At 68.8% G+C, this 449573-nt stretch carries 437 protein-coding genes, 4 tRNA genes, 1 pseudogene and 1 riboswitch (2 of these 443 cut by a window edge); of the genes and pseudogenes, 203 read left to right on the forward strand and 239 right to left on the reverse strand.

Annotation, left to right across the window (positions count from 1 at the left end; translation table 11 throughout):
• A protein-coding gene (locus L3Q65_RS29610) for an MBL fold metallo-hydrolase (RefSeq protein ID WP_182889927.1) crosses the window boundary here: on the forward strand, positions 1–513 show its 3' portion. Its footprint begins 291 nt before the window's first position; the window shows 513 of its 804 coding nt (coding positions 292–804); its start codon lies beyond the left edge, outside the window; the stop codon is at positions 511–513.
• On the opposite strand, the gene L3Q65_RS29615 is transcribed toward L3Q65_RS29610, so the two are convergent.
• Complete coding sequence (locus tag L3Q65_RS29615) at positions 497–967, reverse strand: Lrp/AsnC family transcriptional regulator (RefSeq protein ID WP_009083170.1); 471 nt, start codon at positions 965–967, stop codon at positions 497–499. The two genes, L3Q65_RS29610 and L3Q65_RS29615, sit on opposite strands and share 17 nt — an antisense overlap.
• 121 nt (positions 968–1088) lie before the next feature.
• Between L3Q65_RS29615 and hppD the strand changes: the two genes are divergently transcribed.
• The 7 genes from hppD to L3Q65_RS47700 all read left to right on the forward strand — a co-directional run bounded on the left by hppD (position 1089) and on the right by L3Q65_RS47700 (position 10462).
• The gene (gene hppD / locus L3Q65_RS29620; protein ID WP_037816724.1) at positions 1089–2288 is read left to right on the forward strand and encodes a 4-hydroxyphenylpyruvate dioxygenase; all 1200 of its coding nucleotides are present in this window, start codon (positions 1089–1091) and stop codon (positions 2286–2288) included.
• 200 nt (positions 2289–2488) lie between these two features.
• A complete protein-coding gene (locus tag L3Q65_RS29625; RefSeq protein ID WP_182889926.1) occupies positions 2489–3052 on the forward strand; it encodes a YbaB/EbfC family nucleoid-associated protein in 564 nt (187 codons plus the stop codon).
• A gap of 29 nt (positions 3053–3081) precedes the next feature.
• Positions 3082–3387: a type VII secretion target gene (locus tag L3Q65_RS29630; protein ID WP_116206174.1), complete on the forward strand. Its 306-nt coding sequence runs from the start codon at positions 3082–3084 to the stop codon at positions 3385–3387.
• Positions 3387–7343: a hypothetical protein gene (locus L3Q65_RS29635; RefSeq protein ID WP_237597211.1), complete on the forward strand. Its 3957-nt coding sequence runs from the start codon at positions 3387–3389 to the stop codon at positions 7341–7343. Before L3Q65_RS29630 ends, L3Q65_RS29635 begins: the two co-directional genes overlap by 1 nt.
• Positions 7343–7900, forward strand: coding sequence for a hypothetical protein (locus L3Q65_RS29640; protein ID WP_182889924.1), 558 nt, complete (start codon positions 7343–7345; stop codon positions 7898–7900). The genes L3Q65_RS29635 and L3Q65_RS29640 overlap by 1 nt, the downstream gene beginning before the upstream one ends.
• The gene (locus L3Q65_RS29645; RefSeq protein ID WP_237597212.1) at positions 7870–8778 is read left to right on the forward strand and encodes an immunity 49 family protein; all 909 of its coding nucleotides are present in this window, start codon (positions 7870–7872) and stop codon (positions 8776–8778) included. The genes L3Q65_RS29640 and L3Q65_RS29645 overlap by 31 nt, the downstream gene beginning before the upstream one ends.
• Positions 8779–8818: 40 nt before the next feature.
• Complete coding sequence (locus L3Q65_RS47700; RefSeq protein WP_370648128.1) at positions 8819–10462, forward strand: hypothetical protein; 1644 nt, start codon at positions 8819–8821, stop codon at positions 10460–10462.
• Positions 10463–10467: 5 nt separating this feature from the next.
• Here the strand turns inward: L3Q65_RS47700 and ilvA are convergent, their stop codons facing one another.
• Entirely contained in the window at positions 10468–11673 is a 1206-nt protein-coding gene (gene ilvA, locus L3Q65_RS29655; RefSeq protein WP_182889923.1) for a threonine ammonia-lyase, read from the reverse strand.
• A 95-nt stretch (positions 11674–11768) separates the two neighbouring features.
• Here ilvA and L3Q65_RS29660 point away from each other — a divergent pair, with 95 nt between their 5' ends.
• A complete protein-coding gene (locus tag L3Q65_RS29660) occupies positions 11769–12032 on the forward strand; it encodes a hypothetical protein (protein WP_182889922.1) in 264 nt (87 codons plus the stop codon).
• A 589-nt stretch (positions 12033–12621) separates the two neighbouring features.
• Here L3Q65_RS29660 and L3Q65_RS29665 read toward each other — a convergent pair.
• From L3Q65_RS29665 to L3Q65_RS29690, 6 genes are all read right to left on the reverse strand, one after another.
• On the reverse strand, positions 12622–13779 hold the full coding sequence (locus L3Q65_RS29665) for a cystathionine gamma-synthase (protein WP_043828077.1): 1158 nt from the start codon (positions 13777–13779) through the stop codon (positions 12622–12624).
• 102 nt (positions 13780–13881) lie between these two features.
• Entirely contained in the window at positions 13882–14538 is a 657-nt protein-coding gene (locus L3Q65_RS29670) for a hypothetical protein (protein WP_182889921.1), read from the reverse strand.
• 85 nt (positions 14539–14623) lie between these two features.
• A complete protein-coding gene (locus tag L3Q65_RS29675) occupies positions 14624–15169 on the reverse strand; it encodes a hypothetical protein (RefSeq protein ID WP_237597213.1) in 546 nt (181 codons plus the stop codon).
• Between the two features lie 227 nt (positions 15170–15396).
• Positions 15397–16848: a hypothetical protein gene (locus tag L3Q65_RS29680; protein WP_182889920.1), complete on the reverse strand. Its 1452-nt coding sequence runs from the start codon at positions 16846–16848 to the stop codon at positions 15397–15399.
• Between the two features lie 115 nt (positions 16849–16963).
• On the reverse strand, positions 16964–18334 hold the full coding sequence (locus L3Q65_RS29685; RefSeq protein ID WP_182889919.1) for a cystathionine beta-synthase: 1371 nt from the start codon (positions 18332–18334) through the stop codon (positions 16964–16966).
• Positions 18335–18650: 316 nt separating this feature from the next.
• Positions 18651–19565, reverse strand: a complete 915-nt coding sequence (locus tag L3Q65_RS29690) for a pentapeptide repeat-containing protein (RefSeq protein WP_182889918.1) — start codon at positions 19563–19565, stop codon at positions 18651–18653.
• A gap of 120 nt (positions 19566–19685) precedes the next feature.
• Here L3Q65_RS29690 and L3Q65_RS29695 point away from each other — a divergent pair, with 120 nt between their 5' ends.
• Positions 19686–20906: an acetyl-CoA C-acetyltransferase gene (locus L3Q65_RS29695; RefSeq protein WP_043828073.1), complete on the forward strand. Its 1221-nt coding sequence runs from the start codon at positions 19686–19688 to the stop codon at positions 20904–20906.
• A gap of 64 nt (positions 20907–20970) precedes the next feature.
• Here L3Q65_RS29695 and L3Q65_RS29700 read toward each other — a convergent pair whose 3' ends face one another.
• From L3Q65_RS29700 to L3Q65_RS29715, 4 genes are all read right to left on the reverse strand, one after another.
• The gene (locus L3Q65_RS29700) at positions 20971–22503 is read right to left on the reverse strand and encodes a DHA2 family efflux MFS transporter permease subunit (protein WP_182889917.1); all 1533 of its coding nucleotides are present in this window, start codon (positions 22501–22503) and stop codon (positions 20971–20973) included.
• Between the two features lie 183 nt (positions 22504–22686).
• Positions 22687–23964 carry a YeeE/YedE family protein gene (locus L3Q65_RS29705; RefSeq protein WP_370648129.1) on the reverse strand — a complete coding sequence of 426 codons (1278 nt, stop codon included), beginning with the start codon at positions 23962–23964 and terminating at the stop codon, positions 22687–22689.
• A 152-nt stretch (positions 23965–24116) separates the two neighbouring features.
• Positions 24117–24734 carry a hypothetical protein gene (locus L3Q65_RS29710; protein WP_220506767.1) on the reverse strand — a complete coding sequence of 206 codons (618 nt, stop codon included), beginning with the start codon at positions 24732–24734 and terminating at the stop codon, positions 24117–24119.
• A gap of 147 nt (positions 24735–24881) precedes the next feature.
• The gene (locus tag L3Q65_RS29715; protein WP_182889914.1) at positions 24882–25742 is read right to left on the reverse strand and encodes a Bax inhibitor-1/YccA family protein; all 861 of its coding nucleotides are present in this window, start codon (positions 25740–25742) and stop codon (positions 24882–24884) included.
• A gap of 320 nt (positions 25743–26062) precedes the next feature.
• Here L3Q65_RS29715 and L3Q65_RS29720 point away from each other — a divergent pair, with 320 nt between their 5' ends.
• From L3Q65_RS29720 to L3Q65_RS29735, 4 genes are all read left to right on the forward strand, one after another.
• Entirely contained in the window at positions 26063–27553 is a 1491-nt protein-coding gene (locus L3Q65_RS29720; protein WP_182889913.1) for a collagen binding domain-containing protein, read from the forward strand.
• 19 nt (positions 27554–27572) lie between these two features.
• On the forward strand, positions 27573–28283 hold the full coding sequence (locus L3Q65_RS29725; RefSeq protein WP_237597214.1) for a class F sortase: 711 nt from the start codon (positions 27573–27575) through the stop codon (positions 28281–28283).
• A gap of 394 nt (positions 28284–28677) precedes the next feature.
• The gene (locus tag L3Q65_RS29730; RefSeq protein WP_182889911.1) at positions 28678–30669 is read left to right on the forward strand and encodes an SDR family oxidoreductase; all 1992 of its coding nucleotides are present in this window, start codon (positions 28678–28680) and stop codon (positions 30667–30669) included.
• Between the two features lie 120 nt (positions 30670–30789).
• Positions 30790–31938 (forward strand): cell division protein DivIVA, encoded by a 1149-nt coding sequence (locus tag L3Q65_RS29735; protein ID WP_237597215.1) that lies wholly within the window; start codon positions 30790–30792, stop codon positions 31936–31938.
• 232 nt (positions 31939–32170) lie between these two features.
• On the opposite strand, the gene L3Q65_RS29740 is transcribed toward L3Q65_RS29735, so the two are convergent.
• The 4 genes from L3Q65_RS29740 to L3Q65_RS29755 form a co-directional block, all read right to left on the reverse strand.
• Positions 32171–33490: an amidase family protein gene (locus tag L3Q65_RS29740; RefSeq protein ID WP_237597216.1), complete on the reverse strand. Its 1320-nt coding sequence runs from the start codon at positions 33488–33490 to the stop codon at positions 32171–32173.
• An 11-nt stretch (positions 33491–33501) separates the two neighbouring features.
• Positions 33502–34137, reverse strand: coding sequence for a response regulator transcription factor (locus tag L3Q65_RS29745; protein WP_237597217.1), 636 nt, complete (start codon positions 34135–34137; stop codon positions 33502–33504).
• A 103-nt stretch (positions 34138–34240) separates the two neighbouring features.
• Entirely contained in the window at positions 34241–34504 is a 264-nt protein-coding gene (locus L3Q65_RS29750; RefSeq protein WP_220506765.1) for a hypothetical protein, read from the reverse strand.
• Positions 34501–34779, reverse strand: coding sequence for a WXG100 family type VII secretion target (locus L3Q65_RS29755; protein ID WP_182889906.1), 279 nt, complete (start codon positions 34777–34779; stop codon positions 34501–34503). Before L3Q65_RS29755 ends, L3Q65_RS29750 begins: the two co-directional genes overlap by 4 nt.
• A gap of 320 nt (positions 34780–35099) precedes the next feature.
• Between L3Q65_RS29755 and L3Q65_RS29760 the strand changes: the two genes are divergently transcribed.
• The 3 genes from L3Q65_RS29760 (at position 35100) to L3Q65_RS29770 (ending at position 43164) form a co-directional block, all read left to right on the forward strand.
• The gene (locus L3Q65_RS29760) at positions 35100–38339 is read left to right on the forward strand and encodes a BTAD domain-containing putative transcriptional regulator (protein ID WP_237597218.1); all 3240 of its coding nucleotides are present in this window, start codon (positions 35100–35102) and stop codon (positions 38337–38339) included.
• Positions 38340–38403: 64 nt separating this feature from the next.
• The gene (locus L3Q65_RS29765; protein ID WP_182889904.1) at positions 38404–42024 is read left to right on the forward strand and encodes a BTAD domain-containing putative transcriptional regulator; all 3621 of its coding nucleotides are present in this window, start codon (positions 38404–38406) and stop codon (positions 42022–42024) included.
• A gap of 69 nt (positions 42025–42093) precedes the next feature.
• Positions 42094–43164, forward strand: a complete 1071-nt coding sequence (locus L3Q65_RS29770) for a dienelactone hydrolase family protein (protein ID WP_182889903.1) — start codon at positions 42094–42096, stop codon at positions 43162–43164.
• A gap of 1 nt (position 43165) precedes the next feature.
• On the opposite strand, the gene L3Q65_RS29775 is transcribed toward L3Q65_RS29770, so the two are convergent.
• The 4 genes from L3Q65_RS29775 to L3Q65_RS29790 are packed head-to-tail and all read right to left on the reverse strand — an operon-like array spanning position 43166 to position 46753.
• The gene (locus tag L3Q65_RS29775; RefSeq protein ID WP_370648130.1) at positions 43166–43993 is read right to left on the reverse strand and encodes a carbohydrate ABC transporter permease; all 828 of its coding nucleotides are present in this window, start codon (positions 43991–43993) and stop codon (positions 43166–43168) included.
• The gene (locus tag L3Q65_RS29780; protein WP_182889902.1) at positions 43990–44874 is read right to left on the reverse strand and encodes a carbohydrate ABC transporter permease; all 885 of its coding nucleotides are present in this window, start codon (positions 44872–44874) and stop codon (positions 43990–43992) included. The genes L3Q65_RS29775 and L3Q65_RS29780 overlap by 4 nt, the downstream gene beginning before the upstream one ends.
• A gap of 5 nt (positions 44875–44879) precedes the next feature.
• A complete protein-coding gene (locus L3Q65_RS29785; RefSeq protein WP_237597219.1) occupies positions 44880–46145 on the reverse strand; it encodes an extracellular solute-binding protein in 1266 nt (421 codons plus the stop codon).
• 14 nt (positions 46146–46159) lie between these two features.
• Complete coding sequence (locus L3Q65_RS29790; RefSeq protein ID WP_009083220.1) at positions 46160–46753, reverse strand: LuxR C-terminal-related transcriptional regulator; 594 nt, start codon at positions 46751–46753, stop codon at positions 46160–46162.
• A gap of 402 nt (positions 46754–47155) precedes the next feature.
• Between L3Q65_RS29790 and L3Q65_RS29795 the strand changes: the two genes are divergently transcribed.
• A complete protein-coding gene (locus tag L3Q65_RS29795) occupies positions 47156–48127 on the forward strand; it encodes a glycoside hydrolase family 3 N-terminal domain-containing protein (RefSeq protein ID WP_237597220.1) in 972 nt (323 codons plus the stop codon).
• Between the two features lie 30 nt (positions 48128–48157).
• A complete protein-coding gene (locus tag L3Q65_RS29800) occupies positions 48158–48667 on the forward strand; it encodes an HAD domain-containing protein (RefSeq protein WP_237597221.1) in 510 nt (169 codons plus the stop codon).
• Between the two features lies 1 nt (position 48668).
• Here the strand turns inward: L3Q65_RS29800 and L3Q65_RS29805 are convergent, their stop codons facing one another.
• Positions 48669–50081 carry a tetratricopeptide repeat protein gene (locus tag L3Q65_RS29805; RefSeq protein ID WP_237597222.1) on the reverse strand — a complete coding sequence of 471 codons (1413 nt, stop codon included), beginning with the start codon at positions 50079–50081 and terminating at the stop codon, positions 48669–48671.
• Between the two features lie 99 nt (positions 50082–50180).
• Between L3Q65_RS29805 and L3Q65_RS29810 the strand changes: the two genes are divergently transcribed.
• Both L3Q65_RS29810 and L3Q65_RS29815 read left to right on the forward strand, forming a co-directional pair.
• Positions 50181–51092 (forward strand): PHB depolymerase family esterase, encoded by a 912-nt coding sequence (locus L3Q65_RS29810; RefSeq protein ID WP_237597223.1) that lies wholly within the window; start codon positions 50181–50183, stop codon positions 51090–51092.
• A gap of 42 nt (positions 51093–51134) precedes the next feature.
• Positions 51135–51533 carry a hypothetical protein gene (locus L3Q65_RS29815; protein WP_182889898.1) on the forward strand — a complete coding sequence of 133 codons (399 nt, stop codon included), beginning with the start codon at positions 51135–51137 and terminating at the stop codon, positions 51531–51533.
• Between the two features lie 68 nt (positions 51534–51601).
• Here the strand turns inward: L3Q65_RS29815 and L3Q65_RS29820 are convergent, their stop codons facing one another.
• Positions 51602–52762 carry an NAD(P)/FAD-dependent oxidoreductase gene (locus L3Q65_RS29820; RefSeq protein WP_237597224.1) on the reverse strand — a complete coding sequence of 387 codons (1161 nt, stop codon included), beginning with the start codon at positions 52760–52762 and terminating at the stop codon, positions 51602–51604.
• Between the two features lie 209 nt (positions 52763–52971).
• Between L3Q65_RS29820 and L3Q65_RS29825 the strand changes: the two genes are divergently transcribed.
• Complete coding sequence (locus tag L3Q65_RS29825) at positions 52972–54336, forward strand: cytosine permease (protein ID WP_237597225.1); 1365 nt, start codon at positions 52972–52974, stop codon at positions 54334–54336.
• Here the strand turns inward: L3Q65_RS29825 and L3Q65_RS29830 are convergent.
• The 5 genes from L3Q65_RS29830 to L3Q65_RS29850 are packed head-to-tail and all read right to left on the reverse strand — an operon-like array spanning position 54305 to position 60587.
• Complete coding sequence (locus L3Q65_RS29830) at positions 54305–55180, reverse strand: hypothetical protein (protein ID WP_182889895.1); 876 nt, start codon at positions 55178–55180, stop codon at positions 54305–54307. The genes L3Q65_RS29825 and L3Q65_RS29830 overlap by 32 nt on opposite strands.
• Positions 55177–57663, reverse strand: a complete 2487-nt coding sequence (locus L3Q65_RS29835; RefSeq protein WP_237597226.1) for an Hsp70 family protein — start codon at positions 57661–57663, stop codon at positions 55177–55179. Before L3Q65_RS29835 ends, L3Q65_RS29830 begins: the two co-directional genes overlap by 4 nt.
• Positions 57656–58156, reverse strand: a complete 501-nt coding sequence (locus tag L3Q65_RS29840; protein WP_182889893.1) for a hypothetical protein — start codon at positions 58154–58156, stop codon at positions 57656–57658. Before L3Q65_RS29840 ends, L3Q65_RS29835 begins: the two co-directional genes overlap by 8 nt.
• Positions 58156–59499 (reverse strand): hypothetical protein, encoded by a 1344-nt coding sequence (locus L3Q65_RS29845; RefSeq protein WP_237597227.1) that lies wholly within the window; start codon positions 59497–59499, stop codon positions 58156–58158. Before L3Q65_RS29845 ends, L3Q65_RS29840 begins: the two co-directional genes overlap by 1 nt.
• A gap of 50 nt (positions 59500–59549) precedes the next feature.
• Positions 59550–60587 carry a LacI family DNA-binding transcriptional regulator gene (locus L3Q65_RS29850; protein ID WP_182889891.1) on the reverse strand — a complete coding sequence of 346 codons (1038 nt, stop codon included), beginning with the start codon at positions 60585–60587 and terminating at the stop codon, positions 59550–59552.
• Positions 60588–60741: 154 nt separating this feature from the next.
• On the opposite strand from L3Q65_RS29850, the gene L3Q65_RS29855 reads away from it, so the two are divergent.
• The 5 genes from L3Q65_RS29855 to L3Q65_RS29875 all read left to right on the forward strand — a co-directional run bounded on the left by L3Q65_RS29855 (position 60742) and on the right by L3Q65_RS29875 (position 65621).
• The gene (locus tag L3Q65_RS29855; protein ID WP_182889890.1) at positions 60742–62040 is read left to right on the forward strand and encodes an ABC transporter substrate-binding protein; all 1299 of its coding nucleotides are present in this window, start codon (positions 60742–60744) and stop codon (positions 62038–62040) included.
• A gap of 2 nt (positions 62041–62042) precedes the next feature.
• A complete protein-coding gene (locus tag L3Q65_RS29860; RefSeq protein WP_237597228.1) occupies positions 62043–63023 on the forward strand; it encodes a carbohydrate ABC transporter permease in 981 nt (326 codons plus the stop codon).
• A gap of 2 nt (positions 63024–63025) precedes the next feature.
• Entirely contained in the window at positions 63026–63874 is an 849-nt protein-coding gene (locus L3Q65_RS29865; protein ID WP_237600951.1) for a carbohydrate ABC transporter permease, read from the forward strand.
• A gap of 2 nt (positions 63875–63876) precedes the next feature.
• Positions 63877–65253 (forward strand): GH1 family beta-glucosidase, encoded by a 1377-nt coding sequence (locus tag L3Q65_RS29870; RefSeq protein ID WP_182889887.1) that lies wholly within the window; start codon positions 63877–63879, stop codon positions 65251–65253.
• A gap of 134 nt (positions 65254–65387) precedes the next feature.
• Entirely contained in the window at positions 65388–65621 is a 234-nt protein-coding gene (locus L3Q65_RS29875; protein ID WP_182889886.1) for a hypothetical protein, read from the forward strand.
• A gap of 104 nt (positions 65622–65725) precedes the next feature.
• Here the strand turns inward: L3Q65_RS29875 and L3Q65_RS29880 are convergent, their stop codons facing one another.
• Both L3Q65_RS29880 and L3Q65_RS29885 read right to left on the reverse strand, forming a co-directional pair.
• Entirely contained in the window at positions 65726–65863 is a 138-nt protein-coding gene (locus L3Q65_RS29880; protein WP_237597229.1) for a hypothetical protein, read from the reverse strand.
• Between the two features lie 355 nt (positions 65864–66218).
• Positions 66219–67067 carry an ion transporter gene (locus tag L3Q65_RS29885; RefSeq protein WP_182889885.1) on the reverse strand — a complete coding sequence of 283 codons (849 nt, stop codon included), beginning with the start codon at positions 67065–67067 and terminating at the stop codon, positions 66219–66221.
• A 791-nt stretch (positions 67068–67858) separates the two neighbouring features.
• Here L3Q65_RS29885 and L3Q65_RS29890 point away from each other — a divergent pair.
• Complete coding sequence (locus tag L3Q65_RS29890; protein ID WP_182889884.1) at positions 67859–69064, forward strand: glycosyl hydrolase family 8; 1206 nt, start codon at positions 67859–67861, stop codon at positions 69062–69064.
• 24 nt (positions 69065–69088) lie between these two features.
• Here the strand turns inward: L3Q65_RS29890 and L3Q65_RS29895 are convergent, their stop codons facing one another.
• From L3Q65_RS29895 to L3Q65_RS29910, 4 genes are all read right to left on the reverse strand, one after another.
• A complete protein-coding gene (locus L3Q65_RS29895; RefSeq protein ID WP_182889883.1) occupies positions 69089–69616 on the reverse strand; it encodes a M15 family metallopeptidase in 528 nt (175 codons plus the stop codon).
• Between the two features lie 84 nt (positions 69617–69700).
• Positions 69701–70498 (reverse strand): family 1 encapsulin nanocompartment shell protein, encoded by a 798-nt coding sequence (locus tag L3Q65_RS29900; RefSeq protein ID WP_182889882.1) that lies wholly within the window; start codon positions 70496–70498, stop codon positions 69701–69703.
• Positions 70495–71526: a Dyp-type peroxidase gene (locus tag L3Q65_RS29905; protein WP_237597230.1), complete on the reverse strand. Its 1032-nt coding sequence runs from the start codon at positions 71524–71526 to the stop codon at positions 70495–70497. The genes L3Q65_RS29900 and L3Q65_RS29905 overlap by 4 nt, the downstream gene beginning before the upstream one ends.
• Positions 71527–71633: 107 nt before the next feature.
• On the reverse strand, positions 71634–72248 hold the full coding sequence (locus L3Q65_RS29910) for a TetR/AcrR family transcriptional regulator (RefSeq protein WP_043828030.1): 615 nt from the start codon (positions 72246–72248) through the stop codon (positions 71634–71636).
• A 78-nt stretch (positions 72249–72326) separates the two neighbouring features.
• Here L3Q65_RS29910 and L3Q65_RS29915 point away from each other — a divergent pair, with 78 nt between their 5' ends.
• Genes L3Q65_RS29915 through L3Q65_RS29925 form a run of 3 tightly spaced genes read left to right on the forward strand, consistent with a single transcriptional unit; the run spans position 72327 to position 75895 of the window.
• On the forward strand, positions 72327–73175 hold the full coding sequence (locus L3Q65_RS29915) for an SDR family NAD(P)-dependent oxidoreductase (RefSeq protein ID WP_237597231.1): 849 nt from the start codon (positions 72327–72329) through the stop codon (positions 73173–73175).
• Positions 73176–73218: 43 nt separating this feature from the next.
• Positions 73219–74340 (forward strand): DUF5938 domain-containing protein, encoded by a 1122-nt coding sequence (locus L3Q65_RS29920; protein ID WP_182889880.1) that lies wholly within the window; start codon positions 73219–73221, stop codon positions 74338–74340.
• 16 nt (positions 74341–74356) lie between these two features.
• Positions 74357–75895: a long-chain fatty acid--CoA ligase gene (locus tag L3Q65_RS29925; protein ID WP_237597232.1), complete on the forward strand. Its 1539-nt coding sequence runs from the start codon at positions 74357–74359 to the stop codon at positions 75893–75895.
• Here the strand turns inward: L3Q65_RS29925 and L3Q65_RS29930 are convergent.
• From L3Q65_RS29930 to L3Q65_RS29945, 4 genes are read right to left on the reverse strand one after another with little or no spacing between them, the layout of a single operon-like run.
• Complete coding sequence (locus L3Q65_RS29930) at positions 75892–76623, reverse strand: SDR family oxidoreductase (protein ID WP_182889878.1); 732 nt, start codon at positions 76621–76623, stop codon at positions 75892–75894. The genes L3Q65_RS29925 and L3Q65_RS29930 overlap by 4 nt on opposite strands.
• Before the next feature lie 9 nt (positions 76624–76632).
• Positions 76633–77001 carry a DUF1707 domain-containing protein gene (locus L3Q65_RS29935; protein ID WP_237597233.1) on the reverse strand — a complete coding sequence of 123 codons (369 nt, stop codon included), beginning with the start codon at positions 76999–77001 and terminating at the stop codon, positions 76633–76635.
• Positions 76998–77567: a phosphatase PAP2 family protein gene (locus L3Q65_RS29940; protein ID WP_182889876.1), complete on the reverse strand. Its 570-nt coding sequence runs from the start codon at positions 77565–77567 to the stop codon at positions 76998–77000. Before L3Q65_RS29940 ends, L3Q65_RS29935 begins: the two co-directional genes overlap by 4 nt.
• Entirely contained in the window at positions 77564–78166 is a 603-nt protein-coding gene (locus L3Q65_RS29945) for a DedA family protein (RefSeq protein WP_182889875.1), read from the reverse strand. Before L3Q65_RS29945 ends, L3Q65_RS29940 begins: the two co-directional genes overlap by 4 nt.
• A 90-nt stretch (positions 78167–78256) precedes the next feature.
• Between L3Q65_RS29945 and L3Q65_RS29950 the strand changes: the two genes are divergently transcribed.
• Complete coding sequence (locus L3Q65_RS29950; RefSeq protein WP_043828018.1) at positions 78257–78634, forward strand: BlaI/MecI/CopY family transcriptional regulator; 378 nt, start codon at positions 78257–78259, stop codon at positions 78632–78634.
• 3 nt (positions 78635–78637) lie between these two features.
• Positions 78638–79636, forward strand: coding sequence for a M56 family metallopeptidase (locus L3Q65_RS29955; RefSeq protein ID WP_237597234.1), 999 nt, complete (start codon positions 78638–78640; stop codon positions 79634–79636).
• A gap of 204 nt (positions 79637–79840) precedes the next feature.
• Here L3Q65_RS29955 and L3Q65_RS29960 read toward each other — a convergent pair.
• Positions 79841–80236: pseudogene (locus L3Q65_RS29960) on the reverse strand (polysaccharide deacetylase family protein); the annotation flags it as partial.
• A complete protein-coding gene (locus L3Q65_RS29965) occupies positions 80233–81243 on the reverse strand; it encodes a glycosyltransferase (protein ID WP_237597235.1) in 1011 nt (336 codons plus the stop codon). The gene L3Q65_RS29965 and the pseudogene L3Q65_RS29960, both read right to left, overlap by 4 nt.
• A 209-nt stretch (positions 81244–81452) precedes the next feature.
• Between L3Q65_RS29965 and L3Q65_RS29970 the strand changes: the two genes are divergently transcribed.
• The gene (locus tag L3Q65_RS29970) at positions 81453–82931 is read left to right on the forward strand and encodes an LCP family protein (protein ID WP_182889872.1); all 1479 of its coding nucleotides are present in this window, start codon (positions 81453–81455) and stop codon (positions 82929–82931) included.
• 453 nt (positions 82932–83384) lie between these two features.
• On the opposite strand, the gene L3Q65_RS29975 is transcribed toward L3Q65_RS29970, so the two are convergent.
• On the reverse strand, positions 83385–84557 hold the full coding sequence (locus L3Q65_RS29975) for a thioester domain-containing protein (protein ID WP_237597236.1): 1173 nt from the start codon (positions 84555–84557) through the stop codon (positions 83385–83387).
• 257 nt (positions 84558–84814) lie between these two features.
• Between L3Q65_RS29975 and L3Q65_RS29980 the strand changes: the two genes are divergently transcribed.
• Positions 84815–85651, forward strand: a complete 837-nt coding sequence (locus L3Q65_RS29980; RefSeq protein WP_182889870.1) for a TIGR02569 family protein — start codon at positions 84815–84817, stop codon at positions 85649–85651.
• Here the strand turns inward: L3Q65_RS29980 and L3Q65_RS29985 are convergent.
• Together L3Q65_RS29985 and L3Q65_RS29990 are read right to left on the reverse strand one after the other, a co-directional pair.
• Complete coding sequence (locus tag L3Q65_RS29985) at positions 85644–86537, reverse strand: 2-hydroxyacid dehydrogenase (protein WP_182889869.1); 894 nt, start codon at positions 86535–86537, stop codon at positions 85644–85646. The two genes, L3Q65_RS29980 and L3Q65_RS29985, sit on opposite strands and share 8 nt — an antisense overlap.
• Positions 86534–87811 carry an MFS transporter gene (locus L3Q65_RS29990; RefSeq protein WP_237597237.1) on the reverse strand — a complete coding sequence of 426 codons (1278 nt, stop codon included), beginning with the start codon at positions 87809–87811 and terminating at the stop codon, positions 86534–86536. Before L3Q65_RS29990 ends, L3Q65_RS29985 begins: the two co-directional genes overlap by 4 nt.
• Before the next feature lie 120 nt (positions 87812–87931).
• Here L3Q65_RS29990 and L3Q65_RS29995 point away from each other — a divergent pair, with 120 nt between their 5' ends.
• Positions 87932–88672, forward strand: a complete 741-nt coding sequence (locus L3Q65_RS29995) for an IclR family transcriptional regulator (protein ID WP_182889867.1) — start codon at positions 87932–87934, stop codon at positions 88670–88672.
• 40 nt (positions 88673–88712) lie between these two features.
• Here L3Q65_RS29995 and L3Q65_RS30000 read toward each other — a convergent pair whose 3' ends face one another.
• From L3Q65_RS30000 to L3Q65_RS30015, 4 genes are all read right to left on the reverse strand, one after another.
• Positions 88713–89582 (reverse strand): trypsin-like serine protease, encoded by an 870-nt coding sequence (locus tag L3Q65_RS30000; protein WP_182889866.1) that lies wholly within the window; start codon positions 89580–89582, stop codon positions 88713–88715.
• Positions 89583–90230: 648 nt separating this feature from the next.
• On the reverse strand, positions 90231–91796 hold the full coding sequence (locus L3Q65_RS30005) for an amidase (protein WP_237597238.1): 1566 nt from the start codon (positions 91794–91796) through the stop codon (positions 90231–90233).
• Positions 91797–91807: 11 nt separating this feature from the next.
• Positions 91808–94378 carry an FtsX-like permease family protein gene (locus L3Q65_RS30010; RefSeq protein ID WP_182890238.1) on the reverse strand — a complete coding sequence of 857 codons (2571 nt, stop codon included), beginning with the start codon at positions 94376–94378 and terminating at the stop codon, positions 91808–91810.
• Positions 94379–94383: 5 nt separating this feature from the next.
• Complete coding sequence (locus tag L3Q65_RS30015) at positions 94384–95124, reverse strand: ABC transporter ATP-binding protein (protein WP_182889864.1); 741 nt, start codon at positions 95122–95124, stop codon at positions 94384–94386.
• Positions 95125–95273: 149 nt separating this feature from the next.
• On the opposite strand from L3Q65_RS30015, the gene L3Q65_RS30020 reads away from it, so the two are divergent.
• The 3 genes from L3Q65_RS30020 to L3Q65_RS30030 all read left to right on the forward strand — a co-directional run bounded on the left by L3Q65_RS30020 (position 95274) and on the right by L3Q65_RS30030 (position 97374).
• Positions 95274–96473, forward strand: coding sequence for a sensor histidine kinase (locus L3Q65_RS30020; RefSeq protein ID WP_237597239.1), 1200 nt, complete (start codon positions 95274–95276; stop codon positions 96471–96473).
• Positions 96461–97102 carry a response regulator transcription factor gene (locus tag L3Q65_RS30025; protein ID WP_182889862.1) on the forward strand — a complete coding sequence of 214 codons (642 nt, stop codon included), beginning with the start codon at positions 96461–96463 and terminating at the stop codon, positions 97100–97102. Before L3Q65_RS30020 ends, L3Q65_RS30025 begins: the two co-directional genes overlap by 13 nt.
• Before the next feature lie 71 nt (positions 97103–97173).
• Positions 97174–97374 (forward strand): hypothetical protein, encoded by a 201-nt coding sequence (locus tag L3Q65_RS30030; protein ID WP_182889861.1) that lies wholly within the window; start codon positions 97174–97176, stop codon positions 97372–97374.
• A 43-nt stretch (positions 97375–97417) separates the two neighbouring features.
• Here L3Q65_RS30030 and L3Q65_RS30035 read toward each other — a convergent pair whose 3' ends face one another.
• The 13 genes from L3Q65_RS30035 to L3Q65_RS30095 form a co-directional block, all read right to left on the reverse strand.
• Positions 97418–100726, reverse strand: coding sequence for a serine hydrolase (locus L3Q65_RS30035; protein WP_237597240.1), 3309 nt, complete (start codon positions 100724–100726; stop codon positions 97418–97420).
• Between the two features lie 96 nt (positions 100727–100822).
• Positions 100823–101797 carry an ABC transporter ATP-binding protein gene (locus L3Q65_RS30040; protein WP_182889859.1) on the reverse strand — a complete coding sequence of 325 codons (975 nt, stop codon included), beginning with the start codon at positions 101795–101797 and terminating at the stop codon, positions 100823–100825.
• The gene (locus tag L3Q65_RS30045) at positions 101794–103701 is read right to left on the reverse strand and encodes a dipeptide/oligopeptide/nickel ABC transporter permease/ATP-binding protein (RefSeq protein WP_237597241.1); all 1908 of its coding nucleotides are present in this window, start codon (positions 103699–103701) and stop codon (positions 101794–101796) included. The genes L3Q65_RS30040 and L3Q65_RS30045 overlap by 4 nt, the downstream gene beginning before the upstream one ends.
• Before the next feature lies 1 nt (position 103702).
• Entirely contained in the window at positions 103703–104683 is a 981-nt protein-coding gene (locus tag L3Q65_RS30050; protein WP_182889857.1) for an ABC transporter permease, read from the reverse strand.
• A complete protein-coding gene (locus L3Q65_RS30055) occupies positions 104683–106275 on the reverse strand; it encodes an ABC transporter substrate-binding protein (RefSeq protein ID WP_237597242.1) in 1593 nt (530 codons plus the stop codon). Before L3Q65_RS30055 ends, L3Q65_RS30050 begins: the two co-directional genes overlap by 1 nt.
• A gap of 10 nt (positions 106276–106285) precedes the next feature.
• Positions 106286–107179 carry a serine hydrolase gene (locus L3Q65_RS30060; RefSeq protein WP_237597243.1) on the reverse strand — a complete coding sequence of 298 codons (894 nt, stop codon included), beginning with the start codon at positions 107177–107179 and terminating at the stop codon, positions 106286–106288.
• On the reverse strand, positions 107176–108561 hold the full coding sequence (locus tag L3Q65_RS30065; RefSeq protein ID WP_237597244.1) for a beta-lactamase family protein: 1386 nt from the start codon (positions 108559–108561) through the stop codon (positions 107176–107178). The genes L3Q65_RS30060 and L3Q65_RS30065 overlap by 4 nt, the downstream gene beginning before the upstream one ends.
• Positions 108562–108680: 119 nt before the next feature.
• Entirely contained in the window at positions 108681–109568 is an 888-nt protein-coding gene (locus tag L3Q65_RS30070) for a serine hydrolase (RefSeq protein ID WP_237597245.1), read from the reverse strand.
• 217 nt (positions 109569–109785) lie between these two features.
• Complete coding sequence (locus L3Q65_RS30075; protein ID WP_237597246.1) at positions 109786–111441, reverse strand: CdaR family transcriptional regulator; 1656 nt, start codon at positions 111439–111441, stop codon at positions 109786–109788.
• A gap of 77 nt (positions 111442–111518) precedes the next feature.
• Positions 111519–112625, reverse strand: coding sequence for an o-succinylbenzoate synthase (menC, locus tag L3Q65_RS30080; RefSeq protein WP_182889851.1), 1107 nt, complete (start codon positions 112623–112625; stop codon positions 111519–111521).
• Positions 112622–113500 (reverse strand): GNAT family N-acetyltransferase, encoded by an 879-nt coding sequence (locus L3Q65_RS30085; RefSeq protein ID WP_237600952.1) that lies wholly within the window; start codon positions 113498–113500, stop codon positions 112622–112624. The genes menC and L3Q65_RS30085 overlap by 4 nt, the downstream gene beginning before the upstream one ends.
• A 47-nt stretch (positions 113501–113547) precedes the next feature.
• Positions 113548–114705 carry a M20 family metallopeptidase gene (locus L3Q65_RS30090; protein ID WP_237597247.1) on the reverse strand — a complete coding sequence of 386 codons (1158 nt, stop codon included), beginning with the start codon at positions 114703–114705 and terminating at the stop codon, positions 113548–113550.
• Positions 114702–116177 carry an amidohydrolase family protein gene (locus L3Q65_RS30095; RefSeq protein ID WP_237597248.1) on the reverse strand — a complete coding sequence of 492 codons (1476 nt, stop codon included), beginning with the start codon at positions 116175–116177 and terminating at the stop codon, positions 114702–114704. The genes L3Q65_RS30090 and L3Q65_RS30095 overlap by 4 nt, the downstream gene beginning before the upstream one ends.
• A 150-nt stretch (positions 116178–116327) precedes the next feature.
• On the opposite strand from L3Q65_RS30095, the gene L3Q65_RS30100 reads away from it, so the two are divergent.
• Positions 116328–116708: a VOC family protein gene (locus L3Q65_RS30100; RefSeq protein WP_182889849.1), complete on the forward strand. Its 381-nt coding sequence runs from the start codon at positions 116328–116330 to the stop codon at positions 116706–116708.
• Between the two features lie 25 nt (positions 116709–116733).
• Here L3Q65_RS30100 and L3Q65_RS30105 read toward each other — a convergent pair whose 3' ends face one another.
• From L3Q65_RS30105 to L3Q65_RS30135, 7 genes are all read right to left on the reverse strand, one after another.
• Positions 116734–117651 (reverse strand): MBL fold metallo-hydrolase, encoded by a 918-nt coding sequence (locus L3Q65_RS30105; protein WP_237597249.1) that lies wholly within the window; start codon positions 117649–117651, stop codon positions 116734–116736.
• Positions 117626–118852: an MFS transporter gene (locus L3Q65_RS30110; protein WP_237597250.1), complete on the reverse strand. Its 1227-nt coding sequence runs from the start codon at positions 118850–118852 to the stop codon at positions 117626–117628. Before L3Q65_RS30110 ends, L3Q65_RS30105 begins: the two co-directional genes overlap by 26 nt.
• Positions 118849–120102: a carboxylesterase family protein gene (locus L3Q65_RS30115; protein WP_237597251.1), complete on the reverse strand. Its 1254-nt coding sequence runs from the start codon at positions 120100–120102 to the stop codon at positions 118849–118851. Before L3Q65_RS30115 ends, L3Q65_RS30110 begins: the two co-directional genes overlap by 4 nt.
• A gap of 114 nt (positions 120103–120216) precedes the next feature.
• Entirely contained in the window at positions 120217–120384 is a 168-nt protein-coding gene (locus tag L3Q65_RS30120; protein WP_182889845.1) for a hypothetical protein, read from the reverse strand.
• Between the two features lie 37 nt (positions 120385–120421).
• Positions 120422–120964: an RNA polymerase sigma factor gene (locus L3Q65_RS30125; RefSeq protein WP_182889844.1), complete on the reverse strand. Its 543-nt coding sequence runs from the start codon at positions 120962–120964 to the stop codon at positions 120422–120424.
• 6 nt (positions 120965–120970) lie between these two features.
• Positions 120971–121162 carry a ferredoxin gene (locus L3Q65_RS30130; RefSeq protein WP_182890235.1) on the reverse strand — a complete coding sequence of 64 codons (192 nt, stop codon included), beginning with the start codon at positions 121160–121162 and terminating at the stop codon, positions 120971–120973.
• Positions 121159–122568 (reverse strand): fatty acid desaturase, encoded by a 1410-nt coding sequence (locus L3Q65_RS30135; RefSeq protein ID WP_182889843.1) that lies wholly within the window; start codon positions 122566–122568, stop codon positions 121159–121161. The genes L3Q65_RS30130 and L3Q65_RS30135 overlap by 4 nt, the downstream gene beginning before the upstream one ends.
• A gap of 127 nt (positions 122569–122695) precedes the next feature.
• Here L3Q65_RS30135 and L3Q65_RS30140 point away from each other — a divergent pair, with 127 nt between their 5' ends.
• The 8 genes from L3Q65_RS30140 (at position 122696) to L3Q65_RS30165 (ending at position 130712) form a co-directional block, all read left to right on the forward strand.
• Complete coding sequence (locus tag L3Q65_RS30140; protein WP_237597252.1) at positions 122696–123937, forward strand: CdaR family transcriptional regulator; 1242 nt, start codon at positions 122696–122698, stop codon at positions 123935–123937.
• 117 nt (positions 123938–124054) lie between these two features.
• On the forward strand, positions 124055–125749 hold the full coding sequence (locus L3Q65_RS30145; protein ID WP_237597253.1) for a GMC oxidoreductase: 1695 nt from the start codon (positions 124055–124057) through the stop codon (positions 125747–125749).
• Positions 125750–126040: 291 nt separating this feature from the next.
• On the forward strand, positions 126041–126166 hold the full coding sequence (locus tag L3Q65_RS47405) for a hypothetical protein (RefSeq protein WP_255751035.1): 126 nt from the start codon (positions 126041–126043) through the stop codon (positions 126164–126166).
• A 126-nt stretch (positions 126167–126292) separates the two neighbouring features.
• A complete protein-coding gene (locus tag L3Q65_RS47410; RefSeq protein WP_255751036.1) occupies positions 126293–126418 on the forward strand; it encodes a hypothetical protein in 126 nt (41 codons plus the stop codon).
• Positions 126419–126508: 90 nt separating this feature from the next.
• The gene (locus L3Q65_RS30150) at positions 126509–128347 is read left to right on the forward strand and encodes an asparagine synthase (protein ID WP_182889840.1); all 1839 of its coding nucleotides are present in this window, start codon (positions 126509–126511) and stop codon (positions 128345–128347) included.
• On the forward strand, positions 128331–128585 hold the full coding sequence (locus L3Q65_RS30155; RefSeq protein WP_182889839.1) for a lasso peptide biosynthesis PqqD family chaperone: 255 nt from the start codon (positions 128331–128333) through the stop codon (positions 128583–128585). Before L3Q65_RS30150 ends, L3Q65_RS30155 begins: the two co-directional genes overlap by 17 nt.
• On the forward strand, positions 128582–129025 hold the full coding sequence (locus L3Q65_RS30160; RefSeq protein WP_182889838.1) for a lasso peptide biosynthesis B2 protein: 444 nt from the start codon (positions 128582–128584) through the stop codon (positions 129023–129025). Before L3Q65_RS30155 ends, L3Q65_RS30160 begins: the two co-directional genes overlap by 4 nt.
• Entirely contained in the window at positions 129006–130712 is a 1707-nt protein-coding gene (locus L3Q65_RS30165; RefSeq protein WP_182889837.1) for an ABC transporter ATP-binding protein, read from the forward strand. Before L3Q65_RS30160 ends, L3Q65_RS30165 begins: the two co-directional genes overlap by 20 nt.
• Here L3Q65_RS30165 and L3Q65_RS30170 read toward each other — a convergent pair.
• A complete protein-coding gene (locus tag L3Q65_RS30170; RefSeq protein ID WP_182889836.1) occupies positions 130709–131200 on the reverse strand; it encodes a hypothetical protein in 492 nt (163 codons plus the stop codon). The two genes, L3Q65_RS30165 and L3Q65_RS30170, sit on opposite strands and share 4 nt — an antisense overlap.
• A 58-nt stretch (positions 131201–131258) precedes the next feature.
• Here L3Q65_RS30170 and L3Q65_RS30175 point away from each other — a divergent pair, with 58 nt between their 5' ends.
• The 4 genes from L3Q65_RS30175 (at position 131259) to L3Q65_RS30190 (ending at position 133426) form a co-directional block, all read left to right on the forward strand.
• Entirely contained in the window at positions 131259–131525 is a 267-nt protein-coding gene (locus L3Q65_RS30175) for a hypothetical protein (RefSeq protein ID WP_182889835.1), read from the forward strand.
• A 74-nt stretch (positions 131526–131599) separates the two neighbouring features.
• On the forward strand, positions 131600–132148 hold the full coding sequence (locus tag L3Q65_RS30180; protein ID WP_255751037.1) for an LppA family lipoprotein: 549 nt from the start codon (positions 131600–131602) through the stop codon (positions 132146–132148).
• 466 nt (positions 132149–132614) lie between these two features.
• Positions 132615–133073: a prevent-host-death protein gene (locus L3Q65_RS30185; RefSeq protein ID WP_182889833.1), complete on the forward strand. Its 459-nt coding sequence runs from the start codon at positions 132615–132617 to the stop codon at positions 133071–133073.
• A gap of 2 nt (positions 133074–133075) precedes the next feature.
• The gene (locus L3Q65_RS30190; protein WP_237597254.1) at positions 133076–133426 is read left to right on the forward strand and encodes a hypothetical protein; all 351 of its coding nucleotides are present in this window, start codon (positions 133076–133078) and stop codon (positions 133424–133426) included.
• Positions 133427–133997: 571 nt separating this feature from the next.
• On the opposite strand, the gene L3Q65_RS30195 is transcribed toward L3Q65_RS30190, so the two are convergent.
• The 3 genes from L3Q65_RS30195 to L3Q65_RS30205 all read right to left on the reverse strand — a co-directional run bounded on the left by L3Q65_RS30195 (position 133998) and on the right by L3Q65_RS30205 (position 136248).
• Positions 133998–134071 (reverse strand) — tRNA-Leu (locus L3Q65_RS30195).
• A gap of 80 nt (positions 134072–134151) precedes the next feature.
• Positions 134152–135480 carry an NAD(P)/FAD-dependent oxidoreductase gene (locus L3Q65_RS30200; protein ID WP_182889831.1) on the reverse strand — a complete coding sequence of 443 codons (1329 nt, stop codon included), beginning with the start codon at positions 135478–135480 and terminating at the stop codon, positions 134152–134154.
• Between the two features lie 84 nt (positions 135481–135564).
• Positions 135565–136248 carry a uracil-DNA glycosylase gene (locus tag L3Q65_RS30205; protein WP_182889830.1) on the reverse strand — a complete coding sequence of 228 codons (684 nt, stop codon included), beginning with the start codon at positions 136246–136248 and terminating at the stop codon, positions 135565–135567.
• Positions 136249–136286: 38 nt separating this feature from the next.
• Between L3Q65_RS30205 and L3Q65_RS30210 the strand changes: the two genes are divergently transcribed.
• A complete protein-coding gene (locus L3Q65_RS30210; protein ID WP_182889829.1) occupies positions 136287–137777 on the forward strand; it encodes a S10 family peptidase in 1491 nt (496 codons plus the stop codon).
• Between the two features lie 40 nt (positions 137778–137817).
• On the opposite strand, the gene L3Q65_RS30215 is transcribed toward L3Q65_RS30210, so the two are convergent.
• Positions 137818–138420, reverse strand: coding sequence for a DNA-binding response regulator (locus L3Q65_RS30215; protein WP_037820278.1), 603 nt, complete (start codon positions 138418–138420; stop codon positions 137818–137820).
• On the reverse strand, positions 138417–139556 hold the full coding sequence (locus L3Q65_RS30220; protein ID WP_182889828.1) for a sensor histidine kinase: 1140 nt from the start codon (positions 139554–139556) through the stop codon (positions 138417–138419). The genes L3Q65_RS30215 and L3Q65_RS30220 overlap by 4 nt, the downstream gene beginning before the upstream one ends.
• A 135-nt stretch (positions 139557–139691) precedes the next feature.
• Here L3Q65_RS30220 and L3Q65_RS30225 point away from each other — a divergent pair, with 135 nt between their 5' ends.
• The 4 genes from L3Q65_RS30225 (at position 139692) to L3Q65_RS30240 (ending at position 144669) form a co-directional block, all read left to right on the forward strand.
• Positions 139692–140576 carry an ABC transporter ATP-binding protein gene (locus L3Q65_RS30225; protein ID WP_237597255.1) on the forward strand — a complete coding sequence of 295 codons (885 nt, stop codon included), beginning with the start codon at positions 139692–139694 and terminating at the stop codon, positions 140574–140576.
• An 18-nt stretch (positions 140577–140594) separates the two neighbouring features.
• The gene (locus tag L3Q65_RS30230) at positions 140595–141314 is read left to right on the forward strand and encodes an ABC transporter permease (protein ID WP_237597256.1); all 720 of its coding nucleotides are present in this window, start codon (positions 140595–140597) and stop codon (positions 141312–141314) included.
• Between the two features lie 192 nt (positions 141315–141506).
• Positions 141507–143027 carry an alpha/beta hydrolase gene (locus L3Q65_RS30235; protein WP_237597257.1) on the forward strand — a complete coding sequence of 507 codons (1521 nt, stop codon included), beginning with the start codon at positions 141507–141509 and terminating at the stop codon, positions 143025–143027.
• 118 nt (positions 143028–143145) lie between these two features.
• On the forward strand, positions 143146–144669 hold the full coding sequence (locus tag L3Q65_RS30240; RefSeq protein ID WP_370648131.1) for an alpha/beta hydrolase: 1524 nt from the start codon (positions 143146–143148) through the stop codon (positions 144667–144669).
• Between the two features lie 41 nt (positions 144670–144710).
• Here the strand turns inward: L3Q65_RS30240 and L3Q65_RS30245 are convergent, their stop codons facing one another.
• The 7 genes from L3Q65_RS30245 to L3Q65_RS30275 all read right to left on the reverse strand — a co-directional run bounded on the left by L3Q65_RS30245 (position 144711) and on the right by L3Q65_RS30275 (position 153288).
• Entirely contained in the window at positions 144711–146426 is a 1716-nt protein-coding gene (locus L3Q65_RS30245; RefSeq protein WP_237597258.1) for a S8 family serine peptidase, read from the reverse strand.
• Between the two features lie 83 nt (positions 146427–146509).
• Entirely contained in the window at positions 146510–147508 is a 999-nt protein-coding gene (locus tag L3Q65_RS30250; protein WP_182889824.1) for an ABC transporter ATP-binding protein, read from the reverse strand.
• On the reverse strand, positions 147501–148526 hold the full coding sequence (locus tag L3Q65_RS30255; RefSeq protein WP_237597259.1) for an ABC transporter ATP-binding protein: 1026 nt from the start codon (positions 148524–148526) through the stop codon (positions 147501–147503). The genes L3Q65_RS30250 and L3Q65_RS30255 overlap by 8 nt, the downstream gene beginning before the upstream one ends.
• Positions 148527–148531: 5 nt before the next feature.
• Complete coding sequence (locus L3Q65_RS30260) at positions 148532–149488, reverse strand: ABC transporter permease (protein ID WP_182889822.1); 957 nt, start codon at positions 149486–149488, stop codon at positions 148532–148534.
• Complete coding sequence (locus L3Q65_RS30265) at positions 149481–150407, reverse strand: ABC transporter permease (protein ID WP_182889821.1); 927 nt, start codon at positions 150405–150407, stop codon at positions 149481–149483. Before L3Q65_RS30265 ends, L3Q65_RS30260 begins: the two co-directional genes overlap by 8 nt.
• Before the next feature lie 104 nt (positions 150408–150511).
• Entirely contained in the window at positions 150512–152140 is a 1629-nt protein-coding gene (locus L3Q65_RS30270; protein ID WP_237597260.1) for an ABC transporter substrate-binding protein, read from the reverse strand.
• 194 nt (positions 152141–152334) lie between these two features.
• Positions 152335–153288 carry a Ppx/GppA phosphatase family protein gene (locus L3Q65_RS30275; protein WP_237597261.1) on the reverse strand — a complete coding sequence of 318 codons (954 nt, stop codon included), beginning with the start codon at positions 153286–153288 and terminating at the stop codon, positions 152335–152337.
• 177 nt (positions 153289–153465) lie between these two features.
• Between L3Q65_RS30275 and L3Q65_RS30280 the strand changes: the two genes are divergently transcribed.
• Both L3Q65_RS30280 and L3Q65_RS30285 read left to right on the forward strand, forming a co-directional pair.
• Positions 153466–154203: an oxidoreductase gene (locus L3Q65_RS30280; protein ID WP_237597262.1), complete on the forward strand. Its 738-nt coding sequence runs from the start codon at positions 153466–153468 to the stop codon at positions 154201–154203.
• A complete protein-coding gene (locus L3Q65_RS30285; RefSeq protein WP_237597263.1) occupies positions 154200–154934 on the forward strand; it encodes an SDR family oxidoreductase in 735 nt (244 codons plus the stop codon). Before L3Q65_RS30280 ends, L3Q65_RS30285 begins: the two co-directional genes overlap by 4 nt.
• 4 nt (positions 154935–154938) lie before the next feature.
• Here L3Q65_RS30285 and L3Q65_RS30290 read toward each other — a convergent pair whose 3' ends face one another.
• Both L3Q65_RS30290 and L3Q65_RS30295 read right to left on the reverse strand, forming a co-directional pair.
• A complete protein-coding gene (locus L3Q65_RS30290) occupies positions 154939–155832 on the reverse strand; it encodes a LysR family transcriptional regulator (RefSeq protein WP_182889816.1) in 894 nt (297 codons plus the stop codon).
• Positions 155833–155880: 48 nt separating this feature from the next.
• Complete coding sequence (locus L3Q65_RS30295; protein ID WP_237597264.1) at positions 155881–156957, reverse strand: lytic transglycosylase domain-containing protein; 1077 nt, start codon at positions 156955–156957, stop codon at positions 155881–155883.
• On the opposite strand from L3Q65_RS30295, the gene L3Q65_RS30300 reads away from it, so the two are divergent.
• Positions 156943–157959 (forward strand): hypothetical protein, encoded by a 1017-nt coding sequence (locus L3Q65_RS30300; protein ID WP_237597265.1) that lies wholly within the window; start codon positions 156943–156945, stop codon positions 157957–157959. The genes L3Q65_RS30295 and L3Q65_RS30300 overlap by 15 nt on opposite strands.
• Before the next feature lie 82 nt (positions 157960–158041).
• Here L3Q65_RS30300 and L3Q65_RS30305 read toward each other — a convergent pair whose 3' ends face one another.
• The 4 genes from L3Q65_RS30305 to L3Q65_RS30320 all read right to left on the reverse strand — a co-directional run bounded on the left by L3Q65_RS30305 (position 158042) and on the right by L3Q65_RS30320 (position 161604).
• Positions 158042–158563, reverse strand: coding sequence for a DUF501 domain-containing protein (locus tag L3Q65_RS30305; RefSeq protein ID WP_199818177.1), 522 nt, complete (start codon positions 158561–158563; stop codon positions 158042–158044).
• Between the two features lie 588 nt (positions 158564–159151).
• On the reverse strand, positions 159152–159517 hold the full coding sequence (locus L3Q65_RS30310) for a septum formation initiator family protein (RefSeq protein ID WP_182889814.1): 366 nt from the start codon (positions 159515–159517) through the stop codon (positions 159152–159154).
• Between the two features lie 193 nt (positions 159518–159710).
• Positions 159711–160997, reverse strand: a complete 1287-nt coding sequence (gene eno, locus L3Q65_RS30315) for a phosphopyruvate hydratase (RefSeq protein WP_182889813.1) — start codon at positions 160995–160997, stop codon at positions 159711–159713.
• 115 nt (positions 160998–161112) lie between these two features.
• Complete coding sequence (locus tag L3Q65_RS30320) at positions 161113–161604, reverse strand: glyoxalase/bleomycin resistance/extradiol dioxygenase family protein (RefSeq protein ID WP_237597266.1); 492 nt, start codon at positions 161602–161604, stop codon at positions 161113–161115.
• A 70-nt stretch (positions 161605–161674) separates the two neighbouring features.
• Between L3Q65_RS30320 and L3Q65_RS30325 the strand changes: the two genes are divergently transcribed.
• A complete protein-coding gene (locus L3Q65_RS30325) occupies positions 161675–162079 on the forward strand; it encodes a tetratricopeptide repeat protein (protein WP_182889811.1) in 405 nt (134 codons plus the stop codon).
• Positions 162080–162285: 206 nt separating this feature from the next.
• On the forward strand, positions 162286–162468 hold the full coding sequence (locus L3Q65_RS30330) for a hypothetical protein (RefSeq protein ID WP_182889810.1): 183 nt from the start codon (positions 162286–162288) through the stop codon (positions 162466–162468).
• Between the two features lie 403 nt (positions 162469–162871).
• On the opposite strand, the gene L3Q65_RS30335 is transcribed toward L3Q65_RS30330, so the two are convergent.
• Positions 162872–163672 (reverse strand): murein transglycosylase, encoded by an 801-nt coding sequence (locus L3Q65_RS30335; RefSeq protein ID WP_237597267.1) that lies wholly within the window; start codon positions 163670–163672, stop codon positions 162872–162874.
• Positions 163673–163940: 268 nt separating this feature from the next.
• On the opposite strand from L3Q65_RS30335, the gene efeU reads away from it, so the two are divergent.
• The 5 genes from efeU to L3Q65_RS30360 all read left to right on the forward strand — a co-directional run bounded on the left by efeU (position 163941) and on the right by L3Q65_RS30360 (position 168787).
• On the forward strand, positions 163941–164792 hold the full coding sequence (gene efeU / locus L3Q65_RS30340; protein WP_182889809.1) for an iron uptake transporter permease EfeU: 852 nt from the start codon (positions 163941–163943) through the stop codon (positions 164790–164792).
• Between the two features lie 2 nt (positions 164793–164794).
• A complete protein-coding gene (gene efeO, locus L3Q65_RS30345) occupies positions 164795–165946 on the forward strand; it encodes an iron uptake system protein EfeO (protein ID WP_237597268.1) in 1152 nt (383 codons plus the stop codon).
• Entirely contained in the window at positions 165943–167202 is a 1260-nt protein-coding gene (efeB, locus tag L3Q65_RS30350; protein ID WP_182889807.1) for an iron uptake transporter deferrochelatase/peroxidase subunit, read from the forward strand. The genes efeO and efeB overlap by 4 nt, the downstream gene beginning before the upstream one ends.
• 105 nt (positions 167203–167307) lie before the next feature.
• Positions 167308–168372 (forward strand): LLM class flavin-dependent oxidoreductase, encoded by a 1065-nt coding sequence (locus L3Q65_RS30355; RefSeq protein ID WP_237597269.1) that lies wholly within the window; start codon positions 167308–167310, stop codon positions 168370–168372.
• A gap of 4 nt (positions 168373–168376) precedes the next feature.
• Positions 168377–168787, forward strand: a complete 411-nt coding sequence (locus L3Q65_RS30360; RefSeq protein ID WP_237597270.1) for a PPOX class F420-dependent oxidoreductase — start codon at positions 168377–168379, stop codon at positions 168785–168787.
• A 74-nt stretch (positions 168788–168861) separates the two neighbouring features.
• Here L3Q65_RS30360 and L3Q65_RS30365 read toward each other — a convergent pair whose 3' ends face one another.
• The 7 genes from L3Q65_RS30365 to L3Q65_RS30395 form a co-directional block, all read right to left on the reverse strand.
• A complete protein-coding gene (locus tag L3Q65_RS30365; RefSeq protein WP_182889805.1) occupies positions 168862–169425 on the reverse strand; it encodes a hypothetical protein in 564 nt (187 codons plus the stop codon).
• Positions 169425–170771, reverse strand: coding sequence for a hypothetical protein (locus tag L3Q65_RS30370; RefSeq protein WP_237597271.1), 1347 nt, complete (start codon positions 170769–170771; stop codon positions 169425–169427). The genes L3Q65_RS30365 and L3Q65_RS30370 overlap by 1 nt, the downstream gene beginning before the upstream one ends.
• Positions 170771–171574, reverse strand: a complete 804-nt coding sequence (locus L3Q65_RS30375; RefSeq protein ID WP_182889803.1) for an ABC transporter ATP-binding protein — start codon at positions 171572–171574, stop codon at positions 170771–170773. Before L3Q65_RS30375 ends, L3Q65_RS30370 begins: the two co-directional genes overlap by 1 nt.
• 21 nt (positions 171575–171595) lie before the next feature.
• Positions 171596–172384 carry a zf-HC2 domain-containing protein gene (locus L3Q65_RS30380; RefSeq protein WP_237597272.1) on the reverse strand — a complete coding sequence of 263 codons (789 nt, stop codon included), beginning with the start codon at positions 172382–172384 and terminating at the stop codon, positions 171596–171598.
• A gap of 29 nt (positions 172385–172413) precedes the next feature.
• Positions 172414–172968 (reverse strand): RNA polymerase sigma factor, encoded by a 555-nt coding sequence (locus L3Q65_RS30385; RefSeq protein WP_237600954.1) that lies wholly within the window; start codon positions 172966–172968, stop codon positions 172414–172416.
• 667 nt (positions 172969–173635) lie between these two features.
• Positions 173636–174550, reverse strand: coding sequence for a MazG family protein (locus tag L3Q65_RS30390; protein WP_182889801.1), 915 nt, complete (start codon positions 174548–174550; stop codon positions 173636–173638).
• On the reverse strand, positions 174547–175545 hold the full coding sequence (locus L3Q65_RS30395; RefSeq protein ID WP_312872059.1) for a hypothetical protein: 999 nt from the start codon (positions 175543–175545) through the stop codon (positions 174547–174549). The genes L3Q65_RS30390 and L3Q65_RS30395 overlap by 4 nt, the downstream gene beginning before the upstream one ends.
• Before the next feature lie 81 nt (positions 175546–175626).
• Here L3Q65_RS30395 and L3Q65_RS30400 point away from each other — a divergent pair, with 81 nt between their 5' ends.
• Positions 175627–176040: a hypothetical protein gene (locus tag L3Q65_RS30400; protein ID WP_182889799.1), complete on the forward strand. Its 414-nt coding sequence runs from the start codon at positions 175627–175629 to the stop codon at positions 176038–176040.
• Positions 176041–176212: 172 nt separating this feature from the next.
• Here L3Q65_RS30400 and mfd read toward each other — a convergent pair whose 3' ends face one another.
• Both mfd and L3Q65_RS30410 read right to left on the reverse strand, forming a co-directional pair.
• Positions 176213–179773, reverse strand: coding sequence for a transcription-repair coupling factor (gene mfd, locus L3Q65_RS30405; protein ID WP_237600955.1), 3561 nt, complete (start codon positions 179771–179773; stop codon positions 176213–176215).
• A 24-nt stretch (positions 179774–179797) separates the two neighbouring features.
• Positions 179798–180739 (reverse strand): LLM class flavin-dependent oxidoreductase, encoded by a 942-nt coding sequence (locus tag L3Q65_RS30410; RefSeq protein WP_182889798.1) that lies wholly within the window; start codon positions 180737–180739, stop codon positions 179798–179800.
• An 88-nt stretch (positions 180740–180827) separates the two neighbouring features.
• On the opposite strand from L3Q65_RS30410, the gene L3Q65_RS30415 reads away from it, so the two are divergent.
• A complete protein-coding gene (locus L3Q65_RS30415) occupies positions 180828–181604 on the forward strand; it encodes a helix-turn-helix transcriptional regulator (protein ID WP_237597273.1) in 777 nt (258 codons plus the stop codon).
• On the opposite strand, the gene L3Q65_RS30420 is transcribed toward L3Q65_RS30415, so the two are convergent.
• Positions 181582–182088: a DedA family protein gene (locus L3Q65_RS30420; RefSeq protein WP_182889796.1), complete on the reverse strand. Its 507-nt coding sequence runs from the start codon at positions 182086–182088 to the stop codon at positions 181582–181584. The two genes, L3Q65_RS30415 and L3Q65_RS30420, sit on opposite strands and share 23 nt — an antisense overlap.
• Positions 182060–182665, reverse strand: a complete 606-nt coding sequence (locus L3Q65_RS30425) for a class I SAM-dependent methyltransferase (RefSeq protein WP_182889795.1) — start codon at positions 182663–182665, stop codon at positions 182060–182062. Before L3Q65_RS30425 ends, L3Q65_RS30420 begins: the two co-directional genes overlap by 29 nt.
• 146 nt (positions 182666–182811) lie before the next feature.
• On the opposite strand from L3Q65_RS30425, the gene L3Q65_RS30430 reads away from it, so the two are divergent.
• From L3Q65_RS30430 to L3Q65_RS30440, 3 genes are read left to right on the forward strand one after another with little or no spacing between them, the layout of a single operon-like run.
• Positions 182812–183936: a sensor histidine kinase gene (locus tag L3Q65_RS30430; protein WP_237600956.1), complete on the forward strand. Its 1125-nt coding sequence runs from the start codon at positions 182812–182814 to the stop codon at positions 183934–183936.
• Positions 183933–184586, forward strand: a complete 654-nt coding sequence (locus L3Q65_RS30435) for a response regulator transcription factor (protein ID WP_182889794.1) — start codon at positions 183933–183935, stop codon at positions 184584–184586. The genes L3Q65_RS30430 and L3Q65_RS30435 overlap by 4 nt, the downstream gene beginning before the upstream one ends.
• 20 nt (positions 184587–184606) lie before the next feature.
• The gene (locus tag L3Q65_RS30440; RefSeq protein WP_237597274.1) at positions 184607–185758 is read left to right on the forward strand and encodes a sorbosone dehydrogenase family protein; all 1152 of its coding nucleotides are present in this window, start codon (positions 184607–184609) and stop codon (positions 185756–185758) included.
• A 2-nt stretch (positions 185759–185760) separates the two neighbouring features.
• On the opposite strand, the gene L3Q65_RS30445 is transcribed toward L3Q65_RS30440, so the two are convergent.
• Complete coding sequence (locus L3Q65_RS30445) at positions 185761–186477, reverse strand: SDR family NAD(P)-dependent oxidoreductase (RefSeq protein WP_182889792.1); 717 nt, start codon at positions 186475–186477, stop codon at positions 185761–185763.
• A gap of 31 nt (positions 186478–186508) precedes the next feature.
• Between L3Q65_RS30445 and L3Q65_RS30450 the strand changes: the two genes are divergently transcribed.
• From L3Q65_RS30450 to L3Q65_RS30460, 3 genes are read left to right on the forward strand one after another with little or no spacing between them, the layout of a single operon-like run.
• On the forward strand, positions 186509–187042 hold the full coding sequence (locus L3Q65_RS30450) for a MarR family winged helix-turn-helix transcriptional regulator (protein WP_182889791.1): 534 nt from the start codon (positions 186509–186511) through the stop codon (positions 187040–187042).
• A 10-nt stretch (positions 187043–187052) separates the two neighbouring features.
• Positions 187053–187451, forward strand: a complete 399-nt coding sequence (locus tag L3Q65_RS30455) for an NUDIX domain-containing protein (protein ID WP_182889790.1) — start codon at positions 187053–187055, stop codon at positions 187449–187451.
• On the forward strand, positions 187451–187831 hold the full coding sequence (locus L3Q65_RS30460) for a VOC family protein (RefSeq protein ID WP_182889789.1): 381 nt from the start codon (positions 187451–187453) through the stop codon (positions 187829–187831). Before L3Q65_RS30455 ends, L3Q65_RS30460 begins: the two co-directional genes overlap by 1 nt.
• 4 nt (positions 187832–187835) lie before the next feature.
• Here the strand turns inward: L3Q65_RS30460 and L3Q65_RS30465 are convergent, their stop codons facing one another.
• Positions 187836–188426 (reverse strand): TetR/AcrR family transcriptional regulator, encoded by a 591-nt coding sequence (locus L3Q65_RS30465; RefSeq protein WP_033288150.1) that lies wholly within the window; start codon positions 188424–188426, stop codon positions 187836–187838.
• A 139-nt stretch (positions 188427–188565) separates the two neighbouring features.
• A complete protein-coding gene (locus L3Q65_RS30470) occupies positions 188566–189525 on the reverse strand; it encodes an acyl-CoA desaturase (RefSeq protein WP_182889788.1) in 960 nt (319 codons plus the stop codon).
• Positions 189526–189722: 197 nt separating this feature from the next.
• Between L3Q65_RS30470 and L3Q65_RS30475 the strand changes: the two genes are divergently transcribed.
• The 4 genes from L3Q65_RS30475 (at position 189723) to L3Q65_RS30490 (ending at position 194083) form a co-directional block, all read left to right on the forward strand.
• Positions 189723–189794, forward strand: a tRNA-Gln gene (locus tag L3Q65_RS30475).
• A gap of 90 nt (positions 189795–189884) precedes the next feature.
• Positions 189885–191564 carry a diguanylate cyclase gene (locus L3Q65_RS30480; protein WP_182889787.1) on the forward strand — a complete coding sequence of 560 codons (1680 nt, stop codon included), beginning with the start codon at positions 189885–189887 and terminating at the stop codon, positions 191562–191564.
• A gap of 45 nt (positions 191565–191609) precedes the next feature.
• Complete coding sequence (gene glmU / locus L3Q65_RS30485; RefSeq protein WP_237597275.1) at positions 191610–193106, forward strand: bifunctional UDP-N-acetylglucosamine diphosphorylase/glucosamine-1-phosphate N-acetyltransferase GlmU; 1497 nt, start codon at positions 191610–191612, stop codon at positions 193104–193106.
• The gene (locus L3Q65_RS30490; protein WP_182889785.1) at positions 193103–194083 is read left to right on the forward strand and encodes a ribose-phosphate diphosphokinase; all 981 of its coding nucleotides are present in this window, start codon (positions 193103–193105) and stop codon (positions 194081–194083) included. The genes glmU and L3Q65_RS30490 overlap by 4 nt, the downstream gene beginning before the upstream one ends.
• Before the next feature lie 194 nt (positions 194084–194277).
• On the opposite strand, the gene L3Q65_RS30495 is transcribed toward L3Q65_RS30490, so the two are convergent.
• Both L3Q65_RS30495 and L3Q65_RS30500 read right to left on the reverse strand, forming a co-directional pair.
• Positions 194278–195158, reverse strand: a protein-coding gene (locus L3Q65_RS30495; RefSeq protein ID WP_237597276.1) for an IS5 family transposase whose coding sequence is annotated in 2 segments (ribosomal slippage) — positions 194278–194606 and positions 194606–195158 — 882 coding nt in all. Because the reading frame shifts where the segments join, the coding sequence is not laid out codon by codon here.
• 177 nt (positions 195159–195335) lie between these two features.
• Positions 195336–195761, reverse strand: coding sequence for a pyridoxamine 5'-phosphate oxidase family protein (locus tag L3Q65_RS30500; RefSeq protein ID WP_182889783.1), 426 nt, complete (start codon positions 195759–195761; stop codon positions 195336–195338).
• Between the two features lie 96 nt (positions 195762–195857).
• Here L3Q65_RS30500 and L3Q65_RS30505 point away from each other — a divergent pair, with 96 nt between their 5' ends.
• Positions 195858–196730, forward strand: a complete 873-nt coding sequence (locus tag L3Q65_RS30505; protein ID WP_182889782.1) for a TIGR03621 family F420-dependent LLM class oxidoreductase — start codon at positions 195858–195860, stop codon at positions 196728–196730.
• Here L3Q65_RS30505 and L3Q65_RS30510 read toward each other — a convergent pair.
• Positions 196666–197340, reverse strand: a complete 675-nt coding sequence (locus L3Q65_RS30510) for a TetR/AcrR family transcriptional regulator (RefSeq protein WP_182889781.1) — start codon at positions 197338–197340, stop codon at positions 196666–196668. The two genes, L3Q65_RS30505 and L3Q65_RS30510, sit on opposite strands and share 65 nt — an antisense overlap.
• A gap of 122 nt (positions 197341–197462) precedes the next feature.
• On the opposite strand from L3Q65_RS30510, the gene L3Q65_RS30515 reads away from it, so the two are divergent.
• Positions 197463–198308, forward strand: a complete 846-nt coding sequence (locus L3Q65_RS30515; protein WP_182889780.1) for a triacylglycerol lipase — start codon at positions 197463–197465, stop codon at positions 198306–198308.
• Between the two features lie 53 nt (positions 198309–198361).
• On the opposite strand, the gene L3Q65_RS30520 is transcribed toward L3Q65_RS30515, so the two are convergent.
• Together L3Q65_RS30520 and L3Q65_RS30525 are read right to left on the reverse strand one after the other, a co-directional pair.
• The gene (locus tag L3Q65_RS30520) at positions 198362–199006 is read right to left on the reverse strand and encodes an NAD(P)-dependent oxidoreductase (RefSeq protein ID WP_237597277.1); all 645 of its coding nucleotides are present in this window, start codon (positions 199004–199006) and stop codon (positions 198362–198364) included.
• A 102-nt stretch (positions 199007–199108) separates the two neighbouring features.
• A complete protein-coding gene (locus tag L3Q65_RS30525) occupies positions 199109–200224 on the reverse strand; it encodes a hypothetical protein (protein ID WP_237597278.1) in 1116 nt (371 codons plus the stop codon).
• A 325-nt stretch (positions 200225–200549) separates the two neighbouring features.
• Between L3Q65_RS30525 and L3Q65_RS30530 the strand changes: the two genes are divergently transcribed.
• The 3 genes from L3Q65_RS30530 to L3Q65_RS30540 all read left to right on the forward strand — a co-directional run bounded on the left by L3Q65_RS30530 (position 200550) and on the right by L3Q65_RS30540 (position 202536).
• Positions 200550–201149, forward strand: coding sequence for a 50S ribosomal protein L25/general stress protein Ctc (locus tag L3Q65_RS30530; RefSeq protein ID WP_182889777.1), 600 nt, complete (start codon positions 200550–200552; stop codon positions 201147–201149).
• Between the two features lie 10 nt (positions 201150–201159).
• Entirely contained in the window at positions 201160–201753 is a 594-nt protein-coding gene (gene pth, locus L3Q65_RS30535; protein WP_237597279.1) for an aminoacyl-tRNA hydrolase, read from the forward strand.
• 414 nt (positions 201754–202167) lie between these two features.
• A complete protein-coding gene (locus tag L3Q65_RS30540) occupies positions 202168–202536 on the forward strand; it encodes a DivIVA domain-containing protein (RefSeq protein ID WP_182889776.1) in 369 nt (122 codons plus the stop codon).
• Between the two features lie 73 nt (positions 202537–202609).
• On the opposite strand, the gene L3Q65_RS30545 is transcribed toward L3Q65_RS30540, so the two are convergent.
• Genes L3Q65_RS30545 through L3Q65_RS30560 form a run of 4 tightly spaced genes read right to left on the reverse strand, consistent with a single transcriptional unit; the run spans position 202610 to position 207261 of the window.
• The gene (locus L3Q65_RS30545) at positions 202610–204298 is read right to left on the reverse strand and encodes a fatty acyl-AMP ligase (protein WP_182889775.1); all 1689 of its coding nucleotides are present in this window, start codon (positions 204296–204298) and stop codon (positions 202610–202612) included.
• 5 nt (positions 204299–204303) lie between these two features.
• The gene (locus L3Q65_RS30550; protein WP_237597280.1) at positions 204304–204483 is read right to left on the reverse strand and encodes a hypothetical protein; all 180 of its coding nucleotides are present in this window, start codon (positions 204481–204483) and stop codon (positions 204304–204306) included.
• Positions 204480–206249 carry an ABC-F family ATP-binding cassette domain-containing protein gene (locus tag L3Q65_RS30555; protein WP_182889773.1) on the reverse strand — a complete coding sequence of 590 codons (1770 nt, stop codon included), beginning with the start codon at positions 206247–206249 and terminating at the stop codon, positions 204480–204482. The genes L3Q65_RS30550 and L3Q65_RS30555 overlap by 4 nt, the downstream gene beginning before the upstream one ends.
• 43 nt (positions 206250–206292) lie before the next feature.
• The gene (locus tag L3Q65_RS30560) at positions 206293–207261 is read right to left on the reverse strand and encodes a 4-(cytidine 5'-diphospho)-2-C-methyl-D-erythritol kinase (protein WP_037820169.1); all 969 of its coding nucleotides are present in this window, start codon (positions 207259–207261) and stop codon (positions 206293–206295) included.
• A gap of 121 nt (positions 207262–207382) precedes the next feature.
• Here L3Q65_RS30560 and L3Q65_RS30565 point away from each other — a divergent pair, with 121 nt between their 5' ends.
• A complete protein-coding gene (locus L3Q65_RS30565; protein ID WP_182889772.1) occupies positions 207383–207856 on the forward strand; it encodes a hypothetical protein in 474 nt (157 codons plus the stop codon).
• Positions 207857–207965: 109 nt separating this feature from the next.
• On the opposite strand, the gene L3Q65_RS30570 is transcribed toward L3Q65_RS30565, so the two are convergent.
• From L3Q65_RS30570 to metG, 5 genes are all read right to left on the reverse strand, one after another.
• Positions 207966–208979, reverse strand: coding sequence for a methionine ABC transporter ATP-binding protein (locus L3Q65_RS30570; RefSeq protein ID WP_182889771.1), 1014 nt, complete (start codon positions 208977–208979; stop codon positions 207966–207968).
• A gap of 215 nt (positions 208980–209194) precedes the next feature.
• A riboswitch (SAM riboswitch) is annotated at positions 209195–209285 on the reverse strand.
• 555 nt (positions 209286–209840) lie between these two features.
• On the reverse strand, positions 209841–210683 hold the full coding sequence (gene rsmA / locus L3Q65_RS30575; protein WP_182889770.1) for a 16S rRNA (adenine(1518)-N(6)/adenine(1519)-N(6))-dimethyltransferase RsmA: 843 nt from the start codon (positions 210681–210683) through the stop codon (positions 209841–209843).
• Between the two features lie 102 nt (positions 210684–210785).
• The gene (locus L3Q65_RS30580; RefSeq protein ID WP_370648132.1) at positions 210786–212252 is read right to left on the reverse strand and encodes a transglycosylase family protein; all 1467 of its coding nucleotides are present in this window, start codon (positions 212250–212252) and stop codon (positions 210786–210788) included.
• Between the two features lie 349 nt (positions 212253–212601).
• Complete coding sequence (locus L3Q65_RS30585) at positions 212602–213426, reverse strand: TatD family hydrolase (protein ID WP_182889769.1); 825 nt, start codon at positions 213424–213426, stop codon at positions 212602–212604.
• A 448-nt stretch (positions 213427–213874) separates the two neighbouring features.
• The gene (metG, locus tag L3Q65_RS30590; protein WP_182889768.1) at positions 213875–215671 is read right to left on the reverse strand and encodes a methionine--tRNA ligase; all 1797 of its coding nucleotides are present in this window, start codon (positions 215669–215671) and stop codon (positions 213875–213877) included.
• A 61-nt stretch (positions 215672–215732) separates the two neighbouring features.
• Here metG and L3Q65_RS30595 point away from each other — a divergent pair, with 61 nt between their 5' ends.
• The 5 genes from L3Q65_RS30595 to L3Q65_RS30615 all read left to right on the forward strand — a co-directional run bounded on the left by L3Q65_RS30595 (position 215733) and on the right by L3Q65_RS30615 (position 220164).
• Positions 215733–216320: a PadR family transcriptional regulator gene (locus L3Q65_RS30595; protein WP_182889767.1), complete on the forward strand. Its 588-nt coding sequence runs from the start codon at positions 215733–215735 to the stop codon at positions 216318–216320.
• 95 nt (positions 216321–216415) lie between these two features.
• Entirely contained in the window at positions 216416–217414 is a 999-nt protein-coding gene (locus tag L3Q65_RS30600; RefSeq protein WP_237597281.1) for an ATP-binding cassette domain-containing protein, read from the forward strand.
• Positions 217404–218168 (forward strand): ABC transporter permease, encoded by a 765-nt coding sequence (locus L3Q65_RS30605; RefSeq protein WP_237597282.1) that lies wholly within the window; start codon positions 217404–217406, stop codon positions 218166–218168. Before L3Q65_RS30600 ends, L3Q65_RS30605 begins: the two co-directional genes overlap by 11 nt.
• Before the next feature lie 97 nt (positions 218169–218265).
• Positions 218266–218880 (forward strand): glycoside hydrolase family 25 protein, encoded by a 615-nt coding sequence (locus L3Q65_RS30610; RefSeq protein WP_237597283.1) that lies wholly within the window; start codon positions 218266–218268, stop codon positions 218878–218880.
• A 45-nt stretch (positions 218881–218925) separates the two neighbouring features.
• Positions 218926–220164: an aminodeoxychorismate synthase component I gene (locus L3Q65_RS30615; protein WP_237597284.1), complete on the forward strand. Its 1239-nt coding sequence runs from the start codon at positions 218926–218928 to the stop codon at positions 220162–220164.
• Between the two features lie 34 nt (positions 220165–220198).
• On the opposite strand, the gene L3Q65_RS30620 is transcribed toward L3Q65_RS30615, so the two are convergent.
• Positions 220199–221158, reverse strand: coding sequence for a zinc-binding dehydrogenase (locus tag L3Q65_RS30620; protein ID WP_237597285.1), 960 nt, complete (start codon positions 221156–221158; stop codon positions 220199–220201).
• 172 nt (positions 221159–221330) lie between these two features.
• On the opposite strand from L3Q65_RS30620, the gene L3Q65_RS30625 reads away from it, so the two are divergent.
• Positions 221331–221807, forward strand: coding sequence for a QsdR family transcriptional regulator (locus L3Q65_RS30625; RefSeq protein WP_237597286.1), 477 nt, complete (start codon positions 221331–221333; stop codon positions 221805–221807).
• Between the two features lie 9 nt (positions 221808–221816).
• A complete protein-coding gene (locus L3Q65_RS30630) occupies positions 221817–222956 on the forward strand; it encodes a WD40 repeat domain-containing protein (protein WP_237597287.1) in 1140 nt (379 codons plus the stop codon).
• A gap of 1 nt (position 222957) precedes the next feature.
• Here the strand turns inward: L3Q65_RS30630 and rsmI are convergent, their stop codons facing one another.
• Positions 222958–223797 carry a 16S rRNA (cytidine(1402)-2'-O)-methyltransferase gene (gene rsmI / locus L3Q65_RS30635; protein ID WP_237597288.1) on the reverse strand — a complete coding sequence of 280 codons (840 nt, stop codon included), beginning with the start codon at positions 223795–223797 and terminating at the stop codon, positions 222958–222960.
• A 54-nt stretch (positions 223798–223851) separates the two neighbouring features.
• Between rsmI and L3Q65_RS30640 the strand changes: the two genes are divergently transcribed.
• Entirely contained in the window at positions 223852–225420 is a 1569-nt protein-coding gene (locus tag L3Q65_RS30640) for a dolichyl-phosphate-mannose--protein mannosyltransferase (protein ID WP_182889757.1), read from the forward strand.
• Between the two features lie 113 nt (positions 225421–225533).
• On the opposite strand, the gene L3Q65_RS30645 is transcribed toward L3Q65_RS30640, so the two are convergent.
• Positions 225534–227255, reverse strand: a complete 1722-nt coding sequence (locus L3Q65_RS30645) for a serine/threonine-protein kinase (protein ID WP_237597289.1) — start codon at positions 227253–227255, stop codon at positions 225534–225536.
• 217 nt (positions 227256–227472) lie between these two features.
• Here L3Q65_RS30645 and L3Q65_RS30650 point away from each other — a divergent pair, with 217 nt between their 5' ends.
• Both L3Q65_RS30650 and L3Q65_RS30655 read left to right on the forward strand, forming a co-directional pair.
• The gene (locus L3Q65_RS30650) at positions 227473–229347 is read left to right on the forward strand and encodes a propionyl-CoA synthetase (protein ID WP_237597290.1); all 1875 of its coding nucleotides are present in this window, start codon (positions 227473–227475) and stop codon (positions 229345–229347) included.
• Between the two features lie 242 nt (positions 229348–229589).
• Entirely contained in the window at positions 229590–231164 is a 1575-nt protein-coding gene (locus tag L3Q65_RS30655) for a beta-N-acetylhexosaminidase (protein WP_237597291.1), read from the forward strand.
• Here L3Q65_RS30655 and L3Q65_RS30660 read toward each other — a convergent pair.
• The 6 genes from L3Q65_RS30660 to adh all read right to left on the reverse strand — a co-directional run bounded on the left by L3Q65_RS30660 (position 231141) and on the right by adh (position 238553).
• Positions 231141–231830 (reverse strand): MOSC domain-containing protein, encoded by a 690-nt coding sequence (locus L3Q65_RS30660; protein ID WP_237597292.1) that lies wholly within the window; start codon positions 231828–231830, stop codon positions 231141–231143. The genes L3Q65_RS30655 and L3Q65_RS30660 overlap by 24 nt on opposite strands.
• A gap of 26 nt (positions 231831–231856) precedes the next feature.
• Positions 231857–232378, reverse strand: coding sequence for a hypothetical protein (locus L3Q65_RS30665; protein ID WP_237597293.1), 522 nt, complete (start codon positions 232376–232378; stop codon positions 231857–231859).
• 66 nt (positions 232379–232444) lie between these two features.
• Positions 232445–235930 (reverse strand): ALF repeat-containing protein, encoded by a 3486-nt coding sequence (locus tag L3Q65_RS30670; protein ID WP_237597294.1) that lies wholly within the window; start codon positions 235928–235930, stop codon positions 232445–232447.
• Between the two features lie 94 nt (positions 235931–236024).
• Positions 236025–236498: a hypothetical protein gene (locus L3Q65_RS30675; protein ID WP_182889750.1), complete on the reverse strand. Its 474-nt coding sequence runs from the start codon at positions 236496–236498 to the stop codon at positions 236025–236027.
• A 160-nt stretch (positions 236499–236658) separates the two neighbouring features.
• A complete protein-coding gene (locus tag L3Q65_RS30680; RefSeq protein WP_182889749.1) occupies positions 236659–237030 on the reverse strand; it encodes a DUF779 domain-containing protein in 372 nt (123 codons plus the stop codon).
• Entirely contained in the window at positions 237030–238553 is a 1524-nt protein-coding gene (adh, locus tag L3Q65_RS30685) for an aldehyde dehydrogenase (RefSeq protein ID WP_237597295.1), read from the reverse strand. Before adh ends, L3Q65_RS30680 begins: the two co-directional genes overlap by 1 nt.
• A 100-nt stretch (positions 238554–238653) precedes the next feature.
• Between adh and L3Q65_RS30690 the strand changes: the two genes are divergently transcribed.
• Positions 238654–240132, forward strand: coding sequence for a helix-turn-helix domain-containing protein (locus L3Q65_RS30690; RefSeq protein WP_237600958.1), 1479 nt, complete (start codon positions 238654–238656; stop codon positions 240130–240132).
• 3 nt (positions 240133–240135) lie between these two features.
• Here L3Q65_RS30690 and L3Q65_RS30695 read toward each other — a convergent pair whose 3' ends face one another.
• Positions 240136–241047, reverse strand: a complete 912-nt coding sequence (locus L3Q65_RS30695; protein ID WP_182889747.1) for an NAD(P)-dependent oxidoreductase — start codon at positions 241045–241047, stop codon at positions 240136–240138.
• 118 nt (positions 241048–241165) lie between these two features.
• Positions 241166–241810 (reverse strand): lytic polysaccharide monooxygenase, encoded by a 645-nt coding sequence (locus tag L3Q65_RS30700; protein ID WP_237597296.1) that lies wholly within the window; start codon positions 241808–241810, stop codon positions 241166–241168.
• Between the two features lie 159 nt (positions 241811–241969).
• On the opposite strand from L3Q65_RS30700, the gene L3Q65_RS30705 reads away from it, so the two are divergent.
• The 4 genes from L3Q65_RS30705 to L3Q65_RS30720 all read left to right on the forward strand — a co-directional run bounded on the left by L3Q65_RS30705 (position 241970) and on the right by L3Q65_RS30720 (position 245324).
• Positions 241970–242755: an SGNH/GDSL hydrolase family protein gene (locus tag L3Q65_RS30705; RefSeq protein WP_237597297.1), complete on the forward strand. Its 786-nt coding sequence runs from the start codon at positions 241970–241972 to the stop codon at positions 242753–242755.
• Entirely contained in the window at positions 242752–243321 is a 570-nt protein-coding gene (locus L3Q65_RS30710) for a TetR/AcrR family transcriptional regulator (RefSeq protein ID WP_237597298.1), read from the forward strand. Before L3Q65_RS30705 ends, L3Q65_RS30710 begins: the two co-directional genes overlap by 4 nt.
• A gap of 213 nt (positions 243322–243534) precedes the next feature.
• Entirely contained in the window at positions 243535–244677 is a 1143-nt protein-coding gene (locus L3Q65_RS30715; RefSeq protein WP_182890224.1) for a sensor histidine kinase, read from the forward strand.
• A complete protein-coding gene (locus tag L3Q65_RS30720; protein WP_182889743.1) occupies positions 244674–245324 on the forward strand; it encodes a response regulator transcription factor in 651 nt (216 codons plus the stop codon). The genes L3Q65_RS30715 and L3Q65_RS30720 overlap by 4 nt, the downstream gene beginning before the upstream one ends.
• On the opposite strand, the gene L3Q65_RS30725 is transcribed toward L3Q65_RS30720, so the two are convergent.
• Complete coding sequence (locus L3Q65_RS30725; RefSeq protein ID WP_237597299.1) at positions 245291–246718, reverse strand: NAD(P)/FAD-dependent oxidoreductase; 1428 nt, start codon at positions 246716–246718, stop codon at positions 245291–245293. The two genes, L3Q65_RS30720 and L3Q65_RS30725, sit on opposite strands and share 34 nt — an antisense overlap.
• A gap of 136 nt (positions 246719–246854) precedes the next feature.
• Between L3Q65_RS30725 and L3Q65_RS30730 the strand changes: the two genes are divergently transcribed.
• Both L3Q65_RS30730 and L3Q65_RS30735 read left to right on the forward strand, forming a co-directional pair.
• A complete protein-coding gene (locus L3Q65_RS30730) occupies positions 246855–247586 on the forward strand; it encodes a DUF2786 domain-containing protein (RefSeq protein WP_037811165.1) in 732 nt (243 codons plus the stop codon).
• Between the two features lie 13 nt (positions 247587–247599).
• Positions 247600–248304: a GNAT family N-acetyltransferase gene (locus L3Q65_RS30735; protein ID WP_237600959.1), complete on the forward strand. Its 705-nt coding sequence runs from the start codon at positions 247600–247602 to the stop codon at positions 248302–248304.
• Here L3Q65_RS30735 and L3Q65_RS30740 read toward each other — a convergent pair whose 3' ends face one another.
• Positions 248305–249234 carry a LysR family transcriptional regulator gene (locus L3Q65_RS30740; protein WP_237597300.1) on the reverse strand — a complete coding sequence of 310 codons (930 nt, stop codon included), beginning with the start codon at positions 249232–249234 and terminating at the stop codon, positions 248305–248307.
• A gap of 203 nt (positions 249235–249437) precedes the next feature.
• Here L3Q65_RS30740 and L3Q65_RS30745 point away from each other — a divergent pair, with 203 nt between their 5' ends.
• A complete protein-coding gene (locus L3Q65_RS30745) occupies positions 249438–251126 on the forward strand; it encodes a 2-isopropylmalate synthase (protein WP_182889740.1) in 1689 nt (562 codons plus the stop codon).
• 38 nt (positions 251127–251164) lie between these two features.
• Here L3Q65_RS30745 and L3Q65_RS30750 read toward each other — a convergent pair whose 3' ends face one another.
• Together L3Q65_RS30750 and L3Q65_RS30755 are read right to left on the reverse strand one after the other, a co-directional pair.
• On the reverse strand, positions 251165–251812 hold the full coding sequence (locus L3Q65_RS30750; RefSeq protein WP_182890222.1) for a response regulator transcription factor: 648 nt from the start codon (positions 251810–251812) through the stop codon (positions 251165–251167).
• A gap of 11 nt (positions 251813–251823) precedes the next feature.
• Positions 251824–253155: a sensor domain-containing protein gene (locus L3Q65_RS30755; RefSeq protein WP_220506753.1), complete on the reverse strand. Its 1332-nt coding sequence runs from the start codon at positions 253153–253155 to the stop codon at positions 251824–251826.
• Between the two features lie 273 nt (positions 253156–253428).
• Here L3Q65_RS30755 and L3Q65_RS30760 point away from each other — a divergent pair, with 273 nt between their 5' ends.
• Positions 253429–254640, forward strand: coding sequence for an MFS transporter (locus tag L3Q65_RS30760; RefSeq protein ID WP_182889739.1), 1212 nt, complete (start codon positions 253429–253431; stop codon positions 254638–254640).
• Here the strand turns inward: L3Q65_RS30760 and L3Q65_RS30765 are convergent.
• The 3 genes from L3Q65_RS30765 to L3Q65_RS30775 form a co-directional block, all read right to left on the reverse strand.
• Entirely contained in the window at positions 254576–255478 is a 903-nt protein-coding gene (locus tag L3Q65_RS30765; protein ID WP_182889738.1) for a polysaccharide deacetylase, read from the reverse strand. The two genes, L3Q65_RS30760 and L3Q65_RS30765, sit on opposite strands and share 65 nt — an antisense overlap.
• A 224-nt stretch (positions 255479–255702) precedes the next feature.
• A complete protein-coding gene (locus L3Q65_RS30770; protein ID WP_237597301.1) occupies positions 255703–256434 on the reverse strand; it encodes an SDR family NAD(P)-dependent oxidoreductase in 732 nt (243 codons plus the stop codon).
• Entirely contained in the window at positions 256431–256748 is a 318-nt protein-coding gene (locus tag L3Q65_RS30775; protein ID WP_237597302.1) for a hypothetical protein, read from the reverse strand. The genes L3Q65_RS30770 and L3Q65_RS30775 overlap by 4 nt, the downstream gene beginning before the upstream one ends.
• Before the next feature lie 70 nt (positions 256749–256818).
• On the opposite strand from L3Q65_RS30775, the gene L3Q65_RS30780 reads away from it, so the two are divergent.
• Positions 256819–257652, forward strand: coding sequence for a LysR family transcriptional regulator (locus tag L3Q65_RS30780; RefSeq protein ID WP_237597303.1), 834 nt, complete (start codon positions 256819–256821; stop codon positions 257650–257652).
• On the opposite strand, the gene L3Q65_RS30785 is transcribed toward L3Q65_RS30780, so the two are convergent.
• Positions 257635–258597: a hypothetical protein gene (locus tag L3Q65_RS30785; protein WP_237597304.1), complete on the reverse strand. Its 963-nt coding sequence runs from the start codon at positions 258595–258597 to the stop codon at positions 257635–257637. The two genes, L3Q65_RS30780 and L3Q65_RS30785, sit on opposite strands and share 18 nt — an antisense overlap.
• 112 nt (positions 258598–258709) lie before the next feature.
• Here L3Q65_RS30785 and L3Q65_RS30790 point away from each other — a divergent pair, with 112 nt between their 5' ends.
• Together L3Q65_RS30790 and L3Q65_RS30795 are read left to right on the forward strand one after the other, a co-directional pair.
• On the forward strand, positions 258710–259249 hold the full coding sequence (locus tag L3Q65_RS30790; RefSeq protein WP_182889734.1) for a helix-turn-helix domain-containing protein: 540 nt from the start codon (positions 258710–258712) through the stop codon (positions 259247–259249).
• A 189-nt stretch (positions 259250–259438) separates the two neighbouring features.
• Positions 259439–260326 carry a carbohydrate-binding protein gene (locus tag L3Q65_RS30795; RefSeq protein ID WP_182889733.1) on the forward strand — a complete coding sequence of 296 codons (888 nt, stop codon included), beginning with the start codon at positions 259439–259441 and terminating at the stop codon, positions 260324–260326.
• Here the strand turns inward: L3Q65_RS30795 and L3Q65_RS30800 are convergent.
• Positions 260323–261279, reverse strand: a complete 957-nt coding sequence (locus L3Q65_RS30800) for a LysR family transcriptional regulator (RefSeq protein ID WP_182889732.1) — start codon at positions 261277–261279, stop codon at positions 260323–260325. The two genes, L3Q65_RS30795 and L3Q65_RS30800, sit on opposite strands and share 4 nt — an antisense overlap.
• 224 nt (positions 261280–261503) lie before the next feature.
• Between L3Q65_RS30800 and L3Q65_RS30805 the strand changes: the two genes are divergently transcribed.
• Positions 261504–262055: a hypothetical protein gene (locus L3Q65_RS30805; RefSeq protein ID WP_237597305.1), complete on the forward strand. Its 552-nt coding sequence runs from the start codon at positions 261504–261506 to the stop codon at positions 262053–262055.
• Positions 262056–262149: 94 nt separating this feature from the next.
• The gene (locus tag L3Q65_RS30810) at positions 262150–263910 is read left to right on the forward strand and encodes a chitinase (RefSeq protein WP_237597306.1); all 1761 of its coding nucleotides are present in this window, start codon (positions 262150–262152) and stop codon (positions 263908–263910) included.
• A gap of 126 nt (positions 263911–264036) precedes the next feature.
• On the opposite strand, the gene L3Q65_RS30815 is transcribed toward L3Q65_RS30810, so the two are convergent.
• The 4 genes from L3Q65_RS30815 to L3Q65_RS30825 all read right to left on the reverse strand — a co-directional run bounded on the left by L3Q65_RS30815 (position 264037) and on the right by L3Q65_RS30825 (position 268128).
• Positions 264037–267051, reverse strand: coding sequence for a non-ribosomal peptide synthetase (locus L3Q65_RS30815; protein WP_237597307.1), 3015 nt, complete (start codon positions 267049–267051; stop codon positions 264037–264039).
• Positions 267038–267262, reverse strand: a complete 225-nt coding sequence (locus L3Q65_RS30820; RefSeq protein ID WP_237597308.1) for a hypothetical protein — start codon at positions 267260–267262, stop codon at positions 267038–267040. Before L3Q65_RS30820 ends, L3Q65_RS30815 begins: the two co-directional genes overlap by 14 nt.
• Positions 267263–267271: 9 nt before the next feature.
• On the reverse strand, positions 267272–267442 hold the full coding sequence (locus L3Q65_RS47705) for an acyl carrier protein (RefSeq protein WP_370648230.1): 171 nt from the start codon (positions 267440–267442) through the stop codon (positions 267272–267274).
• Between the two features lie 212 nt (positions 267443–267654).
• Positions 267655–268128 carry a hypothetical protein gene (locus L3Q65_RS30825; protein ID WP_182889727.1) on the reverse strand — a complete coding sequence of 158 codons (474 nt, stop codon included), beginning with the start codon at positions 268126–268128 and terminating at the stop codon, positions 267655–267657.
• A gap of 808 nt (positions 268129–268936) precedes the next feature.
• On the opposite strand from L3Q65_RS30825, the gene L3Q65_RS30830 reads away from it, so the two are divergent.
• Positions 268937–269233: a hypothetical protein gene (locus L3Q65_RS30830; RefSeq protein ID WP_237597309.1), complete on the forward strand. Its 297-nt coding sequence runs from the start codon at positions 268937–268939 to the stop codon at positions 269231–269233.
• Between the two features lie 859 nt (positions 269234–270092).
• Here L3Q65_RS30830 and L3Q65_RS30835 read toward each other — a convergent pair.
• From L3Q65_RS30835 to L3Q65_RS30880, 10 genes are all read right to left on the reverse strand, one after another.
• Positions 270093–270242, reverse strand: coding sequence for a hypothetical protein (locus tag L3Q65_RS30835; protein ID WP_237597310.1), 150 nt, complete (start codon positions 270240–270242; stop codon positions 270093–270095).
• 205 nt (positions 270243–270447) lie between these two features.
• Positions 270448–271296, reverse strand: coding sequence for a hypothetical protein (locus tag L3Q65_RS30840; RefSeq protein WP_237597311.1), 849 nt, complete (start codon positions 271294–271296; stop codon positions 270448–270450).
• The gene (locus tag L3Q65_RS30845) at positions 271293–271778 is read right to left on the reverse strand and encodes a hypothetical protein (protein ID WP_237597312.1); all 486 of its coding nucleotides are present in this window, start codon (positions 271776–271778) and stop codon (positions 271293–271295) included. Before L3Q65_RS30845 ends, L3Q65_RS30840 begins: the two co-directional genes overlap by 4 nt.
• An 18-nt stretch (positions 271779–271796) precedes the next feature.
• Complete coding sequence (locus tag L3Q65_RS30850; protein WP_237597313.1) at positions 271797–272711, reverse strand: hypothetical protein; 915 nt, start codon at positions 272709–272711, stop codon at positions 271797–271799.
• Positions 272708–273079: a hypothetical protein gene (locus L3Q65_RS30855; protein WP_237597314.1), complete on the reverse strand. Its 372-nt coding sequence runs from the start codon at positions 273077–273079 to the stop codon at positions 272708–272710. Before L3Q65_RS30855 ends, L3Q65_RS30850 begins: the two co-directional genes overlap by 4 nt.
• 93 nt (positions 273080–273172) lie before the next feature.
• On the reverse strand, positions 273173–273946 hold the full coding sequence (locus tag L3Q65_RS30860; RefSeq protein WP_237600960.1) for an ESX secretion-associated protein EspG: 774 nt from the start codon (positions 273944–273946) through the stop codon (positions 273173–273175).
• Between the two features lie 33 nt (positions 273947–273979).
• Positions 273980–275275: a hypothetical protein gene (locus L3Q65_RS30865; protein ID WP_237601042.1), complete on the reverse strand. Its 1296-nt coding sequence runs from the start codon at positions 275273–275275 to the stop codon at positions 273980–273982.
• Between the two features lie 2 nt (positions 275276–275277).
• Positions 275278–275907 (reverse strand): DUF3558 domain-containing protein, encoded by a 630-nt coding sequence (locus L3Q65_RS30870; protein WP_237597315.1) that lies wholly within the window; start codon positions 275905–275907, stop codon positions 275278–275280.
• Positions 275907–276194, reverse strand: coding sequence for a hypothetical protein (locus L3Q65_RS30875; protein ID WP_237597316.1), 288 nt, complete (start codon positions 276192–276194; stop codon positions 275907–275909). The genes L3Q65_RS30870 and L3Q65_RS30875 overlap by 1 nt, the downstream gene beginning before the upstream one ends.
• Before the next feature lie 331 nt (positions 276195–276525).
• Positions 276526–276819 carry a hypothetical protein gene (locus L3Q65_RS30880; protein ID WP_237597317.1) on the reverse strand — a complete coding sequence of 98 codons (294 nt, stop codon included), beginning with the start codon at positions 276817–276819 and terminating at the stop codon, positions 276526–276528.
• 275 nt (positions 276820–277094) lie between these two features.
• On the opposite strand from L3Q65_RS30880, the gene L3Q65_RS30885 reads away from it, so the two are divergent.
• Positions 277095–277457: a hypothetical protein gene (locus tag L3Q65_RS30885; RefSeq protein ID WP_237597318.1), complete on the forward strand. Its 363-nt coding sequence runs from the start codon at positions 277095–277097 to the stop codon at positions 277455–277457.
• Positions 277458–277548: 91 nt separating this feature from the next.
• On the opposite strand, the gene L3Q65_RS30890 is transcribed toward L3Q65_RS30885, so the two are convergent.
• From L3Q65_RS30890 to L3Q65_RS30910, 5 genes are all read right to left on the reverse strand, one after another.
• Positions 277549–277621, reverse strand: a tRNA-Ala gene (locus L3Q65_RS30890).
• Positions 277622–277694: 73 nt separating this feature from the next.
• On the reverse strand, positions 277695–278510 hold the full coding sequence (glpR, locus tag L3Q65_RS30895) for a gephyrin-like molybdotransferase receptor GlpR (RefSeq protein WP_237597319.1): 816 nt from the start codon (positions 278508–278510) through the stop codon (positions 277695–277697).
• Between the two features lie 161 nt (positions 278511–278671).
• The gene (locus tag L3Q65_RS30900; protein ID WP_220506813.1) at positions 278672–279250 is read right to left on the reverse strand and encodes a GNAT family N-acetyltransferase; all 579 of its coding nucleotides are present in this window, start codon (positions 279248–279250) and stop codon (positions 278672–278674) included.
• Positions 279251–279334: 84 nt separating this feature from the next.
• Positions 279335–280690: a gephyrin-like molybdotransferase Glp gene (gene glp, locus L3Q65_RS30905; RefSeq protein WP_220506749.1), complete on the reverse strand. Its 1356-nt coding sequence runs from the start codon at positions 280688–280690 to the stop codon at positions 279335–279337.
• A complete protein-coding gene (locus L3Q65_RS30910) occupies positions 280687–281592 on the reverse strand; it encodes a UTP--glucose-1-phosphate uridylyltransferase (RefSeq protein ID WP_182889670.1) in 906 nt (301 codons plus the stop codon). The genes glp and L3Q65_RS30910 overlap by 4 nt, the downstream gene beginning before the upstream one ends.
• A 24-nt stretch (positions 281593–281616) precedes the next feature.
• Here L3Q65_RS30910 and L3Q65_RS30915 point away from each other — a divergent pair, with 24 nt between their 5' ends.
• The 4 genes from L3Q65_RS30915 to mscL all read left to right on the forward strand — a co-directional run bounded on the left by L3Q65_RS30915 (position 281617) and on the right by mscL (position 284440).
• Complete coding sequence (locus tag L3Q65_RS30915; protein WP_182889669.1) at positions 281617–282216, forward strand: 5-formyltetrahydrofolate cyclo-ligase; 600 nt, start codon at positions 281617–281619, stop codon at positions 282214–282216.
• A 611-nt stretch (positions 282217–282827) separates the two neighbouring features.
• Positions 282828–283157: an FmdB family zinc ribbon protein gene (locus L3Q65_RS30920; protein ID WP_182889668.1), complete on the forward strand. Its 330-nt coding sequence runs from the start codon at positions 282828–282830 to the stop codon at positions 283155–283157.
• A 129-nt stretch (positions 283158–283286) separates the two neighbouring features.
• On the forward strand, positions 283287–283946 hold the full coding sequence (locus L3Q65_RS30925) for an SAF domain-containing protein (protein WP_237597320.1): 660 nt from the start codon (positions 283287–283289) through the stop codon (positions 283944–283946).
• 74 nt (positions 283947–284020) lie between these two features.
• On the forward strand, positions 284021–284440 hold the full coding sequence (gene mscL, locus L3Q65_RS30930) for a large-conductance mechanosensitive channel protein MscL (protein WP_182889667.1): 420 nt from the start codon (positions 284021–284023) through the stop codon (positions 284438–284440).
• 4 nt (positions 284441–284444) lie between these two features.
• Here mscL and L3Q65_RS30935 read toward each other — a convergent pair whose 3' ends face one another.
• On the reverse strand, positions 284445–284618 hold the full coding sequence (locus L3Q65_RS30935) for a hypothetical protein (protein ID WP_182889666.1): 174 nt from the start codon (positions 284616–284618) through the stop codon (positions 284445–284447).
• Between the two features lie 64 nt (positions 284619–284682).
• Entirely contained in the window at positions 284683–285183 is a 501-nt protein-coding gene (locus L3Q65_RS30940; protein ID WP_009083558.1) for a molybdenum cofactor biosynthesis protein B, read from the reverse strand.
• A 123-nt stretch (positions 285184–285306) separates the two neighbouring features.
• Here L3Q65_RS30940 and L3Q65_RS30945 point away from each other — a divergent pair, with 123 nt between their 5' ends.
• Positions 285307–286368, forward strand: a complete 1062-nt coding sequence (locus L3Q65_RS30945; RefSeq protein WP_182889665.1) for an NAD-dependent epimerase/dehydratase family protein — start codon at positions 285307–285309, stop codon at positions 286366–286368.
• A gap of 53 nt (positions 286369–286421) precedes the next feature.
• Positions 286422–287270: an MBL fold metallo-hydrolase gene (locus L3Q65_RS30950; protein WP_237597321.1), complete on the forward strand. Its 849-nt coding sequence runs from the start codon at positions 286422–286424 to the stop codon at positions 287268–287270.
• A gap of 18 nt (positions 287271–287288) precedes the next feature.
• Here the strand turns inward: L3Q65_RS30950 and L3Q65_RS30955 are convergent, their stop codons facing one another.
• Genes L3Q65_RS30955 through L3Q65_RS30965 form a run of 3 tightly spaced genes read right to left on the reverse strand, consistent with a single transcriptional unit; the run spans position 287289 to position 290448 of the window.
• Positions 287289–288338: a sensor histidine kinase KdpD gene (locus L3Q65_RS30955; protein ID WP_182889663.1), complete on the reverse strand. Its 1050-nt coding sequence runs from the start codon at positions 288336–288338 to the stop codon at positions 287289–287291.
• Positions 288335–289036 (reverse strand): response regulator transcription factor, encoded by a 702-nt coding sequence (locus L3Q65_RS30960; RefSeq protein ID WP_182889662.1) that lies wholly within the window; start codon positions 289034–289036, stop codon positions 288335–288337. The genes L3Q65_RS30955 and L3Q65_RS30960 overlap by 4 nt, the downstream gene beginning before the upstream one ends.
• Before the next feature lie 8 nt (positions 289037–289044).
• Entirely contained in the window at positions 289045–290448 is a 1404-nt protein-coding gene (locus tag L3Q65_RS30965; RefSeq protein WP_182889661.1) for a hypothetical protein, read from the reverse strand.
• A gap of 159 nt (positions 290449–290607) precedes the next feature.
• On the opposite strand from L3Q65_RS30965, the gene L3Q65_RS30970 reads away from it, so the two are divergent.
• The 5 genes from L3Q65_RS30970 to L3Q65_RS30990 are packed head-to-tail and all read left to right on the forward strand — an operon-like array spanning position 290608 to position 294203.
• Positions 290608–291252 carry a glycosyltransferase family 2 protein gene (locus tag L3Q65_RS30970; protein ID WP_182890213.1) on the forward strand — a complete coding sequence of 215 codons (645 nt, stop codon included), beginning with the start codon at positions 290608–290610 and terminating at the stop codon, positions 291250–291252.
• Entirely contained in the window at positions 291249–291920 is a 672-nt protein-coding gene (locus L3Q65_RS30975; protein WP_182889660.1) for a DUF2064 domain-containing protein, read from the forward strand. The genes L3Q65_RS30970 and L3Q65_RS30975 overlap by 4 nt, the downstream gene beginning before the upstream one ends.
• Positions 291917–292546 (forward strand): class I SAM-dependent methyltransferase, encoded by a 630-nt coding sequence (locus L3Q65_RS30980; protein ID WP_182889659.1) that lies wholly within the window; start codon positions 291917–291919, stop codon positions 292544–292546. Before L3Q65_RS30975 ends, L3Q65_RS30980 begins: the two co-directional genes overlap by 4 nt.
• A 59-nt stretch (positions 292547–292605) precedes the next feature.
• The gene (locus L3Q65_RS30985; protein ID WP_237600961.1) at positions 292606–293754 is read left to right on the forward strand and encodes a molybdopterin-dependent oxidoreductase; all 1149 of its coding nucleotides are present in this window, start codon (positions 292606–292608) and stop codon (positions 293752–293754) included.
• The gene (locus L3Q65_RS30990) at positions 293751–294203 is read left to right on the forward strand and encodes a hypothetical protein (protein ID WP_237597322.1); all 453 of its coding nucleotides are present in this window, start codon (positions 293751–293753) and stop codon (positions 294201–294203) included. The genes L3Q65_RS30985 and L3Q65_RS30990 overlap by 4 nt, the downstream gene beginning before the upstream one ends.
• Positions 294204–294494: 291 nt before the next feature.
• Here the strand turns inward: L3Q65_RS30990 and L3Q65_RS30995 are convergent, their stop codons facing one another.
• The 7 genes from L3Q65_RS30995 to L3Q65_RS31025 all read right to left on the reverse strand — a co-directional run bounded on the left by L3Q65_RS30995 (position 294495) and on the right by L3Q65_RS31025 (position 301717).
• A complete protein-coding gene (locus L3Q65_RS30995; protein WP_182889657.1) occupies positions 294495–296108 on the reverse strand; it encodes a trypsin-like peptidase domain-containing protein in 1614 nt (537 codons plus the stop codon).
• Between the two features lie 79 nt (positions 296109–296187).
• Entirely contained in the window at positions 296188–297258 is a 1071-nt protein-coding gene (gene galT / locus L3Q65_RS31000; protein WP_237597323.1) for a galactose-1-phosphate uridylyltransferase, read from the reverse strand.
• Positions 297255–298055, reverse strand: coding sequence for a DeoR/GlpR family DNA-binding transcription regulator (locus L3Q65_RS31005; RefSeq protein ID WP_093575557.1), 801 nt, complete (start codon positions 298053–298055; stop codon positions 297255–297257). Before L3Q65_RS31005 ends, galT begins: the two co-directional genes overlap by 4 nt.
• A 119-nt stretch (positions 298056–298174) precedes the next feature.
• The gene (locus L3Q65_RS31010) at positions 298175–299614 is read right to left on the reverse strand and encodes a HAMP domain-containing sensor histidine kinase (RefSeq protein WP_182889655.1); all 1440 of its coding nucleotides are present in this window, start codon (positions 299612–299614) and stop codon (positions 298175–298177) included.
• Positions 299611–300303, reverse strand: a complete 693-nt coding sequence (locus tag L3Q65_RS31015) for a response regulator transcription factor (RefSeq protein ID WP_037811118.1) — start codon at positions 300301–300303, stop codon at positions 299611–299613. Before L3Q65_RS31015 ends, L3Q65_RS31010 begins: the two co-directional genes overlap by 4 nt.
• A 130-nt stretch (positions 300304–300433) precedes the next feature.
• A complete protein-coding gene (locus L3Q65_RS31020) occupies positions 300434–301054 on the reverse strand; it encodes a trimeric intracellular cation channel family protein (protein WP_182889654.1) in 621 nt (206 codons plus the stop codon).
• 9 nt (positions 301055–301063) lie between these two features.
• Positions 301064–301717, reverse strand: a complete 654-nt coding sequence (locus tag L3Q65_RS31025) for a response regulator transcription factor (RefSeq protein WP_009083595.1) — start codon at positions 301715–301717, stop codon at positions 301064–301066.
• 481 nt (positions 301718–302198) lie between these two features.
• On the opposite strand from L3Q65_RS31025, the gene L3Q65_RS31030 reads away from it, so the two are divergent.
• Together L3Q65_RS31030 and L3Q65_RS31035 are read left to right on the forward strand one after the other, a co-directional pair.
• Entirely contained in the window at positions 302199–303386 is a 1188-nt protein-coding gene (locus L3Q65_RS31030; protein ID WP_237597324.1) for an MFS transporter, read from the forward strand.
• Between the two features lie 209 nt (positions 303387–303595).
• Complete coding sequence (locus tag L3Q65_RS31035) at positions 303596–303826, forward strand: hypothetical protein (protein ID WP_182889653.1); 231 nt, start codon at positions 303596–303598, stop codon at positions 303824–303826.
• Positions 303827–303916: 90 nt separating this feature from the next.
• On the opposite strand, the gene L3Q65_RS47415 is transcribed toward L3Q65_RS31035, so the two are convergent.
• A complete protein-coding gene (locus tag L3Q65_RS47415; RefSeq protein ID WP_255751042.1) occupies positions 303917–304039 on the reverse strand; it encodes a hypothetical protein in 123 nt (40 codons plus the stop codon).
• Between the two features lie 468 nt (positions 304040–304507).
• Entirely contained in the window at positions 304508–305095 is a 588-nt protein-coding gene (locus L3Q65_RS31040) for a TetR family transcriptional regulator (protein ID WP_182889651.1), read from the reverse strand.
• 100 nt (positions 305096–305195) lie between these two features.
• Here L3Q65_RS31040 and L3Q65_RS31045 point away from each other — a divergent pair, with 100 nt between their 5' ends.
• Together L3Q65_RS31045 and L3Q65_RS31050 are read left to right on the forward strand one after the other, a co-directional pair.
• A complete protein-coding gene (locus L3Q65_RS31045) occupies positions 305196–306242 on the forward strand; it encodes an NAD(P)/FAD-dependent oxidoreductase (protein ID WP_237597325.1) in 1047 nt (348 codons plus the stop codon).
• Positions 306239–306856 carry a DUF3159 domain-containing protein gene (locus L3Q65_RS31050; protein ID WP_237597326.1) on the forward strand — a complete coding sequence of 206 codons (618 nt, stop codon included), beginning with the start codon at positions 306239–306241 and terminating at the stop codon, positions 306854–306856. Before L3Q65_RS31045 ends, L3Q65_RS31050 begins: the two co-directional genes overlap by 4 nt.
• Positions 306857–306869: 13 nt before the next feature.
• Here L3Q65_RS31050 and L3Q65_RS31055 read toward each other — a convergent pair whose 3' ends face one another.
• The 3 genes from L3Q65_RS31055 to L3Q65_RS31065 form a co-directional block, all read right to left on the reverse strand.
• Entirely contained in the window at positions 306870–307247 is a 378-nt protein-coding gene (locus L3Q65_RS31055) for a hypothetical protein (protein ID WP_237597327.1), read from the reverse strand.
• 371 nt (positions 307248–307618) lie between these two features.
• Positions 307619–307691: transfer RNA gene (locus tag L3Q65_RS31060), tRNA-Arg, on the reverse strand.
• Between the two features lie 16 nt (positions 307692–307707).
• The gene (locus L3Q65_RS31065; protein ID WP_237597328.1) at positions 307708–308328 is read right to left on the reverse strand and encodes a TetR/AcrR family transcriptional regulator; all 621 of its coding nucleotides are present in this window, start codon (positions 308326–308328) and stop codon (positions 307708–307710) included.
• Positions 308329–308399: 71 nt separating this feature from the next.
• Here L3Q65_RS31065 and L3Q65_RS31070 point away from each other — a divergent pair, with 71 nt between their 5' ends.
• Positions 308400–309146 carry an ABC transporter ATP-binding protein gene (locus L3Q65_RS31070; RefSeq protein ID WP_182889645.1) on the forward strand — a complete coding sequence of 249 codons (747 nt, stop codon included), beginning with the start codon at positions 308400–308402 and terminating at the stop codon, positions 309144–309146.
• A 21-nt stretch (positions 309147–309167) separates the two neighbouring features.
• Here L3Q65_RS31070 and L3Q65_RS31075 read toward each other — a convergent pair whose 3' ends face one another.
• Complete coding sequence (locus L3Q65_RS31075; RefSeq protein WP_237597329.1) at positions 309168–310037, reverse strand: SDR family oxidoreductase; 870 nt, start codon at positions 310035–310037, stop codon at positions 309168–309170.
• A 41-nt stretch (positions 310038–310078) separates the two neighbouring features.
• Positions 310079–310594 (reverse strand): pyridoxamine 5'-phosphate oxidase family protein, encoded by a 516-nt coding sequence (locus L3Q65_RS31080; protein ID WP_182889643.1) that lies wholly within the window; start codon positions 310592–310594, stop codon positions 310079–310081.
• A gap of 326 nt (positions 310595–310920) precedes the next feature.
• Here L3Q65_RS31080 and L3Q65_RS31085 point away from each other — a divergent pair, with 326 nt between their 5' ends.
• Both L3Q65_RS31085 and ftsW read left to right on the forward strand, forming a co-directional pair.
• The gene (locus L3Q65_RS31085; protein WP_237597330.1) at positions 310921–312162 is read left to right on the forward strand and encodes an LCP family protein; all 1242 of its coding nucleotides are present in this window, start codon (positions 310921–310923) and stop codon (positions 312160–312162) included.
• Between the two features lie 110 nt (positions 312163–312272).
• Positions 312273–313541: a putative lipid II flippase FtsW gene (ftsW, locus tag L3Q65_RS31090; RefSeq protein WP_182889641.1), complete on the forward strand. Its 1269-nt coding sequence runs from the start codon at positions 312273–312275 to the stop codon at positions 313539–313541.
• Positions 313542–313627: 86 nt separating this feature from the next.
• Here the strand turns inward: ftsW and L3Q65_RS31095 are convergent, their stop codons facing one another.
• Positions 313628–314794 carry an AAA family ATPase gene (locus tag L3Q65_RS31095; RefSeq protein WP_182889640.1) on the reverse strand — a complete coding sequence of 389 codons (1167 nt, stop codon included), beginning with the start codon at positions 314792–314794 and terminating at the stop codon, positions 313628–313630.
• Positions 314788–315747 carry an RNA polymerase subunit sigma-70 gene (locus tag L3Q65_RS31100; RefSeq protein ID WP_237597331.1) on the reverse strand — a complete coding sequence of 320 codons (960 nt, stop codon included), beginning with the start codon at positions 315745–315747 and terminating at the stop codon, positions 314788–314790. Before L3Q65_RS31100 ends, L3Q65_RS31095 begins: the two co-directional genes overlap by 7 nt.
• 74 nt (positions 315748–315821) lie before the next feature.
• Here L3Q65_RS31100 and L3Q65_RS31105 point away from each other — a divergent pair, with 74 nt between their 5' ends.
• Complete coding sequence (locus L3Q65_RS31105) at positions 315822–316382, forward strand: TIGR03086 family metal-binding protein (protein ID WP_237597332.1); 561 nt, start codon at positions 315822–315824, stop codon at positions 316380–316382.
• Here the strand turns inward: L3Q65_RS31105 and L3Q65_RS31110 are convergent.
• Positions 316379–317383: a methyltransferase gene (locus L3Q65_RS31110; protein ID WP_182889637.1), complete on the reverse strand. Its 1005-nt coding sequence runs from the start codon at positions 317381–317383 to the stop codon at positions 316379–316381. The genes L3Q65_RS31105 and L3Q65_RS31110 overlap by 4 nt on opposite strands.
• 272 nt (positions 317384–317655) lie before the next feature.
• On the opposite strand from L3Q65_RS31110, the gene L3Q65_RS31115 reads away from it, so the two are divergent.
• Together L3Q65_RS31115 and L3Q65_RS31120 are read left to right on the forward strand one after the other, a co-directional pair.
• Positions 317656–318288 (forward strand): TetR/AcrR family transcriptional regulator, encoded by a 633-nt coding sequence (locus L3Q65_RS31115; RefSeq protein ID WP_237597333.1) that lies wholly within the window; start codon positions 317656–317658, stop codon positions 318286–318288.
• Between the two features lie 55 nt (positions 318289–318343).
• A complete protein-coding gene (locus L3Q65_RS31120; protein WP_182889635.1) occupies positions 318344–319006 on the forward strand; it encodes a TetR/AcrR family transcriptional regulator in 663 nt (220 codons plus the stop codon).
• Here L3Q65_RS31120 and L3Q65_RS31125 read toward each other — a convergent pair whose 3' ends face one another.
• Positions 319007–320320 carry an MFS transporter gene (locus L3Q65_RS31125; protein WP_182889634.1) on the reverse strand — a complete coding sequence of 438 codons (1314 nt, stop codon included), beginning with the start codon at positions 320318–320320 and terminating at the stop codon, positions 319007–319009. It lies immediately after the preceding gene.
• Between the two features lie 32 nt (positions 320321–320352).
• The gene (locus L3Q65_RS31130; RefSeq protein ID WP_237597334.1) at positions 320353–321357 is read right to left on the reverse strand and encodes a hypothetical protein; all 1005 of its coding nucleotides are present in this window, start codon (positions 321355–321357) and stop codon (positions 320353–320355) included.
• 98 nt (positions 321358–321455) lie between these two features.
• Here L3Q65_RS31130 and L3Q65_RS31135 point away from each other — a divergent pair, with 98 nt between their 5' ends.
• Positions 321456–322055: a TetR/AcrR family transcriptional regulator gene (locus tag L3Q65_RS31135; RefSeq protein WP_237597335.1), complete on the forward strand. Its 600-nt coding sequence runs from the start codon at positions 321456–321458 to the stop codon at positions 322053–322055.
• On the opposite strand, the gene L3Q65_RS31140 is transcribed toward L3Q65_RS31135, so the two are convergent.
• Entirely contained in the window at positions 322052–322402 is a 351-nt protein-coding gene (locus L3Q65_RS31140; protein WP_237597336.1) for an antibiotic biosynthesis monooxygenase, read from the reverse strand. The genes L3Q65_RS31135 and L3Q65_RS31140 overlap by 4 nt on opposite strands.
• A 207-nt stretch (positions 322403–322609) precedes the next feature.
• On the opposite strand from L3Q65_RS31140, the gene L3Q65_RS31145 reads away from it, so the two are divergent.
• Complete coding sequence (locus L3Q65_RS31145; RefSeq protein ID WP_237597337.1) at positions 322610–323797, forward strand: cytochrome P450; 1188 nt, start codon at positions 322610–322612, stop codon at positions 323795–323797.
• Between the two features lie 93 nt (positions 323798–323890).
• A complete protein-coding gene (locus L3Q65_RS31150; RefSeq protein WP_237600963.1) occupies positions 323891–324274 on the forward strand; it encodes a hypothetical protein in 384 nt (127 codons plus the stop codon).
• A gap of 4 nt (positions 324275–324278) precedes the next feature.
• On the opposite strand, the gene L3Q65_RS31155 is transcribed toward L3Q65_RS31150, so the two are convergent.
• Together L3Q65_RS31155 and L3Q65_RS31160 are read right to left on the reverse strand one after the other, a co-directional pair.
• Positions 324279–325220, reverse strand: coding sequence for an MBL fold metallo-hydrolase (locus tag L3Q65_RS31155; RefSeq protein ID WP_237597338.1), 942 nt, complete (start codon positions 325218–325220; stop codon positions 324279–324281).
• A gap of 9 nt (positions 325221–325229) precedes the next feature.
• On the reverse strand, positions 325230–326219 hold the full coding sequence (locus L3Q65_RS31160; protein ID WP_237597339.1) for a fumarylacetoacetate hydrolase family protein: 990 nt from the start codon (positions 326217–326219) through the stop codon (positions 325230–325232).
• Positions 326220–326339: 120 nt separating this feature from the next.
• On the opposite strand from L3Q65_RS31160, the gene L3Q65_RS31165 reads away from it, so the two are divergent.
• Positions 326340–326939, forward strand: a complete 600-nt coding sequence (locus L3Q65_RS31165; protein WP_237597340.1) for a TetR/AcrR family transcriptional regulator — start codon at positions 326340–326342, stop codon at positions 326937–326939.
• On the opposite strand, the gene L3Q65_RS31170 is transcribed toward L3Q65_RS31165, so the two are convergent.
• Genes L3Q65_RS31170 through L3Q65_RS31195 form a run of 6 tightly spaced genes read right to left on the reverse strand, consistent with a single transcriptional unit; the run spans position 326936 to position 333685 of the window.
• On the reverse strand, positions 326936–327814 hold the full coding sequence (locus L3Q65_RS31170) for a hypothetical protein (protein WP_182889626.1): 879 nt from the start codon (positions 327812–327814) through the stop codon (positions 326936–326938). The genes L3Q65_RS31165 and L3Q65_RS31170 overlap by 4 nt on opposite strands.
• Before the next feature lies 1 nt (position 327815).
• Positions 327816–329297 (reverse strand): CoA transferase, encoded by a 1482-nt coding sequence (locus L3Q65_RS31175; RefSeq protein ID WP_237597341.1) that lies wholly within the window; start codon positions 329295–329297, stop codon positions 327816–327818.
• Complete coding sequence (locus tag L3Q65_RS31180) at positions 329294–330151, reverse strand: 3-hydroxyacyl-CoA dehydrogenase NAD-binding domain-containing protein (RefSeq protein WP_237597342.1); 858 nt, start codon at positions 330149–330151, stop codon at positions 329294–329296. Before L3Q65_RS31180 ends, L3Q65_RS31175 begins: the two co-directional genes overlap by 4 nt.
• Positions 330152–330165: 14 nt before the next feature.
• The gene (locus L3Q65_RS31185) at positions 330166–331329 is read right to left on the reverse strand and encodes an acyl-CoA dehydrogenase family protein (RefSeq protein ID WP_237597343.1); all 1164 of its coding nucleotides are present in this window, start codon (positions 331327–331329) and stop codon (positions 330166–330168) included.
• A 13-nt stretch (positions 331330–331342) separates the two neighbouring features.
• Positions 331343–332515, reverse strand: coding sequence for an acyl-CoA dehydrogenase family protein (locus L3Q65_RS31190; RefSeq protein WP_237597344.1), 1173 nt, complete (start codon positions 332513–332515; stop codon positions 331343–331345).
• Between the two features lie 3 nt (positions 332516–332518).
• Positions 332519–333685 carry a CaiB/BaiF CoA-transferase family protein gene (locus L3Q65_RS31195; protein WP_182889621.1) on the reverse strand — a complete coding sequence of 389 codons (1167 nt, stop codon included), beginning with the start codon at positions 333683–333685 and terminating at the stop codon, positions 332519–332521.
• A 129-nt stretch (positions 333686–333814) separates the two neighbouring features.
• On the opposite strand from L3Q65_RS31195, the gene L3Q65_RS31200 reads away from it, so the two are divergent.
• From L3Q65_RS31200 to L3Q65_RS31235, 8 genes are all read left to right on the forward strand, one after another.
• Positions 333815–334690 (forward strand): LysR family transcriptional regulator, encoded by an 876-nt coding sequence (locus L3Q65_RS31200; protein WP_182889620.1) that lies wholly within the window; start codon positions 333815–333817, stop codon positions 334688–334690.
• A 124-nt stretch (positions 334691–334814) separates the two neighbouring features.
• Positions 334815–336215 (forward strand): fatty acid desaturase, encoded by a 1401-nt coding sequence (locus L3Q65_RS31205; RefSeq protein ID WP_237597345.1) that lies wholly within the window; start codon positions 334815–334817, stop codon positions 336213–336215.
• Entirely contained in the window at positions 336215–336406 is a 192-nt protein-coding gene (locus L3Q65_RS31210) for a ferredoxin (RefSeq protein ID WP_182889618.1), read from the forward strand. The genes L3Q65_RS31205 and L3Q65_RS31210 overlap by 1 nt, the downstream gene beginning before the upstream one ends.
• Positions 336403–337617 carry an NAD(P)/FAD-dependent oxidoreductase gene (locus tag L3Q65_RS31215; RefSeq protein WP_237597346.1) on the forward strand — a complete coding sequence of 405 codons (1215 nt, stop codon included), beginning with the start codon at positions 336403–336405 and terminating at the stop codon, positions 337615–337617. Before L3Q65_RS31210 ends, L3Q65_RS31215 begins: the two co-directional genes overlap by 4 nt.
• Before the next feature lie 43 nt (positions 337618–337660).
• Entirely contained in the window at positions 337661–338284 is a 624-nt protein-coding gene (locus tag L3Q65_RS31220) for a TetR family transcriptional regulator (RefSeq protein WP_182889616.1), read from the forward strand.
• Between the two features lie 42 nt (positions 338285–338326).
• Positions 338327–339055, forward strand: coding sequence for a cyclopropane-fatty-acyl-phospholipid synthase family protein (locus tag L3Q65_RS31225; protein WP_237597347.1), 729 nt, complete (start codon positions 338327–338329; stop codon positions 339053–339055).
• Between the two features lie 59 nt (positions 339056–339114).
• Positions 339115–339510: a VOC family protein gene (locus L3Q65_RS31230; RefSeq protein ID WP_237597348.1), complete on the forward strand. Its 396-nt coding sequence runs from the start codon at positions 339115–339117 to the stop codon at positions 339508–339510.
• 16 nt (positions 339511–339526) lie between these two features.
• Positions 339527–340234: a nucleotidyltransferase domain-containing protein gene (locus tag L3Q65_RS31235; RefSeq protein WP_237597349.1), complete on the forward strand. Its 708-nt coding sequence runs from the start codon at positions 339527–339529 to the stop codon at positions 340232–340234.
• Between the two features lie 385 nt (positions 340235–340619).
• Here the strand turns inward: L3Q65_RS31235 and L3Q65_RS31240 are convergent, their stop codons facing one another.
• Positions 340620–341336, reverse strand: a complete 717-nt coding sequence (locus L3Q65_RS31240) for a CDP-alcohol phosphatidyltransferase family protein (protein WP_237597350.1) — start codon at positions 341334–341336, stop codon at positions 340620–340622.
• Positions 341337–341369: 33 nt separating this feature from the next.
• Between L3Q65_RS31240 and L3Q65_RS31245 the strand changes: the two genes are divergently transcribed.
• Genes L3Q65_RS31245 through L3Q65_RS31255 form a run of 3 tightly spaced genes read left to right on the forward strand, consistent with a single transcriptional unit; the run spans position 341370 to position 343488 of the window.
• Positions 341370–342344, forward strand: coding sequence for a zinc-binding alcohol dehydrogenase (locus tag L3Q65_RS31245; RefSeq protein ID WP_237597351.1), 975 nt, complete (start codon positions 341370–341372; stop codon positions 342342–342344).
• Between the two features lie 11 nt (positions 342345–342355).
• On the forward strand, positions 342356–342754 hold the full coding sequence (locus L3Q65_RS31250) for a 6-carboxytetrahydropterin synthase (RefSeq protein ID WP_237597352.1): 399 nt from the start codon (positions 342356–342358) through the stop codon (positions 342752–342754).
• The gene (locus L3Q65_RS31255) at positions 342751–343488 is read left to right on the forward strand and encodes a class I SAM-dependent methyltransferase (protein WP_237597353.1); all 738 of its coding nucleotides are present in this window, start codon (positions 342751–342753) and stop codon (positions 343486–343488) included. The genes L3Q65_RS31250 and L3Q65_RS31255 overlap by 4 nt, the downstream gene beginning before the upstream one ends.
• On the opposite strand, the gene L3Q65_RS31260 is transcribed toward L3Q65_RS31255, so the two are convergent.
• From L3Q65_RS31260 to L3Q65_RS31275, 5 genes are all read right to left on the reverse strand, one after another.
• A complete protein-coding gene (locus L3Q65_RS31260; protein WP_237597354.1) occupies positions 343471–344436 on the reverse strand; it encodes a DNA polymerase domain-containing protein in 966 nt (321 codons plus the stop codon). The genes L3Q65_RS31255 and L3Q65_RS31260 overlap by 18 nt on opposite strands.
• A 77-nt stretch (positions 344437–344513) precedes the next feature.
• Positions 344514–345293 carry an oxygenase MpaB family protein gene (locus L3Q65_RS31265; RefSeq protein WP_237597355.1) on the reverse strand — a complete coding sequence of 260 codons (780 nt, stop codon included), beginning with the start codon at positions 345291–345293 and terminating at the stop codon, positions 344514–344516.
• A 42-nt stretch (positions 345294–345335) separates the two neighbouring features.
• A complete protein-coding gene (locus L3Q65_RS31270; RefSeq protein WP_237597356.1) occupies positions 345336–346379 on the reverse strand; it encodes a cytochrome P450 in 1044 nt (347 codons plus the stop codon).
• 76 nt (positions 346380–346455) lie between these two features.
• Complete coding sequence (locus L3Q65_RS47710; protein WP_370648133.1) at positions 346456–346806, reverse strand: tryptorubin family RiPP precursor; 351 nt, start codon at positions 346804–346806, stop codon at positions 346456–346458.
• On the reverse strand, positions 346737–347612 hold the full coding sequence (locus L3Q65_RS31275; protein WP_237597357.1) for a LysR family transcriptional regulator: 876 nt from the start codon (positions 347610–347612) through the stop codon (positions 346737–346739). Before L3Q65_RS31275 ends, L3Q65_RS47710 begins: the two co-directional genes overlap by 70 nt.
• 70 nt (positions 347613–347682) lie before the next feature.
• Between L3Q65_RS31275 and L3Q65_RS31280 the strand changes: the two genes are divergently transcribed.
• Positions 347683–348825 carry an FAD-binding oxidoreductase gene (locus L3Q65_RS31280; protein ID WP_182889606.1) on the forward strand — a complete coding sequence of 381 codons (1143 nt, stop codon included), beginning with the start codon at positions 347683–347685 and terminating at the stop codon, positions 348823–348825.
• A 1-nt stretch (position 348826) separates the two neighbouring features.
• Here the strand turns inward: L3Q65_RS31280 and L3Q65_RS31285 are convergent, their stop codons facing one another.
• A complete protein-coding gene (locus tag L3Q65_RS31285; RefSeq protein ID WP_037811027.1) occupies positions 348827–349231 on the reverse strand; it encodes a nitroreductase family deazaflavin-dependent oxidoreductase in 405 nt (134 codons plus the stop codon).
• An 86-nt stretch (positions 349232–349317) separates the two neighbouring features.
• Between L3Q65_RS31285 and L3Q65_RS31290 the strand changes: the two genes are divergently transcribed.
• Positions 349318–349767 carry a MarR family winged helix-turn-helix transcriptional regulator gene (locus tag L3Q65_RS31290; RefSeq protein ID WP_182889605.1) on the forward strand — a complete coding sequence of 150 codons (450 nt, stop codon included), beginning with the start codon at positions 349318–349320 and terminating at the stop codon, positions 349765–349767.
• A 32-nt stretch (positions 349768–349799) separates the two neighbouring features.
• Here the strand turns inward: L3Q65_RS31290 and L3Q65_RS31295 are convergent, their stop codons facing one another.
• Positions 349800–350414, reverse strand: a complete 615-nt coding sequence (locus tag L3Q65_RS31295) for a GNAT family N-acetyltransferase (protein ID WP_237597358.1) — start codon at positions 350412–350414, stop codon at positions 349800–349802.
• 202 nt (positions 350415–350616) lie between these two features.
• Between L3Q65_RS31295 and L3Q65_RS31300 the strand changes: the two genes are divergently transcribed.
• Entirely contained in the window at positions 350617–351465 is an 849-nt protein-coding gene (locus L3Q65_RS31300; RefSeq protein ID WP_237597359.1) for a PaaX family transcriptional regulator C-terminal domain-containing protein, read from the forward strand.
• Here L3Q65_RS31300 and L3Q65_RS31305 read toward each other — a convergent pair.
• Positions 351455–351847 (reverse strand): RidA family protein, encoded by a 393-nt coding sequence (locus tag L3Q65_RS31305; protein WP_182889602.1) that lies wholly within the window; start codon positions 351845–351847, stop codon positions 351455–351457. The two genes, L3Q65_RS31300 and L3Q65_RS31305, sit on opposite strands and share 11 nt — an antisense overlap.
• A gap of 67 nt (positions 351848–351914) precedes the next feature.
• On the opposite strand from L3Q65_RS31305, the gene L3Q65_RS31310 reads away from it, so the two are divergent.
• Positions 351915–354266: a bifunctional salicylyl-CoA 5-hydroxylase/oxidoreductase gene (locus L3Q65_RS31310; protein WP_237597360.1), complete on the forward strand. Its 2352-nt coding sequence runs from the start codon at positions 351915–351917 to the stop codon at positions 354264–354266.
• Positions 354263–355408 (forward strand): acyl-CoA dehydrogenase family protein, encoded by a 1146-nt coding sequence (locus L3Q65_RS31315; RefSeq protein WP_237597361.1) that lies wholly within the window; start codon positions 354263–354265, stop codon positions 355406–355408. Before L3Q65_RS31310 ends, L3Q65_RS31315 begins: the two co-directional genes overlap by 4 nt.
• Before the next feature lie 97 nt (positions 355409–355505).
• Here the strand turns inward: L3Q65_RS31315 and L3Q65_RS31320 are convergent, their stop codons facing one another.
• Entirely contained in the window at positions 355506–356234 is a 729-nt protein-coding gene (locus L3Q65_RS31320; protein WP_182889599.1) for a DUF2306 domain-containing protein, read from the reverse strand.
• A gap of 249 nt (positions 356235–356483) precedes the next feature.
• Here L3Q65_RS31320 and L3Q65_RS31325 point away from each other — a divergent pair, with 249 nt between their 5' ends.
• Entirely contained in the window at positions 356484–357701 is a 1218-nt protein-coding gene (locus tag L3Q65_RS31325) for a glycoside hydrolase family 16 protein (protein WP_237597362.1), read from the forward strand.
• Between the two features lie 298 nt (positions 357702–357999).
• Here the strand turns inward: L3Q65_RS31325 and L3Q65_RS31330 are convergent, their stop codons facing one another.
• Complete coding sequence (locus tag L3Q65_RS31330; RefSeq protein ID WP_237600964.1) at positions 358000–358677, reverse strand: GntR family transcriptional regulator; 678 nt, start codon at positions 358675–358677, stop codon at positions 358000–358002.
• Between the two features lie 148 nt (positions 358678–358825).
• On the opposite strand from L3Q65_RS31330, the gene L3Q65_RS31335 reads away from it, so the two are divergent.
• From L3Q65_RS31335 to L3Q65_RS31355, 5 genes are read left to right on the forward strand one after another with little or no spacing between them, the layout of a single operon-like run.
• On the forward strand, positions 358826–360085 hold the full coding sequence (locus L3Q65_RS31335; protein ID WP_237597363.1) for an MFS transporter: 1260 nt from the start codon (positions 358826–358828) through the stop codon (positions 360083–360085).
• Positions 360082–360876, forward strand: a complete 795-nt coding sequence (locus tag L3Q65_RS31340) for a putative hydro-lyase (RefSeq protein WP_182889596.1) — start codon at positions 360082–360084, stop codon at positions 360874–360876. Before L3Q65_RS31335 ends, L3Q65_RS31340 begins: the two co-directional genes overlap by 4 nt.
• A gap of 1 nt (position 360877) precedes the next feature.
• Positions 360878–361627: a LamB/YcsF family protein gene (locus L3Q65_RS31345; RefSeq protein ID WP_237597364.1), complete on the forward strand. Its 750-nt coding sequence runs from the start codon at positions 360878–360880 to the stop codon at positions 361625–361627.
• Positions 361624–362238, forward strand: coding sequence for an allophanate hydrolase subunit 1 (locus L3Q65_RS31350; protein ID WP_237597365.1), 615 nt, complete (start codon positions 361624–361626; stop codon positions 362236–362238). The genes L3Q65_RS31345 and L3Q65_RS31350 overlap by 4 nt, the downstream gene beginning before the upstream one ends.
• A complete protein-coding gene (locus L3Q65_RS31355) occupies positions 362235–363110 on the forward strand; it encodes a biotin-dependent carboxyltransferase family protein (RefSeq protein ID WP_182889593.1) in 876 nt (291 codons plus the stop codon). Before L3Q65_RS31350 ends, L3Q65_RS31355 begins: the two co-directional genes overlap by 4 nt.
• Here the strand turns inward: L3Q65_RS31355 and L3Q65_RS31360 are convergent.
• The 7 genes from L3Q65_RS31360 to L3Q65_RS31390 all read right to left on the reverse strand — a co-directional run bounded on the left by L3Q65_RS31360 (position 363079) and on the right by L3Q65_RS31390 (position 369888).
• The gene (locus L3Q65_RS31360; RefSeq protein WP_182889592.1) at positions 363079–363705 is read right to left on the reverse strand and encodes an alpha-ketoglutarate-dependent dioxygenase AlkB; all 627 of its coding nucleotides are present in this window, start codon (positions 363703–363705) and stop codon (positions 363079–363081) included. The two genes, L3Q65_RS31355 and L3Q65_RS31360, sit on opposite strands and share 32 nt — an antisense overlap.
• Before the next feature lie 173 nt (positions 363706–363878).
• Positions 363879–364934 carry a zinc-dependent alcohol dehydrogenase family protein gene (locus L3Q65_RS31365; protein ID WP_182889591.1) on the reverse strand — a complete coding sequence of 352 codons (1056 nt, stop codon included), beginning with the start codon at positions 364932–364934 and terminating at the stop codon, positions 363879–363881.
• Between the two features lie 252 nt (positions 364935–365186).
• The gene (locus tag L3Q65_RS31370) at positions 365187–365537 is read right to left on the reverse strand and encodes a transcriptional regulator (RefSeq protein ID WP_182889590.1); all 351 of its coding nucleotides are present in this window, start codon (positions 365535–365537) and stop codon (positions 365187–365189) included.
• A 72-nt stretch (positions 365538–365609) separates the two neighbouring features.
• A complete protein-coding gene (locus L3Q65_RS31375; RefSeq protein ID WP_182889589.1) occupies positions 365610–366428 on the reverse strand; it encodes an LLM class flavin-dependent oxidoreductase in 819 nt (272 codons plus the stop codon).
• A gap of 128 nt (positions 366429–366556) precedes the next feature.
• On the reverse strand, positions 366557–367240 hold the full coding sequence (locus L3Q65_RS31380) for a metal-dependent transcriptional regulator (RefSeq protein WP_009083739.1): 684 nt from the start codon (positions 367238–367240) through the stop codon (positions 366557–366559).
• A 203-nt stretch (positions 367241–367443) separates the two neighbouring features.
• Positions 367444–367884, reverse strand: coding sequence for a GNAT family N-acetyltransferase (locus L3Q65_RS31385; protein ID WP_043830620.1), 441 nt, complete (start codon positions 367882–367884; stop codon positions 367444–367446).
• A gap of 426 nt (positions 367885–368310) precedes the next feature.
• Positions 368311–369888 (reverse strand): amidohydrolase, encoded by a 1578-nt coding sequence (locus L3Q65_RS31390; protein WP_182889588.1) that lies wholly within the window; start codon positions 369886–369888, stop codon positions 368311–368313.
• A 47-nt stretch (positions 369889–369935) separates the two neighbouring features.
• Between L3Q65_RS31390 and L3Q65_RS31395 the strand changes: the two genes are divergently transcribed.
• The 5 genes from L3Q65_RS31395 to L3Q65_RS31415 all read left to right on the forward strand — a co-directional run bounded on the left by L3Q65_RS31395 (position 369936) and on the right by L3Q65_RS31415 (position 374040).
• Entirely contained in the window at positions 369936–370679 is a 744-nt protein-coding gene (locus L3Q65_RS31395; protein ID WP_182889587.1) for an enoyl-CoA hydratase/isomerase family protein, read from the forward strand.
• Positions 370676–372211, forward strand: coding sequence for an ATP-dependent acyl-CoA ligase (locus tag L3Q65_RS31400; protein ID WP_182889586.1), 1536 nt, complete (start codon positions 370676–370678; stop codon positions 372209–372211). Before L3Q65_RS31395 ends, L3Q65_RS31400 begins: the two co-directional genes overlap by 4 nt.
• Entirely contained in the window at positions 372208–372855 is a 648-nt protein-coding gene (locus L3Q65_RS31405; RefSeq protein ID WP_237597366.1) for a TetR/AcrR family transcriptional regulator, read from the forward strand. The genes L3Q65_RS31400 and L3Q65_RS31405 overlap by 4 nt, the downstream gene beginning before the upstream one ends.
• A gap of 46 nt (positions 372856–372901) precedes the next feature.
• Complete coding sequence (locus L3Q65_RS31410; RefSeq protein ID WP_182889584.1) at positions 372902–373222, forward strand: hypothetical protein; 321 nt, start codon at positions 372902–372904, stop codon at positions 373220–373222.
• Between the two features lie 128 nt (positions 373223–373350).
• Positions 373351–374040 carry a 4'-phosphopantetheinyl transferase superfamily protein gene (locus tag L3Q65_RS31415; protein WP_182889583.1) on the forward strand — a complete coding sequence of 230 codons (690 nt, stop codon included), beginning with the start codon at positions 373351–373353 and terminating at the stop codon, positions 374038–374040.
• A 3-nt stretch (positions 374041–374043) separates the two neighbouring features.
• Here L3Q65_RS31415 and L3Q65_RS31420 read toward each other — a convergent pair whose 3' ends face one another.
• Positions 374044–375210, reverse strand: coding sequence for an isochorismate synthase MenF (locus tag L3Q65_RS31420; RefSeq protein ID WP_182889582.1), 1167 nt, complete (start codon positions 375208–375210; stop codon positions 374044–374046).
• Positions 375211–375301: 91 nt separating this feature from the next.
• The gene (gene mihF / locus L3Q65_RS31425; RefSeq protein WP_050788348.1) at positions 375302–375613 is read right to left on the reverse strand and encodes an integration host factor, actinobacterial type; all 312 of its coding nucleotides are present in this window, start codon (positions 375611–375613) and stop codon (positions 375302–375304) included.
• A 461-nt stretch (positions 375614–376074) separates the two neighbouring features.
• On the opposite strand from mihF, the gene L3Q65_RS31430 reads away from it, so the two are divergent.
• From L3Q65_RS31430 to L3Q65_RS31480, 11 genes are all read left to right on the forward strand, one after another.
• Positions 376075–377703 (forward strand): long-chain fatty acid--CoA ligase, encoded by a 1629-nt coding sequence (locus L3Q65_RS31430; RefSeq protein WP_237597367.1) that lies wholly within the window; start codon positions 376075–376077, stop codon positions 377701–377703.
• A 99-nt stretch (positions 377704–377802) separates the two neighbouring features.
• On the forward strand, positions 377803–379107 hold the full coding sequence (locus L3Q65_RS31435) for an ABC transporter substrate-binding protein (RefSeq protein WP_182889580.1): 1305 nt from the start codon (positions 377803–377805) through the stop codon (positions 379105–379107).
• Positions 379104–380015 (forward strand): carbohydrate ABC transporter permease, encoded by a 912-nt coding sequence (locus L3Q65_RS31440; protein WP_037810979.1) that lies wholly within the window; start codon positions 379104–379106, stop codon positions 380013–380015. The genes L3Q65_RS31435 and L3Q65_RS31440 overlap by 4 nt, the downstream gene beginning before the upstream one ends.
• A complete protein-coding gene (locus tag L3Q65_RS31445; RefSeq protein ID WP_182889579.1) occupies positions 380012–380830 on the forward strand; it encodes a carbohydrate ABC transporter permease in 819 nt (272 codons plus the stop codon). The genes L3Q65_RS31440 and L3Q65_RS31445 overlap by 4 nt, the downstream gene beginning before the upstream one ends.
• Before the next feature lie 91 nt (positions 380831–380921).
• A complete protein-coding gene (locus L3Q65_RS31450; RefSeq protein WP_182889578.1) occupies positions 380922–381392 on the forward strand; it encodes a DUF4190 domain-containing protein in 471 nt (156 codons plus the stop codon).
• A gap of 551 nt (positions 381393–381943) precedes the next feature.
• Positions 381944–383659, forward strand: coding sequence for a TIGR03767 family metallophosphoesterase (locus tag L3Q65_RS31455; protein ID WP_237597368.1), 1716 nt, complete (start codon positions 381944–381946; stop codon positions 383657–383659).
• Between the two features lie 51 nt (positions 383660–383710).
• Positions 383711–384112: a PaaI family thioesterase gene (locus tag L3Q65_RS31460; RefSeq protein ID WP_182889576.1), complete on the forward strand. Its 402-nt coding sequence runs from the start codon at positions 383711–383713 to the stop codon at positions 384110–384112.
• Positions 384113–384186: 74 nt separating this feature from the next.
• Positions 384187–385443: a peptidase C39 family protein gene (locus L3Q65_RS31465; protein WP_182889575.1), complete on the forward strand. Its 1257-nt coding sequence runs from the start codon at positions 384187–384189 to the stop codon at positions 385441–385443.
• Positions 385444–385486: 43 nt separating this feature from the next.
• A complete protein-coding gene (locus L3Q65_RS31470) occupies positions 385487–385990 on the forward strand; it encodes a DinB family protein (protein ID WP_237597369.1) in 504 nt (167 codons plus the stop codon).
• Between the two features lie 82 nt (positions 385991–386072).
• The gene (locus L3Q65_RS31475; RefSeq protein WP_182889574.1) at positions 386073–387170 is read left to right on the forward strand and encodes an S-(hydroxymethyl)mycothiol dehydrogenase; all 1098 of its coding nucleotides are present in this window, start codon (positions 386073–386075) and stop codon (positions 387168–387170) included.
• Positions 387171–387262: 92 nt separating this feature from the next.
• Positions 387263–387793, forward strand: a complete 531-nt coding sequence (locus L3Q65_RS31480) for a gamma-glutamylcyclotransferase (RefSeq protein WP_182889573.1) — start codon at positions 387263–387265, stop codon at positions 387791–387793.
• Here L3Q65_RS31480 and L3Q65_RS31485 read toward each other — a convergent pair.
• Positions 387786–388499 carry a class I SAM-dependent methyltransferase gene (locus tag L3Q65_RS31485; RefSeq protein ID WP_237597370.1) on the reverse strand — a complete coding sequence of 238 codons (714 nt, stop codon included), beginning with the start codon at positions 388497–388499 and terminating at the stop codon, positions 387786–387788. The two genes, L3Q65_RS31480 and L3Q65_RS31485, sit on opposite strands and share 8 nt — an antisense overlap.
• 28 nt (positions 388500–388527) lie before the next feature.
• Positions 388528–390138 carry an FAD-binding oxidoreductase gene (locus L3Q65_RS31490; protein WP_237597371.1) on the reverse strand — a complete coding sequence of 537 codons (1611 nt, stop codon included), beginning with the start codon at positions 390136–390138 and terminating at the stop codon, positions 388528–388530.
• Positions 390139–390154: 16 nt separating this feature from the next.
• Between L3Q65_RS31490 and L3Q65_RS31495 the strand changes: the two genes are divergently transcribed.
• The 5 genes from L3Q65_RS31495 (at position 390155) to L3Q65_RS31520 (ending at position 395953) form a co-directional block, all read left to right on the forward strand.
• Positions 390155–390799, forward strand: a complete 645-nt coding sequence (locus L3Q65_RS31495; protein ID WP_182889570.1) for a TetR/AcrR family transcriptional regulator — start codon at positions 390155–390157, stop codon at positions 390797–390799.
• Complete coding sequence (locus tag L3Q65_RS31500; protein WP_182889569.1) at positions 390796–392331, forward strand: glycerol-3-phosphate dehydrogenase/oxidase; 1536 nt, start codon at positions 390796–390798, stop codon at positions 392329–392331. The genes L3Q65_RS31495 and L3Q65_RS31500 overlap by 4 nt, the downstream gene beginning before the upstream one ends.
• A 1302-nt stretch (positions 392332–393633) precedes the next feature.
• Positions 393634–393876 carry a helix-turn-helix transcriptional regulator gene (locus tag L3Q65_RS31510; protein ID WP_037715776.1) on the forward strand — a complete coding sequence of 81 codons (243 nt, stop codon included), beginning with the start codon at positions 393634–393636 and terminating at the stop codon, positions 393874–393876.
• 2 nt (positions 393877–393878) lie between these two features.
• On the forward strand, positions 393879–394778 hold the full coding sequence (locus L3Q65_RS31515; protein ID WP_304504587.1) for an ABC transporter ATP-binding protein: 900 nt from the start codon (positions 393879–393881) through the stop codon (positions 394776–394778).
• On the forward strand, positions 394775–395953 hold the full coding sequence (locus tag L3Q65_RS31520; RefSeq protein ID WP_182889567.1) for an ABC transporter permease: 1179 nt from the start codon (positions 394775–394777) through the stop codon (positions 395951–395953). Before L3Q65_RS31515 ends, L3Q65_RS31520 begins: the two co-directional genes overlap by 4 nt.
• Before the next feature lie 161 nt (positions 395954–396114).
• Here L3Q65_RS31520 and L3Q65_RS31525 read toward each other — a convergent pair whose 3' ends face one another.
• From L3Q65_RS31525 to L3Q65_RS31540, 4 genes are all read right to left on the reverse strand, one after another.
• Entirely contained in the window at positions 396115–397473 is a 1359-nt protein-coding gene (locus tag L3Q65_RS31525) for a deoxyribodipyrimidine photo-lyase (protein WP_182889566.1), read from the reverse strand.
• A 63-nt stretch (positions 397474–397536) separates the two neighbouring features.
• Positions 397537–398853 (reverse strand): citrate synthase, encoded by a 1317-nt coding sequence (locus L3Q65_RS31530; protein ID WP_182889565.1) that lies wholly within the window; start codon positions 398851–398853, stop codon positions 397537–397539.
• Positions 398854–399044: 191 nt separating this feature from the next.
• Positions 399045–399986, reverse strand: a complete 942-nt coding sequence (locus L3Q65_RS31535; RefSeq protein WP_237597374.1) for a carbohydrate kinase — start codon at positions 399984–399986, stop codon at positions 399045–399047.
• Between the two features lie 55 nt (positions 399987–400041).
• Entirely contained in the window at positions 400042–400629 is a 588-nt protein-coding gene (locus L3Q65_RS31540) for a TetR/AcrR family transcriptional regulator (protein ID WP_037369544.1), read from the reverse strand.
• Between the two features lie 102 nt (positions 400630–400731).
• Between L3Q65_RS31540 and L3Q65_RS31545 the strand changes: the two genes are divergently transcribed.
• Positions 400732–401877 carry an acyl-CoA dehydrogenase family protein gene (locus L3Q65_RS31545; RefSeq protein ID WP_182889563.1) on the forward strand — a complete coding sequence of 382 codons (1146 nt, stop codon included), beginning with the start codon at positions 400732–400734 and terminating at the stop codon, positions 401875–401877.
• Here the strand turns inward: L3Q65_RS31545 and L3Q65_RS31550 are convergent.
• Positions 401874–402236 (reverse strand): helix-turn-helix domain-containing protein, encoded by a 363-nt coding sequence (locus L3Q65_RS31550; protein ID WP_237597375.1) that lies wholly within the window; start codon positions 402234–402236, stop codon positions 401874–401876. The two genes, L3Q65_RS31545 and L3Q65_RS31550, sit on opposite strands and share 4 nt — an antisense overlap.
• Positions 402237–402303: 67 nt before the next feature.
• On the opposite strand from L3Q65_RS31550, the gene L3Q65_RS31555 reads away from it, so the two are divergent.
• Positions 402304–403104, forward strand: coding sequence for an NmrA family NAD(P)-binding protein (locus L3Q65_RS31555; protein ID WP_182889561.1), 801 nt, complete (start codon positions 402304–402306; stop codon positions 403102–403104).
• 112 nt (positions 403105–403216) lie between these two features.
• On the forward strand, positions 403217–403825 hold the full coding sequence (locus tag L3Q65_RS31560) for a Uma2 family endonuclease (protein WP_237597376.1): 609 nt from the start codon (positions 403217–403219) through the stop codon (positions 403823–403825).
• 41 nt (positions 403826–403866) lie between these two features.
• On the opposite strand, the gene L3Q65_RS31565 is transcribed toward L3Q65_RS31560, so the two are convergent.
• The 3 genes from L3Q65_RS31565 to L3Q65_RS31575 are packed head-to-tail and all read right to left on the reverse strand — an operon-like array spanning position 403867 to position 406483.
• Positions 403867–405087 (reverse strand): amidohydrolase, encoded by a 1221-nt coding sequence (locus tag L3Q65_RS31565; protein WP_182889559.1) that lies wholly within the window; start codon positions 405085–405087, stop codon positions 403867–403869.
• Positions 405088–405107: 20 nt separating this feature from the next.
• Positions 405108–405611 carry a GNAT family N-acetyltransferase gene (locus L3Q65_RS31570; protein WP_182889558.1) on the reverse strand — a complete coding sequence of 168 codons (504 nt, stop codon included), beginning with the start codon at positions 405609–405611 and terminating at the stop codon, positions 405108–405110.
• Positions 405578–406483, reverse strand: coding sequence for an aldose 1-epimerase family protein (locus tag L3Q65_RS31575; protein ID WP_237597377.1), 906 nt, complete (start codon positions 406481–406483; stop codon positions 405578–405580). The genes L3Q65_RS31570 and L3Q65_RS31575 overlap by 34 nt, the downstream gene beginning before the upstream one ends.
• An 89-nt stretch (positions 406484–406572) precedes the next feature.
• Here L3Q65_RS31575 and L3Q65_RS31580 point away from each other — a divergent pair, with 89 nt between their 5' ends.
• Genes L3Q65_RS31580 through L3Q65_RS31595 form a run of 4 tightly spaced genes read left to right on the forward strand, consistent with a single transcriptional unit; the run spans position 406573 to position 409569 of the window.
• Complete coding sequence (locus L3Q65_RS31580) at positions 406573–407148, forward strand: TetR/AcrR family transcriptional regulator (protein WP_182889556.1); 576 nt, start codon at positions 406573–406575, stop codon at positions 407146–407148.
• Complete coding sequence (locus tag L3Q65_RS31585; protein ID WP_237597378.1) at positions 407148–407963, forward strand: MBL fold metallo-hydrolase; 816 nt, start codon at positions 407148–407150, stop codon at positions 407961–407963. Before L3Q65_RS31580 ends, L3Q65_RS31585 begins: the two co-directional genes overlap by 1 nt.
• On the forward strand, positions 407960–408808 hold the full coding sequence (locus tag L3Q65_RS31590) for an MBL fold metallo-hydrolase (RefSeq protein WP_182889554.1): 849 nt from the start codon (positions 407960–407962) through the stop codon (positions 408806–408808). The genes L3Q65_RS31585 and L3Q65_RS31590 overlap by 4 nt, the downstream gene beginning before the upstream one ends.
• Before the next feature lie 8 nt (positions 408809–408816).
• Positions 408817–409569, forward strand: coding sequence for an MBL fold metallo-hydrolase (locus tag L3Q65_RS31595; protein WP_182889553.1), 753 nt, complete (start codon positions 408817–408819; stop codon positions 409567–409569).
• On the opposite strand, the gene L3Q65_RS31600 is transcribed toward L3Q65_RS31595, so the two are convergent.
• Complete coding sequence (locus L3Q65_RS31600) at positions 409556–410281, reverse strand: SDR family oxidoreductase (RefSeq protein ID WP_182889552.1); 726 nt, start codon at positions 410279–410281, stop codon at positions 409556–409558. The two genes, L3Q65_RS31595 and L3Q65_RS31600, sit on opposite strands and share 14 nt — an antisense overlap.
• Positions 410282–410368: 87 nt before the next feature.
• On the opposite strand from L3Q65_RS31600, the gene L3Q65_RS31605 reads away from it, so the two are divergent.
• Positions 410369–410932: a TetR family transcriptional regulator gene (locus L3Q65_RS31605; RefSeq protein WP_182889551.1), complete on the forward strand. Its 564-nt coding sequence runs from the start codon at positions 410369–410371 to the stop codon at positions 410930–410932.
• Here the strand turns inward: L3Q65_RS31605 and L3Q65_RS31610 are convergent, their stop codons facing one another.
• The gene (locus L3Q65_RS31610) at positions 410933–412363 is read right to left on the reverse strand and encodes an amino acid permease (RefSeq protein WP_237597379.1); all 1431 of its coding nucleotides are present in this window, start codon (positions 412361–412363) and stop codon (positions 410933–410935) included.
• A gap of 9 nt (positions 412364–412372) precedes the next feature.
• Positions 412373–413515, reverse strand: a complete 1143-nt coding sequence (locus tag L3Q65_RS31615) for an aminotransferase class V-fold PLP-dependent enzyme (RefSeq protein WP_182889549.1) — start codon at positions 413513–413515, stop codon at positions 412373–412375.
• Between the two features lie 244 nt (positions 413516–413759).
• On the opposite strand from L3Q65_RS31615, the gene L3Q65_RS31620 reads away from it, so the two are divergent.
• Both L3Q65_RS31620 and L3Q65_RS31625 read left to right on the forward strand, forming a co-directional pair.
• Positions 413760–414557, forward strand: coding sequence for a cyclase family protein (locus tag L3Q65_RS31620; protein WP_182889548.1), 798 nt, complete (start codon positions 413760–413762; stop codon positions 414555–414557).
• Positions 414554–416182 (forward strand): thiamine pyrophosphate-binding protein, encoded by a 1629-nt coding sequence (locus L3Q65_RS31625; RefSeq protein ID WP_237597380.1) that lies wholly within the window; start codon positions 414554–414556, stop codon positions 416180–416182. The genes L3Q65_RS31620 and L3Q65_RS31625 overlap by 4 nt, the downstream gene beginning before the upstream one ends.
• Here L3Q65_RS31625 and L3Q65_RS31630 read toward each other — a convergent pair.
• The 4 genes from L3Q65_RS31630 to pdxH form a co-directional block, all read right to left on the reverse strand.
• On the reverse strand, positions 416142–417515 hold the full coding sequence (locus tag L3Q65_RS31630; protein ID WP_237597381.1) for an APC family permease: 1374 nt from the start codon (positions 417513–417515) through the stop codon (positions 416142–416144). The two genes, L3Q65_RS31625 and L3Q65_RS31630, sit on opposite strands and share 41 nt — an antisense overlap.
• A 46-nt stretch (positions 417516–417561) precedes the next feature.
• A complete protein-coding gene (locus L3Q65_RS31635; RefSeq protein ID WP_220506740.1) occupies positions 417562–418122 on the reverse strand; it encodes a DUF3558 family protein in 561 nt (186 codons plus the stop codon).
• 36 nt (positions 418123–418158) lie between these two features.
• Positions 418159–419454 (reverse strand): MFS transporter, encoded by a 1296-nt coding sequence (locus tag L3Q65_RS31640; RefSeq protein ID WP_182889544.1) that lies wholly within the window; start codon positions 419452–419454, stop codon positions 418159–418161.
• A 300-nt stretch (positions 419455–419754) separates the two neighbouring features.
• Positions 419755–420420, reverse strand: coding sequence for a pyridoxamine 5'-phosphate oxidase (gene pdxH, locus L3Q65_RS31645; protein WP_037819929.1), 666 nt, complete (start codon positions 420418–420420; stop codon positions 419755–419757).
• A gap of 246 nt (positions 420421–420666) precedes the next feature.
• On the opposite strand from pdxH, the gene L3Q65_RS31650 reads away from it, so the two are divergent.
• The gene (locus tag L3Q65_RS31650) at positions 420667–422343 is read left to right on the forward strand and encodes a cytosine permease (RefSeq protein ID WP_182889543.1); all 1677 of its coding nucleotides are present in this window, start codon (positions 420667–420669) and stop codon (positions 422341–422343) included.
• Here the strand turns inward: L3Q65_RS31650 and L3Q65_RS31655 are convergent.
• From L3Q65_RS31655 to L3Q65_RS31685, 7 genes are all read right to left on the reverse strand, one after another.
• The gene (locus tag L3Q65_RS31655) at positions 422308–423036 is read right to left on the reverse strand and encodes an urease accessory protein UreD (RefSeq protein WP_182889542.1); all 729 of its coding nucleotides are present in this window, start codon (positions 423034–423036) and stop codon (positions 422308–422310) included. The two genes, L3Q65_RS31650 and L3Q65_RS31655, sit on opposite strands and share 36 nt — an antisense overlap.
• Positions 423033–423734: an urease accessory protein UreG gene (gene ureG, locus L3Q65_RS31660; protein ID WP_182889541.1), complete on the reverse strand. Its 702-nt coding sequence runs from the start codon at positions 423732–423734 to the stop codon at positions 423033–423035. Before ureG ends, L3Q65_RS31655 begins: the two co-directional genes overlap by 4 nt.
• Positions 423724–424410 carry an urease accessory protein UreF gene (locus L3Q65_RS31665; RefSeq protein ID WP_182889540.1) on the reverse strand — a complete coding sequence of 229 codons (687 nt, stop codon included), beginning with the start codon at positions 424408–424410 and terminating at the stop codon, positions 423724–423726. Before L3Q65_RS31665 ends, ureG begins: the two co-directional genes overlap by 11 nt.
• Positions 424410–426131, reverse strand: coding sequence for an urease subunit alpha (locus L3Q65_RS31670; protein ID WP_182889539.1), 1722 nt, complete (start codon positions 426129–426131; stop codon positions 424410–424412). Before L3Q65_RS31670 ends, L3Q65_RS31665 begins: the two co-directional genes overlap by 1 nt.
• Complete coding sequence (locus tag L3Q65_RS31675; RefSeq protein ID WP_182889538.1) at positions 426131–426436, reverse strand: urease subunit beta; 306 nt, start codon at positions 426434–426436, stop codon at positions 426131–426133. Before L3Q65_RS31675 ends, L3Q65_RS31670 begins: the two co-directional genes overlap by 1 nt.
• 10 nt (positions 426437–426446) lie before the next feature.
• Complete coding sequence (locus L3Q65_RS31680) at positions 426447–426749, reverse strand: urease subunit gamma (protein WP_182889537.1); 303 nt, start codon at positions 426747–426749, stop codon at positions 426447–426449.
• Between the two features lie 174 nt (positions 426750–426923).
• A complete protein-coding gene (locus L3Q65_RS31685; protein ID WP_237597382.1) occupies positions 426924–427229 on the reverse strand; it encodes a DUF6355 family natural product biosynthesis protein in 306 nt (101 codons plus the stop codon).
• A gap of 399 nt (positions 427230–427628) precedes the next feature.
• Here L3Q65_RS31685 and L3Q65_RS31690 point away from each other — a divergent pair, with 399 nt between their 5' ends.
• The gene (locus L3Q65_RS31690; RefSeq protein WP_182889535.1) at positions 427629–428768 is read left to right on the forward strand and encodes a citrate synthase 2; all 1140 of its coding nucleotides are present in this window, start codon (positions 427629–427631) and stop codon (positions 428766–428768) included.
• Positions 428769–428822: 54 nt separating this feature from the next.
• Here the strand turns inward: L3Q65_RS31690 and L3Q65_RS31695 are convergent, their stop codons facing one another.
• Positions 428823–429404, reverse strand: coding sequence for a TetR/AcrR family transcriptional regulator (locus L3Q65_RS31695; protein WP_237600965.1), 582 nt, complete (start codon positions 429402–429404; stop codon positions 428823–428825).
• 14 nt (positions 429405–429418) lie between these two features.
• Positions 429419–431125, reverse strand: a complete 1707-nt coding sequence (locus L3Q65_RS31700; protein WP_237600966.1) for an SDR family oxidoreductase — start codon at positions 431123–431125, stop codon at positions 429419–429421.
• A gap of 151 nt (positions 431126–431276) precedes the next feature.
• Here L3Q65_RS31700 and L3Q65_RS31705 point away from each other — a divergent pair, with 151 nt between their 5' ends.
• Genes L3Q65_RS31705 through L3Q65_RS31725 form a run of 5 tightly spaced genes read left to right on the forward strand, consistent with a single transcriptional unit; the run spans position 431277 to position 436084 of the window.
• A complete protein-coding gene (locus L3Q65_RS31705) occupies positions 431277–432116 on the forward strand; it encodes an ABC transporter ATP-binding protein (protein WP_182889534.1) in 840 nt (279 codons plus the stop codon).
• Positions 432113–432928, forward strand: coding sequence for an ABC transporter permease (locus L3Q65_RS31710; protein ID WP_237597383.1), 816 nt, complete (start codon positions 432113–432115; stop codon positions 432926–432928). Before L3Q65_RS31705 ends, L3Q65_RS31710 begins: the two co-directional genes overlap by 4 nt.
• Positions 432907–434094, forward strand: a complete 1188-nt coding sequence (locus L3Q65_RS31715; protein WP_237597384.1) for a sensor histidine kinase — start codon at positions 432907–432909, stop codon at positions 434092–434094. The genes L3Q65_RS31710 and L3Q65_RS31715 overlap by 22 nt, the downstream gene beginning before the upstream one ends.
• Complete coding sequence (locus L3Q65_RS31720) at positions 434091–434714, forward strand: response regulator transcription factor (protein WP_067575181.1); 624 nt, start codon at positions 434091–434093, stop codon at positions 434712–434714. Before L3Q65_RS31715 ends, L3Q65_RS31720 begins: the two co-directional genes overlap by 4 nt.
• 23 nt (positions 434715–434737) lie before the next feature.
• Complete coding sequence (locus tag L3Q65_RS31725) at positions 434738–436084, forward strand: serine hydrolase (RefSeq protein WP_237597385.1); 1347 nt, start codon at positions 434738–434740, stop codon at positions 436082–436084.
• Here L3Q65_RS31725 and L3Q65_RS31730 read toward each other — a convergent pair.
• The gene (locus tag L3Q65_RS31730; RefSeq protein ID WP_237597386.1) at positions 436017–437222 is read right to left on the reverse strand and encodes a hypothetical protein; all 1206 of its coding nucleotides are present in this window, start codon (positions 437220–437222) and stop codon (positions 436017–436019) included. The genes L3Q65_RS31725 and L3Q65_RS31730 overlap by 68 nt on opposite strands.
• A 67-nt stretch (positions 437223–437289) precedes the next feature.
• On the opposite strand from L3Q65_RS31730, the gene serC reads away from it, so the two are divergent.
• Together serC and sepH are read left to right on the forward strand one after the other, a co-directional pair.
• On the forward strand, positions 437290–438414 hold the full coding sequence (gene serC / locus L3Q65_RS31735; protein ID WP_237597387.1) for a phosphoserine transaminase: 1125 nt from the start codon (positions 437290–437292) through the stop codon (positions 438412–438414).
• A 249-nt stretch (positions 438415–438663) separates the two neighbouring features.
• On the forward strand, positions 438664–439500 hold the full coding sequence (gene sepH / locus L3Q65_RS31740; protein ID WP_237597388.1) for a septation protein SepH: 837 nt from the start codon (positions 438664–438666) through the stop codon (positions 439498–439500).
• A gap of 246 nt (positions 439501–439746) precedes the next feature.
• Here the strand turns inward: sepH and L3Q65_RS31745 are convergent, their stop codons facing one another.
• The 3 genes from L3Q65_RS31745 to L3Q65_RS31755 are packed head-to-tail and all read right to left on the reverse strand — an operon-like array spanning position 439747 to position 441563.
• Positions 439747–440100 (reverse strand): MmcQ/YjbR family DNA-binding protein, encoded by a 354-nt coding sequence (locus L3Q65_RS31745; RefSeq protein ID WP_182896743.1) that lies wholly within the window; start codon positions 440098–440100, stop codon positions 439747–439749.
• Between the two features lie 18 nt (positions 440101–440118).
• Complete coding sequence (locus L3Q65_RS31750; RefSeq protein ID WP_182896742.1) at positions 440119–440709, reverse strand: DUF2537 domain-containing protein; 591 nt, start codon at positions 440707–440709, stop codon at positions 440119–440121.
• A 32-nt stretch (positions 440710–440741) separates the two neighbouring features.
• On the reverse strand, positions 440742–441563 hold the full coding sequence (locus L3Q65_RS31755; protein ID WP_182896741.1) for an RNA methyltransferase: 822 nt from the start codon (positions 441561–441563) through the stop codon (positions 440742–440744).
• 217 nt (positions 441564–441780) lie between these two features.
• Between L3Q65_RS31755 and L3Q65_RS31760 the strand changes: the two genes are divergently transcribed.
• The 5 genes from L3Q65_RS31760 to L3Q65_RS31780 all read left to right on the forward strand — a co-directional run bounded on the left by L3Q65_RS31760 (position 441781) and on the right by L3Q65_RS31780 (position 446312).
• Complete coding sequence (locus L3Q65_RS31760) at positions 441781–443277, forward strand: glutamate-cysteine ligase family protein (RefSeq protein WP_182896740.1); 1497 nt, start codon at positions 441781–441783, stop codon at positions 443275–443277.
• A gap of 52 nt (positions 443278–443329) precedes the next feature.
• Entirely contained in the window at positions 443330–443932 is a 603-nt protein-coding gene (locus L3Q65_RS31765; RefSeq protein WP_182896739.1) for a TetR/AcrR family transcriptional regulator, read from the forward strand.
• 79 nt (positions 443933–444011) lie between these two features.
• Positions 444012–444686 carry a heme oxygenase (biliverdin-producing) gene (locus L3Q65_RS31770; RefSeq protein WP_237597389.1) on the forward strand — a complete coding sequence of 225 codons (675 nt, stop codon included), beginning with the start codon at positions 444012–444014 and terminating at the stop codon, positions 444684–444686.
• A 113-nt stretch (positions 444687–444799) separates the two neighbouring features.
• Positions 444800–445423, forward strand: coding sequence for a superoxide dismutase (locus tag L3Q65_RS31775; protein WP_182896737.1), 624 nt, complete (start codon positions 444800–444802; stop codon positions 445421–445423).
• Positions 445424–445505: 82 nt separating this feature from the next.
• On the forward strand, positions 445506–446312 hold the full coding sequence (locus L3Q65_RS31780; RefSeq protein WP_182896736.1) for an arylamine N-acetyltransferase: 807 nt from the start codon (positions 445506–445508) through the stop codon (positions 446310–446312).
• A gap of 280 nt (positions 446313–446592) precedes the next feature.
• On the opposite strand, the gene L3Q65_RS31785 is transcribed toward L3Q65_RS31780, so the two are convergent.
• The 3 genes from L3Q65_RS31785 to L3Q65_RS31795 form a co-directional block, all read right to left on the reverse strand.
• On the reverse strand, positions 446593–447849 hold the full coding sequence (locus L3Q65_RS31785; protein ID WP_237597390.1) for an MFS transporter: 1257 nt from the start codon (positions 447847–447849) through the stop codon (positions 446593–446595).
• A 179-nt stretch (positions 447850–448028) separates the two neighbouring features.
• Positions 448029–448460, reverse strand: a complete 432-nt coding sequence (locus tag L3Q65_RS31790) for a MarR family winged helix-turn-helix transcriptional regulator (protein WP_037807762.1) — start codon at positions 448458–448460, stop codon at positions 448029–448031.
• A gap of 43 nt (positions 448461–448503) precedes the next feature.
• Positions 448504–449573, reverse strand: partial view of an NCS2 family permease gene (locus L3Q65_RS31795; RefSeq protein ID WP_237597391.1) — the 3' portion only. Its footprint extends 394 nt past the window's final position; 1070 of the gene's 1464 nt are visible here — the last part of the coding sequence; its start codon lies beyond the right edge, outside the window — the gene reads right to left on this strand; the stop codon is at positions 448504–448506.

The following is a 449573-nucleotide window of genomic DNA, read 5'->3' on the forward strand; positions in this document are numbered from 1 at the left end:
CTGATCGGCAGGATCACCGAACTCGGCGGCATCACCGGCATCGCGATCAGCCATCCGCACTACTACACGACGATGGTCGAGTGGGCGCACGCCTTCGACGTCCCGGTCTATCTGCACGAGAACGACCAGCAGTGGATCGGCCGCCCCGATCCGTCGATCCAGCTGTGGACCGGCACGACGCTCGACGTCTCGCCGGATCTCCAGCTGATCAACCTGGGCGTGCACTTCGCCGGCGGCACCGTAATGCACTGGCCGGAGGGCGAGGAAGGCCGCGGCGCGCTGCTGACCGGCGACATCGTGCAGGTGATCCCGGATCGCACGCACGTCGGTTTCATGTACAGCTACCCAAACCTCATCCCGGAGCGGCCAAGCGTCGTACGGCACGCCGCGGAACTGTTGGAGCCGTACGCGTTTGGCGCCATCTACGGCGCTTGGTGGGACGCCATCGTGCATACGGACGCCCATAACGTCGTACAGCGCTCCGCGAAGCGCTATCTCACGTACGTGTCCTAGCCGTTCGTTCGAGCAACGGCCGCACTCGCGGCGGCACTGGTGTCGACAACGCAATCGAAGTCGACGTACGCAAGACATCCGGCACGCCAACCACTTCGTCGATGACACGTTGCAGATCGTCGTTGTCACGCGCGACAAGGCGTACGAAGAGGTCGCCTTGTCCGGTGGTGGCGTGCACTTCGCACACTTCGTCGATCGCAGCCAGTGCCTCCGCGACACCGGCGCGTTTGCCCTGCGCGATTTCCAGCACGGCGAACGCGGTGAGGCTGTACCCCATCGCGGCCAGATCGAGTTCGGGCGGGAAGCCGCCAAGGATGCCACGTTCGGTGAGCCGGTCGAGCCGCGCCTGCACGGTGCCGCGCGCGACGCCGAGCCGGCGCGCGCATTCGAGCACGCCGAGGCGGGGCGAGTCGGTGAGCAACAGCAGCAGCCGCGCGTCGAGCGAGTCAAGCACCGGTTTTCTCCCTGCGCAGGTTGTCCAAGATGACCGAGCTTCTCCAGGATAAGCTGAACATATTGTCCAGCCGAAACGGAAACCGTTGCGCAGCTTGCCGGGCGCGACTCATGCTCAGTGCATGACCTCCACGATGGATCCGCACGGCGCACTCGACGACGTCAGCTATGACCAGCTCCGCCAGCTCGTCGGACTGGTGGACCACGACGCCTCGACCGACCCGTTCCCGGTCAAGGCACTCGACGCGGTGGTGTTCATCGCAGGCAACGCGACCCAGACCGCGTGGTTCTACCAGGTCGCGTTCGGCATGCAGCTGGTCGCGTACTCCGGTCCCGAAACGGGACAGCTCGACCACAAGGCCTTCGTGCTCAAGTCCGGTTCCGGGCGCTTCGTGATCACCGGCGGCGTGAAGCCGGACTCTCCGCTGCTCGACCACCACCGCCGCCACGGCGACGGCGTGATCGACCTCGCGCTGGAGACCACCGACGTCGACAAGTGCATCGAGCACGCCCGCAAGGAGGGCGCGACGATCCTCGAGGAGCCGCACGACGTCTCCGACGAGCACGGCACGATCCGCCGCGCGGCCATCGCGACCTACGGCGAGACCCGGCACACGCTCATCGACCGGTCCCGCTACAACGGCGTCTACCTGCCCGGCTACGAGCCGCGCGAGGGCACCGTCAAGCGGCCCGAGGGCGCGCCGAAGCGGCTGTTCCAGGCGGTCGACCACTGCGTCGGCAACGTCGAACTCGGCAAGATGGACTACTGGGTCGACTGGTACCACCGCGTCATGGGCTTCGTGAACATGGCGGAGTTCGTCGGCGACGACATCGCCACCGACTACTCGGCGCTGATGAGCAAGGTGGTGTCGAACGGCAACCACCGGGTCAAGTTCCCGCTCAACGAGCCCGCGATCGCGAAGAAGAAGTCGCAGATCGACGAGTACCTCGAGTTCTACGAGGGCGCGGGCTGCCAGCACATCGCGTTGGCCACCAACGACATCATCGCCACCATCACCGCGATGCGGGAGGCGGGCGTCGAATTCCTCGACACCCCGGACTCGTACTACGACGACCCCGAGCTGCGCGCCCGGATCGGCAAGGTGCGCGTGCCGATCGAAACGCTGAAGGAGCACCGGATCCTGGTCGACCGCGACGAGGACGGCTACCTGCTGCAGGTCTTCACCAAGCCGATCGGCGACCGGCCCACCGTGTTCTACGAGCTCATCGAGCGGCACGGTTCGCTCGGCTTCGGCAAGGGCAACTTCAAGGCCCTGTTCGAGGCGATCGAACGGGAGCAGGAGCGCCGCGGCAACCTCTGACCCGCTCCCTCCGCTTTCCCCGGCCCGTCCGCGAACCTCGCGGGCGGGCCGTTTTACGTTACGGCGCGCAACCTCAAGTTCGCGTACAGTAGTCGACATCAGGTAGGAAACCGCGCCGCGCGGACAATTCGGAACCGCGTGGAACCGACGGGGCAGCGCGTCCGTCATTCTGGAGAAGTCACCGTGGAGGAAGGGGCCCGATGCCGGACAGCGTCGACGCCAGCGAGCAGATGATCGAGGGCTGGACCAAGCAGCTCCAGCAGACTGCTGCCCGCTACCAGGCGATGGCCGAGCGCATGCAGGGCCAAACCGTCACCGAGCGGTCCAAGGACGGATCGGTCGAGGTCACCGTGGACGCCAAGGGACTGCTGAAGAACCTGGTGCTCGCGGACTCCGCGGCTGGCAAGAAGATGGCCGACGTCTCCGCCGAGGTGATGCGGCTCGTGCAGCGCGCGCAGGCCCGGATTCCCGAGCTGTTGCAGCAGGCCGCGGCCGAGACCGTCGGCGGAGACGAGACCACGGAAACGCTGGTGGCCGACGCGCAGCGGACCTTCCCCGCGCCGCCCGCCGAGGAACCGGCCGAGTCCGCGTCCGACCGGGTGCGCCGGTTCCTGCCCGAGGACGCTGAGGAAACCGGTGCCCCCGCGCCCCCGCCAGCGCGTCCGGCAAGCCCGCCTGCCTCGCCGCCGCCACCGCAGCAGCAACGCCGCCGCAGGAGCTCGTCGGACGATGACGACGACTTCGGCGGATCGATCCTGCACTGACTCAAACCGTTCCAGGGGGAAGAAAAACCATGGCACCCAGGGGTTATGAGATCGGCGGCGATCTCGAGGCGCACGCCCGTCAGCTCGACGGGATCGCCGACGGGCTGAAGCAGGCTGTCGACGCGGCGAACCAGGTCAGCATGCCGACCGACGCGTACGGCATCCTCTGCCAGCCGTTCCGGATGATGCTCGACCCGGTCGAGAACTACGGGATCAACGCGCTGGAGAACACCGTCACGGCGATGGACGCGCAGGCGCAGAAGGTGCGCGACGCGGCGAAGGCGTACGACAGCTACGAAGGCGAAGCCGCCGGTTCGATGAAGGCGAGCGACTGATGCCCGAAGGAAATCCGCTGGTCGCAGAGTCCAAAAAGGACGGCGACGGCCCCGGGCCCTTCACCGAGGGCAACGGCGATTACGGCTACGCCACCGGCATCAACATCGCCGAATCGGCGACCGACGCGTTCAAGGGCATCGCGGACGGCGACTGGGTTTCCGGCGGCCTCGGCGTCGCGAGCCTCGCCGGCGAGATCGCGGGCGCGGCGATCGACCCGTTCGGCTACCTGATGTCGTCGGTGGCGTCGTTCCTGATGGAGCACGTGCAGCCGCTGAAGGACATGCTGGATTCGGTCGCGGGCAACCCGCCGGTCATCCAGTCCTATGCCGACACCTGGGGCAACGTCGCGAAGGCGTTGCAGGAACGGCAGAAAGACCTCGAGAACGCGGTCAAGACCGGCACCGCGGAGTGGAAGGGCGACGGCGCGGACGCCTATCGGAAGTCCGCGGCGGAGGCGGCCGAGGCGATCGGCGGCGCGGCGACGGTCGCGAGCGCGATCGGCACCGTCACCATGATCATGGGCCAGGTCGTCGCGTTCGTGCGCGGCCTGGTGCGCCAGCTCATCGCGGACCTGGTGGGCAAGCTGATCTCCTGGGTCATGGAGGAGGTGTTCTCGCTCGGGTTCGGGACGCCGCTGGTGGTCGCGCAGGCCGTCACGGCGATCTCCAAGTGGGGCGAGAAGATCAGCGAGCTGCTGACGAAGCTGTGCGAGACGATGCGCCGCGTCTCGCCGCTGCTCGGCAAGCTCGCCGAGGTGTTCACGAAGATCATCAAGGTGCTGGGCAAGCTGGCGGGCAAGGTCACCGGCCTCGATGTCATCAGCACGAAGAACATCAAGGCGGGCGGCTTCTTCCACCGCGGCGGTTCCGGCGGCGGTGCGGGCGGTTCCGGCGGCGGGCACCACACCGGATCCGGCGACGGGGACGCGGATCCCGGTTCGCCGTCCGGTTCGCGTCGCTCCAACGGGTCGGACAGCGCCGACGGCGACGGTCCGAACGGCAGCCACAACGGTTCGGACGGTTCCGACGCACCCGGCGACCACGCGGGCGATTCGGGCAGCCCCAACGGATCCGACAGTCCGAGCAGCGACAGCCCGTCGTCGGGCGGCTCGCATTCGTCGTCGCCGGACGGCACCGGACCGTCCGCAATAGACACTGCGACATCGTCTTCCCGGCGCGGTTCCGACAGTACTGGAGGGAGCCACACCGACTCCAGCCCGTCGACGTTCGCCGGCGATGCGAGCCCGACGTCGCGCGGCGGAAGCAGTCCCTCGGACAGTTCTTACTCGCCGCAAAGCTCTTCGCACAGCGATGGCCCGTCCTCGGTCAGCGCGCCGCCCAGCTCTCCGCACTCCGGCGGGGCACCGCACTCGTCATCGGGCGGCGGCACGCATTCCGGTGGCACCGAGCCGAGCCCGCATCACTCGAGCAGCAACGATTCGACGTCGGCGAGCGGGTACGCGCCACCTCGCGCGGACGCCCCCTCGCCGCAATCCGCTCCCCCGCAGCACATCCGCTCGAACGACGGCGGCGGTTCGACACCGAACCAGAGTCCGGCGGGCGGCGGAATTCCGCAGCAGGGTGGCGGCGGCAGCCCGACCAGCGCTCCGGCCAGCGGCGGCAGCCCGTCGCCTCGGCCCAGCGGCACCGGCTGGACCGGGACGCCCGGGTCGCGGGCTCCTGAGGTGCCGAACCGGGTTCCGGACAGCGGTCCTTCCGGTCGGCGGCCGAGCGGTGGCCCGAGCCCGGCGGACGGTGGCGGGCCGAGCCGTACTCCGGACCGCTCCGGTCCTGGGCCGCAGCGGCCTTCGGATGGCGGCTCGACGCCGCCGCAGCGCACTGGCGACGGCGGGTCCAGTCGGCCTGCGGACGGTGGTTCTGCACCGCGTACCGGCGACGGTGGGTCGACGCCGCGCACTGGCGATTCCACTGGTGGCGGCGGTTCTTCGCCGCAGCGTCCGGCGGATTCGTCGAGCAGCGGTCCGCAGCGTCCCGGCGACGGCGGCGATGTCGGACAGCCCAAACGGCCCGGTACGGAACCGGGTCTCGGTCGTTCGGAACCAGCACCGGCGTCCGGCGGCGGATCGCCCTCGTCGGCGAGCCGCGGGTCCGGCGACGGTTCCGCACCTCCGGCCGCGGCGGCTGTCGCGACCGGTTCCGGTGGCGCCCAGCGCGGACCGGAGGCAGGCGGCGCACGGCGTCCCGACGGCTCCCCCGAGCCCGTCGCACGCGGCGGTGCCCGTACTGACGCGCCGCCCGCCAAGCCTGGCGAAGCCAACAGTCCACAACGGACGGGGAAGGAATCCCCGGCCCAGAACGGCAAACCGAACGCCGAGGAGCCGGGGAAGCCGAAGGACGGCGGCAAGCCCGAGAAGACTGCCCCGGACAAGAAGCCCGGGCAGCACGAAGACGCGAAAGACAAGCCGGGCAACGACAAGTCCGACCACAAACCGGATCGCGACGCGCCCGAACGCAAGCCGGAGCACGCCGACCCGGAGCCCAAACCTGAGCACCAGGACCCGAAGCACCACGATTCGGACGGGTCGAACCACCACGACGACACCGACGGCACCTCGCCGCACCACGACGAGCCGCTGTCGCCGGACGAGGTCAACCACCGGCACGCCGAGGACACTCCGGCGGGCAGTTCGTACCACCGCGGCGACCCGGAACTCGGCGATCTGCCGCACCGCGTCCAGCCGGACCCGGACGGGCGCTACACGGTGGACGTGCACGTTACGGCGGACGGCCACGCCCGCATCGGCGACCGGCTGTACACGCCGGAAGAGTTCGCGGACGTCCTGCGGCGCAACGGAAACTACGACGGCAGGCCGATCCGGCTGATCGGCTGCGACGCGGGGTCGAACGATTTCGCGCACCGGCTGTCGCGCGACCTCGACACCGAGGTGCTGGCCCCGAGCAAGCCGGCGTGGACCGATTCGAACGGCCGGGTCTTCTCCTCCGCCTACGAAATCGGCCCGGACGGACGGATGCGGCCGCGGATTCCGCCGGACGGCGAATGGTCGGTGCACCGCCCGGACGGCACGTCGCACCACGTCGGCGACGACGGTTTCGCCCCGGACGGCAAGCACCACAACCCGGACGACATCGACGCCGACAGCGCCGTCGACCGCGGACAGCCGCCGTTCAACCAGGAACAGCGGGACCAGGACGTGCGCGATCTCCGGCAGGAGAACCGCGACCGCCGCGCCGAGGGTCTCGACGACGTGCGCGAGCTGAACGGCAACCGCAACCCGCTGACTGACGACGTGCGCCGCCCGCATGAACGAGCCCTCACCACGGCGAGGTACCGCGACGCGAACGGCGACACCGTCGATCTCTACAGCTTCAGCGGCAAGTCCCACGACTGGGCTCCGGCGAAGGACGGTCCCGAGTGGCCGAAGTCCGAGCGGCTGTTCGGCACCAAGGACGCCGGTCCGTACCGGCCCGAACTCGGCATGCCGGATCCCGACGGCAAGTTCGGCCGCACCCACGACTCGGAGCCGAAGCTGCTCGAAGAAATGGTGCGGCACAATTTCGCGGCCCGTTCCGGACTCGACCGCGACGAAATCGACGACATCGTCAAGAAGCAAATCGAGAAGTCCCGGCGCGAGGAAGCGGCGTACCTCAAGAACAACCACGAAAACATGTACCGCGAAGGACTTCGCGGCGACACGGCGCGCGCCCGGGACCGAATGGACGGCGCACTCGAGGAAATCAACCGGCGCGGTGCGGAACGCGCGCACCAGAACGGGCAGAGCTACACGCCGGTCACGCGCGAAGACATGAGCGGCGACCTGCGGATGGTGGTGGACCTGCCCTCGACCAAGCGGGACATGATTCCGAACGAGTACCAGATCTGCGACTCCTGTACCGATGTTATCCTTCAGTACAAGCAGCTTTTCCCGAATGTCCGGGTCGAGGTCGTCAACCTCGCCGGTGAAAGGTTGATGTGATGACGGCGTCTCCGGGCGACGGCGCGGAACTGGTTCGCGCGATCTTCGCCGGTGCGGTCGAAGCCGGTTTGCGCGCGGAATCGGTGCGCGGAGCATCCGATGCCGAGATCGACGCGATGGCGGCAGACCAGCGCGCCCGGGCCGTGCCCGCCGCGGCGAGGGAAGTGCTGCGCCTCATCGGCACGACGCACGGACTGTGGCTGCCGGGCAGTTCGCTGGGCGTGGACGCGGTGCGCGGGGAGGCCAAGAACCACGCTGCCGCCACCGCGAACGCGCAGAACGCCGAACTGTCCGATGTGGACGGCGCGCTGGTGCTGGCCGCGCACGGCGGGTACACCTACCACGTGGTCGACGGGGCCGACGCCGATCAGGACGACCCGCAGGTGTGGCTGCTGACCGAAGACGAGCCCGCGCGCGTCGCCTGGCCTTCGGTCAGCGCGTGGTTCAAGGCCATCACGCCGGACGTCGAGCGTTACCGCGAGCGGCTGGAGGTCATGCGCGAGACCGGGTCCGATTTCCTGCCGCCGTGGGCGCAGGACATCGTCGTCGGCGGATGACCGTGCCGCCCGCAGACCAGCGAAGCGGGACCGCCGTTGCCCGGCATTCGGTCGGCATCGACGTCGCGTGGAAGCAGATCGAGAAGTTGTCGCCGCAGGTGGCCTTCTACTTCGACTACCTCGCGCAGGACACCAGCGCACTGGCGAACGTCGTGCGCCGGGAACTGATGCTCGCGCAGTACCGCACCGTCGTCGACCCGGACGCCGAGGACCCGGACACCTGGGGCGACCTCGGTCTCGCCGCACAGGCCGCGGCCGCCGCTTTCACCGCGGCGTGCGCGCCGGAGGGCCAAGAGGTCGAGGCGGTGATCGGCCGCCCTCGGCGCTTCGCGGCCACCGGCCCCACGTCGCGCACCGGTCCGGCTGCCTGGCTCACCGCGGCCTGGCTCGCCGTGATCCAGCGGGATGACGTGCTGATCCAGCAGCTGGCGTCGGTACCGCTGGACGTGCTGCGCGCGTCCGGTATCGAGTACGACGCCTATATGTACCCGTGGGTCGAAACGCTGCAGGCGTTCCTCGCGCACCGCGAGGTCACCCCGGAGATGTTCCTGCCCGCGATGGACGGCACCGACCCCGACACCGCGCGGTTCACTCCTCCGGCGGCGATGCTGCAGCTCGTGTACCCGCCGATCCGGATGTTCTATTACGTGCTGCGCCGGGACTCGGAGAAGTTCGCCGAGGCGTTCGTCTCCGCGCTGGAGCGGCACCGCGAGTACTGGACCGCCGAGGACCGCGCCACCGATCCGGACGGGTTCCTCGCACTGGCCCCGCTGGCGGTCGCGGTGCTCGCCCGTTCGGTCGGGATGACGTTCGACGTGCAGTCCGGTTACACGCCGGCCAACCTGCTCGCGGGCATTCTCCCGCCGCGGAACGGTTGATCGAAATGAAGCGTTCGCCCGGTGAGGAGCCGCTGAACTCATGACCCGGCCACCGGTGCCGCTCACCGCAGCCCAGCAGCAGGAGCTCGTCCAGCAGATCGGCCAGGCGGCCGCGGCCGCGCTGCCCGCGGGCTGGCAGCAGCTCCAGGCAGTCTGCCGCGCCGCGGGAAGGCACGTCGAAGTCGACGTCTCCGTGCTCGCCCCGGACAACCGGACTTATCCGGTCCAGCCGCATCCAGACCTGCCGCGGCTGTTCGGCGTGCTGCGCACCGGGATGTACCAGCCGGGCCGCGGCACGTGGCTGACCGCGACCCTGGTGTTTTCGCCGCAGCGGCCGCCGTTCACGGACTATCAGCCGGACGTCGAACCGCGGTGGCGGCAGGCGCCTCCGCCGATCGGTTTCCAGGACGAGCTGCGGTTCTTCCCGCGCGAGGACCAGTTCGTACCGCCGTGGCTGCGGCAGCGGGCCGGTGCGGTGCCGCCTCCGGGTGCTGCTCCCGGACAGCCGGTTTCGCCGTCCGTCCCCAACCCGGCGGCGCCTCCGCCGTTGCCAGGCAACGAAAATCCACCGGCCGCTCCTCCAGCGCAGGCCGTCGAGCCCTCGGTTCCCGCGCTCCCGGTGGACGAGCCCAGCTCGCCCCCGCCGCTGCCCGCGACTCCGCCGCCGCTGCCCGACGAGGGGCAGGCCGCGTCGGCGTCGGCTGGCGACGAGGCGCAGGCCGGGCCCAGCGAGGCCGCGGCGACCGCCCCCGATGCTTCCGAACCGGAAGACGGAGCACCGGCCGAGCCAGAAAAGGCTGCTGCGGAAGCACCGGAAACCGTTGCGTCCGAAGAGGATTCAGCGAGTCCGGCGGTCGAGCTGCGTACTCCGCGGGTCTACGACGGGTTCGACGAGGCGGGAAATCCGGTCGTCGAGCGAGAAGCGTTGCCGGCGGAGGAGCGCGAGCGAGTTCTCGCCTATCTCGACGGCGCGCCGGTCATCCTGGCGTCCCGCAGCAAGGACACCGACGCCTTCGATCCGTCGCGCACGGACGCTGTTCCGCTGAACTTCCGGACCGACGGCAGCTGGGTGTGGCCCGGTGCGGTCGCCTATTACCTGCGTGAGCACGGGATTTCGCCGGATCCGGAGCTGGTCGGGCACATCCGGGCGGCCGGATACGCCGTGCCGGAGGTGGACGAAGCGACGCAGGAACGAATGCTCGATGCGATGGTCAGCATGCCTGCCGAGGAAAGCCGTCCCAGCGAAGCGGAACCGCCTGCGGCTCCGAAGGATCCAGAGCAGCTGTTAAGCGAGATCTCAACGGCCCTCGTCGCCGCGGCTCCGCAAGGATGGCAGCAGATCGTCTTCGACTTCATGACGCTGGGCAGGCACGCGAACCTCGCCTGCGGCGCGCGGATGGCCGACGGGAGCACGCAACAGATTCCCGTCGCGCGAGAGCTGTCGAAGCCGTTGGCTGAACTGCGGCGCGCCAAGTACGTCCAAGGACGCGGCACCTGGTACACGCTCTCGCTGGTCATCGACCTGCCGTCGAACTACCAGGCCAGCTTCAACGAGGACGACGAACCGGCCTTCCACACACCGCCCCGGCCCGAGGATTACGTGCTGGACCAGGAACTTTACCCACGCGAAGAGGATTATCTCCCGCTGTGGTTCAGTGCCCGGCTGCCGGAAAGTCCACAGTAGACTCTTCAGCTGACGATCGTGAACCCCGCGTCGGCGAGCGCGGCCTCGACGTCCTTGCAGTGTTCCGGGCCGCGGGTTTCCAGGGCGAGGGCGACGTCGACCTCGCCGAGGGCGAGGCTGCCGGAAATGCGGGAGTGCTCGACGTCGAGGACGTTCGCGCCCAGGTCCTTCACGCACGACAGCACCGAAACCAGCGAGCCCGGCCGGTCCGGCACGCGCAGGTGCAGCTTCAGGTAGCGCCCGCCCGCGGTCATGCCGTGCTGGATGATCTGCTGCAACAGCACGGGATCCACGTTGCCGCCGGAGAGGATCGCCACCACCGGCGGCTCGAAAGCGCCGGGATGCTGCAAAAGCGCGGCCACTGAAGCGGCCCCGGCCGGTTCGACGACCAGTTTCCGGCGCTCCAGGCACAGCAGCACCGCGCGGGACAGGGATTCCTCGGTGACCGTCACGACGTCGTCGACCAAAGACTCGACGTGCGCGTAGCTGACCTTGCCCGGCTCGCCGACCGCGATCCCGTCCGCCATCGTGTGCACCTCGCGCAACCGGACCGGCGCGCCCGCCGTCAGCGAGGACGGATACGCGGCGGCGTCTTCGGCCTGCACGCCGATCACCCGGATCTCCGGGTGCAACGCCTTCACCGCCGCCGCGACCCCGCCGACCAGCCCGCCGCCGCCGGTCGGCACGAGGATCGTCTTCGCGCCCGGCACCTGCTCGAGAATCTCCAGCCCGACGGTGCCCTGGCCGGCGATGACGTCGGCATGGTCGAACGGATGGATGAAGACCGCACCGGTGCGTTCCGAGAACGCGACGGCCTCGGCAAGGGTTTCGTCGACGACCGCGCCGTGGAGGTGGACCTCCGCACCGTAACCGCGAGTCGCGGCGAGTTTCGGCAGCGGAGCGCGCAGCGGCATGAAGACGGTCGAGGAAATCCCGAGCAGCGACGAGGCCAGCGCGACCCCCTGCGCGTGGTTGCCCGCACTGGCCGCGACCACGCCGCGCGCACGTTCCTCGGCGCTCAGGCCGTGGATGCGGGTGTAGGCGCCGCGGATCTTGAAGGAACCGGTGCGCTGCAGGTTCTCGCACTTGAGATACACCGGGCCGCCGTGCAGCCGGCGCAGGTCACGGGCGTGCTCCATCGGCGTGACGCGGGTGATGCCCTCGAGAAGCTTGCGAGCTTCCTGGATGCGTTCGACGCTGACCAGTTCCATGGCGCCGATGATGCCACCGACGGACGGCCGGGGTGCGCCGCCCGCCGGACCGGTACCCTGATTACGGCAGCCACACATGATCAGGGAGTGCGACCATGGCACGCGCGCAGCACGGGACCACCTCCGGGGCCAAGTCCCGCACCGGTCTGCTGCCGCTCGCCGCGGGCATCCTCTCCGCAGTGGCCCTCACCGGAGCCGCCTTCGCGACCGTCGAAGCGGCCGCCTGCACCGGCCCCGCCCAGTACATCCGGCACGACAACCACATCGAACTGGTCGGTGGCTGCGTGAACGGCAGCGAACTCCCGGCGACGACCGGGACCCGGCAGGCCAATGCGATACCGGAGAACAGCAAGCCCTGACCGGCTGGCTGGGCCGGGCTTCGGTTGGGCTGAGCTTGGGCCTGGGCGGCGGTGGTTCCGCGGGGTTCGGCAGGCGAGGTGGGGAAGCGGTTCGCCAGGTGGCGACGGTTTCGCCGAGTGAGGCGGGAAACGGTTCGCCAGGAGACTACCGCTTCCCCGGATTTGTCAGCCATGGCCGGGAAGCGCTTCGCCCGGCGGCAACGGTTTCGCCGAGTTCGTCGGGCGAGACGGGAAGCCGGGGCGGCGTGATTCGGCCGCTGGAGCAGCTTGACCACGTCAAGCGAGGCAGTCTGAGGCCACGCAGCGGACGACTTCGGCGAAAACGTCCGCGCCTAGCGCTGGAACTGGCCCCCGCCCCGCCAGTTCCCGCGATGGCAGAGGGCAGATATGCGCTGCCGCGCGAGCCCTGGGCACCTGGCTCGGCCAAGCTTCGGCTGAGTTGAGCAGCTGGGGCTGGAGGCGGGCAAGGGTTTCGCCGCAGCCCGCTGTTCAGCCAGCGCCCACGCGGCGACCGGCCGAGGCACAAGCCCGGCAAAACCAAGCTCCCCGGCCGTGAACGGGGCACCGGAAACCAGTGCCCCGCCCGAAATCAGCCCAGCGCCTGCGTCAGGTCCGCCACCAAATCGCGCCCGTCCTCGATGCCCACCGAAAGCCGGATCAGGTCTTCCGGAACCTCCAGGGTCGAGCCTGCCGTCGAGGCGTGCGTCATCTTGCCTGGGTGCTCGATCAGGCTCTCGATCCCGCCGAGCGACTCCGCCAGTACGAACAGTTTCGTGCGGGACGCGACTTCCAGCGCCGCAGCCTCGCCGCCCGCGACGCGGAAGGACACCATTCCGCCGAAGCGGCGCATCTGCTTCGCCGCTACCTCGTGGCCGGGGTGTTCCGGGAGGCCCGGGTAGTAGACCTTGGTGACCTTCGGGTGCTTCGCCAGGGTGCGGGCGACCAGGTCGGCGTTGTCGCTGTGCCGTTCCATCCGCAGGGCCAGCGTCTTGAGACCGCGCAGGGTCAGCCACGCGTCGAACGGGCCGGGGACGGCACCCGCGGCGTTGCGCAGGTAGAAGAGCTGCTCGCGCAGTTCGTCCTCGTTGGTGACGACCGCGCCGCCGACGACGTCGGAGTGGCCGCCCAGGTACTTGGTGGTCGAGTGCACCACGATGTCCGCGCCCAGGGCCAGCGGGGTTTGCAGGTACGGCGTGGCGAAGGTGTTGTCCACGACCAGCCGCGCGCCCGCGTCGTGGGCGGCACCGGCCAGTGCGGCGATGTCGGCGACGCCCAGCAGCGGGTTGGTCGGCGACTCGCACCAGATCAGCTTGGTCTCCGGGCGCATCGCGGCCCGCACGTCGTCGATGCGGCTCAGGTCGGCGACCGTGTGCTCGACGCCCCACAGGCTGAGCACCTTGTCGATCAGCCGGAACGTGCCGCCGTACGCGTCGTTGCCCAGAACCAGGTGGTCGCCGGGGCGCAGGACCGTGCGCAGCACCGCGTCGGACGCGGCCATGCCGGACGCGAACGCCAGCGTGTGCCGGGCTCCCTCGAGCGACGCGAGGGCTTCCTCCAGCGCGGTCCGCGTGGGGTTCGCGGTGCGCGAGTACTCGTAGCCGCCCTCGCGGGTGCCGCCCACGCCGTCCTGGGCGTACGTGGACGTTTGGTAAATCGGCACGATGACGGCACCCGTGCGGGGATCGGGCTGCTGCCCGGCGTGGATCGCGCGTGTTTCAAAACCCAGGACGGAGTAGTCGTCGGCCATGGTTCCCAGGGTACGGGGCACCCCCGACAATCCCATCAGCTGGGAGGCAACTCACCATGCGGGAGAGGCTGCCGGTACAAACCCGCACCGGCAGCCCCGCGGTCACCAGCCCTGCGGAGCCGGGTAGCCGCCCTGTGCCGGGGCGCCCGGGCGGTAGTTGACCCAGTCGGCGGTCGGCTTCACGATCGCCAGCACCAGGGTCGCGACCGGCGGGATCAGCGCGATCAGCGAACTGCCGATGCCCGCGCCCATCAGCCGCGCGCTGCCGGAGTACCCCGCGGTCAGGACCCCGGCCATGATGAGGCCGAAGGCGGTGAACGCGATCACCAGCCCGCAGCCGATGATCGTGCACAGGCGGGCGGCGGGCTTGTGCAGGAACAGGCCGATGCCGCCGAAGAGCAGCAGGCCGACGATCACCGCGTATACGACGGCCGACAGGTAGAGCTGCCAGACCGTGACGTGGACAGACGAGATCGCGACGACCGAGACGATGACCGAGATGATCGCGAAAATGCCGCCGATGATCGCGAGGATCCCGGCGATGATCGCGGTCGCGCCGTTCGGCTTCTGCTGGTAAACGCCAGGTCCGCCCGGGTAGGCCGGGTACGGCTGACCCGCGGCGGGAGGGGCGAACGGCTGCTGCGGGGCGCCTGGGTACGGCTGGGCCGGCGTCGGCTGGCTCGCCGGATACGGCTGCCCGGGGAACGGGCCGCTCTGCGGCTGCTGGGGCTGACCCTGCGGGTTCTGGGGGTAGGTCACGGGGAGTCCTCGGTGCATCTGGTCCCGCCGGGCGGCGGGCGGAGTGCCTGTATCGTGCCAGGTCCGTCCCCTTTTCGGGGCGGATTTACCACTGTCGCGAGGGTGACGAAGCAGGCACCGCGGGTACGCGGTACCGCAGGTAGCCGAACGTCCGCGGCAGCCCGGCCAGCACGAGCACCAGCAGCACCGCGGCCGCGAGCGCGACGCGATCGAGCGCGGCGAAATTCTCGAACCGCAGCAGCGTCCGGAAGTACTGGACGTACGCCGGGGAACCGCTCAGCGCGGGTTCCAGCAGCAGCGCGCCGAGGGCGAGCAACGCGCCCGCGATCAGCAATACCGCACCGGCTGTCGCGCGGAAAAAGGTCGCGATCGCGCCGATCAGCAAGACCAGAGAAGCGGCCAGGTACGCGGCGAGATCGGCGAGTGTCAGCGGCGAGAGATCGCCGAGGCTGAATCCGGAAGGAATGTCGAGGAACAGCCTTGCCGGAAGGTAGCCGGACGTCGCCGCGGCGACGAGTCCGAACAGTCCCGCCGCGATCGCGGTGCTCCCGTTCGGCCGGTACGGAGCCGGTTCCGCCAAGGAGGATTCCCGTTCCCGCTGCCGTGCCGGAAGTCCGTGCAGGCCGCTCACGGCAGGTCCCCCTCGGGCTGGGAAAGCGATTCGGACGGCGCTCACCCTAGCCCGGAAACGCACCGTTGGGGACCGGCGCGAGCGCATGTGCGCCGCAATTCCCCCGGCTGCCGGAACCGTCGGGAAAAGCCCACCAGCTCCGCGCGAATCCCGCGAAAAACGGACTGGAAACGACGAAGGGCGCCGCCGTCGGAAGACGGAGGCGCCCTTCGCGGAGATTCAGCGAGTCACCACTGCTGCGGCGGCTGCTGGCCCGGCTGGCCGTAGCCCGGAGGGGGCTGCTGCCCGCCCGGCGGCGGGTACTGGCCCGGCTGGCCGAAACCGCCCGGCTGCTGCGGCGGCTGGCCGTAGCCCGGCTGCTGGCCCGGCTGGCCGTAACCGGGAGGCGGCTGCTGCCCGAAGCCCGGCTGCGGGTTCGCACCGCTGCCCGGGTTCGGACCGCCCGGCTGCGGGAAGCCCCCGCTGCTGGGGTTCGGTCCGCCGGGCGGCGGGAAACCGCCTGCCTGCGGCTGGCCGAAGCCCGGCTGTCCGCCGCCGAAACCGCCCGGCTGCTGCGGGCCGCCAGGACCGCCGGGGCCGCCCGAGGACGAACCGAGGCCGACGTACTGCGAGGTCGCCGGGATGATCGCGACCACGCCGATGATCAGGATGATGATGCCGAGGATCAGCGTCAGCATGCCGCCGCCGCTCGTCGCGCTGGACGAGGCGCCGCCGTACTTGCTGGCGAAGGAGCTGCTGACCGAGGTCCCGGACTTCGCCAGGATCGAGAACAGCAGCAACAGCACGCCGCCGACCAGCACGCCGATCGGAGCGAGCTTGCGCATCACGGCCGCGCGCGAGGCGAGAGCCAGCGCGACGCCGCCCGCCAGCGCGACCACCGCGCCGACCAGGATCATGATCACGTAGAACAGCAGCGTGCCCGGCGCGGCGAGGCCGGCCTCGTCGAACAGCTTCTGGTACCGGCTCGAGCTTTCGTACAGCTTCGAGTAGTCGCTGGTGTCGCTCATGTAGCTGAACGAAACGATCAGCGCGATCAGGCCGAGCACCGCGGTGACGCCGCCGGCGATGTAGCCGTACAGCGCGTTCCCGCCGCCCGCGGACGGCGCGGCGGACGCGCCGAACGGGGCGGGCTGGCCGAAGCCCGGCTGACCCGGCTGCCCGGGCTGGCCGAACGCGCCCTGCGGCGGGGCGCCGAAGCCGCCCTGGTCGAACCCGCCCGGCTGGCCGAAGCCCTGCGGCGGCTGACCAGGCTGACCCGGTTGGCCCGGCTGCCCGGGCTGACCCGGCTGTCCGAAGCCCTGCGGGGCGCCGAACCCGGCGACCGCGGCCGGGTTGTCCGCCGCGCTCGGCGGCGGGGCGTACGGGATGTTCTGCGGCTGCTGGCTCGGCGGGACCAGCTGCGTCGACTCGGCGTTGCCCTCGGCGCTCACGGGGTTGACCACCTGGGTGGCGTTCGAGTCAGCCGGCTGTCCCGGCTGCACGACCTGCGTCGGTTCCGGGGTGTCGCCGAAGGTGCCGCCGCCCTGAGCGGGCTGCTGCGGCTGGCCCGGCTGGACCACCTGGGTCGGCTCCGACGCGCCGAAGGGACTGTCCTGCTGCGGTGTAGGACCACTCGACGGGCCCTGCGGCGGCTGCTGGCCGCCGTCCCAGGGCTGGTTCGGTGGCTGCGGAGCACTCATGTGGGTCTTGAACCCCCTTGACGAGGACGCGAAAAAGTTCTATTCGGCCGTAACGCTATCGGATGCCCGGCCGGGACGCGCGCAGACGCCCCGGCCGGCCTCCGTGAGCTTGCGCCTATCGGCCCGCGAGGAACGCGAGCAGATCGTGCCTGGTGACGACGCCCGCCGGCTTGCCGTCCATCAGCACCAGCGCGCCGTCGGCCCCTTCGAGCGCCTTCATCGCGGCGCTCACCTGCTCGCCCGCCCCGATCGTGGGCAGCGGCGGCGACATGTGCGTCTCCAGCCGGTCGGCCAGCTGGGCCTTGCCGGTGAACAGCGCGTCGAGCAGGTCGCGTTCGTTCACCGCACCGACCACCTCGGCGGCCATCACCGGCGGTTCGGCGCTGACCACGGGCATCTGGCTCACGCCGAATTCCGACAGGATGGCCACCGCCTCGGCGACCGTCTCGTTCGGATGCGAGTGCACGAGGCTGGGCAGCGCGCCGGACTTGCGGGTGAGCACGTCGCCGACCGTCCCGCCGGAGGAATCCGGCGGGAGGAAGCCGTAGGACGACATCCAGGCGTCGTTGAACACCTTGGTGAGGTAGCCGCGGCCGCCGTCGGGCAGCAGCACGACCACGACGTCGTCCTCGGTCAGCCCCTCGGCCAGCTTCAGCGCGGCGGCCACGGCCATCCCGCACGAACCGCCGACGAGCAGGCCCTCCTCGGTCGCGAGCCGGCGCGTGGTCTCGAACGAGTGCGCGTCGCTGACCGGGATGATCTGGTCCGCGACGTTCCGGTCGTAGGTCTCCGGCCAGAAGTCCTCGCCGACGCCCTCGACCAGGTACGGCCGGCCGGTGCCGCCGGAATACACCGAGCCCTCGGGATCAGCGCCGACGACCTGGACGCGGCCGTCGCTGACCTCCTTCAGGTATTTGCCGGTGCCGGAGATCGTGCCGCCGGTGCCGACGCCCGCGACGAAGTGGGTGATCTTGCCGTCGGTCTGCCGCCAGAGCTCCGGGCCGGTGGAGTGGTAGTGGCTGGCCGGGTTCTCCGGGTTGGCGTACTGGTTGGGCTTCCAGGCTCCCTCGATCTCGCGCACGAGCCGGTCGGACACGTTGTAGTAGGAGTCGGGGTGCTCGGGCGCGACCGCGGTGGGGCACACGACGACGCGGGCGCCGTACGCGCGCAGCACGTTGCGCTTGTCTTCGCTCACCTTGTCCGGGCAGACGAACACGCACTGGTAGCCCTTGCGCTGGGCGACCATGGCGAGCCCGACCCCGGTGTTGCCCGAGGTGGGCTCCACGATCGTGCCGCCCGGGCGCAGCTCTCCGGAGGCCTCGGCGGCCTCGATCATCCGCAGCGCGATTCGGTCCTTCACGCTGCCGCCCGGGTTGACGTACTCGACCTTGGCGAGCACGAGCGGCTTGAGCCCCCGGGTAAGCGAATTCAGCTTGACCAGCGGGGTGTTGCCCACGAGGTCCACGATGTGTTCTGCGTACTCCACGCGACCAGCCTAAACAGCCGGACCCATGACCGGCCAGCGCGGGACCGGCAGGCGGTCTCCGGGTGCGCGTCGGGGCCACGGGCGGCGCCAGGCGAGGTCAGGCCTCCCCGGCGCGGACCTCAGGCAGCCACCAAGCCGCGCGTCGACACCGGGGCGGGCCCGAGGGCCGCCGCACGCCGATCCGTGATCCCGTCCCGGAGATCCGTCCCGGCCCGCAGTGCCAAGCAGTACCGCTTAAGGGCCACCATGTCCGGTTCACCTCCTGGTTGGGATTCCTCTTCTTGTTGACTCTTCACGAATCCTAGTGGTTCCGCGGTTATTCCGGAACACCCGAAGGAACCAGCCGGAGCCAGCCGTCGTCGCCGGGTTCTTCGGTCCAGCCGGGCGGCCAGGAGCGTTTGTAGCCGGGCTTCGCGAGCGCGCCGGCCAGCCCGGCCTCCGAGTGCACTCCGAATTCCGCGTGCTTCTCGAACTGCGCGCCGCGGAATACGTCGCGGTCGCCGCCGAGGACAGCGCCGCGGAAGTCCGCGCGTTCGCGGAACACCGCCTCGTGGAAATCGGCTTTGGTGCGGAATTCGGTGCCGCGGAAGGTCGCGAATTCCTCGAATTTCGTCTGGTAGCACACGATGGAACGGATTTTGCAGTGCGTGAGGGTCAGCGCGATGAGCCTGGCTCCGGAGAAGTCGAGGTCGATGTCCGGCCAGTACGACCCGTTCGGCTCCTCGCCGCCGCCAGGACGCAGGTGCAACATCAGGATCCGCTGCGCGGCCTTGCGGACCTGCACCTCTTCGTCCGTGCCGTCCAGCGGCATCCGCAGGTACGCGCAGAGGACGTTGACGATGGTCTGCCGCTGGTCCGCGTGGCTCTGCGCGAGCCGTTCGAGCGCGTACAGACCGGCCAGCCGGACCGGGGCCTTGTCGCTGCCGAGCTGGTCGGCGGCCTTGCCGTACATGTCGGTGATCCGGCGCTGGGTCGCGTCGTGGTCCTTCTGTTCCAGATCCAGTTCGGCGGACCGCTGCCGTCGCGCGGCGAGCAGGAGCGCGGCCGCGCCGCCGGTCCCGACGACGATGCTGGAGGCTGTGCGCAGCGCGTCGAGCCGCGACGAATCGGCCGGGGTCCCGCCGCCGAGCAGCCACAGCAGCAACGCCGCCGCGACGGCCGCGAGCAGCACGATGCCGGTCCCCCACCACGCGATCGTGCGGGTGGACAACACCCGGTTGCGCTCTGTCACGGCAGAAATCCTCCCACGGGCGCAAGGTGGTGCATGTCGCCTTCGGCTTTCGAACGGACGCCGGAGACGGCAAGATGGTGAGCAACCGCTTAGTGCCGCCGACCCGAGGATGTGTCTGTCATGCCCGAAGCCGTCATCGTCTCCACCGCCCGCTCCCCGATCGGCCGTGCCGGGAAGGGCTCGCTGGTCGGGATGCGCCCCGACGACCTGGCCGTGCAGATGGTGCGCGCGGCGCTGGACAAGGTGCCCCAGCTGGACCCGGCCGACATCGACGACCTGATGCTCGGCTGCGGCCTTCCCGGCGGCGAGTCCGGCTTCAACATGGGCCGCGCGGTGGCCGTCGAACTCGGCTACGACCACCTGCCCGGCTGCACGATCACCCGGTACTGCTCCTCCAGCTTGCAGACCACCCGGATGGCGCTGCACGCGATCAAGGCGGGCGAGGGCGACGTCTTCATCTCCGCGGGCGTCGAGGCCGTGTCTCGGTTCGCGAAGGGCAGCTCCGACTCCTGGCCGGACACGCACAACCCGCTGTTCGCCGACGCCGAGGCGCGCACCAAGGCCACCGCCGAGTCCGGTGCGGACAGCTGGCAGGACCCGCGCGAGAACGGGCAGCTTCCGGACGTCTACATCGCGATGGGCCAGACCGCGGAGAACCTCGCGCGGCTCAAGGGCGTCACCCGCGAGGAGATGGACGAGTTCGGCGTGCGGTCGCAGAACCTCGCCGAGAAGGCCATCGCGGACGGTTTCTGGGCCAAGGACATCACCCCGGTCACGCTGCCGGACGGCACGGTCGTGTCGAAGGACGACGGGCCGCGCGCGGGTGTCACGCTCGAGGGCGTGTCCGGGCTGAAGCCGGTCTTCCGCCCCGACGGCCGGATCACCGCCGGCAACTGCTGCCCGCTCAACGACGGCGCGGCGGCTGTCGTGATCATGTCCGACACGAAGGCTCGCGAACTGGGCCTGACGCCGCTGGCGCGCGTCGTGTCGACCGGCGTCACCGGCCTGTCGCCGGAGATCATGGGCTACGGCCCGGTCGAGGCGTCGAAGCAGGCGCTGTCCCGCGCCGGACTGTCCATTTCGGACATCGACCTGGTCGAGATCAACGAGGCGTTCGCCGCGCAGGTCATCCCGTCCTACCGCGACCTCGGCATTGACCTCGACCGGCTGAACGTCAACGGCGGCGCGATCGCGGTCGGCCACCCGTTCGGCATGACCGGCGCGCGGATCACCTCGACGCTGATCAACTCGCTGCAGCACCACGACAAGCAGTTCGGCCTCGAGACGATGTGCGTCGGCGGCGGGCAGGGCATGGCGATGGTGCTGGAGCGGCTTTCCTAGTTCCGGCAACGAAAAGGGCCGTCCGCGAGCGCAACGCGGGCGGCCCTTTTCATTGGGCGGAACGTCAGTGCATCAGCACCGGCGGAGCGACCTCGTCGGACTCCGTCGCCGCGGGCACCACGCGCTTCTTCGGCAGGAAGAACGCGGGCACCAGGCACAGCGCCAGCAGGATCGTGCCCCACAGGAACGTCGTCGCGAACGATTCGCCCGCGAGGCCCGCCGCGGCGTCGTGCGTGGCCGGGTTCATCGTCGCCGCGGTGGCGACCAGCTGGCCCTGGCTCGTCGGGACGCCGAACTTCCCGGCGAGCAGCGCCGCCAGGATGATCGACATCACCGCGGACCCGATCGCGCCCGCGGTCTGCTGCAGGATGTTCGTCGCGGTCGAGGCCTTCGCCATGTCCTTGGACTGCAACGTCTGCAGCGCGGCCGAGGTGATCGGCATCATCGTGCAGCCGAGGCCGAGCCCGACCACGAACAGCGCGGCGAGCAGCAGCGGATACGACGTGGTGGCGGTGACCTGGGTGAACGCGATCATGCCGGCCACGATCAGCACCAGGCCGGGCACCACGATCTTGCGCGGCGCGATCTTGTCCGCCAGCCGTCCGGCGATCGGCATCGACACCACCGCGCCGAGGCTCTGCGGCACCAGCAGCAGACCGGCGTTCAGCGCGGTTTCGCCGCGCACCAGCACGAAATACGTCGGCAGCAACAGCATCGCGCCGAAGAATCCGATGCAGAACACCGCCATCGTGGCCATCGCGACGGAGAACGACCGGTTGCGGAACAGCTTCAGGTCGATCAGCGGATGCTCCACGGTCCGCGCCCGCAGCACGAACGCGACCAGCAGCACGATCCCGGCCAGCGCGGGCAGCCACACCTCGAGCGCGCCGACGGTGCCGGTCGACGGGATCCGCGATACGCCGAAGATCAGCGCGGCGAGGCCGGGCGACACCATCAGCATGCCGAGGAAGTCGAAGCGGCCGGACGGTTCCGGGTCGTCCTTCGGCAGCAGCTTCAGCGCGAGCAGGAACGCGATCAGTCCGATCGGGACGTTGATGTAGAAGATCCAGCGCCAGCTCACCGAGTCGACCAGCCAGCCGCCGAGGATCGGGCCCGCCATCGGGCCGAGCAGCATCGGGACGCCGAGCACGGACATCACGCGGCCGATCCGCTGCGGGCCCGCGGTGCGGGTCAGGATCGTCATGCCCGCGGGCATCAGCATGCCGCCGCCGAGGCCCTGCACGACGCGGAACGCGATCAGCGATTCGACGTTCCAGGCGAGCCCGGCGAGCATCGAGCCGATCAGGAAGGTGCCGATCGCGAGCAGGTACAGCCGTTTCGTGCCGAACCGGTCGGACGCCCATCCGGTGACCGGGATGACCGTCGCCAGCGCCAGCATGTAGCCGGTCGCGACCCACTGGATGGTGTCGAAGGACGTGGTGAACTGAATGGTGAGCTTCTGGAGCGCGACGTTGACCACGGTGGTGTCGAGGATCGCCATGATGGCGCCGAGCACCACCACGGAAGCGACCTTCAGCACTCCCCGGTCGAGTTTGTCACCGGCATCCGGCGCGGCCGGAGTCGCAGGTGCGGACATGCGGAACCCCATCTGTTAGTGGTGATGCGCAAGCCCGCGACGCGACAATACGACCGCGGTTCCCCCTTGCGCGCGCTCCAGACTAGCCGAGCGGCAAGCGGCGACGCAGTCTTTTTCGCTGCCGGGCGAAATGCGTGGGGACTTTTCGCGCAGTCGCGATGACCTGCGAAAAGTCCCCACTCGTCAGCAGATACTGTCCGTGCGCACCGGGTTGCCCAAACCGAACAACGGCCGCAGTTTCAGCCCGATCCAGGTACCGAAAAGCGCGAACGCGCCCCACAGCCAGCCGTGCAGGCTGCCGACGGAAATTCCGCCGAGGTACGCGCCGATGTTGCAGCCGTTCGCCAGCCGCGCGCCGATTCCCATGAGGATTCCGCCGAGAATCGCGGCGACGGCGGTGCGCCACGGGATCGAGCTGTGGATCTTCCACGCGCCCGCGGCCGCGGCGGCGACGAACGCGCCGATCATGATGCCGATGTCGGTGAGACTCGTCTTGTCCTGCCAGATCGGCTTGGACAGCGACGTCGCGTTCGCCTTCAGCTGCCAGAACTCCCACTGCTCCGGGTGCAGTCCGAACACCTGCAGAATTTTCGCGCCCCACAGGCTGAACGCGCTCGTAACGCCCCAGATGCCGCCGGAAACGAGGTACACCGCGCCGGCCAGCACGCCGAGCACGACCGCGCCGACGAGGATCGGCCAGGAGCCGCGGAAGATCCGGGCGAACCCGCGTGCGGTCGGGACAGTGTCGACCGGCGGCGGCACGCGGCGCTTCTGCACCACGCGAGTCGCGAGGACGATCGCGGCGAGCACCGCGATCGTGATCGCCCACGAACCGAACCAGCCGACGTGGTCCGACAGCAGGAATCCGGAAACCTGCGGCCAGCCGGTGAAAAGCGGGTAGCCCCACGTGTAGAGGACCGATCCGGTGATGAAACCGCCGAGGGTCAGCACGATCGTCGACTGCCCGGCCCCGACCGCGAACAGCGTCCCGGACGCGCATGCGCCGCCGAGTTGCATGCCGATCGCGAACAACGTGGCCCCGACGAACAACGCGAGCCCGATCGGCCCGACGTTCGCCACCGGCACCGGTTTGCTGCCGAAGAGGCCCGCGCCGGTGCCGCAGATGAGGGCGATGAGCGTCGCGGCGGTGCCGAGCAGGAGGGTGTGCGCGCGAAGGCCCTGGCCGTTGCCGACGGCGATCAGCTGCCGCCACGCGGACGTGAACCCGAAGCGGGAGTGGAAAAGGGCGAGGCCGAGCGCCAGCCCCAGCACGAGCAGGACCCCGAACTTCGCGCCGTGCGCGGCCCAGACGTAGGCGGTCAGCCCGACCGCGAGCACCGCGGCGACGGCCAGCGGGACAACCTTGACCGGCTCCTCCGGTTTAGGCGCCGGAGCCGCGCAGGAGGTCGGGAAGTCGAGCAGTTTTCGCTCGTCGACAGGGGAATCGGTGGTCGCCACCACGTCTCCTGGGGGTGTCGGGGATCAACGGGACCCGCCCGGCGGCGGGCGGCGATCCACGTTAGGTCCGCGCGGGCGCCGCACGCAGCCTGTCCCACGGAGTGCGACGAACGGCCGAAACCGGGCGTCCGGACGGCCCCTTTGTACCGCCCCGGTCAGCTCTTGATGCAGATGGCTTCCTCGGGATCGGAGTACCAGCGGGCGGTGGTCGAACCACTGCCCTCGCACGCCGAACGGTCCTTCGCACCGGGCACCAGCTTGACGATTTCCGCGTTCTTCTGCGGGTCCGTGCACGCGACCTTCTGGTAGGTCGTCGAGGCGGTCTGCAGCCCGGAGAGGCAATCCCCTTGCTGCACATTGGGAACGAGGCAGAGCACGCGGTGGTTCTTGCCGCCGGTGGTGTAGCGGTAGTAGTCGCCGCGCGGGCAGGTGCCGCTGCGGCTGGAGCGGACGACCGCGACCTTGACGTTCGCTCCGGGGTCGGCGCAGTCGACGGTCTTCGTCGTCGTGGTCGAGCCGGACTTCTCGATGTGCATGCAGTCGCTGGCGTGGGTGTTGCTGGTCGAGTTGCCGAACGTGAAGAAGCCGATGACGACCCCCGCCGCCACGACCACCACCGCGACGGCGACCAGCACCACGGTCCGGGTCGGGAAGCTTCGCTTCGGGCTCTGCCGCGGCGGCATCCCGCCCGGACCGTAGTGCTGCTGGAACGGCGACGGGCCGTTCTGTCCGTAGCCCTGCTGCGGTCCGTGCCCGTGCGGGGGAACGCTCACGTGATGCCTCGCAAACCCGAAAGAAAGATTCCGTCCGGGCACATCCAACACGACGGCCGCCGGGGCTCGCAGAGGTTCGGAGCAGAAAAACAGAAAAGGCGCTCCGCGTAACGCGGAGCGCCCCTTCCCGGGAAACCTGTACGACGGTTAGTCGCGCAGGTAAGACAGCAGACGCAGGATCTCGAGGTAGAGCCACACCAGCGTGGTCATCAGGCCGAAGGCGGCGTACCAGGCCCACTTCGACGGCATGCCGGCGCGGATCATCTTGTCGGCCTGGTCGAAGTCGAGCAGGAAGCTGAACGCGGCGATGCCGATGACCACCAGGCTGAAGACGATGGCCAGCGGGCTGCCGTCGCGCAGCGGGTTGAAGCCGAAGAACACCGCGGTGACCAGGTTGACCAGCATCAGGATGGCCACACCGGCGACCGCGCCGACGATCCACTTGGTCAGCTTCGGCGTGACCTTCACCGCGCCGGTCTTGTAGACGACCAGCATCGCGACGAACACGCCCGCGGTGCCGATGAGCGCCTGCAGGGCGATGCCCGGCAGGAACACCTCGAACAACCCGCTGAGCGCACCGAGGAACAGGCCCTCGGCACCGGAGTAGACGAGCGTGAGCGGACCGCTCGGCTTCTGCTTGAAGATGATGACCAGCGACACGACGAGGCCCACCACGAGCCCGCCGATCAGCGCGCCGAGGAGCGGACCGCTCGGCGAAAGCCTGCCGAGGGAGTCGCGCACGAGCTGGGACTGCGCCCAGATCGCGGTGAGCACGCCGACGACGAGCGCGACGCCGAGCGACATGCCGGTCTTGATGACGACGTCGTCGACCGTCATCGGACGGTCGGCGGAGGCGGTGCCCATCTGGCCGGGGCCGTAACCCGGGACGCCGCCTTGGCCCTGCGGCTGGCCGTAGGGCTGGTCGAAGCCGACGTTCGGCCCGTACTGCCCGGTCGCGGCCGCGCCGCGCGGGAGATTGCGGAACGCCGGGTTGCTGCTGGAACGCACCTGTCCTCCTGGACTTTATGGCACCTTGCATCGGGTTCAACGACCGCGGCGGCTCGCTGGTTCCCGTTCGGGTAAAGCCGATTTTACTCATCACCCGCACGGGTGGGGCGACCCCCGTTACGGCCACCGTAGGCGATGAAGGTCACGACCGTTCACCGCAGGTCACCCGATGGTCTCTAGACAACCCCCATGGTGACCCGCGAACCTTCACATCGCGTGTCCGGGAAGTGACCGAACGCGTGTCGGGGAGTTGTTCGATCAGGTGAACTGCGAGGACGCCGTTCAGGCGTCGGCAGGCACGTCGAAGGAGCCAACACACCATGGGGTGGATCTCACGCCCGCGCGCTCGCTGGCGCGCGGCCACCGGACTGGTCGCGACCGCACTGCTCGGCGCACTCTCCGTAACCGCATTAGGGACGACCCCGGCCGCCGCCGCGGGCGCGGTGAAGGGCCCCGGCCTGACGATCGTCCACAACGAGGGCGGCACCGATTACGAGGATTGGCTCGGCTCGTACAAGGTGGGCGGCAAGAACGTGTTCTGCGTTCGGTTCCATCTGAAGGCGCCGGGCAGCGACGAGGCGTACCAGCCAGGCGATGAGCTGCTGACGAAGTGGGGCGAAAAGCTCCAGCCCGACGTCGCGGGCAACATCTCGTATCTGTTGCTGCGCTACGGCAACACCTCGAACAACGACGAGGCCGCCGCGCTGGCCCACCTGCTGCACTCGTGGACTGCCAAGACACACGCTCCCGGCGACACGGACTTCGGCACGCCCCCGGACAAGGCGGCTTATCCCGAGCAGAAGTACCTCAACGCACTCACCCCGGCCGCCAAGGACGACGTGGCCAAGATGAAGGCCGAGGCCGAGGCGAACCGCGGTCCGTGGACCGCGTCGGTCACCGCGCCGAAGGGCGATCAGCACCTCGGCCAGCCCGCGACCTGGACGGTCACGGTGAAGAACTCCCAGGGCAAAGGCATTCCGGACGTTCCGGTGAAGCTGACCGCCACCGACGGGACGGTCGGCCAAGCAGACAAGCAGGCAGACGCGGAGAAGGCGTCCGATTCCTCTTCCGGCAACCCCGCGCCCCAGGCCGCGCAGAAGGACACGACGATCAAGACCGATGCGAACGGCACAGTCACGGCGAAGGTCACGCCGACTGGCGACCAGCCGAAGCTCGTCGCGTCGTTGTCCGCGCCCGCCGACAAGCCGACCGTGCAGAACCCGGTCAACACCAAGGACGGCATCCAGAGCGTCGTCGGCACCGGCGGCGAGAAGCGACTGACCGCACAAGGCGTCGTCGCCGTGGCGAAGCCGGGCAAGGTGCAGGTCACCAAGACCGACGCCAAGACCGGCAAGGGCATCGGCGGCGCGACGCTGCGGGTCACCGGCAAGGACCGCAAGACCGCGGCCACCAGCCAGGACGGCAAGCCGCTCACCGGGCCCGACGGGCAGCCCGCCGTGGTCACCACCAGCGGCGACAATGGGACCGCGACGGTGGAGAACCTGCTGGCCCCGCAGGAGGTCTGCGTGGTCGAGGTGAACGCGCCGCCGGGCTACACCAACGCGTTCGACCCGAACAACCCGCCCGCCGCGTGCGGGTCGCTGACGCCGGGCGGCACACTTGCCCTGACTGTGGCCAACACGCCGAACGAAGTGCCGCACGCGATTCCCGCCGGCGACCTGCCGGTGACGATGGCCAAGGGCACCGTCGAGACGAGTTTCTCCACGGGTGGCATCGCGGGTCTCGCGGCGCTGGTGCTCGTCGGTTCGGCGCTGGTCGGGTTCGCCGCTCGGCGGTCGGCCCGGCGGTAAGCGAAAGCAGCAAGGACAGATGACCGGAAAAGGACGGCTGGTCGGCGGGTTCGTGCTCGGCGCGGCAAGCGTGCTGGCAGTGGAACTCGCGACGGTCGTGATCAGTTCGCCGCCGACGACGGTGGTGGCCGGGAGCGCGTCCCCGGTCGCCGCCGCCGTTCCGGCCGCTTCCCCGCAGCAGCTGGCTCCCGCGCCGCCGCCGTCGAGCAGTTCGGCGGCACCGCCGAGCAGTTCCGCGGCCGCACCGCCGGCCGCGCCCGCGGAGCATCGGCAAGCTCCGGAACCGGGACCGCAGGCGCCGGGCACGATCCGGCTGCCCGGCGGCGGGACCGCGGCGATGGTGCGCCAGGACCTCGGGCCGGGCAACACGCTTCCGGTGCCGTCGGACATCGGACAGGCGGCGTGGTGGGGCGCGGATTTGGAAGCGGTCAGCGGCGCCAGCGTGTTCGCGGGCCACGTGAACTGGCGCGGTGCGACCGGGCCGTTCTCGGAATTGTGGAGCGAGCGCATCGGCGGCGTGGTGACGATCGTGGACCGCGCGGGCAAGACGAGCCGGTACCGGATTTCGCAGCTGGTCACCGTGCACAAGAACGATCTGCCGAGCCGCGCCGACGACCTCTTCGGGCAGGCCGGTCCGCATCGAGTGGTCCTGGTGACCTGCGGTGGGCGCTGGATCGGCGGGAGCGACGGGTATGAGGAGAACCGCGTCGTGATCGCCGACCCGGCATAAGGAGCGATGCCGGAGATCTTCCTGTCCGTGAGCAAGAGACGCTTGAGGTGACCGCCGGACCGGGCGAGCGCACCGCGCGACGCTCCCGCGACACGGGCTCAAGTTCCTGGCATTGAATCCGATTTCCGCGGCTCTCACGGATCGTTGACCGCGCTTCCGGTGCCGGATCAGGAGTGAGGGGTCCCCTCGCGGCCCGCTGAAACCGCGCGAGGGGTCCGTTCGCGCAGTTTCTGACCGGCCCGTCGTTCGCGGAAATCCGCCGCCACCTGCGGGACCCCGTTCCGCCGCTAAGTTACTTGCGAGTAACCTCACCCTGCCGCGTTGTGGTCAGGGCGGCGTCCATGCAGCAGAATGCCCATGGGTCCAGGCGGCGGCACGGCGGAGGGTGATGGAGATGGCGACGTTCTTGGTGACAGGCGCGACCGGGTTGATCGGGCGCCAGGTCACCCGGCAGCTGCTCACCCGGCCGGACGTGGAACGGGTCGCGCTGGTGGTGCGCGCGTCGTCGCGGGAGAAGCTGGCCGCGCTCGTCGACGGATGGCCGCATCCGGACCGCGTGACGCTCGTGACCGGCGACCTCGGCGAACCGCTGATGGGAGTGTCCGAAGCGGACCGGGAGGCGCTGCGCGGCGTCGACCACGTCATCCACCTCGCCGCGCTCTACGACATCACCGCCGACGACGAAACCAGCATCCGGGCCAATGTGGACGGTACGCAGAACGTCATCGACCTCGCCGCGGACCTGAACGCCGGGTGCCTGCACCACGTCTCGTCGGTCGCCGTCGCGGGCGACCACGAAGGACTGTTCACCGAGGACATGTTCGACGTGGGACAGCGGCTGATCACGCCGTATCACCGCACCAAATTCGAGGCCGAGAAACTCGTCCGGGACCAGCACGAGGTGCCGTGGCGGGTGTACCGGCCCGCGGTCGTGGTCGGCGATTCGCAGACCGGCGAGATGGACAAGATCGACGGTCCGTACTACCTCTTCCCCGCGATCAGCAGGCTCGCCGGGCTGCCCGACCTCCCGACCGCGGGCCCGGATCTGGGCGACACCAACGTGGTTCCGGTCGACTACGTCGCGAAGGCCATGCTGGAGCTGGTCGCCACGCCGGGGCTCGACGGGCGCGCTTTCCACCTCGTGAACCCCGAACCGCAGCCGGTGGTGTCGGTCTACAACGCGTTCGCCCGCGCCGCCGGGGCGCCGACGATCACCGTGCAACTCGGCGACAAGGTGTCGAAGGGAATCGTCGGGCTGGTCAAGCTCAGCGAGCACATTCCCGGATTCACCATCGCCCGCGACGCGGTGCTGGAACGGCTCGGCATCCCGCCGGTACTGCTGGAAACGATGGCTTTCCCGTCGGTGTTCGCGTCCGCGGAGACGCGCAAGGCGCTGGCCGGAAGCGGCGTCGAGGTGCCGCGACTCGAGGAATACGCCTCGACGCTGTGGCGCTACTGGCGCGAACACCTCGACCCGTTCCGCGCGCGCAAGCACGGTCCGCGCGGCGAACTGGACGGCCGCCGGGTGATCATCACCGGCGCGTCGTCGGGCATCGGCAGGGCGACCGCGCTGAAGGTCGCCGCGGCGGGCGGGGTGCCGCTGCTGGTCGCGCGGCGGCAGCACGAACTGGAAGAGGTGCGCGACGAGATCATCGCGGCGGGCGGCACCGCGTCGGTGTACCCGGCGGACCTCACCGACGAGGATTCAGTGCGCAAGGCCGTGGACGCGATGCTGTCCGAACACGGCCGGATCGACATGCTCGTGAACAACGCCGGCCGGTCGATCCGGCGGTCGATCAAGCTGTCGTACGACCGGATGCACGACTACGAGCGCGCGATGGCGATCAACTACTTCGGCGCGGTGCGGCTGATCCTGGCGGTCCTGCCGCACATGTCGGAGCGGAAATTCGGGCACATCGTGAACGTTTCCTCGATCGGCGTGCAGGGAATCGCGCCGCGCTTTTCCGCCTATGCCGCGTCGAAGGCCGCGCTGGACTACTTCTCCCGGATCGCGGCGACCGAAACGCACGGCGACGGGATCACCTTCACCACCATCCACATGCCGCTCGTGCGCACGCCGATGATCCGGCCGACGAAGATCTACGACGCCTTCCCCACGAAATCGCCGGAGCAGGCGGCGGACATGGTGCTGAAAGCGCTGGTCCAGCGTCCGAAGCACATCGGCACCCCGGCGGGCCAGGCGATCGGGCTGACCTACACGCTCGCGCCCGGGCTGACCGACGCGATCGCGTACCAGGGTTTCCGGATCTTCCCGGACTCCGCGGCGGCGGGCGGCAGCGGGAAACTGAAGATCGGAAGGGGCGAGAAACACCTGTCCCGCGCGGCGATGGCGCTGGCCCGGCTGTCGCGCGGGTTCCACTGGTAGTGACGGCTCGGCGCGGCGGGTGAGGCCGTTCAGGCGAGATCGCCACGAAGAATCGACCCGGGGCGGTGATTCACCACTCCTGGCGGCACGCACGCCAGGTGCGCGGGTACGGTCGTGGGCATGGTTCCCGAGCGAGACAACGGCCTCCTCCCGCTGCGGCGCGAGTACACCGAAGCCTGGCGCGGCTTCGACCGCACCGAGGTGCGGCAGTACCTCGACCACCTCGAAGGCCAGCTGCACCGGCTGATCACCGACCGCGACGCGGCGGCCGCCCAGGTCGCCACGCTGTCGCGCGAACTCGAGACGGCGCGCGGCGAGGTGTCGAAGCTGCAGTCGCGGGTCGAGGAACTGATGAAGCCGCCGGAGCGGCTCGAGGACCTGGACGAGCGGATGCAGCGCACTGTCACGCTCGCGAACGCGCGGGCCGAGGAGATCACCAAGCGCGCGCAGGTGGCGGCCGAGAAGCACTGGGCGTCGTCCACCGAGGCGTCCACGAAGCTGCGCGAGCGGTACCACCGCCTGGTCGAGGAACTGGACAAGCAGGCCGAAGCGCTGCACTCGGAGCACGAGGCCGCGCTGAAGGAAACCCGCGCCGAAGTGCAGCGGCTGACGGTCGAGGCGGCGCAGCGCCGGGAACTCCTCGACAACGAAGCCGAGCGCAAGCGCCGCAAGATCGAGCGCGACTTCGACGCGAAGATCACCGCCGAGCGCACCGCGCACGAAAAGATGATCGCCGACCAGCGCACGGCCAGCAAAAATCAGGCTGAGCGCCGCATCTCGGAAGCCACCGCGGAGGCGACTCGCCGCGTCGAGGAGGCGACGGCGGAGGCCAAGCGCCGTCTCGACGAGGCCACCACGCAGGCGGCCCAGCGCACCACCGCGGCGACGCGCAAGGTCGAGCGGCTCGCCGAGATCCGCGAACAGGCCCGCAAGAACCTGGCGATGGCGGACGAGGTCCTCGGGCGCAGCGAGAGCTTGCTGACGGCACTGCCGTCGGAATCGGTGCTGCCCGCCGCCTCGAAGCTGGTCGGTGGCGATGACCCGGCGAAGCCGGACCCCTCGCCGGGGCCAGTCGAGACGAAGGCCGCGCCGTCGCCCAAGCCGAAGAGCGGGAACGGTTCGGGTGCCAAGGCCACGACCGGGAACGGCTCGTCCGCGAGTGGCGGGGCGACGGAAAGCGCGGCTGGAAACGGCGCGAAGAACGGGAACGGTTCGACGGCGAACGGTGCGAAGTCCCAGCCGCAGGCGGCGGGCAAGCCCAGCAGCTGATCCACAATCCGCAGTAAGCCCGCCAGCCCGGACAACGGGGTGGCGGGCTTACTGCGGTTATCCGAGCAGGCCTTTCACCCGCAGCGGGGAAGGACGGACCACCGCGCGAAGCTGGCCCGCCCTCAGGGATTCGCGGTGCGCGTCAGCAGTCGCGGCCCGCCACGTACGCCCCGGCCAAGTCCGTGAGGGCGACCTTCAGGGACTCTGCTTCCCTCACGGACCACACGTGGCCCTAGACCGTCTGAGGCCAAGGGTTCGCTGATTCCAGTTCCGCCGCCAACCCCAGCAGGACCGGCTCGCCACCGGGGCGGGCCACCAGTTGTACGCAGGTCGCCAGGTCGTGAACGGGGTGGCGGCCGACCGGGACCGACAGTGCCGGGTATCCGGCAAGGTTCCACGGGCCGGTAAAAGCGGCCACCCGGGAGGACGGAATCGCGTTCGCCAGCCAGGATTTCCGGTGCCAGCGGCGGGCTTTCAGCGGGAGCGTCGCCAGTGTCGGAGTCACCAGCACGTCGTGCGACTCGAAGAACCGCGCCGCGATTGTCTGCCATTCGTCGCGGGCTCGGTCGGTGACCAGGCGCGACGTCAGGCGGCCTAGGCGGACGTGAGTTCGCGTGCGGGGCTGGAGACGCGACAGGTCGAAGGCACCGGCGGCTTGTTCGGCGGGGCCGGCGAACCAGCGGGCGAGCAGGCCGCCCAGGGCGCGGAGGGGGTAGGCGGGCGTCGCGGGCGAGACCGAATGGCGAACGGAAAGGAGTGTGGCTGCCTGGTCGACGGCGGCGCGAAGCGGGCGAGGCAGGGGGGATCGAGTGAAGGGGACCTGGGTCGAGGTCGCGATCCGCAGCGGACCGGGCGTCTCCGGGGTGGCCCATTCCGGGCGGTCGGCCAGGACGGACATCAGGAGGGCGGCGTCGGCGACCGTCGTGGTCAGGGGGCCGTGGGTGGAGAGGCCGAACCAGCCTGGGGTTTCTTCGCGGACCACGTCGCGGCCGGGTTTCAGGCCGACGATTCCGCACATTCCGGCGGGCAGCCGGATGGATCCCAAGCCATCGGTGCCGTGCGCGATGGGGACCAGGCCTGCGGCTACCGCGGCCGCGCTGCCGCCGGAGGAACCGCCTGCGGTGAAGGTCGGGTTACGGGGGTTGCGGGCGATTCCGGCGGGGTCGTCGCTGGTCGGGAAGATGCACAGCTCCGGCACGCGGGTCAGGCCGACGATGACCGCGCCGGCTGCGCGCAGGCGGGCGGCGATCAGGCCGTCGGCGTCCGCGAGGGCGCGAGGGCCTGCTTCAGAGCCCCAGCCCAGGTATTCGCCGGTGACCTCGGTGACGTCTTTGACCGCGACGGGGACGCCGGCCAAGGGCAGCGAAGCCAGGTCCGGGCGGGCCGCGACTTCGGCGGCTTCGGCTCGGGCCTCGGCGGAGCGCACTCGGCGGAAAGCGCCGACGACGCCGTCCGCCGCAGCGATCCGGGCGAGGGCTTCCTCGGTCACCTGGACCGCGTCCAGCTCTCCTGCCCGCACTCCGCGAGCGATCTCTACCGCCGTCTGCGCCATGGGTCAGAACACTAGATCGCGCCGGCGCGCAGGGCATAGGCCACGGCGTGCGCACGGTTGTTCAGACCGCATCGGGTCATCAGGCCGTACAGCACGTTCTTGACCGTCCGCTCCGAATAACAGAGCTTCGTCGCGATCTCCTCGGTGCCGTAGCCCTCGGCGACCAGCCGCAGCACGTCGCATTCGCGCGAAGCCAGGCCGGACAGCGTGAGGCCGTTCGGCTCCAGCACGTCGCGGCGCATTCGCTGCACCTGTGCGAGCAGCGCGCCCTGCAGCCGCGGCGGGAGCGTCGCCGTGCCGTCGCCCGCGGCCAGCACTGCCGCGACCAGTTCGCCGCCGCCGGTTTCGCGGCGCGGCAGGATCGCGACGACCCCGCATTCGACGGCCGTCATCAGGTCGCTCTCGCGGAAGTGGTCGACCACGATCACCAGATGCGGTCCGGTCAGCTGCTCGGACTGCCTGCCGAGGTCCCGCACCTGCGACAGCACCCGGTCGGTCACGTGCTCCTCCATCACGAGGACCACGTCCGCCTGGCTCGCCGCGTCGTGGCCGAGCAGGACCAGTTCCGGGCGCGAACCCAGCAGGCTCGCGGCTCCGGCCCGGGTGATCGGGTCCGAGGCGAGCACTGCGACCTTGACGAGCTTCACGATTAACCCCCTCCACATTGCCTGGACGCAGTGTGGCGGGCGAGACTTCACGTTTTCTGGCGCGCTCGTGAAGGCCGGTGAAGAAAACCAGGGTTTTCGCTGTTCAAAGGCCTCTTTTCGGCTCTGGACCGGAGATCTCGCGGAACGCTTGCGCCGCCCGGTCGAGGCATTCGGGCATCCGGTCGAGCGCGGTGGCCCACTCCCGTTTGGCCTCCCGGTAGCGGGCCCGCGCCGCGGCGGGCCAGCCGGCCACCTCGGGTTCCACCGCGGACTCCAGCTCGGCGAGCACCGCGCCGAGGTCGCCGGTCGTGCGGCGGATCCGGGACAGCACCTCGGCGGCCTGGTCGAAGCCGGGATCGCCGCTCATGGGTGGTCGGCGCACCGCACGCGCTCATCTGAGCACTTTGCGGTGGTGGACGCGCCCGTACCGCGCGCGACGTCCACGAGATCTGCCAGACTTGCCAGAATGCGATCGAACTGCTGCTCCCAATCGTTCATCGCCTGGCCGAACCGCACCGCCGCCTCGCCGCGCCACGACGCCTGCAGCGCCGCCATTTCGCTGTTCACCGTGCCGAAACAGGCGTTCGCCGCGTCGATCGCCGCCGCGAACCTCGCCCCCGCCGGGGCCGGAACCGGGTCCACGCCTCCTCCTCACCGTCGCCGCGCCGAAGCCGCGAATCGGGCGCGCGGGCTCCTCGTCGAGGCTGCCGCAGGGATTCCCGTCCGGAAACCGGGGAGCCTGGCCGATGCCCCTTTGTCGGGGCAGGTGTGCCTGCCGGACCGCCCCGCCGGTTTGCCCGGCGTTCACCGCCGGGCCTCCCCCGGGACCATGTCCACCAGACAATTCGCTGGACAAGACCGGCAAAAGCAACCCGGGGCGGTCCCGCGACGTCACCTTTTCGGCGTAAGCTCACCAGTGGCATCCGGCGTGTGACGATCCGTCAGCGCGTGAAGGGAGACCGATGTCGGCATCCGGCGGCGTCCCGGCGCCGGAAATCCAGCTGCTCGGACCGGTGCGAGCCTGGCTCGGCGACCGGCAGCTCGACCTCGGTTCTGCTCATCGGCGCACAGTCTTCGCGGTGCTCGCCTTCTCGGCGAACCGCACCGTCTCCCGTGAAGTGCTCATCGACGCAGTGTGGGGCGACGCGCCCCCGGCCAGTGCGCAAGGGAGCATCTACACCTATATCTCCGGACTGCGCCGCGTTCTCGAACCGGGCCGCCGCAAGGGCGCCGAATCGCGGTTGATCGCGTCCACCGGGTCCGGCTACTCGCTCTGCGTCGAACCGGAGCAGATCGACGTCCACCGCTTCAGTGCGCTGCGCGACCTCGGCAACCGCCTGCTCGCCGAGGGACGCCGGGCCGAGGCGCGGAGCGTGCTCGACGAGGCTCTCGCGGAGTGGGACGGCACGCCGCTGCAATGTCTCTCCGGGCATTACGCCACCGCGCAGCGGGTGCGGTTGGAGGAGCTGCGGCTGGCGACCGTCGAACGCCGGGCCGAGCTGGCGATGGACTCGGGCGAGTCCGCCGGGCTCGTCACGCAGCTCGGCGAGCTCGCCGCGGAACACCCGTTCCGCGAGCCGCTGCACGGACTGCTCATGCGAGCACTCGACCAGACGGGCAGGCATCACGAGGCGCTGACCGTCTACACCGAACTGCGCGAGCGGCTGGTCGAAGCGTCTGGCACCGAGCCGGGTCCGGCGCTGCGGGAGCTGTACGAAAAGCTGCTGGCCGCCGATGCGGCGGTGACGCCCGTGCCCGTCACGAAGGTTCCCCGCTTCCCGTTGCCGGTCCTGCCGCCGCGTCCGGCGACGTTCGTCGGGCGGGAAGACGAGTTGCAGTTGCTCAGCGAAGCCGTCGCCGGTCTCGGCGGCGGCCTCGGCCGTTCGGTGTGGGTCAAGGGCGAACCGGGAATCGGCCGGACCGCGCTGCTGGCCGAAACCGTCGCGCTGGCACACGAAACCGGTTACCCCGCACTGTTCGCCGCCGCGGACTCGCTCGACCAGGGCTTTGCCCTGCGTCCGCTGCTGGACGCGCTCGGCGTGCACCCGCGGGCCTCGGACTTGCGCCGCGCGGAACTGGCGGTGGCGCTCGCCGAGAACCCGGAGCTGGACCCGGTTCAGGGCATTCTCGGACTGGTGCGGCAGCTGTGCGCGGACGGGCCGCTCGCGCTCGTGGTCGACGATCTGCAATGGGCGGACGAGACGACGTTGCAGGTGTGGCAGCACCTCGCGCGCGAGACCCGGCGACTGCCGCTGCTGCTCGTCGGAGCGAGCCGCCCGCTCCCCCGCTCGGCCGCGCTCGAAGCGCTCGCCGCGGACCTGTCGTCCGGCGCGACCTCGCTGCTGCGACTGGAACCGTTGCCGGACAACGAGATCCGGAAGCTCTCGGCCGACCTGACCGGCGCGCCGCCGAACCGGATGCTCTCGGTGCTGCTCGGCCATGCCGCCGGAAATCCGCGCTACGCCACGGAAATCGTCGAAACCCTGCTCGCCAATTCGATGATCCTGCTCGACGGCGCGCACGCGATCGTCGACGGTTCCTCGTGCCGCTCGATCCCGTCGCCGCTCGGCTCGCGGATCACGCTGTACCTGATCTTCCTCTCCAGCTCCGCGCGAGACCTGTTGCGCTGGGCGGCCTTGCTGGGCAAGGAATTCTCGCTCGCCGACATCGCGATCGCCACCGAACGCGCGCCGACGGCGCTCGTGCCCGCCGTCGAAGAAGCGCTCACCGCGGGGGTGCTGGTCGAGTCCGGCGATCTGCTCAAGTTCCGGCACCCGTTGCTGCGCCGCGTGTTGTACGAAAAGACTCCCGCCGCGATGCGCGTCGCCCTGCACCGGCAACTGGCCGAAGCGCTCGACGGAGCGGGTGCAGGCGCGGAACGCGTCGCCGAACAACTGGCCGCCGCGCCGGCGCAGGTGGACCCGTGGATGGCGAACTGGCTGGTCGAGCACATCGGCACGGTCGCCGCGCAGTCGCCGCGGATCGCGGTGGACCTGCTGAAACAGGTGGTCAAGCAGGCCGTTCTGCCCGCCGAGGCCCGCGAACCGCTCACCGCCACGCTCGCCCGGCTGCTGTTCTGGCTCGGCCGGGAGCCGGAGGCGGAGGCACGGTCGGTCGTCGCGCGCACCAAGGACAGCAGGCAGGCCGCGGAAATGCGCTGGATCCTCGCCTACATCTATTACCGCCGCGGCGAATTCGCCGAAGCCTCGGCGGAAGTCCGCCGTACGCTGGCCGATCCGAAGGTGCCGGAGATGTGGCGCGGACGGCACGAAACCCTGCGCGTGACCATCGAACGGTTCGCCGTCGACCATCAAGCGGCCGCACCGGATCTGTCCGAACTGGGCGTGCTGGACGGGCTCGACAACGACGCGGATCTGAGCACCGCGCGTCGGCTGGCCGCGACCCGGGCGGTGCCCGGGGAAATGCACCTGGCCGGCGCGGTGCACTACTACTGGCGCGGCCGCTGGGGCGAGGCACTGGCCGAGCTCGACACGGTGATCCGGGGCGGCGCGGAAACCGCGTCGTATGTGTTGCGCAGTCCGGGATCGGCGTTGCTGGTGCACGGTGTCGGCGCGCTGATCGCGAGTCACCGGGACGAACCGGACGAGGCGCGCGCGCATCTCGACGCGGCGGCCCGGCACCAGTTCCCGCACGGCCTCGAACCGAACGGCGGCGACTACCTGCTCGCCGCGCGCGCTCAGCTCGCCGAGCTGGAAGGCGATCCGGACGCCGCGCTCGCCGCGCTTCTCCCGCTGCTGGACCAGAACTACCCGCCCGCGGCGCGTCAGCAGTGGCTGCCCGACCTCGCGCGGCTAGCCATGCAGCTCGGCGACCAGCCGCACGCGTTCCGGGCACTGCGGCTGATGGGCGACACCAGCGGATACGACACTCCGCCGTCGCACACCGCGGCGACCGCGCACTGCCGGGGCCTGGTCACCGCGGATCCGGACGCGATCCTCGGCGCCGCCACGCACTACGAGGCCGCCGGGCGGATGCTCAAACACGCTCGCGCCAGCGAGGACGCCGCGATCCTGCTCGCCGAGTACCGCCGCCTCGACGAGGCGCGCACGGCTTTCCTCGCGGCACTCACCAGCTACACCTCGGTCGGCGCGGCGTGGGACGTGCGGCGGGCCGAGACACGGATGCAGCCGTACGGCATCCGGCGGGCCAGTCCGGTCCGCGCGCGTGCGGCAGGAGAGTGAACCGGGGTGGACTCGCGTCCATGATCGAGGCGGTAAACTCGGTCAACACGGCGAATGGAACGGCATGCCAGGGGATTTGCGGGTGACGGTGCTCGGCCCGTTGCGCGCCTGGCGCGGGACGACCGAAATCTCGCTCGGACCCGCGCGGCAGCGGGCGGTCTTCGCCATGCTGGCGGTCGCCGCCGGACGGCCGGTGCCGCGCGCGGAGCTGATCGCGGGCGTATGGGGCGATTCGCCGCCGGCCAGTGTCGAAGGCAGCGTGCACACCTACATCTCCGGGTTGCGCCGCGCGCTGGAGCCGGAACGCACCCGGTGGTCCGCGTCGAGCGTGCTCGGCTCCGGCCCGGCGGGCTACACGCTCGACCTCGCGCCGGAAGCGCTGGACGCGGCGAAGTTCGAACAGCATCGGGAAGACGGCAAGCGCGAGGCCGAGGCCGGGGCGCACAACCGGGCGGTCGCCGAATTCAGCGCCGCGCTCAAGCTCTGGCACGGCGAAGCGCTGTCCGGGGTGCCCGGCAATTTCGCCGAGCGGCATCGCGCATATCTGGCCGAGCTGCGGCTGGACACACTGGACCGAGCCGCCCGCAGCAGGCTGGAGATGGGCGGCCACCAGGAGATCATCGCCGAGCTGACCGCGCTCACCGCCGAGTACCCGCTGCGTGAATCGCTGCGGGCGTCGCTGATGCTCGCGCTCTACCGCAGCGGCCGGCATTCCGACGCGCTCGACGTGTTCCGCGACGCACGCCGCACGCTCCGCGCCGAGCTGGGCGTGGAACCTGGGCCCGGGCTGCGCGAACTGCACCAGCGCGTGCTCGCCGAGGACCCGGCGCTGGAGCTGCGGCGGCCGGAGCTGCCCGAGCCGGTCGTGCGGGCGCCGCGGGACCCGTTGCTCGGCCGGGAAGCCGAGGTCAGCAAGCTGCGCCAGCTGCTCGACGGCGTCCGCGCGGGCCGCGGCCGGGCGGTGTGGATCGAGGGCGAGGCCGGGATCGGGAAGTCGGAGCTGCTGGCGCACGCGTTCGGCGACGCCGCTGGTCTCCAGCTCGCCTGGGTGGCTGCGGACGAGCTGAGCATGCGGTTCCCGTTGCAGGTGATGCACGAATGCCTGGCGATCGACCCGCATTCGCCGGATCCGCGCCGCGCGCGCGTCGCGCTGAGCAGCGAGGAACCGGTGCGGCGCGTCGGCGACCCGGTGCTGGACTCGGTGGACCGGCTGCTGGCGCTCGTCGACGAACTGTGTGCCGAATCGCCGTTGCTGCTCGTGGTCGACGACCTGCAATGGGCGGACGAGCCGAGCGTGCTGGTGTGGCACCGGCTGTCCGCGGCCGCCCGGCAGCTGCCGTTGCTGCTGGTCGCCGCGACGCGGCCGGCGCCGGAGCGGCCGGAGATGACTCAGCTGCGCCGCGGCGTCGAGACGCGGGACGGGATCGTGCTCGACCTCGGCCCGCTCGGCGAGGACGACGTCCTGGCCCTCTCGCAGCGGCAGATCGGCGCGGATCCCGGACCGCGGCTGCGGGAGCTGCTCGCGCGCGCTGACGGTAATCCCTTGTACCTCAAGGAAATGCTGGACGCGCTGGTGCACTCGGGTGCGGTCGAGCACCGCGACGGGCTCGCCGACGTCCCGGATCCGCTGCGCTTCGAGCCGCCGGAATCGATCGTCGCGGCGGTCAACCGGCGGCTGGAGCTGTTGCCCGCGCAGACCCGGCACGTGCTGGGCTGGGGCGCGATCCTCGGCATGGAGTTCGCCGTCGGCGACATCGCGGCGGTGCTCGGACAGCGTCCGTCGGACCTGCTCGGCCCGCTCGAAGAGGCCGTGGCGGACAACATCCTGCTCGACACCGGAACCCAGCTCGCGTTCCGGCTTCCGTTGCTGCGCCAGACGTTGTACCACCATCTGCCGCCGGAAACGCGGGCCGCGCAGCATCGGCAGGCGGCCGAAGCGCTGGCGAAGATCGGCGCGCCGGTGAAGCGGGTCGCCGAGCAGCTCGTGGCCGTTCCGTCCACTGTGGATCCGTGGGTGCTGGACTGGCTCGTCGAGCACCAGAGCGCGGTGTCGAACCGGGCCCCGCTGATCGCGGTCGAACTGTTGGAGCGCGCGCTCGCCGTGGTCGAGGACGACGATCCGCGCCGCGAACCGTTGCTGGTCGCGCTGGTGCGGGTGTTGTTCCGACTGGAACGGAACCCGGAAGACCTTGCACTGCAAGCACTCGATGTGGCACGCGATCCGGACAACGCGGCGGAGATGCGCCATGTCGTGTCCGCGATGCGGTTCCGCCGCGGCGACGTGCAGCTCGCGGTGGAGACGCTCGGGAATCCGGCGGAGGATCCGGGAGTGCCGGAGCTGTGGCGGGTCAAGGGCCGCCACCTGCTCGCGAACTTCCGGCGCGGCGGGCTCGACGACCTCGACGTCGCGGAGAAGAACGCGCACGTCGCCCGAGCCGAGGCCAACGGCGACGGCTACCTCACCGCGCACGCGCTGCAAACGTTGTGGCTGGTCGATTCCGTGCGACGGCACCACCCGAGCGCGCTGAAGCACGTGGACGAGGCGATCGCGGCCGTCGGCGACGAGCACGAACTGGCCGACCTGCACCTGGATCTGCTGGACAACCGCGTCTTCACGCTGCAGAACCTCGACCGGCTGGACGACGCGAACCGCACGTTGCAGGAGGCCGCCGAGGTGACGCGGCGGCACAGCATGCCGAGCGGCCTGCAGGTTTCGGTTGCGGTGCACCGGTATTGGGAAGGCCGGTGGGACGAAGCGCTGGTGGAGCTGGACACGGTGACCGAGGACGGTCCGGCGATCACCTTCTTCGGCCTGCGGGAACCGGGCGCGGCGGCGCTGCTGCTGCACGGCGTCGCGGCGCTCATCGCGGCACGGCGGGGCGAGCACGCGCAGGCGGCCGCGCTGCTGGACGCGGCGGAGGAACACGCGCCGGCGACCAGTGCCGAGCGGGAGAGTTTCGACTTTTTGCTTGCCGCGCACGCACTTGTCGCCTATCAGCAGGGTGATCTGCAGAAGGCGATCACGGTGTTCGAGCCGATTTTGAATCCGACCTACGCGCAGATGATGTTGCGGCACCAGTGGTTGCCGCAGTTCGCGCAGATCGCGTTGGCGGCGGGCGACCGGGCGGCGGCGGAGCGGGCACTCGAGGTCTGTGTCGAAGAGGCGGAGAAGGAACTCGAACCGGCGCGGGCGTTCGCGGCTGCCGAATGGTGCCGGGGGTTGCTGGGCGAGGATCCGGAGCCGGTTCTGCGGACGGTCGAGCATTTCCGTGCGGTGGGGCGGAAACCGGAGCTGGCCAGTGCGTTGGAGGACTCGGCGGTGCTGCTGGCGCGGGTCGGCCGGCTGGATGCCGCTCAGGCGGCGTTCGATGAGGCGGCTTCGCTGTACACGGAGCTTTCGGCGGCGTGGAATCTGGAGCACGCGGAGACGCGATTGCAGGCGGTCGGCGTGCAGCGCGGGGCTTCGTTGGCTTCGGCGCGGCCAGAGCGTGGCTGGGAGTCGCTGTCGACGCTGGAGGTCCGGATCGCCCGGCTGGTGGCTGCCGGCCGGTCGAATCCGGAGATCGCGACGGAGCTGCGGCTGCCTCGGCGGACGGTTCAGGCGCACGTCGTGCGGTTGCTCGGGAAGCTGGACGCGCCGTCGCGCAGCGAGCTGGCGACCACGGTGGCGCGCCGGACGGGTTGACGAAAGTCGGGGGTCGTTGGCGACGGTCGGCAGGCGCGGGTGCCCCGGCTGGAACGGCAGAGTTCCGGCATGCGCTTCCGAACCGTCCTCGCCGCCGCCCTCCTCCTCACCGCCTTAGGGGGCACGCCCGCCGCGGCGGAGACCACTTTCGAACTGCCTGCGCCAACTGGACCACACGCGATCGGCGAACGCGACGTCCACCTCGTCGACCAGGCGCGGAACCGGGAGCTGATGATCAGCGTCTGGTACCCCACCCAGCCTGGTGCTGGGCCGAAGGCGCGGTATCTGCCCGCGGCGGCCGCGCCGTACTTCGACCAGGGCGCGGCACCGGCGTTGGGGCTGCCGACCGGCAAGGTCGACTGGGCGGCCGTCAAGACGCACGCCCGCGCGAACGCGCCGGTGCGGGGGCGGTGGCCGGTGGTCGTGTACTCGCCGGGCTGGGCGTCGCTGCGGGCGCTGGGCAGCGCGACCGCCGAGGATCTTGCCAGCCGCGGGTACATCGTGGTGACCATCGACCACACCGGCGAGGCGCCGTTCGTCGTCTTCCCGGACGGGCGCGTGGTGTTCTCCCAGCAGAGCAAGGACCTGGTGGCGGGGATGCGGACGCGGGTCGCGGACGTCCGGTTCACTCTTGACCAGCTGCCCGGTATTCCCGGCCTCGGGCAGTCGATGGATCTGAGCCGCGTCGGGGCGATCGGGCATTCGTTCGGCGGGGACACGGCTGCTGAGGTATCCACAGTGGACTCCCGGGTGGACGCCGCGGCCGATCTGGACGGGTGGCTCGCCTACGACGTCGACGGCAAGCAGCTCACTCGCGCTGGCGCGGACGGGGTGCCGCGACCGGTGCTGTTGATGGGTTCGTCCGGCAGCACCAGCGACGGCCAGGCACGCAGCCATCGGACCGCACCGGCGTGGAAGTCGTTGTGGGAGCACACTTCGGCCCCGAAGCAGGACCTCACCTTGGCGACCGCGATGCACTACAGCTACACCGATGTCCAGTGGTTCCTGCCGAAGCTGGCGCGGCAAGTGCCGGTCGATCCGAAGGTGCGGCAGACGCGGATCGGGACGATTGATCCCCGGGCGAGCATCGCCGTGCAGCGATCCGCGATCGCCGGTTTCTTCGGCCGCTACGTCTCGTGAGTCACGCTCGGGTCAGGCCGGTCGAGATGCTGCGCACCAGGTTCCGGCCGAGCAGCAGGAAGAGGATGATCACCGGCAGCACGCCCAGTGTCGCGCCGGTCAGCATCAAGGCGTAGTCGGTGAAGTAGCCGCTGGCCAGCTGGGACAGGACCACTTGCACGGTCGGCGTTTGCGCCGGGTCCAGGACTACCAGCGGCCAGAAGTAGTCGTTCCAGGCGCCGAGGAAGGTCACCATGGCCAGGACGGTCGCTTGTGGACGGATCGCCGGAACTGCCACGTGCCAGAACGTGCGCAGGATCGACGCTCCGTCCACAGTGGCCGCGTCCACCAGGTCCTGGTCGATCGACCCCTCGCACGCCTGGCGCATCCAGAACACCCCGAACGCGCTCACCAGCGCGGGCACGATCACCGCCTCGAGCCTGCCGTACCAGCCGAAATCGCTCACCACCAGGTAAAGCGGGACGACGCCTAGCTGTGCGGGCACCATCGCCGAGCCGACCACGATGAAGAACAACGTATTGCGGCCGCGGAACCGGAGCCGGGCGAAGGCAAAACCCGCGAAGCTGGACAGGACCACATTGGACACCATCACCGTCGTCGCGACGATCAGCGAATTGCCGATCGCCAGCCAGAAATCGACGGTGGCGAAGACGCGCTGGATGTTGTCGAAGAGATGACCGCCGGGCAGCAGCAGCGGAGAGGTCTCGCCGATCGCCGCGTTGTCCCGAGTGGACACCACGAACGACCAGTACAGCGGGAACAGCGACGAGGCGACCAGCCCCACCAGCACCGCGTAGACCCAGCCACCGGCCCGGCCCCGGCGGATCACGGAGCACCCACGAACCGGCGCACGAGCCGGTAGTTGAAGATCGCGAACACCAGGCAGATCAGGAACATCACCCAGGACAACGCCGCCGCGTATCCGGCGTCGAATTTGCCGAAGCCCTTTTCGTACAGATACATCGTGAGGGTCTGGAACTGCCGGTCGTTGCCGCCCGCGCCGCCGTTGCCGGTGGCGTCGAACAATTGCGGCTCGGCGAACAACTGGAGCCCGTTGACCGTGCCCGCGACCGCGGTGAACGCGATCGTCGGGCGGATGCCGGGCACGGTGATCGACCAGAACGACCGCCAGCGCGAGGCACCGTCGAGGGCGGCGGCCTCGTACAGATCCTGGGGGACCGCTTGCATCGCGGCCAGGTAGATCAGCGCGTTGTAGCCGGTCCAGCGCCACATCACCATGCTCGCCACCGCGAGATGCGACGACCATTGGTGTGATTGCCAGGAAACCGGCGGCACCCCGAACCAGCCGAGCACCTCATTGACCACGCCGTAGCCCGAACTGTACAGCTGCGCGAACACCAGCCCGACCGCGACCACCGACACCAGGTTCGGCAGCAAAAGCCCGGCCCGCCACCAGGTCGCCGCGCGCAGCGGCCGGTTCAGCAGCGCGGCGATGCCCAGCGCGAGGAAGAACTGCGGAATCGCGGCGAGCAGGAAGATGCTGACGGTGTTGAAAAACGCGTTGTAGAACCGCGGATCGCTGAACAGCTCCGCGTAATTCGCGAGGCCGAGGCCGCCTTCCGGACCGGACAGCAGATCCCACCGGTGCAGTGAAACCCACGACGTGTACAGCAGCGGGAACGCGCCGAACAGTCCGAAAAGGACAAAGAACGGCAGGATGAAGGCGTAGGGGGTGAGCTTCCGGTCCACGACAGCTACTTGATCGCGTCGCGGCCCATCCGGACCGCGTCGGCCCACGCCTGCTCGACGTTCTCGCTCCCGTCCTCGATCCGGCCGAGCGCGCGGCCGAATTCGGGCCGCACGTCCGCGTCGTGCAGGCCGCGGTAATTGGGCCGCAGCTTATCCGCTGACGCCGCGTAGATCTGGCCGACCGGCGCGTTCGAGAAATAGGGATCGGTGTGCGCGACGACCTGCGGATCCTGGTACACGCTGGGCTCGCTCGGCAGGATGCCGTCGGAAAGGAAGAGCCGCTTCTGCTGCGCGGGCGCGGTCAGCCACTGCGCGAGATCGTAGGCTTCCTTCGGGTGCGCGCTTTGCTTCGGCACAGCCAGGAAGGAACCGCCCTGGTTGCCGCTGTTGCCCGGCACCGTGGTGACGTCCCATTTGCCGCTGCCCGCGTCGCCGCCGGCTTCCTTGATCTGCGTGAGCATCCAGGCCGGACAGGCGATGGTCGCGAAGCTGCCCTGTTTGATCGCGACGTTCCAAGCCTGCGTGTAGGTGGTCGCGCCGGCCGTTTCATGGGCTTGCGCGAGACCGCCGGACAACTGGAAAGCGGTGCGCACGCTGGGATTGCGATCGGCGATGTAGGAATCGTCCTTGGCGGAGAAGTAGTTCTCCGGAGACTGGTTGAGCATCGCGGTGTAGACCGTGCCCGCCGAATCGGCGAACTTCACCTTCGGCAGCTTTTCGGTGAACCGGGCGGCGACATTCGCGTACCCGGTCCAGTCCGGCATCAGCTCGGCGACCGCCTTGCGGTCGGTGGGCAACCCAGCCTGCTCGAACAGATCCCGGCGGTAGCACATCGCGAGGCTGCCCATGTCCGTGCCGAGCCCGAAGACGTAATCGCCCGAAGTGCCCTGCGCCCACTTCCACGGCGCCCATTGCTGCTTGAGCTTGTCCGCGCCGTAATCGGCCAGATTGACGAATTTGTCATTGGCCCGGATGTACTTCGGAATGTACTGCTCTTCGACCGCGACGACGTCGGCCGCGCCGCGACCGGCCGCCAGCTGCGTGGCGAGGCTCTTGAAATGCGTGTCGAAATCGGTGACCCGGCTGCGGATCTCGATGTTCGGATGGTCTTTCTCGTACTGCTCGAACAACGGCGCGTAGCCGAACTCGCCGAACGTGGCCACGCTCAGCGTGATCTTCCCCGAGGACGCGGCGGAACCGCACGCGGCCGCCAGTAACAGGAATGCGGCGGCGAGCGCGGCAACGGCCGGGCGCCGGGTCAGCTTTCGCACGTGGTGAGCATCCTTTAAATCACTCCGGCGCGCAGCGCGTAGGCGACGGCGTGCGGACGGTTCCGCAACTTGAGCCGGTTCGTCATGCCGTAGATCACGTTCTTCACGGTCCGCTCCGAGTAGCAGAGCTTGTTCGCGATTTCCGCGGTGTCCCAGCCCTCGGCCATCAGCCGCAGCACGTCGACCTCGCGCGGCGACAGGTTGGTGCGGTCGCCGTTGCGGCGCAGGGTCTCCGCCTGCTGCAGCAGATCCCGCATCGAGGTCTCGCGTCCGGAAGCGGCGGCCACGATGCTGCGCACCAGCTGGTCGCCGCCGATCGCGTCGCGCGGCAGCACCGCGGCGACGTGCCAGGCGGCCAGCTCGGCCAGATCGTCGGCGTCCACGTATCCGGCGACGAACACGATGGCCGCGGGGGTCTCCGAGGCCGCGGCCCGCAGCGCCGCTTTCACCTCGCGGGTGACGCGGTTCGCGGCGAACACGAGCACCGCGGCTTCACCGCGCTGCTGGCCCGGCATCACCCGCACCTCGCGGCGCGTGCGCAAATGGTCGATGAGGCCCGCGAGGGTGATCGGGTCCGAAGCCCATGCCGCAACCTTGACCTGATTCATCGCTGCCTCCCCGGTGCAGAGCCTGTGCTTGCCGTGTGCCGGTCAGTGTGCCCACCTCGGCTTCACGAAATCTCTAGTCGGGACGCGCTCATTCTTCACAGCGTGAAGTTGGGCCCGCCGGTGGGGTTCGGTTACCGTCACGGAGACCTGTCCAGACCAGCAGAGGAAATGATGAAGGCGCACGCACGACCCCGCTGGAGCACCACAGGAGCCGTGAGCGCGTTAACGCTCATATGTGCACTTTCCGCGTGCTCCGGGGATCGTTCCGGTTCCGGAACAGCAACGCCCGCCCCGCTCGCACCGCCGAGCGCGGGGAGTTCGCCGCAAGCCGCTCCACCTGCGTCAACCTCGCCGGCGCAGACTGTGCCGGGACGGGGGACGTGCGCTTCCGCGGTGTCGGCGATGGATCCGCGGGCACGCGTGGCGCAACTGGTGGTGCCAGGCGTCAACGCGGGCGACCCGGCGGGCGTCGCGGACCTCGTGCGGCGGCAGCAGGTCGGCGGGATCTTCGTGGGAGACAAAAAGACCACGCTGTTGCAAAATGGCGCGCTCGACGGGGTCCAGCGGGCGGCGAAGATCCCGGTTTCGGTCGCCGTCGACGAAGAGGGCGGCCGCGTGCAGCGCATCGACGACCTCGACGGCTCCCTCCCGAGCGCCCGGCAACTGGCGGCCTCGAAGACCCCGGACGAGGTGCGCGCGATCGGCGAGCAGCGGGGCAAGCAACTGCGAGCACGCGGGGTGACGGTCGACTACGCACCGGACGCGGACGTGAGCGACGAACCCGACGACGCGGTGATCGGCGACCGTTCTTACAGCCCGGATCCGGAAAAGGTGCGGCAGTACGCGATGGCCTTCGCCGAGGGCCTGCGCGCGGGCGGGGTGCAGCCGGTACTGAAGCATTTCCCTGGCCACGGCCATGGTTCGGGCGACTCGCATCGAGGAACCGTCGTCACCCCGCCGCTCGACCAGCTGCGCCGGGTCGATCTGGTGCCTTACCGGGATATCTCGGAGTACGGACCGGTCGCGGTGATGGTCGGGCATCTCGAAGTGCCTGGGTTGACCGGGGACGAGCCGGCTTCGCTGGCGCCTCAGGCGTATCAGTTGCTGCGCAACGAGTTCCACTTCACTGGGCCGGTGATCACCGACGACCTGGGCGGAATGAAGGCGATCACGGACCGGTTCGCGTTGCCGGACGCGGTGTTGAAGGCTTTGCGGGCGGGGGCGGATCAGGCGTTGTTCTCGTCCGGGCACAACGACGTGGGGGCGGTCGTGGACCGGCTTCAGCGGGCGGTGGAGAGCGGGGAGTTGCCGGGGGCGAAGGTGACGGCCTCGGTGGAGCGGGTGTTGGCGGCGAAGGGGTTTTGCACTCCTTGACCTGGCGAATGGCCTGGGTAGCGTCGGAGGGTGAAGCCGATTCTGCTGCTCGACGTGGACGGGCCGCTCAACCCTTTCGCGGCTGAGGCCCCGCCGCTCGGCTACGTCGAGCACCAGTGGCGTGTTTCGCGCTGGCGACGAAAGGCCGGGCGGCGGGCCTGGCTCAATCCGGCGCACGGAGCCGCGTTGCTCGCTCTCGCCGAGCGGACCGACGCCGAACTCGCATGGGTCAGTTCGTGGGAAGACGAGGCCAACGCCACCGTCGGCCCAGCGCTCGGGCTGCCCGCGCTTCCGGTGGTCGGAGTACGCGCCTACGAGCAGCATCCGGACTGGAAGTACGGCGCGGTCGGCCGCTTCGCAGCGGGGCGGCCCTTGGCGTGGCTCGATGACGACTTCGGGCTGTTCCCGGGTGCGCGGCAGCGGTTCCTCGAACGCCGTGGACGCCTCGCGACTGCCCTGATCCCGGTCCATCCAGCTGCGGGCATAGGTCCGGACCACCTCGCTGCGGTGGAAACCGCCCTCCAGCAGAGAAAATCCTGACTCACTCCTGAAGCTGAGCCCACACCGCGGCAGCGCTCACCGTCTGTGGATGGTCCTCCCCCAGCGCCCTTCGGCACCTCGGCAGCAGGTCCTCCAGCACCTCAAGCGCCGAAGCCCGGTCGCCGAGACGGAGGTGGATCTGGACCAGATTCCCGGTAGTCCGCAAGGTGCCCAGCGCATCCGACCCCAAAGCACGGCGGGTTCGGGCCAGGACGTCTTCCGTCTGGTCGCGGGCGCGTTCGTATTCGTTCAGCCCCATATACGCCACGCAGAGGTTGCTCGCGATGATCAGCGTCAGCGGGTCGTCCTCGCCCAGAACGCGGCTCGCGCGGGGCAGGAGGCCGGACAGCAGGTCGTGGGCCTCCGCGTGTTCGGTGGTGCCGATCAGGCAACCGGCCAGGCGGTTGGCGGCGGCGAGGGTGTCCGGGTGGTCCTCGCCCAGCGCCGTGGTCCATTCGGCGTGGACGAGGCGGCCAAGCGCGGCACCGGGATGAGCTTGGCCGGAGACGAAGAGGTAGCGCAGTACTCGGATGAGCAGCGCGCGACGCTCCGGCGGTTCGTGGCTGCGGAAGTCCGGTTCGAAGGCGGCCATCCGGATGGCGTTGGCGACCCGGCGGTATTCGGGCCACGATTCCTTCAGGTCGGGATCCAGGTCCACGGAGGCTGGGGCTTCCGACAGGGGCGGCAGCACGGGGTAGGGCGCGGGCTGATCCCAGAGGGATACGGGCGCACCTGACGCGGCGAGCAGGTTCGACGGACAGCCGCGTTCGTGGAAGAGGTCGCAGCCGGAACTGAGCACCGTATGCGAGCGGCCGGAGCAGAGAACGGGCACGGGGTACGCGTGGAACGGCTCGCCCTGGTTGTCGATGACCGTGGTGCCATGGCGGCCCGCGCACGTCCAGTCCACTTCCAGCCGCCAGGCGACCTCGTGGGTGGTGGTGATCGGTTCGATCTCGAACTGCTCGACGTCGGTCGCGCTGACGGTGAACGGAAAGTCCGGGCCCTGCGCGACCAGGCGCGGCGACGGGGCGTCGAAATCGGTCGTGAAGGGGCGTGGTTCCAGGATCCCGCCGACCCGGACCAGCAGGCAGGCCGGGCGCGGCGGGGTCCGCGAGACGACCACGACCCGCGCGGATTGCAGGACGACCGCTCGGGTCGTTCTGGCTTCCACCGTGATGACGTGGACCGTCCCGCCGGGCACGGCGACCCGCGGCGGATCGGTGTCGAGCACCAGATCGGCCAGTGTTCCGCCGGGTCGCAGCCGGACCGAGGCGATGAGCGGGTCGGCCAGATCCGCCGGACTGTCGCCCGATCGGCCGACGTTGATGTCGCCGTGCACCGCCCCGGCCATGACGACCTTGTCGAACTGGCCGCCGGTGATGCGGTTGGCAGAGGACTCTTCCGCGTCCGTCACCCGAGCGAGCCTAGCCGTTAACTCAATGAACGAAAGGTTCGTCCGGGGCCGGTGCGGGGTGACTATGGTCGCGCTCGCCCGTCGATCGAGGAGGATCGGATGTCCGGACGTTTCCGTGCAGGCGTTGCCGTACTAGCGGCGGCGATCGGGCTCGGGGTGCTCGCCGCGCCAGCATCGGCTGAAGCACTGCCGACAACTGGATGCGGGCAGGCGGTGGCGAATCCCGGCACCACAACCGTCGAGCATCTGACCTCCGGCGGGGTCGATCGCGAGTACCGGATCTACGTGCCCGCGCGGTACAACCCGCACCGGCAGTACCCCGTCGTCCTCTCCTATCACGGGCACGGCCGCACCGCGGAGTACCAAGAAGAACTGTCCGGCTTCTCCGGCTCGGACGTGATCGCGGTGTACCCGCAGGGCGTCACCGGCACCGACGGCAAGTCCGCCTGGACCGGCGCGCCCTACTCGGCCCCGGTCGACGACGTCCAGTTCACCGGCGACCTGCTCACCTCGCTGCAGCACCGGATGTGCGTGGATCCGGCGCGGATCTACGCCGCGGGCAAATCGAACGGCGGCGGGTTCGTCGGCGTGCTGGCGTGCCGGATGGCCGACCGGATCGCCGCGTTCGCCCCGGTTTCCGGTGCGTTCTACCCCCAGGGCGGCGCCTGCCATCCGAGCCGGAAGGTCGCGCTGATCGACTTCCACGGCACGGCCGACACCACCATTCCCTACACCGGCAATCCGGCCAAGGGGCTGCCGTCCATTCCGGACTGGTTGAACGGCTGGGCCGCTCGTGACCGGTGTTTCCCTTACCCGGTCTCGGTTTCTCCGGTGCGCGGCGTGGTGAAGCAGTGGTGGCCGGGGTGTTCGCTGGTGCATTACCGGGTGGAAGGGGCCGGACACGTCTGGCCTAGCACCAAACCGAACAACGACTCCGACACCCCTGCCGTCATCGACGCCACCCCGGTGATTCTTCAGTTCTTCAAGGCGCACCGGCTCGCCGGAGCCTGAATTTCCGCGCCGGGCGATCGCCGAATGTGGCATGGTGACCGCGTGCACCTGCCATCCGCGGCCGACCAGATCCGGCGCTTCGAATGTCTCCGGATCACCGACATCGAGACCCGGGATTGGGCCGGCGTCCCCGGCGAGGTGCTCGGCGGGTGGGACGGCGACGACGTCGCCCCGATCGCCGAGCTCATCGCCGAACTGCCCGCCGGGAAGTTGCTGCGCTGTTTCTTGCCCCGCTACGGGATTCGCGCGCACGGTTCCGAAGGGGTCTTGTTCGAGATCGCCTTCTGCTTCCGCTGCAACGGCGCGCTGACCCTGCTCCCCGGCCGGGACGAGCAAGACCTCATCGCGTTCGATGCTGATTCCACGCCCGCCCAGCGCCTGCTCGAGAAGTTCAAGGCTCTCGACCCGCATCCCGCCGCACCTCGCGGCGTCCCCGGATAACCCGGATAACAACGCCTCGTGCGGGCGGCTCGGCTACCGCTGAGCTCGCCCGCGCGCGCGGCATCGCCTCAGCTGATCCGCTCCGCCGGTTCCCGCTTCTTGGCGAGCATCCGGCGGAATCCCTCGGCGACGATCTTCGCGGTGTCCTTGCCGTTGTCGGCGGTAATCCGCTTGACCATCTCCGCGGACTCCGCGGCGACCTTCTCGCTGCGGGCGAACATCCGTTCCTCGTGCAGGGCCAGCGCGGTCTCGACGTCGTCCGGATGCGCGGCGAGCAGTTCGGCGAGGTCGGAGCCGTCGAGCATGGCCAGGTTCGCGCCTTCGCCGTTCGGCCCCTGCAGGTGTGCCGCGTCGCCGATCAGCGTCACGCCAGGGATTCGCTCCCACCGGGGCACGACCGGCAACTTGTAGTGCTTGCGCACGATCGGCGCGGTGTCGCTGCCGGAGATCAGCTCGCGGATTTCCGGAGCCCAGTCGGCGAACTCGGCCGCGATCCGGGCGAGAGCGTCCGAGGTGTCGAGGCCTTCAAGCGCGTCGAACCACTCGGCCGGTTTCTTGAGCATCGCGTAGGTGTGCAAGGCGTTGCGTTCGCAGTGCACCATGATGCGCCGGTCCGGTCCCGGCGAGCCCATCCCACCGCCGCCCACGACCTTCGCGGCCTCCGGATGCCGGATCTCGGCGTCGTAAAGGTACGTCTCGACAAAGGTGAGGCCCATGTACTCCGGCACCACGTCGGACAGCAGCGGCCGCACCCTCGACCACGCGCCGTCGGCTCCGACCAGCAGTTTCGCGACGACCGAACCCCCGTCGGCGAAGGAAACCTCGTGGCCGCCGTCGACCGCGCGGACGCCGCTGACCTTCCGGCCCCAGCGGACGGCGCCCTCCGGGAGCGAGTCGAGCAGCATCTGCCGCAGTTCGCCGCGCAGGAGTTCGGGACGGCCGCCGGTGCCGTCGTCGGGGTGGTCCAGCAGGACGGTGCCGTCGGGATCGAGGACCCGCATCTGCTGGCGGCCTTCGAGGATCAGGCCGCGGAACTCGTCCATCAGCCCGGCCGCCTCGACGGCGATCTGGCCGTTGTAGTCGTGAATGTCGAGCAGTCCGCCCTGGGACCGCGACATCGGCGACGGTTCGGCCTCGTAGACCTCGGCCGGGATCCCGTGCAGGTACAGGACCCGGGCCAGGGTCAGTCCGCCGAGGCCGGCGCCGATGATGGTGACTGGAGTCTGCATTGTTCTCCCCGGTTAGCTGGTGACCTCTGAAGACTGGCGGCCGTCGCTGGCATCGGCCGCACACTTCGCTGGCAGTCCGCTGCCAGGCGCTGACAGCCAGTCAGGGTCTGGGATCCGAGACAGAATCGTCCGGCGGCTACTTGGCCGGCAGGGCAGCGCTGACGTTGAGTTCGTCCAGCGCATTCACCGAAGAACCGCAGGAGGGGTACGTGGCGGCCACATTGGAGCGACGCTCGATCGACCCGGTGCCGGAGTCCGAGCGGCACGGGCATCCGCGCAGCCTCTTCACCCTGTGGTTCGCGGCGAACACGCAGATCACGTCGGCGGTCACCGGCGCGCTGACCGTGCTGGTCGGCGTGCATCCGCTGTGGGCGATCGTCGCGGTCGTGGCGGGCAACGCGCTCGGCGGCATTCCGATGGCGCTGCACGCCGCGCAGGGGCCGAAGCTCGGCATCCCGCAGATGATCCAGTCGCGCGCGCAGTTCGGCGTGTACGGCGCGGCGCTCCCGTTGGTGCTGGTCGTGGTGATGTACCTCGGCTATTTCGCGAGCGGTTCGCTGCTCGGCGGTCAGGCGGTCGCTCAGATCACGCACCTGCCGACGGACGCCGCGATCGCGGTCTACGCGCTCGCCTCGGCGCTGATCGCGATCGTCGGATACCGGCTGATCCACCGGTTCGGCTGGATCGCGTCCGCGCTGTCGGTGGTCGTCTTCCTGTACCTGACGATCCGGCTGATCAGCGGGCACGATCTCGGCACCGTGCTCGCCGCGCCGCACCTGGACTTCCCGAAGTTTCTGCTCGCGGTCTCCCTGACCGCTTCGTGGCAGCTCACCTTCGGCCCGTACGTCGCCGACACCTCGCGCTACCTGCCGTCGGCGACGTCAGTGCGCGCGACGTTCTGGTGGACGTACGGCGGCACGGTGCTCGGCGCGGTGTGGGCGATGTCGTTCGGTGCGCTGGCGTACGCCATTGCCGGGAAGGCGTTCAAGGGCCACGAAGTCGCGTACGTCGTCGGTCTCGGCGGCGAGGCGCTGCTCATCCCGCTGCTGCTGGCCATCGCGCTCGGCAAGTTCACGGTGAACGTGCTGAACATCTACGGCGGCTACATGACCGTCGCGACCGCACTGACCGGTTTCGGCCGCCGCGCCGCGCTCTCCCAGGCGACGCGGATCGGCTATATCGCGGGCGTCGGGGTGGTCGGCGCGGTGATCGCCATCCTCGGCCGCGGTCAGTTCCTGTCGAACTTCGTGTTGTTCCTCGACTTCCTGCTGTACTTCCTCACCCCGTGGAGCTCGATCAACCTGGTCGACTTCTATCTGCTGCGCAAGGAGAAGTACGACCTCGACGCGCTCTACGACCCGAACGGCCGCTACGGTCGCTGGGCCTGGCCCGCACTGTCCGCGTACGTGCTCGGCATCGCGGTGCAGATCCCGTTCGCCAACGTCGAAGGCATTTTCGTCGGCCCGATCGCCCCGCTGCTCGGCGGCGCGGACATCTCGTGGCTGCTCGGCCTCATCGTGCCCGGCGCGCTGTACGTGGCGTTCATGCGCCGGTCGGCCGCACTTCGAGGGTGACCGTCCGGGCCGGGCTCGCGCCTTGGTCCGCGCTGGCGACGGCGAACGCGGTCAACGGCAATCCGCTCTCTGCGGCGAGCACTCGGGCCGCGGAGGACGCGCGAGCCAAGGAGACCGTCGAACCGCCGCTCGCCGGTCCGCCGGGCACAGCGACGCCGTAACCGATCACGGTGACGCGAATGGACTGTCCTTTGAGTACTTGCGCCCAGCCCGTCAGCGTCGTTCGCCCTACCTCGTTCGGAGTTGTCGCGTTAGGACTGAAAAGGTTGCGGTCGAAGCTGACGGTGACCGAGTCGGAAACGACCTTTGCGGACACACCTGGTGCCGCCAGCGTTTTGGCTAGCCGCTTCAGTTTTTCCTGCCGCTCCTTGGCCGCGGTCGCGTCGCGGGATTCCTCGCCGTGGAGGCGGTCCAGTTCTGCGCGGAGACCGTCGTCCGATTTGGCCACGGTAACGACCGGAGGAGGCGGCGACTGTCGCGTGGTCAGCACCATTCCGCCCGCGATCGCGCCGCCGATCACTGCCACCGCACTGGCAGTCAGCAGGTACCGGCGAACCGGCCGCCTACACAATCGTCCGGAATGGACTTTCGCGATCACCTGGCGTCCCGCCTCCGCAGCGGAATTTCCCGGCTGCAGGGCCAAGACGGCCGCCCACGCCGCGTCCGCCGCGGCGAGATCTCCGGACTGCGCGTGCACGCGAGCGAGCAGATCGAGCCGCGCGGGATCACCCGCCGAATCCGGTTCCAGAAGCGCGACGGCCGCCTCGTAGTCGCCACGCCGGGCGAGGTCGGCGCCTTCGGCGAGGACGAGTTCCCTTTCCAGCGCCTGCGAAAGCCCGGTCATTCCCGCTCCCCGCGAAGAATCCCGCCGCCTGGCTGACCTGGCCGGTCGTCCGGAAGCAAACGGCGCAACCGGCGGTTGACGTCCGGCAGCGCGGCCCAGTTCGACGTCGCGACCAGGTGCTCGCCCTCGCGGATCAGCTCCCGCGCGCGGGCCGGGTCCGACATCGTGTCGCGCGCGGCCCGCAGCGCGTTGAACACCTCCAGGTCCAGCGAACCGTCCCGGCGCAGCAACAGCACTTGCAGGTCCAGCGCCCGGTCGGACAGCCGCTCGCCCGCCTCGACGTCGTGCGATTCGGCGATGGCCGCGTACCGGCGCTCGATCTCGGCCAGTTCGGTCCGGTCCTCGTCCGCGCCGACCCGGTCGACCAGCTCGCGGCAGTGGTCGATCTGGTCCCGCAGCCGTTCCAGCACCTCGGGAACGCGCAGCTCCGCCTCGATGTCGTCAAGATCCGCCTGCACGTCGCGCATCCGCCGTTCCGCGGCGACCGCGGCCCCCTCGTCCGCGTCGCCCGAACGCACCTCGTCGCGGACCGCCGCGACGCTGCCCTGTTCGTCCAGCCGGTTCAGCAGCCCGCGCGCCCGGTCCGAGCGCGTCCCCTCGACCTGTGTCCGCACCTGCTCGCGCCGCGCTTCCAGCTCGTTCAACAGCCGGCGCAGGGTCTGCGGATCCGGCACGTGCTGCTGTTTGAGATCGATGACCGCCTCGAACTCGTTGTCCAGCAACGGAACCTCGGCCACCACCGACACCTGCCGCGAATCGTCCATCTCGAAAGTCATCACGACCTCGCTGCCGCGCGGCAGGTCGAACCGCACGTCCTTGGCCCGGATCTCGATGACGCCCACCTGCTGGTTCCGCTCGCCGCGGCGACGTTCGCCTTCCGCGACCGGAATCCGGATCACCGAAGACGTGTTCCCTCGCAACAATGTCGCCGTGGTGAAGAACGTCTGCCGTTTCGCCGCCGGCAGCGGCGCGTTCTTCATCAGCATCGGGGTGAAGGAACCGTCGGCCTCGGTCAGACCGACCGTGTTGACCACGGTCTGTCCCATCATTTCGTTGAGCTGGTGGGTGATCGTGAGCGAGCCCGGCTGCACCGGAACAGGCGCGCCGGCCGGATCGAGCAGCTCGATCTCGAACCGGTTCGTGCTCAGCTCGTCGAGGACCGCGTCGACGGTGAACGTGCCGTCGGCGGAAAGCGAAACCTCCGACGTCCGGTAGACCGGCTTGCGCTGCGGCGCGCTGAGCGCGATCCGGAAGCGCGCCCAGTCGGCCGAACCGTCTGTCGCGCAACGGCCGGACACCGGCACGCTCGGCAGGCTGGTGGTGGCCGGATAGGACAGTTCCAGCGAGTACTCGCCGCGTTTCGCCGGGCGTACCGTCCTCGGGCGCGCCACCGTTCCGGCGTAAGCAGCGGCACCGCGCGCCACCACCGTGCTCGGGTCTTGGCTGTGGTCGAGCGGAATGCCGAGCCCGGCCGACGGATCGGCCAGCAGCTCGCGCAACCCGGGCGCGAGCGTCGGACCGCCGACGAGCAGCAGACGGTCGATGTCCGCCGGGCGCAGATTCGCCGACTCCAGCGCGGTCCGGCACAGCTGCACGGCACGGAGGTAGAACGGCCGGGCCAGCCGGTCGACGTCCTCGCGGCGCACCACGCAATCGAACAGCTCGTTTTTCCCGTCGCCCCGGTCGAGGTCGATCATCACCTGAGTCTGTTCTGCCTGGGAGAGCTGGATTTTCGCGATCTCGGCCGCGCTGCGAAGCCGGGCGAAATTCCACCGCCAGCGCGGATTGCCCCGGGTGAACTCGCTGAACCCGAACTGCCGCGCCGCCTCCGGCGCGAGCAACTGGTCCAGTACTGCCTGATCGATGTTGCGGCCGCCGAGGTGGGTGTCGCCGGCGTGATGCAGCACGCTCAGTTCGCCCTCGACGGTGCTGACCACGGCGGAGTCGAACGTGCCGCCGCCGAAGTCGAAGACCATCCAGTGCGCGCCCTTGCTTTCGTTCTGGAATCCGAAGGCGAACGCCGCCGCGGTCGGTTCCTGCACCAGCGGGCAGTTGCCGGTGAACCCGGCCAGTTTCGCGGCTTCCCGCGTCGCCTCGGTCTGGTTGAGGAGGAACGCCGCGGGCACCGTGATCACCGCCGCGTCCGGCAACTCGCCGGACGCGGAACCGCGCAACGTGCGCAGCACCTCGGCGGACAGTTCCACCGGAGTCATGCTGACCCCGGCCTTCGGGAACTCCCGCCGCGCGTCCGGCAATCCCATGGACTGCTTGAATTCGATGTGCACGCTGTCCGGGTCGTCCTCGATCCGCCGCCGCGCACCCGCCCCGACCTCGATCACGCCGCGTTTGGGCATCCAGACCGCGGACGGCGTGTAGTCCATCTGCGCGTTGTTCTTGATCACCGTCACCGCACCGTCGTCGAGCACCGCGATCGCGCTGTTCGTGGTGCCGAGGTCGATCCCGAAATCGATCGTGTCACGCATCCGTTTCCCCGTTCCCCCGGGCGGCCGGGCGCCCGACGATGACCTGTCCCATCTGGATCCGGCGGCCGGTCAGGTAAATCGACGGCCGCACGGTCTCCACCACCCGCTCGACGTCCAGGTCCGGTTCGTCCTGGAACAACAGCACCTCGAGCGCCATCCCGGAGCCGAACGGGATCCGGTCGTGGTCCTGCACCAGCACTCCTGCCGCGTCGAGCGCGTCCTGGCTCGCGCTGAGGAACCGGCCCGCCTGCCGCGCCGTCCGGTCCTCGACCCCGGCGAGCTTGCGCCGCGCCCGCCACAACGCCGTCGCCGCCTCCGCCAAGTCCGATTCGGACAGTGGCGATGCGTTGTCCGCAGCGGGCAATACCGCGGCGAGCTTTTCGAGCAGTTCCCGCAACCGAGCGCGCTCGTCGGATTGAAGCCCAGGTTCGGCGATCCGGAATTCCTTGTGCTGCTTGCGCTGTCTCGCTTCTTCGCCCCGCCGGTCTCGCATCACAAGCCCCTCTGCACCCGAACGAACGGAGCGACGTACAACAGCGCCGCCGCGACGGCGACGGCCAGCCAATAGGGCGTCTCAACCACGCTGAGAGCCAGGTAAATCCCCACGTCCAGCCCGAGCAAAGCCGGATACCGTCCCGGGCTGGTCCACGGCCGGGCCGCCACGAAGCAATTCGTCAACGCTCCGGCAACCGCGCCGAGGAAAATAACCGCCAAGAGTGCTTCCCGCGGCAGCTTGAAGGCCAGGAACACCGCTGCCGCCACCGCATGCAGCAGCGCGCCGCAGATCCGAGCCGCCGACGGCTCCCGCTCCAGAGAAGGAGTGGGCACATACACCGTGGCAGCGATCTCGTTGCGCGACACGGCTTCCAGGGTCTCCGGGTCGCGACTGCAGCGCCGCGCGACCGCGAACACCTCCCGGACCAGGTTCGCGGACGCGCCGCGCATCTCCGCGAGCGCGACCCCGATGTTGTTCGCCACCACCGCGATCGACTCCGAAAGCGAAGCTGTCCGCCGGAATTCCGCTCGTGGAACCACCTCTTCGAGCCGGTCGAACAGCGGCGCGGTCTCTTCGATAGCTCGCTCCGCGGCCGACTGCACCCGATTCCCGTCCAGATCTCCCCGAAGGTCTTTGAGCAACGCCTCGACCCGCCGGTACGTCCCGTCGGCGATAGCGGTCCGCGCGTCCTCGACGGCATGCCGATCAGCCCCGAACAACGCGAGATACCCGGTGAACCGCCGCGGCTCAGCCGACCTCGTAGCTACTTCGATCAACGGCGCGAGCAACGCGTCCGGCAGCGCCGTCCGCAGTCCGTCCACCGTGGATTCGTCAAGCCGCCGGTCGCCCAGCTTCTCGACACGATGGTTCAGATGCCGCCAGAACGATTCGCTCCGCAGGACCACCGCCCAGCAACTAGCCGCTTCGGTCCACAAGGGAGTCGGGTGATCGTCGGTGCGGTCGGCTTCCGCGTCGAGGGCCGCGGCGTAGGCGGCGACCGCGTTGTCGTGCTTGCGATGCAACTGGAGCGGGCATCCGCAGTCGGTGGGCATGCCCCAGATCCAGAAGACCTCGTCGACGAGCCGGTGTTCGGTGTTGCCCAGCGCGTCGAAGGCCGCCCGCACCTCGTCGGCGGTCACGTCCGCGGGTACTCCGTCCGGCACCGCGCCGCCGACTTCGAGCACCCCCAGGACTCGAAGTCGCCGCTCCCGCACCTCCCGCCGCGTCGCGACCGCGGTGAGGCCGACGATCCGGAACGGGTTGCGCCGGTACAGCTCGGGGGTCGACACCTCCCGCACCCGCGCCGCGGCGGTCCGGCCGCGCCCCTCGTTCGCTCCCATGCCCGGGAAGGTAAAACGACCCGGCTGGGAGGGGTCCCGGAAGAGCCGGGCTAGCTGGACCCGCTGGACTCGCGGACGACCAGCGACACCGGAAGGATCTGCGCGCCCGGCGCGACGTCCTCGCCGTCCAGCAGCCGCATCAGCGTCGTGACCATCGCGTGGACCTGCTCGCGCGGATCCTGGTGCACCGAGGTCAACGGCGGCGTCATGGCCGGAGCCAGCGCGGCGTTGTCGTCGAAGCTGACCACCGCGACGTCGCCGGGCACGTCGCGTCCGGCGTCGGAAAGCGTGCGCAGCGCGCCCACCGCCATCATGTCGCTGCCGACGAACACCGCGTCGAGGTCTGGCACCCGCTCCAGCAGCGTGGCCATCGCTTTAGCGCCGCCGGCCAGGGTGAAGTCGGCTTCCTCGGCCAGCCCGGACGGGTCGATCCCGGCGTCCACGAGCGTCGCGCGCCAGCCGGCGAGGCGGTCGATCGGCGCGCCCTGGTCCTGCGGACCCGCGATGGTCGCGATCCGGCGGCGGCCGGATTCCACCAGGTGCGTCACCGCTTGACGGGCGCCGCCTTCGTTGTCGAAATCCACCAGGTGCACGCCGCGGCGCAGGTCGGCGGCCGGGCCGCCGAACACCGTGGGCAGCTTCAGCAACCGCAACGCCCTCGGCAGCGGATCGGCACGGTGCGGAGCGAAGACGAGGACTCCGTCGACATGGCCGCCCTCGAGAAACCGCACGGTACGCCCGAGGTCTTCCCGGGTATCGCTGAAGAGCAGCACCATCTGGCAGCCGACGTCGGCCAGTTCCCGGTAGCCCGCGCGCATCACCGCGGTCCGGTACGGGTCGTCGAGCAGTCGCGCTTCCGGCTCCGAGAGCACCACCGCGATCGCGCCGGTCCGCCGGGTGACGAGCGAACGCGCGGCCTGGTTCGGCGAATACCCGAGGTCCCGCGCCGCGGCCAGCACCTTTTCGCGCGAGCGCGCGCTGACGTACGCGTCGTCGTTCAGCGCCCGGGACGCGGTGGACCGCGAGACCCCGGCGAACGCCGCGACGTCCTCCAGCGTCGGCCGCTCGTCCTCGGACCGAGGCGCCACTCCGCCCACCCCCTGCCTGTTGATCGGGTCAGCTTAACGGGGTCTGGCCGGGAGCGCTCCCGGAGACTCCGGCCTTGACATCCCCCGTTACCTGCAACACACTCGTTCGGCATCTGGGAGCGCTCCCAGAACGACTTCCAAGGGGTTGACGACGGTGACAACGTTCCGGAAGGGCCTGGTGCTGGCACTGGGCATCACGATGACCGCGGTGAGCGCCGCGGCGTGCGGCGGTGGCGACGGCGACGTGCCCGCGGCGGCCGGGCCGAACGAGCACGTGGAACTGACGCTCGCGACGTTCACGGAGTTCGGCTACGAGGCGCTCATCCCGGAGTACGAGCGGCTGCACCCGAACATCAAGATCACCCACCGCAAGACCGGCCAGGGCGGGCCGTACGCCCAGGACATGATGACGAAGCTCGCGGCGGGCTCCGGACTGGCCGACGTGCAGGCCGTCGAGGAAGGCCACCTGTCGGACATCCTCAGCAAGTCCTCGAAGTTCAACGACCTCAGCCAGATCGGCCCCTCGGGCGTCGCGCCGGACCGGTGGCTTTCGTGGAAATACGAGGCGGGCAAGGACAAAAACGGCAAGCTCATCGGCTACGGCACGGACATCGGCCCGCTCGCCATGTGCTACCGCAAGGACCTGCTCGCCGCGGCCGGGCTGCCCAGCGACCCGGAGGCGGTGAAACCGCTCTTCGCCACCTGGGACAGCTATTTCGCGGCCGGCGCCCAGTACACCGCCAAGACCGGCAAGGCGTGGTTCGATTCGGCGGCGCAGAACTTCAACTCCATGGTCAACCAGCTGCCGGTCGGCTACCTCGACACCAACGACAAGCTCACCGTGGAGAACAACCAGGGCATCAAGGACGCCTGGGCGAAGGTGACCGACGCGGTCGCGAAAGGCGAATCGGCGAAGCTCACCGCGTTCAGCAACGAATGGAATTCCGGTTTCAAGCAGAGCGCGTTCGCCACGAAGGCCTGTCCGGCGTGGATGCTCGGCGTGATCAAGGAGCAGGCCGGGCCGGACAACGCGGGCAAATGGGCGGTCACCGCGGCGTTTCCCGGCGGAGGCGGCAACTGGGGCGGTTCGTATCTGACGGTGCCGAAGCAGAGCAAGCACCCGCGGGAGGCCGCTGAACTGGCCGCCTGGCTCACCGCACCGGAGCAGCAGATCAAGGCGTTCGAGGCCAAGGGCAACTTCCCGAGCCAGGCGAAGGCGCTGGAAAGCCCGCAGCTGCTCAACGCGACCGACGCGTACTTCGGCGGCGCGAAGATCGGCGAACTGTTCGCCGAGCAGGCGAAGAAGGTGGCGAAACCGCAGTACAAGGGCCCGAACGACGGTCAGATCCAGGAAAACGTGGCCAGCCCGGCGCTGCAGTCGGTGGAACAGGGAGCTTCGGCCGCGGACGGCTGGCAGCGGCTGGTCGACGGCGCGAAGAAACTCACCCGCTGACGATGACTGTCACCGACAAGACCGCTCCGGAAAGCCGGGCCACGCCGCGGCGACCCGCCGCGGCGCGGCCCGGCCTGCGGGACCGGATGGCGCGCTGGGACGTCAAAATCTCGCCCTATCTGTACGTGGCACCGTTCTTCATCGTATTCGCCATCGTGGGCATGTTCCCGTTGCTGTACACCGCGTATGTATCGCTGTTTTCCTGGAAAGCCGGCGACGACGACCCGGACTTCATCGGACTGGACAACTTCACGGAACTGTTCGCGGACACGCAGTTCTGGCACGCGCTGGAAAACACGGTCAGCATCTTCCTGTTGTCCAGCGTGCCTCAGCTGATCATCGCGGTCCTGCTCGCCGCGGTGCTCACGCTGCGGTTGCGCGGCGCGACCGGGTGGCGGGTCGGCATTCTGCTGCCCTACGCGGCGAGCCTGGTGGCACTCGGCATCATCTTCGCCAACCTGTTCGGGCCGCGGTACGGGCTCGTCAACGGCGTGCTCCAGACGCTCGGACTGTCCCCTGTGGACTGGCAGGCCAACCGGTTCGCCAGCCACGTCGCGATCGCGATCATGGTGAACTGGCGATGGACCGGCTACAACGCGCTGATCGTTCTCGCTGCCATGCAAGCGATTCCGAAGGAACTGCACGAGGCCGCACTGATCGACGGGGCAGGAACCGTGCGCCGTTTCACTCACGTGACGTTGCCGCTGCTCAGGCCCACGCTGATCTTCGTCACCATCACCTCGACGATCGGCGGGCTGCAGATCTTCACCGAGCCCAAGCTGTTCGACGCGATGCCCGGGTCGAACAACGGCGGTTCCACCCATCAGTTCCAGACCGTGACGCTGTATCTGTACCAGACCGCTTTCGAGAATTTCAATCTCGGCTACGCGTCCGCGATCGCGTGGGTGCTTTTCCTGATCATCGTCGTGATCGCGCTGATCAACTACTTCGTCACCGGGCGGCTCGCGGGGAGGCGCACATGAGCATGCAAGCAAGCTTGCGGGCGCGCGCGGTCCGGCTCGGCAAACCGGGCAAGGCGACGTACGGCGTGCTGATCGTGTTCGTGCTCGGCTCGCTGTTCCCGTTCTACTGGTCGTTTCTCGTGGCCAGCCGCGACAACGGAATGCTCACCGAACGGATACCGCCACTGCTGCCGGGCGGCAACTTCTTCGCCAACGCGGCGCGGGTATTCGACACCGTTCCGTTCTGGCGGGCGCTGGCGAACAGCGTCATTGTGTCCGGCACGGTCACGCTCACCACGGTGCTGTTCTCGTCGCTGGCCGGATTCGCCTTCGCCAAACTGCGCTTCCGCGGCCGCAACGGCTTGTTCGTGTTCATCGTGGTGACCCTCGCGGTGCCGACCCAACTCGGCATCATCCCGTTGTTCATCGCGATGTCGAAGCTCGGCTGGGCGGGCGGGCTGCAGTCGGTGATCGTGCCGAACCTGGTCACCGCCTTCGGCGTGTTCTGGATGCGGCAGTACACAGTGGACGCGTTGCCGTACGAGCTGATCGAAGCCGCGCGCGTGGACGGCTGCAGCATGATCCGGGTCTTCTGGAACGTGTGCCTGCCCGCCGTCCGCCCGGCCGCGGCGATCCTCGCGATGTTCACGTTCATGACGTCCTGGAACGATTTCCTGTGGCCGCTGGTGGTGCTCGACGCGGGCAATCCGACCGTGCAGGTGGCGCTGGAGAAACTGCAGAGCGGCTATTACGTCGACTATTCGCTGGTGCTCGCGGGCACCACGCTGGCCACGATTCCGATCCTCATCGTCTTCCTCCTGCTCGGCCGCCAGATCGTGGCCGGGATCATGCAAGGCGCCGTGAAAGGGTGACCATGTCCGCACAGCCGATCCCCGACGTGCTCGCGTTCCCGGACGCGTTCGTCTGGGGCGCCGCCACGGCGGCCTTCCAGGTCGAAGGATCGACCACAGTGGACGGACGCGAGGCGTCCGTCTGGGATACCTTCGCCGCGCGTCCGGGCGCGGTGGCCCGCGGCGACACCGGCGACCCGGCGGCCGACCACTACCGCCGCTACGCCGACGACGTGGCGTTGATGCGCTCGCTCGGACTCACCGCGTACCGGTTTTCCCTTTCCTGGCCCCGAATCCTTCCGCACGGCAAACCGGAGCCGCGCGGAATGGACTTCTACGACCGGCTCGTGGACCGGCTGCTGGCCGCGGGCATCCAGCCGTGGGCGACGCTGTATCACTGGGATCTTCCGCAGTCGCTGGAGGATCGCGGCGGCTGGACCGCGCGCGACACCGCGTACCGGTTCGCCGAATACGCCGAGACCGTCGCGGCCCGGCTCGGTGACCGCGTGGCGAGTTGGTCGACGCTGAACGAACCGTGGTGCGCGGCGATGCTCGGCTACGGTTCAGGCGTCCACGCGCCCGGCCGGACGTCGCCGGAAGGCGCTGTGGCGGCGGCGCATCACCTGCTGCTGGGACACGGACTGGCGATGGACGTGCTCCGGCAGCACACCAGCAGCCCGTCCGGGATCACGCTGAACCTGTACCCGGTCGTCGCGGATTCCCCGGCGGACGCCGACGCCGTCCGCCGGATCGACGGGCTGCAGAACCGGTTGTTCCTCGACCCGCTGCTGCGCGGCGGTTACCCCGCTGACCTGCGCGAGGACCTGGCCCGGTTCGGCTTCGACGCCGTGGTGCGCGACGGCGACGAGGCGGTGCTCGGCAAGCCGATCGACTGGCTGGGCGTGAACTACTACCGCGGCTACCGGGTGGCCGGTTCGGCGCGGCCGGGAAGCACGCCGGCGGGCCGGGAATGGCCCGGAGCCGACCACGTGCACTTCGTCCCGGACCCGGCCGCGCCGCGTACGGATTCCGGCTGGGAGGTGCGCCCCGGCGGGCTGACCGAATCGCTGCTGCAAGTGCATCGGGACTATCCGCCGGTGCCGTTGTACGTCACGGAGAACGGCGCGGCGTATCCGGACCTCCTGCGCGACGGCGAGGTTTCCGACGACGACCGCATCGCCTTCCTCGACGCGCATCTGCGGGCCGCACACGACGCGCTGGCTCACGGAGTTGATCTCCGGGGGTACTTCTACTGGTCGCTGCTGGACAATTTCGAATGGGCCGAAGGGTACGCGAAGCGCTTCGGTTTGGTGCACGTCGATTACCGCACTCAGCAGCGCACGCCGAAGCGCAGCGCACGGTGGTACGCGGAGGTGATCGCGCGCAATGCGCTGAGGTGACCTACTCCCGGGTTTATCCGCACCGCCGGGAATGACTTTCTCTTCCGGTTTCGCGTCACGAGGTCCGGACGCGGCCGTCGGACCAGTGCCGGGGCCGCCCCGAACGGCCCCGCGAGCGGAGACTGGAGTGTCCGATGACGGTGCGGAGCCGGGTGACCGACGAGGTCACCACGTGGCTGACCGGGGAATTCGCGGGCCGGGTGCCCGCCGAGGCGGTCAAGGTGGTGGTGCGGGCGGCCGGACGGGACCTCGACGGCAGGGTCGTCCCGGACGAGCACGGCGACCTGCTCTACCGAGTGGCGCGGGCCCGGTTGGTGCGGATGCTCTCCGCACCGGAAGAGCCGCGCATCCCGCGTTCGCGCGGGTAAGCCGAGATTGTGCCCGGACCCGCACGGGTCCGGGCACAAGACTTCTCCGGTGGCGTGCGGTAACCAGGCGCGCGCCGACCGTGTCCGACGCGTGCCGAGAGCCGCTACGAGCCCGGCATCCTGCTGCTCAGCGGCGCGTGCGAACGCTCCGGCGGCCACCAGACCTGGGCGGGCGGCGGGGGAACGTCGTCGTCCGGAAGCTCGAGTGCGTCCGCGCCGCTCTGCCAGCGGTTCCAGTGCACGGAACACAATCCGCGCCACAAGGAATCCTCCGCACAGTCCCGCCGGCGACACCTGCGTACCTGCTGCCCGCTATCAATCACGTCCACGACTCCAAACCGCGCTCAACCTCCCCGCCGGCTCCAGTCTGCCTCGGACCCGGCGGGAACGCCCCGTACTCGCGCCAACACAACCCTTGTGCAGCAACGGAACGAGAGATCTCACCCTACTCCAGCCGCCGGTGCGCGCACCGCGCGACCACAGTGCACTCTTTCAGCGGTTGACGCGTTCACCGCCCGGCGTCAGCGGTGAATCTCCTGTGCCGCAACGGAGAGTGCGCACCCGACGGCATACCGTAGATATGTCCACAATGGATGATCAACGCCGCGGATGGTGAGCGTCGTACTCGTGCGCGGCGGTGCGCTGGGTACGGGTGCGCAGGAGCTGCTCGTCCGGGGAGTCGTCCACATCGGCCAGTCCGAGCGCGACCGCGCGGCGGATCTGCTCGCGGTTGTCCCGCACGACGGAGGAGAAGAAGTCGTCGATGCGCGGATCCAGAAGGACTTCCAGCAGGACCCGGAAGGAGGTGTCGACGGTGGCGCGGACGATCTCGTCGTGGAACGGCAGCCTGCGCAGTTTGCCGAGCTGCGGGTCTTCGGAGATCTTTTCGGTGATGATGGCGCGCAGTTCGGTCTTGTTTTCGCTGAGGGATTTGGCGAGGTTCTCCGGGTAGTTCCCGGTTTCGAGGACCTTGACCACTTCGTCGAGGACGGCGATGGTCACCGGCTTTTTGATGGCGCGGACTATGGGTTCGGAGAGTTTGTCCACCAGGCGGTAGGTGAACTGCTCCCCCACGGCACGGTCGGCGGCCCTGCCCAGGCGGATGATCAGGAGAATTACGCCGAGCACGTGGTGGTTCGCGGTGAAGGCCGGATGCGCGACAGGGATCATCGCGAAGATTTCGTACCAGGTGCGGGCCAGGAACGCGGCACGCCAGGCTTGTTTGCGCCAGCGGTGGAGGAGTTCCAGGAAGAAGATGCCGCAGATGACGCAGTCCGCGATGAAGAACCAGTGGCTGATTTCTGGTGCCGGCGGGCTGATGAGGAGCCAGGCCAGCATGCCGGTGGAGACGACCGCCAGTGCGAGCATGATCCAGTCGTCGGCACGGACGTTGCCGGGGAGGATGCCGCTGTTGAGTTCGGCTTGGGCCGGACGGCCGGTGGTCATGCTGGCTCCCTGGTGGTGGAGGTGTGGCCGGGGGTGATGATCCCATGGGAGCGCCGGCGGGGCTGGGACCGAAGGGGCGTTTTGGACGGCTCGTGCTTCGCACATCGCCGGCGAGAGTTGCGGTGGGCCACCCCGAAGTTTGATTGTGCTGACGGTTCGGGGGGTGCTTGTCAAGGCGGGAAAGATGCCTTGACAAGCACCCCCGAACCGCAGGGCGGCTTCGTATCGGGGTTGGGGGAGGGCTGGGTGCCTCGATGGGTGGGTGCGCTGACCGCGGCTTTGGCGGGCGGGGGTTTGGTGCTCAGGCAGGAGGCGGGGTTGGTGCACAGGCTGCGGTTTGGCGGGCGGAGATTTGGTGCGCAGGCTGCGGGTTCGCGGTGGGCACGCGGCTTGGATGCTCGGCCGGGTCGGGGCTTGCGGCCGCTGCCCGGTGGGGACGAGTAGCGCCCCAATGTGGCATTGGGTGCGCCAGACGCACCGAACGCCACATTGGGTGCGTCGCATGCACCGAACGCCACATTGGGGCACATCCCGGCGACCGTGGTGAGGCAGGGGCCGTGAAGGGAGACCTTGAGGGAATCCACGTCCGTGCAGGGCCCCTCACGGAACGGGCGAGTGCCGCGAGGGGAACCCCGAGGGACGCAGAGTCCTTGAGGGGCCCTCACGGAACGCTTCGGAACCGGTTCACCTCGGAGTTCGCAGGGCGGACATCTTGACACCAAACACCCGGTACAGCAGGCTTTTCTCACGCCGCCTAGTTAGGAAAGTTTACTAACAAGGAGACCCCGAAAATGCCCGCTTCCCGGAAGGTGGCGTTGTTCGCCGCCGCTTCCGTTTCGCTTACCGCTGCGCTGGCCGGTGCTGGGCCCGCTGCCGCGGCTTCTGCTGCGCGGCCGTTTCCCGCGCACGTCACCTATCAGACCGGCGTCCGGCCCTCGGTCAGTCAGGCCGAGCAGGACGCAGCGGTCAAGAAGCAGTACGACTCCTGGAAGAAGACCTACCTCCGCCAGGCTTGCGGCGGTTACCTCGTCTGGGCGACCGACGACGCGCCCAACAAGGGCACGGTCTCCGAGGCTCAGGGATACGGGATGAACATCGTCCCGTTGATGGCGGGCTACGACGACCAGGCCAAGACGATTTTCGACGGGATGTGGAAGTTCGTCCAGGACCACCGGGACAGCAAGGGGCTCTTCCAGTGGGTGATCGACGGCAAGACCTGCAAGTACGCCGACGACGGCACGCCTGACTCGGCCACCGACGGCGACCTCGACGTCGGCTACGGGCTGATTCTCGCGGACAAGCAGTGGGGCGGCTACAGCGCCGCCGCCAAGGACTGGCTTGCCAAGATCTACAAGTACGACGTCGCGTCCGACGGGCATCTCAAGATCGCCGACGACGCGGGCAACGACGACACCCGGCCGTCCGACTTCATGCTTGACCACCTGCGCGCCTTCGCGAAGTACGACACCGCGCACGACTGGAACAAGGTCGTCACCCGGACCGAGCAGCTGATCACTCAGTTCACCGCCAAGTACTCGCCGGACGCGAATCTGCTGTCCGACTTCGTGGTCGGGGCGAACACCAACAGCCCGAAGCCGGCGCCCGCGGATCACCTGGAGAACCAGCCGGACAACATCGTCGGCTACAACTCAGTTCGCGTGCCTTGGCATATGGGCACCGACGCGCTGCTGTACGGCGGCAAGGTCGCGACCGAGGTCGCCAAGAAGGAATCGGCCAGCTACAAGAGCCACTCCGGCGGCAACCCGGCCAAGATCTATCCGCACACCAAACTGGACGGGACGCCGACCAAGACCAGCGATCAGTCCGAGGTCGCGGCCAACCCGGTCGGGGTCGCGGCGATGGTCGCGGGCGATCAGGCGTGGACCGATTCGCTGTGGAAGTACCTGGGAAGCAACCCATACGACGACACCTACTACGGCGAGACCATCAAGCTGCTCGTCTACCTGGTGATGTCCGGCAACTACTGGGCCCCGTGACCCCGGACCTGCCCGCGCGGACGGCTAACCGGCCGCGTCCGTGCGGGCAGGCGGGCACGTACCGCCGGGGGCGGTCAGCAGTTCGAAGTGCCACATCTCGTTCGCGTACACCTGGCACAGGCCGTATTTCTCGCCGTGCTGGATGAGCCAGTCGGCGGCTCGGGTGGGGGCGACGTCGACGGCCTTGCCGGACACGTGCGTCGATTTTTCCGGCGTGTTCACGAACTTCCGCGCCTCTTCCAGGCTGCCGTACTTTTCGATGCCGCCGTCGAGCAGCTTCTGCTGGTACTCCTTCGTCCGCCAACCTGACGCGATGTGAATGTCCACTTTGCGCTGACGGGCGTCGGTCGCCGCCTCCTGCAACGCTTTTCGCAATGCCGGATCGAGATTCCCGACGGCGGGGTAGCTCGTGTCGAAGGGCGTGAGCGTGACGCCTTCCGGGGCGCCGCCTTGAGCCGGGTCGTGGTCGGGATCGCCGTCGAGCACCGGGAGGCCGGAGCACCCGGCGACGAGGAACGCGGGCAGCATGAGCAGGATCTTGTTCCGCAGCACGCCGCAACTATCGCGAGCGGGTATCCCCGGAAGGTCCGGCGAATGTCCGCGCCGCGTAACAAGACCGCATGCTCAGGTAACGCCTCAGGCGGTCAGCCCGATCCCCGCTTCGGCGGTGTTGACCAGGAAGGTCAACGTCTCGTAGAAGTACAGCTCCACAGTGGACGCGTCGTGGCTGGAGTATCCGATGGACAGATCCTGTCCGAAGTGGAGCTCGTAGTCGCCGCCGCGGGTAGACAGGACGCAGGCGCCGTTGATCGCGGGCGTGCGGATGAGTTCGCCGTCCACGATCTGCTTCAGGTGTTCCAGCACCGGATAACCGTGGTTGGCCGCCTCGTACGCGGCGGTGAACTCGTCGTCGCTGAGCAGGACGGTGTACGGGCCGGCGACGCCCGCGTCACGCAGTTCGGCGATCGCGTCTCCGATCGCCTTCGGGTAGCCCGGAGCCTCCGGCGGAAGCGCGATCGGCGACAGCGACGAGGCCGGACGAATCCCGGTGATGCCCGCCTCGGCGAAACCGTCGAGCACGATCCGGTCCTCGGCGTACGCGATCTGCTGCGCGGCATCCTTCACCGGCTGCCAGTCCGCGTCCTTCGCGCCCCACTCGACCGAATCGACTTCCTCGCGCGACACCGTGAACGGCACCCGCAGTTCCACGACTCGCTGCGCCGTGCGCAGGCTCGTCGCGACGCCGTCGAACTTGCCGCCGACGCGCTCGCGGCGCCCGGTGCCAACCGCGGCGAGTGTCGGGTCGCCGGTGACGACGACGTCGACCACCCGGCGCGCCGCGGCGAACTCGGCGAAGGTGCGCTTCGCTTCCTCTTCCAGATCCGCCCACGCGGCGGCGGAGATCGGGGCGAGTTCGCGATGCAGGTTGTTCATGACCGAATGCTCCTTCGCAGGCTTCCGATGCCCAGCGACGTCCCGGCGGGCGTCGCGGCAGCCGGCGGTTCCGGCTCGGGCGGGGCGTCCGGCGGATCTTCGAGGAAGTCCGCGGTCGGCACGTAGAACAGTGCGCCGGTGTGCGGCGTGGAGAAGTCGAGAATCCGGTCGTAGGTGCCCGGCGGCGACCCGACGAACATGTTCTCCAGCATTTTCTCGATCACCGCCGGAGATTTGGTGTAGCCGATGAAATAGGTGCCGAACTCGTCGTGCCCTGGACGGCCGAAGGGCATGTTGTCGCGCAGGATGTCGAGTTCGTTGCCCTCGTCGTCGGTGATCACGTTGAGCGCGATGTGCGCGTCGGCGGGCTTTTCCTCGTCCGGCATCTCCACATCGGACAGTTTGCGCCGTCCGATCACCAGCTCCTGCTGTTCGGTGGTGAGCGCGTTCCACGCCGCCATGTCGTGCAGGTACTTCTGCACGACCACGTAGCTGCCCCGGTTGAAGGGTTCGTCGTCGTCCACCAGCACCGCCTGGTGGACCCCGTTGCCGGTCGGATTCTCCGTGCCGTCGACGAAGCCGAGCACGTCGCGCGCATCGAAGTACCGGAAGCCCTGCACCTCGTCGAGTACCTTCACCGAACCGCGCAGCCGGTCCATGATCAGCGATTCCAGCTCGAAGCAGAGGTCGAGCCGCTCGGCACGGAGGTGGAACAGCAGGTCGGCCCCGGCGGTGACGACGCTCGTGTGCTTCTCGCCGGAGAAAACCGGCAGCTCGTGCAGTTCCGCGGGCCGCGGACCGCCGTAGATCCGGTCCCATGCCGCCGACGAGATCCCGGCGACACAGGTCAGCCCGACCCCGGCGTCGCGGAAACCGACCGCGCGCTGCAACCCGGCGAGGTCGGCGAGGAGGTCCTTCGCGGTCTGTTCGGCACCGGCGTCGACCTGGACCATCAGGAAGATCGCCGCCCTGGTCAACGGCGCCGAAACGGCCTGCGGCTCAGGCGGTTCAAGGTCCCCCGCTTGCACGCTCGCGCACCCCTTCTCGCCCGGTGACCGTCCGACCGCATCCTAACCACGGACGGGCGAGTGCACCCGGCATCACCACTCGGGCGGGGTAACCGGCGGGGTAACCGTCAGACGAAGTGCGTGAGCAGCGCCGCGACATCGGCTTCCAATCCGTCCGCGGCGGCGTCCTGACCGGCGAGTTGCTGCAGCAGAGCCCGCTGGAACAAGCCGTCGAAGGCGGCGTACGCGACCTCCGGCGACACCTGGGCCGGCCGGCCGGTGAACTCGGCGTAGCGCCGCACGACGCGCCACACCATGTCCTGACGCTGTTCGTCGATGTCGAGCACATCGCCGCGGAAGGACTCCTCGAACAGGCTCTGGTTGCGCAGGTCGTACCAGAGGCGGTGCATTGCCGCGTCGGTCCGCAGCGTGCCGGCCATCGCCGCGCCGAAGCCGTGTTTCAGCTCCTCGGCCGAGCCCGCCTCCGCCACCACGTCGTCGTAGCGAGTCACGCAGACCTCTTCGAACTTGCGAACCGCGTAGGTGAGCAGCTCGACCTTGTCCGCGAAGTAGTAGTGCAGGACGCCGTGCGAGAAGTCGGATTTCTGGGCGATTTCGCGCAGGCTCGTGCGGGCATAGCCCAGCTCGGCCAGCGCCTGCAGCGCGGACTCGGCCAGCTGCTCGCGGCGCTGGGCGAACTTGTCCACGGCGCGGCGGGAGATGCGCTCCTTCGCCTGTGTCACACCCGGCAGTCTAGCGCGCCACCGATTCTTGACGAGTGTCCAAGAAAATCTTGACGACTGTCCAAAGTTGGCTACGGTGTGACCTACACCGCACTCGCGGCACGTCTCAAGGAGGAGATGTCGATGGGTTCGTACGACCTGACCGGGCGCACCGCGCTGGTCACCGGCGGCGCACAGGGCCTGGGCCAGGGCATGGCCGAGGCGCTCGCGAAGGCAGGCGCGGCCGTGGTCATCGCCGACGTCCAGGAGGACCTCGGCCGTCAGACCGCCGACGCGATCAAGCAGAGCGGGGCCAGCAGCGGATTCGTCCGGCTGGACGTGACCGACGACGACAACTGGGCGCGGGCGGTCGAGGCCGTGGTCGGCGAGCACGGCGGGCTCGACATCGTCGTGAACAACGCGGGCGTGGAGATCACCGGTCTCGTCGCCGACCTCGACCCGGCCGACGTGCGCAAGATGCTCGAGGTCAACGTGCTCGGCACCTCGCTCGGCGTGAAGCACGCGTTCCGCGCCATGCGTCCTGGCGGCGTCGCCGGACGCGGCGGCGCGGTCGTGAACATCGCCTCGGTGGCCGCGACCATCGCTTTCCCCGGCATCGCGGGCTATTCGGCGACGAAGTCGGCGGTGGACCGGCTCACCCGTGTCGCGGCGATGGAGGCCGGGAAGCTCGGCTACGGCGTGCGGGTCAACTGCGTGTACCCGGGCCTGGTTCCGACGCAGATGGGCAACCAGCTCGCGGCCGACGTGGTCGACGTCGGCCTGTTCCCGAGCATCGAGGACGCGATCGGCGCGGTGGTCGCGCAGACCCCGGCCGGACGGCTCGGCGAGGTCGCGGACATGGCCGACGCCGTGGTGTTCCTCGCCTCCGACGCCGCCCGCTTCATCACCGGCGCCGGCCTCCCGGTCGACGGCGGCATGGGCATGTGAATCCCCTCCAGCGCTCCGGCACTTCAAGAAAGGAAAACCAGTCGTGACCAAGCCCGTCGTCGTTTACGGCGCGTCCGGCTACACCGGCCGCCTGATCTGCGAATACCTCCGCGAGTACAACGTGGCATTCACCGCGGCCGGCCGGGACAAGGCCCGGGTGCAGGCCGCGCTCGACCACATTCCCGGCCTCGACACGGTGGACCACGAGGTCGTCGAGGTCTCCCACGAAACCGGTCCGCTCACCGAGCTTTTCCGGGACGCGTCGGTCGTGTGCAACACCGTCGGCCCGTTCAGCGAATACGGTCACGAGGTCGTCCAGGCTTGTCTCGAATCCGGAACGCACTACCTCGACACCACCGGTGAGCAGGATTGGCTGATCTCCGCCGAAGAACGCTACGGCGCGGACATGGCCGCCAAGGGCCTGCTGCTCTCCCCCGGCATCGCGCAGATGTACACCACCGGCGAGATCGCCGCCAACCTCTGCCTTGAGACGCCCGGACTGGACACTTTGGACATCCTGGTGTTCTGGAAGGGTTACCCCACAGTCGCTTCCACGCAGACCATCCTGGTGAACGCCGCGCTGTCCGCCGCGTATTACCTTGAGCAGAACGAATACGCGCCATGGCCTGCCGACGGCGGACTGCAAGACGTCGCCGTGCCGGGGCACCACGAGATCGGGCTCGCGCTGCCGTGGGGCGGTACGTCGCATCCGGTGTGGTTCAAGAACGATCCGCGCGTGGCCAACGTGAAGGCGGTCGGCGGCGTGTTCGACCGGGCGCTGATGCAGGGCGTGCCGCAGATCGTCGCGGCCGTGCTGGAGCAGGTGAAAGATCTGCCGCTGGAAGAAAAACTCAAGGTGCTGCACGAGCAGGCGGCCGCGGTCCGGGACGAAATGCCGCCAAGGGAAAACCAGCGGATCAACACGTCGCTGGACTCGGTGCACGCGTCCGGCCCGCTCGGCCGCGCGCATTGCGTGATCCACGGGACCTGCAATTACAAGCAGACTGGGCTGATGCAGGCGTACGCGGCGTACTCGCTGCTGCAACAGCCGCCGCGGCGGGCCGGGTTCGCGTCGGCGTGCCAGGCGTTCGGGCACCGCGAACTGCTCGGCGTGCTGCGGTCGTTCGGGCTGGTCTCGAATCCGGTTCTGACGGTGCAGTCCTGAGACGGGGAGACGAGCGGTGCGACTGACCGATTACCTCGACAAGGGCGCCTCGCTGGGTCCGTCGGCTCCGTGCCTCACCACGGACGGCGGTTCGCTCAGCTACGGCGAGGTCCAGCAGCTGTCCTGGCGGGTCGCCCGTGCGCTCGCGCGTTCCGGCGTGCGACCGGGCGACAAGGTGGCGATCCTCTCCGCCAACGACCCGGTGTCGTTCGGGTGCGTCTTCGGCATCAGCCGGGCAGGGGCGGTCTGGTGCCCGGTCAACCCGCGCAACGAAGCGGCGGAGAACCGGGAGTTGCTCGACCTGTTCGACTGCACGTGCCTGCTCGTGCAGGAGTCGTTCGCACCGCTCGTCTCCCGCATCGCCGGACAGCTGCCGAAGCTCGCCACCGTGGTGTGCCTCGACGGCTCGTTCGACGGCGCGATCCCGCTGGCCGAATGGCTCGACGGGCTTGCCGATTCGCCCTGGCAAGCGGATCCGCCGGACGACACGGCGATGCTCGTCGGCACCGGCGGCACCACCGGACGGCCGAAGGGCGTGGTGCTGACCGGGCACAACGTCGAAACCATGTCGGCGCTGACGTTGATGAGCTACCCGTTCCAGCCGCGTCCGCGCTACCTCGCGCTGGCCCCGCTCACGCACGCCGCCGGGGTGCTGTGCTTCCCGGTCCTGGCGCTGGGCGGCGAAATCGTGGTGATGCCGTCGCCGGAGCTCGGCCGGTTCCTCGAACTGATCGAACGGCACCGGATCACGCACACTTTCTTGCCGCCGACGCTGATTTACCTGCTGCTGGACCATCCTGGACTGTCCACAACAGACTTCAGCTCGCTGGAATGCCTGTGGTACGGGGCCGCGCCGATGTCCGCTGCCCGGCTGGAGGAGGCGATCGCCCGGATCGGTCCGGTGCTCGGGCAGCTGTTCGGGCAGAGCGAGGCACCGATGATGATTTCCACGCTGGCCCCGGCCGACCATTTCCATCCGGACGGTTCCCTGGCGCGCGAACGCTTCACCTCCGCGGGCCGTCCGACGCCGCTGACGCAGGTGGCGATCATGGCCGAAGACGGAACCCTGCTGCCGCGCGGCGAACGCGGCGAGATCGTCGTGCGCGGGCCGCTGGTGATGCCGGGCTACTACCGCAATCCCGAGGCCACCGCGGACGTCAGCAGGCACGGCTGGCACCACACCGGCGACATCGGCTACCTCGACGAGGAGAACTTCCTGTACGTCGTGGACCGGGCGAAAGACATGATCATCACCGGCGGGTTCAACGTCTACTCGGCCGAGGTGGAGCAGGCGCTGATGACGCATCCCGCGGTGCAGGACTGCGCGGTGGTCGGCTTGCCGCACGAGAAGTGGGGCGAGCAGGTGACCGCGGTCGTCCAGCTCCACAACGGACGGTCCGCGGCTCCGGACGAACTGCGGGCCACGGTGAAGGACCTGCTCGGCAGCGTGAAGACGCCGAAGGAGGTCCTGCTCTGGCCGGATCTGCCGCGGTCGAAGGTCGGAAAGGTGCTGAAGACCGACGTCAGGGCGCAATTGCTGGCCGAGCGAGCTTAGAACTGCCCGCCGCCCGCGTGCACCGTCTGACCAGTGACCCAGCGGGCCTGGTCCGACGCCAGGAACCCCACGATGTCCGCGATGTCGCCGGGTTCGGCGATCCGGCCGAGCGGCGTCTGCTTCGCGCTGTACTCGACCACACCCGGCGGCCCGTCCGCGAGGAGTGCCTCGGTGCGGACCGCGCCCGGGAGGACGCTGTTCACCGTCACTCCGCGCGGGCCGAGTTCCTTCGCCAGCACACGCACGAACTGGTCTCCGGCGGCCTTCGCGGCGCCGTAGATTCCGGTGCCGGGCCGGGCCGTCGCAACCACTCCGCTCGACACCACGACGATCCGGCCGCCGTCGCGTACTCGCCGGGCGGCCTCGCGCAAGGCGACGAAGGTGGGTCTCAAGTTGGTGGTGAAGATCAGGTCGTAGACCTCGTCGGTGGCTTCGGCGAGCGGCACGAACCGGGCGATCCCCACGTTCGCGACGACCACGTCGAGACCGCCGAGTTCCTGTTCCGTGCGGTCGAAAAGGCCGCGCAGCTCGGCGTCGTCGGTGACGTCCGCGCGCAGGGCGATCGCCTGCCCGCCGTCCGCGCGGATCTTGGCGACGACGGCCTCGGCCGAGTCCTGATCGGAGCGGTAGTTGACCGCGACGGAAAGCCCGTCCGCGCCGAGCCGTTCCGCGATGGCCCTGCCGATCCCGCGCGAACTCCCGGTGACCAAAGCCGCTCTTGTCTGCACGGCGTCATTCTAGTGGTGCCCGAAGTGCTGTCCCTCGTCGGCGAAACCGTGCGCGGCAAGAAAAACCATCGTCGCCACCGCGAACATCAGCAGAATTCCGACTGCCAGCTTCCGCCGCGGCGGTGCGGCTCCGAATTCCGTGACCAGCTGGTTTCCGGCCAGCAGAAGCAGCGGCTGCCAACGGGGCCGCGCCGCAGGCGCAGGCAGATCCGCGACCACCTCGTCGAGTTCGTGCCGGTATCGCGCCGCATAGACGGTGGTGACCCGTTCTTCGACCTCGGCCAGGCTCAATCGCCCCTCGCCCGCCGCGTTGTTCAGGGCTTTCGTCGTCTGCTCGCGTTCGGCGTCGGAGCAGCGGACGGGTCGGTCTTCAGTCATGCTTTCCTCCCGGATACGGCTGGAATCAGCCGAACCGCCGCCTTCGCGAGCGGTTCGCGGACCACGAGCCCGAGCGCACCGACCCCGGCGCCGACCACGAACCCCGCGAGCACGTCGTGCGGGTAATGCGCCCCGACGTACACCCGCGAAATTCCCATCAGCACCGCGAAAACGAGCGCCCAGAGTCCCCACTTGCGGTTGACCAGCAACAACGCCACCGCGAACGCGGCGACGACGACCGTGTGGTTGCTGGGAAACGCGTAGTCGGCCGGCGGATCGCACGGCAGCAGCGTGTGCACGCCCGGAACCACCCGGCACGGCCGGACCTCGGCGAACACCGATTTCAGCACTGTGTCCACGGCGAGCGCCACCGCGATCGCGATCGGCACCCACGCCGCGGCCGCGAGCGCCGCCGGCCCCCTGGTCCGCGCGCGCCAGAGCAGCGCGAGGATCACCGGTGCCACCAGGAACACCCCGTACTCGCTGAACGTCGTTGCGATTCCAGCCAGCCAGTGCTGTGACCAGGCGAAATCCGTGACTTCGCGGTATAAGCCAGCGTCGATCATCGCGTGGCGCTCCTTCGTGCGCGGACCAGTTCGACCAGCAGCGGGCTCAGCGAAAGCAGCACCACCACGGCGATGATCGGCAGCAGGTACGTGTCGATGCTGGGCACCGACGCACCCAGCCCGTACCCGGCGAGCGTCACCCCGACCGTCCACAGCAGACCGCCGAGCACCTGCCACATCGCGAACTTCGCGGCGGGCATCCCGGCGATGCCGACGAGCGGGTTCAGCACCGTCCGGACCACCGGGATGAACCGCGCCAGCACCACCGCCTTGCCCAGCCCGTATCGGGTGAGCAGCGCCGATCCGCGCGCGACGCCCTCGTGCAGGTGCTTGCTCCGCACGCGGACGAGCAGCGCGCCGCCGCCACGCCGGCCGAGGAGGTATCCGACCTGCGCGCCGAGCAGTGCTCCGGCGGCCGCGGCGACTATGACAGCGGCGAGGGGCAGGTGCAGCTTCGACGAGGCCGCCAGCACCCCTGCGGTGAACAACAGCGAGTCGCCCGGCAGGAAGAAGCCCACGAGCAGGCCGGTCTCGGCGAACATCACCGCGAAGACGCCGAGCGGGCCGAACGCGGCCAGCAGCCACTTCGGGTCGAGCATGCCCACCTCCAACTACTACACAACTGTCGAAATTCTACATGAACGTAGTAGCGAGCCGGGTTGCTTCGACAAACCGGTAGAATTTGGCTCATGCGCAACGGACGGGGCGAGAGCGCCCGGCGGGCTCCCGGCGAGCTGGAGGCCGAGGTGCTCGCGGTGCTGTGGGAATCCGACGAGCCGATGTCGGCCGCGGGCGTGCAGGAACGGATCGGCGGCGGACTGGCCTACACCACCGTCGTCACGATCCTGTCCCGGCTGTTCGAGAAAGGCGTGGCGACCAGGGAGAAGCAGGGCCGCTCGTTCACCTACCGCGCCGCCGACGACGAACCAGGGCTCGCCGCCCGCCGGATGAGCAAGGTGCTCGACGCCGAGGCGGACCGGTCCAGCGTGCTGGCGAAATTCGTGTCGAATCTGTCCGAATCGGACGAGGCCGTGCTGCGCGACCTGCTGCGCCAGAACGGCGGCTGACCCGTGAACCTCGACCTGCTCGTTCCGCTGCTGCTGCCGCTGGCGTCCTGGCTGGTGGCGCGCTGGGTCGCGCCCCGGCTGTCGCCGCGGCTGGGCAGCTGGCTGCTCGCCGGTTCCGCGCTGGTGCTCGCCGTCGGCAGCACGGCGACGCTCGCGGTCCTCGCGGCGGCGGGCCTCGCGCAGCTGCCGTTTGTCGGCGAGCTGGGCGATTTCTCCGCGGTCGCGTTCCACGGGGCGGACGCGGTGAACCTGCCGCTGGCGATCGTCAGCGGAGTCGCGCTCGTCGCCGCCGGGGTCGCATTGACGCGGGCGGCGATGCAGTACGCGCGCTGGCACCGGCAGGTGCACGCCGAGCTGAACACGCACACCCGCGAGGCTGGCTTCGTGTTGCTGCCGGGCGAGGAACCAGTCGCGTTCGCGGTGGCCGGAGGCGGCGGCCGGATCGCGGTGTCCAGCGGGATGCTCGCCGCGCTGGAACCTCAGGAACGCCGCGCGCTGCTTGCCCACGAACGCGCGCATCTGCGGCTGCGACACCACGTTTTCGCCGCGATCGTGACGGTCGCGACCACGGTCAACCCGGTGCTGCGTCCGCTCGGCTCGGCGGCCCGGTTCGCGCTGGAACGCTGGGCGGACGAAGCGGCCGCGGACCGGGTCGGCGATCGGAAACTGGTGGCCACGGCGGTCGCGAAGGCCGCGCTGGCCAGTCGGTCCCAGCCGTCGCTCGCGCTTGCCGCGACCGGTGGGCCGGTGCCGCAACGCGTGCGTGCGCTGCTTTCCGCCCCGGCGTCCGGTTCGCGACGGAACCCACTGGCAGCAGTGGCCGTGGCGGTCGTGCTCGGCGCGTGCGCCTGGTCAGCCGCCAGCACGCTCGACGCGGCGACCGATCTCCACTCCGGACTCGAGACCGCCCAGCACGCCGCTTGTGTGCTCGCGCAGGGGACCCACGGCGAGTCCGCGCTGCCGGCATTCCGACACCAGCACCGGGACTGCGCCAAGCGCTGACCGCCACGCTCCCGGCGCGGCGGCGACGTCGGAGTCGTGCAGCAGGATCGTGCCGCCGCCGGTCAGCTTTCGGCACACGGTGCGCACGACCGAGCGCGGAGTGGCTCGACTGGTCCAGTCGAATCCCCAGGTACTCCATAAAACGGGCCGAAGTCCAAGCATGCGCGCCGAGACCAAGGCGCTTGCGCTGAACACTCCATACGGCGCGCGCAGCCACTGGGGTCGCCGGTTGGCGACGAGTTCGATCAGCTCGACGGTGTGCGCCAGATCGTCGTGAAGGGCCTTCGGCGAGCGGCGCAGGAAGCAGCGGTGATCCCAGCCGTGCACTGCGATCTCGTGCCCGGCCGCGGCGATCTCCCGGCCTAATTCCGGTGCCGCGGCCAGTTCCCTGCCCAGCACGAAGAAGGTCGCGCGGACGTCCAGCTTCTCGAGCTCTCGGAGGAACTGCGGGGTGGACTGCGGGTTCGGGCCGTCGTCGAAGGTCAGTGCTACGTGGCTGGGGTCGCCTCGTCCGGCCAGTTTGGGCGTTCTCAGCTGCGGCACGAAGAACGCCGCTGGTGCTGCGTGCGCGACGGCTGCCGCGGCGAGACCGCGGATCATCCGGCCGCCTTGACCGGTCGGCGCAGCAACCACTCCAGCGCCTCGGTGAGTTCGCTTGGCGAATGGACCCACGGCACGATGCCGTCGTTGTGCAGCACGGCGGCGTTCGCGCGGCCGTGGCCGGGCAGGCAGCGGTAGGTCAGCACTGGGAGGCCGGTCGCGAGTGCCTCGGACGTCGTCAGCCCTCCCGCGTTCTGCACCACGACATCGCACGCGCGCATCAATTCGGGCATCCGGTCGACCCAGCCGAATACGTGCCGATGTCCGGTTTTCCGCAGTCTTTCCGCCAGCGCTTCATTGCGGCCGCACACTACGACCGGTTCGACGAGGCCGGTCGCGAGGAGGTCGTCGGCGGCCTGTCCGATTTGGCCGACGCCCCAGGAGCCGGCCACGACCAGCGCGAGCGGGCCGTCGTGCGGAAGACCGAAGGCGAGCCGGAGCCGCAGCCGTTCGGTGATCCCGGCGGCGGGCCGGAAGGTGGGCGCGACTAGCGGACGCGAGACGAGCGTGCGACCGGCGCCGAGCGCTTGGGCCTGGCGGGCGGCGGTTTCGTTGGGAGCGACGGTGAGCGTCGCGTCCGGGCTCACGCACAGGCGGTGCACCGACGGGTCGGTGAGGTAGACGACCAGCGGCGCGGTCAGTTCGTTCGACCGCCGCAGCCTCGCGACGGCATGTGTCGCGAGCGGGTAGGTCGACACGACGACGTCGGTGTTCTCCCCCAGCAGCTCCCGCATCTTCGGCGTGGCGAGCCCGGCGAACCGGCGGGCGGCTCCAGCCAGCGCGGGGGTGCCGAGTGCGCTGAGGAGCCAGTCCCAGCTGCGCGGCATGGTGTTCAGCTGCTGGTGGTAGGCGCCGCAGAGCAGTTCGCCGAGCCTTCCCGGGAGCAGGTCCAGGAAATCGGCGCGGACGACGTGCGCGCCGCGGCCGGAAAACCACCGGTCCAGCTCCCTGGCGGCACCGTCGTGTCCCGCTCCGATCCGGGCGGACACGATCACCACGCGGGCCATCGGGCACCTCTTTCTGCTTCTACATGGCTGTAGTAAAACTACATCGCTGTAGAATGAGAGTCGAGGCCGGGCCGCCCGCGGAGATACACCCTCGGTCCGACATTCCGGGCGCCCTCTCCGCAATTTGGGGTAAGCGGTAACCCGTCCAGGTGAGACGCCCGCTACCGTGGGTCTTTCGACCACCGGATGTGGCAGGAAGAGGAACCCCGATGCGTCGCAAGACTTCCAGCGCGCTCCGCGTCGCCCAGGTGCTCCTGGCCGTAGTTTCGCTGCTGGTCCTCGGCGGCACCGCGTTCGCGTGGTCGAAGCTGAACCAGATCACCGACGGCCTGACCAGGTCCGATGTGATCGGCTCCGGATCGAACTCGCCGATGGACGAGCAGAACATCCTGATGGTCGGCCTCGACACGCGCACCGACGCGGAGGGCAACCCGCTGCCCGAGGACGTGCTCGACCAACTGCACGCGGGCGGAGCCGAGGACGGCGGCGACACGACCGACACGATGATCGTCGTGCACATCCCGGCGGGCGGCGGGAACGCCACCGCCATCTCCATCCCGCGCGACTCGTATGTCCAGCTTGCCGGGAAGTTCGGGAAGCACAAGATCAACTCGGCTTATACCTATGGGCAGACCGCCCGGAAGAACGAGCTGAAGGCTCAGGGCGAGTCCGGGGCGCAACTGGAGACCGACTCGGCTCAGGCTGGGGCCAAGACGGCGATCGAGACCGTGCAGCAGTTGACCGGGTTGACTATTACGCACTACGCGGCGGTTAACCTGGCTGGGTTTTACTACGTTAGCCAGGCCGTTGGCGGGGTGCCGGTTTGCCTCAAGGCGCCGGTTCGGGATTCTTACTCTGGGGCCAATTTTGCCGCCGGGCCGCAGAATGTGGCTGGGGCGCAGGCGTTGCAGTTCGTGCGGCAGCGGCACGGGTTGCCCAACGGGGACCTGGATCGGATCAAGCGGCAGCAGGTCTTTATGGCCAGTATGGCTAAGACCATTCTTTCCGCTGGGACGCTTACCGACCCCGGCAAGCTGGATGCGTTGATTGGGGCGGTCAAGAAGGCTGTCGTTGTCGATACCAACTGGGATTTGCTCGGGTTTGCCCAGCAGTTGCACGGGATGAGCGCTGGGAGCATCAACTTCGTCACCGTGCCGGTGGTCAGCATTACGCTGAAGACGCCCAATGACGGGGATGCGGTGCAGGTGGATCCTCAGCAGGTGCAGAAGTTTGTCCGAGAGCAGACCGGGAGTGCTTCGTCGCCGTCGTCTTCGGCTTCCGCGCCGCCGTCTTCTGCTTCTGGGGATCCGGCGCTGGCCGGGTATGTGGTGGATGTGCGGAACTCTTCTGGCGTGGACGGGCTGGCTAACCGGGTTGCGGACAAGCTTGCCGCTGCCGGGTATCAGCGGGGATCTGTGACCAATAGCGCTACTCGGCGGACTTCTACCGTTTACTACGGGCGGGGGCAGCGCAGTCAGGCTGAGGCTATTGCGACGAAGCTTGGCGGGGTTGCGGTGGCTTCGGACAGTTCCCTGGACAAGGATCATTTCCGGGTTTATTTGGGGCAGAAGTATTCGGATGATGCCGGGGTGCATCCGGCTGCTGCTCCGGCGGTTATGGAGCCTCCGGCTGGGGGCGCTGGAAGTGCGCCGGAGATTACAGCTGATGGGGTTACTTGCGTGAACTGACTGCTCGTGCTTCGCACATCGCGGGCGGGGTTGCGTGGGGCACCCCGCAGCTTGATTGTGATGACGGTCTGGGGTGCGGGGGTGGTGTGGGTGCACTTCGAGTTGGGTGCGCTGGCCGCGGTTTCCGGCGCGTGGTTCGGGTGGTTGGCGGGGTTGTGCTTGCGGCCGCCGGTTGAGGGCGGGTAGCGCCCCAATGTGGCATTGGGTGCGTCAGACGCACCCAATGTGGCGTTCGGTGCATGCGATGCACCCAATGCCACATTGGGGCACATCTCGGAGGGCACAACTCGGAGGGCGCGGGGCGAGCGAGCGAGCGGGTCGTGAGGGGGACCCCTGAGGGAATCAGAGTCCCTGCAGGTGGCCCTCACGTGCCTCGGACGGGGCGGCGGGGGACGCAAAACGGGCCGGTCCTAAGAGGACCGGCCCGTTGCTAAAGCTGGGTTATGCGTTAAATCAGGCGTTGCTGCGACGGCGGCGGACCACCAGGATCATCGCGCCGCCTGCGATCACCAGGGCTGCGCCGATGCCGATGGGCAGGGCGGCGTTCACGCCGGTGTTCGCCAGCGGGGTCTGGCCCGAGTTGTTGCCGCCGGCCGCGGGGGCGGTCGTCGCGGGCGCGGTGGTCACCGGGCCCGTTTCGGTCCAGGTGCCGGTCGCGGCGGCTTCGACGGTGCTCTTCTGCGACTGCGCCACGATCAGCGACTGCGCCGGCTTGTCCGCGTAGTTCTTGGCCACGAACAGGCGACCCGTGTTGACGTCACCAGCGGCCTTCACCGCGAGTTCGGCCGTGCCGGGCTTCGCGTCCTTCGCGACGTCCAGGAACAGCTTCGTGCCGTTCTTGATCGCCGAGGACTTGATCTCCTCGCCGTTCTCGCCGACGACCTTCACGCCCTCGGGGAGCTTGCTCGTGAAGTCGGTGACGCTGCCGGTCGTCGCGACGGTGAACGGGCCGATCTTCGTGCCCGCTTCGCCGCTTGCCTTGGCCGGCGTGATGCTCAGCGTCGGCTTCTTCTCCTCGACGCCGGTGTTGGCGTCGCCGGTCAGGTAGTTGTACAGCGCGAGGACGTCAGCCGCCTCGTCCGGGGAGCCGTTGGCCAGCGGGTTCTCGGCGTCGAGGTCCTTGCCGTCGCTGTAGTGCCACACCGCGGCCTGCGTCGCGGTCAGCGCTTCCTTCGTGGACAGACCGTCGTGGAGCTTGGCGCCCTTGTCGGTCAGCGTCTTCTCGAGCGACGCCGCGTCCTCGGAGGGGTAGCTGTGGTGCAGCACCCAGTTGATGTTCTTGTTGTTCTTGCGGAACGGCGACTTCGCGTCGGGGTAGTCGTTCCAGGCGTGTTCGACCATCGTCTCGCCGAAGCGCGCGCCGACCTCGATCTGCACGCAGTACATCTTCGAGACGGCACCGTCGGACAGCTTCAGGTTGAACAGCGTCGTCTGAACCGTGCCCTTGCCGGCGACGTTGACGTCGAAGCCAGAAGTGCCGCCGTGCTCCAAGGTGCCCGAGGCCGCGCCGCTGCGCGCCGTGGGGGCGTTGTCGTCGGCGAGGGCGACCGGCGCGGCGATCATGAGCGCCGCTGCCGCGGACACCACCGCGGCCCCTCCCCGGACCAGAATTGACCTGCCGTGCATGCTTTCTCCCATCCAGTCCCGAACCACGAACGACGGACCGCGTGAGACCACATCTCCCCGACCACGACGGCCACCAATTCGGGTGAAGAATCCACCCAGTCAAGCGATGGCGAAGCATACACAGGGCTCACATGTGCACTGTGGGTGGTCCCCTGAATGCGCTTTACTACCATCAGTCGGAGTCGTTCCTCCCCTTGCGTTGCTCTGGGTACATGTGCAAGGAGCTGCGAAAACCCGAGAGAAAGGGCGTAGAACGGTTGAACAAGCAACCTCCCGCGGACGTGCTCGCCGCGTTCGGCTGTGCCGGTGTCCCGGTTCGGCTGGAAGGCGGGAAAGGCGAGACCTGGCGCGCCGGGGACATCGTGCTGAAACCGGTGGAGTTCGCTCCGGAAACGCGATGGCGGGCGGAGGCGCTCGCCGAGGTGGCGGAGTCGGCGGAGTTCCGGATCGCCCGGCCGCTGCGGACTCTCGACGGAGAATGGATAGCCGGGAACGGGGCATCCGCCGTCCGGAATTCATCCGGCGGTCATCCGTCGCCCGGCTGGGAGGCGAGCTTGCTGGTCTCCGGCCGCCCGGACACATCCCGGCCCGACGACGCGATCCGGGCCGGGATCGCGTTCCATGAGGCGATCGCCCGGCTGCCGCGTCCGGACTTCCTCGACTTCCGCACGGATCCCTGGGCCGTCGGAGACCGGATGGCCTGGGGAGAATTGCCGCCCGAAGGCTCGGCGACCGCTCGTGACCTCCTCCGCCCGTTGTTCGAGGCGCGTCGTCCGGTCGAGTCGGCCGCGCAGGCGGTGCACGGCGATCTCCCCGGCAACGTCCTCTTCGCACCGGGAGAGCCGCCAGCGGTGATCGACTGGGCGGTCTACTGGCGTCCCCCGGCCTGGGCCGCCGCGGTGGCCGTCGCCGACGCGTTGTGCTGGTACGACGCGGATCCCAGCCTGATCGGCCGCTGGGCGCAGTTGCCGGAATGGCAGCAGATGCTGATCCGCGCGCTCATTTACCGCATCGTCACGCACGACGTCGCCGAGCACTGGACACCGGCCCAGTTCGCCGCCTACCAGCCCGCCGTCGCGGCCGTGCTCAGTTGACCAGGTTCTCCAGCGGCTCGCCCTTCGCGTAATGCGCGAGCTGCCGTTCGGCCAGCCGCTTCGCACGCGGGTAGAACGAGTCCGAACCGCCGGCGATGTGCGGGGTGATGATCGCGCCGTCGAGGGTCCACAGAGGATGGTCGGCGGGCAGCGGCTCCGGGTCGACGACGTCGAGCGCGGCGCGCAGGCGGCCGGCGGAGACCTCGGCGGTGAGCGCGTCAGTGTCCACGGCGGTGCCGCGTCCGACGTTCACGACCAGCGCCGTGTCCGGCAGCAAAGCCAGTTCCGCGGCGCCGAAGAGGCCGCGCGTCCGCGGGGTGTCGGGCAGAACCAGCACGACGATGTCCGCGGTCGGCAGGAGTTCCGGCAGTTCGTCGATGCCGTGCACACCGGCGCGAGCGGTGCTGGCGACCCGGACCACCTCGGCTTCGCCTGCTTCCAGGTACCGCTCGATGGCGCGGCCGATCGAGCCGTAGCCGACCAGGAGGACGCGGCAGTCGGCGAGCGAGCGCGTGTGCGCCCGGTCCCACGAGCCGGTCCGCTGCTGCGCGAACCAGCGCGGGAAATACCGTTGCGCGGCAAGGATCAGCGCGAGCGCGTGCTCGGCGACGCTGAGGTCGTGCAGGCCCCGGCCGTTCGCCAGCTGCACCCCGGACGGGACGAGCGACAGCAGGTTGTCGTAACCGGCGGACAGCGTCTGGACCGCGCGCAGCGACGGCAGTTCCGGGATGAGCTTGGCCGCCGCCGGGCCCTGGTCGTAGGGCAGGACGTAGAACTCGACGTCGTCGAGACCGTCCGGCGGGGTGCCGCGGCCGTCCCAGACGACCGCGTTCAGTTCGGCCGGAACGGAAATGTCGGACCAGGGCACCAGTACACGCGCGGTCATGCTCGCCTTTCCTTCGTCTTCGCCGGAACCGCGAGCACCAGCACCGCGGCTGCGGCCATTGTCCCCGCCAGCATCAAGAACGCGGCGGCCGTGCTGCCGGTGGCGGATTCGAGCCAGCCGACCAGGTAGGTCCCGAGGAACCCGCCGAGCGCGCCCGCGGCGTTGACCACGGCCACCGCCACCGCGGCGGTCCGCTGCGGCAGGAGTTCGGAAATCATCGCGAAGAACGGGCCATACGGCGCGTACAGGGCCACCGCGGCGATCGCCAGCAGCACGAACGCCCACCAGAAGTGCTGCTTGCCCAAGAGGTACGAACCGTAGAACGCGACCGCGCCGGCGAGCAACCACGGCCACACGAAGCGCCGCCGCGCCCCGGACCGGTCCGAACCGCGCGAGTTGATCAGCATCGCGACCACGGCGAACGCGTACGGGATCGCCGACAGCAGACCGGTCGCGCCGATCCCGGCCGACGAACCCGCCTTGACGATCGACGGCAGCCAGAACACGAAGCCGTAAACCCCGATGCTCCACAACAGATACTGCGCCGCCAGCAGCAGAACCGCCTTGGACCGCAACACTTCCCGCACCGGCCGCTCAGCCGGCTCCGGCAGCTGCGCCTGTTCCGTGGCGATCGCGCTCTCGACCGCGGCACGTCCGGCCGGGTCGAGCCACGGCGTGTCGGCGGGCCGGTCGCGGACCTGCACGCGGAACACGAAAGCCCAGATCAGCGCCGGAATTCCCTCGATGATGAACATACCGCGCCAGGACGTCGCCTCGATCAGGTACCCGGAAGCCGCCGACAGCCACATCACCGTGACCGGGTTGCCGAGGATCAGGAAAGCGTTGGCCCGGCCGCGTTCCGCCTTCGTGAACCACCGCGCGAGCAGGACGACGAGCGCGGGCAGCACCGCCGCTTCCACTGCGCCGAGCAGGAACCGGACCGCGATCAGCACCGGCACCGAACTGAGCAGGCCCTGCGCGGTCGCCAGGACGCCCCACGCGAGCACCGACCAGAAGATCAGGCTGCGCACACTGCGGCGGTCGGCGTAGAGCACGCCGGGGACCTGCAGCAGGAAGTAGCCGAGGAAGAACGACGCGGCGATCAGGCCGGACGTCGTGCTCGTGAGGTTCAGTTCCTCGGCCATCCCGCCCGCGGTCGCGATCGAGAAGTTCGACCGGTCGAGGTAGGCGAGGCTGTAGGTGACGAAGACGATCGGGATCAGCCGCAGCCAGCGCTGCCTCCCGAGCGTGCCCGCCTGCTCGACGGTGTTCATTCGGTACTCCTGTCGCCGCTGACCCAAGTCCTTGACGAGCTTTCCGTAATCTGGAAAGCTATTCCGCAATGCGGTGAGAGGCAGTGTGCGTCGCCGCGCGCGGGACGTCAAGGGGGTCCGATGGCGGACATGGTCGGCAAGGCTTTACGGGTGCTGTCCCTGCTCGGCGGCTACCCCGAGGGCGTGCCGCTGTCCGAGCTCGCGCGCGCCGCCGGGTATCCGGTGAGCACCACGCATCGGCTGCTCAGTTCCTTGCAGAGCGAGGGATTCGCGCGCAATGACCCGGTGTCGAAGCGGTATTCGCTGGGGCTGCGGCTGTTCGAACTGGGCCAGTCGGTGTCACAGGCGCGCGGATTCGCCGGCGTCGCGCTGCCGGTGATGCAGAAGCTGTCCGCGGAGACCGGCGAGCCGACGCTGCTGGCCGTGCTGGACGGGCACAACCAGGTTTACGTGCACTCGGTGCAGGGGTCGCAGCGGCTGCAGATCCGCGGCGAACCGGGCGCGCGCGGGCCGTTGCACTGCACGTCGATGGGCAAATGCCTGGTCGCGTTCGCGCCCAACCGGGATGAGCTGGTCGCTTCGCTTGAACTGCCCGCGCTGGGCCCGCGCACGATCACCGCGCGCGAGGCGTTCGCGGCGGAGATCGCGGCAGTGCGCGAACGCGGTTTCGCGATCGCCGACGAGGAGCACGAGGAAGGCATCCGCGCGGTCGGCGTTCCGATCCGGACACCGGACGGGACCGCGATCGCCGCCCTGTCCACCGCGGCACCGGCTTACCGGCTGAGCGTTGCGCAGCTAGAGGAGTTCGTGCCTGCTTTGCGTGCTGCGGCAAGGGAATTGGCGGCGTTGCTGCCCCGCTGAGGTCGTGCGCGTTTATGCCGGTTCTCACCGGCATCGCCGCTCACGTGCCGATTTCGCCCCGGATCCACGAGACGAGCTGGTCCACGCGCGCCGCGGTTTCGATGCCGGGCTGCGGACAGTCCGGGCCGAAATTCTCGACCGCGATCAGCGTGTTCTTGCCCTTCACCGGCACGAAGAACGGCGAACCCGAGTCGTCCGGGCACGGGCTGTTCTCGACGGTGCGCTTCTTCAGCGGTTCAAGGGTGATCTCGTTCTTGCGCACCTCGTCGACCTGGAAGTCGCCGCGTTTGATGTGGTCGGTCTGCACGATGACCTTCGAGGACAGCGATCCCCAGCCGACGAAGGTCGTGTGCTGACCGGGATCCGGCGGACCGTCCGGCAGCGCGAGCGGTTCGATGTCGGTGACCGGCTCGGACAGTTTGGCGAGCGCGAGGTCGTTGACCGCGGACTGGCGCGTGTCCACGACCTTCAGCACGTGCCCGCGCGGATCGGAGTCGGTGAGCTTCCCGATCGCGGCGGTCATCGTGTAGTCGGGTTTGCCGCTGACGCGCGTGCCGTCGAGGTCGTGGAAGCAGTGGCCCGCGGTGACGATCCATTGCGGGGCGATCAGCGAACCGCTGCACCCGCCGGTACGGACGCCGCCGCCCTTCTCCGGAATGTCCTTTGAGGACAGTTTGACGCTGAACGGGGTGGGGTGGTCGGGCAGCGCGGGCGGCTGCGCCTTGCTGCTGGCACCGCCGACGTTGCCGGTCCCACCGCTGACTGTGCTGCTGGCGTTGCCCGCGTTGCCGCCGGCGCTGCGCGCGACCGCGACGTTCGACACCGGCTTGGCAGTCTCAGCCTCCGCCGTCCGGTGCAGGCCGACGTAGGCCCCGGCCAGCCCGGCCCCCAGGACCGTGGCGGCCGCCACGGCGCCCAGCCGAAGGCTCGCCCACTGAGCGGAACGTGACTTTGCGTGCACCACGGGGACCAAGATAGCGAAGTTGTTAAGCCGAATGAGTGAGTGTGCCCGATTAATCCGGTGACTTAGGTAGAAACTGACGCGCTTGATACGCCTAGTTTGGACTTGGTCACGGAATGCTAACGGCGCGGGGGTGTTTTGCCTGGACGCTGGGCCGTTTGGCGGCAGCGGCCGGATTGTGCGGGTTGCTCCCGATCAGTGGGACATCCGGCGGGCGCCGGGGTGGTTCGGACGGCCTTGAGGCGGTTACTTCCCGGGGGGGGCGTGGCGGGTTCTCGGGGGCGGCCTCGATACGGCTTCTCCGGGGCACGGCGCGCGGCGGGTTCCCGGCAGCAGCGCTCGGCAGGGCGATCCGGCTTCTCCGGGGCGCGCGCAGGTTCCCGGCGCGGCGCTCGGCAGGGCGATGCGGAGAACCAGCCGACGTGGCGCACCGGGCGGCTTCCTGCTGACGTCCCTGCACGCCAGGCCGTTCGTCGGAGGCGGAAACCCCTGCCGGGCTCAACGGCGACGGCGCGCGAAGCTCCCCTAGCCGACGGGCGCCGTCCTGCAGGTGCGAGCGGGAGCCGAGAGGCCCGTCCCGCGTTCACGCCCGCACGCTTACGCAGCGGGCAGGTACCGGGGTGCCTGCCGCGCGTGCGACGCCTGCTCGTACGCGTAGGCGAAGTTGAGCAACTGCGCGTCGTGGTATTTCGTGCCCAGGAACGAGATCCCGACTGGCAGCGGGCCGACGAACCCGGCTGGCACGGTGATGTTCGGGTATCCGGCGACGGACGTGTTGCGGGTGCTGCTCAGGAACCGCGGGTCGCCTGGGCGGTCCAGCGGTGAGGCGGGCAAGTCGCTCAGGGTGACGATTGCGTCGAGGCCTTTTGAGGCCAGTACGTCGTCGATCGATCGTTGCGCGATGCCCGTCGCGGTGGCGCGGTGGCGGCGGTAGGTCTGGTCGTTCAGGTTGCTGTCGGCCTTGTTCGAGTCGATCAGCAAGCTTTGGTCGAACAGCGGCATCTCGACGTCGCGGTGCTGATCGTTGTAGGCGATCAGTTCGGACAGGTTCCGCGGGTGGTTGCCGGGGGTCGCGGCGAGGTAGGCGTTCAGGTCGTGTTTGAACTCGGTCAGCAATGCGGGGAGCAGATCCGGTTTGACTGACCAGGAGATGTCTTCGACGTCTGCCCCGTCGACGACCGTGGCGCCCAGTGAGCGCAGAGTGTGCACTGTGGACTCGAAGATCCGGTCGGCTTGTTGGTCGATGCCGGTGTGGCCCTTTCGCCAGATGCCGATTCGCTTGCCGCGCAGGGCGTCGCGGTCCAGTCGGAAGTCTTTCGGGATTGTCGAAGCGGCGGCTACGGAGGCGGGGTCTGCTGGGTCGGCACCGGCTAGTACGGAGAGGGTTAGTGCGGCGTCGGTGACGTTGCGTGCGATCGGCCCGGGGGTGTCGTGCTGGGCGGTGATCGGCACGACGCCGGTGCGGCTCACGACGCCAAGGCTGGTTTTCACGCCGACGGTCGAGGTCGAGGCCGCTGGACACACGATCGAACCGTCGGTTTCGGTGCCGATGGCGACCGTTGCGAGGCCGGCTGCCGCGGCTACTGCCGAACCGCTGGACGAACCGCATGGGCTGCGGTCCAGTGCGTAGGGGTTGCGGGTCTGGCCCGCGATACCGCTCCAACCCGGGATTTGGCCGCCTGAGCGGAAGTTCGACCATTCCGACAGGTTCGCTTTGCCTAGCACGACCGCACCGGCGGCGCGCAGGCGTTGGACCAGGAACGCGTCTTTCGCTGGCCGTGAGCCGAGCATGGCGGTCGAGCCCGCGGTGGTGGTTTGCCGGTCCGCGGTGTCGGTGTTTTCCTTCAGCAGTACTGGGATTCCTTCCAGGGCGCTGCGGGAGGAGCGGGTTCGGCGGCGGGTGTCGCTTTCCTTGGCGGCCGACAGGGCGTCTGGATTGGTTTGCACGACGGCGTGCAGTTCGGGGTTCAGCTCTTCGATCCGGCGCAGGTAGCCGCGAGTGAGTTGTTCCGACGTCAGTTGCCGGTGGTCCATGGCGCGCTGCAGATCGGGAATTGTGGTTTGGTCCAGGAAACGAGAGGGCGAGGCGTCCGCCGCGGCGGGCAGGAGCAGGCCCGCCGCGGTGAGGGCTGCCACTGAAAGTCGCTTCAGTGAGGTGCGCATTGTTCTTCCTTTTACTCGCGGAGGCCAATGGCGTCGATGGGCTTGGCGTGCAGGGTGACCCGAGTGGACAGACCGAGCGAGACCAGGCTGAGCAAGAAGGCTCCGGCGATGATTCCGCCGAATACCGCGGGGGTTCCGGACGGCAGCGGGGTATCGCGCAGGGCAAGGTTGAGCAGTACCAACGGAATTGCTGCCACTACTGTGCCGAGCAATGCCGCGACACCGGCGGTCGTCAACGCTTCCAGGCGCATCATTCGCACGACTTGGCCGCGCGTGGTGCCGATCAATCGCAGCAGGGCGAATTCACGGGAGCGCTGCGCTGTGGTCATCACCAGCGTGTTGGCCACCGAGATCACTACGTAGCCAAGGATCACGCCGACGGCGACGAGGTTCAGGTAGAACTGTTGTTGTCCTGAAGCGCTTTCCACCGCGGAAACGGTGGAGCCTGGTGTCACGGTGAGACCTGGGTAGCGGGCGCTGAGACTGCGCAACGCGGCGGTCATCGCAGCGGGATCAGCGTTCGGGTCTTGGCGCACCAGAACGGAATTGTCCATCCGGTCGCCGGTGTGCGCGCGGGCGAGGCCGGCGGGCAGTACATATTCGCCGAAAGCCTGGTTGTGCGTGTAGACCGCGACCAGTTTCACCTTGGCCGGCCGTCCGTCCGCGAACCAGAAGTCGACCTCGTCGCCGATTTTCTTGTCGTACCAATCGGCTTCGCCCTTGCTCATCGCGACGGTGTCGCCGCGCAGGTCGGCCAGGTTCCCGGACACGACGCCGAGGTCGAGCACACCGCGGACCTGGTCGCCGTCCAATCCCTGCGCTGGGTACTTCATCACGCGCAGCCGTTTCTCCTCCGGGACCGTGGTGACGACATCGGTGCGGATCACCGAAGTGGCGGCCGCGACTCCGGGGAGCGCCCGCGCCGCCGCGGCGACCTCCGGGGAGAGCGCACCGGTGGTGCTCGTCAGGACGTGGTCCGCGGTGGTCGACCGGACAGCCTGCTCCTGCTTGGCCGCGGCGGCCGACGTCTGGCTGTAGAACATCGAGATCGCGAACGAGACCGCGAGCATCACCGGGGTGACCGCCGAGGCGAGCCGCCGGGCGTTGGCCTGGTTGTTCGCGGCGGCCAGGTAGCCGCTGATCCGCGAGACACCGGACAGCACCGGGGCGATGATCCGGGTCATGAAGGCGACCACCTTCGGCCCGAGCACGGAGAGCCCGATCACGACCACCAGCGCGGACATCGAGGAGGCCGCGAGCGCACCGTCGCCGGTCACGTACATCGGGACGGTCGAACCGCCGAAGCCGAGCACCACCAGCAGCCAGCCGATGAGGACCCGGGTCCGGCCCAGTTCGCGGCGTTCGACGGCCGCCTCGCCAAGTGCCTCGATCGGGCGGATCGACGCCGGACGCCGGGCCGCCGACCACGCGGCCAGCCGCGCCGCGCCCAAGCCGAGCAGGAACGCGACGACGAGCGGCAGCGGGCCGACCGCGAGACCGAAGTCCGGCGGAATCACACCGATCCCGGCGAACGCGTTGCGCAATCCGTAGCCGACGGCCACGCCCAGCCCCGCGCCGAGCACTCCGGCGAGGGTCGCGACCAGCATGGTTTCGGCGCTGATCAGCTTGCGGATCTGCTTCGGCGTGGCCGCGATCGCCCGCAGCAGCGCGAATTCCCGCCGTCGCTGGTTGATCACCAACGCCAGCGTGCTCGAGACGACGAACACCGCGACCAGGATCGCGAACCCGCCGAACGAACCCGCGAGGGCGAACAGCAGCACCCGGGTTTGGCTCACGTCGAGGAATTCGACGGTGCTGCGGCTCATCCCGGTGGTCACCGTGACCGGTTCGCCGCTGACTGCCGCGCTGATCCGGTCTTCCAGCTCGCCCGTCGACACTCCGGGGGCGGCGAGCACGCCGACCGCGTGGACCTGGCCGGGCTTGCCGGAGAGATCAGCGGCGCGTGCGGCGGAGAAGAACAGGGCCGACTGCCGGGTCAGCCCGGTGCCGGATTTGGGCGTGGCGATGCCGGTGACGCGGAACTCCATCGGCGTGGAGCGAGTCGAAATCCGCACCGTGCTGCCGACCGAAACTCCGCTGCGGGCCGCCAGTTCCGCGTCGAAAACGACCTCGTTCGCTGCTTCCGGCGCATGGCCTTCGCGCAGAGAGAACGGGGCCAGCACGGCCGCGTCCCAGTTGTGTCCGCGCGACTGGGTGCCGTTCGGGCCGGTGAGCACCTGGCCGCTGGACGTCACGACGTTCGCCGGGAAGTCCTGCTCCGGTACTGCCTGCCGCACCCCGGGCACGTCGGCGATCCGCTTGATCAGCGTTTCGGGCACCGTGGTCTGTTCGGTGACCTGCTCGGACTCGCCGAAATCCGCGCCAGGGGGCTTCGTGGTCTGCACCCCGCCGACCACCACCGCCGCTTCGGCGTAACGCTGGGTCGGGACTCCGGCGCGAAGACCGGATTCCATGAGAATGCCGCAGCCCGCGACGAGCGCGGTGCCGCAGAGGATCGCGATGAACGCGCCGACGAACCCGCTCAGCCGGGTCTTCGTCGTCTGCCAAGCCAACGACCACATGGCGGTCACCACTCCCCGAGGTGGGTCATCCGCTCGGCGACCCGTTCCGGGGTCGGCTGCGGGAGATGGCCGGCGAGCTTGCCGTCGGCGAGGAACAGCACCCCGTGCGCGGCGGACGCGGCGACCGGGTCGTGGGTGACCATCAACACGGTCTGTCCCATCTGGTCGACTACGGTGCGCAACAGGTCGAGCACCTGACGCGCGGTACGGGTGTCGAGCGCGCCGGTCGGTTCGTCGGCGAGCACGACCTCGGGCCGGGTGATCAGCGCGCGGGCGATCGCGACGCGCTGCTGCTGACCGCCGGACAGTTCCGCCGGACGGTGCTCCAGCCGCTTCGCGATGCCGACGCCGTCGACGATCTCGCGCAGCCAGCGGGCGTCCGGCTTCTTGCCAGCCAACCGCATCGGCAGGGTGATGTTCTGCAGCACGTTCAGCGACGGCAGCAGGTTGTAGGCCTGGAAAATGAACCCGATCCGGGTCCGGCGCAATTCGGTGAGCGCGCGCTCGCGGAGCCCGCCGAGTTCGGTTTCGCCGAGCAGCACCTTGCCCGAACTCGGCTTGTCCAGTCCGGCCGCGCAGTGCAGGAAGGTGCTCTTTCCGGATCCGGACGGCCCCATCACCGCGGTGAACGAGCCTCGCTGGATCCCGACCGACACGCCGTCCAGCGCGGTGACCGCGCCGTCGCCGGAGCCGTAGATCTTGCGCACCGCTTCCAGCCTCAGGGCGTGTGTTCCGCCTGTGTTCATCTTCGTGTCGCTCCTTGGACCAGCAGATTCTCTGTCGGTAACGAAGCTATGGCGACGGGTGCGCGAAAACGATCCCGAGCGCGGGAGTCTTGGGGGTAGCGCAGGCACCACCACACCCGGTGAGGAAGTCCTAATGGGACACTGTGCGGGTGAAAGGCTGGCTGCGCTCGTGGTGGTCCGGACTCCGCTACTTGCTGGTCGGGGCCGCGACCTCGTTCCTCGCCATGCTGCTCTTTTTCGCCATGGCGGTCGTGCTCATGACGTGCCTGATCGGCGTCGGGATCCCCGCGCTCCCGGTGGCGCTGAAACTGATCCGCTACCCGCTGCGCTTCGAACGCCGTCGCGCCGGGCGCAGGCTCGGCGAGCCGATCGCGGAGCCGTACGCCAACGTTTCGCCGATTCGCGACCCGGCGAGCCTGCGGGACCTCGCGTGGCTCACGGTGCACGCGGTGCTCGGCTTCATCGTCGGCGTGCTCGCGTTCGGCCTGCCGCTCGGCGGGCTGCGCCAGATCCTCACCGGCGTGTTCTGGTGGCTGGTGCCCGGCGGAATCCCCAGTTCGCTGGCGTTCGTGGTGAACTCGTGGCCGCTGGCCGCGCTCTGCGTGTTCAGCGGGATCGTGATGATCGCGCTCACCTTTTGGGCCGCGCCGCTTGCTCGCTGGCAAGCGCTGGCGACGCGGGCGCTTCTCGGCCCGCGGCCCGGGGCTTCGCTGACCGACCGGGTCGTCGAACTGACCGCGACCCGCGCCGCCGCGCTCGAAGCGCACGGTGCCGAACTCCGCCGGCTCGAACGCGATCTGCACGACGGGACGCAGGCCCGGCTGTCCGCGGTCGTGCTGCAACTCGGGATCGCCGACCAGCTTTTCGAAGGAAATCCGGCCAAGGCAAGGGAACTGCTCGGCAAGGCACAGGACGCGGCGACCGAAGCGCTCGCCGAATTGCGCACAGTCGTGCGGAGCATCCACCCGCCGCTGCTGACCGACCGCGGCCTCGACGGCGCGATCACCGCACTCGCCGACCGGTGCGCGGTTCCGTGCACTGTGGACGTTCGCAGCTCCGCGCGCCGCCCGGCCGCGGTCGAGGCGGCGGTGTACTTCATCGTCGCCGAAACACTGGCGAACGTGACCAAGCATTCGGGAGCCGAACAGGCGTCGATTACGCTCGACGGCACCGTCGACACCCTGCGGATCCGCATCCGCGACGACGGGCGCGGCGGTGCGGACGAATCCCAGGGCAGCGGACTGGCCGGGATCCGGAAACGCGCCGAAGCTTTCGACGGGACGGTCACGCTCACGAGCCCGCCCGGTGGACCGACTGTTCTGGAAGTGGAGTTGCCATGCGGGTCGTGATCGTCGAGGACGACGCCCTGCTGCGAGAAGGTTTGGTGTTGCTGCTGGACACCTCGGGCATCGAGGTCGCCGCGGCTTTCGACAACACCGGCGAATTCCTCGCTTTCGTCCGCGAAGACCGCCCGGACGCGGTGATCACCGACGTCCGGCTGCCCCCGACGCACACCGACGAGGGCCTGCGTGCGGCCGTGCAAGCGCGGCAGCTGCACCCCGGGCTGCCGGTGCTGGTGTTGTCCGCGCACGTGGAAACCGGCTACGCGGCGGAACTGCTCGCGGACGGCAAGGGCGCGGTCGGGTACCTGCTCAAGGAACGCGTCGGCAAGGTCGCGAAGTTCCTCGACTCACTGCATCGGGTGGCAGACGGCGGCACGGCGATGGACCCGGAGGTGGTGACCCAGCTGCTGGCCCACCGCCGCGACCCGATCGACGCGCTGACCGCGCGCGAACGCGAGGTGCTCGGCCTGATGGCCGAGGGCTACAACAACGCCACGATCGCGGAACTGCTGGTGGTCAGCGACGGAACGGTGCTCAAGCACATCCGCAACATCTTCGCGAAACTGGGCCTGCCGGAGGACAGCGGGCACCGGCGGGTGCTGGCGGTGCTGGCCTATTTGAACGGGAAGAGGTAGCGCAGGCGCTACCACGAAGTTGGGGGTCTGCGGCGTGGTTGACGCCCTCGCCTCTCCATAGTGTTCTCGGCATGGAAACTTCCCGTAGCCGCACCGCCGGCGGCCCTGTTGTGACTACCTTGCTGTGGCTGGTTTTTCTCGCCGGTGCCGCCGCCAATTCGCTCGGCCAGTTCGCCGGGCTGGAGGACACTTACCGGTACATCGGCGGCGGAATCGCGGCGGCGTGCCTGGTGTTGTTGCTGGTGCGTTTTCTGGCCCGCCGCAAGGATTGACCCGAAGAAGGGGCTGGGCAGCGCACACCCAGCCCCTTCAGTCTCAGGACACCTTGGGCGTCGCCCGCGCGCCGAAGTGCAGGTACGGCTCACCGGTCGGCAGGGTGTAGAACAGCACCGGCGTCCAGAACTGCCCGCCCGGCATGCGGAGCACGAACAGCGTGTCCGAGACCGCCACCAGGTCGTATTCCTGGACCTTGTCCGGCATCAGCTCCGCCAGCGGTCCGGTCGTCGTGTACACGACCCGCAGGCCGCCCTCGCGTTCCACCACCTCGACGTGCGCGCCAGCGCGTTCGTACACGCCGAGGTGCCGGCTCACGTCGACGGTGACCGGCGTGGCCGGGGGTTCGAGCGGAAGCGGCATGGCGACGTCGGCGAGTTCGGCGAAGATTTCCCGGTACAGCTCGGTGAACAGGTCCCGGGCGTGGCCGCCGTTCGTCAGCAGCGTGACCGCGAGGCCCGCGTCCGGCAGCAGGCGCAGGAACGCCGACTGGCCGATCGTGTTGCCGTCGTGCCCGATGACGCGCCGGCCGCCCCACTCGTCGCGGATCCAGCCGAGGCCCCACGAATCGCCGAGCGTGTGCTTGTCCGGGACATCCGCCTGTTTTTCCGCCATCGCGGCGGCTGATTCCGCCGACAGGATCCGCGTGCCGTCCTCGGTCAGGCCGCCGGTGAGGTGCAGGCGGGCGAACGCGAGGACGTCCTTCGCGCGCGCGGTGATCAGGCCGGCCGGTCCGGCCGAGCGGGGCAACTGCCAGACCGGGGCCGGAGCCGGATCCTGGTCATCCGGCGCGACGTGTCCGACGGCGGCGCGGAACAGCAGCGCCTCCTCCGGCAGCGTGACGGTGTGGGTGAGACCGAGCGGGGTGTACAGCTTGTCCCGCATCGCGGCGTCCCAGGTCTTCCCGGTGAGCTTCTCGATCACCCGGCCCATGAGGACGAAACCCGAGTTGCAGTAGGAGAAAGTCGCGCCGAGAGGATGGTTCTGCGCGGCCTCGTCCAGCAGGTCGACGAACTTCTCGACGCAGTCGTCGCCGCGGCCGGTGTCGGTGAAGATATCGCCGTCGATGCCGCTGGTGTGCGTCAGCAAGTGCCGCATGGTGACGCGCTTGGTCACCTCTGGGTCCGACAGGCGCAGTTCGGGCAGCACGTCGACGATCGGCGCGTCGAGGTCGAGCAGCCCCTCGTCGACGAGCTGCATCACCACGGTCGACGTCCATACCTTGGAGATCGAGCCGATCTGGAACAGCGAGTCCTCGGTGACCTCGACCTCCGTCTTCTTGCTCAGCACACCGTGGGTCGCGAACACCTCCTCGCCGGTGTCGACGCGCAGGATGCCCAGCGACGCACCGGGAACATCGTGCTTGCGCGCCAGTTCCGCCAGCCGCCGGCTCCAGTGCGCGGCCTCGATCGGCACCCGCGAACCGGCGTACTGCTCGACCCAGTCGACCACGCGCCGGTTGTAGTCGGCGCGGTGCGACGGCGGACCGTCCAAAACGAACAGATGCGCGCCGCCCGGGTACAGCACCAGGCGGGACGGCACGTCCCGCTCGCGCAGCGCGGTGAACCACTGCTCGGCCTGACCGACCGGGCAGCGGACGTCTTCGCCGCCGTGCAGGATCAGCGTCGGCGTGCGGACGTTCTCGACCTGCGCGTGCGGCGAGGAGTCCGCGTAGTGGCCCGACGAGAGTCCGGAGAATTCGTTGACAGCCATGAAATGCCCGCCGTCGGACGTGCCGGCCAGGCTGGTCAGGTCGCTGACCACGCCACCGGCGACGGCAGCGGCGAAGCGGTCGTCGCGGCTGGTCAGGTAGCAGGTCATGTAGCCGCCGTAGCTGTACCCGGTGACGGCGAGCCGGTCCGGGTCGGCGAGGCCTTCGGCGACGAGCTGGTCGATCGGTTCGAGGAAGTCCGGTGCGTCCGCTTGGCCCCACGCGCCGACCGCCGCGGTGTAGAACGCTTCGCCGTAACCGTCGCTGGCTCGCGGGTTGATCAGCAGCACTGCCCAGCCGCGCGCGGCAAGGGTCTGGTGGTACAGGTGAATCGAGTCCGCGGCACCGTTCCAGGCATTGTGCGGGCCGCCGTGGATGTCGATCAGCAGCGGCTGCGCGCCAGTGCGTTCAGCGTCGCGGATGAGCCAGCCCTGCACCACGGTGCCGTCGCTGATGGTGAATTCGCGCGATTCCCGGGTGAACAATTCCACTTCGGACACTGCGTCGCCGTGCTTCGTTCGCACGTCGACTTTGCCCGTGGCGCGGTCGAGGACGGCGACCTCGCCGAAGGATTCGTTGGTGGACAGCACAATCGCGGCCTGGTCGCCGACTAAGTCCACTCCGGACACCACATTGCCGTCACCGGTCAGCACCGCGCGAGGCTCGCCACCGGCAAGGTCCACTTCGTACAGATGAGTGCAGCCGCGGTCGCGGATCGCGAACAGCACGACGTCGCCCGCCTCGGTAAGCTGCGGCAGCGCACCCGGGTAGCCGGGGCCGCCGGGCATCACATTGCGGTCAAGGCTGGCGGCCAGGTTGACCGTCTCGCCGCCGTCGAGCGGAACGCGCAGCAGACCGAGGTGTCCAGTGGTGGTGTCGGTGCGGCCGACCACCAGCAGCGCCTTGCCGTCCTTGGTCCAGCCGACCGTGGCCGCCATGCCCTCGTCGGTGCCGACCAGGCGCGGTTCGGCGTTCCGCTCGGTGACGTCGAGGACGTAGGCGGCGGACCGGAAGGTGAGGTCGGCGTCGTCGTCCAGTGCCGCGGTGAACGCCACGTGCTTGCCGTCGGGCGACCAGGCGGGCTGGCCCGCGTGCCAATCGCCAAACGTGCGCTGCTGGACTTCGCCGGTGGCGACGTCGAGGACGTGGACGTGGCTGCGGAGCGTCTTCAGCAGGCCGGGGCCGTCGGACTTGTAGTCCAGCCGCTCGGCGACGATCGGCGTGTTCGCCGGCGGCGCTTCGACAACCGCGGCGAGGTCGATCGCCGCGGAGAACGCGATCTTGCTGCCGTCCGGGCTCCACACCGGCGCGCCCGCGCCGAGCGGGAGCTTGGTGAGCTGCTCGGCCTCGCCGCCGTCCGCCGGGAGAACCCAGACCTGCGGCGGACCGTCCTGGGCGCGCAGGAACGCCAGCCGCGAACCGTCCGGGGACCATTTCGGCACCGCGTCCGCGTTTCCGCGTGTGAGCTGGCGGGCTTCGCCGGAGGAGGCGCCGACCGTCCACAGCGCGTCGACGTTCCGGTCCTCCTCCCGGTCCGCGGTCCGGACCACGTAGGCGATCCGGCTGCCGTCCGGCGAAAGGGCGGGCTGACTGGGCGCGGCGAGGTCGTACAGGTCATCGATGCCGAGACGGCGGGTCATACGCTGGCTCCTTGAGAGATCGCGGGCTCGTGGCCCTGGGATTCGGCACTGTGCTGATCGTTCCTGATCCGGCCACAGCCACGGCCCAATGGCTTCTTAGCAACGGTTACGTGCCGAGTGGGGGGCGGCCTTCTTTTGGCCGGATTCGGCGAAATGGCAGGCCGACGCGTGCCGCCGGGGCGCGGAGTCCTCGGCCGGATCGGCCTGGAGGCAGATCTCGCGGTCGCTCCGCACGAGAGGACCGACCGGGCAGCGCGGGTGGTACCGGCAGCCCGCGGGCGGATAGTGCGGATCCGGCGGTTCCGCGTCCGCGGTCGCACCGGGTTCCGCGTCGAACAGCGACTTGTGCGCCGACGGGGCGGCGTCGAGCAGGTCGCGGGTGTAGGGGTGTTGCGGATCGGCGAGCACCTGCTCGGCCGGTCCCGCCTCGACGATCCGGCCGAGGTACATCACCGCGACGAAATCGCTGAGATACCGGATCACGGCGAGGTTGTGCGAGATGAACAGCATCGACAGGCCGAGCTGCCGCTGCACCGAACGCACGAGGTTGAGCACCGCGCCCTGCACCGAAACGTCGAGCGCGGAGGTGATCTCGTCGGCGATCAGCGCCTCCGGCCGGCCCGCGAGAGCCCGGGCGAGCGCGACGCGTTGCCGCTGCCCGCCGGACAGCTGCCCCGGGAGATGCGTGGCCCGTTCGGGATCGAGATTGACCAGTTCCAGCAGCCGGGCGACCTCGGCCGCGCGGTCGGTCCCGCGCGGCATGGCTTCGGCGATCGACTCGCCGATGGTCATCCGCGGGTTGAGCGAGGAATACGGATCCTGGAACACCATCTGCAGCGGACGCCGGCGCGGCAGTTTCCGCACGTCGACGCCGCCGAGCAGCACCCGTCCGGCGCTCACCGGCGACAGTCCGACGGCTGCCCGCGCGAGCGTCGACTTGCCCGAGCCCGACTCGCCGACGAGCCCGACGACCTTGCCCGCCGGGACGGTCAGCGAAACGCCGTCCACCGCGGTGAGCCCGCGCCGTCCGCCGTACCGGACGCTGACCGAATCGAAAGCCAGCTCGCTCATTCCGCCCCTCCCGCCACGACGAGTCCCGCTTCTTCCGACAGTGCCGCATCCGGATGCCAGCACGCCACCCGGTGTTCCGGCGCGAGCACGGTCAGTTCCGGGTCCTCCTCGCGACACCGGTCGGTCGCCACCGGGCACCGGCTCGCGAACGCGCAGCCGGACGGCATCCGGTCCGGTTCCGGCGGACGGCCGGGGATCACCGCGAGCGGCGCGTCCGGGTCCGTGTCCAGGTCGAGTGTCGTGGCCAGCAGCGCCCGCGTGTACGGATGCCGCGGTGTGATGTCCGGTCCGGCGGCGGGAAGATCCTCGACGATCCGTCCGGCGTACATCACCAGAATCCGTTCGCACGTCTGGGAAACGACCGCGATGTCGTGGCTGATCAGGATGATCGCGGTGTCCCGTTCGGCGCGGGTCTGGGCCAGCAACCGGAGCAGCTGTCGTTGCACAGTCACGTCCAGCGCGGTCGTCGGTTCGTCCGCGATGATCAGCCGGGGGTCGCCCATCAGGCCCATGCCGATCATCGCGCGCTGCCGCATGCCGCCGGAGAACTCGTGCGGATACTGCTTCGCGCGCCGTTCCGCCGCCGGAATCCGTACCGCACGCAGCCGGTCGACGGCCCGTTCGAACGCCTTGGCCCGCGAAAGACCGTGGTGCTGCTCGGAAACCTCGGCGAGCTGGCGGCCGATCCGCCGGGTCGGGTTGAACGACGTCATCGGGTCCTGGAACACCATCGCCAGCGACGTGCCGAGCAGCGTCCGCAGTTCGCGTTCCGGCGTGGTGAGCACGGGGGTTCCGGCGAAGTCCAGCCGGTCCGCGGTCACCGAACCCGGCGATTCGATCAGCCGCGACACCGCGAGCCCGGTCAGGCTCTTGCCCGAACCGGATTCGCCGACCACTCCGATCGCCTCGCCCGCCCGCACCGTGAAACTCACACCGCGCACCGGAACCGCCCAGCCTGTCGGCCGGGGGAACGCGACTTCCAGGTTCTCGACCACCAGTACGGCGTCGTCCGCTGCCCCGGAGTCCACTTTGGACTTTCGGCGCACCCGGGGAGTCAACCGCGGCAACCGGGTCCGCACGCCGATCACCCCGGCGACAGTCTCGCCGAACAGGTTGAAAGCCAGTCCCGCGATCACCACCGCGACGCCGGGCGCGAGTGCCGCCGCGGGGTTGACGTAAATGCCGTTGAGGCCTTCGTTGAGCAGCCGTCCCCAGTCGTAATCCGGGGCCTGCACACCGATTCCGAGGAACGACAATCCGGAGAACGCCAGCAGCGAACCACCGGCGCCCATGGTGGCGTTGACCGCCAGCGGCTCGCCGATGTTCGGCAGGATGTGCCGGAACAGCAACCGGATCCGGCCCACTCCGGCGACCCGGGCAGCGGACACGAAGTCCCGCCCGGCCACCGAAGCCGACAACGTCTGCGTCAGCCGGGCGAACTGCGGCGTCAGCGCGAACCCGATCGCCATCACCGCGCCTTGCGTGCCCACGCCGAAGATCACCGCGAAGAACAGCACCAGCAGCAGGCCAGGGAACGCGACCGCGATGTTGATCGCCGCGGTCAGCAGTCTGCCGAGCGGACGCGGCAGTACCGCGGGCAGCATGCCGAGCACGAGACCGCTCGCGACACCGAGCGCCGCCGCGATCAGCGCCAGCACCACCGACAGCCGGGTCGCCACGAGCACGCGGTAGAAAATGTCGCGGCCCAGTTCGTCGGTGCCGACCAGGTGGTCGCCCGAGGGGCCCTGGCTGATCGCGTTCGTGTCGATCGCCGAAGCCGCGTTCTGCCACAGGATCGGGCCCAGCACCGCGAGCGCGATCACCAGCACGAGCAGGGCCGCGGAGAACGCGCCGAGCGGGGTGCGCACGGCGGCCAGCCATTGTTGTCCGCGCCGTTTCGCCATCTCAGTTCTCCCGGATCGTCGAACGCGGATCGAGGACCGCCAGCAGCAGGTCCACGATGAGGTTCACCAGCAGCACGCCGATGCCGTACACGAGCACGATCCCCTGCACCAGCGGATAGTCCTTCTGCAGAATGGATTGCGAGATCGTGGAACCGAGGCCCGGCCAGGCGAAGACGTTCTCCACCAGCACGGTCCCCGCGACCAGGGTGGTGAGCATCATCCCGCCGAGCGTCAGGGTCGCGGTCAGCGCGTTCGGCAGCGCGTGGCGGAGATAGACCAGGCGCGCGGGCAGCCGTTTCGCCCGTGCGGTGCGGACGAAGTCGTTGCCCAGCACGGAAAGTGCCTCCACCCGGACGATCCGGGACAGTGTCGAGGTCGGGCCCAGTGCCAGCGCGATGATCGGCAGCACCAGCGAGCCCGCGCCGTCGTGGCCGGCCACCGGGAACCAGCCGAGCTGCACCGCGAAAAACGCCACCAGCGCCACCGCGACCAGGAACTCCGGGATCGCGGCGAACAACACCGTGGTCGAGGTGAACCCCAGTTCGGCGCCGCGGTGCCTGCCGCCGCGGGTCAGCACGGCGAACGTCAGTCCGATCGGGATCGCCAGCCCGATGACCAGCACGAAAGCGGGCAACGCCAGCTGCAGCGTCGCCGGGAGCCGGTCCGAGATGACGTCGCCGACCGGCTGCCCGGTCAGCATCGAGGTGCCGAAGTCACCGCGGAACAGGCCGCCGAAGTAGTCGAGGTACTGCTGCCACAGCGGATGGTCCAGGCCGAGCGCGGCCCGCCGGGCGTTGACCAGCTCGATCGGCGCGGTCAGGCCGAGCGCCGAGCGAACCGGATCGCCCGGGATCAGCTGGATCATCAGGAACGCCATGGTCACCAGCACCCACAGCGACACCACGAACCGCCCGAGGCGGCGGGCGCCGAAGGTCAGCCAGGGACTGACCTTCGGGCCCGCGACGGCGATCGCGCCGGTCATCAGGCGTACATCCGGATCGTGGTCGGCTTGATGTAGCCGTTGACGATCTCGAACTTCGCGTTGCTGCCGTAGGTCGGGATGACCGAGTTGGCGAACTGCACGACGTCCTGCTTCTCGAACAGCGCCGATTCCGCGGCCATCCAGTCCGCGCAGCCCGCCTGCCCGGCCTGCGTGGCCGCCTTGGCGACCAGCGCGTCGTACTGCGGGTTCTTGATGTGCGCGAAGTTCGTGCCCTGCGGCGGCTGTCCGCCGGACACGAACGGCACCAGCTGGCTGGGCAGCGTGAGGCCGAGCGGAGCCATCGAGATGTCCCACTCGCCGGTGGCGAACAGCAACTGGCTGAGACCCGGGCTGTCGACTCCCTTCAGCTTGACGTCGACGCCGACGCTCTTCCAGCCCTGCTGCATCAGCTCCGCGCCCGGGGGCATCGTCGGACCGGCCTGCGTGCCGTAGATCGCGGTCAGCGCGAGCCGCTTCCCGTCCTTCACGCGGATGCCGTCCGGTCCCGGTTTCCAGCCCGCCGCGTCGAACGCCGCCTTGGCCGCGGCGACGTCGAAGCCAGGGATCTTCCCGGTGACCGAATCGCCCTCGCACGGCCGCGGTTCGATGGTGACCATGCCCTTGACCGGCGCGCTGCCGTCGCGGGTCAGCACCTTCGCGACCTGCGGCAGGTCGATCGCCTGGGTCAGCGCGCGGCGCATCGCCTGGTCCGCGCCGAACCGGCCGGGCGCCTGGTTGAAGAACAGCTCGCCGAACGGGGAGACGATGTCGGCGTGGTACAGCCGCTGCGCCTTCAGCCGCTGCTGGTCCTGCCCGATCACCGAGCCGGCGTTGACCTCGCCGGACAGCAGCAGGTTCGACATCGTGGTCATGTTCGGGATGACCCGGATGTTGACCTTGTCCGGCAATCCCTGCTGCTTCGGGTCGAACTGGCCGGGCCCCCACGTGTAGTCCTTGCGCCGGGTCAGCGTGTAGAGGTCGTTCGGCACGATCTCGGTCATGGTGAACATGCCGGTGCCGTTTTCGCCCTTGGCGAGCGTCTTCCGGTCGGCCAGCCCCTTGGCGCAGACGATCGGCAGGCCGGCGATGTTGCGGAGCAGGAACGCGTCCGGCGCCCCGCTGGTGATCGTCACCTTGTCCGCGTTGGCGACCGCCTTCGTGCCGGGCGACACCGTGACGCCGGCGAGCGGGGACTTGTTCGCCGGATCGCCGATGAAGTTGATGTTCGCCGCGACGTCGGCCGCGGTGAGCGGGCTGCCGTCGGAGCAGGTGACGCCCTTGCGCAGGGTGAAGGACGCGGTGGTCGTAGTGGCTTCCCACTTCTCCGCGAGCGCCGCTTCCGGCTGGCCCTTCGCGTCGAGGTTGATCAGGGCGTCGTAGAGGAACTGGTCGAGGTTGCGGGCGACCGACAGCACGGTGATCGCCGGGTCGAGCGTTCCCGGATCGGTCGGGATGGCATAGGTGAAAGTCTTGCCGTCGACCAGTTTCTGGTTCGCGGTCCGGTCCGTCCCGGATTGCGCTGATCCCCCGCACGCGCTCACGGTCAAGGCCACCACGCCCGCCATCGCGGCGGTGAGCCGGGCAGTTTTCATGGGATTTCTCCTACGGGGTCACGCTCTGGAGGTGGTCGATCGCCAGCCGGGCGGCGGCGCCGATGGACGCGTCGACCGCGGGAAGGCGGTCTTCGAGAGAATGCGCGCGAGTGAACACCGCGACCGCGAACCGGCGGCCGTCCCCCAAGGTCACCACGCCTGCTTCGTTGCGGATTCCGGGCAGCGTCCCGGTTTTCGCCGCGACCCGCACGCCGGACGGGAAACCCGACGACAGCCGGTGCGGCCAGATCTGCTGCGCCATGATCGTGCGGACCCGTTCGCACGCTTGCGGTTCGCCCGCGCGGTCGGTCCAGATCGCGTCGAGCAATTCGGTGATCTCGCGCGGCGTGGACGACGTGGTGCGTTCCGGATCCCGGACCGACAGCTTGTCCATCTGTTCCGGCGTCGCTTCGCCGAACAGTGCCTCGAGATCCGAATCCGGGGTGCCGCCGAGATCCGCGACGACGGACGCGAACAGGTCCTCGCAGCAGCCGATCAGCCGGGTGCGGGCGAGCCCGAGATCGGCCAGCACCCGGTCCACCGTTTCCTGGCCGAGCCGGTGGTAGAGGACGTCGGTCGCGGCGTTGTCGCTCATCGTGAGCATGAAGTGCGCGAGGTCGCGCCAGCTCATCTCGACGTCGTCGGCGCAGCCCGCGGTGCCGATGCCGCCGATCCGGTACCGCGCGGTCACCTTCGTCCGTTCGGTGTCGTCCAGCCGTCCGGCGGCGACCTCGCGGGCGTAGGCGAGCGCCACCGGGATCTTGAACACCGAGGCGAGGACAACCGGGTCGTCTCCGCCGACTGACACCGCGGGGCCCGGCACGCCGATCTCGCGGGCGTGCAGGAACCCGTCCGCGTCAGCGTCGGCGAAGACGGCCTCGATCCGTTCGCGGATCCCGCTCACTGGGAGACCCGTCGGTCCGCACGCCCGGTGTGGAGGAACTGCGCGCGGCCGTTGCCGTCGTCGCCGACGAACGCGTGTGCCATGTAGACACCGGGCAACTGCGCGGTTTTCGCGACGAACGTGTCGCCCTGACTCGGCAGCAGTTCTTCTTTCCCCGAGGGTGCGCCGATCTCGGCGAAGATTCCCTTCGGAGTGCGTTCCATCCAGAGCTTGCCGTCTTCCTCGGTGACGACGGTGTCGGCGACCATCGACGAGTACTCGCCCACGTACCGGGAAAAGTCGGCCGGAGCGGCGGCGGAATTCGGCTCGGGCCGCGCCGGAACGGTGACGCCCGCGAGTTCGTCCAGCAGCTTCGTGAAAATCTCCTGGTAGACGTGCATCGGCTGACCGCCGTTGGTCAGCAGCGCGACCGCGACGCCCTTCTCCGGAACCACGCGCAGGAAGGCCGACTGGCCGATGGTGCCGCCGTCGTGGCCGATCACCTTGCCGCCGTCCCAGTCGAAGAGCATCCAGCCGAGCCCCCAGTGCTCGGCCATGCCGAGGTCAGGCACGTCGACCTGCGGTTCGCGCATCGCGAGCAGCGACTCCGGCAGCAGCACCTGGGTGCCGTCGTCGGCCTTGCCGTCGTTCAGGTGCATCCGGACGAACGTCAGCAGGTCGCGCGGGCGCATCGCGAGCGTCGACCCGGCGGGCGAGTTCGAGCGGGTGAGCGCCCAGATCGGCGCGGGCACCGGGTCGTCGCCCGGCTTCGGGGAGACGTGGCCGATCGCGGCCCGGTAGCGGATCGCGTCGTACGGGCCGGACGCCGCGTGGGTCAGGCCGAGCGGAGCGAAGAGGTGCTCGCGCACGCAGTCGTCCCAGCACTTGCCGCGCAGCACCTCGATGACGCGGCCGAGCACGCAGTAGCCGGCGTTGTTGTAGGAGAACCGCTCGCCCGGCGGGAAGAGCTGGGGCACGTCGGACAGCGTCGCGACGAACTTCTCCACCGCGTCGTCACCGACCCCGGTGTCGGTGAAAATGTCCCCTTCGAAACCGGCGGTGTGACAGGTCAGCTGACGGACGGTGATCGCCGCCGCGGCCTCGTCGTCGCCGAGCACGAACTCGGGAAGGTAGTCGCGCACCGGCCGGTCGAGGTCCAGCTTGCCCTCGTCGACGAGCTGCATCGCCAGCGTGGTCGTCCACACCTTGGTGATCGAGCCGATCTGGAACACCGAGTCCACAGTGGACTCCACGCCGGTGCCCTTGTTCAGGATGCCCGCCGCGTGGTCGATCACCTCACCGTCGGCGAGCACCGCGATCGCGGCTCCGGGGACCTGATGCTCGGCCAGCAGAGCGGCGAAGTTCTCCTGAAGCCAGGTCTCGATCTCGGAAATTTTCGACATGTGCACCTTCTGTCCGGGGGATGGTGGACCGGCGTTTCGGAAATGCTAGGTCGGTGGCGGACGTCACTTGTTCGTCCGGACCGAGGAGAGCGAGGGGAAAGTTCCTCCGCTCCGACGAATCAAGCCGTGCGCAGGGACTCCACTGCCGTCGCCGCGGCGAAACCGATGAACGCGTCGCGCTCGGGCACCCTCGACCGGGAATCCTCGGCGCGGGTGAACACGGCGACCGCGTACCGGCCGCCGTCCGGGTACTCGACCACGCCGACCTCGTTGCGCACGGCGGGCAACGTGCCGGTTTTGCCGCTGGTGCGGATGCGATCGTCCGGGAACCCGGAACGCAGCCGGTGCGGCCAGACCTGCAGTTCCATCCAGCGCCGGACGTCCGCGCACGCCTCCGGGGCGGCCGCCTCGTCGCGCCAGACCAGTCCCAGCAGGCGGGTCATTTCGGCGGCGGTGGTGCTGCAGGATTTCTCCGGTTGCAACGCGCGCAACCCGGAAACCTGTTCGTAGGTCAGTTCGGCGAGCGCCCGTTCGTCGTCCTCGTAAGAAACTCCGAGATCCTCGCCGATAGTGGCGAGCAGTTCACCGCAGTCCTGCGGCACGACGGTGTGCGTGAATCCGAGGCGCCGCATGGTGCTATTCACCGCGTCTTTGCCGACTTCGGCGAGAATCAGGTCGGTGGCGACGTTGTCACTGATTCCGATCATCAGAATCGCCAAATCGTGCCAGGACATCGAGACTTCGTGCCGGAAGGTGGCGAGGCCGTACGGGCTCGGCGTCGGATGCCCTGGCTGGACGGTGATCCTGGTGCCGAGATCGAGCTTTCCTTCGGCGGCCTGACGGGCGAGTTCCAGCGCGATCGGAACCTTGAACACCGACGCGGGAACGACCGGGACGTCCTCCCCGATGCCGAGACTGCGGGTGCCGTCGACCTCGGCGGCGTGCAGCCGGACCTCGACGCCGACCTCCTTGGCGCGGCGGGCGATCGTTTCGGATGCGGTGGCCATGACGCTCCTGTCTACTGTGGACTTCTCCGGCAGCAGGCAGGGAGTGGCTGGGGTGAAAGGGAACCTCGCTGTTCCGGCCTGCCGGGTTCTCATTGTGCGGGAGGTCGGACGGGAGCGGGTTGGTGCGATAGCAGGAAGGTTGCGGAGAGGTTTCCTATTGGTGGAGCTGGGCGGGGTTCTCGTGAGTGTTTATGCCGGTTAGAACCGGCATTGCCACTCACGACGTCTCCTCGGCCCTCTCCACCCGCGGCAGCAAGTGCAACTGCACCATCGCCGCGAACCGGTCACCCGGATCGTCGAGATCGATCCCGCCGACCTCGGCCAGCCGGCGCAACCGGTACCGGAACGTGCTCGGATGCACGTACGCCGCCGCCGCAGCCGCGCTGATGTCCCCGAACGAATCGAGCCAGCACCGCAGCGTGTGCACCAGCTGGGACTGATGTTTGGTGTCGTACTCCAGCAGCCGCGCGATCGGCCCGGTCGCCACGTCGCCGCGCGCCGCGGAAAGGTCGGCCAGTTCCAGCATCAGCGCCTCGATGTGCGCGTCCTCGGCGGTGATCACCCGTTTCGAGCCGCCGTTGGTGAGCAACACGCGCAACGCCCGGTCGGCCCCGTCGCGAGACGCGCGCAGGCCGGATCCGTCGAGCGCCAAGGGGCCGATGCCGATCGCCGCGGCGACTCGGCGGCCGGTGCGCTCCAGGAAGGTCGACGCGACCCGCACCGAGCGTTCGCGGCAATCGCCGTGGTTCCCGGGCATCGGGACGATGCCGTACGCTACGTCGCCCACCAGCGCTACCGCCGATCGGGGCTGAACGGCGCTGAGGTGCATGGCGAACGCGTCGGCGACCCGCTGGCGTTCGGTGACCAACCGGAGGTCGTCGTCGGGCACCTCGAGCAAGCCCATGGCGAGCACGATCGTGGGCTGTCCCAGCAACCCGAGCCGCGCGATGGCTTCCTGCGCGCCGGAGCCGCCTTCGAGCGCGGTGCTGACCAGATCAGCTCGCAACCGCCGTTCGACGTCGGCACCCGCGCGGAGCCGAAGCATATGCAGCGCAACAATTTTCGACGCGTCGATCAATGCCGCGGTACGTTCTTCGCTGAGCTCTTTGTCGACAGCGGCCCAAATCGACCCGAGGACTTCGTCACCGGCCCGGACCGCGAGCGCGGCACGAATCATGACGATCTTCTTGTCGTAGCCGTCTCCCGGATAGACGTAAACCGGGCCCTGGTCGCGGTAGAGCCGCTCGAAAACGCCGTCTTTCTCCAGCTCGCGCGTGAACCGTTCGGGCACCTGACGGCCGAGAATCGTCTCGACGCGCGAGGGGTCGGCCTCGTCCTGACGGCCGGAGAACGCGAGCACGCGCGAGTTGCGGTCCTCGATGGTGACCGGCGCGTCGAGCAAGGCGGCGATGGCGTTGGCGAGCGCGAAAAGATCGCCGGACGGCATTCCGCCGAGCGTCTGCGGGGAAACGTCGCCGACGTCGCCCTCGGCGAGCAGCGTCCGGAGCATCGCGGCCAGCTGCGCCCATGACGCGCCGCTGGCGAGCCCCAGCAGCGCGACGCCGGAGGAAGTGGCCGCCCGCACGAGTTCCGTCGACGCCGCGACCGGCGACCGCACGACCAGCGCGGTCGCCCCGCGCGCGGCGACGGCGTGCACCAGCTGCACGATCTCGTCGGATTCGCGGACCCCGACGCCGAGGACCACCGCCTGTGCCGGGAATTCCGCGTCGTCGTGCGGGTCGTGAATCACCACCCCGCCGAGCTGCCGTCGCGTGTCGCGGCCGACGGCGACCGGTTCGAGGAGCACGTCCCCGAGAGCTTCGAGGACGCGTCCCAGACTCGTGTGCGGCTTGCTCGGCACCGGTGTCAGCACCCCCCGAAGGTAGATCCGGCCGCGGGCGGACCGGCTGGTCCGATCCGACCAAATCTACCTCCGGAATTCGTAGCTGGCTACGAACCGATCCACACCTTTGCCGTGGTCACCTCGTCGAGCAGCTCCGGAATCGGCGCCACGCCGAGGCCCGGTCCGGTCGGCACCGGCAGGTGCCCGTCGGAGAGCACGAACGGCTCGGTGATGTCGGTTTTGTAGAACCGGTCCGACGCCGAGGTGTCGCCGGGCAGGGTGAAGTTCGGCAGCGAGGCCAGCGCGACGTTCGCCGCCCGGCCGAGGCCGGTCTCGATCATCCCGCCGCACCACACCGGAATCCCGTGCGCCGCGCACACGTCGTGCACCCGCCGCGCTTCCAGGTAACCGCCGACGCGGCCCGGTTTGATGTTCACGATCTGCACCGCGCCCAGCTTGATGGCGTCCGCCGCCGCGCGCGCCGACACGATCGACTCGTCGAGGCAGATCGGCGTCTGGATCCGGCGGGCCAGTTCGGCGTGGCCGAGCACGTCCTCCTCTTCCAGCGGCTGCTCGATCAGCAGCAGCCCGAACGGGTCGAGCCGGGCCAGCTGCGGCGCGTCGCCGAGGGTGTAGGCGGTGTTCGCGTCGACCTGCAGCAGCACGTCGTCGCCGAAGCGTTCGCGGACCGCGCGCACCGGCTCGACGTCCCAGCCGGGTTCGATCTTCAGCTTGATCCGCACGTAACCCGCGTCGATGTATCCGCCGACGACGTCGAGCAGTTGCGGAATGGTGTCCATGATCCCGACCGAAACGCCGCACGGTACGGAATCGCGCACCGACCCGAGTTCGGCGGCGAACGACCGCTCGTGCGCGCGGAGTTCGGCGTCGAGAACCGCCATCTCCAGCGCGCCCTTGGCCATCCGGTGGCCCTTGAACTTGGCCAGCAGCGGCGTCACCTTCGCCGCGGTGATCTCGCCGGCCGCCAGCAGCGCCGGGATCAGGTGGTGCCGCAGCACGTGCTCGGCACCGTCGTTGTACTCCGAGGAGTACACCGGACCGGGCATCGTCACGCATTCGCCCCAGCCTTCGCCGGCCGGAGTGACCGCGCGCAGCAGCAACAGGTCCCGGACGGACTGGGTGCCGAACGAAGTCCGGAACGGGGCGACGAGCGGCATCTGCACCCGGCGCAGTTCCACACCGCTGAGTTTCACTGCTCCTCCTTGGAGATCACGTAGAAGCCGGCTCGATCGAAGCCGGTCACCCGGCCGCCCGCGGCCATCAGGCCGCCGAGCGATTCGCGCAGCGCGGCCCGCCACGCGTCCGCCTTGCCGGGATCGGTGGTGCGCAAGCCTTCGATGTCCGGCGGTACCGAGACGAGCACCACCGCAGCGTCGGCTGACCTGACTGCCGGACCGCCGTCCGCGGCGACTTCGAGGGCCACCGCCGCGCCTTGGTCGAGCAACGCCTTCGCGTCCGTGCGGATCGGTTCGCCGAACGCGGCGGTCCGGACTGTCGGACTGGCCAGTTCCCAGGACACCATCAGCCGGTCGGTGTCGCCCGAACCGTTGATGCCGTCCGTCATCGGCCCGTAGAAGTCCCGCAGATAACGCACCGGGAGCGCGCCGAGTTTGCCGAGGTTGAAATACCCGTTGCGGCGCACCAGCGGGTCGAAGGTCCATTTGATCGTCGAGACGTCCTGCGCCAGCGCCCAGCCGCGCTGATGCAATTTCAGCGCGTATCCGATTCCGCGACCCGCACCGGCCTTCGCGACTCCGGCGATGTGACTGTGCAGACTGACTTTTCCGGGATTTCCGAAAAAGCCGACACACGCGCCGAGCATTTCTCCGTCGGCGAACGCGCCTGCCACGTAATTCCCCGCCGACGACAGCGCGCGCAGCAGTTCCGTGGTCACCGGCCGGGTTCCCGGCGCGGACCGCCAGATCGTCTCGAACAGCACTCCGACCGCTGTCATTTCCGCGATCTCGGTGATTTCCCGGACTTCGACCCCCGAGGCGGCGGCAGCCGCCCGAGCGGCCGCGACCGCCTCGTCGCACGTTTCCGCCGCGACGGGTCTTTCCGTGTTCATCGCAAGATTCGTCACGGGATGATCCTTTCCCGGCTTACCCACCGACGTCACCGTCGTGCTCGACCAGAATCGCCGTCCGGATTCGTCGGAATCGACGGACTTCCCTTGGTCAGCACGTTCTCCACCAATGCGGCCAGCAACGCCGTACGCCGCGGCAATTCCTCGACCAGGACATGTTCGTGATCGGCGTGCGCGCCGCCGCCGACCGCGCCGAGACCGTCGAGCGTCGGCACGCCGAGACCCGCGGTGTAATTGCCGTCCGAAGCACCGCCGACGGCCGCCTCGGTCAATTCCGGCAACCCCAGTTCTGCGGCCAATTCCTTCGCCAGCCCGTACAACGCGGCCGAGGAAACCGCGTCCAGCGGCGGGCGGTTGATCCCGCCGGTGACCCGTACCTGTGCGTCTTCCAGCATCGGTCGCAACGCGCGCACCTCACGGTCGACGCGAAGCTGTTCTTCCTCGTCCCACACCCGCACGTCGACCTCGACCGCCGCTGCGGCAGGCACGGTATTCACCGTGGTACCAGCCGAAAGCACGGTCGGAACCACGCTGGTCCCGCGCTCCGGGCTGGCGAGCGCGGCGACAGCGAGCACCTGGTGCGCGATCTCGATCCCGGCGTTGATCCCCTTCTCCGGTTCAAGTCCCGCGTGCGAGGCGCGTCCGGTCACCTCGATCCGGTAGTGGGAAACGCCTTTGCGCCGGGTCTTGATCGCGCCGCCGTCCGCCGAAGCCTCCAGCACGAACGCCGCCGCGCAGCCCCGCGCCTCTTCCTCGATCAGCCCACGCGACGACGGCGAGCCCAGCTCTTCGTCCCCAGTGACCAAAATGGACAGTCCACTTCGGTCGGCCAGCGAGGCGGCGACGTGCAGCGCCATCACGACGCCGGTTTTCATGTCGAAGCAGCCCGAGCCGCGCAAGACACCGTCCTGTACGGAAAACGGATGTGTCTCCAGCGAGCCCATCGGCCAGACCGTGTCATGATGGCCGAGCAGCAGCACCCGCGGCGGACCGTCACCGAACCGCCAGCGCAGATGCGTCCGCCCATCCAGGACAATCCGCTCCGGCTCCACGCCAAGCAATGCCTTGCCGACGCCGGTCAGCACATCCGCGCTGCGCGCTACCGCGTCGAGATCAGCCGAGGGGGATTCGCAGCACACCAACGTTTCGATGTCGGCGAGCAGAGCGTCCACATTGAACTCGGTCATCGCGGCTCACCTCGCAGCGGCTGGCCGGGGAAGGCGTCCGTGAGCAGCTGCCCGTCGCGCACCACCGGAGTGCCCGCGACGAACAGGTGCCGGACGCCGACCGCGGGCCGGGTCGCGTCGAAATATGTCGCGGTGTCGGTGATCGTGGCCGGATCGATGACGACGATGTCCGCGTCCGCGCCGACGTTCAACCGGCCCTTGGTCCGCGCCCCGGGCGCGACCTCGTCGAGCACTCGCGCCGGAAGATAGGAGCAGCGCCGGAACGCCTCCAGCCAGGTCCATACCCCGGCCTCGCGCACCATGAGCCGCAGCGACTTCGAGAACGTCCCCGCCGTGCGCGGATGCGTCGCGCCACCGGGCGGCAGCGGCCACTCGGTGGATTCGTTGGCCCCGTTCCGCCAGTACACCGGCATGGCGTCGCTCGCGACGATCGAATCCGGGAACGCCAGCGCCTGATGCAGCAGGGTGCGGTCGACCGGGTCCTCCTCGTCGAGAAACTCCAGAATGCACGGCGCCCCCGGCGTTTCCGCGCGGACCTGCAGCAACCGGCCCTCGTCCGCGATCCGCTCGCCGGTCTCCAGCAGGATCACCCGCGACGGGTTGAGGCCCTTCATCTTCAGCCGCTCCGGCGAGATGAAAGCCGCGCCGACCGCGGTGCTGCCCGCGCCGTACGGATAGGCCTCGACCGTCACCCGCGACCCGGCGGAACGGCCCGACTCCAGCGCGGCGAGCACGCGGTCGATGTGCCGTCCGGAGGTGCTGTTGACGTGGCAGTGGTGCATCGCCGCGCCGGTCTCGGCCGCGACGATCGCGATCTCCTCGGACCCGTCGGCAGGCGTGCCCGGGTCGACCTCGACCAGCTCGCGGACGTGCGTGTACGTCGGCGCTTCGGCCTGTTTGGCCAGCTTCGCCAGGGCCAGGAACTCGGCCGGGTCGCTGGCCGGCGCGTATCCGAGCAGCACGCCGACGCCGAGCGCGCCCGCCGCCAGCTCACCCTCCACAAGGGACAGCCAGGCGGCCAGCTCGGTCTTCGACGACGACCGCTGCCAGGCCGGATTGCCGAGCACGGAAAGCCCGGTGTTGATGTTCGCGTCCGGTTCGATGCCCGCGAGCACCTTCGCCCGCGCGGAACCCCACGAAGCCGAGAACCCGTAGTGCAGCGGACGACCCGCCGCGGCCGCCTCGGCGTAGGCCCGTTCGACCGGCATCAGCCCGGCCTCCAGGTCGAGCGCCGTCGTGACGCCGTCCATCGCCTGCAGCCGCTGTCCGGCGATCGAGTGCACGTGGCTGTGCAGATCGATGAACCCCGGTCCGACGATGTATCCGGCGACGTCGATCTCGACCTGGTCGTCCGCACTCGGCAATCCCGGTCCGACCGCGATCACCTCGCCGTCGGATACCAGCACGTCAGCTGTGCCGTCGAAGCCCGTAGCCGGGTCGATGACGCGACCGCCACGCAGCAGTGTCCGCATGCTTGCCTCCTCGCCTCGCTGCTGGCGACCCTAGGAGGTTTCCCGGGCAGTACGTTCGTGCGCGCGGACGAATCCGGGGCGGCAGATCTCTCCGCGCGCACAAACCGGAATTCGCTGGGCCGGGGTGCGCGAGCGCCCTAAGCTCGCGGGATGGCCTGCCGGATCACCGAACTCGTCCTCGACTGCGCCGACCCGCAACGGATGGGTGATTTCTGGTGCGAAGTCCTCGGCTACGTCGAACTCGGCTGGGACGGCGACGACCTGGAGATCGGCCCTGAGGCTGGTTTCGGCGGCCCGCAGCCGACGTTGATCCTCAGCCGCAGCACCGACCCGAAACCGGCGAAACTGCCGCTGCACCTGGACGTGAACCCGACCGACCGGGACCAGGACGCGGAGCTGGAACGCCTGCTCGCGGCCGGTGCGCGGCCCGCCGAGGTCGGGCAGACCGGGGAGGAGTCGTGGCACGTGCTCGCGGACCCGGAGGGGAACGTGTTCTGCCTGCTCCGCCGTCGGGTCGACCCGGTGTCGTGAGTGGCGTTGCCGGTGAGAACCGGCCTCAGCACTCACGCCCCCAGCGCTGCTCCCGCCACTCCCCGTACCGAAACGGCCCGGCCCGGAGCAGGTCGCTCGCGAACACGAAGCCGTATCCGCCCCGGCCACGCCGCACCCGGCCCGCCGAGGGCGCGGGGAAATGCGTCGGCAGCAGGACGGAGTCGCCCGCCTCCTCGAGAATGCGGCTCCGAACCCTCGCCGCTTCCTCCGGATCGACGCAGTACCTCGTGCTCAGCTCCGGATGCCGGATCTGCACTCCGTGGTGCATCGTGTCCCCAGCGAGCAGCACGGTCCCAGCGCTGCCGCGGACCCGCACGCACACATTCCCCGGCGTGTGCCCAGCCGCCGGAACGAGTTCGGCGTGCTTGCCCAGCACCGCGTCCGGGGCCACAAAACTCAACTGCCCGGCCTGCTCGATCGGCAGGACGCTGTCGGTCAAGTAGTCGCCAGTCCGGCGCATGGCCGCCCCGCCGGCCTCGCTCGACCAGTACCGGAATTCCTCCTCGACCATGAAGTGCGGCGCGTCCGGGAAGACCGGTTCCCGCTGCACAGTGGCGGCCCCGACGTGATCGGTGTGCAAGTGGGTGAACACCACCGCGTCGACTTCCGCGGGGCGCAGCCCGGTCGCGAGGAACTGCCGCATCCACCGGTCCGGCAGCTGATCGAACTCCGCGCGCCGACGGTCCTTGCCCGCCCCGACGCACGCGTCGACCACCAGCACTTCGTCCGTCGAGCAGACGAGGAACGACTGGATGGCGAAGACCAGCTTCCCCGCCGCGCGGTCGAACCACGGCTCCTGGGCGTCCCAGCCGGCCAGGTCCGGTTCGAGTCCCGGGAAGAACTCCCCGGGCTCGATCAGCAGCCGGTCGTCCTCGATGAGGGGAACGACCGCGACGTCACCGAGATCGAACCAGTGCGCCATCGTGCTCCTTTCTCGCCTTCGGCCGCACCCGGCTCAGCCCCACCGCGCAAGCGATTGCGACCAGCACGGGAACGGCGGCCGCCAGGACGATCGTCTGCGCCGACAAGGCCAGCGCGAGAAGCAAACCCGCGACGCCCGGCCCGACGATCGACCCGATCCGCCCCAGCGCCGCGGCCCACCCGACGCCGGTGGTGCGCGTGTGTGCGGGATAGATCGAGACCGCGAGCGTCAGCTGGCCGATCTGCCCGGCCGTGACTCCGAAACCGGCACCGGCCAGCAGCACGAACAGCAGGGTCTCGCCGACCGGCACCGTCGCGACGAGGACCATGCACCCGGCCCCGATGGCGGGCATCAGGATCAGCGCGCGGGCGATGCCGATCCGCGCGGCGAGCGGGATGAGCACCAGGCCGCCCGCGATCCCGCCGAGGGTGAGGAACGCGAGTCCCAGCGGGGCCGTCCCGGCGGCGAACCCGTAACCGGTGAGCAGCGTCGGCACCCAGGAGATCAGCACGTACGCGGTGATGAAGATGAGGAACGAGAACGCCCAGATGAGCGACGTCGGCAGGCGCAGTCCCGGGCCGAACAGCCTGCTCACCTTGGCTTCCTGCTTCGCCGTGCTCTCCACCGCGGGCTCACGCGCGGGCAGCACCACGGCCATCACCGCAGCCAGCACCAACGGAGCCAGCCCGGCGACGTAGAAAACCCCGGCGGACCCGACGCTGTGCAGCAGCTTCCCGCCGAAGAACCCGCCGAGACTGCTCCCGGAAGCCAGCCCGAGGGTCACCGCCACGGAAACCAGCTCGCGACGGCTCTCCGCGCTGTGCTTCGTCGCGAGCGACACCCCGGCGGGCAGCACCAGCCCGAGTCCCAGCCCGGTGATCAGCCGGGCCGCGGCGAAGACCGGCATGGACTTCAGATGCAGGATCGCGGCGGTCAGCACGGTCGCGCCCGCGAAGATCAGGACGCCGGTGAGCACCACCGACCGCGCCTTCATCCGGGCGCCCACGTAACCCGCGGCCAGATATCCCAGGACAACCCCGATGTTGGTCAGCACCAGCGGCAGGGTGAAGGCGGCGGGGACGGAACCCCATTCGCGGGACAGCGTCGGGATCGTGAACGACAGCGCGGCGGTGTCGAAACCGTCCAGGAGAACAGCGAGAAAGCAGAGCAGGACGACGGGCCAATGAATACTCTTGCTCATGGCGTGTTCTCCAGTCTCTGAGGGGAATTCCCGATCCGGAAGCCGCTCTGCGGGCCGGGCTTGCCTGACCGCGCGAATTCGGTCCACCACAAGCGCATTTGGGTGCCTAGGCGTTCGACGTCAGCCCAGCTCGTGTCGCCCAGCATCGGGCTCCCGCGCCAGGATTCCGGGGTGCCCAGCAGGAAAGGCAGTTCGAGGCAATGGATCGCGCCGTAGCCGCCGTGGTCCGGAGTCCAGTCGAACTCGTAGGAGTACGCGCCGTACTGCTGTGCCAAGTCACGCGCCGGGCGAGCGAAAAGCGGCTCGGTCTGGACTGCGATCGCCTGCCGGATCCCGTCGTCGTGCACTCCGATCGCGAACGCCTCGCACTCCTGCGTGGTGTAGCCGATCATCAAGTCCGGCAACGGATCCGACAGCTGCACCTCGAGATCGACGATCCCGAACGGCGGCCGGGTCGACGTCGGATCCTTCGCCGCGTTCCACCGGAGAGTGCGCTGTTGCGCGGCCAGCAGCTGATCGACGGAAGCGGTAACGGGATCTCCGCCGACCGCGTCGACGAAATACCGGCCGATCTCCCGCGCTTTCCGGCGATCCTGGATGATCGCGGGATCGGGAGAACTCTGGACGATCGCCCGCCGGATGAGCGAGCGACTGTCCGGTTCGGACAGCAAGGCGAGCGTCGAAAGCGCGCCGGCGGACTGGCCGAAGACGGTGACATTGCCCGGGTCCCCGCCGAACGCCGCGATGTTGTCGCGCACCCATTCGAGCGCGAGCGCTTGGTCCGCCAGACCGAGATTGCCCTCGCTGACGCCGTCGTGGACCAGGTAGCCGAGCGCCCCGAGCCGGTAGTTGACCGACACGACCACCACGTCGCCGTCCGCGGCGAGCCGTCCGCCGTCGTACCAGGGCAGGGTGCCGCCGCCGCTCAGGAAACCGCCGCCGTGCAGCCACACCAGCACCGGGCGGGCACCGGTCAGCGCGGGCGTCACGACGGCGAGGTTGAGGCAGTCCTCGGACTGGGGCGGTTCATCCCGCGGCGGCCCCATCGCGGCTTCCAGCCGCGAGCCGAGCTGCGGGCAGATCGGTCCGGGCAACACGGCGTCGGAACGGGGCTCGGCTGGCCGCGGCAGCTGAAACCGCTCAGCGGTCCCGTACCGCACTCCGCGGAAACGCAGCAGGCCGTCGTCGCTTGAAGCGCCGAGAACCGGACCGGACGGCGGCCGGGCAGTGACGGGCTGGCTTTCGGTCATCGCGGCTCTCCTTTGAGCGGGGTCCGGCACCTTCGACCCGCAGTCAGGCTAAGAAAGTCCGGAATGCCTGACCAATGCTCTTTGCCGCCCGAGACATGTTTGCCCGGCTATACCTCACCGCGAAACGCGGCTCCCCGCCTCGGCCGGCTCGGCGCGCACCATCCGATGCGCGGGCTCGGCCCGCTTGCCGCCGCCGGAAAAGATGTCCGCGAGCTTCCCGATCAGCATCCCGAGCAGCGGAAGCCAGATCGGGCACAGCATCAGCACCAGCAGTGGCCCCATGATCTTGAAAATCTCGAGGAATCCATGCATACCAGCGTCACGCCTTTTCGGTCTCGGCCAGCAGCGTCGCGAGCGTGCGCACCGCACGGTGCTGCAGCGCCCGGATGCTGTTGGGGTTCTTGTTCATCGTTTCGGCGACCTCGGCGACGGACAGTCCGGCGAAAAACCGGAGCCGCACGCACTCGCGCTGCGGTTCGCTGAGGTCGGCCAGGCACCGGCGCAGCGCCGCCGCTTCGATGCGGGCCAGCGCGAGCCGGTCGGCCCCGCCGCGGACGTCCGGCCCGTCGTGGTCCTTCCCGTCGAGGAGTTCACGCCGGTAGCGGGCCGATTTGCGGTGGTCGCGCAGCAGGTTGTCGGCGATCGTGTACAGCCAGCCGGTGAACGAGCCGACATCCGGGCGGAAGTCCGGCAGCTTCCGCCACGCGCGCAGGAACGCCTCGCTCGTCAGGTCTTCGGCGACCGTCGCCGTCGGCACCCGCATCCGCAGGTAGCGGAAGACCGGCGGCGCGTGTTCCTGGTAGATGACGGCGAACGCGGCCTGGTCGCCAGACCGCGCCCGCCCCAGCAGCTCCGTCTCCACGCGGCCTCAATCCTGCAGCCGCAACGCCGCGACCGGGCACGCCTGCACCGCCGCGTCGACGAACTGCCGGTCCGCCTCGGGCGGGGTCTCGTCGAGAACCTGCACCACGCCGTCTTCCCCGACCTCGAAGAACTGGTCGGCCATCGCCTCGCACATGCCGAGGCCCTCGCACTTTCCGCGGTCCGCGACGATCTTCAGCACGCCGCCTCCCGCACCACGGGCACGAAGTCGACCTTGTCGCGCACGCCGCAATCGGGGCACGTCCAGTCGTCCGGGATCTCCGACCACGCCGTCCCGGCGGCGAAGCCCTCCAGTTCGTTGCCCTCGGCGACGCGGTAGATGTAGCCGCAGCCAGGGCAGCGCGCGGCATCCACGTCGTCGGCCAGTTTCGCTCGGGTGTCGGCGGCGGGTTCGTCCGCGGCGGCAGCGACGACCGGGTACTTCTTCAGCAGCGACGGGAGTTTGCCCGGCTGCACGTTCGCCTGCCGGATGTCGCCGTCGAAATGCCGGTAGACCCGCGGGTCCATCACCTTGCGGAACCACGCCGGGACCAGCGCGACGACCATCATCCCGGTGTAGCCGGTCGGCAGGACCGGGCTTTCCTTGAAGTCGCGCAAGGTCTGGAACCGGCGTGTCGGGTTCGCGTGGTGATCGCTGTGCCGTTGCAGGTGGTACAGCAGCACATTCGTCGCGACGTTGTTGGAGTTCCAGGAATGCGCCGGAGTGACCCGCTCGTACCGGGTCTTGGCGCCGTTGACGACCTGCTTGCGCAGCATCCCGTAGTGCTCCATGTAATTCACGATCTCCAGCAGCGAGAACCCGAACACCGCCTGAATAACCAGATACGGCAGGATCCCGACGCCCAGCCAGGCGATCAGCGCGCCCCACAGCACCACGCTCATCAGCCACGCGTTGAGCACGTCGTTACCGAGGCGGAACGGGTGGCTTTGCTTGCGGGCATAGCGTTTCCGCTCGACGCCCCAGGCACTGCGCAGCGAACCGAAGACTGTCCGCGGCCAGAACCGGTAGAAGCTCTCGCCCATCCGGCTCGACGCCGGGTCCTCCGGAGTGGCGACGCGAACGTGGTGCCCGCGGTTGTGCTCAATGTAGAAGTGCCCGTAGAAACACTGCGCCAGCGCGATTTTCGCCGCCCAGCGTTCGGTGCTTTCCCGTTTGTGACCGAGTTCGTGCGCGGTGTTGATCGCGATGCCGGCGACCGTGCCCAACGTGATCGCGAGGCCGATCTTGCCGCCGACGGACAGCTCGCCGCGCGCGAGCATCCACGCGCCCGCCACGAAACCGGCGTATTGCAGCGGCAGGAACAGGTAGGTGATCCAGCGGTAGTAGCGGTCCTCCTCCAGCGCCTCCATCACCTCGTCCGGCGGATTGGTGTGGTCGTATCCGGCGACGAGGTCGATCAGCGGCACGAGGACCAGCACGACGAGCGGACCGAGCCACAGGACGGCGTCGGACCCGGTCGCGGCGTGCAACCCGATCGCGCCGAACGGCAGCAGCGGCACCACGAGCCCGAGCAGCCACAGGTGCCGCTTCCGGTCGTGCCATGCGGTTTCGCCGTTCGCTCCGGCGAGGCGGTACTTCTTCATGGCGGCCTCCACGCGGTCTGTCGTTTTCCCGAAGGTAGGAATTCGCGGGCGGCGGGACACTGTGCGCGGAACCGAAACGCTCGGCTGCGTTGGGTCCCGGGCACGAACCGGGCGTACGGTGCTGCCTGTGACGTCGACGGCTGCCGCCACGCTGGCCAAGGTCGCGGACTCGGTCCTGGCCGAGCTCGCGCTGCTCTGCGCGCGGATCGTGGAGGAGATCGCCGAGGCGGTCCCGGTCCTCGCACCCGACGCGCAAGCCGGGGAGCTGCTGGAAAGCTCGGTCCGGGAAAACCTCGTCGCCGCGCTGGGCGTGCTGAGCGGCGCCACCCGGCCCGCGGACGTCGGAGCCCCGCCTGCCGCGCTGGAGTTCGCGCGGCGGCTGGCGCAGCGCCGGGTGCCGATCACCGCGATGCTGCGCGCGTACCGGCTCGGCCAGGCCTCCTTCCAGCAGGAAATGATCGCCCGGATCGCGGCCGAACCGGTCGCGACCGCGGAGATCTCGGCCGCCGCCACCGACTTGTCGCAGGTCGCGTTCACCTACATCGACAAGATCTCCGAGGAGGTGGTCGAGGCTTACCAGGCGGAACGCGACACCTGGCTGCGCCACCGCAACGCGGCCCGGCTCGCGAAGGTGCAGGCCGCGCTGTCCGGCAAGCCCGTCGACATCGCCGACGTCGAGAAAACCCTCGGCTACGCGCTGTCGGACCGGCATGTCGGCGCGGTGCTCTGGTGCGGTCCTGAGCTGGACGAAAGCGCGCGGCTGACCACCCTCGAACGCCACGCCGCCCTGCTCGCGAACGTCCTCGGGGCCACCCCGCTGGTCGTGGCCCCGGACGCCTCGACCGTGTGGGCCTGGTTCCCGACGTCGACGCTCGATCTCGACGCGGTGTCCGCCGCCCTCGCCAGCTCACCCGATCCGGTGCGCGTCGCGTTGGGCGACCCGGCGAGCGGTCTCGCCGGGTTCCGCACCACCCACCAGCAGGCCCGCCAGGCCGAAGCCGTGGCGCAGATGACCGAGCGGACGCAACCGCGGCCAGTCACCGCGGCGGCGCAACTCGGGCCGTTGGCGCTGGTCGCGGCGGATCCGTCGGCGGTCGCGGGCTGGGTCCAGGCGGTGCTCGGCGCGCTGGCCGACGACGACGAGGGGCACCGTCGCATGCGCGAGACGGTGTGGGCGTACCTGTCCAGCGGGAGCAGCCTGATGGTCGCCGCGCAGGAGCTCCACCTGCACAAGAACACCATCCAGTACCGGCTGCGCAAGGCCGAGCAGGAGCGGGGCCGTCCGCTGTCGGAGGGGCGGATCGACGTCGAGGTGGCGCTGCTGGCGTGCCGGCTGCTCGGTCCGGCGGTGCTGCGGCCGGTCGGCTGATTTGTGCCGCGGGACCAGTCGGGCCCCGGCCTCCCGGTCCGCGGACCGATGCCCTCGCCTGACCTCGGCGAGAAGACTCGGGCGAACGAGTTCGCCACCGCGCCTGCGAGGACAACGATGAACGACACCCGCGAAGAGACCGACGTCCTCGTGATCGGCTCCGGTTTCGGCGGTTCCGTGAGCGCGCTCCGGCTGTCCGAAAAGGACTACCGCGTCACCGTGCTGGAAGCCGGCCCCCGCCGTACCGAAGAGACGCTGCCCAGAACCTCGTGGGACGTCCGGAATTTCCTGTGGGCACCGCGCCTGGGCTGCTACGGAATCCAGCGCATCCATCTCCTCCGCGACGTCGTCATCCTCGGCGGCGCGGGCGTCGGCGGCGGTTCCCTCAACTACGCCAACACCCTCTACGAACCGCCCGCGCCGTTTTTCGAAGACCCGCAGTGGGCGCACGTCACCGACTGGCAAGCCGAACTGAAACCACACTACGACCAGGCCCGCCGGATGCTCGGCGTCACCCAGAACCCCACCGTGACCGCCGCCGATCAGGTGCTCCGCGAAGTCGCCGACGACCTGGGCGTCGGCTCGTCGTTCCGGCTCACCCCTGTCGGCGTTTTCTTCGGCGACAAGGAAACTCCGGCCGGAACCGTCGTGCCAGACCCGTTCTTCGGCGGTGCCGGACCAGCCCGCCGAACCTGCACCGAATGCGGGTCCTGCATGACCGGCTGCCGCGTCGGCGCCAAAAACACGCTGGACCGCAATTACCTCTACCTGGCTGAACAACGCGGCGCGAACGTCGTCCCGATGACCACAGTGCTCGACGTGCGCCCGGCGGACGGCGGCTACCTCGTCACCGCGGTCCGCACCGGAAAGTCGCCTCGCCGCCGCAAAAACGTGCGCACCTTCTTCGCCCGCGACGTCATCTTCAGCGCAGGCACCTACAACACGCAGAAACTGCTCCACCAAGCCCGCGAAACCGGTGCCCTGCCGCGAATTTCCGCCAGCCTCGGCCGGTTGACCCGGACGAACTCGGAATCCATCCTCGGCGCGAAATCGAAACGCAAGGACGTCGACTTCACCCACGGCGTCGCGATCACCTCGTCCGTCCACCCGGACGCGCACACGCACATCGAACCGTGCCGCTACGGCAAGGGCAGCAACGCGATGTCGCTGCTGCAAACCGCGCTCACCGACGGCGGAAAGCCTGTCCCGCGCTGGCTGACCTGGCTCGGCGCGTTCGCCAGGAACCCGCGGAACTTCACCTGGTTCTCGCCGCGCCGCTGGTCCGAACGCACCATCATCCTGCTGGTGATGCAAACCCTCGACAATTCGATCACGGTCTCGGGCAAACGCACCCGCACCGGACGGCACACACTGACATCCGCACCCGGCCACGGCGAACCGAATCCGACGTGGATCCCCGCCGGAAACGACGCCGCCCGCCGCGTCGCGGAGAAAATCGACGGCATCGCGGGCGGCACTACCGGCGAAATCCTGAACATCCCGATGACCGCACATTTCATCGGCGGCTGCGCCATTTCCGACGACCCGGCCAACGGCGTCCTGGACCCGTACCAGCGCATCCACGGCCACCCCGGCCTGCACGTCGTCGACGGCTCGGCGATCTCCGCGAACCTGGGCGTCAACCCGTCCCTGACGATCACCGCGCAAGCCGAACGCGCGATGTCCTTCTGGCCCAACCGCGGCGAGGAGGACCGGCGTCCCCCGCTGGGCGCACCGTACGCACGCATCGCCCCAGCAGCCCCGCGTCATCCCGCGGTCCCGGCCGATGCTCCCGGCGCGCTCATTCCCTGACCGCACCACAAACCCCGGCAACATTTCCGCAGCGGAATTAAGTACGCACACAGAAGCATTTCGGCCGCGAACCAGAACAGATGCACCGCGCCGCATGTCTTTCCTGCAAAAACAAAACCGACACATCCGTCGGCCCAACTGATTCGACTGAACGCCTGAGTGTCAGCCCCTGGCAGTCCTGCTAGCGTGTTCTGCGCGGAGCACTTCGCACATCCGGAAAGTTCATCAGCGATCGCTATCGAACCCATAAGAAATGCCATCAGAAGTGCGTACAGAGGAGGACTGGTTTCCGTGAAGACCCTTCCCGAACGCTATCAGGCCCCTGAGGCCTCCTCGGTCGGCTGCTTCGCGACCGACACCCGCCGGCTGCGCCGCGGCGCCCGCGACCACCGCCGGCACGGACGTCGTCGCCGCTGAGCGAACGATCCCTTCGCGGGCGGCGAGTGCGGCCCGCTGAACTGATCTGACGTGGCTGGAGGTCGAGTGAACCGGTCTTCAGCCACGTTCGTCATCTCGTCATTCACTCGTTGAGAGCTGGCTGCCGTGAAAACCCTCCCCGAGCGCTACCAAGCCCCCAAAGCCCGCCCCGCAGGCCGTTTCGCCACCGTCACCCGCAGCTTCGGCCGCGGCAACCGCGACGCCATCCTGCACGGACTCCGCCGCCGCTGAACACACGATCACCCCGCTACTGACCCGGCCGGAAGCCGAGCCAGCCCACAGCCACGTCCGTCGTCCGAATCGAACCCGGTCGGTGTGCCGATGAACGCACTCTCGAGCAGTCTCGTCGTCCTCCCCGACTCGCCGGCCGGCACCGCGCTGTTGCCGCGAGTCCCTTACCGGCGGCCGAGCGTCCTGTTCCATTCCTCCGGCCGGCCGTGGCTGGCCGGCCGCTGGGAGCCGGGCGAAATCCGGGTCGCCATCACGGGCCGGGCGCGCGTCGCGGTGTTCGGGTTCTGCCCGATGCCGGTCGAGCGGCTGACCGCGTACACCGCCCGCCTCCGGACCGTCTCCGACGCGGACGCCCTCGCCCGCGTCCTGCCCGGCAGCGCGCACCTCATCGCGTCGGTGAACGGGCAAACCCGCCTGCAAGGCACTCTCGCGAACCTGCGCCGCGCCTTCCACACCCAAATCGGCTCCGTCCCGATCGCAGGCACCCGCGCCGACGTCCTGGCCGAGATGACCGGAGCCGACCTGGACGAGAACCTTCTCGCCGCGCACCTGACGGAAATGCAGCTTCTTCCGCCGCTGATCGAGAAATCCTGGTGGCGCACAGTGCATTCCGTGCCGCCGGACTCCGCGGTCGTGCTGACCGACGACGGACCAGCCAGCACGGTGCGATGGTGGCGCCCGCCGGAACCGGACCTGCCGATCCGCAAGGGCGCTCCCGCGGTCCGCAGCGCTTTGCGGGAATCGGTCGCGGAACGACGTCCTGCGCAAGGCCGGTTGTCGCTGGATCTGTCCGGCGGAATGGACTCGACCACGCTGTGTTTCCTCGCCGCCGCGCAGACTCCCGACCTGTTCACCTTCCGGTGGTCCGGCGGCAGTGTCGCCAACGACGATCCGATCTTCGCCGCCGAAGCCGCCCGGCTGCTCCCCGGCGTCGAACACCTGGAACGGTCCGACGCCAGCGCGCCCGCGTTGTTCGCACCGCCCTACGCGACGGGCGATCTCGAAGCGCCGTGGACGATGACCCGGGGGCTGAACGGCTCCGCCCACGGCGTGCGCGTTCTCGCCGAGCACGGCTCGGGCCTGCACTTGGCCGGACACGGCGGGGACGAGGTCTTCAGCGGATCGGCCGGCTATCTCCACACGCTGGTCCGCCGCCGCCCGCTCACCGGTCTGCGGCAGCTCCGGGTCTACCGCAGCCTCGGCCGGTGGTCGTGGCCGCAAACCCTTGCCGCGCTGGCCGACCGGCAGAGCTGGGGCGACTGGTGGCGAGATTCGGCTGACCAGCTCACCGACCCCCTTCCCCGCCCGGGGACACCGGACCTCGGCTGGGCCGATCCGGTCCGAGCCGCGCCGTGGGCCACCGGGGACGCGCTCGCGACGACCCGCCGGGTCCTGTACGAGATCGCCGCCGAGGCCGTCCCGCTCGCCGCCGACCGCGGCCAGCACCAAGCGCTGACCAGCCTGCGCGCCGCCGGGCCGCTGTGCCAGCAGATCCAGCGCGAGTACGCCGCCGAGGGTGTCCCGCTCGACCTCCCGTATCTGGACGACCGGGTCGTCGAGGCCGCACTCGCGGTCCGGACGTCCGACCGCTTCACGCCCTGGCGGTACAAACCGCTGCTCGCCGACGCCATGCGCGGGCTCGTCCCGGACGTCATCCTCGACCGCACCACCAAGGGCAACTACCAGGACGATGACGACGCCGAGGCGCACCGGCACGTGCCCGACCTGCTCGACTACTTCGCCGATTCGGCCTTGGCGGCACGCGGCCTGCTCGACCTCGACGCGTTCCGCGCCTGCCTGCTCGAACCGCGGCTGGACGACGAGGTGGAAGCACACCTGGAAACCGCGCTCGGCTGCGAAATGTGGCTTCGGGCGATCGCCGACGCGCGGCCCGCGACCGACCGGAGGACCCATGCACCTGCACCCTGACACCGCGCTCACCGACACTCCGGACGGCTCGGTCCTGCTCAACAAACGCACCGGACGCTATTGGCAGGTCAACCGGACCGGCACGCACACTCTCGACCGCCTGCTCGCCGGCGAAACCGCGGACCAGATCGCCGCCGACCTCGCTGCCCGGTACGACATCGACGCCGCCCAAGTGCAGGCCGACATCACCGCGATGACCGAAAGCCTGCTCGCCGCCGGGTTGGTCGAACCGTCGTGAGCCAGCCGACTGTGGTACCCCACCGAATTCGCCTGCCACTGCATCGAAAACTGCTGCCGCTGCTCATCGTCGGCCTCGCGACCGTGCTGACCGCGTTGTCCCCCAAGCATCTCTGCGCGATCCTGCGCTTCGCCCGCCGAGGCGCTCGCCCCGCCACCTTCGAACAAGCCCGCTTCGCGCGTCGATCGGTCGTCGCGATCAGCCTGCGCTGCGCAGGCGACGGTTGCCTGCTCCGCTCCGTCGCCGCCGCACTGCTGTGTCGCGTGCACGGCACCTGGCCGACCTGGCGCACCGGCGTGCGCACGCAACCCTTCAGCGCCCACGCGTGGATCGAAGCCGACGGCCAGGTCGTCGACGAAATCCATCCCGCGGGTTATTTCGCTCCGCTGCTGACCGTCGCCCCGCTAAGGACTGCCCGGAATGACCGTCACCGCCCCTGAAACCAGTACGTCGGCCACCGAGCAGCCCGCCCGTTCCCGGGTGGGTCTGCGCCATCTCTTCGCCGCCACCCGCGGGCACCGCAGAAACATCGCCGTCGCACTGCTTTTCACCCTGGTCGGTGCCGGACTTGGCTTGCTGCAACCAATGCTGGCCATGCAAACCATCGACGCCGTCGGAGCCGGCGGTGCCGTCGGCTGGCTGTTAGTCGCGCTCGTAACCGTGTTCGTAGCCGAAGCCGGCGCGGACACCATCGGCCGTTACTGGCTGGAACGCTCCGGCGAAGGCGTCGTACTAGGCCTGCGAGTTCGCCTGATCAGCCACCTCCTGCGCTTGCCGATGCGACTGTACGACCACCACCGCATCGGAGACCTGCTGTCCCGAACGACGGCCGACACGACCCTCCTGCGCGACACCCTCGCCTACGACCTGGTCGAAATGCTCACCGGCAGCTTCGTAGTCATCGGCGGCACCGTTGCCATGCTCTGGCTGAGCCCCCTGCTGTTCGGCATCGTGGCTGTCATCGTCGGCGGTGTCGGCGGCGTAACGCTGTTTGTGCTGGCACGCATCCGAAACGCCACCGAAAACGCGCAAGACAACCTGGGCCTGATGGCTGCGGAACTGGAACGAGCCCTCAGCGCCATCCGCACCATCCGCGCCACCCGCGCGGAAGACCGGGAAACCGCCCGCATCGGCCACTACGCCCACACGACGTATCAAGACAACGTCCGCGCCGCCCGCCTCAACTCGATCGCCGGCCCAGCAGTAACCCTCTCCGCCCACGGCGCCCTCATCGCTGTGTTGGTGACTGGCGGAATCCAAGTAGCCAACGGAAATCTCACCCTGGCCGAACTGGTGGCTTTCCTGCTCTACGTCAGCTACATCGCCGTCCCCAGCGCAGGCCTGTTCGAACTGGCCGCCACCATCCAAAGAGGACTGGCCGCGTTCCAGCGAGTCCACGACATGACCCGGCTCCCCACCGAAACCGACCACACTCCCACGTCCCTGGTTTCCCCAGCCTCCGCACCGGTCCTGGAACTACGCGACGTCTGGTTCAGCTACCACCCCGACCGCCCAGTACTGCGCGGCGTCTCCTTCACCGTCCCGCGCCGAGGCCATGTCGCTCTGGTCGGCCCTTCCGGAGCCGGAAAATCCACGATCCTCGCGCTGATCGAACGTTTCTACGAACCCGACCGCGGAACCATTCTGTTCAACGGATACCAGCCGTCGATCGCCGAATGCCGCCAGAGAATCGGCCTGGTAGAACAAACAACCCCCATCCTGCACGGCACCCTGCGCGACAACCTCACCTACGCCGCCCCCGACGCGACCGACGAGCAGATCCGCGACGTCCTGGAGAAAACCAACCTCACCGAATTCGTCTCCCGTCTCCCCGCCGGACTGGAAACCCCAGCAGGCGAACACGGCGGCATGCTCTCCGGCGGCCAACGGCAACGATTGGCCATCGCCAGAGCCCTGCTGGCACGCCCGGAACTGCTGCTCCTGGACGAGCCAACGTCCCAACTGGACGCAGCCAACGAAGCCGCTTTCGCGCAGACGCTGGATCAGGTTGCCGGAGAATGCGCGCTACTGGTCATCGCCCACCGCCCAGCTACCGTTCGACGAGCGCAGACAGTGATCGCCTTGGAGCAAGGACGGATCAGCACCGACGCGGGCCTAGTCCCCTAACGCCTCACTCTCCTACCTGCGAAAAGCAGCAGACTCACAGCCAAAATCGCGCCCCCAAGCCACGCCAGCCCCGTCCCCCACAACCCCGTGTAGTGATAAGGCCGCTCCGATTCGGGGACCGTCACCGCGATCTCGTCCACCCGATCCTGGATCTGCCGCTGCTCAGCCTCGCTCAACCCGCCTACCGCAAGGCCCTTGACCAAGTCCCCGATCTCACCGTTCTGCGCAGGCGTGAACCCAGGCAATGTCGTGCTGCCGCCGAACGAGAACTGCGGATACGCCGTGCAATCCATCGCCTCACCGGTGTCGACGCTCAAATGCAAGTGACGCTTCTCGTCGCAGGCATCACCCTCATGCCCAAACTCGATCCGGTAAGCGTCATCGACGTCGCCCTGCTGACCGAGCCCGGTGATCAGGCACCCGACACCGGAAAAGAGCGCCGCCGCAAGCAGAACGCGAGAGACGACCTGCCGCGCTGAAATCCTCATGACGCCCCAGTCTCAGCCATTCGCGCGGGACCGGTCCCGCTTCGCATACGGTTGCTGGGTGACCGATGGCGAGCAGCCAGACCTGGACGAGATCGAGGAACACTTCGTCGCACTGCTCGACGGGCGAATTACCCGCGACGCTGTCGACCGCTGGGCCGGTCGCTGGCTGGCCGACGACAGTCTCTCGTGGGATGAGCTGAACTGGTGGGCCTTGGGTCTTCTTCATGGAATCGACCTGCGCCACGGCCCCGGCGGCGCCTACCTGCATGACGACAGCCAGGTACAGGATTGGCTAGCCGAGTTCAGGAGCCGCCGCACCCGGTAACCGCTCGATACCGGCTGCCCATCGATCGGCCGACTTCGAAGATCAACGCCCCGGAAGACGGTAGAAGTTCTCTCATGCCTCTGCCCTCTCGGTCCGCCGCCCGACTCGCGACACTGGCCCTCGCGCTAGCCCTCACCAGCGGCTGCAGCCAGAACCCCCCCTACGTCCCCGAGGGCTACGCCAAGATGATGAAGCTCCCCGACATCGACCAGGCCAAAGCCACCTACACCGCCATGGTCACCGCCATCCGCGACCGGCTCACCGCCGAATTCGGCCGCACTTGGGAAAAAGGCTCCGAAGTCAACAGCTATACCTGCGGCATTGGCTACATCGGTGTTGGCTCCGACAGCTTGAAGCTGCATCTGCCCATGTGGAAGTCGTCCGGCAGCCTGGCTGAGGCCGACTGGCCCCGTGCCCAAGCCCTGGTCGGGCAACTCGCCGCGGGCTACGGCTTCAGACCCGCTCCTGAGGCCAATCAACCTGGCAACCACACCATGGGGTACACCGACCCCAACGGCGCGATGCTGCACTTCGGCACCGGCAACTTCACTGTCATCGAGGTAACGACAGGCTGCCACTTGACGGCCGAAGCACACCGCCGCGGCGGCCCCACACACGATTAGACCTCGGCGAAACCGGCTCCGCGTCAAGACCCACCCGGCGATCGAACGCAGCTGTCTCTGCTGACCGGGCAAGAACATCGAGGCGCACACCTGGTGCAGCGAAAACGGTGCCTCTGACGGGGTTCGAACAGCATCCCCACGAGCGCCGCCTGCTCGCAGAGCAGCCATTAATGCCGCGCGAAAACAGGGTTCGACTCGTCCTTCCCTCCAGGCTGGCGATCTCCGGCAGATCGGCGGGCAGTAGCTTGTCCTGGACCGCTGCCTCGTCGATGTACTCAACCGGGCACCCCCAATTGCAGGGGTCTCGAACAGACGACGGAGATGCTCTCCTTCCCCCGCTTGCCAGGATCGGCCCTGTCGGCATCGTCAAGTTCGGTGATAGCCGCCGGCACTGCCAGCCAGAGTGTGCTGCGCACGACCCGCCTGACAGCTAGACTTCCGAACACGTTCCGAATACGATGGGGCCATGATCCCCGCAGCAGACCTTTCCGGGGCGACTCGGCGCTCCTCGGATCTGAGCAAGCACTCGGCCGAGGTCTTCGCTGAGGCCGAAGACCACCCAGTGACAGTGACTCGCCGTGACGGCGAGGCGCTGGTCTTGATGTCGAAGCGTGAGGCTGAAGGCCGCTCGCGACTGCTCGATTTCGCAGCTCAGCTCATCACCGTCACCCTTGACGACCAGGGCACACTGGCTGACCGCATGGCCAAGGTTTTTCCATGGATGCTGGCGCTCTCGCCCGCGGACCGGGCGTCGTGCGCTCAGGACCTCGTCGACGCGGCGCGAGCATCCTTTTCGACCGACCAGCCTCATCTGGCGATCGCCGAGCTGACGTCCTGGAAGGAGACGGCTACGGCTGTCGCTGCGGGGCTGGGCCGCACTGACCTCGAATGGCTCGACGAGGACGAAACCGTGGAGCGTCCCTGACCGTGGCGTCGGCCAAGAAGGGGGAGCTGGTCCCTCGTCCGCCCAAGAAGATCGAGTACGAGATCCGCTTCGCCACCACTGACGCACTGAAGGGCTGGCGGGATCTCGTGGCCACCATTCGCAATGCGATGGCGGACACCTGGGACTTTCTGACGCGGACGCCACAGGCCACGACGCCGACGAATTACCGTCTGAAGGGCGAGCTGAAGACCGTCCAGCGGGGCGGCAAATCCTATGCGCGCTGGCAGCACAAGCCAACGGCTGGAGGGTCAGCGCGCATTTGGTTCTACGTCTCAGAGCGCACGGTCTATCTCGAGCAAGTGCATACACATCATCCGAACGAGACCAAGTAACCGCGGCTGAGTGTGTTTTTGCCTGCTGTTCAAGCGAAATCAGCGCGGCGCATGCTCGGACGGCTCGTGCGGTGGCCGGCGCAGTCCTGGCGTACGCGGCCCAGCAAAGCGCTATCGGTGCTTGTCCCGGCTGAGCGAAAGGCTTCGCTGCAGAAGTTCGAAGCGGACAAGCAGGCTACGGCAAGGATCTGCCGGATCTGATGCGTTGGCCTGCGACGCGTTAACCAGCTCAAGACGGACAACGGAGACCGCAAGCTGCCGGTGCCTTCCCGGCGGGTCGCGATGCTGCGCGAGCGACTGTGGATCGCCCGGAAGACAGCCGAGGTCCTACCAGCCCGGCCTTCTCGGACTCGCTGGGCGGGATTCGCGGCCCTTCGAGTACCCGGCGGGACATCCGCAACAAGCCGTCGATGACACAGGACGTGTACATGGACCGCTCGACGGTCCCACCGGCCAACGCCAGCGCACCGGAAAGCATGCGGCTCGACCCAGCCTCCGGCAATTCCGGGGATAAACCGGGGGGTTGCTCTTGGCCGAACCTCGGAAGAGTCGTCCTGACCAGAGAAAACGGTGCCCCCGACGGGGTTCGAACCCGCACTGGGTCGATTTTAAGTCGACTGCCTCTGCCAATTGGGCTACGGGGGCCCACCCACCCTAGCGAACCCCGGCCCATGCACGACAAAGCCGGGCCGCCCGAAGACGACCCGGCTTCACCAACGAACGGCTCAACCCTTGCTGGCCCGGTTGAACTCTTCCTTCGGGTTGTTGATCTGCCCCAGCGAGATGACCTCGCGCCGGAACAGCCCGCCCAGCATCCAGTCGAACAGGATGCGGATCTTGCGGTTCCACGTCGGCATCGCCTTGAGGTGGTAGGCGCGGTGGAAGAGCCACGCCGGGAAGCCCTTGATCTTCAGGTTCAGCGCGTCCGCCACGCCCTTGTGCAGGCCGAGGCTCGCGACCGCGCCCAGGTTCTTGTGGTAGTAGTCCTTCGGCTGTCCGCCGCGGATCACCTTGATGATGTTCTTCGCCAGCAGGCGGGCCTGGCGGACCGCGTGCTGGGCGTTCGGCGGGCAGGTCGCCGTCGGGTCCTGCTCGGTGCGCGAGAGGTCCGGGATCGCCGCGTTGTCGCCCGCGGTCCAGACGTCCGGGTGGCCGACTACCTGCATCGCGGCGGTGGCCTCGACGCGGCCGCGCTTGTCGAGCGGCAGGTCCGAACCGGCGAGGACCGGGTTGGCCTTCACGCCCGCGGTCCAGATGATCGTGTCGGTGTCGAACTCGGTGCCGTCCGAGAGCACGACGTGGCCGTTTTCGAACGACTTCGCCGCGGTTGACAGGTAGACCTCGATGCCGCGCTTCTCCAGCTGCTGCACCGTGTACACGCCCAGCGTCTCGCGCACCTCGGGCAGGATCCGCCCGGCCGCCTCGACCATCACCCAGCGGATGTCCGCGGGCTTGATGTTCGGGTAGTAGTTCTCGACCGCGAAGCGGGTCATGTCCTCGAGCTCGGCCAGCGCCTCGATGCCCGCGAACCCGCCGCCGACCACGGTGAACGTGAGCAGGCGCTTGCGCAGCTCGGGATCGAGCGTGCTGGCGGCTTCGTCCAGCTTGGTCATGATGTGGTTGCGCAGGTAGATCGCTTCGCCGATGGTCTTGAAGGCGATGCCCTCCTCGGCGAGGCCGGGGATCGGCAGGATCCGCGCGACGGCGCCGAGCGCGACCACGAGCACGTCGTAGTTCAGCGTCTCGATGTGGCCGTCGGCCGCCTCGACCGTGACGGCCTTGCGCTCGTTCTCGATCTTCGTGACCCGCGCGGTCAGCACGTGGCAGCGCTTCAGCACGCGGCGCAGCGGCACGACCACGTGCCGCGGCTCGATCGCGCCGGCCGCCGCCTCGGGCAGGAACGGGGCATAGGTCATGTGCGGCTGCGGGTCAACGACGGTCACGGAGGCCTCGTTGGCACGCAGCATCTTCTGAAGCCCGTACGCGGTGTACAGGCCGACGTATCCACCACCGAGGACGAGGATCCGAGTCGGTTCCGACTTCGCAGCAGCCATGTACCTATAGTCGCACTTCCGAAGCGGCTCCGCTCGGGTACCCCACCCCGCTGTGACCAGCATCGCCACGCTGGTTGTCACGATTCAGATGAGGCCAGCCGCCGAGGCCGCGGCGGTGAACGCGGTCACCACCATGGGCTGTGTCACACGACCGGTCTGGACATTGCGCGGTGACACGTGGTAGCAGCCGAACACCGCGAGGTCGCCGACCTGCATCCGGGCGCCGTGCGCGAAGGCCGGACGCGGTTTCGGCACCGGCCAGCCCGCGGCGGACAGCACCGGCAGCAGCGCCTGCCAGCCGAACGCTCCGAGCACGACGATCGAGCGCAGGGTCGGCCGCAGCAGGTCCAGTTCGTCGGCCAGCCAGTGGCGGCAGGTGTCCCGTTCGGCGGGGGTCGGCCGGTTCTCCGGCGGCGCGCAGCGGACCGGCGAGACGAGCCGGGTGCCGCGCAGCGTGAGCCCGTCGCCGATGGCGGCCGACACCGGCTGCGAAGCGAGACCGACCTCGTACAGCACGCGGAAGAGGAAGTCGCCGGACGGATCGCCGGTGAACATCCGGCCGGTGCGGTTGGCCCCGTGCGCGGACGGCGCGAGCCCGACCACGGCCAGCGCGGCGTCCTCCGCGCCGAAGCCGGGGACTGGCCGCGACCAATACCTCTCGCCTGCGAACGCGGCCTTCGTCCCGGCCACGCCCTCGCGCCATTCGACGAGCCTCGGGCACGCGCGGCATTCGACCAGGGAAGCGTCGAGGTCAGCGAACGTGCGCATTGCGCCAATCTAACCGGGTCACGAGATAAGTTGGGGCCATGGCCGACACCACCGCGGACGAGACCGCCGAGAAGACCAAGGACGAGGAGACGAAGGCGGCGGAGCCCGTCGACGACCTCGTCACGACGCAGCACACCCTCACCGTCAAGCGGCGCAAGCTCGCCTACACCGCCCAGACCGGCCGGATCGTGCTCCGCCAAGAGGTCAAGAAGGACGGCAAATCCGAGGGCTACCAGGCCAAGGCCGAGGTTTTCCTCACCGCCTACACCCTCGACGACGCCGACCCCGGCACGCGGCCGGTCACCTTCGCCTTCAACGGCGGCCCCGGTTCCTCCAGCATCTGGCTCCACATGGGCCTGCTCGGACCGCGCCGGGTGCTGTCCGGCGACGTCAACGACCCGGTGCCGCCGCCGTACGGGCTCGAGGACAACCCGGAAAGCCTGCTCGCGCACAGCGACCTGGTGTTCATCGACCCGGTCCAGACCGGCTACTCGCGGGTGACCGAGGGCGGCGAATCCCAGCCGTACACCGGGTTCCAGGGCGACGTCGAATCGGTCGCGGAGATCATCCGGCTGTGGGTTTCGCGCAACCAGCGCTGGCTGTCGCCGAAGTTCCTCGCCGGCGAGTCGTACGGCACGCTGCGCGCCGCCGCGCTGGCCGGGCATTTGCAGGAGCGCTACGGCCTGTACCTCAACGGCCTGATGCTCATCTCGTCCGTTTTGGACCTCGGCACGTTGCGGTTCCACGAGGGCAACGACCTGCCGTACTCGCTGTTCCTGCCCACGTACGCGGCGATCGCGCACTACCACGGCCGGCACGGCGACCGTCCGCTCGACGACGTGCTCGCCGACGCCGAGGACTTCGCCTCGAAGGAACTGCCGTGGGCGCTTTCCCGCGGCGCGCGGCTGTCCACTCAGGACCGCACCGAGGCGGTGCAGACACTGGCGTCGCTCACCGGGCTCAGCGAGTCCTATGTGGACCGGGTGAACCTGCGGATCGAGCACATCCGGTTCTTCACCGAACTGCTGCGCGACCAGGGCAAGACCGTTGGGCGGATGGACGGCCGGTTCACCACGTGGGAACCGGACGGCGGCGTCGAGCACATGAGCGACGACCCTTCGGTGTCGCGGATCATCGGAGCCTACTCGGCCGGCTTCAACCACTACGTGCGCGCCGACCTCGGCTACGAGAACGACCTGCCGTACGAGATCCTGTCCTCCGACGTGTTCAAGTCCTGGTCCTACAAGGAGTTCGAGGGCCGTTCAGTGTCCGTTGTGGACACGCTGAGCGCGGCGATGCGGGCCAACCCGCACCTGCAAGTCCACGTCGCCTTCGGGCACTACGACGGCGCGACGGCGTACTACGCGTCCGAGTACGTGCTTTCGCAGCTGAAGATTCCGGAGGAGCTGCGGGAGAACATCGACACGGCTTACTACCCGGCCGGGCACATGATGTACGTGCACGAACCGTCGCGGGTGCAGCAGTCGAAGGACCTGGGCAAGTTCGTGAAGAAGGCGTCCAACCGCTGACCTCGTGAGTGCCTATGCCGGTCAGAACCGGCATAGGCACTCACAACCAGTCGTGCTCCCGCGCATACCGCGCCGCCTCGTGCCGCGTCCGCGTCTGCGTCTTCTGCATCGCGTTCGACAGATAGTTCCGCACGGTCCCCTCCGCCAGATGCAGTTGCGTCGCGATGTCCGCGACCGAATACCCCTCCCGCGTCGCCCGCAGCACGTCGATTTCCCGCACGGTCAACGGGCAGTCGTCCACCACCGCCAGCGCCGAGACGTCCGGGTCGATCCAGCGTTTGCCCTCGTCCAGCGTCCGGATCACCGCCGCGATGTGCGCCGGTTCCGCCGATTTGCTGACGAATCCCTGCACGCCGAGCTTCAACGCCTTGCGCAGCACTCCGGGCCGGGCGTGCCGGGTCAGCATCAGGATCACCTGCTCCGGCCGTTCCCGCCGGATCCGCGCGACCGCGCCCAGTCCGTCCACATTGGGCATCTCCAGGTCGATCACCAGCACGTCCGGCCGATGCTCCACAGTGGCCCGCACCGCCGCCTCGCCGTCTTCAGCTTCGGCGAGCACGGTGATCTCGTCCTCCATCGGCAGCAACGCAGCCATCGCCTTGCGGAGCAGGGCTTCGTCGTCGGCAAGCACCACCGTCGTCATCGCGCCACCTTCTCCGGGAAGGCCGCGGCCGTCACGAATCGGCCGTCCTTCTGCTCCACGGTCAATTTTCCGCCCTGATCCGCCAGCCGGTCCGCCAATGTGGACAGTCCGCTCAGCACCGTTTCCTCGCGCTCCGGAACGCCGTCGTTGACGATGCTGATCCCCGTTTCGGTCAACGTGATCCGCACCTGCCGGGCCTGCGCGTGCCGGAGGATGTTCGTGGCGGTCTCACGCAGCACCTGACCGAGCAGCTCGTCCGCACCCGAGCTGACCTGTGCGAGCCGATCGATCCGCACGTGGATTCCCGCCGCCTCGAAGAGGTTCTTCGCGTTCTCCAGCTCCGCGGACAGGTTGAGCCTGCGCTGGGCGTAAGCGAGTTCCTTGGTCTGCACGATGGTTTCGCCGACCAGGGTGTGCACCTCGCGCAATTCCTCTTGCGCGCGTTCGAGATCCCGGTGCAGCAGCTTCTCCGCGAGCGCGACCTTCAGCTTGACCACGTGCAGCGTATGCCCCTGGATGTCGTGCAGTTCGCTGGCGAACCGGACGCGCTCCCGGACCACCGCCAGTTCGGCTTCCTTCCCCCGGGACTCCTCCAGTTCCGCGACGAGGTCGTAGAGCTTCTGGCTGGCGAACATCAGCAGGGTCGACAGCGCCGAGCCGACCGCGGGGGTCACCACGTAGGCCAGCACTCGCGCGCCGAGATGGTCGTGGTGCAGCAGCAGAGTGGCGGAGCCGATCGCGCCGGTCAGCACGGCGAAGCCGACCAGCGCGGCGAACCGGTGCCGCGGCAGCGGCGGGATGAGGAACGACCCGACCATGCTCAGCCCGTAGAACGCCATCGGGCTGTTGTCCAGCGCGCCGGCGAGCCAGACGAACGCGGTGAGCACCAGGCACGGGCGCGCGGTGCGGATGAAGTCGCCCGCGGTCCAGCGTTCGGCGGTGGCGATCGCGGCCAGCAGCCCGATCACCTGGATGCCGACGTGCCACCAGGTCCGGCTGCTGACGATGATCAGCAGCACGCCGACCACCAGCAGCGGCGGCATCACCGTGACGAGGTTGAGCCGCCGCAGCCGGTACTGGACCGCGTCGCCGGACCAGGACATCCGGCGGGGCCGCGGCGGACGGATCTCGGTCATGGTGCTCCAGGTTCGGCCGGGCGGTTCGGCCCCAGCATGCCGCAGCCGCCGATGGCCCACCAGTGACGCAGCGTCATGTCTTCGGCTGACGTGGCCGCACTACCACCGACCAGCGGATCCGGCTGGAATCGGAGCATGTCCACGACCCCAGTCATCGAAGTCGACCGCCTGAATCTCACCTACGGCGACTTCCAGGCCGTGCGCGATCTGTCGTTCCAGGTCGCCCGCGGCGAACTGTACGCGCTGCTCGGCACGAACGGCGCCGGGAAGACCTCGACGCTGGAGACCGTCGAGGGCCATCGCAAACCCAGCTCCGGCACCGTGCGGGTGTTCGGAAAGGACCCGCGCGACCGTGCTTCCGTGCGTCCCCGGATGGGCATCATGCTGCAGGAAAGCGGCTTCTCGCCGGACCTGACGGTGCGCGAGTCGATCCGGCTGATCGGCAGCCTGACCCAGCGCGACGACAACGTCGAGCGGCTGCTCGGCATCACCGATCTCACCCGCAAAGCCACCACCAGGGTGTCGCAGCTGTCCGGCGGCGAAAAGCGACGGCTCGACTTCGCGACCGCCGTCTACGGGACTCCGGACCTGGTCTTCCTCGACGAGCCGACCACTGGTCTGGACATCCAATCGCGCGACGCGCTCTGGGATGCAGTGGACCGGCTCCGCGAGGACGGCACCACCATCGTCTTGACCACGCATTACCTCGAGGAAGCGCAGCAACGCGCCGATCGCATCGGGTTGATGCACCAGGGCACGCTCAACCGCGAAGGCACCGTCGCCGAACTGACCCGGACACTGCCCGCGACCATCCGCTTCGGACTCCCGCCGCACGCCCCGGTGCCGCCGCTGCAAGCGACCCGCGAAGAGGACGGCCGGTTCCTCATCGAGACCTTCGGCCTCCAAAAGGACCTGCACACCCTGCTCGGCTGGGCAGCGGACTACGCCGTGGAACTGGCCGAATTAGAAGCCGGACCGACCCGTCTGGACGACGTCTTCCGCGCCATCAGCAACGCGTAATCACCGAAAGGCTTTCCCATGCTCTCGATCGCCCGCGGCGAACTGCTCCAGCTCTTCCGAAATCGCCTGGTGCTAGTCACCTCACTGATCCTGCCCGTCGCGTTCAGCGCTTTCTTCATTTCCCGACACGAAACCTTCGCGCAGGTCGGAAGTCTCGGCTACATCGCGGCACTGACGCTTTTCTTCATTACCGCGATCGGCCTGTACACCACCACCGTCACCACTCTCGCCGCCCGGCGGCAGAACCTCTTCCTGAAACGCCTGCGCTCCACCGCGGCCAGCGACCCCGGCATTCTCGTCGGCCTGCTCCTGCCGATCACCGCGATCACCACGATCCAGGTCGGCGTCATCCTCGCCGTGCTCGGCGCGGTCACCGGCGCGCCGAAGAACCCGCTGCTGCTGGTTGTCGCGGTCGTCGCCACCATCGCGATGATGGTCGCGCTCGGCTTGGCCACCGCCGGTCTCACGAACTCGCCGGAACACGCCCAGGTCACCACGCTGCCGATCACGATCGCGGTCCTCGCGGCAGCAAGTTGGATCGGAATCACCGGAACCGAACAGCTGTCCCTGCTGAAACGCCTTCTGCCCGGCGGCGCGGCCACCGAACTCGTATTGAATTCCTGGAATGGCGGAACCTCGGCAACCGACTCACTAGTCCTGATCGGCCCGATCGCCGCTTGGCTGATTCTCAGCGTTACGCTGGCGACCCGACTATTCCGCTGGGAACCGCGGCGCTGAAACCCCTTCCGGGACCGACGAGATCGGAGTAGCCTCGGCAACGCTCTCGATCGTCGACGTGTCCGCGGCAACGCGGCCGGAAGCCGGCCCCGACCGGCGGCCGAACCGCGGTTTCCGCGAACACAACTTGGTTTCGTGCACTTTCCCGTCAGTTTCCTGAGTTCGATTGATCTCGGCAAAGGATGGAAGACAGTGCGAAAACAACTGTTCGTCGCATTGGCGGCCGCCGCGTTGACGGTGACCGCCGCCCCGGCGTACGCGGCTCCCCCGAAGTCCGCGGTGAACTGGGGCGCCTGCCCGGCCGACGTCGCGGCGCCGCCGCAACTGCAGTGCGCGTCGCTCGACGTCCCGCTGGACTACCGGCAGCCGGACGGCAAGAAGATCAGCATCGAGATCTCGCGGCTGCAGAGCATCGATCCGGCCGCCCGGCGCGGAGTGCTGCTGTTCAACCCGGGCGGCCCCGGCGGCCTCGGCCTGACGTTCCCGCTGGACCTGGTCCGGGCAGGCATCCCGGCAAGCGTGCTCGCCCGGTACGACCTGATCGGCTTCGACCCCCGCGGCGTCGCCCACAGCAGTCCGGTGAACTGCAACCTGACCGCCGAGCAGATGGTGATCGCCCCGAAGTACGCGCACAACGAGGCCGACGTCGTCGAGGCCTCCGCCTTCGCCAAGGGGATCGCGCAACAGTGCGCGGCCTCGGAATCCGCTTCGGTGCTGCCATATCTGACCACCGCGAACACCGCGCGGGACATGGACCAGATCCGCGCCGCCCTCGGCGAATCGAAGATCTCCTACGTCGGCTACTCCTACGGCACCTACCTCGGCGGCGCGTACGCGACGCTGTTCCCGGACCAGACCGACCGAGTTGTGCTCGACAGCGTTCTCGGGCCGGGCGGGTACGACATCACCGCGGCCCGGCGATTCGCCGAAGGCATGCAGGACCGCTTCCCGGACTTCGCGAAATGGGCCGCCGTCCGCAATTCGAGCTACGGTCTCGGCGCCACCCCGACCGCCGTCACGGCGACCTTCGACAAGCTCGCGGACAAACTCGACGAGACCCCGGTGGCCGGCATCGACGGTTCGTACTTCCGGCTGGCGACGCACGGCTTGATCTACCAGAACCAGTCGTTCCCGAGGCTGGCCCAGGCGTGGCAAGCGCTTCTCGCGAACCAGGTCCCGTCGGGTGCGGTGCCGCCCGCGCCGACGCCCACCGAACAGAGCCAGACCGGCACGATGATCTCGATCCTGTGCGGGGACAACGCGTGGCCGCGGACCATTTCGACGTATCAGGACAACGTCGCGCAGGACCGAGCCGCGTACCCGATGATCGGCGCCTCGACGGCGAACGTCTGGCCGTGCGCGCACTGGCCCAAGCAGCCGATCGAAACGCCGGTCCAGTTCAGCGACCAGGGACCGTCGAACCTGCTGCTGGTCCAGAACACGCGTGACCCGGCGACCCCGCTGTCCGGCGCGCTCGAGACCCGCGCGCAGTTCGGCGACCGGGCCCGGATGGTCACCGTGGACCAGGGCGGCCACGGTGCCGCACTCCCGTTCCTGAACAGCTGCGGGTTCAGCGCGGTCACCGACTTCCTGGTGAACGGAACGCGCCCGGACACCGACAAGTTCTGCGGTGCCGAAGCGAGCGCACGCGGGCTCAGCCAGCAGCAACAGCAGGCGGCCGACAAGATCCTCGACCGGATGACCCGGCACTGAACCAGACGATGGGTGGGACGATGAAACAGACGGTGGGGCGGGTTTTCCGCCCCACCGTCGTTCTCGCACGCCCTCCCGCGGATTTCCGAGTTCGGCTATCGATCAAGGAAGGAAAACCGTGCGAAGAACATTGCTCGTCGTACTCGCCGCCGCCGCGTTGACCGCGACGGCGGTTCCGGCGTCCGCCGCACCTTTGAGATCCACAGTGAACTGGGGCCCGTGCCCGGCCGACGTCGCCTCTCCAACCCTGCAATGCGCGTCGCTCGAAGTGCCGCTGGACTACCAGCATCCGGACGGCCAGAAGATCACCGTCGAAATCTCCCGCCTCCCCAGCACCGATCCGGCGAAACGACGCGGAGTCCTGCTGTTCAACCCGGGCGGCCCTGGCGGCCCCGGGCTGGCCTTCCCATCGACCTGGGCGAACAGTGGAGCACCGGCAAGCCTGCTCGCCGAGTACGACCTGATCGGCTTTGACCCGCGAGGCGTCGACCACAGCACCCCGGTGAGCTGCGATCTGCGTCCCGACCAGCTTGTGCTCGCGCCGAAGTACGCGCACAACCGGGAAGAAGTCGTCCAGGCCTCGGCCACCGCGAAACAGATTGCCCGGCAATGCGCCGATTCGGCATCCGCGCCGATCCTGCCGTACATCACCACCGCGAACACCGCCCGGGACATGGACCAGATCCGCGCCGCCCTCGGTGAGCAGAAGATCTCCTATTTCGGCTTGTCCTACGGAACTTACCTCGGCGGGGTCTACGCCTCGCTGTTCCCGGACCGGACCGACCGATTCGTGCTCGACAGCGTCGTCGGACCGAGCGGTGTCGACGCCACCACGGCTCGGCGCTTCGGCCAGGGAATGCAAGACCGCTTCCCCGACTTCGCGAAATGGGCCGCGGCCCGCAATTCGAGCTATGGCCTCGGTGCCACGCCCGCCGAAGTCACCGAGAACTTCTTCAAGCTCGCGGACAAACTCGACCAGCACCCGGCCGGTGGCATCGACGGCTCGCTCTTCCGGCTGGGAACGCACAGCCTGACTTACCAGACGTTGCTATTCCCCAGACTGGCGCAGACGTGGCAGGCCCTCCTCAACGGCCAGGCGGTCCCGGCCGGCTTGCTGCGGCCAGCGGCCACGAATTCGGAGCAGAGCCAGCGGTCCACCATGATCTCGGTGCTGTGCGGGGACAACGCCTGGCCACGGCAGATTTCGACCTATCAACGGAACGTCGCGCACGACCGGGCCAAATACCCGATGCTCGGCGGCGCGGCGGCGAACGTCTGGCCCTGTGCGCACTGGGCCAAGGAGCCGCTCGAACCCCCGGTGCAGTTCAGCGACCAGGGACCGTCGAATCTGCTGCTGGTCCAGAACCTGCGCGACCCGGCAACCCCGCTGTCCGGCGCGCTCGAGACCCGCGCGGCGTTCGGCGACCGGGCGCGAATGGTCACTGTGGACCAGGGCGGACACGGCGTCAGCCTCCCGTATCTGAACGGCTGCGGCTTCAACGCCGTCGCTGACTACCTGGTCCACGGAACCCGGCCGGACACCGACAAATTCTGCGGTGCCGAAGCGAATTCGGGCCGAAAGCTGACCCCGCAACAACAGCAGGCAGCCGACAAGATCATGAACAACCTTCGGCAGTACTGAAACCGGCGGTGGGGCGGAACCCCCGCCCCACCGCCGCTCGTTCAGCGCAGGTACGCCGAACCCCGCGTCACCGCGGAATAGGCGTCCACCGAACCATGTCCGTAGAACCCGTTGAACGACGCGTCACCCAAGCAAGTAGCCGTGAACGAAGCGTCCCGGCCCTCCTTCAGGTAGTCGACCGTTCGCGGCACCGGGCACGCGATCGGCGCGGCCGTGCCCTCCAGCACCCGCTGCACCGCGTCCGGATCCATCGAAGCGGAATGCCCGGTCTTCTTGCCGTACTGGGAAACGATCAGCGCCGCGACACCAGTCGCGTGGGGAGCGGCCATCGAAGTTCCTTGCAGCCACTGGTAATAGCCGACCCGGCCGTCCGCCGCCGTCGCTTTCTGCACGCCAAGCGCGACGCCTGCCGGGGTCACATTGCCTGCCGCGTCGATGTTTCCGGCCGCCACCCCGACATTGCGCGGATACGTGGACAGGATTTCGTTCTCCACCGTCCGGTACCAAGGAGTGCCGTAACCGTCACGGAAGAAGCCGCCCGGCGCGGAAACGGAGATCTGCTCGGTGCCGTAGTTCGAGTAATCCGCCTTCGCCTGCGTCGGACCGAACGAGCCGACACCGATGGTGTGCGGGCCTTCGACCGGCAGCGAGAAGCACGAAGAATTGTCGATCTTGCGCGGATGCGTCCCGTTCGCCGGGTAGTCCGGGCTCGTGACGTCGTCGTGCGGCGCGGCCAGTTCGTCGTGTTGGTTGCCGAGCGCGACCACCATCGTCACGCCTTTGCGGTGCGCGTAGTTCAACGCCCGCGTGGTGGCTTCGATGACCGTGCGCTGTTCGGCCTGCTCCGCGGCGGAATCGGCCGGGTTCGAACGGCAGTTGTAGAGCCACGGATCCACGTAGAAGCTCATGTTGACGACGTCGAGCCCGGCGTCGCCGGAATACGTCAGCGCGTCGACCGTCGGTTGAAGGAAGAAGTACCCGGAATCCTGACCGGCACGGACGTTCACCAGCGTCACGTTCGGGGCCACCCCGGACACGCCGAATCCGTTGGCAGCCGCGGCGATCGTACCGGCGACGTGCGTGCCGTGGCCGTTGTCGTCGTGGTCAACCGGGTCGACGCAGCCGCGGTATTCGCACGGGCCGTCGACCACGGTGCCGTTGACGTCAGCGACGATGTCCTTGGTGAAGTTGCGCGAATCGGCCTTGTCGAAGTTCGGCGCGATGTCCGGGTGACTGCCGTCGACGCCGGTGTCGATGATGCCGACCTTCACCCGCTTGTCGCCGGCCTGCTTGGTGCGCGCGAGGTCGGAGCGGGTCGATTTGAGGCCCCAGAGCTGGTCGTCCAGCGGATCGGTGCCGACCGCCTTGTTCGCCGCGGCCTTGCGTGACACGCTGCCGCGGCCTTCCTTCTCGACCGCGTCCGGCTTTTCCTTCTTGCCCGCCTTCGGCGCGCTGCCGATCGATTTCGCCTTCGCCGCACCGAATACCGCGCGGTTCGCCGAAACCCGCTCAGTGAAGCCGGCCGCGGGCGCGGTGGCGGTGATGAGCCCGACCGCCGCATTGGTCGCGACGATCGTGCCACCCGCGTCGCGCACGGCCTGCTGGGCGGCGGCGACGCTTTGGCCGTCCCGGGCCAGCACGCTGAATTCCGTTACCGGCCCGGCCGGTTGGGCCGACGCCGCGCCACCGGCGACGCCGGACACCGCACCGAACAATGGCACCGCGAGTGCCACAGCGAGCAATCTTGGTCTTTTCACGAGTCCTCCTGACGAAAACCGACAATGCAACGTACATAGCGGACACTGCGTGCGGCAATCGGCAAACCGGAGGAATCGCCTGGTTACGGAACCACCGACTTCTCCTCGGCGAAGTGACAAGCCGACAGATGCCCGTCCGTCCGCGGTTCCAGCTTCGGCACCTCCGTCGCGCAAATGTCCGCGGCCTTCCAGCACCGCGTGCGGAAACGGCAGCCCGACGGCGGATCGATCGGGCTCGGCACGTCGCCCTCCAGCCGGATCACCTGCCGCTGCCCGCGCACCGCCGGGTCGGCGACCGGCACCGCCGACAGCAACGCCTGCGTGTACGGATGAGACGGTCGCTCGTAGATCTCGTCCTCAGTACCGATTTCGACGATCTTGCCCAGGTACATCACCGCGACCCGGGTGGACAGATGGCGCACCACCGACAGGTCGTGCGCGATGAACACATAGGACAGTCCGAATTCGCCCTGCAGTTCCCCGAGCAGGTTCATCACCTGCGCCTGGATCGAAACGTCCAAAGCGGACACCGGCTCGTCGCAGATGATCACCTTGGGCCGCAACGCCAGCGCCCGCGCGATGCCGATGCGCTGCCGCTGCCCGCCGGAGAACTGGTGCGGGTACCGGTTCACGTGCTCGGGGTTGAGCCCGACCACCTCCAGCAGTTCCTGCACCTTCTTCGCCCGCGAACCCTTCGGCGCGACCTCGGTGTGGATCTCGAACGGCTCGCCGACGATGTCGCCGACGGTCATCCGCGGATTCAGCGACGTGTACGGATCCTGCAGCACGATCTGGATTTCCCGGCGCATTCGCCGCAGTTCCGCACCGCGCAGTTTGAACAGGTCGCGACCCTCGAAGGTCGCGCTGCCGCTGGTCGGCTCCTCCAGGCGCATCAGCACCTGGGCGAGCGTCGACTTGCCGCAGCCGGATTCCCCGACCACGCCGAGTGTTTCGCCCGGCTGCAGGTCGAAGGACACCCCGTCGACGGCCTTCACCTGTCCGATCGTCCGTTTGAACAGCACGCCGGTGCGCACCGGGAAATGCTTCACCAGTTCGCGCACGCTGAGAATCGGCTCACCCACGGCTCTCCACCACCTCCTCGGCGAAGTGACACGCACTGACCCGGCCGAACCCGAGCGCGTGCGAGGACGGCCGCTCGTCGCGGCACCGCTGCTCAGCCCGCTTGCAACGCGGGTGGAACGGGCATCCGGACGGAATGTCGAGCAGGCTCGGCGACAGGCCCTTGATGGTTTCCAGGGTCTGTCCTTTGAGGTCCAGCCGGGGCAGCGAATCCATCAGCGCCGCGGTGTAGGGATGCCCTGGCGAGCTGAACAGTTCCCGCACGTCGGCCTGTTCCACGATCCGTCCGGCGTACATCACCGCGATCCGGTCCGCGACCTCCGCGACCACGCCGAGGTCGTGCGTGATGAGCACGAGCCCCATCCGCCGTTCCCGCTGGATGTCCGCGAGCAGGTCCATGATCTGCGCCTGCACGGTCACGTCCAGCGCGGTGGTCGGCTCGTCCGCGATCAGCAGATCCGGGTCGAGTGCCAGCGACATCGCGATCATCGCGCGCTGCCGCATCCCGCCGGAGAACTGGTGCGGGTAGTCCTTCACCCGCCGTTGCGCGGCCGGGATCCGCACCAGGTCGAGCAGTTCGACCGCGCGCTTGCGCGCATCCTTTTTGGACATTCCCAGCCGGACGCGCAACTGCTCCTCGATCTGGAACCCGACAGTGAACACCGGGTTCAGCGCCGAAAGCGCGTCCTGGAAGATCATCGCGATCTCCGCGCCGCGCACCTGCCGCCGCCGGTCGGCCGACGCGGTGAGCAGATCCTCGCCGCGATACCGGATCGACCCGCCGGTGATCACCCCCGGCGGGGTGTCGAGGATTCCCATGATGGTCTGCGCGGTGACGCTCTTGCCGGAGCCCGATTCGCCGAGCACGGCAAGGGTTTCCCCGGCATGCACCGAGTAGCCGACCCCGTTGAGCACGTTGGCCACGCCGTCGGAAGTGCGGAACTCCACGTGCAGGTCTTCGACCTCGAGCAGCAGCTCGTGCTCCGCCGTCGGACCAGCTGGACTGGACACTGTGGACATTGCGGCTACCTCGACTTCGGGTCGAGCGCGTCGCGGATACCGTCGCCGAGCATCACGAACGCGAGCACGGTGATGGTGACGAACGCACCGGGGAACAGGAGCATGTGCGGGACCGCGCGGAAATAGTCGCGCGCGTCGCTGATCATGACGCCCCACGACACCACCGGCGGCCGCACGCCGATGCCGAGGTACGCCAGCGTCGCCTCGGCTCCGATGGCCGCGCCGAGCGCGATCGTGGCGTACACGAGCACCGGCGCGAGCGTGTTCGGCAGCAGGTGCCGGAACACGATCCGCGGCGTGCTCGCGCCGAGCGCACGGGCCGCCTTCACGTAGTCCAGTTGCTTGGCCACCAGCGTCGCGGACCGCATGATGCGCATCGCCACCGGCCAGGTCAGCACCGCGATCGAACACACCACCTGCACGATGATGGTGACCTGCCCGGGATTCGTGCCGGGCGCGTTGAACGTGGTGAGGATGACGATCGCGCCCAGCACGAACGGAAGGCCGGCGAAGATGTCGCCGAGCCGGGACAGCAGGCTGTCGACGATCCGGCCGTAGTAGCCCGCGACGATGCCGATCAACGATCCGAAAAGGACAGTCAGCAGCGTCGCGAAAACGCCGACCAGCAGCGATGCCCTTGCCCCGTAGATGGTCCGCGCGTAGACGTCGTAGCCCTGGTTGTCGTAGCCGAACCAGGCGTCCGCCGACGGACCTTCGTTGGCGTGGGTCAAATCGCTGTATCCGGCGGGACGGTGCGAGAACAGTCCCGGCGCGATCGCGATCAGCACGATCACCAGGATGATCAACGCGGAGATCACGAACGTCGGCTTGCGGCGCAGCTGCCGCCACGCGTCGCCCCACAGACTGCGCGGTTTCTTCGGACCGGCGTCGGCCGAGCTGTCCACATGCGACAGCTGTGCCGCGTCGACTCCTCCGCCGCCGACGAGATTCGGGTCAGTCATAACGGATCCTCGGGTCGAGAACGGCGTAGAGCAGGTCGACGATCAAGCTCATCAGCAGATACACCAGCACCAGCAGCACGACGACGCCGACGACGGTCGCGCTTTCCCGGTTCTGGAGGCCGCGGAAGATCAGCCCGCCGAGACCGTTGATGTTGAACACGCCCTCGGTCACGATCGCACCGCCCATGAGCGAGCCGAGGTCGGTGCCGAGGAAGGTCAGCACCGGGATCACCGAGTTGCGCAGCAAGTGAATGCCGATGACGCGACTGTTGGGCTGCCCCTTGGCGATGGCGGTGCGGATGTAGTCGGCGTGCCGGTTCTCCGCGATCGACGTTCTCGTCAACCGGGCGACGTAAGCCATCGACAGGCTGCCGAGCGCGATGCCGGGCACGATCAGCTCGCCGATGCTCGGATCGTCGGAGACGCTGGCGTCGATGATGCCCAGGTTCACGCCGAGCACGATCTGCAGCACGATCGCGGTGACGAACACCGGAAGCGAGATCAGGAACGTGGTCGAGACCAGCACCAGGTTGTCGAGGAAACCCTTGCCGCGCAAGCCGGTCAGCACCCCGGCGGTCAAGCCGATGACCGCTTCGATGAGCACCGCGACGAGCGCGAGGCGCAGCGTGATCGGGTAGGAGGTGGAGATCAGTTCGCCGACCGAGGAGCCGTTGAACGTCTCGCCCCAGTCGCCGCTGAACAGGCTCCCGAGGTATTTGAAGTACTGGACGATCAGGTTGTCGTTGAGGTGGAACTTCTCGGTCATCAGGTCGATATAGGCCTGCGGGCAGGCTTGCTGACCGCATTTTCCGGAGAACGGGTCCCCGGGCACGGCCCACACCAGTGCGTAGATCAGGAAGGTGGTGCCGAAGAACACCGGGATCAACTGGAGCAGGCGGCGCAGGACGTAGCGAATCATGCGTGGTTCCTCAGAGTGCGCGCCGGGCCCGCGAGTGCCCGCGCCTGCTTGTGGCCGGCGCGAGCACTCACGAACCGCGTGGTGGGAACGGACTAGTCAGCGCTTCACTTCTTGAGGACCTCGACCGACGAGTAGTCCGCGCGGCGGCGGAAGTCGAGGACCACGGTCTTGGTGTGCTTCGACTTGGCCGCGACGCCCTTCTCGTCCCACACCGGGATCGAGGGCAGGTCCTTCGCGATCAAGTCCTCGGCCTGCTGGTACAGCTTGACCGCGGCGTCCTTGTCCGCCGTCGAGTCGGCCTGCTTCAGCAGAGCGTCGACCTGCGGGTTGGAGTACGTCGAGTCGTTCGACGAGGCCCCGGTCCGGTAGAGCGGGTTGAGGAAGTCCTCAATGGAGGGATAGTCCGCCGCCCAGTCGGAACGGCCCATGCCGGTCAGCTTGTGCCCGGTCACGATGCTGCGCCACTGGCCGAAGTCGGTCGCCGGAACGAAATCGCATTCGACGCCGAGGGTGTTCTTGATGCTGTTGCACGCGGCCACCAGCGGCTCCTTGCGGCCGCCGTCGGCGTTCGAGGCGATGGTGAGCTTGCCCTTGAACCCGGACTTCGCGAAGAACTCCTTGGCCTTCGCCGGGTTGAACTTGCAGTATTCGCCGCACACGCCGGGCCGGAAGCCCGCGATGCCCTGCGAGACATAGCTGTCGGCCGGCACGTAGGTGTCGTGCATGACCGTCTTGGTGATCTGCTCGCGGTCGATCGCCATCGAGATCGCCCGGCGCAGGTCGAGGTTGTTGTAGCCGGGAACGTAGTACGGCACCGCGATCGTGCTGATGCCCAGCAGGTGCCCGGTGACCAGGTTGTCCTTGAGGTCGGTCTTGTACTTCTCCGCGGTGAGCGCGGACGGCGGCAGCGTCTCGATGAAGTCGAGCTTGTTGCTCAGCAGGTCCTGGTAGGCGGTTTCCTGGCTGGCGTAGATCTTGACGTCGAGGTCCTTGAACTTGACCTTGTCCGGACCCTGGTAGTCGTCGAACCGGGTCAGCTTGATGTCGACGTTCGGCGTGCGGCTGACGAACTTCATCGGGCCGTTGCCGATCGGGTGCTTCGCGAAGGCGGCGGGGTCTTTGAAGAAGGAGTCCGGCAGCGGCGCGAACGCGGTGTAGCCGATCTTGGTGGTGAACACGGAGAACGGCGCGTCCAGCGTCACCTGGAACTCGTAGTCGCCCTTCACGGCCAGCCCGGACATCTTGTCCATGGTCGGCTTCGCCCCCTTGTCGGCGGGGTGGACGTCGGAGTAGCCCTGGATGTTCTCGAAGAACGTGCTGTTGATCTGGCCGTTCGCCGAGTTGGCCCCGTAGTTCCAGGCGTCGACGAAGTTCTTCGCCTTGACCTCGGTGCCGTCGTGGAACTTCCAGCCGTGCTTGATCTTGATGTCGTAGACCTTGGAATCGGCCGTGGTGATCGACTCCGCCATCAGGTTGAACGGTTCGCCGCTGTCGCCCTTGTACGCGACGAGGCCGGAGAACATCGGGTCGACGGCCTTGGAACCGCCGAGTTCGTTGGTGTTCGTGGGGATCAGCGTGTTCTGCGGTTCCGTGCCGTAGACCGTGAAGGTCCCGTTCGGATCCGCTTCTCCCGACGACCCGCTGCTGGATCCGCCGCCCCCACAGGCGGTCAGGAGCAGTGACAAGGTTGTCACGACTGCGGCCGCGCTCCAGAGCCTGGATGAACCCCGCATGTCCCCTCCGTTTCTCGCGTCCGAATAGCGAGATGGAGGCTAGCTGGATCAGCGCTTCGTAACCGGATCGCCGGGTTGCACCTGAATAACAACACCGTTCATCACCCAGTCAGCTCACAACTAACTGCGCTTGATGACTTTCGGTGGCTTTGGTACGGGTGCGCGCGTCCGGTGACCTCGCCGCTGCGGAGCGTTCAGGCGAGCGACAAAGCGATGCCGTCGAGGATGTCGTGCTCGCTGACCACCAACTGGTCCGGACCACCGCGCGCGGCGAGTTCTTCGGCGAGCACCTGAACGACGACCGCGCCGCCGCCGATCACGTCGACCCGGCCGGGGTGGATCACCGGGTTCTCGGCGCGGGTCGCGCGGTCGGCCGCGAGGAGCTGTCCGGCGAGCTCGTCGATCTGGCCATGCGTCAGCTTCGACAGGTGCACGCGCTCGGAGTCGTACTCGGGCAGGCCGAGCGAAACCGCTGACAACGTGGTCACGGTGCCGGCGACGCCGATCCAGGTGCGGGCCTTCGCGACGTCCACGACATTGAACGCCTCGGCGAGGATGCCGCGGGCGAGTTCCCGGGCGGCGGCGATCTCGTCCGCGGTCGGCGGGTCGTCCTTCAGCGCGCGCTCGGTGATCCGGACGCAACCGATGTCGACGGATTTCGCCGCGATCACCTCGGCCTCGCGGCCGTTCCAGGTGCCGAGGACGAGTTCGGTGGAGCCGCCGCCGACGTCGACGACCACGAACGGCCCGTCGTCCGGGTCCTGCTCGCCGACCGCTCCGGTGAAGGACAGCCGGGCTTCCTCGTCGCCGCTGATCACCTCGGCCTCGACGCCGAGCGTTTCGCGGGTCATCGCGAAGAACTCGTCGCGGTTGCTCGCGTCGCGGGTCGCGGAGGTGGCGACCATGCGCACCTTCTCGACGCCTTTGCGCCGCGCGGCGACGGTGTAGTCCGCGAGCGCGGCGCGGGTGCGTTCGAGCGCTTCCGGCGCGAGCCTGCCGGTGGCGTCGACGCCCTGGCCGAGCCGCACGATGCGCATCTCGCGGTGCAGGTCGCGCAGGTCGACCGTGCCGTCGTGGCGCGGCGTCAACTCGGCGACGAGCAGGCGGATGGAGTTGGTCCCACAGTCGATCGCAGCTACCCGAGGCATGGCTCCGACTTTACTTGGTCTCCGGCGGTTCGCAGGCGAGGCGGGCATAGGCGGGCCCTATGCCCCCTCACCGACATTTGATCTTTGCCTTTTCCTCTGTTCCAGTCCTACGGTTGACGTGTTCGCCGCATTTCGTTTCGCGGCGGTTCTTTCTCCTTTATCGAGAGGTTCATTGGCATGCCCGATTACGGGATTGCGGGAAAGCGCGCGGTCGTCACCGGCGGTTCCCGCGGAATCGGCGCGGCAATCGTGGCGCAATTGCTGGCCGCGGGCGCGACGGTGCTCACCACCGCCCGGTCGGCCGGCCCGGTGCCGGAGGGAGCGTCGTTCGTCGAGGCCGACGTCCGCACGCAGGCCGGAGCCCAGACGGTCGCCTCCGCCGCACAAGACGTCCTCGGCGGCGTCGACCTGCTGGTCCACAACGCGGGCGGCGCGCGTCCGCACCCCAGCGGCCTGGCCATCCCCGACGACGAATGGCAGGACGCGCTGTCGGTGAACCTGCTGGCCGCGGTCCGGCTGGACGCACTGCTGGCCCCGGGCATGCGAGACCGCCGATCGGGCGCGATCGTGCACGTCTCCACCGCCGCGATCCGTCCGCCGTTCCCGCCGTTCTTGCACTACGTGGCGGCGAAAACGGCGCTGGAGGCGTACAGCCGGGGCCTGGCCGCCGAACTGGCCCCGTCCGGCGTCCGCGTCAACACCGTGTCCCCCGGCCGGACCGCCACCCCCGGCGGCTTGGCGACGCGAGAGCAGTGGTCGAGCCTGTCGCCCGGCTTCGCTCTCCCCGATGTCCCGCTGGGCCGCGACGGCGAGCCCGACGACATCGCCAACGCGGTGTTGTTCCTGCTGTCCGACCAGGCGAACTGGCTGACCGGAAGCGGCCTGGCCGTCGATGGAGGCGAATACCCGCGATGAATAACTACCAGGGCAAAACCGCGGTCATTACCGGCGGCAGCGCGGGAATGGGTTTCGCCACGGCGAAATTGTTCGCCGACGGCGGAGCTCGCGTAATCATCACCGGCCGCTCGCAATCCCGTCTCGACGCGGCTTTGGCCCGGCTCGGCGAAGACGCGCTAGCCGTCCGCGGCGATGTGGCGTTGCTCTCCGATCTGGACGCGCTGGCCGCCCAGGTACCCGGCCCGATCGACGCCCTGTTAGTCAACGCCGGGATGGCCCGGACGGCACCGTTCGAGTCGGTCACCGAGGAGCAGTTCGACGCGGACTTCGCGGTCAACGTCAAGGGCGCGTACTTCACCGTGCAGAAGCTCGCGCCGCGGCTGCGTTCCGGAGCGGGCGTCGTGCTGACCACTTCGACCGCGAACGTCATGGGCCTGCCGGAAACCAGCGTCTATTCAGCAGGCAAGGCCGCACTGCGGTCGATGGCCCGCACGCTCGCCGCCGAACTGCTCCCGCGCGACATCCGGGTCAACGCGATCAGCCCCGGCCCCATCGACACCGAGATTTTGGAAGCCGGGATGTCAGCCGAGGAAGCCGCGCAGTTCAAAGCCGCGCGAGCCGCCGCCAACCCCATGAAGCGGCTGGGCACCCCCGAAGAGATCGCCCGCGCGGTCGCCTTCCTGGCCTTCGACGCCACCTTCGCCACCGGCATCGAACTGGTCGTAGACGGCGGCGACACCCAGCTCTGAGCTTTCAGGCGGCCGGAGACACTGGCTGATACCAGGTCTCCTGCCGCAAAAACTCGAGCAACGCCATCTCCGCGGGCCCCGCGCCCGGCCGGACCGCCGCGACGACGGGCTGGGACACGACCGGAAACACCGGCCGGACGAGATGCTCATGCCCCTCCGGCACCGCCGACGCCGGAACGAGCGTCACTCCCAGCCCGTGCGCGGCCCATCGCACCGCTGTCGAGGTCTGCGACACCCGCGCGACCGCGGTCGGCTTCAACCCGTTGTCTCGCAACACTTCGGTCAGGAACCCGTCGAGTGCACTGGCCGGGTCGAACCTGATCCACTCCTCTTTTTCCAGCTCCCGCAACGCGATCCGATCCTTCTTGAGCAACCGGTGTTTCGCGCCGAGGACGACCACGAACTCCTCGTCGCCGAGGTGATGCCCCTCGTACAGCCCCTCGTCGCACGCCGAGCCGATCAACGCGAGGTCCAGCACCCCACGCCGGGCCAGTTGCTCCAGCTCAGCCGGATTCGGCTCCTCGAACACGGTCACCGCCAGCCGCGGATACTTGCGCCGCAACGCAGCCAGCGCCCCCGGCAGCTGCCGAGTCCCCAACCCCATCTGCGCCGAGACGAGCAACTCGCCGACCAGCTCGTCCGCCCCCGCCCGCGCGGTCGCCTGCGCCCGCCGCGCGGCCCGCACCGCGACCTCAGCGTCCCGGAGAAACGCCCGCCCGACGACGGTGGGCACGAGCCCGGTGGGCGTCCGGGAGAAGAGCTGCACGCCGAGTTCCCGCTCGAGCCCCCGGATCTGCTGCGAAACGGACGGCTGCGCGACGTGCAGCACTTCAGCCGCAGCGGTCACCGACCCCGCCTCAGCGACCGCCAAGGCGTACTCGAACTGACGAAGACTCATCGTCTCCCCTGCGGACGTTTGTAATGGTGTAATCGAGGCTACCTGTTGTCAGCCCGCGGCCGTGGTACTGCTCTCCGGGTTGCTGCTCGACGACGAGATGCAGGTCGGAGTGGTCGACGTCGTCGCCGAGGTCGGTGCGGTACTCGATCCGCACGTCGAACTGCTGGTGGTCGGCTCTCCAGAACTGCTCGAAGGCGGCCCGGACGGACTGTTTTGCGGCGGCAGCCCGGTAGGCGTGGGCGTCACCGCCGGACCACCCGTTGCGGCCGGCGGCAACGCCGACTCGGTAGTCCTGGGCCGGTCCCCCGGATTCGCGGGCGGCGCGGAACTGGCCGTGGCCGGACCGACGGGAATCGGACTGTCCGGCACCTGCGCGACGCCCTTGCGGTAAGCCTCCGCCCAGAGAATGACCGTGGTGACGTAGGCGTCGGAGTTGTTGTAGCGGTAGATCGCGGTCCGCAACTGGTCCGGATTGGCCAGATCGAGCCCGCCGGAGCAGAGGTAGCGGGCCGCCGCGAGCGAGGCGTCGAAGAGATTGCCCGGGTCGGCCTTGCCGTCACCGTTGCCGTCCGCCGCGTAGGTCCGCCAGGTCGCCGGAATGAACTGGAACGGCCCCACCGCGCGATCCCACACCGGATCCTGGTCGAGAACGCCGTGATCAGTATCCGGAATCGCCGCATACGGACCAGTGCCGTTGAGCTGAGGCCCCAGAATCGGCTGGATCGTGGTCCCGGCGGCGTCGACGTACCCGCCCCGCGCGTGATTCGACTCGATCCGCCCGATGCTCGCGACGAGCGCCCAGTCGATATGGCACCCCGGCTGTTCTTTCCCCAACACCTCCGCCGCGTGCCGATACGCAGCAAGCGCAGTAGCCGGAATCCCCAGCGGCCCGTCCGGAAGGTCGTACGCAGGCAGCGGTACCGGCGCGGGCGCATCCGGCAGCCGCCCGTCGACAGCGACCCCGCGGATGCCCGGGTCGTACCCCTGATCAGGCATAACGTCCGCCGAACGCACCACCGGCATCCGCCCGGCCCACCCGACGACCACACCCGCGCCGACAGTCGCCGGAAGCACCCCCAGCACTCCAGCGAGCACCGCGACGGCCGTCCGATGCCGCGAAGCCACCCGCCGAGCCCGATAGCGCGCCCGCCGCGCCCGCACCCGCCCACGCAACCGCGCCCTATCCCGCGGCGGCCCGACGAGCGCCGGGGTTCTTTTGGTTCTGGCCGTTTCTGCCGCCACGTCCTGAGCGGCTGCTGCTTCGGCGGTTTTTCCGGCGGCTACTTCGCTGTTGCCGCTTTCGTCGCTCGTACCGGCGACGACCGTTTTGCCCGCAGCCTCACCGTCGCTGCTCTCGCCATTCGCAGCGCCGACAACCGCTTCACCAGTTACGTGGCCGCCACTGTCCGCGCCACCAACACCGGCGGCAACCGCTTCACCCGCGACCTCCCCACCGCTGCCCGCATCGTCGGCATCCGCTCCGCCTGCAACCGCGTCACCACTGTCCGCGCCACCGACACCGGCGGCAACCGGTCCACCCACGCCGCCGACAACCGGTCCACCCGCGACCTCACCACCGCTGCCCGCATCGTCGGCATCCGCTTTGCCCGTGTCCTCGCCGCCGCTGCCCACGCCACCCACACCGACGAGAACCGCCCCGGCCGCTGCGTCGTCGCCACTGCCTGCGTCGTCGGCTTCCGCTCCGCCTGCAACCGCGTCACCACTGCCCGCGCTGCCCGCATCGTCCGAGACCGCTCCGCCCGCAACCTCGCCGCCGCCCGCAGCGCCAGCAACTGCTCCGTCCGCTACCTCGCCGCCCGCACCAGCCAACTCGCGACCAGCGGCCTCGTCACCAAAGCTCCGTCCGCCAACCGCCGCGCCACCAGCAACCGCGCCAGTGCCAACCGACCCGGCACCGCCGGCTCCGTCGCCAGCCACTCCCGCACCAGCACTCACCGAACCATCGGCAACCCGCTCGCCCGCGCCCTCCGCGACCGGCTCAACCTGACTGTCCGCGGCAGGAGACGCCTCAGCACGCACCGACCGCCGAGATCTGCGTGGCACCCGCACTTTCCGCCCCTCCCCGGCGCGCCCGGCGGTGCACCCGGGCTCGCCTGCTCGGTGTGAAGCTCCGGTGCGCGCCGCGAAGCATTCCCACCCAGGCGGGCACCGGCCTCTGCTGTGCCTATCCGCGCCCGAGACCGGAGCGTTACCCGGCGCAGTCGCCCGTCGGCCAGCCCTGTTCGCGGACCCAGGCGAGGGTCTCGTCACCGAACGGGTTCACCCCTGGCCCGGCCGCGAGCGTGTGCGCGAGGTGGACGTGCAGGCATTTCACCCGCCCGGGCATGCCCCCCGCGGTCACCTGCGTGCCGAGCGACTCGATGGCATCCCGCTCAGCGAGGTACGTCTCGTGCGTGCGCTGGTATGTCGCCGCGAGTTCCGGATCGGTGGTGAGCCGTTCGGTCATCTCCTTCATCACGCCGGACGCTTCCAGCGTGCCCACCATCGACGTCAGCCGAGGGCAGGTCAAGTAATACAACGTCGGGAACGGCGTTCCGTTCTCCAACCGCGGGCTGGTCTGGACCACTGAGGGATGCCCGCTGGGACACCGCGCGGCCACCGCCCGCAAGGCCCGCGGCGGGCGTCCAAGCTGCTGCGCGATGACCTCCCGGTCGGCATCGGTGACGGGCTCGAATCGGGGTGTCTCCGTGCTGCTGTTCACGCTCTCCAGGCTAATGCCGCCGTCCGCCCGCCCCCTCGCGACCTCCGCCGAAACAGCCGAGTTGTCCACAACCGGCACACCGTGTGGACAACTCGCTCCGTCCGCCTCCGCCGCCCTTCCGATGTGGTTAGCGTGGAAGGCAGTCGAAGCTTCGCCACGAAACCAACCCACCGGAAAGAAAGGCCCAGCAGAAAAGCTGTTCGAAGATCCGGATCTCAGGCCCCGCGCAGATCCCCGCATCGAGAACTACCTGCATCCGCAACCGTGAGGAGCGTGCCTATCGAACCCATCGCCCCGGCTCCGCGAGTTCACTGGCTACCCGCCCGGCCAGGAACCTCCAGCCGAGGTCGCACCCCCTGGATACGCGACCGTGCCGCGAACCCGCGACCAGCCGACAATCTGGCTTGGCACCGGCCAGCCTGCTCGGTAACCGCGACCGGCGAGCTAGCTGCCCGGCACAGCGACGACCCACCTGGCAAGCCAACGATCCCGCCGGACCAGAAGCTCGCCAAACATCGGCCCTTACCCGGTCAGCGCGCACGGCCAAGACTTCAGTGGCCCGTCAACCGCATCCGCCAGCGATCCTGTCAAGCAACCTCAGCCCCCGGAAACCTGCGCCCACAGGTTCTCGTACCAAGGTGCCTGCGGAGCAGGCTGCTGCCCCGGCTGGGCAGCAGCCGGCGAACCAGGCTGGTCCTCCGGCAACTGGACCATCCACGGGGTCTCGCCAGGCTTCACGTACCGGAGCCGACGGCGGGCTTCCGCCTCGATCTGGGCCGGGTCGCTCAGCTGGGCTTTGCGGTCGCGCAGCTGGGCGACCTCGTGCTGGAGCTGGGCGAGCTGCGCTTCCTGGTCGCGGACCTCGGAGCGTTGGGAGAGGTAGGTGCGCAACGGGACCGCGACGGTGAACGCCAGCGCGCACACCACGATCGCCACCACGGCGGCGCGCCGGGTGGTCGACATGCCGAGCACCTTGGCCGCACCGGAGGCGCGTTTCGCCGCTAGGCCGCGGCGAAGCCGGGCCCTGGTCGTCTCCGTCGTGCCCGCGCCGGTGCGGCGCCGGGCAGACGCGGGACGGCGGGCCCTGCTGGACCCACTTCCCGCTGCCCGGCCGCCGCGGCGGCTGCGCGCCCTCCCCCGGTCGGCCATGTGCCCCTCAGGCCTCCGCGCTGAACCGCGGGAAGGCGAGGTCGCCGGCGTAGCGCGCGGCGTCCGCGAGGGTCTCCTCGATGCGCAGGAGCTGGTTGTACTTCGCGATCCGCTCGCCGCGGGCCGGAGCGCCGGTCTTGATCTGGCCGACGCCGGTCGCGACCGCGAGGTCGGCGATGAAGGTGTCCTCGGTCTCGCCGGACCGGTGGCTCATCATCGACTTGTAGCCGTACGACGTGGCCAGCGACACCGCGTCCAGCGTCTCCGACAGCGTGCCGATCTGGTTGACCTTCACCAGCAGCGCGTTCGCCGCGCGGCGGGTGATGCCCTCCTCGAGCCGGTCCGGGTTGGTGACGAACAGGTCGTCGCCGACGAGCTGGACCTTGTCGCCGATCTCGGAGGTCAGCTGGACCCAGCCGTCCCAGTCGTCCTCGCTCAGCGGGTCCTCGATGGACACGAGCGGGTAGTCGCGCAGCAGTTCGCCGTAGTACGCGGACATCTGCTCGGCGCTGCGCTTCGAACCCTCGAAAGTGTAGGCGCCGTCGGAGTAGAACTCGGTCGCGGCGACGTCCAGCGCGAGGGCGACGTCCCGGCCCGGCGCGTAGCCGGCCTTCTCGATCGCGGCGAGGATCAGGTCGAGCGCCTCGCGGTTGTTGCCGAGGCTCGGTGCGAAACCGCCCTCGTCGCCGAGGCCGGTGGACAGGCCGCGGCCCTTCAGCACGGACTTCAGCGCGTGGTATACCTCGGTGCCCCAGCGCAGCGCCTCGCGGAACGACTCCGCGCCGATCGGCGCGATCATGAATTCCTGGATGTCGACGTCGGTGTCGGCGTGCGCGCCGCCGTTGAGGATGTTCAGCATCGGCACCGGCAGCACGTGTGCGTTCGGGCCGCCCAGGTAGCGGAACAGCTCCAGTTCGGACGACTCCGAGGCAGCCTTCGCGACGGCGAGCGAAACGCCGAGGATCGCGTTCGCGCCGAGCCGGGACTTCGCGGGCGTGCCGTCGAGGTCCACCAGCTTCTGGTCGACGATCCGCTGGTCGACCGCGTCGACGCCGACCAGGTCCGGGCCGATCTCGTCGAGCACTGCGGCGACCGCGCGCTCCACGCCCTTGCCGTTGTAGCGACCGGTGTCCCCGTCGCGCAGCTCGACCGCTTCGTGCTCGCCGGTCGACGCCCCGGACGGCACCGCCGCGCGGGCCAGCGTGCCGTCGTCGAGCGCCACCTCCACCTCGACGGTCGGGTTCCCGCGCGAATCGAGAATCTCCCGCGCGCCTACCTGCTCGATGAGAGCCACGCTCTGCTCCTTGGTGGGTCGTGCCTGCGGTGACGCCGCCCAGAGTAACCGCCCAGCGGGTTCACCCGTTGGAGGCCAGGCCGGTGCGGGGCCGTTCCGCTGCGTGTTCTCCAGCTCAGCCGGGCACTTCGCCGGTCTCCTCGGCGTCCTGGTCCTCCGGCCGGACTTCGCGCCACCCCGACGGCAGCTCGACCTGGTCGGTCACCTGCTGCCAGAACGTCCAGCTGTTGCCGCCGGGATCGGCCACGGTGAAGATCCGCGCGCCGTAAGGCTGGTCCTGCGGCGGTTCCGGCGCGGCGTCCTCGCCGAGCGCCGCGGACACGCGCTCGTGCTGCGCGTCGACGTCGGTCACGTACACGACGTTCAACTGCCCGACCGGCCCTTCGACCCCCTTGGCCTCCCAGTATTCGGGACCGACCCCGGCCAGCTGCAGGCGCGCGTCGCCCGCGCGGAGCGTCGCCTGGAAAACCTCGCCGGCCCCGTCCTCGAAGCGGACTTCCTCGGTGAAGCCGAACACCCTGGTCAGCCACGCGAGCGCGGCGGTCGCATCGCTGTAGTAGAGGTACGGCGCCAGTCCCACGTAATCGGGTTCCTGATCGCTGCTCATGGCGGAACAGTCCATCACGACTCGTCTGACGGTCGTGCAACGCCCTCCGCGCCGGTATCGTGAAGCGACCATGACGGACGCCGCAGCAGCCCCCGAACCCGACGGCGAATCGCGCTTCCGCAGGTTCCGCAACGCCGAGCATCTGGTCGCGCGGCGACGCCCGCTCGACGCGCTCAAGGAGCTAGAACCCCTGCTCGCCGACGAGCCGGACAAGCCGAGCGTGCAACTGCTCGCCGGGCGCGCGTACTTCCATTCCGCCCAGTTGCGCCGTGCCGAGAGCGCGTTCACCCGCGTCCTGGAACTGGACCCCACCGACCACTACGCCCGGTTCGTGCTCGGCCGCACCCTCCAGCGCCTCGGCCGTTTGGCCGAGGCGCTCGCACAACTGCGGATGGCGTCGGCGATGAACCCGGTGCCGGAGTACCTCGAGGCGATCAGCGAGGTCAGGGCGAGGATCACGCTGAGCGACCGCTGAGCCCGCGTGTCCCGAACGTGCACCCGCGGAGGCACGCGCGTGCAACCGCTGGATCCAGCACGGCCTCGGCGCGTCTTCTGAAGTGAACAGGGCAGCGGGGAAGCCTGGCCATCCGGCGACCCGGCTCGGCCAGTCGGCCGATCCGGGCAGACCGGGCGAAGCGCGATCCTTGGTGTCATCACAGAGAGCGATTAGAGGAGGCCGACATGACCGCGCTGACCGTGATCGGAGCGACCGCCGGGCTGCTCGTGCTGGTGCTGATGGCGCTGGCGCCTGCGCTCGTCGAACTGAACGAACGCCACCCGGTCCAGCCGCGCAAGCAGCCCGTGCGCACCGAGGCCCTGCCGCAGAAGCCGGTGCGGGTGAGCGCCGCTTTGCCGACCCACTGACTGCGGATCTTGCCGAGCGGGCCACGGTTTCAGCTGTTTACCGCTGCATGACCCACGGTGAAAGACCGCACGTGGCGCGACCGGTCCTGAGGCGAGTGGCCGAAGTCAGGCAAGGGTCCGCCCGACCGCTGAGCGGTCAGGACTGCTCGCCGCGCTCAGCTTCCAGCCAAGCCAGGGGCAAGCTGCTGGTTGTCAATGAGCGACGGTCAACCGCGGCAGCCCGTACCTAACCGAGGCAAGCGCGCCGAGCCACGACGATCCAGGGCCCCACGCTCGCCACCGCACAGAAATCGGCCGGAGCGACCCGCCGAGCCGCCACGGGCCATCCAGCCAGCTCACGCCCACCCTCGCCGTCGCCAGAAATCGGCTGCGGCGCACAAGCCCGCCGACCCGCCCAGTCAGCTCAGGGCGCCACGCTCGCCGCCGCATAGTTGTCCGCGGCGGTGAAGACGTCCTGCACGTAGTTGACCGCCGGGTTGTAGAGCAGCATCGCTTTCCACCAGCCCGCCGGTGCGCCGAGGTCGTCATCGCCGGAGCAGAGGTAGCGGGCGGCCGTGAATGCCGCGTCGTCGAGGTTGCGGGGGTCCGCGGCTTTGCCGTCGCCGTTCGCTCGCTGGGCGTGTTTGTGCCAAGCGGCGGGCATGATCCGCAGCGGGCCGACCCGGTGGTCTGCCGTGCGGTCGCCGTCGAGTTTTCCGGTGTCGGTGTCCGGGCCTTCCGCGCCACCAGGGGCCACCGTCAAGGTGCCGTCCGGGCCGGGTTTTTCCGTGCCGAAGGCCAGATTTCCGATCGCCGCGAGCGTCGCCCACGACAGGTGGCACGACGGTTTTTGCCGTTGCATCCACATTTCCGCTCGTCCGTACGCGGCGAGCACTCGCGCGTCCAGATGCGTCTTTCCGGCGACTCGGGTGGCCCACGCGTCCAGTTCCGCTTGGTCGGACACGAGCGGGCGGTCCGGCGGCGCGGCCAGTCCGACCCGCGGAGCTTCGGAGCCGGGTTGCGGGCGCGGTTCCGCCTTGGCCGACACCGGCGGCGGAGCGGCCGCTGCGGGAGGAGCGGGCGGGTTCGGGTTCTGGATCCCGATCGTCACCACCAGCACGACCCCGGTCAGCACCAGCCCCAGCGCGAACGCGATACGGCTCGGGTAGCGGCGCGGCGGAACCGCCGGCGACGGCGTAATAGTCGGCTGAGTGGTATCGGCCACTCGGACAGGTTACTGATGAACCCGCCAGGGGGACGCTGGACTGGGCGAATGGCAAGCGGACGGTTAACTCCCCGCCTGGGCCGCCCAGGTCACACAATTCGTTACGTGACTCCTCAGCGACGCTCTGACCTGCGGTTACCCTAACCTAACTCCTGCCAGAACGCCGTTTTGCGCGTTTTGCCCGGCCCGCTGAGCGAACCTCCCTCTGGACTTACAGGCAAGCCTTACCTAAAAACATCAGGTCAGGTAGTCGAAGGAGGGCTGAACAGTGGTGTTTTCGAGCGCGCTCATCGGGCTGCGCGAAGGCCTCGAAGCCGCGCTTGTGGTGAGCATCCTGGTCGCCTTCCTGGTGAAGACCGAACGACGGCACGCGCTGCGGTTCGTGTGGCCGGGAGTCGGCGCGGCAGTGCTGCTGTCGGTCGGCGTCGGCGCGATCCTCACCTACAGCACCGCTCAGCTGAGTTTCGAGCATCAGGAACTGCTCGGCGGAAGTCTTTCCATCGTCGCGGTCGTCTTCGTCACCGCGATGATCTTCTGGATGCGCAAGGCTTCCCGGCACATCGCGGCCGAGTTGCGCGGAAAGATGGAGGACGCGCTCAAGGTCGGTCCGGCGGCGGTGCTGCTGCTGTCGTTCCTCGCCGTGGGCCGCGAGGGGCTCGAAACCGCCGTGTTCTTCTACTCGGCCGTGCAGACCGCGCAGTCCGACACCCTGCAGCCGCTGATCGGGTTCGTGGTCGGGATCGCCGCCGCGATCGTGCTCGCCTACCTGCTTTACCGCGGCGCGGTGCGGTTCAACCTGGCGAAGTTCTTCACGATCACCGGCGTGCTGCTGGTGTTCGTCGCCGCCGGCGTCCTCGGCTACGGGCTGCACGACCTTCAGGAAGCCGGGTTCATCCCCGGTCTGACCACGCTCGCCTTCGACGCGTCGAGCACGCTGCCGGAAACCTCCTGGTACGGCGCGCTGCTCAAGGGGATCTTCAACTATTCGCAGCAAACCACTGTGCTGCAAGCGATCGCGTGGGTCGCCTACGTGGCGATCGTGCTGCCGCTGTTTCTCAAGCCCGCCCGCAAGAACAAGACCGAGTCGGCTCCTGCCGCCCCGGCCGCCGCCAAGGAGTGACCGTGCCCCAGTTCCGCAAAACCTCGACGGCTGTGCTCACCGGCCTCGGCGCGCTTGTCGCGCTGACCGCCTGCGACAGCACGAACTCCGCGTCCGGTCCCTCCGGCGCGGCCGCGGGCGGGCCGATCAAGGTCGAGGCGTCCGACACCGCCTGCTCGGTGTCGGCGACGACCGCGGCCGCGGGCACGCTGACCTTCGAGATCGCCAACAAGGGCAGCAAGGTCACCGAGTTCTACCTCTACGCCGAGGGCGACCGGATCATGGGCGAGGTCGAGAACATCGCGCCGGGGCTGAACCGGCGGCTCATCGTCGAGGTCCCGGACGCGGGCAAGTACCAGACCGCGTGCAAGCCGGGCATGGCGGGCAACGGCATCCGCGGCGACTTCACCGTCACCGGCGGCGCGCAGGGCCAGAGCAACGCCAGCGCGCAGAAGACCGCTGCCACCAAGAGCTACGCGACCTACGTCGAGAACAACAGCGCGGCACTGGAGACCGAAACCGCGAAGTTCGTCGCTGCGGTCAAAGCGGGCAAGGTCGACGAGGCGAAGACCGAATACGCGCGCACTCGCGTGTTCTACGAGCGGATCGAGCCAGTCGCGGAGAAGTTCGGCGATCTAGACCCGTCGATCGACGCCCGCGAGGCCGACGTTGAGCCGGGCCAGCAGTTCACCGGCTTCCACCGGCTGGAGAAGGACCTGTGGACCACCGGCCTGAAGCCGGACAGCACGCAGATCGCGGACAAGCTCCTCACCGACGTCAAGGCACTCGTCGCCAAGACCAAGACGCTGCAGCTGAGCGTCCTGGACCTGGCCAACGGCGCGAAGGGCCTGCTCGACGAGGTCGCGACCAAGAAGATCACCGGCGAGGAGGAGACCTTCTCGCACACCGACCTCTGGGACTTCCAGGCCAACCTCGACGGTTCCAAGGGCGCGATCGCCGCGCTGCGGCCGATCATCCAGGAGCGCGACGCGGCCCTGGTGTCCACTTTGGACAAGGAGTTCGCGAACGTGCAGGGGCTGCTGGACAAGACCCGCTCCGGCGACGGTTTCAAGTACTACAACGAACTGTCCCAGGACCAGATCAAGGCGTTCGCCTCGGCGGTCGACGCGCTGAGCGAGCCGCTCAGCAAGGTCGCGGAGGTCGTGTCGAAGTGACCGAGGAGGGAACGCAGGTTTCCCGCCGGAAGCTGTTCGGGCTGGCCGGCGCGGGTGTCGCGCTGGCAGGCGCGGGCGCGGCGGCCGGGGTCGGCATCGACCGGCTCGGCGGCGGGACCCCGGCATCGGCCGCGGTGTCCACTGTGGACTTCCACGGCGAGCACCAGGCCGGGATCGACACCCCGACGCAGCAGAACCTGCACTTCGCCGCGCTTGACGTGACCACCAAGGACGCCAACAAGCTCCGCGAGCTGCTGCGCACCTGGACGGCCGCGGCGCGACGGATGACCGCGGGCCAGGACGTCGGGCCGAACGGGGCGCTCGGCGGGTCGGCGCAGGCCCCGCCGGACGACACCGGCGAGGCGCTCGACCTGCCCGCCTCCGACTTGACGCTGACGATCGGCTTCGGCCCTTCGCTTTTCGACGACCGATTCGGCCTCGCCGCGAAACGCCCGCCGCAGCTGATCGACCTGCCCGCGTTTCCGAAGGACAAACTCGATCCGGCCCGCAGCGGCGGCGACCTCTGCATCCAGGCCTGTGCGAACGATCCGCAAGTGGCGGTGCACGCGGTGCGCAACCTGGTGCGGCTTGGCTTCGGCGTCACCGAAGTGCGCTGGTCGCAGCTCGGGTTCGGCCGCAGTTCGTCGACCTCGCGTTCGCAGCAGACGCCGCGCAACCTGTTCGGTTTCAAGGACGGCACCAACAACATCAAGGCCGAGGACACCGACGTGCTCCGCGACCAGGTGTGGGCGCAGGCCGGTGACGGACAGGCGTGGATGGCGGGCGGCACGTACCTGGTCGCCCGCCGGATCCGGATGCACATCGAGACCTGGGACCGCGAAACGCTCGCCGGACAGGAGCAGATTGTCGGGCGCACCAAGGGAACCGGTGCCCCGCTCGGGCAGACCGGCGAGTTCGACCAGGTCGATCTGCAGGTCGGCGGCGCGGGCGGGACCCCGCTGATCGCCGAGGACGCGCACATCCGGCTGGCCTCGCGCCAGACGCGCAAGGGCGTGCAGATCCTGCGCCGCGGCTACAACTTCGTCGACGGCTCCGACGGTGTCGGGCACCTCGAGGCGGGGCTGTTCTTCCTGGCGTTCAACCGGGACACCCGCACGCAGTACGTCCCGATGCAGCAGGTGCTGTCGTCGAAGGACGCGATGATGGAGTACCTGCAGCACACCGGTTCCGCGCACTTCGCGATTCCCCCGGGCCTCACCCCGACCAGCAACTGGGGTGACGGGCTCTTCGCCTGACCAGTACAAACCTCCCCTTCCCGCCACTGCGTGGGACCGGTTGCCGGTGCCCTCCGGGCAAGCGACGGTGACCGCGTTCATCCGCGCGAGGTGAGGAGTTGGGTCGTGGTCGCTGTGGCACAGCCGCGGTTCGGGGTGTGGGCGGTCGTCTACGGGTCGTGGGGCCCGTTCGATCATCCGGACGATCCGGTGGACGCCAGCTGGGAGCGCAACCGGCGGCTGATCGTCGAGGCCGACCGGCTCGGCTTCGATTCGACGCTCATCGCGCAGCACGTGGTGAACCCGTTCGGCGACGAACTGGACCAACTGGAGACGTGGACGTCCGCGGCGGCGCTCGCCGCGCTCACCGAGCGGATCGAGATCATCGCCGCGATCAAGCCGTATCTCGTGCACCCGGTGGTGCTGGCGAAACAGGCGCTGCAGATCCAGGAGATCAGCGGCGGCCGGTTCGGGCTGAACCTCGTCAACGCCTGGTACAAGCCGGAACTGGAGCGGGCGGGCATTCCGTTCGCCGAGCACGACGAACGGTACGAGTACGGCCGCGAATGGATCAGCGTCGTGCGCGGACTGCTGGCCGGCGAGCGGGTTTCGTTCGAGGGCAAGCATTTCCAGGTCGACGGGTACCAGCTGCGGCCCGCGGGTTCGTCGCCGACCGTCTACGTCGGCGGCGAGTCGGACCCGGCGCGAGCGCTGGTCGCGGACAAGGCCGACGTGTGGTTCGTCAACGGGCAGCCGCGGGAGAACGTCGCCCGGCTGATCGAGGACGTCGCCGCCCGCCCGCGCGTCGGCCCGCCAGTCCGATTCGGGCTGTCCGCGTTCGTGGTCGCGCGCGAAACCGACGCCGAGGCGGAAGCGGAACTTGCGGCGTTGTGGGAACTGGCCGAGGCGGGCAAGGCACGCTGGGAGGCGCTTGTCGCGGACGCCGATCCCAAGGCGGTGATGTTTCAGACGTTCGCGAAGTACCCGCACATAGGCACGAACGGCGGCACCGCGGCTGGGCTGGTGGGCAGTTACGACACCGTCGCCCAGCGGATCCGCGAATGGGCTGACCTGGGAATCGAGACGTTTATGCTGCAATTTCAGCCCTTCGAAGCGGAGATGCGGCGGTTCGCCGAGCACGTGCTCCCCCGCGTGCGCTTGACTTCAAGCAGCCTTGAACTTGCACGGTAGGTGCATGTTCACCGAAGCGGAACTCACCTACCTGGCCACCCAGCCGCTCGCCCGGGTCGCCACCCAGCAGCCGAACGGAACTCTGCAGGTCAGCCCGGTCGCGTTCACCTGGAATCCGGAGACGCGGACGATCGACGTGACCGGGTACAACCTGACGAAGAGCCGGAAATACCGCAACGTCGAGGCCAACGGCCAGGTCGCCATCGTGATCGACGACCAGCCCTCGACGAGCCCCATGCGCATCCGCTGCCTGGAGATCCGCGGCCGGGCGGAAGCCGTGCCGGACGCCTTCGAACCGGACGGTCACCTCGACGGAGCCGTCATCCGCATTCACCCGCAACGCATCATCAGCATGGGCATCGACGACCCCGACCGCGAACCACTGGAGGTGAAGCCGAACAACCGCAACGTCTGAAACCGCGCCGGTCCGCAGTCCCGCCCCTGCCCGGGGGAGGGACGGGACTGCGCCTGGCTTGCCGTTCCACTGGTTCATCTTCGAGCGCCCGCCACCGTGTACGCCGCCGTTCCCGCTGCGAACAGCAGCCCAGCGGTCCACCATGCCGCCGTGGAATCCGCCGTCGCCATCGGCCAAGCCACGACGTCGTAGACCTGACCGACAGCACTCGGGACGAACACCGCCGTCATCGCCCAGCCCAAGGGCAGCGTCCAGCCGAACTGGCCGCCGAACAGCGTGGCCGCCAGCCCGGTCAGGCCGATGAGCCCGGCCGCATTGCGAAGGATCCAGCCGGATTCGATCGGGTGATCGACAAAGCCTTGTACCGCGAGCATTACTCCACCGGCCACCGCACCGATCAGCAGCAGGTGCACGAGCCGCCGCGGCGGCCAGCGGAAGGAGGCCGTGCGGTCCAGATCGATGTCCTGCCCGCTGAGACCCACGCCTGCCACCGCGACCGCGGCACCGAGGGTGACTGTCGCGAAGAACGTCCTCCAGTTGTCGCCCAGCAGCGGCGGAAGAACGACGGCGCAAAGCACCACCGCCGCCAGCGACACTGAGAGGTGGCGCGACCGCGCGTACAGCGCTGTCCACCGCATCAGCGCGCACCTTCCGTGAGGACCTTCAGCGGGTCACCAGTGCAGGTCAGTTCCAGCTGCCGCGCCGAAGCGACCCGGGCGGTCTGTTCCGCCTCCGGCACCGCCTTCAACGCGGCCCACGCCGGATCCGTCCGAGTCCGCAGCGGAGGCTGGGCGGACGAGGTCGGCGGCGTGTACGAGCCTGCCAGCCACTGCGCCATTACCCAGCGCGCGGCGTCCTCTCGATCGTTCTGCTCGCCGCCGTAGGACGCGGCGTGACAAGGCAGCGTGCCAGCGCCACTCAGCAGCGTCAGAGTGAGGCGGTGACCGCGTTTGTCATACATCGCGTAGTCGTCCTGCTGCATCAGCAGGCGAGACGGATCTCGCGGACCCACCTTGGTGTTGCCGAACGACACTGTCGATTCCTCGACCCGGCCGGGACGTTGCGGCAGTTTCTCCAGCAGCCGTAGGGCTTCCTTGCCAGGACCGGCCACTGTGGACAGCCAATCCTCGTGCAGCCGCGTGACGCACACCGGGCCGTCGCACACAAGGGCGGCAGCTGCCTTGTCGACGGTGTAGTTGTTCTCCAGGGTGGGCGGGAACAGCGGCAAGGCCACCGCCAGCCCGGCTGCCACCGGAACCAGCGCGAGCGCTTTGATTCGCGGCGAACCGGCGAGCAGCAACAGGAATCCCGCCGCGGAAAGCCCTAGCAGCCAGCACAGCTGTCCGAACTGCGCCGAGGGCACCGGCACGTCGAACGGACCGCGCGGCTGCAGCTGTCCGATCCCGAGCAGCACGGCCCGATTCGGCACCCGTGCGGTCTCGCCCGACATCTGCAGCACCAGTCCGCCGACCAGGGCGAGCACCGTGAGCGCCGGAGCAGTGATCGGATACGGCAGCAACCGCCCGAGGCCCAGCCCCAGCGCTACCCCGGCGACCACGGACAGCACGCCGAGCAGTAACTGCATTACCCACGCCGAGGTGACCATCCCGCCGTCGGCCACGACCTGCCCGACCCCGGCGGCGACCAGCACCAGGTAGCCGACCACGGCGGCGAGCCCGACCGCGAACGCGAGCGTCCTGGCCCGCTGCCCGGCGGGCCGCGGCGTGGACTGGAACAGTTCGCCGACTCCGGCGCGGGCGTCCCGCATGCCCTGGATCGCCGCGGCTCCGACGATGATCGGCCACAACAGCACCAGCAGGTAGCGGGACCATCGGACCGCGGTCAGCCAGGTGGCGTCCCAAGCCGCGGACCCGTGGCCCCACGGCCCGCGGGAGAACAACAGAAACCCCAGCCCCACCACCAGGACCACAACGGGCACCCACGGTGCGATGGTGCGCCGGAGTTCGATCCGGAACACGCTCATCACCAGGCTCCCTTCCCCTGTGCGTGGCCGAGCAGCGCCGAATAGCCGCGCTCGATCGGACTGTCGCCGACGTCCGCTTCGCTGCCAGCCGCAGCCAGATCGGCTGGCGTGCCTTGGAAAACCAGCTTCCCGCCCTCGAACAGGACGACGTCCGAGCACGCCGCGGCGACGTCTTCGACCAGGTGGGTGGACACGACGACGCACGCGTCCCTGCCGATTTCCTGCAGCAGTTCCCGGAAACGCAGTCGCTGCGCCGGATCGAGCCCGGCGGTGGGCTCGTCGAGCAGCAGGAGCACCGGGTCGTTCACGATTGCCTGCGCGATGCCGACCCGGCGGATCATGCCGCCGGACAGCGTCTTCATTTTGTCCCCGGCGCGTTCGGCGAGACCGACCCGCTCGATCGCGCGCTGCACCGCGCCCGGCACCTCGCGTTTGGGCATTTCCTTGAGCCACGCCAGGTATTCGACGAACTCGCGGACGGTGAACCGCTTGTAGTACCCGAAGGTTTGCGGCAGATAGCCGATCCGGCGGCGCAGGCCGCGCTGGTCGAAGTGCCCCCCGACGGGCTCTCCGAGCAGCGCCAGCCTGCCTTCCGTCGGCCGCAGCACCGTGGCCAAGGTGCGGATCAAGGTGGTCTTGCCCGCTCCGTTCGGCCCGAGCAGCCCGTGCACCCCCGTGCCGAGTGCGAGATCGAGGCCGTCGACCGCCATCTTCTTGCGGCCGACCCGCACTTTCAGTCCCTGTGCCTGGATTTCCCAGGCGTAGGTCGCCGGAGCGACCTCGGCGGCTTCCACAGCCCGCATCGGTGTCCCCTCTCGTTTCCGTCAGTGATGCACAGCAAGCTGCGTGAAGGTGTTCCGGCGAAGCACTACGAACACGGTCGCGACGACGGCGGCCGCCAGCCAGCCCGGCCAGGCGACGTCCTCCAGCAGCACCGTGCCCCCGAACGCGACGCTCGGCACCACCAGTGCGCCGAGCCACAGGCCGACCAGAATCGATGCCGCCCAGGCGACACCGATGAACGTGCCGAGCGCGAGAGTCCCCGTGGTGAACGCGAGACTCGGCAGCAGCCCGAACCCCATCCGCGCGCCGACCAGCCAGCCCGCGGCGAGCAGTACCGCCAGCACCGGCACCACGACCGCCGTGGTCCGGCGCAGGATCAGCTCCAGTCCGGCGCGCGGGGTGGCCGCGGTGAGTTCGTACGACGGATCGAGCCCGCGGGTCCACGCCGCCGCCACCCCGAAGACCGGCAGCACGGGGGAAAGCAATTGCACGAACGACAGCCCGTCGTGCAATGCCCGGTCGAGGTAGACCGACAACGCGCCGACCACGAGGACCATCAACAGCCACGGCACCATCACCGGGGTCGCCCAGCAATGCAGCCGCGCCGCGGCCCGGCGCGGCATCGGCTGAGGTGCTTGGGCGAGATCCGGCTCCAGCCCGGCCCACACGGTGTCGAGCAGGCCGGTCACCTCGGCGGTGGACGCGCCGGCGAGCCGCGCCCGGCATTGCGCGCAGTTCTCCAGGTGCCCTTCGATCGCCCATGCCTCGTCCCCCGGCAGTGCGCGACCGGCGACGTAGCCGGCGAGCATCCGGTCGGATACGTGGTTCATGGCTTGACCTCCTTCAGACAGTCCTGGTTTCACGACAACGCCTCCCGCATCGCGATCCGGGCGCGCCGGGCCCGGGTTTTGACCGTGCCCTCGGGCAGGCCGAGCAGGATCGCGGTCTCCCGAACCGACAATCCGTCAAGCGCCATGGCTTGCAGGACCTCGCGCAGCTCCGGCGCGAGACTGCGCAAAGCGTCACCCACCGAATCGCCGACCGTGCCCGCCAGTGCCTCCTCTTCGGCGGCGGGCGCGGACAGCGACTCGTGCACTCCGGGCGGCGGATGCGCGTGGTGCGCACGCCGTCGGAACGCGTCGATGAGCCGCCGCACCGCGATCGTCCACACCCAGCCCACCGCGGAGCCGCCTGCGACGACGCCCGCGAACGAACCCGCGGCGCGCCACACGGCGAGGTAGGTCTCCTGCATCACCTCCGCGATGATCTGGTCATCGGAGCAGCGGTGCCGCAGGCGTATCGCGAGCCACGGCGACGTGCGGCGGTACAGCTCTTCGAACGCCGCACGATCACCGCGGGCGGTGCGCCGGAGAAGGCGTTCCTCGTCCGGCTCCCTGGGTGGCTTGTGCTTCACACCCGGCAAGACGCCACCTCCGCGCTTACGGTTCTCTAAATTAAGTGATATGAGTCACACTTTGAATCGAGATGTCGGACGCCATCGTGCCCGGGTGGCGGCGGAGGGAGGGGCAGATGGGGCGGGGCTCCGTCGTTCGAGTGAGGGCGGTCGGCCCGGCAGGGCGCGCGCTCTGGTGTACGGGCGGTGGCGCGGATGGAGGCGGGCAGATTCTGCCTGTGCTGCGGCGAACTTGCCTCTCCACGCCGATCCCGGGCGGCTGCGGGAGCGGGAGGAGCCCGCCGAACCGCGCGGGCGGCAGTGGACTGGGTGCTCGTGAGTGTTTGTCCCGGTTCTAACCGTTACAAACACTCACGAGCACCCGGCCGCCGGTCACCAGGCTTGGGACAGGTCCACGTGCTGGCACGGCACCACGGCACCACGGCACCACGGCACCACGGCACCACGGCACCACGGCACCACGGCACCACGGCACCACGGCACCACGGCACCACGGCACCACGGCACCACGGACGACGATCGTGTCAGGCCCCGGAGAACGCAAGTCGCGCACCGGATCCACGTAAGGCCCGGGAAAGCAGGCCGCGCCGGATCCCCAGGCGAAAGATCCCGCCAGCCGTCAATCACACCCTCGCCGCGGAAACCCCAGCACCGCAGCGAAACCGGCTCAAGCCGAGGGCCAGAACTTTCGCCAGCCTTCGGCTTCCAGCGTCGTCGGTTCGACCCCGGCCTTCCTCGCCGCCGTCTCCGCCGCGCGGATGTCGCGGGCGAACTGCTTGGCCACTGCCCTCAGCTCACCCTCGGGATCCAGCCCGCCCCGACGAGCGGTGGCCGCCGTTCGGAAGAGTTGGGCGGGGGCCGAGGTGTCCTGCGGGAACAGGTCCAGCGGGATTCCGGCCCGGCCGCTGCGCTGGCCCAGTTTTCCGGCCAGGGCGACCGCGGGCTGACCCAATGCGACGCCGTCCACAATGGACTTGCGTTGCTTCTCGGCCTGCTTCAGCTCTTCCCACTTCAGTTCTTGATGCTCGGCCGAGGCGATGCGGGCTGCGTCGGCGAAGACGTTCGGGTGGCGGCCTACCAGTTTGTCCACTAGGTCGCGGGCTACGTCGTCGATGGTGAAAGGTGCGCGGCCGTGTTCGGCGGCTACGCGGGCGTGGAACAAGACCTGAAGGAGGACGTCGCCCAGTTCTTCGCGCAGGGCGGCGCGGTCGTTGTCCTCGATGGCTTCCAGTAGTTCGTACGTTTCCTCGACCAGGTACTGCCGCAGGGATTCGTGCGTCTGCCGGGCGTCCCACGGGCAGCCGCCAGGTGAGCGCAGGCGGTCCATGACCTCGACCGCTTCGACTAGCGGGGGTGCGGGGGTTTCGATCAGCCGCGCGCCAGCGGCGAGCATGGCAGCCGCGGTGGGTTCGGCGCGGGAAGCCGCGAGCAACACGACATCCGCGAAGGACTCGCCTATTCGCGGGACGCCGAACTGCGCGGGGTCGACGTCGGACGCGGCGTACACGGCGCTGGTGCGAAGCAGGGGCAGGGCGGCCGCGGGCAGGGTCGCGCCCCGGACCAGGACTACGGTGCCGGTCACTGCTGCGCCGGGGCACCGCCGTGCAGCGGCACGGCCACGCCCGTCACCTCGGCCGCACTGGGGGCGAGGTTCATGCCGACTGCGTCCCACACGCCGTAGCGCGGGTTGATTTTGAAGTCCACGTTGCCAACGTACGGCTGGAGCATCCGCACGCCGATCGCGCCCAGCTGCGCCGCGGTCGGCTGCTGGACCTGGTCGGTGGCGACCTTCGCGTCCGTCGTCCGCTTCCGCACCACGGCGGTGACCCACCAGGTCGGCGCGCTCGCCGGGTTCGGCTGAAACGCGATCGCGGTGTTCGCGGGCACGCCGAACAGCACGGTCGCGGCGTCCTGCGGCGACGAGAGCGCAGGAGCCTGCTGGCCCACGTTGCCCTGCGTGCCGCTCTGGATGTCGGCCTGGATCTTGCCCGGGTCGCTCGCGTATTCCTCAGCCTTGGCGATGGCCTGGCTGCGCGCGGCCTTCGGGTCGATCGACGGGGCCTGGCTCTCCGAGGTCGGCGCGCCGATGCTGGTGTAGTCGAAGTTGACCGAGAGCGTCGGCAGGTACTTGAGCGCGATTCGCTGCTGCAGATACTGATCGGTGACGGCCTCGCGGTGGTCGCGCAGCCGCCAGACGAGCTGGGTGACGGCCGCCGACTGGTCCTGCGTGACGGACTCGGGCACCGGCGACGCGAGCGGATCTTGTTGCATGGCCTCGCTGACGGTGGCCTCGTCGACGGAAATGCCTTCCTTCTGTGCGGCCTTCACGACGACCTCGTGCAGCAGCGTCTGCCGGACGATCTCGCGCCCGACGAGGTCGAGCTGATGCCGCGAGGCGAGCTGCCGGGCGTACGGCTGCTCCTGCACGGCCCGGTCGAGCAGCGCCTGGACCTGGTCGATGGTGGTCACCTGACCGTCGACGACCGCGGCCATGCCCACCTGACTGGGGCCGGTACCGCATCCGGCGAGAAGGAAAGCTCCGGCGAGAACGGCGCCCAGCGCACGGCGGCGCCCCATGATCCGCATCACAGGCCCTACCCTCTCACATGGCCTCGAAACGCAACACCATCGAGGCATTCAGCGGGCTATTGTCGACATATGGACTCTTGGTTGTCGATCGAAGTCCTCGACGGGGCCTTCGCGGCGAGCGCGTGGCAACGTGCTCACGGCGACCGGCTGACCGAGGCCGCGCTGACCAACGGCGCCGAACAGTGGACGTGGCACGTCCATCGCTGGGGCGTGACGCTGGAGATCGAGTTTTCGTCGGAAGAGAAACGCGATCGCTTCCGGCACTTGCCCGCGGTGACCGCCGCTCTCGACGCGGTGCCGGATCCGGAACGCGGCCTGCTCGTGTACCCGGGCCGCGGCGGTGGTTCGGGAGCCCGGGTGCCGCGGCATCCCCGGCCGTTGCCGATGTCCGGATGCGGGGCGCTGCCTACGCCGCAGGAGGAGGTGGCACTGCGACTGGCCACGGCGCAACCGCCGGGGTTTGAGGTCTGCTCGGCTAGCTGAACCACCGCTTGGCCACGGAAAGCGGCAGAGTCTCGCCGGGAAACCGCTGCGGGCACCGATTTCGTACCGCAGCAAAGTGTTCGGGCCGCGGCGGCACCTCGCCATCGAGGCCGCCGCGAGCACCGATTTCGTACGGAACCGGCGACGGCGGCGGCGAGGTCCGCCGCAGCACTCACACCGCCGCTGGGGTTTTCGTCAACTGCGCCAACAGCTTTGTGCACCAATCGAGCAGTTCCTGGTCTCGCAACACCGGCGCGCCCATCCGGCCGCCCGCCGGGCCTTCGGTGGGTTTAGGCACCGACACCGTGTTGGTGACCGCCTTGTACAACGCCTTGGGGTACAAGCGTTTCAGCCGCACCAGCTGCGAGTCCATCAACGGCAGCGGCGCGAACCGGATCGTGTTGCCTTGCACCGCGACCTCCGTGACACCCGCCGCGCGGCAGGCGTGCCGGAACGCTGCGACCGCGAGCAGGCGGGTGACCGGGGCCGGCGGCTGGCCGTAGCGGTCGACCAGTTCCTCGCGTACCGCGTCGAGGGCCGCGGTGTCGGGAGCTGAGGCGATCTTGCGGTACGCCTCCAGCCGCAGTCGTTCGCCGGGGACGTAATCGTGCGGGATGTGTGCGTCTACCGGCAGGTCGACGCGGACTTCGGCCAGTTCCTCGTCCTCCGCGGGCTCCGCGCCCGCGTGCCGCCGGAATGCCTCGACCGCTTCGCCGACGAGCCGGACGTACAGGTCGAATCCGACGCCCGCGATGTGTCCGGACTGTTCCGCGCCGAGGATGTTGCCCGCGCCGCGGATTTCGAGGTCCTTCATCGCGACCGCCATGCCCGCGCCGAGTTCGGTGTTCTGCGCGATGGTGGCCAGCCGGTCGTGCGCGGTCTCGGTGAGCGGGGCCTCCGGCGGGTACAGGAAGTACGCGTACCCGCGTTCGCGCCCTCGCCCGACCCGGCCGCGCAGCTGGTGCAGCTGGGCCAGGCCGAGCATGTCGCCGCGTTCCACGATCAGCGTGTTGGCGTTGGAGATGTCGAGGCCGGTTTCGACGATCGTGGTGCAGACGAGGACGTCGTACTCGTTCTCCCAGAAGCCCTGGATGATCTTTTCGAGCTTGTCCTCGTTCATCTGCCCGTGCGCGGTGACGACGCGCGCCTCCGGCACCAGTTCGCGGATCCGCTTCGCCGCCTTCTCGATCGACGACACCCGGTTGTGCACGTAGAACACCTGGCCGTCGCGCAGCAGCTCGCGCCGGACCGCGGCGCCGACCTGCTTGTCGTCGTACGCGCCGACGTAGGTCAAGATCGGGTGCCGGTCTTCCGGCGGGGTGAGGATGGTCGACATCTCGCGGATGCCGGCCAGCGACATCTCGAGCGTGCGCGGGATCGGCGTCGCCGACATGGTGAGCACGTCGACGTGCGTGCGCAGCGCCTTGATGTGTTCCTTGTGCTCCACGCCGAACCGCTGTTCCTCGTCGACAATCACGAGGCCGAGGTCCTTGTAGCGGATGCCGGTCTGCAACAGCCGGTGCGTGCCGATGACGATGTCGACCTCGCCGTCGGCGAGCTGTTCGAGGATCCGGTCCGATTCGGCCTTGTGCGTGAACCGCGAAAGGCCCTTGATGGTGACCGGGAACGACCGCATGCGTTCGGTGAACGTGTTCAGGTGCTGCTGCGCGAGCAGCGTCGTCGGCACGAGCACGGCCACCTGTTTGCCGTCCTGCACCGCCTTGAACGCCGCGCGCACCGCGATCTCGGTCTTGCCGTAGCCGACGTCGCCGCAGATCACGCGGTCCATCGGGACGCCGCGTTCCATGTCCGACTTGACCTCGTCGATGGCCGCGAGCTGGTCGTTGGTCTCGGTGAACGGGAAGGCGTCTTCCAGCTCGGACTGCCACGGCGTGTCCGGGCCGAACGCGTGGCCGGGCGCGGCTTGCCGGGCGGCGTAGAGCTGCACCAGTTCGGCGGCGATCTCCTTGACCGCTTTCTTGGCGCGCGCCTTGGTGTTCTTCCAGTCCGAGCCGCCGAGCTTGTTGAGCGTGGGCAGTTCGCCGCCGACGTAGCGGGACACCTCGTCGAGCTGGTCGGTGGGCACGAACAGCCGGTCGCCGGGCTGGCCGCGTTTGGACGACGCGTACTCCAGCAGCAGGTACTCGCGGGTCGCGCCGGCGACCGTGCGCTGCACCATCTCCACGAACCGGCCGATGCCGTGCTGGTCGTGCACCACGTAGTCGCCCGCCTTGAGCGCCAGTGGGTCGACCGCGCCGCGGCGGCGCGACGGCATCTTCGTGTTCAAGTCCTTTGTGGACGATCCGGCGGTGGCGCCGCGGCCGGTCAGGTCGGCCTCGGACAGCACCACGAGGGCACGCTCCGGCGAGACGAAGCCCTCCGCGAGCCCGCCGCAGGTGACCGTGACGACCCCGGCCGGCGGCACATCGGCGAGTGCTTCGACGTGCTTCGCCGGGACCTCGGCCGCCATCAGCTGCTCGACCGCGCGGCTGGCGGTGCCCTGTCCGGCGACGACGAGCACGCCGGTGCCGCCGGACGCGAGGTGCGCGCGCAGGTCGGTCATCGCGCGTTCCAGCTCGCCCCGGTAGGCAGGCGCGGGCTCGATGCCGACGCGGTAGACATCCGGGTCTTCGCTGGTCAGCTGGGTGAGCGTCCACCACGGGCGCTTCGTCTCCTGCGCGTGCGACGCGACCTCGGCCAGATCGCGGTACGCCGACGCGCCGAGATCGATCGGGGCCTGCCCGCCTGCCGCGGCCGTCGTCCAGGACGCTTCGAGGAACTCCTGCCCGGTGCGGACGAGGTCGGCCGCGCGGGCGCGGATCTTCTCCGGATCGGCCAGCAGCACGTGACTGCCGCGGGGCATCGCATCGGTGAGCAAGGACAGTTCGCCCTCGCAGAGCACCGGGATGAGCGCCTCCATGCCCTCGACCGGGACGCCGCCGGACAGCTTGGTGAGCATTTCGGCCAGGTGCGCGTCGGCCTCGTACGTGGTGGCGAGCTCCGCCGCGCGCTCCTTGACGTCCGGCGTGAGCAGCAATTCGCGGCACGGCGGCGCGGTGACCCGCTGGATCTCGCCGGGCAGCGAACGCTGGTCGGACACCGCGAACGCGCGGATCTCGCTGACCTCGTCGCCCCAGAACTCGACGCGGACCGGATGCTGCGCAGTGGGCCCGAACAGGTCGAGGATGCCGCCGCGGACCGCGAACTCGCCGCGCTTCTCGACCATGTCCACGCGCGTGTACGCCAGCTCGACCAGCCGTTCGAGCAGGTCCTCGAAGCTCTGCTCCTCGCCGACGACCAGGTCGATCGGCGCGAGCGAGCCGAGCCCGGGGGCCATCGGCTGGATGAGGCTGCGCACGGTCGCGACCACGACCCGCAGGTCCTCGTCCCCGGTGTGCAGGCGGTGCAGCACTTCCAGCCGCCGCCCGACGGTGTCCGCGCGCGGCGAAAGGCGCTCGTGCGGCAGCGTCTCCCAGGACGGGAAGTCGGCCACGCGATCGGGGCCGAGCAGCGCGCCGAGCGACGCGGTCAGCTCGTCGGCCTCGCGTCCGGTGGCGGTGACGGCCAGCACCGGACGGCCCGCGCCGCCGCGCTCGGGGTCTTCGGCCAGCGCGGCGGCCACGAGCTGCCGTACGGCGACAGCGCCTTGCAGTTCGAGCAGCGGGGCGCCGGCGCGCTCGACAACGCCGCGCAGCGCCGGGTCGGGAAGGATGGCTTGGAGGAGTCCGGACAGTACAGCGTCGGTCACCGTCCCAGCCTACGTCGCGGCACCGACAGGTTTCCGCTCCCCGGCGATCACCTCCGCCAACAGGGGCAGCTGCCGCTCGACCGCACCGGGTTCCAGCGAGCCGACGCGCAGCAGCACGTGTTCCGCTCCGGCCTCCGCGTATCGGCGCACCGTCGCCGCGACTTCCTCGATCGGGCCGGTCACGGTCGCCTGAATGGTGCTGATCTGCGCCAACGGCCGTCGATAAGTCGCCTGTGCGTAGTCCTCCAGGACGCGAAGGCCACGACTGCGGTCGGGGTCGACGTAGGCAGTCAAGAACAGCGACGGCGTGACCGTGCGATCGCTGGTGGCGCGGATCGTCGCGAGGCCGGACGCGTAATCCGCGGGATCCGGCGGGTACGGGAGCCAGCCGTCGTAACGCAGCGCGGTGCGGCGGAGCGCGGCCGGCGTCGCGCCGCCCAGCCAGATGGGCGGTCCGCCGGGGCGCGCGGGCCGGACCGCCTGCGGCAGCCAGTCGTAGTGCAGGACCTTCCCGTGGAACGACTGCGGCTGCCCGGTCCACAGCTCGCGCCAGAGCGTGACGACGTCGTCCAGATGCGAGAACCGCGTCCGGAAATCGACCCCGGCCAGCTCGAACTCTCGCTCGCTGAAGCCGGGGAAGCCCGCGCCGACGCCGACCGCCAGCCGTCCTTCGGAGATGAGGTCGACCGACGCGAGCGTCATCGCGGTCTGCACCGGATTGCGGTGTGCGGGCAGCAGCACGGCAGTGCCGACCGTGACGTGTTCGGTGGCCTGCGCGACCGCGGTGAGCAGGGTGAGCGGTTCGATCCTGGGCCGGGAAAGCGAGTCACCGGCCCAGATCGACGCGAATCCGAGCCGTTCGGCTTCGCGAGCCAACGCGACGAGGGCACGCGGGGTGCCGCCTGCTTCGAGCTGTGCCTGTCCGGCAGGAAGAAGTAGTCCGAATTCCACGCCGTCGACGATCCAGCGCGGCCGGGCACCCCGGCAATTCCCTGCGGGGAATGGCAGGCGGACCCGAGCACCGGCCAGAATCGCGCAGGTGCCCACCACGTTCGCCGACGCCTTGCGCGACGCCCGTTCCCGCCGTCGGCTCAGCCAGCTCGACCTTGCCCTGAAAGCCGGGACGACGCAGCGTCACGTCAGCTTCATGGAACGCGGCCGTTCGCTGCCCGGCCGCGGCATGGTGGTGCGCGTCGCCGAGGCGCTCGGCCTGCCGCTGCGCGAGCGCAACGCCTTGCTGCTGACCGCCGGGTACGCGCCGGTCTACCCCGAAACGCGGCTGGACGACCCCGCGCTGACGCCGGTCCTGGAGTCGCTGCGCGCGCTGCTCGCCGGGCACGAGCCGTATCCGGCGCTGGTCGTGAACCGCTACGGCGACCTCGTCGCGGCGAACGACAGCTTCGATCTGCTCACCGAAGATGTCGCCGCCGATCTGCTCGAACCGCCGATCAATGTGCTGAGGCTGGCGTTGCACCCGCGCGGGATGGCACCGCGCATCCTGAACTTCGCCGATTGGGCGCAGCACGTCCTCGAACGCCCTCGCCGCGGTCTGGCACACGGACCTGATCCGCGACATCAGGCGTTGCTGGACGAACTCACCGGCTACCTGCCGTCGCCCGGCGAACCGTCCGGCGACCATCTCGGCTTCGCCGTGCCGCTGCAACTGTCCAGTTCAGCGGGCGAACTGCGACTGCTCACCGCGATCACGCAGTTCGCCACCGCGGTCGACGTCACGGTCGCGGAGCTGAGCCTCGAGACCTTCCTGCCCGCCGACGCTTCGACAGCGGAACTGCTCAAGGCGCGACCCACCCGGTGACCTGACCCATCGTCAGCTCCACGCCCGCCCACAGCAGTGCCGCACACAGGCTTCCGACGAAGAAGCGTCGGTACGACAGTCCGGCGGAACCGGCGACGCGCGGCACGAGAGTGCGTACGCCCGCGAGGCACCGCCCTAGAACGACTGCGGGCACGCCATAACGCGCGACGGTCGCTTCAGCCTTGTCCCACTTCGCTTCGCCGATCCGCTGCCCTACGCGCGACCGTCGCAGCTTCGGACCCCACAGTCGTCCCTCCCAGTACGCGAGCTGGTCCCCCGCTAACGCCGATGCGACACAGACTGCGAGCGCTGGCCACAGCTGTAAAGTCCCTCGTTGCACAAGGAACCCCATGAGCAGCAAGGTGGACAGCGTCGGCAGCACGATGCCGGGCAACAGCGCTGTCTCGGCCATGATCACCAGTGCGCAGATCAGGTAGACGAGCGGCGCGGGAGCGTCAAGAAGTGGCTGAAGCAGGCTGTCCATAGCGGTCCAGTCCCGACCGCACTGGCAAGGCCGCGCGGTACACGTACGCCGGCGGCAGGTTCCGCCAAACCACACTGGTGCGTTCGACAACCGCGAAGCGGCTTCGCAGCAACCGTGCGAAGCGACGCGCTGGCGGCGTCCAAGCGGTGTGCGCGTACGCGAAGGTGGTGAAACGGCCTTGCGGCGAAAGCACTTCGCAGACGGCATTCAGTACCGCGGCCTGTGGCGCAGCGTGCATAGCTGTCCACGGCAAGCCGGAGACGACCACGTCGACCGGCATGGTCACGTACGCGGCGACGTGTTCCGCAGAGCCTTCCGCAATGTGCAACGACGGGAAGCGGGTACGTAGCTCCTGCACGAGGTGCGTGTTGATTTCTACCGCCGTGAAATGCGCGTCGCGCTGGAGCATGCGAAGCAGTACTTCGGTGAACACGCCCGTTCCCGGCCCTAGCTCCACGACGCTGTGCGCGCTTTCAACGCCCAGGCCCGCAGTCATCACTCCGGCCAGCCGTGCCGAGCTCGCCGCGATCGCGCCGGTACGCATCGGATGCCGGAAGAACTCCCTGGTAATCGACATGTTTGTGACGGTATGAAGCGACTCGGTCGTCGCGGATCACCTCGGTCGGCGGGAAAAGTCGTCCGCTCGGAGGACCACAGCCATCCTCCGGAACGACGCGCGCGACGACGCCCGCGAGTTACGTTCGTTTCGTGCGGGGACTGGTGATGTGGGTGCGCAAGCAGCGTTGGTTGCTGGACTTGCCGCTGTACGCCGTCTTCGTCGCCTTCGGCCCCAACATCGCGGATCAAGAGACGTGGCTGATCCGCATGGCTTCGATGCTGTTCCTGCTGCCGCTGTTGCTGCGTCGCCGCTTCCCGCGCACAGTCGCGCTCCTGATCCTCATCGGCGTAGCAATCGTCTACACAAACGAAGTGTGGGCATACGACCGCGGCCGCAGCGACCTCGCGATGGCAGTCATGCTGTACACGCTCGTCAAAGCCGGCGACAGATGGTTCATTGGCTTCGCGGTTGCTGTCGTCGGGCTGGACGCCTTCTGGGGATTCACCTGGGGCACCAACACCCTGAACCCGACGCTCACCATCTTCGGCGCACTGCCGCTGTACCTGGCAGCCTGGGCGCTCGGTGCGTTCTTCCGCACGAAGGAACACCTCGCCGAAGAAGAACGGTTAAGAGCGGAACTGGCGGCGTCCGAGGAACAAGCCCGCAGTCGCGCTTCAGTCGCTGAAGAGCGCACACGGATCGCGAGAGAGCTTCACGACGTACTCGCACACAGCATGAGCGTGATCGTCCTGAACGCCGAAGGAGCGAAGCTCGCACGCCATCACGATCCCGACGCTGTCGACCGTACGCTCGACACCATCAGCAAAACCGGCCGTTCCGCGCTCGCCGAACTGCGGCGGCTGTTAGAAGTGATGCATGCTGGCGAACCCGCACGCGCTCCGCAGCCGACGCTCGACCAGTTGCGCACGCTCGTCGCGCAGTCCGGCCGCGACATCACACTCGAAGTCGACGGCGACATCGCCGACCTGCCCGCCGGAGTCGCGCTTCAGGCGTACCGCATCGTCCAGGAGGCCTTGACCAACATGCTCAAACACGCGCCGCCTGACGCGACCGGCCGGGTCCGGGTCGTCTTCGCCGGTCCGGAAATCCACATCGAGGTGACGAACTCCGGCGGACGGCAACCGGTCGAGGCCGGACTGCCCGGGTCCGGGCGGGGGCTCACCGGCATGGCCCAGCGCGTCGCGATGTACCACGGCAAGCTCGAAACCGGCGCGCTGCCGGACGGCGGCTACCGCGTGTCGGCCACGCTGCGGACGGACGCCGCATGACGTCCGTGCTGATCTGCGACGACCAGGAACTCGTGCGCGTCGGCCTGCGGATGATCGTCGACAGCCAGCCCGACCTGGAGGTGGTCGCCGAGGCGGGCGACGGCGCGGAAGCCGTCGAACTCGCCCGCGCGCGACGCCCGGACCTCGTGCTGATGGACGTCCGGATGCCGGTGCTCGACGGCGTCGCGGCCACCGCGCAGATCTGCGCCGAACTGCCGGACACCTCGGTCTTGGTGATCACGACCTTCGACCTCGACGAGTACGCCTACTCCGCGCTGCGCGCCGGGGCCAGCGGATTCCTGGTCAAGGACGCGCCGTCGGACGAAATGCTGGTGGCGATCCGAGGCGTGCTGCGCGGTGACGCGATGGTGTCGCCGTCGGTCACGAAACGCCTGCTCGACCGCTATCTCAGCGCGCACCGGACGCCGCTGGACGAGCAGAAGCTGGAGACGCTGACCGAACGCGAGAAGGACGTGCTCGGCCTGATCGCGCGCGGACTGTCGAACACCGAGATCGCCGCGACGCTGTTCATCGGCGAGACGACGGTGAAGACGCACGTCGGCCGGTTGCTGAACAAGCTCGGGCTGCGGGACCGGGTGCACGCGGTCGTGTTCGCGTATGAGTCCGGATTGGTACGCCCGGGCGGCTGAATCGAGGCATGCTTGGACTCATGCGTCTCGTCGCGTTGCTCGCCTCTGTCCTGCTGCTCTCCGCCTGCTCGGCGGCGCCGGCGAGTTCCCCGGCGAAGCCGGAGCCGAGCCGGTTCACCGTACGAGAAGTCGCGGGCGGCCTCGAACACGGCTGGGACGTCGCCTTCCTGCCCGACGGTTCACTGCTCGTGCCGCAGCGCCCCGGCAAGCTCGCGCTGGTCCGCGACGGCCGGACGACCGACGTGCACGCCGATTTCTCCGACGTCCTCGTGCAGGGCGAAGGCGGCCTGATGGGCCTGGTCCTGGCGGCGGACTTCGCGACCTCGCGCGAGTTCACCACCTGCCAGACCCACCAGGAAAACGGCCGCGCGGTGGACGTCCGGCTCGTCACCTGGCGGCTCGCCGACGACGGCGCGAGCGCGGCGAAGGTGCGCGACCTGCTGACCGGCCTGCCGGTGAACCCGAGCGGACGCCATTCCGGCTGCCGCCCGACGCTCGCTCCCGACGGCGCGCTGCTCGTCGGCACCGGCGACACCGCGCGGTCCACCGTCGCGCAGGACCGGCACAGCCTGGGCGGCAAGGTGCTGCGGATCAACGCGAAAACCGGAGAACCGTTGCCGGGCAACCCATTCCTGTCCTCCAGCGACCCGAACGAACGCCGGATCTACACCTACGGACACCGCAACGTGCAGGGCGTCGCGATCCGGCCGGGCACCGGTCAGGTGGTCACTTCCGAACACGGACCGGCGTTCGACGACGAGGTGAATCTCCTGCGTCCGGGCGGAAATTACGGCTGGGACCCGTCGAAGGGCGGCACTGACTCCAGCTACGACGAGAGCGTGCCGATGACCGACACCAAGCGGTTCCCGGACGCGGTTCGTCCATTGTGGACTAGCGGGCAGATCACCGAGGCGACCAGCGGTGACGCCTTCCTTACCGGCAAGCAGTGGGGCGCGAACGAAGGCGCGCTGGTCGTGGTCGCTTTGAAGGGACAGAAACTCCTGCTGCTGCACTTGGACGCGGCTGCGAAGGTCACCGGAGTCACGCTGCCAGCGGAGTTCAACGACAAGTTCGGCCGGTTGCGCGCGGCGCGAAGCGGACCGGACGGCTCGCTGTACGTGACGACTTCCAACGGCAGCAACGACAAAGTACTGCGCGTGACCCCCGGCTGAGGTCAGCCGACGTACGCGCCGCCGTTCACGTGCACGACCTGGCCGGTGACGTGTCCGGCCTCCGGGGAAGCCAGGAACCGCACCACTTCCGCGACGTCCTCCGGCTTGCCCGCGCGCTTCGTCATCGTGTTCTCGACCAGCCGCTCCTGGCGCTCGGCGGAGAGTTTCCCGCGGAAGAATTCGGTGTCCACGATCAATCCCGGCGCGACGATGTTCGCAGTGATCCCGCGCGGACCGAATTGCCGTGCGGTTTCGGTATTCCACACTTCCACCGCGGCTTTCGCCCAGCCGTACGATTCGGCGCCGGTGTGTCCGGCGATCGAACCGATCGTGACGATGCGGCCGTTGTCGGCCAGTCGCTCCTTCAACGCCGTGGTCACGAACGCGGCGCTGAACAGGTTCGCCCTGAGGTTGGCCGTCCAGGCGGCGTCGAGCGCTTTCAGGTCTCCGTCGTCCGCACGCAGGAAATCCGTGTTGCCGCCGGCGTTGTTCACCAGCACGTCGATCCGTTCGGGCAACTGGTCGCGCGCTGCCTCGACCGCCTCGGGATCGCTCGCGTCGAAGCTCACCGCACGCGCGCCGAGCAGTGTCGCCGCCTCGGTGAGCACCTCCTCGCGCCGTCCGGTGATCGTGACCCGGTCGCCCGCCCTGGCAAACGCCGCGGCGATCGCGTACCCGATTCCGGTGCCGCCCCCGGTTACCACTGCTTCCCGATTCATCCCCACGTCCTTTATTGCTAAAGTACCTCTTGTGGACGACGGTACCGGCGACGGGGAAAACCCGTCAAGCGACGAGGTGGACGAGATTCAGCGGGCGTGGCTGCGGGAGCGGCCGGGCACGCCGGTGTCGTCCATCGGCGTGATCACGCGGATCTGGCACATCGCGAAACTGCTGGAGGACGACCGGCGCGCGACCATGCTCGAACTCGGGATGGACGCCTCGACCCGCACCCTGCTCAGCACGCTGCGCCGGGCCGGGCCGCCGTACCGGCTCAGCGCGGGCGAACTCGCAAAACGCTGCCGGGTCAGTCCCGGCGCGATCTCCCAGCAAACCGCGCGTGCCGAACGCGACGGGCACGTCCGCCGGGTGAAGTCCACTTCGGACCGTCGCGCGGTATACGTCGAGCTGACCCAGGCCGGCCACGAGTTGATCGAGCGAACCGTCGGCGATCTGCTGGAACACGAGGAGACCCTGGTGTCCTCGCTGTCTCCGGAGCAGCGCGATCAGCTCGCCGATCTCCTGCGCATCCTGCTCGCGGGCCTGGACCGGCGGGCGCGGAGGTAGGGTGGCTGACATGCCCACCATCGACAAAGTCGCCTGGCTGCACGTGGTCGACGGCAAGCTGCTCGCCGCGCGCTCGGCAGGCAAGGACACCTGGTACCTCCCGGGCGGGAAACGCGAGGAGGGCGAGTCGGACGTCGAGACGCTGATCCGGGAGATCGCCGAGGAACTGAGCGTGACGCTGGATCCGGCTTCCGCGCAGCCGGCCGGAACCTGGGAAGCGCAGGCGCACGGCAAAGCGGACGGCGTCGTGGTGCGGATGACCTGCTACACCGCGAAATACACCGGCGAACTGAAGCCGAGCAGCGAGATCGAGTCGTTCGGCTGGCTCGCCCACGCTGATCGCGACAAGGTGTCGGCGACAGTCCAGCTGATCCTCGACGACCTGCACACGCAAGGAAAACTGGTCTGATGCTGCGACTCGGGACCACGGTGCTCGGAGTCGCCGACCTCGAACGCGCGATGCGGTTCTGGTCCGCGGCGCTCGGGCTGGTCGAGGACCCGGAATGGGCGAGCGAGACGTGGCGGACGCTGGCTCACCCGGGCGGCGCGCACGCACTCGGGCTCATGCGAAGCGACTCGCCCGCCGAACCCATGCCGCGGCTGCACCTGGACCTCTACACCGACACCGCGGACGAACAGCGTGCCGAGGTGGAACGGCTGATCGGGCTGGGCGCACAACGGGTCGACTGGCCGCACTACCCGCCGGAGCCGGACTTCGTCGTCCTCGCCGACCCGGACGACAACCTGTTCTGCGTCGTGGATCTGAGCAACGCGCCGTCCGGCAGCTGAACGCTCAGCCGAGCAGCCGGGGCTTGTTTTCCAAGTGGGACAACCCGTTCCAGGCGAGATTCACCAGATGCGCGGCGACCTCGTCCCGCTTCGGTTTGCGCGCGTCCAGCCACCACTGCCCGGTGAGCGCGACCATGCCGACCAGCGCTTGCGCGTAAAGCGCGGACAGCTTCTCCTCATACCCGCGCGCGGCGAACTGCTGCGCGAGGATGTGCTCGACCTGGCTCGCGATGTCGTTGAGCACAGTCGAGAAGGTGCCAGTGGAACTGGCGACCGGGGAATCGCGGACGAGAATGCGGAAACCGTCGTGGGAATCCTCGACGTAGCTCAGCAACGCGACGGCCGCCTGCTCCAGCATCACCCGCGGGTGTCCACCGTGCAGCGTCGAAACCATCCGGTCGAGCAGCAGTTGCGTCTCCCGGTCGACGACAACGGCGTAGATGCCTTCCTTGCCGCCGAAGTGCTCGTAGACAACCGGTTTGGACACGTTCGCCCGCGCGGCGATCTCCTCGACCGAGGTGCCGTCGAAACCCTTTTCGGCGAACAAAGCGCGCGCCACGTTGAGCAACTGCTGCCTGCGCTCGCTGCCGGTCATCCGCACCCGGGCGACCGGTGCGGCCGGCCTCGCACCGGTGACCGCCGCTTCTCGCTTCGCCCGTCGTCTCCCCGCCATTCGCAGCAGGGTAGTCGTGAGTGGCAATCACGGTTCTAACCGGGATTGCCACTCACCACTGTTATTTACTCTCAGCCGCGATCCGGGCCAGCCGCTGCGGAGTCGGCCACCTGACGTCGTGCACCCAGCCGAACTTTTCGAACATCCAGATCAGCCGCGCCGACATGTCGATCTGGCCGCGCTTCACGCCGTGCCGAGCCGAAGTCGGGTCCGCGTGGTGCAGGTTGTGCCAGGACTCGCCGAAGGAGAAGATCGCCAGCGGCCAGAAGTTCGCCGAACGGTCGCGCGCGGCGAACGGGCGCTCGCCGATCATGTGGCAGATCGAGTTGACCGACCAGGTCACGTGGTGCAGCACGCACACGCGGACCAGGCCTGCCCAGAAGAACGCGGTGACCGCGCCCCACAGCGACCACGAGATCAGGCCGCCCAGCAGCGCCGGTCCGAACAGGCTCACCAGCGACCACAGCCAGAACAGGTCGTCGACCTTGCGGATGGCCGGGTCCTTCACCAGATCCGGCGCGAACCGCGCCTGGTTGCTCTGGTCCCGGTCGAACAGCCAGCCCATGTGCGCGTGCCAGAAACCCTTGGCGATGGCCAGCGGCGAGGTGCCGTACGCCCACGGGGAGTGCGGGTCGCCGTCGCGGTCGGAGAACGCGTGGTGGCGCCGGTGGTCGGCCACCCAGGTGATCACCGGGCCCTGCAACGCGATGCTGCCCGCGATCGCCATCGCGACGCGCAGCCACGGCTTGGCCTTGAACGAACCGTGGGTGAAGTAGCGGTGGTAGGCGACGGTGATGCCCAGCCCGCTGATCCCGTAGAACACGACGAAGAGCGCGACGTCCAGCCAGGTCAGCCCCCAGCCCCAGGCGAACGGAACCGCGACCAGCAGCGCCACGATCGGCAGCAGCACCCCGAAGTACACCGACAGCTGGACCCCGATCGACCGCTGTCCTTCGATGATCGGCTTGGGGCCCTTCGGCGGGTCGCCCGCTGACTGAGAACGATCGAGGGTGGCCGTCATGCGCTCACTTCTTTCCTCTCACAACCCCTTGCGAAGGGTGCCCTTACCTACGGTGTCGTAAGTTACGGTACAGGAGGTTTCCGGCGCTGTGGAGGCCCGAAAAGTCCGATTGCCCGGTGCCCGGGACGGCCCTGTGGCGCACGCCTCCCCCTCCTGGCGCCCCCGTCCTCGATCATCGCTATCCTGACCTGGACCGATCCGCCGTAGTGTAATCGGCAGCACTTCAGATTTTGGTTCTGACAGTTCAGGTTCGAATCCTGGCGGCGGAGCTGCACATCCGGCGAGGGCGATGGGAGTGGGGGCGGCTGAGCGAGGAACCGAGCGACCCCGCGGGCGCCCGTCGCCCGACCCTGGTCGAGATGTCGGACGCGTGGCTGGTCGGGCGCGCGCGGGAACTCATCGCGGCCGTTCAGCGCCAGGAGCACGAGAACCAGCTCGAGATCGTCAAGATCATGGACGAGCTGCTCGAAGAAACCCTCCGCCGGGGTGAGCCGACCCTCGTCGCCCAGCTGCTGCGCGCCTCCGCATTCTCCCGGCTCGTCACCCGCGGCCTCGCCGCCGAGGCCGAACCCCGGCTCGACGAGATGCTCGCGCACACCCGCCGGCACGGCCTTTCGCTGCTGCGCGCGGACGCGCACGCGCTGCGCGGGCGCCGGCTCGTGCTCGCCGCGCAAGAGGACGCCGCGCTCACCGAGATCGCCCGCGCGCTCGCGATCCTCGACGACTCCACGATCCCGGACCGCCAGGTCGGCGTCCGCAACTGGAACCGCATGCAGTCGATGGCGCTCATCGACTGCTGGATAGTGCTCAACCAGCTCGGCGTCTACGAGGCCGCCGAAGAGGTGATCGGCCGCGCGCACCAGGCGATCCGGGAAAGCGCGAGCCCGCACGAGATCACCCTGCAGCTGATGAACCGGGTCAAGATGCTGCTCGGCTGGGGGCTGCGGCTCGAGCGGATCGAGCAGTACGACGAATCGGCGGAGAAGTTCCGCACCGCGGCGTCGATGGCGGTGGCCGCGGAAGGCCCGTTCGCCGAATCGCTGTTCCCGCGCAAGATCGGCGTGTCCGCGGTCGACCAGGTCGGCGTGCTGGCCGCGGCGCTCGCACTGCACGACCCGTCGGCCGAACACGTCGAACGGCTGCAGGGCATGCATCTCGGCCACCACTATCCGCACGAGCAGGAACTGGTCGCGATCGCGCTGGCCCGCTGCCTCGACGCGGCCGGGCGCCGCTCCGACGCGCTGCAGGTGCTGCGCGAGTCTCGCGACGTGCTGGCCGAGGACGTCTCGCAGCCGTCGATGCGGCTCACCCTCTCCCGCGAACTCGCGCGGCTCGACCCGGAAGCCGCGAGCCAGTCGCTGATCGACTACGCGACCGCGCTGGAAACCGAAATGTGGGCGCTGCGCGAATCGCAGATCGCCACGCTGAACGCGCGCCGCGAGCATGAACGGCTTTCCGCCGAGCACGGTGCGATCACCCAGCAGGCACTGCAGGATCCGCTCACCGGCCTGCCGAACCGCCGCGCGCTCGACGAACGGCTGCGCTCGCTGGCGTCGTCGGCGGACGCCCAGCCGCTCGCGGTCGCGCTGGTCGACCTCGACGGGTTCAAGGGTGTCAACGACAAGCAGTCGCACGCCGAGGGCGACAACGTTTTGCGTGTTGTCGCAAGCACTCTGCGCGACGCTTTGCGCGGCGACGACGTGGTGGCCCGTTACGGCGGCGACGAGTTCATCGTGCTGCTGCCCGGCGCACCGGCGTCGGCGGCGAAGATGGCTCTCGGCCGCGCGGCCAAATCGGTCGCGACGCTCCCGCATCACCTCTCGCACGGTGTGACGTTGTCCATCGGCCTGGTATCGCTGCGTCCGCAAGAGCGGGCCGAACAGGTGCTCGCGCGCGCAGATGCGGCGATGTACGAAGCAAAACGCGGCGGTGGCAACCAGGTGGCGTCGGCCAACTCGATGGCAGGCGACGGCATGGGCGGCTGGCCTGGGGAAACGGCTCCGACCGACCCCGCGTGGAGCGCTGAAGACCCCACGTAGGATCGTTGGTGCTCGTCAACGCACCGGTGAATCGTTGGGAGACTCGTGAGCGGCCCGCTGAGCACGCTGATCCTCGCTGCGGGTGAGGGCACCCGCATGCGTTCCTCCACTCCTAAGGTGTTGCACCCGATCGCCGGAAGGCCGCTGGTGGAACACGCCGTGCGCGCCGCCGCCGGCCTCGCGCCGCAGCATCTGGTGGTCGTGATCGGACACGGCCGCGACGCCGTGCGCGCCGAACTCGATCGGGTCGGCGAGGCACTCGGCCGCGAGGTCTCCACCGCCGTGCAGGAAGAGCAGAAGGGCACCGGGCACGCCGTTTCGTGCGCGCTCGCCGAACTGCCGGAAGGACTCACCGGCACCGTGATCGTCAGCTACGGCGACGTTCCGCTGCTGGACACCGAAACCCTCGAGTCGCTCCGCGCCGAGCACGCCAAGACGGGCAACGCGGTCACCGTGCTCACCGCCGAGGTCGCCGACCCGACCGGCTACGGCCGCATCGTGCGCGGTGCGGACGGTTCGGTCAGCGCGATCGTCGAGCACAAGGACGCGACGCCGGACCAGCGCGCGATCACCGAAATCAACTCCGGTGTCTACGCCTTCGACGCGGCCGTGCTGGTCGACGGCCTGTCGCGGCTGTCGACCGACAACGCGCAGGGTGAGCTTTACCTCACCGACGTCCTCGGCATCGCCCGCGGGGACGGCAAGGGCGTCGGCGCGCTGGTGGTCGACGACCCGTGGGTCACCGAGGGCGTGAACGACCGCGTCCAGCTTTCGGTGCTCGGCGCCGAGTACAACCGCCGGATCGTGCGCCGCTGGCAGCGCGAGGGCGTCACGGTCACGGACCCGAACACCACCTGGATCGAGGCGGACGTCACGCTCTCCCGTGACGTGCTGATCGAGCCGAACACCCAGCTCAAGGGCCATTGCACGGTCGGTGAGGGCTCCGTGGTGGGTCCGGACACCACGCTGACCGACGTACAGATCGGCGCGGGCGCGTCGGTCGTCCGCGTGCACGGTTCGGGCTCTGAGCTGGGCGACGGCGCCAACGTCGGTCCGTACACGTACCTGCGGCCGGGCACGAAGCTCGGCGCGAAGGGCAAGCTGGGCGCGTTCGTCGAGACGAAGAACGCGCAAATCGGCACCGGGACGAAGGTGCCACATCTCACGTACGTAGGCGACGCGATCGTCGGCGACCACAGCAACATCGGCTGTTCCAGTGTCTTCGTGAACTACGACGGGGTGGCCAAACACCAGACCGTTGTCGGTTCGCATGTCCGGCTTGGGGCGGACAACACGCTGGTCGCGCCGGTGCGGATCGGGGACGGCGCTTACAGTGGAGCCGGTGCGGTGATCCGCGACGACGTTCCGCCTGGCTCTCTGGCGCTGTCGGCCGGCCCGCAGCGCACCATCGAAGGCTGGGCGGTCCGGCGCAGGCCGGGCACGCCCGCGGCGGAGGCGGCGGAAGCCGCTCTCGCCGCCCAGCAGCAGGACACCGTTGTGTCCGAGTCAGCAGCAGGAACCGACGGGGAGTCGCCAGCATGAGTCCGAAGTCAGGTACGCCGAAGAAGAATCTGATGCTCTTCTCCGGCCGTGCGCACCACGAGCTCGCGGAAGAGGTCGCCAAGCACCTCAACGTGACGATCACCCCGCAGACCGCGCACACGTTCGCCAACGGCGAGCTGTTCGTGCGGTTCGAGGAGTCGGTGCGCGGTACCGACGCGTTTGTGATCCAGGCGCACACCACGCCCATCAACGAGTACGTGATGGAGCAGCTGATCATGGTGGACGCGCTCAAGCGCGCGAGCGCCAAGCGGATCACCGTGGTCATGCCGTTCTATCCGTACGCGCGGCAGGACAAGAAGCACAAGGGCCGCGAGCCGATCTCGGCGCGGCTCATCGCGGACCTGTTCAAGACCGCGGGCGCGGACCGGATCATGACGGTCGACCTGCACACCGCGCAGATCCAGGGCTTCTTCGACGGCCCGGTCGACCACCTGATGGCGCAGACGGTGCTCGCCGACCACATCAAGGCGACTTACGGCGACGCGGACATCACGGTCGTCTCGCCGGACTCGGGCCGCGTGCGGCTTGCCGAGAAGTGGGCGCAGCAGCTCGGCGACCGGCCGATCGCGTTCATCCACAAGACCCGCGACCCGGACAAGCCGAACCAGGCCGTGGCCAACCGCGTGGTCGGCAAGGTCGAGGGCAAGCTCTGCGTGCTGATCGACGACATGATCGACACCGGCGGCACGATCGTGAAGGCCACCGAGGCCCTGCTCGAGGAGGGCGCGGCGGACGTGGTCATCGCGACCACGCACGGCATCCTCTCCGACCCGGCCACCGAGCGGCTCTCGCAGTGCAAGGCCCGCGAGGTCATCGTGACGAACTCCCTGCCGATCCCGGAAGAGAAGCGCTTCCCGGGACTGACGGTGCTGTCCATCGCGCCGATGCTGGCGGAGGCCATCCAGCAGGTCTTCGAGGACGGCTCGGTCACGTCGCTGTTCGACGGCAACGCCTGAGTTTCCGCGGTTTTCGAACGACGCGGCCCGAGGTGGCGGCGCGGCCTGAATCAGGTCGGGTCGGCTGGCTCGGGTCGCGTCGTTTGGCGACCGAGCCTTTCGCCGGAACGAGGCGTGCCGGACCACGGATGGGCTTCTGCTCCCGCAGACGTCCGTGAGAGGAACCCTGCGAGGGTGTTGTGGAACCTAGGTGGTCAGTCTTTGAGGTCTTCCGCTAGGCGGCGGGCTGCTTCGGTTTCGATGGGGCCGCGGGGTTCGATGTGTTCGTCGGCGAGACGCGCGGCCATGAGCCGGATCATCGCGAACTGGATCATCGCCTCGGCGCGGGCGGTTTTGCGTTCGTAGTCGCGGGTCAAGCGTCTGCACCTCGTGAGCCAGCCGAAGGTTCTCTCCACCACCCACCGGCGGGGCAGCACCTGAAAGCCTGCCACATCAGCATTCCGCGGCACCGCCACGATCTCCGCCTTCTCTTGTCGGCGCGCCCAGTCGACGAGGGTGGCGTCCTCGGAATTGACGTAGCCCCGTCGGCCCACACCAGTTCCAGCAGGGGGAAGGCCCGCCGGATCCCGGTCAGGATCCGGCGGGCTCCGGGCCGGTCCTGCACCGACGCCGACGTCACGGCCATGCCCAGGATCAGCCCGAGCGTGTCGACCAGGACATGCCGTTTGCTGCCCCGCACCCGTTTGCCCGCGTCGTAGCCGATCCGCTCCCCGCCCTCGCTGGTTTTCACCGACTGCGAGTCCAGGCTCGCCGCCGACGGCTGCGGGTCGCGGCCGTCGCGTTCGCGGACCCGGTCGCGCAGCACGTCGCGCACGCGTTGCCAGGTCCCGTCCGCGGTCCAGGCGGCGAACACCTGATACGCCGTGGTCCACGGCGCGAGATCCCGCGGCGCCGACCGCCACGCACACCCGCTGGCCAGCACATAACTGATCGTGTCCACCACCAGCCGACGCGAATGCACCCGCGGACGCCCGCCCACGCTCGGATGGGCCCTGGGCAGCAACGGCTCCACCACCGCCCACTGCGCATCAGTCAACGACGAGTCATAACCCGGCTTGCGCACACAAACGCACACCCCACCGGATAATCACCACGCCACGCCGCTACCACAGCCGACACACCGAGCCGACCACCAGGTTTCACAACACCCGCTGAGGGAATCAGATTTCCTCGGGGTTTCCCTTCACGACAACAAGAACCAGCAGCCGCGCCCCCGTTGTCAGCCTGTGCGCCTCCCGCCCCGCGGGTGTCCTCACACACCTCCCATATCCGCCGACAACCACCTCTCCGGCCGCATATGGATCGCCATGTGCTCCCCCAGCTGCGTCCGCTCGAACTCCACATACCCGGCCACCTTGTCGGCAGGCAGGTACCGCGAAGCCATCTCCCACGTCAACTCGTAGCTGCCCGGCCGGGTCCGCACCACCGGTCCCTCCACCGACACGTACCGGACCGTCGGCTCGACCCGTTGCACCATCAGGCTGAACCGCCCCGCCGCCTCGATCGCCTTCGCCTTGCGCGATTCCGGTTGCGTGATCACCCACAGCTCGCCGCCCGGCGTGTACTGGTACCAGATCGGCACCGTCAACGGCGCGCGGTCGGGGCGCTCGACCACCGAGAGCGCGCCGATGTGCGGTTCGGCCAGAAACTGTTCCCGTTCTTCGCTCGACAACACCATGCCCTCGAAGCTAGCGAGGGGGTACGACAAAAACCGGGTTCCGCCGGCGGCGAAAACCGGTGCGTCACCCGTACGGGACTGGCTAGCGTCACAGCCATGGGGAAATTCGAATTCGGCGTCAGCCTGCGGCTCACGGCCAACGGCACCGAGTGGACCGAAAAATGCAGGCGGGCCGAGGAGCTCGGCTACGACCATCTGACCGTTCCCGACCATCTCGGGCCGGGGCGGCTGTCGCCGTTCCCCGCGCTCACGGCCGCCGCGGCAGTGACCGAGCGGGTGCGGGTCGGCACGTTGGTGTCCAATGTGCCCTTCTACAACCTCGCGCTCTTCGCCCGCGATGTCGCTACTACCAACAAACTCACCGAAGGCCGCTTCGAACTCGGGCTCGGCTCGGGCCACATGAAGCACGAGTTCGACGACGCGGGACTGCCGTGGCGCAAAGCCGCTGACCGAATCGCCTACCTCACCGAAGGGCTCGACGAACTGCGCACGCGCGTCGAGGACGAGGGCGGCATGCCGAAGCTGCTGATCGCGGGCAACAGCGACGGCGTGCTCAAGCTCGCCGCGGAACAGGCGGACATCGCCGGATTCGCCGGACTTCGCCAGGACCGCGGCCGTCCGCCGGGCACGTTCGTGCTCGACAACGACGTGGCGATGGACGAACGGGTCGCGTATTTCCGTTCGCTGGCAGGGGATCGCGAGGTCGACTACAACATGCTGATCCAGCGCGTCGTGGTCACCGACGACCGGCGCGCGGCCGCGGCGGAGTGGCACGCCGAGACCGAGGAACGCAGCGCGGCGGACGTCGATGAACTGTTGCGCGCACCGCAGCTTCTCTTCGGCACGGTGGACGAGATGGTGCAGCAGCTGATCGCGCACCGCGAACGGTACGGCTTCTCCTACTTCACCGTTTTCGAGGCGATGATGGAGACTTTCGCTCCGGTGGTGGCTGAGCTGCGAGGTCACTAGCCGCCTGCACCTTCGCGACGGCGTCTCCGGCGATGAGCGTGAGCACCCGGCCGAGGAGCCCGTCCGGCACGGCTTCGTCGTCGATGTCGGCCTCCACGGCCAACCCATTGCTCAAGGCGAGCAGCACGACGGCGAATTCCTCGGCGGGCAAAGGAAGTTCGAGGGCCAAACCCTCGGCGAGCCGGTTCAGGGCGCGCGCGATCGTGTCGCGAACCTCCCGGCGGCGCCGGCGCAACGCGTCGCGCCGCCGGTCGTCGTGGTGCGCCATCGCGAAAAACTCGGCCAGCAGCCGGTGCCACACCGCGTCAGCGCGCATTTCGTACATCAGCACCGCGGCGACGTTCGCCAGCCCGGCGCCGCCGTCGTCCGCTTCGGCGAAACTCGTCAGGCTCGCTTCGAGCCGGTGCGCGGCGTGCTCTTCCATCAACGCCAGCACCAGTTCGTCTTTTGACGCGAAGCTCGAGTAGACCGCGCCTTTCGTCAGCCCGGCCGCCGCGGCCACCTCGGTCAGTTTCGTCGCGGCGATGCCCTGTTCCCCGAACACGGCGAAGGCGGCGTCGAGAATGCGCCGCCGCGTCTCCGCCCGCGTCGGCCGCGTCCGGCCGGTCATCGGCTTCTCCCTCATCCGGGGGTTGACAGTGGCTCAGCCCGCTCAATACCTTCAGGTATCCAATACCCACGGGTATCCAGTGTCAAGGACTCTGTCAAGGACGACAGGGAAGGACCGCTCCGATGAGGTTGCGTATCGTCCTGGCCGCCGCGGCATTGCTGACCGCCGCGTTCGCCGCCCCAGCCACCGCCGCCCCGACCGGCGGCGTCAACGATCCGGCGTGCCGGCCGAGCAGCGCGCATCCGCGCCCGGTGGTGTTCCTGCACGGACTCGGCGCGACGTCCTATGAGGACTTGAACTATCTCCAGGATCACGTCGCTGCCAAGGGATATTGCACCTTCAGCCGGACTTACGGCGCGTACCCGCAGTTCCCGCTCGTCGGCGGACTCCGCCCGATCGCCGACTCCGCAACGGAAATCAAGCAGTTCGTCGGCGAAGTACTGCAGGAAACCGGTGCGGCGCAAGTGGATCTGGTCGGCCACTCCGAGGGCGGATTCCAGTCCCTGTACGTCACGAAAACCCAAGGCATCGCCGACCGGATCGGCTCCGTCGTCGCCATCGCGCCGCCTGCGCACGGCACCACCTTCGCCGGCCTGACGAAGCTGGCGTACCTGCTGGGCGCGCGCGAAGAAGTGGGCAAGGCGCTCACCGCGTTCGGCTGCCCGGCTTGCGACAACCTGATCACCGACGGCAGCGCGGTCCAGACGCTCACGAACGGTCCCATCGCGCAGCCCGGCGTCCGCTACACCGTGCTCACGTCGCGCTTTGACGAACTGGTCACGCCCACCGAAACGTCTTTCGTGCGCGAACCGGGCGTCACGAACGAATACGTCCAGGACACCTGCCCGTTCGATCCCGTCGGGCACATCGGCGAGGCCTACGACCTCAACGTCTGGAACCTGGTCACCAACGCGCTCGACCCGGAGCACGCCACGAAATTCCTGTGCACCGCCGGATCTCCCGGCTGACCCGGCAGCAGAAAACCCGGTGGCGCCACGAGCACCACCGGGTTTTCGCGCGCTCAGTACGCCAGGGTGAACCGGGCGCGCGAGTGCTTCGGCTCCTCGATCTCGTCCAGGAACGCGATCGCCAGGTCCGCGCCGCTGATGTGCGAGCGGCCGTCGGCGTCGCTGACCAGCACGTCGCCGCCGAGGCGGAACTTGCCGGTGCGCTCGCCGGGGATCCAGGAACCGAACTCGGCAGCCGGGCTGACGTAGAACCAGTCGACGTCGGACGGCAGCTCGCGCAGCGCCTCCAGGACGAGGACGTGGCTGCCCGCCTCCGGCTTGTACTCCTCCGGGAACTCCGGGGTGTCGATCACGCGCGGACCGTCTTCGCTGACCCGCAGCGAACCGGCACCGCCGACGATCGCCAGCCGCGCGCCGTTCGCGCGGGCCGCCTCCACCAGGGTCGGCAGGGCGTCCACCAGGCGGCGGCCCTGATCGTCCGCGCGGCCCGGCGTCGCGACCACGAGCACGTCCGCGCCCTTGGCCACCGAAGCCACGAATTCCGCGTCGTGCATGGACCCCGACCGCGCTTCGACCTCCGACGGCAATCCCTCGGCCTTGCGCGCGACCCCGGTCACGGAGTGCCCGCGCCGCAGCGCCTCGTCGGTGATCCGGCCACCGGCGAATCCCGTCGCGCCGAACACCACCAGCTTGCTCATTGCCGCTCCTCGAAAAGAAAATCCGTATCGACGCCACCGATGGTAAGGACCGGTCTTCGGCTACTTCAACGGAAGAAACGCACCTCGAGGTGAGCGTGCAGGTCAGCCGCCGAGCGCGGCGAAAGCGGTGGCCAGCTTCGCCTTCACCGCGTTCGCGTCGACCGGCGAACGCACCTCGGCGACCGCCGTCGGCTTCGCCAGCACCTGGTAGCTCGCGGTGCGGTTGGGCAGGGTGAATTTCACCGAACAGGACATCGTGATGGTCGCGTCCGCGGCGGCGTCGCCTTCGGTGGCACAGCTTTGCGAGCCGAGCGTGTCCGCGCTGATCTCCACCGAAAGCTTGATGTGCACGTTCGGTTTCGAGCCAGGCTGATTGCCGACGACGCTGTTCGAAACGTCCACTGTGGTCTTGCAGGAACCGACGTAGTCCTGGCAGTCGAGTTTGTCGTTGAGCACCGTGACGCTCGCCTGCGCGAGCCCGTCGAACGGCTGCCCGACGGCGTCGACCGCGGCGTTGAAGTCGTTGTGGAACTGCTTGATCTCGGCGTCGCCCAGCGGACGGACGCGGAACGCCGCACCCAGCTTCGGGCCGCCGCGCGGATCGAGCAGCGCGGGCGCGAACCCGGTGACCCGGTGCGGTTCGGCAGTGGTCACCTGCAACGCGCCGCCGAGGTCGTACACCTCGGTGCCGTCCGGCAGCTTCTGTTTCCGCGGCGCACCGGAACCGAGTCCGCCGAGCGCCTTGCGCAGTTCTCCGGCGAGCTTCGGCGGGGCCATCCGCACGGCCGGGTCGACCGGCAGTTCGCTGCCGACGGTGTGCACCCACCCGCTGCCGAACTGGGTGCTGTTCTCCTCCAGGCCGTGCGACTTCCAGTAGTCCGCGTCGGCCGCGAGGTACAACTGCCCGTCCGGTTCGGTCAGCCGCACCGGCTTGCCCTCCAGCGGCAGCGCGCCGAAACCGTTGCCGTCACGCGCGACGCGGTACGTCAACGTCGCCGGATTGCCGGCGCCGTCCTTCAGCGTCGCGTCGTATTGCAGCGCCGGTGCTTGCTCCAGCGCTTGCAGCGCGGCGTCGACCGCCGTCTGCTGCTGCGCACGCTGAGTAGCCAGCTGCCGGTCGGCATCGGACAGTCCCGCCGTGCCGGTCACCGCGACCTGGCAGCCCGCGAGAAGCCCACCAAGCAGCACCAGTGCTGTCGCAGTCCATCGAGCCCGCATGTCGGCCGCCCCTCTTTCCGCGGAAATCATGCCACTCCCACCAGATCGGCGGGCGGGACGGGATTTGTGTCGTCACCCACCCGCGCGGGGGAGGCTGCCCGGACCCGGTGCGCGCCCGCGCGGACCGGCTGGTTTACACTTCTCGGGTTGTCTCGGCGAGGCGGGTGCGCCTGTAGGTGCCCGGCGTGATCGACGCGGCGGCTCGAGAAGCCCCGTGGTCCGCTCACGCCCGCAATCTCGCCGCCGTGCACAACCGCCCCGAGCAGAGATCGACGATCCCCGCCGCCCCCTGCCGCACGTCGTGTGATTGAAGGAGTGCTACACCGTGTCCGAGGTACGTCTTTCCGTCGAACCGCGCACCGAGTTCGGAAAGGGTGCCGCCCGCCGCACCCGTCGCGCCGGCAAAATCCCCGCGGTGCTCTACGGGCACGGCTCGGACCCGCGGCACTTCGCGCTGCCGGCCATCGAGTTCGCCCGCGTCGTCCGCGAGAACGGCACCAACGCCGTCATCACGCTGGACCTGGAGGGCTCCAGCGAGCTGGCGCTGACCAAGACCATCGTGGTCCACCCGCTCAAGAACTACATCGAGCACGTCGACCTGCTGGTCGTCAAGCGCGGCGAGAAGGTCACCGTCGACGTCCCGGTCGTCGTCACCGGCACCGCGGGCCCGGGCACCCTGGTCGCCCAGGACCTCGACACGATCCAGGTCGAGGTCGAGGCGCTGCACATTCCGGAGCAGTTCGAGGTCTCCGTCGAGGGCATCGAGGCCGGCACCCAGATCACCGCGGGCCAGGTCTCCCTGCCCGCGGGCGCCGAACTGGTCACCGACGCCGAGGCGCTCGTCGTCGCCGTCAACGAGGCGCCGCGCGGCTCCGCTGACGAGGACGCCGAAGCCGAGGAAGCCTCCGCCGAAGCTGCCGAATAAACTCGCTTTCGTGAGTGAAGACCTGCCCGGGGCCGGCGAGCTGATTCTGCTCGCCGGCCTCGGCAATCCAGGGCCCCAGTACGCCGGGAACCGGCACAACGTGGGGTTCATGGTGCTCGACGAACTGGCCGGCCGGATCGGCGGGAAGTTCAAGGCCCACCGCAGCGGGGCCGAGGTGCTCGAAGGCAGGCTGGCCGGTTCCCGCGTGGTGCTGGTGAAGCCGCGGTCGTTCATGAACCTCTCCGGCGGGCCGGTGGTCGGCGCGGCCCGGTTCTACAAGGTGCCGCCGTCCGGCGTCGTGGTGGTGCACGACGAGCTGGACGTCGATTTCGGCGCGCTGAAGCTCAAGCTCGGCGGCGGCGACAACGGGCACAACGGACTGCGGTCCATCACCAAATCGCTCGGCACGCGTGACTACTACCGCGTGCGTTTCGGCATCGGGCGGCCGCCGGGCAGGCAGGATCCGGCGGATTTCGTGCTGAAGGACTTTTCGACGGTCGAGCGCAAGGAGCTCCCGTTCGAGATCGACCGGTGCGCGGACGCCGCCGAGGCGTTGATTTCGCGGGGGCTCGCTGCGGCGCAGAACGCGTTTCACGCCGCCTGATCTGTCTGGTTTGCCCCGGCTGGGTCCCGACGCACCCGATGAGGTTTTCTCAGCCGCTGTGGTGCGCCCCCCAGCGGCGGCGAACCGCGTCCTCGATCAGGGCAGCTTCGTCCCCGTGCTCGCGGGGTTTCTGCCCTGGTGCGGGGGCAGGAGTGCGGTGGCGAGCTCAGCGGAAGAGAAGCTGCCGCGCATCGCGCCGCCGGGAACCCTCGGCGAGGCGTTGGGGTCGATTGAGCCGTTGTGCGTGTGGGTGAGCAGCCGTGGCCGTCCGTGATGGATTTCTCACTCGATGGGCGGCTTCTGGGGCCCTGATCGAGTCGTCCGAGCGGGTGCGGGCTTCCCGGGGTGGCCGGGACCGGTTAGGACGGACTGCAGGAGTTCGCACCACCCCGACCCTGAATCGGAGAATGATCCATGCCGTTTACCGCCGAGGATCTCGCTGAGGTCGCTTTCGGTAACGCCCCGATCGGCCGCCGCGGCTACGCCAAGCAGGAGGTCGACGACTTCGTGCGGCGGATCGCCAAGACGATCGCCGACGAGGACGATCTCACCGCGGCCGAGGTCCACCACGTGCTGTTCTCCAAGCCGTTGATCGGCAAGCGCGGATACGACGAGCGCGAGGTCGACCAGTTTCTCGACGAGGTCGAGACGCAGCTGGCCGACCGCTCCGGACGGCGGGCTCCGCTGATTCCGGGAAGCCGGGACCACAGCGAGGCGACCGCGGGACGCGCCTCCTGGCCTGTGGTCACCGAGGCGCCAGCGGAACGGCTGCCCGGCCGATAGATCTTCACACGAAGGCCGCTGCGAGGATCCCTCGCAGCGGCCTTCGTCGCGTTCGGGCGCTATCCGCGAACGATCAAGCGTCCGCGTTCTTGGCGATCTTGTCCGCGTACTGCACCGCGGTAGCTGCCCGCTTGACCTTGCCGGACGGGGTCTTGGGCAGGCTTCCGGCCGGAAGCACCACGACCGCGAACGGGCGCATGTCCACCGCGTCTCGCACGCGGGCGGCGATTTCCTTGGCCAGCCGGTTTTCCTCAGCGGCGGCACCGGCCAGTTTGGACTCCACGACCACGGCGAAGCGTTCGCGGCGGCTGCCCGCGTCCAGGCGGACGGCGACCGCGTTGCCCGCCCGGACGCCGTCGACCGAGCCAGCGGCGCGTTCGATGTCGGTCGGGTACAGGTTGCGGCCGCCCATGATGATGACGTCCTTGCGGCGGCCGCAGATCACGATCTGGCCGTCGACCAGGTAGCCGAGGTCGCCGGTCTTCATCCAGCCGTCCGGGTCCTGGGTGTCCAGCGGGCCGTCGACGGTCAGGTAGCCGGGCGTCACGGCCTCGCCGCGCAGGCGGATCTCGCCGACCTGCCGTTCGCCCAGCACGGCACCGGATTCGTCGACGATGTCCGCTTCCAGACCGTCCAGCGGGCGGCCGAGCAGGGCGAACGAGCGCACCTCGTCCGTGCCGCGGCGGGGGTCGCCTTCCGGCACCGGGACCGCGCGGTTGTCGGCTTCCAGCGCGTCGGCTTCGACGACGTCCAGCGTGAGTCCGGTGAACAGCGGCGCGAACGAGACCGCCAGCGTCGCCTCTGCCATGCCATACGCGGGGAACACGCATTCGGGCGGCATGTTGAAGCGCTTTCCGGCGTCCACAAAGGTCTCGACGGCCGTCTCGTCGATCGGTTCGGCACCGTTGAGCGCGATGCGCAGCTTCGACAGGTCGTAGGCGTTGTCGTCCTCGACCCGGGCCATGCGCTTGCCGACGATGGCGTACGCGAAGTTCGGCGCGGCCGTCGTGGTGCCGCCGTACTTGCTGATCAGCTCCGGCCAGATCAGCGGACCGGTCAGGAATTCGACCGGGGTGATCTTGACCAGTTCGACGCCGAACGTCATCGGCACGGTCAGGAAGCCGACCATGCCCATATCGTGGAAGGTCGGCAGCCACGACACCATCACGTCGGTGTCGAACTCGAACTCGGCGCGGTCGACCATCGCCTTGACGTTGGTGTACAGGTTGCCGTAGGTGATCCGGACGGCCTTCGGCTCCGCGGTCGATCCGCTGGTCAGCTGCAGCAGCGCGGTATCGCCCTCGGCGGTCTTCACGATCTCGGCGAGCGGTTCCGCACCGGCCAGTTCGGAGATCAGCCGGTAGCTGATGCCCTTGCCTTCGAGCACCGGGGCGAGCTGGTCGAACGGTTCGCCCAGCACGACCAGCTCGGCCCCGATCATTTCGAGCACCTTGACCGTGTCCTCGGCCCATTCGGCGAGGTCCGTGCGCGGCGTCGGCTGGTGCAGCATCGTCACGCTGCCGCCGGTGAGCCACACCGCCTGCACGGTCGGCGCGATCAGCACCGGTGCGGCGGCCAGCACCGCCACCGCGCTTCCCGGCTTCAAACCGCCGCTGACCAGCCCGCCGGCGATCCGGCGCGCTTCGTCGTGCACCTGCGCCCAGGTCCGGCGCACCGGCTCCTTGGGCTCGCCGGTCACCATGCCGCGCCGTTGCCCCCGGTCCGCCGCGTTCCCGACGAGTGTGTCCACAAACCGACTCATGTGCGTCAGATTACTGTCCGGTTTTCCGGCACTGCCCGCGGCGGCGTGAACAGCGGATGTCCGGTGTCAGACGGGTTGCGGACGGACCGGTCCAGATGGGCCTGCGGCGGCTCGTCGCGGGTCGGTTTCCGGAACTCCGGCAGCGCGAACGTCGCCGTCCGTCCGCCGATTTTCTCGTGAGTCACTCGGCGAGTTCGGACGTCTCCAGCCACCGCGCCTCGACGTCGTCCTTCTCCGCCAGGACGGCCTTCAGCTCGGTGTTCAGCTCGATCAGCTTCTCCGGGTCGGTAGCTGCCTCCGCCAAAGCGGCGTGCAGCTTCTCTTCCCGCTTCGCGAGCTGGTCCAGCTTTCGCTCCAACCGGCCCAATTCCTTTTGCGCCGCACGGGTTTCCGCCGCACTGCGCTTGGCCTCGGTCTTCTCCGCGGCCGGTGCTTCGCGACGCGGCGCGGCCTCCTTCGCGCGAGCGCGGCGTTGCAGGTACTCCTCGATGCCGCCCGGCAGATGGGTGACCTTGCCGTCGCCGAGAAGCGCATACGTGGCGTCGCAGACTCGCTCGACCAGGTACCGGTCGTGCGAGACCACCACCATCGTGCCCGGCCAGCCGTCGAGGAGGTCTTCGAGCTGTTGCAGGGTGTCGATGTCCAGGTCGTTCGTCGGCTCGTCCAGCAGCAGCACGTTCGGCTCGGCCATCAGCAACCGGCACAGCTGCAGCCGGCGACGCTCGCCACCGGACAGGTCGCCGACCGGCGTCCACTGCCGAGCCGCCGGAAAGCCGAGCTTTTCGCCGAGCTGCGACGCGGTCATCTCCTGCTTGCCGAACACGACGCGACCGGAGACCTGCTCGATCGCTTGCAGCACACGAAGATCAGCGGGCAGGTCGTCGAGTTCCTGGCGCAGGTGCGCGAGCGCGACCGTCTTGCCCTGCACCCGTCGTCCGGTCGGCGATTCGACGTCGCCGCCCAGCAGCTTCAGCAGCGTGGTCTTGCCGGAGCCGTTCACGCCGACCAGACCGATCCGGTCGCCAGGGCCGATCCGCCACGTCACGTGATCTAGCAAGGTCCGGTCGCCAACCCGCAGCGATGCGTCTTCCAGCTCCAGCACCGTCTTGCCGAGCCGGCGCTTCGCGAACGCCATCAGCTCCACCGAATCGCGCGGCGGCGGCACGTCGGCGATCAGCGCCTCGGCGGCTTCGACGCGGTAGCGCGGCTTCGAGGAACGCGCCTGCGGACCGCGCCGCAGCCACGCCAATTCCTTGCGCGCCAGGTTCTGCCGCTTCTCCTCCGCGGTCGCGGCGAGGCGGGCGCGTTCGGCGCGGGCGAAAATCCAGTCGGCGTAACCGCCTTCGTACTGCTCGACCCGGCCGTTCGCGACCTCCCAGGTGAGGCTCGCGACGGTGTCGAGGAACCACCGGTCGTGCGTCACGACCACGACCGCGATCCGGCGGCCCAGCAGATGGTCGGCGAGCCAGCGAACGCCTTCGACGTCAAGGTGGTTAGTGGGCTCGTCGAGCACCACGAGGTCCAGCTCGCCGGTCAGCGCGGCGGCCAGCGCGACGCGACGGCGTTCGCCGCCGGACAGGTTCGCGGTCGGGGTGTCGAGTCCGATCGCGGTGATGCCCAGACCGTCCACAATAGACCGGACGCGCGCGTCGGCGGCCCATTCGTGCTCGGCCCCGTAACGTTGCAGCACCACGTCGCCGACCGTGCTGCCGGTCGGCAGTTCGGTGCGCTGGGTGACGACGGCCATCCGCAGGTCGCGCACCTGGCTCACCCGGCCGGAATCCGGTTCGCTCAGTCCGGAAAGGACTTCGAGCAGCGTCGTCTTGCCGCCGCCGTTGAGCCCGACTACGCCGATCCGCTGCCCCTCGGCGACGCCGAGGGAAACGTTGTCCAGCAACGGCTTCACGCCGTAGGACTTGCTCACCGATTCCAGGTTGACCAGGTTGGCCATCCGGATCCTTTCCACTGTGGACTATTGATTCAAGCTTTGCGGTTCAGGCGTGCACGCGCGGCGGCGCGTTGCGCGGAGCGTCGTCGCCGCCGACCACCCTGGCCCCGGGCACCGGGCCGTGCGCGACCCGCACCGTCCGGCATACCCCCGCGCCGGACAGCTCGGCGGCCACCTCGACCGCGGTTTCCGCGTCGGAGCACAGGAACGCGCACGTCGGCCCGGAGCCGGACACGCATCCGGCAAGCGCGCCCGCGTTCACCCCGGCACGCAGCGTGCGGCGCAGGCCGGGCCGCAGCGACACCGCGGCCGCCTGCAAGTCATTGCCGAGCAACAGGGCGAGTTGGCGAGGATCGCCCGACGCGAGCGCCTCCACGACCGGCGTGTGCGACCCGATCCGCGGCGGCTTGCCGTCCGCGCGCAGCCGGTCGAGTTCGCCGAACACCTTGGGCGTGGACAGGCCTTCCTCGTCGAAGGCCAGCACCCAATGGAACGTGTGGCGCGCGAGCACCGGAACGAGCTGCTCGCCGCGGCCGGTGCCGAGCGCGGTGCCGCCGTACAGCGCGAAGGGCACGTCGCTGCCCAGCCGGCCGGCGATGGTGGCCAGCTCGTCGCGGGTGATGTCGAGTTTCCAGAGCGACGAGAGCCCGACCAGCGCCGCGGCCGCGTCCGCGCTCCCGCCCGCCATGCCGCCCGCGACCGGAATGCCCTTGCGCAGCACGATTCGCACCTTCGGCTCATCCGCGTCCGGCCGTCCGGCGTAAGAGGCCAGCTCGCGCGCGGCTCGCCAGGCGAGGTTGGCGCCGTCGGTGGGCACCGTGCGCTCCCCCTCGCCGTACACCTCGAGCCCTGGCTCGTCGGTGGCCGCGACGGTCACCTCGTCGGTGAGCGAAAGCGCCTGGAAGACGGTGACCAGCTCGTGGAACCCGTCCGCCCGCAGGTCGCCGACGGCCAGGTGCAGGTTGACCTTGGCCGGGACCCGGACGGTGACTGGTGGTGGAACGACGGCGAGCACCCGTCCAGCCTACGTGGCTGTCGCTGACCAGGTGCCGTCAGGAGAAAACGTTGGCACGGAAGTTCCCCCAGTCGTCGCTCCGGAGTGGCCAGCCGGACTAATTTGGAACTACTTTGTAACTATGCGCACGCCGGAGGTCAACCTGTCCGAGCTGTCCCTGCACCCGCGCCGGGTCACCGACCAGCTCGAAGGTTCGCCGACCCGGTCGGTCCGGATTCGCCGACGGGAGAAGGACAAACCCGATCTGGTGCTCGTCACCGCCGAGCGCGCCGAGCAGGCGGCGGCCGGGTTTTCGGCGGCCGTCGCGATCCTCGTGGAACTGCTGCGCCGCAGTGCCGAGACGGTCGCGCTCGCCGCCGAGGCGCTGCCCGCCGCGTTCCCGTGGGCGCGGTACCTGTCGGCGGAAGAGGTGCGGACGTTCGTCGGCGAACTGGCCGAAACCCTGGAGCGAACCGAATCCCTCGGCAACCCGGCGCCGTTCGCCGCCCTCGTGGCGAAGTGGAAGCAGGCCGCCGAGGCGCACGCGGATCCGGAGCTGGCGGAGATCGTGCGCCGGAACGACCACAATGGACAGACTTCAGGACGCGTGTCCTAGAACCTTGACCGCATGTCCTGATCTCTCGGGCGATGCGTCCCGCAGATGCGGCGAGGGCCGCCCCAATCGAATGGGACGGCCCTCGGAAAACAGCTCGGTAAAAGGGAAATCAGGCGGCGACGACGCTCTGCGGACCGCGCGCCGGCTGGCTCACGTGCGCGCCCCGGTCGGAGATCCAGGACAGCGCGGCATCGGCCCGCTCGCCGCGGACGCCGAGGCGGAACCGGGCGATCGGGGTGTCCCCGATGCGGGTGAGGCCGCCGCCGATGGTGGCGAGCTCCACGTCGAACCGGCTGGCCGCCTCGGGCAGCAGGGCGCCAACCGAAGCGAAGCCGATCAGGACGACGTCGACCGCGCGGTCGTACTTCGCGGACTGGGCGCGCGAGGTCTCGACCGACGGCAGCACCGCCTGCGCGGTCCAGCTGTCCGGCGTCGAGATCAGGTCGAGCACCGTGCCGCGCTCGACGATCGCGCCGTTGTCGAGCACCGCGACGTCGTCGCAGACCCGGCGGACGACGTCCGCGTCCGGCGTGGTGACGACGATCGTCACGCCCAGCTCGGCCCGCGCCCGGTCGAGCACGGCGAGCACCGCGCCCGCGTCCTCGGCCGCGATCCCGGCGGTCGGGTCGTCAGCGAGAAGCACGGCCGGTCCGGCGGCGAGCGCCTTGGCGACCGCGACCCGGCGGAGCTGGCCTTCGGTGAGTTCTTCGGGCTTCTGCGCGGCGCGGGCGGTGAGGCCGACCAGGTCGAGCAGCGAGCCGACCCGGCTGCGCCGCTGCGGGCCGTCGACGCCGAGTTGCTCCAGCGGGCTGGCGATATTGCCCGCGATGGTGCGTTCGGCGATCAGCTCCGGCTTGGTCCCGACGACGCCCAGCTGGCGGCGGATCTCCCGCAGCCGCTTGCCGTCGAGCGTCGCGGTGTTGAGGCCGTCGAGCCGCACGACGCCGCGGTCGGGGCGCTCCTGCAGCGCGATGCAGCGGGCGAGGGTCGACTTGCCGGAACCGGAGGGACCCACAACCCCGAACAGCGAACCGGCTTGCACGTCAACGCTCACGTCGCGCAGCGCGGCGACACGATTTCCGTGGAAGGGAAAGGACTTGGACACGTTTTCGACAGTGATCACGAAAGGGCTCCAGGCAAACGAGGCGCAGCGCCGATTCCGGGCGCGCCAGGCGTCATCGAATTACCGTCCACTGTGGACGGCGCAAGAAACTGCGGAAAAAACGATCAGGCGATGACCATGGAGCGTTGACACGCACATACCGAGCGGCGACCTTCGTCGACTACGCGCCGGCGGGTCAGCAGGAGCGGGCGGGTGACCCTCTTCATCGAAAACAGCCTCCATCGGTCCTGGCGGTAGCACCTGCCCTGCGGAGGGTGGTTGCTGCGACTTCGGCGAGCCAGGTCTCTCAGTCGCTCGGGATGGACGCTTTCGAGTAAAGCCGATCCCATTGGCTGAACGCAAGCGCGTTGGTGCAGATCACACGTCTGGTGGTGCCCGCATGCCGGAACACCGCGTCCAAGAACCGGAAACCCGGAACCTCGGTCGCCGAACAGTGCCTCGACCTGCGAAACACCCGCGGCGGACCTCGGCGGCGAACTAGTTCGTTCCACTGTGGACGATCAAGGATCTTTGTGGAACAAGAGTTTTCTCGTTGTCAAGTGGCGGCGGTTCGCGAGCCTCGACGCTCGGCTCACGGAGGCCTCGACCGGGTCGAGATAGGTCAGCGGAGCGAAGCACCTCGGGTCGGCACCGCTGAACAATCCGGAGCGCGGAGCAGCCGGACTCCCCCGAATGCCGAGCTGCTCGTCACAGGTGGAGGGCGGTTTCGGCCGTAGCCGCGTGATCACTAAGAGTATCTGAATGGCGGTGGGTGACTCACAATCAGCGACGACACAAGATCATCGGACAACGCAGCGAAACCAGGGAATACCCGCCGCCCCGCCGGAGTTGCACGGCACAAGCGAGCGCCGCGAGAGGGGGTCAGCTTCCGGCAGCCGCGATCCGCGCGAACGCGTGCACGTCCAACTGCTCCCCGCGCGTCTTCGGGTCGATCCCCGCCTCCGCGAGCAGTTCGCCGGCCCGCTCGGCAGAACCGGCCCACCCGGCCAGCGCGGCCCGCAAAGTCTTGCGTCGCTGCGAGAACGCCGCGTCGACCACCGCGAACAGCCGTGCGCGATCCACGCCGGAAACCGGGTCGGTCCGGCTGAACGAGACCAGCGCGGAATCGACGTTCGGCACCGGCCAGAACACCGCGCGCGGCACCGCGGCGACCTTCCGCGCCGGGCCGTACCAAGCGAGCTTCACACTCGGCACTCCGTAGGTGCGGCTTCCCGGACCCGCTGCCATCCGGTCAGCGACCTCGGTCTGGACCATTACCAGCCCGCTGCGCAGCGACGGCAGCTCGGCCAGCAGGTGCAGCACCACCGGTACCGCGACGTTGTACGGCAGGTTCGCGACGATCGACACCGGCTCAGCCGGGAGATCAGCGGCCCGCACCCGCAACGCGTCCGCGCCGACGACGGTCAGCCGCTCCGCTGCCTCAGGCGCGCGCTCGGCCACTGTGCGCGGCAGGCGGGCGGCCAGCACCGGATCGATCTCCACCGCGACGACCTGAGCGCCCGCGGCGAGCAGGCCCAGCGTCAGCGAGCCGAGGCCGGGACCGACCTCCAGGACGACATCCCCGGGCTGCACGCCGCCGAGTTCGACGATGCGGCGGACCGTGTTGGGGTCGTGCACGAAGTTCTGCCCGAGCTTCTTCGTGGGCCGGACGTCGAGTTCGTCGGCCAGCCCGCGGATTTCGGCAGGCCCCAGCAGTTCCACCACCGCACGAGCCTACCCAGCGCCGTCAGCGCCCCGGCAACGCGGAGTACGAAAACAGGCGGCCGTGAGCTCGAAGCTCACAGCCGCCTGCCGGGAAAACTCAGGTCACGCCTTCGCGCCGCACACCGGCCAGGCACCGTAGCCGCCACCGCGAGCGGCACGGACCTTCTCGGCCACCGCGATCTGCTGCTCGCGGCTGGCCTGGCTCGGCAGCGCCGCGTACTGGTCGCCGCCGTAGGCGTTCCAGGTCTGCTTGTCGAACTGAAGGCCGCCGTAGTAGCCGTTGCCGGTGTTGATCGACCAGTTGCCGCCCGACTCGCACTGCGCGATGCGGTCCCACGCGGATCCGTCGCCGATCGCCGGCTGCGGCGGCTTCTTGGTGCCGACCTTGATGATCTTGGCCTTGGCCTCGACGAGCACCTTCTCCGAGACCTGCTCGCGCGCGACTTCCTCGCCGTTTTTCTTCGTGACCTTGTAGGTCACCAGCTTCTTGCCCGGCGTGCCCGGGTCCTCGACGCTCTGCTGGCCCTGCAGCTGCGTCGGGTCGTCGACCTTCTGCACCTCGGGGTCGATGGTCTCTTCCTGGTTGACCATCGACACGCCCATGCGGCTGACGTGGACCTCGGCACCGTTCTTCAGGCTGACGTCGAGGCCGCCCTCGATCGCGTCGTCCGGGCCCAGGTTCAGCTTCAGGTCGGAGGCGAGCTCCTTGGTGGTCACCGCGGTGGTGTCCACCTTGCGGGGCGCGTTGGTGCCGTCGAAAAGCGTGATGTGCTTGAGGGTCTTGACCTGGACGGTCGAACCCTCCAGCGGCAGTTCGCCGGACGACGGCATCGACGTCCACGCGCCCTGGGAAAGCATGCTGCCCATGCCGAGCTGGCCCATGGCCTCGCCGAGCGTGGTCGCGCGGACCCACGAGGGCCGGGACACGCCGTCCACGACGAGGTTCAGCTGACGGCCGCGCTCAAGCTTGATGACGCCGCCGTCGCCGACCGCCGCCTGCGGCGAGGGCGAAAGCGCGTCGTGCTCGCCGACCGACAGGCCCGCGTCCTCGAGCACCTCGCCGACGGTGCCGCCGTAGCTGTGCACGGTCTGCTGGTGGCCGTCGACGTCGACGGTGATGCTCTTGTTCATCGCGAGCGCCGCCGCGCCGCCACCGCCGACGGTGACCAGCAGCGAAAGCACGGCACCCTTGAGGAAGCGGCGCTTCCAGGTCTTGGTCGCCTCGCGCAGCCCTTCCTCGACCGCGGCCTTCTTGGCCTGCGGGGAGGCGGTGCGGTCCTGCTCGACCTCGTCCGGGAGGACGAGCGGCGGAAGCATCGTGGTTTCCGCGTTGATGAGGCGGATCAGCTCGTCGACGTCGATGTCGATTTCCGACATCAGCATGTCGGCGTCCGGGCCGAGCGCGGCGAGCACGTCCTGCTCGGTCACCCGGAGCTCGTCGGAGAAGTCAAGCTGCCCGTAAGCGGTGTCCTCGAGCTCGCGGTCGAGCACGGCCACCGAGGACGCGGAGGAGGAGAAATACGCCGAACCCGCGTCAAGACGCGAGTCATCCTGCCGACTACCAGTCACCGGGTCGTTCCCTTTCCCAAGACACCGCGCGTCGTTCGCGCGTCGTCCTTCGTTCGCGACGCACCCTCGGGCGCGCCTCTCAAGTCCGACACCCCCAGCCAGCGCCATCGTCACGGTCCCGAGTCGTACCAACCTCGGTTCCGCTTCCCCGACGTGCACTGACGTGACTGGTGGGCGTATCAGCCGGCTCCGCGTCGCGGTACCGACCGGCACGATCACGGGACAGTAACGGGTGTTGGCAGGTTGCGCAAACACCCCCCGGAGTGTCGTGACTTGTGTCACTCATCAGGTGGACGAATGCGCGGTCTCGAATGTCGCAATCCGTGCAACTCGTTGTGACACTACGGAATCAGGCGGGCAGCCGATATGCGCGTTCGGCAGTGGTCCGGACCGCTTCGGCCACCTCGTGGACCGCTTCGCCGCGCAGCTGAGCGAGGAAGCGAACGGTGTAGGCAGTGCAATACGGCTCGTTCGGCCGCCCACGGTAGGGATGAGGCGTCAAAAACGGCGCGTCAGTCTCCGCGAGGAACTGCCCACGCGGCACGAGACGCGCGGCCTCATGCAGCCCGCGCGCGTTCTTAAAGGTGACCGTGCCCGCGAAGGACAGGATGTAGCCCTTGTCGACACAGCGGCGCGCGATGTGCTCGTCGCCAGAGAAGCAGTGGAAGACCACCGTCTCGGGCGCGCCTTCCTCGTCGAGGATGCGAAGCACGTCCTCGTGCGCGTCGCGATCGTGGATCATCAGAGCCTTGCCAAGCCGCTTCGCGAGGTCGATGTGCCAGCGAAACGCAGCCTGCTGCGCATCGTGCGGCGAGTAGTCCCAGTAGTAATCGAGCCCCGTCTCGCCGACCGCGACCACCCGCTCGCCACGCGCCAGACGCTCCACTTCGGACTGTTCGGCGGCCCCGAATTCCTTGGTGCGCGTGGGATGAATAGCCACTGCGGCAAACACCCGCGAGTCCCAGGTGGACGCCTCGGACGCCCAACGAGCAGCAGCGAGGTCGTCCGCGACAGTGACAACCCGCGCGACCCCAGCCCGTTCCGCGCGGTCAACCATCTCCGCGACGTCAGCCGCAGTCTCCGCACCGCACGCGTCGAGATGAGTGTGCGCGTCAACCACCGTCACCGGCAGCCGGTCGGGAATCGGGGGAAGTTCGCGCTTCTCGTCACCCATGACCCCAAGCTACTGCGCCCCCGCCCGCAGATGCCGTGAGGGGAACCCTGCGGGACCCAGATTCCCCAGGGTTCCCTTCGCGACCCGCACCCGGTTCGCGAGGGGCCCCTTCACGGACCGCCCGCCCAGCGCAGCCGCAGGGGTACGCCCCAATGCCACATTGGGTGCATCCCACGCACCGAACGCCACATTGGGTGCGCCACATGCACCCAACGCCACATTGGGGCGCTAGCCCCACTCACAAACCGCAGCCGACGCACCCACCGACGGAGGCACCCCACACCGCCCCCAACCCCGATCCGAAGCCGCCCTGCGGTTCGGGGTGCTTGTCAAGGCATCTTTCCCGCCTTGACAAGCACCCCCGAACCGTCAGCACAATAAAACTTCGGGGGTGGGGGCCACCCCCGAGCGCAATGTCGCCCCCAGGGCGACGAGCCCGCCCGAGACCTCAATCAGTCACGATCGGAGCCCACTCCGGCCCAGTCTCCCCCAACTTCGGATCCAGCTTCGTGAACAACGGAGTCGGCTTCTCCAACGGCCGCCCAACCTCAACCGGCTGAGACTCCCACTTAGCCTGCTCCCCGGCGTAATCCCCGGTCAGAATCGGATTGACCCGACCAGGCAGGTCAAGATCCTCAACCTCCTGAAGCTCAGGCTGCGCAGCCCAAACCCCAGTCCCGCCAAGCGCCTCGTGCACCTTCTGCGCCGAATGCGGCAGGAACGGCGTCAACAACGTATTGGCGTCGCTGACCACCTGCAACGCCGTGTGCAACACCGCGTCCCGCCGGTCCGGATCGTCCTTGAGCTTCCACGGCTCCTGATCCGACAGATACCGGTTGGCCGCCGTAACCACCCGCATCGCCTCAGCCGCGGCCAGCTTGAACCGCGACCGCGCCAGATGCCCCCCAGCGGTCTCAAACGCCTGCCGGGACAACGCCTTCAGCTCCTCGTCCGCGGGCGCAGGCGCGGTCGGGGCCGGAATCGCCCCATTGTTCTTGTGCGCCATGGAAATCGACCGGTTGACGAGGTTCCCCCACTCGTTGGCCAGCTCGAAGTTCGTCCGCCGCACGAACTCGTCCCACGTGAAGTCCGTGTCCTGCGTCTCCGGCCCGGCCACCGAGATGAAGTACCGCAGCGCGTCCGGCCCGAACTCCCGCAAGAAGTCGTGCACGTAGATGACGGTTCCCCGGGAGGTGGAGAACTTCGACCCGCTCATGGTGAGGAACTCGCTGGACACGATCTCGTCCGGCAGGTGCAGCTTGCCGTACTTGCCCGGCTCGCCGCCGCGGTCGCCGCTGCCGTTCTGGCCGAGCAGCAGCGCGGGCCAGATCTGGGCGTGGAAGGTGATGTTGTCCTTGCCCATGAAGTAGTAGGCGCGCGCGGCGTCGTTGGCCCACCACTCCTGCCAGGCGTCCGGGGTGCCGTTGCGGCGCGCCCATTCGACGCTGGCGGAGAAGTAGCCGATGACCGCGTCGAACCAGACGTAGAACCGCTTGAGCGGCTGGTCGCGCCAGCCGTCCAGCGGGATCTTCACGCCCCAGTCGAGGTCGCGGGTGATCGGCCGCGGCCGCATGTCGTCGATCAGGTTCTTGGTGAAGTTGAGGACGTTCGGGCGCCAGTCGGTTTTGGTGCCGAGCCAGTCGCCGAGGGTCCGGGTGAACGCGGGCAGGTCGAGGAAGTAGTGCTCGGTCTCGACGAACTTCGGCGTCTCGCCGTTGATCCGCGACTTCGGGTTGATCAGCTCGGCGGCGTCGAGCTGGTTGCCGCAGTTGTCGCACTGGTCGCCGCGCGCGCCGTCGTAGCCGCAGATCGGGCAGGTGCCCTCGATGTAGCGGTCGGGCAGCGTGCGGCCGGTGGACGGGCTGATCGCGCCGCGGGTGGTCTTCGGGACGACGTAGCCGTTGCGGTTGAGCGCGAGGAAGATCTCCTGCGTCACCGCGGCGTGGTTGCCGGTGGTGGTGCGGGTGAACAGGTCGTAGGAAAGGCCGAGGCCGCGCAGGTCCTCGTCGATCTGGCGGGTGTACTTGTCCGCGGTCTGCTGCGGGGTCATCCCCTCTTTGTCCGCCTGGACGGTGATCGGCGTGCCGTGTTCGTCGGTCCCGGACACCATGAGCACCCGGTTGCCGGCCATTCGCTGGTAGCGGGAGAAGACGTCGGACGGGACGCCGAATCCGGACACGTGGCCGATGTGGCGGGGGCCGTTGGCGTAGGGCCAGGCCACCGCGGTCAACACAGGGGTGCTCATACCTGTTTAGCCTACGGATGCGCTCCAGGGCGTTTCCTGGCGGTCGGGGAAGGGAGAGCCGGTGTCGGCGACGCGTCTGCTGGTGCTCGGGGTCGTGCGGATGTTCGGCCGCGCGCACGGCTACCAGGTGCGCCGCGAACTGCTGTCGTGGTCGGCGGACAAGTGGGCGAACGTCCAGCCCGGTTCGATCTACCACGCGCTCAAGAAGATGGCCGCCGAGGACCTGCTGGAGAAGATCGACGTCGAACCGGGCGACGGCGGTCCGGACCGGGTCGCCTACCGGCTCTCGCAAGCGGGCGAGCAGGAGTTCCAGATCCTCATCGCGAAGGGCTTGTCCGATCCGGCCGCGAGCAACGCGGAGCTGTGCGCGGCGGTGAGCCTGATGCCCGCGCTCCCGCGGAAGTACACGATCAGCCTGCTCAGGCAGAACCTGGTCCACTTCGAGGCGGAAGAGCGCCGATCGCGGTTGAGCCTCGAGGACGACACCTGGGGGAAACCGCCGCACGTCGCCGAACTGTTCCGCCTGTGGGGCGGGATCGCCAGCGCGAGCCGGGAATGGCTCACCGGCCTGATCGGCAGGCTCGAGGCGGGCGAGTACGTGATGGCCGACGACCCGGGTTCGGCCTTCGCTCCGCCAGCCCCCGAGTAATCAAATTTGACTAACCCCTCCTTCCTCGGGCACAGTGTGCGCGTCAACTAGTCAAGATTGACTAGTTGATCTTCTTGGGAGGAGAGGGGCAATCCATGATCACGGCACGCGGACTCGAGCGGCGGTTCCGCCGCAAGGGCCGAGCCGGTGGCGAAGTGCACGCGGTGAAGGGGGTCGATCTCGACGTCGAGGCGGGCGAACTGGTCGGGTTCCTCGGCCCGAACGGGGCGGGCAAGACCACGACGCTGCGCATGCTCACCACCTTGTTGAGACCGACCGCGGGCACGGCGACCGTCGGCGGGCACGACCTGCTCACCGACGCGGCGGGGGTGCGCCGCAACATCGGGTACGTCGCCCAGGGCGGCGGAACCGCGCCCGAATCGCGCGTCGGCGAAGAGCTGGAACTGCAGGGCAGGCTGTACCGGATGAGCAAGGCCGACGCGATCGCGCGCGGCAAGGTGCTCGCCGAACAACTCGACCTGACCGGGCTCGAACAGCGGGCCACGAAGACGCTCTCCGGGGGTCAGCGGCGCAGGCTCGACATCGCACTGGGGCTGATCCATTCGCCGGGGCTGGTCTTCCTGGACGAGCCGTCCACCGGGCTCGACCCGCAGAGCCGGGCGAACCTGTGGGAACACATCCGGCGGCTGCGCGCGGAGCAGGGCGTCACGATCTTCCTGACCACGCATTACCTCGACGAGGCGGACGCGCTGGCCGACCGGCTGATCGTGATCGACGACGGCCGGATCGTCGCCGAGGGGCATCCGGACGCACTGAAGGAGCAGGTCTCCGGCGACGGGGTGGCGATCGAGGTGGATCCGCGATCCGCCGAGGCCGCCGCCGACCTGGCCCGGCAACTGCCCGGCGCGCACGAGTTCGCGGTGCGCGAGGGGTCGATCCGGTTCCGGGTGCCGCGCGGCGACACCGCGATGCCGGAGCTGCTGCGCGCGCTCGACGCCAAGGAGATCGCGACGACCTCGATGCAGGTCACGCGGCCGACCTTGGACGACGTATTCCTTACCCTCACCGGCCGGTCGCTGCGCGAAGCCGAGCAGCCCGCGCCGGCGGAACCGGAGGTGTCCGGTGTTGCATGACACCTGGCTGATTTTCCGCCGCGACATGGCGGGCGCGTTGCGGAATCCGGCATGGCTGCTGATCGGGCTCGCCCAGCCGTTGCTGTACCTGTTCTTCTTCGGCCCGCTGCTGGTCAAGTCGCTCAGCGCGCAGGGGATGTCCGAGGTCGACGGCTGGATGGTGCTCACGCCCGCGCTGATCGCGCAGCTGGCGCTGTTCGGCAGTTCCTTCGTGGGCTTCGGGCTGCTGGCCGAATTCCGGTCCGGCGTGGTCGAGCGGCTGCGCGTCACCCCGGTGCACCGGGCCGCGCTGCTGCTCGGGAAGGTGCTGGCGAACGCGTTGCAGGCGACTGTGCAATCGGTGCTGATCATCCTGCTCGCCTACCTGGTGTTCGACCTGAACGCCCCGGTCGGCGGCGTGCTGCTCAGCCTGGCGATCGTGTTCCTGCTCGCGCTCACGCTGGCGTCGTGCTCCTACGCGCTAGCGCTCACGCTCAAGAGCGAGGAGGCGTTCCCGGCGCTGCTCAACGCGGTGCTCATGCCGTTGCTGCTGCTGTCCGGGATCCTGATCCCGATCACCGCCGGGCTGGCCCCGAAGTGGCTGTACACGATCTCGCAGATCAACCCGTTCCGGCACGTGGTCGACGTGGAGCGCAACAGCTTCCGCGGCGACTTCTCGATGGACGCGCTGTTCACCGGGAGCGTGGTCGTGCTGGTCATGGCCGTTTTGGCGATCTGGTGGGGAACGCGCACCTTCCAACGGGAAAACGCCTGATCAAAGCCTATCGACACGCCGGGAAAGGTCACCCCGCTCCGGAATTCCGGACGTAGGGTGGCCTTTCACCCGTCGTGGGGCTTGTCAGGGGTGCGAGGTGGCGGAACCGGAGAGTGGGCGCGGACTCACGCTCACTCATCGCGAGCAAGTGCTCGATTGGGCGGCGGTGCGCGGCGCCGACGTGCGGTTCGCCTCGGTCACGATCAGCGAGAACGTCAACTGGAGCGATCCGGGCGCGGAACGGACGCTGGCCGCGGCCCAGCACGCGGGCATCCACACCGGGGCCCGGCACTACGCGCGTCCTGGAGCGGTGCACGACCAGGCCGACCATTTCGTCCGGACGGCGAGCAGGCTCGGCGCGTTCGCACCCGGATCGCTCGCGCCCGCACTGGAAGTGGACGCGCAGAGCGTCGACGACCGGTTCGTGAAGGCGTGGATCAAGCACGTGCGGCACGCGGCGCGGATCCGCCGGGTCCTCGTGTACGCCGGGCACGACTGCTGGGCGCACCGGCTGCACCCGGACCGCTGGGCCGATTCCGACGTCGTGCTGTGGCTCGTGCGGCACAACGGCATCCCCGGACGGCCCGGCTGGTTCCATTCGCGGCTCGGGCTGCACCAGCACGCCTTCGCGCCGGACGTGCCCGGCGTCGACGGGCCGGTGGCGCAGGACGCGGTGGTGTATCCGTTCGCGCTGACCGATGTGCTGCTCTGATCACCTTTTCCGCTGGTCACCGCCGGTTTCCGGCACAATGGCGCGATGCGTTTCCAGCGGCTGCGGACCGACCTGACCCCTTCTCGGGTGCTCGTTCTGCTGTCCGCGTACGCCCGGGCGCACGGCCTGCCCGAACCCGCCGCGGTCTGCGGGAACTGGTTCGGGTCGCCGGCGGTGGTGGCGCCGTTCGTGGCGGTGACTCCGCGGCCCTTCCCGTCGGCCTTTTCGGTCTCGGGTCCGTCTGAGCGGATCGGTGGCGGGTGGTTCGGGTTTCTGGCTTACGACCAGGCGGATCCGTCCGGCCGCTCCACCGGGGTTCCGGAGTCGGCCTGGGGCTGGGCGGATCACGTGCTGCGCTGGGACGCGGCGGGAGGGTGCTGGTTCGAGTCGCTCGAAGGCGACGCCGACGCGCAGCTTGCCGTGATCGAACGCGCGCTGGCTGGGTCCGCGGAGCTGTCGTGGTCCGCCAGCGCGTTGGACCGGCCTTCCGGACACGAGCAGGCGGTGAAGGCGTGCGTGCACGAGATCGAGGCAGGCGAACTGTTCCAGGCGAACATCTGCTCGCGGTTCACCGGGACGTTCGAGGGGTCGCCCGCCGCGCTGTTCGCCGAAGGGGTGCGACGGCTGGCTCCGCGGCGGGCGGCTTACGTCACCGGTGAATGGGGTTCGGTGGTTTCGCTGTCGCCAGAGCTGTTCTTGGCACGCCACGGCCGACGCGTGCGGTCGTCGCCGATCAAGGGGACGTTGCCCCGTCGCGGTCCGACGGATGACGGCAACGCGCTCCGGTTGCGGAAGTCGGCGAAGGACGTCGCGGAGAACGTGATGATCACCGACCTGGTGCGCAACGACCTCGGGCGGGTGTGCGAGGTCGGCAGCGTCGTGGTGCCGGAACTGCTTGCCGTGCATCCGGCTCCGGGCGTGTGGCATCTGGCGTCCACAGTGGAGGGTCGGCTGGCGGACGGCGTGACGGATGCCGGGTTGCTGGCGGCGACGTTCCCGCCGGGTTCGGTTACCGGCGCGCCGAAGATTCGGGCACTGGACCTGATCGCCGAGTTGGAACCGACGGCGCGCGGCGTATACACCGGCGCCGTCGGATTGCTGTCGCCGCTGGCGGGGCTGGAGCTGAACGTGGCGATCCGGACGTTCGAGATCAGCGGGGATCGGATCGCGCTGGGGGTCGGCGGCGGGATCACGGCGGATTCGGACAGCGCCGTAGAATGGCAGGAGTGCCTGCACAAAGCGGCACCGCTGGAGTCCTTGCTGGCCAGACCTCGTGAGTGTTAAACCCGGTTCTAACCGGGTTTACCGCTCACGAGCCTTACTTACGCGGGTCGAGCAGCAACTTGCCCGTCGTGCCTCGGGACCGCAGCGCCTCGTGCGCCTTCCGCGCGTCCGCCAGCGCGTACTCGCCGCCCGCGATCGCGCGGAGCTTGCCGTCCTGCACCATGGTGAACAAGTCGCTGAGCGCGGTGCCGAAAACGTTGCCCGGCAAGCGGAACACGTGCGGCAGCCACATCCCGGCGACGGTCGTGCTGTGGCCGAGCAGATTGCGCAATTCGATCGGCTTCGGCGACCGGCGGCCGGCCATCCCGTAGAAGACCAGGCGGCCGAACGGGGCCAGCGCGGCGATGCTCTGGTCGGTCGTGGTGCCGCCGACCATGTCGAGAACGATGTCGACCCGCTTGCCGCCGTTGGCCTCCCGCAGAACCTCGGTCATGTTCTCCGCGCGGGAATCGACCGCGACGTCCGCGCCGAGTTCGATCGCCAGTTCGCGCTTTTCCTCGCTGCTCGCGGTCGCGATCACCCGGCCCGCGCCCCACGCGTTCGCCAACTGCACCGCGATCGATCCGACCCCGCCCGCCGCGGCGTGCACGACCACGGTCTCGCCTGGATCGAGGTGGGCGTTCTTGCGCAGCATGATCCACGCGGTCGCGCCCTGGACCAGCATCGACAGCGCGTTCAGGTCGTCGACGCCATCCGGAACCGGAAACGTCATGGCCTCGTCGGCCACGACGCGCTCGGCGTAGCCGCCGCCGTCGTTGAGCAGCGCGACCACGCGCTTGCCGTCCGCCGTGCGGCCGACGACCTCGCCGCCTGGCACGAGCGGCAGCTTGCTCGGAGCGAGATACGAGTTCTCCGCCTGATGCGTATCCGCGTAATTCAGCCCGACGCGGTCGACCTCGATCAGCACCTGCCCCGGCCCGGCCACCGGATCCGGCAGCTCGACCGGCTTCAGCACCTCGGGACCGCCGAACTCGGTCACCTGCACAGCACGCATCTTCGCGGCTCCTCTCGTCGTGAGACATTCTGCCATACGTCTCATCTCTGAGACACTCTCTGCTAACGTCTCACCCATCGACACGCCACTGTCCACCCGCACCTCGCGACCCGACGCGGTCGCGGCCTTCCGCCTTGCCCGCGCCCGGTTCCTCGCCGGAGACCGCGTCGACATGCGCGACCTGGCCGGCGACCTCGGCGTCAGCCGCGCGACCCTGCACCGCTGGGTCGGCAGCCGGGACCATCTGCTGAGCGAAATCCTGTGGGCGGAGACCTCCGCGGTGCTGGATAACGTCAGTTACGCGGGCCGCGGCGGGGACGGCGTCGCGGAGGCGATCGGGACGTTCGTGCGCACGGTCAACGCTTCCGAACCGTTCCGCGCGTTCTTGCGCCGGGAGCCGGAGCGTGCGCTGCGGTTGCTGACGACCAAGGCGAGCCTGGTGCAGTCGCGGACCATCGAGAAGGTGCAGGCGTTGCTGTCCGACGAGGTCGCGGCTGGGCGGCTGGAGTCACCGCTGCCGGTAGCGGATCTGGCGTATCTGCTGGTTCGGGTCGGAGAGTCGTTCATCTACACCGATGCCATCACCGGCGAGGAGCCGGACGCGGAAAAGGCTTTGGTAGCGGCGAAAATGCTGTTGCGCGGTCGGTAAAGTTTTCTGGTGACTGCTGTCCAGGCCATCGCCCGGATCCCGACCGCTTCGATCGGCAAGCTGGTGTGCCATCCGAAACTGCCGCTCGTCGCCGGGATCGATCAGGATCGGCCCGCGGTGCATCTCTACTACGCCGAGCGAGTACTCCGCGAAATCGGCTCGGTAGGCGCGGATTCCGCGGAGTACGGGAAGTTCGACCACTGGCCCGTCGTCGCTTGGCATCCGGAGCGGCCGGAACTGGTCGTGTCCGCCGGCGGGGAAACGGTGCGCTGGACCCCGAACGGCACCTCGGTGCTGGACGTCGCCGTCTCCTTCGACGTGGCCTTCAGCCCGGACGGCCAGTCGCTGTGGACGTCGCCCACCCCACCCGAACGCTACGACCGTTCGGATGTCATCGATCTCGGCACTGGGGCCGTCATGCCTGCCCCGGTGTGGGACGGCGGCATCGTCGCGCATCCGGCGGGCGGGCTGGTCGCCACGATGCAGAGCGACCAGGGCGCGAGCTTTGTGCTCTTCTCCCGCCCAGGCGAGAAGCTGCGGTTCCTTGACCTGGCCCTGATTCTGGAGTCCAACTGCTGGGGACTTCCGGTCTTCAGCTCCGACGGGCGGTACCTGGCGATTCGCGGCAACACCTACGAACACCAAGTCCTGGTGTTCGAGTTCCCTTCGCTGCGCCGGGTCAGGAAGATCTCGCTCCGCGAACCGAAACGGCTCAAGCGGAATGCCTCCTGGCCCTGGGGCAACGTCGCGTTCGGCGCGCGGCCTGGCGCACTGTGGATCGGGACGCCGTCGGGCACCTTGCTGGAGTTCGACGTCGAGCGCGGCCGAACCACGAAGCACAAACTGCTCCGCTCGGCAGTGACCTCGTTGGCCTCGACGTCGAGCGGTGACCTCGTAGTCGCCGGAGACTGCGAACTCGCGCTGGTGCCCGTTCCTTCTCCCCGCACCGTCGCGGATCCGGCCACCGTCGCCGAGTTCCTCGCCAGCACCAAGGAAATTCCCGACGAGGGCCTGACGGAAGACCACGTCGTGCACACCGACGGCGTCGGCACTTGGCGGCCGGAGGAACTGGCCACGATCACCAAAACCTCGCCCGGTGACCCGCACTGGCTGCGGAGCCGAGCATGGACCAACGTCCACCGGTACTAACTCACTTCCGGGCCGCGAGCACCGCCGCGTAAAGCTCCTTCGTGGACACCCCAGCCGCACCGGCCACCTCGGCCGCGACGGTCTTCAGCCGTTCCCCCGACGCGACCCGCTCCGCGACCTCCGGCACCAGGTCCGCCACCGACGCCTGCCGAGGAGCCGCGCCCTCCAGCACCACCGAGATCTCGCCGCGGACCCCGTCCGCTGCCCACTCGGCAAGTTCCGCAAGAGTGCCGCGTTTGACCTCTTCGTACGTCTTCGTCAGCTCCCGGCACACCGCGGCCCGCCGCGAGCCACCTAGCGCGGCGGCGGCGTCCGCCAGCAGGGACGCGATCCGGTGCGGCGATTCGAAGAACACGACAGTCCGGCGCTCGCTCACCAGCTCCGCGAACCACTTCGACCGCTCGCCAGGCTTGCGCGGCGCGAAGCCCTCGAAGCAGAACCGGTCGCAGGGCAGCCCGGACAACGCGAGCGCCGTCGTCACCGCCGACGGGCCGGGAAGGCAGGTGATCGGCAGATCCTCCTCGACGCACGCGGCCACGAGACGGAAGCCCGGATCGGACACGCTCGGCATCCCGGCATCGGTCACGACCAGCACCGTCTCGCCGCCGTGCAGCGCCTCCAGCAGCTTCGGCAACCGGGCGGTCTCGACGTCCTCGTAGAAGCTGACCACCCGCCCGGTTGGCGACACGCCGAGCGCGGAAGCGAGCCCGCGCAGCCGCCGCGTGTCCTCGGCCGCGATCACGTCTGCCGAGCCCAGCGCCTCGATCAGCCGGGCGGACGCGTCGCCGGGATCGCCCAGCGGGGTGGCGGCGAGGACGAGCCAGCCGGAGGCAGAAGTCATGGCAGTCAGCCTAACCAGACGCCACCGGTGGATCAGGCCGTACTATCGGGCCCCGTGACCGCGCTGCTGACCCGTGCCGACGACGAGAGCGTGCGGCCGGACCCGGTCGACGCGCGCCGTCCCCCGACCGACCGCGAAGCCACCCTGCTCGGCCGGGCCATGCCCGCCGACCGGCTGCGCGGCTGGATCGTCACGATCGTGCTGACCGTGATCGGCGGCGTCGTCCGGCTGCAGAATCTGGGCCTTCCCACTGACCACAACAGTCCCGTCTTCGACGAGAAGCACTACGTGCCCCAGGCCGCGCAGATGCTGCGCAACGGCGGGTACGAGGACAACGCCGGGTACGAGCTGATCGTGCACCCGCCGCTGGCCAAGGACTTCATCGCGTTCGGCGAGTGGCTCTTCGGCTACAACGGCTGGGGCTGGCGGTTCATGTCGGCCGTGGCCGGCACGCTGATCGTGCTGCTCACCGTGCGCATCGCGCGCAGGCTGACCCGCTCGACGCTGCTCGGCGGCATCGCGGGCGTGCTGGTGATCTGCGACGGCGTGCTGCACCTGCAGTCGCGGATGGGGATGCTCGACATCTTCATCGCGTTCTTCGTGCTCGCCGCGTTCGCCTGCGTGCTCTGCGACCGCGACCAGGTACGGCAGCGGCTGGCCGTCGCGGTGCGCGAGGGCTGGGTCGGCGAATCGCAGTGGGGGCCGAAGCTCGGCTTCCGGTGGTGGCGGTTCGCGGCCGGGCTGATGATCGGCCTGACCTTCGGCGTGAAGTGGTCGGCGCTCTACTACATCGCCGCCTTCGGCCTGCTCACCGTGTTCTTCGACGTCGCGGCCCGGCGCGCGGCGGGCGTGCAGCGGCCGTGGGTCGGGACGATCCGCCGCGACGTCGCGCCCGCGCTGTGGGCGATCCTCGTCGTGCCGGTGCTGATGTACCTGGCGGCGTACTGGGCGTGGTTCGCCAGCGAGACCGCGACCGACCGGCACTACACCGAGATCAAGAACCTCGACCCGGGCATGTTCGGCTGGATCCCGCCCGCGCTGCGCTCGCTCGGCAGCTACACCGCCAACGTGCTGCATTTCCACGAAACCCTGCTGACGCCCAAGGACAATCCGCATCCGTGGGAGTCGAAGCCGTGGACGTGGCCGATGGGCCTGCGGCCGATGCTCTACTACTACGACGGCAACGTCACCGGCTGCGGCGAATCGCGCTGCCTCGGCGCGACGATGCTGATCGGCACGCCCGCGATGTGGTGGCTGGCCGTCCCGATGCTCGGCTGGGGCCTGTGGCGCTGGTTCTTCCGCGCGGACTGGCGCTACGCCGCCGTGCTCACCGGTTACTTCGCCGGCTACCTGCCCTGGTTCACCAACATCGACCGGCAGATGTACTTCTTCTACGCCACCCCGATGGCCCCGTTCCTGGTGCTCGGGCTGGTACTGGCGCTCGGGCAGATCCTCGGCAGCGCCAAACGCGGATTCGAACGGCGGGGCACCGGTCTGCTCGTCGTCTCGCTCTACGTCGGACTGGTGGTCGCGAACTTCGCCTGGCTGTGGCCGATCCTCAACGGCATCCCGATCACGAACGACCATTGGCAGGCGGAGATGTGGCTGCCTTCGTGGCGCTGAAGTAGGCGCCCGGCGGCGGATAGCAGGGGCGGCGCTACGGCCGTCGGCTCCAGCAGCTCGAACGCCTCGTGAGTGTTGATCACCGTTCTAACCGTGATCAACACTCACGAGGCTCACCGGGACGACCGGCGCGGCACAATCTGCGTGACCGGCCCGTCCAGTGCCTTGCCCTGCCGGCTCAGCCAGCCGTCGACCTCGCGCCGCACCGAGTTCAGCGTCGGGCGGCGGCGCGGCTCCGGGTCCAGCGACGCCGCCAGGATCCGCGCGTGCACCGAACGCTGCGGCAGGTGCGTGACCGGATCGGCGCGCGCCGCGGCCATCAGCGCGGCCATCGGCGTCTCGCGGGTGCCGCGCGGCGGCTGGCCGGACAGCGCGTAGCTGACCGTGGCGGCGAGCTGCCAGGCGTCCGACGCCGGGCTCGCCGGGGACCCCATCGCCTGTTCCGGCGCGACGAAATCGGGCGTGCCGATCATCATCCCGGTGGCGGTCATCTTGGAATCGCCCTGGCTGCGGGCGATGCCGAAGTCGATGAGGTGCGCGATGCCCGCCGGGTCGAGGATGACGTTGGACGGCTTCACGTCACGGTGCAGGACGCCCCGCTCGTGCGCCGCGACCAGCGCACCCGCCATCGTCGACCACAGCCGGCCGGCGGCGACGTCGTCGATCGGGCCCTGTCCGTCGACCACCTCGGCGAGCGGGCGGCCCTGGAGGTACTCCATGACGAGCGCGAGCCCGTCCGGTTCCTCGACCAGGTCGTACACGCGGACGCAGTTGGGGTGGTTCACCACGGCCAGCGCCCGCGCCTCGCGCTGCATGCGCTCCTCGGTGTCGCGGTCGGGCGCGTGCGCGATCTTGAGCGCGACAGTGCGGTTGAGCTGCATGTCGACGGCTTCCCAGACCGTGCCGAACCCGCCGTGCCCGAGCTGGCGGACGCGCCGGTACCGGCTGCTGCCCGCGTTGCGCGAACCGGGCGGCGGCGGGATCGCGCCGGGCGCGGCGGCCAGCATCCCGGCGGGCGGCGGCTCCGGAGCGGACGCCAGCGCGGTGGCCGGGTACTGCTTGTTCTGCGGCGGCGGAGGCGGCGGCAGTTGCTCCCGGCGCGACGGAGGCGGCGCGGCGGGCGGTTCGTCGCGGCGCGGTTCCGGCCGGTTGATCACCGACCACGGCGGCGGGCCGACCAGCGCGACCGGGATCAGCCCCAGGATGCTGAACGGCAGGAAGCCGAGCCAGAAGTGCACGGCGGTGTTGGCCGACATGCCCGAGCTCGCGACCGCCATGACCACGAAGGGGATCCAGAAGAACCGCGACGGCCACTTCGGCCCGCGGCGGAAGGCGGTGCGCGCTTGCAGCATCACGAACAGCAGCGAGCCGACCGGCAGCACGGTGAAGGCGAGCAGGTACAGCGCGTACGACAGCTTGAGACCGCGCGGGTAGAAGAGCGTCTCGAAGACGTTCGGCCCGCCGCCGAGGTAGGTCTTCTGCACGCCGATGAACGAGCAGTAGTTCGTGCTCAGCTTGGCGGTTTCGGAGGCGGACAGGCCGCTCGCGCTGCCCGCGTTGGCCGCGCGGAAAGTCTCTGAGATGCCCGATGCCATCAGCCACGGCAGCACCAGGACGCTGACCACGCCGATGAGCCCGAACACGGTGAGCGTCGTCGCGTCGTACCGGTTGCCGGTCCCCTTGCGGACGATCGCCACGATCAGCGCCCCGGCCGCCGGGAAGAGCGCGACGAGCGCACCCGCTGTGGTCGTCGCCCACACCCAGTCGCCGGGGCAGAACCCCGGGCCGAACAAGGTGTGCGCGAGCGAGAGCAGCGCGCTCGCGATTCCGCTCACCGGCTGGTTCCCCTCACTGTCAGTGTTGTCCTCGTGCCGCTGCGCGGCCGTTCCCCACGGTCCAGCTTAGGACGCACACAGCCGCCGCGGGGTTGCCGGGTCGCGCCGGGATCGTGATCCACCGCATCGATCTCGCCTGACCTCGCTGACCTGCGTTCCGCCGCGGGAAAGGCCATCATGAGGGCAGATTCGGCCGTCTGAAGTCAAAGGAGACCTCGTGGGCGCGTACACCGAGACGTATCGGCGCAGTCTGGACGACCCGGAGCGGTTCTGGCTCGAGGCTGCCCGGGCGATCGACTGGACGCAGCGGCCCACCCGCGCGCTCGACTCGTCCGCCGCGCCGTTCTACCGCTGGTATCCCGACGGCGAACTGAACACCTCCTACAACGCGCTCGACCGGCACGCGGACGGCGGCCGCGGCGCGCAGGACGCGCTGATCTGGGATTCGCCGGTCACCGGCCGCAAACGCCGCTACACCTACGCGGAGCTGCGGGACGAGGTCGCGACCTTCGCCGGCGCTCTCGCGTCGCTCGGCGTGACCCGCGGCGACCGCGTGATCCTCTATCTGCCCATGATCCCCCAGGCCGTCATCGCGATGCTCGCCTGCGCGCGGATCGGCGCGGTGCACTCCGTGGTGTTCGGCGGGTTCGCGCCGAAGGAACTGGCGGCGCGGATCGAAGACGCCAAGCCGAAGCTGATCCTCGCCGCGTCGTGCGGGATCGAGCCGACGCGGGTCGTCGAGTACAAGCCGATCATCGACGCCGCTCTCGAGACCACCGAGCACCAGCCGGACCATGTCGTGGTGTTCCAGCGCGAGCAGGCGCGCGCGGAACTGTCCGGCGCCGACCTCGACTGGACCGAACTGGTCGCCGACGCCGACCCGGTCGATCCGGTCCCGGTGAAGGCGACCGATCCGCTCTACATCCTCTACACGTCCGGCACCACCGGGCGGCCGAAGGGCGTGGTCCGCGACGCGGGCGGGCACGCGGTCGCGCTGGCGTGGTCGATGGGCGCGCTGTACGACGTCCACGCCGGGGACGTGTGGTGGACGGCTTCCGACGTCGGCTGGGTCGTCGGGCATTCGTACATCGTCTACGCGCCGCTGCTGGTCGGCGCGACAACCGTGCTGTACGAAGGAAAACCCGTCGGAACGCCGGATGCGGGCGCGTTCTGGCGGGTCATTTCCGAGCACGGCGTGCAAGCGCTGTTCACCGCGCCGACGGCGTTGCGCGCGGTGAAGAAGGTAGACCCGGAAGCCGACGAGCTCAAAAAGTACGACCTTTCCCAGTTCCGCACCCTGTTCATGGCGGGCGAGCGGCTCGACCCGGAGACCTACCACTGGGCGCACGACATCCTCGGCACGCCGGTCGTCGACCACTGGTGGCAGACCGAAACCGGCTGGCCGATCGCGGCGAACCCGCGCGGTCTCGAACCGATGCCGGTCAAACCCGGATCGGCGACGAAACCGGTGCCCGGCTGGGACGTGCGCATTCTTGATCAAGCAGGCGAGGAGCTGCCAGCCGGTCGAGAGGGTGCGATCACGCTGAAACTGCCGCTGCCGCCGGGTTCGCTGCCGACGCTGTGGGGCGACGACGAGCGCTACCGCGAGGCGTACCTGTCGCGCTACCCCGGCTACTACCTGACCGGTGACTCGGGTTACCTCGACGAGGACGGCTACCTGTTCGTCATGGGCCGCACCGACGACGTGATCAACGTGGCCGGGCACCGGCTGTCGACCGGTTCGATGGAAGCCGTGCTGGCGTCGCATCCGGCGGTCGCGGAGTGTGCCGTGATCGGGGTCGCGGACCAGTTGAAGGGGCAGGTGCCGCGCGGGTTCGTGGTGCTGAAGTCCGGCGTGGAGGTGCCTGAGGAGCAGTTGCGGGACGAGCTGGTGGCGCTGGTTCGCCGCGATATCGGGCCGGTGGCGGCGTTCCGGGACGTCTCGGTGGTCAGCGCTTTGCCGAAGACGCGCTCGGGGAAGATCCTGCGCAAGACGATGCGCGGAATCGCCGACGGACGCGACGAGGCGGTTCCGTCGACGATCGAGGACCCGTCGGTGCTGGACGCGCTGCGGGCGATCCTGCGGCCCTGAGCATCGTCCCCATGGGGTTTTCTCAGCAGCGTGCTGCGCGGCGGGATCCCTCTCGCGATGCTCGCCGAGGGATGCGCACCACCGCTACCGAGAAACCCGCAATGTGGCATTGGAGCGCTGCGGGCATCCCGGCGAACGGGACATCAGGTGTCAGCCGACCCTTTCGGACGTTGTCAGCGGCGCGCGAAGTGGTCTATACCTCTTGGAGTCCGCCTTCTCCGCGACGCGACCGGAGGTATGCCGTGAGGAAGACCCTGTCCAGGGCCGTGCTTGGGGTGACCGTGCTCGGGCTCGCCGCGGTGGGAGTGCCCGGGCCGGCCGCGGCGAGTCCCGCGCCCAGCGAACGGCAGGTCACCGACCTCGTACCGATGCCGGTGCATGCCGTGGCGAAGGCGGACGCCACCTTCCGGCTCACGCCGCTGACCGTCATCCGCGCCGGGCACGGCACCGGCGACGTCGCCGCGTACCTGCGCGGCCTGCTGCGCCCCGCGACTGGCTTCCCGCTGCCGGTCGTCCCGGCGAGCCCGGGATTGTCCGCGATCTCGCTCGACCTCGGCCACGCCGACCCGCGCGTCGGCGACGAGGGATACCAGCTCGACGTCACGAAGAACGGCGTCCGGCTGCGCGCCAACACCTCCGCCGGGCTGTTCACGGGCGTCCAGTCGCTGCGGCAACTGCTGCCGTCGGCGGTCGAGGCGAAGAGCGTGCAGCACCGCACGTGGACGATCGCGGGCGGCAGCGTCCTCGACTACCCGCGCTTCGCCCACCGCGGCGCGATGCTCGACGTCGCGCGGCATTTCTTCACTCCTGCGCAGGTGAAGAAGTACATCGACCAGATCGTCCAATACAAGATCAACACGCTGCACCTGCACCTCAGCGACGACCAGGGCTGGCGCATCGAAATCAAGAGCTGGCCGCGATTGGCGACCGAGGGCGGCAAGACCGCGGCCTACGGCGACCCGGGCGGCTACTACACGCAGGAGCAGTACCGCGACATCGTCGCCTACGCCGCGAGCCGACACATCACGGTCGTGCCGGAGATCGACATGCCCGGGCACACGAACTCCGCCCAGTCGGTGTACGCGGAACTGAACTGCGACGGGGTCGCGGTCCCGCCGCGCACCGACATCGAGGTCGGGTACAGCTCGCTGTGCATCAATTCGCCTACGACGTACCGATTCGTCGAAGACGTGATCCGCGAACTCGCCGCGATCACGCCTGGCAAGTACATCGCGATCGGCGGCGACGAAGCACATTCGACGTCCGCGGCGGACTACAAAACCTTCTACGAGAAGGTAAGCCCGATGGTCGCCAAATACGGCAAGCTGATCACCGGCTGGCACGAAATCGTGAAGACGCCGCTGCCGACGTCCGCCGTGCCGCAATACTGGGACCAGGGCGGCCCGAACGCGGACATGGCCGCCGCCGCGGCGCGTGGGAACAAGTTCATCATGTCGCCCGCCAACCACGCTTACCTCGACATGAAGTACACCGAATCGACAAAACTGGGCCAGGATTGGGCCGGTCTGGTCGAAGTCCGCGACGCCTACGAATGGGACCCGGCGACGCTCGTCCCGGGTGTCGAGGAGAAGTCCGTGGCCGGTGTCGAAGCTCCGCTGTGGACGGAAACCATCCGGACCAACGACGACATCGAGTACATGGCGTTCCCGCGCCTGCCCGGCGTCGCGGAAATCGGCTGGTCGCCGCGAGCTTCCCGAACCTGGGACGGATATCGGGAGCGAATCGCCAAGCAAGCGCCGCGCTGGGAAGCGCAGGGAATCGACTTCTACCGCTCACCGCAGGTCGACTGGAAGTAACCCCTTCGCCCGGTCCACTTTGGACTTGATCCCTTTGCGATAGCTTTCGGGCAGTACGGTCGACTTCAGCACGCGCTCGGCCAGCTCCAGCATCGGCCGCGGTTCAGGCAACTGCGCGTAATTCGCCGACGCGACCAGAAAGGTCTCCGCGACGGTCGGCCCCTCGGCCCGCTCCACGAGGTCGAGCGGGCCAGCCGTCGGGACCATGCCCGGACGCAGCACGCGCAGATACCAGCCGCAGCGATTCGTGCTGATCATCGCGGGAACGACGTCCTTGCGCCCGGTCCGCATCGCGAGCTTGAAGCACGGATGCCGCGGCTGGGCGATCTGCACGAGCGCGTCGCCCCAAGCCCAAACATCGCCGATCCGCGCGTCGCTCTCGAGCATGCCTTCGACGGAGAGGTTCTCGCCGAAGTCGCCGTGCGCCACGGAGTACCCCTCGGCGGTCCACACCGGATAGTGCTCGACCGGATAGACATAGACGGCTTTGTCCGGGCCGCCGTGCACCGAAAGGTCGGCTTGGCGGTCGCCGTCCAGGTTGAGCTCGGACAGTGCCAGCTCCGGGGTGTCGACCCGGGTTTTCCGGATGGCGCTCAGGACAGGCTGGTCCCGCTGGTGGCCGAGAACGGTCGGCTCGCCCACGTAGACGTCTTTCAGCGACAGCATGAGCTGAACCTAGCAAGTTTCCTCGGCTACTTGGACCGGTCGGGGAAGCCAGAGGTGCGGCTCCGCACGTAGACCGTCTCCTCCGGACCGGATTTCACGAACGCCGAGAAGGTCGCGTGGTACGGCGTCTCGAGGCGGGTGTAGAGACTGGCCTTCGCCTTCGGATCGTGGGTCCAGCCGAACTGCCGCATCTCGTCCGCGTCGAACGGAGGCCGCGCCTCGTCATACGGCGGCCGCGCCTCGCCGATCGGCCACGTGCGGGTCGGGTTCGCCGGGTCATCGCCGTAGCGCTTCAGGAATTCGTCCACACAGGACTTCGGTGCCACGAAGGCGAAGGCGAGCCGTTCGGTGAGTCGCGGCTGGACGTCGAAATGGAATTCCTTCACCGGACAGGGCGGCAGCGTCATCTGGAACCGGGCGGAGGCCTCTTCCCAGCTGACGCCGCTCTCACTGCCCGGATACGCCCGCGGATCCGGCTGGCCATCGCAGCCGGCCAAAACCACGACGGAAAGGAGGACGGCAACCGCCACTGGCAACCGCGACTTCATCGTTTCCCTTCCTGGGACCGTCTTGCAGCCGCCAAGAAGGCCGCTGCAAGACGGTTCACTCATCGCTCAGCGGTGCCCCGGAAGGTCCACATACTGATTCGTGCTTCCCACCACCGTATAGTCCCGCGCCAGCCCGACCGCGGGCATCTGCGACAGGTCCTTCACGTTATAAGGCACCTTGTGCACGAGGATCGGCGGCTTGTCCGCATCGAAGTTGTACTGCTTCTTCAGGTCGACCCGGTAGCTTCCGCTCAGCTGCACCTGACCGTCCCCCGTGACCCGTGCGGACAAATCACCCGTGACGCGGTAGTCGAACGAATGCAACGAGAAGATGTGGTCGGGCACCTCGGTGAACTGCATGCCCATCCAGTTCGTGTCCAGCTTGAGCGCACACGTGGTACCAATCGGCCCGGTGCACTTCACCGCCGCCTGCTTGGCATATCGCTCCAGCTTGTCGCGCAGATCGGCCGCCCACTGGGGATCGCTGAACAGGTCCCGCATTTGCACGCCGCTGAGGACATAGTCCTCACCGCTCTTCCCGGCCCAATGGCGGAACAGCTCGCACGAAATCGGCCGGTTGAGGCAAGCGATCAGCCCGGCCGCGACCTGCTCGTTGCTGTACAGCCTAATGGCGTCCCGAAGCAGGTACCGCTCCATCGCGTTCGGTTCGTGGAACAACGGGTGGCCAGCCTCGTCGTCGGCATAGGGGTGTCCAGCTTCATCGGACAGATCCGGCGGACCCCCGAACATCTCCCGGAAGTAAAGCTCCCCCGCCCGCTTCCAAGCATCCGCGGCCGCCTGCACAGCCTCGTCCCGGCTGCGTCCGGCGTCCTGAGCCGACTTCGCCGCGTCGTTGGCCGCCGAGCGTGCGCTGGATGCCGAACCGGCTGCGTCCGAGGCCGAGGCCTGTGCCTGGCTGGCCGACTTCTGCGCCGACCGGGCCGCCTGCGCTGCCCTGGCTTCGGCGTCCGTCGCTTGCTTAGCCGACGCGACCGCGGCCTCGGCAGACTTCTTCGCCTCCGCGGCTGACGCAGACGCCTGGTTCGAGTACGTCTGCGCTTCGGCAGCCGACTTCTCTGCCTCTGAGGCGTACCTGGCAGCGTCGTCGGCCGCACCGCGAGCGATGGCGGCAGCACGAGCGGCGTCGAAAGCGTTCTGCCGCGCCAAAGCGGCGGACTGAGCGGCATCAGAGACGTAACCGGCGACCTCAGCGCGGTGCGTCGCGGTCAGGGCGTCCCGCTGCTGTGCCCGGTAAAGACCCGACTCGACGAAGGTCCGGACATAGCTCGGCGGGCCGGCCAATGCGGCTCGGCCTGCTGCCTTGACCTCCGGGCCGCCTGTGGCGACCGCCTGGGTGGCCAGCACGCGATCGTCGGCTTCGCGGGCGGTGTACTGGCCGGTGCGGATGAACTCGCGGACGTCGTCATCCGTTCCGGCGACGGCTTTCCGGCCCGCTGCCTGCACGCCAGGACCGCCGGCGGCGATGATCTGCGTGGCCAGCACGCGGTCGTCGGCGGAGCGGCCGGGGTACTTCCGGTTGTGCAGGAAGTCCTGGACCTCCGCGTCGGTGCCGGTCACCACCGTCTTCGCGGTCTGAGCCTCGGCGGCGTGCTCGGTCGAGGCCGCGATCGCGGCGACGCTCGCCCGGTCGTCCTGGTGCACCGCCCCGGGCTGGATGGTGAAGACGAAGCTGCGCACGTCGGCGTCATCGCCGATCAGCGCGGCTTCGGCTGCGGTGCGGGTGAACGGGCCACCGAGTTTGAACAAACCGGCGGCGGCCAGGCGGCCGTCGTGCACGACCACCGCTGGGTCGGCGCCCGGAGTGCGTGCTTCGGTGAGCAGCCGCTGGATTTCCGCGTCCTGCTTGGCTTCCTGTCCGGCAGTCCAGGTCGCGTCGGCTTTGGCCGCGGCTTCGGCGTCCTTCGCGGCTTGGGCGTCGGCGGTGTCCTCCGCTTCCTGCTGGACGAGCCGCTCGTCGTCGGCCTTGCGAGCGGTGGCGGCGACGGACGCGGCAGTGTCGGACGCGGTCTTCGCGTCGGTCGCTGCCTTGTCGGCTTCGGCGGCCGCAGCCTCGGCACGCTCAGCCGCGTGCTCGGCTTCCCCGGCGTGCGCGGCAGCTTCATCGGCGGCGTCGGCGGCAGCGGATGCGTGTGCTGCGGCCGAATCCGCCGCAGCGGCTGCCTGGTCGGCCGCGGCGACCGCTTCGTTGGCCAGTGATCGGGCGGCGGCCGCTGCCCGGCTCGCTTCCGCGGCTTGCGCCCTCGCTGCCGCAGCCGCGCGACGCGCTCGTTTCGCCTGTTCGCTGGCGTTACCGGCGTATCCGGCAGCAGCGTCGGCCGCGTCGCTGGCGAGGGCCGCATTCTGGCCTGCCGATGCCGCCGCGGTAGCGGCACCAGCGGCAGCGAATGCCGCGGTGACCGCGCCACGAGCAGCCTCGGCTGCTCGACGGGCGTTCAGTGCGACGCCTCGGGCGTCCACCGCCGCTTGCCTTGCTTGGTCTGCCTTTCCGGCGTCGGTAGCCGCTGCCGAGGCAGCACTCCGCGCCCTGGTCGCGGCCTGGCCCGCCTGCACCGCTGCGGTCGCGGCCTGAGCCGCGGCATTCGCGGCGACGCGGGCCGAGTTAGTCGCTGCCGACGCCGCGTGAATCGCCGTTCGCGCGGCGTCGGCGGCTCGGCTCGCGGCATCTGCGGCGCGACCGGCCGCAGCGGCGGCGAGTTGTGAATCGTCATGCGCAGCTTGCGTTTCGTCGGCGGCCTTCTGCGCGGCCTGCCGGGCGAGCTCCGCAGCCTGTACGGCCTGCGCCGACGCTTCCTTCGCGGTCTCGGTCTGCGCGGCGGCACGAGTCTGTGCGTCTGCCGCGAGATCGGCCAGTTGCGCGACGGTCAGCGTCTCGTGGTCCTGTGCGACCGCGACCTGGTAGCCGGTGGTGAGAAACTCTGCGACGTCGTCGGCAGTGCCGTTGAGAGCGATCTGCGCGGCCCGCTTCACCTGCGGACCGCCGGCGGCCATCAATTGCGTGACCCGCACCCGGTCATCCCCGACCTGTGCCTTCGCCCGGCCGGTGCTGAGGAATTCCTGCTGCTGCTCCGGGGTCCCGGCGAGCGCTTCCCGAGCCGCGCGCTGGACGCCGGGGCCGCCCGCCGCGAGCGCCTGCGTGACCTCGACGCGGATGTCGTCGAGCCGAGGCTGCGCCCATCCGTCGGCCAGGAATGCCTGCATTTCCGCGACCGTGCCGCCAACCACCGCCTGCGCGGCACGGCGCACGCCCGGACCGGAATGCGCGATCAGCTGGGTGACCCGCACTCGCAGGTCCCGTTCGGCTGCGGTACCGAGGCCGGAGGTCAGGAACGCGTGCACGTCGGCATCGGTTCCGGTGAGCGCCAGTTCGGCGGCCGCTTTGACGCCGGGCCCGCCGGTTTTGAGCTGTTCGAGGGCTTGGCTCCGCTCGGACGGCGGCGCTGGATCGGCGGCTGCCGCGGGTACCGCGGAAAGCCCGGAAAACACGGTCGCCGCGGCGACCGCCACTGCCAAGGATCTGCGGAAAGGTTTCACAGTGTTCCTCCCCTGGACACGACGAGACAGCGAGCCGAACCGCGCCCGGAAAAGGGCGCGGACGACTCACCGAAGGTTTTTCAGCAGGAACTGTTCAGGATTTCCCGGACCGCAATTCGACGAGCGGTGTGAACCCGTTTTTCGGGTCAACGCCTTCACCGACCGGCGTGTAGGTGTTCTTCGGGATGTCGGTCGGCGTGGCGACGTTCTTGACCACCACGGTCGCCTTCAACTCGTGCTGGTCGCCGGTGACTGCGTAGACGTCCGGCACGTCCATGGTGAGGTAGCCGGATTCCCCGGTGACGCGGAAGCAGAAGAAGTCGTTCGCCGCGGCACGGCTCCACACCTTGACGAGCGTGCCGCCGGAGGCGCAGTCGGCGAACAGGATGTGGCCGTCGCCCTTCAGCAGCCGAATGTGGTACTGAGCGTAGATCTGGTCCGCCCCGGGATAGTCGAAGTCCTCGACAATAGGCGGCGGAGCGTCGTCGGCCGCGGCAATCCCGGAAGCGAATGGAAAAACGGCAACGGAAAGCATTGCCGTGGCGAGTACCCGCCCGGACAGTTTCACTGGTATCCCCTCGAAAAGGGCAGCTTGCGGCTTGCCCCCAGTCCCCGAACCACCAGGAAGCTTAATGGCGCGCTTAGCCGAGAGTCAACAAATAAACGGCGGTGCCCGGTGAGCGGGAAACGCTCACCGGGCACCGCCGCCACTGACCTTTTTGTCCTGTTTACCCGTTCAGCTCAGCCGACTCCTCGTCGCTGAGCAACCGAGACCGGATGAGGAACCGCACCCCCTCCGGGGCCTCCACAGAGAACCCGCTGCCCCGTCCGGGAACCACGTCGATCGTCAGATGCGTATGCCGCCAGTACTCGAACTGCGGCCCCGACATCCACACCGGCACCGCGTCGATGCCGTCCACCGCCAGGTCGCCCAGATGGACATCGCGGGCGCCGACCCGGAATTCGCCGATCGGGTAGCACATCGGGGCGCTGCCGTCGCAGCATCCGCCGGACTGGTGGAACATCACCGGTCCGTGGACTGGCACCAGCCGCCGCAGGAGGTCGGCGGCGGCTGGGGTCAGGTCCACCCGCTGGGGCATCAGAAGAAGCCCAGCGCCTGGTCGGAGTAGGAGACCAGCATGTTCTTCGTCTGCTGGTAGTGGTCCAGCATCATCTTGTGGTTCTCGCGGCCGATGCCGGACGCCTTGTAGCCGCCGAAGGCCGCGTGGGCCGGGTAGGCGTGGTAGTTGTTCACCCACACGCGGCCGGCCTGGATGTCGCGGCCCGCGCGGTAAGCGGTGTTGCCGTCGCGGGACCAGACGCCGGCGCCGAGGCCGTACAGGGTGTCGTTGGCGATCTTGAGCGCGTCGTCGTAGTCGTCGAACTTCGCCACGGACACCACCGGGCCGAAGATCTCCTCCTGGAAGATCCGCATCTTGTTGTCGCCCTCGAACACCGTCGGCTGCACGTAGTAGCCGCCGGACAGGTCGCCGCCGAGGTCGGACTGCTCGCCGCCGGTGAGGACCTTCGCGCCCTCCTGCTTGCCGATGTCGATGTAGGACAGGATTTTCTCGAGCTGGTCGTTCGAGGCCTGCGCGCCGATCATCGTCTCGGTGTCGAGCGGGTTGCCCTGTTTGATCTTCTTCACGCGCTCGACCGCGTCGCCGAGGAACCGGTCGTAGATGCCGGACTGGATCAGCGCGCGCGACGGGCAGGTGCAGACCTCGCCCTGGTTGAGCGCGAAGAGCGCGAAGCCTTCCTGCGCCTTGTCGTAGAACGCGTCGTTGGCCGCGGCGACGTCGTCGAAGAAGATGTTCGGGCTCTTGCCGCCGAGTTCGACGGTCACCGGGATGATGTTTTCGCTGGCGTACTGCAGGATCAGCCGCCCGGTGGTGGTCTCGCCGGTGAACGCGACCTTGCGCACCCGGTCGCTCGATGCGAGCGGCTTGCCCGCCTCGACGCCGAAGCCGTTGACGATGTTCAGCACACCCGGCGGGATCAGGTCGCCGATGATCGACATCAGCAGATGGATCGACGCCGGGGTCTGCTCGGCGGGCTTGAGCACGATCGCGTTGCCCGCGGCCAGCGCCGGGGCGAGCTTCCAGACCGCCATGAGCAGCGGGAAGTTCCACGGGATGATCTGGCCGACGACGCCGAGCGGCTCGTGGAAGTGGTAGGCGACCGTGTTGTCGTCGATCTGCGAGATGCCGCCCTCCTGGGCGCGCAGGGCGCCGGCGAAGTAGCGGAAGTGGTCGATCGCGAGCGGGATGTCCGCGGCGAGGGTCTCGCGGACCGGCTTGCCGTTCTCCCAGGACTCGGCGACCGCGATCCGCTCGAGGTTCTGCTCCATCCGGTCGGCGATCTTGAGCAGGATGTTCGCGCGCTCCTCGGGCGAGGTGCGACCCCACGCGGGCGCGGCGCCCTCGGCCGCGTCGAGCGCCCGGTCGATGTCCGCCGCCGTCCCTCGGGCGATCTCGGTGAAGGTTTTGCCGGTCACCGGCGTCGGGTTCTCGAAGTACTGCCCGCCGGCCGGCGCGACGTATTCGCCGCCGATGTAGTGGTCGTAGCGGGTCTCGTAGTCGACGACGGAGCCGTCGGTGTTCGGTGCGGCGTATACGGCCATCTTGCCCTGCCTCGTTGCTGGTCGGTGACGGTCGGCAGCGACCGTAGGCCGGGCAACGTTGCGCCGACGTTGCAGCCTTGTGACCAGGGTCTCTACTCTCATTCGTGTGGCAGAGCCGCCCGAACCCGACCTGCTGCGCGATCCGGAGTCGTACGCGCAGCTGCTCCGGCACGTCCGCGAAGCGGTCCTGTCCGGGGCTGCCGCGCCGCGCTCGCCGCGCTCGGTGGTGTCGGCGTCGTGGGAACGCTCGCTGGCCGCGCACGTCGATCCGGACGCAGGCGAGGCCCCGCTGATCTGCGAGCCGGACGAGCTCACCGACCTGCGCGCGGAGCATCCGCTGGCCCCGGTGCTGCCACTGCTGCGCGAGATGCTGGTGAGCATCGCCGACGACGCCGAGCACATGATGATCGTGACCGACGCGAACGGGCTCATCCTGTGGCGCGAGGGCGCGACCGGCGTGCTGCTGCGTGCGGACCAGGTCGCGCTCACCGAAGGCACACGGTGGAGCGAAGAGGCGATCGGCACGAACGCGATGGGCACCACGCTCGCGACCGGACAGCCGGTGCAGATCTACTCCGCCGAACACCTCGTCCGCCGCTATCACACGTGGACCTGCGCGGCGGCGCCGGTACGCGACCCGGACACCGGCGCACTGCTCGGCTCGATCGACGTCAGCGGACCGCTCCGCACGGTGCATCCGGCGATGTTGTCGCTGGTCACCGCCACGGCGCAGCTTGCCGAGGGACGGCTGCGAGCCCAACTGGCGGTCCGCGACGAGAAGGTGCGCCGGGCGAACATGCCGCACCTGGCGTCGTTGCGCGGCCGCCCCGGCGCACTCCTTTCGGCGGGCGGGCGGGTGCTGGCCGCCGAAGCGTGCACCCTTCCATCCACTGTGGAGGTACGAAAAGGCGGCGGCACCGTGACCCTCCCGGACGGCCGGGTCGCCACCGTCGACCCGCTCGACGAGGGCTATCTGCTGCGGATCGCCACGTCCGGCTCCGCGACCCGGCGGAAGTTGTCGCTCGAATACCTCACCGATGGCCCCGGATCGACCACTGTGGACGGTCGAGACATCCCGTTCACCTTGCGGCACGCCGAATTGCTTACTCTGCTTGCGCTTCAGCCGCGCGGTTTGTCGGCGGAGAAGCTGGCGTTGCAGCTGTACGGCGAAGCCGGCAACCCGGTAACCGTGCGCGCCGAAATCCACCGCTTGCGCACCCAGCTGGGCACCGGGGTGTTGCAGACGCGCCCGTACCGCCTCGCGGCCACCGTGGACGCGGATTTCCTGCGCACCAAAGCCGCTCTGCGCGCCGGGGACGCCGCGGCGGCGGTCCGGTCGTTCCAGGGACCGCTGCTCGCCGAGTCGGAATCGCCCGCGATCCTGGAGGAACGCGAGTCGATCAGCGCGCAGGTCCGGCAGCTGGCATTGAACAGCGGCGACGCGGATACGTTGTGGTCGTTCTGGGAAACCTCCTGTGGTGCTGATGATCTGGCGATCCTGGATGCGCTGGCCTCGGTGCTCGCCCCGTCGGATCCGCGGTTGGCGGCGGTGCGGACGCACCGGGCCCGGCTGGGTTGAGTGCTACCGCGCCACAGCGGTTTCCCGGATCGCCCCGTCCACCGGAGCCGGGTAGTTGAGCTCCAAATACAGCTCCCGCAACAACAATCCGTCCATGTGCTGCACCGTCAGCCCCGGCTGTTTCCCGCTCAGCCCGTTGAGGAACCCGCCGAGTTTGAACGCGCCGCGCACCGGCCAGGACGGCATTGGGCGCACCCGGCGCGGTCGCCCCGCCGCCGCGGCCAGCCGGGCGAACATGTCCGTCCACTGGAGATTTTCCTCTGCTACCGGGATATCCGCGCCCGACGCCTGCTCCAGCGCATCCACCGTCGCGACGCCAACCCCGCGCGCGCTCGTCGCGGCGGTCCCGCCGGGTGGTGCGAAGAGCGGCGAGTTGGAACGGACCCACTTGACGATCGGCACCGACCACTGCGGCACCCGGCCCTCCGCAACACCGAAGACAAACGGCACTTCGATCACCGCGACCGGCAACCCCGGCCCGGCAGTTTCGCGCGCCACGCGGGCCTGCTCCAGCCGACTGCGCACGTACGGATGCTTCGCGGCCAACCCCCATTCAGGGCGCACGCGGTCGAAGTACGTGTAGTACGACCCAAGCACCGCCGCGCGCGTACAGCCTGCTTCGCGCGCCGCGCGCAACAACGCGGCGACTGGTGCGACGTTGCCCGCGCGCAGCCGAGGCTCGACCGGTCCGCGTCCGACCGCACGGTCGTCCATGCCACCCGCGAAGACGACACCGTCGTGTCCGTCGAGCGCTTCGCGCAGTTCGGCGTGCGAAGCCTTCGAGACGTCGAGCGTCCGGTCGACTCCTTCACGTGCCGTACGCGCGACGGCGGTCGTCTCGTGCCCGCGGTTCCGCAGCTCGTCGAGCACGTGCTGGCCCAGCAGGCCACTGCCGCCTACCACCAAGATTTTCATAGTTCGTTCCATGCCGTCACGCCGTCATGATGACGCAACGCACCGACAAAACGCTTGAGCGGCTCGATGATCCGCCCGGCAGAGGTCTTCGCTGCCTCTGCCGGGCGCGCCGGGGTGATCAGTTGAAGATCACGTCCGAGCAGGAGTAGAAGGCCTCTCCGGAATCGGGCCAGTGGCGCTGCCAGATCGAGTAGATCAGGTGCCGGCCGGTGCGTCCGCCGGGCAGGTTCGCCTGAAGCTGGTAGGCGTTGCCCGCGATCGGCGGGTTGTCCTGCTTGTAGAACGGGGTGTCCTCCAGGTCGGACCACTTGAGCGGTTTCGTCGGGTCGTAACCGGGCTTGGTGACATACAGCTCGAAGGTGCCCTCGTGCGCGGCGGTCAACTGGTACTGGAAGGTGTACGGGCCGCTGCTCGGCAACGTGGTCGCGGGCCAGTCGTCGCGGGCGAGGTCGAGCCCCTTGTACTTGTCGCGGCCGGCGCTGCACAGCTTGCCGTCCGGGATGATCTCGCGGCTGCGGCCGCTGGCGTCGCCGATGTTGACCTCGTCCCAGTCGTAGATCGGCCAGCTGTCGCCGACCGCGACGGCGGCCTTGCACGCGGCGGACTGCGGATTCTCCGGACCCTCCTGGAAACACTGCATGATCCGGCTGATCGGGTTGCCCATCGAGCCGTGCGCGAGGGCCGGGACGGCGGTGAACACCGAAACCGTGCCGAGCACGGCGGTCAGTATCCCGACTTTGACGGCGGAGCGGGAAAACTTCATCGCGGGATTCCTCTCCTGAGAGGTCTAGACCACACCCACGGTAGGGGCCCGGAAGCACTGCGTTGTAGACCCGAAAGTCGGGCGCACCCGAGGTAGACAGCGTCTACTTACTTTGATAGACAGTGTCTACAAGATGAACCAGGGGTTACGGAGAACGGAATGGGTTTCCACACGTTCGTCGCCGTCGGCGACAGCTGCGCGGAGGGGCTGGACGATCCCTACCCGGATCACAGCCGGTACCGCGGCTGGGCGGACTACGTCGCCGGCCGGCTCGCGCGCGACGAAACCGCGTTCCGTTACGCCAATCTCGCCGTTCGCGGCCGGCGGCTGGACCAGATCGCCGCGGAGCAGCTGCCCACGGCCGAGCGGCACGAGCCGGACCTGATCGCCTTGTTCGGCGGTGGCAATGACGTGATGAGCCGCGGCTGGGACGCTCGCACGGTCGCTCGCCGGGTCGACACCGCGATCCGGCAGTGCACGCAGATCGCGCCGACGGTCGTCACCTTCACCTTGAGCGACATCGCGCACCGCATGCCGCTGGGCGGGCGGATGCGGCCGCGGGTCACCGCGCTCAACGACGCCATCCGCGAGGCGTCGGTCAGCTACGGCGCGAAGCTCGTCGACCTGTGGCCGGACCAGGCCGCACACGACTCGCGTTACTTCGGGCCGGACCGGTTGCACCTGTCGCGGGCCGGGCATCTGCGCGTCGCTGGCCACGTGCTCGACCGGCTCGGCGTCGCGCACGACGGCAGCTGGCTCCAGCCGCTTCCTGGCGCTCCGGCCCAGGGCAGCGCGATCGCCGACCTGCGCTGGCTGTGGCAGGAGGTGCTGCCGGTGGGAATCACGCGGCTGCGCAACCACCTCACCGGCCGGTCCCCTGGCGACGGCTTCCTGCCGAAGCGTCCAGAGCTGCTGCCGGTGGCCTTCTCCGAAGCTCAGGTATGAGCGCACGGCAGCGGTTGATCCGCACCGCGGCGGATCTGCTCGTCGGCTCCGGCGTCGAGGCCGTGACGTTGCGCGGTATCGCGAAGGCAGCAGGCGTGTCGCACGGTGCGCCGCTTCGTCACTTCTCGGGACGCGCGGAGCTGCTGTCAGCCGTAGCGACGCTTGGCTTCACACAGCTGCTCCATCGCGGCGCACAGTTGCCCGATGGCACCCCGCGCGAACGCGTCACGGCCGCCTGTCACGCGTACGTCGACTTCGCGGTTACGAACCCTGCGATGTTCGAGCTGATGTTCCGTCGCGACCTCATCGACCCGCAGGAGCCGGGGCTGGTCGCGGCCAGCAGTGCCGTCTTCGACACCTTCGCCGAGCTAGTGCGGCTTGACCGCGCCGAAGCGGACGACGACCGGCTGCGTCCGGGTACGGATCCTCGGCTGGTCGCGGCGTCGCTGTGGGCGGCTTTACACGGTCTCGCGCAGCTGTGGCTGTGGGGCGCGCTGGCCGGGGCCAGCTTCGCGCCTTCGCCGGAATCGGCGCTGGCGGTGACGCTCGACGCGTATCTGGGGTGAAGCTCAGCGGAGAGCCCGGAATCCTCCCCACCCCTGGCTCTCCGCCGAACAGCGGGAATGGATGACCATTCAGAACCGACCGTAACCGCTCGATCCCGTCCGCGGAATCCGCCCTTCGCCGCAGCCGCGGGTAAACCCTCGCGGTAGGCGGCCTGCCGCGATCGCGGTACGGAATTGGGAAACCGCCGGTCAGGGAGGTAGTTTCGGCGCGTGATGCGGATCCTGCGGGCGCGGCCGCTGTGCACGGATTCGCTCCTGGCGGCTGCGGTCGGACTATTCCTTTTCGCCGGGGCGGCGGTCCACCACGGCTCCCTCGGCGACCGGCCGGGGCTGTTCGGGCTGCTGCTCGCCGCGGCGGGCGCGGCCCCGCTGGTGGTCCGGCGACGCTACCCGATCAGCGCGCTGATCGCGGTGACCCTGCTGGTCGGCGCGTTCGCGCTGGCCGGATACCGCGCGACGCTCGGCCGTCCCGACCTGATGATCGCCGCGTACACAGTGTGGGCGCGCTATCCGATCCGGCAGGCCTGGCCGCCTTCGCTGTTCGCGGTGGCCGGCTTCGAGATCACGATGCTCGTCGGCGACAACTCGAATCCCGTCGGCGACACAGTGATCGCGGCACTGCAAGCGTGCGTGATCATCCTTATTGGACACTCGGTCTACCTTCGCGGGCTCGCCCTCGACGCGACCGCGGAGCGTGCTGACCGCGCCGAACTGGCGGTCGTCGAAGAGCGGCTGCGTATCGCCCGCGAACTGCACGACGTTGTCTCGCATCATCTGTCGGTGATCTCCGTGCAGGCCAACCTCGCGCGGTACGTCTTCGAGTCCGCGCCGGACACCGCGCGCGGCGCGCTCGACACGATCACCGGCACGACCACCGAGGCGCTGGACGAACTCCGCCGTCTGCTCAGCGTGCTGCGCCCGCCGCACCACGAGCCGGGCGAATACCGTCCGCAGCCGGGTCTCGAAGAGCTTCCCTCGCTGGTCAGCCGGGTCCGCGAGGCCGGGCTGACCGTGCGGCTGCGGGTCACCGGAACGCCGCGGACGTTGCCGTCGGGGCAGCAACTGTGCGCGTACCGGGTCGCCCAAGAAGCGCTCACGAACGTCCTGAAGCACGCGCCGGATTCCTTCGCCGCGCTGGATGTCGAGTACCTGTCCGACGCATTGCGGCTGAGCGTCGCCGACTCCGGCGGCGGACCGCGCGCCGACGGCAATCCCGCCGGTCACGGCCTCGTCGGCATGCGGGAGCGGGCGCGTATGTACGGTGGCGAGATCGAAATCGGGCCACGCGAACCGGCGGGGTTCGAGGTGGTGCTGACCCTCCCGTACTCGGACCGGACCGGTGGAGAACCGAAGTGACCAGTGTGCTCGTGGTGGACGACCAGGATCTCGTCCGCGCCGGCCTCGTCGCGCTGCTCAACGCCGCGCCGGGCGTCGAAGTCGTCGGCGAGGCGCGGGACGGTTTGGAAGCCGTGCACGAGGCGGCGCGGCTGCGGCCCGAGGTGATCCTGATGGACATCCGGCTGCCCGGTCTCGACGGCGTTTCGGCCACCGCCCGCATCCTCGCCGGGCCGGACAACCCGCGCGTGCTGATCCTGACCGTCTTCGACCTCGACGAGTACGTCTACCGCGCGCTGCGGGCCGGTGCGGCCGGATTCCTGCTCAAGGACAGCCCTCCGGAGACGCTGATCTCCGGCATCCAGTCAGTGGCGCGCGGAGACATGCTGTTCGGCCCGACAATCACGCGGCGGCTGGTGGAGGCGTACACGAGTACGCCGCCCGCGGAACCCGCGCCGGAGCTGAGCGCGCTGACCGAGCGCGAACGCGAGGTGCTCCGGTTGGTGGGGACGGGGATGCCGAACGGGGAGATCGCGACTCGGTTGCTGGTCAGCGAGGCGACGGTGAAGACTCATCTCAACCGGCTGATGCCGAAGCTCGGGATTTCCAGCCGCGCACAGGCAGTGGTGGTCGCTTACGAAACCGGCTTGGTCCGGCCGGGACGGTAGCCGAATTCGTTGCGCAGCACCCGTTCCGCGGCGTGTTGACCGGCCATTCCGTGCACTCCCGGCCCGGGCGGGGTCGCGGCTGAGCACAGGTAGACGCCACGCAATGGGGTTCGGTACGGGTCCCAGCGCAGGATCGGCCGACCCAGCACCTGGCGCAGCGTGACCGCGGCGGCCGCGATGTCGCCGCCGACGTAATTGGCGTTGTAAGCCTCGAAATCGCGCGCCGGGATCGCGCGCGAGGCGAGGATCGTGTCGCGGAAACCGGGAGCGAAGCGTTCGATGCGGCGGATGATCGCGGCGGTCGGGTCGAGCGGATCTCCGTGCGGGACATGGGCGTAGGCCCAGATCGGCTGCTTGCCGGGGAGGCCACGGGACGGGTCGGCGGTCATCGGCTGGGAAAGGAGGACGAACGGATCCCGCGCCCGCTTTCCGGCAGCGACTGCGTTGTCGGCCGCGTACACTTCTGCTCTTGTCCCTCCGATGTGGATAGTCCCGGCCCGGCCGAGTTCCGTTTCGCGCCACGGGATCGCTTCGGAGACCAGGAAGTCGACCTTCGCCGCGGCCGGCCCGTATCGGACATTCTCCAGCGCTCTGCGGTACTGCTGGGGCAGCAACCGTCCGGCGATATCGAGGACGCCTTTCGGCGCTAGGTCCAAGAGGACGGCGCGTGCGTGCGCTAAGTCGCGTACGTCGGTGACGCGCGCGTTGGTGCGTACGCGACCACCGTGGGCCTCGATGTCGGCGACGAGAGCATCGGTGATCCGTTGCGAACCGCCGCGGGGAATCGGCCAGCCTGTGCTGTGCGCGAGATGCGTCAGCAGGACCGCGATCCCGCTGCCGATGAGTGAAGGCAGTTTGCCGAGCGCGTGTGCCTCGACACCGGCTATGAGCGCTGCCGCTTCCTTGCTCTTGAAGGAGTTAGCCGCGAGAGCGCGCGTCGCGATGTACGCCGCCGTACGCGGATGCGGCGGGTGGCGAAGGTCGCCGAGGAGTACTTCGGTGATCTCAGCACTGTGCTCGATCAGCGGTGCCATGAAGCGCCGCCAACGCGCACCGTCGGTTCCTAGCCGGGCACAGGTGCGGTCGAGGTCCGCGTACGCGATGGCTGCGGTCTTCTCGTCGATCGGGTGCGCGTACGGGATTTCGGGATGGCAGAGGTCCAGATCGAACTGCCTGAGGAACGGCGAAGCCGCGGCCATCGGATGGACCGCCGAGCAGATGTCATGGATAACGTCCGCGTCGAACAATCGCTTCGATCGCGCCCCGCCGCCGGACTCGGCCGCTGCCTCGTACACCTCGACCGACAACCCGGCCCGCGCCAGCACTACGGCCGCGGCCAGGCCGTTCGGGCCCGAGCCGACGACCGCGACGTCCAGCGTGACGGGCGGAAACACGTCCCGATCGTAGGACCGCGACGAACCGGGCGCCCAGTGTCACTCCCGAACATCTGATCGAATATTGTCGTACCCCACGCCTACCGTGCACCCCATGCCGGTCCGCACGGGCCGCGCCTGCTGGAGAGGGGGGGTCATGCCCGACCACGACACGTTGCTGGAGCGCGTGCGGAAGCTGCTGGCCAAGGCCGAGGACCCGGCCGTCACGCCCGCCGAAGCCGAGCTGTACAACACCAAAGCGGCGCAGCTGATCGCGCGGCACGGGATCGACAACGCGATGCTGGCCGCGTCCGGTCAGAGCGGCGACGACATCACGGTGCTGAAGCTGCCGATCTCCAATCCGTACAGCCGAGACAAAGCCAGTCTGCTCACCAGCATCGCGTACCCGCTGCGCTGCCGGACCTTGCTGCACCGGGTCGGCCAAGGGGTCGAAGAGGTCACCGTGTTCGGCTTCCGCACCGACCTCGCGCGGGTCGAGTTGCTGTTCACCAGCCTGTTGCTGCAAGCGAGCACCCAGCTCACACGCGTGCGGCCGGAGGAACGGGTGTTCCGCGAATCGCTGGCGGCGTACCGGCGGACGTGGCTGCACGGGTTCGCGCGTGCAGTGCACGAGCGGCTGACCGCGGCGGAGGAGAACGCCGCGCGGACGTATTCCGATGTCGCAGGCGGGAAGTCGGCGGAGCTGGTGGTGCGGGACCGGACGGCGTTGGTGCAGCAGGCCTTCGACCGCGAGTACGGCGACCTGCGCTCGGCGGCCCCGCGACGGTTGTCGGGGTCGGGGTATCGGGAGGGGCACCGGGCCGGGACCCGGGCGAATCTCGACCCGGCGGCGCTGGGCAGGCGGCGGTCGGCGCTCCCGGTGCGCTGAACCGGTGGGCGTCGTGCTGCGCATCGAAGACCTCGCTACCCGCCCGGAGCTGCGGGTTCCCGCGCTCCAGCTGGGGTTCGTCGGCGGAGAGTTCCTCGGCCAAGGCCTCACCGCGGGGCTGGCCAGCTCGAGGCGCATCGCCCCCGAGTTCTTCCTGGTACTGCTCGACGACGGTGTTCCGGTAGCGCGAGCAGCGGCGATTCCGGTCGCTTTCCCCGCTCCAGAACGACCCGAGCTGCCGGACCACGGCTGGGACGGCGCCCTCGTCTGGGCTGCCGAAGACCACCTCGACGGACGGGAACCCACCACGCTGGTCGCGCTGGAGGTGTACGTCGCGGAATCCGCGCGCGGACAAGGCATTGCCGCGCAAGCACTCGTCGAGCTGAAGAACCGGGCGCGCCGGGCTGGGCTTTCCCGGCTGGTCGTGCCCGTGCGGCCGACCGGCAAACCACCGCTGGAGTCCATTGTGGACTATCTTGGCCGGCGCGCCGATCCCTGGCTGCGCAGTCACGAGCGACTGGGCGCGGAGTTCCGGAAGATCGCGCCGTTCGCGATGACCGTCACCGGCACGCTCGCGCAGTGGGAACAGTGGACCGGCATTCGGCTCGAAGACGGACACACCGTCGTGCCCGGCGGGATCGCGCCGGTGCTCGCGGCAACGGAACAGGATCTGGGCGTGTACGTCGAGCCGAACGTCTGGTACGAACACCCGCTCTGACTACGCCTGCTCCCACCCGGGCAGCCAAACTCCGTCGCCCGGTTCCGGCCCGGTCACCAGGTGATCGCGCAGTTTCCGCACGTCCGGATGCGCGGGCTCCCGCCGCCACAGCAGCGACATCGGGTACACCGGCGTCGGGTCGACCACCAGCACCCGGCGGAGGTCGTACTCGTCCGGCCAGAAATAGCGCGAGCCAGCGCCCACGAAGGTCGACAGGTCGGGCGAGACCGCCAGTTCGTCCAGCATCGTTTCGTTGCCGAAGACCGGGCCGGACACGTCGATGGTCAGGTCGAACGCCTCGGCCAGCTCCGCGTAGTACGCGCCCCATTCCATGCTCGCCGACAGCCCCGGCATCCAGATCCGGTGGCCGACGAGCTTCGCGATCGGCACCGAGGGCAGGTCGGCGAACGGATGGCGCGGGCCGACCAGCAGCTCGTGCGCGTCGTAGTCCACCACTCCGCTCGTCACGCCGCCTGGCAGGTCGCGCTTCGGCACACCGCGGAACGCCGCGTCGACCGAACCGGCCGCGACCGCGGCGACGGCCGCGTCGAAGCTCAGTTCGGCGCCGGTGGTCACGACCTCCAGCTCCACTTCCGGAAACGCCCGGTGGAAGCCCAGCGCGAGTTGCGCCGACTTGGTCCGCCGGTTCAGCACGTCGACCCGCAGCGGACGCTTCTCCGGCCGCACCGCGGCGAGCGCGCTTTTCTCCGCGTCGAGCAGCACGCGTGCGTGCGGCAGGAACGCCGCGCCGTCGCTGCTCAACCGGGCCCCGCGCGCGGTGCGCGTGAACAACCGCACGCCGAGCTCGCGTTCCAGCGCACCGACGCGTTTGGACACTGCTTGCTGCGTGATCCCCAGCTCCGCGGCCGCTTCCTGGAACTGCCCTCCATCCACGACGGCGACGAAGGTCCGCACGAAATCCAGCTCCACGGGGCAATCCTAAGCGCTCGCGCCGCGCGCCGCGTCGGCTTGGCTTAACCCCGCTACTTGTCTGAGGAGTTGTGCTACGCTCCGGCTCGATGTTCACGCGCTTCCTTCTCCTTCGCCGCCACGGCGGGGCCTGACCGGACCGGCCCCCCGCCGTGGGGCAAGCACGCGCGCCGGTCGGCTTCCGACCACCTGAAGGACCGCAGATGAGCACCGCTTGGAACCGGCAGCGAGCCTCCCGCATGCCGTCGTACCGCTACCGCGACGTCTACCAGCGCGTCGACGTCCCCAACGCCGGGCGCGCCTGGCCCGGCAACCGGATCACGCAAGCCCCGCTGTGGGTGCCGGTCGACCTGCGCGACGGCAACCAGGCACTCGCCGAACCGATGGACCCGGCGCGCAAACGCCGGTTCTTCGAGCTGATGATCAGCATGGGGTACAAGGAAATCGAGGTCGGCTACCCGTCCGCCTCGCAGACCGACTACGACTTCGTCCGGCTGCTCGCGGACACCGACCTGGCCCCGGACGACGTCACCATCGTCGTGTTCACCCCGGCGCGGCGCGACCTGATCGAGCGCACCGTGGAGTCCGTCCGCGGCATCCGCAATGACGTCGTGATCCACCTGTACACCGCCACCGCACCGACCTGGCGCACGGTGGTCCTCGGCCACGATCAGGCGTCGCTGAAAGAACTGATCCTCGACGGCGCCCGCGACGTTCTGCGCGCGGCCGGCGACCTGCCGAACGTCCGCTTCGAGTTCTCCCCCGAGGTCTTCAACCTCACCGAACCCGACTATGTCCTGGAAGTCTGCGACGCGGTCACCGAGACGTGGGAGGCGAGCCCGGACCGTCCGGTGATCCTGAACCTGCCGGCGACGGTCGAGATCGCGACACCCAATGTGTACGCCGACCAGATCGAGTACATGCACCGCAACCTCGCGCGCCGCGATTCGGTGATCCTTTCCGTGCACCCGCACAACGACCGCGGCACCGGTGTCGCCTGCGCCGAACTCGCCGTGCTGGCCGGGGCCGAACGCGTCGAGGGCTGCATCTTCGGCAACGGCGAGCGCACCGGCAACGTCGACCTGGCGACTCTGGCGCTCAACCTGCACGCGCAGGGCGTCGACCCGATGATCGACTTCTCGGACATCGACGAGATCCGCCGCACCGTCGAGTACTGCAACCGAATCGAGGTCCACGCCCGGCATCCGTACGTCGGCGACCTCGTGCACACCGCGTTCAGCGGCACGCATCAGGACGCGATCAAGAAGGGCTTCGCGGAGCATCACGCGCGCGCCGCGGAAACCGGCGTGCCCGCGCACGAACTGGAGTGGCGCGTCCCGTACCTGCCGATCGACCCCGCCGACCTCGGTCGCGACTACGCCGCCGTGATCCGGGTGAACTCGCAGTCCGGCAAGGGCGGAATCGCCTACCTGCTGGAAAGCGAGTACGGGATCACGCTGCCGCGCCGGCTGCAGATCGACTTCGCGCGCCGCGTCCAAGGCCACACCGACGACTCCGGCCACGAGGTGACCGCGACCGAACTGTGGCAGCTCTTCGAAGCCGCGTACCTCCAGCCGAATCCGGCGATCACGTTGTCCCGCTTCGAAAACTCCGCCGACGAGCACACCAGCATCACCCTGCGCGCCGACGGAATCGAGCACACCAGCACACACGCCGGAACCGGCCCGGTCGAAGCGCTCACCGCGGCACTCGGCGAGCACGGCCGGAAGGTGGACATCGTGGCGTTGCACCAGACGAGCATCGGCTCCGGCAACGACAGTGAAGCGTTGACTCTGCTGGAGTATCGCACTGACAGCGGTACCCAGTGGACAGCCGGGCGCGATCGTTCGGTACTCGCGGCCAGCCTGACCGCGGTAGTGAACGCGGCGTGACACCCAGCGGTGCGAGCGCGAACCGCGCTCGCACCGCCTCAGCCGCTACCGCGAAGAAACGCCAACACCGCCAGTACTCGCCGATTCCCGTCATCTGTCGGCGGGAGGTCAAGCTTCGACAGGATGCTCCCGACATGCTTGCCCACCGCGGCGTCGGACACCACCAGCCGCCGGGCGATCGAGGCGTTCGAGTGTCCCTCGGCGATCAGCGACAGGACTTCCCGTTCTCTCGCCGACAACCGGGCGATCGGGTCGGCCCGGCGGCGCAGCAGCTGGCGCACCACCTGCGGATCCACCGCCGTTCCGCCGTCCACGACCTGGCGCAGCGTCCCGACGAATTCCTCGACGTCGACCACCCGGTCCTTCAGCAGGTAGCCGACCCCGCGCCCCTCGGCGGAGTCGAGCAGGTCGGCCGCGTGGTGGTGTTCGACGTATTGGCTCAGCACCACCACGGCCAGCTCCGGTCGCGTGCGGCGCAGTTCGACCGCGGCGCGCAGCCCCTCGTCCGAATGGCCGGGCGGCATCCGGATGTCGGTGAGCACCAGGTCCGGATCGTGCTCGCGCACGGCGGCGTGCAAGCCCTCGGCATCGCCGACCGCGGCGACGACCGCGAAGCCGAACCGCTCCAGCAACCCGCACAATCCCTCGCGCAGCAGCACCTCGTCTTCGGCGAGGACGACCCGCATCGGCTCTCCGCTCAGCACGGCAGCTCCACTCGCACGACGGTCGGCCCGCCGACCGGACTGCGCACCCACATCCGGCCGCCCAGCACGGCGACCCGATCGCTCAACCCGGTGATCCCCGTGCCGCGCGACGGCTCAGCACCGCCTGCTCCGTTGTCCCATACCTCAATAGCAAGGATCCGGCCGACAATTCCGGCGGTCACCGAAGCGCAACTGGCCGCGGAATGCTTGGCGACATTGGTCAGCGACTCGGCCACCACGAAGTACGCGGTGGATTCCACCGGCTCCGGCAACCGCACCGGCACCGCCACATCGACGGTGACCGGCACCGCGCAGCCGTCGGCGAGTTCCTCCAGCGCGGCGGGCAAACCGAGTTCGGCGAGCGCGCGCGGGTGGATTCCGTTGATCAGCTCGCGCAGCTCGACCATCAGCTTCTTAGCCTGGTCGTGCGCGTCCGACACCGCCTTCGCCGCCGCGGAATCCGGCGGCAGATCGACCTTCGCGAGCCCGAGTTGCAGGCTCAGCCCGACCAGCCGCTGCTGCGCGCCGTCGTGCAGATCGCGTTCGATGCGCTTGCGTTCCGCGTCAAACGCCGACAACAGCCGGGTGCGGGATTGCGACACCTCGGTCAGCTCGCCGCGGAGCTTCTCGGCAGCCCCGTCGGTGAGCAGCGAACGGGCCAGCATCGCGTGCAGACCAGCGAACCCGGACAGCAGATAGCCCGACAGAACGAGCAGGACCGCACCGGCCAGTGCGTACGGGACCGCGCCTCCGGGAGTGGAAACCTCGGTGAAACCCACGGAAATCGTGTCGTTCGCGTTGACGAGCAACGGACTCGCCACCAGAACCGCGGCGAACAACGCGACCATGCCGGCCACTGAGTACAGCGCGGGAATCGCGGTGCACAACAGAACCGCGTAGCCGAGTTCGCGCCATGCCGCCGGCTCGGTGTACCGCGTTCGCATTCGCGGCCACCAACCCGGTTCGCTGATCGGTCCAAAGGGGACAGTCACCGGGTTGAGGTCGACCATGCGCAGCCGCTGCCGTTCGACCCCGGCCACCACCGCCGCCCACGCCGGGCCAGCGCTCAGGAACAGCAGCATGCCGAACACCGAGAACGCCGCGACGAGCGCCAGATCGGAGGTCTGCCCGTGCACGACGCGGCTGACCAGCACCGCGAGCGGCAACAGGCAGCATCCGAACGGAAGGCCGAACAGCAGCGTCATCGGGCCGGTGCTGAGCCCGTAAAGCAGCGCCCGCCACGGCCAGGAGGAAATCAGGAACTTCCGATGCGACAGGGCATCCAGCACAGTGCGCGGATTCGCGGTCGTAGAGACGGTAGCCACGAGATCCAGATTAGCCAGCGGACTGTCCGGTTTCGATCAGCTTGCCCGTAGTCTCGAGGGTAGGGCTAGGCATACCACGGCGGCAGGTTGCCCCCAGTGGACGAACCGGCGCATCCGGGTTTCGTAACTGCGGAGGTCGCCTGCCTCGATTGCCGCGGCCAACGCTTCCGCGCCCATGCTCGTCATCGTGGTGCCGAGCCCGGTATTCGGCGAGCCCGCCCACGCGTTCTCAGCCTTGACTTCAAGTTTAGTTGAAGTTTTACCTTCGACGTCGTGACCGAAACGACTGACGCCGGAGTGCGGCGCCCACCGAGATCCTTGCTGGCGACGCTGCTCGGCGTCAGCACCATGACCATCATGGCCAGCGCCACGATCACACCCGCGTTGCCGGGCATGCAACGACATTTCGCCGCCGAACCGCACGCGGAGCTCCTCGTCCGGCTGGTGCTCACCTTGCCGGGCCTGGCGATCATGGTGTCCGCACCGTTGCTCGCCAAACTGAGCGGCCGGACCGGACGCGTCCCGCTGCTGATCGGCTGCCTCGCCCTCTACACCGTCGGCGGCGGATCCGGCCTGCTGCTGGACTCCCTCCCCGCACTGCTCGTCGGACGGGCCGTGCTCGGGATCGGCATCGCCGGCATCATGACCACGTCAACCGCGTTGATCGCCGACCACCATGCCCCCGAGGAACACGGCCGTGTGCTCGGACTGCAAGGCGCGGCAATGGGTTTCGGCGGTGTCGTCGCACTGCTGCTCGGCGGCTTGCTGGCCGCGCTGGACTGGCGGGGCCCGTTCGCGATCTACCTGCTGGCGATTCCGATGCTGGCGCTCGTGCTCCGATTCGTGCCGGACGCACCCGTCCAGCCGGCCGATCCGACGGACACCACCACGGCCGCATCGCCGTGGCAGCCACGGCTGCTGGGGTTGTACGCGCTGATCTTCATCGGCGTCGTGGTCTTCTACACCGTTCCGACGCAGGCTCCGTTCTGGCTGGCCGAAGTCGGCGGCGCGGGACCAGCGGTCGCGGGAGCCTTGATCGCCGCGGTCAATCTGGTGATGACCCTGGTGGGACTGAACTTCCGGCGGCTGCGCGCTCGCTGGTCCTTTCCGATGCTGGCCATCGCGATGTTCGCCGCCTTCGCCGTCGGACTGGTCGTCCTCGGCACCGCCGGCGCGTTGTGGACGGCCGCGCTGGGCATGGTCGTGGTCGGACTCGGCGTGGGTCTGCAAAACCCGACCGTCAACGGATGGCTGGTTTCCACCGCTTCCCCCGGGGTACGGACCAGGTCACTCGGGTTGCTGACGTCCGCGTTGTTCCTCGGCCAGTTCTCGTCGCCGCTGATCGCGCAGCCGGTGATCGACGCAGTCGGGATGGGGACGACGTTCATTCTGGCCGGAGCTTTGGCCGCGGTCGTCGGCACTATCGTGGCGGCGATCCATCGGCGCTCGGCCTTGAAACGTAGTCGACGACTTGCGCGTGCGTAGCGAACCAAACCCCGTCGTGCGAAGCGATGTGCTCCAGCAGCTCGGCGAGAATCGTGATGCGGGAACGATGTCCGATGATGTGCGGGTGCATGGTGAGCTGGAAGAGCCCGCCCTCGGCCAAGGCGAGGTCGAACTCGTCGCGCCAGATCGGCAGCACTTCCCGCGGCGGGGTGTACGGGCGCTGCGAGCCGAAGCGGTTCATCGTGAAGTACGGCGCGTCGTCGCGGATCCATTCCACCGGAAGCTCGACAATGCCGGTCGGTTCGCCGTCGGCGAGGATCTCGTAGCAGTCGTTGTCCGCCATCAGCGAGGAGTCGTAAGCCAGGCCCAGTTCGCGGATGATCGCGAGGGAGCTTTCGGAGAAGTCCCACGACGGGGTGCGAATGCCGACCGGACGGGTGCCGGTGAGCCGTTCCAACGCATCGGCGGCCCGGAACGTGAGGTCACGTTCCGCAAGAGACGGCAGTTGCGCATTGCTTTCGTGGATCCAGCCGTGCAACGCGACCTCGTGTCCGGCCTCCACATAGGACTGTGCCTCGCCGTCGTGCAGCAACCCCGACACCGCGGGCATGAAGAACGTCGACGGCGCCCCGAACCGCTCAAGCAGCTTCAGCACCCGCGGCACGCCGACCCGCGAGCCGTACTCGCCTTGCGACAGCTTGCCCGGCAGCACCTGGCCGTCGCGCAGCGAGATCGTCTCGTGGTCGGAGTCGAACGACAACGCCACGGCCACTCGCGCCCCGCCCGGCCAGGATTCCGGCCGCAACGGCCGGCCGGCACGCACGCGACCGACGTGGTTGCGCCAGGTCTGCTCGCTCCACTGCCACGGTTCGGTCATGCTTCCTCCCCCTGTGCCGCGAGGCTTCATCGTATCGCTGTGCCACCGACCAAGAGGCCTACAAGCCGGCCAGTGGCGTCCGGAAGCCAGCAAGGCGGCTCATGGTCGGGTCGCGGCACCTGGACCAGGGAGGCATTCGCGCGCGACGGAGCCGCCGTGCTGGCCGCCGAGCCGGTCGAATCCACCGTCGTAGCAGGCGGTCGAGACCGCTACGGCGACCGGAACTACGCCCGCCGTCCGCCGTCGACCGACAGCGTCGCCCCGGTGACGTACGACGCGGCGTCCGAACAAAGCCAGACCACGGCCGCGGCGGCTTCCTCCGGAGTGGCCAGCCTGCCGAGCGGAGTGATCGCCTCCTGCCGGGCGATCATTCCGGGGTCGCCGGCCCACTTGTCGAACCCCGGCGTCCGCGTCGGCCCCGGGCACACCGCGTTGACGCGGATGCCGTCCGCCGCGTAGTCGACCGCCGCGACCTTGGTCAGGCCCACTATCCCGTGCTTCGCCGCGACGTAAGCCGGCGCGTTCGGGATCGCGTACAACCCGCCGTTGGACGCGACGTTCACGATCGCGCCGCCCTTCAGGTGCGGCAGTTCGTACTTCATGCAGAGGAAGGTCCCGGACAGATTCACCTGCACGACGCGCTCGAACTCAGCGAGAGTCAACTGGTCGACGCGTTTGCGCGACGACAATCCGGCGTTGTTCACCGCGAAGTCGAGCCCGCCGTACGCCTCGACCGTCTGCTTGACCGCGGCCTGCACTGACGGCTCGTCGGCGATGTCGACCTGTACGGCGAGCGCTTCCCCGCCGTCCTCCTTGATCAATTCGACGGTTTCCGCCGCGGCCGCCGCGTCGATGTCCAGCACGCCCACCGCTGCCCCGGTGCGCGCGAACTCGATCGCCGCCGCCCGGCCGATCCCGCTGCCCGCACCGGTGACGAGCCCACGCCGCCGGTTCACGACAGCGACTCGTGGTTCGCCCAGGCCACGCGGTACGAATGCCGCGCCTGCCACCGCTCGATCACCTCGTGCAGTTCGGGTGCGGTGAAGCTCTTGGCCAGCGTGTCGAGGTCGGCGAGGGTGACCTGGACGATCGCCGTCGCGATGAGCGCCGGGATGGCGTCTTCACCGGGGATCGGCAGGTGCCGCCGGGTCTGCACCGACTCGGCGAACCGGGTCGCCAGCATGGCCTGTTTGATATCGCTGAGGTACTGATCCAGCTCACTGTCGGGGAGCGGCTGGTCGAACGAAACAATCATCGTGTGCGTGATCATGCTTCAAGTTTTGCCCCGGTGCCGACTGGACGTCCAAGACCGATTCGCTATTTGGCGATAACCTGGAGGCATGGCTGAACTGGGAACGCGCGAACTCGAGTACTTCCTGGCAGTCGCCAGCGAGCTGCACTTCGGCCGCGCCGCGGTGCGGCTGTCGATCGCCCAGCCCGCGCTCTCGAAGGCGATCCAGCGCATCGAAACCCGGCTCGGCGTGCAACTGTTCGCCCGCTCGAGCCGCCACGTCGAACTCACCGCGGCCGGCGAGGCACTCCAGGAACACGGACGGCACGCGCTCAACGCGGTCAGCGCCGCCGCCCGCAACGCCCGCCGCGCCGGCGAAAGCCACCTGCGCCTGGTGCTCAAACCGGGCGGCGACGCCGGGCTGCTGTCCGGAATCCTCGCCGAGTACTCCCGTCATCCCGACGCGCACCAGGTCGACATCCTCTTCAGCGGCCCCGCCGACCGTGCCGACTTTCTCCTCAGCGGCCGCGCGGACGTCGGCCTCCTGTTCGTCCCGTTCGACAACCTGACCGGGCTTGCCTACGAAACCCTGCACGCCGAGGACCGGGTGGCCATCGTCCCCAGCACGCACCGGCTGGCACAGCACGCGTCCGTCCGGCTGTCCGATTTGGACGGAGAAACGCTCCCGTCGTGGAAGGGCGTGCCCGGCGTCGACGGAACCGGCCCGGAGGTGGCGGACGTGGTCCAGCTGCTGCACCTCATCTCGCTGGAGCGGATGGTCGGCGTACTGCCGCGATCGCTGGTCGACCAGGTCCCGCCGGGCGTCGTCTGCGTGCCGATCGGGGACGCGCCGCCCAGTCAGCTGGTGCTCGCCTGGAACGAGCAGGACCGGCGGCCGCAGGTAGCTTCGTTCGTGAACGCGGCGCTAGATTCGGTGCGCTGAAGCTCGTTTGAAGGCCGCCAGCAGCAACGCGGCTACCGCGATGGCGTACCCGATGGTGCTCAGCAGAGCGGTCGTCCGCGGAATGTCCATGTCCCGCGCGTGAAACCAGCCAACCCAGACATAGGTGACCAGCGCACCCGCCGCGAGCGCGAGCCGGTGCGGCGCGCCCCAGCCGGCAGACCGGCACCACCGGAACACCAGCGCGACCGCCGCCGCGACCAGCACGCACCAGCCCGCCGCGACCGCCGGTTGCGGAACCCCGTCCGGCAGGAATTCCCGGCACCACACCAGGCTCGTCGCCCCGAACGCCGCGACCCCCACGACCGCGGGTGCGGGAGCGACGCCGTCCCGGCGCGGCACCGGCCTCCTGCCCAGCCAAAATCCCAGCGCGACCAACCCGGCGACGGCCGCGCCCGCCCAACCCAGCTGACCCGCCGAAGCCACGAACCCCGTCGAGGCGATCTGCATCGCGCACAACGCCGCCGACCCGGCCGCGAAGACCACCGCGACCACTGGCAGTCCGGCTTTGCCCAGCCACGGCTGAGTGCGTTCCCGGCAGAACGCTTCCACGATGGCGATCGGCACGCAGATGCTCCAGACCGGGTGCATGGTCAGCACGTCCTGAAGCAGCTGAACACTCGTGCCCAGCGCCGGGACGTACGTTTCGGAGTAGACGGCCGCGAGGTCGAATCCGCCGTAAGCCGGGTTCCACAGCATCATGTCGATCGGTCCCTCCTCCAGCAGCGCGTACGCCGCCGCGAACGGGACGATCGCCGCCCAGTCGCGCCCGGTGCGTCGCGCGACCTCGCGGATCAGCAGCGCGCCACCGCCGTACATCGGCGCGAACAGGAAGAGCGAGCCGACGTCGGTCACCGGCGTGTTGCCCAGCAGGTACTCGCCGACCAGCGGAGCGAGAAAGAAGAGTGCGATTGCCTGCCTGACCACGCGAACCAGGCTAGAGCGGCCGAGCAGGCGAAACATCCGCCCGCGGTCGATCGCCGATAGCCGCCGGGCTAATTGCGTTCAGTCCTGTGGCCAGGAGTGTCATGCTGGTTCGGTGGAGGACATCATCGCAGCGGTCGGCCCCCGGCTCCGCCATTTCCGTCGGCAACGGAACCGCACCCTGGACGAACTGTCGAACGCGACCGGCATCTCCATCAGCACTCTTTCCCGGCTCGAATCCGGCCAGCGCAAGGCCACCCTCGAACTGCTGCTCCCCATCGCCCGCGCGCACCGCGTCCCGCTGGACGAACTGGTCGGCACCGCCCCGCTGCACCCGGTCACCCGCGGCGACCGGACCGTCGTGCCGCTCACCCGGCAACCCGGCCGGCTGCAATCGCTCAAGATGATCTTCGACGCCACCCCATGCGAACCCGATCCGCGCACGCATCCAGGCCACGAGTGGTTCTGCGTGCTCAGCGGCAAGGGCAGGCTCGTGCTCGGCGAACACGACGTCGTCCTGAAAGCGGGCGAGGTCGCCGAATTCGACACCCGGATCCCGCATTGGTTCGGCAGCACCGGAGAGGGTCCGGTCGAAATCCTCAGCATGTTCGGCAAGCAGGGCGAGCGCATCCGCGTCCGGGCCACCACGCGCTGATTGCTCCACTCGGCGGAATAACACTGGGCACCGGGGAAAACCTATGCCCCCGCTGACCTGCGCCGACCCGAACACACCGTCGAAAGTCGGTGCCTAGCAACGAAAATCCCGACTTAACATCCGTGTCCCGCGGACGGACACTCTCTTCCCTCCGCGCGTTTCCTTCGCCCACGACGAGGAGATGCATCGATGCGGAAACTCTTTGCCCTGCTCACTTCCGCCCTGGCGGCCGCGGCCGTCGTCGCCGGCAGCCCGCCGGTCTCCGCGGCTCCGGACAGCGGGGTGGTGCCCGGGCTGACCGGGGCCGCCGCGAAAGCCGCCGCCGGGACCGCCGCAGACAAGTTCCTCCAGTTGCGCCGCGAAAAAGCCGGCCGCTCCGTCAAGCCGCGGATCGACGCGCAGCAGCACACCTTCTGGGGCCCTGAACCGCAGTTGTCCAGCGGCGCGGACGGAATTCTCGTCACGCACAGTGTCGTTCCCGACCTCCGCCTCTCCAACAGCGCGGACGTCGTCTACGCCCCGACGGTCAAGCCGACCGGCCATTCCTGCATCGAGGTCGTCACCGCGTACGGACTCGACCAGGGCGGTCAGGTCTGGGCCTGGGACTGGTGCGGGACGATCGGACCGGCGAAGGTCGTCCCGCTGGACAGCTCGTTCCTCGGCAACTACACGTCCACAGTGGACGGACACCCGGCGTTCACCGTGCAAGAGGTCCAGACCGACGCGGGCAGCAACCGCTGGACCGCCTCGCTCTACAACGTGAAGACCGGCAAGTGGGACGACCTGTTCTCGCAAAGCGGGAGCGACCAGAGCACTCTCAACGAGGGCTGGGACATCTTCGAGCTGTACTCGACCGTCGACCCGTCGACCGGCCAGGCGTACTACTGCTCGGACGCCAAGGGCAAGGTGTTCGAATCCAGCCAGCTGCAACTGCGCATCGGCGGCCAGTGGACGCCCGCGACGGAGTCGAACTCGCCGCTGCAGCCGACCGCCAACCCGAACCCCAGTGACTACAGCTGCTCGTCGCTGCAGTTCGAGGTGCCGACGCCGAACAGCAACTGGCGCGTCACCGTCTAGGCCCCGGCCGGCAGGAGTGCGTGCCACCAGCGGTCGAACGCGGCACTGCACCCCTGCCGGTCGGCGTAATCCCGGGTCACCTTCCGGGATATCTCGCCTGCCCGGTCCGCGACCGCCGTGCCCGGCCGGTAGCACAACCGCAGCTCCTGCCACAGCGGCGCGTCCTCGATCGCCCGCACCACGATCCCGCCGTGGCGGTCCTCCCGAGTCGCCAACGCCGGCGCGACCGCCATGCCCTCGCGGACCAAATCCAGCAGCGTAGCCAGGCACTGCGGCCGATGCGGCTGATCGAGCACGACCCCGCGCTGCCGGCAGACCTCCTGCAAGTACACCGACCACCGCGTCGTCCACGGCGGATCGTCCGCCCAGGGATACGCGGCCAGCTCCGCCAGCGGTATCTCCCCGCTGGAAGCCAGCGGATGATCTTCCGCGAGAATCACGAAGACCGGCTCCCGCGCCTGCACGACGACGCTCTCGACGCCGTCCGGAACGATCCGATCCGGAAGCGGCGCAAGGTAAACCAGCGCGAGATCCAGTTCCCCGTCCGCGAGCGCCGCCAACGTCCGTGCCTCGTCCTGCTCTTCGTGCACTCGGACCGCGGGACACCACGGCTGATCCCGCAACCACCTCGCCAACGCGAGATGCAAAAACCCGCTGTACCCGCCTAGACGCATCGCCCCAGCCGGCTCCCGCCGCGCGCCCGCCCGCTCGGTCAGCGCCGACATCCCCGCCAGCACCGCGCGCGCGTCCGCGACGACGTCCTCCCCGAGCGGCGTCGGCACACATCCCGTCGGCGAGCGTGCGAACAAACTCCCGCCGACCGACCGTTCGACGCGCCGCAGCAACCCGGACAACGCCGGTTGAGACACGTGCAACGCCTTGGCCGCGCGAACGAGACTGTGCGCGTCGGCGATGGCCACGAGCGCACGCAGGTGGCGCAGTTCCAGCTCCATGACTCCTCCGGCCGCCGCCCCTCTCGCCTGGTCACTGTAACGCCGTAGATCGCGGGGAATTACCGACGCGAGTCGGTACTCGACCGCGAAGGCGCCGCCGCCGCCGGACACGCAGGTCAGTACCGGTGTCCGATGAGGCACCCCTCGACCGATTTAGTTGACCTCTCCACCATCCAGGCCCGACGCTCTGGTCCCGTAATCCAGCACAGCGAAGGGGATTTTCCGTGACGGCAAGGACACGCGCCGCCCTGGTGCCAGCGATCCTGTTGAGCCTCGCGGCGTGCGGCTCGACTGACGTGGCCGGTACGCCCGGACCGGCGGCCCCGCCACCGAGCACCGCCCCCAAGCCGTCCGAAGCGGAGCCCGCGTCCGGTGCCCCGGCCTATCAGACCGCGGTCGAACGCTGGGTCACCCAGATCCTGCAGAAGCACTACGAGAAAGCCTGCCTGTCCAGCGCTCCGGTGCTGCCGCCCGGCAAAGACGCCAAGACGCTGTGCAAGAGCCCCGCGGCGCGCAAGAGCGCCGAGTCGCTGCACGACGCCTGGGCCAAGCCCGGCGTCACCTTGCCGCCGCAGGGGAAAGTCACCGTGGACGAGGTCAGCACGTCCGGAGACCAGGTCACCGTGCCCGACACCGCGGTCAAGCTCGACGGACGCACCCTGCGCAGCCTCGAACTCATCGGATCCACCGGCAACACGAGTTCGTTCAGCCTCGCCTTCAAGGTTCAGAAGCACGAGGGAGCCTGGTACGTGCAGGGCTTCGACCTCAACGCCTGATCCCGACTTTCGTCGGTCCGATAGGTCTGGACAACTTCGCAAGTGGTCTAGACAATAGCTAGCCAGGGGGTCGCATCGGACCGGAGGAACCGCAATGAAGCGTGCTCGTTTCCTCGTCGTGCTCCTGCTGGCCGCAGCCGGACTTGTCGTCGGCGGGCCGGCGCAGGCGGCGAACCTGCTCGCCAACCCCGGTTTCGAAGCCGGTTCGACATCCGGCTGGACCTGCCCGGCAGGCACCGCGGTGAAGACGCCGGTGCACTCGGGAACCTACGCGCTGGCCGTTACGCCAGGCGCTTCCGACCAGGGCCAATGCACTCAAACCGTGTCCGTGCGCCCCAGCACGACCTACTCGGTTTCCGCCTGGGTGCAAGGCGCGCCGGTCTACCTCGGCGTCACCGGCGGCTCGTCCACTTGGACCAACGCCTCCGCGTACAGCCAGCTTTCGCTGTCCTTCACCACCTCCGCGAACCAGACGTCCGCTGAGCTGTACCTGCACGGCTGGTACGGCGCAGGCACGTACTACGCCGACGACGTAGTCCTCGACGGTCCCGGCGGCGACACCCCCGGCGGACCCGGCGTCCCGGGAACCCCGACTGTCGGCACCGTCTCCGACACATCGATCGCGTTGAGCTGGGGCGCAGCCGCGGGCACCGTCACCGGCTACCGCGTCTACGAAGACAACGCCCTGCGCGCCACCGTGCCCGGAACGTCCACGACGCTTTCCGGCCTGACCGCCTGCACCTCGCACAGCTACTCGGTCACCGCGTACAACGACAAGGCCGAATCCGCCCACACCCCCGCGGTTTCCGCGACCACCAGCGGTTGCACCAGCGCAGGCCTGCCGAAACACGCACTGATCGGCTACGTCCACGCAAGCTTCGCGAACGGCTCGGGATACCTGAAGCTCGCCGACGTCCCGAACGCATGGGACATCATCGACCTGGCCTTCGCCGAACCAACCTCGGTGACCTCCGGCGACGTCCGCTTCAACCGCTGCTCCGCCACCGAATGCCCCGGCGTGGAAAGCGACGCGGACTTCATCGCGGCGATCCGCGCGAAGCAGGCGCAAGGCAAGAAGGTCCTGATCTCGATCGGCGGCCAGAACGGCGAAGTCCAGCTCACGACCACCGCCGCCCGCGACAACTTCGTCAACTCGGTCTCGGCGATCATCGACAAGTACGGCTTGGACGGCCTGGACGTCGACTTCGAAAGCCAGTCCCTGTCCCTGAACTCGGGCGACACGGACTTCCACAACCCGACCACGCCGGTGATCGTCAACTTGATCGCCGCGCTGAAGACCTTGAAAGCCCGCTACGGAGCCAAATTCGTCCTGACGATGGCCCCCGAAACCTTCTTCGTCCAGGTGGGCTACCAGTTCTACGGCGGCGCAGGCGGCGGCGACAGCCGAACCGGGGCCTACCTGCCGGTCATCTACGCCATGCGCGACGACCTCACGGTGCTGCACGTCCAGGACTACAACTCCGGCCCAGTCATGGGATTGGACAACCAGTACCACACCATGGGCGGCGCGGACTTCCTGATCGCGATGACCGACATGCTGAAGTCCGGTTTCAAGGTCGCGAACACCGGCCAGACCTTCCCCGGCCTCCGCGAGGACCAAATCGCCGTCGGCCTGCCCGCGGCCGTCAGCGCAGGCAACGGCTACGTCTCCCCGACCGAAGTCCAAACCGCCGTAACCTGCCTGGCCCACGGAACCGGCTGCGGGTCCTACGCCCTGCGCGGCGGACCGTCACCCGCGCTGCGAGGATTGATGACCTGGTCGGTGAACTGGGATCGGTACTACAAATGGGAGTTCCAGAACGCTCATCGACCGTTCTTGGACGGACTCGGCTGAGGTCCCCGTACGTCAGCCACGTACGGGGACCTGGCGGCAACCCCTCGGTGTTCGCCTTGACGGCAACGGTCGCCCTCGCTTCGCCTTGTTCGGACTCGTGCCCTCCGATCAGCCTGCCGGACGGCATCAGCCAGCCCGGTGCTCAGCAGACCGCGTTGGACCGTTGAGTTCGTGGACCATTTCGACGACCTGGTCCAGCGTCGGGTTGCCGATCACTTTCTCGCTGGCGCCGACGAAATCCGTGCCCGCGTCGCGCACCAGCTCGCGGGACACCGACGCGAGCATGGCCAGCAGCGAGATCGAGTCACCGCCAAGCAGGTTGAAGTCCCCCTGACGGATCACCTCGGCGATGCCGATCCCGAGGGTGTCGGCCCAGATCCGGGCGACCTGGGTCGCGATGTCGTCGAGCGGCTCGGTCTGGCGCTCGGCGTCGGCCCTCGCCGGATAGGGGTCGGGCAATGCCTTGACGTCGATCTTTCCGTTGGCGATGCGGGGAAACTCCGCCATCGTGAGCACCACCGACGGGACCAGGTGCCGTGGCAACAGGGACGCGGCATGCGCGATCAATTCCGCGGACGGCACTGGCCGGGACAGCACGACATAGCCGCACAGCGTCGTTTGTTCGTGCCCGGTGTCCCGGGTGTGCGGCACGACCAGCGCCTGAACCACCGCGTCATGCTTTTCCAGCGCGCCTGCCACTTCGGTGGGCTCGATCCGGTGGCCGAGGATCTTGATCTGGTCGTCGATGCGTCCCATGTGCTCCAGTTCGCCGCCGGGCAGCATCCGAGCCAGATCGCCACTGCGGTAGGCGCGGGTTCCGTCGGCGAGTTGGACGAAGCGTTCCTTGTTCAGCTCCGGGCGATCGTGGTAGCCCCGGCACAGCTGTATGCCCGCGAAGTACATCTCGCCGACCTCGCCTTCGGGCACCGCGACACCGTTGGGGTCGTGCAGCGTTATGACGGTCCCCCGCACCGGACGGCCGATCGGCACCGAACGCGCGGGGTCGTCGAGGTCGGGGTCATACCGATGCAACGTGCAGCCGCCGCTCATTTCGGTGAGACCGTCGGCGTTGAAGATCCGGCATTCCGGCCCGAAGATCTCCTGGGCCCGCGCTGCCACCGAACTGCGCAAGCGCTCGCCCCCGAACACCACCAAGCGGATGCCCTCGGCCCGCACGTCGAGCCTGTTGATCAGTTCGAGGTGTGACGGTGTCACCTTGAGGCAGTTCACCCCGCGCTCGCGCAGCAGCCGGCGCAGGGTCACGTGATTCGGTTCGCCGGTCGCCAGCTCGATCCGGCCACCGGCGAACAACGGCAGGAACACCGCGGTGTACGGCCCCACATAGGCGAGGGAGCTGAACATGGCGAAACAGCAGTCCGCGTCGATTCCGAGTGCCTCGATGGCCCAGCCCGCATAGCCGGCCAGGTTGCGGTGCTCGAGTTCGACACCCTTCGGCCTGCCGGTCGAACCGGACGTGTAGAACACCGCCGCGAGATCTTCAGGGGCGACCGCGATCTCGACGGTCTCCTCAGTCGTGGTGGGCAGGTCCTCCAGCACGAGAGCCGCACAACCCGCCGGGACCGCGGGCCGGCCGGCATGTGCCCGCTCCACCACGCACACCCGCGCCGCCGCGGCCGTGAGCACACTGGCCAGGCGCGCATCGGGATGTTCGGTGTCCAACGGCAGGAACGCCGCACCGGCCCTGAGAATGCCGAAGATCGCCGCGATCGCGGCGATCGAACGACCGGCTAAGACGCCGACGACGTCGCCCGTCCGGACGCCGCGCCGGCGCAGCTCGGCCGCCACCGCGGTCGCCCGCAGGTCGAGTTCGGCGAACGTGACCTCGGAGTCGTCGGTGGACAGCGCGATCGAGTCAGGGTGGGCGGCGACGGCCGCGCGGAACAGGCTGACCAGTGTGCCCTGCTCGTATCGCGGGTCCGGCGTGCCACCGGACAGACGACTTTCCGGTGGTGCCAATCTGTCGACGATGCCGTCCAGCAACTGCTCGCCCCGGGCGGTCAGCGCCGGATCGTCGTCCATGCTCAGCACGATCTCGGTGTGTCGGTCGCACTCGATGATGCTGATCGTCGGTGGCACCAGCAGACCGCGCCACGGCGCGGAGTACACGGTCCGCGCCTGAAAGTCCGCCGTGCTGAACTCGGCCAGTTCGACTTGGCCGAGATGGGTGATCGCGAAGTGCCACGGCGCCTGACCTCGCCGGCTCAGCGTCGCGTCGGCCAGTTGGCCGGTCGCCCGGTGCAGTCCCAGGGGCAGGCGCAGGATCGACGCGGCCGCCTTCGACGTCGGCAAGCTGGCGAGTTCCTCGTTGCGGCTCAGGGCGAGCAGCAGACGCTGGTGGATCTGCTGCCAGGTCATCGACGCACTGATCGGCAGGGTGAGTCCGCCGGACAGATTCGCGGTCAGCCTGGCCTGCGGCCGGTGGCGACGCAGGTCGACCGGAATCAGGCAGATCAGCTCGTCGGCGTCGTGCTGCCGGACCAGTGCTTCGGTGATCTTGGCGACCAGCGCCGGATGGTTCCCGGTGACGCTGCGCCGCAGGCGGACCCCTGTCCTCCGGCTTGCCGCCGCGCGACTTTCGAGGACCACATCGACGAAGCGGCGAGCGGGAGGTTGGGGCTCCACACCGGCCTGCGCCAGCAGGTCGGCTTCGGTCACTGCATCCACCGCGGGCCGGCCCTGCTCGCCACGTAGCGCCGCGAACACCTCGGCCACCCAGGTGAGTGCGCCTCGACCGTCCATGAGTGCGTGATGCGTACGGAACACCATCGTCGGCGTTGGCCCGGGGAACAGCACGACCTCGGTCATGGGCCGTCCCCGGTCGCCCCGGAGCGGGCGGGCCAGCGCCGGCGAGTTGATCAGGTCCGGCACGTCTGCCGCGTGGCCTGCCACGACCCGGACTTCCGGAGCGATACCGGAGTCGACCCACCGGCGCCCGCGACGCACGAGGCGTGCGCCTGGACAGGCATCGCCCGCCACCGCCACCGCGTGCCGGAGCCGTTCGACATCCAGGGAACCAGCGCCTTCGACGACGATCTGGATGGCCATCGAGTCCGGTGGACTGGCCAGCCGCATCCATTCCAATGGCGATATCGGCCTGGTGAACACCTCACTGACGGCCACGAGACGCTCCTTCCATGGTGCTCGTTTCGATGATGGATTCGTTGAGCTGCCGTGCGGGCCGGTCCAGGCAGAAGTGCCCACCGGGGTAGCCGGTCATGGCGAAGTGCCCGGACGTGTGCGCGGGCTTCGTCGAGCGAAGCGGAAAGCACACCGGCCGGACGGTGCGGTGAGAGGCAGGACCGAAACCGCGGATCCACCGACCGTCTTCCATGCGCGCTCCTCAGGTGATGCCGAATTGGTCGCTGATGAACTGGATGCGCTCGGCGTCGGCGGCAGCGGTGAGTTCGACCGCCTGCACCGAGTCGAAGCCGATCTCCCGGAAACTCCGAGTCAGATCCAGTTCGGCCCGGTCGCGATAGCCGAGCAGATCCGCGATCTTCGTGCGAACCAGGTCGGACCGGCGCCGTGTCCGTTCTCGGACGCTGAGCCCGCCAGTTGCTCGCGGAGCGCGTCATCCGAGAAGGCGGCTCGCGCACGCATGCGGTTGAGGCGGCAGTGGTCGCTTCGAGGATTCGGCCCAAGAGGTTGGTCGGCCGAGCGGTCTGAACCGACTCCGCGAACCAGGACCAGTCGATCGCACCGATCACAACCGCACCGCGGTCGTCACGCACGGCTTGGTCCAGGCCCGGTATCGCGAGTTTCGGTGGCATGGCAGGCAAACCACGACTGTCGAGTTGTCGTTGGCCCGCGATGTTGTTGCCGAAGCGGCAGCCCGCAGACGTTCGTTCTCCTGGCACGGCTGCTGAGCCCGCGATCGTCACCTCGTCGAGGATGGCGGGCAGTTGCTCCCAGTTGTCGAACAGCGCCAGCGCGCCAAGGACGATCAAGGCAGCGATGTGTGCCTGGCTCGTGGGCTGTGACCTCGTCAAGATCGGCCTCCGCTTCGGGCGGAATACCACGCGCGACACAGCCGGTGCGCAGCGGTAACGGGCCCGCGAACGCCTCGACGAGATCCGCCGGGTTTCCGCCGGGTTCCAGCACTTTCAATTGCTGGCCGACCAGTACGCCGATCATCGGCCGCAACTTGTGGATCTGCCCAGCGGTGAAATAGGGCGGCAGAAAACTTCGGATCTCCACGTGGACAGGTCGTCGCCCTCCGCTGCGAGACTCGCGGCGGGCACCCCGTCAGCACCGGTCGTCATTAGCCGCGCATCGGTTCCCCACGGCATCGTCACTGGATCCAGGCAGTAGCGTCGCGCGTGTGATGGCAGCAGATCCTGATCGCTCATGGGAATCCTTCGCGTCCGCACGGGCATCCCGCCGGCTCATGCCGAACGGCCGTGGCAGGATGTCAGGGCGATCACGATGCCATCAAGTTCACGTGTACAACTGCTGGAAATGAAAAAGTTGAACGCGGCAATCGAATTCGACCGCAGTTCGCGCATTCACGTACGCTCCAGGGCCACGATCGCCACCACTCCCGCAACCCGACTATCGCGCGATCGATATAGAAAAGGACACTAAGAACTTTTCGGACAATTACCACAGCATCGTACGACTCGTTCGCGACCATCCCCGATTCCTGGGCAACGCGCGGCATTCCTGGTCGCCCGGACAAAGCCCGGGAGACTGATGGTTGCGCATCAGATAGCCGGTCGCCGTCCAGCCTGGCGGTCCCTGGCAGCAGTGCACGACGTAGTCGACAGCATCCGCCCGGACCGAGCCACCCTCCAGCGCACGAAGACCCGCCGCAGCCGCCACGCCCAACGCGGCCGTCCCATCCGAGACGTGAGTTCCCGCCAGTCCGCCTCAGCCAGCAGGTTGTCGACAGAGAGCACTCCGGACCTGGCCCAGAAGTACTGGCCGGGCAGCGACTGGGAGTGCTCGACCCGCCGCGTCCGGCCGATCCGGTCATCGACGACCCCGCGACTGCGCCACGGAGAACGTGTTGCAGCAGGCCGGACTGGCGGAACGCGTGGGAAATACCGCGTGTCGTGATCGATCCTTGTGGTGCACGGCAACGCCGACCAGAGCCATGCAGCTTGCCGAACTGACCGTCGGAGCCAAATTCCTTGATCCCTGGCTCCGCCAAGCCGAAGACTTTCTTGCCCAAATTTTAGCCGCTCACCTGAACTGGGTTCGCATGACCCGCACTGCTTCACTTTTCGAAGAAGCCCACGACACGCGGCTGAAACTGCATCAGGAAGAGAAGAAAGGGCCCGTCGCCGAGCCGTACGCCTAAGACGCACGTCAACTTCTCTTAGCGGAAGAGCGCATTGCTCGTCTTCAGCTTCTTGAGGCACAGCAGCAGGCGAACAAACTGTCCACAGTGGACCAGGCCAGTGCTGCGAGCAAGCACCGCCGACGAGGACCATCAAGGACATCCGGGACTGCCTGCGGAGCGCGCTCAAACGACCTGCGTCCTCGTCGTGATCATGGCCATGCGCGAAGGTGAAGTACTCGGCCGGCCTGTCGTGGCAGCGGCGCTGAAGCTGCGCATAAAGCGCAGGACCGGGACCGCGAGAACGCCAACGCCCGGACAGACAGCAACCTGCCGCTCACCGCCCAGCTCGGCACTCCTGTCGAGCCGCGCAACTCCCTTCGCACCGGACTGCCCGCCGCGCCAAGACCGACGTTCGCGCGACTCTCCACACGCCGACGTCCACCCGCGCGTTGCACGGAGATCTACGCGGAGGTCTCGCCGAGGACCGACGGCAGGGGTCGGGTCGTGATCCACCCGCGGACGTCGACGATTTGTTGCCAAGTCCCGGGAACTGACTCCCAGGGCGGTCGTAGCCACACCACCGCGGACGCTGCGATTCCGATACAGGCGATCGTGTTCCAGCGGCCGGCCAGCGACAGAAGCCGCAGCCCCCATTCGAGCACGCGAGTCGCAGCGAGGGCGCGGGAAGCGTGGCGTTCCAACCGGCGTCGGGAGACGTGAGGAGGCGCGAGCACGCGGCCTGCGCTCAGGTACGCTCGCGTCATACGGGAATTGTCGGGGACTACATCGTCCTGGCCTGGACGTATCCCGCCCGCCCGTAGCAGCTGGTTCCCGAGCCGAATGGTCCGCCAACGGGAAACGCGGTCGCTCTTCACCCTCATTGCAGTGAGAACACACGCTTCCACACAAAGCGCGCCAGGAACGCCGACGCCACTGCCGTGGTCAGCAGGTAGGCTGCATAGCGAACCGGCCACCACGGCACGGCGAGGTCGATACCGTTGTAAAGCTGCGCCAGCAGCCAATGCACGAGCTGGTTTATTGCCGCTTCCCGCCTGCCTCGCCGCCGGAGCGAACACACCGGCGGCTCGGCGAAGCACTTCGGTCGATACGTCGACAACCCCCGCTCACGAAGGCAGTCATGTCGACTCCGGGTTAGTTGTTCAAACGCGGATTGGGCCAGCGTTGCAACTGGCCCTGTCGGCGCTGACGCTTCGGGTTTGCTCGCTTGCGGGTCAGAGCGCGTCGTTGACGTCCGGCCGAGGGACGTTCAGGTCGCAGTAGGAGTACAGCTCTGTCCGTTTTTCGTCGGTGTTCTGCGGGATGTGCTGGAGTGGCACGATCCAGGTGCTGCGCTCCCCAGGCGAGCAGGACGGACTTGCTGGAGGTTGCTGGGGACTTCCTGCCGGGTTGCCTTTGCCGTCGGGCGGGACCAGGTCTCCGCCCACGATCTTGCCGCTCGCGTCGCGGAACACCACGGCGGTGCGCCGGCTGGACAGTACTCGGCAGTTGGTCGATTTTTCGGTGTAGCGAACGGCGTCGGCCGGAGGGGATGCCGGTACTCGGCTGGTGGATTCGTAGGTGGTTGTCGCCGGGGTGAACGAGCCGAGTGCGCCGTTCGGCAGCCAGGTCGTGGTCTGGACGTCGACGTCGGCCGAGTTGACCTTGTCGTTCCCGCCGACATTGATGAGCGTCCTCCCGATGCCGACGTGTTCGCCGGGGAGCATCACGGGGATCTCCATGGTCATCGGTGCGCCTTGGATGGGGCCGGGCGGCAGGCCGTTGACCGAGACGATCACTTTGAGCGCGACTTTGGTCCGGTAGGCGATGTGGTCGCTGGTATTGCGCAGCACCGCTCCCATGCTCGCCAACCCCGATGAGGACACGCCTTTTTCCGTGACTTCGATCCCGCCCCCGGTGGGGCCGGTTTTCGCCGACACCGGTTGTTCCCGCACCGAATTCGGGATGTCGCAGGGCTGTGCCGCCGACCCATCGCCACGGGTGGTCAGCACCACCGCGACTACGCCAGCCGTGACCACCAGCAGCGCGACGACCGTGACCAGGAGAAGTTTGCGTTTAGTCATTCGTAGTACCGCTTCTTAAGCTCGTCCACCTGGGACTGAAAGTCCTGGATCAGCTTCGCGGCTGCTTCGGAAGCGCCCGCGGTGAATTGCTCCTCCGGAACCTCCCGGACGGTGCCGGGCCTGAGGTGCACCGAGAAGTTCTCCATGCCTACTGCGGAGATCGTGATCCGCTCGTCGCTCGACTTCCCGATCGCCTCGACCTTCGCCCGATCGGCGAAGAAGTTCGAATCCCGCAGATCATCGGCATCGATGCTCAGGTCCGTCTCGCCGATCGCTGCCCGGTACTGTCGCTGCCATCCGGCCCACAGGAGGCGTGCGATGCTGGCCAGTGCGTTCTCCAGCGCGGATTCGTCGATGAATTCGTAGACGCTTTCCCCGAACGACACGGTGATGTCTGTGCGTCGGCGCAGCTCCGCTTCGATCTCGGTCCCAGGCGCGTGTACGCGGACTCGAATGCCGTCGAGCCTCTCGGCTAAATCCATCACGTCCCCCTCCTGTCGTCAGTCCGACCGGCCCATGCCGGTGTCGCTGGCCAGGTCGTGTTCGTTCATCCCGGCCAGCTTCGGGCGGGCGGAGACGAGCTTGTCCTTGTTCGCGCGCACGGCATCGGTCAGCGCTCGCACCTTGTCGGCGATTTGCTGCGTCTCGACCTCCTGGATGTGCCGGGTGAGATCGTCTACCGCCTGCTTCATCGAGTTGACGATCGTGTCGACCGAGTCGCCGGATGCGGTGATGTTGGCTATGCCCGCACTGCCTATTGAGGCGGCTGCTCCGATGGCGGCGAGCGGCACGACGCCCCCGGTTGCGATAGCGACGACGACGCCGCCGATCGCGCCGACCGCGGAGAGCACCGAGAACCCGAAGGTCCACTGGTTCTTGCCGCAACCGCCGGCGTTGTCCAGTGCGTTCTTCGTGTTCTCCGCGATCTTGTCGATATCGTCCCGTGCCTTGGCCCACATTGCCTGGTGCGCTTGGAGCACGCCTTTGAGGGTGGACAGCACGGTGAACTGGTTCCCTGCGACAGTTTTGAAGGTGTCGACGAAGTTTGCTTTGAACGCCATGGCGGCCTCGCCGGTCCAGCCTTGCAGGTAGCCGCCATCGGTGGTCATCTTGTCCAGATTCGGGTTGGCCAAGCTGACGTTGCTGGTGAGTTCGGTCGTGTGGACCGACCCGGTGTTCAGCTTGGCCATGGCCGCGTCCAGATCGGCGATCAGCGGATCGTAGCCCGCGGGGTCGGGCATTCTGGAGAACGGCTCGAACATCGATTCGATGAATGCGTAATGCTGCCTGAACGGCTCAGGGTCACGAATGACCCCGGATTGGGTCGCGTACCTCTGATCGTGCTCCTTGATCGCCAGCTCGACAGCCTTGTCCTTGATGTCTTTCGCGTGTTGCATCAGCTGAGCGAAGGTCACAGCTTGCCGTCCAGGGACGGGTCGAGTCGCGCGCGGCGATGCAGTTCGTCACTCGCGGATTGGTCGGTCCCCGCGTAATGCTGAGCTGCTGTGCCCAGTGCCGCAGCGGTGTCGTCCAGGTTGGTTTTGGTTTCCTTGAGGAACCCGGTCACGGTCTCGTGGAGATCGAGATATGCCTGGTACACCGGACCGAGTGCACCGCCGCCGAACTGCTCCGGACGACGCATCACGCGATCCACGCCGCCGAGGACGCGATCGCAGCTGCCGATCGCGTCGCCGTAGTCGGCCGAAACAGCCGGAAAATCGACCTTTGCCACTTTCTCCAGTTCGTACAGGTCGACGCCGAACTCTTTGCCTTGATGAACCATATTCCCACCCTCGATTCAGTCGAACTCAAATCATGGTGATGTCAGTTTGTTCCTGTCCTTCCATGCGCGAGGACAGGATTTCCGGGGAGTGGTTCAGCTGCGAAGCAGCCGGAGTGTGTTGTCGAGGGTGCCGGTGATGTAGCCGGGGTTGCCGGGTCCGCAGACGATGTCCACGTCTCCGTGGGGGCTGTCTCGGAGGTAGGTAAGGACCCGGCCGTGGTCGAGGCTGTCCACCGCAGTCAACGGCATGCTCGCGACCCGGTGGCCTCCCGTGCGGGCGGCGACGAACAGCTGATGGCCGGCTTCCCGCCGCGACCCCATGACCGCGCGGAGCTGATCGACGGGGGTGGTGACGGTGTAGTCGCTGCTGGTGTCGAGGTCGTACGACTCGCTGCTGGAGCCGCCGTCGTACTCGGCTTTCGGCACCGTGAATTCGCGGATGTTCGCGGCCGGGAAGTCGGGCAGTTCACTCACGACGGCGCGGACGAACTGGTTCGCGCCGATCGCTGTCAAAGTGAGCCGCTCGTCCTCGACGGTGGCCAGCACGGCGTTGCGGCCGGCCAGGACCGCGAGCAGGGCACGGTCGCGGCCGTGCCGGTCGGCCGACCAGCCGTAGCATTCCGCGTCGGCGTTCGCGACCGCCAGCATGAGGTCGCGGAATTCTCCGGCGACCCGGTTGGTGCGCAGGTTGTAGAACCCCGGCTCGGCCAGCACCTGCCGGGTGAGGTCGTCCAGGCGCGCGGCGGCGGCGTCTTCGACCCACAGGTCGACGACACCGATGACCGGGTGCGCCGGGCCGACTCGTTCCCATTCCCAGGCTTTCGCGACCGCCAGGCGCGGCAGCGTCACGGGTTCGTCGAGCAGCATCACGTTGTTTCCCCTCGATACAGCTGATGCTGCTTACTTGCCGATGACGGGCGGAGTCGCTTTGCCGTCGTAGCCGAACAACGCGTTCGGGTCGGCTTCCTGGAGGTAGGAAGCGGCCTTCTTTTCCTTGTCCTCCTCGCCTTTCCCGCCCTTGCCCGCGCCGCCGGCCATCGGCATCCCGTTCGCGCCCTTGGCTCCGGGCGCACCGGTGCCAGCTGCTCCGCCGCGCATCCCGGGTTCCGGTTCACCGAACCGGCCAGCGCCGGACGACCCACCCGCGCCGGCCGCGCCTCCCGGGCCGCCGCGCATGGCAGAACCAGAGCCGCCCGCTCCGCTGCCGCCGGACCCGGGTGTTCCGGTGCCGCCGACGGGTCCGAACGCCCCGGGCATGCTGCCGAGGTATCCGGGGGTCTGGTAGCTGCTGGAGCCGCCGGGCCCGGTGCCGGGCATATAGCCGGAGCCGGTGGGCCCGAACTGGAGGGGCGCGTTGCCTGTGCCGGTGGATCCGGGCGGGACGTAGCCGGACGTGCGGGTGCTGTCGTCACCGTGCGCGGCCGCCGGCACGTAGGGCTGAGGCTGCTGTTGACTGCCGGAGACCCCGCCGTGCCCCGGCTGCGGTGAGAACGATCCGGGCGGTGGCACGGTCCCCGGGCCGCCCTGGTCAGGCGGGCCGTAGGAATGGCTGGGCGGGTACGGGGTGAAGCTTTCCTTCTTGCGTGGCTCAGGCGGATGCTCGACCGGTCCCTGCTGCGGAGCGAGCCCATAGGTGCCGTCCGAGGAATCGGGTACCTGCCCGTAGTCGGTCGGCATTTTCCGGGCGTGGCCGTCGCTGGTGTCGGTGAAGCTTTGATAGGTGGCGTTGTTCTGCTGGATGGCGGCGTTGCGCGCGTTGATGTTCTTCTCGTTGTCGGTGTCCCACGGGCTCGCCGTGTCCCAGGCCGACTTCGACGGCGGGTCGTCGGACACGTCGTGCAGCGAATCCCGGGTCGAGGTGAACGCGTGCCCTTGGTCGGCGAGGGTGTTCTGGCTGTCGTGCAACGCCATCGACGCCGAGGTCGCCACGTCCGCGAGCGGTTTCAGCGATCCTCTCGCCGCGTCGCCGCTCGGCCCCGACCAGGCGCTTTCCAACCGACCGACCGCCGTCAGGGTGTCGGACTCGATGCCCTGCTGCTCCTGTGATTGCTGCCACGCGGCGTGCTGCGCCTGCCCGAGACTGTCCGGGCCGGGCCCGGCTTTCACCCGCCGCACCAGCTCGCCTGGAAGGATGATCTTCCCCTCGGCCTGCATCTGCTTCAGGAACGCGTTGAACCTGTCCGCGATGAAGCTCATTGTCACGCACCGGCCTTCAGGGTGGTGATGGCCAGGTCGGCCACGTGCTGGGCGTCCTGGCATGGATCGGCCGACGGTCCGACTTGGTCGTTGGCCAGCTTGACGTCGACCTCGAATGCGGCGTCGTCTGCGATGCCGACGGCGACGCTGCATCGCCCGGTCGCACGGTCATCGCTCGGTCCGTAGGCGACGACCGGGTAGCCTTGGACGGGCGCTAGTTCCTTGAAGAATCCCTCGTTCTTTTTCGCGTAGACGTGCCCTAGGCCGTCCTTCCAGGCGTACACGAGCTGCACGCCGATGCCCGAACCCCGACTCGGGTTGGACCAACGGCACTGCTTGGCGACCCCGGTGTCCTGCGATGGCTGCACCGCAGGCGACACACCGGAGAACAGGGTTTTCACCTGCGCATCGGTCAGCACCTTGCAGGGATCGCCCTGGACGAGCGAAGCGGGCAGCGGGTTCGCGATCTTCGGAGTGTCTGAAGCGGGCTGTTGAGCGTTGCTGCTCGGTGACTCCGCACCAGGCAGCGGCTGCCCGGGAGGATCGGCCTTCCCTCCGTTTCCGCTGCATGCCACCAGTCCGGCAGCCAGAGCCAAGGTCAGCAACGGAATCCGGAAACGGGTCGAACGCATCAGAAGTGTCCCTCGCCCTGCTTGGTGATGTCTTTGCCTGCCTGCTGGTCGTGCGCGTCGTGGATGCCAAGGGCGTCTTTCATCTTCTGAATGACGGAGCCGAGGTAGGCGCTTTGCCGCATCAGGTGGCCGCGGTAGTAGTTCCCGGAGTTGTTGCTGGCATCGGTGTTCCGCAGCGAAGCCGGGTCTTTCCCGGGCGGCACGATGCTCCACATCGGGACGGCTTTTTCGATTTGAGAATCGATGCGCGTCTGCAAGTTCTGGAGGTTCGTGAGTTCGGCGGTCATGGCCTCCTTGCTCAGGTAGAAGCCGGGTGCACCGCCGCCCCGGACGCGCCTCCGCCGCCGGCTGGGCCGTCGGCGACGAAAAAGCTTGCCCCGGTGAGCATTCCGATCGCACCGGTATCGCCTGGCGGTGTCGCCTGCTCAGCCATCTGCATCCTCCCCTTGCGGCTAGCCGCGCCCATAGCTTCACCAAGCCGAACCGATGGTAGCCAACCCGCCACGGTGTGTCTCGCGAACGGCGCAGGTCACGGTGCGGGCCTGTTCGTGCGTCAGTCGAAGGGCGTCTCCGAAGCCGGGCCGGTCATTGTCGCCTGCTGTGGCCTGTCGTGCTGGTTCAGTATCCGGAACTCGTGGGCGCGGCGGGCGGTGCTTGTCCGCATTGGACTGTGCCCGTGACCGACAGTGCAGTGATGTCTTTGTTGTTGTGCTGCCAGGTGACTGTCTGACTGCTGGCACGGAGTTGCCAGGTGTCGCCGTGGCGTTGGCCGGTGTTGCTCAGCTGGCCAGCGTGCTGCTGGCCTTGCTTGATCGTGACCGTGTTGTCGGCGCGCACCGCGATCTCCAGCGGCTCCTGCGCGGGCTTGGTCGCGGTCAGTGCCAGGCGGTCCGGCGAGCACTGGACGTGCACGTCCTGTGGGGCCCACCACTCGGAGCCTTTGTTGCCTGGACGGCCCTTCCTCGTCGATGCCGTACAGGATTGTGAGCTGGCCGACGGTGCGGCCTGGCTCGGCGGGCATTTCGCTTGCCGGGGTGCCGCTGCTGCCGCAGCCGACCAGTGCGGACAGGGCTATCGGTGCGGCGAGCAGAGTGATTTTTCGCCTGAAACGGTGTGCCATCCCGCGTTGCAAAAAAGCAAAGATCTCTAGGCTGACTGGGGCACCAATGGTGTCATGAGTTGGTCGAGTGATCTTGCCGCCCGAGCCGGACCTTGCCGCGCTGCGCCTGCACCTCGCCCGACTCCGCCACGACCGCGGTCGGTCGTTCATCGTCCTTTCCGAGCGGACCGGGCTGTCGCGCCAGACCGTCATGGACATCGAGCACGGCAAAACCGTTGGAACGCTGGCGACCGACGCGACCACGCAACTGCCTTCTCTACTGGGTCTCCAGGCAGCTAGCCGGATCAGCACACCCCTTCGCACGCCTGGTATCGCAGCATCGAAGCCCGTGATCACCCCTGCCCGAGAATCAGCCGAGGACGCCACCGAACTCGCCTCCACGCCGATCCTCGACCGGCAGACCAATCACCTCGGCCACGTGGACCGCTGAACCAGCCCTCAAAAGCACCAATCCCCGTTCGGCGACCGCCGAACGGGGATTATGTGAACGAACCTACCTCAGTTGTGTGAACAACCCACTGTGGAGCTGAGGGGAATCGAACCCCTGACCTTCTCGATGCGAACGAGACGCGCTACCAACTGCGCTACAGCCCCTAGGAGCGTGAGCCCCTGTTGTTCAGTGCTTGGAAAGCTTAGCAGCGCCCTCCAGGCACCGAACAGCGGGGGGTCACTCTCCGACTGCCCGGCGGTACGGGCCCACGGTGGGCTCGGCGAGTTCCTCGAAAGCGGGGTCCTCGTCGTCCAGATCGACGACGACCGCTTGCCGGCGGATGCGGGACATCGGGGACGGTTTGCGCTCCACGATGTCGCGCGGCACCTCGGGTGCGACGACCTCGACGTCTTCCTCTTCCTCCTCGAAAGAGTCGTACGCCTCGTAAGCAGGAGCAGGAGCCGTCGTCGAATAGCGGGCCATCCGGCGCTGCCGGATCTCGTTCTCGATGCGGACCTGACGGCGGAGGTACACGAGGTAGCCGACGAGGGCGATGTCGACCGCGGCGTGTGCCCACCAGGCGAGCGAGAGCGCGAATCCGGCGATCGCGGCCGTGACGACGGCGGCGATCAGCAGGATGACGACCACTCGCTGACGGAACGCGTACTTGGCCTTGGCCGCGATTTCCGCCGCTTCCGGGTCGAAGCCGCCTCGGCCGGGCCGGTAGCTGCGGCGTTCGCGACGCGGCGCGGCGGCCCGTTCGGCGCGAGCGGGCTGCGGGAGCGGCTCCGGCTCGGGTTCGGGCTCCTCGTCCAGGTCAGCGTCGAGTTCCGCCTCGAGTTCGGCGAGATCATCCTCCACCGAAGGATTCGCGTTGTCGGACACGGCGTCGTCCTCCTGTCCCTCGTTGCGAGCACTGCCCCTTCGCACTACCCGGGCGGCCAGCGCGGAGGTTGGCGTCCGCGCGACTTGCTGGCGTTTGCGAGCCACCATGGGCACGAGAACGACGAGCCATGCCGCGGCGAGCGCGACGATGATCACCGAACTGGGCATCTCCCGTCACCTCCCCCGATCCTCTGCTGTAGTCACGCTAGCCACAACAGTCACACAGGAGGCGCAGACTCGCCGGGTTCGATCACGAAAATGCATCACCGCATTAGGTGAATCTCACAGGATGTGGTAACGCGTGATCGGTTTAGAACGCGTAGTCACCGTTAGGCCAGGTCGGCGCGGCCGGATGCCACCAGCCGGGACACCAGTCCGTCGCCGGTCTCCTCTTTCGTCACGGCGAAGCACAGGTGGTCACGCCAGGCCCCGGCGACGTCGAGGTACCGCTCGAACAGCCCTTCCTGCCGATATCCGGCCTTCGTGAGCACGCGGATGCTCGCGTTGTTCTCCGGCCGCACGGTCGCTTCCAGCCGGTGCAGCCCGGCGGCATCGAAAGCGTGATCTGTCACGAGCGCGACGGCCGCGGTGGCCACGCCTCCCCGTACGAGCTCGGACGACACCCAGTACCCGATCCAGGCCGACCGGAGTGCGGCGCGGATCACATTACCGACAGTGATCTGCCCCGCGAACTTTCCGTCAACCGTGATCGTGAACGGCAGGCACTGCCCTCGCCGCGCGAGCCCGCGCAGGGCCGCCCACTGCGACGGCCACGACCAGAACGCGTTGCGGTCGGCCCACGGCCCGATCCCGGTCGGCTCCCACTCCTCGAGGTGCTCACGGTCGCGCAGCCGGACGCGGCTCCACTCGCCGGCGTCGCGCAGCCGCACCGGGCGCACGGCGAGCATGCCTGCCGGGATCCGCAGGGGGCCGAGCGTGGCGGGCCAGCCGGGGTGCCGGTTTTCGACCGAGTCGGCGAGTGCGGCCACGGATCAGGCGCGCTGGGCGAGGAAGGTGACCTTGACCTGGTCGCCCGCGGCTACCTCGGTGAGATCCTCCTCGACGGTGATGAGGCAGTTGGCCTCGGCCAGCGACGCGAGCAGGTGCGCGCCCGACGTCCCGAGCGGCTGTACCAGGTACTCGCCGTTCGCCTCGTCGCGCAGCAACTGGCCGCGCAGGTAGCCGCGACGGCCCTTCGTCGAGGTGATCGACGACAGCAGCCGCGCCCCGACCACCCGGCGGTGCGGGTTGCGCGTGCCGCGCGCGGTGCGGATCAGCGGCCGCACCAGCACCTCGAACACCACGAGCGCGCTCATCGGGTTGCCCGGGATGAGGAACGTCGGCACCGAGTCCGGGCCGAGCCTGCCGAAGCCCTGCACCGAGCCGGGATGCATCGCGACCCGCGTCAGGTCGATGTGCCCGAGGTCGGACAGCGCGGCGTGCACCTCGTCGCCGGAAGACCCGCCTGCCCCGCCCGCGACGACCACGATCTCGGACATCAGCAGCCGTCCTTCGACGACCTCGCGCAGCCGCTTCGGGTCGCCCGGCACGATGCCGACCCGGCTCACCTCGGCACCGGCGTCGCGCGCGGCGGCGGCCAGCGCGTACGAGTTGACGTCGTAGACCTGGCCGACCGACGGCGTGCGGTCGATGTCCACGAGTTCGTCGCCGACCGACACGATCGACACCCGCGGCCGCGGGTAGACCAGCACTTTCGCGCGGCCGACCGCGGCCAGCAGCCCGACCTGCGCGGAGCCGATGGTGTCGCCCTTGCGCACCGCGACGTCGCCGATCTGCACGTCCTCACCGGCCCGCCGCACGTAGCCGGCCGATGGCACGGACCGAGTGATGGTCACCTTGGCCTGGTGCCCATCGGTGTAAGCGGTCGGGACGACGGCGTCCGCGAGCGTGGGAAGCGGCGCGCCGGTATCGACCCGAACCGCCTGGCCCGGCTGGAGCCGTCGCGGCTGCCGCGAGCCAGCCGGGATCTCGCCGACGACCGGCAACTGGACCGGTTCTTGTCCAGCGGTCTGCACGTCGACGCTCCGGACCGCGTAACCGTCCACCGCCGCCTGGTCGAACCCGGGCAGCGCGTGCTCGGCGACGACTTCCTCCGCACAGAGCAGGCCCTGCGCCTCGGAAATCGCGACGCGAACCGGACGCGGGCGCACGGCGGCGTCGAGGGTCAGCGCGATCTGCTCGTCGACCGAGCGGAAATCGCCGGACTCGGCGGATTCCTCCGTCGAGGCAACGATTTCCGCCGATTCCGCCGCGGCGACGGCCTGGACCGCAGGTTCGGTCGCGTCTTCGGTCGGGATGGCTGGGGTGGAATCGAGGGAGTCCGTCATGGGCGATCGTTTCCGATCCGTTCGGTCAGCCAGGTGCGCAGCGAAGGCCCGTAATCCGGGTCCTCGAGCGCGAAATCGACGGCGGCGCGCAGGAATCCGCCCGGGTTGCCCAGGTCGTGCCGCCCGCCGCGGTGGACGACGATGTGCACGGGGTGCCCCTCCTGGATCAGCAGCGCGACCGCGTCGGTGAGCTGCAGCTCGCCGCCCGCGCCGGGCTCGATCCGGCGCAGCGCGTCGAAAATCGCCCGGTCGAGCAGGTACCGCCCGGCCGCGGCGTAGGTCGACGGCGCGTCCTCCGGCTTTGGCTTCTCGACCATGCCGTGGACCTGCTTGACGTCCGGGTCGTCGGTGTCGGTGACGTCGAAGACGCCGTACGGCGAGATTTGTTCCTTCGGGATGTCGAAGGCGCAAAGCACGCTTCCGCCGTGCTGGGCGCGAACGGCCGACATCCGGTCGAGGACCCCGGCGGGCAACACGAGGTCGTCGGGCAGGAGAACGGCGACAGCGGTGTCCTCGTCGGTGAGGTTCGGCTCGGCCTGCGCGACCGCGTGCCCGAGCCCGAGGGCCTGTTCCTGGATCGCGACCTCGACGTCGAGCAGCTCCGGCCCGCGGCGAACCTTCGCCAGCAGTTCGGTCTTGCCCTTGTCCTCGAGCGTCTTCTCCAGGTCCGGCTTCGCCTCGAAGTACCGGACGACAGCTTCCTTGCCCGGCGAGGTGACGATCACCAGCCGCTTCGCTCCCGCACTCGCCGCCTCCGTCGCGACGATCTCGATCCCCGGCGTGTCGACCACTGGCAGCAGCTCTTTGGGCACCGCTTTCGTGGTCGGCAGGAATCGCGTGCCGAGGCCTGCGGCAGGCACGATGGCGGTTCTGAAGGTCTGGGTGGTTGAGGCGCCCGTCATGGGCGCAAAGCCTAACCTGGTCTCATGCACGAGCCGGGCAATGAGACCCCGAGCAAGGCGGAGTGGCGGACACGAATCCTTCGCGCCCGCGCCGAACTGCCTCCCGAAGCCCACGCTCGCGAGGCCGCCGCCCTGGCAACCGCGGCGTCGTCCATCCAAGCGGAAACGGTCTGCGCGTACCTCCCTTTCGGCACTGAGCCTGGTCGGCTCTCCCTGGTAAACGCCCTGGCCGCGACGGGCGCACGCGTCCTGCTGCCAGTCATTCCGGACACGCCGGGCCCACTCGGCTGGTCCGAGTACACCGGCCCAGACACCCTGGTCCCCGGACGTCTCCGCGGCGTCCTGGAACCATCCGGCCCGCGCCTGGGCACCGCTGCGGTGGCTTCGGCGCAGGTGCTGCTGATCCCAGCACTGGCCGTCGACCGCCACGGCACCCGACTCGGCCGCGGAGCCGGTTACTACGACCGCACCCTGACCGCCGCGCCCGACACCGCCCGCGTGGCTGTGGTGCGCGCGGAGGAGGTCGTCGACCGTCTCCCTGCCGAACCGCACGACGTGCCCATGACCGCCGTCCTGACGCCCTCCGGCCTCATTCAGCTGCCAACGGCTGCCACTGCTCGGTAAGGCCGCGGCTCAGCGCAGCACAGTGCGGCGTGGATCAGCGCGGGTTCGGCGCAGCGTGGCTAAGCACGGCGCGGCTCTTTCGACTCGGCGCGGCTCAGCTCGACGCGGAGCGATCCGGCGCAGCGCGTCTCGACTCGGCGCACGAGGCTCGGAAGTGGTCAAGACCACTCGATCGGCCACCCGTGTTCGATGCCGCCGCCCGAACCCGATGACCACCGTCATGGCCAACCGCCGAGCCTGATGACCGCCAAGGCACCCCGCCGCCAGAATCCGCTGACCGCCGTCCAGCCTCGAACCACCCAAACCGCGCATCGGCACACAACCCACTCGAGCGCCTGCCTCCTCACGACTGCCAAAACCGCCGCGAGCAAGCCCGCCCACAGGCCGCACCAGGCCCCGCCCACCAGCCCGCCGCCAGCCCGACCGACCGGACCAGCCGCAGTCCAGTCACCCAGCCGCCGATACCCCGGACGCCCTGACCAGCACTAACCCACCGACGCCCCTTCCTCGCCCGCACTGTGAGCAAGGGGTAATTGCGCTGAGGGAATGCCGTCCAGCACAATTGGGTTAGCACTCTTGTAGGTCGAGTGCCAGTGCATGAAGGAGCTTCAGTGCCCACGTACCAGTACGCCTGCAAGGAATGTGACCACCGCTTCGAGGCGGTGCAGTCCTTCTCCGACCCCAGCCTGACCGTCTGCCCGCAGTGCTCCGGTCCACTGCGCAAGGTCTTCAGCTCGGTCGGCGTGGTCTTCAAGGGCAGCGGGTTCTACCGCACGGATTCGCGTGATTCGAGCAAGTCGAGCACCTCCGCGACCCCGGCCAAGACCGAGAGCGCCAAGTCCGACTCGTCATCCACCACCTCCTCTTCGTCGACGTCTTCTTCGTCCTCGAACACATCCTCCACGACGAGCACGACGAAAACGGCTTCCACGCCCTCCTGACCCCCGAGTTATCCACAAGGGGCCAGTTGTCCACAGGTTCGCGAATCGACTCTTCCGGCCGGTTCGCGACGTCCTTAACGTCGGATTCGTGCGGTATTCCGCCGCACCGGAACCGACGAGGGGACAACCGTGAACACCTTGCTCAGCCGCCTTCCCGCGCTGCCTGACGTCCGTCTGCCGCGCGGGCGGCGAGCCCGGATGCTCCGCCGGTGTCTCGCGGCGGCCTTGCTCTTGGCCGGCCTGCTCGTCCTGTTCCTCCCGCCCTCCGCACGGGGCGCACCCGCCGCCTTGACGGTGGTCTCCGCACGCGATCTGCCCGCTGGCTCGGTCCTGCGCGCCGCCGACGTGCGGACCGTCGCGCTGCCCGAGGACCTCCGGCCGTCCGGCTCGCTCGCGGCCGCCGACGCGGCAGTGGGCCGTCTTCTGTCCGGCGCGGCGCGGGCCGGCGAGCCCATCACCGACGTCCGGCTTCTGGGCAACAACCTCCCCGTAACGGGTGAACCCGGAACGGTCACCGTGGCCGTCCGGCTCGCCGACGCGGCCGTCGCCGAGTTGCTCCAGCCGGGCCAGCGCGTTGACGTCGTCGCGGGCGCGAATACCACAAATTCCGCGTCCGTGCTGGCCAGAGGGGCTTCGGTGGTCACCGTCCGGCGTTCCGACGACGCCGGGAACCACACCTTGGGCCCGCCGCAGAAGGGTCCGCTGGTCCTTCTCGCACTGCCGGCGCCGGTTGCCACGCAGGTCGCTGCTTCCTCGCTCGAACGACCGGTAACGGTTACTCTCCGCTAACCCGACCCTGTTCCGACGGGCGACGGCTGTCCGAAGACGGCCAGACGCCTGTCCTGAATCCCCTGGGAGCAGCAGTGCTGAAAGGTTTCAAGGACTTTCTGATGCGCGGCAACGTCGTCGACCTCGCGGTCGCCGTCGTGATCGGCGCCGCGTTCACCGCGATCGTCACGGCGTTCACCAACGGCCTGATCAAGCCGTTGATCAACGCACTCGGCGGCTCGGACGCGGCGAAAGGCCTCGGCTTCAACGTCCTGCACGGCAACGACTCGACGTTCATGGACTTCGGCGGCGTGATCAACGCGGCGATCAACTTCGTGATCGTCGCCGCGATCGTCTACTTCCTGATCGTCCTGCCGATGAAGCACATCCAGGAGCGCCGCAAGCGCGGCGAGGAGAAGGGTCCGGCCGAGCCGACGGACGTCGAGCTGCTCACCGAAATCCGCGACCTGCTGCGCGCGCAGCAGGGCAACGGCCCCTCCAGCCGCGGCAACTGAGGGGTCACCGATCGTGATGCGGGGGCCGGTTCTCGAGATACCACGAATCCGGAGTGGTCTCCGGGCCCCGGCCCCGCTCATCGGACGTGGTCTCCGGCAGGACGTCGCCGAAGATCTCGTCGACCCGGCGGCGGCGCTGAGCCTCGTCTGCGCGGGGGCGTCGTTCCTCGTGCGGCATGGGTCCATCGTCCCACCTGTTGTTTGACAAGTGCAGAGAGACATCCGCCGCCGAACGGCCGGGCTCAGACCTCTTCGAGGCCGGAGAGCTCGTCGATCACGTGCGGGACCAGCGAGGAGAGGGTCGCCATGCCGTCGCGCACAGCCGCGCGCGAGCCAGCCAGGTTGACCACCAGTGTGCTGCCCGAAACGCCGGCGAGACCGCGGGAGATCCCGGCGTCGACCGCGCCCGCGGCCAGCCCCGAGGCGCGCAGGGCCTCGCCGATGCCCGGGATCGGGCGGTCGAGCACCCCGGCGGTGGCGTCCGGCGTGCGGTCGCGCGGCGACACTCCGGTGCCGCCGACCGTGATCACCAGGTCCGCCCCGCCGATCACCGCCGTGTTGAGCGCGTTGCGGATGCCCGCGGTCTCGGCCTCGACCACCACGACGCCGTCGACGATGAATCCGGCCTCCTCGAGCAGCTCGGTGACGAGCGGCCCGGAGGTGTCCTCGTGCTCCCCGTGCGCGACCCGGTCGTCCACAATCACCACGAGTGCCCGGCCCAGCCGCTGTGCGCTCCGTTCCATGCCGACACCGTATCCGGTTCCGGGCCCGCTTCGCCGCCACGGGCCCGGTGATTTCTGACGATTCGGTGACGTGGTCCGCGCAGGCCGCGCGCACCCTGGGGCAAGCGGCCTAGCGTCGGCGAGGTGCGAGTGCTCATCACCGGCGGCGCCGGGTTCATCGGGTCCCGGATCGCCGATCAGCTGGCCGACGACGGCGACGAGGTCGTCGTGCTGGACAACCTGCTGTCCACCGCGCACGGCTCCACCACGCCGCCCGAATACACCCAGCGGCACCGCTTCCTTCGCGGTGACGTCACCGACACCGAGATCGTCGCCGAATTGCTCGACGGCGTCGACGCGGTCTGCCACCAGGCCGCGGTGGTCGGGCACGGCGTCGATCCCTCCGACGCGCCCTCGTATGCGCTGAACAACGACTATGGCACCGCTGTGCTGCTGGCGGCGATGCACGCGGCGAAGGTGCGCAAGCTCGTGCTCGCCTCGTCGATGGTGGTCTACGGCGAGGGGCGTTACGCGTGCGCGGAACACGGTGTCGTTCCGCCGTCGCCTCGCCGGCAGTCCGATGTGGACGCCGGACGATTCGAACCCGCTTGCCCGCACTGCGGTGCCGAGTTGGACTGGCAACTCGTACCCGAAAGCGCGCCGCTGTTGCCTCGAAGCACCTACGCGGCAACGAAACTGGCGCAAGAGCATCTCGCGGGTGCCTGGGCGCGGCAGACCGGCGGCACGGTCTGGGCGTTGCGCTATCACAACGTCTACGGCCCGCGGATGCCCCAGAACACGCCGTACGCCGGCGTCGCGTCGCTGTTCCGTTCGGCGTTGGAGCGGGGCGAAGCGCCGATCGTACTGGAGGACGGGCGGCAGCAGCGGGATTTCGTGCACGTGGACGACGTGGCCCGAGCGAACGTCCTCGCGCTCCGGAACGACGGTCCGGAGGCAGACCTCACGCCGCTGAACATCTGTTCCGGACAACCGCGCAGCGTCAGCGACCTGGCCCGGGAACTGGCCTGCGCCTGCGGAGGGCCGGAGCCGCGGATCGTCGGCGGTGCGCGGCCCGCCGACGTCCGGCACGTCGTCGCCGACCCGGCCCGAGCACGGGAGCTGCTCGGGTTCCAGGCGAAAACTTCCTTCGCGGAGGGCATCGCCGCGTTCGCCACCGCGGAGCTGCGAGCCTCCGTCACCCGATGAGGTGAAGATCACGTTCCGGAATGAATCGACCGGACCGGATCTTGATGCTGAGCATGCGTTCCATCGTGGTGGGGGACATCGAAATCCACGCACTGACCGACGGACGGCTGCAGCTGCCGTCGTCGTTCTTCCCGGGACTTCAGGGCAAGCGCTCGGCGCCGAGCACCGTGCCCGTGGTCATCGGAGCATTCCTGCTCCGGACGGGCGGCCGCACCGTGCTGGTCGACGCCGGTTTCGGACCGCGTGCGTCCAGCGAGCCGCATCTGCCGCAGCACTCCAAAGAGCAACTGCACCCGGTGGTCAGCGACGCCGAGGCAGAGCACACCGGAGGCTTGCCCGCGGCGCTCGCTGAAGCCGGAGTCGGCCGCGAAGACATCGACACCGTGGTGCTGACTCATCTGCACGCCGACCACATCGGCTGGGTCGCACCGAACGGCCAGCCGTACTTCCCGAATGCCGACGTGCGGTACGGCGCGCCCGATTGGGCAGCGTTCATCGAACCGGCTGGGCGGCACGACCGCGGCCGCGTAGCGCTGGAAACCCTTCGCGCCCAGGGCAAACTGCGTCCGCTGCTTGACGGCGAAATGGTCGCTCCCGGCGTCACCGTCCGGCATGCGCCCGGACACACGCCAGGGCATCACGTGCTGGAAGCCGCGGATCAGGACCGTCGCGCCGTCCTGATCGGCGACGTCTTCCAGATTCCGGAGCAGATGGCCGATCCGACGATCGGCGCGGCGTCCGACGCCGATCCGGGGCAGGCGGAGCTGACCCGCCGCCGCTGGCTCGGCGAAGTGGTCGGCACCGGCACGATCGTCGCGGCAGCGCATTTCCCGGACGAGCCGTTCTTCCGGATCGCGGCCGACCGCACCGTGGAGCCGATCTCGGCGGTCGCCGCTTCCTGACCGTCTGCAATAGACAGATCAGGACGCTGCCAACGGCAACCGCACCTCGAAGCGGCATCCTGGGCCGTGGTTCTGCACGCCGATCCGTCCCCGGTGTGCCTCCACCAGGCCCTTCGCGATCGCCAGGCCCAGCCCGCCGCCGCTGGTGGTGCCGCTGCGGTCAGGGGTGCGGGCTTGTGTGCCGCGGAAGGCGACGTCGAAGACCCGGCTGATCTCGTCGTCCGGAATCCCGCCGCAGCCGTCGTCCACAGCCAGCAGCGCCTGGTCTCCGTCGATGCCGATCTGCACGGCGACCGTGCCGTCCGGCGGAGTGTGCCGGATGGCGTTGGACACGAGGTTCCGCACGATCCGCGCCAGCTCCGGATCGCTGCCGGACACCACCGGCCACGCCGACGCGTTTTCCAGCACCCGCACGCGTTTGCGGTCAGCCACCGGTGCCTGCGCGGCGACCGCGTCGCTCACCACGTCGCGCAACGGCACCGCCGACATGCTCAGTTCGAGTGCGCCGGCGGTGATCCGGGACAGCTCGAACAGGTCCCCCACCATGCCGGACAGCCGGGTGGTCTCGCCGCTGATGCGCTGGGCGTAGTCGGCCACCTCGGCGCGCTCCGAAACCACGCCGTCGGCCAGCGCCTCCGCCATTGCCTGGATCCCGGCGAGCGGGCTGCGAAGGTCGTGGCTGATCCACGCGACCAGTTCGCGACGCGACGCTTCCGCCGCGCGTTCGCGGTCCCGCGCCTCGCGTTCCCACACACTGCGCCGCGCGATGACCCGGCCCAGCACCATCGCCGCGGGTACCGCCACCAGTGCCACGAGCAAGCACACCAGCAGTTCCGTGGTCAGGGCCTCGGTGAACATGAAGCCGCTCACGCCGAGGATCCCGACCAGCATCGCGGCGACCGGCGTCAGCACGAGCGTGGTCATCGTGGTGGCCAGCGACCGGTGCCGCAGCAGGTAAAGCGCGAGTCCGCCCAGCGCCGCCACCGGCAGCGCGAACATCAAGGCGAGCGGCAGGATGTGCAGGACGTGGACGAACAGGTCCCACGCCGACTCGCCCGAGCCGATCACGGCTGTGTCCGGTCGTAGCGGTAGCCGACGCCCCACACCGTCGCGACGCGGACCGGTTTGGCCGGGTCACGTTCGATTTTCTCGCGCAACCGGCGCACGTGGACCGTCACTGTGGACTGGTCGCCGAAGTCCCAGCCCCACACCTTTTCCAGCAGGTCGGCTCGGCTGAACGCGACGCCGGGATGAGAGAGGAAGAACGCGAGGAGATCGAACTCGCGCGTGGTCAGCGGCAGCACCGCGCCGTCGAGCGTCGCCTGGCGGGCGGTCATCTGAAGCCGGAGGTTGCCGTCCGTCAGTTCAGCCGTCGGCGGCTCGGGCCGAGGCATCCGGGCCCGGCGCAGCACGGACGCCACGCGCAGCGTGAGTTCCTTGGGGCTGAACGGTTTGGTGACGTAATCGTCGGCCCCCAGCTGCAGTCCGGCGATGCGGTTTTCCTCCTCGCCGAGCGCGGTGAGCATGACGATCGGCACCTGGCTCGTCTGCCGCAGCCGACGGCACACCTCCAGACCGTTCAGGCCGGGCATCATCACGTCGAGCACCACCAGGTCCGGCACGCGCTCGGCGAACCGAGCGAGAGCCGCCGCACCGTCGCCGGCCAGATCGACGGTGAAACCGGCGGTTTCGAGGTAACGGCGGACGACGTCGCGCACGGTCTCGTCGTCGTCCACCACGAGCACGCGACCCGCTTGGTCCTCCATGCCTCACCTCACCAGTTCGTCAGCAGCAGGTGGTTGACCGCGAGCGCGACCACCGCCTGTCCGGCCAGCCACCAGCGGCGGTGGCCCGCCGGAAGCAGCGCCGTGGCCGGGATCAGCCACGCGCCGAACGGTAGCCAGATCCGTTCTACCTCAGCCTTCGACAGGCCGGACGAATCAGCGAACACGATCGTGAGCACGGCCGCCGCCACGATCAGCAGCACCGGATCGCGCAGGATCGTCCGGCGAGAAGGCAAGAAGATCGCGGTAGCCATCCCCCGCCGGGCCGCCGCGACCACTGCCGGTCCGCAGGCGACCGCCACCGCGGCCAGGTCGGCCCACACCCAGTAGGAATACGGCCGCACCAGCGCAACGCCCTGGTAGTAGCGCTCGACCACGAGGTGGTAGCCGTCGAACCACCAGAAACCGGCGAGCGCGAACACGGCGACCACGGCAACGGCACCGAGGACAGCGGCTGCCGCGGCCCGCCACTGCCTGCCGAGCACGGCGACGGCCAGCGCGATCAAGCCGAGCAGGACGAGGCCGTAGGAGAGGAAGATCCCGAAGCCGATGAGAATCCCGGCTGCCAACGCCGTGGGCCAGGCGTAACCACGGCGCTCTCGGAAGCCCGCCGACGCGAGGACGAGCAGCGCGATGCCGGTGGCGGTCACGCCAGCGAAGAGGCCGTCCGCGGACACGCCCAGCCACACCGCACCTGGGCTGAGCACGGCGAACGGAAGCGCCGCGCGAGCGGCGTCGGGACGGCCGAGCAAGGCGATCGTCGCTGGCACCGCGACCGCGACCAGCGCGGCCACCAGCACCACCGCGGTCGACGCCCAGGCACCGCCGCCGAGGCCGAGGCGGTCGAGCCAGACGAAGACGAGGGTCGCGCCGGGCGGGTGGCCGGATACGTGAGTGGTCCACGAGTTCGGCTGGAAATCGAGGATGCGCGAGGAGAATTCGCGGAGGAACCGCGGGATGTCCGTGATGCCGGGGACTTCGTGCAGGTACTCCTGCGGAGTGGTGAGCCGGCCGGCGAAGCCGCGCGTCCAGCCGTCCACCATGGCGAGCGAGAAGATCCAGGCGAGAGAAGCCAAGTAACCCGCGGCGAGGGCGCGTCGCCACCGCAGCCGGGCGGCCAGAGTCGGGCCGTACAGGACGACGCCAGCGGCGATCAGGACGGCGAACACCGAGCCGGGGCCGACGTGCGGCAGCCAATGCGCGAACAACGGCGGCGCGAACGCGTAGATCACCACGCCCGAACCGGGCCGGTTGTAGTACACGCCAACCGCGGTCGCGGCGGCGATCACCACGAGGGTGACGCCGACCGTCACGAGATCGGCGCGGAACCGGGGACGGACGGGAACCGGGGACGGCGGCTCGGCGAGCCGGGCAGCCTTCGTCGACTCGCTCATCGCCGGTCACGATAACCCCGGGAGCGGCCGCCCGGCAGGTTTCCGGGGGATCCGTGAGAAGTCGGTAAGATCTTGGCGAACGTCAGGATTTGGTAAGCACAGCAAGGGTTCTGCACTGTCCTTTCCAGACTTACCGTACGCCTCGTGAACGAATTCGGAGTGGACGTCGTCCTTCCCTGCCTCGACGAGGCGGCCGCGCTGCCCGGCGTGCTCGCCAGCCTGCCGCCAGGGTATCGCGCGATCGTCGTGGACAACGGGTCGCGTGACGGTTCCCCCGGTGTCGCCGCCGCACACGGCGCGAAAGTCGTCGATGAGCCGCGGCGCGGTTACGGTGCCGCCGTCCACGCCGGGTTGGAGAACGCGACCGCAGACATCGTCTGTTTCGCGGATGCAGACGGATCGCTCGATCTGGCCGAGTTGCCGCGACTGGTCGCGGCGGTCGTGGATGGTGCCGACCTCGCGGTCGGGCGCCGAGTGCCGGTGTCTCGGGCGGCTTGGCCGTGGCACGCAAGAGCAGGCAATGCCGTCCTCTCGCTGCTCTTGCGGTCTCGTGGGCTGCCAGTGCGGGACATCGCGCCGCTGCGGGCGGTGCGTCGCCGGGAGTTGCTGGCTCTCGGCGTCGTGGACCGGGCGTTCGGCTATCCGCTTGAGCTGCTGGTGAAGGCTCAGCGCGCGGGCTGGGCGGTCCAGGAACTCGACGTCGCTTACCGGGAACGGGCGCGGGGCACGAAATCGAAGGTGTCCGGTTCGATGCGCGGCACGGCGCGAGCCGTTCGGGACTTCGGGCGGGTGTTGGCCCGATGACGTTCTGCCTGCTTGTGGTCGCGAAAGCCCCGGTGCCGGGGTTCGCGAAGACTCGGTTGTGCCCTCCGGCGACGCCGGCACAGGCCGCGGAGATCGCCGCCTCCGCACTGCTGGACACGCTGGACGCTGCGTTCGCCACGGACGGCGCGATCACCGTGGTGGCGATGACGGGCGACCTCGCGGAAGCAGCGCGGGGGGCCGAAATCGGCCGAGCGTTGCGGAAGGCGACCGTGATCGCACAGCGGGGCTGGGATTTCGGTACCCGGCTGGCCAACGCGCATTCCGACACAGCTGCGGTGCATGCCGGGTTGCCCGTGCTGCAGATCGGCATGGATACGCCCCAGGTCTCCCCTGGATTGCTGGCTTCGGCGATCAAGCCGGTCGTCAGCGGAGCCAGCCGCGCAGTGCTGGGCCGCGCGGAAGACGGTGGCTGGTGGGGGCTTGGGCTGGCTGATCCGCGGCAGGCGCAAGTGCTCGCCGGAGTTCCGATGTCGCGTCCAGACACCGGATTCCGCACCCGCATGGCATTGGAAGCAACAGGGCTCCGAGTTGGCGAACTGCCCGAACTGTCCGATGTGGACACCATGGAGGACGCGTCGCGAGTCGCCGCGATCCGGCCGGACAGCAGGTTCGCGGCCGCGGTCGACGCGGTGGGAGTCGTGGCATGAAACTCGCGACTGGCCGGGAATTCGATCGCGGACTGCTCGGCCATCACTGCTGGCTGGAGCTCGCGAACGGCGACCGGATAGAGCTTCCGGTCGGACGTTGGGCAGACGGTTGCGGTGCGGGCGACGCCGTGCTGCTGGACGCGTGCGAGGGTCCGACGCTCGATGTCGGCTGCGGACCCGGTCGGCTGACTGCCGCTTTGACGCGCCGAGGCGTGGTGGCTCTCGGCGTGGACAGTTCGCCGGTCGCGGTGCGGCTGACTCGGCGCCGCGGGGCGAGTGCGTTGCAGCGCAACGTTTTCACTCGCCTTCCTGGCGAGGGACGATGGAATCATGTGCTGCTGGCCGACGGCAACATCGGGATCGGCGGCGATCCCGATGCGCTGCTGCGGCGAGTGCACGAGTTGCTCACGCCGGACGGCAACGTGCTCGTGGAACTGGAGGAGCCGGGCCAAGGGGTGCGCCAGGACCACGTCCGCCTGCGGCCGGATCCCGCTGACGGGCGGTGGTTCACCTGGGCATGGGTCGGAGTCGACGCCATTGCGGAAATCGCGGTGCGGACTGGGTTTCGAGTGGTGTGGACGACCAATCGCGGCCGTCGCTGGTTCGCGAAGCTGGCGCGCGCGTGAAACGGCTGGCAGCCGCGTGGCGCGGCCTCGACGAGCGGGTTACCGCAGCACAAGCCAAGATCGGCGAACGGGCCCGTGCCGTCGATCGCCGGGTCCCGAAGGCGGAGCAATTCAAGGGCGGCGCGCACGGCGAGCGCGCGACGGCCCGGGTCGGCAGTCTGCTCGGGCTCGCGTTCCTGATCTGCTTCGGCACCGGACTGCTGAGCCACTTGATCCAACATCCGCCTGAATGGTTCTTCTGGCCGAGCCGGCCGGTTTGGCTGTACCGGGTCACGCAGGGTGCGCACGTGCTGTCCGGAATCGCGGCGATTCCGCTGCTGCTGGCCAAACTGTGGAGCGTCTACCCGAAGCTGTTCGAGCGGCCGCTGGTGCGCTCGGTGCCGCACGCGGTGGAGAGGCTGTCGATCCTCGTCCTGTCCGGCGCGGCCTTCTTCGAGCTGAGTTCGGGGCTGCTGAACGTCGCGCAGAACTACCCGTGGAATTTCTACTTTCCGCAGGTGCACTACGCGGTGGCGTGGGTCGCGATCGGGTCGATCTTCGTGCATGTCGCGGTGAAACTCCCGGTGCTCCGGCGGGCGCTGACCCGGGAACGCAAGGCAGTCCAGCAGCCTGGCCCCGGGTTGTCGCGCCGCGGATTCCTGACCACCACGGGGATCGCGACCGGAGTCGCCGTACTGGCCACCGCGGGAGCGACCGTCCCCGCGCTGCGGAACGTCTCCGGGCTGTCGTGGCGATCAGACAAGGGCACGCAGAAGTTGCCGGTCAACCGAACGGCCGCGGCAGCGCAGGTCGCACGGGCCGCACAGGACCCCGGATGGCGACTGGATGTGGTGACTCCGGCGGGGACCCGGCAGTTCACGCTGGCCGAGTTGCGGGCGTTGCCGCAGACCACTGTGGACTTGCCGATCGCGTGTGTCGAAGGGTGGAGCCAGATGGCGACGTGGCGCGGCATCTCGTTCCCGGACCTGCTGCGCGCTAGCGGCAGTTCGCCCGGTGCAGACGTGCATGTGTCGTCGCTGGAGAAGAACGGTCTGTACGGCGTCAGTGTGCTGCCTGGTGAGCACACTGCCGACCCGCTCACGTTGCTGGCGCTGGAACTGAACGGCGAGGTGCTGAACCTCGACCACGGCTATCCGTGCCGCGTGATCGCGCCCAGCCGGCCGGGTGTGCTTCAGACGAAGTGGGTCGAGAAGCTGGAGGTGCGGTGAAGACCGCGCGAATTCTGCTGGCGCTGCCCGGATTAGCGGCGTTGGCGTACGGGATCGTGCTGTTCCTCGACTACGCGGCGCCAGCGTGGCCGGACAGCTTCACCACGGTGCTGTGGATCGGCGGCGGTCCGATCGTCAACGACGCGGTGTTCGCTCCGATCGCGGGTGTCGTCGGCGTGCTGCTCGCTCGGGTCCTGCCGCAGCCGTGGCGAGGGCCGGTACAGGTCGGCGCGCTGGTGACCGCGGTGCTGGGTTTCGTGGCGTTTCCACTGCTGTGGCGCGCTTATGGCGTGCCACCGAAACCAGGACTGCACGATGGGAACGCGTGGCTGGGGCTGCTGGCGACGCTCGCGGTGGTGTGGAGTGCGGTACTGGTCGTGTCGATCGTCCGGATTGTCTGGGTCCGGCGTCGGGTGGCACAGAAAATTCGGTCGCGCGCACGTAGTTGACCTGGGTTTTCTTCCGGTACCGGAATTTTCCCGCGGATTCGGCGTTTGGGACAACGTGCGCGTGGGCACCTCACCGCACGCGGAGAGGCTCTCCGTGCCGAGTCGGAGGCGGCACGGAGAGCCTCTTCGTGTTTTCGTGCGCGAGCCGGTTTTCGGGCGCTGGCCGTAAAAACGGCCACGCGCGACCGGCTCTTGTGCTCCGGTCGCGCGTGGCCTGCAAAGGTTCGGCCCCAGCGCGGATAGGGGGTCGAGCCGTGGCTGGTCTCGGCCGCGCCTCGGCGGCCGAGCGAACTAGTTGGCCGGTACCGCCTGTCCGCCCAGGGTGACCTGCACCGTCCGCCCATCCGCGAGAGTGAAGGTGGTCTGGTCGTTCGGGGCGCGCGTGCGGATCGCGGCGACGAGCGTGTTGGCGCTGTCGATGACGCGGTCGTCGATCTTGGTCACCACGTCGCCGGACTTCAGGCCAGCCTTCTCCGCCGGGCTGCCCGGCGTGATGTCGCCGAGCTGGGCGCCGCCCTGGGGCGCGTCGGTGACCTTCGCGCCGATGAACGTCTGGGTCGCGTGCCCGGTCTTGATGATGTCCTGCGCGGTGCGGCGCGCCTGGTCGATCGGGATGGCGAAGCCGATGCCGACGTTGCCGCCCTCGCCGCCGCTGCCCTGGCCGCGTCCCGAATTCGGGCTGTAGATGGCCGAGTTGATGCCGATGACCTGGCCGCTCATGTTCGACAGCGGACCGCCCGAGTTGCCGGGGTTGATCGCGGCGTCGGTCTGGATCGCGTCCATCACCGTGGTCTGGTCGGTTTCGTCGCCGCCCGCCTGCACCGGGCGGTGCAGCGAGCTGACGATGCCCGAGGTGACCGTGCCGGTCAGCTCGTACGGCGAGCCGATGGCCACCACCTGCTGCCCGACCCGCAGGTCGTCGGAGCGGCCCAGTTCGACCGGCGTGAGGTTGCTGACCCCGGACACCTTGACCACGGCGATGTCCGTGGTCGGGTCCCGGCCGACGACCTTCGCCGCGGCCTTCTTGCCGTCCTGGAACACGGCCTGGATCTGGCCGCCGTTCGCGGCGACCTGCACGACGTGGTTGTTAGTGAGGATGTAGCCGTCGCTGCTGAGCACGAAGCCGGAACCCTCGCCCGCCGCGGTCCGGCCGGACACCTGCAGCTCGACCACGCTCGGCGACAGCTTCTGCGCCACCGATTCGACCGAGCCCGCAGGCACGTTGCCGGTCTGCTGCGCGGGTTTCGGCGCGTCGAGCGCACTCACCGACGAACCGGATCCACCGGTCAGGTACCCGACGGTCCCGCCCGCCACGCCGCCGATCACGAGCGAGATCGCGGCGACGCTCGCGAGGAGCTTGCCCGCCGAACCCTTCTTCTCGCGCTGCGCGGGCACGCCGTACACCGAGGTTCCCGGTGCGCCGTAAGGATTGGCCGGGGCGCCAGCGGGCGGAGTGTGTGTCCCGCCGGGGTATTGGCTGCCGTACGGCTGACCCGCCGCGGGCTGCTGCTGAGCGCCGGGGATCGCGCCGCTCTGGGGCGCGCCAGCGTGCGGCGCGGCCGCGCCTTGCGCCGACCACGGATTCGGCGTGCCTCCAGTCGGAGCAGCGGCCCCGTACGCCGGGGCGGCACCGTACTGCCCCGCGGGCGCTCCGTACGCGCCGGAAGCGTCACCGGTCGCCGTGCCGGAGCCGGACGTCCCTGCCGAGCCCTCAGCGACCGAACCGTACGCGGCAGTCGAACCAGTCGCGCCGGAAGCTGACTGTCCCGCATCTGCCGCGGAAGAGGGTTGATCCGGCTGAGCCGGGGTCTGCTGCCAGGCCGCCTGGCCTTCGGCGCCCGGCTGGGCGCCCGGGTCCTGGCGACCCGCCGCGGAGTCGGGCACGTGGGGGTCGTTCTCGGTCATGTCCTCACCTAAGCGGCTGGGCCTGAGAGGTTCCTGAGTCGAACCTGTGTTTCGTAGATGAGTATGCCGCGAGTTCCGGTCAGCCTGCCGAACGAAGCCGTTCCGCGATCTGCTCCGGGGTGGCGTCGTTGATCCAGACCGCCATGCCCGACTCGGATCCGGCCAGGTACTTCAGCTTGTCCTTGGCCCGCAGCACGGAGAACAGCTCCAGATGCAGCCACGACAGCTCCCGGTCCCGCCGCACCGGAGCCTGGTGCCAGCCCGCGATGTAGGGCAGCGGCCTGCCGTACAGCGCGTCACACCGGCGCAGCACGTCCAGGTACACGCGGGAAAAGTCGTCGCGCTCGGCGTCGGTGAGCGACGGGAGGTCCGGCACCTGGCGGTGCGGGACGAGCTGAATGTGCACCGGCCACCGCGCGGCAGGCGGCACGAAAGCCGTCCAGTGCTCGCCGGTCGCGATCACGCGCTCGCCCGATTTCTGTTCCGCCGCCAGCACGTCGCCGAGCACCGATCCGCCGTGTTCGCGCGCGACCGCCAGCATTCGCTCGGTCTTCGGCGTGACGAACGGGTAGCCGTAGATCTGGCCGTGCGGATGCGAGAGCGTGACGCCGATTTCCTCGCCGCGGTTCTCGAACGGGAAGACCTGTTCCACGCCAGGCGTCTGAGCGAGCGCGGCGGTGCGGTCGGCCCAGGCGTCCACCACGAGGCGCACCTGTTCCGGAGTCAGCCGGGAGAACGCGCCGTCGTGGTCGCTGGTGAAGCACACGACCTCGCAGCGGCCGAGGCCAGGCGCGGTCGGCACCAGACCCAACCCGTCCACAGTGGACGGATTGCCGGTCGCCTGCTGCGAGAACGACGGGAACCGGTTCTCGAACACGACCACGTCGTAGTCGGCTTCGGGGATTTCGCTCGGCTTGCCCGGCCGGGTCGGGCAGAGCGGGCAGAGGTCGGCCGGCGGCTTGTACGTGCGCGTCTGTCGGTGCGCCGCCATCGCGACCCACTCGCCGGTGAGCGGGTCGCGGCGGATCTCGGAGGCAGCCGCGACCGGCGGCAGGTCCCGGGTGTCCGCGGCGAGCCGCTCGTGGGCGTCGGTGTGGTCGAAATAGATGATTTCCCGGCCGTCGGCCAGGTGCGCCACAGTGCGTTTCACGCTTCTTCTGCCTCGAGGTTCTCCGCCGTTTCGGCGATCATGAGTTCTCCGACCCGCTCCGCGAGGTCTTCCCGCGCACGGTCGTCCAGTCCATCGTCGGTCACCACGACCTGCGCTTCTTCCAGGTCCGCGATCGTGGAAATGCCGACGGTGCCCCACTTCGTGTGGTCGGCGAGCACCACCAGCCGCCGCCCGGCCTCCACCAGCGCGCGGTCGGTTTCGCTTTCGGTGAGGTTCGGGGTGGTGAACCCGGGCCCCACCGCCATTCCGTGCACGCCGAGGAACACCAGGTCGAGGTGCAGCGTGCGCAGGCTCTGCACGGCGACCGGGCCGACCAGCGCGTCCGACGGGGTGCGCACCCCGCCGGTGAGGACCACCGTGCGGTCCGGCTGTCCCGCGTTGCGCAGCACGTCCGCGACCTGGATCGAGTTGGTGACGATGGTGAGGCCCTCGATGCCGTCGAGCGCGTGCGCGAGCGTCCAGGTGGTGGTGCCCGCGGACAGGCCGATCGCGGTGCCCGGTTTGACGAGGGTGGCCGCCAGTTCGGCGATGGCTTCCTTCTGTGCGCGCTGGCGCACCGATTTCGCCTCAAAACCCGGTTCGTCGGTGCTCTTGCCGACCAGCGAGGTCGCGCCGCCGTAGACCTTCTCGACCAGGCCGCGGCCCGCGAGCACGTCAAGGTCGCGGCGGACCGTCATGTCGGAGACGCCGAGCCTCGCGACGAGGTCACTGACCCGGACCGCACCGGTCCGGCGTGCTTCCTCGAGGATCACCGCCTGTCGCTGCCGCGCGAGCACCGCCACTCCCCAAGCACACCCATCAACTGCACAAAATCCTACACGATTCAACATCAGGTGTGCGCGACGTGCAGATCAAGCGTCCCCCTGCCGGGCGACAGCCAAGCGTGGCGGGCAGCTCAGGCGACGGGCGCCCCTGGTAGCCGGATGGTGAGCAGAGCCCCGCCTTCCGGTGCCCGGTTGGCGTAAACCGTGCCGCCGTGCCGTTCCGCGGCGTGCTTCACGATCGCCAGCCCGAGGCCGGATCCGGGCAGGGTGCGTGCCTCCGACGAGCGGTAGAAACGGTCGAACACCTTGGGCAGGTCTTCCTCGGCGATGCCGGGTCCGGAGTCCGCGACCTCGACCACCGCGGTGCCGTCGCCGAGCGGACGCAGCGTGACCCGCACCCGCGAACCCTGCGGCGAGAACTTCACCGCGTTGTCCAGCAGGTTCAGCACCGCCCGTTCGAGCGAGCTGTTGTCCCCGGTGAGCACCCACGGCTGCAGCGCGACCTCGAACTCGATCTCGCCCGCCCGCCTGCGCGCCCGGTCGAGCGCGCGCTCGACCACGTCCATCAGGTCGACGCGCTCGGCCTGCTCGCGCGGTTCGTCCTGGCGCGCCAGTTCCACGAGGTCGCCGATGAGCTGGGTCAGTTCGTCGAGTTGCCCGCGAATGTCGGCCTCGATGTCGGCGCGGTCCTCGTCCGGCAACGACGGCGCGCCCGGGCGGCTGGCCGACAGCAGCAGTTCCAGGTTGGTGCGCATGGAAGTCAGCGGGGTGCGCAGCTCGTGCCCGGCATCGGCGACCAGCTGCCGCTGCCGTTCCTGCGAGTCCGCGACCGTGCCGAGCATGATGTTGAAGCTGTGCGTGAGCCGGGCGAGTTCGTCGTCGCCGCTCACCGGGATCGGACGCAGGTCGCCGGTCGCGGCCACCCGTTCGGCAGCCGAGGTCAGCCGGTCGACGGGGCGCAGCCCGGCTCGCGCGACCGCCGTGCCCGCGCCCGCGGCCACCACGATCCCGGCACCGCCGACCAGGAACAGCACCACGGACAGCTGGTTCAGCGCGCGCATCGTCGGAGCCATCGACTGCGCCAGCACGATCGCCTGGCCGTGTCCGAGCGGCACCGCGACCACTCGCATGCCAGTGGTCGCGTCGGTGCGCAACGACTGCGGAAGCACTCCGGTCGCGACGCGCATCTCGGCCGGACCCACCGGCGGCCGCGTGCCCGGCTGCGGATAGATCAGGTCGCCGGTGAGGCCGTTGAGCTGGCCGATCTGCAGGTCAGCGCTGGCGAGCAAGGCTCCCGGGACCTCGCGCAACTGGTCGGTCGGCACCTGCGGCGAGTTCGCCGCGGCCTGCGCACGGGCCAGCAGGTTGTCGTCGAGCTGGGTCAGCAGGTTGTTGCGCACCACCAGGTACGCGCACAGCGAAACGAGCGCCACCGCACCCGCCACGCACGCCGCGGCCAGCAGCGTGACGCGCCCGCGCAGCGAGAACCGGCGAGTGCTCCACCGGGTGCCCCGCGGATCCGGGACCTCCGCCTCCGGCGCGGCATACGCGCCCGCCGGGTGGTCGGTCACGGCGGGGTCTCGCGCAGGACGTACCCCACTCCACGCACCGTGTGGATCAGCCTCGGTTCGTTGTCCGCTTCCGTCTTGCGGCGCAAATAGCCGACGTAGACCTCCAGCGCGTTGCCCGACGTCGGGAAGTCGTAACCCCATACTTCCTCCAGGATCCTTCCGCGGGTCAGCACGTGCTTGGGGTACGAGAGGAAAAGCTCGAGCAGCGCGAACTCGGTGCGGGTGAGACTGATCTCGCGACCGCCGCGGCGGACCTCGCGAGTGCCGGGGTCCAGCGTGAGGTCGGCGAACGACAGCACCTCCGACGTCTCGCCCTGCTGAGCGTCCGGCGCGGCGCGGCGCAGCAGGGCGCGCAACCGGGCGAGCAGCTCCTCCAGGGCGAACGGCTTGGGCAGGTAGTCGTCGGCGCCTGCGTCGAGGCCGGAGACCCGGTCGGAGACGGTGTCGCGGGCGGTCAGCACGAGAATGGGCAGGTCATCGCCGGTGCTGCGGAGCCTGCGGGCCACTTCGAGCCCGTCGAGGCGCGGCATCATCACGTCGAGAACCATCGCGTCCGGACGGTTGGCGAGGATCGTCTCCAACGCCTGCGCACCATCGCTCGCGAGCTCCACGGTGTAGCCGTTGAACTCCAAAGACCGCCTGAGCGATTCACGGACGGCACGGTCGTCGTCCACTACGAGGATGCGCATGCCGTCAGTCTTACGCAGAGTGCTGAGACCCGCCTAAGAACACACGCAGAACACACAAAGAGCATTTCCGGACGACCCCGGACAGCAGGCCCATTCGCACTGGCCGCGCCGGGGATCGCGGAAGCGAAAATCACAACGAGCGCTCTTCCGGCGGCCGGGCGACCGGAGCGTTCCAGTGTCGCCAGAGCGTGAGCACGCGGATCGCGACCACGACCACCGCCGACCCGGTCGTGACCGCACCGGCCGGAAGGTTCAGCGCGTGGCCCGCCCAGACGCATACCGCGCCGGTCAGCGCGGCCATCGCGTAGATCTCCTTGCGCAGCACGAGCGGGATCTCCCGCAGCAGCAGGTCGCGGACCGCACCGCCGCCGATGCCGCTGGTCATGCCGATCAGGCAGGCGGCGTATCCGGTCGCGCCCGCGTTGAGCGCCAGCGTCGTGCCTGCTGTGGCGAACACTCCGAGCCCCACCGCGTCCGCGAGCAGCACCGCGTGCCGCAGCCGGGCGACCTGCGGGTGGAAGGCGAACACGACCAGCGCCGTCACCGCGCAGACGGCCAGGTACGGCCAGTTGCGCAGGGACGTCGGCGGATGGATGCCGAGGAGCACGTCGCGGATGATGCCGCCGCCGAGCGCCGTGGTCAGGCCGACCACGACGACCCCGAACACGTCCAGCCGCGCCCGGACCGCGGCCAGCGCCCCGGACGCCGCGAACGCCACCAGCCCGAGGAACTCGAGCGCGGTCAGCAGCATGTGCTGGTTCTACTGGTCGAGAAGCCCGCCGCGGTAGGCCAGCAGCGCGGCCTGCACCCGGTTGGCCGCGCCGATCTTCGACAGCACCGCCGAGACGTAGCCCTTCACCGTCGCCTCGGACAGGTGCAGCCGGCCGCCGATCTCGGCGTTCGACAGGCCCTGCCCGATCAGCGCGACGACCTCGCGTTCGCGTTCGGACAGCGAGGCCAGCAGCTTGCGCGCCGGCTGTGCGGCCCGCTGCTCATCGCGGTGGCTCTGCACCATGCGCACCGCCACGCCCGGGTCGAGGACGGCACCGCCCTTGGCCAGGTCGCGCACGGCCCGCAGCAGCGCCGCCGGGTCGATGTCCTTCAGCAGGAAGCCGTTGGCGCCGAGCCGCAGCGCGAGGCTGACGTACTCGTCGATGTCGAAGGTGGTGAGCATGGCGACGGTCGGCGGATCGGGCAGCGCGAGAATGGCCCGAAGCGCGCGAATGCCGTCGTCAGGGGCGCGCATCTTGATGTCGAGCAGCGCGACGTCGGGGTGATAGCGACGGGCGACCTCGACCGCCGATCTGCCGTCGCTTGCCTCGCCCACGATCTCGATGTCCGACGCCCCGGACATCATGGCGCGCAGCCCCGACCGAACTAGTTCCTCGTCGTCGGCGAACATGAGCTTGATCAACGAAGCCCTCCGGCAGACCGTGGGTTGGAGGCGGCTCCCCGCACCCGTTACGGAAGATTACCTACTGTTGTTCACGGTTTCGAAACCAGACACGACCAGGTGACTCGACTGGTCCACCGGAGCGGCCGAGAACAGCAGTCGACCCTGTTGCTGGTCACCCACTTGAGTGACTTCTTCGGGTGGGCACCGCCGAGTTGCGTAACCGATCCAGAAGAAGCGGATGTTCATCGGCCGCACACCCTCGGCTGGTTCGGGAAGCCGCCGAACCAGCCGGGAGTCCGCGCGAAAAAGGTGACCGCCAGGCGCTCCGCCACTGATACGGTCGCGGCGATGTTCCAGTTCATCGTCCTCTTCAGCTGACGGTCCTGCGACCCGCCCCTCGCAGATCCAGCACCGGCCCGGGCGGGTCTCAGCGCGCCGTTTTCGGCGCGGGACCCCGTCAGCCGCGCGCATCGAGTCGCGCTGTGCACTGGAGAACGACGTGTCAACTGAACATCTTTCCTATTGGACCGCGCTGCGCCAGCCCCAGGTGGTGCGCTCCTTCCTGCCGAGCATCCTTGGCCGGTCGTCGCTGGCGATGTCCGGGCTCGCGCTCGTGTTCCTCCTCGAATCCGGCAGCGGATCGTTCGCCGCCGCCGGAGCCGTCACGGCCGTGCTGGGAATCGCCAACGTCGTTGCGACACCCTGGCGAGCGCGCGCCGTCGACCGTTTCGGCCAGACAGCGGTCCTGTCCGCACTGGGCGCGGTCCACACGACGACCCTCGTGGTGTTCGCCGCGAATCCGGGCGCGCCGTTGCCGTTCTTGCTGAGCCTTGGCGCAGTCGCGGGGTTGTCGCTTCCGCCGTTCGGATCGACTATGCGCGTCGTGTGGTCGGCGGCGCTTGTCAGCGGACCGCTGCGCACTCGCGGGTTGAGCCTGGACGCGGTCGCCGAAGAGCTGATTTTCGCTGTTGGGCCCTTGACCTCCGCGGTCCTCACCGCGCTCGCGGACCCGACGCTGGCGCTTTACGTCTCGGCCGGCTTCGTCGCCACGGGCAGTGGCCTTTTCGTGCTCAGTCCGCTGTCCCGGCAACAGCGCGGACACCGCGCCAAGCGAACCGCGGAAGCGCCGAAACCTTTGCGGTCGCCCGGATTTCTCCCGGTGGTGGTCGCCATCATGGCACCGGGAATCATCCTCGGCGCGGTCGAGATCGTGGCACCAGCCATGGGGACAGCCGAGGGTTCCGCGGTTCTCCCGGGCGTCGTCTTGGCCCTGTTCGCGGGGGCCAGCGCGCTCGGCGGTTTGCTGTACGGCCGCCTCACTCCGCGAATGCCGGTCGAGCGACAGCTGCTCGTTCTCGGAGCAGCGCTGATCGGCGTCAGCGCGACGGCTGGGCTCATCGGGTCCACGCCAGTGCTCGTCGTCGGCATCGGCATCGCGGGCGGCTTCATCGCGCCGCTGCTCATCGTCGGGTACCTCGCGGCTGACGCTCGCACCGATCCCACCGTGCGGACCGAAGCGAGCAGCTGGATCAACACCGCAGTCAACCTCGGTGCCGCCGCTGGCTCGGGTTTCCTCGGCGCGACGACAGAAACCACGACACCCGGCACCGCACTCGCGATCTGCACTGCGGCCGCAGCGCTCGTCCTGCTCGCCAGCGCGCCACGACGCCGTCGCGCAGTGCCGTGAACAGCCGGTCGATGCGCGTGCGGTGATCCTTCACCACCGCGCGATCCGGCTCGCCCTCGACCGCGGCGAGCTGGAACGTCCGGCTGCCGCCGACACGGATATTGACGGAGCGGCGTTTATCGCCCGCGCCCGGGCCGGAGTCGAGAAAACCGTTTGCCACCAAGCCATCCCGCTCGCTATTGCTGGACAGGACGAGGGAAGGCCGCGCGATGACGGACGAACGCAAGACTTTTGAGATCAGGGTGGGCATCTACGCGACCGAAGACCAGGCGCGAGAGCTGATCGAGCAGGTCAAGCTCCTGCTGTGCCCCGAACCCGAGCACAGTTCGCCCTGCCCGGTTCCCTGGGCGATCGGCTTGCTGTCCGAGGACGAGTTCCCGGCCGACCTCAGCTATCCGGAGCTCAAGGAGCAGTACCTGGTCGAACGAGGCAGCCAGTAGGCCTCAACCATGCCGTCAGGTTATCGCCGGATAGCGAACCAGTCTTGGAGCCAAGTCCAGGCGGTGGCAAAACTTGAGGCATGGCCGCCGCTATTCGCCGTCCGGTTCCCGGCTCTGATACCCGTCGAGCAGCAGCTTCGTAGTCAGCTCGATGTGGTCCCGCAGGGCATCGACCGTGCCCGCGACGTCTCGCTCGATCGCGCGCTCGCACATCAGCCGATGCTCCGCCGCGACGTCCCGATGGCTGTCTTCGCTTGAGGCGCGCGCCCGCGAGCAGGTCGGACTCCCATTCGATGGTGCCGTGCGCGAGGGATTCGCGCAGGACGCCGCTGCTGGCGTCGTAGTCCCCTTTGAGCGCCTCCACGCGCAGCCGGCGTCGGCGTTGAACTGGACGACGGCGGGTACTGGATGCCGTTGTTCGTCACGCTGACCGACGGAGCCCGTCTCGATGAGCCGCTGCGGCAACGGATCCTCGCGGCCATCCGCCGAGGCGCTTCGGCACGGCATGTTCCGGACGAGGTCATTGCCGCGCCAGGGATTCCGCATACTCGGGCCCGGAAGAAGCTGGAGGTTCCGGTGAAACGACTGCTGCTCGGGGATGACCAGGATGCTGTGGTCGATTCCGGCAGCGTCGACCAGCCTGAGCTTCTCGACAGGTATCGGCGCTTCCAGCACCGCCGCTCAGCCGTCCGTCAAGCAGCGCTGCACGAGCGGTCCGAACCGGCTGACCAGCTCGTCGATTGACGCTGACGCCATCGGCTCGATCCGCACGACATACCTCGCCACGGCGATGCCCAGGAGCTGGACGTTGACCATGCCCGCCCGGAACGCGGCGTCCGGGGTGTCCAGCAGGTTCGCCAGCCGCCCGGTGATCTCCCGGTCGATGTATTCGCGGAGAAGGGCGTCGGCTGGATCGCCTGCTCGGCTGAGCATGGCCAGTGGGGTCCGGCCCGAGGCGTCCAGGTTCTTCACGAGAGTCCGGACGATGCGCTCGCCGAGGCCGTCGAGCCCGCCGGCGAAGACTTCCTCGAGAGCGGGCGGGACCTGGGCGGACATCTCGATCGCCGCCGCGAAGAGGCCCTGTTTGGTGCCGAAAAAGTAGAACACCATCCCGGGGTCGACCCCCGCCTCGCCCGCGACCGCGCGCACCGTGGTGCCGCCGTAGCCGTGCTCCCGGAACAGCGCACGTGCCGCGTCCAGGATCCGCTGCTTGCTCTCCGCCCCGCTTCGCCAGCGTCCGGGCCGGGCGGGGGAACTCTGTTCTGTCATCGCCCCGGCGAGTCTAGCCGAGTTTTCTTCATCATTGGTGGAGTTTACCGGCGAGCCGCGCTAGCCTGAACTTCATCAGCGATGAAGAAACGGGGTTGCGATGAAAGTGATCGTGATCGGCGCAGGTCTGGGCGGCTTGACGCTCGCACAGGGACTGCGCCGGGCGGGGATCGACGTAGCCGTATACGAGCGAGACGGCGCGCGGGGCCGGACGCAAGGAGTAAGCCTGCACGTCGACGACCGAGGCACCGCGGCGCTGCAGGGTTGCCTGCCCTCGGCGCACGTCGCGATGATCGACGCCACCATGGGCGGCCCACGCGAGCAGACTCTCTCGCTGTCCGAAGTGGACGGATCCCTAGCCGTCGTCGGAGTTGAGCCATCCGTCGCGAGGCCTGGGCGGCAGGCGCATCGTCCGTTGCTGCGAGCGATCCTGCTGACCGGATTGGAGGTTCGCTTCGGGACCGAGTTCACGCGATTCGAGCAACTTCCGGACGGCCTGGTCCGGGCTTGGTTCGCCGATGGCAGCACCGACACTGCCGATGTCCTGGTCGGCGCGGACGGGATCGGCTCCGCAGTCCGTCGGCAATACCTGCCGCAGGCACAGGTGATCGACACCGGACGACGCATGCTCATGGGCGCGACCGCTCTGCGCCTGACACCGGAATTGCCCGACCTGATCGGCGACAACCCCGCCGTCGCACGGATACCAGACACCACGATGGTGGTGGCAGCGCTGCGATTCACCTCGCCGCCAACCGTGGCGCGACAACGGTTTCTGCCCGCCCTGCCCCACAGCGCGGTCGCCCTTGATGACTACCTGATGTGGGCTTTGCCCAGCCCGGCCGGGGATCTTCCTCGCGCCTTCCAACGGATCGTCGATAAAGCGTGGCCAGAGATGACGTCCGAACTGCGCACCGGGACGATCCCACCGATCCCCGCCTGGCCCGCGAGCCCGGTGACGGTCCTCGGCGATGCCATCCATCTAGCTCCGGGCTTCGGCGGCAACCTCGCCATGCGAGATGCGCACCGCCTTTGCCTCGCACTGGCCGAAGCGGACCGCGGGCAACTCCCCCTGCTCGACGCGATCGGCTCCTACGAAGACACGATGCGCACGTCCGTGCCCGTCCCGGCCAAGGCGCGTCGATGAGACTCGCGCTTCTGACCGAGAAGTCGTTGTCCTTGTTCGCTGCGGTGGGCGGGTGGCGAACGGTCGCCGAAGGGGTCGCGTCGCGGGTGGTGTTCCTGATCGCCTACCTGGTGACTGGTGAAATCCTGACCGCCGAACTAATCGCGGTCGGCGGAGTGGTGGTGTTCGCCGTGATACGCGTGTTCACCGACCGAAAGTACTGGCAGGCGGTGATCGGCTTGGCGATCACGGGATTGTCCGCTTTGCTGGCCGGGCGCACTGGGCAGGCAGTCGACTTCTACCTGCCCGCGGTGCTCATGCAGGTGGCCGGAGGCGCTGTGTTCCTGCTGTCGATCCTCGTGCGGTTGCCATTGGTCGGAGTAGTGCTGGGAGCAATGCGAGGGGAACGGTTCGGTTGGCGTCGGGACCCCTTGCAACGACGGCATTATCAGCTGTGCACGGGGATCTTCTTGGCGAAGTTCGTTGTCGTCACCGCGGTGTTGGTGCCGCTGTACACGCGCGGGCTGGTGACTCCGCTGGCGATCGCCACCTTGCTGAGCGGCGCCCCGGCAGCGGGAGTCTGCGGTTATCTTTGCTGGCGGTTTTTGCGGGCCCAGGGTGCGTTGGCCCGCTGAGTTTGCTTGGCCGTCAACGTATTGCGAGCAAACCGTCGCGGAGAGCGGGCAGGTAGGTCTGGTCGGTCTCCGCTTCGATCCGCAGACTTGCCCACGGCTGGTTGATCTCGATCTCGATGTCGACATGCCCGCCCCTTCTCATGGCTAGCTTGACCGAAAAGTCAACGCGGTAATCGCCATTGAGTTCGGCAGTACCGGCCAGGTCCTGCCACATGCGGTCAACTTCGTCAGCGAACCGCTCAAGGTCACCTGCGTCAAGCCAGGAATCGCGGACAGCGCTGAAACCTTCACGGGTAGCGCTGATGACGACCTGCTGGAAGCCGTCCCGACTGGGAGCAGCTTGAATCGCAAGCGACACCTCGCCCGCTCGCCAGGTCATCTCGGAGTGCATTCGAGCAGCGTAGAGCTGTCATGTGATTGCGCGGTACGGCTTTTCCTTGCCCGGCCCGAAGCGGCGCGCGCCTTGAACATGAAAGGAAACTCCGAACACAGTGGCCACGCCAGTGGCACGCCGTTCAAGGGTCTGCATCCGCACGACTTCCGACGCTATGTCGCCGCCGTGCTAGACACCGCCGGCCTGACGGCCAGGGAGGTCGCGGACCACGAAGGCATCAGCAGGACTACATGGAGCGCGGCGTGGTCGGCGAGGATGCCGGTCCCGCGCTCGGCGAACGGGCGGGACATCGAACCGCCCAAGGACGAGAGTTAAGCATGGGCTCGGCGAAAATGAGCCCCGGGACACCTCAATGACCAGCAAAGATGTGCCCCCGGCAGGATTCGAACCTGCGACACCGGCTTTAGGAGAGCCGTGCTCTATCCCCTGAGCTACGAGGGCCGTCGTGCGTTGCAGGCTACATCCTAGCGGGGCCCGCGGGCGGTGAGGTCAGGTACGCCAGTGCCATCTCCGCCGCCTCCTCCGCCCACGTTTCCCATGGACGGTCGTCCGGCCAGAATCTGCTGGTCGCGGCGCGGTGGACGCAGGCGCCGATGATCGTTCGGGCGGCCATTTTCAGGCTCTCGACCTCCGGCGGGGTGAGCGGCAGGGCTTCCAGCAGGGCGTCTTGGATCGCGGACAGGGCGGCCAGACCGCGGTCTCGGCCGTCGGAGCGTTGGGCGTCCAGGAGTTCCGGGAAGATCCGGTCGTGTTCCTCGAAGGTCTGCGCCAGGGCCGTTACGAAGGCGGTGATGATCGAGCGGAGGTCCGGGGGCGCTGAGCGGAGAGCGTCTCGGACGCTGGTTTCCAGCTCGGTCAACAGCCGGTCCTTGACGGCGCGCAGCAGTTGTTCCTTGCCGTCGAAGCGACGGTAGATCGTGCCGACCGACATGCCTGCTCGCGAGGCCACCGCGGCGACAGTGAAGGACTCCAAGCCCTGCTCGGCGAGGACTTGTTCGGCGGCGGTCAGGAGTTTCTGCAGCGCGGCGCGGCTGCGGGCTTGTTGCGGCGGGCGGAAGCCCTCGCTCGTCTCGCTCACTCGCGGCACGTTACTGGTAGCGTCGCGCATATGCGAATGATAATTTCGGTTCGCATCCAGGAGGGGGAGCCATGGTCAGCATCGAGGTGCGCAACGCCTACGTCGACTTTCCGATCTTCGACGCCAAGACCCGGTCGTTGAAGAAGCGCGTGCTCGGGAAGGTCGGGGGCAAGATCGACGGCGGAGCGAAGGTGCCGGTGATCGAGGCGCTGCGGGACGTGTCGTTCCGGCTTGGCGAGGGTGATCGGGTCGGGCTGGTGGGGCATAACGGGGCTGGGAAGTCCACGTTGTTGCGATTGTTGTCCGGGATCTACGAGCCGACCCGCGGCGGCCGGAAGGTCACGGGGCGGGTCGCGCCGGTGTTCGACCTCGGGGTCGGACTGGACCCGGAGGTGTCCGGGCTCGAGAACATCCTGATCCAGGGGCTCTTTCTGGGGATGAGCCGGCGGCAGATGGCCAAGCGGGTCGAGGAGATCGCGGAGTTCACTGAACTGGGCGACTATCTCGAACTGCCGTTGCGCACCTACTCGGCCGGCATGCGGGTGCGGCTCGCGCTCGGGGTGGTGACCACGATCGATCCGGAGATTCTGCTGCTCGACGAGGGACTCGGCGCGGTCGACGCCGCGTTCCTCGCCAAGGCGCGCGATCGGCTCAAGGACCTGGTTCGGCGGTCGGGGATTCTGGTGTTCGCGAATCACTCCGACGAACTGCTCGCGGAGTTTTGCGATACCGCGCTGTGGATGGACGAGGGGCAGGTCCGGCAGCACGGTTCGTTGTCCGAGGTCCTTGCCGCCTACAGCGGGAAGCCTGCGGCTTAGCGCGGGAGCGACAGTCCGCGCTCAGTTGCCTTGTGTTTCCTCGAAACAATGCCGGTGCGCCGTCGCGAACTCGCGGAAGCTCCGCGGCCGCTGGCCGGTGACGTCCTCGACCGTCGAGGTCACGGTTTCCGCGCCGCCGTCCAGGTACGTATTGCACACCTCGACCAGCGCCCTGGCGTGAAACGAGGACATTCCGGCTTCGGCCAACGCGGAAAGTGCTTGCTCGTTCGACATTCCGCGGTATGCGATCGGACGGCCGAGCACTTCGGACAGCACTGCCGCGGCCTCGTCGTACGTCAGCGCCTCGGGACCGCTGAGCGCGTACGCCTTGCCTGCGTGGCCGTCCTCGGTCAGCGATCGAAACGCCACGCGGGCAACGTCTTCGGCGTCCACGAAGGCGATCGGGCCGCGGATCAGCGGGCTGGCGAAGAAATTCCCGGAGCGGATGGTTCCGGCCCAGTTTCCGGAGAACGCCTGGAGATAGAAGTTCGCCCGGAGAAATGTCCAGGACAGCGGCGAGGTTTCCAGCATCCGCTCGACCGGACGGTGCAGCCGGGCGATCGGCGTGAGTTCCTCGTCCGCCCGCCACAGCGACTGTTTCACCACGTGCGAGACCCCGGCGGACACGGCGGCTTCGACCACATTGGACTCGTTGCCGGTCTGCCCGGGGCTCATCGCGCCCAGCAGGAACACCTTCGACACCCCGGCCAGCGCCGGTTGCACGGTGGCCGGATCGGACATTTCGACGGTGACCGCGTCAATTCCGTCCGCGGCGGCTTTCTTGGCCTTCTCGGCGGAATGGTAAGCGGCCCGGAACGGCACCTCGGCCGCGCGCAACTGCTTGACCAGCGCCGATCCCACGTTGCCGCTCGCACCCGTCACCAGAATCATGCGCCCCCGCCTTCGCGTGTAAGACGAGGCAGTCTAGTGGATCAGCGACCGTCCGCCGGGACAGCTTCCGCCTCGGCCCGGCGCTGCACCAGTTCCGCGACCGCCGAAGGCAGCGTGGTTTCGAAGTCGATGAGCTTCGCCCAGGTCGGCGTGACCACGACGCGGACCATGCCGTCGACGTACAGCGAGCGGATTTCGGCCTCCCATTCGACCCGCTGCTCGGCCGTCATCTCGTAGGAGCCGTTCATTTCGAGGTACTCATCCGGGATTCCGTCGACGTAGTCCAGCTCGACGCGGCCGCGGACGAGGAGGATCTTCGGCGGATGCGATTCGGTGTCGATGGTCAGCGCGACCATCGGGTTCGCCCGCAGCGACGGCAGTTTCGGAGCGTTCTTGGTGGTGCACAGGACGATCTCAGCACCATTCCAGCTGAACGCGATCGGGACGCTGCGCGGCGTGCCGTCCTTCGCGACGTAGGCCAGCCGGGCGATGTCACGGGCGAGCAGCTCACGGCTGTACGGGCGGTTCAGGACCTCGGCGACTTCCTGCGGTTCCATGACGGTCTCCTTCTCGGTCTGCGGCCTCGCTGTCGGCCAGGTGCTGCGGGGACGGAGCCGGGACGGCGTTCTCGACATTACCTCGGCAGTGACCTGAGCCACACTGATGACTAAAACACTTGTACAAGTGATTGACAGTTATCCGGCGGATGGCGTTGAGTACCTCCAGAGCCCGGAGAGGCGGGAGGCGCGGACGATGACACTCGTCGTCGTGAAGCCCGGTCTACCGGCTCTGGGTTAACTCTGCGTGAGCTTCGTTCTCAGCGTGTACACAGCGTGTGTGCAGAACAGTGGTTAACCATGACGCCCCGGCACCGGAAGGCCTGATGACCGACCCTCACGACAGACGTGCCGCCGCATCCCGCAGTGCGGCGGCACGTGGCGTCGCCGCCCGCGCCGCGGCCCGGCGAAGGCGGATCACCGGCCGGGTCGCGCTGGCCCTCGCGGCCGCGTTGACGCTCTCGCTGACCGGGTACGGCTGGGCGGCCTACCACGGCGTCGTGTCCGGGCTGCAGGTTTCCGACGTGCTCGACGGGCAGTCGACCTCCAGCGGCGGCGACACCAACATCCTCATCATGGGCCTCGATTCACGGCTCGACGAGAACGGCAACCCGCTGCCGAAGGACATCTACAACTCGCTGCACGCCGGGGACCAGCAGGACGGCGGCTACAACGCCAATGTGCTGATGCTGCTGCACGTCCCCGGCGACGGCGGCAAGGCGACCTCGATCTCGATTCCGCGCGACGATTACGTTCCGCTGGCGGGCTGTCCGGACAACGTGTGCAAGGGCAAGATCAAACAGGCATACGGGCTGGCGTTCGACGAAAAGGCCAAACAGCTCGTCTCGCAGAATGTCACCGACAAGTCCCAGCGCGAGCAGCAGGCCCGGGACGCGGGCCGCCGGGCGGAAATCGACACCGTGCGGAAATTCCTCGGCGACGTCCCGATCGACCATTTCGTCGAGGTCACCCTCGTGGCGTTCTTCGAGATCGCCCAGGTCGTCCAGCCGATCACGGTGTGCCTCAACGAGGACACCCAGGACAGCTACTCGGGCGCGAATTTCCGCGCGGGCCAGCAGGAGATCAGCGCCGAACAGGCCGTCGAATTCGTCCGGCAGCGCCGCGACAACGTGCATCCTTCGCTCAATTTCACCGACCTCGACCGTGAACGCAGGCAACAGGCGTTCATCGCCTCGCTGGCCTATCAGCTCAAACAGGGCGGGACTTTCACGAATCCGGCGAAACTCCAAGGGATCATGGACGTCGCGAAGCAGAACACCGCGGTCGACAGTTCGCTGGACCTGCTCGCGCTCGCGAAGCAAGCATCCAGCCTGACCGGCGGGAATGTCAGTTTCGTGACTCTTCCGGTCGATCATTTCGGCAAGAGCCCGTCCGGCGAAGACGTCAACTTCGTGAATACCGGGCAAATTCAGTCCCTGGTCGCGCAACTGCTGAGCGGTGCTCCGGTGCCGACGCCGGCCGCGTATGTGACCCCGATGACGCACAGCAGCAGCGTTCCCGCTCCCCCGCCCGCGTTGAGCGGCGGCGGAATCCCTTGTGTGAAATAACTTCAGCGAGGAAACCCCGCGCGCCTCAATGTCCTATCAGGACGGTTAGGGCATAATCGGCCCGGCGCGTTCATTCCCCGCGCCGAAAATCGGCGGACGGCGGTGCGCGAGTGGCTACGACACGGAACAGACGAACCCGGGTTCCGGTCGCGATCGTCGGCTGGCTCTCCCGGCCGCTGGCGTCGTTCCACCTCGTGCTCGCGCTGTGCGGGCTGCTCACGCTGCTCGGCGTGATCATGGTGCTGTCGGCGTCCTCGGCGCAGCCGGGCGGCGTGTACAGCACGTTCCAGAAACACGTCATTTTCGTCCTCATCGGCCTGGTCGCCCTGTGGGCCGGGCTGCGGGTTCCGTTGCGGCGGATCAGGTCCCTCTCGCCGATGCTGATGCTCGTGACACTGGCGATGCTCGCGCTCGTGCTCACCCCGCTCGGCGCGAAGGTGAACGGCGCGCAGCGGTGGTTCGCGCTCGGACCGCTGACGCTGCAACCGGTCGAGGTCGCGAAGGTCGCGTTGACCCTGTGGGGCGCGCACATTCTCGTGGTGAAAGCCCGGCTGCTGCACCACTGGCGACACCTGCTGGTGCCGCTCGTGCCGGTCGCGCTGCTGATGTTCGCCCTGGTCATGGCGCAGCCGAACCTCAGCGGGACGATCTCGCTCGGCATCGTGCTGCTGTCGCTGCTGTGGTTCTCCGGCGCGCCGGGACGCCTCTTCGGCGCGCTGCTGGCCGGCGGAGTGGCCGGATTCGTGGTGCTCGCGCTGGTCGCGGACTACCGGCTCGCACGCGTGCTGTCGTTCCTCTCCCCCGACGCGGACACCTCCGGTGCCGGGTACCAAGCGGTGCAGGCGCAGTACGCGCTCGCCGAGGGCGGGTTGTTCGGGGTCGGGCTCGGCCAGGGCGCGTCGAAGTGGAAGTACCTGCCGAACGTGCAGAACGACTTCATTTTCGCGCTGATCGGCGAGGAACTCGGCTTCCTCGGCTGCGCGGTGGTGCTGCTGCTGTTCGGCGGGCTCGCGCTGGTCGGCCTGCGGATCGCGACGCGCAACCTCGACCCGTGGATCCGCATCGTCGCCGCGACGATCACCGTGTTGCTGGTGGCGCAGGCGGCGGTCAACATCGGGTACGTGGTGAACGCGCTCCCGGTGACCGGGGTGACGCTGCCGCTGGTGTCGTACGGCGGGACGTCGCTGATCGTGACCATGTTCCTGTTCGGCGTGCTCGCCAGTTGTGCCCGGCACGAACCCGCGGCGGTGGCGGACTTGAACCATCTGGGGCCGGGGAAGATCGGGCGGATCCTGCGGTTGCCGGTGCCGGAGCCGTACCGGCCGGTCCGGACGCCGGGAAAGCCGACTCGTGCGCGTCGACCAGTTCGGCCTCGCTGATCAAGGTGCGCTCGCCGGGTGCCGGGACGCGGGTTGACGGCTGCGGGCTGACCCCGGCGAGCGTTTTCTCGCCATCACGCCAGGTTTCACCGTTTCGGCCAATGCCAAGCCGGTTGGTCCAACCTCCCCTGCCCAGCCACCACAGTCGCACCAAAGTCCTTCTCCAGCTCCAAAACCGAAGCGTCCTCGAGAAACCGCACCAGCAGCTGGGAGTGCGACACCACCAGCAGTTGCGTTTTCTTCGCCGCAGCGGTGATCAACGCGGCCAGCGCTGGCAGCAGGTCCGGGTGCAGGCTCGTTTCCGGTTCGTTCAGCACCAGCAGCTCCGGCGGGCGCGGGCTGAGCAAAGCCGCGGCCCACAGCAAGAAGCGCAGGGTTCCGTCGGAGAGTTCGGCGGCGCTGAGGGGGCGGAGCAGACCGTGTTGGTGGAACCGGAGGTCGAAGCGGCCGTCGGTGGTGGCTATTTCCACCGACGAGCCGGGGAACGCGTCGTCGATTGCGGCGGTCAGGGCGTCGGCGTCGGCGGATTCCTGGATGGTGCGCAGGGCCGCGGCCAGGTCGCCGCCGTCGTGGTCCAGGGCCCAGGTTCGGGTGCCGATGCGGCTTTGCCTCCCTGGGGCGTCGGCGTCGGTGCGGAAGTGGTCGTAGAACCGCCACGCGCGGACTCGGTCTCGGACGATCAGGAGTTCCGGGCAGAGGCGAGGGTCGGCGAATTCGCTCAGCATGCTGTCGGTGAGGGCGATCGAGTGGCCGCTTTCGACCCAGGCCCCGGACTCGTCGCGGATGCGGACTCTCGTACCGGAGCGGTCGGCCAGCAGCGCGGACGGGCGCAGTACTGGGCCGTGCCAGACGCATTCGCGTTTGTATTCCGGGTCCAGGTTGAAAGCCGTTGGAGAGGGCTCGCGGCTGGGCACGGGCAGGCCGAAATCCAGGGCGTAGCCGAATTCGTCGCCGGAATAGCCGAGTCGCAGGCCGACCGCGGTGGTTCGTTGCAAGGGTTGCACTGGTGACCGGCCCTCGCGGACGGCGCGGCCGATCTTTTCCGGGCCCGCCCACAGCGTTGACGGCAGGCCGCCTTCTCCGGCAAGGGCCGCGACTGCGCCGTTGCGGCCCGCGTCGGCTAGCAGGCGTAGTGCGCGGTACAGGCTCGACTTGCCGGTGCCGTTCGCGCCGACGATCACGGTCAGCTGCGAAAGCGGCAGCACCAGGTCACGCAGCGAGCGGTAGTTCTGGATCGCCAGGGTGGTCAGCACACCGTCACCTCCGCGGGCTGGCCGAAGCGCGGGAACAACTCGGGTTCGAGGAACCACGTGACGGTGCGGATTCGGTCGCCCCACGGTGCGAGGACGAGGATTCCGGCGGGATAACCCACCGTTCCGTCGGGTTCCGTGAGGTAGCAGGCGAAGGCTGGCTGGGTGTTGGCACGCGTCGGGAGCAGCCGGAACCGTCGGGTGCCGCGCCATTGCCCGAACCTGGTGAGGAACGCGGTGACGGCTTCGCGGCCGACGTACTCATGCGGAGCGGGCGGCATGGCGAGCCAGCCGTCGTCGGTCAGGAGGGCGACTACTCCTTCGACGTCGCCCTCGCTGAACGCGTCCGCGAACCGTTGCGCGATCTCCCGTTCGCGCGGTGCTGGCGGAGCAGGTTCGACGGTCTGCCGCAGCTGGGCTCGCGCACGTTGCAGGGCGCCTTTGACCGCGGTGGAGCTGGTGTCCAGCAGGTCCGCGACCTCGGCGGTCGAGTAGTCGAGCACGTCCCGGAGCACGAGGACGGCGGCTTGGCGCGGCGGGAGTTTCTGCAAGGCCCCGACGAATGCCAACTCGAAGGTTTCCTTGGCGCTGTACTGCGTGGCGGGGTCGTCCGGGGCGGGCTGCAGGCAGGTCACTTCGGTACGGCGCGTGGGCTCGGTCGGGGTGAACGGCGGCGACGGTTCGGCCGGGACGCGACGGCCGGCGTCGCGGAGGGCGTTGAGGCAGCGGTTGGTGGCGATCCGGTACAGCCAGGAGCGCACGGACGCGCGACCGGCGTAGCCGTCCAGCCCGCGCCAGGCGGCGAGAAGGGTCTCTTGCAGGAGATCTTCGGCGTCGGTGAGGGAACCGAGGATGCGGTAGCAGTGCACTTGCAGCTCGTGCCGATAGGGCTCGACCAGCTCGCGGAAGGCGTGCGCGTCTCCGGCGCGTGCGCGATCGAGGATGTCCTGGCCCACTCTCGCATCCTGCCATCGTTCCGTTTCCGGGGCGGGCGGTGTCTGTACTGGTGACCCCTGAGAAAGGCGAAACGATGAACCCTGTCGACGATCTGGCCGCGGTCCTCGATTCCACCAGCGCGCTGGTCGCGGGCGTGTCTCGCTGGGACGCGCCGACGCCGTGCCCGGAGTGGACGGTCCGCGAACTGGTGAACCATCTGGTCCTCGGGCACCGGCTGTTCACCGCCGTCCTGCGCGGCGAAGAGGGCGGCTCGCTGGACCCTCGTACCTTCGACGCGCTAGGCGACGACCCGGTGGCGGCCTATCGGGACGCCGTTGCCGGTCTGCTCGCGGCGTTCCGGCAGCCGGGGGTGCTGGAACAGGTTGTCGAGGTCCCAGCCGGGACGGTTCCGGGGATCGCCGCGGTGCAGCTGCGGATCGTCGAGGAACTCGTGCACGGCTGGGACCTCGCGCGCGCCACTGGGCAGGAGGCGAAGTTCGACGACGCCATGGTGGAGCGGGAAATCGCGTTCAGTGCGGCGAAACTCGCTGATCTTCCGCCGGAGCGAAGCCCGTTCGCGCCGCCAGTGCCGGTCGCCGAGGACGCGCCGCCGTTGGATCGGCTGGTCGCGTTGCTCGGACGGTCGCCGCGTTAGGCGACGCGGAATTCCAGGAGACCTCGCTGGTCGGTCAACGGGATGGCCGATTCCAGGACCAAACCTGCCGAATCGGCGAGGGTGCGGAACTCTTCCACCCGTCGTTCACGGCCGCCGAAATGGACCAGCATGACCAAGTCCATTTCGGTGCGCGCGTGAATTCCGCTGACCGCTTCGATGGCGAGAATCCGGCCGGACTGTCCTGCCGCCTCCGCGCACCGCTTCAGGACGAGGCGAGCGTTCTCGTCGTCCCAGTTGTGCAGGATGTCCACCAGGACATAGGCATCCGCACCAGCTGGAAGTGGATCGAAGAAGCTGCCGCCGCGGACCTCGACCCGGTCAGCGAGCCCGCGGGCAGCGAAGGCAGCGCGGGCCTCGCTCGCGGTCGGTTCGAGGTCGATCAGGTGGGCGCGCAATTTCGGATTGGCATCGAGGATCGCGGCGAGCAAATCTCCTCGACCGCCGCCGACGTCGACCACCGTGGCAAAAGAAGACCAGTCTATTCCGGCGACCACTTGCGGAATCTCCGTGCGGAACCGGTTCGTCATCTGCTGGTCGAAGGACTTCCGCAAATGCGGCTGTTCGGCGAGATCGGCCCAGAAATCCTTGCCGTAACGACGGGAGTATGCCGCCTCGCCGGTCCGGATGCTGTGCGCCAACTCGACGAAAGCGAGTTCGGCGCGACCGGCGGCACGGTCCAGGTGCAGGAGGTTGGCTACCCCGTTTTCCTTGTCCTGACAGAGATTCGCGCCGTACGCGGTCGTCAGGTAGCCCTCGTCGGTGCGCTCGACCACGCCGAGGGTGACCAGGTGGCCGAGCAGGACGTCGAGCGCGATCGGCGAGAGATCCAGTTCAGCGGCGACATCGTCGACGGTGCCAGGGGCGCGCAGCCGGTCGGGCAAGCCGAGCGTTACCGCGACTCGCAACGCCATCGGGGTCGCCAGACTGGCAGCACGGAGGAGGTGGTTCGCGTCATCACTCACGTGACCCCACTTTGCCATCCTGGTCAACCGATTTTCCGGGCATACAGCGGTATCGGCGAATTCCGCGAACCAGCCGGACGGCTGATCGCCCGCTCCGGCCGAAGCGTTCGCCGGCGAGGTCGGAGTACACAGTGGACACAATCGCACCGAAGAAGAGCGGTCTTCGATTCTCCCTGCAAGGCAACGAAATCCGGAAGCAGACAACCTGACAGAAGATCCGGACTATTTCGTCCGCTTATCCAAGCTAGCCTAAGCTGACGGGCAGTGTCCAGGCACCGCGAGGAGAACCGATGTCCCGCCCGCGCAAGGTCCGCAAGGACGCGGAGGCCAACCGTGAACGGCTGCTGTCCGCGGCTGCCGCGGCGATGCTTCGCGAAGGCCGGCATGTCCCGCTGGCCACCATCGCCGCCGAGGCCGGTCTCGGGATCGGCACGCTCTATCGCAGCTACGCCGACCGCGACGCGTTGCTCCAAGCGCTGGAGCACCGCGCGTACGGCCTGCTCAACAACCTGCTCGACCAGATCGACGACGACAGCACCGGCCTGGAGCAGGTCCGCCGCTACCTCGAAGGCACCGTGGACATCGCCGACCAGCTCGTCCTTCCGCTGCACGGCGCGCCTCCGCTGGTCACCCCGGAAGCGGTAGCGGCCCGGAAGTCGATTTACCGACGGCTCGAGTTCTTCCTCGCGACCGGCCGCGAGGACGGCAGCATCCGCGGTCCGGTCAACGCCACCGACCTCATCGCGTTCAGCACCCTGCTCACGCAGCCGAAGGCGTCCGTTCTCGACTGGACTCACCTGGCGAGACGGCAGATCGCGCACTTCCTCAACGGCCTCGCGGCCGAGGGGCCGATCGAAGTGCCTGGTCCCGCTGTCGAGCGCGACGAGGTCGAGCGGACCTTCGAAGACCGGATGAACAGTTAGAAGGTCTTCCGAACGATCGGCCATGTTACCGTCGGGCGTCGTCAAGGAGGTGGGGATGCCCGCAGCAGGCACCCGCAAACCGATGCGCGAACGGTTCCGCGAGCAGGTGCGCGAGGAGGTCAAATCCGCCGCACTCGACCAGCTCGCGGCGGGGGGCGCGCAGGCGATCTCCATCAACGCCATCGCCAAGCAGCTCGGCGTGTCCGGCCCGGCGCTGTACCGCTACTTCTCCAGCCGCGACGAACTGCTGAACGTCCTGGTCATCGACGCGTACAACGACCTCCGCGAGGCCATGGCGCAAGCTCTCGGCACCGACGCACCGGACGCGGAAGCGCGGATCCGGCTGCTGGCCGCCGCCTACCGGGGTTGGGCCCGCGAAGAGCCGCACCGGTACGAATTGCTGTTCAAGGCACCGTTCCCCGGCTACGACGCGCACGCCAAACCGCTCGCCGACGCGGCCCGCGGGCTGATGGGCGTGGTGCTAGGGGTGTTGCACGACCCCGACACCGGCGGAAAGCCGTATGACAACGAGGAAGTGCTCGACGCCCGGCGCGCGAACACCGAGAACCATCAGCTGGCAGTCGCGTTGTGGTCGCGGCTGCATGGCTTTGTCAGCCTCGAAATCGGCGGCGGCTTCACCGCGATGGGCCTCGACGCCGACGCGTTGTTCGAGACCGAAGTACAGGTGCTGACCGACCGGGTCCGCCGCGCCGGCTGATCACCGGCGGGACGCGCGTGGCTTCGCCCCCAACGCCACTGCCAGCACGGCTCCGGCGACCATGCACGCGCCGACCACCCACAAACCGGTCCGCTGCGTGCCGGTCAAGTCGCGCAGCCAGCCCGTCACGTACGGCGCGACGAACCCGCTCAGGTTGCCCAGCGCGTTGATCAACGCAATCCCGCCCGCGGCCGCCGCGCCGGACAGGAAGTTCGAGGGCAGTGCCCAGAACGTCGGCAGCGCCGCGCACACGCCCATCGCGCAGATGGTGACCGCGGTCATGGTGGCGTAAGGGTTTCCGAGGTACAGCGCGACCGGGATCGCCGCGCCGCCGACGAGCATCGGCAGCGCGACGTGCCACGTCCGTTCCCCGGTCCGGTCGCCGTGGCGCGCCCACGGGACCATCACCAGCGCACCCGCGACGTACGGGATCGCGTTCACCAAACCCGCCTGCAACACGGTGAGTTTCGTGCCGAACTCCTCGCCGAACCCGGCGATGATCGTCGGCAGGAAGAAGCCCAGCGCGTACAGGCCGTAAACCACCGCGAAGTACACGAAAGCCAGCCCCAGGATCCGCGGATGCGTGAGCGCTTTCCGCAGCGGCCAGTGGTGTTCGGCTTCCGTGGCACGGCGTTCGGCGTCGAGTTCGCTGGTGAGCCAGTCGCGCTCCTCGGCCGACAGCCACTTCGCGGTTTCCGGCCGGTCGCTCAGGCAGAACCACGTGACGACCGCCAGCAGGATCGCCGGAATGCCTTCGACGAGGAACATGAACCGCCAGCCGGACAGCCCGAAGATGCCGTGCCCGCCGCTGATCAGCAGGCTGGAGACGGTCGAGCCGATCGCGCTCGAAACCGGCACCGCGCACATGAACAGCGCGACCGCCTTCGCCCGCTGCGCCGCCGGGAACCAGTACGTCAGATACAAAATGATGCCGGGGAAGAACCCCGCTTCGGCAACGCCGAGCACGAACCGCAGCACCACTAGCGTCGTGGTATTCGGCACGAACGCCATCGCGACGGCCACCGCGCCCCAGGTGATCATGATCCGCGCGATCCAGCGGCGCGCGCCGAACCGGTGCAGGGCGAGATTGCTCGGCACCTCGAGGATCAGGTAGCCGATGAAAAAGATCCCGGACGCGAGCCCGAACGCCGTCGCGGTGAGGCCGAGTTCCTTGTTCATCCCGTTCGGACCGGCGAACCCGATGTTGACCCGGTCCAGGTAGTTGACGAAGTACAGCAGCATCAGCAGCGGCATGATCCGTACCGCCGCCTTGGCCATGACCCGGTTGCCCAGTGCGCTCGTCTTCGTCGACATGTCCGGATCTCACCCGCCCGGACCCCGCTGAGTCAAGGTTTCGCGTAATGCTCGGCGACCGCCGCGAACGCCTCCTTCGGTTCCCAGTTCAGCCCCGGGTACGCCGTGCCCGACCCGACCTCCAGCATCCGCACCAGCCCGAAGCTCGCGAGGTCGAGCTCACCGGGGTAGTTGTAGAGCGCGAACAGGAACACGAACGCGCTGTCCACTCCCTCCGCGTCGAAGATCTCCAGCAGCTCGCGCAGATACGCGGCCTGTCCGGCTTCGTCCCGCTCGTACTCGCCGTCGATGCGAAGCGGATCGCCGGTGTCCTTGTCGTACTCGACGATTTCCATGCTTCGCGGCGCGACGTCGCCGGATCCGCGCCAGGTCGCCGTGCCGAAGCCGGTGATCGCGACCGGTTTCCCTTGCGCCACCAGCGTTCGCACGCCTTGCTGGAAGACGTCGGCGACCTCGGCGGAGCGGATGAGCTCCACCGTGACGAAGTCGAACCGGCTCCAGTCCACCTGCTCGAACTGGATGCACGCGTAGGTGACCGGGCCGTGGAACCGTTCCCGCACGATCTTGACCGCGGTGTCGAGGAACGGGTCGAGCCGTTTGCCCACCTCGGCCAGCCGTTCGGCGCGGCCCTCCGGTTCGGCGAGCAGCAGGCTGACGCGTTCGGCGGTGTCCTTGCCCGGCAGGAAGCCTTCGTTCATCACGCTCAGCTCGACGCCGGTGACGAACACGACCTTCGCCCCGGTGGCGCGCAACCGTTCCGCGCGGGTGGCACAGTCGGCGAAAAGGGCGAGCATCTCGTCGCGGGACTGCTCCAGCGGATACGGCGAGACCCACACCTCCAGCCCCAGTTCGGCGGCCCACCGCGAGGCCTGCTCCAGCCGATCCGGATCGCCGCCGACGACGTGCACCGCGGTGCAGTGCAGGTCGTCGCGGATGATCGCCAGTTCGCGTTTCACCACCTCCGGTTCGAAGCTCTCCCTCGACGACCGTCCATTGCGGACGAATCCGGTCTCGTACGTCATTCCCTTGCCGCGCATGGCGGTTTCCTCTCGTTCGGGGACGCCGCCCACCCTACGCACGAAACTTGCGTACACGCAAGTTTGCGTAGGCGCATGAACCCTGCGAGACTGACCGGGTGACCGGATTGCGCGAACGGAAGAAGCAGGCCACTCGGGTCGCCTTGCGCGAAGCAGCCCTGCGGCTGGCGATCGAACACGGGCCGGCGAACGTGCGCGTCGACGACATCGCCGAAGCGGCCGGAGTGTCGCCGCGGACTTACAACAACTACTTCTCCAGCCGCGAGGAAGCGATCGTCGCGGCGGTCACCGCGGACCGCGAGAACCGGATCGCCGCCGCTGTCGCCGAGCGCTCGCCGGACACCCGGCTGGCCGAGGCGATCCCCGACGCGATCGCGGAGCAGTACACGGATCCCGGCGGGCAGAGCCGCGACGCCCTCCTGCTGATCACCACGGATCCCGGGCTGCGCACGGCATTTCTCGACGCTCCGGCCGCTCTCGAAGACCCGCTGCAGGAGGTGATCGCGGCCCGGGTCGGCGACCCGCGGACCGCGCGCGTGCTGGCCGCGTCCGTCGCCGCGGCAGTCCGGGTCGCACTGGAGCAGTGGACGCAACCGGCAGGCAACGGCCTGGTGGTCGTGTCCGGCTCGCTGCCGGATCTGCTGCGGCGAACGCTCGACCCGCTCGTTCCGGCGCTCGACGCCGCGGAAGCGAACTAGACCGCGATCTCCTTGAAGATGTGCGGGTACGACACGATGTCGTCGGGAAACTCGGCCGCCACCCGCTGGAATTCGGGGTTGCTCAACGCCGCGGCGAGCGCCTCGGTCGATTCCCAGACCGCGACGTTCAGCAGCAGTTGACTCCCCGTCGTTCCCTGGTGCATCCGCAGCGAGACGAATCCGGGCTGAGCCCTCATGAACTCGGCCTGCTTCCGGAATAGCGCCAGGAACTCGGCAGTCCGCTCCTTCGGGACGACGAAGGTGTTGGCGAGGACGATCTGCCCGGTCTTCTCCTTGAACTGAGCGAACATCGGCGCGTGCGGGTCGAGGCTCTGCAACTTGGCCATTCCGGCACTTCTCCTTGCTGTCGACTGAATCTAGCGCTGCTAGATACTGGTTCGACGCTAGCACTGCTGCCGCTCGATTGTCTAGCAGTGCTAGCACTAGGCCAGGCCGGTGATTCCCCATCCACTCGCCGTTCAGCTCCAACATTGTCTTCACAACTTTATGAAAGCTGTGTACCTTCTGAACTATTCAGAGGGGAAGGAGCGACGATGACCCGTCAGGCAGGACTGCCGCTCGCAAGGGGCGCGTGTCCGTTCGATCCGGTGCCGGCCCAGCGCACACAAGCTCCGGTCGAGCCGCTGACGTATCCGGACGGCACCCAAGGCTGGTTCGTCACCGGGTACCACGAAGTACGGGCGGTGCTCGCGGACAAACGGATGTCCGCACGCGCGGAACTGGCGAAGATTCCGTTCGATTTCGGCCCGCTGCCGCCGCCGAAGCCCGCCGACCCGGGGGTGTTCACCGGGATGGACGACCCGGACCACCACCGCTACCGCAAGCTGCTCACCGGGGCGTTCACCGTGCACCGGATGCGCACGCTGGAGGACCGCGTCGCCGAGATCGTCGATGCCCACCTCGACGCGATGGCCGCCGCGGACGGTCCGGTCGACCTGGTGGAAGCGTTTGCGCGGCCGGTGCCGTCGCTGGTGATCTGCGAGTTGCTCGGCGCGCCGTACGAACGCCGTGCCGAGTTCGACGGCTACACCACCACGATGTTCTCGAAGGACGTGCCGATCGCCGAGCGGATCGACGCGACCCAGGGCGTCGTCGCGTTCATCGCCGAGCAGATCGAGGAGAAGCGCGCGAACCCGGGCGACGACCTGCTGTCCGACCTGGTCCGCGGCGGGGAGCTGACCGACGAGGAACTCGCCAACATCGGCATGATGCTGCTGGTCGCCGGATTCGAGACGACCCGCAACATGATCGCGCTCGGCACGCTGGCGCTGCTGGAGAACCCGGAGCAGCTGGCGAAGTTCAAGGCCGATCCGGAGCTCACCGCGGGCACGGTCGAGGAACTGATGCGCTACCTCAGCGTGATCCACATCGGGCCGATCCGCACCGCGCTCGAAGACGTCGAACTCGGCGGTGTGACGATCAAGGCGGGCGATCCGATCGTCATGTCGCTTCCGGTCGCCAACCGGGATCCGGAGAAGTTCCCGGACCCGGACCGCCTTGACGTCACGCGCAAGGCGACCGGGCAGCTCGGCTTCGGCCACGGTGTGCACCAATGTCTCGGGCAGCAGCTGGCGCGGGTCGAGATGCGGATCGCGTTGTTCCGGCTGTTCGCGCGGTTCCCGGACCTGCGGCTCGCGGTGCCGTTCGCCGAGGTGGACCTGCCGCACGACGCGTCGATCTACGGTCCGGTGCGGCTGCCGGTGACCTGGCGGCGGGAGTAGCCTGGCAGCGGCGGGCCGAACACCGGAATCGAGGTTTTCCGCGCTGTGCATGCGATTGCTCTGATTGGCGCCTTCACGTTCGTCTGGTTCGGGATGGTGCTCGCCATCTCGTTCCTGGAAGCCCCGCTGAAGTTCCGCGCGCCGGGGGTCACCATCCCGATCGGCCTCGGCATCGGCCGGATCGTGTTCCGCGCCTTGAACATCGCCGAGGTGCTGCTCGCGGCGGCGGTCGTGGTCACGGTGATGGCCGGGCAGCCGGGTACCGCCGTGACGGTGCTGGCGGCGGTGGCGGCAGTGGTGCTGATCGGGCAACTGGGGGCGGTCCGTCCGGCGTTGAACCGGCGGACGGACCGCGTCCTCGCCGCCCCGGAAGGCGTGGAGCTGCCGCGCTCCCGCGCGCATTTCGTTTACCTCGCCGCGGAAACCGTGAAAGTGCTCGTGCTGCTGGCGCTCGGGATCCTGACCGTGGCGGGCTAGCGGCTCACGCGAACCCTTCCAGTTCCGCGATGCGGCGGAACACCTCGCGGGTGTCCACGCGCTCCATCTCCGGGTCGAGTTCGTAGTACACCGCGAGCACGTTCTGCGCGAGGCGGCCCCGTTCGTCGAGGTCCGCGAACCGGCCCAGCGAGATGTCCCGCATCGCCTCCTCCGAGGTCATCCCCCGGCGGTGCCGGTCGGCGGCCTCGGCCTGCACCCACTGCAGGTAATCGCGGACCGAACGGATGCCGTCGGCGTCGGTGACCGGGCCGTGGCCGGGGACGACGAACTCGGGGTCCATCTTGAGCATCGCGTCGCAGGCGGCGATCCAGTTCGTCACCGGTCCCGCCCAGGTGATCGGGGTGCCGCCGATGAACAGCAGGTCTCCCGCGTAGAGCACGCCCTCGTCGGGGACCAGCACAACGCTGTCGCCCTCGGTGTGTGCGGGGCCGAGGCAGCGGATTTCCACCGCGACGCCGCCGATGTCGAGCTTCAGCTGCTCGGCGAACGTCCGGGTCGCCGGGGTCGCGGTGATGGAGTCGAAGTCGAACGGATGGAGGATGTGCTGGGCGAAGCGGCCCAGCGGGCCTTCCTGACCCACCAGGCCGCGCATGAGGTCGGGGCCGTTGGTGCGCATCTCTTCCGCCGTGGCTTCGGACGCGATGATGGAGGCGTCGGCGACCAGTTCGTTGCCGAACCAGTGGTCTCCGTTCGCGTGCGTGTTCACGACTGTCTTGATAGGACTGTCCACTGTGGTTTCGCGAAGCCCGTCGAGCAGCTCGCGGGTCATCGGCACGTCGAAAAGCGTGTCGACCAGGAGGGATTCTCCGGTGCCGGCGATCAGTCCGGCGTTGCTCCAGCCCCAGGTTCCGTCCGGGACCAGCCAGGCCGAACAGTGCTCGGTGAGCCGGTGATGTCCTTTGGTGTAGGGAATATCGTTGGGCATGCCTGCCTCCTAGTGGACGTGCACTTCAGGTGCACCCTGATACGAAGCCACTCCCGCACCGTCCGGCGCGATCTGCCGTTGCCCCACCGGGTTTCGCAGCGCACCGACGCCAGATGCGGCGAGTTCCACCACGTCGCCCGGCTGGATCCAGCGGTCCAGTTCCAGCCCGCATCCGCCGCCCACGGTGCCGAGCCCGAAAAACTCGCCGGGATAAACGTCTTCGTCCAGCGACGCCCACGCGAGCACTTCCGCGAACGAGAACTGGCGGTCCTTTGTGGACCCCGATGCCCAGACCTCACCGTTGACCGCGGCCGTCATCCGCACCGCCCATTCGTCGACCTCGTCCATGGTGAGCACGCACGGCCCCATCGCGGTGCAGAAGTGTTTTCCTTTGGACGGACCGATGGTCATGCTCATCTCGAACATCTGGATGTCGCGGGCGCTGACGTCGTTGAAGATCGTGACCCCGGCAATGCGTCCGGCCGCCTCGGCTGGCGTGAGGTTCCGGCCGCCGCCGGAGGTGAAGAACCCCAGTTCGAGTTCGAAGTCGAGCTGCGCGGTGTAGGACGGCCACAGCAACGGCTCGTCGGGCCCGATCACCGTCTCGACGTTGCCCTGGTAGCAGATCGGCATCGCCGCGAAGGCAGGCGGAACGTCGAGGCCAGAGCCCTGGGCGTGCTGCGTATAGGTCAGATAGTCGCGGATCCGGCGTGGCCTCGGCACCGGCGCGAGCAGGCGGACTTCCTCTCGCGGAAGGACTGCTGGACGACCTTCGTCGACCAAGACCTCGCCCTTTTCGGTCGCTGCGTCGGCGAGCTGAAGCGCCTGCTCAGCCCTTCCGCGCGCCTCCGCCCCGCCCTCGAAGAAGGCGACCATCTCGGTCGCGGCTTCGGCTCCGGCCTTCGCCGCCCGCAAGACCCGCGCCGGATCCACCACGACGTCGCCATGCAGCACACCGAGCCTGGCCGCGCCCGCGGATTCGTAGGTGACCAGCCGCATCGCCGCCTCCTTGAACTGGAGTATAAGTTTGGACCTGCGTCCAATTTATGCCGCGACGTAAGTATCGTCAAGGGCGCCATTCAGCAGGCGCCGCGCGGAAATGATGGTTGACTGCGAGGCATGACGGCAGAAGCGACGAGCGATCGGCGGACCAGGCAGCGACACGAACGCCGCGACCGGCTGTTCCAGGCGGCCGTGGAGCTGTTCGCGGAACGCGGCTACGAGAACACGACGATGGAGGACATCGCCGAGCGCGCCGACACCGCGCGCGCCACCGTGTTCAACCACTTCCAGCGCAAGACGGCGTTCCTCGACGAGTGGAGCCTGCGCCGCCGCGAACGCGCGATGACCGCGGTGCGCGCCGAGAACCTGGAAGACCGGCCGCTGCGCGAGGTGCTCAGCCGGTATCTGATCGAACTGGCGCGCAACAGCCTCGACTCCCGAGCGGAAACCGTCGCCTGCATGGGCGCGGCGATCCACTCCACCAACGTGTTCGGCAATCCGGAACTGGCACGTCAATTCGGCGCGTTCGTCGCGCGGGCGCAGGAGACGGGGGAAATCCGGCCGGATATCGATCCGGCACAAGCGGGACTGCTGCTGGCGACGGCATATTTCGGAACGCTCAGCTCATGGATCGAGAGCGAGGCGGCGCCGTTTGATCTCCAGGCGCACTTGCTGCACATGCTGGAGATGATTTTGCGCGGTATCGCGGTGCGTTAACGCCGAATCCCGGCGATCCCGGACAACAACTCGCCCATATCGATCACCACCCGCGATGCGCCGCCGTCCAGTGGCACCGCGGTGATCCGGCCGCCGAGGTCGGACACGTAAGCGACCTCGTCGTCCACCGCCAGGCCGATCGCCTCGGTGAAGCCGCTCGCCAGGATCTCGGGCTCGGCGCCTTTCTCCCCCGGGGCGGGAATCGGTGCTCGGTTCAGCGTGTTGCCCTTCGGGGCCGCGCCGCGGTCGGTCCAGTACAGGTATCCGCCGTGGATCTCCAGGTCGATCGGTTCCGGCAGGTGATCCCACAGGGTCTCGATGTCGGACCGGTCGCGTGCGGTCTCCCCCGACGGAATCTCCAGTCCAGCACGGAAAATCCGGCCGACGCCGCCCTTCGCCGGGCCCTTCTGCGTCCAGTAGAGCTGCGTAGCGTCGACAGTGACGCCGACACATTCCTGCATCCCGCTGTCGTCCGGCTCGTTCACGATCAGGTCCGTGAGCCCCGTGCCATCCGGATTGACCCGGGTGATCCGATAGCCTTCCCGGTCGCCCCAATACAGAGAACCGTTGTACGCCAATTGTTTCCCGGTGGTCAGAGTTCCATTCGGGACGACATCGCGTGCGCCGGTGCCGTCGAAGGAAACCGCGTGCAGACCGCCGTTTCGCGCCGAGTAGTCGAGGCCGGCCTCACCCGGCACCGACGGGTCGCGCGAAGGCATGCCCATGGTGGTCCAGTAAACAGTGCCATCGGCGACGACAACGCCATCCGGTGAGACGCCGGCGTCTTTGTACAGCGGGGTAACCTGCCCGTCGGGAAGTCCGACGCGGTAAATCGTCCCGGTGCGAATGCCCAGCACTACTAGCTCGCTGAACATGTCACCTCCACTCTGGACGGTGCGATCCCCTCGGGATCAACGGATTTGTGTAATAGCCCGGAGTCTCGGACATCCGGATTTGTTCGGTGACGCCGCGGTAGCGACCGAGCGAGGTGTCCGCGGTGAATGTCTCGGGATCGAAGTATTCGTGCCCTGGTGCGACACCGGCGACCTCCGCGGCGTAGCCCTTGTCGAAGATTCCCAGGCTCAGCAACCACAAGGCGACGCGCGTGAGCGAAACCTGCACCCGATAAGAACCGCCCCACTCGGCGCGAAGCATGAGTGCGCGCAGGATTCCCAGTTGCAGGAACCATGACGTGATGTAGTCATTCACCACTGGCACGGCCGGCAGCGACGGAACTCCGCCCTCGCCTTCCAGCAGCATGACTCCGGACAGGCAGCCGGCCGTCTGGTCGAAGCCGACCCGTCCGGACCACGGGCCGTTGCCGCCGTTGAGCGTCACCTCGGCGTGGATGATTCCGGGCCGGATCTCGGCGGCGGTTTCCGCGTCGAGTCCGTGCCGCGCAAGGTATCCGGGGCGGCGGTTGGCGTAGAAGATGTCCGCGCCGGCGAGCAGCCAGTGCATTCGCTCTTGATCGGCCGGGCGGCGGAAATCGAGCCGGGTGGAGCGAACGCCCACATTGGACGTCGCGTACAGCAGCGGCAGTTCGTATTCGCCCGGGTCCCACACGTTCAGCACGTCCGCGCCGTGCAATGCCAAAGCCCGGCCACAGCCGGCACCCGCGATGATGTGCGCCCGGCCGAGTGCGCGGATTCCTTCGAGCGGCGTGGAAGGGTTGGGGTGCAATGGCTCCGGCGGGCTATCGCCGATCCGCTCGACGATCACCGGCGGCATCGTCGAGAGCACCGATTGGTACTGCTCGGTCGCCATCAGCTCTTCGGTCGTCCGCACCACCGGCATGATGACACCGGCGGCCTCCGCGGCGTCCTCCAGCTCGAACGAGTTCCACTGCGCGATCGCTTGCCGCACCACGGCATCCCGCTCAGGAACGCCGAGGAGCGCGGCGGCGTCGTTGCGCAGCTTCGGATACGGGCTGATCGGGTGCACCCAGCGGCCGTCCGCGGTGGCGTAGAAGCGGTCAGTGCCAAAGGCGGGATCGACGCGCGCCGGATCGCCCTGCGGGTAGCCGTCGAGCAGTTCCCATTTCTTGTCGTAGAACGGGCACAGCCGGTGCGGCGCGGTCCGCAGGTCCATCGAAATGTCCTGCCCGCGTCCGCCGCGCAGCTGCCAGATTTTAGCCACCGCAACGGATTTCGCCGCCAGCGCGATGGACGTCGCCCCGGCCAGCCGCAGCGCGCCCGGCAGCACCGGGTCAGCCCCGGTGAACTCAATCTGGCCACCAGCGTCGGATTCTTGCAGGCCGACCGAACCCAGCAAGTCGGCGAGCGGCTGGTGCAGATCGTATTCGTCAGTGGTCGCAGGGTTGGCGAGCGAGGCCTCGAGTTGCTCGGTGAGGCTCATTCCTTCTCCAGCGCGTCCAGCAGCGCGCGGGTCCGGCTGTCGCGCGCTTCGACCCGCTCGGCGTAGGTGTCCGCGGCCCCGTAGGTCTGCTCGACCTCGTCGATCACCGCATCGAGGTGTTCCCGGTCCGGACGGCCGATCTCGAACTTCATCTGCGAGCCGACGTGAGTCACCAGGTGCCGGATCCCGTCCGGGCCGCCGCCGAGGTGCATGCTCTCGAACGGCCCGATGGTCGCCCACCGCGGCCCGAGCGACGCCTTGACCAGCTCGTCCAGGTCGCCCGCGGAAATCACGCTCTGCTGCACGAGGTACATCGCCTGGTCGTTGAAGACCTTCTGCAGCCGGTTCCCGACGAAGCCGGGCACTTCCTTCTTCAGCGTGATCGGCTTCTTGCCCAGCCCGCGATAGACCTCGACGGCCTTTGCCACGGTCTCCGAAGAGGTCGAGACCCCGGGCACCACCTCGACCAGCGGCATCAGCTCCGGCGGGTTGAAGGGATGCCCGATGACGATCCGCGAGGCCGCCGCGTTGCCCTCGGCGATCACCGAGGGCAACAGCGACGACGAGGAGGACGCCAGTACCACGTCGTCACGCGTGGCGGCGGCGAGCGTCGCGAACATTTCCCGCTTCAGCTCGATCCGCTCCGGGCCCGACTCCTGGACGAAGTCGGCGCCTTCGGCGGCTTCCGCGAGGTCCGCGACTGCCGTAGCGGGCAGCCCGGCGAGGTCGCGAGAGACGATTTCCCGCAGGTCCGGGCGTGGATCAGTGACCCGCACCGTCCAGCCGGCCTCGGCGAACAGCCGAGCCCACGACACTCCGATGACCCCTGCGCCGACGATCGCGACGACCGGCATGGCGCGCTCCTTTCTCAGGCGGTGACCGCGTCCGCGTTGTTGAGCAGCGCGCTCGGCGGCGTCAGCAACGCGTCCGACGCTAGCGCGCGGCGGCGGGCCGCGCTCACTCCGCCGTAACTCTCCGTGATGGCGATGAGGCGCGCCGCGTGGTGCGCGACCTCTGATTCGTAAGTCATTCCGATGCCGCCGTGCAGCTGGACGATCTCCTCGGCGGTCGCGGTCGCCGCGTCGCACACGAACACGAACGCGTCGTCAGCCGCGGCATCAAGGTCCACAGTGGAGGCGCCGTTGTCGTACGCCTCGACCGTCGCGGTGGCCCACAGCGCCAGCGAACGGGCCAGCTCGACCTTCGCGTACAGGTCGGCGGCACGGTGCACGAGCGCCTGGAACGCCGCCAGCGGAACGCCGAACTGCTTGCGGGTCTTGAGGTACTCGACGGTCATCGCGAGCCCGGTCTCCATCAGGCCGATCGCCTCGCCGGTCACCGCGACTCGCACCCGCGAGAACGCGCGACGCAACGCGGCCGATACGTCAGCTTCCGAGGTGCCGAGGAGAACCGCAGGCGTACCAGCGAATTCGACCTGCGACGTGTGACCCCAGTCCGCGGCCCGGCCGTCCACGCGAGTGATGCCTTCAGCGGTCGCCTCGACCAGGTACACCCCGGTGCGGCCGTTCTCGTCGACCGCGGTGACCAGGAACTTGTCGGCTTGATCGGCGTTGCGCACCGGCGACTTCGTGCCGGAAAGCGCGGAACCGGCCGCCGACACCGACGGCGCGACGCCCCACGGACGTCCCGGTTCGGCGTGCGCGACCGCGATCGTCGTGCCGCCACTGGCGAGCAGCGGCAGCAGCTCCTTGACCTGGTCGTCGGTGCCCAGTTCGGCGATGATCCACGACGGCAGGAACACGCCGTCGAGCAGCGGTTCGGCCGCCGCGTGCTTGCCCATCGCCTCCAGCGTCGCGTAGACCTCGACCGGGCCCGCGCCCGCGCCGTCGTGGTCCGCGGAGATCGGGAGACCGGCGAGACCCAGCTCGCCGAGGGTGCTCCAGACCTGGTCGTTCCAGCCGAGCTCGCTGCTCGTCGCGGCCGCGCGGCCGCCTGCCGGGTAGCCGCGGCCGACCGCCGTGTCGACGGTCTCGAACAGCAGCTTCTGGTCTTCGTTGAATTCGAGGTTCATGAGTCGCCGTCCCTTACAGACCGAGGATCGTCTTCGCGATGACGCCGCGCTGGATTTCGTTGGAGCCGCCGAAAATCGACAGTTTCCGCTGGTTCAGGTACTGCGCCGCGGCCACGACCGCGGCCTCGTCGGCGCGCACCGGCGATTCGGTGTCCAGCAGCATGCCGTCGGACCCGGCCGCGCGCATGCGCAGCTTCGTCAGCGCCTGAAGGGCCTGCGTGCCCTCCATCTTGAGCAGCGACGACACCGGGCTCGGCTGGCCGTTTTCCGAGGCGGCGGTGACCCGCATCTGGGTCGCCTCCAGCGCGAGCAGCGTGGTCTTCGCGGTGTGCATGGCGGCGCGGAATTCCGCGTCGCCGGCGAGCGGACCGTCCTCGGTGGGCAGATCGGCGGCCGCGGCGGCGAGGTCGGCGAAGATCCGCTGACCGGTGCCGACCTGGGCAATGCCGTTGCGCTCGTTGCCGAGCAGGAACTTCGCGTACGTCCAGCCCTTGTTCTCCTCGCCGACGAGGTTCTCCGCCGGGATCACCACGTTGTCGAAGAAGAACTCGTTGACCTCGGCGGACCCGTCGACCAGCTTGATCGGACGGCGCTCGATGCCCGGCGTGTTCAGGTCGAGCAGCAGGAAGGACAGGCCCTGCTGCTTGCGCGGCGCGTCCGGGTTGGTCCGCGCGAGCACGAACATCCAGTCGCCGTACTGGCCGAGCGTGGTCCAGGTCTTCTGTCCATTGAGGACGTAGTGGTCGCCGTCGCGCTTCGCGGTGGTGCGCAGCCCGGCGAGGTCGGAACCGGCCTCCGGCTCGGAGAAGCCCTGCGACCACCAGATGTCGAGATTCGCGGTGGCCGGGAGGAACTTCTGCTTCTGCTCCTCGCTCCCGAACTCGGCGATGATCGGGCCGACCATGCTCGCGTTGAAGGCGAGCGGCTGCGGCACCGCGTTGCGCTGGAGTTCGGAGGCGTAAATGTGGGATTGCGTCGGAGTCCAATCGCGACCGCCCCACTTGACCGGCCAGTGCGGGACGGCCAGACCGTGCTCGTTCAGGATCCGCTGGCTCGTGACGATGTCGTCGCGCGTGATCAGGCCGAGCGCGCTGCGCTTGCGGATAACCTCTGGAATCGCGCCGAGGAACACCTCCCGCAATCCGTCCCGGAACGCGAGGTCCTCTTTAGACAGTTCGAGATCCATCGATCAAACCCCTTCAGTGGTGCGTACGGCTCCGACGACTTCGGCGGTGCTCGCTCCGGCGCGTTCGGCGTGCCTGCGGAACCCGGCCGGGGTCCGCGAGAAATGCAGCGGGCTCTCCACGACGCGGATCGTGCCCTCGGTCGGGTGTTCCCGCTCGGTGATCAGCCCGACTTCCTGAACGTACGGGTCGGTCGGCAGGTCGGCGATGTCGACGACGACCGCGTACGGAACGTCGTGGGCGGTCAGGTACTCCTCCCACTCCGCGGTGGTGCGGCTGGCGGAGTTGGCCAGCACCTTCTCCACTCCCGCGGTGAAAATCTCCCGGTCGATCACCGGGGAGTCCCAGGCCGGATCGGCCGCGGCGTCCTCGAGGCCGGCGCCGATCAGCAGCGTCCGCACGGCGTCGTTGGTGTAGGGCACCGCGGCGATCGCGCCGCCGTCGGCCGTGCGCATGGCCGCGTGCGTGTCGCTGAGCGAAAGCGGGTTGCCGACGTCACCGGCGGCTGGGACGAAGACGTCGCCCGCCAGGTGCTCGACCAGGTTGACCGCGATCATCGCGTCGGCCATCGCGAGTTCGACCTGCTGGCCCTTGCCGGTGCGCTGCTGGTCGAAGAGCGCGGCGAGCACGCCGTTGAGCAGGTAAAGCGCGGCGGTCTTGTCGGCGATGAAGGTCGGGACGAACTGCAGTGTGCCGCCCGCCCGGTCCTGCAAGCTGACCAGGCCGGACGTGGCCTGGATGACCTCGTCGTAGGCGGGCCGGTTGGCGCGCGACGAGCCGGGCGCGAAACCCTGCGCGTGCGCGTAGACCAGGCGAGGGAAGCGTTCGCGCAGCTGCTCGTAGCCGAGGCCGAGCCGGTCGAGCGCGGCTGCGCGCATGTTGGTGACGAGGACGTCGGCGTCGGCGAGCAGGGCGAAGAGGTCTTCGCGGCCGGCGGGGTCCTTGAGGTCGAGTTCGATACTGCGTTTGTTCTGGTTGACCTGCATGTACAGCGGGGCCATCCCGGGCGTGCGGCCGGTGTTGGCCGGCGAGTGCCGGGCGACGTCGCGCAGCGGTTCGACCCGGATCACGTCGGCGCCGAAGTCGCCGAGGATCTGCGTGGCGTACGGGCCCATCACCGCGGACGACAGGTCGAGCACCTTAACCCCGGAAAGCGGTCCGGTGGCATCCATCTTCGCGGTCCTCCCGTTGACGATCTTTGCTTCACCACAGACGCTAAGCGCTTGCTCACCAGAAGGGAATGACCGAGTGCATCAGATCGGTATGACCACCGTGATAACACCGTGGGTACGCTGCTCAGCGTGGAGATTCACCACCTGCGGTACTTCCTCGCGGTCGCGCGCGAGCTGAACTTCACCCGTGCGGCGCGGGCGCTGAACATGTCCGTTCCGCCGCTCAGCCAGCGCATTCGCGACCTCGAACGCGAACTGGGGGAACCGCTGTTCGACCGTTCCACCCACCACACCCGGCTGTCCGAGGCCGGCGAAGCGCTGCTGCCGCTCGCCGAATCGGTCGTTTCGGGTTTCGACGCCATTCCGGTCCGGATGCGCACCCGCGACCAGCGCGCCGACGTCCGGCTCGCCATCCCCGACGTGCTCAACCCCGCGCACCGCCGCCAGCTCAGCGAATCGATCCGCGCGCTCGACGGCTCCTACCGGTTCACCCTGCGGCAGATGCCCTCGCTCGGGATGGAATCGGCGCTGCTCAGCAATTCGCTCGACCTCGCCGTGTCGCACCTGGGCACTTCCGACGACCGGCTGTCGACCATCGTCCTTTACCGCGAACCGCTCGGGGCCGTCGTGGACGCCTCGCGGTTTCCTGACCGGACCTCGCTCACCCTCGCTGACCTGCGCGGATTCCAGTATCTGCAAGGCCCGCGGCACTGGGATCTCGGCTCCCGGCGCGCGGAGCAGCTCGCCGCCAAGGGCGTGCTGGTCGATCCGGAAGCGCAGTTCTCCGACGTCAGCGGGTTGCTGATCTTCCTGCGCAGCACCAAAAGCTTCACCCTCGCGCCGGTCGAATCCGCGACCGCGCTGGCCCTGGATCCGAACGAGTGCGCGGTCCTGCCGATCGACGATCTCGTCGCCACGCTCACCACGTTCCTGATCCGGCGCACCGCCGACACGCGGCTGGATCCCGTGGTCGAGGTGCTGCGGCACGCCCGCGTCCCCGACTGACCCTCGGACGAGGCCCCGTCCGCGGATTCACCCGGCCGTGGTGGCTTTACATTTCATACCCTCTTGTCAATCAAGGTGTACATGACTTACCTTCGTGTAAAGCCAGCCAACGGAGGAGGGCGCGATGAGCGAGATGACCGGCACGGTGCCGCTGGGGTCGACCGAACGCTGGACCGACAAGAAGCGGTACCTGTGGCTGATCGGGCTGGTCGTGCCGTCGCTCGCGTTCCTCGCGATCGGCCTGCACGCCGCGACCGGCTGGGGCGTCTGGTTCTGGATCGGGCCGATCGTGATCCTGGCGATCGTGCCCGCGATCGACCTGGTCGCGGGCCTCGACCGGAGCAATCCGCCGGACGACGTGATCGAACGGCTCGAACAGGACCGCTACTACCGCTGGATCACCTACCTGTTCCTGCCGATCCAGTACGTCGGGTTCGTCTTCGCGTTCTGGCTCATCGCCCGCGGCGAACTGTCCGTCGCGGACAAGATCGGGCTGGCGATCTCGATCGGCTGCATCGGCGGGATCGGCATCAACACCGCGCACGAACTGGGCCACAAGAAGGAAAGCCACGAGCGCTGGCTGTCGAAGATCGCGCTGGCGCAAAGCTTCTACGGGCACTTCTACATCGAGCACAACCGCGGCCACCACGTGCGCGTCGCGACTCCGGAGGACCCGGCGTCGAGCCGTGTTGGCGAGAGCTTCTACCGGTTCTGGCCGCGTACGGTGTTCGGCTCGCTGAAATCCGCGTGGGGACTGGAGCGCAAGCGTTACGCCCGTCGCGACAAGCATCCGTTCCGGATCGGCAATGACGTGCTCAACGCGTGGCTGATGTCCGCGGTGCTGTGGGTGGCGATGGTGGCCTGGCTCGGTGTCGGGATCCTGCCGTACCTGGTGATCCAGGCGGTGATCGGGTTCTCGCTGCTGGAAGTCGTGAACTACATGGAGCACTACGGGATGCTGCGGCAGAAGGTCGGGCCGCCGGAGCGCCGTCGCTACGAGCGCGTGGATCCCAGCCACAGCTGGAATTCCAACAACATCGCGACCAACGTCCTGCTGTACCACCTGCAGCGGCACAGCGATCACCACGCCAACCCGACGCGCCGCTACCAGACCCTGCGCGACTTCGCCGAATCTCCGGTGCTGCCGACCGGGTACGCCGGGATGATCGTGCTCGCGCTGTTCCCGCCGCTGTGGCGGCGAGTGATGGACCAGCGGGTGCTCAACCACTTCGACGGCGACATCAGCCGGGCGAACATCCAGCCGTCGAAGCGGGAGAAAATCCTTGCCCGGTATGGCTCTTCGGCTCACGAGGCGGTTTCCGTGCCGGAAGACGTGCGCGGCGACGCCAGCGAAGGCGGGATGTGCCCCGGTTGCGGATACGTGTACGACGAGCAGCGCGGCGACCCGCGTGAAGGCTTCCCGGCCGGTACGCCGTGGTCATCCATTCCGGACAGTTGGTGCTGTCCCGACTGCGGCGTAAGGGAAAAGGTCGACTTCGTTGCTCCCGGAAGGATGAGTGTCTGATGCGGATCGAAGCGGATTTGAACAAGTGTGACGGCCTGGGCATGTGCGAAGCGATGGCCCCGGACTTCTTCGAGGTGGGCGACGAGGGCACGGTCGTGGTGCTCGACGGCAACCCCAGCGAGGAGCACCGGACCGATCTCGCCGCGGCGGTCGACGCCTGCCCGGTGCTAGCGCTGAAACTGGTGTCATGACGCTCGCGGTGGTGGGCGCGTCGCTGGCGGGACTGCGAGCGGTCGAATCGGCGCGGCGGATCGGATACGACGGGAAGATCGTGCTGATCGGCGCGGAGGACCGTCTGCCGTACGACCGGCCGCCGCTGTCGAAGGCCTTCCTCGCGGCGGACGGACCGGCTGCGGTGGAGCCGTTTCTCAGCGCGGACGACCTGCGCGAGCTCCGCGTCGAACTCCGGCTGGGCACTCCCGCGACCGGACTCGACCCGATCGCCAGGGAGATCCGCACCGGCGACACGACCGTCCCGTACGACGCGACTGTCATCGCCACCGGAGCCGCCGCCCGCGTTCTCCCCGGCACCGACGAGATCTCCGGCATTCACTCGCTGCGCACCGCGGACGACGCCGCGGCCATTCGGTCCGCATTGGACAGTGGTGCTAGGACAGTCGTGATCGGTGCCGGGTTCATCGGATCGGAAGTCGCTTCAGCCGCACGCAAACGCGGCCTGCCAGTGTCCATTGTGGAAACACTGGAAACGCCGTTGGTCCGCGCGATCGGCCCCGAAGTCGGCGAGGTCTGCGCGGATCTGCATCGCACGGCAGGCACCGATCTCCGGCTGGGCACCAGGGTCACCGGCTTCACGTCGCAGGACGGTGCGGTGACCGGCGTCCAGCTGTCCACCGGCGAAGTCCTCCCAGCCGACCTCGTGGTCGCCGGAATCGGCGCGGCCCCGGCCACCGGCTGGCTGCGCGACAGCGGACTTCTGCTGCACGAACGCGACGGCGGCGTCATCTGCGACGGCACCCTCGCCGCCGCACACGGCGTTTATGCGGCCGGAGACGTCGCACACGTGGCGAACGCGCTGTTCGACGGCGAACTGATGCGGCTGGAACACTGGACGAACGCGGCCGAGCAGGGTGCCGCCGCGGCGCGGCACGCGCTGGACCCAGCGAGTGCCCGGGTGTTCAGCGCCGTGCCGTACTTCTGGTCCGATTGGTACTCGCACCGCATTCAGTTCGTCGGAACGCCGCGCGCGGACGAGGTCGTCGTCGCGGTCCCGGCGGAGCACGGCTTCACCGCGCTGTACCGCCGCGGCGACCGGCTCGTCGGCGCGTTCACCGTCGACCGGCCGCGCGACATCATGAAGTACCGCAAACGGATCGCCGCGCGAGCGCCGTGGTCCGAGGCAGTCGCCTTCGCGCTGGAAACAAAAGAACGCTGCGTGGCGTAGCCACTCGGTTGAGGGCGGTGGAGGGGAGGAAGGTGGAGATAAGATGACGGTCATGAGCGTGCTTCCGGTGCCCGCGGGCGGCCAGTACCGGCAGCCCATCATCACCGCCGCCATCGAACTCACCGCGAAATCCGGCTGGTCAGCGGTCACCATGGCGCGCTTGGCCGATCTGGTCGGGGTGAGCAGGCAGACCGTCTACAACGAGATCGGCTCGAAAACCGCGCTCGCCGAGGCGATGATCTCGCACGAGCTGCGCCGGTTCCTCGCGGTCGTGAGCACCGCGTTCGACCGGCATCCGGACGACCTGGTCGAGGCGATCTACGACGCCGTCCGCGCGGTGCTCGAACTGGCCGACGACAACATCCTGCTGCGCGCCATCGCCTCCGCGACACACGGCACCGACAACGAATTCCTGCCACTGCTGACCACCCGCGCCGGCACCTTGCTCACCGAAGCGAAAGCCGTCCTGCGCGGCCGGGTCCGCGGCTACGCGCCGCCACTCGACGACGGCCAGCTCACCGTGGTCATGGACCTCGTCGTGCGCACCGTGCTCAGCCACGTCATGCAGCCCTCAGGCACCCCCGCCGAAACCGCCGACGGCCTGGCCTGGGTCGCCGCGCGCGTGCTCGGCACCGCCCCGTCGGCCTCGATGCGCACCCGCTCGTAAACAAGATGCGCGGTCCTGCGCGCACGTGTCAGCGTGGCGCGCGTGAACCGTGAACGACTTTCCGCACTCGCCCACACCCGGCACCCCATCGCCGCCCCGATCAGCGACGACGAGGTCCAGCGCCTGCTCGCTCGCAGCATCCCGCGCGAGGACGCTGTTGTCCTGGACCTGGGCTGCGGTGGTGCCGAATGGCTCATCCGCGCCCTCACCGCGTACCCGAAGCTCCGCGCGGTCGGCGTCGACACCTCGGAATTCGCCCTCGCCCGCGCCCGCTCCGCGGCGACCGAACGAGGCGTCGCCGACCGCCTGACCCTCCACCAGCGCTCCGCCACCGAATTCCCCGCCGCAGCCGAGTTCGACACCGTCCTGTGCATCGGCTCTACCCACGCCTTCGGCGGGTTGACGGACACCCTCGCCGCACTGCGAACCCACGTCCGCCCTGGCGGCCGCGCCCTGATCGGCGACGCCTACGGGGAAGCCGAGCCAACCCCCGCCGCCCTCGAGATCTTCGGCGACCTGCCAGACCTGCCGGAACTGCTCGACCAGATGGTTTCCGCCGGCTGGACGCCGACCCACGGCCACACCAGCACCCGCGGCGAACTGGACTCCTACGAATGGTCGTGGACCGGCAGCCTCACCGAGTGGGCCCTCGACCACCCGGAAGACCCAGACCAGGCCGAAGCCCTCGCCGCCGCGGCCACCCACCGCGACGAGTGGCTCCGCGACTACCGGCATTCGTTCGGCTTCGCGTGCGTCGTGCTGCGCGCTTGACAAAACTTCTTGTCAATGCCACGTTCGGACCTGAACCCAACCCGCGAAAGGGCAGTCCGATGACCGATCTCGTCCCGTTCCTGATGTTCCAGAAGCGCGACGCCGCCGAGGCGATGTCCTTCTACACCTCGCTGTTCCCCGGCGACTCCGTGCTGTCCGAGGAGCGCTACGGCGCCGACGGCCCCGGCCCGGAGGGAACGATCGTGATGGCCGAGTTCACCGTCGCCGGGCAGCGAGTGCGGTGCAGCGACAGCTTCATCCAGCACGGCTTCGATTTCACGCCGTCTACCTCGCTGTTCGTCACGGTGGACTCGACTGACGAACTCAAGCGGATCTACGAGGCACTCGGCGAGGGCGGCGGAACCCTGATGCCGCTCGACGATTACGGCTTCGGCCCGTTCGCCTGGGTGAACGACCGGTGGGGCGTGTCGTGGCAGTTGAGTGCGAAGGGCTGAGGCACTGAACCGAGCGATGGACCCGCGCAGGCGCGAGCCGGTTGCCGCCGCCGGCGAGCTTGCCCGTCGGTTGTTCGCGGACGCCCGGGTCGTGATCGTCGGCGGCAGTGTGCTGACCGACCGGCGCACGGCGACGTCCGATCTCGACCTCGTGGTGGTCACCGGACCCCGCGACGCCCCGCGCCGGCAGTCGTTCACCTGGGAAAACTGGCCTGTGGAAGCACTGGTGCACGACGAAGAAACCTTGCGCGCCTATTGCGCCGACAATCTGGCCCGCCGCTGGCCAGGCATCCCCCGGCTCATCGCCGAGGGAGCGCTCGTGGCCGACGACGGCCTCGGCGCCCGGCTGCAAACCGAGATGCGGCAACGCCTGGCCGCGGGACCCGCCGCCGCGACGTCAAGCGAACTCGACGCGCAGCGATACGAACTCACCGACCAGCTCGACGACCTGACCGGAGCCGACGACCCGGCCGAGATCGCCTTCATCGCCGCCCGGGTGCTGACCAAGACAGCGCAACTCGCCCTGCTGGCCGGTCAGCATTGGCAAGGCACCGGCAAATGGCTGTGGCGCGAACTGCGCGAGCACGATCCCCGTCTGGCCGAACAGCTGGCCACTGCCTTGCCGGACGCGCCTCGGCTCGGCGCGGTCGCCCGTGCGGTGCTTGACCGCGCTGGCGGACCGCTGCGGGATGGATACCGGATCACCGATCCCCGTTGTCCTTGACCGCGGAGTGGCCAGCAAGATACGTGTACGGTTTCTTTTTGCGATCGCTAATCGCTGCGGATCCGCAGCTCGAGAGCAATTCCGCCCACTATTGACGTGACGCCAGATACCGCGAAGAGAAATACGACCCGGTGACCCACGGACGGGTTAAGCAGTGCTATTCAGACCCCGCTATGGTGGGCATTGGGAGGTTGGCAATCAGCCTGAGGGGGGCCGATACCGCATCCCGGGGCCAGCCGCTTCACCTGCAGTAGTTCCGCTTGGACGGCACTGCGCGGGGCAAGCGGCTGGCCCTTGTGCCGTACTTCGAAATCAAGAGCCACGACAGTGTTTCCGACACCGAAACGTTGAGGCCAGAAGAATCGCCGCAACGGAATTCGCGAACCTAGGCGGCACGGTTCCGGTACAGCCACCACCCGTCGCGGCCGAATGACCAGCTCAGCGTCGCCACCGAAATACCCGCCAAGACCCCCGGTGCGACTCCCGCAACCGCAGCGGTCAGGGCGATTCCCTGCAAAGCCGCCACTGCCTTCCGGGCCCGGCTGGGGCGCAGCGGGGCACGGAGCCACGGCCACAGCCGGGCCGCGGCGACGAAGGCGTACCGCATCAGGCCAATCGCCAGGACCCACGGGCCGACCGTGGTGGCGGCCAGGACACTCAGCACCAGGATCAGGAAAGCGTCCGCTTCCATGTCGAAGCGGGCGCCCAGCGCGGAGACGGTACCGGTGCGGCGGGCGACGTATCCGTCGAGTGCGTCCAGGGCCAGGGCGACCGCGGCGACGGGGACGATCAAGGTCAGCGCCGGGTGCCCGCCCAGGCGGTCGGCGACCAGGGCGGTCACGGTGCCGATCAGGGCCGCTCGGGCGAGGGTCACCTGATCGGCGGGGCCCAGGCGGTACACCCGGATTCGCCAGGCACCCTGGGTGAGCAGCACTAACAGGCCGAGGAGGTACGCCACGCCGACTGCCCAGCCGGCCAAGCCGAGGCCGGTCGTGACCGTCAGCAGGGTCAGCAGGGCGAGTTGCGCCAGCAGCGCGGGGGCCTGCTGGACGACCGTTGAACCCAGCTCGGCCGGGGTTCGTGTACAGGTGGAGACAGCCATTTCTCCTCGATCCGGCAGCAACGGAGGACAACCTTGACACGGGCGGCGCAGGCCTTCTGGTTCACTTCGGCCGCGGGCGGGGAGCTCCGATCGGCCGAGGTGGCTGCTCCGGGAGCCGGCGAAGTGCTGGTCCGAACGCGTTTTTCGGCGTTGAGCCGCGGCACGGAAAGTCTCGTGCTGCGCGGCGGGGTGCCGGAGAGCCAGCACGGCATCATGCGCGCGCCGTATCAGGAGGGCGACTTTCCGTGGCCGGTCAAGTACGGCTACCTGAACGTCGGCGAGGTCCTTTCCGGACCGCCGGAGCTGACCGGCCGCACGGTGTTCTGCCTCTATCCACATCAGACCGAGTACGTGGTGCCCGCGTCGGCGGTCACAGTGGTGCCGGACGACGTCCCCGCGGCGCGGGCGGTGCTCGCCGGGACGGTCGAGACCGCGGTGAACGCGCTCTGGGACGCGGCACCGCTGGTCGGCGACCGGATCGCAGTGGTCGGGGCAGGGATGGTCGGCTGCAGTGTCGCGCGGCTGCTGTCCCGGTTTCCCGGCGTTGACGTACAGCTCGTCGACCCCGATCCGGACCGCGCGGAGGTCGCGGACGCGTTCGGCATCCGTTACACCACCCCGAAAACCGCGACTGGCGACCTCGACCTCGTGGTGCACGCCAGCGCGACCGACGCCGGGCTCGCGCGTTCGCTGGAACTCCTCGGCAACGAGGGCACGGTGGTCGAGCTGAGCTGGTACGGCGACCGTCAGGTGTCAGTGCCGCTCGGAGAGAACTTCCATTCGCGACGACTCACTGTGCGCGGCAGCCAGGTCGGTACCGTCTCGCCGGCTCGCGCGGTGCGGCGCGGTTACGGCGACCGGATGGCGCTGGCGTTGCGGCTGCTCGCGGACCCGGCGTTCGACGCGCTGATCACCAGCGAATCCACCTTCGCCGAACTGCCGGACGTCGCGGCGCGGCTAGCGGACGGAACGCTGCGCGGACTGGCTCACCGGATCACCTACCCGTAAAGGAGAACGCGTTGTTCAGTGTCACCGTGCGCGATCACATCATGGTCGCCCACAGTTTCCGCGGCGAGGTTTTCGGCCCGGCGCAACGCTTGCACGGCGCGACGTTCGTGGTCGACGCGACGTTCCGGCGGTCCGAATTGGACTCGGACAACATCGTCGTCGACATCGGGCTCGCGACTCAGCGGCTCGGCGCAGTGCTCGCTGACCTGAACTACCGGAATCTGGACGACGAACCCGATTTCGCCGGGATCAACACGTCGACGGAATACCTCGCCAAGGTGATCGCCGACCGGCTCGCGGACCGGATCCAGGCCGGGGAACTCGGCGAGAACGCCCGCGGACTGGCCCAGATTTCAGTGACCCTGCACGAATCCCACGCCGCTTCGGCCGGATACGAGCGCTCCTTGTGACCACAGTGGACTCTTCCGGTTACGCGCCGGAATGGCTGCGGCTCAGAGAGCCAGCCGACACCGCGGCCCGGGCGGCCGATCTGGTCGCCTTGCTCCCGGCCGGCCCGGCGGTCGTGCGCGACCTCGGCTGCGGGACCGGGGCGATGGGACGGTGGCTGTCCGGCCGGCTTCCGAAACCGCAGCGGTGGATTCTGCACGACCAGGACCCGCGGCTGCTCGAGATCGCCGCACGCAGTCTTCCGCCGGGGATCAGCGTCGAGACGGAGCAAGCCGATGCGACTCGGCTGAATCTGACCGGCACTTCTTTGGTGACAGCTTCCGCGCTGCTGGATCTCCTTGCCAAGGAGGAGATCCAGCGATTAGTGAAGTCCTGTGTGGACGCACAAAGCCCGGCACTGTTCACGTTGTCCGTGACCGGATCGGCTCGAATCACGCCGGCGGACGCAGCGGACGAAGCACTCAACAACGCCTTCAACGACCACCAACGCCGCGCCGGAAAGCTAGGCCCAGAAGCCGCCGCCTTCACCGCGGCAGAGTTCATAAGGCACGGCTGGACCGTCCACACCAGACCGTCACCGTGGCAGCTCGGCCCGGAACACCGCGAACTCATCGACACCTGGTACCGCGGATTCGTCGCCGCGGCACGAGAACAGCAACCCGACCTGGCGGTACCCGAGGATCGGCAGATCACCGAGGTCACCGTGCACCACCAGGATCTACTCGCTCTCCCCTGATTCCCGGCGCGCCCGGGCCCGGCGTTTGCCCTCGTGCATCGCCGCGACCCGGGCGACCGGGATCGTGTGCCCCTCGGCGACGAGATCCGCCGGAAGTTCCTGCGGTTCCGGCAATTCCTCCGCCCACGGATCAGCGCTGCCGAGTAGCTCCACCGCGGTCTTCACCGTGAAATCCGCCGGTGTGACGTTGTCCGCATCGGCCCAGCGGACCGGGAACGACACCGGTGTGCCCGGCCGGATCCGCGGGCTGTAAACCGCCGCCACGGTCGCCCCTCCCGCACGGGTCGAATCGAGAAACACCTTGCCGTGCCGGTCTTCCCGGATGAACGCCGTGGTCGCCAGCTGCGGATCGATCCGTTCCGCTCGCGCTCCGACCGCCCGGGTCGCCGCCGCGACGTCCTCGAAAGACAGACCGGGAACCAGCGGCACGAACACGTGCACGCCCTTGGACCCGCTGGTCTTCAACGCACCGGCGAGCCCGGCGTCGGCCAACGCCTGCCGCACCAGCCGAGCCGCCGCCACCGCGACGCTGAAGTCCGCGCCGTCGGGCGGATCGAGGTCCATGATCAGATCGGTCTGGCCGATCGGATCCACCCGGGTCAGCGCGGGATGCAATTCGACCGCGCGCTGGTTGCCGAACCACAGCAGCGTCCGGCGGTCGTTGCACAGGCCGTAGGTGACTGTCCGTTGTGAACTCTCCGCCCACAGTTTCGCCCGCGGCACCCACTCCGGCGTGTATTTCGGCAGGTTCTTCTGCATGAACGCGTCCTGTCCGCGCAGCACGCGCATCACCGACAGCGGACGATCGCGCAGCACCGGCAGCAACCGGTCCGAAACGGCGTCGAAGTAGTCGACGAGGTCGCGCTTGGTCACCCCGGCGTCGGCGAACAGCTCCTGGTCAAGGTTGGTCAGGGAAACCCCTTCGCGCACCTCATCCGCTTTGCTCATGCTGCCTCCGCGGCAGAAAGTACGTCGGCAGTGGCCATCCGCCAACCCTTGCCGACCGGCGCAGTCCGGTCAACCGCTTAGACGAGCGGTTTTCCTTTCCGCAACCGCCGCCGGAAGTCCGCGAGGCACGCGTCATAAGGGAAACGCCGCACCCGCACCGGAAGCGGTTCGACCATTCGGCCGATCCCGCGCATCAGCCGATCGAACCGGCGCTGCTGCGCGGCCGACCACGGCAGCCGCATCTGCTCGCGGAACACTTCCGGCAGGAAGCCGGTCGTGACGAAGCGGTGGAACCGTCCGAAGAGGAACGAGAACGGCCGCGGCAGGAATTCCAGATTCGCGATGGCGGTGAGGTACTCGCGGAGCCGGTCGTCGATGTCCACTTGGGCCAGTCCGTCCGCCCAGTACGCGGCGAAGTCCTCCGGCCAGTCTTCCGGACGCACCTGCAGCGTCGTGCCCAGCACCGCGGCCTCGGCGTACCACGATTCCGGAGCGGGCCGGCCGAGAAACACGCGATGCACGTCCTCGACGCCATGGGCCAGACAGGCGGCGACCCACAGCTGCAGCTCCCGGTCGAAAGCCCGGTACCGCACCGGACTCGCCTCGGTCGAGACCACGTGTGCGTGCACCGAATTCACCGCTCGCCGGTACGCCGCCCGGTCCGCGTCGGTGCCCAGCACGGCGACCGCGAGGTAGGTGACGGTGGTGCGCGTGCGTTTCAGCGGATGCTTGAACAGATTCCCCGAGTCGACCCGGCTTTCCAGCACGCCGTACCCGACCGCGGGCCGGCCCAGCTGCATGATCACGTTCGCGCCGCCCGCGAGCAGGCTGACGCCGAGCACGCCGTCCTGGAGCATCCGTCCAGGGGAACGCCTCCGTTGACACGTTGTCAAGAGCTCTCAGGCACGCACGACCCGCACGTCCGAAACCTCCAGCAGCCCGTCCAGGTGCACCCGGGCCCGCGTTTGCGCCGGATCGACGATCAGACCGTCGCGCCGGACCAGGTCGAGGACGCGTTCCGCCAGCGGCAGCACCAGGTGCCGTCCCCAGCAGCGTTCGTTGCTGTGCCCGAACGGGAAGTAGCCGGGGTGGGTGTCCGGGTCGAGCGCGGCCCAGCGGCTCGGCCGGAACTCGTCGGGCGCGTCCCACAGTTCGGGGTCGCGGTGGCTGAGCAGCGGCAGCAGCAGGACGTCGTCGCCAGTGCCGATCCGGGCGTCCACCTCGGTGAACTCCGGCGAACGCACGCGCAGGATGTTCCACGACGGCGGCAGGAGGCGCAGTGCCTCGTTGAGCACGTACTCGGTCGGCACGTCGTCCTCCAGCGGAGAACTGAGCCACAGGGCGTTCGTGACCAGCGCGGCGACGGTGAAGCAGACCGGACCGGCCACGCGCCGGTAGAGGTACATCGCGAAGCGGCGCTGGTCGTAGGTGTCCGCTTCCAGCACCATCCGCGCCAAAGTGGACAGCGCGACCTCGGGCGCGGGCCGTCCCCAGAGCGCGGCTCCGGTGGCGACCGCCGCCCAGGTGATCTTCGGTGTCAGCTCCAACCGGCGGTCGACGAGAACCCGGAACCGCCGCTGTTCGCGGCCGAACACCAGGTCACGCAGGTAGTTGTGCGCCGTGGCGGGCCATGTCCCGGCGAGGTCGGCCCCGCCGAGCGGCTTTTTGAGCGCGGCACGCACGTCCGCGCCGACCGCGCGCATCAGCGCCGACGATTCCGGCCGCGTGACCACCCGGCCGCGCACCGGCTTGAACGTCGGCCGCTCCTCGGCGTTCGGCGGCCTGCTGCGCAGCAGCGCGTCCATCAACTCGGCCCCGGCGACGCCGACAGTGTCCGGTTCCAGCCGAAAGAAGGATTTCCCCCGATAACGGTCGAACAGTTCTTGAATACGCGGCGCGAATACCACCTGCCGCACTTTGTTCCGTTCAGCGGGAATGGTCACGCACAACTCCTCTTGAGCGGCAAACCGGCCGGTTCCGGGGAATTCCGAAACCGGCCGGTCCCGTTTAACGGGACGGTCAGATCCAGCCGTACCAGGCATAAGACTTCAGGCTCTTGCCCGGAAGGGCCTTGCGCACGAGACGAACAAGCTTCACGGAAATACCTCCGCCTTCTCCGGAACTTCGACCGCGCTCGCGGCCGATTCCGACAGTACGACGAATTTCCGCGAATTCGCGGCAAGACAACCTGAACGGCCCACTCGACCGGTTCTGTTCGGGAGTTCCCGGTCGTCGATTCGGGAATTCCGGCCCGAATTCCTTGGCGAGTCCGAGGCGGCGTGGGTATCCTTCGCCGCTCACTAGAGCGCCGACTGGGCAAACTCGATGAGCGCCCGGGCCGCGGGCCCGGCCGGGCCGTTGGACCGCCACGCCAGCGCCAGCTGCCCGCGCAGTTCCGGCCGCAGCCGCAGGGTGTGCAGTTCCTCGGCGTAGTACCGGGCCAGCGATCGCGGGACCAGCGCCACCCCGAGGCCGCGCATCGCCAGCTTGGCCAGCACGTTCGGGTCGCTCGCCTCGATCGTCACCCGCGAACGCAGCCCGGCCGCGGCGAACCCGCGATCCAGCACGCCCCGCATACCGGTGCCCTTCGGCAGGCAGATCAGCGACCGTTCGGCCAGGTCGGCGAGGGTGAGCGAAGTACGGTCAGCGAATTCGTCACGCGGCGCGGTGACCGCGACCAGCTCCTCGTCGAGCACGATCTGAGCGGTCAGCCCGGCAGGCACGCCGTCGGCGAGGCCGATCACCGCGACGTCCATCCGGCCCTCGCGCAGCGCCTCGATCATCAGATCGGAATTCGCTTCGCTGAGCGTGATTTCCACCCCCGGGTACCGCTCTGCGAACCCGGCCAGGAACTCCGGCAGCTCCACCGGCCCAAGAGAAGTCACCATCCCCATCGCCACCTGCCCGCGCACCAGCCCCTCGTGCTCGGCGACCGTCTCGCGCACCGCTGCCACCGCCGCGAGCGCGGCCCGGGCGTGCGGCAGCGCGGCCTCGCCGACGCCGGTGAGCCGTACCGTGCGCCCGGACCGGTCGAACAGCGGCTGCCCCAGCTCCCGTTCCAGTCGCCGGATCTGCGCGCTGACCCCGGGCTGCGCGACGTGCATCCGGGCCGCCGCGCGCGTGAAGTTGGCTTCCTCCGCGACCGCGACGAAGTACTCGAGCTGATGCAGTTCCATAACCAGTAATTCTAGCTGCTGGAACTAGTATCTCTTGGACTTATCACTGAAACGCCAGCACGCTGATGGCATGCAGACGTTCACCCCTGACCAGGCCGGTTACCGCGACGAGATCGCCGGGTTCCAGACCGGCATCACCTCAACCCCGCAACTGGTCGTCGCCGCCACCAGCGCGGACGACGTCGCCGCCGCGGTCCGGCTCGCGGCCGAGCGCGACCTGCCGGTTTCCGTGCAGGCGACCGGCCACGGGCTGCGCGCGCCTGCCGAGGGCGTGCTGATCTCGACGCGCCGGATGACCGGCGTGACCATCGATCCGGACCGCAAGGCGGCCCGCGTCGAAGCCGGAACCACCTGGGGCAGCGTCATCACCGCGGCCGCGGAGCACGGGCTCGCGCCGCTGAGCGGTTCGGCCCCCGGCGTCGGCGTGGTCGGCTACACCCTCGGCGGCGGTTTCGGTCTCCTCGGCCGGCACTTCGGACTGGCCTCGGACCGCGTCCGCTCCGCCGAGATCGTCCGTCCCGACGGCAGGCGCACGACCGGTCCGATCGACGCCGGGATCGTGACCTCGCTGGAGTTCGAACTGGTGCCAGTGACCACGCTTTACGGCGGCGGACTGTACTTCGACACCGCCAAGATCCCGGACGTCCTGCGCACCTGGCGCGACTGGACCCTCGACCTGCCGGACACCGTCGGCACCTCGGTCGCGATGGTGCCGTACCCGAATCTGCCGATGGTGCCGGAACCGTTGCGCGGCAAGCACATCGCGCACATCCGCGTGGCTTATCCCGGCATTGGCGGAGACGAGCTCGTCGCGCCGCTGCGTGCCCTCGGCCCGCTCCAGGAAACGCTGACCACGATGCCGTTCACCGATTCCGGGAAGATCGCCGCGGAACCGCCGAACCCGCACTCGTACCTCGGCGACAACCGCGTGCTGCCGGAGCTCCGGGACGACGTGCTGAGCACTGTGCTCGACCACGCCGGCCCGGACGCCCCGGTTCCGACTGTGCTGATCATCGATCTGCTCGGCGGCGCGTACCGGCACTCATCCGCACCGGACTTCACCGCTGATTCGCGCTACACCGTGCGCGCGCTGTCGATGATCGAACCGGACGCGGCGACCGTGCGGGCCGCGCACGCCAAGCTGTTCGCTCCGCTGGACCCGATGTCGACTGGACGGTTGCGGAGCTTCGTCTACGGACAGCCGCTGGACTGAGTCAGCGCTCGAGAACGAAGACCGGGATCAGCCGCTCGGTCTTCTTCTCGTACTCCGCGAAACCCTCCGCGTGCTCGACCATCTTGGCGTACAGCCGGTCGCGCTCGGCGCGGTCGGTCACGAGCTTCGCCTTCGCCGGGAACTTGTCGGTGCCGATCTCGACCGTGACGGCCGGGTTCGCGACGAGGTTGTGGTACCAGTCCGGGTTGGTGTCCGCGCCGCCCTTGGACGCGACGATCACGATCCGGTCGCCGTCAGTGGTGTACACCAGCGGGCTGACCCGCTGTTTGCCGCTTTTCGCGCCGGTGTGCGTGATCAGCACCATGTTCTTGCCCTCGAACATGCCGCCGACCTTGCCCGCGTTCGCGCGGAACTCGTCGATGATCTGCTGGTTCCAGTCCGACATCGGAAAACTCCCTGATTGATGATGTAACAACAAACCTAGGATCGCGCGAATCGGGCTGTCAACACACGCGCAGGTACTGTCGCGGCATGGCCACCGAATCCGGCCCGACCGTCGAGGACGGGGTCCGCGAACTGCTGCTGCTCATGCCCCGTCTCGTCGGGCGCGCGAAGCGGACGCCGCCGCCTCCGGAACTCGACGACGTCGCGCTCGCGCCGCGGCATTTGTCCCTGCTGGCCTACCTGTTGTTCGACGGCCCGATGACGGTCAACGAACTCGCCGGACGGCTCGAAATCGCGCCCACCACAGCGAGTCTGATGATCGGCGATCTGTCCCGGCAAGGCGTGCTGGAGCGCGCCGAGGACCCGGACGACCGGCGGCGCACCATCGTGAGCATCCACGCGGACAAGCGGCCCGCCGTGGACGCGTGGCTCGCCCGCGGGGCGAAGGCGTGGGAGGCGGCGCTGGCGCCGTTGAGTCCTGGCGAGCGGGCAGTGGTGATCAGGACGTTGCGGGCGTATGAGGAGTACGGGTCGTGAGTGGCAACGCCGGTTCTAACCGGTATTGCCACTCACGAGGCGACTAGCCACTGCGCCTGCGGTCCCGCGCATTTCCGCGGCCAAGCGGCGTCGTGCTGATACCACCAGGCCTCGCAGGCCCGCCCGTCCGGCAGCGTGTACTGCGGCGGGCCCGGCACCCGGCGCAGTCCGGCCGCTTCCAGCGAACGGCCGCTCGCGACGTTGCCGACCTCCGCGCCCGCGCGCACCCGCGAAAGCCCGAGATGCTCATGCGCCAGCACCAGGCCCGCGGCGAACAGGTCGCGGCCGAATCCTTGCCCGCGATACCCCGGCGCGAGATAGCCGCCGGTTTCCGGGCCGCCGTCCTCGCCGGCGTGCACGCTCACGAGACCGGCGCAGCGGCCCGCCACGAGATCGATCGCGACGACGTCCACCGAATGCGGGTCCGGCGTGGTCCAGTCCGGTCCGGTGCCGGGGATGACGCGCAGCGCCTCGCCGCGCATCGGCTCGGCCACCACCGAATCGGGAAGCCAGCCGAGCCAGCGCTGCGCGGCCGGATCGCTGCCGCCCGCGACCGCCGCCGCGTACTCCCAGGCGGTGGGGGTGCGGAAAAGGAACCGGCCGAACGCGAAGGCATGTCCCCGGCGGTCGCAGGTGCGTTTTGCCATCAGCCGTCCGCGGCGGGTCAGCCGGCTCACCAAAGGTGCATTGCTCACAAACGCCATCGCGCCGGGAATGCTACCCCTCGCCAGTTGCCAATCCGACCGGAAGGCAGGCGGAGACGGTCCGCAGCCGATGTGCTCGCCGGAAACCCGTCTCCGCCTCTGGCGGTAGTCGGATTGGCCGCGAACCGCGCTGTATGGTGATCGGGTGACGGCCGTACCGGAAGCAGCCGACGCCGACGGCGGGCGCGCGACCCAGCCAAGGCACCTCATTGTGTCGGTCTACGGCGTGCATCACCAGGCGGGCGGCGAATGGCTTTCGGTCGCCTCGCTGATCGATTTGCTGGCCGCGGTCGGGGTCGACGAACCCGCCGTGCGGTCGTCGATTTCCCGGCTCAAACGGCGCGGCGTGCTCGAAGCGGTGCGCCGCGACGGAGCCGCCGGGTACGAATTGTCCGGTACCGCACTGGATTTGCTGCGCGAAGGCGACGAGCGGATCTTCCGCCGGGACCGCGCGAAGCTCGCCGACGGCTGGCTGCTCGCGGTGTTTTCGGTGCCGGAAGCCGAACGGCACAAGCGGCACGTGCTGCGGACACAGTTGTCGAGGCTCGGGTTCGGCACCGCGTCCTCAGGCGTCTGGATCGCGCCGGCGCACCTGTACGAGGTCACCGTCGGCACGCTGGAGCGGCTCGGACTCGCCGAGTACGCCGACCTGTTCCGCGCCGAGCACCTCGCCTTCGGCGACCCGCGCGAGAAGGTGCGCGAATGGTGGGACCTGGACCAGCTGAACGAGCTGTACACGGCGTTCCTCGAAGAACACGAACCGGCGCTGCGCCGGTGGCAGCGCCGTCGCACGACGCCCGCCGACGAAGCATTCGCCGACTACCTGCGCGTGCTCACCGGCTGGCGGCGGATGCCGTATCTCGACCCGTGCTTGCCCGCGGAATTGCTGCCCGAGGGCTGGTCCGGCATCCGCGCCGCCGAGGTGTTCTTCACGCTGCACGACCGGCTCGAGGAAGCCGCCCGCACGCACCTGCGGCAGGTGCTCAGCGGTTGACCACCGCGTAGCCCTGCACTTCCACCAGCGCCTCGACGTCCCACAGCCGGTTGACGCCGATGCCCGCCATCGCCGGGTAATCCGCGCCGACCAGCCGCTTCCACACGCGGCCGATTTCGCGCGCGTGTGCCTGGTAGTCGTCCATGTCGACGATGTAGACGGTCAGGCCGCACAGGTCCGCGGGTTCGCCGCCGGCCGCGCGCAACGCGGTGAGCAGGTTGCCGAGCGCGCGCTCGAACTGCTCCACGACGCCGTCGCCGACGATCCGGTTGTCCGCGTCCAATGCGGTCTGTCCGGCGAGGAACACCAGCCTGCCCTGCGCCGCCACCGCGTGCGAGAACCCCGACGGCTTGCCCAGTTCGGGGGGATTGATCCGCTCCATGCCGGTGAGCGTAACCCATCTATCGTCTTCTTGACGACCGTAGGACAGACGACATACCCTGGTTCGCGTGCGGATTTCAGTAGTCGGCGGCGGGCCAGCGGGCCTCTACTTCGCCGTGCTCGCGAAACAACTCGGCCCGGACCACGAGATCACGGTCTGGGAGCGCAACGCGCCTGACGACACGTTCGGCTTCGGCGTCGTCTTCTCGGACGAGACGCTCGGCGGCATCGAGCACGCCGACTCGGCTGTGCACGAGGCGATGAGCCAGGAGTTCGCGCGCTGGGACGACATCGACGTGCACTACCGCGGCACCGTGTCGACCTCGGGCGGGCACGGCTTCGCCGCGATGAGCCGCAAACGGCTGCTCGCGATCCTGCAGCAGCGGTGTCGCGAAATGGGCATTGATGTCCGATTCCGCAGTGTCGCGCCGGATCCCGCCGAACTGGCCGCTTCCTCGGACCTCGTGGTCGCGGCGGACGGGGTGAATTCCGCGGTGCGCACGGCGTTCGCCGATTCGTTCCGGCCGAGCGTCGAGACCCGGCAGTGCCGCTACCTCTGGCTCGGCACCGACCTCGTGTTCGACGCGTTCAAGTTCTACGTGCTCGAAACCCCGCATGGCATCATGCAGGTCCACGGCTATCCGTACGGCCGGGACGGCAGCACGTTCATCCTCGAGATGCACGATGACGTGTGGCAGCAGGCGTTCGGTCCGATCGCCGCGACCGGACTCGGCCCGGGTGAAAGCGACGAGAAGTCGATCGAGCTGATCCGCGAGCTGTGCGGCGACATTTTCGACGGACATCAGTTGCTGGCCAACAACTCCAAGTGGGCCACCTTCGGCACGGTCCGCTGCGAAAGCTGGGTCCACGACAATGTCGTGCTGCTTGGCGACGCGGCACACACCGCGCATTTCTCGATCGGATCGGGCACGAAGCTCGCCATGGAGGACGCGCTCGCGCTCGCCGCGTGTCTGCACGAGCAGCCGAGTGTTCCGGAAGCCCTTGCCGCGTATGAAGAAGAGCGACGTCCAGTGGTCGCTTCTACGCAGCGTGCGGCGCAGGCGAGCCTGGAGTGGTTCGAGAATCTGGCGCAGTACACGCATCAGGAACCGGAACAGTTCGCGTTCAACCTGCTTACCCGCAGCCGTCGCGTCACCTACGACAACCTGAAGCTGCGGGACAAGGAATTCGCCGCCTCGCTGGACCAGTGGTTCGCCGATTCGCTCGGCACTTCCGTCGCGCCGCCGATGTTCCAGCCGGTGCGGATCGGTTCACTCGAATTGCCGAACCGGATCATCGTGTCGCCGATGGACATGTACTCCGCGGTCGACGGCGTTCCCGGCGAATTCCACCTGGTGCACTTGGGAAGCAAGGCACTCGGCGGGGCCGGGATGGTGATGACCGAGATGATCTGCGTGTCCGCCGAAGGCCGGATCACACCGGGCTGCCCCGGCCTGTACACCTCCGGGCAGGAAGCCGCGTGGCAGCGGATCGTCGAGTTCGTGCACCGCGAAACCCCGGCGAAGATCGGGTTGCAGCTAGGGCATTCCGGCCGCAAGGGCTCCACGAAACTGATGTGGGAAGGCATCGACGACCCGCTGCCGGAAGGCAACTGGGAGGTCTGCGCGCCGTCCGCGCTGCCGTACTCGCCGAACAACCAGACGCCGCGTGAGCTGTCCGTCGCCGAACTGGGCGAGATCCGGGACCAGTTCGTCTCGGCCGCGGAAGCTGCCGCACGCGCCGGGTTCGATCTGCTCGAACTGCACTGCGCACACGGCTATCTGTTGTCGTCGTTCCTGTCCCCGCTCACCAACCACCGCACCGATTCCTACGGCGGCTCCCCGGAAAACCGGCTGCGCTTCCCGCTGGAAGTCTTCGACGCGGTCCGCGCGGTGTGGCCGGCCGACCGTCCGCTCACCGTCCGGATCTCCGCCACCGACTGGTTCGAAGGCGGCAACGACGCCGACGAAGCCGTCGCCATCGCGCAAGCGTTCGCCGAACACGGCGCGGCCGCGATCGACGTGTCGACCGGTCAGGTGGTCAGCGAGGAGAAGCCGAAGTTCGGCCGCAGCTACCAAACGCCGTACGCCGACCGGATCCGCAATGAAGTCGGCCGCCGCTATGGCACCGCGGTGATCGCCGTCGGCGCGATTTCCTCTTACGACGACGTCAACTCGCTCATCCTGGCGGGCCGGGCCGACCTGTGCGCACTCGGCCGCACCCACCTGTTCAATCCACAATGGACCCTGCACGCGGCCGCCGCGCAGGAGTATCCGGTGGCGTGGCCGAAACAGTGGGCAGCGGGCAAACGCCCGCCGCAAACCGGCCGCACCGACGGTCCAGAACCGCGGCTCGACCTGGTCCGCACCGGCGGCCACCAGACCGCCCATGCCCGCTGGCGACCGGAGGACGCCCGATGAACGCTTTCGCTTTCACTCCGGAACAGACCGCGTACTCCGCTTCCGTCCGGAAAATCGCCGCCGAACAGCTAGTCGACCTGGCCGCTGCCGGCGCCGAAGGCGCGGTCAACCGTCCACTGCTCAAGGCCATGGGCGCCCACGGTTTGCTCGCTCGGCTGTTCCCCGGGGTCGAAAGCGGACAGCCGACCCGGCAAGCCGCCGCGACCGACCTGTGCTTGCTGCGCGAAGCTCTCGCCACGCAAAGCACCGAAGCCGAGACCGCCTTGGCATTGCAGGGCTTGGGCAGCTACCCGGTACTTCAGTCCGGTTTGGACGAGCAGGTCCAACGCTGGCTCCCCGCCGTAGCCGCCGGTGACGCCGTCGCCGCTTTCGCACTGACCGAACCGGACGCGGGATCCGACGCCGCCGCGCTGCAACTCGCCGCCGAACCAGACGGCGACGGCTGGCGGCTCACCGGCACGAAAATGTGGATCTCGAACGCCCCGGAAGCCGACTTCTACACGGTCTTCGCCCGCACGACTCCCGACGCCGGAGCACGCGGCGTCAGCGCCTTCGTCGTCCCCGGCGATCGCGCCGGACTCAGCGGCGAACACCTGGATTTGGTGAGCCCGCACCCGATCGGCACGGTGGTATTCGACGGCGTCCGGGTGAATCTCGACGAACTGCTCGGCGAGGAGAATCGCGGTTTCGCCGTAGCCATGCGGACTTTGGACCTGTTCCGTCCGAGCGTCGGCGCTTTCGCGGTCGGCATGGCACAAGCCGCCCTCGACGCGACCGTGGAGTACACAGCTTCGCGCGAGGCCTTCGGCGGCCCGTTGGTGAAGCAGCAAACTGTGGCACACACGCTGGCCGAAATGGCCACGCGAACGGAAGCCGGCCGCCTCCTGGTCTACGCCGCAGCAGCCGCTTACGACGCGGGCGAGCAGAATCTGGCCGGTCGCGCGGCGATGGCGAAGTTGTTCGCGACCGAGACCGCGCAATATGTGGTGGATCAAGCGGTGCAATTGCACGGCGCACGAGCACTGCGGCGCGGGCATTTGCTGGAGCATCTCTACCGGGAGGTCCGGGCGCCGCGCATTTACGAAGGCGCGTCCGAGATCCAGCGGACGATCATCGCGCGGTCGTTGCAGCGGCGCGGATGAGCCGGCATTCGGTGTACCCCTCGCACCGAATGCGTCCGCGCCGCCTGCTGGTTTTCTAACAAGCAGGCGGCGCGGACGACAAACTATTCAGCCAGGGCTAAACACTCGCGCGGCGGTTCGGCTTCCGGTCGAGCCACAGCTGCGCCGCGATCAGCGCGACCGTCCAGCTCACCCACGCCCCGAGCGCCGCGATCGACTGCCCCAGCGCGATTTCGCTGCCGCCGAACGTGGTGGCGAGCTGCGGTTCCAGGAAGATCGCCGCGATCGGGCCGATCAGCCGGTTGAGGATGATCGACATCGTCAGCGCGAAACTGCGGACCATCCAGCGCCGGTGATCGCCGAACCGGCGTTCGCGAGCGGCACGATAGCCCGCCCACGTCGTACCGAGCCACACCACGGCGAGCAGCACGTCACTGGCCCGGGTCACCGGCCCGAACGGAGTCGCCGCGCCGATCGTCAACGCCAGCAGCCCGGAGGGCAGCACGCCGGCGAACACGTACGCGCGGCCGGAGCAGCGGTGCAGCACCGGGTACTTCCGCCGGATCCACGGCCAGATCTGCAGCGCCGCGGTCACCATCGCGACCGATCCGAACACCACGTGCCCCACCAGGAACAAGTAGTGCGCGGGGAACGTCGACGGCACCCGTGACCGCGCCGGATCGAATGCCAGATACGGCGGCAGCGAATACGCCAGGAACGCGACCACCACCAGTCCCAACGGCCCCACCCACGGCCGCCGCCACCAGTGCTTCTTCGGCTCGACCCGTTTCGTTCGGTCCGCTGCGGGCGGCACCCGCGGTGGTCGAAGATCCGTCCCCGCCGTCATCTCGGCCTCTCTCCGTCGTCCGTTCTCGGCTGGCACTTCCGAACGTAGGACGGCGGCTGCCGGCGAACCATGGTGCCGACTGGCGTCACCGCGGTGGGGACAGCCTTACCCTCGGCCAGGTGACCCGCTGAACCGAGCGTGACCATTGCCGCAGAGGTCCAGACCAGGCATACTTCTCCTACTTTGTTGCCCGCCACAACAAAGCACTCCCTGGCTTTAGGTTCCTCCCCGAAACCGAGGTGACCACGCATGCCCAGTTTCCTCAGACGTCTCCCCACCGCACTCGCCGCGGCCGCGCTGCTGGCGCTCGGCCTCCAGGCCGCGCCCGCCGTACTGGCCCCGCCCACCGCGGCGGCCGCCGACAGTTTCACCGACGATTTCAACGGACCCGCCGGAGCCGCCGCCGACGCGTCGAAATGGACCTACGAAACCGGCGACAACAACGGAAACAACCACGAACGCCAGTGGTACACCGCGGGAGCCGCGAACGGCGCGCTCGACGGCCAGGGCCACCTGGTGATCACCGCGAAACGCGAAAACTCCGGGCACACCTGCTGGTACGGCACCTGCCAGTACACCTCCGCCCGGCTCAACACCGCCGGCAAATTCAGCCAGGCCTACGGGCACGTCGAAACCCGGATGAAGATCCCGCGCGGCCAGGGCATGTGGCCCGCGTTCTGGATGCTCGGCGGCGGAAACTGGCCTAACGACGGCGAAATCGACGTCATGGAGAACATCGGCCGCGAGCCGAACACCGTGCACGGCACCATCCACGGCCCCGGCTACTCCGGAGCAAGCGGCATCGGCGCGGCGTACAACGGTCCGGTCTTCGCCGACGCTTTCCACACCTACGCGGTCGACTGGTCGCCGAACAAGATCGTCTGGTCGGTCGACGGCAACGCCTACCAGACCCGCACCCCCGCCGATCTGAACGGCAACCGCTGGGTCTTCGACCATCCCTTCTACCTGATCCTGAACCTCGCGGTCGGCGGCGACTGGCCCGGTGATCCGGACGGCGGCACGCAATTCCCGGAGCAATTGGTCGTCGACTACGTGCACGTGACCACGAGCGGCACCGGCGGGTCGAGCGGCCGGATCATCGGCATCGGCGGCAAATGCGTCGACGTGCCCTGGGCCAATCCGGCGAACTTCACCCAGTTGCAGATCACCGACTGCAACGGCAACGCCGCGCAGGACTGGACGATCGGCGGCGACGGGACCATTCGCGCGCTCGGCAAATGCATGGACGTCAAGTACTCCGGCACCGCCGACGGCACCCCGGTCCAGATGTACGACTGCAACAACAGCGACGCACAGCAGTGGGTCGTGACCGCCGCGCACGACATCGTCAACCCGCACGCGAACAAGTGCCTCGACGCCGCCGGGGTCAGTTCGGCCAACGGGACGAAACTGCAGCTGTGGACGTGCACCGGGAACGTCAACCAGAAATGGTCGGTGAACCAGTAGTCGTCCACTATGGACACTGCGGACGAAGGAAGGACGGCGGGCCGTGACCTCCCCCCGGTGGCCACGGCCCGCCGCGGACACCGCGTGGGCCGGGCGGGAACCAAGGTCTTCCGCCCGGCCGTGGGCCGGCCTCCGCGCGTCGGCTGGGGGTCCCGGCGCCCGGGGCGGCACGCTCACGCGGCCCACTGCCGAAGGTAGCCAGGCCGCGTGCGCCGTGGAGCCTTCCCGGTGACAGGAGGGGCCGAACGGCCATTCTCGCTGCCTTCCCGGGCAAACCGGCCGGTTTCGGCCGAACCGCTCAGCGGGTCCCGGACAACTCCGCGTAGGCCTCGACCAGCTGCGCCTCGGCGTCGTCGAGGTAGCCGGCGAGCATCTCCGCCGCAGCGATCCCGTCGCCGGTCGCGAGCACGTCCAGGATTTCGTGGTTCCGCGGCAGATACCGCTCGTGAAAGCGGCGCGGGTCGGCCATCACGTGGAACACCAGCCGCAGCTCCGCGGCGAGCGCCTGCATCAGCTCGACGATGCGCTCGCTGCCGCTGAGCGCCGCCAGCTCCGCGTGGAAACGGATATTCGCGGTACCCAGGTCCTGCCATTGCGCCTGCTTCGCCGCGCGATCGCCGTCCGCGACGGTGCTGGCGATCTTCTCGTATGCCGCCGGTTTCTCGGTCACGTCGCGGACCGCCGCGCATTCGATGATCTTGCGGACGCGGTAGATGTCGCGGACGTCGTCGACGCTCGGCACCCGCACGAACACGCCGCGATTCAGCTCGTGCACCAGCAGGCGTTCGTGAGTCAGCAGCCGGAAAGCTTCACGGAGCGTGTTCCGCGAGACCCCGAGCGCGCTGCCGATGTCCTGCTCCGAAAGCCGTACTCCCGGCAGGAAGTACCCCTCGGAAACGCGCGTGCGCAGCACGCCCGCGACTCGCTCCGCGGTGCTCGTCCGGCCGAGCAGGCCGCGATCCGCTTCTAGGCCCATCGGCTCTCCGTCGGTGACCACGTCGCCCAGCGTAGCCAGCGGACGGTGAACAATAAAATGAGGGACTTGTGGAATTGTTGAACGATCCGTACGGTAGCGGCCATGTGACTCGTGCCACCATGAGTTCGTCCCCCTTGTGAGGTGCCCTATGAACGTCAACGTCGCCGACGGCACCGCGAACGCGGCCCGCCCGTTCGGCTGGTATCGCTCGCTCGGCCACAAGGGCCGCCGCGCCTTCCTCGGCGCGTTCGGCGGCTACGGCCTCGATTCGTTCGACTACCAGACCCTTCCCTTCGGCCTGGCCGCGATCACCGCCTACTTCGGCATCACGTCCGGCGAAGCGGGCCTGCTCAGCACCGTCACGCTGGTCGTGTCCGCGATCGGCGGCGTCGGAGCAGGCGTGCTCGCCGACCGCATCGGCCGCGTCCGCACGCTGCAGCTGACCATCGCGATGTACACGATCTTCACGGTGCTCTGCGGTTTCGCGCCCAACTTCGAAACGCTGCTGATCTTCCGCGGTTTGCAGGGCCTCGGGTTCGGCGGCGAATGGGCGGTCGGCGCCGCGCTGGTCGCCGAGTACTGCTCGGCCAAGTACCGCGGCCGCACGGTGGCGTTCGTGCAGAGCGCGTGGGCGGTCGGCTGGGGCCTGCTGGTGATCGTCTACACGGTGCTGTTCAGCGTCCTCGACCAGGACATCGCCTGGCGCGTGCTGTTCTGGGTCGGCGTGATTCCGGCGCTGCTCGTGCTGTGGGTGCGGCGCAGTGTCGAGGACGCGCCGGAAGCGTCCGCGCGCCGCGTCTCCGCGAAGGTCAAAGGCTCGCTCGCCGGGATTTTCCGGCCGGAACTCCTGCGCACCACGGTGTTCGCCGCGCTGCTCGCGACCGGCGTCCAGGGCGGTTACTACACGCTGTTCACCTGGATGCCGAAGTATCTGCAGAGCAGCCGCGGCCTGTCCGTGGTCAACACCGGCGGCTACTTCGCGCTGCTGATCCCTGGCGCGTTCATCGGCTACGTCTGCGGCGGCTACCTCACCGACCTGCTCGGCCGGAAGAAGACGTTCCTGCTGTTCTCCGTCGTTTCGGCGCTGCTGATCGTGCTGTTCGTGCAACTGCCCTACGGCGCGAACGGCCTGATGCTGCTGATCAGTTTCCCGCTCGGCTTCTCGACTTCAGCGATCTTCAGCGGCTTCGGCGCGTACCTCGCCGAGCTGTACCCGACCGCCCTGCGCGCCACCGGACAAGGCTTCACCTACAACTTCGGCCGCGCGGTCGGTGCCGCTTTCCCCGCCGTGGTTGGCTTTCTCGGCGCTGGCGGCGCGATCGTGCTCGGTGCGGTCGGCTACGCGATCGCCGCGGCAGCACTGCTCGGGCTGCCGGAAACGCGAGGCAAGGAATTGGTGGAGGTATGACCACTTCCTACGATCCGTCGACGCTCACCCCGGCCGAGGCCCGCGCGCTCTTCCGCGCCGGCACCGAACGCCCGACCACCGGCTGGGCCGACGGTTATGCCCAGACGAACCTGATCGCCGTCCCGGCGGACTGGGCCGACGACGTCCGCGAGTTCTGCGCCCGCAACCCGCGACCGTGCCCGGTGCTCGACGTCAGCGAACCCGGCGATCCGACCACGAAGCTCGCTCCCGGCGCAGACCTGCGCACCGATCTGCCGCGCTACCGGGTCTGGCACAACGGCGCGCTGACCAGCGAGATCACCGACACCACCGGGGTGTGGCGCAGTGACCTGGTCGCGTTCTCCATCGGCTGCAGCTTCAGTTTCGAGACGTTGCTGCGCGCCGCGGGCATCCCGCTGCGGCACGTGGAGCAGGGCCGCAACGTTTCGATGTACGTGACGAACCGGCAGTGCGAACCGGCTGGCCGGCTGAGCGGCCCGATGGTGGTGTCGATGCGGCAAATCCCGGAAACCCTGATCGGGGACGCTGTGCGCGTCACCGGCGCGATGCCCGCGGTGCACGGCGCTCCGGTGCACGTCGGAGACCCGGCTGAGCTGGGCATCGCCGACCTCGCCCGGCCGGATTTCGGCGATCCGGTCGACGCTCGGCCCGGTGACGTGCCGGTGTTCTGGGCCTGCGGCGTCACCCCGCAGGCGGCGCTGATGGCGTCGCGTCCGCCGTTCGCCATCACGCACGCCCCCGGGTACATGTTCTTGACCGACCGACCCGACCGCGATTACCAGGTGGGATGACATGGACCTCAACAGCGACCTCGGCGAAGGCTTCGGCGCCTGGACCATGGGCGACGACGAAGCCATGCTCGACATCGTGACCAGCGCGAACGTCGCGTGCGGCTTTCACGCGGGCGACGCGAGCGTGATGCGCCGCGTGTGCGAACGCGCGGCCGAACGCGGCGTCACCATCGGTGCGCACGTCGGCTACCGCGACCTGGCCGGCTTCGGCCGTCGCGCGCTCGACATCGCGCCGGAAGACCTCGCGGACGAAGTGCTGTACCAAATCGGCGCTCTCGACGCCTTCGCGCGCGCGGCGCACAGTTGCGTGCGTTACGTGAAGGCGCACGGCGCGCTCTACAACACCGCTGCGGTCGATCCGGAGCAGGCGGCTGCGCTTGTCGAAGGCGTACGGCGCTATCACACCGATCTGGCACTGCTGTGTCCTCCAGATTCCGAAATGCTGCGCGCAGCTCAAGCGGCGGGCGTGCCCGCGTACGCAGAAGCGTTCGCCGACCGCGCGTACACGCCGGAAGGACGACTGGTGTCGCGCAAACTGCCAGGCGCGGTGCTGCACGACGCCGACGAAGTCGCCGCGCGTGCGCTCACCATGGCGAACACCGGCGAAGTCGTCGACGTCGAGGGGAACAAGCTCACGCTGCGGGCGGATTCCCTGTGCGTTCACGGAGATACGCCCGGCGCGGTCGAGCTGGCCCGGCGGATTCGCGCGCTGCTCACCGAATCCGGCGTCGTGCTGAGGTCGTTCGGATGAGCCAGCCGAGCACTGTGTTGCGCTACGGCCGTTCCGCGTTGCTGGTGGAGGTCGACGACGTACTCGGGTTCCAGGCGGCTTGCGAAGCCGCTCAGCCTGAGGGCGTCGTCGAACTCGTGCCCGCCGCACACACCCTGCTGGTCCGGTTCGACCGGACCCGCACCGATTCGGCCACACTGGCACGTTCGCTTGCTTCACTGTCCACAGTGGACGTATCGGAGCGCTCCGCGGACACCGTCACCTTGCAGGTGCGCTACGACGGCGCTGACCTGGCGGACGTCGCCGAAGCCATCGGGCTGTCGGTTTCCGATGTCGTGCAACGGCATTCGGCAGCCACCTACGTCGCCGCGTTCTGCGGTTTCGCACCCGGTTTCGCTTACCTGACCGGCCTCGATCCGGTGCTGCACCTGCCGCGTCGCAGCACGCCGCGCACGCGCGTGCCCGCGGGTGCGGTCGCGATCGCCGGCGAATACAGCGCGATCTACCCGCATCCGTCGCCCGGCGGATGGAACCTGCTCGGCCGTAGCGACGCCCAGGTGTGGGATGTCGGCCGCGAGCAGCCGAACCTGCTGGTCCCGGGCACCCGAGTGCGGTTCGAGGCGATTCGGTGACCGGAAAGATCGAGATCCTCGCGCCCGGTCCGTTCGCGACCGTGCAAGACCTCGGCCGTCCCGGATACGCGGCAGTCGGCGTCGGCCGGTCCGGCGCGGCCGACCGGGGTTCGCTGAAGCTGGCGAACCGGCTCGTCGGCAACCCGGAAACGCACGCGGCACTGGAGGTCACCCTCGGCGGCCTGCGGCTGCGGGTTTCGGAACACACCGTCGTCGCGGTCACCGGCGCACAGCTGCCGATCCGCGCTGGTGGACGTGCTGCGGCCGTCGGTGCACCGATCGTCCTGCGCCCTGGCGACGAACTCGAACTGGGCGTCGCGTCGCTCGGTCTGCGCAGCTACCTCGCGGTACGCGGCGGCCTCGACGTCCCGCCGGTGCTCGGCGCGCGAGCCACCGACACGCTGGGCAAACTCGGCCCGCCGGTCCTCGCCGCCGGGATGTCGCTGCCGATCGGTTCGGTGGTGCAGCGCAGCCCTTGCGTCGATCTCGCCCCGCTGCGCCGACTCGCGGAAGAACCGCTGCTGCGCTTGGAACCCGGACCGCGGCTGGACTGGTTCACCCCGTCCGCACTGTCCACTTTGCTCACTGGTGCCTACACCGTGACCAGTGACCTCGACCGCGTCGGCGTCCGGCTGGACGGCCCCGCGCTGACCCGTGCCCGTGTCGGCGAACTAGCCCCCGAAGCCGCCGTGCCGGGCGCGCTCCAGGTGCCGCCTTCCGGTGTGCCGATCTTGTTTCTGGCTGACCATCCGGTAACCGGCGGTTATCCCGTCGCCGCTGTCGTCGACGAGGACGACCTGGATCTCGCCGCCCAGCTCCGGCCCGGGCAGCGGGTCCGATTCACATTCCCGAAACTCGCAGCGTCAGATTGAGCCGTCCGGTCAGGCCAAGATCCGGATCCGCCGTGCCGGGCAGGGTTTTCGGCACGCCGTGGAACGCCAGCCGCGCCGGGCCGCCGAACACGAACAGGTCGCCCGAGCGCAGCTCGACATCGGTGTACGGCCGGTTCCGGTGCTCGGTGTTGCCGAAGCGGAACACGCAGGCGTCGCCGAGGCTCAGCGAGACCACCGGTTCCGTCGAATGCTCGTCTTTGTCCTGGTGCATGCCCATTTTCGCGGAGGCGTCGTAGTAGTTCACGAGCGCGACGTCGGGCTGGTAGTCCTCAGCTGGCCGGTCGTAGGCGGCGGCGAGCGCGCGGCGGCCGAGGTCGGCCAGCCAGTCGGGGAACGGCTCCACCGGCGAACCGTCCTCGCGCAGCCGGTCGTAGCGGTACGGCCGCCACTGCCAGCCCAGGCAGACCGTGCGCACCGACATCACGCCGCCGCCCGGCAGCCGGGTCGACCGGTAACCGCGCCAGCCACGACAGGCCGTGACGAGGTCGCGTTGTTCTTGAACGGTGAGCCAATCCGGGACGTGCACCGCGCCCGGGGTGATTTCCCGGCGCGGACGCGGCAGCAGCTCCATCACGCCACCTCGCGGCCGGTGGCCGCAGGAGTCACCCGGACGGGCGCTCCTGCGGCGGGTTCCCCTCGCCACTTGCCGCCAAGCTTCGGAGAATTCCACACCGCCTCGGCTCCCGCCAGACCTTGGCCAGCTACAACTCGGACTCGCCACCGAGGGTGTTTGCCGGTCACCATTCGTCACCCGAACTCGACGACAGTTACCCCGGCCCGGGCGGGCACCGGATCACTCATCGCAGCAAGCGCCGCTGGCACCCCGTCCAGTCCGATGCGGGTGCCGATCAACCCGGCCAGATCGATGCCGGACCGCTCCACCACGCCCAGCAGTTCGGGGTACTCGTACGCCTGCAAGCCGTGGATCCCGACGATTTCCAGCTCTCCGCCGACCACCCGATGCATCGGAATCGGCGGCACTCCCTGGCTGGGCGGCATCAACCCGGCCTGCACGTGCCGGCCGCGCTTGCGCAAACTGCCCACCGAAGCCGCACAGGTGGCCGGAGAGCCGAGACAGTCCAGCGACACGTGCGCACCGCCGTCAGTGCGCTCACGGACGTACGCGGCCAACTCTTCGGGCCCGTCAAACGCGCTGGCGTCGACGCTCAACACAGCACCAGACCGCTCCGCCGCGGCACGCGCCTGCGGCGAGACGTCAACCGCAACCACCTTCGCACCAGCAGCGGTCGCCAAGAGGACCGCAGAGATGCCTACGCCGCCACAGCCGTACACAGAGACCCACTGCCCCGCGCGTACGCCGCCCTGACGCAACACTGCGCGGAAAGCCGTCCCGAAGCGGCAACCGAGCGCAGCAGCTTCCGCCGACGACATCGAGTCCGGCAACGCGACCAGGTTCGTCTGCGCGTGCTCGATGGCGACCTTCTCGGCGAACGAACCCCAGTGGGTCGCGCCGGGCTGGAACTCGTCGTCGCAGATCTGCTGGTCGCCCTTGGCGCACTGGGCACAGACACCGCACGCGCACACGAACGGGACGGTGACCCGGTCGCCCTTCGTCCAGCCCACGACGCCCGCACCGACCTCGACGATCCGCCCCGCGAGCTCATGCCCGGCCACATGTGGCAGCCGCACCGCCTCGTCGTGCCCCTGCCAGGTATGCCAATCGCTGCGGCACACCCCGGTCGCTTCGACCTCGATGACGACCCCGCCGTCGGGGGTCACCGGATCCGGTACTTCCCGCACTTCGGGAAGCACGCCGAACTCTTCGATCACGACCGCACGCATGGGTCCGATCGTAGAAGCCGCCTTGCGGGCCAGTGGCTTCAGCTCACCCGCGCGGGAAGCGCCCCCGCCAAGCCCGACGCGCTCCTCGCGGAGGTCCGTGAAGGGCCCCTTGACGGAATCTGATTCCCCCAAGGGGACCCTCACGGACTATCGCAGAAGCCGCGCGGGCAGGCCTGGGCGAACGCGGCGGACGACGGTGCGTAAGCGTCGGGATACGCCTGCGCGCTCGCCGTCCGCCGCGGCCGGGCGCGCTCAGGAGAGCGGCGGGCCCGGCTGATGGAACTGGCCGCGCGGACGCGGCGGGCCGAGCAGCCTGCGCAGCGATCCGTCCGGGACGCCGAGGATCTGCTCGAGATTTCGCAGTGCCCGCAAGGATTCCGGGCGTTCCGGGCGGCAGCGGCCGGACTGCCAGTGGCTCAATGTCGCGAGACTGACCGTGGTTCCCCTTCCCCGCAGCCGATATCTGATGCGTTCAAGGCCGAGCCCGCGGGCCCGGATGGCCGCGCGCAGCGCTTCGGCGAAGGGGCCGGTTTCGAGCAATTGCCCGAGATCCCGCCCTGTTGTACTCCCCCGGTCGATCGTCGGTGTTCGCTGACCGGTCATCGCACACGCTCCGAACCACGTCGCTGGGAAACCTCGGAGCGTAGGCCGGACAACGCATGATCGGAAGGGCTTTCACCCTTGTGCGGAGAGCGCCCGGGCAATCGCGGCAAACGGTTCCGCATAGCCGGAATTGACCGTGACACAGGAAATCCCCCACCGCTCTCGCCAGCGGAGAAGCATTTCCCCAGCGGCGTCAGGGTTTTCCGGCAGCACGGTGACAGCTTTCTCCGCGACCAGTTGCGGCACGTCAACCCCGGTGTAGCGGGCGAGCTGCGGAGAAGACTTGTCCCCGATCGCGGTGAGGTTCACCGCCAATTCGACGTCCCGGCTTCCCGCGAACGAGCGAAAAGTGTCCACAATGGAGTCAGCCTGGTCCTCGGTCGTGCGCGGTCCCCAGGAAAACGTCACGACGTCGGCGGTGCGCGCGGCGAGCGCGAGCATTTTGGGCCCGGAACCCGCGAGCAATAGCCGCGGCCGCTCGGGGCGCTGCGCAAGCACCTCGATGGTGTCCGCCAACCGGGCGACGCGTTCACCCGGCGAAAGGAACTCGCGGCCCAGCATCGCGGCGTGCTTGCCCGCGCCGGGATGGCCGACGCCCAGCCCCAGCAGGAAGCGGCCGCCCGTCGCCTGATGCAGTGAATCGGCCTGCCACGCGAGGGTCCGGGCGTCGCGGAACGGGTCGGCCAGCACGAAGGTGCCGACGGTGAGCTTGCTGGTGACCGCGGCGGCGGCCGGAACGAGCGTCAACGGGTCGAGCCCGCCGACCGGGTCGGTCGCGAACATCGTGTCGAGACCCAGCTCCTCGATCCGGCGCGCCTGCGCGGTCCAGGACTCCAGATCCGGGGCGTACCCGGCGACGATGCCGAAGCGGAACGGCTTGGTAGTGGTCATGCCGACCATCGTCGGCGGGTTCGCCGCCGCACACATCCGCCCGGCAGCGACACTCGCGCGTACGCTCCTCAGCGCAGGCCTGGTGAGTGGCTACGCCGGTTCTCATCGGCGTGAACACTCACGAGCCCTCAGCGCAGGGTGACCGACAACGCCTGCGCGATCTCCTTGCCGATGGCGTGCGTGGCGGCGTCCGGCGGCTGTCCGACCTTCACCACCATCGGCCCGCCGAACGGCTGCCGCTCGACGACCTCGATGCGCTCGCCGAGCCCGATCGCGTGCTCGGTGAGGTAGCGCAGCAGGTCCGGGTCGGTGTCCCACACGCGGACGATCTCGCCGACCGCACCGGGCGGCAGGTCGTCCAGGATGCGCATCGGAAGTTCCTCGACGCTGCCGTCCGGAGCCGGGATGGGGTCGCCGTGCGGATCGCGCACGGGATTGCCGAGCTTGGCCGCGATCCGGTCGACGAGCCGATCGGAGACGGCGTGCTCCAGCGCGTCGGCCTCGGCGTGGACCTCGTCCCAGGTGTAGCCGAGTTCGGAGACGAGGTACGTCTCGATCAGCCGGTGCCTGCGCAGCACCGACCGCGCGAGCTGCCGCCCCTCCGAGGTCAGCTCGATGCCGCGGTAGGGCACGTGCGCGACCAGGCCGAGCTGCGAAAGCTTCGTGACCATCCCCGACGCCGACGACGGACTCACCTCAAGCCGCCCGGCCAGCGACGCGTTGGTGACCGCCTCGCCCCGTTCGACCAGTCCGTAAATCACCCGCACGTAGTCCTCGACCGACGACGACCTCCGGACGGAACCATCTCCCATGCCGCATACGATACGGGGCCCAGCCTGCCGGGGTCGGCCGGTCAGGGCGCTGGCGGCGGGCCGCGTGGTCTTGTCGCGAGGCGCCGGTCAGCGGTACTCAGGCACGGAGAACGTCGCGCGGCCGGCGACACCCGGCCATGCCCCGGTTTCCCGCCGTCGCGATCATCAGGCTCTTCACCACTGCCCGTCCCTCGACCGCCTGGTCACGGCCGCCAGCGGTAGCGGATCCAGCCCGGCACCGGCTCCGCGCCGAGTTGCGCGTAGAACGCCTCCGCCTTGGCGTTTCCAGCCTGCATGTCCCACTCGACGCGCCCCGTCGTGCGGGCGCGGAGTGCGTCGAGCAGTTCCCTGCCCAGCCCGTGCCTGCGGTGCTCCGGACGGATGAACAGATCGTCCAGCCAAATGCCGGGACGACCTTCCCACGTGGAGAAATTCCAACTGCAGAAGGCGAATCCCGCGACGACGTCCGGACGTCCCGGCGGCGTGCACATCAGCACCCACGCCTTCGGCTCCGGACCGAACAGGTGGCTGCTCATCTCGGCGCGGTCGAGTTTGAGGTCGTGCTTGTCCTCGTAGACCGCGTGTTCCTCGATGAGGCTGCAGATCTCCTCGACGTCCTCGAAGACGGCATCGCGAACGGGCATCGGGCACCCCTTTTTTTGTCGGTGGTGGCGGCTACGGTGCAGGTATCAGAGCAGGGCAGCAGGAATCCGGCGCGGCGGAGCCGGTGCGGAGCGGTACGAGACGGGAGGAGCTGGTGACGGTTGATCGGTGAATCGACAAGTGAATAGGCGCGTGAGCCGACCGGGGAGCGGCCAAGCGGTGGCGGGCATGCACGCCAACCGCTGGGCAGCGAAGACCGCGCAAGCTGCTCGCCGAACCGCGGGGAGCACGCGGGCAAGCCGCCGAACCGCGGGGAGCACGCGGGCAAGCCGCCGAACCGCGGGGAGCACGCGGGCAAGCCGCCGAACCGCGGGGAGCACGCGGGCAAGCCGCCAAGCGGTGGCGAGCATCCAAGCCAACTGGCAGGCAAACCAGCCCGCCAGCCGACCGCGACACCGCCATCCCCATCACGCGGCCTCGTACCGGAGCTCTCCGCCCACCACCGTGCCGAGCACGCGAGCGTCCTCCACAGTGGACAGTGGGTCCGCGGACAGCACCACGAAATCCGCGAGCTTGCCTGGGTCCAAGGTGCCGAGGTAGCTCTCCGCGAAGGTCGCGTAGGCCGAGCCGTACGTGTAGGCGCGCAGGGCTTCCGCCGGGGTCAGCGCTTCTTCTACCGCGAACGGTTCGCCGGTGGACGTGCGGCGGTGGACCATGTCGGCGAGGCCCAGCAGTGGGGCGCCGTCGACGACGGGGCGGTCTGAGCTGGCGGGCAGGACGCATCCGGCGTCCAGGACGCTGCGGAGGCGGTAGCACCACGGCACGCGCGCTTCGCCGAGAGCCGCGCGCATGCCGTCGCCTAGCTCGTTCACGAACCGGCCTTGCGGGGAGGCGATCAGGCCCAGCGAGGCCAGGCGGGTCAGCTCCGCGGGCGGGAGTACGGCGCAGTGTTCGATGCGGTGCCGGTGGTCGGGGCGCGGGTTGGCGGCCAGGGCGGCTTCGTAGGCGTCCAGGACTGCCGTGATGGCCCGGTCGCCGATGGCGTGGGTCGCGATTTGCCAGCCGGCGTCGTGGGCTTGGCGGATGGTGCGCGCCAGCTCGTCCTCGGGTACCTGGAAGTAGCCGCGGTTGTCCGGTTCGCCGTCGAACGGTTCGTGCATCGCGCAGGTGCGGCCGACCAGCGAACCGTCGGCGAAGAGTTTCATCGGGCCGATCCGCAGCCACTCGTCGCCGAGGCCGGTGCGCAGGCCCAGGTCCAGTCCGAAGCCTGCGCCGTCGGGCAGGTCGTGCAGGACACTCGCGGCGACCATCACCGTGCCGCGCACTCGCAGGACTCCGCGTTCGCGCGCGAGCTGGTACGCGGCCAGTTCCGCAGGGGTCTCGCCGACCAGGCCGCCGCCGATTCCGGCTTCCTGGACGCTCGTGATGCCCTCCGACAGGTACTGCCGGCTCGCCCGGTCGAGACCTCGGACCACCGATTCGAGCGGCGTCGGGTACGTCAGCGGGCGCAGCAGCAACTGCGCCTGCTCGCGCAGCAGACCGGTCGGCGAGCCGTCGGCGGACTGGACTACGTCGCCGCCCACAGGGACGTTCGCGAGGTCCAGCCGGTCCAGCACGGCGGTGTTGACCAGCGTCATGTGGCCGGACGTGTGCTTGAGCCGCACGAGCATGCCGGGGGCGGCGCGGTCGAGGCCGTGCCGGTCGGGGTGTTCGCCGCCGGCGAGTTTGTTCTGGTCGTAGCCGCTGCCGACGACCCAGCTCCCGGCGGGCAGTTCGGCCGCGCGCCGCGCCACCGCGTCGTAGATCTCGTCGACGCTGCGGCAGTCGCTGAGCGGCACGTCGTCCAGGCCCATGCCGAACCAGGCCATGTGGTTGTGCGCGTCGTGGAATCCGGGCGCGACGAAACCCCCGCCGAGATCCACCCGGCGACGGGCGGACAGTTCGCGCGCGTCGTCGCCCAGCGCCACGATCCGGCCGTGCAGCACCGCCAGCGCGGTGTCGCCGGTGACCAGCCTGGCGTTTTCGTACACCGCGTCAACCTGCATGCCTCCGACACTATCGATCGATCGATCGAACGTCTAGGCTCCCCTCCATGAGCACCGTTGACCTGGCCGTCGAGGGCGGCATCGCGCAGATCCGGCTGAATCGGCCCGAGCGGCTCAACGCCGTCGCGCCCGTGCTGGTGGACGACTTCCTCACCGCACTGGAGGAGGTCGCGCACAGCGCCGCCCGCGTCGTCCTGCTCACGGGCAACGGCCGCGCCTTCTGTGCCGGGCACGACCTGAAGGAACCCACCCCCGAGGGTGACTCCCGGGCGAGGCTGGAGCGGCTCCAGGACGTCACGCGCCGGCTGCGCGCGCTGCGTCAGCCGGTGATCGCCGCCGTCCACGGGTACGCGATCGGCGCGGGCGCGGAGTTCGCGCTGGGCTGCGACCTGATCCTGGCCGCCGAGGACGCGGTGTTCGCTTTCCCCGAGGTGTCGCTGGGGCTGAGCGTCACCGGTGCCGCCTCGAGACTGCTCCCGCTGCTGGTCGGACCGGTCAAGGCGAAGGAACTGCTGCTGCTCGGCGACCGGTTCGACGGCCGCCGCGCGCACGACCTCGGCCTGGTCAACGCCGCCGTGCCAGCGGACGAGCTGATGCCCCTCGCGCTCGGCTGGGCCGAGAAGATCGCCCACCACCCGCCGGAGGCCGCCGCGATGGCGAAGCGGGCGCTGGACGCCGGGATCGACCACGCCTTCGATTCAGCGCTGGAACTCGAGGTCACCCATGCCCTGATCACCGAGCACTCGGCCGCCGTCCGCGAGTCGACCGAAGCGTTCCGGAGCCGGGCGTGACTCCGCTGCAGAACGTCGACACGCTGGTCGCCCTGGTCACGCGCGCCGCGCAGCTCTGGCCGGAGCGCACCGCGTGGATCTTCGACAGCACCGGCGCCCGGTTCACCTTCGCCGAGGTCGACGACCGCAGCGGACGCCTGGCGAAAGCGCTCCAGGACCAAGGCATTCAGGCAGGCGACCGGGTCGCGGTGATGCTCCGCAACGAGCCGGAATTCCCGCTCATGTGGCTCGCGCTCGCCAAACTCGGCGCCGTTCTGGTTCCGGTGAACATCAACTACCGCGAATTCGACGGCGCACACGTCCTGCGCCACTCCGGCGCACGCCTGGCGGTAGCCGCCGAAGAGTTCGTGGAACTGCTGGAGAAAATCGCGCCGGAAACGGCCGTGGAACGCGTCCTCACGCCGGACGCGCTGAAGTCGGAAACACGCTGCGAACCGGAATCGGTGGTCGCCGAACAGCCGGTCAACATCCAGTACACCTCGGGCACCACCGGCGCGCCGAAGGGCTGCGTGCTGCCGCATCGTTACTGGACCACGCTCGCGATCGGACTAGCCACCGACTTCCCCGCCGTCAGCGAAGACGACGTTCTGCTTACCGCGCAACCGTTCCACTACATTGATCCACAGTGGAACGTCGCACTCGCGCTGGCCGCCGGAGCGACGCTCGTCGTACTGGACCGCTTCCACCCGTCCACTTTCTGGGCGAAGGTCCGCGAGCACGAGGTCACCTGGTTCTACTGCCTCGGCCTGATGCCGACGCTGCTGCTGCGCCAGCCTCCGCATCCAGACGACCGGAACCACCGCGTCCGCGCGATCAGCGCGTCGGCGATCCCGCCGGACCTGCACGCTCAGCTGGAAGAACGCTGGGGCGTGCCGTGGTACGAGGCGTTCGGGATGACCGAGACCGGCGGGGACATCCGGGTTTCCGAGTCCGATCACGATGCCGCGGTGGGCACCGGCTGCATCGGACGGCCGAGCCGCGACCGCGAGGCGATGATCGCCGGCGAGGACGGGAAACCGTTGCCTCGCGGGGAAACCGGCGAACTGCTGATCCGTGGCATCGGGTTGATGCACGGCTACCACGAGGATGCCGAAGCGACCGCGCGCGCCTTCGCGGGCGGCTGGTTCCACACCGGCGACCTCGCCCGGATGGACGACGAGGGCCGGGTCTACTACCTCGGCCGCACCAAGGACATGATCCGGCGCAGCGGCGAGAACATCTCCGCCGACGAGGTCGAGCGCGCGCTGCTGCAGCATCCGAAAGTGCAGCTCGCGGCCGTCCTCGCGGTGCCGGACGAGCTGCGCGGCGAGGAAGTGAAGGCGTACGTCGTGTGCGGCGAGAACCGGCCGTCGCCCGAGGAGCTGGCGGAGTTCTGCGCACAGCAACTGGCGTACTTCAAGGTGCCGAGGTTCTGGACGTTCGCGGACGACCTGCCGCGCACGCCGTCCGAACGCGTCGCGAAGGGCGAGCTGAGGAAGGTCGCGGACCTCCGAGCCGGTTCCTGGGACCGGAGCACCGGGGAGTGGCGATGAGCAGCGCCGAACGCGTCCGGGCCGCGGCCGTGAAACTGTTCGCCACCAAGGGTTTCCACGGCACAGGCATTCGGGATCTGGCCCAGGAAGCCGAACTTTCTTCGGCGACGCTCTACCACTACATGGGCACCAAGGAAGATCTTCTTGTCGAGATCATGACGACCTCGCTGCACCGGCTGATCGACGCGGTGGCGAAGGCCACCGCGGGCAGCGACGATCCGGTGGTCCGGATGCGCACGCTGGTCGCGCTGCACGTCCTCGCGCATGCCGCCCAGCCGGGCGAAACCCGGGTGGTGGACAACGAAGTCGACGCGCTTTCGGCTCCGGCGCGTGCCCGGGTCGTCGCGCTGCGGGACGAATACGAGCAGTTCTGGGCGAAGGCGATCGAGGACGGCACCGCGGCGAACGTGTTCCACACCGCACAACCGGCCGTGACACGGCTCGCATTGCTGGAAATGTGCAGCGGCGTGGCCAGGTGGTATTCGCCGAAGGGCCCGCTCAAGCTCGAAGACCTGGCCACGCACTACGCGGAGCTGGCATTGCGGGCCCTCGGACATCCGGTCGCGGTGCGTGCGCACGACCTCCGGCAATGCCTCGAAGTGGTCGCCCAGGTGTGGGACTTGCCTGTCCAAGAGGGCTTTTAGCGCCATACGCCTTGCTCAGACGGCGAACGTGGGGGACGCTCGAAGGGTGACTGAGCAAACGATCCAACTCGAACTGGACGACTCGGGTCTCTCTCCTGGCCTGCCCGCACCTTCAAACCCGCGCGATCAGGTCCAGGACGTGCCGTATCGACCAGTCGAGTTTCGTGACGACGACCTGCCCAGCGCGCTCGAGCGCTGTGCAGTATGGCTGCGCCAAGCGCAGGAGTGGCTGGGAGAACCGCTCGACGTCCTCGCGATCCACCTAGACTACGACGAGCGACAGGGTTCGCCCTACTACGATGTGAAGCTGCTTTGCAATGAGGAGGACCTAGCCGGGGTCCCCATCGCAATGCGCAACAACAAGTAGCACTCGTCATCCACGCCGCGAAGGCCCTCTCGGACTCCGAGGGGGCCTTCGCCGCGTTCGCGGATAGGGGCATGACAAACCGCGGCGCACCCCGGCAAGATCGGAGGCGGACGAGGGAGGGTATGCCGGTGACCGAAATCGTGGTGCGCTGGTCCGAACCGCTGCCTGCGGAGGACCGCTACCTGAAACTGCTGGACGACCTGGAGCGCGGCCGCTACGACGCGTACCGGCTCGAAATCGACCAGCGCCGCTTCCTGACCGGCCGGGTGCTCGCGAAGACCCTCGTCGCGGAACGGCTCGGGGACGCGGCGGAGTCCGTGCGCTTCGACGCGACCTGCGACGACTGCGGCAAACCGCACGGCCGTCCGCGCGTGCCGGGCTCGGACCTCGTGCTGTCGATCTCGCATTCGGGCGATCTGATCGGCCTCGCGGTCGCTGACGGCGTGCCAGTAGGCCTCGACGTCGAGACCGCCAGCCGCAAGGCGGACGCCTCGCTCGTCGAGTACGCGCTGAGCCCGGCCGAACGGGAAGCCGTCGCGGGCCTGTCGGACGAGGAGCGTTCGGCGGCCTTCTTCATCTACTGGACGCGCAAGGAAGCGGTGATGAAGGCCACCGGCAAGGGCCTGAAGATCCCGCTGCAGAGCATCACGTTCTCCCGCTACGACGCCCCGGCCGAGCTGGTCGCGTCCGGTGACGAGGCGCTGGACCCGGCGCGGACCCGGCTCGCCGACCTCAAGGCGGCCGACGGGCACCGGGCGGCGGTCGCGGCGTTGACCTCGGACAGCCTGAGCGTCACCGAGGAGCACTGGCTGCCGTAAACCTCACGACGCGCTGTCGTCCAGCCCCATCGCGCCGAGCAGCGTGCGGAACTTCGCGATCGTCTCCTGGTACTCGGTGTCCGGATCCGACGCGGGCACGATGCCGCCGCCCGCGAAGAGCCGCATCGACGTCTCAGCCACCTCGGCGCACCGGATCGCGACGGCCCATTCGCCGTCTCCCGCCGCGTCGACCCAGCCGACCGCGCCCGCGTAGTACCCGCGGTCGAACGGCTCCAGTTCCTTGACCAGGTCGCGCGCGGCGACAGTCGGGGTGCCGCAGACCGCCGGCGTCGGATGCATCGCGGCGGCGAGGTCGAGTGCGGTCACCGAACGGTCCGTCAGCTCACCGGTGATGGACGTCCGCAGATGCCAGATGGCGGGCGTGGAGACCAGCTCAGGACCGGCCGGGACGTCGAGCTTGCGGCAGAACGGCCGCAGCGACTCGACGACGTAGTCGATCACCAGGTCGTGCTCTTCCCGGTCCTTCGCGGACGCCAGGAGGGCTTCGCCGTTGGCCCGGTCGGTCTCCGGATCGGCCGAACGCGGCATCGACCCGGCGTGCGGGGTCGTGAACACGGAGTCGCCCGTGCGGGAAAGCAGCAGCTCAGGGGTGGCCCCGACGAGGGTGCGGCCGCCCGGCAGTTCGGCGGCGTAAGTGAAATGGCGCGGGTTGCCGCGCGCGAGGTTGCGCACGATCCCCTCGACCGGGATCGGCGCGTCGAATTCCAGCTCCAGCGCGCGGGCCAGGACGGCTTTGCGCAGGTCACGGTCGCGCAGAGCGGCGACGGCCGCCCGCACGTTCTCGCGGTGGCCTTCGGCGGAGGGAAGCCGCCGGGTGGCCGCCGGAGCGGGCAGGTCGGCGGCGGGCGGCACGGCCGGGGTCTCGGCGTCGGCCTGGGCGCGATGCACCGTCCGGGGCAGCACGAGGTGCCCCGGCGAGGCAGCGCCGGGTCCGGTGTCGAACGGCAGCACGCCGACGGCGAGCGGCACGCCGGAACGGTCCAGCTCGGCGGCTGCCGAGCGGGCGAGGCGGCGTGGGTCGGCGTCGGTGACGGTTCCGAGCGCACCGCGGGCGAGCAGGGCGCGCCGGGCGGTCGCGAACAAGAAGTCGCCACGCTGGTAGCGGACGGTGGTCTGCGCCGGGGTCGCCGGCGCGGTACTGGTCGTCACTTCACCAGCGTCTCAGGATCCGGGAGCGCCGCGGGGAAAGTGTCGCCGGTGCAACACACCGCGCACCTTCCCCGCGGCCGCCGGATCAGCGTTACTTGAGCGCGTCGATCAGCGCTTCGCGCTGCCGTTCGCCCAGGCCCGCGGCCCGGCGGTCGGGGTCGATCCCCGCCTGCTCGAGCAGCGCGGCGACCTTGACCGCACCGAGGCCGGGCACCGCCTTGAGGAGCTGCGTGACCTTCGTCTTGCCGATGGTCTTGTTCTCCTTGGCCTGCTTGAGCACCGACTCGATGCTCTCCTTGCCGGACTTGATCGAAGCGAGCAGCTCCGAGCGCGCCTTACGAGCCTCTGCCGCCTTGGCGAGGGCCTCGGCGCGCTGCTCCGGAGTCAACGTGGGCAGAGCCAACGTAATGTCCTTTCCTCTCAGGTCTCCGCTTTCGCGGCCGACGGTCTCAGCCGATGCTTGCAGCTGCAAGCGCTGGCCAGCCGTCACTTACCACGGCCCCAGTAAACGCCACGTGCCCGCGGTACGCGCAACCGACACGCACTTATCACCCGTCGACGGGCGCGGCGGACCTGCGCGAGGGGACCCCTCGCGACCTGTGAAAACGGCCTCGAAGGGCTCATTTCCGCCCCCATTACCTCACCCGAACGGGAGTGTATTTCGACGCAGTTAACACAACGCATTTTCTTGTCCCGCAACAGGAATCGCGACAGAAGTGGATCATGAAAGCGCGGGGCCGCCACCCGATGGCGGGAGAGGGCCGACAAGCCGTGACCGAACTTGTTCGTGCCCGATCCGGCGGATCCGCATTAGAGTCGGGCGCACCCCAGTTCACCGGCGAACGAGCACCACGGGAGTCACCCATGTTGAGCACGATGCAGGACGGACAGCTGTCGCTCGCGAAGCTGCTGCGCCACGGCACGAAGGTGCACGCGAAGAGCGAAGTCGTCACCTGGACCGGTTCAGAAGCCCGCCGGGAGACCTACGCGGAGCTCGGCAAGCACGCCGCCCGGCTCGCGAACGCGCTGCGCGGTCTCGGCGTCACCGGCGACCAGCGGGTCGGCACGTTCATGTGGAACAACGCCGAGCACCTCGCCGCCTACCTCGCGGTGCCCGCCATGGGCGCGGTGCTGCACACGCTGAACATCCGGCTGTTCCCGGAGCAGCTGGTCTTCGTGGCGAACCACGCGGAGGACCACGTCATCATCGTCGACGGGACGCTCGTGCCGCTGCTGGCGAGCAACCTGCCGGGGATGAAGACGGTCAAGCACGTCGTCGTGGCCAACGGCGACGCGTCCGCGCTGACCGCGCCCGAGGGCGTCACCGTGCACTCCTACGACGAGCTGCTGGCCGGCCAGTCCGACGAGTTCGACTGGCCGGAGATCGACGAGCGGGCCGCGGCCGCGATGTGTTACACCTCCGGCACCACGGGCGACCCGAAGGGCGTCGTCTACTCGCACCGGTCGATCTGGCTGCACTCGATGCAGGTCTGCATGACCGACAGCATGCGGCTCGCCCAGGAGGACCTGGCTCTGGCGATCGTGCCGATGTTCCACGCGATGTCGTGGGGCCTGCCGTACGCGGCGATGATGGTCGGGGCCTCGCTGCTGATGCCGGACCGGTTCCTGCAGCCCGCCCCGATCGCCGCGCTGCTGGCCGCGGAGAAGCCGACCTTCGCCGCCGCGGTGCCGACGATCTGGCAGGGCCTGCTCGCGCACCTGGACGCGAACCCGCAGGACATCAGCCACGTGCGCGAGGTGGTCGTCGGCGGGTCGGCCGCGCCGCCGTCGCTGATGCACGCCTTCGAGGAGCGCTACGACGTGCCGATCCTGCACGCGTGGGGCATGACCGAGACGTCGCCGCTGGGCAGCGTCGCACGTCCGCCCGCCAGCGCGACCGGCGAGGAGCGCTGGGCCTACCGCTACACCCAGGGCCGGTTCCCGGCGTCCGTAGCGGCCCGGCTGATCGGCGACAACGGCGAGGAACTGCCGTGGGACAACGAGGCGGTCGGCGAGCTGGAGGTCTCCGGTCCGTGGATCGCGGGTGCTTACCACGGCGGGTCCGATATCGACCCGGAGAAGTTCCACGACGGCTGGCTGCGCACCGGTGACGTCGGCAAGATCAGCCCGGACGGCTTCCTGACCCTGACCGACCGCGCCAAGGACGTGATCAAGTCCGGCGGCGAGTGGATCTCGTCGGTGGACCTGGAGAACGCGGTGATGGGCCATCCGGCGGTAGCCGAGGCGGCGGTCGTCGGCATCCCGGACGAGAAATGGGACGAACGCCCGCTGGTCGCCGTCGTGGTGAAGGAGGGCCAGCAGGTCACCGCCGAAGAACTGCGCGAGTACCTGTCGGACAAGGTCGCGAAGTGGCAGCTGCCGGAGAACTGGACGTTCGTGGAGGAGGTGCCCAAGACGAGTGTCGGCAAGTTCGACAAGAAGCGGCTGCGCGCGTCCTACTCCGAGGGAAAGCTCGACATCTCACACCTCTGAGCGGTAAATCTCCGGCGAGTTGTCGGCCTGGGAAGGGCTCCGTGCGGGAATCTGTTGGACGCAAGGAGTCCTTCCCAGCACGTCGGAGGAGAACTGGGGATGCAGCAGCGAAGCAGGAGGGCGTTCCTGTCGTTGGCGGGAACGGCGGCGGTGGGCGCGGTCGCGGCCGCGTGCGGGTCGAACACCGGGCGTCCTGGGGATCCGCCGCCGTCCACGGCGATGTCGGCGGGAGCCTCGACCCCGTCGCAGGCCCCGAAGGCCACGCTGCAGCAGTGGTACCACGCCTACGGCGAGGACGGCGTGCAGCAAGCCGTCAAGAACTACGCGGCCAGCTATCCGGGCGCGAAGGTCAACGTGGTGTGGAACCCCGGCGACTACGACTCGAAGATCGTCACCGCGCTGCAGAACAGCCCGGTGCCGGACGTGTTCGAGGCTCAGGTGAAGATCGACTGGGTCCGGCAGAACCAGGTGGTGCCGCTCGACGACATCATCGGGCCGGTCAAGAACGACTTCAGCCCCGCCGTGCTCGCCGCGCAGACCGTGGAGGGCAAGGTCTACGGCATTCCGCAGGCCACCGACACGCAGGTCCTCTTCTACCGCAAGAGCATGCTGCAGGCCGCGGGCGTGCAGCCGCCGCAGACCGTGGACGAGCTGATCGACGCCGCGAGCAAGCTGTCGAAGGACGGCGTGAAGGGGTTCTTCGCGGGCAATGACGGCGGCGTCGGCACGCTCACCGGGCCGCTGCTGTGGTCGGCCGGGCTGGACTACCTGAAGAACAACAATCGCGAGGTCGGCTTCGACGATCCGCGCGCGGCCGCCGCGTTCAGCAAGCTGCACACGTTGAACGCCAACGGTTCCCTGCTGCTCGGCGCGCCCGCCGACTGGTCGGACCCCGGCGCGTTCGTCGACGGGCTCTGCGCGATGCAGTGGACCGGGCTGTGGAACGTCCCGAAGATCCGCGACGCGCTCAACGACGACTTCGGCGTGCTGCCGTTCCCGAAGCTGGACGACAGCGGCAAGCCGTCGGTCCCGGTCGGCGCGTACGGTGCGATGGTCAATGCGAAGAGCGCGCACGTCAACGAGGCCAAGGCGTTCGTGAAGTGGCTGTGGATCGACCAGACCGACAGCCAGCTGGAGTTCGCCACCCGCTATGGCTTCCACGTGCCCGCCCGGCAAAGCCTGATCGACAAAGCGCAGACGCTGCAAAGCGGTCCGGCCGCGGACGTGGTGAAGTTCGTCAAGGAGAACAGCCACCTCATCGGCGGTCCAGTGTGGACGCAGACGTCGAACACCGCGCTGTCGGACGCGGTCGCGAAGATCGCCAAGGAGGGTGCGGATCCGGTGGCGCAGACGAAGGCCGCGGTGACCGTCGCGCAGGCCGAGCTGAAACGCCTGTTCGGATGAAGCTGTCCCGGAAAACCCGGGACACGCTGGCGTTCTGGGGGTTCGTGGGTCCATTCCTGCTCGGCCTGGCGATCTTCGCCTACGTGCCGATCGGGTGGAGCCTGTACCTGTCGTTCTTCGACGCGCGCAACACGGTCACCCCCAGCGTCTTCGTCGGACTGGACAACTACGCGCACATGCTCTCCGACGGCCCGTTCGTCGCGAGCCTCGGCACGTTCAGCGTGTTCGCCCTCTTTATCGTGCCGCTGACGTTCGTGCTGTCGCTGGCGTTGGCGGTCGGCGTGAACCAGTTGCGGTTCGCGAAGGCGTTCTTCCGCTCGGTGTTCTTCCTGCCGTTCGCGTGTTCGTACGTGGTGGCGTCGCTGATCTGGAAGACGTCGCTGTTTTCCGGCGTCCGCTACGGTCTCGCGAACACCGTGCTCGGCGTCTTCGGCATCGACCCGGTGGCGTGGACCGGCACCGTGCACCCGCCGCTGTACTGGGTCGTGCTGGTGACCGCCCGGCTGTGGCTGCAGCTCGGCTTCTACATGATCCTGTTCCTCGCCGCACTGCAACGGATTCCGCAGCATCTGTACGAAGCGGCGTGGCTCGACGGAGCGAAGCCCGGCTGGCAGGTGTTCCGGCACATCACCCTGCCGCAGCTGCGCGCGACGTCGGTGGCCGTGCTGCTGCTGAATCTGATCAACGCCTACCAGGCGTTCGACGAGTTCTACAACATCATGGGCGATTCCCGGGGTTACCCGCCGTTCGCGCGGCCGCCGCTGGTGTACCTCTACTACACCTCGCTCGGCTCCGGCGGCCAGGATCTCGGCCGCGGCAGCGCGGGCGCGATCATCCTGGCGCTGCTGATCGCCGTGGTCACCCTCCTCCAGGGCAAGCTCTTCCGGTTCGATCGGAGCGCGACATGATCCGCGCGGTGCTTCGCTGGACAGCGCTCGCGGTGTCCGCGATCCTCTTCCTGCTGCCGTTCTACCTGTTGCTGCGCAACGGTCTCGCCTCGCGCGCGGAGCTCACCGCGCCGGGCTGGACGCTGTGGCCGAAGCAGATCCACTGGGAGAATTTCACGAAGCTGTTCGACCAGCAGGACGTGCCGTTCGCGCGCAGCATCGTGAACTCGGTCGTCGTCGCGGTGCTGCAAACCGCGGGCCTGCTGGTGGTGTGCTCGCTCGCCGGCTACGGCCTGGCGCGGGTGCCCTACCGCTACTCGAAGCCGGTGTTCTACGCGGTGCTGGCGACGCTGATGATCCCGACCTCGGTGACGTTCGTGCCGAGTTTCGTGGTGGTGTCGACGCTCGGCTGGCTCTCGGATTTCCGCGGCCTGGTCATCCCCGGCCTGTTCAGCGCGTTCAGCGTTTTCCTGTTCCGGCAGTACTTCCTGGACTTCCCGAAGGAACTGGAGGACGCAGGCCGCGTCGACGGCCTGTCCCGCTGGGGCGTCTTCCGCAAGATCGTGGTGCCAAACTCTCGGGGCTTCTTCGCCGCGATCGCGGTGATCACCGTCATCGGCAGCTGGAACGCGTTCCTGTGGCCGCTGATCATCGCGCAGTCGCCGGACTCGTGGACGGTGCAGGTCGCCCTGTCCGGGCTGCTGACCGCGCAGAACCCGCAGCTGAACCTGCTGTTCCTGGCCGCGGTGCTGTCGATCGTGCCGATCGTGCTGCTCTTCGCGTTCCTCCAGCGATATCTGGTGCGCGGGGTCACCGAATCCGGGTTGAAAGGCTGAAAACCGTCACATCGACCGGCGACCGCGCGTAACGTTTCGCCGTTAGCCGCCGACGACTCACCGTCGCCACAGTCGCAGCAGGAGTGCAGCCATGACGGACCCGTACCAGCAGCAGCCCTATCCCGGCCAGGACCCGGCGCAGGGGCATCCTTCCGGGCCGGTGCCCTCGCCGGGGTATCCGTCCGGGCCCACGCCCGCGCCCGGATACGGTCAGCCGCCGGTGCCTTACGGGACGCCGATGTACGGGGCGCCGTATGGGGCTCCGTACCCGGGGGCCGCGCCGTTGAAGACGAGCGGGCTCGCGATCGCCGGGATGGTGGTCGGGATTGTCGCGTTGATCTTCTTCTGGGTGCCGTTCTTCGACGTGGTCGCGGCTATCACGGCGATCGGGTTGTCCTGGGCCGGGATGGTGCAGGGCGGGAAGCCTGGATGGACTGGGCAGGGGATGGGGATCGCCGGGTTGGTCTGCGGGATCCTGGCGGCTATCCCGGCGGTGATCTTCTTAGTGTGGTTCTTTGTGTCGTTGTCCGCTGTTGGGGCTACTTGCGCGTTTTACTGCTGAGGATCGGCGTCTGCTCGTCGCCTGGCGGCGACATTGCACCCGGTCGTGCGGCGGGCACCCCGAAGCTTGATGGTGATGACGGACGGCAGGTGCTTGTCAAGGCGGGAAAGATGCCTTGACAAGCACCTGCCGTCCGCATTTTGGCTTCGTATCGGGGTGCGGGGGCGGGCTGGGTGCCTCGATCGCTGGGAGCACCGGTGCGCTTCGCGGTGGTTGGGGCTCGCGCCCCAATGTGGCGTTGGGTGCATGCGACGCACCCAATGTGGCGTTCGGTGCGTCTGACGCACCCAACGTGGCATTGGGGCATGGCGGCGGGGCGTGAAGGGCCCATTGAGGGAATCTAAGTCCGTGAAGGAGCCCTTCACGGACCGCTTGCCGCCGTGATCTCGCCCTCCGTTCGGCGGTAGTGGCACCCGTCTCCGTGTGACAGAGTCTCCCGCATTGTCACGGCAAATGTGAGAGACCTTCGCGTTCTGCTTCGGCGTAGTTCACCGGCCCGTCATGGGGGTCCGGGAGCGTGCGAGGGGCCGGCGAGACGGGGAGCGAAAAACATGGCGGAACTGACCAGGCGGGCGTTCACCACCGCGGGTGCGGCTGGGGTGGGGTTGCTGCTGTGCACTCCCACGGCCAATGCGCTGGACCGTGCGTTGAGGCGGACCACGCAGCGGGCCGTGCGGACTGCTGGGACCACGCTTGACCAGGCCGCTTCCGGGGCGGCCACGGGGTACTCGCGGCTTTCCGCCGGGCCGGGCTGGCCGGTCGCTGTCCGGGCGGATCTGGTTGAGGGCAAGACTGGCCGGGACGACCGGCGGACTGCGCTCGGGGCGTTCGTGCAGTTCACTGACCTGCACATCACCGACACCGAATCGCCTGCTCGGTTCGAGTATCTGCATCCGTTCATCGGGTCCGCGCATCGGCCGCAGGAAACGCTGGGCACGGTGGCGACCAGTGCGCTCGTCAAGCGGGTCAACAGTTTGCGCGCGGGACCGTTCACCGGGCGGCAGTTCGACTTCGTCATGACCACCGGCGACAACACCGACAACCACGAGCTGCTCGAACTCGACTGGTTCCTCACCACGCTCAACGGCGGCGCGATCACGCCCAACTCCGGCGACCCGAACCGCTACGAGGGTGTGCAGGCGTCGGGCAATCCGGAGTTCTGGAATCCGGGCACGCGGCTCGCCGACGACTACACCAAGAAGGGCTTTCCGCAGATCCCCGGGCTGCTCGAAGCCGGGATCGCGTCGTTCACCGCGCCGGGATTGAACCTGCCCTGGTACTGCACGTTCGGCAATCACGACGACAGCGTCGTCGGCACGCTGCCGGAGGGTATCCCGGGCATCGAGGGCTGGTACACCGGCAAATACAAGGTCATCGGCAAGGACGAGAGCAGCGCGCGCAAGCTCGGCACCGCCATTCAGCAAGGCAAGAGCGTGCCGCTCGCCGAGTTGTTCGGCGGCGGCACCATTCGCGAGGTCACGCCGGATCCGCGGCGGCGTCCGTTCAGTACCTCGGAGTTCGTCAAAGCGCATCTGGCCGCGAAGAACACCGGGCCGGGGCCAGTCGGGCACGGCTTTACCGACGCCAACTCCGACGGGCGCGACGTCTACTACACCTTCCGGATCGCGCCCGGCGTCACTGGGATCAGCCTCGACACCACCACGCAGGGCGGGTTCGCGGACGGTTCGATCGGGCTCGCGCAGTTCAACTGGGTCGAGGCGACGCTCAAGCGCAACAGCTCGACGTATTACGACTTCTTCGGCCGCAAGGTCACCCACTCCGTGACCGACGAGCTGTTCGTCGTCTTCAGCCACCACACCAGCGGCACCATGGGCAACCTCCTGCCCGACGCGCGCCATCTGCTCGACCCGCGGCTGGGCGGCGACACGTTCGTCGCGATGTTGCAGCGCTTCCCGAACGTCGTGGCGTGGGTCAACGGGCACACCCACCTCAACAAGATCACCCCGCACGTCGGCAAAACCCCGACGCAGAGCTTCTGGGAGATCAACACTGCCAGCCACATCGACTTCCCGCAGCACGCGCGGATCATCGAACTGGCCGACAACCACGACGGCACGCTGTCGGTGTTCACCACGCTCATCGAGGCCGACGCCCCGTACGCCGTCGACTACTCCGCCCGGACCCCCGACGCGCTCGCCTCGATGTACCGCGAGTTCTCCTACAACGACATCCACGCGAACCTCAGCCACGTCGGCGAAGCGGGTGACCGCAACACCGAACTGCTGCTGACCAACCCGCTCAGCTGATTACCCGCGAGGTAATCGACGCCACGCGCCGGCTGCGGTTGACTGCTCGGCATGACCGACGTCGAAGGCACGCAGCTGTTCCACAAGACGATGCCGTTCAGCGAGCGGCTCGGCATCGAGGTGCTGGAGCACGGCCCGGACCTGGTCCGCAGCCGGCTCGCGTGGGACGAATCGCTGTGCACGCTCGGCGGCGTGCTGCACGGCGGGGCGCTGATGGCGCTGGCCGATTCGACCGGCGCCGTCTGCGCGTTCCTCAATCTTCCCGAGGGCGCGCAGGGCACGACGACGCTGGAGTCCAAGACGAACTTCCTGCGCGGCGTCCGTTCGGGGTATGCCACGGCGTCGGCCAAACCATTGCACGCCGGGCGCCGCGTGGTGGTGGTCGAGACCGAAATCCGCGACGACGACGGCAAGCTCGCGGCGAAAATCACCCAGACGCAAGCAGTGTTGTAGCGGCGGCTCTTTACTTACCCGCCCCGGAAGGCGAAAATCTTTGGCTACCACTGGGGTCTGGGGACGGAGCCGGAATGCGGGTTCGCGGGTTGGTCACGTTACTGTCCATCGTCATGCTCACGGCTGGTGCGGCACAGGCCGCCGCGGAACCGCAGCACGCGCGCAACGACGAGGCCATCGACTATCACGAGTGGTCGTCCGGCTCGTTCTTCGCGGGCAGGCTCGACGGGCTCGGCTTCGGCTACGGCGGCCTGCGGATCACGCATCCGATCGGCAGCGTCGCGCACACCGAACCGGGGCTCGGCACCACACGCACCTACGACTACGGCACCTGGACGTCGCCGAAGTACCGGCAGGGCTTCGACGCGACCCAGCTGATCGCGTCGTGGAACGCACGCACCCCGGCCAAGACCTGGCTTGAAGTGCAGGCGCGCGGCCGGACCTCGGCTGGGGCCGAGACCACGTGGTACACGATGGGCCGCTGGGCCAGCGGGGACGCGGATATCCACCGCACCAGCGTCGACGGGCAGAGCGACGACAACGCCTCGGTCGACGTCGACACGCTCGCCACGAAGGCAGGCGTCACGCTGCGCTCGTACCAGCTGCGCGTGACGCTCTACCGCGAGCAGGGTTCGCCGACCACGCCGACGCTGTCCTCTCTCGGCGCGATGACCTCGAACGTTCCGGACCGGTTCGACGTACAGACCACCAAGCCCGGCCGGGCGCGCGGGATCGAGCTGAAGGTGCCGCCGTTCGCCCAGAACATCCACAAAGGACAGTTTCCGCAGTACGGCGGCGGCGGAGAGGCTTGGTGCAGCCCGACCTCGACCGAGATGGTCGCCGAATACTGGGGACGCAAGCCGACCGCGGAGCAGATGGACTGGATCCCGGCGGACTACCAGGACCGGTCGGTCGTCTACGCCGCGCGCGGCACCTACGACTACGCGTACGACGGCACGGGCAACTGGCCGTTCAACACCGCGTACGCCGCTTCGCTTGGCTTGCGCGGGCACATCACGCGACTGCACGACCTCAACGAACTCGAGGGCTACATCGCACGCGGCATCCCGGTGATCACCTCGCAGTCGTTCCTGGCCAGCGAACTCGACGGCGCGGGCTACGGCACGGCCGGCCACCTGATGGTCGTCGTCGGCTTCACCCAGGCGGGCGACGTGATCGCGAACGACCCGGCGTCCAGCTCCGACGGTCGCGTGCGCACGGTGTACAAGCGGGACCAGTTCGAGAAGATCTGGCAGCGCACGAAGCGGCACACGGAGAGCGGCGCGGTGGCTGGCGGACCGGGCGGTGTGGTTTACCTGATCACGCCGTAAACGCGCTGGTTCGCCTCGCGGTTTCGCGGCTACAGTCCAGCCCGTGACTGAGCCTCTGGATTCACTGTCGGACCCTCGCGAGCTGCTGCTCGCTTACCTCGACTACTACCGGGACACGCTGCTGCGCAAGCTGGACGGCCTGTCCGAGACCGAGCTGCGCATCAGCAGGCTTCCGTCGGGCTGGACTCCGCTGGAGTTGCTCAAGCACCTCGCGTTCGTGGAGCGACGGTGGCTGCGCTGGGGATTCATGGGCGAGCACGTGGATCCAGTGTGGGGCGAGAACGACCCCGAGACCGGGAAGTGGTCGGTCGGGGCGGACGAATCGGCCGAGTCGGTCCGGACCCTCTTCCGGGAGGAATGCGCGGCCTCTCGCGCGATCGTGTCCGGTGCGCGGCTTGCGGACATCGCCCGCGGTGGCGGCCGCTTCGGGCCGGGGCAGCCGCCTGCGTTGAGCTGGATCCTCTTTCACGTGCTGCAGGAGTACGCGCGGCATGTCGGGCAGCTCGACGTGGTGCGCGAACTGGCCGACGGGGCGACCGGCGAGTAGCGACCGATCCGGGCTATGGCGACATGCGCATGATCCGTGATTAGCTGCCCGCGAGATGCCGTCGCGGTGAAAGGTTGTGCGCATGCCGTACGAGGTCCAGGGAGTCGTGTCGCGGGCCAAGGGTGAGCCGGTCACGCTCGAGACGGTGGTGGTGCCCGATCCCGGACCGGGCGAGGCGGTCGTCTCGGTGCAGGCCTGCGGGGTCTGCCACACCGACCTGCACTATCGCGAGGGCGGGATCAACGACGAGTTCCCGTTCCTGCTCGGCCACGAGGCCGCGGGACGGGTCGACAAGGTCGGCGCGGGCGTCACCGATCTCGCGCCCGGCGACTACGTGATCCTCAACTGGCGCGCGGTCTGCGGCACCTGCCGGGCCTGCAAGCGCGGCAAGCCCTGGTACTGCTTCTCGACTTTCAACGCCGAGCAGCCGATGACGCTCACCGACGGCACGAAGCTGTCGCCCGCGCTGGGCGTCGGAGCGTTCCTCGGCAAGACGCTCGTCCACAGTGGACAGTGCACCAAGGTCGACGAGCGGGCCGAACCCGCCGTCGCCGGGTTGCTGGGCTGCGGGGTGATGGCGGGCCTGGGCGCGGCCATCAACACCGGCTCGGTCGGGCGCGGCGATTCAGTCGCGGTGATCGGCTGCGGCGGGGTCGGCGACGCGGCCATCGCGGGCGCGCGGCTGGCCGGGGCGACCACGATCGTCGCGATCGACACCGACGACCGGAAGCTCCAGTGGGCCAAGGACTTCGGGGCCACGCACACGGTCAACAGCCGCGGCCTGAGCGAGGAGGACGTGGTCGCCGCGATGCAGGACGCGACGAACTCGTTCGGCCCGGACGTCGTGATCGACGCGGTCGGCCGTCCGGAAACCTGGCGGCAGGCGTTCTACGGCCGCGACCTCGCGGGCACCGTCGTGCTCGTCGGCGTGCCGACGCCGGACATGAAGCTGAACGACCTGCCGCTGATCGACTTCTTCTCGCGCGGCGGTTCGCTGAAGTCGTCGTGGTACGGCGACTGCCTGCCGTCGCGGGACTTCCCGATGCTGGTCGACCTGTACCTGCAAGGCAGGCTGCCGCTGGACAAGTTCGTCACGGAGCGGATCGGCGTCGACGGCGTGGAGCAGGCTTTCGAGCGGATGCACCACGGCGACGTACTGCGCAGCGTGGTGGAGTTCTGATCCTTTTCGCCGACGCGGACTATCCGGCCGACCCGTACCCGGGCACGCGGCCGGACTGTTCGTACGTACACCTCGACGGCGCGGGACACGCCTTGGACACCGCGCCGCCGGGGTGGCGTTCGCGCACGCCGGTGCTCGCGTACGGGTCGAACGCCTGTCCGTCGAAGATCACCTGGCTGCGCACCCAGCTCGGCCTGACCGGGCCGGTCGTCGCGGCGCGCGTTCAGTGCACCGGGCTCGCCGCGGTGTGGGCCGCCGGGCTGCGGCAACGCGACGGCCAGCGCCCGGCGACGCTCACCGCGCTGCCGGGCGTGACGGAGGACCATTTCGTCTGGTTCGCGACGCCGGAACAGCTGGCGGTGCTGGACGTCTGCGAGGGCCGCGGTAACCGGTACGACTTGGCGATGCTGGACAACGCCGACATCCGGCTGGACGGCGTGCTGCTTTCCGGAGTGCACGCTTACGTCGGTGCCGCGCCGGTCCGTTTTCCTTTGCTGGTCAACGGGTCCCCGGTCCGCGTCGCCGAAGTCGCCCAGGCGGACGCGGCGTTGCTCACTGGCGAACCGGCGGCCGGACACGGCCTCGCCTGCACCGTCCTGCCGCCGGAGCGCACCTTCAGCTGATCCGCGGGTCCGGAATCGCGCGCACGGTCAGGAAGCCCAGCGGCTCCTGCGCCAGCCGGGCATGGCGTTTCGGATCAACCGCGGCTGAGGCCTCGGGCGGTCGTCCCTCGCGCAGCTGCTCGATCAGGAATCCGGCCTCGCGCAGTTCCTCGCAGGTGCGTTCCAGCGGAGCCAGCCAGTACCGCACCTTCCAGCCGCGGCTCCAGACCTCCTCGATCACCCGGACCTCGAAGTAGTTGCCGCCGTGCCGGAGCCAGTCACCGGTCGGATGCTGCCTCGACAGCACCAGCGCACCACCTGGCCGCAGCACCCGGCGGAACTCGCGCAGCGCGCCGACCCGGTCGTCCACGTACTCCAGCGCGAGGGCGAACAGCACCTGGTCCACCGACTCGTCCGGCAGCCAGGTCAACGGTTCTGCCAGGTCCTGGACGCGGAACTCGCCCGCCGGCACCCGCTCCCGGCTCAGCTCGACCATGCGCGGGCTGAGGTCGAAGCCGGTCACCCGTGCGCCGCGAGCGGTCAGTTCTTCGGCGTAGAGGCCAGGACCGCACGCGGCGTCGAGGACGTGCTGACCGGCGACGTCGCCCAGCAGTTCCAGGCAGGCCGGGCGGTCGTAGTGCGCGTTGTAGAACCCGTTCTGCGCGTGGTCGAGGAATTCGTCGGCGAACACTTCGTACTGCGGAAAGGAACCCACTGCATCGCTCACCCGCGCCAGTCTGCCCGCGCGGACGCGTTCAGCCGAGCAGTTTTCCGGGGTTCAGGATCCCGGTCGGGTCCACCGCGGACTTGGCCGCGCGCAGCACGTCCAGCCCGATCCGGCCGATCTCCGCCTCCAGGTACGGCGCGTGGTCGACCCCGACCGCGTGGTGGTGGCTGATCGTCCCGATGCCGGTGATCGCCTCGCACGCCGCCGCCTTCGCGCGCTGCCACTGTCCGACTGGATCGGTGTCGTCGCGCGAGGTCAGCACGGTGAAGTACAGCGACGCACCGGTTTCGTAAGCGTGCGAAACGTGGCACATCACGATCGCCCGGCCCAGCGAGGCCACCAAAGCCGCGCGCACCGCGTCGTGCAGTTCGTCCAAATTGGACCAATAGGCCGCGGTTTCCAGGGTTTCCACGCACACGCCGAGGTCCAGCAACGCGTCGCGCTGCCGCGGTCCGTTGAACCGGCCGTGCCGCCAGGATTCGCCGAGCACCTTGCCGATCCGCACGGCACCGGAGCACTTCAGCATCGCCGACGTCCGCCGCCGGCGCCGGGCGACGTCGCCTTCCCAGCCGACGATCAGCAGGCACGGATTCTTGATTCCGCGCGCCTTGAGATAGGTCTTCAACGCGGCAGTCTTCAGCCCGGCGTTGAGCGAGAACGACACGTTCGTTTCGTCCACATCGGACAGCCGGGTGACGTCCGCCAGCGCGTGGTCCTGAGCGAGCTTGCGCACCGCCGCCGCCCCGGCCTCCCAGCCGTCGACGATCCAGCCCTCGTAATGCCGCTGCTCCGGCAACGGGCGGACCCGCAGCGCGACCTCGGTGATCACGCCGAGCGTGCCCTCGCTGCCGACCGCGAGCTGCCGCAGGTCCGGTCCGGCCGCGGACGCCGGCGCGACGCCGAGCCGCCACTCGCCCTTCGGCGTGGCCAGCCGGACCCCGGCGACCATGTCCTCGAACCGGCCGTAACCGGACGACGCCTGCCCGGCCGATCGCGTGGCCGCGAACCCGCCGATGGTCGCGCGCTCGAACGACTGCGGCACGTGGCCGAGCGTGTATCCGTGCGCCGCGAGCAGCCGCTCCGCTTCCGGACCGCGCACTCCGGCCTGCAACACCGCGATCCGCGACACCGGGTCTACCGACACCAGCTCGTCGAGCCGCATCAGGTCCAGCACGACCACCGCTGTCTTGTCGCCGCGCAGCGCCGCGACCCCGCCGACCACCGACGTGCCGCCGCCGAACGGGACCACGCCGATGTCGTGCTTCACGCACAGGTCCAGCACGGCCTGCACCTGGTCCGGGTCCGCGGGCAGCAGCACCGCGTCCGGCACCGGCACCTCGTCGCCCGCCCGCGTGTGCAGCAGGTCCAGATAGGACAGACCACCGGTGCGGCCGAGCCGTTCCCGGGGGTCGACCAGCACGTGGTCCGCGCCGAGAAGGTCCTCGAATTCGGTACGGACGGGCACAGTCAGCGCGGACTCCGCGACCGGTGCCGGAGCGCCGGTTTTCCCGCCTCGATCAGGGCCGACCTGGCCGATACGCTGGCCGAGCCACCGGACCGCGCGGTCGGGCAGACCGGCCGAGGCCCCGCCCTGTTCGGTCCACGAACACCGGATGCGGTGGTTGATGAGATCGCTCACGACTACAGTGTGACACATGGACGTCAAACGTCACTCCCGACCGGGAGCGGCCCCCTCCGCGCTCGCGGACGCCCGCAGCCGCCCGACCTCGGCTCGTGTCGCCGACGACGAGCTCCTCGACGCCGCGCGCCAGTGCGTGCTCGCGGTCGGCGTCCGGCGCACCACACTCGCCGAAATCGCCCGAACCGCGCAGGTCAGCCGCATGACGGTATACCGGCGGTTCCCCGATGTCCGCAGTGTGCTCGCCGCGCTGATGACGCGCGAGTTCAGCGGTCTGCTGCAACGGGTGACCGAGACCGGCGACCAGGCGGCGCACGCGCGCGACCGCATCGTGCACCTGGCGGCGGCCAGCGTCGGCGCGCTGTCGGCCGACCCGTTGTTCCGGACGCTGCTGGATGTCGACGCCGAACTGGTGCTGCCGTACATCGTCGAACGACTCGGTGCGACCCAGCACTTCGCCGAGCACGTGCTCCGAAGCCTGCTCGAAGAAGGGCACCGGGACGGCTCGGTGCGCAGCGCCGAGGTCGCCGCGCAGGCCCGGTCGGTGCTGCTGGTCGTGCAGTCGTTCGCGTTCTCGCTGCGTCCGGCCACCGCCGACGTCGACGAGGCCGCACTGCTCGCCGAATTCCGGCACCTGCTCGAAGCGGGGTTGAAACCATGAGCACCGGATCACTCAACGCGCGCCGCCGCGAACGCGAACTGTCCCGGCTGGTCGACGGCGAACGCGTCGACCTTCTGGTAGTCGGCGGCGGCGTCACCGGCGCGGGCATCGCACTCGACGCGGCCGCACGGGGGCTCTCCGTCGCACTGGTGGAGGCGCACGACCTCGCGTTCGGCACGTCGCGCTGGTCCAGCAAGCTCGTGCACGGCGGATTGCGGTATCTCGCGAAGGGCGAACTCGGGCTTGCCCACGAGAGCGCTGTGGAGCGCGGGATCCTCATGACACGCACCGCGCCGCACCTCACGCGCGCGATGCCGCAGCTTTTCCCGCTCTATCCCGGTACTTCCGCCGCGCAGCAGGCGCTGATCGCCACCGGCCTCCGAGCTGGCGACGGGTTGCGGCGAGCCGCGCGTACGCCGTCCTCGGTGCTGCCTGGGCCGCGCCGGATTCCGGCCGCCGAGGCGTTGGCCCTGTCCCCCGGACTCGCTCCTGGCGGGCTTCGCGGGGCCCTGCTGGCGTACGACGGTGCTTTGGTTGACGACGCGCGTCTTGTGGTCAGCATTGCCCGTACGGCGGCTTTGCTCGGCGCTCGAATCCTCACGCGTTTGTCGGCGATTTCCTTGTCCGGCAACGAAGCCCAGGTCAGTGATGGCGTCTCGTCGTACACACTGCGTGCGCGACAGGTCATCAACGCGACCGGCGTCTGGGCAGACACGCTGACTGATTCTGTGCAGCTGCGCCCTTCCCGCGGATCTCATCTGGTTCTCGCACCGGACACCGTGCGAGTCGGAGCCACGTCGGTCAACATCCCGGTTCCCGGCGAGACCAACCGGTTCGTGTTCCTGCTGCCACAGCTCGACGGTCGCGTCTACTTAGGACTCACCGATGAACCGGTGCCCGGCGGAGTCCCCGATGTCCCTGCCGTTCCTGAGTCCGATGTGGACTTCCTGCTGTCGACCGCGTCTTCGGTCCTGAGTCGTCCGCTGACCGCCGCTGACGTGATCGGTTCCTACGCCGGATTGCGGCCGCTCGTCTCCGGTTCCGCCGGACGCAGTGCGGATCTCTCGCGGAAACACGCGGTAGTCACCGGTTCCGACGGCGTGCTCACCGTAGTCGGCGGAAAGCTGACGACGTATCGGCGCATGGCCGAAGACGCCGTCGATGCCGCGCTGACACACGCCGGATTGCCCGCTGGCCCGTCGCGAACATCGAAGCTGCCGCTGCTCGGCGCCGCACCACGCTCGCGGCTGTCGCTTGTGGACGCTCCAGCACGGTTGGTGGCCAAGTACGGCACCGAAGCACCCCGCGTGGCGGCACTCGGCGAATTGGAGCCGGAGTTCGCTGCCCCGTTGTGCGCGTCGACGGAAATCACCGCGGCCGAGGTGGTGTGGGCCGTCCGCCACGAGGGCGCGACGACTGTCGAGGACGTCCTCGAACGCCGCACCCGGCTGGCCCTCGTCCCCGCCGACGCCGAAGCCGCCCGCGAACGGGTGGCCGAACTGGTGGAGAAAACGCTGGCCGGACTGTCCTGACCGTTGCCCAGCCCGCACCGCCCCAATGTGGCGTTGGGTGCGTCAGACGCACCGAACGCCACATTGGGTGCATCGCATGCACCCAATGCCACATTGGGGACGGTGCCACGGACGAGTGGTTGTCGCGGTATTCACGCACGAGGGGGCCACTCGCGCACGTTTTACTCGCACACTTCTCAATGACCGCGCAACCTGGACAGATGCGCAAAGGAAACTGGGAGCGACACCCGGTGCTGCACGAAGCCGCCGGGAAGGTAGTCCGAACCGCCGAGCTTGAAGAGCTGGGCATGTCCAGGAGCAGCATTTATCGTCGCTGCCTTCCCGGCGGCCCCTGGCGACGGATCTTGCCTGGTGTCGTGCTGCTGCTCCCGTGCGAGCCGGATTCAGCACAGCAGATGGAAGCAGCGTTGTTGCGAGGCGGCCCTGACGCGATGGTGACTGGCCTATGGGCGGCGCGACTACACGGGCTCTGCCAAGTCCCTGAACCCGGCCAGATCCATCTGCTGGTTCCCGACAGACGGGAAGTAAGCAGCGTGGGCTTCATGCTCGTGGAACGCACAACTCGACTTCCCCAACCTGTCGCCAGGAACGGGATTCCGGTAGCACCCGCCTACCGCGCGGTGCTGGACGCAGTTAGGCGAATCCGCGATTTCGATGCTGTACGAGCGCTATTGGCCGAGTCTGTGCAACGACGACGTTGCACCTTGGAACAGCTGGGTCGCGAACTAAGCCGTGGAAGCCAGCGTGGGTCTGCGCTGCCACGCCGGGCGCTGACCGCGCTTCTGGCAGGTACACAGTCGGTCGCCGAGGCCGACGCTTGGGAAATCTGGAAAACAACAGGTCTGCCTGAAGCCGAGTGGAACGTAGTAGTCACTACCGGCAGAGGCGAGTTCGTAGCCAGGCCAGATGCATGGTGGGACGACGTGGCATTCGCCTGGGAGATTGACTCACGAGCCTGGCACGAGAAATGGGACGACTACTCCGCCACACTCCAGCGGAACGCTCGCTACGCGGCCGCGGGGATTGTCGTTCTCCAGACGCTTCCGATCAGGTTGCGCACCGAACCGGACCAAGTGGCGGCCGAGCTTCGCGCCGCGCACGAAGCTGCGGCACGCCGGCCACGTCCATCCGTGATCCGCCGCCACGCAGCCTGACCGGCAAGCGCCCCAATGCGGCATTGGGTGCGTCAGACGCACCGAACGCCACATTGGGTGCATCGCATGCACCCAATGCCACATTGGGGCGGACAACTACCGGCAAGGCAGCTTGACGGGTCGTTGGGTTTTTGCAACAGTGCGGTCCATGAGCCCGGTGCGGCGTGGCAAGGAGCTGCCGATCCACAACCGGCTGCCGGTACTGCGTGCGGAGCGCGGGATGAGCCGGGCGGAGCTCGCCGAGGCGGTCGAGGTCAATCCGCAGACGATCGGGGCGCTGGAGCGCGGGGATCATTACCCGAGTCTTGACCTGGCGTTGCGCATCTGCGCGGTGTTCGACCTGCCGGTGGAGGCCGTGTTCAGCCGTGCGCCGCTGGAGGGGGACGCGTGACGCTGGAGATCGACCGGATCAGCAAGCGGTTCGGCGCGAAAACCGCGCTCGACGGCGTGAGTTTCACCGCGGCGCCCGGCGAGCTGTTCGGGTTCGTCGGCAGCAACGGGGCGGGCAAAACCACCACGATGCGGATCGCGCTCGGCGTGCTGGCCGCCGATTCCGGCGAGGTGCGGTTCGCCGGGCGTCCGGTCACCCACGACACCCGCGCGCAGATCGGGTACATGCCCGAAGAGCGCGGTCTGTACCCGAAAATGAAGGTCATCGACCAGCTCGTCTACCTCGCCGAACTGCACGGGCTCAGCACCAACGACGCACACCGCGCCGCCGAGTTGTGGATCGCGCGGCTCGGGCTCGGGCCGAAGCGCAAGGACGACATCCAGAAGCTCAGTCTCGGCAATCAGCAACGCGTGCAGCTCGCCGCCGCGCTGGTGCACGACCCGGCGCTGCTCGTGCTCGACGAACCGTTTTCCGGCCTCGACCCGCTCGCCGTCGACGTGCTGAGCGGCGTGTTGCGCGAGAAGGCGGCGACGGGCGTGCCAGTGGTGTTTTCCAGCCATCAGCTCGACCTCGTGGAGCGGCTGTGCGACCGCGTCGGCATCATCCGCGACGGCCGGATGGTCGCGGTCGGCACCGTGGACGAGCTGACCCGCGACGCCGGACGCCGGTTGGTGGTCACCGCACCCAGCGCCGATCCCGGTTGGGCGACAACGGTTCCTGGCACTCGCGTGCTCGAAAGCCGCGGCAGCACGACTGTGCTGGAGTTGTCGCCGAGCGCCGACGACCAGGCCGTGCTCGCCGCCGCGCTGGCCACCGGTCCGGTGACGGAATTCAGCCACCGCCGTCGTACGCTGACTGACCTGTTCCGCGATTCCGTCGCCACGCCGGGAGCACCTCGATGAGCCGGATCCGTCCTGCCCGCGCGGTGCGGCTGGTGGCCAAACGGGAGCTCAACGCACGGCTGCGCACCCGGTCCTTTGTGGTCAGCACCGCGGTGATGCTGTTGCTGCTGCTGGGTTACGTCACGCTGCAGGTATTCCTGGCCCATGACCGGTCGACCACGAAAGTCGCGCTCGCCGGGCAAGCGCAGGGCATCGCCACGCAACTGGAGAACAACGAGCGGAACCTCAAGATCGTCCTAGTACAGTCCGAATCGGACGGATTGACCCAGGTCCGCGACGGCGACGTCGACGCACTCGTGTCCGGCAGCGCTTCCCGGCCGCGGGTGATCGTGAAGTCCACTTTGGATCCAAAGCTGCGGACAACGCTGGACAACATCGCCCAGCAACAAGTCCTGGACGCTCAGCTGTACTCCGCGAACCTCGATCCCGCCGTCGTACACCAGGCAGTGTCCGCCACCCACGCCGACGTCCAGTCGCTCGAACCGGCGGATCCCGAAGCCGGCACGAAACTCGTGACCGGGATCGTGGTCGCGATTCTGCTGTACGTCAGCATCATGACCTACGGGATGTTCGTCGCGCAGGGCGTGGTCGAGGAAAAATCCAGCCGGGTGGTGGAGATCCTGCTCGCGACGGTCCGGCCGGTGCATTTGCTGCTGGGCAAGGTCATCGGACTCGGCCTGGTCGGGTTGACGCAGCTCGCGATCCTCGCCGCGGCGGGTCTGGCGGCCGGTGGCGTGTCCGGCGTGTTCTCGATCTCGAGCGTCGCGCTGGGGGCTCTGGGCTGGGGTCTCGTCTGGTATCTGCTCGGTTTTCTCCTCTACGCCATGCTGTACGGCGCGGCTGGCGCGCTGGTGTCCCGGCAGGAGGACACCCAGGCGGTGGTCGGGCCGGTGAACATCGCGCTGGTCATCGGGTTTGTCGCCGGAATCAACCTGCTGACGCAAGCACCGCAGGGAGCGGCGACGCGGATCGTGTCGCTGATCCCGTTGCTGTCGCCGGTCCTGATGCCCGCACGGATCGCGCTCGGCACGGTCGAGCCGTGGGAAATCGCGCTGTCTCTGGTGTTGACGATCGCGCTGATCGCGGTGGTCACCTGGGCCGGAGCGCGGGTGTACCGCAACGGAGTACTGCGGGTCGGCAGCCGGGTGCGGCTGGTTGACGCGTTACGCCGTTAGGGCGTCCGGCCTGACTTCGACCCGGCGAAGTGTCCGAGACCGGTGAAACTGCACGATCTCGGCGAGGATCGGCAACGCGACCCCTCGCTGGCGGAAAACCACGAACGGGCCGACGACACTGAGGTCCGCAGCCGGAGTGGCTCGACCACGATATGTCCAGGCTAAGACCCGGTAATCGCCCCGTACCGCTGCAGCGCGACCTGCCGCTCCTCCGCGTGGTCCACGATCGGCTCCGGGTACTCCTCCGGACGCTCCTTGAGCACGTGCACCGCTTTCCCCTCCACGCCACGCAGTTCCGGCACATACCGGCGCACGTAATCGCCCTGCGGATCGAATTTCTGGCCCTGTGTGGTCGGATTGAAGATCCGGAAGTACGGCGCGGCGTCCGTCCCGGATCCGGCGACCCATTGCCAGTTCAGCTGATTCGACGCCAGATCGCCGTCGACCAAGTGCTTCATGAAGTGCCGGGCACCCCACCACCACGGCAAATGCAGGTCCTTCACCAGGAAACTCGCCACGATCATCCGGACCCGGTTGTGCATCCAGCCCTCGGCCAGCAGTTGCCGCATGCCAGCGTCGACGATTGGGTAGCCGGTCCGCCCCTCGCGCCACTGCGCGAACATTTCCTGCGCGGTTTTCCCGGTGTCGTAACGCATTCCGTCGAATCGCCGGTCATAGTTCTGCCGCGCGGTTTCCGGCCGGTTCCACAGGACGTCGGCGTGAAACTCGCGCCAGCACAGCTCGGACCGCAAGGCCTGCGCGCCCTCGGACCGTTTCCCGGCCAGGTCGGCCAGCATCGTCCGCGGATGGATCGCGCCCCAGCGCAGATAGGGCGAAAGCTTTGTGGTGCCGGCATGATCCGGGCGATCGCGTTCGGTCGCGTAATCCGCGAGACCGTCGGAGAGAAATTCCTGCCACACCGCCAGTGCGGCTTCCTCCCCCGCCGGCGGCAGTTCGCACTCCACCTCCAGAGTTTCCGGCAGCGATGCCGAGGAAGAAGGCTTGATCCAGTCCACAATAGACACATTGGTGCCGGCCGGACGGGGCCAGCCGTGCTGTGCCCAAGCGCGATAGAACGGGGTGAACACCCGGTACGGGGTACCGTCCGGCTTGGTCACCCGTCCCGGCGTCACGGCATACGGCGAACCCGTCTCCACCCACTGAATTCGATGCTCTGCCAAGGCGGAAGCCACCGCTTCGTCACGCGCACGCCCATATGGTGCGGTATCCGCAGAGACATGCACTGCCGCTGCCCGGATCTCCCGGGCCGCGGCCACGACCTCTCGCGCCGGATCGCCATAGCGCACCATCAACCGGCCGGACAGCGATTTGTCCAGCTCCCGCAAGGAATTCAGCAGGAACGCGACCCGCGGCGAACCGGCAGGTTTGAGGAGCCGGTCGTCCAGCACGTAGAGCGCCAGAATGTGCTTGCTGTGCTTGGCCGCCTCGAACAGGGCGGCGTGGTCGGCCAACCGCAGGTCCCGGCGGAACCACAGCACGACCGGCGCTTCCATCGTCATGCCGCACAACGATAAACGCCCCGCCGCGCGAAGGCACGGCGGGGCGTTTCACCAAGCGGAGATTCAGCGCTCCGACATCGGCGTGTAGTCCCGGGAGGCGTGGCCGGTGTAGATCTGGCGCGGGCGGCCGATCTTCGTCTGCGGGTCGTTGATCATCTCGCGCCAGTGCGCGATCCAGCCGGGGAGCCGGCCGAGCGCGAACAGCACGGTGAAGAACTTCGTCGGGAACCCGAGCGCACGGTAGATCAGACCGGTGTAGAAGTCCACGTTCGGGTACAGCTTGCGCTCGACGAAGTAGTCGTCGGACAGCGCGGTTTCCTCGAGCTTCTTGGCGATGTCGAGCAGCTGGTCGCCGCCCTTGAGCTTGCCGAGGATCTCGTCCGCGGTGTTCTTGATGATCTTCGCGCGCGGGTCGTAGTTCTTGTAGACCCGGTGCCCGAAGCCCATGAGCTTGACACCTTGTTCCTTGTTCTTCACGCGGTTGACGAACGTCGCGACATCGCCGCCGTCGTCGCGGATGCCCTCGAGCATCTCCAGCACCGCCGCGTTCGCGCCGCCGTGCAGCGGGCCGAACAGCGCGTTGATGCCCGCCGAGATGCTGGCGAACAGGTTCGCCTCGGACGAGCCGACGAGCCGCACCGTGGAGGTGGAGCAGTTCTGCTCGTGGTCGGCGTGCAGGATGAACAGCAGGTCGAGCGCCTTCGCGATGTCCGGGTCGACCTCGTACGGCTCGGCCGGGAAGCCGAACGTCATCCGCAGGAAGTTCTCGACGAGGCCCAGCGAATTGTCCGGGTACAGCAGCGGCTGGCCGACGGACTTCTTGTACGCGTACGCCGCGAGCGTCGGCACCTTCGCCAGCAGGCGGATGGTGGACAGCTCGACGTTGGGCTCGTCGAACGGGTTCAGCGAGTCCTGGTAGAAGGTCGACAGCGCGGACACGGCGCTGGACAGCACCGGCATCGGGTGCGCGTCGCGCGGGAAGCCGGAGAAGAACGCCTTGAGGTCCTCGTGCAGCAGGGTGTGCCGCTGGATCCGCTCGGTGAAGTCGGCCAGCTGGGCCTCGGTCGGCAGCTCGCCGTAGATGAGCAGGTAGGACACCTCGATGAAGGTGGACTTCTCCGCCAGCTGCTCGATCGGGTAGCCGCGGTAGCGCAGGATGCCCGCATCACCGTCGATGTAGGTGATGGCCGACGACGCGGCGCCGGTGTTGACGAACCCGGGGTCGTAGGTGATGTACCCCGTCTGCGCCAGCAGCTTTCCCAGCTCGATCCCCGGCGCGCCCTCGACCGGGTTGACGACCTTGAACTCGTGCTCGCCACTCGGCAGGCGCAGCGTCGCGGTTTCGCCGCCGGACTGCCCCGCATTCGTCGCGTCGGACATGCAGGTCCCTCTCACGTTGGGCACGGGACGGCGGCGCCTGCAAGGTTCCGCAGTAGCCACGTGTTCACGCGAGGAAACACGCGCCTCGCTGCACACCGCCCCGCTGGGTATGAATTCACCACTACGCTAGTCGAAGGGTGGGTCAGTCCGCACTCGCTGCGTTGCCCCAAAAGGCCCCATTGGGACCAGGTTCACACGGTGGCCGCCATATCCGCCGCGGTCGGCGGCTCCGCTCCGCTGCGGGAGACCGTGATGGACGCCGCTTTCGCCGCATAAGCAAGCGCTTCGGTCCACGCGTCGGCGTCGAGTGCGGCCAGGTCGCGCACGGTGCGCTCGTGCAGCCAGGCCAGCAGCGCGCCCTGCACGGTGTCGCCGGCGCCGATCGTGTCCGCGACCGCGACCTTGCGGGAGGGAACGTGTGCCAGCTCACCAGCCGAAGTGATCACAGACAAGCCTTCCGCGCCCCGGGTGAGCACGACGGCGTCCACACCGGACTCCACCCACGATTTCGCGGCGGCCACCGGGTCGGCCCCTTCGGCGAGCCACGCGGCGTCGTCGTCGGAGATTTTCAGCAGCCGCACGTCCGGCAGCCACGAGGCGAAGCGCGCGCGGTAAGCCGCCGGGTCGGCGATGAGCGCCTCCCGGATGTTCGGGTCGAGCACCGTCAGGGTCCCACGCGCGGATTCGCGGCGCAGAATTCGCTCGTACGCGCTCGCGCCGGGTTCGAGCACCATGCCGAGCGTTCCGAGCGACAGCGCGGTGGTTTCTTCCGGCAGCGCACCAGGATCGGAGACCAGCCGATCGGCGGTTCCCTCGACGTAGAAGGTGTATCGCGCGGCGCCGCGTTCGTCGAGCGCGACGACGGCGAGCGTCGTCGGCTCGTTGCCGCGCTGCAGCAACGAAGTGTCGACGTGCGAAGCGGAAAGGCGATCCACCAACGCGACGCCGAACCGGTCAGTGGAAACCCGGGACAGGAACGACGCGGGAACGCCGAGGCGGCCCGCGGCGAGCGCGACGTTGTATGGACCACCGCCGAGCCGGGGCAGCAGCGCGCGCAACCCACCGTCCACAGTGGAATCCAACGGTTCGCCAGGAACGAGGTCGACCAGCGCCTCTCCACCCACCACGATCACAAGCGGCGAGTGTAGAGGAACTCATGCTGACAATTCCTGTCCCGATGCGGACACATCAGTTCTTGTCGAGTCCGCCGAGCAAAAGTTCGCCGAGCGCGGTGAACGCTTCCGCGTCGGACACATCGGTGCGCCTGCCGAGCACCCCGGTCTGAATGCCCTCGATGATCAGTCCGGTCATTTCGGCCACGAGCCGCGCGTGCACGTCGCGGAACACCCCGTCGGCGACGCCCTTGTCGATGAACGCGCGGATCCGGCGAGCGGCGGCGCGGCTGTTGAGCTGATAGGTGTCGCGGGCGGGCGCGAAGGCGGCGATGTCGGCCATGAACTCCGGAGACGCCCGGTTCAGGTGCTCGGAGACGCCGGAGAGGTACTCGCCGATCAGCTCGCGCGCGTCGTCGATGCCCGCGATCCGCTTTTCTAGACGTTCGGCGGCGTCGCGGAAGAAGTGCGCGACGACCTTGACCGCGAGCTGCTCCTTGCTCGGCGCGAGCGCGTACAGCGTCGATTTCGAACAGCGGAGCCGGGCGGCGAGATCGTCGAGCGTGAAGCCGGCGAAGCCCTCCGCCAGGAACAACGCCTCGAGCTCGCGCAGCAGCGCCTGCTGCCGCGCGGTGGGCCGGCGACGGGCTTCAGGGGTGGACATCACGTCACTATCTCCTACCGATCAGGGACAGCCCCGCTCCGCATACGGTACTCTCAATCATCCGTCAGTACTGTTTTCAGTACCGCCGCCTGGGAGGAAGCCATGCCGGTCGACCGTCTGCTGCCGACGCCGGAGTCCGAAGACCTGCTCGCGCTCGTCACGGAAATCGCCCGTGACGAGCTGAAACCGCGCGCTTCGGCCGACGAGGAGGCCGAGAAATTCCCGCGCGACCTGTTCACCCTGATGGGCAAGTCCGGCCTGCTGGGCCTGCCGTACCCGGAGCGCTGGGGCGGTGCCGAGCAGCCGTACGAGGTCTACCTGCAGGCGCTCGAGGAGATCGCCAGCGCGTGGATGAGCGTCGGCGTCGGACTGTCGGTGCACACGATGTCCTGCTACGCGCTCGCGCACTACGGCACGGAGGAACAGCAGGATCGCTGGCTGCCGGACATGCTGGGCGGCTCACTGCTCGGCGCGTACGCCCTGTCGGAAACGCACGCCGGCTCGGACGCGGCCGCGCTGTCCACCCGCGCACGGCTGACCGAGGACGAGTACGTCGTCAATGGCACGAAAGCGTGGATCACCCACGCGGGAGTCGCGGACTTCTACACGACGATGGTCCGCACGAGCGACGACGGCGGCCGAGGCATCTCGTGCCTTCTTGTCGACTCATCGACTCCGGGCCTGTCCGCGGCTCCGCGCGAGCGGAAAATGGGCCTCACCGGGTCGCCGACCGCGCAGATGCTGTTCGAAGACGCCCACGTCCCGGCTGATCGCCTTATCGGCGGCGAGGGCGCCGGGCTGAAGATCGCTCTGTCGTCGCTCAGCTCGGGACGGCTCGGGATCGCCGCCTGCGCGGTGGGCCTGGCGCAGGCGGCCCTGGACGAGGCCGTGGAGTACGCGAAGGGCCGCACCCAGTTCGGCCGCCCGATCGCGGACTTCCAGGGCTTGGAATTCCTGCTGGCCGACATGGCGGCGACGGTCGAATCGGCCCGCGCGACCTATCTCGACGCGGCCCGCCGCCGCGACCGCGGGCTGGACTTCCAGCGCCAGTCGTCGATCGCGAAGCTGGTGGCGACGGACGGCGCGATGAAAGTGACCACGGACGCGGTCCAGGTCCTCGGCGGCGCCGGGTACACGCGGGATTTCCCGGTGGAGCGGTACATGCGGGAGGCGAAGGTGCCGCAGATCTTCGAGGGGACCAACCAGATCCAGCGGATGGTGATCGCGCGGTCCCTGAAGAACGCCTAGTCTTTTCTGTCGTCATAAGCCGCGCGGGCGGCATGAACGCGGCCCGCGTTGGCTTTCGACCAGTCGGCGATCGCCCCGGTCAAGGCCCCGACGTCCCGGCCGAGGTCGGTCAGCGCGTACTCCACGCGCGGCGGGATCGTCGGGTAGATCGTGCGGGTGACCAGCCCGTCGCGTTCGAGATTGCGCAGCACCTGGGTGAGCGATTTCTGCGTCACGCCTTCGACGCCGCGGCGCAACTCGGTGAACCGCAGCGGACGCTCGTGCTGGCGGAGCAGGCCGAGGACGTAGAGCGTCCACTTGTTCGCCAGCACGTCCATCACGGTGCGCGATGGGCAGGCTTTCGCATACTTGGTATCCATTAGGTACCTATAGATCGTCGAGGTGCCTTCTTCACAAACGATACCGGTGGCGAGCAGTCTCTTTCGCATGATCTTGACGACCGGAGCCACCGGCACAATCGGCAGGGAAGTCGTCCGCCTGCTCGGACCCGTCCGGACGCTCGTCCGCAGCCCCTCGGGCGGCCCTGACGAGGTGATCGGCGATTTCGACCGGCCGGACACCCTCGACGCGGCCCTGCGCGGGGTCGACACCCTCCTGCTGATCGGGCCCGCGGCGGCCTCGCAGATCACGGTGCTCGATCGCGCGGTCGCGCACGGGGTGCGGCACGTCGTGCGGGTTACCAACCACAAGGCTGTAGCGGATTCGCCAGTCGCCCGGCGGCGGGTGCACGCGCGGATTGACGCGCACCTCAAGGCGTCCGGGATGGAGTACACGCTGCTGGCGCCGAACTTCTTTATGCAGAATCTGCTGGCCCTCGCGCCGGAGATCGCTGCGACGGGCGGCTTTTCTTCGTCCGCGGGGGATGGCCGGATCGGAATGATCGACGCCCGGGACGTCGCGGCCACGGCTGCCACGATCGCGAAGGCCCCGGCGGAGCATGCCGGGCGGACGTATCTGCTGACGGGGCCGGAGCTGGTCACGTTCGCCGACATGGCCCGGGAATGGGCTGCGGTTACCGGCCGTCCGGTGGAGTACCGGCGGATTTCGGCTGCGGAGCACCAGGCGGTGATGGAGTCGAAGGGGGTGCCGGAGGCGGGGTCGAATGCGCAGGTCTTCGAGCTGCTGGCGGCCGGGGACGGGGCTTGGCTGAGCGACGATTTCGCCGCGGTGACCAGGGGTTCGCCGCGGGGGTTGGGGACGTTCCTGGCGGACCACCTCTTCTCTTGAGCGCAAGCCGAGCATGATCAACCCGGCGGCGAAACATGGCTCTTCGTGTCGATATGGTCACTGACAGTTTCACCGCAGGCGTGAGACAATCCCGGTGACGTGAGGAGACGCTGTGACAGCACTTCCCGAGCCGACGCGTGGTGAATTCCCCTGGGAGATCCCGGATCACCTGCTGTCGATCGAGGAATACGCGGCCCTCGGTGAAACCGACTCCGGCTTCACTGAGCTCGTGGAGGGCCGTCTCGTGATGTCACCCAGTCCGTCAAGACGCCACAACAAGGCGGCCTATCGGATCGTGCAAGCGCTGGAGCCACAGCTTCCAGCCGACCTCGATTTCAACCTTGACGTAGACATCGACCTAGGATTCGCACCCCCTGGCGAAGCTGGTTCGTCCCGGCGCCCCGATGTCATCCTCACGTACCGCGAAGCCAACGAACGGGTCGACCGAGCGCAAGCGATGTTCCGCGCCGACGAGGTTGTCGTGGTGATCGAGATCGTCTCACCTGGCTCGAAGCGCACCGACTACGTCACGAAGCACGACGAATACGCCGATGCCGGAATCCCGTTCTACTGGATTGTCGACCTCAGTAATCCGGTCTCCCTTGTCGCTTGCCACCAGGCCGGGGAACTCGGTTACCAGGACGCCCCTGCCGCCACCGGGAAGTTCCGCACCACAGAGCCCTTCACAGCCGAACTCGACCTCACCACGCTGTTAGATTGAGGCACCCCGCCGACTCATGGCGGAGCGCCTCAACCCAGCGTTCAGCGAGCTTCCCGGTACCGCCGATCCGCCGAAACGCCCTCGCCGGTCGTCTCGTCGAAGTGGTAGACCTCCTGGCCCCGCACGAACACCCGCATCGCGCGGTTCATCACGTCCAGCGGGTCGCCCGACCACACCACCACGTCGGCGTCCAGGCCGGGCGTCAGAGTGCCGATCCGGTCGTCCAGGCCGAGCATCTGCGCCGGGTGCAGGGTCAAGGCCTTCAGCGCGGTCTCCGGGTCCAGGCCGTCCTTCACCGCCAGTGCGGCTTGGTACACCAGGAAGTTGATGGGGATGACCGGGTGGTCCGTGGTGATCGCGATCTTCACCCCGGCCCGCGCGAGGATTCCCGCCGAGCGCAGGGTGCGGTTGCGCAGTTCCACCTTGGACTTCGTGGTGAAGAGCGGGCCGAGGATCACCGGGATGTCGCGTTCGGCCAGCAGGTCCGCGATCAGGTGGCCTTCGGTGCCGTGGTTGATCACCAGTTTGTAGCCGAATTCGTCGGCGAGCCGGATCGCGGTCACCATGTCGTCGGCGCGGTGCACGTGCTGGTCCCAGTACAGCTCGCCGTCCAGGACCTTGGCGAGCGTTTCGTTCGTCAGGTCCGTTTCGAACGGCTTGCCCTCCGACCGCGTGTGCTCGCGCTTCTCCTGGTAATTGCGCGCCTTCGTGAACGCCTCGCGCAGGATCGCGGCCACGCCGAGCCTGGTCGAGGGCGTGACCTTCTTTTCGCCGTAAACCCTCTTCGGGTTCTCGCCCAGCGCGCTCTTCACGCTCACCTGCTCGGCGAAGACCATGTCCAGAATGGACCGGCCCCACGTCTTCACGCCGATGGTCTGCCCGCCGATCGGGTTGCCCGACCCCGGCTTGATCACCACGCTCGTGACGCCGCCCGCCAGCGCGTCGTCGAAGCCCGGTTCGTACGGGTCGATCCCGTCGATCGCGCGGAAGCGGGCTCCGTTCGGGTCGGTCATTTCGTTGGTGTCGTTGCCCGCCCAGCCTTCGCCGTCCTCGTGGACGCCGAGGTGCGCGTGCGCGTCGATGAATCCCGGCAGTACCCAGCTGCCGGACGCGTCCACCAGTTCCGCGTCCTCCGGCACCTCGACGTCGGCCTCAGCCCCGACGTGGGTGATCCGGCCGTCTTCGATGAGCACAGTGCCGCCCTCGATCGGAGCGGCGCCGACGGGGACCACATAGCCCCCGACAATCGCCTTGTAAGCCATAGTTTGACACGCTAACGAACTCACCCGGGTTCGCGCATCCGGGGTTTTTCCAGGTGCACCAACTGATAGTCCGCTTCCGGCGACCGATGCGTCTCGCGGTAACCGAGCTTTCGGTACAAATAGAGCGGTCCGGCCGAACGCTCGCCGGTGAACAGCCGGAACACCGTCACCTCCGCCGGAGTCGCCTCCTCCGCGGCCGTCAGCAGCGCGGTACCGAGTCCCTCGCCCTGGCGATCCGGTGCCACCACGAGCCTGCCGATCTCGCCGACCGGGCCGTCCACTCGCATCCGCACGCTCGCCACGAGCCTGCCGCCGTCGCGGAAGCCCCAGACCGTGATCGACGGGTCGGCGATGGCCGCGCGCACATGGTCGAGGGTGTCCAGCAACGGCGGCAGGTCGAAGTTCTGGTGCGCCCGCGCCTCAGTGAGGTACGCGGCCTGCTGCAAGGTCAACAGCTCACCCGCGGCGGCCTCGGTCAGCAGTTCGAGCTTCACGGGACCCGGATTCCCCAGCTGCCCGTCCACGACGTGGCCGGTTCCAGGTCGATGATGTCGGTGCGGGTGTTGAGCGCGTCCGCCGGGCAGGTCATCGGCTCGATCGCGACCGCGCGGGCTCGGCCGACCAGGTCGTCCGGCGTGAACACCTGCACCCAGCGGAAGTCCGCGCCGGTCCAGACCACCAGCTGGCGGTCGCCGTGGGACAGCACGTACTGGTGGGTGCCGTCCGCGGCGAGTTCCAGCCCGCCGAACGCGGTGTCCAGGTCGACGCCTTCGAGCAGCTTGCCCTGCCGGAAGTCGTACTCGGTGCCCTCGACGTCCTGCTCGTCCGCGTACGGCATCTGCTGATCGCCCTCGTACGGCCGGACGCGCGTGGCGGGCAGCGTGAGGGTCAGCTCGTCGGTGGGCGCGTCGCCGATCCGGAAGTACGGGTGGGTTCCGACGCCGACACCGATCGGCTTCTCCCCCTCGTTGCGGATCTCGTGCGTGATCACGAGTTCGCGCGGTTGCAGGTCGTACGTGATCGTCGCGCGCAGCGGGACCGGCCAGCCGGGCTGCGCCTCGACGTCGATGGCCAGCGTGATCGACGTTTCGGCGTGCTCCAGCAGCTCCCATTCCCGGTGCCGGGTCAGGCCGTGGATGGCGTTGCCGCGCGCTTCCTCGGTGATCTCCAGCTGCTGCTCTTCGCCCTCGAACTCCCACTTGCCGCCCTTGGTCCGGTTCGGCCACGGCAGCAGCACCTGGCCGAGCCCCTTCGGCGGCTTCTCGTCCTCGGCGAACGTCTCGACATACGGCACTCCGCTGATCTCGAACGCGCGCAGGCCGGCACCGATCTCGGTGATGACGGCGCGCGCGTTGCCGCGGGTGATCTCGAACTGCTCTCCGGTGGGGTTCGCCATGGCGCTGAGGTTACCGATCGGCCGCGCCGGGAGGGCAGGGCTCGAAACTAACTAGACCGGTCGTCATAGTTTGAGCTACGGTGGGACGCATGGTCAACCGCACCGACACGCGCCGCCGGATGCTCGAATCGGCGGCTGAGCTGTTTCGCACCCAGGGCTACCACGCCACCGGGATGACCCAGCTCGTGTCCGAAAGCCGGGCCCCGAAGGGTTCGCTGTACTTCCATTTCCCCGGCGGCAAGGAACAGCTCGCCGCCGAGGCGGTGCGGCTTTCCGGCGAGCGGCTGGCCGGGGTTTTCCGCGAAATCACCGCCAGCGCACCGGATCCGGCCACCGCCGTCGACCTCATCGTGACCGCTCTGGCCACCTCGCTGTCCGAATCGGATTTCCGCTGCGGCTGTCCGATCGCGACTGTCGCATTGGAAGCCGCTGACAGCGAACCGATCCGCGCCGCCTGCGATCAGGGTTACGAAGGCTGGCTGCGCGACATTTCCGCTTACTTCACCAAGTGCGGCCTCGCCGAGGACCGCGCCGCTTCTCTGGCGACAATCGCGCTGTCCGCGATCGAAGGCGCATTGCTGCTCGCGCGCACTCGACGGGACATCGCACCGCTGCAAGCCGTCGCCGCCCACCTGCACACCACTGTTGAACGGGAGTTCGCCTAATGCGGGTACACCACTTCAACTGCGGCACCATGCGTCCGATCGGCGGCAAGCTGGTCGACGGAAAACCAGGACTGCTGCGGCGCGCCACCCTTGTGTGCCACTGCATGCTGGTCGAAACCGGCACCGGCCTGACCCTCATCGAAACCGGAATGGGTTCGCCCACCGTCACCGACGCCGCACGCTGGCTCGGTCCGCGCTTCCTGCGCACGTCCAACCCGATGCGGGACGAAAACGAAACCGCGCTGAGCCGTATCCGCGCGCTGGGCTTCGACCCGGCCGACGTCCGCGACATCGTCCTCACCCACCTCGACCTCGACCACGCCGGCGGGCTCGTCGACTTCCCGCAGGCCCGCGTGCACGTCTACGGCAAGGAACTCGACGCTTACCGCGCCGGAAACCCGCGGTACCGCGATGTCCAGTTCCGCCACGGTCCACAGTGGAAGTCCTATTCGGACGCTGGCGACAGCTGGTTCGGCCTCGACGCGGTCCGTGAACTGGACGGAGTCGAGGGCGTCGCGCTCGTGCCGCTCGCCGGGCACACCGCCGGACACGCCGGGGTGGCTGTCGACACCGGATCCGGCTGGGTGCTCAACGCGGGCGATGCGTATTTCTTCCACCAGGAGATCGACGCCGAGCCCTATTGCCCGCCCGGATTGGCTATGTTCGAACGGCGGGTCCAGACGCTGCCCGGGCCGCGGCGCGAAAACCAGCGCCGGTTGCGCGAGCTGCGCCGGGACCACGCCGACGAGGTGACCGTGTTCGCCTCGCACGACCTGACCGATTTCGTCCGGCTCAGCGAGAGGAGCACGGTATGAAGGTGCACCACCTCAACTGCGGCACGATGCGTCCGCTCGGCGGCAAGGCCCTCGACGGCCGCCCCGGAATGCTGCGGCGCAGCTCGATCGTGGCGCACTGCCTGCTCGTGGAGACCGCCGACGCGCTCGTGCTGGTCGACACTGGATTCGGCACCCGCGGCGTCACCGAATCGCGGCGCTGGCTCGGCGGTCCGTTCATGGCGATGGTCGGGGCGAAGCCGATCATGGAAGAAACCGCCGTCGCACAGATCCGGGCGCTGGGCCACGATCCCGCCGACGTGCGGCACATCGTGATGACCCACCTCGACGTGGACCACGCCGGCGGTCTCGCCGATTTCCCCGACGCCACCGTGCATGTCCGCACCACCGAACGCCGCGCGGCGGACAACCCGAAGAGCTTCCCGGAGAAAACGCGGTACCGCGCTGAGCAATTCGCGCACAGTCCACTGTGGAGCACCTATGACGAGGCCGGCGAGAAATGGTTCGGCTTCGACGCGGTGCGGCCGCTGCGCGGTCTGCCGCCGGAGATCCTGCTCGTCCCGCTGCCCGGCCACACGCACGGCCACTCCGGCGTCGCGGTCGACACCGGCGACGGCTGGCTCCTGCACGCCGGCGACGCGTATTTCTTCCACGGCGAAGTCGCCCCGGTGAGCCCGCACTGCCCGCCCGGCATGCGCGCGTTCGAGGTGATGAACCAGATGGACGGAGCCACCCGCCGCGCCAACCTCGCCCGGTTGCAGACCCTCGCCCGCGAGCACCAGGACGAGGTCTCGGTGTTCAGCGCGCACAGCCCGGTCGAATTCCAGGCGCTGCGGCGGAATACCGCGCAACCCACCGCGAGTTGACTACCCGCGTGACGCGCATCTGGTACGTCGGCGGCCCGACCGCCCTCATCGAGTACGGCGAGACCCGCCTGCTCACCGACCCCACCTTCGACAGCCCCGGCGATTACCCGATCGGCACTCGCAAGCTGGCGAAAACCGCTGGTCCCGCGATCTCGGCGGCGGAGGTCGGCGAGGTGGACGCGGTGCTGCTTTCCCACGACCAGCACCCGGACAACCTGGACGCGGCGGGGCGGGAGTACGCCCTCGACGCCCCGCTCGTCCTGTCCACCGCTTCGGCGAGGGAGCGGATCGGCGACCCTGTTCGGGCGCTGGCCAACTGGGAGTCGCACGACCTCGGCGGCGTCTTCGTCACCGGAGTGCCCGCGCGGCACGGGCCGGACGGCAGCGAGCATCTCGTCGGCGAGGTCACCGGTTTCGTGCTCGAAGGCGAGGGCCAGCCGACCGTTTACGTCAGCGGCGACAACGCTTCCCTCGACGTAGTGCGGCAGATCGCCGAGCGCTTCGAGCGGATCGACATCGCCGTCCTGTTCGCCGGCGGGGCACGAACCCCGCTGGTCGGCGACGCGTATCTGACGCTGCCCAGCGAGGGCGCGGCCGAGGCAGCCCGGATCCTGAACGCGCGCCAGGTCGTCCCGCTGCACTTCGAGCATTGGGCGCATTTCACCCAGGGCCCGGACACGCTGCGGCCGGCGTTCACGTCGGCCGGGCTCGCAGACCGGCTGCATCTGCTCAAGCCGGGCGAACAGGTCAGCTTCCGGTAAGCACGAACCCTCCGTCGACGGTGATCACCGCACCGGTGACGAACCTGTTCTCCATCAAGTACACATTGGTCGCCGCGATCTGGTCCGCTTCGCCGACCGATTTGGTCAGCGTTCGTTCGGTGAACGCGGCGACCATCGCGTCGAGCTGCGGCTGCGGAAGGCCGTCCCACATCGGCGTGTGGACCGGCCCCGGGCGGACCGTGTTGACCCGCACCGGTGCCAGATCGACGGCCAGACCGCGCGCCAGCCCCTCGACCGCGCCGGCGGAACCGGCTGCGAGCGCTGCTCCGGGCGTCGGACGGACTCCGATGATCCCGGACGTCAGCACGATCGAACCGCCCGGGCGGATCCGCGGCGCGGCGTGCTTCACCGCGCTCACGACGCCCCAGTAGCGGACATAGAACCCGCTCTGCGCGTCATCGAGCGACAGGTCGGCGAGCGGCTGCGGAGGCAGCGCGTCGCCGGCGGTGTAGACGAGGTGGTCGAGCGTGCCGACCTGCTCGAACAGCGCCGCGACGTTCGCGTCGTCACGTACGTCGGCGACGAATCCTTCGCAGGTGTCCGGCAATTCGGCGAGTGCCGCGTCCAGTCGTTCCTTGCCGCTCGCCGCGATCGTGACGGACGCGCCCGCCGCCGCTGCGGCTCGAGCGGTCGCCAATCCCATTCCCGAGCTGCCGCCGATGACGACAACCCGCTGGTCAAGCAAAGACATGAGGAGTCCTTCCCGAGGTTGATGACTCAGTGAGACATCAACTGTAGCAGTGATGACCCACTGAGTCATCACTGCTAAGATCACTGCATGCCGCGCTGGGATCCCGAAGCCAAGGAGCGGCTCCGCGCGGCCGCGCTGGAGCTGTTCGCCGAGCACGGCTACGAGAACGCCACGGTCACGCAGATCACCGAGCGTGCCGGGCTGACCCGCCGCACGTTCTCGCGTTACTTCGCGGACAAGCGCGACGTGTTGTTCGCCGGGTCCGAGCGGCTCCCGGACGCCATGGCCGACGCTGTCCGACGCGCCGATTCCGCGCTTCCGCCGTTCCCAGCGCTGCTGGCCGCGCTGGTCGACGCTGGCGATTTGTTCGCCGGCCTGGTTTCGCATGCCGCGCAACGACGCGCGATCATCGCGTCCAGCCCGGAGTTGCAAGAACGAGAGCGCACGAAACTGGCGGCTGTCACTGCCGCAGTCGTCGAGGCATTGCGGGAACGCGGTGCGACCGAATCGAGCGCGAAAATGCTTGCCCAGGTCGGCATCGCGATCTTTCAAACCGCGTTCGAGCGCTGGACCGAACAGCCCGAGGGCACGGATTTCGCCGCACAGGTGCGGGAGGCGGCAACCGAACTCGCCGCCCACCTCACCCCGTGATCAGGCTTTCTCGCGCACCAGCGTCGAATCTTCCAATTCCGCTTCCGCGGCCCGCCTCGTCCGTCCGATCATCCGCAGCACCAGATAGGCCACCACGAGCAGGACGAAGAACGGAATCCCGAACTTCCACGCCGGGTCGAGACCTTCGATCCAGAACGTCGAAATCAGTACGGTGGCAAGGAAAGCGATCACCACGACGTTCACCACCGGCGCGCCCCAGAGCCGCACTGGCGATGGCGGCAGCCCGGCGCGGCGACGGCGGATCCGGAACGCCAGGTGTGTCACCAGAATGATCATCCACACGACGAGCGCGGCGAAGATCGAAATGCCGAACAGCACGAGATACGCGTTGGAATCGGAATTCTTGGACAGGACGGTCGCGATCACCAGGCCCGCGGTGGACAGCACGAGCGCGTTGCGCGGCACTCCAGATCGCGTCAGCCGTCCGGCCCAGGACGGGGCGAATCGATGCTCGGCAAGGGAATGCAACATGCGCGTGGTGAGGTAGAGGTTGGTGTTCGCGCTCGACAACGCGGCGGTGAGGACGACGAAGTTCATGATCGTCGCCGCCGCCGGAACTCCGGCCGCTTGGAAGACGCGGACGAACGGGCTGGCCGTAATGGATCCGCCTTCGCCGGTCACCGTCCACGGCACCACCAGCACCACTACGAGCATTGCCGCGACGTAGAAGATCGCCAATCGCACCACCATTGCCCGAGCCGCGCGCGGGATGTCGCGGGTGGGATTCTCGGATTCGGCCGCGGTCACCGAGACCACCTCGGTGCCGATATAGCTGAACAGCACGAACACCATGGCCAGCAGCAGACCGGACACGCCGTTCGGCAGGAATCCGCCGCCCGCGCTGAGATTGGCGAGACCAGGCGCAGGCGCCTTCGGCAGGCCGAAGAAGACGAGAATCAGGCCGAGTGCGACGAACACCAGGATCGCGCACACCTTGATCATCGCGAACCAGTACTCGAACTCGCCGAAAATGTGCACCGCCGCGCCGTTGACGATGATCACCAGCAGCGAGAACACCGCGACCGGCACCCACAGCGGAATCCGCGGCCACCAGAACTGGACGTACACGCCGGCCGCGATCGTCTCGCCGCCGATCGCGATCACTTGCATGGCCCAGTACGCCCAGCGCACCACGAATCCGCTGCCCGCACCGAGATACTTGTGCGCGATGCTGCCGAACGCGCCGGCGGCCGGGTGCACCACCACCATTTCCGCCAGCGCCCAGGAAATCGCCAGCGCCACCAGTCCACAAAGGACGTATGCGAGCACCACGGCCGGTCCCGCGTGCGAGATCGCCAGGCTCGATCCGAGGAACAGGCCGGTGCCGATGGCCCCGCCGATTCCGATCATCGTCAACTGCCTGCTGCGCAGCCTCCGCTGCAACCGGTTCGGGGACGGGGACTCGGCCATGTCTGCTCCCTACTGGCTCGCCCGGTACTCGGCGATCGCCGCGAGGACGGCGTCGAGATCGGACTCGACGTTGTAGTAGTGCAAGGACATCCGCAGCACGTCGCCGCGGGCACTGCACACGATCCGCCGCCCGGCGAGGAACGCCGCCAGCGCGTCGGGATCCCGGTCGGCCAAGGCGACGAGCGGACCGCGCCGCGCGTCGTCCAGCGGGGACCGGAGCTGTTCCCCAGCGTCGAGCAACCGCTGCTGCAATTGCCCGGTCAGCCCGCCGATGTGGGCACGCACCCGGTGCGCGTCCACCTGACGCACCAGCTTCAGCCCGGCGACCGCACCGTACGCGGACGGGATCGACGGCGTCCCGCTCTCGAAGCGGCGGGCGTGCTCGGGATAGTCGAGGTGCCGCGGATCGAATTCAAACGGGTTCGTGCGGCCGAACCAGCCGGTCAGCGGCGGGGAAACCGCGTCGCGCAAGCCAGGCCGCACATACAGGAACGCGATCCCGGAGATGCCGAGCAGGTATTTCAGGCTGCCGCTGACGAGGTAGTCGCAGCCAAGCTCGGCGACGTCGACCGGTTCGACACCGAGGCCCTGGTACGCGTCGACAAAACTCCGCGCACCGTTTTCCCGGGCCAGCGCGGCGACTTCGCGCACCGGGAAGCGCAAACCGTTCGCGTAGCTGACCAATGGAACCGACACCAGTTGCGTCTGCTCGGTGATGAGCTCGGCGTAGTCCTCGGTATCGACCAGGCCGTCATGGTGCGCGACGAATTGAACGTCCGCGCCGCGCCCCTGCTGCGCCAACCAAACATGGCCCAGCGACGGGAATTCCAGGTCGGTCGTGACGATTCCCGGCCGCTCCGACCATGTCTGCGTCGACGCGACTTGATATGCCCCTTCGGACGCGGACGGCACGACGGCGATGTCGTCGGTGTCCGCGCCGATCAACTGGGCGAACAAGGCCCGTGCCTCGGCGACCTTCGCCATCCACTTGTCCCACGGCGCCCCGTGTTCGCGGATCGTGTGCTGGAACTCGAAAAGCTCCGCGGTCAGCGCGTCCGAGAGCGCGCCCTGGCTGCAGCTCGCGAGGTGCACCGAGTCGGCGAAGGCGGGGAAATGCGCCCGGAAAGCGACTGGGCTGGGCTGGTCGGTCACGACACTCCGTTCCTTGACTGGCGGGCGACCGGTCCGTTCGCCACCGTAACGGCGCGAGCACTGTGCGTCGATGCTCCGTCCGGCTTCGGAGTCCGGGTCAAACCTCCGCGCGTTCACCCTGGCTGATCTCTGACGGCTATTCCGTCAGTGCTGCTGAAACCGGTACTGTAGATATGGCCTTCCGCGCTGTCAACGACCGTCAGGGATCCGCAATAGCGCGCTTCGCGACCGAGAGGACGCACCGATGAGCACTCCCGCCGAAACCGGGGTCGACCAGCTCCTGGCCCAGCTGGCGCAGGGCCGGCTTCAGGTCGTCGACCTCACCAACAAGCTCAGCGCCGCAACCCCGACGCTTCAGCTGCCCGAGCCGTTCGCGAACCTGATCGACTTCAGCCTCGAATCGGTCAGCGAGTTCGACGATTCCGGACCGCTGTGGCGGCACAACAACATCCACACCGGCGAGCACATCGGCACCCACCTCGACGCACCGCGGCATTGGATCTCCAACCGCGACGGCGCGGACGTTTCGGAACTGCCGGTCGACAGGCTGATCGGTCCCGCGCACGTCCTCGACATCTCCGCGCGCGTCGCCGACAATCCGGACTTCCTGCTGGAGATCGACGACATCCGGGCCTGGGAAGCCGAGCACGGACCATTGCGCGCCGGCGGCTGGCTGCTCGTGCACTCCGGGTGGGACCGATACGCGCAAGACCGCGACGCGTTCCTCAATTTCTCCGACGGGGCCAGCCACACGCCCGGCATCTCGGCCGCCGCTGCGAAATGGCTCGCCGAGGAAACGCCGATCGCCGGCTACGGTGTGGAAACTGTCGGCATCGACGCCGGGAACGGCTTCGCGCTCGACCCGCCGATGCCCGCGCACCACCATTTGCTCGGCGCGGACAAGTACGGCATTACCTCCTTGCAGAATCTCGGTTCGCTGCCGCCGACCGGTGCGCTCGTCGTGATCTGCCCGCTGCCGATCGTCGGCGGGACCGGCAGTCCGGCGCGGGTGCTCGCGGTGACGCCGGGAGTTCAGTCGTGAACGTTGCCCAAGCCGTCGGGATCGCGTTGGCGCGCTTCGGCGTCCGCAAGGCGTTCGGCGTGGTGGGGAGCGGGAACTTCCACTTCACCAACGGCCTGATCCAGGGCGGGGCCGAGTTCGTCGCGGCCCGGCACGAGGGCGGCGCGACCACGATGGCCGACGCCTACGCGCGGTGCAGCGGCGAGGTCGCGGCGGTGTCGGTGCACCAGGGCTGCGGGCTGGGCAACGCGACCACTGGGATCGGCGAGGCGGCGAAGAGCCGGACGCCGCTGGTCGTCGTGACCGGCGAGGCGACGGATCCGCTGTCGAACTTTCACATCGACCAGGACGCGCTGGCCCGGGCAGTGGGGGCGAGCAGCATTCTGGTGCGGTCGGCGAAAACCGCGCTGTCCGACGTGCGGCGGGCGTTCACGCAAGCTCGACGGGATCGGCGGACCGTCCTTTTGCGACTCCCGTTGGAAGTCCAGGCCGAGCCGTTCGATGAAGGCCTTCTCGAGGGGCTGACCGCCATTGAACCCCTGCCGCAGCCACGTGCTGCCGAGGCAGACGTGAAGGCGCTCGCTTCGATCCTGCAACGAGCCGAGCGTCCAGTATTCCTTTGTGGACGCGGATCTCGGAAAGCCCGGGCCGAACTGGTCGCATTGGCAGAGCGCTGCGGGGCACTGCTTGCCGAGGGTGCGGTCGCGAAAGGACTGTTCACTGGCGAACCGTGGGCGATCGGGGTGTCCGGCGGGTTCTCGGCTCCGCTGACCACCGAGCTGATCCAGGGTGCGGACGTCGTGGTCGGCTGGGGATCCGCGCTCAACGACTGGACTACCGCGCACGGACGGCTGCTCTCGCCGGAAACGAAGCTGGTGCAGGTCGATCTGGAATCCGCCGCGCTGGGCCGGAACCGGCCGATCGACCTTGGCATCGTCGGCGATGCCGGCGGCACCGCACGGGCGGTCGCCGACCTGGTCGAAGTCCACAACGGATACCGCAGTGACGATCTCAAGGACCGGATCGCCCGGGAAGCCCGCTGGCGCGACAACGAACACGACGACGCCGGGACCGCCGAGGCGATCGACCCGCGCACGCTGTCCGCCGCACTGGACGACCTCATTCCGGCGAACCGGGTCGTCGGCGTCGATTCCGGGAACTTCATGGGCTACCCCACGATGTACCTGGACGTCCCGGACGAGAACGGTTTCTGCTTCACCCAGGCGTTCCAGTCGATCGGCCTCGGACTGGCCACCGCGATCGGCGCGGCACTCGCCCAGCCGGACCGCTTCCCGGTCGCGGCGTGCGGCGACGGCGGGTTCCTGATGAGCATCGCCGAACTGGAAACCGTCGTCCGCCTGAAGCTCCCGATGCTGATCGTCGTCTACAACGACCACGCCTACGGCGCCGAGGTGTACTTCTTCGAGCCCGGCGGACATCCGGCCGACACGGTGACCTTCCCGGACACCGACATCGCCGCCGTCGCGCGCGGCTACGGCTGCGACGCGGTCACCGTCCGGGCCAAGGAAGACCTCGACGAGGTAGCGACGCGGGTCGCCGCCGGGCTCGACCGTCCGCTGGTGGTCGACGCGAAGATCGCCGGGTTCAGCGCCTGGTGGCTCCAGGCCGCGATGACGCACCACTGAGCGCCCGCTTCACCAGGAGGTTCACCACCCACAGCACGAGGCCGACGGCGAGCAGGATGCCGGCCACCTGGTAATCCTGTGCCGGACGGCCGGAGAGCGGACTGACCAGGTACAGGCAGAACACCGCGGCCAGCACCGGCACCACGGTCGGCGCACGGAAGTGTTTGTGCGCCACCTTGTCCTTGCGCAGCACCAACAGCGCGATGTTGACGATGGCGAACACCACGAGCAGCAGCAACGCGGTCGTGCCGCCGAGCGCACTGATGTCCACAAAGGACACCAGGCCGATGGCGATGACACTGGTGAAGATGATCGACACCCACGGCGTCCGGCGAGTCGGGTGCACCCGGCCGAACACCGGCGGCAGGACGCGTTCATTCGCAAGGCCGTACAGCAGGCGGCTGGCCATCAGCATGTTGATCAAGGCGGAATTGATCACCGCGAACAGGCCGATGGCGGAGAAGATCTCGCGCGGGAAACCCGGCGCGCCGACGTCGAGCACCTTCAGCAGCGCGTCGCTCTTCGCGCCGGCCAGTTCGGCGGCCGGAACCAACAGCGAGGACGTCACCGAGACGAGCACGTAGATGGTCGCGGCGATGACCATGCCCCACAGCATCGCGCGCGGGAAAATCCGCACCGGGTCGTGGCATTCCTCGGCCATGTTCACCGAGTCCTCGAAGCCCACCATCGCGAAGAACGCCAGCGACGTCGCCGAGGAGATGGCGACCAGCCACGTCTTGTCCGCGGTGTCGATCTCGACCAGCCGCGACGGTTCGCCGTCCCCGTTCAGCACCGCCCACACGCCGACGCCGATGATGATCAACAGTCCGGACAGTTCGATGCAGGTGAGGACGACGTTGGCCTTCACCGATTCGCCGACGCCGCGGAAGTTGATCAGCGCCAGCAGGACCACGAACGCGATGCCGACCAGCACCGTCGGCAGCTTCACGAACGCCGCGAGATAGGTCGCGCCGAACGCCACCGCGGCCGACGAAGCGGACGTGATGCCGGAGCACATCACCGCGAACGCGACCATGAAGGTCAGGAACGGCACCCCGAACGCCTTGTTCGTGTACAGCGCCGCGCCCGCCGCGCGCGGATACTTGCCGACCAGTTCGAGATAGCTGAACGCGGTCATGAAGGCGACCACGAACGCCAGCAGGAACGGCAGCCACAACGCGCCGCCGACGCGTCCGGCCACCTGTCCGGTCAGCGCGTACACGCCGGTGCCGATGATGTCGCCGACCACGAAGAACAGCAGCAGCTTCGGGCCCATGACCCGCAGCAAAGCCGGTTCGGCGACCTTGGCTGTACCCTCGCTCACGTCCGTCATGGGCGATTAGTGTGCCTTGTCCGGACGGGTACGCAAAGTCGGCCGGTCAGGCCTTGGCCACCGCCGTGTGCACCAGCGGGGTCATCATTTCCTTGGTCATCTTGACCGGTCCGGTGTAGTTGACCAGCACCGGAACCCCGTTGGACACCTTCGCCGCGGCGAGCGTGGCGGTCTTCTGCTCGTCGGTGTAAAAAACGGCGCCGTCTGGGAAGCCCGGCACGTCGACCGCGCCCGGCTTGGCCTTCTTGATCGCGGCGATCATGTCGGCGGGCTTGGCCTTGCGGCCCTCGTATCGGGTCACCGCGAGCGCGCCCGCGGTCTTGCCTTCGACGACGTATTCGCAGCTCGTGGCCTTGCCGCCGTTGCTCGGATTGTCGTGGGCGGGGCCGGCCTTCGACGTGATGCCGGGGATCTTGATCGCCTTGCTGACGTCGTCGGACGGCAGCAAGGAGCAGGTGTCGGCGGCCTTGGCCGCGGGCGCGGACGAGGAGGCAGGCGCCTTGCTCGCGGGCGGCGGGGCAGGCGCGGCGGCTTTCTGCTCGCCAGAAGAGCAGGCAGTGAGAACAGCGGCGGCGGAGATCAGCAGAGCGATCGGATATGCACGCATATCGGGCATGCTATTCCGAACGGAGTAACGCGAGTGTCAGTGGCCCTCTTCCACCGGAGCCCGATACCGCCAGAACCCGGGCAAAACCGCCAGCGAGGCCACCGTCAGCACGATCACCAGCAACCCGCCGCCGGTCGCCGCGACCTTGGTCCCCCACGCCGCCGCGGACCAGCCGTGCGTGAGGTCGGCGATCCGCGGCCCGCCCGCGACGACCACGGTGAAGACGCCCTGGAGCCGTCCGCGCATCTCGTCGGTGGTGGCGGTCTGCAGGATCGCCTGCCGGTAGACCGAGCTGACCATGTCCGCCGCGCCGCCGAGCGCCATGAAGAGCACGGCCAGCCACAGCGAATGCGCGAGCCCGAACGCCGCCATCGCCGCGCCCCAGCAGCAGATCGCGATGACGACCGCCGCGCCTTGCCGCTGCACCCGGTGCAGCCAGCCGGAGAACAACCCGATCAGCATCGCGCCCGCGGGCAGCGCGGCGTAGAGCATGCCGAGCGCCGGACCGCCGCCGGGCGGATCGCCGAACGTCCGCTCGGCCATCTCCGGGATCAACGCCCTCGGCATGCCCGCGACCATCGCGATGATGTCCACGACGAACGACGCCAGCAGCACCTTTTGGTGCGCCAGGTAACGGAATCCGTCGACGACCGAGCCGATCCCGGCCTTGCGCGTCCCCTCGCCGAGCGGCGGGATCGAGGGCAGCCGCCACACCGCGATCAGCGTGATCGCCAGCGCACAGACATCCACCAAGTACAAAGTGGACAGTCCGATCACCGGGATCAGCGCCCCGCCGAACAGCGGCCCGAACACCGCGCCGAAGGTGGACATGGTGGTGTTGAGCGCATTCGCCGACGGCAGCAATGGAGCAGGCACCAGCCGCGCGACGACCGCGCCGCGGGTCGGCATATTGATCGCGAAGAACGCCTGGTTCGCGGCGAGCAGCGCGAGCACCACCCACACCGAGTGCATCCCGGTGAACGCCTGAAGCCACAGCAGCGCGGAGGTGATCGCGACGCCGACGTTGGTGACGAGCAGCAGCTTGCGCCGGTCGACCGCGTCCGCGATCGCCCCGCCCCACAGCCCGAACACGAGCAGCGGAACGAGCGCGACCGCGCCGGTCAGCCCGACGTACCCGGACGATCCGGTGATGTCGAAAACCTGCTTCGGCACCGCGACCGCGGTGAGCTGGGACCCGACCGCGGTCACCGCGGTGGACATCCACAGCCGCCGGAACGCCGGAATCTTGAGCGGACGAGTGTCGACGACAATCCGGCCGAGGAGCTTGCGGGCCCCGGTACGGGGCGGGCGTATCCCCGGTTCTGAAGTCACGAGCTATCAGCTTAGTTGCGCTAACGAAGCTGGTGCAGGTGATTTTCCCCGCAGGCAGGCGAGCGCGAGGTTGCCGACTGCCGGGACCTGGCTGAAGGCGGGCTGGGCGGCGGGTCCAAGCGCCCCAATGCCGCATTGGGTGCGTCCCACGCGACAAACGCCGCATTCGCCGGACTGCGGCTCGGGCCGCGTGGCTCTCTCCGCTCCCGCCGACCCGCCACACGCCGCGTTAGCCAGCCTCACACTACGAAACGCCGCCCCCAGGCCAAAGCCAAGGGACGGCGTCCGAAGCAGCAACGATCAGGGAGCCAGCCGCTCCACGTGCCATCCGTCGTGAGTCCGGTGAAAACGAAGCCGATCGTGCATCCGATCCTCGCGCCCCTGCCAGAACTCGACAAAGTCCGGCCGAATCCGCCACCCGCCCCAATGCGGCGGAGCCGGGATCTGCTCGACATCGCCGAACCGGCGTTCGATATTGCGCAGGGCGTTGTCGAGCGCCCGCCGCCCCTCGACTACGCGCGACTGCGGCGACGCCCACGCTCCCAGCTGCGACCCGCGCGGGCGCTGGGCCCAGTAGGCGGCCGTCTCGTCCGCGCTGACCTTCTCGACCTCGCCGCGTACCGTCACCTGGCGGTGCAGCGGGTACCAGGGGAAGGTGGCCGACGCGTAGCGCGTCGCCGTGAGGTCGTGGCTCTTCGCCGACGTGTAGTTCGTGTAGAAAACCACTCCGCGTTCGTCGAAGCCCTTGCACAGCACCGTGCGCGAAGAAGGCCTGCCTTCGGCGTCGGCGGTCGCGAGCACCATCGCGTTGGGTTCGGCGAGTGCTTCGGACACCGCCTGGCTCAGCCAGCTCTCCAGCTGGTCATGCCACGTGGCCGCGAGCGCGGACTCGTCAAACGGCGCGCTGTCGTAGGCCACCCGCATGCCAGGCAGCCGCACGACCGCCTCGTCGATCTCCGGTGTCATCCGGCCCAACCTCCGTTACCCCTGGTGAGGGTGTCGAATCACGGCTATTCAGCGACGGTATTGGGTCGCCGGTCCGGGCGAAACCCACCGAACGGTGACTCCTGCCACGCCCGGCCCGCCATCGGGCCGTAACCGCAGGACGCCGAGTTGTAACGCGTCGTTCACGAGCTGGTCCCTGATCGATACAGGCCGCACCTACCTTTCGACCTGCTCCGGCACCCGTCCCCAGTTACGGAGGCAGGTCAGATGACCGAAACTCTGTCCGAACGCGACGGCACGCGAAAGCCGCAACGCACCTACGCCGCACTCGCCGCCGACGAAAACCGCGAGGATTACTCACTGCGCTTCGCCGCGCAATCGTTCCGGCGCTGGTCGCCCTTGGTCGTCGCGACGACCGCGCTCGGCGGGATCGCCTACCTCGCCGACTTCGCCATCGGCGCCAGCATCGTGCTGTCCTACGGCTTCACCTCAGGAGTCCTCGCCATCCTGGCCGCCGCTGTGGTGATCTTCGTGACCGGAGTACCGATCGCGCGCGCCTGCGCGACCTACGGCGTGGACATGGACCTGCTCACCCGCGGCGCCGGATTCGGCTACTTCGGGTCCACCCTCACCTCGCTCGTCTATGCCAGCTTCACCGTGATCTTCTTCTCCCTCGAAGGCTCGATCATGGGTCAGGCGTTCCAGCTGGCGCTCGGCATTCCGCTGCCGGTCGGCTACTTGCTGGCGACGCTGATCGTGCTGCCGTTCGCGCTCTACGGGATGGGCGCGGTCGCGAAGATGCAGACCTGGACGCAGCCGATCTGGATCGCCGGACTGGTACTGCCGTTCGTCGTCGTGCTCGTGCGGGAACCCGGACGATTCGCCGAGTTCGCGACGTTCGGCGGCATCGAGGGCGCGGGTTCCGGATTCTCCGCGGTCGGCTTCGGGTTCGGGATGGGCATCGCGCTGTCGCTGATCGGGCAGATCGGCGAGCAGGCCGACTACCTGCGCTTCATGCCGGCGAAGACGGCGGAGAACAAGCGCTCATGGTGGGCCGCGGTGCTCGCCGCCGGGCCAGGCTGGGTGGTGCTCGGCGCGGCCAAGCAGATCGGCGGCGCCCTGCTGGCGTTCCTCGCGCTCGGGGCGGTCGGCAAGACCGCGGCGCTGGAGCCGATCGCGCCCTATCTCGAGGCGGTGCGGCCCGCGCTCGGACCGGCCGCGCTCACCTTCGCCGCGTTGTTCGTGGTGGTTTCGCAGATCAAGATCAATACGACGAACGCGTACTCCGGCTCGCTGTCCTTCGCGAACTTCTTCTCCCGGGTACTGCACCGGCACCCGGGCCGCGCCTGGTACGTGCTGGTCAACTGCGGGATCGCGCTCGCGCTGATGGAGTTCGGCGCGTTCGGTTTCCTGAACAAGATCCTCGGCTTTTATTCGAACGTCGCGATCGCCTGGATCGGCGCGGTGTGCGCGGACCTCGTGATCGCGAAACCGCTCGACCTTTCCCCGCGCTACATCGAATTCAAACGCGCTTACCTGCACAAGATCAACCCGGTCGGCTTCGGCGCCATGCTGATCGCTTCCGCGGTGTCGATCGCGGCGTACTTCGGCGCGTTCGGCGAGTATCCGGCGGCCTTCAGCCCACTGCTGGCGCTGGTGATCGCCGTTGTGCTGGTGCCGGTGCTCGCGGTGGCCACCCGCGGCCGGTACTACCTGGTGCGGCCCAACCTCGTTTCCGGTCCCGAGGTCGACCAGGACCGCACCGCCACGCACAACTGCTCGGTCTGCGGCGACGCCTACGAACTGCCGGACATCGCCGACTGCGCGAACCAGGGCGGCGCGATCTGCTCGCTGTGCTGCACGCTCGACAGCAGCTGCCACGACATGTGCCGCACCGCCGGCCCGGTCTCACTGCCCGAGCCGACTTTCCGCTCCGCGGGCTGACCCGAGTCTCGACGCGGTCACCACGTCCGGGCCGACCGCGGTCGTCAGCGTGCCGCCCGCGGCGAGCGGGGTCCGCGACCACCACGGTCCGGACTCCGCTCGCCGCTGCGGACCGCCGAACTCCAACTCGGTCACCAGCACTCGATGCCCGGCGAGGACAGCGAGGCTGGCGTCCAGCGCGACATCGCCCACCGTCTGTGTCTGCCGGAGCGCCGGGACTCCGCCGCAGGTCACGTGCACTGTGGAGGACAACCGGCCCGGACGCTCGCCTTCCCGGCCGAGGACGAGGACTTCCCGGGTGTGGAACCGAGCGTCGGCAGCCAGGTCGGCGCGCAGCACGGCGACGTGGTCGGCGCGGACGGTGACGACGGTCGGCTCCGGCAAGTACTCGAAGGAACCACCGTCCTCGACGACGACCTCCACAGTGGACAAACTGGGCACCTCGCGCAGACCGGGCAAGGCGAGGGTCGCCGCGACGCCGGACAACTTCAGTTCCGCACCCGGCCCGACGTGGATCTCGAGCCGCAGTTCATCGCCGCCGAGCGGAGCGGTGGCCGAGTTGACCAGGTGCACCATCGCGCCGGAGCCGCGCTGGCGGCGCGGGACGAGCGTCAGCGGCGCCATCGACTTCAGTTCTCGCAGCACCGTCCGTCCGTCGTCGAGGGCGGCAACCAGGCGCGCGTGTGCTTTCACCCCTGCCGGACCGGCACCAGCGAACGCACCCAGTCCGCCACGGCGGGAGCGTCCGGAGTGTCCACTAGGGACTGGGTGAACACCGGCAGGTCGCCGCGCATGTGGTGGGCGTCCGAGGTCATCACGGTCAGGTCGGCTCCGACCAGCGGGGCGAGGTCGGTTTTGTTGATCACCAGCAGGTCGGCCGTCGTCACGCCGGGGCCGCCCTTGCGCGGCACCTTGTCCCCGCCCGCGACGTCGACCACGAAGATCTGGCTGTCGGCCAGTCCCCGGCTGAACACCGCGGTGAGGTTGTCGCCGCCGCTTTCCACGATGACCAGCTCCAGGCCGGGGAACTTCTCCTCCAGCCGTTCGACCGCGTCGAGATTCGCGGTGATGTCGTCGCGGATCGCGGTGTGCGGACAGGCTCCGGTCTGCACCGCCTCGATCCGCTCCGGGTCCAGCACGCCTGCCCGGCGCAGAAAATCGGCGTCCTCGGTCGTGTAGATGTCGTTGGTGACCACGGCCAGGTTCAGTTCCCCGCCGAGCGCGCGGCACAGCGCGGCGGTGAGCGCGGTTTTGCCGCTGCCGACCGGGCCGCCGATGCCGATCCGGTACGCGCGTCCGGCGGTCGGCGCCGCGTCGTAATGGTCCGGTTCGGCGGCGGTCGGGTCGAAGTTGACCGCGTGGAAGTGCCCGTGACCGTGTTCAGCTGGCAAAGAGACGCACCTCTTCCTGATGATGCCGAGCGTGTTCCTCGGCGAACAGATCCAGCGCCGGCGACGCTGGCGCGGGCAACTCGGCCGGATCGGCACCGGCGGTTTCGGCAGCCTGGCCGCTGACCTCGCGCAACGGCCCGGCGAGCCGCGCGACCACCGCGTTCACGGCGAACGGGTCCAGCCCGAGCAGGCGAACCGCCGCGCTCGCGGGACCGCTCACGGCGAGGTAAGCGATCGCCATGGCCGCGTCGAACGGACTGCCGCCGCTGATGCCGACGAGCGCGCCGCTGATGATCGGATGGTGCGGGCGCGGGGTCTCAGCGAGCAGTTGGGACAGCACTGGCGACGGCCACGCCGCACGTCCGGCTCGCGCGGTGCCGCGGCCTTGTGCTCGCGACGCTTCCCGTTGCGCGAGCGAGGGCGTGCGGGCGTCGAGTTCCTGATCGAGCCGTAGCCAATGGACACTTTCGACTGCTCGAGCCGCGGCGTGCGCTGAGGCAGCAGCGAATACGGCGGCGAGCAGTCCCGCGGTACGCAACCGTCCAAAGAGGAACCCCGGCAAGTCTCGTTCGGACCGGACGATTCCGCGCGCGGCTGCCTCTTCGAGGCCGCCGGAATGCACGTGCCCGCCACCCGGGAACCGCGAGTCGGCGATAATGAGGGCGACTGGGTCCATCAGAACAGGAAATACCGTTGTGCCATGGGCAGTTCGGCCACCGGATGCGGTTCGATCAGTTCTCCGTCCACACGCACCGCGAAGCTGTCCGGATCCACTCGCACCTCCGGAGTCGCGTCGTTCAGCACCATGTCCGCTTTCGTCCGACGGCGAGTGTTCGCGACCGGAACCAACGGCCGGGCGATGCGGAATTGTTCGGCCAAACCGGAATCCAGCGCTTCCGGAGCCACGAAATGCAGGCTGGACGCCGCCGCCACAGCAGGCGCGGCGCCGAACATCGGCTGCGCGAGCACCGGTTGCGGCGTGGGAATCGAAGCGTTCGCGTCTCCCATCGCCGCCCACGCCGGGAAGCCGCCCTTCAACACCACATGCGGACGCACGCCGAAGAATTTCGGTTCCCACAGCACCAGATCGGCGAGCTTGCCGATCTCCACCGAACCGATCTCCGCGTCCATTCCGTGCGCGATCGCCGGGTTGATCGTGTACTTCGCGACGTAACGACGGGCCCGCAGGTTGTCCGCGGCGCCATCGCCGGGAAGCGCGCCGCGGCGGCCTTTCATGACGTGCGCGGTCTGCCAGGTCCGGATGATCACCTCGCCGATCCGCCCCATCGCCTGCGAATCGGAACTCATCATCGAGATCGCGCCCAGATCGTGCAGCACGTCCTCGGCGGCGATCGTGCTCGGCCGGATCCGGCTTTCCGCGAACGCGAGATCCTCGGGCACCGACGGGTTCAGGTGGTGGCACACCATCAGCATGTCGAGGTGCTCGTCGAGGGTGTTGACGGTGTGCGGCCGGGTCGGATTCGTCGATGACGGAAGGAAGTTCGCCATTCCGGACACCTCGATGATGTCCGGCGCGTGCCCGCCGCCCGCGCCCTCGGTGTGGTAGGCATTGATCGACCGGCCGCCGATCGCCTCCACAGTGGACTCCAGAAACCCGGCCTCGTTGAGCGTGTCCGTGTGGATCGCGACCTGAACGCCGGATTCATCGGCGACAGTGAGACAGGCATCGATCGCCGCTGGCGTCGAACCCCAGTCCTCGTGCAGCTTGAACCCGCCCGCTCCGGCCGCCAACTGTTCCCGCAGAGCTTCATGCCGGACAGTGTTTCCCTTGCCCAGCAGCAACACGTTCACCGGCTGTCCGTCCATTGCGGACAACATCCGGCCGAGGTTCCAGGAGCCGGGAGTCACCGTGGTCGCCTTGGTGCCCTCATTCGGCCCGGTGCCGCCACCGACCAAGGTGGTCAGTCCGGCCGCGAGCGCGGTGTCCACCAGCTGCGGGCACACGAAATGGACGTGACAGTCGATGCCGCCGGCGGTGAGGATTTTCCCGTTGCCCGCCAGCACTTCCGTGGACGGCCCGATCACCAGCGCCGGATCGACACCGTCCATAGTGTCTGGATTACCCGCCTTGCCGATGCCGACGACGCGTCCGTCGCGGACACCGACGTCCGCCTTCACCACACCCCAATGGTCGAGAATCACCGCGCCGGTGATCACCAGGTCCGGCGCTCCCTCGGCGCGGGTCGCCATGCCCTGGCCCATCGACTCGCGGATCACCTTCCCGCCGCCGAACAGCACCTCGTCGCCGCTGCCGCCGGGACCGATCGAGCGGTCCTCGGTCACCTCGATCAGCAGATCGGTGTCCGCGAGCCGGATCCGGTCCCCCGCGGTCGGGCCGAACAGTTCGGCGTAGCGAGCGCGGTCGATCTCCGGCATCAGAACTCCCCGGCGTATTCGGCGCGCAGGCCCGGCACCCGCCGGTGCCCGCTGAGCGGGACCAGCTCGACTTCCCGGTCAATGCCCGGTTCGAAGCGCACCGAGGTCCCGGCGGGCACGTCGAGCCGGTGCCCGCGGGCGGCTTCGCGGTCAAACTCCAGACCGGGGTTGACCGCGGCGAAGTGGTAGTGCGAACCGACCTGCACCGGCCGGTCGCCGAGGTTGCGCACGCGCAGCCGGACCCGGGCACGCCCCGGATTCAGCGGTACCGGCTCGTCGCCGGGAATGATCTCGCCTGGCCGCAAGAATTCCTCCTCAACCGATCGGTTCGTGCACCGTGACGAGTTTCGTGCCGTCCGGGAAAGTGGCTTCCACTTGCACTGAATCGACCATTTCCGGCACCCCGTCGAGCACTTGCGCCCGGGTCAGCACGGTGCGCCCGCCCGCCGCGAGTTCACTGACCGTGCGCCCGTCGCGAGCGCCCTCCAGGACGTAGTCGGTGATGAGCGCGACGGCTTCGGGATGATTGAGCCGAAGACCGCGTTCGAGCCGTTTGCGAGCAACGTCCGCCGCGACGTGGACCAGCAGTTTGTCGCGTTCCTGCGGGCTCAGGTGCATGGCAAGTTCTTACCACCGGACAAGGCGCTCCGCCTGATTCGGATACACGGTGTTTACACGACGACAGAAGCACATTCCCGTCATCCAGGAACTCGCGCCGGGAGAAGGCAGCCTGCGCACACAAGCCGGCGGGGCAGCCCGGAACACCCAGGCCGCCCCGCCGGCTAGAAAGCGTTACCTATTAGTGCAACGGGTGCCGTCGGTCGTCGCGGTCCGGGTGTACCAAGCGCCCCGCGGATCGCCGTCGAACTGCCCGACCCCGCGCTCGGAATGCGGCTTGAAGCAGTACTCGCCGCGAAGGTTGTCCGCCGAATAGTCGATGAAGATCCAGGCCCAGTCGTTGCCGCAGTGGTTGTAGAAGGAGTTGCTGCCCACCCTCGAAAACCCGCACGGTGACGCCGGTGAAGCCTCGGCGGCGGGCGCACACGTCGCCACAGCCAGCGTCGCGGCCGCTGCGGCTAACAGGAATCGCTTCTTCATGTTTTCCCCTCGGTTACTCAGAGCAACTGGTCAGTAAATAACTTAGCGGAAGCCGTCATCGAGATCTTGCAACTTCACAGATTCACCTGACCGGGTCCGCCCGCGCCGCCACCGGCAGCCGGAGTCACGTCCCTTGGCAAGCCGGGGTTCACCTCGTCGCCACCGGGGTACCAGTCTGCGGTCACCTCGCTGGACGGGAGAAAGTCGCGTCCCGGCCCCACCTGGACTGAATCGTTCTCGTAATCGTGACCGAAACCACGACATCTTCCGTTGCCCCGGCCGGGCAAAGGGAGCATGGTTTGTCCCACCGTGCGATGAGGCGCGCAAGGAGCCAGCGTGTATCCCGTCCGCGCGTGCACAACACAGCCGGGGAATGCGCATCGAAAGGGTTCGCGAAGAGTGACTACCTCCACGATCAGCACCACCAACGAAGCCGACGACGGGTTCCGGCCTGGTCTCGAAGGCGTCGTCGCGTTTCGAACCGAAATCGCCGAACCCGACCGGGACGGCGGTGCGCTGCGCTACCGCGGCGTCGACATCGAGGACCTCGCCGGGAAGGTGACCTTCGGCGACGTATGGGGCCTCCTGGTCGACGGGCGGTTCGGGACCGGGCTTCCGCCCGCCGAGCCGTTCCCGCTTCCGGTGCATACCGGCGACGTCCGCGTCGACGTCCAGGCCGCGCTCGCCATGCTCGCCCCGATCTGGGGTTACCGGCCGCTGCTCGACATCACCGACGAAGAGGCGCGCGACCAGCTCGCCCGCGCTTCGGTGATGGCGCTGTCCTACGTCGCGCAGTCCGCGCGCGGCATCGGCCAGCCCGCGGTGCCGCAGTCGCGGGTCGACGAGGCCAAGTCGATCACCGAGCGGTTCATGATCCGCTGGCGCGGCGAGCCGGACCCGGCGCACGTCAAGGCGGTCGACGCGTACTGGGTTTCCGCAGCCGAGCACGGCCTCAACGCCTCCACCTTCACCGCCCGCGTCATCGCCTCCACCGGGGCGGACGTCGCGGCGTCGCTGTCCGGCGCGATCGGCGCGATGTCCGGCCCGCTGCACGGCGGGGCACCGGCGCGCGTGCTGCCGATGATCGAGGAGGTCGAGCGCTCGGGTGACGCCCGCGCGCTGGTCAAGGGCATCCTCGACCGCAAGGAGCGGCTGATGGGCTTCGGCCACCGCGTGTACCGCGCGGAGGACCCGCGCGCCCGCGTGCTGCGCCGCACCTGCAAGGAACTGGGCGCGGAGCGCTACGAGGTGGCCGCCGCGCTGGAGCAGGCCGCGCTGGCCGAGCTGCGCGAACGCCGTCCGGACCACCCGATCGAAACGAACGTCGAGTTCTGGGCCGCGGTGATCCTGGACTTCGCGAAGGTGCCGCCGCACATGATGCCCGCGATGTTCTCCTCCGCACGCACCGCCGGCTGGGCGGCGCACATCCTGGAGCAGAAGCAGACCGGCCGCCTGGTCCGTCCGTCGGCGAAGTACGTCGGCCCCGGCCCGCGCACGCCGTCCGAGGTCGAAGGCTGGGACCTCGTCACCCAGATCTGAACCATTTGTCCGTGAAGGACTCCTTGCGGGAATCTGATTCCCGCAAGGAGTCCTTCACGGCGTTGTGGCCAGGTGCGCGTCGGTGGCGGCGAGCATCGCGGTGAGCTCATCGACCAGCCAGCCGTCCAGCGTTTCGCGCGGGACAGTGCCTTCTTGCAGCCACGACAGCAGCGCGCCCTCGACCACGGCGGTCCAGCAGCGCAGGGTCAGCAGCACCAACGGTGACGGTTCCGGGATCGCCAGCGCTTCGAGGATCAGCTCGACGGCACGGTTGCGGACCTCGTCGATCGCCGCGTCGGTCTCCGAAGTGGCGATGACCGAACCGCTGCGCAGCAACGCGACATAGCCTTCGCGGTAGTGCGCGGCGACATCGACGAGCCCGCGCACGGCCGCGCGCAGCCGTTCTTCCGGCGGGCCTTCCTCAAGGGTCGCGAGCCGGTCGACCAAACCGTCGGTGACCGTGCGCAAGGCCTGCATTTGCAGTTCTCGCAGACTCGGGAAATACCGGTAGAACAACGGCCGCGACACCTCGGCGCGCGCCACGATGTCGTCCACCGTGACCAATTCCGGAGCCCGGGTGCCGAACAAATCCAGCGCGGCCGCGATCAGATCGTCCCGCCGGGCCTGCGCGGTCATCCGGCGCGGACGGCTCACGGCGTGACGTCCAGTTTCGCCGCTGCCCGAAGCAAACCCGGCGTCAGTCGCGAAAGGACCAGCGCGACCTTCGCTTCCGGAGTGGACGGCTGGATCGCGACGTTCTTCTCCACCGCACGCAGAATGTCGCGCGCGACGCGCTCCGGGCCGAAATTGCGGCGGGCGTAGAGCTTCGACGATTCCTTCTGCCGCCGCTTCTCCTCGACCTCGTCCACACCGACGAACTTGGTGGTCTTGGTGATGTTCGTGTTCACCAGCCCCGGGCAAACCGCGGTGACGCCGATTCCCTCGGACGCCAGCTCCGCGCGCAAGCCATTGCTCAATGCGAGCACGGCGGCCTTCGTGGTGCCGTAAGCGGTGAGGATCTTCGACGGCAGATAAGCCGCGGCAGAAGCGAGGTTGACGATCTGGCCGCCCTCAGCGCGTTCCTTCATCATCGGCGCGAACGCACGGCACCCGTGGATCACGCCCCACAGGTTGACGTCCACGACCTTCTCCCAGTCCTCGATCGTCGTGTCGAGGAACGGGCCGGACATGCCGATCCCGGCGTTGTTCACCACGATGTCCGGCACGCCGAACTCGTCTCGCACCTGCGCGGCGAACCGGGCGACCGCCTCGCCGTCCGAAGAGTCCACTGTGTACTCACCGGCGTCGACCCCGCGCTCCCGCACCAGTTTCGCGGTTTCCGCGGCCGAATCGCCGTTGATGTCGCTGACGACCACGTCGGCGCCCTCGGCCGCGAATGCCAGCGCGGTCTCGCGGCCGATCCCGCTGCCCGCGCCGGTCACGACCACGAGGTGATGCGCGAAGCGACCGCTGCCGCGACCGACCCGCGCCCGCCGCAGCGCCCGCGTTTCCTCGCCGGTCTCCACCGACGCGATCAGCTCAGCCGCCGCGGCCGCAACCACTTCCGGCTTGGTCCGGGTAATCCAGTGCGATCCGATCACCCGCCGGACATGCAGATCCGGCACCCAGCGCTCGACCTCGGTCTGCAGCGGCGTGGTCACATACGAATCGCCGTTCGGCGCGAGCACCTGCACCGGGATTTCCGCCGGACGCGGACGCGGCCGGGAAAGCCGCGGGCCCATGTTCGCCCGGTACAGCTTCAGCCCGTGCACGCCGTCGGCCGTCTTCGGCGCCGACTCGGCGGGCTCCAGCTTCCGGATCAGCGTGCGCATGATTCCCGTGCGCCACAACAGTTCCGGGATCAACGGCACCTGGAACGCGACGATGTAGTACGAGTGCAGGAACTGCCGCAACGCGTGCCCGAGGCGACGCGGCGTCGGCCGGGTCAGCTGATCGCGGAACCACGCGCCGGCGTGATCGAGGCTGGGTCCGGAAAGCGAGGTGTACGAAGCGATCCGGCCGCGCAACTGGTCGCCGGTGACCGCGTGCCAGGCCTGGATCGAACCCCAGTCGTGCGCGACGAGGTGGACCTTGCCGAATGGCTGCACCTCGTGGACCACCGCGGCGAGGTCGTCGGCGAGCTGGTCCAGCCGGTACGCCCGGCGCTCTCGCGGTTTGTCGGATTCGCCCGCCCCGCGTACGTCGTAGACGACCACGCGGTGCTCGCGGCACAACTCCTCGGCGACGCCGTCCCACATCGAACTGTTGTCCGGGTATCCGTGCACGAGCACGACCGTGGGTCCGTCCGGGTTGCCGCTCACCCGGACCGAAAGGCGGACTCCGTCGCTGGCAGTCACCTGCTTGTGAGACATCTTGTCATGTTAGACAACTTGTCAACAGCGAGCGTCGTGGTTCCACGGGAAACCAGTGTGTCCACCGTTCGACGGACAGCCCGATTCCACTGCCCGGACGTCCCGCGGACCGCCCTCCGCGGCGCACGCTGAACCCATGAGCACAGCAGTGCGAGTGCGCGGACTGCGCAAGGAGTACCCGGGCCACCTCGCCGTGGCCGGGATCGATCTCGACATCCCCGACGGCGAGGTGTTCGCCCTGCTCGGGCCCAACGGCGCGGGCAAAACGACCACCGTCGAGATCCTGGAGGGCCACCGGCAGCGGACGGCGGGGGAAGCCACTGTCCTCGGCGAGGACCCGGGTACCGCGGGACGCGCGTGGCGCGCCCGCCTCGGCATCGTGTTGCAGACGGCTACCGACGCGGCGGAATTGACCGTCGCGGAGACCGTGCGGCACTTCGCGAAGTACTACCCGAACCCGCGGGATCCGGAAGAGGTGATCGACCAGGTCGGCCTCACCGCGAAGGCGGGCGCGCGGGTGAAGTCGTTGTCCGGCGGGCAGCGCCGCCGCGTGGACGTCGCGCTCGGCATCATCGGCCGTCCGGAGTTGCTGTTCCTCGACGAGCCGACCACCGGATTCGACCCCGAGGCGCGGCGGCAGTTCTGGGCGCTCATCGACGGACTCGCCCACGAGGGCACCACGATCCTGTTGACCACGCATTACCTCGACGAGGTCGAGGCACTGGCCGACCGGCTCGCGGTGATCGCACGAGGTTCGGTCGTCGCGGAGGGGACGCCGGCCACGCTCGGCGGCCGCGAACGCGCCGAGGCCGTCGTGCGATGGCAGGACGAACGCGGCAGTCACGAGGAACGCACGCAGTTCCCGACGAAGCTCGTCTCGCAACTCGCCGCCGACCACGGGGAACTCGCCGGTCTCACGGTGACGCGCCCCAGCCTGGAAGACGTCTATCTCGACCTGATCGGGGAGCAACCGTGACCACGACAATGGCCGTGCCGGGCACGTTCAGTCTCGGCCTCGCCCGCGGCGCACTCGAACTGCGGCAGTTCTTCCGCAACCGCGAGCAGGTGGTGTTCACCTTCTCGCTGCCCGCGGTGCTGATGATCCTGCTCGGCTCCATCCTCGACGGTCCGACCGGGCAGACCGGGGTGTCGTCCGGGCAACTGCTCGCCGCCGGGATGATCGGCGCGGGCATCGTGTCCACGTCGTTCAACAGCGTCGGCATCGGCATCGCCGCGGACCGGGAAATCGGCGCGCTGAAACGCTTGCGCGGCACACCGATGCCCGCGGCGGCCTACTTCGTCGGCAAGATGGTGATGGTCGCGGTGACCAGCGTGTCGCAGACCGTCCTGATGGCCGCGGTGGCGATGCTGCTGTTCCGCCTCGAATTGCCGTCCGATCCGGCCAAGTGGCTGACCCTGGTCTGGGTGCTGCTGCTCGGGATCGTCTCCTCGACGCTGCTGGGCATCGCGATCAGCTCGGTCACCCGCACCGCGAACGGCACCGTGGCGCTGGTGCAGCTGGTGTACTTGGTGCTGCAGTTCATTTCCGGGGTGTTCGTCACGCCGATCACGCACCTGCCGAGGATCATGGTCGACGTCGCGTCGTTCTTCCCGCTGAAATGGATCTGCCAGGGCTTCCGCTCGGTGTTCCTTCCGCCGGAGGCCGCGACCCAGGAAATGGCGGGGACATGGGAGCTTCCGAAGGTGGCGCTGGTGCTGGCGGTGTGGTGCGTGGTGGGCCTGGTGCTCGCGAGGGTGACGTTCCGGTGGACGAACGAAGCGAAGTGAACCAAGCCGACGCGTGGGAACGGTCGTACTGGTCCTGGGAGGTGCTGTTCGCGGTCGCCTACGCGGCGACCGCGGTCCTGGTGCTCGTCAACGACGGTTCGGCAGCCGCGAAGATCGTGGCCGAAGCCGCGCTGGGCGCCATCGCCATCGGGTATCTGTCCGTGGGGCGGCGCGTCGTGCACGGCGAGGACAACGAGACCGCCCGCGTCGTCGCGGCGGTGGCGCTGATCGCGTTGAGCGCCACCGCCATTCTCGCGTCCACCACGGCGAGCTTCGTGCTGTTCGTCGCTTGCCCACTGGTGTTCATGCTGCTGGAACTGCGCCCCGGGATCGTCGCGACGACGCTGCTGATCCTGCTCGAACCCGTTTCCGCGGTACTGAACGGCGGCTGGGACAACCAGTTGCTGTCGGTCCTGCTGCCGATGACCGCGATTCTCATCGTCTTCAGCGTGCTGGCCGGAAAGTTCACCAGCGACGTCCTGCGGCAGAGCCGCGCCCGCGCCGAGCTGATCCGCGAACTGGAATCCAGCCAGGCCGAAGTCGCGCGGCTGTCGCGGGAAGCGGGCACCGCGGCCGAACGCGAACGGCTGGCGCGGGAAATCCACGACACGCTCGCCCAAGGGTTCACCAGCATCATCACGCTGACCCAGGCGATCGAGTCCGAACTGGACACCAACCTGTCCGCGGTGCGCAAACATCTCGCGCTCGCCGGCCGCACCGCGCGCGAGAATCTCGCCGAAGCCCGAGCGATGGTAGCCGCGCTCGCACCGTCCGATTTGGCCACTGGTTCGTTGCCGGAAGCCGTGCAGCGTCAGGCTGATCGGCTCGCCGAGGAGATCGGCGTCCCGGTCGAGTGCGAAGTGGACGATGCGCTGCCGCCACTGTCCACTGCGGTCGAAGTGGTGCTGCTGCGCGCGGTGCAGGAGGCGTTGTCGAACGTGCGCAAGCATTCGGGCGCGACGCTCGTCCGCGTGCGAATGTCCGCTGTGGACGGAGCGATACGGTTGCGCGTGGAGGACAACGGGTGCGGCTTCACCCCGGACGCCGACGGAGCCGGATTCGGGTTGCGCGGCATGCGTTCGCGGGCCGAGCAGGTGGGCGGCACTTTGGCAGTGCGGACCGGCGCGAACGGCGGCACCGAACTGGAACTGGAGGTGCCCGCGTGATCACGATCATGCTGGTCGACGACCATCCTGTGGTGCGCGAAGGACTGCGCGGCATGCTCGAAGCCGAGGACGACCTCACGGTGGTCGGCGAAGCCGGGTCCGGCGACGAAGCGGTGGCGCTCGACCGCGTGAAACAGCCCGACGTCGTCCTGATGGACCTGCGCATGCCGGGCCTCGACGGCGTCGGCGCGATCCACGCGATCCTCAAGGAAACGCCCGCACGCCGGATCGTCGTGCTCACCACGTACGAAACCGACGCGGACATCCTGCGCGCGGTCGAGGCGGGCGCGTCGGGGTACCTGCTGAAAGACGCGTCGCGTACCGAATTGGCCGGCGCGATCCGGGCCGCGCATCGCGGCGAGACCGTGCTGGCGCCGTCGGTCGCGGGCAAGCTCGTGCACCGGATGCGGAACCCGGAACCGGTGTCGCCGCTGTCCGCGCGCGAGGTGGAGGTGCTGCGGCTGGTCGCGAAGGGCCGCACCAACGCCGAAATCGGCCGCGAGCTGCACATCGGCGAGGCGACAGTGAAGACGCATCTGCTGCGGGTGTTCTCGAAGCTCGGCGTTTCCGACCGCACGGCGGCGGTCACGACGGCGCTGGACCGGCAACTGCTCGGCTGAGCTGCCCGGGCAGAATGACGGCCATGCTCGACACCACCGAACTCGCCCTGTACCGACGGCTCGCACACGAGCAGTCCGTCAGCCGCGCCCCGTCCCTCGTCGCCGCTGTCGTCCGAGGCGGCGAGGTCGTCTGGTCCGGTGCCCGCGGCCGCGTCGGCGACCAGCGGCCGGACGACAACACGCAGTACCGGCTGGGGTCGATCACCAAAACGATGATCGCGACCGCGGTCATGCGGCTGCGCGACGAGGGCAAACTCAACCTCACCGACCCGCTGGAGCGGCACCTGCCGGGTACCGCGTTCGGCTCGGTCACGATCGCGCAGCTGCTGTCGCACACCTCCGGCCTCACGTCGGAATCGCCCGGCCAGTGGTGGGAGCGCGCGCCCGGCGCGGACTGGGCGGCGCTCGTCGCGAGCCTCGAGAAGAACGCGACGAAGCTTCGCCCCGGCTTCAAGTTCCACTACTCGAACGTCGGCTACGGCGTCCTCGGCGAACTGGTCGCCCGGCACCGCGAGCGACCGTGGTTCGATGTCGTGCGCGACGAAATCCTTACCCCGCTGGGCATGAACCGCACGACCCCGCACCCGGAGGGCGCACACGCCGAGGGATTCGCCGTGCACCCGTTCGCCGACGTGCTCATGCCGGAGAAGTGGCCGGACGCCGGCGCGATGGCCCCGGCAGGCCAGCTCTGGTCCACGATCACCGACCTCGGCCGCTGGACGTCGTTCCTCGGCGGCCACACCGGCGACGTGCTGTCCGCGGACACCGTCGACGAGATGCGGACGACGAACACCGTCGACGACACCGAGGTGTGGTCGACCGGATTCGGCCTCGGCCTGATGGTCGTGCGCTACCAGGGCAGGCACCTGGCCGGGCACACCGGCTCGATGCCCGGTTTCCTCGCCGCGACCATCGTCGACCCGCGCAGCGGCACCGGCGCGCTGTGCCTCGCGAACTCCACCGGAGGCGTCGGCATCACCCAGCTGTGCCTCGACCTGCTCACGACGGCCGACGACCTCGAACCCGCGCTGCCCGCGGAGTGGTTCCCGTCCGCTGTGGACCCGGAACTGCTCGCGCTGACCGGGCTGTGGCACTGGGGCCCGTCGCCGTACTTCCTGCGCGTGCAGGGCGACGGCCTGATCTCGCTGAACCCGGCCGTCGGCGCCGGCCGGGCCTCGCGGTTCCGTCCCGAGGGCCCGGACACCTGGATCGGGCTGGACGGCTACTACGCGGGCGAAACGCTCACCGTCGGCCGCGCCGCGGACGGGACGGCGAACCACCTGAACCTCGCGACGTTCATCTTCAGCCGCACGCCGTACGACCCGGCCGCGCCGATTCCAGGCGGCCTGGACGAGACCGGGTGGCGCTGAGTTCGCCAGCCGCGACCTTGCCGCCGGGCTCCTCGGCGTCAAGGTCGGCTGCCCGTCCGGCAGGCGACAGCCACGCCTTCGCGTAGCAGCCCTGGCCGGGCAGGCCTACCAGGACGTCGCCGACCTGCGGGGTGCCGAACACCCACAGCCGCCGGTGCTCGATCAGCTCGGCGGCGATCTCCGGCGGGCAGTGCTCGATCCCGAACCGCCCTGGCCAGCCGGGTTCGAGCACGAGCCAGCCGGTCACCACGGTGCCCGGCCACACGTGCCGGTCGGGCAGCGCCGCCCAGACCGGAGTCAGCGCGCCCTGCCCCCAGTGCCAGGTCTCGCGGACCTGCCCGGCCCACGCCACCGCCACGCCGCCCCAGACCAGCGCGGGAATCAGCACCGGCCAGCCGGAGCCCCCGAGGAACCAGAACGCCGCGACCACTCCGCCCACCGCGATCGCCACCGCGAGCACCGCGGCGGGCACGGCGACGGCAGCCTGCCGGCGCAGCCTTCGCAGCGAGCGCTTCCGGATCGGCAGTCCCGCCGGATCAGTCGTGTAACTCCCCGGCGTCGCGACCCCGCCGATCTCCACCGTGACCCGGCCGCGGGCGTCCGGTTCGTCCAGCCGCAGCCGTCCGGTCCGCCGGAGTTCGCGCGCTTGCTCCGGCGGGCAGTCGAGCAGCGTGAGAAAGCCGAGCGGACGGACCGTGACGCGCAGCAGTCTCGGGATCTCCTGCCCGTGGTCCCACTGAGTGGTATCCCCGTCGAGCACGGCGCGGACCTCGCGCGTTGATCCTTTCGGCGGCACCCGGCCCCACGGCCGCCACCACCACAGCGTCCCGGCGAGGAATGCGACAGCGAGCACGAGTGCGAAAACGGCGGAGCCGGCCTCGTCGGGATTCGGCGGCTCGACGAAGAACCCGACGACGACGAACGCGGTGAACGCCACGGAAAGAGCGAACAGCGCAGCAGGGACCGCTCGGCGGCGGAACCACGCTCGTCGCCACGGCACGAAAGCCAGCACCATCGTCGCCGCGAGGCCGACCGGAAGGCCGATCAGCGCAGACGAGTCCCACGGGTGCACCAGGGCCGCCAAGGCGAAGAGCGCAAACCACCGCCAGCGCGGCCGGTAACCGCGCGTTTCCGTCACGATTCCACATGTCGGACACCCGCCAACCGCCGTTACCTGCGTTGTCCCGACCTGAGAGACTAAGCACATGACCGACGCTGAGTTGACGATCCCAGCAGACCTCAAGCCGGCCGACGGCCGCTTCGGCTGCGGACCCTCGAAGGTCCGCGAAGAGCAGCTCGCCGCCCTCGCCCGGTCCGGTTCCACCTACCTCGGCACCTCGCACCGGCAGAAGCCGGTCAAGTCGCTCGTCGGCCGCGTGCGCGCCGGGCTGTCCGAGCTGTTCTCGCTCCCGGACGGGTACGAGGTCATCCTCGGCAACGGCGGGACGACCGCGTTCTGGGACGCCGCCGCGTTCGGCCTCGTGCGCGAGCGCGCCCAGCACTTCACCTACGGCGAGTTCTCCTCGAAGTTCGCGACCGTCACGAACAAGGCCCCGTTCCTCGGCGAGTCGATCGTGGTGAAGGCGGATCCGGGCAGCGCGCCGGAAATCGCCTATCAGCAGGGTGCGGACCTCGTCGGCTGGGCGCACAACGAGACCTCCACCGGCGTCGCGGTGCCGGTGCGGCGTCCCGAGGGCAGCGACGGCGCGCTGGTCGCGATCGACGCGACGTCCGGCGCCGGCGGGCTCCCGGTCAAGGCCGAGGACTTCGACGTTTACTACTTCGCGCCGCAGAAGTCGTTCGCGTCCGACGGCGGGCTGTGGATCGCGCTCGCCTCGCCCGCCGCGATCGAGCGGATCGGCGAGATCGGCGGCGGCGACCGCTGGATCCCCGAATTCCTGTCGCTCACCACCGCGCTCGACAACTCGCGCAAGGACCAGACCTACAACACCCCCGCCGTCTCCACGCTTTTCCTGCTCGCCGAGCAAATCGAGTGGATGAACGGACAGGGCGGCCTCGACTGGACCACCTCGCGCACCAAGGAATCCTCGACCCGGCTCTACGATTGGGCCGAGAAAACCTCGTACACCACGCCGTTCGTGGCGAACCCGGACCTGCGCTCGCAGGTCGTCGGCACGGTCAACTTCGCCGACGAGGTCGATGCCGCCGCGGTCGCGAAGGCGTTGCGCGCCAACGGGATCGTCGACACCGAGCCGTACCGGAAGCTGGGCCGCAACCAGCTGCGCGTCGGCCTGTTCCCGGCGATCGACCCGGACGACGTCACGAAGCTCACCCAGAGCATCGAGTACGTCGTGGAACGCCTGGGCTGAACGAAAAACGCCCAAACCGCCCCGCCTGCCGCCTGGCTCGCGGGGCGGTTCGCGTTGACGACCACTCGTTCGTGACACACCGTGGTCGGCGTGTCACGGCGGTGACCGATCAGCGGGACCACGAAAATGACGGGGAAAGTGTCGTCGGATTGAGTTCGGATGGGTGAGGCGTCGGCGCGCCTCGCACGTCAAGCCGACGCGCCGTTCTAACGTGGGCACCCACAAAGGTGAACACCGGGGAGGCGAGAAATGCGGGCGTTGCGGGTGGTCGGGCTGCACGAGGACGGGAAGTCCCTCGTGCTGGAGGACCCGGCGAGCCGTACCCGCTTCCTGCTCCCGGCCGACGAGAGACTGCGTGCGGCGGCGAGGGGGGACATAGCCCGGCTGGGCCAGATCGAGATCGAGTTGGAGAGCCAGATGCGGCCACGCGAGATCCAGGCGCGAATCCGCGCGGGCGAGTCCGTCGAGCAGGTCGCGAGCAGCGCGGGCGTCTCGACGCAGCGGGTGGAGCGATTCGCTTATCCGGTGCTGCTCGAACGGTCCCGCACGGCGGAACTCGCGCAGTCGGCGCACCCGGTCCGCGAGGACGGGCCCGACGTCCAGACGCTCGGCGAGGTCATCGCCTACGCCTTCGGCGTCCGCGGCCACGACTACAACCAGGCAACCTGGGACGCCTGGCGCGGCGACGACGGCAAGTGGGTCGTCGTGCTGCGCTGGAAGGCGGGCCGTTCCGACAACCGCGCGCACTGGTCGTTCTCGCCCGGCGCACACGGCGGAACGGTGCACGCGCTCGACGAGAACGCCGAAGTCCTGCTGAACCCGAACTCGTACGTCGCCCCGCGCACCGTGCGCGCGCTGGCCCCCGCCCGCGATTCGGTGGTGCAGCCGACGCTCGACGCCGTCGAGGAACCGCGCGCGATCGAGGGCCCGGACGAGGGCGACGACGAGACTCGCGAAATCCCGCGCGTCCCGGGCGAGTCCGACGGCGACGACGCCGAGCAGCCGCGTACGAAGGCGAAGAAGAACCATCCGATCGTGCCGTCCTGGGAGGACGTGCTCCTCGGGGTCCGCACCCAGCGCGGCTGATCTCGCCTGCGCCAAGCACCCCAATGTGGCGTTGGGTGCATCCCACGCACCCAACGTGGCATTCGGTGCATCCCACGCACCCAATGTGGCGTTCGGTGCATCCCACGCACCCAATGCCACATTGGGGCGTTCTCGGTAGCGGTTTGCGGTGGGCTGCTGCTCGCCAGGGCGATGCGAAGCACCTGCTGGCGAGACGGGCCGCGGTGACTTCGCTCCGGTAGCGGAGCACCGGCGGGCCAGCCGGGGTCAGGCGTCCAGCAGAGCGGCCAGTTTCTTTGGGGCAACATGCCGGTAGGCCTCGCGCACGATCTGGTCCACCTCGACCCAGTCGACGTCCACGTCGAGCCGTACGCCGAGCCATCCGTGCACTCCGACGTAGGGCGGCCAGAAGAATCGCTCGGGCTCGGTGCGCACCAGTTCCTCCTGCACGCCGGGCGGCGCGGGACACCAGAACGCGAGCTTGTCGTCGTGGTGCCGGTCAGCGAACATCGCGAACGTCTTGCGGCCGCGGACGAACCACGTCGGTTCGCCGTGGCTGAGGCGTTCGGTGGCTTCGGGCAGGGCGAGGCAGAGGGCGCGCAACTGGTCGAGCGGAGCCATCGCGTCAGTATCCGCGAGTCAGAACACCGTGGCCAGCACACCGATCCATGCGAGTGCCAGACCGCCGCCCGCGCCGTACACCGCCCAGCGCAGGATCGGCACGTTCCGGCCCAGCCACAGGGACGGCGCGACCCCGCCGGTGACCACCAGCGACGCGATCAGCGCCAGCCACGCACTCGTCTCGCGTGCGAGCGTGGTGGCCAGCGCGAGCATCGCCACGACCACCACCGCGGCCGCGAACACCGAGACGGTCAGGCCGGTGAGCCAAGGCGTCGGTTCCTCCGGGGTCTGGACCCGCGCGGGCTGGTCCGGCCGCGGCGGCGGTTCGACCACCGTCTCCACGCCCGTCACCGGGTCGACGAAGCGCACCTCGGTGCCCATCACCGCGGCCAGTCGCGCGGCGAGTTGACGCCCGCGCTGCGACACGACCGAACCGGCGACGTCGACGTCCGAGTCGGAGCGCGCCAGCGCCGAGGCCACGCGCGCCCACTCGTGCAGTGCTTGCGCCAGGTCGGCTCCGATCGCGAGCCGGCGCGGGTCGACCTCTCGTGCGTGCTCGCCGCCCGGCCCGGCGAGCACCGCCTGCTCGCCGCGGATGCGCAGCTCCATCGTGCCCCTCCCCGCAAAAAACGTGCCGGGGGTCACTCTAGTGGGGCGACCCCCGCCGAGACCTCGTGGAACGCGATCGCCGCGGCCGTGGCGACGTTCAGCGAGTCGACGCCGGACACCATTTCCACGCGGACCGCGACGTCCGCGGCCTCGATCGCCTCGTCCGTCAGCCCCGGGCCCTCGGCGCCGAGCAGCAACGCGATCGGGCCCGGCACCTTTTCGCGCAATCCGCGCAGCGGCACCGAATCCGCCCTCGGCGTGAGCGCGGCCACGGTGAAACCCCGTGCCCGCAGCACATCCAAGCCGCCAGGCCAGCTGTCGAAAGTCGCGAACGGGACGCGCAGCACGTGTCCCATCGAAACGCGCACACTGCGCCGGTAAAGCGGATCCGAACAACCTGGACCGAGCAATATCCCGCCGACGCCGAGCGCGGCGGCATTGCGGAAAAGCGCGCCGAGGTTTTCGTGATCGCCGACACCTTCCAGCACCGCCAAAACCTGTGCGCTGTCCACGATTTGGGAGACCGTCGGCGGTTCCGGGCGATCCGCGACCGCGAGCACGCCGCGATTGAGATGGAAACCGACGACCTCGGCCATCGTCTCCGCCGACGTCACATACGCGGGCACGTCGACGTCCGCGAGTTCGTCTTCCAATTCCCGCAGCCGTCTCTCCACGCCGAGCAGCGCTCGCACCGGATAGCGCGAAGCGAGCAGCCGTCCGACCACGACGGTTCCCTCGGCTATCACCAGCCCGCGCCCGCCGGGGCGGTCCGGCCGACGGTCCGCTGTGGACAGGTCGCGGAAGTCGTCGAGGCCCGGATGCGCCCGGTCCTCGGTGAAGATCAGTTGAGCCACATCGGACAGTCTCGCACCCGGCCGAACCCGTGCCCATTGGTCCGAACGCGCGACACGCTTTAGGGCAAACGGCGTAGTTACGCGCTGGGTCAACCCCCGGTGACGGAGAGCACCAGTTTGGCCGCTAGCCCATGGCACCGCGCTGTGCGACGGTGGTCTGCCTGGCGTACTAGCCGCCCAGACCACTGCGGACAGCAGCCAAGGAGCGCGTCGAACCATGGGTACGGATCTCTCGGCACACCCCGGCCGGCTCGATCGCGGACGGTACCGCCGGAAGGTCCAGCGGTGCCTGGACACCCTGGCGAGGATGCTCACCGACGGAAGTTTTTCCTTTCCCCGCAAGAACATCGGCCTCGAAGTCGAACTGAATCTGGTGGACGGGCAATTGCGCCCGTCGATGACCAACGCGGTCGTGCTGGAGGCGCTCGACGACGCCTCGTTCACCACCGAACTCGGCCAGCACAACCTGGAACTCAACGTGCCGCCGCGCCCGCTCGCCGGGGATTCCGCGCTGCGCCTGGAAGAAGACCTGCACTCCTACCTCGCGAAGGCGCAGGCGAGCGCGGCGCACACCGGCTCGTCGGTGGCCATGATCGGCATTCTGCCGACGCTGGGAGCCGAGCATTTCGATCAAAAGTGGCTTTCCCACAAAACGCGCTATTCGTCGCTGAACGACGAGATCTTCGCCGCCCGCGGCGAGCGGATCGCGCTCGCGATGGACGGTCCGGCATTGCCGGGAGGCCAGCCGGAGCGGCTGCGGCACTACGCGGAGTCCATTCTCCCGGAGGCCGCCTGTACTTCGGTCCAATTGCATCTGCAGGTGGCTCCCGAGGAATTCGCGGCGCATTGGAACGCCGCGCAATGCCTGGCCGGCGTCCAGATCGCGCTCGCCTCGAACTCTCCTTTCCTCCTGGGCAAGGCGTTGTGGCACGAAACCCGGATCCCGTTGTTCCAGCAGGCCACCGACACCCGGCCGGAGGAGCTGAAAAACCAGGGCGTCCGGCCCCGCGTGTGGTTCGGCGAACGGTGGATCACGTCGATCTTCGACCTGTTCGAGGAAAACGTCCGCTATTTCCCCGGACTGCTGCCGGAGACCGACCTCGAGGACCCGATCGAAGCGCTCGAATCCGGGCAGGCGCCAAAACTTTCCGAACTGCGGCTGCACAACGGAACCATTTGGCGGTGGAACCGGCCGGTGTACGACGTCGTCGACGGCCTGCCGCATCTGCGCATCGAAAACCGCGTGCTGCCCGCCGGTCCGACGGTCGCCGACATCGTGGCCAACGCGGCGTTTTTCTACGGCGCCCAGCGCGCGCTCGCGGAGCAGGACCGGCCGGTCTGGTCGCAGATGTCGTTCCAGGCAGCGGAAGAAAACCTGTACGAGGGTGCGCGCAAGGGTTTCGACGCGCAGCTGTACTGGCCCGGCATCGGCTGGATCCCGCCGGACGAACTGGCCTTGCGCGTACTGCTGCCGCTGGCGCACGAGGGCCTGCGTCGCTCGGATGTCTCTGACGAAGCCCGCGTGCGTTACCTCGGCATCATCGAACGCCGCTGCCTTGCCCGCCGCAGCGGAGCGGCCTGGCAACGCGACTACGTGCTGCGCGCGCACGAACGCGGTGCCGACCGCGAAACCGCGCTCAACTGGATGCTGCGGCGCTACCTGGAGCTCTCGGAGGCGGGCGAACCGGTGCACACCTGGCCGCTCGACGGCTGAGTCGTTTCGCGCGGTCCCCTACAGTGTTTCGCACGGGAAGGGGGTGGCGCGCGTGCCGAAGGTGCTGGGCGGTTCGCTCGAAGCGCACCGCCGCGAGGTGCGGTCACGAGTGTTCGACGTCGTCCGCGCGCAGCTGTACGAGCGCGGGTTCGACGCGATCACGCTCGCCGGCGTCGCCGCGGAGGCCGGCCTCGGCCGCACCGCGATGTACAACCACTTCCCGGACAAGGAAAGCCTGCTCGTCGCGTTCGTGGAGGACGAGGCCGCGCGGTATGTCGAGCGGCTGCGCGCGGCGGTGGACGCCGAAGGCGACCCGGTCGCCCAGCTGGCCACGTTCGTCCGGCTGCAGCTGCGCGTGCTGGCCGAACACCATCTCCCGCCGGGCACCGCGCTGGAGTCCGCGCTCGCGCCCGCGGCGTATCAGCGGATCAGCGCGCACGCGGATCCGATCATTGAACAGCTTCGGTCAGTACTGCTCGCCGGAGTCGACGCGGGCAGCTGGCCCGCACAGGATCTCGACGTGGTGGTCCCGATGATCACCGCCGCACTCGGCAGCCGTCAGGTCATCGACGTGCCCGCTGACCAGCTCGAAGACGCCATTGAGGCCGCCGTGCGCTTCGTCCGGCGGGCGGTCGGTTCGAGTGAAAACCACTGATTTTAGGGTAGCCTAAGTACGGATCGTGGCCTACAGTTCTTTCTGACAGCTTGTCATAAAGAACGTCGGGAGGCCTTTGATGACGGTGACCGCGGACCTCGAAGCCAGCCCGTTCTCCGGACAGCTGCGCGCGTCCACGCGGACGGTCCACGACAAGGCCAACCACTCCACGTACATGAACGCGCTGCTCGGCGGCGAACTGACGCTGGCGGGCTACGCGGCGCTGGCCACCCAGTACTACTTCATCTACCAGGCCATCGAACGCGCTGGCGACGCGATGGCCGACGATCCGGTCGGCGGCCAGTTCGTGTTCGAGGAACTGCGCAGGCTGCCCGCGCTGGAACGCGACCTCGCCCGCCTGGTCGGCCCCGGCTGGCGCACCGAGATCGCCCCGCTCGCCTCGACCGAGGCCTACACCGCGCGGATCGCCGAGGCGGCGCGCTGGTCCGGCGGCTTCGTGGCGCACCACTACACCCGCTACCTCGGCGACATCGCGGGCGGCCAGATCATCCGGCGGTTGCTGGAGAAGAAGTTCGACCTCGCCGAGGCGGGCACGCACTTCTACCGCTTCGACGAGATCGGCAGCGCCCCCGCGTTCCGCGACCGCTACCGCGCGAAGCTGGACGAGGCGCCGTGGAACGAGGACGACCGCGCCCGGGTGATCGACGAATCCGTGGTCGCGTTCGAGCACAACGTGGCGGTGTTCGACGAACTGGCCCGCGACCTCGAGCAGTACCGCGACCCGGCGGCATGAGCCGGGTCACAGCGGGTTGACCTCCACCTAGCTTGAAGTACGACGCTCGGTTTCAGAAGGCTCCCGCACGGGAAGCCGCCAAGCAAAACCGCGCGTCGACCAAAGGAGGGCCCATGGCCCGGTACGAGCTGCCCGAACTCGACTACGACTACGGCGCACTCGCGCCCTACATTTCGGGCGAGATCAACGAGCTGCACCACAGCAAGCACCACGCGACCTATGTGAAGGGCGCGAACGACACGCTGGACAAGCTCGCCGCCGCGCGGGAGGCGGGCGATTTCGGCTCGATCGTGGGCCTGGAGACGACGCTGGCGTTCAACCTGGCCGGGCACGCCAACCACGTCGTGTGGTGGAAGATCCTCTCCCCGGAGGGCGGGGACAAGCCGACCGGCGAGCTGGCCGCGGCGATCGACGAGGCGTTCGGCTCGTTCGACAAGTTCAAGGCCCAGTTCACCGCCGTGTCCACCACGATCCAGGGCAACGGGTGGGGCGCGCTGTCGTGGGACCCGATCGGCAAGACGCTGATCACCCAGCAGCTGCGCGACCACCACAACAACCTGATCCTGCCGACCACGCCGATCCTGCTGGTCGACGTGTGGGAGCACGCGTTCTATCTCGACTACAAGAACGTGAAGCCGGACTACGTCAACGCCCTGTGGAACATCTTCAACTGGGCCGAGATCAGCAAGCGCTTCGACAACGCCGTCGCCGGCGGCAACGGCCTCCTGCTCAACTGAGGCCCGGGAGCCCGGCCGGTGAACGGCCGGGCCCCGTATTTCGCTTGACCTGGAGCGCACTAGAGGTGTGAGAGTGGAACCCATGGACGTCGACGCCTACCTCGCTCGCCTGGACCTGCCGGTGCCTCCGGCGGCTGACCTGGCCGCGCTGCGCATGCTGCAGGAGCGGCACCTGATGCACGTCCCGTTCGAGAACCTCAGCGTGCACCTCGGGGAACCCATCGAACTCACTGAAGAAGCACTCTTCGACAAGCTCGTGCGCCACCGTCGCGGCGGATTCTGCTACGAGCTGAACGGTCTTTTCGCCGCCCTGCTGCGAGAGCTGGGCTTCACCGCGACGCTGCACGCGGCTCGCGTCTTCAACGACGCCGGAGTGCCCGGACCGCCGCTGGACCACGCCGCCGTCCTCGTCCAACTCGACGACGAGCAGTACCTGGTCGACGTCGGATTCGGCAAGTTCAGCCGGCAGCCGCTCGCACTGTCCGCGGTCGAGCCGCAGAGCGATCTAGAGGGCGAATACCTCCTCCTGGACGCCCCGTACGGCGACGTGGACGTCCTGCGCGACGGCAAGCCCGAGTACCGCCTCGAACGCCGCCCAAGGCAGCTGTCGGACTTCGCGCCGATGGCGTGGTGGCAGTCGACGTCGCCGCAGTCGCACTTCACGCAGACCCTGACCTGCTCCCGCCCGACTGCCCAAGGCCGCGTGACACTGTCCGGCGACCGGCTGATCGAGACGGTCGACGGCGTGCGCCACGAGGTGCTGCTGCCGAACGACGATGCTGTGCGGATGGCGTACCACGTGTACTTCGGCGTCCGGCTGCGCCGCCTGCCCGTGCGGCCGGGCGAGCATCCGCTGGGGGCCTCCGGCGATGCGCTGACCACCTCGTGAGTGTTTATGGCGGTTAGAACCAGCATGAACACTCACGACGCCCTTGCTCTATCCGGGCCCGCCCCTGACCATGAACAGAGCCCCGCATCCCGGGGTTCCCAGGTTGCGGGGCTCTGTCCGTTCCCGAACTGACTGCCGCTCCCACCACGAAGCGGACATGTATGAGGTTAGCCTAACCTCACCAATCGAGGCAAGACCGTCCCAGCGGAGACCTCAGTCTCACCCTCCCGAGTGACGACGTTCGACGGTCTCCGCTGCCCAGACCAGCCATTACCGCAGGTCAGACCCGTTCCCGGGCCAGGATTCGCAGGCCGTTGCCGAGCCGCCGGGGCATCCGGACGCCGCCGCGGCGGATCAGCACCACCGCGCACACCACCGCCGCGACCGCCGAAACCGCGCCGCCGATGTAGAACGGCGACCGGCCGCCGAACGCGTCGGCCATCCAGCCGGTCATCGGCCCGCCGATCGGGTTGCCGCCGATCAGCACCAGCACGTAGATGCCCATCACGCGGCCGCGCATCTCCGGCGACACCGACGTCTGCACCAGCGCGTTCGCCGTGTTCAGGAAGGTGATCGTGGCGAACCCGAGCGGAATCAAGCCGATCCCGAACGCCAGGTACGTCGGCATGAACGCGGTGATGAACTCGAACGCCCCGAGCAGCGCCGCCGAAACCAGCATCAGCCGCACCCGGGGACGGCTTTTCACGCCGCGCCGCGCGGACGCCAGCGCGCCGGTGAAGGTGCCGACCGCGACGAGCGTCGACAGCAGGCCGTACCCGTCGGCCTGGGTGTGGAAGACGTTCGCGGCGACGATCGGCAGCGACGTGAAATAGGTGATGCCGAACGTGCTGACGAAGAACATCAGCACCATGACGGTCACCAGATCCGGCCGTCCGCGCACATAGCGCAGGCCCTCCATCAGCTGGCCCTTTGCCCGCGGGATCGCCGGGCCGCGGAACAGCTTCGCCGGGTTCATCAGCGCGACCCCGGTGATCACCGCGAGCGTGCTCGCCGCGTTCGCGATGAACAGCCAGCCGGTGCCGACCCAGGTGATCGCGAAGCCGGCGATGGCCGGTCCGACGATGCGGGCCATGTTGAAGATCGACGAGTTGAGCGCGACCGCGTTCGCCACCTGGTCCCGGCCGACCATCTCGGCGACGAACGACTGCCGCGTCGGCACCTCGATCGCCGAGGTCGTCCCGAGCATCACGCACAGCAGGTAGACGTGCCACAGCTGGGCGACGCCGGTCAGGTCGAGCACGCCGAGCAGCACGGCTTGCAGGCAGTTCGCCGCTTGGATGAGCATGAGCAGCTTGCGCTTGTCGACGCGGTCGGCGAGTACGCCCGCCCACAGCGACAGCAGCAGCGTCGGGATGAACTGCAGCGCGACCGCGACGCCGAGCGCCACCGGGTCGTTGCCGGACAGGGTGAACACCAGCCAGTCCTGTGCGATGCGCTGCATCCAGGTGCCGATGTTCGAGATGACCTGGCCGCTGAAGAACAGCCGGTAGTTCCGCACGCGCAGCGACGAGAACATCGTGCGGCGGGTCTTGGATTCCGGGGATTCCGGGGCGGGCTCAGCGGCGGAAGACGATTTCCCGGGCGATGCGGAAGCGGGGCCGGGCGGGGCGGAACCGGACGGCGGCGGTGCCGTGTCCCGGGTAGCAGTGGATTGGGCCGGACATCCTGTTTCGCTACCCGTGGTGGTCACCTGTGCTAGTTCCCCGCCATCCTGTCGATGATCTCCGCGGCTCGGGAGAGCACTTCGAGCTCTTCCTCGCCGAGTTCGGCCAGTTGCCGGTCCAGCCACGCCTCCCGCACCGAGATGGCCTTGCGCACGAACGTGAGCCCGTCGTCGGACAGCTCGACGATGGCCTGGCGGCCGTCGGTCGGGTGCGGCCTGCGCTCGACGAACCCCATCTCCTCGAGCGCGGCGATGACCCTCGTCATCGAGGGCGGCTGGACGCCTTCCTTCGCGGCGAGCTGACCGGGGGTCAGCGGGCCGCACTTGTGCAGGGTGGACAACGCCGCGATCTGCGTGAGCGACACGTCGTCAGCCACCCGCTGTGCCCGGAGCCTGCGGTTGAGCCGCACCACCGCGAGACGCAAGCGGCTCGCCAGTGAACGCTCGTGCGGGTCGCCGGACATATAGTTAGCATACCTCACGACCTGCGGCTCCGGTCTACTCCGGTCAGCTGAGTGCCGCCTGGATCGGCCCGACGGCGAAGTACGCGACGAACGCCACCGCGATCACCCACATCAGCGAGTGCACCTTCCTGGCCTTGCCGGTGACCGCCTGGATCACCACGTAGCTCACGAATCCGGCGCCGATGCCGTTGGCGATCGAGTAGGTGAACGGCATGACCACAATGGTCAGGAACGCGGGCAGTGCGATCTTGAAATCGGTGAAGTCGATGTCACGGACCTGCGCCATCATCAGCGCGCCGACCACGACCAGCGCCGGCGCGGCCGCCTCGACCGGCACGACCTGGTAGAGCGGGGTCAGGAACATCGCGGCGATGAACAGCAGACCGGTCACGACGTTCGCCAGACCGGTCCGCGCGCCCTCCGCGATACCGGACGCGGATTCCACGAACACCGTGTTCGAGCTGGCCGAGCCGAACCCGCCCGCCGCGCCCGCGAGGCCCTCGACGAACAGCGCCTTGCCGACGTTCGGCAGCTGCCCGTCCTTGCCGACCAGTCCGGCTTCCTTGCCGAGGCCGGTCATCGTGCCCATGGCGTCGAAGAAGTCGGCGAGCACGAGGGTGAAGACGAGCAGGACGACGGTGATGATCGGGAGCCTGGTCCACGCGCCGAACGAGACGTCGCCGACCAGCGACAGGTCCGGGAGGCCGACGACCTTCTCCGGCAGCGCCGGGTAGCCGAGGTTCCAGCCCTTCGGATCGGTGCCGTTCGAGGGCCCGGCCTTCACGATCGCTTCGACCGCGATCGCGAGCACCGTCGAGCCGAGCACGCCGATCAGGATCGCGCCCTTGACGCGCTTGGCCACGAGAACCGCGGTGAGCAGCAACCCGACGACGAACACCGCGGTCGGCCACGAGGCGATCGAACCGCCGATGCCGAGCCCGACCGGCACCGTGGTGTGCGCGTCGTCCGGCAGCCTGCGCACGAAGCCGGCGTCGACCAGGCCGATCAGGCAGATGAAGAGCCCGATGCCGACCGCGATCGCGGATTTCAGCGCGGGCGGCACGGCGCGGAACACCGCGGTGCGGAAGCCGGTGAGCACGAGTAGGACGATGA

This window comes from Amycolatopsis sp. FU40, from assembly GCF_021903635.1.
Lineage (GTDB): Bacteria > Actinomycetota > Actinomycetes > Mycobacteriales > Pseudonocardiaceae > Amycolatopsis > Amycolatopsis dendrobii.

Excerpts from the sequence above, each read along its gene's own strand:
- hppD (WP_037816724.1), top strand. The coding sequence starts at position 1,089 with ATGACCTCCACGATGGATCCGCACGGCGCACTCGACGACGTCAGCTAT.
- L3Q65_RS29625 (WP_182889926.1), top strand. The coding sequence starts at position 2,489 with ATGCCGGACAGCGTCGACGCCAGCGAGCAGATGATCGAGGGCTGGACC.
- L3Q65_RS29630 (WP_116206174.1), top strand. The coding sequence starts at position 3,082 with ATGGCACCCAGGGGTTATGAGATCGGCGGCGATCTCGAGGCGCACGCC.
- L3Q65_RS29635 (WP_237597211.1), top strand. The coding sequence starts at position 3,387 with ATGCCCGAAGGAAATCCGCTGGTCGCAGAGTCCAAAAAGGACGGCGAC.
- L3Q65_RS29640 (WP_182889924.1), top strand. The coding sequence starts at position 7,343 with ATGACGGCGTCTCCGGGCGACGGCGCGGAACTGGTTCGCGCGATCTTC.
- L3Q65_RS47700 (WP_370648128.1), top strand. The coding sequence starts at position 8,819 with ATGACCCGGCCACCGGTGCCGCTCACCGCAGCCCAGCAGCAGGAGCTC.
- ilvA (WP_182889923.1), bottom strand. The coding sequence starts at position 11,673 with ATGGAACTGGTCAGCGTCGAACGCATCCAGGAAGCTCGCAAGCTTCTC.
- L3Q65_RS29660 (WP_182889922.1), top strand. The coding sequence starts at position 11,769 with ATGGCACGCGCGCAGCACGGGACCACCTCCGGGGCCAAGTCCCGCACC.
- L3Q65_RS29665 (WP_043828077.1), bottom strand. The coding sequence starts at position 13,779 with ATGGCCGACGACTACTCCGTCCTGGGTTTTGAAACACGCGCGATCCAC.
- L3Q65_RS29680 (WP_182889920.1), bottom strand. The coding sequence starts at position 16,848 with ATGAGTGCTCCGCAGCCACCGAACCAGCCCTGGGACGGCGGCCAGCAG.
- L3Q65_RS29695 (WP_043828073.1), top strand. The coding sequence starts at position 19,686 with ATGCCCGAAGCCGTCATCGTCTCCACCGCCCGCTCCCCGATCGGCCGT.
- L3Q65_RS29700 (WP_182889917.1), bottom strand. The coding sequence starts at position 22,503 with ATGTCCGCACCTGCGACTCCGGCCGCGCCGGATGCCGGTGACAAACTC.
- L3Q65_RS29720 (WP_182889913.1), top strand. The coding sequence starts at position 26,063 with ATGGGGTGGATCTCACGCCCGCGCGCTCGCTGGCGCGCGGCCACCGGA.
- L3Q65_RS29725 (WP_237597214.1), top strand. The coding sequence starts at position 27,573 with ATGACCGGAAAAGGACGGCTGGTCGGCGGGTTCGTGCTCGGCGCGGCA.
- L3Q65_RS29730 (WP_182889911.1), top strand. The coding sequence starts at position 28,678 with ATGGCGACGTTCTTGGTGACAGGCGCGACCGGGTTGATCGGGCGCCAG.
- L3Q65_RS29735 (WP_237597215.1), top strand. The coding sequence starts at position 30,790 with ATGGTTCCCGAGCGAGACAACGGCCTCCTCCCGCTGCGGCGCGAGTAC.
- L3Q65_RS29740 (WP_237597216.1), bottom strand. The coding sequence starts at position 33,490 with ATGGCGCAGACGGCGGTAGAGATCGCTCGCGGAGTGCGGGCAGGAGAG.
- L3Q65_RS29750 (WP_220506765.1), bottom strand. The coding sequence starts at position 34,504 with ATGAGCGGCGATCCCGGCTTCGACCAGGCCGCCGAGGTGCTGTCCCGG.
- L3Q65_RS29760 (WP_237597218.1), top strand. The coding sequence starts at position 35,100 with ATGTCGGCATCCGGCGGCGTCCCGGCGCCGGAAATCCAGCTGCTCGGA.
- L3Q65_RS29765 (WP_182889904.1), top strand. The coding sequence starts at position 38,404 with ATGCCAGGGGATTTGCGGGTGACGGTGCTCGGCCCGTTGCGCGCCTGG.
- L3Q65_RS29770 (WP_182889903.1), top strand. The coding sequence starts at position 42,094 with ATGCGCTTCCGAACCGTCCTCGCCGCCGCCCTCCTCCTCACCGCCTTA.
- L3Q65_RS29790 (WP_009083220.1), bottom strand. The coding sequence starts at position 46,753 with ATGAATCAGGTCAAGGTTGCGGCATGGGCTTCGGACCCGATCACCCTC.
- L3Q65_RS29795 (WP_237597220.1), top strand. The coding sequence starts at position 47,156 with ATGGATCCGCGGGCACGCGTGGCGCAACTGGTGGTGCCAGGCGTCAAC.
- L3Q65_RS29810 (WP_237597223.1), top strand. The coding sequence starts at position 50,181 with ATGTCCGGACGTTTCCGTGCAGGCGTTGCCGTACTAGCGGCGGCGATC.
- L3Q65_RS29820 (WP_237597224.1), bottom strand. The coding sequence starts at position 52,762 with ATGCAGACTCCAGTCACCATCATCGGCGCCGGCCTCGGCGGACTGACC.
- L3Q65_RS29830 (WP_182889895.1), bottom strand. The coding sequence starts at position 55,180 with ATGACCGGGCTTTCGCAGGCGCTGGAAAGGGAACTCGTCCTCGCCGAA.
- L3Q65_RS29835 (WP_237597226.1), bottom strand. The coding sequence starts at position 57,663 with ATGCGTGACACGATCGATTTCGGGATCGACCTCGGCACCACGAACAGC.
- L3Q65_RS29840 (WP_182889893.1), bottom strand. The coding sequence starts at position 58,156 with ATGCGAGACCGGCGGGGCGAAGAAGCGAGACAGCGCAAGCAGCACAAG.
- L3Q65_RS29845 (WP_237597227.1), bottom strand. The coding sequence starts at position 59,499 with ATGGGAGCGAACGAGGGGCGCGGCCGGACCGCCGCGGCGCGGGTGCGG.
- L3Q65_RS29860 (WP_237597228.1), top strand. The coding sequence starts at position 62,043 with ATGACTGTCACCGACAAGACCGCTCCGGAAAGCCGGGCCACGCCGCGG.
- L3Q65_RS29865 (WP_237600951.1), top strand. The coding sequence starts at position 63,026 with ATGCAAGCAAGCTTGCGGGCGCGCGCGGTCCGGCTCGGCAAACCGGGC.
- L3Q65_RS29870 (WP_182889887.1), top strand. The coding sequence starts at position 63,877 with ATGTCCGCACAGCCGATCCCCGACGTGCTCGCGTTCCCGGACGCGTTC.
- L3Q65_RS29875 (WP_182889886.1), top strand. The coding sequence starts at position 65,388 with ATGACGGTGCGGAGCCGGGTGACCGACGAGGTCACCACGTGGCTGACC.
- L3Q65_RS29885 (WP_182889885.1), bottom strand. The coding sequence starts at position 67,067 with ATGACCACCGGCCGTCCGGCCCAAGCCGAACTCAACAGCGGCATCCTC.
- L3Q65_RS29890 (WP_182889884.1), top strand. The coding sequence starts at position 67,859 with ATGCCCGCTTCCCGGAAGGTGGCGTTGTTCGCCGCCGCTTCCGTTTCG.
- L3Q65_RS29900 (WP_182889882.1), bottom strand. The coding sequence starts at position 70,498 with ATGAACAACCTGCATCGCGAACTCGCCCCGATCTCCGCCGCCGCGTGG.
- L3Q65_RS29935 (WP_237597233.1), bottom strand. The coding sequence starts at position 77,001 with ATGACTGAAGACCGACCCGTCCGCTGCTCCGACGCCGAACGCGAGCAG.
- L3Q65_RS29940 (WP_182889876.1), bottom strand. The coding sequence starts at position 77,567 with ATGATCGACGCTGGCTTATACCGCGAAGTCACGGATTTCGCCTGGTCA.
- L3Q65_RS29945 (WP_182889875.1), bottom strand. The coding sequence starts at position 78,166 with ATGCTCGACCCGAAGTGGCTGCTGGCCGCGTTCGGCCCGCTCGGCGTC.
- L3Q65_RS29950 (WP_043828018.1), top strand. The coding sequence starts at position 78,257 with ATGCGCAACGGACGGGGCGAGAGCGCCCGGCGGGCTCCCGGCGAGCTG.
- L3Q65_RS29965 (WP_237597235.1), bottom strand. The coding sequence starts at position 81,243 with ATGGCCCGCGTGGTGATCGTGTCCGCCCGGATCGGAGCGGGACACGAC.
- L3Q65_RS29970 (WP_182889872.1), top strand. The coding sequence starts at position 81,453 with ATGCGTCGCAAGACTTCCAGCGCGCTCCGCGTCGCCCAGGTGCTCCTG.
- L3Q65_RS29975 (WP_237597236.1), bottom strand. The coding sequence starts at position 84,557 with ATGCACGGCAGGTCAATTCTGGTCCGGGGAGGGGCCGCGGTGGTGTCC.
- L3Q65_RS29985 (WP_182889869.1), bottom strand. The coding sequence starts at position 86,537 with ATGACCGCGCGTGTACTGGTGCCCTGGTCCGACATTTCCGTTCCGGCC.
- L3Q65_RS29990 (WP_237597237.1), bottom strand. The coding sequence starts at position 87,811 with ATGAACACCGTCGAGCAGGCGGGCACGCTCGGGAGGCAGCGCTGGCTG.
- L3Q65_RS29995 (WP_182889867.1), top strand. The coding sequence starts at position 87,932 with ATGGCGGACATGGTCGGCAAGGCTTTACGGGTGCTGTCCCTGCTCGGC.
- L3Q65_RS30005 (WP_237597238.1), bottom strand. The coding sequence starts at position 91,796 with ATGCGCACCTCACTGAAGCGACTTTCAGTGGCAGCCCTCACCGCGGCG.
- L3Q65_RS30010 (WP_182890238.1), bottom strand. The coding sequence starts at position 94,378 with ATGTGGTCGTTGGCTTGGCAGACGACGAAGACCCGGCTGAGCGGGTTC.
- L3Q65_RS30015 (WP_182889864.1), bottom strand. The coding sequence starts at position 95,124 with ATGAACACAGGCGGAACACACGCCCTGAGGCTGGAAGCGGTGCGCAAG.
- L3Q65_RS30025 (WP_182889862.1), top strand. The coding sequence starts at position 96,461 with ATGCGGGTCGTGATCGTCGAGGACGACGCCCTGCTGCGAGAAGGTTTG.
- L3Q65_RS30030 (WP_182889861.1), top strand. The coding sequence starts at position 97,174 with ATGGAAACTTCCCGTAGCCGCACCGCCGGCGGCCCTGTTGTGACTACC.
- L3Q65_RS30035 (WP_237597240.1), bottom strand. The coding sequence starts at position 100,726 with ATGACCCGCCGTCTCGGCATCGATGACCTGTACGACCTCGCCGCGCCC.
- L3Q65_RS30040 (WP_182889859.1), bottom strand. The coding sequence starts at position 101,797 with ATGAGCGAGCTGGCTTTCGATTCGGTCAGCGTCCGGTACGGCGGACGG.
- L3Q65_RS30045 (WP_237597241.1), bottom strand. The coding sequence starts at position 103,701 with ATGGCGAAACGGCGCGGACAACAATGGCTGGCCGCCGTGCGCACCCCG.
- L3Q65_RS30050 (WP_182889857.1), bottom strand. The coding sequence starts at position 104,683 with ATGACCGGCGCGATCGCCGTCGCGGGCCCGAAGGTCAGTCCCTGGCTG.
- L3Q65_RS30055 (WP_237597242.1), bottom strand. The coding sequence starts at position 106,275 with ATGAAAACTGCCCGGCTCACCGCCGCGATGGCGGGCGTGGTGGCCTTG.
- L3Q65_RS30065 (WP_237597244.1), bottom strand. The coding sequence starts at position 108,561 with ATGTCGAAAATTTCCGAGATCGAGACCTGGCTTCAGGAGAACTTCGCC.
- L3Q65_RS30070 (WP_237597245.1), bottom strand. The coding sequence starts at position 109,568 with ATGGCCACCGCATCCGAAACGATCGCCCGCCGCGCCAAGGAGGTCGGC.
- L3Q65_RS30085 (WP_237600952.1), bottom strand. The coding sequence starts at position 113,500 with ATGAACACGGAAAGACCCGTCGCGGCGGAAACGTGCGACGAGGCGGTC.
- L3Q65_RS30090 (WP_237597247.1), bottom strand. The coding sequence starts at position 114,705 with ATGACCGAGTTCAATGTGGACGCTCTGCTCGCCGACATCGAAACGTTG.
- L3Q65_RS30095 (WP_237597248.1), bottom strand. The coding sequence starts at position 116,177 with ATGCGGACACTGCTGCGTGGCGGTCGCGTCATCGACCCGGCTACGGGC.
- L3Q65_RS30100 (WP_182889849.1), top strand. The coding sequence starts at position 116,328 with ATGGCCTGCCGGATCACCGAACTCGTCCTCGACTGCGCCGACCCGCAA.
- L3Q65_RS30105 (WP_237597249.1), bottom strand. The coding sequence starts at position 117,651 with ATGGCGCACTGGTTCGATCTCGGTGACGTCGCGGTCGTTCCCCTCATC.
- L3Q65_RS30110 (WP_237597250.1), bottom strand. The coding sequence starts at position 118,852 with ATGAGCAAGAGTATTCATTGGCCCGTCGTCCTGCTCTGCTTTCTCGCT.
- L3Q65_RS30115 (WP_237597251.1), bottom strand. The coding sequence starts at position 120,102 with ATGACCGAAAGCCAGCCCGTCACTGCCCGGCCGCCGTCCGGTCCGGTT.
- L3Q65_RS30120 (WP_182889845.1), bottom strand. The coding sequence starts at position 120,384 with ATGGGGCCACTGCTGGTGCTGATGCTGTGCCCGATCTGGCTTCCGCTG.
- L3Q65_RS30135 (WP_182889843.1), bottom strand. The coding sequence starts at position 122,568 with ATGAAGAAGTACCGCCTCGCCGGAGCGAACGGCGAAACCGCATGGCAC.
- L3Q65_RS30145 (WP_237597253.1), top strand. The coding sequence starts at position 124,055 with ATGAACGACACCCGCGAAGAGACCGACGTCCTCGTGATCGGCTCCGGT.
- L3Q65_RS30150 (WP_182889840.1), top strand. The coding sequence starts at position 126,509 with ATGAACGCACTCTCGAGCAGTCTCGTCGTCCTCCCCGACTCGCCGGCC.
- L3Q65_RS30155 (WP_182889839.1), top strand. The coding sequence starts at position 128,331 with ATGCACCTGCACCCTGACACCGCGCTCACCGACACTCCGGACGGCTCG.
- L3Q65_RS30165 (WP_182889837.1), top strand. The coding sequence starts at position 129,006 with ATGACCGTCACCGCCCCTGAAACCAGTACGTCGGCCACCGAGCAGCCC.
- L3Q65_RS30170 (WP_182889836.1), bottom strand. The coding sequence starts at position 131,200 with ATGAGGATTTCAGCGCGGCAGGTCGTCTCTCGCGTTCTGCTTGCGGCG.
- L3Q65_RS30180 (WP_255751037.1), top strand. The coding sequence starts at position 131,600 with ATGCCTCTGCCCTCTCGGTCCGCCGCCCGACTCGCGACACTGGCCCTC.
- L3Q65_RS30185 (WP_182889833.1), top strand. The coding sequence starts at position 132,615 with ATGATCCCCGCAGCAGACCTTTCCGGGGCGACTCGGCGCTCCTCGGAT.
- L3Q65_RS30200 (WP_182889831.1), bottom strand. The coding sequence starts at position 135,480 with ATGGCTGCTGCGAAGTCGGAACCGACTCGGATCCTCGTCCTCGGTGGT.
- L3Q65_RS30205 (WP_182889830.1), bottom strand. The coding sequence starts at position 136,248 with ATGCGCACGTTCGCTGACCTCGACGCTTCCCTGGTCGAATGCCGCGCG.
- L3Q65_RS30210 (WP_182889829.1), top strand. The coding sequence starts at position 136,287 with ATGGCCGACACCACCGCGGACGAGACCGCCGAGAAGACCAAGGACGAG.
- L3Q65_RS30215 (WP_037820278.1), bottom strand. The coding sequence starts at position 138,420 with ATGACGACGGTGGTGCTTGCCGACGACGAAGCCCTGCTCCGCAAGGCG.
- L3Q65_RS30220 (WP_182889828.1), bottom strand. The coding sequence starts at position 139,556 with ATGACCGAGATCCGTCCGCCGCGGCCCCGCCGGATGTCCTGGTCCGGC.
- L3Q65_RS30225 (WP_237597255.1), top strand. The coding sequence starts at position 139,692 with ATGTCCACGACCCCAGTCATCGAAGTCGACCGCCTGAATCTCACCTAC.
- L3Q65_RS30230 (WP_237597256.1), top strand. The coding sequence starts at position 140,595 with ATGCTCTCGATCGCCCGCGGCGAACTGCTCCAGCTCTTCCGAAATCGC.
- L3Q65_RS30255 (WP_237597259.1), bottom strand. The coding sequence starts at position 148,526 with ATGTCCACAGTGTCCAGTCCAGCTGGTCCGACGGCGGAGCACGAGCTG.
- L3Q65_RS30260 (WP_182889822.1), bottom strand. The coding sequence starts at position 149,488 with ATGACTGACCCGAATCTCGTCGGCGGCGGAGGAGTCGACGCGGCACAG.
- L3Q65_RS30265 (WP_182889821.1), bottom strand. The coding sequence starts at position 150,407 with ATGATTCGCTACGTCCTGCGCCGCCTGCTCCAGTTGATCCCGGTGTTC.
- L3Q65_RS30270 (WP_237597260.1), bottom strand. The coding sequence starts at position 152,140 with ATGCGGGGTTCATCCAGGCTCTGGAGCGCGGCCGCAGTCGTGACAACC.
- L3Q65_RS30275 (WP_237597261.1), bottom strand. The coding sequence starts at position 153,288 with ATGCCTCGGGTAGCTGCGATCGACTGTGGGACCAACTCCATCCGCCTG.
- L3Q65_RS30280 (WP_237597262.1), top strand. The coding sequence starts at position 153,466 with ATGCCCGATTACGGGATTGCGGGAAAGCGCGCGGTCGTCACCGGCGGT.
- L3Q65_RS30285 (WP_237597263.1), top strand. The coding sequence starts at position 154,200 with ATGAATAACTACCAGGGCAAAACCGCGGTCATTACCGGCGGCAGCGCG.
- L3Q65_RS30290 (WP_182889816.1), bottom strand. The coding sequence starts at position 155,832 with ATGAGTCTTCGTCAGTTCGAGTACGCCTTGGCGGTCGCTGAGGCGGGG.
- L3Q65_RS30300 (WP_237597265.1), top strand. The coding sequence starts at position 156,943 with ATGCCGCGAAGCCACCCGCCGAGCCCGATAGCGCGCCCGCCGCGCCCG.
- L3Q65_RS30310 (WP_182889814.1), bottom strand. The coding sequence starts at position 159,517 with ATGTCGACCACCCGGCGCGCCGCCGTGGTGGCGATCGTGGTGTGCGCG.
- L3Q65_RS30320 (WP_237597266.1), bottom strand. The coding sequence starts at position 161,604 with ATGAGCAGCGATCAGGAACCCGATTACGTGGGACTGGCGCCGTACCTC.
- L3Q65_RS30325 (WP_182889811.1), top strand. The coding sequence starts at position 161,675 with ATGACGGACGCCGCAGCAGCCCCCGAACCCGACGGCGAATCGCGCTTC.
- L3Q65_RS30330 (WP_182889810.1), top strand. The coding sequence starts at position 162,286 with ATGACCGCGCTGACCGTGATCGGAGCGACCGCCGGGCTGCTCGTGCTG.
- L3Q65_RS30360 (WP_237597270.1), top strand. The coding sequence starts at position 168,377 with ATGTTCACCGAAGCGGAACTCACCTACCTGGCCACCCAGCCGCTCGCC.
- L3Q65_RS30365 (WP_182889805.1), bottom strand. The coding sequence starts at position 169,425 with ATGCGGTGGACAGCGCTGTACGCGCGGTCGCGCCACCTCTCAGTGTCG.
- L3Q65_RS30370 (WP_237597271.1), bottom strand. The coding sequence starts at position 170,771 with ATGAGCGTGTTCCGGATCGAACTCCGGCGCACCATCGCACCGTGGGTG.
- L3Q65_RS30375 (WP_182889803.1), bottom strand. The coding sequence starts at position 171,574 with ATGCGGGCTGTGGAAGCCGCCGAGGTCGCTCCGGCGACCTACGCCTGG.
- L3Q65_RS30380 (WP_237597272.1), bottom strand. The coding sequence starts at position 172,384 with ATGAACCACGTATCCGACCGGATGCTCGCCGGCTACGTCGCCGGTCGC.
- L3Q65_RS30395 (WP_312872059.1), bottom strand. The coding sequence starts at position 175,545 with ATGGGGCGCCGCCGTGCGCTGGGCGCCGTTCTCGCCGGAGCTTTCCTT.
- L3Q65_RS30400 (WP_182889799.1), top strand. The coding sequence starts at position 175,627 with ATGGACTCTTGGTTGTCGATCGAAGTCCTCGACGGGGCCTTCGCGGCG.
- L3Q65_RS30420 (WP_182889796.1), bottom strand. The coding sequence starts at position 182,088 with ATGGACAGCCTGCTTCAGCCACTTCTTGACGCTCCCGCGCCGCTCGTC.
- L3Q65_RS30425 (WP_182889795.1), bottom strand. The coding sequence starts at position 182,665 with ATGTCGATTACCAGGGAGTTCTTCCGGCATCCGATGCGTACCGGCGCG.
- L3Q65_RS30430 (WP_237600956.1), top strand. The coding sequence starts at position 182,812 with ATGTGGGTGCGCAAGCAGCGTTGGTTGCTGGACTTGCCGCTGTACGCC.
- L3Q65_RS30435 (WP_182889794.1), top strand. The coding sequence starts at position 183,933 with ATGACGTCCGTGCTGATCTGCGACGACCAGGAACTCGTGCGCGTCGGC.
- L3Q65_RS30440 (WP_237597274.1), top strand. The coding sequence starts at position 184,607 with ATGCGTCTCGTCGCGTTGCTCGCCTCTGTCCTGCTGCTCTCCGCCTGC.
- L3Q65_RS30445 (WP_182889792.1), bottom strand. The coding sequence starts at position 186,477 with ATGAATCGGGAAGCAGTGGTAACCGGGGGCGGCACCGGAATCGGGTAC.
- L3Q65_RS30455 (WP_182889790.1), top strand. The coding sequence starts at position 187,053 with ATGCCCACCATCGACAAAGTCGCCTGGCTGCACGTGGTCGACGGCAAG.
- L3Q65_RS30460 (WP_182889789.1), top strand. The coding sequence starts at position 187,451 with ATGCTGCGACTCGGGACCACGGTGCTCGGAGTCGCCGACCTCGAACGC.
- L3Q65_RS30465 (WP_033288150.1), bottom strand. The coding sequence starts at position 188,426 with ATGACCGGCAGCGAGCGCAGGCAGCAGTTGCTCAACGTGGCGCGCGCT.
- L3Q65_RS30470 (WP_182889788.1), bottom strand. The coding sequence starts at position 189,525 with ATGACGGCCACCCTCGATCGTTCTCAGTCAGCGGGCGACCCGCCGAAG.
- L3Q65_RS30480 (WP_182889787.1), top strand. The coding sequence starts at position 189,885 with ATGTCGGACGCGTGGCTGGTCGGGCGCGCGCGGGAACTCATCGCGGCC.
- L3Q65_RS30490 (WP_182889785.1), top strand. The coding sequence starts at position 193,103 with ATGAGTCCGAAGTCAGGTACGCCGAAGAAGAATCTGATGCTCTTCTCC.
- L3Q65_RS30500 (WP_182889783.1), bottom strand. The coding sequence starts at position 195,761 with ATGGTGTTGTCGAGCGAAGAACGGGAACAGTTTCTGGCCGAACCGCAC.
- L3Q65_RS30505 (WP_182889782.1), top strand. The coding sequence starts at position 195,858 with ATGGGGAAATTCGAATTCGGCGTCAGCCTGCGGCTCACGGCCAACGGC.
- L3Q65_RS30510 (WP_182889781.1), bottom strand. The coding sequence starts at position 197,340 with ATGACCGGCCGGACGCGGCCGACGCGGGCGGAGACGCGGCGGCGCATT.
- L3Q65_RS30515 (WP_182889780.1), top strand. The coding sequence starts at position 197,463 with ATGAGGTTGCGTATCGTCCTGGCCGCCGCGGCATTGCTGACCGCCGCG.
- L3Q65_RS30520 (WP_237597277.1), bottom strand. The coding sequence starts at position 199,006 with ATGAGCAAGCTGGTGGTGTTCGGCGCGACGGGATTCGCCGGTGGCCGG.
- L3Q65_RS30525 (WP_237597278.1), bottom strand. The coding sequence starts at position 200,224 with ATGCGGGCTCGATGGACTGCGACAGCACTGGTGCTGCTTGGTGGGCTT.
- L3Q65_RS30540 (WP_182889776.1), top strand. The coding sequence starts at position 202,168 with ATGCCGTTTACCGCCGAGGATCTCGCTGAGGTCGCTTTCGGTAACGCC.
- L3Q65_RS30545 (WP_182889775.1), bottom strand. The coding sequence starts at position 204,298 with ATGAGTCGGTTTGTGGACACACTCGTCGGGAACGCGGCGGACCGGGGG.
- L3Q65_RS30555 (WP_182889773.1), bottom strand. The coding sequence starts at position 206,249 with ATGGCCAACCTGGTCAACCTGGAATCGGTGAGCAAGTCCTACGGCGTG.
- L3Q65_RS30565 (WP_182889772.1), top strand. The coding sequence starts at position 207,383 with ATGCGCACGCCGGAGGTCAACCTGTCCGAGCTGTCCCTGCACCCGCGC.
- L3Q65_RS30585 (WP_182889769.1), bottom strand. The coding sequence starts at position 213,426 with ATGGGTGACGAGAAGCGCGAACTTCCCCCGATTCCCGACCGGCTGCCG.
- metG (WP_182889768.1), bottom strand. The coding sequence starts at position 215,671 with ATGAGCACCCCTGTGTTGACCGCGGTGGCCTGGCCCTACGCCAACGGC.
- L3Q65_RS30600 (WP_237597281.1), top strand. The coding sequence starts at position 216,416 with ATGATCACGGCACGCGGACTCGAGCGGCGGTTCCGCCGCAAGGGCCGA.
- L3Q65_RS30615 (WP_237597284.1), top strand. The coding sequence starts at position 218,926 with ATGCGTTTCCAGCGGCTGCGGACCGACCTGACCCCTTCTCGGGTGCTC.
- L3Q65_RS30620 (WP_237597285.1), bottom strand. The coding sequence starts at position 221,158 with ATGCGTGCTGTGCAGGTGACCGAGTTCGGCGGTCCCGAGGTGCTGAAG.
- L3Q65_RS30625 (WP_237597286.1), top strand. The coding sequence starts at position 221,331 with ATGCGCGACCTGGCCGGCGACCTCGGCGTCAGCCGCGCGACCCTGCAC.
- rsmI (WP_237597288.1), bottom strand. The coding sequence starts at position 223,797 with ATGACTTCTGCCTCCGGCTGGCTCGTCCTCGCCGCCACCCCGCTGGGC.
- L3Q65_RS30660 (WP_237597292.1), bottom strand. The coding sequence starts at position 231,830 with ATGCTGTCGCTGAAAGACGTCTACGTGGGCGAGCCGACCGTTCTCGGC.
- L3Q65_RS30665 (WP_237597293.1), bottom strand. The coding sequence starts at position 232,378 with ATGAAGTCGCGGTTGCCAGTGGCGGTTGCCGTCCTCCTTTCCGTCGTG.
- L3Q65_RS30680 (WP_182889749.1), bottom strand. The coding sequence starts at position 237,030 with ATGCCCCAGCGGGTGGACCTGACCCCAGCCGCCGCCGACCTCCTGCGG.
- adh (WP_237597295.1), bottom strand. The coding sequence starts at position 238,553 with ATGGCCGTATACGCCGCACCGAACACCGACGGCTCCGTCGTCGACTAC.
- L3Q65_RS30695 (WP_182889747.1), bottom strand. The coding sequence starts at position 241,047 with ATGAAAATCTTGGTGGTAGGCGGCAGTGGCCTGCTGGGCCAGCACGTG.
- L3Q65_RS30700 (WP_237597296.1), bottom strand. The coding sequence starts at position 241,810 with ATGAAGTTTTCCCGCTCCGCCGTCAAAGTCGGGATACTGACCGCCGTG.
- L3Q65_RS30705 (WP_237597297.1), top strand. The coding sequence starts at position 241,970 with ATGGGTTTCCACACGTTCGTCGCCGTCGGCGACAGCTGCGCGGAGGGG.
- L3Q65_RS30710 (WP_237597298.1), top strand. The coding sequence starts at position 242,752 with ATGAGCGCACGGCAGCGGTTGATCCGCACCGCGGCGGATCTGCTCGTC.
- L3Q65_RS30715 (WP_182890224.1), top strand. The coding sequence starts at position 243,535 with ATGCGGATCCTGCGGGCGCGGCCGCTGTGCACGGATTCGCTCCTGGCG.
- L3Q65_RS30730 (WP_037811165.1), top strand. The coding sequence starts at position 246,855 with ATGCCCGACCACGACACGTTGCTGGAGCGCGTGCGGAAGCTGCTGGCC.
- L3Q65_RS30745 (WP_182889740.1), top strand. The coding sequence starts at position 249,438 with ATGAGCACCGCTTGGAACCGGCAGCGAGCCTCCCGCATGCCGTCGTAC.
- L3Q65_RS30750 (WP_182890222.1), bottom strand. The coding sequence starts at position 251,812 with ATGCGGGTCGTCCTCGCCGAAGACGAGGTGCTGCTGCGCGAGGGATTG.
- L3Q65_RS30765 (WP_182889738.1), bottom strand. The coding sequence starts at position 255,478 with ATGACCGAACCGTGGCAGTGGAGCGAGCAGACCTGGCGCAACCACGTC.
- L3Q65_RS30775 (WP_237597302.1), bottom strand. The coding sequence starts at position 256,748 with ATGATCACGCACACGATGATTGTTTCGTTCGACCAGCCGCTCCCCGAC.
- L3Q65_RS30780 (WP_237597303.1), top strand. The coding sequence starts at position 256,819 with ATGGCTGAACTGGGAACGCGCGAACTCGAGTACTTCCTGGCAGTCGCC.
- L3Q65_RS30795 (WP_182889733.1), top strand. The coding sequence starts at position 259,439 with ATGCGGAAACTCTTTGCCCTGCTCACTTCCGCCCTGGCGGCCGCGGCC.
- L3Q65_RS30800 (WP_182889732.1), bottom strand. The coding sequence starts at position 261,279 with ATGGAGCTGGAACTGCGCCACCTGCGTGCGCTCGTGGCCATCGCCGAC.
- L3Q65_RS30810 (WP_237597306.1), top strand. The coding sequence starts at position 262,150 with ATGAAGCGTGCTCGTTTCCTCGTCGTGCTCCTGCTGGCCGCAGCCGGA.
- L3Q65_RS30820 (WP_237597308.1), bottom strand. The coding sequence starts at position 267,262 with ATGGAAGACGGTCGGTGGATCCGCGGTTTCGGTCCTGCCTCTCACCGC.
- L3Q65_RS30840 (WP_237597311.1), bottom strand. The coding sequence starts at position 271,296 with ATGACTAAACGCAAACTTCTCCTGGTCACGGTCGTCGCGCTGCTGGTG.
- L3Q65_RS30845 (WP_237597312.1), bottom strand. The coding sequence starts at position 271,778 with ATGGATTTAGCCGAGAGGCTCGACGGCATTCGAGTCCGCGTACACGCG.
- L3Q65_RS30855 (WP_237597314.1), bottom strand. The coding sequence starts at position 273,079 with ATGGTTCATCAAGGCAAAGAGTTCGGCGTCGACCTGTACGAACTGGAG.
- L3Q65_RS30860 (WP_237600960.1), bottom strand. The coding sequence starts at position 273,946 with ATGCTGCTCGACGAACCCGTGACGCTGCCGCGCCTGGCGGTCGCGAAA.
- L3Q65_RS30865 (WP_237601042.1), bottom strand. The coding sequence starts at position 275,275 with ATGAGCTTCATCGCGGACAGGTTCAACGCGTTCCTGAAGCAGATGCAG.
- L3Q65_RS30870 (WP_237597315.1), bottom strand. The coding sequence starts at position 275,907 with ATGCGTTCGACCCGTTTCCGGATTCCGTTGCTGACCTTGGCTCTGGCT.
- L3Q65_RS30875 (WP_237597316.1), bottom strand. The coding sequence starts at position 276,194 with ATGACCGCCGAACTCACGAACCTCCAGAACTTGCAGACGCGCATCGAT.
- glpR (WP_237597319.1), bottom strand. The coding sequence starts at position 278,510 with ATGCCCAGTTCGGTGATCATCGTCGCGCTCGCCGCGGCATGGCTCGTC.
- L3Q65_RS30900 (WP_220506813.1), bottom strand. The coding sequence starts at position 279,250 with ATGCTCGCCGTGCGCCCGGTGCGGCTGCGCGACGCCGGCGAGTGGAGC.
- glp (WP_220506749.1), bottom strand. The coding sequence starts at position 280,690 with ATGACGGACTCCCTCGATTCCACCCCAGCCATCCCGACCGAAGACGCG.
- L3Q65_RS30910 (WP_182889670.1), bottom strand. The coding sequence starts at position 281,592 with ATGACGGGCGCCTCAACCACCCAGACCTTCAGAACCGCCATCGTGCCT.
- L3Q65_RS30915 (WP_182889669.1), top strand. The coding sequence starts at position 281,617 with ATGCACGAGCCGGGCAATGAGACCCCGAGCAAGGCGGAGTGGCGGACA.
- L3Q65_RS30935 (WP_182889666.1), bottom strand. The coding sequence starts at position 284,618 with ATGCCGCACGAGGAACGACGCCCCCGCGCAGACGAGGCTCAGCGCCGC.
- L3Q65_RS30940 (WP_009083558.1), bottom strand. The coding sequence starts at position 285,183 with ATGGAACGGAGCGCACAGCGGCTGGGCCGGGCACTCGTGGTGATTGTG.
- L3Q65_RS30950 (WP_237597321.1), top strand. The coding sequence starts at position 286,422 with ATGCGTTCCATCGTGGTGGGGGACATCGAAATCCACGCACTGACCGAC.
- L3Q65_RS30960 (WP_182889662.1), bottom strand. The coding sequence starts at position 289,036 with ATGGAGGACCAAGCGGGTCGCGTGCTCGTGGTGGACGACGACGAGACC.
- L3Q65_RS30965 (WP_182889661.1), bottom strand. The coding sequence starts at position 290,448 with ATGAGCGAGTCGACGAAGGCTGCCCGGCTCGCCGAGCCGCCGTCCCCG.
- L3Q65_RS30975 (WP_182889660.1), top strand. The coding sequence starts at position 291,249 with ATGACGTTCTGCCTGCTTGTGGTCGCGAAAGCCCCGGTGCCGGGGTTC.
- L3Q65_RS30980 (WP_182889659.1), top strand. The coding sequence starts at position 291,917 with ATGAAACTCGCGACTGGCCGGGAATTCGATCGCGGACTGCTCGGCCAT.
- L3Q65_RS30995 (WP_182889657.1), bottom strand. The coding sequence starts at position 296,108 with ATGACCGAGAACGACCCCCACGTGCCCGACTCCGCGGCGGGTCGCCAG.
- L3Q65_RS31015 (WP_037811118.1), bottom strand. The coding sequence starts at position 300,303 with ATGCGCATCCTCGTAGTGGACGACGACCGTGCCGTCCGTGAATCGCTC.
- L3Q65_RS31020 (WP_182889654.1), bottom strand. The coding sequence starts at position 301,054 with ATGCTGCTGACCGCGCTCGAGTTCCTCGGGCTGGTGGCGTTCGCGGCG.
- L3Q65_RS31035 (WP_182889653.1), top strand. The coding sequence starts at position 303,596 with ATGACGGACGAACGCAAGACTTTTGAGATCAGGGTGGGCATCTACGCG.
- L3Q65_RS47415 (WP_255751042.1), bottom strand. The coding sequence starts at position 304,039 with ATGTGCGAGCGCGCGATCGAGCGAGACGTCGCGGGCACGGTCGATGCC.
- L3Q65_RS31040 (WP_182889651.1), bottom strand. The coding sequence starts at position 305,095 with ATGACAGAACAGAGTTCCCCCGCCCGGCCCGGACGCTGGCGAAGCGGG.
- L3Q65_RS31045 (WP_237597325.1), top strand. The coding sequence starts at position 305,196 with ATGAAAGTGATCGTGATCGGCGCAGGTCTGGGCGGCTTGACGCTCGCA.
- L3Q65_RS31050 (WP_237597326.1), top strand. The coding sequence starts at position 306,239 with ATGAGACTCGCGCTTCTGACCGAGAAGTCGTTGTCCTTGTTCGCTGCG.
- L3Q65_RS31055 (WP_237597327.1), bottom strand. The coding sequence starts at position 307,247 with ATGCACTCCGAGATGACCTGGCGAGCGGGCGAGGTGTCGCTTGCGATT.
- L3Q65_RS31070 (WP_182889645.1), top strand. The coding sequence starts at position 308,400 with ATGGTCAGCATCGAGGTGCGCAACGCCTACGTCGACTTTCCGATCTTC.
- L3Q65_RS31075 (WP_237597329.1), bottom strand. The coding sequence starts at position 310,037 with ATGATTCTGGTGACGGGTGCGAGCGGCAACGTGGGATCGGCGCTGGTC.
- L3Q65_RS31080 (WP_182889643.1), bottom strand. The coding sequence starts at position 310,594 with ATGGAACCGCAGGAAGTCGCCGAGGTCCTGAACCGCCCGTACAGCCGT.
- L3Q65_RS31085 (WP_237597330.1), top strand. The coding sequence starts at position 310,921 with ATGACCGACCCTCACGACAGACGTGCCGCCGCATCCCGCAGTGCGGCG.
- L3Q65_RS31105 (WP_237597332.1), top strand. The coding sequence starts at position 315,822 with ATGAACCCTGTCGACGATCTGGCCGCGGTCCTCGATTCCACCAGCGCG.
- L3Q65_RS31110 (WP_182889637.1), bottom strand. The coding sequence starts at position 317,383 with ATGGCAAAGTGGGGTCACGTGAGTGATGACGCGAACCACCTCCTCCGT.
- L3Q65_RS31115 (WP_237597333.1), top strand. The coding sequence starts at position 317,656 with ATGTCCCGCCCGCGCAAGGTCCGCAAGGACGCGGAGGCCAACCGTGAA.
- L3Q65_RS31120 (WP_182889635.1), top strand. The coding sequence starts at position 318,344 with ATGCCCGCAGCAGGCACCCGCAAACCGATGCGCGAACGGTTCCGCGAG.
- L3Q65_RS31125 (WP_182889634.1), bottom strand. The coding sequence starts at position 320,320 with ATGTCGACGAAGACGAGCGCACTGGGCAACCGGGTCATGGCCAAGGCG.
- L3Q65_RS31130 (WP_237597334.1), bottom strand. The coding sequence starts at position 321,357 with ATGCGCGGCAAGGGAATGACGTACGAGACCGGATTCGTCCGCAATGGA.
- L3Q65_RS31140 (WP_237597336.1), bottom strand. The coding sequence starts at position 322,402 with ATGGCCAAGTTGCAGAGCCTCGACCCGCACGCGCCGATGTTCGCTCAG.
- L3Q65_RS31145 (WP_237597337.1), top strand. The coding sequence starts at position 322,610 with ATGACCCGTCAGGCAGGACTGCCGCTCGCAAGGGGCGCGTGTCCGTTC.
- L3Q65_RS31150 (WP_237600963.1), top strand. The coding sequence starts at position 323,891 with ATGGTGCTCGCCATCTCGTTCCTGGAAGCCCCGCTGAAGTTCCGCGCG.
- L3Q65_RS31155 (WP_237597338.1), bottom strand. The coding sequence starts at position 325,220 with ATGCCCAACGATATTCCCTACACCAAAGGACATCACCGGCTCACCGAG.
- L3Q65_RS31160 (WP_237597339.1), bottom strand. The coding sequence starts at position 326,219 with ATGCGGCTGGTCACCTACGAATCCGCGGGCGCGGCCAGGCTCGGTGTG.
- L3Q65_RS31165 (WP_237597340.1), top strand. The coding sequence starts at position 326,340 with ATGACGGCAGAAGCGACGAGCGATCGGCGGACCAGGCAGCGACACGAA.
- L3Q65_RS31170 (WP_182889626.1), bottom strand. The coding sequence starts at position 327,814 with ATGTTCAGCGAGCTAGTAGTGCTGGGCATTCGCACCGGGACGATTTAC.
- L3Q65_RS31175 (WP_237597341.1), bottom strand. The coding sequence starts at position 329,297 with ATGAGCCTCACCGAGCAACTCGAGGCCTCGCTCGCCAACCCTGCGACC.
- L3Q65_RS31180 (WP_237597342.1), bottom strand. The coding sequence starts at position 330,151 with ATGCCGGTCGTCGCGATCGTCGGCGCAGGGGTCATCGGAGTGTCGTGG.
- L3Q65_RS31185 (WP_237597343.1), bottom strand. The coding sequence starts at position 331,329 with ATGAACCTCGAATTCAACGAAGACCAGAAGCTGCTGTTCGAGACCGTC.
- L3Q65_RS31190 (WP_237597344.1), bottom strand. The coding sequence starts at position 332,515 with ATGGATCTCGAACTGTCTAAAGAGGACCTCGCGTTCCGGGACGGATTG.
- L3Q65_RS31195 (WP_182889621.1), bottom strand. The coding sequence starts at position 333,685 with ATGGATGCCACCGGACCGCTTTCCGGGGTTAAGGTGCTCGACCTGTCG.
- L3Q65_RS31205 (WP_237597345.1), top strand. The coding sequence starts at position 334,815 with ATGAGCGAGATGACCGGCACGGTGCCGCTGGGGTCGACCGAACGCTGG.
- L3Q65_RS31210 (WP_182889618.1), top strand. The coding sequence starts at position 336,215 with ATGCGGATCGAAGCGGATTTGAACAAGTGTGACGGCCTGGGCATGTGC.
- L3Q65_RS31215 (WP_237597346.1), top strand. The coding sequence starts at position 336,403 with ATGACGCTCGCGGTGGTGGGCGCGTCGCTGGCGGGACTGCGAGCGGTC.
- L3Q65_RS31220 (WP_182889616.1), top strand. The coding sequence starts at position 337,661 with ATGACGGTCATGAGCGTGCTTCCGGTGCCCGCGGGCGGCCAGTACCGG.
- L3Q65_RS31230 (WP_237597348.1), top strand. The coding sequence starts at position 339,115 with ATGACCGATCTCGTCCCGTTCCTGATGTTCCAGAAGCGCGACGCCGCC.
- L3Q65_RS31235 (WP_237597349.1), top strand. The coding sequence starts at position 339,527 with ATGGACCCGCGCAGGCGCGAGCCGGTTGCCGCCGCCGGCGAGCTTGCC.
- L3Q65_RS31240 (WP_237597350.1), bottom strand. The coding sequence starts at position 341,336 with ATGGCTGTCTCCACCTGTACACGAACCCCGGCCGAGCTGGGTTCAACG.
- L3Q65_RS31260 (WP_237597354.1), bottom strand. The coding sequence starts at position 344,436 with ATGAGCAAAGCGGATGAGGTGCGCGAAGGGGTTTCCCTGACCAACCTT.
- L3Q65_RS31265 (WP_237597355.1), bottom strand. The coding sequence starts at position 345,293 with ATGCTCCAGGACGGCGTGCTCGGCGTCAGCCTGCTCGCGGGCGGCGCG.
- L3Q65_RS31275 (WP_237597357.1), bottom strand. The coding sequence starts at position 347,612 with ATGGAACTGCATCAGCTCGAGTACTTCGTCGCGGTCGCGGAGGAAGCC.
- L3Q65_RS31280 (WP_182889606.1), top strand. The coding sequence starts at position 347,683 with ATGCAGACGTTCACCCCTGACCAGGCCGGTTACCGCGACGAGATCGCC.
- L3Q65_RS31285 (WP_037811027.1), bottom strand. The coding sequence starts at position 349,231 with ATGTCGGACTGGAACCAGCAGATCATCGACGAGTTCCGCGCGAACGCG.
- L3Q65_RS31290 (WP_182889605.1), top strand. The coding sequence starts at position 349,318 with ATGGCCACCGAATCCGGCCCGACCGTCGAGGACGGGGTCCGCGAACTG.
- L3Q65_RS31295 (WP_237597358.1), bottom strand. The coding sequence starts at position 350,414 with ATGGCAAAACGCACCTGCGACCGCCGGGGACATGCCTTCGCGTTCGGC.
- L3Q65_RS31305 (WP_182889602.1), bottom strand. The coding sequence starts at position 351,847 with ATGGAGCGGATCAATCCCCCCGAACTGGGCAAGCCGTCGGGGTTCTCG.
- L3Q65_RS31315 (WP_237597361.1), top strand. The coding sequence starts at position 354,263 with ATGAACGCTTTCGCTTTCACTCCGGAACAGACCGCGTACTCCGCTTCC.
- L3Q65_RS31320 (WP_182889599.1), bottom strand. The coding sequence starts at position 356,234 with ATGACGGCGGGGACGGATCTTCGACCACCGCGGGTGCCGCCCGCAGCG.
- L3Q65_RS31325 (WP_237597362.1), top strand. The coding sequence starts at position 356,484 with ATGCCCAGTTTCCTCAGACGTCTCCCCACCGCACTCGCCGCGGCCGCG.
- L3Q65_RS31330 (WP_237600964.1), bottom strand. The coding sequence starts at position 358,677 with ATGGGCCTAGAAGCGGATCGCGGCCTGCTCGGCCGGACGAGCACCGCG.
- L3Q65_RS31335 (WP_237597363.1), top strand. The coding sequence starts at position 358,826 with ATGAACGTCAACGTCGCCGACGGCACCGCGAACGCGGCCCGCCCGTTC.
- L3Q65_RS31340 (WP_182889596.1), top strand. The coding sequence starts at position 360,082 with ATGACCACTTCCTACGATCCGTCGACGCTCACCCCGGCCGAGGCCCGC.
- L3Q65_RS31345 (WP_237597364.1), top strand. The coding sequence starts at position 360,878 with ATGGACCTCAACAGCGACCTCGGCGAAGGCTTCGGCGCCTGGACCATG.
- L3Q65_RS31350 (WP_237597365.1), top strand. The coding sequence starts at position 361,624 with ATGAGCCAGCCGAGCACTGTGTTGCGCTACGGCCGTTCCGCGTTGCTG.
- L3Q65_RS31365 (WP_182889591.1), bottom strand. The coding sequence starts at position 364,934 with ATGCGTGCGGTCGTGATCGAAGAGTTCGGCGTGCTTCCCGAAGTGCGG.
- L3Q65_RS31370 (WP_182889590.1), bottom strand. The coding sequence starts at position 365,537 with ATGACCGGTCAGCGAACACCGACGATCGACCGGGGGAGTACAACAGGG.
- L3Q65_RS31375 (WP_182889589.1), bottom strand. The coding sequence starts at position 366,428 with ATGACCACTACCAAGCCGTTCCGCTTCGGCATCGTCGCCGGGTACGCC.
- L3Q65_RS31380 (WP_009083739.1), bottom strand. The coding sequence starts at position 367,240 with ATGGGAGATGGTTCCGTCCGGAGGTCGTCGTCGGTCGAGGACTACGTG.
- L3Q65_RS31385 (WP_043830620.1), bottom strand. The coding sequence starts at position 367,884 with ATGCCCGTTCGCGATGCCGTCTTCGAGGACGTCGAGGAGATCTGCAGC.
- L3Q65_RS31390 (WP_182889588.1), bottom strand. The coding sequence starts at position 369,888 with ATGCAGGTTGACGCGGTGTACGAAAACGCCAGGCTGGTCACCGGCGAC.
- L3Q65_RS31395 (WP_182889587.1), top strand. The coding sequence starts at position 369,936 with ATGAGCACCGTTGACCTGGCCGTCGAGGGCGGCATCGCGCAGATCCGG.
- L3Q65_RS31405 (WP_237597366.1), top strand. The coding sequence starts at position 372,208 with ATGAGCAGCGCCGAACGCGTCCGGGCCGCGGCCGTGAAACTGTTCGCC.
- L3Q65_RS31430 (WP_237597367.1), top strand. The coding sequence starts at position 376,075 with ATGTTGAGCACGATGCAGGACGGACAGCTGTCGCTCGCGAAGCTGCTG.
- L3Q65_RS31435 (WP_182889580.1), top strand. The coding sequence starts at position 377,803 with ATGCAGCAGCGAAGCAGGAGGGCGTTCCTGTCGTTGGCGGGAACGGCG.
- L3Q65_RS31440 (WP_037810979.1), top strand. The coding sequence starts at position 379,104 with ATGAAGCTGTCCCGGAAAACCCGGGACACGCTGGCGTTCTGGGGGTTC.
- L3Q65_RS31445 (WP_182889579.1), top strand. The coding sequence starts at position 380,012 with ATGATCCGCGCGGTGCTTCGCTGGACAGCGCTCGCGGTGTCCGCGATC.
- L3Q65_RS31450 (WP_182889578.1), top strand. The coding sequence starts at position 380,922 with ATGACGGACCCGTACCAGCAGCAGCCCTATCCCGGCCAGGACCCGGCG.
- L3Q65_RS31455 (WP_237597368.1), top strand. The coding sequence starts at position 381,944 with ATGGCGGAACTGACCAGGCGGGCGTTCACCACCGCGGGTGCGGCTGGG.
- L3Q65_RS31460 (WP_182889576.1), top strand. The coding sequence starts at position 383,711 with ATGACCGACGTCGAAGGCACGCAGCTGTTCCACAAGACGATGCCGTTC.
- L3Q65_RS31465 (WP_182889575.1), top strand. The coding sequence starts at position 384,187 with ATGCGGGTTCGCGGGTTGGTCACGTTACTGTCCATCGTCATGCTCACG.
- L3Q65_RS31475 (WP_182889574.1), top strand. The coding sequence starts at position 386,073 with ATGCCGTACGAGGTCCAGGGAGTCGTGTCGCGGGCCAAGGGTGAGCCG.
- L3Q65_RS31495 (WP_182889570.1), top strand. The coding sequence starts at position 390,155 with ATGGACGTCAAACGTCACTCCCGACCGGGAGCGGCCCCCTCCGCGCTC.
- L3Q65_RS31500 (WP_182889569.1), top strand. The coding sequence starts at position 390,796 with ATGAGCACCGGATCACTCAACGCGCGCCGCCGCGAACGCGAACTGTCC.
- L3Q65_RS31510 (WP_037715776.1), top strand. The coding sequence starts at position 393,634 with ATGAGCCCGGTGCGGCGTGGCAAGGAGCTGCCGATCCACAACCGGCTG.
- L3Q65_RS31520 (WP_182889567.1), top strand. The coding sequence starts at position 394,775 with ATGAGCCGGATCCGTCCTGCCCGCGCGGTGCGGCTGGTGGCCAAACGG.
- L3Q65_RS31525 (WP_182889566.1), bottom strand. The coding sequence starts at position 397,473 with ATGACGATGGAAGCGCCGGTCGTGCTGTGGTTCCGCCGGGACCTGCGG.
- L3Q65_RS31530 (WP_182889565.1), bottom strand. The coding sequence starts at position 398,853 with ATGTCCGACGCGACGAATGCGGGGCAGTCCGGCGGCGAAACCGCGACG.
- L3Q65_RS31540 (WP_037369544.1), bottom strand. The coding sequence starts at position 400,629 with ATGTCCACCCCTGAAGCCCGTCGCCGGCCCACCGCGCGGCAGCAGGCG.
- L3Q65_RS31545 (WP_182889563.1), top strand. The coding sequence starts at position 400,732 with ATGCCGGTCGACCGTCTGCTGCCGACGCCGGAGTCCGAAGACCTGCTC.
- L3Q65_RS31550 (WP_237597375.1), bottom strand. The coding sequence starts at position 402,236 with ATGGATACCAAGTATGCGAAAGCCTGCCCATCGCGCACCGTGATGGAC.
- L3Q65_RS31555 (WP_182889561.1), top strand. The coding sequence starts at position 402,304 with ATGATCTTGACGACCGGAGCCACCGGCACAATCGGCAGGGAAGTCGTC.
- L3Q65_RS31565 (WP_182889559.1), bottom strand. The coding sequence starts at position 405,087 with ATGGCTTACAAGGCGATTGTCGGGGGCTATGTGGTCCCCGTCGGCGCC.
- L3Q65_RS31575 (WP_237597377.1), bottom strand. The coding sequence starts at position 406,483 with ATGGCGAACCCCACCGGAGAGCAGTTCGAGATCACCCGCGGCAACGCG.
- L3Q65_RS31580 (WP_182889556.1), top strand. The coding sequence starts at position 406,573 with ATGGTCAACCGCACCGACACGCGCCGCCGGATGCTCGAATCGGCGGCT.
- L3Q65_RS31585 (WP_237597378.1), top strand. The coding sequence starts at position 407,148 with ATGCGGGTACACCACTTCAACTGCGGCACCATGCGTCCGATCGGCGGC.
- L3Q65_RS31590 (WP_182889554.1), top strand. The coding sequence starts at position 407,960 with ATGAAGGTGCACCACCTCAACTGCGGCACGATGCGTCCGCTCGGCGGC.
- L3Q65_RS31600 (WP_182889552.1), bottom strand. The coding sequence starts at position 410,281 with ATGTCTTTGCTTGACCAGCGGGTTGTCGTCATCGGCGGCAGCTCGGGA.
- L3Q65_RS31605 (WP_182889551.1), top strand. The coding sequence starts at position 410,369 with ATGCCGCGCTGGGATCCCGAAGCCAAGGAGCGGCTCCGCGCGGCCGCG.
- L3Q65_RS31610 (WP_237597379.1), bottom strand. The coding sequence starts at position 412,363 with ATGGCCGAGTCCCCGTCCCCGAACCGGTTGCAGCGGAGGCTGCGCAGC.
- L3Q65_RS31620 (WP_182889548.1), top strand. The coding sequence starts at position 413,760 with ATGAGCACTCCCGCCGAAACCGGGGTCGACCAGCTCCTGGCCCAGCTG.
- L3Q65_RS31630 (WP_237597381.1), bottom strand. The coding sequence starts at position 417,515 with ATGACGGACGTGAGCGAGGGTACAGCCAAGGTCGCCGAACCGGCTTTG.
- L3Q65_RS31635 (WP_220506740.1), bottom strand. The coding sequence starts at position 418,122 with ATGCGTGCATATCCGATCGCTCTGCTGATCTCCGCCGCCGCTGTTCTC.
- pdxH (WP_037819929.1), bottom strand. The coding sequence starts at position 420,420 with ATGACACCGGAGATCGACGAGGCGGTCGTGCGGCTGCCTGGCATGCGG.
- L3Q65_RS31650 (WP_182889543.1), top strand. The coding sequence starts at position 420,667 with ATGACCGAAACTCTGTCCGAACGCGACGGCACGCGAAAGCCGCAACGC.
- L3Q65_RS31665 (WP_182889540.1), bottom strand. The coding sequence starts at position 424,410 with ATGGACCCAGTCGCCCTCATTATCGCCGACTCGCGGTTCCCGGGTGGC.
- L3Q65_RS31670 (WP_182889539.1), bottom strand. The coding sequence starts at position 426,131 with ATGCCGGAGATCGACCGCGCTCGCTACGCCGAACTGTTCGGCCCGACC.
- L3Q65_RS31680 (WP_182889537.1), bottom strand. The coding sequence starts at position 426,749 with ATGCACCTGAGCCCGCAGGAACGCGACAAACTGCTGGTCCACGTCGCG.
- L3Q65_RS31685 (WP_237597382.1), bottom strand. The coding sequence starts at position 427,229 with ATGAAGAAGCGATTCCTGTTAGCCGCAGCGGCCGCGACGCTGGCTGTG.
- L3Q65_RS31695 (WP_237600965.1), bottom strand. The coding sequence starts at position 429,404 with ATGACCGCGCAGGCCCGGCGGGACGATCTGATCGCGGCCGCGCTGGAT.
- L3Q65_RS31705 (WP_182889534.1), top strand. The coding sequence starts at position 431,277 with ATGAGCACAGCAGTGCGAGTGCGCGGACTGCGCAAGGAGTACCCGGGC.
- L3Q65_RS31725 (WP_237597385.1), top strand. The coding sequence starts at position 434,738 with ATGCTCGACACCACCGAACTCGCCCTGTACCGACGGCTCGCACACGAG.
- serC (WP_237597387.1), top strand. The coding sequence starts at position 437,290 with ATGACCGACGCTGAGTTGACGATCCCAGCAGACCTCAAGCCGGCCGAC.
- sepH (WP_237597388.1), top strand. The coding sequence starts at position 438,664 with ATGCGGGCGTTGCGGGTGGTCGGGCTGCACGAGGACGGGAAGTCCCTC.
- L3Q65_RS31745 (WP_182896743.1), bottom strand. The coding sequence starts at position 440,100 with ATGGCTCCGCTCGACCAGTTGCGCGCCCTCTGCCTCGCCCTGCCCGAA.
- L3Q65_RS31750 (WP_182896742.1), bottom strand. The coding sequence starts at position 440,709 with ATGGAGCTGCGCATCCGCGGCGAGCAGGCGGTGCTCGCCGGGCCGGGC.
- L3Q65_RS31760 (WP_182896740.1), top strand. The coding sequence starts at position 441,781 with ATGGGTACGGATCTCTCGGCACACCCCGGCCGGCTCGATCGCGGACGG.
- L3Q65_RS31770 (WP_237597389.1), top strand. The coding sequence starts at position 444,012 with ATGACGGTGACCGCGGACCTCGAAGCCAGCCCGTTCTCCGGACAGCTG.
- L3Q65_RS31775 (WP_182896737.1), top strand. The coding sequence starts at position 444,800 with ATGGCCCGGTACGAGCTGCCCGAACTCGACTACGACTACGGCGCACTC.
- L3Q65_RS31780 (WP_182896736.1), top strand. The coding sequence starts at position 445,506 with ATGGACGTCGACGCCTACCTCGCTCGCCTGGACCTGCCGGTGCCTCCG.
- L3Q65_RS31785 (WP_237597390.1), bottom strand. The coding sequence starts at position 447,849 with ATGTTCTCGTCGCTGCGCGTGCGGAACTACCGGCTGTTCTTCAGCGGC.
- L3Q65_RS31790 (WP_037807762.1), bottom strand. The coding sequence starts at position 448,460 with ATGTCCGGCGACCCGCACGAGCGTTCACTGGCGAGCCGCTTGCGTCTC.